The sequence below is a fragment of the Aeribacillus sp. FSL M8-0254 genome (assembly GCF_038008845.1).
Classification (GTDB): domain Bacteria; phylum Bacillota; class Bacilli; order Bacillales; family Aeribacillaceae; genus Aeribacillus; species Aeribacillus composti.
Genome location: NZ_JBBOZY010000001.1, coordinates 2085931 through 2547303, shown reverse-complemented (window position 1 = coordinate 2547303; position 461373 = coordinate 2085931). Strand labels below are relative to the sequence as shown.

General features: G+C 39.9%; 439 protein-coding genes, 1 other RNA gene, 17 pseudogenes, 1 CRISPR repeat array, 2 riboswitches and 1 other annotated feature (1 of these 461 only partly in view). Of the genes and pseudogenes, 403 read left to right on the top strand and 54 right to left on the bottom strand.

Going from position 1 to position 461373, the window contains the following annotated elements; genetic code table 11:
* Positions 1 to 24: 24 nt before the first annotated feature.
* The 3 genes from NSQ44_RS12345 to NSQ44_RS12335 all read left to right on the top strand — a co-directional run bounded on the left by NSQ44_RS12345 (position 25) and on the right by NSQ44_RS12335 (position 2870).
* The gene (locus tag NSQ44_RS12345; protein ID WP_311066310.1) at positions 25 to 1260 is read left to right on the top strand and encodes a dihydrolipoamide acetyltransferase family protein; all 1236 of its coding nucleotides are present in this window, start codon (positions 25 to 27) and stop codon (positions 1258 to 1260) included.
* Between the two features lie 117 nt (positions 1261 to 1377).
* Positions 1378 to 1815, top strand: coding sequence for a BrxA/BrxB family bacilliredoxin (locus NSQ44_RS12340; RefSeq protein ID WP_063388141.1), 438 nt, complete (start codon positions 1378 to 1380; stop codon positions 1813 to 1815).
* Between the two features lie 77 nt (positions 1816 to 1892).
* Positions 1893 to 2870 (top strand): aromatic acid exporter family protein, encoded by a 978-nt coding sequence (locus tag NSQ44_RS12335; protein WP_340857180.1) that lies wholly within the window; start codon positions 1893 to 1895, stop codon positions 2868 to 2870.
* Between the two features lie 425 nt (positions 2871 to 3295).
* On the opposite strand, the gene prli42 is transcribed toward NSQ44_RS12335, so the two are convergent.
* The gene (gene prli42 / locus NSQ44_RS12330; RefSeq protein WP_153028099.1) at positions 3296 to 3391 is read right to left on the bottom strand and encodes a stressosome-associated protein Prli42; all 96 of its coding nucleotides are present in this window, start codon (positions 3389 to 3391) and stop codon (positions 3296 to 3298) included.
* Positions 3392 to 3541: 150 nt separating this feature from the next.
* Between prli42 and NSQ44_RS12325 the strand changes: the two genes are divergently transcribed.
* On the top strand, positions 3542 to 4663 hold the full coding sequence (locus NSQ44_RS12325; protein ID WP_063388143.1) for a tripeptidase T: 1122 nt from the start codon (positions 3542 to 3544) through the stop codon (positions 4661 to 4663).
* A gap of 190 nt (positions 4664 to 4853) precedes the next feature.
* On the opposite strand, the gene NSQ44_RS12320 is transcribed toward NSQ44_RS12325, so the two are convergent.
* Positions 4854 to 5756, bottom strand: a complete 903-nt coding sequence (locus tag NSQ44_RS12320) for a LysR family transcriptional regulator (RefSeq protein ID WP_063388144.1) — start codon at positions 5754 to 5756, stop codon at positions 4854 to 4856.
* A 128-nt stretch (positions 5757 to 5884) separates the two neighbouring features.
* On the opposite strand from NSQ44_RS12320, the gene gltB reads away from it, so the two are divergent.
* From gltB to NSQ44_RS12295, 5 genes are all read left to right on the top strand, one after another.
* Positions 5885 to 10444 carry a glutamate synthase large subunit gene (gene gltB / locus NSQ44_RS12315; protein ID WP_340857179.1) on the top strand — a complete coding sequence of 1520 codons (4560 nt, stop codon included), beginning with the start codon at positions 5885 to 5887 and terminating at the stop codon, positions 10442 to 10444.
* Between the two features lie 45 nt (positions 10445 to 10489).
* The gene (locus NSQ44_RS12310) at positions 10490 to 11971 is read left to right on the top strand and encodes a glutamate synthase subunit beta (protein ID WP_063388146.1); all 1482 of its coding nucleotides are present in this window, start codon (positions 10490 to 10492) and stop codon (positions 11969 to 11971) included.
* Positions 11972 to 12241: 270 nt separating this feature from the next.
* The gene (locus NSQ44_RS12305) at positions 12242 to 13462 is read left to right on the top strand and encodes a DNA polymerase IV (RefSeq protein ID WP_445659505.1); all 1221 of its coding nucleotides are present in this window, start codon (positions 12242 to 12244) and stop codon (positions 13460 to 13462) included.
* Between the two features lie 110 nt (positions 13463 to 13572).
* Complete coding sequence (gene gndA / locus NSQ44_RS12300) at positions 13573 to 14985, top strand: NADP-dependent phosphogluconate dehydrogenase (protein WP_340857177.1); 1413 nt, start codon at positions 13573 to 13575, stop codon at positions 14983 to 14985.
* Between the two features lie 226 nt (positions 14986 to 15211).
* On the top strand, positions 15212 to 15607 hold the full coding sequence (locus tag NSQ44_RS12295; RefSeq protein WP_340857176.1) for a hypothetical protein: 396 nt from the start codon (positions 15212 to 15214) through the stop codon (positions 15605 to 15607).
* A 73-nt stretch (positions 15608 to 15680) separates the two neighbouring features.
* Here the strand turns inward: NSQ44_RS12295 and NSQ44_RS19055 are convergent, their stop codons facing one another.
* Positions 15681 to 15749, bottom strand: coding sequence for a LuxR C-terminal-related transcriptional regulator (locus NSQ44_RS19055; RefSeq protein WP_445659533.1), 69 nt, complete (start codon positions 15747 to 15749; stop codon positions 15681 to 15683).
* A gap of 440 nt (positions 15750 to 16189) precedes the next feature.
* Here NSQ44_RS19055 and NSQ44_RS12290 point away from each other — a divergent pair.
* From NSQ44_RS12290 to NSQ44_RS12250, 9 genes and pseudogenes are all read left to right on the top strand, one after another.
* Positions 16190 to 18102 (top strand): annotated as a pseudogene (locus NSQ44_RS12290) (glycoside hydrolase family 127 protein).
* Positions 18103 to 19055: 953 nt separating this feature from the next.
* A complete protein-coding gene (locus tag NSQ44_RS12285) occupies positions 19056 to 19715 on the top strand; it encodes a GntR family transcriptional regulator (protein ID WP_340857175.1) in 660 nt (219 codons plus the stop codon).
* A gap of 172 nt (positions 19716 to 19887) precedes the next feature.
* The gene (locus NSQ44_RS12280) at positions 19888 to 21174 is read left to right on the top strand and encodes a cytosine permease (protein WP_340857174.1); all 1287 of its coding nucleotides are present in this window, start codon (positions 19888 to 19890) and stop codon (positions 21172 to 21174) included.
* A gap of 64 nt (positions 21175 to 21238) precedes the next feature.
* Complete coding sequence (biuH, locus tag NSQ44_RS12275) at positions 21239 to 21922, top strand: biuret amidohydrolase (protein WP_340857173.1); 684 nt, start codon at positions 21239 to 21241, stop codon at positions 21920 to 21922.
* Positions 21923 to 21970: 48 nt separating this feature from the next.
* Positions 21971 to 23311 (top strand): annotated as a pseudogene (locus NSQ44_RS12270) (allophanate hydrolase); the annotation flags it as partial.
* Positions 23312 to 23422: 111 nt separating this feature from the next.
* Positions 23423 to 23773: a hypothetical protein gene (locus tag NSQ44_RS12265; RefSeq protein ID WP_340857172.1), complete on the top strand. Its 351-nt coding sequence runs from the start codon at positions 23423 to 23425 to the stop codon at positions 23771 to 23773.
* A 397-nt stretch (positions 23774 to 24170) separates the two neighbouring features.
* The gene (locus tag NSQ44_RS12260; protein ID WP_340857171.1) at positions 24171 to 25205 is read left to right on the top strand and encodes a DUF1835 domain-containing protein; all 1035 of its coding nucleotides are present in this window, start codon (positions 24171 to 24173) and stop codon (positions 25203 to 25205) included.
* Between the two features lie 81 nt (positions 25206 to 25286).
* On the top strand, positions 25287 to 25655 hold the full coding sequence (locus NSQ44_RS12255; protein WP_340858261.1) for a GNAT family N-acetyltransferase: 369 nt from the start codon (positions 25287 to 25289) through the stop codon (positions 25653 to 25655).
* A gap of 440 nt (positions 25656 to 26095) precedes the next feature.
* Positions 26096 to 26539, top strand: a complete 444-nt coding sequence (locus tag NSQ44_RS12250) for a DinB family protein (RefSeq protein ID WP_340858259.1) — start codon at positions 26096 to 26098, stop codon at positions 26537 to 26539.
* A 187-nt stretch (positions 26540 to 26726) separates the two neighbouring features.
* Here NSQ44_RS12250 and NSQ44_RS12245 read toward each other — a convergent pair whose 3' ends face one another.
* Together NSQ44_RS12245 and NSQ44_RS12240 are read right to left on the bottom strand one after the other, a co-directional pair.
* Positions 26727 to 26984, bottom strand: coding sequence for a hypothetical protein (locus NSQ44_RS12245; RefSeq protein WP_340857170.1), 258 nt, complete (start codon positions 26982 to 26984; stop codon positions 26727 to 26729).
* Positions 26985 to 27199: 215 nt separating this feature from the next.
* Entirely contained in the window at positions 27200 to 27511 is a 312-nt protein-coding gene (locus NSQ44_RS12240; RefSeq protein ID WP_340857169.1) for a hypothetical protein, read from the bottom strand.
* A 109-nt stretch (positions 27512 to 27620) separates the two neighbouring features.
* Between NSQ44_RS12240 and NSQ44_RS12235 the strand changes: the two are divergent.
* A pseudogene (locus tag NSQ44_RS12235) lies at positions 27621 to 27791 on the top strand (MerR family transcriptional regulator); the annotation flags it as partial.
* Between the two features lie 196 nt (positions 27792 to 27987).
* On the opposite strand, the gene NSQ44_RS12230 reads toward NSQ44_RS12235, so the two are convergent.
* A complete protein-coding gene (locus tag NSQ44_RS12230; RefSeq protein ID WP_044897475.1) occupies positions 27988 to 29301 on the bottom strand; it encodes a transposase family protein in 1314 nt (437 codons plus the stop codon).
* Between the two features lie 112 nt (positions 29302 to 29413).
* Here NSQ44_RS12230 and NSQ44_RS12225 point away from each other — a divergent pair.
* Positions 29414 to 30034: pseudogene (locus NSQ44_RS12225) on the top strand (MerR family transcriptional regulator); the annotation flags it as partial.
* Positions 30035 to 30251: 217 nt separating this feature from the next.
* On the opposite strand, the gene NSQ44_RS12220 reads toward NSQ44_RS12225, so the two are convergent.
* Positions 30252 to 30761, bottom strand: a complete 510-nt coding sequence (locus NSQ44_RS12220; protein ID WP_340857168.1) for an NAD(P)H-dependent oxidoreductase — start codon at positions 30759 to 30761, stop codon at positions 30252 to 30254.
* A 131-nt stretch (positions 30762 to 30892) separates the two neighbouring features.
* Here NSQ44_RS12220 and NSQ44_RS12215 point away from each other — a divergent pair, with 131 nt between their 5' ends.
* Complete coding sequence (locus NSQ44_RS12215; protein ID WP_339210175.1) at positions 30893 to 32008, top strand: IS4 family transposase; 1116 nt, start codon at positions 30893 to 30895, stop codon at positions 32006 to 32008.
* Positions 32009 to 32321: 313 nt separating this feature from the next.
* Here the strand turns inward: NSQ44_RS12215 and zwf are convergent, their stop codons facing one another.
* Entirely contained in the window at positions 32322 to 33797 is a 1476-nt protein-coding gene (gene zwf, locus NSQ44_RS12210; protein WP_340857167.1) for a glucose-6-phosphate dehydrogenase, read from the bottom strand.
* A 177-nt stretch (positions 33798 to 33974) separates the two neighbouring features.
* On the opposite strand from zwf, the gene rnz reads away from it, so the two are divergent.
* On the top strand, positions 33975 to 34904 hold the full coding sequence (gene rnz, locus NSQ44_RS12205; protein ID WP_327848152.1) for a ribonuclease Z: 930 nt from the start codon (positions 33975 to 33977) through the stop codon (positions 34902 to 34904).
* Positions 34905 to 35169: 265 nt separating this feature from the next.
* Here the strand turns inward: rnz and namA are convergent, their stop codons facing one another.
* Entirely contained in the window at positions 35170 to 36195 is a 1026-nt protein-coding gene (gene namA / locus NSQ44_RS12200; protein WP_340857166.1) for an NADPH dehydrogenase NamA, read from the bottom strand.
* Between the two features lie 129 nt (positions 36196 to 36324).
* Positions 36325 to 37161, bottom strand: a complete 837-nt coding sequence (gene proC, locus NSQ44_RS12195; protein WP_094246174.1) for a pyrroline-5-carboxylate reductase — start codon at positions 37159 to 37161, stop codon at positions 36325 to 36327.
* A 325-nt stretch (positions 37162 to 37486) separates the two neighbouring features.
* Between proC and NSQ44_RS12190 the strand changes: the two genes are divergently transcribed.
* The 4 genes from NSQ44_RS12190 to NSQ44_RS12175 all read left to right on the top strand — a co-directional run bounded on the left by NSQ44_RS12190 (position 37487) and on the right by NSQ44_RS12175 (position 41214).
* Positions 37487 to 38455 carry an MBL fold metallo-hydrolase gene (locus tag NSQ44_RS12190; RefSeq protein WP_340857165.1) on the top strand — a complete coding sequence of 323 codons (969 nt, stop codon included), beginning with the start codon at positions 37487 to 37489 and terminating at the stop codon, positions 38453 to 38455.
* Positions 38456 to 39250 (top strand): SDR family NAD(P)-dependent oxidoreductase, encoded by a 795-nt coding sequence (locus NSQ44_RS12185; protein WP_340857164.1) that lies wholly within the window; start codon positions 38456 to 38458, stop codon positions 39248 to 39250.
* 339 nt (positions 39251 to 39589) lie between these two features.
* Entirely contained in the window at positions 39590 to 40846 is a 1257-nt protein-coding gene (locus NSQ44_RS12180) for a Y-family DNA polymerase (RefSeq protein WP_340857163.1), read from the top strand.
* Between the two features lie 38 nt (positions 40847 to 40884).
* Positions 40885 to 41214, top strand: coding sequence for a YolD-like family protein (locus tag NSQ44_RS12175; RefSeq protein WP_063388351.1), 330 nt, complete (start codon positions 40885 to 40887; stop codon positions 41212 to 41214).
* Between the two features lie 504 nt (positions 41215 to 41718).
* Here the strand turns inward: NSQ44_RS12175 and NSQ44_RS12170 are convergent.
* Positions 41719 to 42090 (bottom strand): iron chaperone, encoded by a 372-nt coding sequence (locus NSQ44_RS12170; RefSeq protein WP_063388350.1) that lies wholly within the window; start codon positions 42088 to 42090, stop codon positions 41719 to 41721.
* A 22-nt stretch (positions 42091 to 42112) separates the two neighbouring features.
* On the bottom strand, positions 42113 to 42484 hold the full coding sequence (locus tag NSQ44_RS12165; protein WP_340857162.1) for an iron chaperone: 372 nt from the start codon (positions 42482 to 42484) through the stop codon (positions 42113 to 42115).
* 399 nt (positions 42485 to 42883) lie between these two features.
* Here NSQ44_RS12165 and NSQ44_RS12160 point away from each other — a divergent pair.
* The 4 genes and pseudogenes from NSQ44_RS12160 (at position 42884) to NSQ44_RS12145 (ending at position 44691) form a co-directional block, all read left to right on the top strand.
* A pseudogene (locus NSQ44_RS12160) lies at positions 42884 to 43663 on the top strand (class I SAM-dependent methyltransferase).
* A 208-nt stretch (positions 43664 to 43871) separates the two neighbouring features.
* A complete protein-coding gene (locus NSQ44_RS12155; protein ID WP_066247658.1) occupies positions 43872 to 44195 on the top strand; it encodes an iron-sulfur cluster biosynthesis family protein in 324 nt (107 codons plus the stop codon).
* A 10-nt stretch (positions 44196 to 44205) separates the two neighbouring features.
* The gene (locus NSQ44_RS12150; protein WP_063388346.1) at positions 44206 to 44448 is read left to right on the top strand and encodes a DUF2552 family protein; all 243 of its coding nucleotides are present in this window, start codon (positions 44206 to 44208) and stop codon (positions 44446 to 44448) included.
* A 6-nt stretch (positions 44449 to 44454) separates the two neighbouring features.
* Complete coding sequence (locus NSQ44_RS12145; RefSeq protein WP_063388345.1) at positions 44455 to 44691, top strand: DUF3886 domain-containing protein; 237 nt, start codon at positions 44455 to 44457, stop codon at positions 44689 to 44691.
* Between the two features lie 372 nt (positions 44692 to 45063).
* On the opposite strand, the gene cyoE (NSQ44_RS12140) is transcribed toward NSQ44_RS12145, so the two are convergent.
* The gene (gene cyoE, locus NSQ44_RS12140) at positions 45064 to 45981 is read right to left on the bottom strand and encodes a heme o synthase (protein ID WP_063388344.1); all 918 of its coding nucleotides are present in this window, start codon (positions 45979 to 45981) and stop codon (positions 45064 to 45066) included.
* 170 nt (positions 45982 to 46151) lie between these two features.
* On the opposite strand from cyoE (NSQ44_RS12140), the gene NSQ44_RS12135 reads away from it, so the two are divergent.
* Complete coding sequence (locus NSQ44_RS12135; RefSeq protein WP_340857161.1) at positions 46152 to 46757, top strand: TetR/AcrR family transcriptional regulator; 606 nt, start codon at positions 46152 to 46154, stop codon at positions 46755 to 46757.
* A gap of 264 nt (positions 46758 to 47021) precedes the next feature.
* Here NSQ44_RS12135 and NSQ44_RS12130 read toward each other — a convergent pair whose 3' ends face one another.
* Complete coding sequence (locus NSQ44_RS12130) at positions 47022 to 47942, bottom strand: aldo/keto reductase (protein WP_340857160.1); 921 nt, start codon at positions 47940 to 47942, stop codon at positions 47022 to 47024.
* 5 nt (positions 47943 to 47947) lie between these two features.
* Positions 47948 to 48127, bottom strand: coding sequence for a Z-ring formation inhibitor MciZ (gene mciZ / locus NSQ44_RS12125; RefSeq protein ID WP_340858256.1), 180 nt, complete (start codon positions 48125 to 48127; stop codon positions 47948 to 47950).
* 78 nt (positions 48128 to 48205) lie between these two features.
* Here mciZ and NSQ44_RS12120 point away from each other — a divergent pair, with 78 nt between their 5' ends.
* The 18 genes from NSQ44_RS12120 (at position 48206) to lysA (ending at position 64652) form a co-directional block, all read left to right on the top strand.
* Positions 48206 to 48760 (top strand): NUDIX hydrolase, encoded by a 555-nt coding sequence (locus tag NSQ44_RS12120; RefSeq protein ID WP_063388341.1) that lies wholly within the window; start codon positions 48206 to 48208, stop codon positions 48758 to 48760.
* Positions 48757 to 49926 (top strand): TIGR00375 family protein, encoded by a 1170-nt coding sequence (locus NSQ44_RS12115; RefSeq protein ID WP_340857159.1) that lies wholly within the window; start codon positions 48757 to 48759, stop codon positions 49924 to 49926. Before NSQ44_RS12120 ends, NSQ44_RS12115 begins: the two co-directional genes overlap by 4 nt.
* 95 nt (positions 49927 to 50021) lie before the next feature.
* Positions 50022 to 50660, top strand: a complete 639-nt coding sequence (gene spoIIM, locus NSQ44_RS12110; protein ID WP_066247667.1) for a stage II sporulation protein M — start codon at positions 50022 to 50024, stop codon at positions 50658 to 50660.
* 111 nt (positions 50661 to 50771) lie between these two features.
* A complete protein-coding gene (gene fur / locus NSQ44_RS12105) occupies positions 50772 to 51236 on the top strand; it encodes a ferric iron uptake transcriptional regulator (RefSeq protein ID WP_063388338.1) in 465 nt (154 codons plus the stop codon).
* A 107-nt stretch (positions 51237 to 51343) separates the two neighbouring features.
* Positions 51344 to 51571, top strand: a complete 228-nt coding sequence (locus NSQ44_RS12100; RefSeq protein WP_063388337.1) for a YqzK family protein — start codon at positions 51344 to 51346, stop codon at positions 51569 to 51571.
* A gap of 6 nt (positions 51572 to 51577) precedes the next feature.
* Positions 51578 to 52471, top strand: a complete 894-nt coding sequence (gene xerD, locus NSQ44_RS12095) for a site-specific tyrosine recombinase XerD (RefSeq protein WP_063388336.1) — start codon at positions 51578 to 51580, stop codon at positions 52469 to 52471.
* 99 nt (positions 52472 to 52570) lie between these two features.
* Positions 52571 to 53761 (top strand): phosphopentomutase, encoded by a 1191-nt coding sequence (gene deoB, locus NSQ44_RS12090; RefSeq protein ID WP_340857158.1) that lies wholly within the window; start codon positions 52571 to 52573, stop codon positions 53759 to 53761.
* 3 nt (positions 53762 to 53764) lie between these two features.
* A complete protein-coding gene (locus tag NSQ44_RS12085; protein ID WP_340857157.1) occupies positions 53765 to 54583 on the top strand; it encodes a purine-nucleoside phosphorylase in 819 nt (272 codons plus the stop codon).
* A 15-nt stretch (positions 54584 to 54598) separates the two neighbouring features.
* Entirely contained in the window at positions 54599 to 55903 is a 1305-nt protein-coding gene (locus NSQ44_RS12080; protein WP_340857156.1) for a pyrimidine-nucleoside phosphorylase, read from the top strand.
* A 180-nt stretch (positions 55904 to 56083) separates the two neighbouring features.
* Entirely contained in the window at positions 56084 to 57250 is a 1167-nt protein-coding gene (locus NSQ44_RS12075; protein WP_063388332.1) for a D-alanyl-D-alanine carboxypeptidase family protein, read from the top strand.
* Between the two features lie 97 nt (positions 57251 to 57347).
* A complete protein-coding gene (gene spoIIAA, locus NSQ44_RS12070; protein ID WP_063388331.1) occupies positions 57348 to 57701 on the top strand; it encodes an anti-sigma F factor antagonist in 354 nt (117 codons plus the stop codon).
* Complete coding sequence (gene spoIIAB / locus NSQ44_RS12065; RefSeq protein ID WP_063388330.1) at positions 57698 to 58138, top strand: anti-sigma F factor; 441 nt, start codon at positions 57698 to 57700, stop codon at positions 58136 to 58138. The genes spoIIAA and spoIIAB overlap by 4 nt, the downstream gene beginning before the upstream one ends.
* A gap of 12 nt (positions 58139 to 58150) precedes the next feature.
* On the top strand, positions 58151 to 58909 hold the full coding sequence (gene sigF, locus NSQ44_RS12060; protein ID WP_063388329.1) for an RNA polymerase sporulation sigma factor SigF: 759 nt from the start codon (positions 58151 to 58153) through the stop codon (positions 58907 to 58909).
* 741 nt (positions 58910 to 59650) lie between these two features.
* Positions 59651 to 60268, top strand: coding sequence for a stage V sporulation protein AA (locus NSQ44_RS12055; protein WP_063388643.1), 618 nt, complete (start codon positions 59651 to 59653; stop codon positions 60266 to 60268).
* Positions 60258 to 60680, top strand: a complete 423-nt coding sequence (locus NSQ44_RS12050) for a stage V sporulation protein AB (RefSeq protein ID WP_340858251.1) — start codon at positions 60258 to 60260, stop codon at positions 60678 to 60680. The genes NSQ44_RS12055 and NSQ44_RS12050 overlap by 11 nt, the downstream gene beginning before the upstream one ends.
* 37 nt (positions 60681 to 60717) lie before the next feature.
* Positions 60718 to 61725, top strand: a complete 1008-nt coding sequence (gene spoVAD / locus NSQ44_RS12045; protein WP_340858247.1) for a stage V sporulation protein AD — start codon at positions 60718 to 60720, stop codon at positions 61723 to 61725.
* 55 nt (positions 61726 to 61780) lie between these two features.
* Positions 61781 to 63256, top strand: a complete 1476-nt coding sequence (locus NSQ44_RS12040; protein WP_340858242.1) for a spore germination protein — start codon at positions 61781 to 61783, stop codon at positions 63254 to 63256.
* Positions 63257 to 63329: 73 nt separating this feature from the next.
* Positions 63330 to 64652 carry a diaminopimelate decarboxylase gene (lysA, locus tag NSQ44_RS12035; protein WP_340857155.1) on the top strand — a complete coding sequence of 441 codons (1323 nt, stop codon included), beginning with the start codon at positions 63330 to 63332 and terminating at the stop codon, positions 64650 to 64652.
* A gap of 43 nt (positions 64653 to 64695) precedes the next feature.
* Here the strand turns inward: lysA and NSQ44_RS12030 are convergent, their stop codons facing one another.
* Positions 64696 to 65562 (bottom strand): DUF1002 domain-containing protein, encoded by an 867-nt coding sequence (locus NSQ44_RS12030; protein ID WP_340857154.1) that lies wholly within the window; start codon positions 65560 to 65562, stop codon positions 64696 to 64698.
* Positions 65563 to 65726: 164 nt separating this feature from the next.
* Between NSQ44_RS12030 and NSQ44_RS12025 the strand changes: the two genes are divergently transcribed.
* The 6 genes from NSQ44_RS12025 to NSQ44_RS12000 all read left to right on the top strand — a co-directional run bounded on the left by NSQ44_RS12025 (position 65727) and on the right by NSQ44_RS12000 (position 70768).
* Complete coding sequence (locus NSQ44_RS12025; protein ID WP_063388640.1) at positions 65727 to 66164, top strand: peptidylprolyl isomerase; 438 nt, start codon at positions 65727 to 65729, stop codon at positions 66162 to 66164.
* Positions 66165 to 66555: 391 nt separating this feature from the next.
* A riboswitch (FMN riboswitch) is annotated at positions 66556 to 66707 on the top strand.
* A gap of 151 nt (positions 66708 to 66858) precedes the next feature.
* On the top strand, positions 66859 to 67974 hold the full coding sequence (ribD, locus tag NSQ44_RS12020) for a bifunctional diaminohydroxyphosphoribosylaminopyrimidine deaminase/5-amino-6-(5-phosphoribosylamino)uracil reductase RibD (protein ID WP_340857153.1): 1116 nt from the start codon (positions 66859 to 66861) through the stop codon (positions 67972 to 67974).
* Positions 67947 to 68591 carry a riboflavin synthase gene (gene ribE, locus NSQ44_RS12015; protein ID WP_094246158.1) on the top strand — a complete coding sequence of 215 codons (645 nt, stop codon included), beginning with the start codon at positions 67947 to 67949 and terminating at the stop codon, positions 68589 to 68591. Before ribD ends, ribE begins: the two co-directional genes overlap by 28 nt.
* A gap of 13 nt (positions 68592 to 68604) precedes the next feature.
* Positions 68605 to 69798, top strand: a complete 1194-nt coding sequence (locus NSQ44_RS12010; protein ID WP_340857152.1) for a bifunctional 3,4-dihydroxy-2-butanone-4-phosphate synthase/GTP cyclohydrolase II — start codon at positions 68605 to 68607, stop codon at positions 69796 to 69798.
* A 21-nt stretch (positions 69799 to 69819) separates the two neighbouring features.
* Positions 69820 to 70290 carry a 6,7-dimethyl-8-ribityllumazine synthase gene (ribH, locus tag NSQ44_RS12005; RefSeq protein ID WP_063388660.1) on the top strand — a complete coding sequence of 157 codons (471 nt, stop codon included), beginning with the start codon at positions 69820 to 69822 and terminating at the stop codon, positions 70288 to 70290.
* Positions 70291 to 70417: 127 nt separating this feature from the next.
* Entirely contained in the window at positions 70418 to 70768 is a 351-nt protein-coding gene (locus NSQ44_RS12000) for a GNAT family N-acetyltransferase (protein WP_340857151.1), read from the top strand.
* 184 nt (positions 70769 to 70952) lie between these two features.
* Here the strand turns inward: NSQ44_RS12000 and NSQ44_RS11995 are convergent, their stop codons facing one another.
* Both NSQ44_RS11995 and NSQ44_RS11990 read right to left on the bottom strand, forming a co-directional pair.
* Positions 70953 to 72092 (bottom strand): IS110 family transposase, encoded by a 1140-nt coding sequence (locus NSQ44_RS11995; protein WP_096549889.1) that lies wholly within the window; start codon positions 72090 to 72092, stop codon positions 70953 to 70955.
* Between the two features lie 242 nt (positions 72093 to 72334).
* Positions 72335 to 72850 (bottom strand): DUF309 domain-containing protein, encoded by a 516-nt coding sequence (locus NSQ44_RS11990; protein WP_340857150.1) that lies wholly within the window; start codon positions 72848 to 72850, stop codon positions 72335 to 72337.
* Positions 72851 to 73034: 184 nt separating this feature from the next.
* On the opposite strand from NSQ44_RS11990, the gene NSQ44_RS11985 reads away from it, so the two are divergent.
* From NSQ44_RS11985 to NSQ44_RS11920, 14 genes are all read left to right on the top strand, one after another.
* Positions 73035 to 73799, top strand: coding sequence for a segregation/condensation protein A (locus NSQ44_RS11985; protein WP_340857149.1), 765 nt, complete (start codon positions 73035 to 73037; stop codon positions 73797 to 73799).
* Positions 73780 to 74364, top strand: a complete 585-nt coding sequence (gene scpB / locus NSQ44_RS11980; RefSeq protein ID WP_340857148.1) for an SMC-Scp complex subunit ScpB — start codon at positions 73780 to 73782, stop codon at positions 74362 to 74364. The genes NSQ44_RS11985 and scpB overlap by 20 nt, the downstream gene beginning before the upstream one ends.
* Before the next feature lie 124 nt (positions 74365 to 74488).
* Positions 74489 to 75619 carry a D-alanyl-D-alanine carboxypeptidase family protein gene (locus NSQ44_RS11975; RefSeq protein ID WP_340857147.1) on the top strand — a complete coding sequence of 377 codons (1131 nt, stop codon included), beginning with the start codon at positions 74489 to 74491 and terminating at the stop codon, positions 75617 to 75619.
* Entirely contained in the window at positions 75616 to 76206 is a 591-nt protein-coding gene (locus NSQ44_RS11970; RefSeq protein WP_327862954.1) for a nucleoside recognition domain-containing protein, read from the top strand. Before NSQ44_RS11975 ends, NSQ44_RS11970 begins: the two co-directional genes overlap by 4 nt.
* Before the next feature lie 2 nt (positions 76207 to 76208).
* Entirely contained in the window at positions 76209 to 76739 is a 531-nt protein-coding gene (locus tag NSQ44_RS11965) for a spore maturation protein (protein ID WP_063388630.1), read from the top strand.
* A 99-nt stretch (positions 76740 to 76838) separates the two neighbouring features.
* Complete coding sequence (locus NSQ44_RS11960; protein ID WP_340857146.1) at positions 76839 to 77576, top strand: pseudouridine synthase; 738 nt, start codon at positions 76839 to 76841, stop codon at positions 77574 to 77576.
* A gap of 170 nt (positions 77577 to 77746) precedes the next feature.
* Entirely contained in the window at positions 77747 to 78268 is a 522-nt protein-coding gene (gene resA, locus NSQ44_RS11955) for a thiol-disulfide oxidoreductase ResA (RefSeq protein WP_340857145.1), read from the top strand.
* Between the two features lie 16 nt (positions 78269 to 78284).
* Positions 78285 to 79916: a cytochrome c biogenesis protein ResB gene (gene resB / locus NSQ44_RS11950; protein WP_340857144.1), complete on the top strand. Its 1632-nt coding sequence runs from the start codon at positions 78285 to 78287 to the stop codon at positions 79914 to 79916.
* Positions 79917 to 79940: 24 nt separating this feature from the next.
* A complete protein-coding gene (gene ccsB, locus NSQ44_RS11945; RefSeq protein WP_340857143.1) occupies positions 79941 to 81116 on the top strand; it encodes a c-type cytochrome biogenesis protein CcsB in 1176 nt (391 codons plus the stop codon).
* 91 nt (positions 81117 to 81207) lie between these two features.
* The gene (locus tag NSQ44_RS11940; RefSeq protein WP_066247683.1) at positions 81208 to 81930 is read left to right on the top strand and encodes a response regulator transcription factor; all 723 of its coding nucleotides are present in this window, start codon (positions 81208 to 81210) and stop codon (positions 81928 to 81930) included.
* Positions 81927 to 83693 (top strand): ATP-binding protein, encoded by a 1767-nt coding sequence (locus NSQ44_RS11935; protein WP_340857142.1) that lies wholly within the window; start codon positions 81927 to 81929, stop codon positions 83691 to 83693. Before NSQ44_RS11940 ends, NSQ44_RS11935 begins: the two co-directional genes overlap by 4 nt.
* Positions 83694 to 83743: 50 nt before the next feature.
* Positions 83744 to 84328: a cob(I)yrinic acid a,c-diamide adenosyltransferase gene (locus NSQ44_RS11930; protein WP_340857141.1), complete on the top strand. Its 585-nt coding sequence runs from the start codon at positions 83744 to 83746 to the stop codon at positions 84326 to 84328.
* A gap of 92 nt (positions 84329 to 84420) precedes the next feature.
* A complete protein-coding gene (sigX, locus tag NSQ44_RS11925; protein WP_340857140.1) occupies positions 84421 to 85011 on the top strand; it encodes an RNA polymerase sigma factor SigX in 591 nt (196 codons plus the stop codon).
* Entirely contained in the window at positions 84986 to 86098 is a 1113-nt protein-coding gene (locus tag NSQ44_RS11920; protein ID WP_340857138.1) for a GerMN domain-containing protein, read from the top strand. The genes sigX and NSQ44_RS11920 overlap by 26 nt, the downstream gene beginning before the upstream one ends.
* A gap of 209 nt (positions 86099 to 86307) precedes the next feature.
* Here NSQ44_RS11920 and serA read toward each other — a convergent pair whose 3' ends face one another.
* Together serA and NSQ44_RS11910 are read right to left on the bottom strand one after the other, a co-directional pair.
* Positions 86308 to 87879 (bottom strand): phosphoglycerate dehydrogenase, encoded by a 1572-nt coding sequence (serA, locus tag NSQ44_RS11915; RefSeq protein WP_340857137.1) that lies wholly within the window; start codon positions 87877 to 87879, stop codon positions 86308 to 86310.
* 170 nt (positions 87880 to 88049) lie between these two features.
* The gene (locus tag NSQ44_RS11910; RefSeq protein WP_340857136.1) at positions 88050 to 88547 is read right to left on the bottom strand and encodes an inorganic diphosphatase; all 498 of its coding nucleotides are present in this window, start codon (positions 88545 to 88547) and stop codon (positions 88050 to 88052) included.
* Positions 88548 to 88688: 141 nt separating this feature from the next.
* Positions 88689 to 88840: riboswitch (FMN riboswitch) on the top strand.
* Positions 88841 to 88997: 157 nt separating this feature from the next.
* Here NSQ44_RS11910 and NSQ44_RS11905 point away from each other — a divergent pair.
* The gene (locus NSQ44_RS11905; protein WP_340857135.1) at positions 88998 to 89579 is read left to right on the top strand and encodes an ECF transporter S component; all 582 of its coding nucleotides are present in this window, start codon (positions 88998 to 89000) and stop codon (positions 89577 to 89579) included.
* Positions 89580 to 89716: 137 nt separating this feature from the next.
* On the opposite strand, the gene NSQ44_RS11900 is transcribed toward NSQ44_RS11905, so the two are convergent.
* Positions 89717 to 89965 (bottom strand): ferredoxin, encoded by a 249-nt coding sequence (locus NSQ44_RS11900; RefSeq protein ID WP_063388618.1) that lies wholly within the window; start codon positions 89963 to 89965, stop codon positions 89717 to 89719.
* A 274-nt stretch (positions 89966 to 90239) separates the two neighbouring features.
* Between NSQ44_RS11900 and NSQ44_RS11895 the strand changes: the two genes are divergently transcribed.
* The 8 genes from NSQ44_RS11895 (at position 90240) to NSQ44_RS11860 (ending at position 97833) form a co-directional block, all read left to right on the top strand.
* A complete protein-coding gene (locus NSQ44_RS11895) occupies positions 90240 to 91301 on the top strand; it encodes a helix-turn-helix domain-containing protein (protein WP_340857134.1) in 1062 nt (353 codons plus the stop codon).
* The gene (locus NSQ44_RS11890; protein WP_340857133.1) at positions 91298 to 92794 is read left to right on the top strand and encodes a RecQ family ATP-dependent DNA helicase; all 1497 of its coding nucleotides are present in this window, start codon (positions 91298 to 91300) and stop codon (positions 92792 to 92794) included. Before NSQ44_RS11895 ends, NSQ44_RS11890 begins: the two co-directional genes overlap by 4 nt.
* Before the next feature lie 4 nt (positions 92795 to 92798).
* Entirely contained in the window at positions 92799 to 93422 is a 624-nt protein-coding gene (locus NSQ44_RS11885; protein ID WP_063388615.1) for a CPBP family intramembrane glutamic endopeptidase, read from the top strand.
* Positions 93397 to 94047, top strand: coding sequence for a LysM peptidoglycan-binding domain-containing protein (locus tag NSQ44_RS11880; RefSeq protein ID WP_157728008.1), 651 nt, complete (start codon positions 93397 to 93399; stop codon positions 94045 to 94047). The genes NSQ44_RS11885 and NSQ44_RS11880 overlap by 26 nt, the downstream gene beginning before the upstream one ends.
* 70 nt (positions 94048 to 94117) lie before the next feature.
* Positions 94118 to 94570 carry a DUF2663 family protein gene (locus tag NSQ44_RS11875; protein WP_340857132.1) on the top strand — a complete coding sequence of 151 codons (453 nt, stop codon included), beginning with the start codon at positions 94118 to 94120 and terminating at the stop codon, positions 94568 to 94570.
* 130 nt (positions 94571 to 94700) lie between these two features.
* Positions 94701 to 95282: a genetic competence negative regulator gene (locus NSQ44_RS11870; protein WP_063388612.1), complete on the top strand. Its 582-nt coding sequence runs from the start codon at positions 94701 to 94703 to the stop codon at positions 95280 to 95282.
* A 235-nt stretch (positions 95283 to 95517) separates the two neighbouring features.
* Complete coding sequence (locus tag NSQ44_RS11865) at positions 95518 to 96774, top strand: Glu/Leu/Phe/Val family dehydrogenase (protein WP_063388611.1); 1257 nt, start codon at positions 95518 to 95520, stop codon at positions 96772 to 96774.
* Between the two features lie 90 nt (positions 96775 to 96864).
* Entirely contained in the window at positions 96865 to 97833 is a 969-nt protein-coding gene (locus NSQ44_RS11860; protein ID WP_340857131.1) for a YpdA family putative bacillithiol disulfide reductase, read from the top strand.
* A 247-nt stretch (positions 97834 to 98080) separates the two neighbouring features.
* On the opposite strand, the gene NSQ44_RS11855 is transcribed toward NSQ44_RS11860, so the two are convergent.
* Positions 98081 to 99049, bottom strand: a complete 969-nt coding sequence (locus tag NSQ44_RS11855; protein WP_130156166.1) for an asparaginase — start codon at positions 99047 to 99049, stop codon at positions 98081 to 98083.
* 224 nt (positions 99050 to 99273) lie between these two features.
* Here NSQ44_RS11855 and prsW point away from each other — a divergent pair, with 224 nt between their 5' ends.
* The 16 genes from prsW to spoIVA all read left to right on the top strand — a co-directional run bounded on the left by prsW (position 99274) and on the right by spoIVA (position 113741).
* Entirely contained in the window at positions 99274 to 99945 is a 672-nt protein-coding gene (gene prsW / locus NSQ44_RS11850) for a glutamic-type intramembrane protease PrsW (protein WP_340857130.1), read from the top strand.
* Positions 99946 to 100037: 92 nt separating this feature from the next.
* Positions 100038 to 100991, top strand: coding sequence for a spore cortex-lytic enzyme (gene sleB, locus NSQ44_RS11845; protein ID WP_340857129.1), 954 nt, complete (start codon positions 100038 to 100040; stop codon positions 100989 to 100991).
* Positions 100992 to 101005: 14 nt separating this feature from the next.
* Positions 101006 to 102349, top strand: coding sequence for a germination protein YpeB (ypeB, locus tag NSQ44_RS11840; RefSeq protein ID WP_340857128.1), 1344 nt, complete (start codon positions 101006 to 101008; stop codon positions 102347 to 102349).
* A gap of 95 nt (positions 102350 to 102444) precedes the next feature.
* Positions 102445 to 103092, top strand: a complete 648-nt coding sequence (locus tag NSQ44_RS11835) for a flagellar brake protein (RefSeq protein WP_340857127.1) — start codon at positions 102445 to 102447, stop codon at positions 103090 to 103092.
* A 44-nt stretch (positions 103093 to 103136) separates the two neighbouring features.
* Positions 103137 to 103322, top strand: a complete 186-nt coding sequence (locus NSQ44_RS11830; RefSeq protein ID WP_232515564.1) for a DUF5359 family protein — start codon at positions 103137 to 103139, stop codon at positions 103320 to 103322.
* 80 nt (positions 103323 to 103402) lie between these two features.
* Complete coding sequence (gene cmk, locus NSQ44_RS11825; protein WP_340857126.1) at positions 103403 to 104074, top strand: (d)CMP kinase; 672 nt, start codon at positions 103403 to 103405, stop codon at positions 104072 to 104074.
* 3 nt (positions 104075 to 104077) lie between these two features.
* A complete protein-coding gene (locus NSQ44_RS11820; protein ID WP_311066281.1) occupies positions 104078 to 104662 on the top strand; it encodes a lysophospholipid acyltransferase family protein in 585 nt (194 codons plus the stop codon).
* A 150-nt stretch (positions 104663 to 104812) separates the two neighbouring features.
* Positions 104813 to 105958 (top strand): 30S ribosomal protein S1, encoded by a 1146-nt coding sequence (rpsA, locus tag NSQ44_RS11815; RefSeq protein ID WP_340857125.1) that lies wholly within the window; start codon positions 104813 to 104815, stop codon positions 105956 to 105958.
* Between the two features lie 847 nt (positions 105959 to 106805).
* The gene (locus tag NSQ44_RS11810) at positions 106806 to 107402 is read left to right on the top strand and encodes a YphA family membrane protein (RefSeq protein WP_340857124.1); all 597 of its coding nucleotides are present in this window, start codon (positions 106806 to 106808) and stop codon (positions 107400 to 107402) included.
* Positions 107399 to 108301: a YIEGIA family protein gene (locus NSQ44_RS11805; protein ID WP_063388600.1), complete on the top strand. Its 903-nt coding sequence runs from the start codon at positions 107399 to 107401 to the stop codon at positions 108299 to 108301. Before NSQ44_RS11810 ends, NSQ44_RS11805 begins: the two co-directional genes overlap by 4 nt.
* On the top strand, positions 108292 to 108480 hold the full coding sequence (locus NSQ44_RS11800) for a capping complex subunit for YIEGIA (RefSeq protein WP_066251964.1): 189 nt from the start codon (positions 108292 to 108294) through the stop codon (positions 108478 to 108480). Before NSQ44_RS11805 ends, NSQ44_RS11800 begins: the two co-directional genes overlap by 10 nt.
* Before the next feature lie 189 nt (positions 108481 to 108669).
* Positions 108670 to 109980 carry a ribosome biogenesis GTPase Der gene (der, locus tag NSQ44_RS11795; RefSeq protein WP_063388598.1) on the top strand — a complete coding sequence of 437 codons (1311 nt, stop codon included), beginning with the start codon at positions 108670 to 108672 and terminating at the stop codon, positions 109978 to 109980.
* A gap of 19 nt (positions 109981 to 109999) precedes the next feature.
* Positions 110000 to 111043 carry an NAD(P)H-dependent glycerol-3-phosphate dehydrogenase gene (locus tag NSQ44_RS11790; protein ID WP_339230456.1) on the top strand — a complete coding sequence of 348 codons (1044 nt, stop codon included), beginning with the start codon at positions 110000 to 110002 and terminating at the stop codon, positions 111041 to 111043.
* A 114-nt stretch (positions 111044 to 111157) separates the two neighbouring features.
* Positions 111158 to 111358 carry a DUF2768 domain-containing protein gene (locus NSQ44_RS11785; RefSeq protein WP_063388596.1) on the top strand — a complete coding sequence of 67 codons (201 nt, stop codon included), beginning with the start codon at positions 111158 to 111160 and terminating at the stop codon, positions 111356 to 111358.
* Positions 111359 to 111378: 20 nt separating this feature from the next.
* Entirely contained in the window at positions 111379 to 112092 is a 714-nt protein-coding gene (locus NSQ44_RS11780) for a hypothetical protein (protein ID WP_082829632.1), read from the top strand.
* A 170-nt stretch (positions 112093 to 112262) separates the two neighbouring features.
* Positions 112263 to 113741: a stage IV sporulation protein A gene (gene spoIVA, locus NSQ44_RS11775; RefSeq protein WP_063388595.1), complete on the top strand. Its 1479-nt coding sequence runs from the start codon at positions 112263 to 112265 to the stop codon at positions 113739 to 113741.
* Positions 113742 to 114348: 607 nt separating this feature from the next.
* Here spoIVA and NSQ44_RS11770 read toward each other — a convergent pair.
* Positions 114349 to 114915 (bottom strand): annotated as a pseudogene (locus NSQ44_RS11770) (CotH kinase family protein); the annotation flags it as partial.
* Positions 114916 to 115760: 845 nt separating this feature from the next.
* Here NSQ44_RS11770 and hbs point away from each other — a divergent pair.
* The 28 genes from hbs (at position 115761) to NSQ44_RS11630 (ending at position 142040) form a co-directional block, all read left to right on the top strand.
* Positions 115761 to 116039 (top strand): non-specific DNA-binding protein Hbs, encoded by a 279-nt coding sequence (hbs, locus tag NSQ44_RS11765; protein ID WP_063388591.1) that lies wholly within the window; start codon positions 115761 to 115763, stop codon positions 116037 to 116039.
* Between the two features lie 216 nt (positions 116040 to 116255).
* Positions 116256 to 116822, top strand: coding sequence for a GTP cyclohydrolase I FolE (gene folE / locus NSQ44_RS11760; RefSeq protein WP_063388590.1), 567 nt, complete (start codon positions 116256 to 116258; stop codon positions 116820 to 116822).
* A 17-nt stretch (positions 116823 to 116839) separates the two neighbouring features.
* A complete protein-coding gene (mtrB, locus tag NSQ44_RS11755) occupies positions 116840 to 117067 on the top strand; it encodes a trp RNA-binding attenuation protein MtrB (RefSeq protein ID WP_063388589.1) in 228 nt (75 codons plus the stop codon).
* 113 nt (positions 117068 to 117180) lie between these two features.
* Positions 117181 to 117957 carry a heptaprenyl diphosphate synthase component 1 gene (locus NSQ44_RS11750; protein ID WP_340857123.1) on the top strand — a complete coding sequence of 259 codons (777 nt, stop codon included), beginning with the start codon at positions 117181 to 117183 and terminating at the stop codon, positions 117955 to 117957.
* Positions 117958 to 117960: 3 nt separating this feature from the next.
* Positions 117961 to 118686 carry a demethylmenaquinone methyltransferase gene (locus NSQ44_RS11745; RefSeq protein WP_063388587.1) on the top strand — a complete coding sequence of 242 codons (726 nt, stop codon included), beginning with the start codon at positions 117961 to 117963 and terminating at the stop codon, positions 118684 to 118686.
* Complete coding sequence (gene hepT / locus NSQ44_RS11740) at positions 118687 to 119649, top strand: heptaprenyl diphosphate synthase component II (RefSeq protein ID WP_340857122.1); 963 nt, start codon at positions 118687 to 118689, stop codon at positions 119647 to 119649.
* Between the two features lie 84 nt (positions 119650 to 119733).
* Positions 119734 to 120180, top strand: coding sequence for a nucleoside-diphosphate kinase (gene ndk, locus NSQ44_RS11735; RefSeq protein ID WP_340857121.1), 447 nt, complete (start codon positions 119734 to 119736; stop codon positions 120178 to 120180).
* A gap of 68 nt (positions 120181 to 120248) precedes the next feature.
* Positions 120249 to 121025: a CheR family methyltransferase gene (locus NSQ44_RS11730; protein ID WP_063388584.1), complete on the top strand. Its 777-nt coding sequence runs from the start codon at positions 120249 to 120251 to the stop codon at positions 121023 to 121025.
* Positions 121026 to 121130: 105 nt separating this feature from the next.
* Positions 121131 to 122303: a chorismate synthase gene (aroC, locus tag NSQ44_RS11725; RefSeq protein ID WP_340857120.1), complete on the top strand. Its 1173-nt coding sequence runs from the start codon at positions 121131 to 121133 to the stop codon at positions 122301 to 122303.
* On the top strand, positions 122303 to 123397 hold the full coding sequence (gene aroB / locus NSQ44_RS11720) for a 3-dehydroquinate synthase (RefSeq protein WP_340857119.1): 1095 nt from the start codon (positions 122303 to 122305) through the stop codon (positions 123395 to 123397). The genes aroC and aroB overlap by 1 nt, the downstream gene beginning before the upstream one ends.
* Entirely contained in the window at positions 123394 to 123759 is a 366-nt protein-coding gene (gene aroH, locus NSQ44_RS11715; RefSeq protein ID WP_063388656.1) for a chorismate mutase, read from the top strand. Before aroB ends, aroH begins: the two co-directional genes overlap by 4 nt.
* A gap of 236 nt (positions 123760 to 123995) precedes the next feature.
* Positions 123996 to 125510: an anthranilate synthase component I gene (gene trpE / locus NSQ44_RS11710; protein WP_340857118.1), complete on the top strand. Its 1515-nt coding sequence runs from the start codon at positions 123996 to 123998 to the stop codon at positions 125508 to 125510.
* Positions 125507 to 126523: an anthranilate phosphoribosyltransferase gene (gene trpD, locus NSQ44_RS11705; protein WP_340857117.1), complete on the top strand. Its 1017-nt coding sequence runs from the start codon at positions 125507 to 125509 to the stop codon at positions 126521 to 126523. The genes trpE and trpD overlap by 4 nt, the downstream gene beginning before the upstream one ends.
* On the top strand, positions 126516 to 127283 hold the full coding sequence (gene trpC, locus NSQ44_RS11700; protein ID WP_130156178.1) for an indole-3-glycerol phosphate synthase TrpC: 768 nt from the start codon (positions 126516 to 126518) through the stop codon (positions 127281 to 127283). The genes trpD and trpC overlap by 8 nt, the downstream gene beginning before the upstream one ends.
* Positions 127280 to 127918 carry a phosphoribosylanthranilate isomerase gene (locus tag NSQ44_RS11695; protein WP_130156180.1) on the top strand — a complete coding sequence of 213 codons (639 nt, stop codon included), beginning with the start codon at positions 127280 to 127282 and terminating at the stop codon, positions 127916 to 127918. Before trpC ends, NSQ44_RS11695 begins: the two co-directional genes overlap by 4 nt.
* Entirely contained in the window at positions 127915 to 129114 is a 1200-nt protein-coding gene (gene trpB, locus NSQ44_RS11690; RefSeq protein WP_094246134.1) for a tryptophan synthase subunit beta, read from the top strand. The genes NSQ44_RS11695 and trpB overlap by 4 nt, the downstream gene beginning before the upstream one ends.
* Positions 129104 to 129898: a tryptophan synthase subunit alpha gene (gene trpA / locus NSQ44_RS11685; RefSeq protein ID WP_412675395.1), complete on the top strand. Its 795-nt coding sequence runs from the start codon at positions 129104 to 129106 to the stop codon at positions 129896 to 129898. The genes trpB and trpA overlap by 11 nt, the downstream gene beginning before the upstream one ends.
* Before the next feature lie 21 nt (positions 129899 to 129919).
* Entirely contained in the window at positions 129920 to 131002 is a 1083-nt protein-coding gene (gene hisC / locus NSQ44_RS11680; protein ID WP_066251925.1) for a histidinol-phosphate transaminase, read from the top strand.
* Between the two features lie 55 nt (positions 131003 to 131057).
* Positions 131058 to 132158 (top strand): prephenate dehydrogenase, encoded by a 1101-nt coding sequence (locus tag NSQ44_RS11675; protein ID WP_340857116.1) that lies wholly within the window; start codon positions 131058 to 131060, stop codon positions 132156 to 132158.
* A 16-nt stretch (positions 132159 to 132174) separates the two neighbouring features.
* Positions 132175 to 133470, top strand: a complete 1296-nt coding sequence (aroA, locus tag NSQ44_RS11670) for a 3-phosphoshikimate 1-carboxyvinyltransferase (protein ID WP_340857115.1) — start codon at positions 132175 to 132177, stop codon at positions 133468 to 133470.
* Between the two features lie 75 nt (positions 133471 to 133545).
* The gene (locus tag NSQ44_RS11665) at positions 133546 to 134457 is read left to right on the top strand and encodes a hypothetical protein (protein WP_340857114.1); all 912 of its coding nucleotides are present in this window, start codon (positions 133546 to 133548) and stop codon (positions 134455 to 134457) included.
* A 21-nt stretch (positions 134458 to 134478) separates the two neighbouring features.
* Positions 134479 to 135744: a tetratricopeptide repeat protein gene (locus NSQ44_RS11660; RefSeq protein ID WP_340857113.1), complete on the top strand. Its 1266-nt coding sequence runs from the start codon at positions 134479 to 134481 to the stop codon at positions 135742 to 135744.
* Between the two features lie 72 nt (positions 135745 to 135816).
* Positions 135817 to 136359 (top strand): ReoY family proteolytic degradation factor, encoded by a 543-nt coding sequence (locus NSQ44_RS11655; protein WP_066251907.1) that lies wholly within the window; start codon positions 135817 to 135819, stop codon positions 136357 to 136359.
* A gap of 725 nt (positions 136360 to 137084) precedes the next feature.
* Complete coding sequence (locus tag NSQ44_RS11650) at positions 137085 to 137528, top strand: YpiF family protein (RefSeq protein ID WP_340857112.1); 444 nt, start codon at positions 137085 to 137087, stop codon at positions 137526 to 137528.
* 140 nt (positions 137529 to 137668) lie between these two features.
* The gene (locus NSQ44_RS11645) at positions 137669 to 138181 is read left to right on the top strand and encodes a ubiquinol-cytochrome c reductase iron-sulfur subunit (RefSeq protein WP_340857111.1); all 513 of its coding nucleotides are present in this window, start codon (positions 137669 to 137671) and stop codon (positions 138179 to 138181) included.
* 3 nt (positions 138182 to 138184) lie between these two features.
* Entirely contained in the window at positions 138185 to 138859 is a 675-nt protein-coding gene (gene qcrB, locus NSQ44_RS11640) for a menaquinol-cytochrome c reductase cytochrome b subunit (RefSeq protein WP_063388568.1), read from the top strand.
* 64 nt (positions 138860 to 138923) lie between these two features.
* Positions 138924 to 139691: a menaquinol-cytochrome c reductase cytochrome b/c subunit gene (locus NSQ44_RS11635; RefSeq protein ID WP_340857110.1), complete on the top strand. Its 768-nt coding sequence runs from the start codon at positions 138924 to 138926 to the stop codon at positions 139689 to 139691.
* Positions 139692 to 140579: 888 nt separating this feature from the next.
* Entirely contained in the window at positions 140580 to 142040 is a 1461-nt protein-coding gene (locus tag NSQ44_RS11630; protein WP_340857109.1) for an alanine/glycine:cation symporter family protein, read from the top strand.
* Positions 142041 to 142427: 387 nt separating this feature from the next.
* Here NSQ44_RS11630 and NSQ44_RS11625 read toward each other — a convergent pair whose 3' ends face one another.
* Together NSQ44_RS11625 and NSQ44_RS11620 are read right to left on the bottom strand one after the other, a co-directional pair.
* Positions 142428 to 142697, bottom strand: coding sequence for a hypothetical protein (locus NSQ44_RS11625; RefSeq protein ID WP_340857108.1), 270 nt, complete (start codon positions 142695 to 142697; stop codon positions 142428 to 142430).
* 83 nt (positions 142698 to 142780) lie between these two features.
* A complete protein-coding gene (locus tag NSQ44_RS11620) occupies positions 142781 to 143032 on the bottom strand; it encodes a hypothetical protein (protein WP_340857107.1) in 252 nt (83 codons plus the stop codon).
* Positions 143033 to 143358: 326 nt separating this feature from the next.
* Here NSQ44_RS11620 and NSQ44_RS11615 point away from each other — a divergent pair, with 326 nt between their 5' ends.
* Together NSQ44_RS11615 and ypjB are read left to right on the top strand one after the other, a co-directional pair.
* The gene (locus NSQ44_RS11615; RefSeq protein WP_066251898.1) at positions 143359 to 143958 is read left to right on the top strand and encodes a DUF1405 domain-containing protein; all 600 of its coding nucleotides are present in this window, start codon (positions 143359 to 143361) and stop codon (positions 143956 to 143958) included.
* 64 nt (positions 143959 to 144022) lie between these two features.
* Positions 144023 to 144802: a sporulation protein YpjB gene (ypjB, locus tag NSQ44_RS11610; protein WP_340857106.1), complete on the top strand. Its 780-nt coding sequence runs from the start codon at positions 144023 to 144025 to the stop codon at positions 144800 to 144802.
* A 213-nt stretch (positions 144803 to 145015) separates the two neighbouring features.
* Here ypjB and NSQ44_RS11605 read toward each other — a convergent pair whose 3' ends face one another.
* Positions 145016 to 145885: a YitT family protein gene (locus tag NSQ44_RS11605; protein ID WP_094246122.1), complete on the bottom strand. Its 870-nt coding sequence runs from the start codon at positions 145883 to 145885 to the stop codon at positions 145016 to 145018.
* 142 nt (positions 145886 to 146027) lie between these two features.
* Between NSQ44_RS11605 and NSQ44_RS11600 the strand changes: the two genes are divergently transcribed.
* The 16 genes from NSQ44_RS11600 to NSQ44_RS11525 all read left to right on the top strand — a co-directional run bounded on the left by NSQ44_RS11600 (position 146028) and on the right by NSQ44_RS11525 (position 158825).
* Positions 146028 to 146351, top strand: a complete 324-nt coding sequence (locus tag NSQ44_RS11600; RefSeq protein ID WP_340857105.1) for a nucleotide pyrophosphohydrolase — start codon at positions 146028 to 146030, stop codon at positions 146349 to 146351.
* A gap of 15 nt (positions 146352 to 146366) precedes the next feature.
* Positions 146367 to 147146, top strand: a complete 780-nt coding sequence (gene dapB, locus NSQ44_RS11595; RefSeq protein WP_063388559.1) for a 4-hydroxy-tetrahydrodipicolinate reductase — start codon at positions 146367 to 146369, stop codon at positions 147144 to 147146.
* 11 nt (positions 147147 to 147157) lie between these two features.
* Complete coding sequence (gene mgsA / locus NSQ44_RS11590; protein ID WP_340857104.1) at positions 147158 to 147562, top strand: methylglyoxal synthase; 405 nt, start codon at positions 147158 to 147160, stop codon at positions 147560 to 147562.
* A gap of 44 nt (positions 147563 to 147606) precedes the next feature.
* Positions 147607 to 148749, top strand: a complete 1143-nt coding sequence (gene bshA / locus NSQ44_RS11585; protein WP_340857103.1) for an N-acetyl-alpha-D-glucosaminyl L-malate synthase BshA — start codon at positions 147607 to 147609, stop codon at positions 148747 to 148749.
* Positions 148746 to 149957 carry a CCA tRNA nucleotidyltransferase gene (locus tag NSQ44_RS11580; protein WP_340857102.1) on the top strand — a complete coding sequence of 404 codons (1212 nt, stop codon included), beginning with the start codon at positions 148746 to 148748 and terminating at the stop codon, positions 149955 to 149957. Before bshA ends, NSQ44_RS11580 begins: the two co-directional genes overlap by 4 nt.
* Positions 149927 to 150907 carry a biotin--[acetyl-CoA-carboxylase] ligase gene (locus NSQ44_RS11575; RefSeq protein ID WP_340857101.1) on the top strand — a complete coding sequence of 327 codons (981 nt, stop codon included), beginning with the start codon at positions 149927 to 149929 and terminating at the stop codon, positions 150905 to 150907. The genes NSQ44_RS11580 and NSQ44_RS11575 overlap by 31 nt, the downstream gene beginning before the upstream one ends.
* Before the next feature lie 247 nt (positions 150908 to 151154).
* Entirely contained in the window at positions 151155 to 151988 is an 834-nt protein-coding gene (gene panB, locus NSQ44_RS11570; protein ID WP_063388554.1) for a 3-methyl-2-oxobutanoate hydroxymethyltransferase, read from the top strand.
* The gene (panC, locus tag NSQ44_RS11565; protein ID WP_063388553.1) at positions 151985 to 152833 is read left to right on the top strand and encodes a pantoate--beta-alanine ligase; all 849 of its coding nucleotides are present in this window, start codon (positions 151985 to 151987) and stop codon (positions 152831 to 152833) included. The genes panB and panC overlap by 4 nt, the downstream gene beginning before the upstream one ends.
* Positions 152834 to 152847: 14 nt before the next feature.
* A complete protein-coding gene (panD, locus tag NSQ44_RS11560) occupies positions 152848 to 153231 on the top strand; it encodes an aspartate 1-decarboxylase (RefSeq protein ID WP_340857100.1) in 384 nt (127 codons plus the stop codon).
* A gap of 278 nt (positions 153232 to 153509) precedes the next feature.
* Entirely contained in the window at positions 153510 to 153680 is a 171-nt protein-coding gene (locus NSQ44_RS11555) for a YpmA family protein (protein WP_065095534.1), read from the top strand.
* A 12-nt stretch (positions 153681 to 153692) separates the two neighbouring features.
* Positions 153693 to 154196 carry a cell wall elongation regulator TseB-like domain-containing protein gene (locus tag NSQ44_RS11550; RefSeq protein WP_063388550.1) on the top strand — a complete coding sequence of 168 codons (504 nt, stop codon included), beginning with the start codon at positions 153693 to 153695 and terminating at the stop codon, positions 154194 to 154196.
* 18 nt (positions 154197 to 154214) lie between these two features.
* Positions 154215 to 155399, top strand: coding sequence for a pyridoxal phosphate-dependent aminotransferase (locus tag NSQ44_RS11545; RefSeq protein WP_063388549.1), 1185 nt, complete (start codon positions 154215 to 154217; stop codon positions 155397 to 155399).
* 125 nt (positions 155400 to 155524) lie between these two features.
* Positions 155525 to 156817, top strand: a complete 1293-nt coding sequence (gene asnS / locus NSQ44_RS11540; RefSeq protein ID WP_144598146.1) for an asparagine--tRNA ligase — start codon at positions 155525 to 155527, stop codon at positions 156815 to 156817.
* A 104-nt stretch (positions 156818 to 156921) separates the two neighbouring features.
* A complete protein-coding gene (locus tag NSQ44_RS11535) occupies positions 156922 to 157614 on the top strand; it encodes a DnaD domain-containing protein (protein ID WP_130156206.1) in 693 nt (230 codons plus the stop codon).
* A 41-nt stretch (positions 157615 to 157655) separates the two neighbouring features.
* Positions 157656 to 158306, top strand: coding sequence for an endonuclease III (gene nth, locus NSQ44_RS11530; protein ID WP_340857099.1), 651 nt, complete (start codon positions 157656 to 157658; stop codon positions 158304 to 158306).
* 3 nt (positions 158307 to 158309) lie between these two features.
* A complete protein-coding gene (locus NSQ44_RS11525; RefSeq protein ID WP_340857098.1) occupies positions 158310 to 158825 on the top strand; it encodes a YpoC family protein in 516 nt (171 codons plus the stop codon).
* A gap of 174 nt (positions 158826 to 158999) precedes the next feature.
* Here the strand turns inward: NSQ44_RS11525 and NSQ44_RS11520 are convergent, their stop codons facing one another.
* Both NSQ44_RS11520 and recU read right to left on the bottom strand, forming a co-directional pair.
* The gene (locus NSQ44_RS11520) at positions 159000 to 161603 is read right to left on the bottom strand and encodes a transglycosylase domain-containing protein (RefSeq protein WP_340857097.1); all 2604 of its coding nucleotides are present in this window, start codon (positions 161601 to 161603) and stop codon (positions 159000 to 159002) included.
* A 40-nt stretch (positions 161604 to 161643) separates the two neighbouring features.
* The gene (recU, locus tag NSQ44_RS11515) at positions 161644 to 162234 is read right to left on the bottom strand and encodes a Holliday junction resolvase RecU (protein WP_340857096.1); all 591 of its coding nucleotides are present in this window, start codon (positions 162232 to 162234) and stop codon (positions 161644 to 161646) included.
* Between the two features lie 106 nt (positions 162235 to 162340).
* Between recU and NSQ44_RS11510 the strand changes: the two genes are divergently transcribed.
* From NSQ44_RS11510 to NSQ44_RS11500, 3 genes are all read left to right on the top strand, one after another.
* A complete protein-coding gene (locus NSQ44_RS11510; protein WP_063388544.1) occupies positions 162341 to 163285 on the top strand; it encodes a DUF2515 family protein in 945 nt (314 codons plus the stop codon).
* A gap of 312 nt (positions 163286 to 163597) precedes the next feature.
* Positions 163598 to 163825 carry a hypothetical protein gene (locus NSQ44_RS11505; protein WP_340857095.1) on the top strand — a complete coding sequence of 76 codons (228 nt, stop codon included), beginning with the start codon at positions 163598 to 163600 and terminating at the stop codon, positions 163823 to 163825.
* Positions 163826 to 163875: 50 nt separating this feature from the next.
* The gene (locus tag NSQ44_RS11500; RefSeq protein ID WP_063388542.1) at positions 163876 to 164241 is read left to right on the top strand and encodes a YppE family protein; all 366 of its coding nucleotides are present in this window, start codon (positions 163876 to 163878) and stop codon (positions 164239 to 164241) included.
* A gap of 242 nt (positions 164242 to 164483) precedes the next feature.
* On the opposite strand, the gene yppF is transcribed toward NSQ44_RS11500, so the two are convergent.
* Positions 164484 to 164669, bottom strand: coding sequence for a YppF family protein (gene yppF / locus NSQ44_RS11495; protein ID WP_063388541.1), 186 nt, complete (start codon positions 164667 to 164669; stop codon positions 164484 to 164486).
* A 158-nt stretch (positions 164670 to 164827) separates the two neighbouring features.
* On the opposite strand from yppF, the gene NSQ44_RS11490 reads away from it, so the two are divergent.
* On the top strand, positions 164828 to 165142 hold the full coding sequence (locus NSQ44_RS11490; protein ID WP_094246113.1) for a YppG family protein: 315 nt from the start codon (positions 164828 to 164830) through the stop codon (positions 165140 to 165142).
* Between the two features lie 1379 nt (positions 165143 to 166521).
* Here the strand turns inward: NSQ44_RS11490 and NSQ44_RS11485 are convergent.
* Positions 166522 to 166989, bottom strand: a complete 468-nt coding sequence (locus NSQ44_RS11485; RefSeq protein ID WP_340857094.1) for an Hsp20/alpha crystallin family protein — start codon at positions 166987 to 166989, stop codon at positions 166522 to 166524.
* Positions 166990 to 167133: 144 nt separating this feature from the next.
* Here NSQ44_RS11485 and NSQ44_RS11480 point away from each other — a divergent pair, with 144 nt between their 5' ends.
* From NSQ44_RS11480 to NSQ44_RS11440, 9 genes are all read left to right on the top strand, one after another.
* Entirely contained in the window at positions 167134 to 169416 is a 2283-nt protein-coding gene (locus NSQ44_RS11480) for a DEAD/DEAH box helicase (protein WP_340857093.1), read from the top strand.
* Positions 169407 to 170666 carry a ribonuclease H-like domain-containing protein gene (locus tag NSQ44_RS11475; protein ID WP_340857092.1) on the top strand — a complete coding sequence of 420 codons (1260 nt, stop codon included), beginning with the start codon at positions 169407 to 169409 and terminating at the stop codon, positions 170664 to 170666. Before NSQ44_RS11480 ends, NSQ44_RS11475 begins: the two co-directional genes overlap by 10 nt.
* A gap of 362 nt (positions 170667 to 171028) precedes the next feature.
* On the top strand, positions 171029 to 171256 hold the full coding sequence (locus tag NSQ44_RS11470; protein WP_340857091.1) for a CotD family spore coat protein: 228 nt from the start codon (positions 171029 to 171031) through the stop codon (positions 171254 to 171256).
* Positions 171257 to 171443: 187 nt separating this feature from the next.
* Positions 171444 to 171743: a cell division regulator GpsB gene (gpsB, locus tag NSQ44_RS11465; RefSeq protein WP_063388535.1), complete on the top strand. Its 300-nt coding sequence runs from the start codon at positions 171444 to 171446 to the stop codon at positions 171741 to 171743.
* A 65-nt stretch (positions 171744 to 171808) separates the two neighbouring features.
* An RNA gene (rnpB, locus tag NSQ44_RS11460) (RNase P RNA component class B) lies at positions 171809 to 172184 on the top strand.
* A gap of 75 nt (positions 172185 to 172259) precedes the next feature.
* Positions 172260 to 173405, top strand: a complete 1146-nt coding sequence (locus NSQ44_RS11455) for a THUMP domain-containing class I SAM-dependent RNA methyltransferase (RefSeq protein ID WP_340857090.1) — start codon at positions 172260 to 172262, stop codon at positions 173403 to 173405.
* 58 nt (positions 173406 to 173463) lie between these two features.
* Positions 173464 to 173637, top strand: a complete 174-nt coding sequence (locus tag NSQ44_RS11450) for a hypothetical protein (RefSeq protein WP_157728005.1) — start codon at positions 173464 to 173466, stop codon at positions 173635 to 173637.
* A 200-nt stretch (positions 173638 to 173837) separates the two neighbouring features.
* Positions 173838 to 175751, top strand: coding sequence for an ATP-dependent DNA helicase (locus NSQ44_RS11445; RefSeq protein ID WP_445659504.1), 1914 nt, complete (start codon positions 173838 to 173840; stop codon positions 175749 to 175751).
* Between the two features lie 26 nt (positions 175752 to 175777).
* Positions 175778 to 177301, top strand: coding sequence for a carboxypeptidase M32 (locus NSQ44_RS11440; protein ID WP_340857089.1), 1524 nt, complete (start codon positions 175778 to 175780; stop codon positions 177299 to 177301).
* Positions 177302 to 177458: 157 nt separating this feature from the next.
* On the opposite strand, the gene NSQ44_RS11435 is transcribed toward NSQ44_RS11440, so the two are convergent.
* Positions 177459 to 178364: a COX15/CtaA family protein gene (locus tag NSQ44_RS11435; RefSeq protein WP_130156228.1), complete on the bottom strand. Its 906-nt coding sequence runs from the start codon at positions 178362 to 178364 to the stop codon at positions 177459 to 177461.
* Between the two features lie 427 nt (positions 178365 to 178791).
* Here NSQ44_RS11435 and cyoE (NSQ44_RS11430) point away from each other — a divergent pair, with 427 nt between their 5' ends.
* The 6 genes from cyoE (NSQ44_RS11430) to ctaG all read left to right on the top strand — a co-directional run bounded on the left by cyoE (NSQ44_RS11430) (position 178792) and on the right by ctaG (position 184879).
* Positions 178792 to 179664: a heme o synthase gene (gene cyoE / locus NSQ44_RS11430; protein WP_232515768.1), complete on the top strand. Its 873-nt coding sequence runs from the start codon at positions 178792 to 178794 to the stop codon at positions 179662 to 179664.
* 102 nt (positions 179665 to 179766) lie between these two features.
* Positions 179767 to 180849, top strand: a complete 1083-nt coding sequence (gene coxB / locus NSQ44_RS11425; protein ID WP_340857087.1) for a cytochrome c oxidase subunit II — start codon at positions 179767 to 179769, stop codon at positions 180847 to 180849.
* Positions 180850 to 180880: 31 nt separating this feature from the next.
* Positions 180881 to 182749, top strand: a complete 1869-nt coding sequence (gene ctaD, locus NSQ44_RS11420; RefSeq protein ID WP_340857086.1) for a cytochrome c oxidase subunit I — start codon at positions 180881 to 180883, stop codon at positions 182747 to 182749.
* Positions 182749 to 183372 carry a cytochrome c oxidase subunit III gene (gene ctaE / locus NSQ44_RS11415; protein WP_339196679.1) on the top strand — a complete coding sequence of 208 codons (624 nt, stop codon included), beginning with the start codon at positions 182749 to 182751 and terminating at the stop codon, positions 183370 to 183372. Before ctaD ends, ctaE begins: the two co-directional genes overlap by 1 nt.
* A 2-nt stretch (positions 183373 to 183374) precedes the next feature.
* Positions 183375 to 183704 (top strand): cytochrome c oxidase subunit IVB, encoded by a 330-nt coding sequence (gene ctaF / locus NSQ44_RS11410; RefSeq protein WP_063388526.1) that lies wholly within the window; start codon positions 183375 to 183377, stop codon positions 183702 to 183704.
* A gap of 275 nt (positions 183705 to 183979) precedes the next feature.
* Positions 183980 to 184879: a cytochrome c oxidase assembly factor CtaG gene (ctaG, locus tag NSQ44_RS11405; protein ID WP_445659503.1), complete on the top strand. Its 900-nt coding sequence runs from the start codon at positions 183980 to 183982 to the stop codon at positions 184877 to 184879.
* Positions 184880 to 184910: 31 nt separating this feature from the next.
* Here ctaG and NSQ44_RS11400 read toward each other — a convergent pair whose 3' ends face one another.
* The gene (locus tag NSQ44_RS11400) at positions 184911 to 185270 is read right to left on the bottom strand and encodes a YugN family protein (RefSeq protein ID WP_063388524.1); all 360 of its coding nucleotides are present in this window, start codon (positions 185268 to 185270) and stop codon (positions 184911 to 184913) included.
* A 199-nt stretch (positions 185271 to 185469) separates the two neighbouring features.
* On the opposite strand from NSQ44_RS11400, the gene NSQ44_RS11395 reads away from it, so the two are divergent.
* The 7 genes from NSQ44_RS11395 (at position 185470) to NSQ44_RS11365 (ending at position 189114) form a co-directional block, all read left to right on the top strand.
* Positions 185470 to 185826 carry a CBS domain-containing protein gene (locus tag NSQ44_RS11395; protein ID WP_340857085.1) on the top strand — a complete coding sequence of 119 codons (357 nt, stop codon included), beginning with the start codon at positions 185470 to 185472 and terminating at the stop codon, positions 185824 to 185826.
* 136 nt (positions 185827 to 185962) lie between these two features.
* Positions 185963 to 186994 (top strand): CAP domain-containing protein, encoded by a 1032-nt coding sequence (locus NSQ44_RS11390; protein WP_066251847.1) that lies wholly within the window; start codon positions 185963 to 185965, stop codon positions 186992 to 186994.
* Between the two features lie 82 nt (positions 186995 to 187076).
* Entirely contained in the window at positions 187077 to 187451 is a 375-nt protein-coding gene (locus NSQ44_RS11385; protein WP_063388521.1) for a YlbD family protein, read from the top strand.
* Positions 187452 to 187456: 5 nt separating this feature from the next.
* A complete protein-coding gene (locus tag NSQ44_RS11380) occupies positions 187457 to 187693 on the top strand; it encodes a YlbE-like family protein (protein WP_063388520.1) in 237 nt (78 codons plus the stop codon).
* A 171-nt stretch (positions 187694 to 187864) separates the two neighbouring features.
* On the top strand, positions 187865 to 188302 hold the full coding sequence (locus NSQ44_RS11375) for a hypothetical protein (RefSeq protein ID WP_063388519.1): 438 nt from the start codon (positions 187865 to 187867) through the stop codon (positions 188300 to 188302).
* 64 nt (positions 188303 to 188366) lie between these two features.
* Positions 188367 to 188807 carry a YlbF family regulator gene (locus NSQ44_RS11370; RefSeq protein ID WP_063388518.1) on the top strand — a complete coding sequence of 147 codons (441 nt, stop codon included), beginning with the start codon at positions 188367 to 188369 and terminating at the stop codon, positions 188805 to 188807.
* 34 nt (positions 188808 to 188841) lie between these two features.
* Positions 188842 to 189114, top strand: a complete 273-nt coding sequence (locus NSQ44_RS11365) for a YlbG family protein (protein ID WP_063388517.1) — start codon at positions 188842 to 188844, stop codon at positions 189112 to 189114.
* Between the two features lie 30 nt (positions 189115 to 189144).
* On the opposite strand, the gene NSQ44_RS11360 is transcribed toward NSQ44_RS11365, so the two are convergent.
* A complete protein-coding gene (locus NSQ44_RS11360) occupies positions 189145 to 189534 on the bottom strand; it encodes a DUF7147 family protein (RefSeq protein ID WP_130156241.1) in 390 nt (129 codons plus the stop codon).
* A 409-nt stretch (positions 189535 to 189943) separates the two neighbouring features.
* On the opposite strand from NSQ44_RS11360, the gene rsmD reads away from it, so the two are divergent.
* Positions 189944 to 190495, top strand: coding sequence for a 16S rRNA (guanine(966)-N(2))-methyltransferase RsmD (gene rsmD / locus NSQ44_RS11355; RefSeq protein ID WP_340857083.1), 552 nt, complete (start codon positions 189944 to 189946; stop codon positions 190493 to 190495).
* Between the two features lie 21 nt (positions 190496 to 190516).
* Positions 190517 to 191011, top strand: coding sequence for a pantetheine-phosphate adenylyltransferase (gene coaD, locus NSQ44_RS11350; RefSeq protein WP_340787628.1), 495 nt, complete (start codon positions 190517 to 190519; stop codon positions 191009 to 191011).
* 40 nt (positions 191012 to 191051) lie between these two features.
* Here the strand turns inward: coaD and ylbJ are convergent, their stop codons facing one another.
* The gene (ylbJ, locus tag NSQ44_RS11345; RefSeq protein ID WP_340857082.1) at positions 191052 to 192272 is read right to left on the bottom strand and encodes a sporulation integral membrane protein YlbJ; all 1221 of its coding nucleotides are present in this window, start codon (positions 192270 to 192272) and stop codon (positions 191052 to 191054) included.
* A gap of 153 nt (positions 192273 to 192425) precedes the next feature.
* Between ylbJ and NSQ44_RS11340 the strand changes: the two genes are divergently transcribed.
* Positions 192426 to 193220: a patatin-like phospholipase family protein gene (locus NSQ44_RS11340; protein ID WP_340857081.1), complete on the top strand. Its 795-nt coding sequence runs from the start codon at positions 192426 to 192428 to the stop codon at positions 193218 to 193220.
* A complete protein-coding gene (locus NSQ44_RS11335) occupies positions 193210 to 194232 on the top strand; it encodes a SepM family pheromone-processing serine protease (RefSeq protein WP_094246099.1) in 1023 nt (340 codons plus the stop codon). Before NSQ44_RS11340 ends, NSQ44_RS11335 begins: the two co-directional genes overlap by 11 nt.
* Here NSQ44_RS11335 and NSQ44_RS11330 read toward each other — a convergent pair.
* Positions 194229 to 195455 carry a nucleotidyltransferase gene (locus NSQ44_RS11330; RefSeq protein WP_340857080.1) on the bottom strand — a complete coding sequence of 409 codons (1227 nt, stop codon included), beginning with the start codon at positions 195453 to 195455 and terminating at the stop codon, positions 194229 to 194231. The genes NSQ44_RS11335 and NSQ44_RS11330 overlap by 4 nt on opposite strands.
* A gap of 132 nt (positions 195456 to 195587) precedes the next feature.
* Between NSQ44_RS11330 and NSQ44_RS11325 the strand changes: the two genes are divergently transcribed.
* From NSQ44_RS11325 to NSQ44_RS11315, 3 genes are all read left to right on the top strand, one after another.
* Entirely contained in the window at positions 195588 to 196112 is a 525-nt protein-coding gene (locus NSQ44_RS11325) for a YceD family protein (RefSeq protein WP_340857079.1), read from the top strand.
* A 28-nt stretch (positions 196113 to 196140) separates the two neighbouring features.
* Positions 196141 to 196314, top strand: coding sequence for a 50S ribosomal protein L32 (gene rpmF / locus NSQ44_RS11320; protein WP_063388509.1), 174 nt, complete (start codon positions 196141 to 196143; stop codon positions 196312 to 196314).
* A gap of 778 nt (positions 196315 to 197092) precedes the next feature.
* The gene (locus NSQ44_RS11315) at positions 197093 to 197635 is read left to right on the top strand and encodes an RsfA family transcriptional regulator (RefSeq protein WP_340857078.1); all 543 of its coding nucleotides are present in this window, start codon (positions 197093 to 197095) and stop codon (positions 197633 to 197635) included.
* 149 nt (positions 197636 to 197784) lie between these two features.
* On the opposite strand, the gene NSQ44_RS11310 is transcribed toward NSQ44_RS11315, so the two are convergent.
* The gene (locus NSQ44_RS11310; protein ID WP_063388507.1) at positions 197785 to 198264 is read right to left on the bottom strand and encodes an N-acetyltransferase; all 480 of its coding nucleotides are present in this window, start codon (positions 198262 to 198264) and stop codon (positions 197785 to 197787) included.
* 187 nt (positions 198265 to 198451) lie between these two features.
* Here NSQ44_RS11310 and NSQ44_RS11305 point away from each other — a divergent pair, with 187 nt between their 5' ends.
* The 35 genes from NSQ44_RS11305 (at position 198452) to pyrR (ending at position 233674) form a co-directional block, all read left to right on the top strand.
* Positions 198452 to 199336, top strand: coding sequence for a 2-dehydropantoate 2-reductase (locus NSQ44_RS11305; protein ID WP_340857077.1), 885 nt, complete (start codon positions 198452 to 198454; stop codon positions 199334 to 199336).
* Positions 199336 to 199719 (top strand): DUF3397 family protein, encoded by a 384-nt coding sequence (locus NSQ44_RS11300; RefSeq protein WP_340857076.1) that lies wholly within the window; start codon positions 199336 to 199338, stop codon positions 199717 to 199719. The genes NSQ44_RS11305 and NSQ44_RS11300 overlap by 1 nt, the downstream gene beginning before the upstream one ends.
* A 66-nt stretch (positions 199720 to 199785) precedes the next feature.
* Positions 199786 to 201441 carry a bacillithiol biosynthesis cysteine-adding enzyme BshC gene (gene bshC, locus NSQ44_RS11295; RefSeq protein WP_340857075.1) on the top strand — a complete coding sequence of 552 codons (1656 nt, stop codon included), beginning with the start codon at positions 199786 to 199788 and terminating at the stop codon, positions 201439 to 201441.
* Between the two features lie 123 nt (positions 201442 to 201564).
* Positions 201565 to 201996: a division/cell wall cluster transcriptional repressor MraZ gene (gene mraZ / locus NSQ44_RS11290; protein WP_063388503.1), complete on the top strand. Its 432-nt coding sequence runs from the start codon at positions 201565 to 201567 to the stop codon at positions 201994 to 201996.
* A gap of 54 nt (positions 201997 to 202050) precedes the next feature.
* Complete coding sequence (rsmH, locus tag NSQ44_RS11285) at positions 202051 to 202986, top strand: 16S rRNA (cytosine(1402)-N(4))-methyltransferase RsmH (protein WP_094246095.1); 936 nt, start codon at positions 202051 to 202053, stop codon at positions 202984 to 202986.
* 10 nt (positions 202987 to 202996) lie between these two features.
* Positions 202997 to 203356, top strand: a complete 360-nt coding sequence (gene ftsL / locus NSQ44_RS11280; RefSeq protein WP_063388501.1) for a cell division protein FtsL — start codon at positions 202997 to 202999, stop codon at positions 203354 to 203356.
* 5 nt (positions 203357 to 203361) lie between these two features.
* Positions 203362 to 205518, top strand: a complete 2157-nt coding sequence (locus tag NSQ44_RS11275) for a penicillin-binding protein (RefSeq protein ID WP_066251824.1) — start codon at positions 203362 to 203364, stop codon at positions 205516 to 205518.
* Between the two features lie 148 nt (positions 205519 to 205666).
* A complete protein-coding gene (locus NSQ44_RS11270) occupies positions 205667 to 207604 on the top strand; it encodes a stage V sporulation protein D (RefSeq protein ID WP_066251821.1) in 1938 nt (645 codons plus the stop codon).
* A gap of 109 nt (positions 207605 to 207713) precedes the next feature.
* Positions 207714 to 209192, top strand: a complete 1479-nt coding sequence (locus tag NSQ44_RS11265; RefSeq protein ID WP_066251819.1) for a UDP-N-acetylmuramoyl-L-alanyl-D-glutamate--2,6-diaminopimelate ligase — start codon at positions 207714 to 207716, stop codon at positions 209190 to 209192.
* A gap of 102 nt (positions 209193 to 209294) precedes the next feature.
* A complete protein-coding gene (mraY, locus tag NSQ44_RS11260) occupies positions 209295 to 210269 on the top strand; it encodes a phospho-N-acetylmuramoyl-pentapeptide-transferase (RefSeq protein ID WP_066251816.1) in 975 nt (324 codons plus the stop codon).
* Positions 210270 to 211625 carry a UDP-N-acetylmuramoyl-L-alanine--D-glutamate ligase gene (murD, locus tag NSQ44_RS11255; protein ID WP_395994399.1) on the top strand — a complete coding sequence of 452 codons (1356 nt, stop codon included), beginning with the start codon at positions 210270 to 210272 and terminating at the stop codon, positions 211623 to 211625.
* Positions 211626 to 211666: 41 nt separating this feature from the next.
* On the top strand, positions 211667 to 212767 hold the full coding sequence (gene spoVE / locus NSQ44_RS11250) for a stage V sporulation protein E (RefSeq protein WP_063388496.1): 1101 nt from the start codon (positions 211667 to 211669) through the stop codon (positions 212765 to 212767).
* Between the two features lie 110 nt (positions 212768 to 212877).
* Positions 212878 to 213984, top strand: a complete 1107-nt coding sequence (gene murG / locus NSQ44_RS11245) for an undecaprenyldiphospho-muramoylpentapeptide beta-N-acetylglucosaminyltransferase (RefSeq protein ID WP_066251813.1) — start codon at positions 212878 to 212880, stop codon at positions 213982 to 213984.
* Between the two features lie 16 nt (positions 213985 to 214000).
* Positions 214001 to 214912 (top strand): UDP-N-acetylmuramate dehydrogenase, encoded by a 912-nt coding sequence (gene murB / locus NSQ44_RS11240; protein ID WP_066251810.1) that lies wholly within the window; start codon positions 214001 to 214003, stop codon positions 214910 to 214912.
* A 172-nt stretch (positions 214913 to 215084) separates the two neighbouring features.
* Complete coding sequence (locus tag NSQ44_RS11235) at positions 215085 to 215876, top strand: cell division protein FtsQ/DivIB (protein ID WP_063388493.1); 792 nt, start codon at positions 215085 to 215087, stop codon at positions 215874 to 215876.
* Positions 215863 to 216570, top strand: coding sequence for a DUF881 domain-containing protein (locus NSQ44_RS11230; protein WP_063388492.1), 708 nt, complete (start codon positions 215863 to 215865; stop codon positions 216568 to 216570). Before NSQ44_RS11235 ends, NSQ44_RS11230 begins: the two co-directional genes overlap by 14 nt.
* Before the next feature lie 49 nt (positions 216571 to 216619).
* Positions 216620 to 217342 (top strand): DUF881 domain-containing protein, encoded by a 723-nt coding sequence (locus NSQ44_RS11225; RefSeq protein ID WP_232515562.1) that lies wholly within the window; start codon positions 216620 to 216622, stop codon positions 217340 to 217342.
* Between the two features lie 2 nt (positions 217343 to 217344).
* Positions 217345 to 217716: a small basic family protein gene (locus NSQ44_RS11220; RefSeq protein ID WP_063388491.1), complete on the top strand. Its 372-nt coding sequence runs from the start codon at positions 217345 to 217347 to the stop codon at positions 217714 to 217716.
* Between the two features lie 129 nt (positions 217717 to 217845).
* Positions 217846 to 219132 (top strand): cell division protein FtsA, encoded by a 1287-nt coding sequence (ftsA, locus tag NSQ44_RS11215; protein ID WP_063388490.1) that lies wholly within the window; start codon positions 217846 to 217848, stop codon positions 219130 to 219132.
* Between the two features lie 41 nt (positions 219133 to 219173).
* Positions 219174 to 220307, top strand: coding sequence for a cell division protein FtsZ (gene ftsZ / locus NSQ44_RS11210; protein WP_063388489.1), 1134 nt, complete (start codon positions 219174 to 219176; stop codon positions 220305 to 220307).
* 720 nt (positions 220308 to 221027) lie between these two features.
* A complete protein-coding gene (gene spoIIGA / locus NSQ44_RS11205; protein WP_063388488.1) occupies positions 221028 to 221954 on the top strand; it encodes a sigma-E processing peptidase SpoIIGA in 927 nt (308 codons plus the stop codon).
* Positions 221955 to 222005: 51 nt separating this feature from the next.
* Positions 222006 to 222725, top strand: a complete 720-nt coding sequence (gene sigE / locus NSQ44_RS11200) for an RNA polymerase sporulation sigma factor SigE (RefSeq protein ID WP_339192966.1) — start codon at positions 222006 to 222008, stop codon at positions 222723 to 222725.
* Positions 222726 to 222856: 131 nt separating this feature from the next.
* A complete protein-coding gene (gene sigG / locus NSQ44_RS11195; protein WP_063388486.1) occupies positions 222857 to 223633 on the top strand; it encodes an RNA polymerase sporulation sigma factor SigG in 777 nt (258 codons plus the stop codon).
* A 95-nt stretch (positions 223634 to 223728) separates the two neighbouring features.
* Positions 223729 to 223980 (top strand): YlmC/YmxH family sporulation protein, encoded by a 252-nt coding sequence (locus NSQ44_RS11190; protein ID WP_063388485.1) that lies wholly within the window; start codon positions 223729 to 223731, stop codon positions 223978 to 223980.
* Positions 223981 to 224062: 82 nt separating this feature from the next.
* Positions 224063 to 224890 carry a peptidoglycan editing factor PgeF gene (pgeF, locus tag NSQ44_RS11185; RefSeq protein WP_063388484.1) on the top strand — a complete coding sequence of 276 codons (828 nt, stop codon included), beginning with the start codon at positions 224063 to 224065 and terminating at the stop codon, positions 224888 to 224890.
* 3 nt (positions 224891 to 224893) lie between these two features.
* Positions 224894 to 225565 (top strand): YggS family pyridoxal phosphate-dependent enzyme, encoded by a 672-nt coding sequence (locus NSQ44_RS11180; protein ID WP_327856270.1) that lies wholly within the window; start codon positions 224894 to 224896, stop codon positions 225563 to 225565.
* A gap of 22 nt (positions 225566 to 225587) precedes the next feature.
* The gene (locus tag NSQ44_RS11175; protein ID WP_063388482.1) at positions 225588 to 226049 is read left to right on the top strand and encodes a cell division protein SepF; all 462 of its coding nucleotides are present in this window, start codon (positions 225588 to 225590) and stop codon (positions 226047 to 226049) included.
* A gap of 9 nt (positions 226050 to 226058) precedes the next feature.
* Positions 226059 to 226322, top strand: a complete 264-nt coding sequence (locus NSQ44_RS11170) for a YggT family protein (protein ID WP_340857074.1) — start codon at positions 226059 to 226061, stop codon at positions 226320 to 226322.
* Positions 226323 to 226400: 78 nt separating this feature from the next.
* A complete protein-coding gene (locus NSQ44_RS11165) occupies positions 226401 to 227177 on the top strand; it encodes a YlmH family RNA-binding protein (protein WP_063388480.1) in 777 nt (258 codons plus the stop codon).
* A gap of 95 nt (positions 227178 to 227272) precedes the next feature.
* A complete protein-coding gene (locus tag NSQ44_RS11160) occupies positions 227273 to 227782 on the top strand; it encodes a DivIVA domain-containing protein (RefSeq protein ID WP_063388479.1) in 510 nt (169 codons plus the stop codon).
* A 51-nt stretch (positions 227783 to 227833) separates the two neighbouring features.
* Positions 227834 to 228058: a binding site (T-box leader), on the top strand.
* 52 nt (positions 228059 to 228110) lie between these two features.
* On the top strand, positions 228111 to 230885 hold the full coding sequence (gene ileS / locus NSQ44_RS11155; RefSeq protein WP_340857073.1) for an isoleucine--tRNA ligase: 2775 nt from the start codon (positions 228111 to 228113) through the stop codon (positions 230883 to 230885).
* A gap of 300 nt (positions 230886 to 231185) precedes the next feature.
* Positions 231186 to 231476, top strand: coding sequence for a molecular chaperone DnaK (locus tag NSQ44_RS11150; protein WP_130156256.1), 291 nt, complete (start codon positions 231186 to 231188; stop codon positions 231474 to 231476).
* A gap of 109 nt (positions 231477 to 231585) precedes the next feature.
* Positions 231586 to 232047 carry a signal peptidase II gene (lspA, locus tag NSQ44_RS11145; RefSeq protein WP_445659502.1) on the top strand — a complete coding sequence of 154 codons (462 nt, stop codon included), beginning with the start codon at positions 231586 to 231588 and terminating at the stop codon, positions 232045 to 232047.
* Positions 232048 to 232050: 3 nt separating this feature from the next.
* On the top strand, positions 232051 to 232965 hold the full coding sequence (locus NSQ44_RS11140) for an RluA family pseudouridine synthase (RefSeq protein WP_340857071.1): 915 nt from the start codon (positions 232051 to 232053) through the stop codon (positions 232963 to 232965).
* Between the two features lie 163 nt (positions 232966 to 233128).
* Positions 233129 to 233674 (top strand): bifunctional pyr operon transcriptional regulator/uracil phosphoribosyltransferase PyrR, encoded by a 546-nt coding sequence (pyrR, locus tag NSQ44_RS11135; protein WP_340857070.1) that lies wholly within the window; start codon positions 233129 to 233131, stop codon positions 233672 to 233674.
* 239 nt (positions 233675 to 233913) lie between these two features.
* Here pyrR and NSQ44_RS11130 read toward each other — a convergent pair whose 3' ends face one another.
* Positions 233914 to 235158 carry an IS110 family transposase gene (locus NSQ44_RS11130; RefSeq protein ID WP_044899849.1) on the bottom strand — a complete coding sequence of 415 codons (1245 nt, stop codon included), beginning with the start codon at positions 235156 to 235158 and terminating at the stop codon, positions 233914 to 233916.
* 304 nt (positions 235159 to 235462) lie between these two features.
* Here NSQ44_RS11130 and NSQ44_RS11125 point away from each other — a divergent pair, with 304 nt between their 5' ends.
* The 16 genes from NSQ44_RS11125 (at position 235463) to NSQ44_RS11050 (ending at position 253066) form a co-directional block, all read left to right on the top strand.
* Positions 235463 to 236758 (top strand): solute carrier family 23 protein, encoded by a 1296-nt coding sequence (locus NSQ44_RS11125; protein ID WP_340857069.1) that lies wholly within the window; start codon positions 235463 to 235465, stop codon positions 236756 to 236758.
* Positions 236759 to 236912: 154 nt separating this feature from the next.
* The gene (locus NSQ44_RS11120; protein ID WP_340857068.1) at positions 236913 to 237827 is read left to right on the top strand and encodes an aspartate carbamoyltransferase catalytic subunit; all 915 of its coding nucleotides are present in this window, start codon (positions 236913 to 236915) and stop codon (positions 237825 to 237827) included.
* On the top strand, positions 237811 to 239088 hold the full coding sequence (locus NSQ44_RS11115) for a dihydroorotase (RefSeq protein ID WP_063388472.1): 1278 nt from the start codon (positions 237811 to 237813) through the stop codon (positions 239086 to 239088). Before NSQ44_RS11120 ends, NSQ44_RS11115 begins: the two co-directional genes overlap by 17 nt.
* A gap of 1 nt (position 239089) precedes the next feature.
* On the top strand, positions 239090 to 240181 hold the full coding sequence (locus NSQ44_RS11110; protein ID WP_340857067.1) for a carbamoyl phosphate synthase small subunit: 1092 nt from the start codon (positions 239090 to 239092) through the stop codon (positions 240179 to 240181).
* A complete protein-coding gene (carB, locus tag NSQ44_RS11105; protein ID WP_063388470.1) occupies positions 240174 to 243362 on the top strand; it encodes a carbamoyl-phosphate synthase large subunit in 3189 nt (1062 codons plus the stop codon). The genes NSQ44_RS11110 and carB overlap by 8 nt, the downstream gene beginning before the upstream one ends.
* A gap of 13 nt (positions 243363 to 243375) precedes the next feature.
* Positions 243376 to 244152, top strand: coding sequence for a dihydroorotate dehydrogenase electron transfer subunit (locus NSQ44_RS11100; protein WP_063388469.1), 777 nt, complete (start codon positions 243376 to 243378; stop codon positions 244150 to 244152).
* Entirely contained in the window at positions 244146 to 245081 is a 936-nt protein-coding gene (locus NSQ44_RS11095) for a dihydroorotate dehydrogenase (RefSeq protein WP_340857066.1), read from the top strand. The genes NSQ44_RS11100 and NSQ44_RS11095 overlap by 7 nt, the downstream gene beginning before the upstream one ends.
* On the top strand, positions 245050 to 245766 hold the full coding sequence (gene pyrF, locus NSQ44_RS11090) for an orotidine-5'-phosphate decarboxylase (RefSeq protein WP_340857065.1): 717 nt from the start codon (positions 245050 to 245052) through the stop codon (positions 245764 to 245766). Before NSQ44_RS11095 ends, pyrF begins: the two co-directional genes overlap by 32 nt.
* Positions 245763 to 246398 carry an orotate phosphoribosyltransferase gene (gene pyrE / locus NSQ44_RS11085; protein WP_063388466.1) on the top strand — a complete coding sequence of 212 codons (636 nt, stop codon included), beginning with the start codon at positions 245763 to 245765 and terminating at the stop codon, positions 246396 to 246398. The genes pyrF and pyrE overlap by 4 nt, the downstream gene beginning before the upstream one ends.
* A 277-nt stretch (positions 246399 to 246675) precedes the next feature.
* Entirely contained in the window at positions 246676 to 247395 is a 720-nt protein-coding gene (locus NSQ44_RS11080) for a phosphoadenylyl-sulfate reductase (protein WP_063388465.1), read from the top strand.
* Between the two features lie 492 nt (positions 247396 to 247887).
* A complete protein-coding gene (gene sat / locus NSQ44_RS11075; RefSeq protein ID WP_094246079.1) occupies positions 247888 to 249030 on the top strand; it encodes a sulfate adenylyltransferase in 1143 nt (380 codons plus the stop codon).
* 12 nt (positions 249031 to 249042) lie between these two features.
* Complete coding sequence (gene cysC / locus NSQ44_RS11070) at positions 249043 to 249639, top strand: adenylyl-sulfate kinase (RefSeq protein ID WP_066246569.1); 597 nt, start codon at positions 249043 to 249045, stop codon at positions 249637 to 249639.
* Between the two features lie 23 nt (positions 249640 to 249662).
* Complete coding sequence (locus NSQ44_RS11065) at positions 249663 to 251288, top strand: nitrite/sulfite reductase (protein WP_063388462.1); 1626 nt, start codon at positions 249663 to 249665, stop codon at positions 251286 to 251288.
* A 13-nt stretch (positions 251289 to 251301) separates the two neighbouring features.
* Complete coding sequence (locus NSQ44_RS11060) at positions 251302 to 251523, top strand: DUF3906 family protein (RefSeq protein ID WP_063388461.1); 222 nt, start codon at positions 251302 to 251304, stop codon at positions 251521 to 251523.
* Positions 251524 to 251537: 14 nt separating this feature from the next.
* Positions 251538 to 252317, top strand: coding sequence for a uroporphyrinogen-III C-methyltransferase (gene cobA / locus NSQ44_RS11055; protein ID WP_340857064.1), 780 nt, complete (start codon positions 251538 to 251540; stop codon positions 252315 to 252317).
* A complete protein-coding gene (locus NSQ44_RS11050; RefSeq protein ID WP_340857063.1) occupies positions 252314 to 253066 on the top strand; it encodes a sirohydrochlorin chelatase in 753 nt (250 codons plus the stop codon). The genes cobA and NSQ44_RS11050 overlap by 4 nt, the downstream gene beginning before the upstream one ends.
* 816 nt (positions 253067 to 253882) lie before the next feature.
* Here NSQ44_RS11050 and NSQ44_RS11045 read toward each other — a convergent pair.
* Positions 253883 to 255589, bottom strand: a complete 1707-nt coding sequence (locus tag NSQ44_RS11045; RefSeq protein ID WP_327856276.1) for an Rqc2 family fibronectin-binding protein — start codon at positions 255587 to 255589, stop codon at positions 253883 to 253885.
* A gap of 128 nt (positions 255590 to 255717) precedes the next feature.
* Between NSQ44_RS11045 and NSQ44_RS11040 the strand changes: the two genes are divergently transcribed.
* The 15 genes from NSQ44_RS11040 (at position 255718) to spoVM (ending at position 272176) form a co-directional block, all read left to right on the top strand.
* The gene (locus NSQ44_RS11040; protein WP_094246519.1) at positions 255718 to 258390 is read left to right on the top strand and encodes a calcium-translocating P-type ATPase, SERCA-type; all 2673 of its coding nucleotides are present in this window, start codon (positions 255718 to 255720) and stop codon (positions 258388 to 258390) included.
* 94 nt (positions 258391 to 258484) lie between these two features.
* The gene (locus NSQ44_RS11035; protein ID WP_340857062.1) at positions 258485 to 259360 is read left to right on the top strand and encodes a YicC/YloC family endoribonuclease; all 876 of its coding nucleotides are present in this window, start codon (positions 258485 to 258487) and stop codon (positions 259358 to 259360) included.
* Between the two features lie 22 nt (positions 259361 to 259382).
* Positions 259383 to 259646, top strand: a complete 264-nt coding sequence (gene remA, locus NSQ44_RS11030; RefSeq protein ID WP_063388456.1) for an extracellular matrix/biofilm regulator RemA — start codon at positions 259383 to 259385, stop codon at positions 259644 to 259646.
* Between the two features lie 12 nt (positions 259647 to 259658).
* On the top strand, positions 259659 to 260282 hold the full coding sequence (gmk, locus tag NSQ44_RS11025; RefSeq protein WP_063388455.1) for a guanylate kinase: 624 nt from the start codon (positions 259659 to 259661) through the stop codon (positions 260280 to 260282).
* A complete protein-coding gene (gene rpoZ / locus NSQ44_RS11020; RefSeq protein WP_063388646.1) occupies positions 260282 to 260482 on the top strand; it encodes a DNA-directed RNA polymerase subunit omega in 201 nt (66 codons plus the stop codon). Before gmk ends, rpoZ begins: the two co-directional genes overlap by 1 nt.
* A gap of 72 nt (positions 260483 to 260554) precedes the next feature.
* The gene (gene coaBC, locus NSQ44_RS11015; protein ID WP_144597709.1) at positions 260555 to 261766 is read left to right on the top strand and encodes a bifunctional phosphopantothenoylcysteine decarboxylase/phosphopantothenate--cysteine ligase CoaBC; all 1212 of its coding nucleotides are present in this window, start codon (positions 260555 to 260557) and stop codon (positions 261764 to 261766) included.
* A gap of 3 nt (positions 261767 to 261769) precedes the next feature.
* A complete protein-coding gene (priA, locus tag NSQ44_RS11010; protein ID WP_144597708.1) occupies positions 261770 to 264181 on the top strand; it encodes a primosomal protein N' in 2412 nt (803 codons plus the stop codon).
* A 77-nt stretch (positions 264182 to 264258) separates the two neighbouring features.
* On the top strand, positions 264259 to 265194 hold the full coding sequence (gene fmt / locus NSQ44_RS11005) for a methionyl-tRNA formyltransferase (protein ID WP_340857061.1): 936 nt from the start codon (positions 264259 to 264261) through the stop codon (positions 265192 to 265194).
* On the top strand, positions 265191 to 266537 hold the full coding sequence (gene rsmB, locus NSQ44_RS11000) for a 16S rRNA (cytosine(967)-C(5))-methyltransferase RsmB (RefSeq protein WP_340857060.1): 1347 nt from the start codon (positions 265191 to 265193) through the stop codon (positions 266535 to 266537). Before fmt ends, rsmB begins: the two co-directional genes overlap by 4 nt.
* Positions 266534 to 267598 (top strand): 23S rRNA (adenine(2503)-C(2))-methyltransferase RlmN, encoded by a 1065-nt coding sequence (rlmN, locus tag NSQ44_RS10995; RefSeq protein ID WP_066246552.1) that lies wholly within the window; start codon positions 266534 to 266536, stop codon positions 267596 to 267598. Before rsmB ends, rlmN begins: the two co-directional genes overlap by 4 nt.
* Positions 267599 to 267602: 4 nt before the next feature.
* Positions 267603 to 268361, top strand: coding sequence for a Stp1/IreP family PP2C-type Ser/Thr phosphatase (locus NSQ44_RS10990; protein ID WP_063388449.1), 759 nt, complete (start codon positions 267603 to 267605; stop codon positions 268359 to 268361).
* On the top strand, positions 268355 to 270322 hold the full coding sequence (gene pknB, locus NSQ44_RS10985) for a Stk1 family PASTA domain-containing Ser/Thr kinase (protein WP_340857059.1): 1968 nt from the start codon (positions 268355 to 268357) through the stop codon (positions 270320 to 270322). Before NSQ44_RS10990 ends, pknB begins: the two co-directional genes overlap by 7 nt.
* 18 nt (positions 270323 to 270340) lie before the next feature.
* Positions 270341 to 271225, top strand: a complete 885-nt coding sequence (gene rsgA, locus NSQ44_RS10980) for a ribosome small subunit-dependent GTPase A (RefSeq protein ID WP_340857058.1) — start codon at positions 270341 to 270343, stop codon at positions 271223 to 271225.
* Positions 271226 to 271227: 2 nt separating this feature from the next.
* Positions 271228 to 271875, top strand: coding sequence for a ribulose-phosphate 3-epimerase (rpe, locus tag NSQ44_RS10975; RefSeq protein WP_340857057.1), 648 nt, complete (start codon positions 271228 to 271230; stop codon positions 271873 to 271875).
* Positions 271876 to 272095: 220 nt separating this feature from the next.
* The gene (spoVM, locus tag NSQ44_RS10970) at positions 272096 to 272176 is read left to right on the top strand and encodes a stage V sporulation protein SpoVM (RefSeq protein ID WP_063388445.1); all 81 of its coding nucleotides are present in this window, start codon (positions 272096 to 272098) and stop codon (positions 272174 to 272176) included.
* 672 nt (positions 272177 to 272848) lie between these two features.
* Here spoVM and rpmB read toward each other — a convergent pair.
* The gene (gene rpmB, locus NSQ44_RS10965) at positions 272849 to 273037 is read right to left on the bottom strand and encodes a 50S ribosomal protein L28 (RefSeq protein WP_063388444.1); all 189 of its coding nucleotides are present in this window, start codon (positions 273035 to 273037) and stop codon (positions 272849 to 272851) included.
* A 238-nt stretch (positions 273038 to 273275) separates the two neighbouring features.
* Between rpmB and NSQ44_RS10960 the strand changes: the two genes are divergently transcribed.
* From NSQ44_RS10960 to NSQ44_RS10395, 114 genes are all read left to right on the top strand, one after another.
* Positions 273276 to 273638, top strand: a complete 363-nt coding sequence (locus NSQ44_RS10960; RefSeq protein ID WP_063388443.1) for an Asp23/Gls24 family envelope stress response protein — start codon at positions 273276 to 273278, stop codon at positions 273636 to 273638.
* 17 nt (positions 273639 to 273655) lie between these two features.
* Complete coding sequence (locus NSQ44_RS10955; RefSeq protein ID WP_094246066.1) at positions 273656 to 275323, top strand: DAK2 domain-containing protein; 1668 nt, start codon at positions 273656 to 273658, stop codon at positions 275321 to 275323.
* 127 nt (positions 275324 to 275450) lie between these two features.
* Positions 275451 to 277496, top strand: coding sequence for an ATP-dependent DNA helicase RecG (gene recG / locus NSQ44_RS10950; RefSeq protein ID WP_340857056.1), 2046 nt, complete (start codon positions 275451 to 275453; stop codon positions 277494 to 277496).
* A gap of 91 nt (positions 277497 to 277587) precedes the next feature.
* A complete protein-coding gene (gene fapR / locus NSQ44_RS10945) occupies positions 277588 to 278190 on the top strand; it encodes a transcription factor FapR (RefSeq protein ID WP_063388440.1) in 603 nt (200 codons plus the stop codon).
* Positions 278174 to 279175 (top strand): phosphate acyltransferase PlsX, encoded by a 1002-nt coding sequence (gene plsX, locus NSQ44_RS10940; protein WP_340857055.1) that lies wholly within the window; start codon positions 278174 to 278176, stop codon positions 279173 to 279175. Before fapR ends, plsX begins: the two co-directional genes overlap by 17 nt.
* Before the next feature lie 2 nt (positions 279176 to 279177).
* Entirely contained in the window at positions 279178 to 280119 is a 942-nt protein-coding gene (gene fabD / locus NSQ44_RS10935) for an ACP S-malonyltransferase (protein ID WP_063388438.1), read from the top strand.
* Positions 280120 to 280121: 2 nt separating this feature from the next.
* Positions 280122 to 280865, top strand: a complete 744-nt coding sequence (gene fabG, locus NSQ44_RS10930; protein ID WP_340857054.1) for a 3-oxoacyl-[acyl-carrier-protein] reductase — start codon at positions 280122 to 280124, stop codon at positions 280863 to 280865.
* 63 nt (positions 280866 to 280928) lie between these two features.
* Complete coding sequence (locus NSQ44_RS10925; protein WP_063388436.1) at positions 280929 to 281162, top strand: acyl carrier protein; 234 nt, start codon at positions 280929 to 280931, stop codon at positions 281160 to 281162.
* A 113-nt stretch (positions 281163 to 281275) separates the two neighbouring features.
* Positions 281276 to 282016, top strand: coding sequence for a ribonuclease III (gene rnc, locus NSQ44_RS10920; RefSeq protein WP_327862772.1), 741 nt, complete (start codon positions 281276 to 281278; stop codon positions 282014 to 282016).
* Between the two features lie 87 nt (positions 282017 to 282103).
* The gene (gene smc / locus NSQ44_RS10915) at positions 282104 to 285670 is read left to right on the top strand and encodes a chromosome segregation protein SMC (RefSeq protein ID WP_340857053.1); all 3567 of its coding nucleotides are present in this window, start codon (positions 282104 to 282106) and stop codon (positions 285668 to 285670) included.
* 15 nt (positions 285671 to 285685) lie between these two features.
* Positions 285686 to 286669, top strand: coding sequence for a signal recognition particle-docking protein FtsY (gene ftsY, locus NSQ44_RS10910; protein WP_063388433.1), 984 nt, complete (start codon positions 285686 to 285688; stop codon positions 286667 to 286669).
* Between the two features lie 94 nt (positions 286670 to 286763).
* A complete protein-coding gene (locus tag NSQ44_RS10905) occupies positions 286764 to 287096 on the top strand; it encodes a putative DNA-binding protein (protein ID WP_063388432.1) in 333 nt (110 codons plus the stop codon).
* Positions 287097 to 287107: 11 nt separating this feature from the next.
* Entirely contained in the window at positions 287108 to 288448 is a 1341-nt protein-coding gene (gene ffh, locus NSQ44_RS10900; RefSeq protein ID WP_066246533.1) for a signal recognition particle protein, read from the top strand.
* 96 nt (positions 288449 to 288544) lie between these two features.
* Positions 288545 to 288817, top strand: coding sequence for a 30S ribosomal protein S16 (gene rpsP / locus NSQ44_RS10895; RefSeq protein WP_063388430.1), 273 nt, complete (start codon positions 288545 to 288547; stop codon positions 288815 to 288817).
* A gap of 12 nt (positions 288818 to 288829) precedes the next feature.
* Positions 288830 to 289060, top strand: a complete 231-nt coding sequence (locus NSQ44_RS10890) for a KH domain-containing protein (protein ID WP_063388429.1) — start codon at positions 288830 to 288832, stop codon at positions 289058 to 289060.
* 185 nt (positions 289061 to 289245) lie between these two features.
* Entirely contained in the window at positions 289246 to 289626 is a 381-nt protein-coding gene (locus NSQ44_RS10885) for a YlqD family protein (protein WP_063388427.1), read from the top strand.
* Between the two features lie 10 nt (positions 289627 to 289636).
* Positions 289637 to 290158, top strand: a complete 522-nt coding sequence (rimM, locus tag NSQ44_RS10880) for a ribosome maturation factor RimM (protein ID WP_339209932.1) — start codon at positions 289637 to 289639, stop codon at positions 290156 to 290158.
* Positions 290155 to 290889: a tRNA (guanosine(37)-N1)-methyltransferase TrmD gene (gene trmD / locus NSQ44_RS10875; protein ID WP_063388425.1), complete on the top strand. Its 735-nt coding sequence runs from the start codon at positions 290155 to 290157 to the stop codon at positions 290887 to 290889. Before rimM ends, trmD begins: the two co-directional genes overlap by 4 nt.
* A 129-nt stretch (positions 290890 to 291018) precedes the next feature.
* On the top strand, positions 291019 to 291360 hold the full coding sequence (gene rplS / locus NSQ44_RS10870; RefSeq protein WP_063388424.1) for a 50S ribosomal protein L19: 342 nt from the start codon (positions 291019 to 291021) through the stop codon (positions 291358 to 291360).
* A gap of 211 nt (positions 291361 to 291571) precedes the next feature.
* Complete coding sequence (gene lepB, locus NSQ44_RS10865) at positions 291572 to 292123, top strand: signal peptidase I (RefSeq protein WP_340857052.1); 552 nt, start codon at positions 291572 to 291574, stop codon at positions 292121 to 292123.
* 9 nt (positions 292124 to 292132) lie between these two features.
* Positions 292133 to 292987 carry a ribosome biogenesis GTPase YlqF gene (ylqF, locus tag NSQ44_RS10860; RefSeq protein WP_327862767.1) on the top strand — a complete coding sequence of 285 codons (855 nt, stop codon included), beginning with the start codon at positions 292133 to 292135 and terminating at the stop codon, positions 292985 to 292987.
* Between the two features lie 277 nt (positions 292988 to 293264).
* Positions 293265 to 294047 (top strand): ribonuclease HII, encoded by a 783-nt coding sequence (locus NSQ44_RS10855; protein ID WP_412675397.1) that lies wholly within the window; start codon positions 293265 to 293267, stop codon positions 294045 to 294047.
* A gap of 5 nt (positions 294048 to 294052) precedes the next feature.
* Positions 294053 to 295540, top strand: a complete 1488-nt coding sequence (locus NSQ44_RS10850) for a hypothetical protein (protein WP_340857051.1) — start codon at positions 294053 to 294055, stop codon at positions 295538 to 295540.
* Positions 295537 to 295806 (top strand): EscU/YscU/HrcU family type III secretion system export apparatus switch protein, encoded by a 270-nt coding sequence (locus NSQ44_RS10845; protein ID WP_063388419.1) that lies wholly within the window; start codon positions 295537 to 295539, stop codon positions 295804 to 295806. The genes NSQ44_RS10850 and NSQ44_RS10845 overlap by 4 nt, the downstream gene beginning before the upstream one ends.
* 118 nt (positions 295807 to 295924) lie before the next feature.
* Complete coding sequence (sucC, locus tag NSQ44_RS10840) at positions 295925 to 297085, top strand: ADP-forming succinate--CoA ligase subunit beta (protein ID WP_094246056.1); 1161 nt, start codon at positions 295925 to 295927, stop codon at positions 297083 to 297085.
* Between the two features lie 17 nt (positions 297086 to 297102).
* The gene (sucD, locus tag NSQ44_RS10835) at positions 297103 to 298005 is read left to right on the top strand and encodes a succinate--CoA ligase subunit alpha (protein ID WP_066246522.1); all 903 of its coding nucleotides are present in this window, start codon (positions 297103 to 297105) and stop codon (positions 298003 to 298005) included.
* Positions 297983 to 298948: a DNA-processing protein DprA gene (dprA, locus tag NSQ44_RS10830; RefSeq protein WP_340857050.1), complete on the top strand. Its 966-nt coding sequence runs from the start codon at positions 297983 to 297985 to the stop codon at positions 298946 to 298948. Before sucD ends, dprA begins: the two co-directional genes overlap by 23 nt.
* 160 nt (positions 298949 to 299108) lie before the next feature.
* Entirely contained in the window at positions 299109 to 301187 is a 2079-nt protein-coding gene (topA, locus tag NSQ44_RS10825) for a type I DNA topoisomerase (protein WP_340857049.1), read from the top strand.
* Positions 301188 to 301306: 119 nt separating this feature from the next.
* Positions 301307 to 302614: an FADH(2)-oxidizing methylenetetrahydrofolate--tRNA-(uracil(54)-C(5))-methyltransferase TrmFO gene (gene trmFO, locus NSQ44_RS10820; protein WP_066246520.1), complete on the top strand. Its 1308-nt coding sequence runs from the start codon at positions 301307 to 301309 to the stop codon at positions 302612 to 302614.
* 63 nt (positions 302615 to 302677) lie between these two features.
* Positions 302678 to 303589 (top strand): tyrosine recombinase XerC, encoded by a 912-nt coding sequence (xerC, locus tag NSQ44_RS10815; RefSeq protein WP_340857048.1) that lies wholly within the window; start codon positions 302678 to 302680, stop codon positions 303587 to 303589.
* A 14-nt stretch (positions 303590 to 303603) separates the two neighbouring features.
* Positions 303604 to 304146 carry an ATP-dependent protease subunit HslV gene (hslV, locus tag NSQ44_RS10810; protein ID WP_082829323.1) on the top strand — a complete coding sequence of 181 codons (543 nt, stop codon included), beginning with the start codon at positions 303604 to 303606 and terminating at the stop codon, positions 304144 to 304146.
* Between the two features lie 15 nt (positions 304147 to 304161).
* Positions 304162 to 305565, top strand: coding sequence for an HslU--HslV peptidase ATPase subunit (hslU, locus tag NSQ44_RS10805; RefSeq protein WP_063388413.1), 1404 nt, complete (start codon positions 304162 to 304164; stop codon positions 305563 to 305565).
* A gap of 32 nt (positions 305566 to 305597) precedes the next feature.
* Positions 305598 to 306377, top strand: coding sequence for a GTP-sensing pleiotropic transcriptional regulator CodY (gene codY / locus NSQ44_RS10800; RefSeq protein ID WP_066246516.1), 780 nt, complete (start codon positions 305598 to 305600; stop codon positions 306375 to 306377).
* A 348-nt stretch (positions 306378 to 306725) separates the two neighbouring features.
* Positions 306726 to 307115 carry a flagellar basal body rod protein FlgB gene (flgB, locus tag NSQ44_RS10795; protein WP_063386658.1) on the top strand — a complete coding sequence of 130 codons (390 nt, stop codon included), beginning with the start codon at positions 306726 to 306728 and terminating at the stop codon, positions 307113 to 307115.
* Positions 307115 to 307558, top strand: coding sequence for a flagellar basal body rod protein FlgC (gene flgC / locus NSQ44_RS10790; RefSeq protein ID WP_340857047.1), 444 nt, complete (start codon positions 307115 to 307117; stop codon positions 307556 to 307558). The genes flgB and flgC overlap by 1 nt, the downstream gene beginning before the upstream one ends.
* 16 nt (positions 307559 to 307574) lie before the next feature.
* Entirely contained in the window at positions 307575 to 307871 is a 297-nt protein-coding gene (fliE, locus tag NSQ44_RS10785; protein ID WP_063386660.1) for a flagellar hook-basal body complex protein FliE, read from the top strand.
* Positions 307872 to 307917: 46 nt separating this feature from the next.
* On the top strand, positions 307918 to 309522 hold the full coding sequence (gene fliF / locus NSQ44_RS10780) for a flagellar basal-body MS-ring/collar protein FliF (protein ID WP_340857046.1): 1605 nt from the start codon (positions 307918 to 307920) through the stop codon (positions 309520 to 309522).
* Positions 309523 to 309535: 13 nt separating this feature from the next.
* On the top strand, positions 309536 to 310537 hold the full coding sequence (gene fliG, locus NSQ44_RS10775) for a flagellar motor switch protein FliG (protein WP_063386662.1): 1002 nt from the start codon (positions 309536 to 309538) through the stop codon (positions 310535 to 310537).
* Complete coding sequence (gene fliH, locus NSQ44_RS10770; RefSeq protein WP_340857045.1) at positions 310530 to 311282, top strand: flagellar assembly protein FliH; 753 nt, start codon at positions 310530 to 310532, stop codon at positions 311280 to 311282. Before fliG ends, fliH begins: the two co-directional genes overlap by 8 nt.
* A gap of 5 nt (positions 311283 to 311287) precedes the next feature.
* A complete protein-coding gene (gene fliI / locus NSQ44_RS10765; RefSeq protein WP_063386664.1) occupies positions 311288 to 312604 on the top strand; it encodes a flagellar protein export ATPase FliI in 1317 nt (438 codons plus the stop codon).
* A complete protein-coding gene (gene fliJ, locus NSQ44_RS10760) occupies positions 312601 to 313044 on the top strand; it encodes a flagellar export protein FliJ (protein WP_340857043.1) in 444 nt (147 codons plus the stop codon). Before fliI ends, fliJ begins: the two co-directional genes overlap by 4 nt.
* A gap of 9 nt (positions 313045 to 313053) precedes the next feature.
* Positions 313054 to 313677 carry a MotE family protein gene (locus tag NSQ44_RS10755; protein WP_340857042.1) on the top strand — a complete coding sequence of 208 codons (624 nt, stop codon included), beginning with the start codon at positions 313054 to 313056 and terminating at the stop codon, positions 313675 to 313677.
* Between the two features lie 44 nt (positions 313678 to 313721).
* A complete protein-coding gene (locus NSQ44_RS10750; RefSeq protein WP_340857041.1) occupies positions 313722 to 314993 on the top strand; it encodes a flagellar hook-length control protein FliK in 1272 nt (423 codons plus the stop codon).
* Between the two features lie 9 nt (positions 314994 to 315002).
* On the top strand, positions 315003 to 315446 hold the full coding sequence (gene flgD / locus NSQ44_RS10745) for a flagellar hook assembly protein FlgD (protein ID WP_063386668.1): 444 nt from the start codon (positions 315003 to 315005) through the stop codon (positions 315444 to 315446).
* A gap of 35 nt (positions 315447 to 315481) precedes the next feature.
* Positions 315482 to 317011 carry a flagellar hook-basal body complex protein gene (locus NSQ44_RS10740; RefSeq protein ID WP_340857040.1) on the top strand — a complete coding sequence of 510 codons (1530 nt, stop codon included), beginning with the start codon at positions 315482 to 315484 and terminating at the stop codon, positions 317009 to 317011.
* Between the two features lie 25 nt (positions 317012 to 317036).
* Positions 317037 to 317255, top strand: a complete 219-nt coding sequence (locus NSQ44_RS10735; RefSeq protein ID WP_063386670.1) for a flagellar FlbD family protein — start codon at positions 317037 to 317039, stop codon at positions 317253 to 317255.
* Positions 317248 to 317676, top strand: a complete 429-nt coding sequence (fliL, locus tag NSQ44_RS10730) for a flagellar basal body-associated protein FliL (protein WP_063386671.1) — start codon at positions 317248 to 317250, stop codon at positions 317674 to 317676. The genes NSQ44_RS10735 and fliL overlap by 8 nt, the downstream gene beginning before the upstream one ends.
* 33 nt (positions 317677 to 317709) lie before the next feature.
* A complete protein-coding gene (fliM, locus tag NSQ44_RS10725) occupies positions 317710 to 318708 on the top strand; it encodes a flagellar motor switch protein FliM (RefSeq protein WP_063386672.1) in 999 nt (332 codons plus the stop codon).
* Positions 318701 to 319780 carry a flagellar motor switch phosphatase FliY gene (gene fliY / locus NSQ44_RS10720; RefSeq protein WP_340857038.1) on the top strand — a complete coding sequence of 360 codons (1080 nt, stop codon included), beginning with the start codon at positions 318701 to 318703 and terminating at the stop codon, positions 319778 to 319780. The genes fliM and fliY overlap by 8 nt, the downstream gene beginning before the upstream one ends.
* 21 nt (positions 319781 to 319801) lie before the next feature.
* Positions 319802 to 320164, top strand: coding sequence for a response regulator (locus NSQ44_RS10715; protein WP_063386674.1), 363 nt, complete (start codon positions 319802 to 319804; stop codon positions 320162 to 320164).
* A gap of 12 nt (positions 320165 to 320176) precedes the next feature.
* On the top strand, positions 320177 to 320818 hold the full coding sequence (locus tag NSQ44_RS10710) for a flagellar biosynthetic protein FliO (RefSeq protein WP_340857037.1): 642 nt from the start codon (positions 320177 to 320179) through the stop codon (positions 320816 to 320818).
* Positions 320815 to 321480: a flagellar type III secretion system pore protein FliP gene (gene fliP, locus NSQ44_RS10705; RefSeq protein WP_063386676.1), complete on the top strand. Its 666-nt coding sequence runs from the start codon at positions 320815 to 320817 to the stop codon at positions 321478 to 321480. Before NSQ44_RS10710 ends, fliP begins: the two co-directional genes overlap by 4 nt.
* A gap of 17 nt (positions 321481 to 321497) precedes the next feature.
* Positions 321498 to 321767, top strand: a complete 270-nt coding sequence (gene fliQ, locus NSQ44_RS10700; protein WP_063386677.1) for a flagellar biosynthesis protein FliQ — start codon at positions 321498 to 321500, stop codon at positions 321765 to 321767.
* A gap of 5 nt (positions 321768 to 321772) precedes the next feature.
* Positions 321773 to 322549 (top strand): flagellar biosynthetic protein FliR, encoded by a 777-nt coding sequence (gene fliR / locus NSQ44_RS10695; RefSeq protein WP_066246491.1) that lies wholly within the window; start codon positions 321773 to 321775, stop codon positions 322547 to 322549.
* A complete protein-coding gene (gene flhB, locus NSQ44_RS10690; protein WP_063386679.1) occupies positions 322546 to 323628 on the top strand; it encodes a flagellar biosynthesis protein FlhB in 1083 nt (360 codons plus the stop codon). The genes fliR and flhB overlap by 4 nt, the downstream gene beginning before the upstream one ends.
* A gap of 23 nt (positions 323629 to 323651) precedes the next feature.
* Positions 323652 to 325685, top strand: a complete 2034-nt coding sequence (gene flhA / locus NSQ44_RS10685; protein ID WP_340857035.1) for a flagellar biosynthesis protein FlhA — start codon at positions 323652 to 323654, stop codon at positions 325683 to 325685.
* The gene (flhF, locus tag NSQ44_RS10680; RefSeq protein WP_340857034.1) at positions 325685 to 326773 is read left to right on the top strand and encodes a flagellar biosynthesis protein FlhF; all 1089 of its coding nucleotides are present in this window, start codon (positions 325685 to 325687) and stop codon (positions 326771 to 326773) included. The genes flhA and flhF overlap by 1 nt, the downstream gene beginning before the upstream one ends.
* Before the next feature lie 6 nt (positions 326774 to 326779).
* Positions 326780 to 327655, top strand: coding sequence for a MinD/ParA family protein (locus NSQ44_RS10675; protein WP_340857033.1), 876 nt, complete (start codon positions 326780 to 326782; stop codon positions 327653 to 327655).
* Between the two features lie 5 nt (positions 327656 to 327660).
* A complete protein-coding gene (locus tag NSQ44_RS10670) occupies positions 327661 to 328713 on the top strand; it encodes a protein-glutamate methylesterase/protein-glutamine glutaminase (protein ID WP_340857032.1) in 1053 nt (350 codons plus the stop codon).
* A 19-nt stretch (positions 328714 to 328732) separates the two neighbouring features.
* A complete protein-coding gene (locus NSQ44_RS10665; RefSeq protein ID WP_340857031.1) occupies positions 328733 to 330793 on the top strand; it encodes a chemotaxis protein CheA in 2061 nt (686 codons plus the stop codon).
* A gap of 25 nt (positions 330794 to 330818) precedes the next feature.
* A complete protein-coding gene (locus NSQ44_RS10660) occupies positions 330819 to 331292 on the top strand; it encodes a chemotaxis protein CheW (protein ID WP_094246032.1) in 474 nt (157 codons plus the stop codon).
* Positions 331276 to 331902, top strand: a complete 627-nt coding sequence (locus NSQ44_RS10655; protein ID WP_066246481.1) for a chemotaxis protein CheC — start codon at positions 331276 to 331278, stop codon at positions 331900 to 331902. Before NSQ44_RS10660 ends, NSQ44_RS10655 begins: the two co-directional genes overlap by 17 nt.
* 4 nt (positions 331903 to 331906) lie before the next feature.
* On the top strand, positions 331907 to 332404 hold the full coding sequence (locus NSQ44_RS10650) for a chemotaxis protein CheD (protein ID WP_063386687.1): 498 nt from the start codon (positions 331907 to 331909) through the stop codon (positions 332402 to 332404).
* Between the two features lie 35 nt (positions 332405 to 332439).
* Positions 332440 to 333210, top strand: coding sequence for a FliA/WhiG family RNA polymerase sigma factor (locus tag NSQ44_RS10645; RefSeq protein WP_340857030.1), 771 nt, complete (start codon positions 332440 to 332442; stop codon positions 333208 to 333210).
* 28 nt (positions 333211 to 333238) lie between these two features.
* Positions 333239 to 333718, top strand: a complete 480-nt coding sequence (locus NSQ44_RS10640; protein WP_094246031.1) for a DUF6115 domain-containing protein — start codon at positions 333239 to 333241, stop codon at positions 333716 to 333718.
* Between the two features lie 149 nt (positions 333719 to 333867).
* Positions 333868 to 334569, top strand: a complete 702-nt coding sequence (gene rpsB, locus NSQ44_RS10635) for a 30S ribosomal protein S2 (RefSeq protein ID WP_063386690.1) — start codon at positions 333868 to 333870, stop codon at positions 334567 to 334569.
* 76 nt (positions 334570 to 334645) lie between these two features.
* A complete protein-coding gene (gene tsf, locus NSQ44_RS10630) occupies positions 334646 to 335527 on the top strand; it encodes a translation elongation factor Ts (RefSeq protein WP_063386691.1) in 882 nt (293 codons plus the stop codon).
* A 109-nt stretch (positions 335528 to 335636) separates the two neighbouring features.
* Entirely contained in the window at positions 335637 to 336359 is a 723-nt protein-coding gene (gene pyrH / locus NSQ44_RS10625; protein ID WP_063386692.1) for a UMP kinase, read from the top strand.
* A gap of 2 nt (positions 336360 to 336361) precedes the next feature.
* Positions 336362 to 336919: a ribosome recycling factor gene (frr, locus tag NSQ44_RS10620; RefSeq protein ID WP_340857029.1), complete on the top strand. Its 558-nt coding sequence runs from the start codon at positions 336362 to 336364 to the stop codon at positions 336917 to 336919.
* Between the two features lie 118 nt (positions 336920 to 337037).
* Positions 337038 to 337811 (top strand): isoprenyl transferase, encoded by a 774-nt coding sequence (locus tag NSQ44_RS10615; protein ID WP_063386694.1) that lies wholly within the window; start codon positions 337038 to 337040, stop codon positions 337809 to 337811.
* Positions 337812 to 337825: 14 nt separating this feature from the next.
* The gene (locus tag NSQ44_RS10610) at positions 337826 to 338638 is read left to right on the top strand and encodes a phosphatidate cytidylyltransferase (RefSeq protein ID WP_063386695.1); all 813 of its coding nucleotides are present in this window, start codon (positions 337826 to 337828) and stop codon (positions 338636 to 338638) included.
* A complete protein-coding gene (gene dxr, locus NSQ44_RS10605) occupies positions 338635 to 339783 on the top strand; it encodes a 1-deoxy-D-xylulose-5-phosphate reductoisomerase (protein ID WP_340857028.1) in 1149 nt (382 codons plus the stop codon). The genes NSQ44_RS10610 and dxr overlap by 4 nt, the downstream gene beginning before the upstream one ends.
* 14 nt (positions 339784 to 339797) lie before the next feature.
* Positions 339798 to 341057 carry an RIP metalloprotease RseP gene (rseP, locus tag NSQ44_RS10600; protein WP_063386697.1) on the top strand — a complete coding sequence of 420 codons (1260 nt, stop codon included), beginning with the start codon at positions 339798 to 339800 and terminating at the stop codon, positions 341055 to 341057.
* A gap of 35 nt (positions 341058 to 341092) precedes the next feature.
* Complete coding sequence (locus tag NSQ44_RS10595; protein ID WP_340857027.1) at positions 341093 to 342793, top strand: proline--tRNA ligase; 1701 nt, start codon at positions 341093 to 341095, stop codon at positions 342791 to 342793.
* 118 nt (positions 342794 to 342911) lie between these two features.
* Positions 342912 to 347237 (top strand): PolC-type DNA polymerase III, encoded by a 4326-nt coding sequence (locus NSQ44_RS10590; protein WP_340857025.1) that lies wholly within the window; start codon positions 342912 to 342914, stop codon positions 347235 to 347237.
* A gap of 173 nt (positions 347238 to 347410) precedes the next feature.
* Positions 347411 to 347887 (top strand): ribosome maturation factor RimP, encoded by a 477-nt coding sequence (rimP, locus tag NSQ44_RS10585; protein ID WP_063386700.1) that lies wholly within the window; start codon positions 347411 to 347413, stop codon positions 347885 to 347887.
* 23 nt (positions 347888 to 347910) lie between these two features.
* Positions 347911 to 349032 (top strand): transcription termination factor NusA, encoded by a 1122-nt coding sequence (gene nusA / locus NSQ44_RS10580; protein ID WP_340857024.1) that lies wholly within the window; start codon positions 347911 to 347913, stop codon positions 349030 to 349032.
* 12 nt (positions 349033 to 349044) lie between these two features.
* The gene (gene rnpM, locus NSQ44_RS10575) at positions 349045 to 349329 is read left to right on the top strand and encodes an RNase P modulator RnpM (RefSeq protein WP_094246026.1); all 285 of its coding nucleotides are present in this window, start codon (positions 349045 to 349047) and stop codon (positions 349327 to 349329) included.
* Positions 349326 to 349625, top strand: a complete 300-nt coding sequence (locus NSQ44_RS10570; RefSeq protein WP_094246025.1) for a YlxQ family RNA-binding protein — start codon at positions 349326 to 349328, stop codon at positions 349623 to 349625. Before rnpM ends, NSQ44_RS10570 begins: the two co-directional genes overlap by 4 nt.
* A gap of 19 nt (positions 349626 to 349644) precedes the next feature.
* A complete protein-coding gene (gene infB, locus NSQ44_RS10565) occupies positions 349645 to 351786 on the top strand; it encodes a translation initiation factor IF-2 (protein WP_340857023.1) in 2142 nt (713 codons plus the stop codon).
* Entirely contained in the window at positions 351786 to 352064 is a 279-nt protein-coding gene (locus tag NSQ44_RS10560) for a DUF503 domain-containing protein (RefSeq protein WP_063386705.1), read from the top strand. The genes infB and NSQ44_RS10560 overlap by 1 nt, the downstream gene beginning before the upstream one ends.
* Positions 352065 to 352080: 16 nt before the next feature.
* Complete coding sequence (rbfA, locus tag NSQ44_RS10555) at positions 352081 to 352440, top strand: 30S ribosome-binding factor RbfA (RefSeq protein WP_063386706.1); 360 nt, start codon at positions 352081 to 352083, stop codon at positions 352438 to 352440.
* Positions 352441 to 352511: 71 nt separating this feature from the next.
* Positions 352512 to 353429 (top strand): tRNA pseudouridine(55) synthase TruB, encoded by a 918-nt coding sequence (gene truB, locus NSQ44_RS10550; RefSeq protein WP_340857022.1) that lies wholly within the window; start codon positions 352512 to 352514, stop codon positions 353427 to 353429.
* Positions 353430 to 353450: 21 nt separating this feature from the next.
* On the top strand, positions 353451 to 354431 hold the full coding sequence (ribF, locus tag NSQ44_RS10545; protein ID WP_340857021.1) for a bifunctional riboflavin kinase/FAD synthetase: 981 nt from the start codon (positions 353451 to 353453) through the stop codon (positions 354429 to 354431).
* Positions 354432 to 354559: 128 nt separating this feature from the next.
* Positions 354560 to 354829: a 30S ribosomal protein S15 gene (gene rpsO, locus NSQ44_RS10540; protein ID WP_063386709.1), complete on the top strand. Its 270-nt coding sequence runs from the start codon at positions 354560 to 354562 to the stop codon at positions 354827 to 354829.
* A 162-nt stretch (positions 354830 to 354991) separates the two neighbouring features.
* A complete protein-coding gene (pnp, locus tag NSQ44_RS10535; protein ID WP_340857020.1) occupies positions 354992 to 357103 on the top strand; it encodes a polyribonucleotide nucleotidyltransferase in 2112 nt (703 codons plus the stop codon).
* 102 nt (positions 357104 to 357205) lie between these two features.
* Positions 357206 to 358162: a polysaccharide deacetylase family protein gene (locus tag NSQ44_RS10530; RefSeq protein WP_340857019.1), complete on the top strand. Its 957-nt coding sequence runs from the start codon at positions 357206 to 357208 to the stop codon at positions 358160 to 358162.
* A gap of 23 nt (positions 358163 to 358185) precedes the next feature.
* Positions 358186 to 359442, top strand: coding sequence for a M16 family metallopeptidase (locus NSQ44_RS10525; RefSeq protein WP_340857018.1), 1257 nt, complete (start codon positions 358186 to 358188; stop codon positions 359440 to 359442).
* Between the two features lie 127 nt (positions 359443 to 359569).
* Positions 359570 to 359830, top strand: a complete 261-nt coding sequence (locus NSQ44_RS10520; protein WP_063386713.1) for a YlmC/YmxH family sporulation protein — start codon at positions 359570 to 359572, stop codon at positions 359828 to 359830.
* Positions 359831 to 359986: 156 nt separating this feature from the next.
* The gene (dpaA, locus tag NSQ44_RS10515) at positions 359987 to 360901 is read left to right on the top strand and encodes a dipicolinic acid synthetase subunit A (RefSeq protein ID WP_340808050.1); all 915 of its coding nucleotides are present in this window, start codon (positions 359987 to 359989) and stop codon (positions 360899 to 360901) included.
* On the top strand, positions 360885 to 361475 hold the full coding sequence (locus NSQ44_RS10510) for a dipicolinate synthase subunit B (RefSeq protein ID WP_063386715.1): 591 nt from the start codon (positions 360885 to 360887) through the stop codon (positions 361473 to 361475). Before dpaA ends, NSQ44_RS10510 begins: the two co-directional genes overlap by 17 nt.
* A gap of 127 nt (positions 361476 to 361602) precedes the next feature.
* Positions 361603 to 362646, top strand: coding sequence for an aspartate-semialdehyde dehydrogenase (asd, locus tag NSQ44_RS10505; protein WP_340857017.1), 1044 nt, complete (start codon positions 361603 to 361605; stop codon positions 362644 to 362646).
* A 66-nt stretch (positions 362647 to 362712) separates the two neighbouring features.
* Entirely contained in the window at positions 362713 to 363927 is a 1215-nt protein-coding gene (gene dapG / locus NSQ44_RS10500) for an aspartate kinase (protein WP_340787435.1), read from the top strand.
* 22 nt (positions 363928 to 363949) lie between these two features.
* A complete protein-coding gene (gene dapA, locus NSQ44_RS10495) occupies positions 363950 to 364825 on the top strand; it encodes a 4-hydroxy-tetrahydrodipicolinate synthase (RefSeq protein WP_340857016.1) in 876 nt (291 codons plus the stop codon).
* A gap of 187 nt (positions 364826 to 365012) precedes the next feature.
* A complete protein-coding gene (locus tag NSQ44_RS10490; protein WP_340857015.1) occupies positions 365013 to 366668 on the top strand; it encodes a ribonuclease J in 1656 nt (551 codons plus the stop codon).
* A 120-nt stretch (positions 366669 to 366788) separates the two neighbouring features.
* Positions 366789 to 367523, top strand: a complete 735-nt coding sequence (locus NSQ44_RS10485; protein ID WP_340857014.1) for a ClpP family protease — start codon at positions 366789 to 366791, stop codon at positions 367521 to 367523.
* A complete protein-coding gene (locus NSQ44_RS10480; protein ID WP_340857013.1) occupies positions 367520 to 367738 on the top strand; it encodes a YlzJ-like family protein in 219 nt (72 codons plus the stop codon). The genes NSQ44_RS10485 and NSQ44_RS10480 overlap by 4 nt, the downstream gene beginning before the upstream one ends.
* A 135-nt stretch (positions 367739 to 367873) precedes the next feature.
* On the top strand, positions 367874 to 370186 hold the full coding sequence (locus NSQ44_RS10475) for a DNA translocase FtsK (protein WP_340857012.1): 2313 nt from the start codon (positions 367874 to 367876) through the stop codon (positions 370184 to 370186).
* An 82-nt stretch (positions 370187 to 370268) separates the two neighbouring features.
* Complete coding sequence (locus NSQ44_RS10470; RefSeq protein ID WP_082829320.1) at positions 370269 to 370397, top strand: YfhE family protein; 129 nt, start codon at positions 370269 to 370271, stop codon at positions 370395 to 370397.
* Positions 370398 to 370500: 103 nt separating this feature from the next.
* The gene (locus NSQ44_RS10465) at positions 370501 to 370683 is read left to right on the top strand and encodes a YfhD family protein (protein WP_063386722.1); all 183 of its coding nucleotides are present in this window, start codon (positions 370501 to 370503) and stop codon (positions 370681 to 370683) included.
* A gap of 427 nt (positions 370684 to 371110) precedes the next feature.
* A complete protein-coding gene (gene yfmF / locus NSQ44_RS10460) occupies positions 371111 to 372388 on the top strand; it encodes an EF-P 5-aminopentanol modification-associated protein YfmF (protein ID WP_340857011.1) in 1278 nt (425 codons plus the stop codon).
* Positions 372385 to 373674, top strand: a complete 1290-nt coding sequence (gene yfmH, locus NSQ44_RS10455; protein WP_094246013.1) for an EF-P 5-aminopentanol modification-associated protein YfmH — start codon at positions 372385 to 372387, stop codon at positions 373672 to 373674. Before yfmF ends, yfmH begins: the two co-directional genes overlap by 4 nt.
* A gap of 15 nt (positions 373675 to 373689) precedes the next feature.
* Positions 373690 to 374403, top strand: coding sequence for an elongation factor P 5-aminopentanone reductase (ymfI, locus tag NSQ44_RS10450; RefSeq protein WP_445659532.1), 714 nt, complete (start codon positions 373690 to 373692; stop codon positions 374401 to 374403).
* Between the two features lie 72 nt (positions 374404 to 374475).
* Positions 374476 to 374733: a DUF3243 domain-containing protein gene (locus NSQ44_RS10445; protein ID WP_094246011.1), complete on the top strand. Its 258-nt coding sequence runs from the start codon at positions 374476 to 374478 to the stop codon at positions 374731 to 374733.
* A 144-nt stretch (positions 374734 to 374877) separates the two neighbouring features.
* Positions 374878 to 375672 carry a YmfK family protein gene (locus NSQ44_RS10440; protein WP_339196472.1) on the top strand — a complete coding sequence of 265 codons (795 nt, stop codon included), beginning with the start codon at positions 374878 to 374880 and terminating at the stop codon, positions 375670 to 375672.
* Between the two features lie 15 nt (positions 375673 to 375687).
* Positions 375688 to 376575 carry a helix-turn-helix domain-containing protein gene (locus tag NSQ44_RS10435; protein WP_340857009.1) on the top strand — a complete coding sequence of 296 codons (888 nt, stop codon included), beginning with the start codon at positions 375688 to 375690 and terminating at the stop codon, positions 376573 to 376575.
* Between the two features lie 54 nt (positions 376576 to 376629).
* Positions 376630 to 377208: a CDP-diacylglycerol--glycerol-3-phosphate 3-phosphatidyltransferase gene (pgsA, locus tag NSQ44_RS10430; protein ID WP_327862729.1), complete on the top strand. Its 579-nt coding sequence runs from the start codon at positions 376630 to 376632 to the stop codon at positions 377206 to 377208.
* A gap of 18 nt (positions 377209 to 377226) precedes the next feature.
* The gene (locus tag NSQ44_RS10425) at positions 377227 to 378486 is read left to right on the top strand and encodes a competence/damage-inducible protein A (RefSeq protein ID WP_340857008.1); all 1260 of its coding nucleotides are present in this window, start codon (positions 377227 to 377229) and stop codon (positions 378484 to 378486) included.
* A gap of 136 nt (positions 378487 to 378622) precedes the next feature.
* The gene (recA, locus tag NSQ44_RS10420; protein WP_340857007.1) at positions 378623 to 379663 is read left to right on the top strand and encodes a recombinase RecA; all 1041 of its coding nucleotides are present in this window, start codon (positions 378623 to 378625) and stop codon (positions 379661 to 379663) included.
* Between the two features lie 247 nt (positions 379664 to 379910).
* Entirely contained in the window at positions 379911 to 381470 is a 1560-nt protein-coding gene (gene rny / locus NSQ44_RS10415; protein ID WP_340857006.1) for a ribonuclease Y, read from the top strand.
* An 82-nt stretch (positions 381471 to 381552) separates the two neighbouring features.
* On the top strand, positions 381553 to 382347 hold the full coding sequence (locus tag NSQ44_RS10410) for a TIGR00282 family metallophosphoesterase (protein ID WP_063386731.1): 795 nt from the start codon (positions 381553 to 381555) through the stop codon (positions 382345 to 382347).
* A gap of 178 nt (positions 382348 to 382525) precedes the next feature.
* On the top strand, positions 382526 to 382786 hold the full coding sequence (gene spoVS / locus NSQ44_RS10405; protein WP_003181955.1) for a stage V sporulation protein SpoVS: 261 nt from the start codon (positions 382526 to 382528) through the stop codon (positions 382784 to 382786).
* Positions 382787 to 383155: 369 nt separating this feature from the next.
* Entirely contained in the window at positions 383156 to 384913 is a 1758-nt protein-coding gene (locus NSQ44_RS10400) for a 2-oxoacid:acceptor oxidoreductase subunit alpha (protein WP_063386732.1), read from the top strand.
* Positions 384914 to 385780, top strand: a complete 867-nt coding sequence (locus tag NSQ44_RS10395; RefSeq protein ID WP_063386733.1) for a 2-oxoacid:ferredoxin oxidoreductase subunit beta — start codon at positions 384914 to 384916, stop codon at positions 385778 to 385780. It abuts the gene before it with no gap.
* Between the two features lie 165 nt (positions 385781 to 385945).
* Here NSQ44_RS10395 and NSQ44_RS10390 read toward each other — a convergent pair whose 3' ends face one another.
* A complete protein-coding gene (locus NSQ44_RS10390) occupies positions 385946 to 387277 on the bottom strand; it encodes an IS4 family transposase (protein WP_044899035.1) in 1332 nt (443 codons plus the stop codon).
* 291 nt (positions 387278 to 387568) lie between these two features.
* On the opposite strand from NSQ44_RS10390, the gene miaB reads away from it, so the two are divergent.
* The 10 genes from miaB to NSQ44_RS10340 all read left to right on the top strand — a co-directional run bounded on the left by miaB (position 387569) and on the right by NSQ44_RS10340 (position 401297).
* Positions 387569 to 389101 carry a tRNA (N6-isopentenyl adenosine(37)-C2)-methylthiotransferase MiaB gene (gene miaB / locus NSQ44_RS10385; RefSeq protein WP_094246007.1) on the top strand — a complete coding sequence of 511 codons (1533 nt, stop codon included), beginning with the start codon at positions 387569 to 387571 and terminating at the stop codon, positions 389099 to 389101.
* Positions 389101 to 389526: a RicAFT regulatory complex protein RicA family protein gene (locus tag NSQ44_RS10380; RefSeq protein ID WP_340857005.1), complete on the top strand. Its 426-nt coding sequence runs from the start codon at positions 389101 to 389103 to the stop codon at positions 389524 to 389526. The genes miaB and NSQ44_RS10380 overlap by 1 nt, the downstream gene beginning before the upstream one ends.
* A 229-nt stretch (positions 389527 to 389755) precedes the next feature.
* Positions 389756 to 390310: an outer spore coat protein CotE gene (cotE, locus tag NSQ44_RS10375; protein WP_063386736.1), complete on the top strand. Its 555-nt coding sequence runs from the start codon at positions 389756 to 389758 to the stop codon at positions 390308 to 390310.
* 502 nt (positions 390311 to 390812) lie between these two features.
* A complete protein-coding gene (gene mutS, locus NSQ44_RS10370; RefSeq protein WP_340857004.1) occupies positions 390813 to 393431 on the top strand; it encodes a DNA mismatch repair protein MutS in 2619 nt (872 codons plus the stop codon).
* 9 nt (positions 393432 to 393440) lie between these two features.
* A complete protein-coding gene (gene mutL / locus NSQ44_RS10365) occupies positions 393441 to 395339 on the top strand; it encodes a DNA mismatch repair endonuclease MutL (RefSeq protein ID WP_340857003.1) in 1899 nt (632 codons plus the stop codon).
* Positions 395340 to 395582: 243 nt separating this feature from the next.
* Complete coding sequence (miaA, locus tag NSQ44_RS10360; RefSeq protein WP_339192922.1) at positions 395583 to 396539, top strand: tRNA (adenosine(37)-N6)-dimethylallyltransferase MiaA; 957 nt, start codon at positions 395583 to 395585, stop codon at positions 396537 to 396539.
* 31 nt (positions 396540 to 396570) lie between these two features.
* Positions 396571 to 396798: an RNA chaperone Hfq gene (hfq, locus tag NSQ44_RS10355; RefSeq protein WP_066246428.1), complete on the top strand. Its 228-nt coding sequence runs from the start codon at positions 396571 to 396573 to the stop codon at positions 396796 to 396798.
* A gap of 418 nt (positions 396799 to 397216) precedes the next feature.
* On the top strand, positions 397217 to 398131 hold the full coding sequence (gene spoVK, locus NSQ44_RS10350; protein ID WP_232515765.1) for a stage V sporulation protein K: 915 nt from the start codon (positions 397217 to 397219) through the stop codon (positions 398129 to 398131).
* Between the two features lie 635 nt (positions 398132 to 398766).
* Positions 398767 to 400014 carry a GTPase HflX gene (hflX, locus tag NSQ44_RS10345; protein ID WP_340857002.1) on the top strand — a complete coding sequence of 416 codons (1248 nt, stop codon included), beginning with the start codon at positions 398767 to 398769 and terminating at the stop codon, positions 400012 to 400014.
* A 14-nt stretch (positions 400015 to 400028) separates the two neighbouring features.
* Entirely contained in the window at positions 400029 to 401297 is a 1269-nt protein-coding gene (locus tag NSQ44_RS10340; protein WP_340857001.1) for a methionine gamma-lyase family protein, read from the top strand.
* Between the two features lie 7 nt (positions 401298 to 401304).
* On the opposite strand, the pseudogene NSQ44_RS10335 reads toward NSQ44_RS10340, so the two are convergent.
* Positions 401305 to 401409: pseudogene (locus tag NSQ44_RS10335) on the bottom strand (helix-turn-helix domain-containing protein); the annotation flags it as partial.
* Between the two features lie 100 nt (positions 401410 to 401509).
* Between NSQ44_RS10335 and NSQ44_RS10330 the strand changes: the two are divergent.
* The 3 genes and pseudogenes from NSQ44_RS10330 to NSQ44_RS10320 form a co-directional block, all read left to right on the top strand.
* Positions 401510 to 401917, top strand: coding sequence for a MerR family transcriptional regulator (locus tag NSQ44_RS10330; RefSeq protein ID WP_094246002.1), 408 nt, complete (start codon positions 401510 to 401512; stop codon positions 401915 to 401917).
* 48 nt (positions 401918 to 401965) lie between these two features.
* Positions 401966 to 403300: a type I glutamate--ammonia ligase gene (glnA, locus tag NSQ44_RS10325; RefSeq protein WP_094246001.1), complete on the top strand. Its 1335-nt coding sequence runs from the start codon at positions 401966 to 401968 to the stop codon at positions 403298 to 403300.
* Positions 403301 to 403462: 162 nt separating this feature from the next.
* A pseudogene (locus NSQ44_RS10320) lies at positions 403463 to 403820 on the top strand (IS3 family transposase); the annotation flags it as partial.
* Between the two features lie 480 nt (positions 403821 to 404300).
* On the opposite strand, the pseudogene NSQ44_RS10315 reads toward NSQ44_RS10320, so the two are convergent.
* Positions 404301 to 404606: pseudogene (locus tag NSQ44_RS10315) on the bottom strand (IS110 family transposase); the annotation flags it as partial.
* An 81-nt stretch (positions 404607 to 404687) separates the two neighbouring features.
* Here NSQ44_RS10315 and NSQ44_RS10310 point away from each other — a divergent pair.
* A complete protein-coding gene (locus tag NSQ44_RS10310) occupies positions 404688 to 405929 on the top strand; it encodes an IS91 family transposase (protein WP_082059606.1) in 1242 nt (413 codons plus the stop codon).
* Positions 405930 to 406156: 227 nt separating this feature from the next.
* Here NSQ44_RS10310 and NSQ44_RS10305 read toward each other — a convergent pair.
* The 4 genes and pseudogenes from NSQ44_RS10305 to NSQ44_RS10290 form a co-directional block, all read right to left on the bottom strand.
* A pseudogene (locus NSQ44_RS10305) lies at positions 406157 to 407122 on the bottom strand (IS110 family transposase); the annotation flags it as partial.
* Positions 407123 to 407652: 530 nt separating this feature from the next.
* Positions 407653 to 408483 carry an energy-coupling factor ABC transporter ATP-binding protein gene (locus NSQ44_RS10300; RefSeq protein ID WP_340857000.1) on the bottom strand — a complete coding sequence of 277 codons (831 nt, stop codon included), beginning with the start codon at positions 408481 to 408483 and terminating at the stop codon, positions 407653 to 407655.
* A 4-nt stretch (positions 408484 to 408487) separates the two neighbouring features.
* Positions 408488 to 409294, bottom strand: a complete 807-nt coding sequence (cbiQ, locus tag NSQ44_RS10295) for a cobalt ECF transporter T component CbiQ (RefSeq protein ID WP_340856999.1) — start codon at positions 409292 to 409294, stop codon at positions 408488 to 408490.
* Positions 409295 to 409355: 61 nt separating this feature from the next.
* Positions 409356 to 410402 (bottom strand): energy-coupling factor ABC transporter permease, encoded by a 1047-nt coding sequence (locus tag NSQ44_RS10290; RefSeq protein WP_340856998.1) that lies wholly within the window; start codon positions 410400 to 410402, stop codon positions 409356 to 409358.
* 639 nt (positions 410403 to 411041) lie between these two features.
* Here NSQ44_RS10290 and NSQ44_RS10285 point away from each other — a divergent pair.
* The 6 genes from NSQ44_RS10285 (at position 411042) to NSQ44_RS10260 (ending at position 418485) form a co-directional block, all read left to right on the top strand.
* Complete coding sequence (locus NSQ44_RS10285; protein WP_340856997.1) at positions 411042 to 412058, top strand: LacI family DNA-binding transcriptional regulator; 1017 nt, start codon at positions 411042 to 411044, stop codon at positions 412056 to 412058.
* Between the two features lie 15 nt (positions 412059 to 412073).
* Positions 412074 to 413618: a gluconokinase gene (gene gntK / locus NSQ44_RS10280; protein WP_340856996.1), complete on the top strand. Its 1545-nt coding sequence runs from the start codon at positions 412074 to 412076 to the stop codon at positions 413616 to 413618.
* Between the two features lie 49 nt (positions 413619 to 413667).
* A complete protein-coding gene (locus NSQ44_RS10275; protein ID WP_130157838.1) occupies positions 413668 to 415017 on the top strand; it encodes a GntP family permease in 1350 nt (449 codons plus the stop codon).
* Between the two features lie 1205 nt (positions 415018 to 416222).
* Positions 416223 to 417467: an IS110 family transposase gene (locus NSQ44_RS10270; protein ID WP_044899849.1), complete on the top strand. Its 1245-nt coding sequence runs from the start codon at positions 416223 to 416225 to the stop codon at positions 417465 to 417467.
* A 420-nt stretch (positions 417468 to 417887) separates the two neighbouring features.
* A complete protein-coding gene (locus NSQ44_RS10265) occupies positions 417888 to 418094 on the top strand; it encodes a hypothetical protein (protein ID WP_327847748.1) in 207 nt (68 codons plus the stop codon).
* A 136-nt stretch (positions 418095 to 418230) separates the two neighbouring features.
* Positions 418231 to 418485, top strand: a complete 255-nt coding sequence (locus NSQ44_RS10260; RefSeq protein ID WP_063388730.1) for a hypothetical protein — start codon at positions 418231 to 418233, stop codon at positions 418483 to 418485.
* A 410-nt stretch (positions 418486 to 418895) separates the two neighbouring features.
* Here NSQ44_RS10260 and NSQ44_RS10255 read toward each other — a convergent pair whose 3' ends face one another.
* Positions 418896 to 419774, bottom strand: a complete 879-nt coding sequence (locus NSQ44_RS10255; RefSeq protein ID WP_044899180.1) for an IS982 family transposase — start codon at positions 419772 to 419774, stop codon at positions 418896 to 418898.
* A gap of 539 nt (positions 419775 to 420313) precedes the next feature.
* Positions 420314 to 420678: a CRISPR direct-repeat array (repeat unit 30 nt; unit sequence GTTTTTATCTTAACTATGAGGAATTGAAAC).
* A gap of 1014 nt (positions 420679 to 421692) precedes the next feature.
* On the opposite strand from NSQ44_RS10255, the gene NSQ44_RS10250 reads away from it, so the two are divergent.
* The 16 genes and pseudogenes from NSQ44_RS10250 (at position 421693) to NSQ44_RS10175 (ending at position 444666) form a co-directional block, all read left to right on the top strand.
* Entirely contained in the window at positions 421693 to 424764 is a 3072-nt protein-coding gene (locus tag NSQ44_RS10250) for an McrB family protein (RefSeq protein ID WP_340856994.1), read from the top strand.
* Positions 424733 to 427228, top strand: a complete 2496-nt coding sequence (locus tag NSQ44_RS10245) for a restriction endonuclease-like protein (protein WP_340856993.1) — start codon at positions 424733 to 424735, stop codon at positions 427226 to 427228. Before NSQ44_RS10250 ends, NSQ44_RS10245 begins: the two co-directional genes overlap by 32 nt.
* 287 nt (positions 427229 to 427515) lie before the next feature.
* The gene (locus tag NSQ44_RS10240) at positions 427516 to 427959 is read left to right on the top strand and encodes a hypothetical protein (protein WP_340856992.1); all 444 of its coding nucleotides are present in this window, start codon (positions 427516 to 427518) and stop codon (positions 427957 to 427959) included.
* Positions 427960 to 428052: 93 nt separating this feature from the next.
* On the top strand, positions 428053 to 428349 hold the full coding sequence (locus tag NSQ44_RS10235; protein WP_340856990.1) for a hypothetical protein: 297 nt from the start codon (positions 428053 to 428055) through the stop codon (positions 428347 to 428349).
* On the top strand, positions 428350 to 429099 hold the full coding sequence (locus tag NSQ44_RS10230) for an HIRAN domain-containing protein (RefSeq protein WP_340856989.1): 750 nt from the start codon (positions 428350 to 428352) through the stop codon (positions 429097 to 429099).
* 448 nt (positions 429100 to 429547) lie between these two features.
* Positions 429548 to 432790, top strand: a complete 3243-nt coding sequence (locus NSQ44_RS10225) for a helicase-related protein (RefSeq protein WP_340856988.1) — start codon at positions 429548 to 429550, stop codon at positions 432788 to 432790.
* Positions 432791 to 432795: 5 nt separating this feature from the next.
* A complete protein-coding gene (locus NSQ44_RS10220; RefSeq protein ID WP_340856987.1) occupies positions 432796 to 433569 on the top strand; it encodes a DUF4391 domain-containing protein in 774 nt (257 codons plus the stop codon).
* A 13-nt stretch (positions 433570 to 433582) separates the two neighbouring features.
* Entirely contained in the window at positions 433583 to 435376 is a 1794-nt protein-coding gene (locus tag NSQ44_RS10215) for a site-specific DNA-methyltransferase (RefSeq protein ID WP_340856986.1), read from the top strand.
* 3 nt (positions 435377 to 435379) lie between these two features.
* Positions 435380 to 438346, top strand: a complete 2967-nt coding sequence (locus tag NSQ44_RS10210) for a type III restriction-modification system endonuclease (RefSeq protein ID WP_340856985.1) — start codon at positions 435380 to 435382, stop codon at positions 438344 to 438346.
* A 795-nt stretch (positions 438347 to 439141) separates the two neighbouring features.
* Positions 439142 to 439393 (top strand): AbrB/MazE/SpoVT family DNA-binding domain-containing protein, encoded by a 252-nt coding sequence (locus tag NSQ44_RS10205; RefSeq protein ID WP_004888888.1) that lies wholly within the window; start codon positions 439142 to 439144, stop codon positions 439391 to 439393.
* Positions 439390 to 439785: a type II toxin-antitoxin system death-on-curing family toxin gene (locus NSQ44_RS10200; RefSeq protein ID WP_340856984.1), complete on the top strand. Its 396-nt coding sequence runs from the start codon at positions 439390 to 439392 to the stop codon at positions 439783 to 439785. The genes NSQ44_RS10205 and NSQ44_RS10200 overlap by 4 nt, the downstream gene beginning before the upstream one ends.
* A 179-nt stretch (positions 439786 to 439964) precedes the next feature.
* A pseudogene (locus tag NSQ44_RS10195) lies at positions 439965 to 440333 on the top strand (DUF6444 domain-containing protein); the annotation flags it as partial.
* Positions 440334 to 440494: 161 nt separating this feature from the next.
* Complete coding sequence (locus tag NSQ44_RS10190; protein WP_095859418.1) at positions 440495 to 441040, top strand: DUF6431 domain-containing protein; 546 nt, start codon at positions 440495 to 440497, stop codon at positions 441038 to 441040.
* Between the two features lie 152 nt (positions 441041 to 441192).
* Positions 441193 to 442446 (top strand): IS481 family transposase, encoded by a 1254-nt coding sequence (locus tag NSQ44_RS10185; protein WP_044899711.1) that lies wholly within the window; start codon positions 441193 to 441195, stop codon positions 442444 to 442446.
* On the top strand, positions 442439 to 443239 hold the full coding sequence (locus NSQ44_RS10180) for an ExeA family protein (RefSeq protein ID WP_340856983.1): 801 nt from the start codon (positions 442439 to 442441) through the stop codon (positions 443237 to 443239). The genes NSQ44_RS10185 and NSQ44_RS10180 overlap by 8 nt, the downstream gene beginning before the upstream one ends.
* Positions 443240 to 443509: 270 nt before the next feature.
* A protein-coding gene (locus NSQ44_RS10175; RefSeq protein ID WP_445659501.1) for an IS3 family transposase occupies positions 443510 to 444666 on the top strand; the annotation gives its coding sequence in 2 pieces (ribosomal slippage) (positions 443510 to 443771 and positions 443771 to 444666; 1158 coding nt in all).
* 152 nt (positions 444667 to 444818) lie between these two features.
* Here the strand turns inward: NSQ44_RS10175 and NSQ44_RS10170 are convergent.
* Positions 444819 to 445274 (bottom strand): annotated as a pseudogene (locus NSQ44_RS10170) (IS256 family transposase); the annotation flags it as partial.
* 304 nt (positions 445275 to 445578) lie between these two features.
* Positions 445579 to 446706 (bottom strand): IS110 family transposase, encoded by a 1128-nt coding sequence (locus NSQ44_RS10165; RefSeq protein WP_340856981.1) that lies wholly within the window; start codon positions 446704 to 446706, stop codon positions 445579 to 445581.
* A gap of 314 nt (positions 446707 to 447020) precedes the next feature.
* Here NSQ44_RS10165 and NSQ44_RS10160 point away from each other — a divergent pair.
* The 5 genes and pseudogenes from NSQ44_RS10160 (at position 447021) to NSQ44_RS10140 (ending at position 450514) form a co-directional block, all read left to right on the top strand.
* Positions 447021 to 447348: pseudogene (locus tag NSQ44_RS10160) on the top strand (nucleotide pyrophosphohydrolase).
* A 262-nt stretch (positions 447349 to 447610) separates the two neighbouring features.
* On the top strand, positions 447611 to 447973 hold the full coding sequence (locus NSQ44_RS10155) for a helix-turn-helix domain-containing protein (RefSeq protein WP_066247507.1): 363 nt from the start codon (positions 447611 to 447613) through the stop codon (positions 447971 to 447973).
* Positions 447974 to 447990: 17 nt separating this feature from the next.
* Positions 447991 to 448782 carry an ImmA/IrrE family metallo-endopeptidase gene (locus NSQ44_RS10150; protein ID WP_340856980.1) on the top strand — a complete coding sequence of 264 codons (792 nt, stop codon included), beginning with the start codon at positions 447991 to 447993 and terminating at the stop codon, positions 448780 to 448782.
* Positions 448775 to 449638 (top strand): hypothetical protein, encoded by an 864-nt coding sequence (locus NSQ44_RS10145; protein ID WP_340856979.1) that lies wholly within the window; start codon positions 448775 to 448777, stop codon positions 449636 to 449638. The genes NSQ44_RS10150 and NSQ44_RS10145 overlap by 8 nt, the downstream gene beginning before the upstream one ends.
* A gap of 129 nt (positions 449639 to 449767) precedes the next feature.
* A complete protein-coding gene (locus NSQ44_RS10140) occupies positions 449768 to 450514 on the top strand; it encodes an HNH endonuclease (RefSeq protein ID WP_340856978.1) in 747 nt (248 codons plus the stop codon).
* 127 nt (positions 450515 to 450641) lie between these two features.
* On the opposite strand, the pseudogene NSQ44_RS10135 reads toward NSQ44_RS10140, so the two are convergent.
* Positions 450642 to 452003: pseudogene (locus tag NSQ44_RS10135) on the bottom strand (IS4 family transposase).
* A 109-nt stretch (positions 452004 to 452112) separates the two neighbouring features.
* On the opposite strand from NSQ44_RS10135, the pseudogene NSQ44_RS10130 reads away from it, so the two are divergent.
* A pseudogene (locus NSQ44_RS10130) lies at positions 452113 to 452462 on the top strand (helix-turn-helix domain-containing protein); the annotation flags it as partial.
* 56 nt (positions 452463 to 452518) lie between these two features.
* Here the strand turns inward: NSQ44_RS10130 and NSQ44_RS10125 are convergent.
* Positions 452519 to 453834: pseudogene (locus NSQ44_RS10125) on the bottom strand (protoglobin domain-containing protein).
* A gap of 415 nt (positions 453835 to 454249) precedes the next feature.
* Here NSQ44_RS10125 and NSQ44_RS10120 point away from each other — a divergent pair.
* The 5 genes and pseudogenes from NSQ44_RS10120 to NSQ44_RS10100 all read left to right on the top strand — a co-directional run.
* Entirely contained in the window at positions 454250 to 454483 is a 234-nt protein-coding gene (locus NSQ44_RS10120) for a CotD family spore coat protein (RefSeq protein WP_340856977.1), read from the top strand.
* Positions 454484 to 454681: 198 nt separating this feature from the next.
* Positions 454682 to 455443 carry an enoyl-CoA hydratase gene (locus NSQ44_RS10115; RefSeq protein ID WP_003396031.1) on the top strand — a complete coding sequence of 254 codons (762 nt, stop codon included), beginning with the start codon at positions 454682 to 454684 and terminating at the stop codon, positions 455441 to 455443.
* A 97-nt stretch (positions 455444 to 455540) separates the two neighbouring features.
* Complete coding sequence (locus tag NSQ44_RS10110; protein ID WP_340856976.1) at positions 455541 to 455882, top strand: response regulator; 342 nt, start codon at positions 455541 to 455543, stop codon at positions 455880 to 455882.
* Positions 455840 to 456430: a PP2C family protein-serine/threonine phosphatase gene (locus NSQ44_RS10105; protein WP_340856975.1), complete on the top strand. Its 591-nt coding sequence runs from the start codon at positions 455840 to 455842 to the stop codon at positions 456428 to 456430. Before NSQ44_RS10110 ends, NSQ44_RS10105 begins: the two co-directional genes overlap by 43 nt.
* Positions 456431 to 456693: 263 nt before the next feature.
* Positions 456694 to 456792, top strand: a pseudogene (locus NSQ44_RS10100) (CotD family spore coat protein); the annotation flags it as partial.
* On the opposite strand, the gene NSQ44_RS10095 reads toward NSQ44_RS10100, so the two are convergent.
* From NSQ44_RS10095 to NSQ44_RS10085, 3 genes are all read right to left on the bottom strand, one after another.
* Positions 456786 to 456974: a hypothetical protein gene (locus NSQ44_RS10095; protein ID WP_340858300.1), complete on the bottom strand. Its 189-nt coding sequence runs from the start codon at positions 456972 to 456974 to the stop codon at positions 456786 to 456788. The pseudogene NSQ44_RS10100 and the gene NSQ44_RS10095 sit on opposite strands and share 7 nt — an antisense overlap.
* Positions 456964 to 457371 (bottom strand): type VII toxin-antitoxin system MntA family adenylyltransferase antitoxin, encoded by a 408-nt coding sequence (mntA, locus tag NSQ44_RS10090; protein WP_340856974.1) that lies wholly within the window; start codon positions 457369 to 457371, stop codon positions 456964 to 456966. Before mntA ends, NSQ44_RS10095 begins: the two co-directional genes overlap by 11 nt.
* Positions 457372 to 458193: 822 nt before the next feature.
* Positions 458194 to 459525 carry an IS4 family transposase gene (locus NSQ44_RS10085; protein WP_044899035.1) on the bottom strand — a complete coding sequence of 444 codons (1332 nt, stop codon included), beginning with the start codon at positions 459523 to 459525 and terminating at the stop codon, positions 458194 to 458196.
* Positions 459526 to 459981: 456 nt separating this feature from the next.
* Between NSQ44_RS10085 and NSQ44_RS10080 the strand changes: the two genes are divergently transcribed.
* The 3 genes from NSQ44_RS10080 to NSQ44_RS10070 form a co-directional block, all read left to right on the top strand.
* The gene (locus NSQ44_RS10080) at positions 459982 to 460437 is read left to right on the top strand and encodes an HI0074 family nucleotidyltransferase substrate-binding subunit (RefSeq protein WP_111646635.1); all 456 of its coding nucleotides are present in this window, start codon (positions 459982 to 459984) and stop codon (positions 460435 to 460437) included.
* Positions 460424 to 460720 (top strand): nucleotidyltransferase domain-containing protein, encoded by a 297-nt coding sequence (locus NSQ44_RS10075; RefSeq protein WP_003397908.1) that lies wholly within the window; start codon positions 460424 to 460426, stop codon positions 460718 to 460720. The genes NSQ44_RS10080 and NSQ44_RS10075 overlap by 14 nt, the downstream gene beginning before the upstream one ends.
* 518 nt (positions 460721 to 461238) lie before the next feature.
* Positions 461239 to 461373, top strand: partial view of a hypothetical protein gene (locus NSQ44_RS10070; RefSeq protein WP_094245929.1) — the beginning only. It continues 204 nt past the right edge of the window; only the first 135 of its 339 coding nucleotides appear in the window; it begins with the start codon at positions 461239 to 461241; its stop codon lies off the right edge, out of view.

The window sequence follows — 461373 nt, the reverse complement described above, 5'->3', positions numbered from 1 at the left end:
CCCTAATCTCAAGGAGGAATCAACGTGCTAATCGAAGAAATGAAAATGCCTCAATTAGGAGAAAGCGTGACAGAAGGAACAATCAGCAAGTGGCTCGTCTCCATCGGCGATAAGGTCAACAAATATGATCCCATTGCAGAAGTTATGACGGATAAAGTAAATGCAGAAGTTCCTTCATCATATACAGGTGTAATTAAAGAGCTTGTAGCTGAGGAGGGAGATACTCTCCAAGTTGGCGAAGTTATTTGCAGAATTGAAGTGGAGGCTGTGGCGGTTGAACAAGAAAAAAACATTCAGCCAAAAGACAGCCTTTATGCTAATGACCATCAGCCGGCTGAAAAAGAAGAAACGGAAAAGAAGACTATGAAAAACAGGTATTCTCCGGCAGTGCTCCGGCTAGCTCAAGAACATGATATTGATTTAGAAAAAGTCAACGGAACGGGAGCTTTCGGAAGAATTACCCGAAAAGATGTGTTGAAACTGATTGAAGCAGGTAATATACCGAAAAAGGGCTCCTTGATCCAAGAAACGAAATCCTATAAATCACCTAAAACAGCCGGTGATACTGAAATTCCTGTTTCTGGGGTGCGCAAAGCCATTGCTCAAAATATGGCGCGAAGCAAAACAGAAATTCCCCATGCTTGGATGATGATTGAGGTCGATGTAACTGGGTTAGTTGAATTAAGAAATTCGATCAAGGAAGAATTTAAAGCAAAAGAAGGTTTTCCTTTAACATTTTTCCCGTTTTTTGTGAAAAGCGTTGCAGAAGCGTTGAAAGAATATCCGCAAATGAATTCGACTTGGGCGGGGGATAAAATTATTCAAAAGAAAGACATTAATATTTCGATCGCTGTTGCAACAGATGATGCGCTTTATGTACCAGTTATTAAACATGCTGATGAAAAATCCATTAAAGGAATTGCTCGAGAAATTAACGAGCTTGCTTTAAAGGTTAGAACGGGAACGATTGAAGCGAAGGAAATGGAAGGCGGCACATTTACCGTTAACAACACAGGTTCATTCGGCTCTATTCAATCAATGGGAATTATTAACTATCCACAAGCGGCTTTGCTGCAAGTAGAAACGATTGTGAAAAGATTAGTTGTCATGAAAAACGGAATGATCGCCGTGCGCGATATGGTGAATCTCTGCCTTTCTCTCGATCATAGAGTATTAGATGGGGTAGTATGCGGAAGATTTTTGCAAAGAGTAAAACAAATATTAGAAGGTATTTCGAAAGAAACGACATCCGTATATTAGTCCTTTGAGTTATTAGAAATAATGCTTAAGCAACATTGGTTAACATTTGCTTCAAAGTTTGCTGTTATTGTAAGATAACAATATAATGGTGAAAAAAAGGGAAAGGGGTGCGAATGAATGAGCATCGATTTTAATTTCTTTATGAACGACATAGTTCGCCAAGCGCGTGAGGAAATCGTTGCCGCTGGCTATACGGAATTGAAAACACCGGAAGAAGTGGATGAAGCTTTAACGAAAAAAGGAACCACTTTAGTAATGGTTAATTCTGTTTGCGGCTGTGCAGGCGGAATCGCAAGACCGGCTGCATATCATGCGCTTCATTATGATAAACGTCCTGATCAATTAGTGACTGTATTTGCAGGTCAAGATAAAGAAGCTACGGAACGAGCTAGATCTTATTTTACCGGTTATCCGCCGTCTTCTCCATCTTTTGCGCTGCTCAAGGATGGAAAGCTCGTTACCATGATTGAACGCCATGAAATCGAAGGACATGAGCCGATGTCTGTTGTCCAAAAATTGCAAGAGGCATTCGAGCAATATTGTGACGAAGTATAAAAAGAAAAGGCTGCCATTTTTAGATGTGGCGCCTTTTTTATTTCGAAAAGAGAATAGGCAAATGATGGTGATGAGTAATGAGAAAATTTAAAATCGGTTATCGTACGTTAAAAACAGCGATAGGTGCTCCTCTAGCGATATTTTTAGCACAGCTGATGGATTTAAACCATTTTGTTTCCACCGGCATCATCTCGATTCTTTGTATTCAAGTAACAAAAAAGAAATCATTGAAAAGCGCTTGGTCCAGGTTTTTTGCTTGTATAACGGGAATGATGTTTTCTTTTCTTTTTTTTGAAATTTTTGGTTACCATCCAATTGTCATTGGATTTCTGTTGCTTTTTTTCATACCGACAATGGTGCTTTTTAAAACGACAGAAGGCATTGTAACAAGCGCTGTTATTATTTTGCACTTATATGAAGCGGGTCAAATAACGCTGGATATTGTTCAAAACGAACTTTTGATTATTGTGACAGGGATCGGAGTAGCGCTCTTAATGAATCTGTATATGCCGAGCCTGGAAAATGACCTTAATGTTTATCGAAAAGAAGTAGAAAAAAACTTTGCGGTTATTTTTGAAAAAATTGTAGCTTTTTTAAGAGAAGGCGACTATACGTGGGATGGAAAAGAAATTCCTGAGACAGCCGATCTCATTGAAAAAGGGAAAGGATTGGCGCTCCGAAATGTAGAAAATCGTTTGCTAAGACATGAAGACCAATATTATGCATATTTTAAAATGAGAGAAAAACAATTTGAAATCATTGAACGAGTGCTGCCGACGTTCACGATGATCACCGCAAACGTAGAACAAGCGCACCTTATTGCACAGTTTATTGAAGAGTTAAAAGACAACATTCATTCCGGAAATACAGCAAAGAAATTTTTAAAAAAGCTAGATGACATCAAAAAAGAGATGGAAAGGGCACCGCTTCCGAAAACAAGAAAGGAATTTGAAACGAGAGCAAGGCTTTATCATTTTTTATATGAAATGGAGCAATATTTAATTATTAAAAGCCAGTTTAAAGGTCTTGCCGACGCCAAAAAAGGAAAAGGATGAAGCTCTTGTCATTGAGCACAATAAAACGAGAGATCGTGTCAATGCTTTTTTCATACATATGTTTAGAAGAAACGCCTTTACGAGCTGCACTTTTCAAAATACAAACAGAAGAATGGACCGTGTCTGCTGAAAAAAATCGGCTAAGAATGTTCACCATATCGGTTCGCATGATCTGAAAATATTCGTGAACAGCTATGGAATAAATCAGCGTGATCTGTAAAAAAATTCGCGGCAACGATGCCAAAAGTCCGCAGTGGACGAGATTGATTTTGCGAAAATGAATGTGCGGAATTCATGGACTTTATCGGAAAATATGTAACAAAAGGTAGTATGAGGACGAGCAATCGAGAGGAGGAAGCACCGATTTGAAAGAAATTGTTTTTCACCAAACAGCCTATGTGGTGTAAAAAGTGCATGTTGAATTTTTAAAGCCACATAGTGATGCCTGTTAAAATTGAGGTGATCAGCAATGAACCTAACATAATATAAACAACCCACTTTTGCATTTTTTTGCTTGTCATCATGATTCCCTCCATATACATGATTTATAAAACATTGTACAACGATTTTTTAGAGGGGACAACCTTCATCGACAGCTTCTTTTTGATTTCACAAGCGGAATCAAAATCGGTTACACTAAACATGAATACATAATTAGGAGGAAAGACAAAATGGTTCAGGAAAACCGGCTAGTGAATGAATTTTTAGAACTCGTGAAAATTGATTCAGAAACAAAATTTGAACGGGAAATAGCAAATGTATTAAAGCAAAAATTTACCGAGCTTGGACTACAAGTAATAGAAGACGAATCAATTGAAAAAACAGGACATGGAGCAGGAAATTTAATTTGTACGCTAGAGGCGACGAAAGAAGGCGTTGATACGATTTATTTTACCTCTCATATGGATACGGTCGTACCTGGAAAAGGGGTAAAACCTTCTATACAAAACGGATATATTGTGACGGACGGAACAACGATTTTAGGCGCTGATGATAAAGCGGGCCTTGCCGCAATGCTGGAAGCGGTGCGTGTATTAAAAGAAAATAACATTCCTCACGGGAAAATCGAGTTTGTCATTACGGTTGGAGAAGAATCAGGTTTAATTGGGGCAAAAGCGCTCGATTCAAAACTGATTACCGCGCAATACGGGTATGCATTGGACAGTGACGGAAAAGTTGGAGACATTATTGTTTCGGCGCCGACACATGCAAAAATTAAAGCGACGATTCACGGAAAAACCGCTCATGCCGGGGTTGCGCCAGAAAAAGGAATTTCCGCTATTACGGTTGCAGCAAAAGCAGTTGCCAATATGCCTTTAGGCCGAATCGATGAAGAAACAACGGCAAATATCGGCCGTTTTGAAGGGGGAACGCAAACAAATATCGTATGCGACCGCGTTGATATTTTAGCTGAAGCGCGTTCACTTGTACCTGAAAAATTGGAGCAGCAAGTACAAAAAATGAAGGAAGCTTTTGAAACAGCAGCTGCCGAAATGGGAGCAAAAGCAGAAGTGGATATTAACGTAATGTATCCCGGATTTACGTTTACCGATGAAGATAAGGTCGTTCAAATTGCTAAAAAAGCTATCAAAACAATCGGCAGAGAGAGCAGATTGTTAAAAAGCGGGGGCGGAAGCGATGCGAATATTATCGCTGGCTTCGGTATTCCGACTGTTAATCTTGCTGTTGGTTATGAGGAAATTCATACAACAAATGAAAAAATGCCGATTGAGGAGCTTGTCAAAACAGCAGAATTAGTTGTCGCCATTATAAAAGAGGTAGCAAACCAATAGAGCTTTGAAAATTTGAAGCCGGAAGCTCGTCACTCAGCAAACGATCCGATGTGCCAGGCCTTAGGCTTCATAATAAGAATTGACAGCTCCAAAACATCTGCAAGACCTCTGATAGTTTTTACAACCTCCGGCTTCTATAATATTGACAGCCGTTCCGCTCTTCCAGCGTCGTGTTGGAAGAGCATCTTTTTTATTGATATTTTTCTAGTACTGAGAAAAACTCTTTAGCAAATTGATAAAACACTTTAACGGACGGGGCCAGCTCGTAATTTTTCGATATAATAATGCCGACATTTCTGCTTACACGAGGCATTTCAATCGGAATTTTTACCGTAAAACGAGGCATTGTTTCATAAAAAGTGCTTTCAGGCAGCAATGTTACGCCAATTTCTGCCGATACGAGCCCTTTGATGGCATCTAAATCTTCCCCTTCCGATGAAATAATTGGGGAAAATCCAGCCTGTTGACACGCTTCATGCACGATTTTATGCAGAATATAACCTTCTGGAAACGTCACAAACGGTTCATTACGCAATTCAGTCAGCACTAAGCTTTTTTTGTGCGCAAGCGGATGATTGTGCGGCAAAAGGGCTGCAAAGGATTCCGTAAATAAAATATCCCCTTTCACATCGTTGTCATCCGTCGGAATAGGACCGAGAAAAGCTAAATCGATTTCTCTTTTTTTGACGGCTTCAATTAAATATTTATATGAACCTTGTCGCAAATGAAAGGAAACGTTCGGGTGTTTTGCTTTAAAAGCGGAAATAACAGTCGGCATTGTATGGCTTGCCAAGCTGGTCGGAAAGCCGATTTTAACTGTTCCTCTTTCTGGATCCAAAAATTCTTCAATTTGCTGTTTGGCGTGTTCGATCGCTTTTAAAGCCGTCTCGACATGGGGCAAAAAATGACGTCCAATTGGAGTAAGCTTAACATTCCTTCCTTCCCTTTCAAAAAGCTCCACTCCGAGTTCCGCCTCTAAATTTGCTATTTGCCTGCTGATAGCCGACTGTGCGACATGAAGGGCTTCAGCAGCTTCTGAAACATGCTCCCGCTTCGCAACCTCCCAAAAATATATAAGCTGTCTCAGTTCCATTTGACTCACCCCCAAGCAATTTATATCAAAATGAGATTATTATTATCTAAATTATATATTGTTAATATTATTTTTGAAAACTACAATTATACATACAGACTTATCGGCATGAGAATGGGGGAGAAGAGATGAAACAGATAGGATTACCAAAGGCACAAGGTCTCTATCGTCCTGAATTTGAACATGATGCATGTGGGATCGGTTTATATGCTCATCTGAAGGGGAAACCTTCTCATGATATTGTCAAAAAAGGCCTTCACATGCTTTGTCAATTGGAGCACCGCGGCGGACAAGGAAGCGATCCGAAAACTGGAGACGGTGCAGGCATTATGGTTCAAATTCCGCACAATTATTTTAAAGTTGCTTGCGGACGAATGAACCTTCCAGAAAAAGGACGATATGGAGTCGGAATGGTCTTTTTGCCGAGTCGTGAACATGATCGGATACATTATGAAACAGAAATCAACAAAATCATTGAAAAAGAAGGACAAATATTATTAGGTTGGAGAACTGTGCCGGTAAATTCTGAAAAGATCGGTTGGCTTGCAAAAGAGAGCAAACCTTTCATCAGACAAGTATTTATTGGGGCGAGCGATGATATTCAAGACGAGCTTACTTTTGAGAGAAAGCTGTATGTTATTCGGAAACAAGCAGAACGTCTTGTTCAAAATAATGAATTTTATTTTGCAAGTTTATCAAGCCGGACAATTGTTTATAAAGGTCTCTTGACGCCTGAACAATTAGATGAATTTTATGTAGACTTGCAGGACGAGAGATTTCAATCAGCTTTTGCTCTAGTCCACTCCCGATTCAGCACCAATACGTTCCCAAGCTGGGAAAGAGCGCATCCAAACAGATATTTAATCCATAATGGCGAGATCAACACATTGCGCGGCAATGTGAATTGGATGGCTGCAAGGGAAAAGCTGTTTGTTTCAGACGTTTTCGGGGATGATTTGACAAAAATCACACCTATTTTAGATATGAACGGAAGCGATTCATCCATTTTAGACAACGCTTTTGAATTTTTTGTGCTGGCAGGGAAAAAGCTGGCGCACGCGGCGATGATGCTTATTCCTGAACCGTGGTTTTGGGATGATGAAATGGATGATGATAAGAAAGCATTTTATGAGTTTCACAGCTGTTTAATGGAGCCGTGGGACGGTCCAACGGCCATCTCGTTTACAGACGGAAAGCAGATCGGAGCTATTTTGGACCGCAATGGACTTAGACCAGCCCGCTACTATGTGACGAAAGATGATTACATTATTTTCTCATCAGAAGTCGGTGTGATTGATGTTGAACCGGAAAATGTGCTTTATAAAGACCGGCTGAGTCCAGGAAAAATGCTGTTGATTGACTTGGAAGAAGGAAGAATCATTTCTGATCAGGAAATCAAAGAAGAAATCGCCAAAGAAAAACCGTATCGCCAGTGGATCAATGATCAGATGATTTCTATTTTCGACATCAATGTTCCTGAAGATGTTGAAAAGGTTGACGATCTAACCAAACTCCAAAAAGCGTTTGGTTATACGTATGAAGATGTTGAAAAAACAATTGCAGCAATGGTGATCGATGGAAAAGATCCGATCGGCGCAATGGGAAATGATACTCCTCTTGCAGTGCTGTCAGATCGCCCGCAAAGCTTGTTTAATTATTTTAAACAATTGTTTGCCCAAGTAACGAATCCTCCGATTGATGCGATTCGTGAATCGATCGTCACTTCTACGATGACACTGTTAGGAAAAGAAGGAAATATTCTCGATCCTGATCCATCAGCAGCACGACGAATTCGCTTAGAATCTCCAATTCTTTCGAATGAAGAACTCGCTGCTTTGAAAAATAATCCGTATCCTGAATTTAAATGCGTCACTTTGCCGGCTTTGTTTAAAGATGATTTGAAAAATGCATTAGATCAGCTCTTTCAAGCTGCTGATGAAGCGGTGGAAAACGGCGCTACACTTCTAGTTTTATCAGATCGCGGAGTAAATGAAGAATATGCAGCAATTCCAGCACTGCTTGCCGGAAGCGCTCTGCATCAATATATGGTGAAAAAAGGAACCCGCACGAAAGCAAGCATTATTGTTGAATGCGGAGAAGCGAGAGAAGTGCACCATTTTGCGGCTCTAATAGGATATGGTGTAGATGCGGTCAATCCTTATTTAGCTTTAGAAACAGTGCGAAATGCTGTTCAAAAGGGAACGATTCCATATTCATATAAAGAAGCAGTAAAAAGATTTAAAAAAGCGGTGACAGACGGGGTCGTCAAAGTCATGTCAAAAATGGGAATTTCTACGATTCAAAGCTACCGCGGAGCCCAAATTTTTGAAGCGGTCGGCATTGGAGAAGAAGTTATCGAGGAATACTTCACTGGAACAGCCTCGCAAATTGGAGGAATCGGATTAAAAGAAATTGAAAAAGAAGCGAAAATGCGTCATGCTCAAGGATTTAAAACAACTTATCGAGATGAAACGCTCGATCCAGGCAGCGAATTTCAATGGAGAAGAAACGGAGAACACCATGCATTCAATCCGAAAACGATCCATACGCTGCAATGGGCATGCCGGAAAAACGATTATAAGTTATTTAAAGAATACTCGAAGATGGCCAATGAAGAGCAAGTGACGTTTTTACGCAACTTGTTTGAATTCAATGAATCTAGAAAACCGATTCCTATTGAAGAAGTTGAGCCGGTGGAATCGATCGTACGCCGCTTTAAAACAGGAGCAATGTCCTTCGGTTCCTTAAGCAAGGAAGCGCATGAAGCATTGGCGATTGCGATGAACCGCATCGGTGGAAAAAGCAACAGCGGTGAAGGTGGAGAAGATCCGAACCGCTATGTTCCAGATGAAAATGGTGATTTGAAGCGAAGCGCCATAAAACAAGTAGCTTCCGGCCGCTTCGGCGTGAAAATCCATTATTTAGTCAATGCTGACGAACTGCAAATTAAAATGGCTCAAGGAGCAAAGCCAGGTGAGGGCGGACAGCTGCCAAGCAAAAAGGTGTATCCTTGGATCGGAAAAGTTCGCGGCTCTACACCGGGTGTGGAATTGATTTCACCGCCTCCGCACCATGACATTTATTCAATTGAAGACTTGGCGCAGCTTATTCATGATTTGAAAAACGCGAATAGAGATGCCCGAATCAGCGTCAAGCTTGTTTCAAAAGCTGGAGTAGGAACGATTGCTGCTGGAGTTGCGAAAGGTGCAGCGGACGTTATTACAATCAGCGGCTATGACGGCGGTACCGGGGCATCTCCAAAGACGAGCATTAAGCATGCCGGACTTCCGTGGGAGCTCGGCCTTAGTGAAACACATCAAACGCTTATGCTCAACGGATTGCGTGACCGAGTCGTTCTTGAAACAGACGGCAAGCTGATGACAGGCCGTGATGTTGTGATGGCGGCATTGTTCGGGGCAGAAGAATTTGGTTTTGCAACCGCTCCTCTAGTCGTTCTAGGATGTGTCATGATGCGTGTATGTCATCTTGATACATGTCCAGTCGGAGTGGCAACGCAAAATCCTGAACTTCGTGAAAAATTTATGGGCAAGCCAGAGCATGTTGTTAATTTCATGTATTTCATCGCGCAGGAAGTTCGCGAAATCATGGCAAGCCTCGGATTCCGAACTATTGATGAAATGGTTGGAAGAGTAGATGTATTGAAGGTTAGCGACCGTGCAAAAAAACATTGGAAAGCAAAGCATCTTGACCTATCCCGCTTGCTTTATCAAGTGGAGGGTCCGCGAACATTTGCACGTCCGCAAAACCATAAAATCGACCAGTCATTAGACGTGAACGAAGTATTGCCGAAAGTTGAAGAGGCAATTAAACGGAAAGAAAAAGTTGAACTCCATTTGAACATTAAAAATGTGAACCGCGTCGTTGGAACCATTACAGGCAGCGAAATTGCAAAACAATATGGCGAAGAGGGGCTGCCGGAAGATACGATCAATCTTCATTTCTACGGCTCAGCAGGTCAAAGCTTTGCTGCGTTTGTACCGAAAGGAATGACGATGACGCTTACTGGCGACGCCAATGATTACATTGGAAAAGGCTTATCCGGCGGAAAAGTAATTGTCCGTCACCCGAAAGAAGCATCTTTTGCATCAAGTGACAATGTCATTATTGGAAATGTGGCGTTCTACGGTGCAACGAGCGGTGAAGCATATATTCAAGGGCGAGCCGGCGAAAGATTTTGTGTAAGAAACAGCGGTGTGAATGCTGTTGTTGAAGGTGTCGGCGATCACGGTTGTGAATATATGACCGGAGGACGTGTTGTCATTCTCGGATCTGTCGGCAAAAACTTTGCAGCTGGTATGTCCGGAGGCATTGCTTACGTATTGGCGGATGATCAGGAGAAATTCAAACGAACAGTCAATAAGGAATTAGTGTTATTTGAATCTCTTGAAGATGAAGAAGAAATCCGCACTGTATATGACATGATTTGGAAGCATTTCCAATATACAGAAAGTCCAAAGGCCCGGCATATATTAGATCACTGGGAAGAGTATGTCGGAAGATTTATTAAAGTGATACCTAGAAACTACAAATTAATGATCAGCACGATTGAAAAAATGGAAAATTCAGGTCTTACGAAAGAAGAAGCTGTACTTGCAGCATTTGAAGCGGTTGCGAATGAGAAAACAACCGCCGGTGAACCATTCGCTTTACAGGCTGTTGCAAATTAACCTCATTGCACACCTAGTGAATGGATGAAAAGGAGGGGGAGACTCGTGGGAAAAGCAACAGGTTTTATGGAGTATGTACGCGAAGAAGAGAAAAAACGTGATCCGCTTTCCCGCCTTGATGATTGGAAGGAATATTCATTCCCGTTTTCAAATGAAACACTTGCCAGACAAGGTGCCCGCTGCATGGACTGCGGGACTCCTTTCTGTCATATGGGAATGGAGATTAACGGCTTAACATCAGGTTGTCCGATTCATAATTTAATCCCTGAATGGAATGATCTTGTTTATAGAGGTAGATGGAAGGAAGCGCTGGACCGTCTTTTAAAAACAAATAATTTTCCTGAATTTACCGGAAGGGTTTGCCCTGCACCGTGTGAAGGATCTTGTACGGTTGCGATTTCAGATCCTGCTGTTGCCATTAAAGGCATCGAGCGCGCAATAATCGATAAGGGCTTTGACGAAGGATGGGTTCAGCCGAGAATTCCTGAAAAGCGCACAGGTAAAAAAGTCGCTATTGTTGGGTCAGGTCCTGCCGGTCTGGCATGTGCGGATCAATTGAACCAAGCGGGACATTCCGTTACGGTTTATGAGCGGGCTGATCGAATCGGCGGGTTATTAATGTACGGTATTCCGAATATGAAGCTTGAGAAGGAAATTGTTGAAAGAAGAGTGCGTCTTTTAGAAGAAGAAGGAATTACGTTTATAACTAATACGGAAGTAGGCAAAGACATCACCGCTGATGAGCTTCGCTCCCAATATGATGCTGTTGTTTTATGCACAGGAGCGCAAAAGCAGCGTGATCTTGTGATTGAAGGAAGAGAATTAAACGGCGTGCACTTTGCGATGGATTATTTAACAGAAACGACGAAAAGCCTGCTCAATTCTAATTTTGCAGACAAAAAGTTTATTGATGCAAAAGATAAGCATGTCATCGTCATTGGCGGCGGTGATACAGGTGCTGACTGTGTAGCGACAGCATTGCGGCAAAAGTGTAAAAGCGTTGTGCAATTTGGTAAACATCCAGCCTTGCCGAAGGAGCGGGCAGAAGGCAATCCATGGCCTCAAGCTCCGCTGGTCTTTACGTTAGATTATGCATATGAGGAAGCCAAAAGCAAATTCGGACAGGATCCTCGTCAATTTTGCATCCAAACAAAGAAAATTGTCGGCGATGAAAATGGCAATGTAAAAGAATTGCATACGATTCAAATGGAAAAATCATTTGATGAAAACGGCAATGCGGTGTTTAAAGAAATACCCGGCACAGAAAAAGTATGGCCGTGCGATTTAGTCTTTATCGCAATCGGCTTTGAAGGGCCGGAACAGCCTGTTCTGAAGCAATTTGGCGTTGAAACGGTAAACCGGAAAGTGAACGCTCCGTACGGCAAATTTACAACAAATGTAGAAGGCGTATTTGCCGCAGGTGACGCAAGAAGAGGACAGAGCTTGATTGTCTGGGCGATTCATGAAGGAAGAGGTGCCGCAAGGGAAGTGGATCGTTTCTTAATGGGAGCGACGAATTTACCTTAAAATTATATTTTGAAATCCCGGGGCTGTCTAGAAAGTCAAATCGCCATTGAAGATAAAAAAATCATAAACACCGATATATCAACGTTTCTAACACATTAATGGGGGCGTCAATAAGCCGTAAAAACGACTTATTAGACACCCCCTTTCCTTTATTTTTAAAGCATTTGCATAGCAGGCTGCAAGAAATGCCAGCTTCATTCAGCTCTGTCCGCCCATTCAAAAGAACAAGGGAGCCTCTTTTATTTATGTATGGTACAATGATATTGGGTGATGTGTATGAGCCGCGTTATTTTGCATATTGATATGAATAGTTTTTACGCTTCTGTTGAGGCTGCCTTTGATCCGTCGTTAAAAGGGCTGCCGCTTGCGATAGCCGGCAACCCGGAGGAGAGGAAAGGAATTGTTGTGACTTGCAGCTATGAAGCTAGAGCGTTTGGGGTAAAGACGACCATGCCAGTATGGGAGGCAAAGAAGCTTTGCCCGAATTTAATTGTCAAAAAGCCCCGTTTTGATCGTTATCGAAAAGCATCGAAAGCAATGTTTGCGATTTTATGTTCATACACACCGATTGTAGAGCCGGTTTCTATAGACGAAGGATATATGGATGTCACAGACGTCGCAAGACATCCGCTCGATCTGGCAAAAGAAATTCAACAGCGGCTTCTTGATGAGCTGGAGCTGCCGTCCAGCATCGGAATTGCCCCGAATAAATTTTTGGCTAAAACAGCTTCTGATATGAAAAAGCCTTTAGGCATAACGGTTTTAAGGAAGAGGGATATTAAAGAGAAATTGTGGCCTCTTGATGTAGAAGAGATGCATGGCGTAGGGGCGAAAACAGCTGAAAAATTAAAGAAGATCGGAATTCGGACAATCGGTGACCTTGCAAGAGGGAACGACGTTCAACTAGAAAAAATAATTGGCATTAATGGATTAAGGTTAAAAGAAAAAGCAAACGGCATTGACCATCGCCCGGTTGATCCATCGTCCGTTTATGATTTTAAAAGCGTCGGAAATCAGATGACGCTGCCCGAAGATGCAACAAATGAAGAAGAGTTAAAGAATGCCCTGAAAAGTTTGGCGAAATCGGTAAGTCTCCGATTGAAGAAAAAAGAGGCGGTAGCGACAAAAATTGCAGTGATGCTTCGCTATAAAGACCGGACGACTGTAACAAAAAGTATGAAATTAGAAAACCCAACCGATGATGAAAGAACAATTTTCCAGCATGCTTTGATTGTTTTTCAAAAGCTGTGGAAAAACGAGCCTGTGCGCCTGCTCGGCATAACAGGGCAGGATGTGATGCACAAAAAAAATGCTTTTAAACAGCTTGATCTATTTACTTTTGAAGAAGAAGCGAAAAATGAACCGCTCCATCAGGCGATAGAAAAATTGTCTGAAAAATATGGAGAAGGAATTATCAAAAAAGGACTGAGCATGCATAAAGAGATTGATTCTTTCGGCTCGAGCTTCGGGAAAGATTTTTTCTTTAAATAAGTTTTTTAAACCTGTACTTTGTATATGGCTTTGACTTGAAAACAATCTATTAATTATGGTATTTTCAGTTCTGTAGAATAGTTATTCGAAATAGAAAGGGACGTATTCATATGTCAAAACAGCAAATAGGTGTTATCGGATTAGCAGTAATGGGAAAAAATTTAGCATTGAATATTGAAAGCAGAGGCTACAGCGTTTCTGTCTACAACCGTTCTTCAGAAAAAACAGACGAAATGCTAAAAGAAACAGCAGGAAAAAAAATCGTCGGAACGTATAGTATAGAGGAATTTGTCAATTCTCTTGAAAAGCCTCGAAAAATTTTACTGATGGTTAAAGCGGGTGCTGCGACTGATGCAACTATTGAACAGCTTCTTCCATATCTCGATGAAGGAGATATTTTAATTGATGGCGGAAATACATATTATAAAGATACTCAACGCCGCAGCAAACAGCTCGCTGAACGCGGCATCCATTTTATTGGCACAGGGGTTTCCGGCGGGGAAGAAGGAGCTTTAAAAGGCCCTTCCATCATGCCGGGAGGACAAAAAGAGGCTCATGAGCTTGTGCGTCCAATTTTTGAAGCGATCGCCGCTAAGGTGAATGGTGAGCCGTGCACCACCTACATTGGTCCAGATGGAGCAGGACATTACGTAAAAATGGTGCATAACGGCATTGAATACGGAGATATGCAATTAATTTCCGAAGCTTACTTCATTTTAAAACATGTTCTAGGATTAAATGCTCAAGAGCTTCATGAAGTGTTTGCTGAATGGAATAAAGGAGAGCTCGACAGCTATTTAATTGAAATTACAGCAGATATTTTCACAAAAATCGATGAAGAAACAGGAAAACCGCTTGTCGATGTCATTCTTGACACCGCCGGGCAAAAAGGAACAGGAAAATGGACAAGCCAAGACGCGCTCGATTTAGGAATCCCTCTTCCGATCATTACTGAATCGGTATTTGCCCGTTTTATTTCCGCCATGAAGGAAGAGCGTGTTAAAGCAAGCAAACTGTTGAGCGGACCGAATGTACGGCCTTATGAAGGAAGCAAGGAAGAACTCATTGAAGCTGTTCGCAAAGCGCTGTACATGAGCAAAATTTGTTCTTATGCTCAAGGGTTTGCGCAAATGAAAGCAGCAAGCGAAGAATATAATTGGAATTTAAAATACGGCGATATTGCCATGATCTTCCGCGGCGGCTGCATCATCCGCGCAGCGTTTTTGCAAAAAATCAAAGACGCTTACGATCGCGACCCTGATCTTCCAAACCTACTGTTGGACCCTTATTTTAAAGAAATTGTTGAAAGCTATCAGGGAGCTTTACGACAAGTTATTGCGATTGCCATCGAAAGAGGAATTCCAGTGCCGTGCTTCTCTGCCGCTCTTGCTTATTATGACAGCTACCGCACTGAAACATTGCCGGCAAACTTAATTCAAGCACAGCGCGATTATTTCGGCGCTCATACGTATCAGCGTGTTGACAAAGAAGGCATCTTCCATACAGATTGGCTGAATAAATAACGATAAAAAGCATCGGTTTTAACCGATGCTTTTTCATTTCGCCATGATTCCTTTCTCGTGAGCACCGTTCTGCTATTTTTCATTTTGAAAAAGAAAAATACAAAATTTTTCTTGATAAAAATTTCAACATAAATTACTATAAATTCAAATAAAGGTTATATATTCCATTAAGATATAAAACTAGACTTATAATTCATTTGCTAAAAAGCGAGATGAGTGATAAAAAATGATCCAATGGATAAAGGATAATAAATTTTCCAGCTATGTATTGTTTTTTATTGCTTTTACATTGTCGTTCATTTCGATCATTCTGTCCATCTATATATCGATGGGCTCAGAGGCGGAAAATATTCCAATCATGCTGAAAAAAGAAGGAGCGCCGGCTTATGCAATTTTCGGAATTGTCCTCGTGTTTATTATATTATCAGTCATAATGCAATTATTTGTAGGAGCTTCCATTACTCATTTTTTCGTAAAATTTCTATTTAGAATTCCTTTACAATTTTCTTTATTTTATAGAGTTTATCTTATTTTCACTTCTTTTTTAGCGCTATCGATTATTTGGCAATTGTTTATGTTCCGAGATACTTCGAATATTTTTTTCATTTTAGCTCAAGTTTGAGACCATTTCACTACATGTGGATAACTAAACTTACCTTTTAAATAAGCCTAATTTTTTTTGCTGCTTTTTTCTTTCATTTTTTTAAAATGTTGTTGACATGGTTTTTGACCGTTCGGATGGAAATGAACATTTCACCTGCAATTTCACGTATTATCTATGAACTCTAATATTTTTCATTCGGTTGGCGTTAGTTGTGATTGGATTTTTCCCATCTTATATTGATTTTCTATCTTTTTAACTTGCAAAATTCTTTGGTCAAGTCCAAATTATTGTGTAAATTCCCCCCCTATGAACTTTACCTTCTATAATTTGGATGGGGATGTTTAATAAGTCGTTTTTCGGCTTATAGACGCCCTTTTAATGTTTTAGAAATGTTGATAGATTGATATTTTTCAATGAGGATTTGACTTTTTAGACAGCCTCTATTGGATATATTTTTTAACTATCACTTTTTTGATTAATTCTTTCACAAACCGTTTCGTTTATATCTAAATTCGGTACAAAATAAATTAAGATAGAAATGAAGAATATTTATGAAAGGAGGAAAATTTTTTAAAGTACATGATAAGGGAGTGGTTTGAAATGAAATCGACAATTATCAAAAATGTGAAAGTGGATGATAAATTTTGGAAAAAATTTATGAATGTTGTGAGGGATGAAGTGATTCCTTACCAATGGGAGGCTTTAAATGACCGAATTCCCGATGCAGAACCGAGCCATGCAATTGAAAATTTAAGAATTGCTGCTGGCGAATCAGAAGGTGAATTTTACGGGATGGTATTTCAAGATAGCGATGTTGCAAAGTGGCTGGAAGCGGTGGCTTATTGTCTGGAAAGCGAACCTAATGCTGAATTGGAAAAAATGGCGGATGAGGTCATTGAACTGTTGGAAAAAGCACAACAGCCTGATGGTTATCTAAACACGTTTTATACCGTAAAGGAGCCTGGTAAACGCTGGACAAATCTTAGAGATAATCATGGACTGTATTGTGCAGGACATCTTATTGAGGCAGCTGTCGCTTATTACAAAGCGACCGGGAAAAAGCGATTTGCAAATACGCCGATTATATTGCCGCTGTTTTTGGCAAAGGCGAGAACCAGATTCCCGGATACCCGGGACATCAAGAAATTGAACTGGCTCTTTTAAAACTTTATGATGCCACAGGGAACGAAAGGTATTTGAATTTAAGTAAATATTTTATTAATGAGCGCGGACAGCAGCCCCATTATTTTGATATAGAGAAAAAAGAAAGAGGGGAAACCAAACCTTTTTGGTTTCATGATGGCTATATCTATCACCAAGCCCATATTCCTGTCAGGGAACAAACAAAGGCTGTCGGACACGCGGTAAGAGCACTGTATATGTATACAGCCATGGCAGATCGTGCCTCAAAAACCAAGGATGAATCTTTAAAGGAAACTTGCAAAACATTATGGGAAAATGTAACGAAACGAAAAATGTATATAACTGGAGGAGTTGGCTCAAGTGCGTTTTGGGAATCTTTTACGTTTGACTTTGACTTGCCGAACGATACAGCATATGCGGAAACATGCGCATCAATTGCATTAGTGTTTTGGACGAATCGTATGCTGAATCTTGAGATGAATGGAAAATATGCAGACGTAATGGAGCGTGCTTTATATAACGGTACAATCAGTGGAATGAACTTAGACGGAAAAAAATTCTTTTATGTCAATCCTCTTGAAGTTTGGCCAGAGGCATGCACTCGCCATGATAAACGGCATGTAAAACCAGTCAGGCAAAAATGGTTCAGTTGTGCTTGTTGCCCGCCTAACTTAGCAAGGTTAATTGCTTCTATTGGTCATTATATCTATTCGCTGAAACAAAATGAACTGTTTGTACATCTATATGTTGGCAGTGAAATATATGCGAATGTTAACGGCCAAATCGTGGGGGTATCCCAAAAAACTGACTATCCTTGGGATGGCACCGTAACCATTACCGTTTCACCACAATCAGATTGTGAATTTACACTTGGACTGCGCATTCCTGGATGGTGCAGAGGTGCTCAACTAAAAATAAACGGTGAGGCGGTCGATATAACTCCATTCCTAAAAAATGGATATGCGTATTTAAAACGTACATGGCAAAATGATGATCAGATTGAATTATTCCTTCCAATGCCGATTGAACGTATAAAGGCAAATCCAAATGTGCGGGCAAATGCCGGCAAAGTTGCATTACAGCGAGGTCCAATTGTGTACTGCTTGGAAGAAGTGGATAATGGCTCAAATTTGCCAAATATCTACCTCAGTCGTGATGCAAAACTGTTTGCCAGCTTTGAACCCGATCTACTCGGTGGTGTTACGGTTATTACTGGTGAAGCAGAGCGAATTGATGAGGCGGTATGGGATGATGAATTGTACAAACCAGTGAATGTGCAAACAAGAACAGCAAAATTGAAAGCAGTTCCTTATTATGCTTGGTGCAACCGGGAAAGCGGAGAAATGTTAGTCTGGATTCATGAAAAATAAGATCAATTGAAGTGGGAAGAAAGTACAGACATTTTCTGATTTCCAAGTTTTAAAGAATATGCCTTGCTTCCTGAAATTCAAAAACAGCAAGAATCAATATTTTTAAAATATTTGGAATCTAACATAAGGTAAAAGTGAAGGCTCTTTTTGATGGCGGATGCAATTGAACGAAATCTTTTTAATGGGAACAGACAGATAGCGGTTGAAACATCCACCTTGCTTTTGGCTTTAAAGGGTGGATGATTTTTTTATTGCGGTTGCTTTTGCAATTACATTCTTATTGTTTTTGAGACGCTAGTGATTTTGCAACGACAGGATGTGCAACATTTTTTGTTATGTACTTGAGGAAAATATTGGTGAATTTCAACATCTGTAGCTTTTGAAAATGTTTTTTTCTTTTCCAAAACTATGACAAGTTGTAAAAATGGTTGGCGATTTGTTTTTTAGAGCCGTCCATTCCTCGGCATTTTAAACAGAACCATTTCTGCTTTTTTCTTATTCCAACACGCAACTGGAAAGAGTGAGCACTCATTCTTAGGTAAACATATTTCCACTTTTAGATAGTACATAAGACAATTTTTCGACATTTTTAACAGAGACAATAATTGGTTAGGCTTCAAGCGGCTGTCTCTCCGTTTCCTTGTCAATTTAAGAAAATCCCGCACCACTTGGTATAAGGAAGCCATTCCTTTGAAAACTTATCAAGTAATGTAAGAAAATATAACATAAAAATGAAAGATAAAAAATATTTGATGTCAATAAGAAATTTTAAAAAAACTATGTAAAAAAATATCACATAATTATGGAATGTATTTTTTGTTTTTCATAATATACTAAACAAGAGATGGTTTATGTGATCACATATCTTATATTTCGGTTATGAAAAGCATTCTATTTATTGTTGCTGTTTGATGTGATCACAAATCACAAAAAATGCCGGGAGAGGTATCAGTATGGCCCAAAAAATTAATGTTTCGACTGTCAATCATGAAGTTTATGTAAGGCTTAGGGAACAGATAATGCGCGGTGAAATTGTTCCAGGCGAGAAAATTTCAATCCGGCACATTGCCGAGCAGTACGGAGTCAGTACTATGCCTGTCAGGGAAGCGTTAAGACAATTGCAAGCAGAGGGATTTGTGTATTTTCAAAGACGAAGCATTATTGTGAGGCAGCTGACCGTTAAAGAGGTGCAAGAAATTTTTGCGATAAGAATGCGTTTAGAGACGTTGGCCATTGAATGGGCATTGCCGAACATAACACCAAATAATATATCTGAATTAAAAGAGGTTGTTTGTCAAATGGATGATGATGAGATCCAATATTTTGAATGGCATCAGCTAAATCAAAAATTTCATTTGTTATTTTATGAACAATCAGGATCTAAACAATTGAATCAACTCATTAAAAAGGTTTGGGATATGGTTATTCCTTATATGTATATCTATACATACAAGGCGGACTCCTTAAAGGTCGGCCAAAAAGAGCATCACGACATTTTAAAGTTAGTGGAGCAGCAGAAATTAAACGAACTGTTAAGTTTGATTGCCGATCATCTGAACCGCACATGCGGCACGATTGTCAAGGAATTGCGCAAAATAGATTGCAAATTATAAATAAAATCCATATAGGTTTGGAGGGATTCGCATGTTAGGAAGGTGCATTGTTCATGGTGATATGCCAAAATCGGCAGACATCATGTTAAGCGTTAGACAAGCACTCAATGAATCTGGTTGGACTGTTTATTCATAAAACATGAATGAATAAAAAAAGATAGGAGTGGATATGATGGAAAATCCAAAAGACGCCATTTTAGAAGAAGAATATGAAAATGAGCCAGTCCCTCTTGAGAAACGAAAAAGCTTATTATCCGTCTCATTTGTTTGGATCGGGTTTCCGATGATTATTACAAGTGCAGTAACTGGTGCAGCAATAGTCGCTGCATTAGGGTTTTTGAAGGGACTGTCAGCGATTTTGATCGGGAACCTCATATTATTTGCGTATGTCGGAATGTTGGGTGTCCTTTCGACGAAAAAAGGGTATAACTTTGGATTGCAGGCAGCCGTTACGTTCGGCAAAAAAGGATCGATTCTAGTGTCTGGTTTATTATCGACGCTTGTTATCGGCTGGTTTGCCGTTCAAGTAGGTTTAACTGGTTCCAGCATGCACGAGGCCTTTGGAAGCAATCTAATTGCTGTAACGTTATTAGCAGGGGTTCTGTATATATTGATTACATTATTTGGTGTAAAGGCTTTGACATTGATTGGCGCAGTTTCAGCTCCGTTCTTTGTCATTTTAGGGTTATGGGCTGTGTCAGATGCTGTAAAAAATGCGGGATGGTCATCGATTGTAAACTATAGCGGAGATGGATCGATAGCTTTCGGTGTAGCAGTAACAATGGTTGTCGCATTATTTATTGATTCCGGAACGATGGCAGGTGATTTTAATAGATGGTCTAAAAATACAAAAGAATCGATTCTTGCAACATTTTCAGCGTTTCCATGCGCCAACTTAATTGCGATGTTATTTGGCGGTATTATTACAGCCGCTTCTGTTGAAAACGGCAATGCAGATTTTTTTCAATATATTGCAGCTAAAGGGGGCTTTTTATCAACTGTAGCTGTTTTGCTCTTGTTCTTGAATTTAGGGAGTGTTTGTTCTCACTGTTTATACAACGGAGCTGTTGGATGGTCGACGCTTTTAAATAAAAAGATGCGTTCACTTGCAATCATTTTGGGAATTTTCGGAGTGATTATTGCCATTTCAGGTGCATGGAATTATTTTCCGAACTGGTTGACAATTCTAGGTGTTATTGTACCTCCGATCGGAGCGATCATCATTATCGATCAATTTTTTATTCGAAAACATGCTGGTTTTGAAAATACGATTAGAATTCAACCTTTTATTGCATGGGCAATCGGATCATTCATATCATTTCTTTTGGAATTTTACGCCCCGTTTTTATCTACGGCAGTCGTTGGAATGATAACAGCAGCAATTGCTTATGCTTTTTTATCGTCAGTGGGGCAAAGACAATATCAAAGTTTTGATGAGAAGATCAAAAGAGCGCAATAACGTTTTAATAAAAAAGGGTACAAATCGTGTTCAATTACAAAATAAAGAAAGGAGTTCTCCATCTATGTACGTTGAAGCTTCACCATATAATTGGCCGTTTAATGGGGATTTGAGACCGGAAAACACAGCCTTGCTCATTATTGATATGCAAACCGATTTTTGCGGGAAAGGAGGCTACGTGGATCAAATGAGATATGATTTGTCTTTAACGGCAAGGGCTATTCAGCCTATCAAAAGGCTATTGGAAAGAGTGCGGCAAATTAAAGGTTTTACGATCATTTACACTCGCGAAGGACACAAACCGGATTTATCGGATTTGCCGGAAAATAAATTATGGCGCAGCAAGCAAATCGGCGCTGAGATTGGTTCAAAAGGACCGGCCGGGAGGATTCTTGTCAGAGGCGAGAAAGGCTGGGAAATTATTGATGAATTAAAACCGATGGAAGGCGAGCTTATTATTGATAAACCGGGGAAAGGAAGCTTTTATGCAACGGATTTAGATTTGGTATTAAGAAATAAAGGTATCAAAAATCTGATTTTGACAGGCATTACGACAGATGTATGCGTGCACACGACAATGCGGGAAGCAAATGATAGAGGCTATGAATGTTTAATTTTGGAAGATTGCACAGGTGCGACCGACTATTCCAATCATCTTGCTGCTTTGAATATGGTCAAAATGCAAGGCGGGGTTTTTGGCAGTGTTTCAAGTTCGGAAAAAGTGTTGAAGGCGATTGAAAATTTATAAAAACCTTTTTGCCATCTTTGAAACTGTTCATGGAAAGAGGATGAATTTATGGGTAAAAAAGCTTTTCCTCGCAAGTTGACGATTAAGTGGCTGAGAGAAAAGTATCGAAGCAAAGAACTTACACCAGAGGAAGTTATTAAGGAAATAATTTCTAGAGCAAAAGAAGATGAACACATGAATATTTGGATTACGCCCCCTTCTATAGAACACATTCGCCCGTATTTGGAACGATTATACGAACTGGACTTTGAAAAAACGCCGTTGTGGGGAATTCCATTTGCAATTAAGGATAATATTGACCAAGCAGGGGTGCCGACAACAGCCGGATGTCCTGCATATGCTTATATACCAGCTGAACATGCTGAAGTTGTCGAACGTTTAATTGCCGCAGGAGCGATCCCTTTAGGGAAAACGAACTTGGACCAATTTGCTACGGGCTTAGTGGGAACAAGGAGTCCATATGGAGAAACCTGCAATGCATTCAATGAAGAGTTAATTAGCGGAGGATCAAGCTCTGGTTCTGCCGTAGCAGTCGCTCGTGGCCATGCTCCGTTTTCACTTGGTACAGATACAGCGGGCTCCGGACGTGTCCCTGCAGCCTTGAATCATTTAATCGGTTTGAAACCGAGCTTGGGCGCATGGTCCACTCGAGGGGTTGTTCCCGCATGTGAGAGCATAGATTGTGTGACAGTATTTTCTAACACCTTGGAAGATGCGTTTTTAATAGACTCATTAGCTCGTGGTTTCGATCCCAATTGCCCATGGTCCAGAAATATTCCGCACCCAAAGAAAAAAATGCCTAAGAAAATATGCATACCAAAAGAGACGATTGAGTTTTTTGGCCCTTATGCGAGCGAGTATCGGCATGCTTGGAATGCAGCGATTTCTGCTATAAATCAATTAGGGATCAAAATGGAATATATAGAATCTGCTGTTTTCTGCGAGGCAGCCGACATGCTGTATGAAGGGCCGTGGGTTGCCGAGCGTTGGGCAGCTGTCGGTGAATTTATCAACAAACATTCGAACAAGGTTTTTCCTGTGACAGAAGAAGTTTTGCGATCAGGTGCAGATGATCGGTATAGTGCTGCATCGGTATTCCGAACTATGCACAGGCTGCAGGATTTAAAATGTCAGGTCAGAAAGCTGCTGGAGGATGCTGTTCTTGTCATGCCTACGGTTGGCGGCACATGGACAAGAGAGCAAGTGCGGAACAATCCGTTTGAAACAAATAAAGCTTTGGGGCGGTTTACGAATCACTGCAATTTATTAGACTTATGCGCCATTGCTTTGCCATCTGGTGAGGAATTTGTGAAGATTCCTTTTGGCATCACGTTTTTTGCAACGTATGAAAATGAAGGCTTCATTTTTGCTTTAGCAGATTTATTTATCAAAAAGAAATGTGAAAAATAACACAAAAAGGGCTGTACTATAAGAGTTGGTTAGCTGTCTTATAGTGCAGCCCATTTTTGTTAAAGTGAAAAAGGTGAGATCAAACAAGGGATGAGCCGAGAAAATAAAATGATTAATTTAACTGTCCTGTTATATGTTTGCCCAAAAAGGTTAGTATGTATTGGTCCAGTCTTTTTTGTTGGCTGTAAAACGAATTTCTTTTTTCCTCTAAATCTCGGGGCGATTGTAAGTAAAAAAACGCTTCCCGCCTTAAAATGGGTAAATGCCTATATCGTTTTTGCAGATAGACACATACACTATTTTGAAAAAAATGAGGAGGAGAAAGAAATGGAAAGACAATATGTTGGAAGTTATGATGGTTATTCTGGTTACGGCTATCACCACGGCCACGGCTACCACCACGGTTACGGCGGATATTATCCGGGCTATGGCGGGTATTAACCGAACGGCTATTTATCGTAAATGGCAGGAAGCCTAATCCATTAGTTAAATGCATTCGTTCCTTGCCCACATTTTTCATGTTGAATTCTTGGAAGGCTTTCCGTCCAATAAGCAAAGGATGGAAAGCCTTTGCACAAGTGGCGGGGATAAGGAAATGGTCTTTTCCTGGACTTGCGGTAAGAGAAGAAATATCGCATTTTTCATTAAGGCCATGAAAACTGGATATAAGCCGAAATGTTAAATGTTTAGCTAGAATGTAAAAGAAGGAATTTACTAATGGGAATCCGAAATATTAATAAGAGTTTTTTCAAATGGTGTGGCCGTCATTTCCACTTTTCGAGTATGAAGTTTTTAGAATAAGACAGTACGGGGCACGGACAAAGAAAGGAGTTTTTAAATGCTTGAAATTGAAAAATTAAAAAAAGCTCTCAGCGCATTGCCGGAAAAAGAAGTGAAGTCCTTGCTGTTTCACATCTTCCTTAAAGCTGATTTAGTTAAAGTAACTGAATACACAGAGGCAAATTTTATTCAAGATGTCCTAGAAATCAAGAAAAAGATTGTGGATAGGCTGGAACGGCCGGAAATGGACGAAAAAAGGAACGTTCAGATGGTGCATATTGTGTTTGGACCTTCCGCTGAGGGCAGTTTAAGAATAAGTTTGAAAAATTTAGGGCTGGATGAAAAAGAACGGATCATTTCATTTTGGGAATTATTCTCTGTAGGCCCGGTCTTTCATCTTGAAGAAGAGAACGGTGTCAAAGCGAGATTTGATTGGCTGAAGCAAAACATGAACGAGGAAGATGATCATCTCCAATATCAACAAAAATTTCAACAAACGATTCGGCAAATCGCATCGATACCGGATGGTACGCCGATTACAATATGGACTGGAGAAAACGCCCACGAACAGACAGGAATGCGGTTTGTTCTTTATTTATTAAGGGACAGGCCTCATCAAATCATGATGATCAACACAACAAAAGCGTATCATGATCATTTTCATTCCCCTCATATACAGTTCGTTCCGCTTCACTCCGGTGAAATAGCGCCTGAAAAAATTCAAATACTTTGCGGGCAAAAAAAGCAGCCTTTATCACAGTTGGAACGAGAGCAACTGGAACAAGAATGGCTGGAACTGTCAAACGATCGCGGAAAATTGAGAATATGGCGAAGTGGAAAGATACATAGCGTCCCGGAAGATTATTTTGATTCATTCATCATCCATAAGGCGGAAAAACTGCATGGACAACAGGGAAAGAAAGATTATATGAAAGCAGCCAGACTGATCGGCGAAGTTATCGGTCATTTAGAACAGTATGTCGGGGATCAGTTTATCGAATACCGGGTAAGAAAGCTTATTGAAAAAGGAATTTTTGAAATGGAAGGCAGTTTGAAAGCAATGCGCTACTATCAAGTAAAAATCATCCACTGAATGGAGTGGAGGGGGAAAAGAATGATCAAGGAACTCGATATAACGGATGCAAACATTGCAGAGCAAGTATTAAAACTGTAAATTCCGTCATATCAATCAGAAGCAAAACTCATCCATTTTTTTGAACTCCTGCTACTGAAAGACACCGTTGAATCACTTCAGCATTGCAAGGAAACATTTTACGGTTGTTTTATAAAGCGGGAATTAGCCGGCGTCATTTCTTTTAAAAAAACGAAAAACGTTTTGGATATTCATCGCTTGTTTGTTTCACCAGCTCATTTTCGGAAAGGAATAGCCAGTTCCCTAATCCGTTTCGTCGAGACGTTCGATCGGAATATTTATCAAATCCTCGTGGCAACTGCTGCAAATAACACGCCGGCCGTGAAGTTTTATTTGAAAATGGGTATGTCGAGACAGGAAAGCACCATATTTCAGATCAATTGTCATTGAGTGTATTTAAAAAAATCATCCGCTAAGCGGCTGTTGATCATGGAAAAGGTTAACATAAGCAGGAAGTTTCATTAAAGGAAAAATCGATCCGTATAACGGCAATTTAATCGGATCCATCATATGTCAATGTTTTTGGGCGCGCACCTTATATCATACGGAAAGCGGTAAACATGTTAGGACAGCTTAGAATAAATCAACTTCTCAGGGTTGTCCGTATTTACCAATTCAACTGGACGGGAAATTTGCCAGAACCATTGGCAAAACAAAAACCTAATGAGTTATGCAACTTTAGGGGAATCCGCAAAATTCAACAGGCTAGCAGGAGAATAGTTGAGGGAAAAACAGTTTACATAAACCATATTTTTTGCAAAATCCACTTATTCACTTTAGGATGAAAGTGATACAAATGGAAGATGGAGGGTTATGAATGAGCAGAGCAAATTCAATATTTTTTATCACACCGCAATGTTGCAATAGAGTTGATTCGCAAAATCGATCAAAGTCATTATGATTTCAAACCAACGCCAACCTCGATGTCGGCAAAACAATTGACGTCTCATATTTTGCAATCTTTCTATCAGTTTGCCAACACAGCAAAAAGTGGAAACCCCGCTGTTTTTTCCAGAAAACTGGATGTGGAAACGGCCGATCTTAATGAGCTTGCAGTAGTGTATACGAAAGAAACGGTAACATTGCTTGAGTCTTTAACAGATGATGAGTTTGAGCGCATAATCGATCTAACGAAAATTTTTGGTGCGAAAATGTCAGGAGCACAGCTGCTGCAAACAGCCATGGATCATGAAATTCATCATAAAGGGCAGCTGTTTGTGTACGTGCGTGAAATGGGGCATACAGACCTTCCATTATTTGTTAAACGTGGTTAAATAAAAAACGGGATAATGATCCATTGGGAACGTCGTCTCGTTTTTTTTAGTGATTCGATGGGACAAGCAATAAAATAGGATGGGGTTTCTTTCCCACCCCATTTCCATTAAATAGAGCATGCTTCGTCTCGCCAAACTCATCGTGGCGAGCGGCACTTCATATGTAAACCGGCTTAATTCGGGCAGTTCAACTGTATCGGCTTTCGGCTGGTTCACGTCCCAAGTGACTAGGAAACTTCCTTTTAAATTGTCGCCTTCGACGATGATATTCGATAAATACCGCTTTCTTTACTTCAATTTGATAGGTCTGTTCATTGACAGTTTTCATCCCAATGAAGTCGTTTTCGTCATTCAATACATGGAAACCATAACCACCTTCTTGAAGATTGGTAAATTTTACAGAAAACGTAATCGTTTCTCCTTTCTTTGCAGCAATCGGAACCACATGCGCCCCGTTGAAATAGTCAAAACGGGCTGTGAAGCTGGAGGCTTTTTTTTACTTCATGCTAATTTTCTTTCACAGTAAATCAATGGTTCCAATCAAAAGCAAAACGAGCGGAGCACAAAAGGAAAAGCAACAGGTAAAAAACGTATTTTTCCGCGATAAGTGCGTCCCATAATAAAAGATGAGCGAACAAATCGCTCCGACTGCACCGCCAATTATTGCTGCCATCCATCCCATCGGAAGAAAAATAATCGATCCTGCAAGAATATAAAGATGATTTTCATCGTTTTTTTGAGAGCGGGCGTTTTCTTGGAAAGCCAGTCAATGAACATGGAGCAAATCATCCCGTATCCGTAGAACACTAGCCAAATGAGCGGCGCATCAATCGTTTTAGAAAATTCATACAAATCAAAATCGGCAATAAATAATAAAGCCGTGAAGAACAAAAATAATGAAAGCCCCGCACCAGTTAACTTCGCCGTTACGTAAGGCATGCTTTTGCGGAGAGTGCTTGATAAAAATGCCAATTCGCTCACAACCTCGCCATTTTTTTATTATACCATTGTATTGTCGTCATTTGCTCTTTACATTGACGCTGCGTAAAGGATTATGTTGATTTTGTCAGGAGGTGAAGCGATGGAGTATACAGTCCATCAACTCGCAAAATTGGCTGGAGTAACAGGAAGAACATTGCGATATTACGATGAAATAGGCATTCTGAAGCCGGCGAGAATCAATTCGTCCGGATATCGCATCTATGGACAAAAAGAAGTTGATAAGCTGCAGCAAATTCTCTTTTACAGGGACAGCTATGAAGAGTATATTTCAAAGTTTTTCGTCAAAATAGGGATTTTCAAATTATCCACAGTTGGTAAAATTTTCCAGTTACTTTCCTTCTAAAATTTTTAAAAACTAGTCCTATTAATGCGATTTTTCTATAAAGTTGTGGATAACTTGCTTTTTTACTCCCTATTCATCACACCCTTCTGCTATAATAGAATTGTTAGGTATATGTAAACCTAACCTGTATTTTTTTACATTTTTTCAAATCCTCGACTGTTATAATGCGGGTTCGGATCGCTTCTAACAGCTTCGAGGATATTTCTTTTGCTGACTTTTTCAGCTGCTTCAAAAGTTTTGACCCATATTTATATAGTTGAACAAGGATATCAGCTATTTGAACAAGTAAGTAATGATTTTTCAGTGCATTGTAATTATGACAATTCACATGTTCAATTTCATACCAACCATTTTTCTGGTTATTAAAACCCTCATTTTCTATTTTCCAGCGTCTTCGACCTGCCTGAACAAGTATTTCTGCATTCCTTTCAGTTATTCGAAAGTTTGTAATAAACAGAAACTCCTGTTTTTTCTCATTCTCAGTTACTTTTACTTTTTCCACAAGATTTACCAAACGATCGTTATAAGCAATATCATTGACCCAGAAATATTCTGAGCTTTTACCATTCGTTTCTAAAGATTGGATTGCTCTGAATTCTTGAGAAACCGTTTTAATCCGATCTTCTTTGAACCGGAAAATATATTTCCAATTGTGTTTATCACAAATTTCAAATACTGGTTCACAAGCATAAAGGCTATCTGCGATAAGACAAATAGGAAGACGTTTAAATGTTTTCTTTAATTTATCGACTAGCCTCATAAAAGCTTTTAACTCACAATCCTGCTTTGGAACATTTTCTGACTCATTTTCTATAAATTCTGTAGCGATGCTAAGAACCATATCTCCTACCACAAGCTTGGCTTCTAGAACATGGTGCATATATGCCACTTTTGTTTCTCCGGTTTCCTTATCCTTGTATTCCCTTCTCAAACAATGTTCACAGTGTTTTTCCTTAAATGTATGGATACCTGTCCCATCGAAAACAATTGGCCAATATTTATTTAGAATCCGGAGGGATTCTAAGCATCTTTTTTCAAAAAGTTTTTTGATTAGATAAATCCTTATGGTTTCAAGCTCTTTTGGCTCCAACTTTGCTAAAAAGTCATTAATTGTATCATAATGCGGGAGCTCGTTGAGCTCTTTCAAACCCAAAACTACTCGAATATTTTCGATACATTCATCCTTATTAAACAATTCGGTCATACTTCTCATTGATTTGATTCCAAATACACTTTTAAGAAGAATGGTGTAAAGGATTGTTTCTGGACCATAGGTAATGTAGCTTTGATGCCTTTTATCTTTTACTTTTTTTAGTTGATCTACCAAGTCTTTAAAGAAATGATTTTGAATCTTAACGAAGTCGAAGAAAAAGTTTTGGTTTTTTTCTCTTTCTCTTTTTTCTTTCCTTGTTAACATTCACAAATCCCCCTTAAATCTTGATAAATCCAGATAAATTATCGCATATTTATCAAAATATGGGGGCTAGAAGCTCAATTTATCTCGAAGAATTTTTACTCCTCAGAGCTGTTACAGGGAACTTGATGTTGATTTGGAGACGATTAAAAAAATTGTCAACTCTCGATCTTTTGACGGCATCAAGGCTTTAAAAGAACATCGCGAAAAACTTCTGGCAAAACGCGAGCAATTAAATTTATTAATAGCAAATGTTGAGAAAACATTGGCAGCTCAAGAAGGGAGGATCACGATGAGCGACAACGAAAAATTTGAGGCTTTTAAGCAGAAACTGATTGATGAAAATGAAAAGAAATACGGGGAAGAGATAAGAGCCAAATATGGAGAAGAGATCGTCAATCAATCCAATCAAAAATTGAGGGAAATGACAGAGGAGCAGTATGCTGAGGCGAACAAGCTGGGAGAGGAGGTTTTGGACGTACTGAATGAGGCGTTTTTAACCGGAGATCCGGCAGGCGAATTAGCACAAAAAGCCGCCGACCTTCATCGCCAATGGTTAAGCTTTTTTTGGCCCCGATATACGAAGGAAGCGTATAGAGGCGTAACGCAAATGTATGTAGAGGATGAAAGGTTTAGAGCTTATTATGACAAACAACATCCGGGAGCCGCTGAATTTTTAAGAGACGCTGTCTTTGTTTATACGGGAATGAAAATTAGAAATTTTTCTGAAAAATAGAAAGAAAAAGCTTCGGCAGCCCGCTTGTGGGAGATCGTTGGAAAAAGGGAATTTGCTGTTTAAAGAGTTTTTCCTAATAAAAAAAGCAGCAAGGGGCTGTCCGAAAAGAGGAATTTCATTAAATTTAAAAAACTGAAACATTGATCCATCAACGTTACTACATGAAAAAGGGGTCTGCTCTAAGTCGAAAAATCGACTTAGAACTGCCCCTTGTTTTTTAAAACGTATGAGCCAGATCTTTTGCCCGGGAAATAGCTTTTTCTTTAATTTCTTCTGCTTTTTCAGGCATGGCCGCATGACCTTCAACAAATAAACCTTCAAAAGACGGAACGCCGAAGAATTGCATCATGACGCTTAAATAACGGTGCCCCATTTCCATTTGCGCTGCCGGACCTTCCGAATAAATGCCTCCGCGTGCTTGAATATGCAGGGCTTTTTTATCTGTCAATAATCCTACCGGTCCTTGCTCGGTGTATTTAAATGTTTTTCCGGCAACTGCCACTGCATCCATATAGGCTTTCATGACAGGAGGGAATGAAAAATTCCATAAAGGTGTGACAAACACATATTTATCTGCGGCAATAAATTGTTCACATAGTTCTGAAAGCCGTCCAACTTTCGCTTTTTCCTCTGAGGAAAGTTCCTCAAAGCTTTTGCCGGATTTCAGTTTTCCCCAGCCGTTAAATACATCAACATCAATTTGGGGAATATATTCTTTCACTAGCATTGCAGTAATTAAATCTGATGATTCAAAATACTAAGAATGTTCAATTTTTTATTGATTTCGAAACAAAAAAATCCTTTACAATGGAAGTACAGGTGGTTCCTGTCCAAATCCAATCGTAAAGGATAACCATTATGGACAAGAATACACTAATTTCATCATTTGGTAAATGGGTTTCACCCATAAATATTCAAAAACTTAGCGAACAAGTCAAAGAATTGAAACAGGACTATTACACAAAAAAGCTGACAACAGAAGCCTATATTAAACTTTTATTGGTAGCCCAGCTGCTCGAATTTAAGAGCTTAGAGGAAATGAGTGATGCACTTGTAGACGAAGATCTTCAAAAAGCACTCGGATTTGAATCGATAAGTGCCTCTCAGCTATCCCGAAAAAACAATCAGATCCACCCACTAATTCTTGCAAATTTGTTCTTGGATCTTGTTTGGAAAATTCAACGGTACCATTATAAAAACGGAAAGAATATGCCACTGAAAATCATTGATTCAAGTACACTCCCGTTGAATTTGACCAATTATAAATGGGCAAAATTCCGGAAAACAAAAGCTGGTGTAAAGCTACACTTACGGCTCGTTTTCATGGATAAAGACACCGTCTATCCTGAAAAAGCAGTGATTACGACAGCAAAAGAACATGACCGAAATCAACTCGAAGTCCTAGTGGATGATCAAGAAGCCATGTATGTGTTTGACCGCGGTTATGTGGACTATGAACGTTTTGACCGGATGACAGATGATGGCTATTTCTTCGTTTCAAGACTGAAGAAAAACGCAGTCATTCGTGAAGTCTATACATTTTCACTTCCTGATGATTGTCACGTTCTATCCGATAAAATGGTCTACATTGGTACCACACAAAATCGTACTGAAAATGTCTATCGTCTACTAGAAGTTATGGACACAAAAGGGAACTTACTTCGTTTCATCACCAACCGATTTGATTTAAAACCAGAAGAGATAAGTGATATTTACCGATCTCGCTGGGCTATTGAACTCTTTTTCAAATGGCTCAAGCAACACGTAGAAATTAAGCACTTTTATGGAATGAGTGAAACAGCTATTCAAAATCAAATTTTCTTAGCCCTGATCACGTATTGCTTACATGTTCTCATTCAATTGGAGATGAAAAGTAAGAAATCCCTACTTCGAATTACTCGTTGGTTAAAGAGAGCTCTGTGGAAACCAGCTTATGTTTGGTTGCGAAAATTTGATGGGCGAGCCAGTCCATAATCTCCCTTTTGTCGTTGTCGCTCTGATTTAACTGTATATATTTACCAAATGGGCAGTGCCACCTTTCTTTAGGTTTTGTCTTTTTGGCACAAATTCACAAAAAATAATTAACAGAAAATTCTAACTATATTTATGCAATGCTAATGTCCTTTTTCAAAAGTTGAAAATATACAATTAACGGAACATGATGAAGTGGAAGGCTTTCAAAAGTTTGATATTCGTTATTAATCATTAAAGCATCAATATGATAAAACACCCCTATTTGTACAAGGGGTGTTTTAATAAGGCAACACTTTTAAATTGAAAAATGTCATTAGATCGGCCACCAATGGAAGCCGTCTTTGGCAAGAAGTTCATCCGCTTCTTTAGGACCCATCGAGCCTGCCTCATAGTTAGGGAAGGCCGCTTTTTTACGGGACCATGCATTTGAAATCGGATCAACATATGCCCATGATAAGGCGACTTCATCCCAGTGGGTAAAGTTCGTGGCATCGCCTTGCATGCAATCATATAGCAATCTTTCATATGCCTCCGGAGTGTTCATGCCGTCGATGCCGTTATTGTTGTAAGAAAGCTTAATTGGTGTAGCCTCTGAGCTTACTCCCGCTTTTTTTGCATTGAGATGAAGCGTAATCCCTTCATCAGGCTGGATATGGATGACAAGCAAGTTTGGAACGCGGTCGCTTTCCTTTTTAAAGTAAAGGTTCATTGGAATATCTTTAAATTCGATAACAATTTTTGTTGATTTTTCTTTCATTCGCTTTCCTGTGCGAATGTAAAAAGGAACGCCTGCCCAACGGTAATTGTCAATCAAAATCTTTCCGGCCACAAACGTTTCTGTATTGGAATCGGGATCTACATTTGCTTCTTCTCGGTAGCCGATAACCTCTTTTCCATTAATTATTCCCTTTGTATATTGGCCTCTTACAAAATAGCTGTGAACTTCGCTTTCCTGAATCGGCCGTAAAGCACGAAGCACTTTAATTTTTTCGGAACGAATTTCGTCAGTCGTTAATTTAATTGGCGGTTCCATCGCAAGCAGGGCCACCATCTGCAGCATATGGTTTTGCACCATATCTCTGAGCGCACCGGATGTTTCATAATAGTTGCCCCGGTCTTCCACACCGAGTGATTCGCTTGAAGTAATTTGAATATTGGAAATAAAACGGTTATTCCATAAATGTTCAAAAAGCGCATTGGCAAATCGAATGACTTCAATATTTTGCACCATTTCTTTTCCTAAATAGTGGTCGATTCGGTAAATTTGCTCTTCATCGAATGCGGCGCGGATTTCATCGTTTAATTTTTGGGCGGAAGCTAGGTCATGGCCGAACGGCTTTTCAATGACAAGTCTTGTCCATCCGTTTGTATCTTTTAAACCGTGCTCTTTTAAATTGTTAGCGATGATTCCGAAAAATTCAGGCGCCATCGCCAAGTAAAAGACTCGGTTCCCTTCCGTTTGATATTTTTCATCCAAGTCGGAAAGCAAGCTTTTTAAGCTGTGATACGAAGACTGGTTCGATACATCAAACGGATGATAATAAAAATGCGAAGTAAAGGATGTTAGATCGCTGTTGACGGAAACTGCATTTTCAACGGATTCTTTAACATTTTCTCTGAACGTTTCGTTCGTCCATGGTCTTCTTGCCACGCCAACGACCGCGAATTCTTCGCCGATCTTACCGCTTTGATATAAACGGTAAATGGATGGGAATAATTTCCGTTTTGCTAAATCTCCTGTTGCTCCGAATATAATGATGATTGCTTTTGGTAACTGGATTGTATTCACTGAACGTACCTCACTTTATCATTTTGCTATAAATTTTGCTAAAAATATGTACCCGTTCAAATATTTAATTTTAAAGGTAAACGTACTGTAACGCAAATAATATTTGCTGATTTTTCTGCTAAATATTGAATGAATGTATTATAATAACAGATAAAAAGACATTTGGAGGAGCGAACGTTGAATCTTTATTTTTTAGGAACAGGTGCTGGTCTGCCGGCCAAACATCGAAATGTGTCTTCCATTGCGCTTGAATTGCTTGAAGAACGCGGTTCTATTTGGCTGTTTGATTGCGGCGAGGCGACACAGCACCGGATTTTATATACGAACATCAAACCGGCAAAAATTGAAAAAATTTTTATTACGCATTTGCATGGTGATCATATATACGGACTTCCCGGTTTGTTAGGAACAAGATCCTTTCATGGCGCCGAGAGCCCGCTCGTAATTTACGGTCCTCCCGGCATTAAAGAATTTGTGGAACAAACTTTGAAGTTAAGCTTTACTCATCTTAAATATCCGCTTATCACAAAAGAAATATTTGACGATGAAACCGTTTTTGAGGATGATCAATTCATCGTTAAGGTAAAGAAATTGGAGCACGGCATCCCTTCATTCGGTTATCGGATTATAGAGAAGGATCTGCCCGGAACACTTTTAGCGGATCGATTAAAAGAAATTGGAGTAAAACCAGGACCTATATACAAAAAATTAAAAAATGGCGAAACAGTCCAACTTGCTGATGGAAGAGTTTTGAATGGAAAAGATTTTTTAGGTCCTGTCAAAAAAGGTCGGATTGTTTCGATTTTGGGTGATACAAGATATTGCAAGCAAAGCGTCGAATTATCAAAGGATGCGGATGTTTTAGTGCATGAGGCGACATTTGCAAAGGATGAAGAGCTTTTGGCCTACAATTATTTTCATTCGACAACAGTTCAAGCAGCGCAAATTGCTTTAGAGGCAAACGCAAAAACGTTATGGCTGACGCATATTAGCTCGCGATATCAAGGCGAAGAGGATTGTCAAATGCTTCTGGCTGAAGCAAGGGCTGTATTTCCTGAAGCAAACCTTGCTCATGACTTTTTATGTGTCCCAATTCCTAAAAAGTAGAAAAAATGGTATGGGGATGCCAAAAATGAAACTTTCGCCGCCTTTTTTACATAGAATAAAAGAATCGTCTACAGGCATATTTAGTCCTATAATCGGGCAAAAAAATCGTCGACATGATTCTTATAGAATCTCTGAACTTTCAAAATTTTTTCGGTTGCGGCAATGAAAGAATGATATGTTGATTCAACACTCACTGTATGCTTTGGAAAATGCAATATGCAAACAAAAGCTGCCTCAAAAGGCTTTTTTGAGACAGCTTCTTCTTTTATACGCGCCATCCGCGTTCATATTGTGTCGGCGATTCAATTTTTGCGTTTAGTTCATTAGCTGCATGGTAAGGCCAATATGGATTTCTCAATAATTCGCGGGCGACAAAAATAAGATCCGCCCGGTTGTTTTTTAAAATCTCTTCCGCCTGCAAAGGTGAAGTAATTAAGCCGACTGCCCCTGTTTTGATGTTTGCTTCCTGTCTGATTTTTTCGCTAAATGGCACTTGGTACCCGGGATAAACATCTATATTTGCCGGGACAAGCCCTCCTGAGCTGACATCAATCAAATCGACACCATCCTCTTTCAGCCATTTAGCAATTTGTATGTAATCATTTATCGTCGATCCGCCTTCAACATAGTCACTGGCGGAAACACGAACAAACAACGGGCCTTCCCACACTTTCCTTACGGCTTGGATAACCTCTTTTAAAAACCGGTAGCGGTTCTCTAAGCTTCCTCCGTACTCATCATTGCGCTTGTTTGATAGCGGAGATAAAAATTCGTTAATGAGATAACCGTGGGCAGCATGGATTTCGATGATATCAAAGCCTGCGTCCTTAGCTCGTTTTGCTCCTAATTGAAATTTTTCAACCGTTTCTTTTATTTGTTCTTTTGTCAGTTCTTTCGGTGTACGGCTGTTTTGATCAAAAGGAATTGAAGATGGGGCGAATATGTCTCCGCTCACATTTGACTTTCTTCCTGCATGAGCAAGCTGGATACCTGTTTTCGCTCCGTATGATTTGATTTGCTGCACAAGTTCAGCCAATTTTATAATATGGTCATCTTCCCATATACCGAGGTCCAATTCAGAAATTCTGCCTTCCGGCGTAACAGCTGTTGCTTCAAGAATGATGAGGCCCACCTGTCCTACCGCTCTTGAAATGTAATGTGTGAAATGAAAATCTTCAAGAAATCCTTTTTTATTTGCGGCGGAGTACATGCACATCGGCGACATGACAATTCGATTTTTCAATGTGACATCTTTAATCGTAAATGGAGAAAATAATAATCGGTCTTTCATCTTTTATTCGCCTCCCTAAATATTTCCTTTGAAATTTTAGCAATTATGATTATTTTTGTCATATGATCTGCTTGGTAAATATAAAAAAGGGGTTCAGTATTGCTCGCTGAACCCGAATCCGATTTCAGATTATTGTTCGTTCACCAGTTTTTCCTCCAAAGCGCTGTTTAATTCTTTTGACCGTTCGACTGCCCGTTTCACACAGCTTATAATAGCTTCATCTACGTGATGATCGTTTAAGACGCTTAAGCCGGCTTCAGTTGTGCCGCCTGGGCTCATTATTTCTTTTCTTAGAGTAGACGGCTCTTTGTCAGACGTTTTTAACATTAATGCTGCCCCATAAAGTGTTTGAACAATGAGGGAGCGCGCCATGGACTTTTCTAACCCGATTTCTTCTGCTGCTTTTTCCATTGCTTCTACTATGTAATAAATATAGGCTGGTCCGCTTCCTGCCAGTCCTGTGACGGCATCGAGCTTGTCTTCTTCAACAATTTCAACTGTTCCGATCAATTGAAACAGTTCAACAGCTGCTGACAGGTCACCATCCGTTGCATATTGTCCTTGTGCCAAGGCGGTTGCTGATTGTCTGATGGTAGCGGACGTATTCGGCATTGCTCGAATGACGGGAATACGTTTGTTGAATAATGTTTCAATTGCTTTCGTTGAAACGCCTGCGAGCATGGAAATAACAAGATGGTTTTCTGTTGCGTATTCGCGGACTGTTTTTACTGCCTCGTCAACGTCCTTCGGCTTCATCGCGAAAAAAATCGTTTTTGTGTTGTCAAACAAATGCTTTTTATCTTTTGTCATCGTGACGCCGTATGTTTTTTGCAGCTCCTCGAGCCGCTTTTCATTGGAACGGTTTGTCACAACGATCTCTTCTCTCCGGCACTTGTTCCCGTTGATCAATCCGGATATAATAGCTTCCGCCATAGATCCGGCTCCGATAAATCCAAACTTGTACATAAAAAGAGACTCCTTCCTGATCGTTTTATATGTTTCTTTTGAACTTCTTCCCTATAAACTTAGTTTAAAAGAGAAGAGATTCAGTTGGAAAGGTAGCGAGAAAACGTTTTACTATTCATCTGTTAAGCAACAGAAGCGCATGCTTTGGATAGGCTTGTATGATGAAATGTTTCCCTGCCTTAAATTCTAAAAGCGTTGTAGAATTAATTTTTTATCAGTTCCTACGGCTTGTCAAGTATACTTATGAATTATTTGAATAAAATGACAAATTGATTTATCATGTGTAAAATAAGTTATATTAAAAAATTAAAGGCGGTTTGCAAAAATGTTCAGCAAAGATGCAATTTATAAAATAACGATCCCTATACCTTATCCGATTAAAGATGTGAACGTGTATGTTGTAAAAGGGGACGCATTGACATTAGTGGATGCAGGGATGAAAACGGAGGAAGCGTGGAGAGTTTTTGAACATAAGCTGAAGGAAATAGGGCTTGTGCCTGAGGATATTGAGCAAGTCATTCTTACCCACCATCATCCTGACCATATCGGTTTGCTCGATTTTTTAGATGGCGATCTTCGTGTTTTGGGCCATCGTTTGCTTGCTCCTTGGCTTTCTCATGATGTGCGTTTTTTTGATCGGCAAAAGGAATTTTTTTTAGAATTGTTGAAGCAGTTTGCCGTCCCAGAGTCGTTTAAGTCACACTTAGATCATCTTGATCTTTCCTTATATCCACGCAATCATCCGCTGACCTCCTCCATTCAAGAAGGAGATGAAATAGACGGGATGCCTGGGTTTACAGTCATTGAGACTCCTGGACATGCCCAAAGCCATATCGTTTTGTACAATGAGGAAGACTGCCGAATGATCGGCGGCGATCATTTGCTGAAAACCATTTCCTCCAATCCTGTTCTTGAAATGCCGTATGAAGGAAAAGAGCGTCCAAAACCTCAGCTGCAATATAATGAATCTTTGAAAAAGCTTTTGCATATTCCGATTTCTGTTGTCTTTCCGGGTCATAAAGATGAATTTTTCGATCCTCACCTGTTGATTCGGAACCGTTTAGACAAACAGCATGAACGCGCGCTCACCGTATTAAAGCATTTAGAAAAACAGGAAATGACGGTGTTTGCTCTTTGCAAGCTTCTTTTTCCGTCTGCTTATCAACAAGAGCTTTTATTTGCTATATCAGAAACTGTTGCTCAGCTTGATTATTTAGAACAATATGGAAAAATTAACAAAAGAATAGAAAATGGCGTTTTACTTTTTTCCGCGCAACGAAGAGGTGACAAATAAATGAATTCGCGGCTTAAAGATCGATTGGTAGTTATTACGGGGGCATCGAGCGGGATCGGGGAAAAAATCGCAAGGATCGTTGCAGAAAGCGGTGGACATTTAGTTTTGCTGGCTAGGAGGAAGGATCGTCTCAAGAAACTTTCGGATGAGCTTCAAGCCTCTCACTCTATTTCTTGTACATATTACGAACTGGATGTCAGTGACCTTGACGCAGTTTCCGAAGTATTTACGGACATCACAGAGAATTTTGACCGAGTGGATGTTTTAGTCAATAATGCTGGTTTTGGCATTTTTCGAAATGCAGAGGAAGCAACATTCGAAGAGATGCAGCAAATGTTTAAAGTAAATGTGTTCGGATTAATTGCTGCGACAAAGCTGGTTCTTCCGAAGATGCTGACCCAACGGGAAGGGCATATTATTAATGTCGCCTCTCAGGCTGGCAAAATAGCTACTCCGAAATCAAGCATCTATTCTGCTACAAAACATGCTGTTTTAGGCTTTACGAACAGCTTGCGGATGGAAGTGGCGGACCGCGGGATTTTTGTAACATCTGTCAATCCGGGTCCAATTGAAACGGATTTTTTCAATCTTGCCGATACGTCAGGGGATTATGTGAAAAACGTCCAACGCTGGATGCTTAATCCGGAAGCTGTTGCACAAAAAATCGTGAGCGCGATGCTGACAAATAAACGGGAAATTAATATGCCTGTTTGGATGGAGCTTGGCGGGCTTGTTTATCGTCTCATGCCCTCCCTATTTGAAAAAGTTGCCGGAAATTTGTTTCGGCAAAAATGACCGGGAGCATGATGCAGGAAATGAACAGAAAGCTGAAGGCGGACTTTTCTCTAAAATCTCCGCTCTCACTTCTGAAAAGGCGCATCAAGCGTCTTTTTATTTTGACAAAAAATTCAGCTCGTTCACCGATTTGTCACCAACTTAAATCTTCTAAAAAACGCGGCTGTATTTTGAATAAGCTTTCCAAGCTTAATATCTGTTTTTCGATGCCGTACTTCGTTGTTATGCTCCTTTTGTACCGCGAAAAATGGCGCAAATTCCCATTGAAACCGAACGTATATTCCTATACAATAAAAATAAAATAAAACCGAACATACATTCTCATGAGGGGATGATGGAATGAATTATGAATCGTTTCCAAACCGGCATATATTATGCATCGATATGAAAAGCTTTTATGCGAGCTGTGCGGCGGTCATGCTGGGGCTTGATCCTTTAACAGCCCACATTGCTATCGTTGGGGACAAAGAGCGGACAGGAAGCATTGTATTGGCCGCTTCACCAAAACTGAAGGAAGATTTCGGAATTCAAACCGGATCCCGCTTATTTCAAATTCCAAACGACCCCCGCATCCGCCTCATCACTCCGAAAATGGCGACGTATTTACGGATTTCTGCTGAAATTACTCGGCTGCTGAACCGCTATGTTCCGAAAGAAAACATCCATGTTTACAGCGTAGATGAATGTTTTATTACTGCAGATGGAACAGAAAGACTTTGGGGGGATGCGCATAGTCTGGCCGAAAAAATTGTGGAAGATTTACGAAATGAATTTTCTCTCCCATGTGCGGTCGGGATCGGTCCAAACATATTGATGGCGAAGCTTTGTCTAGATTTGGAGGCGAAAAAGAAAGGTATAGCGGAATGGACGTATGATGATGTCAAAACGAAGCTGTGGAGCATCAAGCCGTTGCGTAAGATGTGGGGGATTGGGGCAAGACTTGAAAAAACGTTAAATCGAATGGGAATTTTTACAGTCGGTCAGCTCGCAAATTATCCGTTAGAGCTCCTTGAAAAGAAGTTCGGCGTCATGGGGAATCAGCTTTATTACCACGCATGGGGAATAGATCTTTCCGACATAGGCTCTCCGATTATGCTGGGGCAAATCAGTTTTGGAAAAAATCAAATATTGCTTCGCGACTATCCGGACCCCGAAGAGGTGAAATGCGTCATCTTAGAAATGTGCGAGGAAGTGGCAAAAAGAGCGAGGGAACACCGGATGGCGGGGAGAACAATCAGCCTTGGAATCGGCTACAGCCAAAAGGAAGGCGGAGGAGGATTTTACCGTTCAAAAACGATGGATGTCTCAACAAATATTACGATGGATCTTTATCGAGCCTGCCTTTCGCTGTTTGATCGTTTTTATGAGGGAAAGACAGTCAGAAAAATTTCCATCTCTCTTTCCAACGTGGAAAAAGACAGCGGCATGCAGCTTGATTTGTTTCGACCGAACCGCATAAAAGAGCATCGTTTAGGATATGTAATGGATGCGATTCGGAACAAGCACGGCTCCAATGCACTGCTGCGCGCTGTTTCGTATACGAAGGCAGGAACGAGTCTTCACCGCAACAAGCTGATCGGCGGGCATTATGCGTAACGAATATGAAGAAAAGAAAGCAAAGGATGGGATAAACAATGATTCAGGATCGTGGAAGCATAAAATGGACAGCTATGATGCTGCCCGAGCATGTGAAATTACTAAGGGAATACAATGAAAGTTTAGATAAAGTCGAAAAACCGGTTTTAGATGAACAAAAATATGAAGAATTTAATGAAGTTATCTGTGAGGCTATGGAAGAGAACATTACTCTACAATTCACCTATTATCAAAAAGGTGAAATAAAGAAGCTTGTCGGCAATATTCATTATATCGATCAGCTAAAAAGAGAATTACGAATTGTTGATTACTTGACTAAAAAACATGTTTTAAAATTAGGAGATATTATTGAAATTGAGCAATACTAAGAAAACAGCATTAGAAATACAAATTTAATAGGGGTAGCGTAAGGTCAGGAAAATGCAGATTTACAACGCTTAGAAAATGACGATAATTAACAGCCCAATTTCTAAAAATTTGAGAAATTGGGCTTTTTGCGTGCGCCCGGCGGCGTCCTATAATGGAATAACTAAAACATGATCTCAATCTTAAAATCAATTAATTTTTCTTTCACTAAAAAAGCACCCGTTAGTGAATAAGTGACATTCACGGTTAACTAAAAACAATTAAGTTTCACTCTGCCACTATAGGGTCATTTTCTGGAATAAGTAAGAGAATTATTTTCTTAGCTCCTGTAATAATTTACACTTATTAAAAAAGGAGGCACCCCAAACTTTAACATTAGCTGTGTCAGGGAGTCCACAACAAGAGTGTTGGGGCATGTAAAAGCGTGGGGAGCATAGTTTTGTATAGCTATCAACTCCTTAAAGCCTCTCAGAAGCCCTCACAGGCTTTCTAAGGGCTATCCTATTCTATTTCCGCCAAAAAGTTGAACAGTCTGCTTTATCCTGAATATTAAATTCAATCATTTTCTCCAGCAACTCGTAATTTACCGGCTCATTCCACGGAATTCGAAACAAGCCTTTGGTAGCGCTGTAGCCAGCTTGGGCGATTTCATCGGCAAAATGCATCATTGTCTTTTCTTCAGGTGAAACGCTCAAATGATGCTTCGCTGTGGAAAAGCCGATGATAAATGTGCCGTGATCGGTAAACATTGGCGTATTCCACTTGATTTGCGGTTTCAAATTTGGAAATTTATTGGCAACCCACGCCAAAATTTCCTCTGTTCGGTCGCGGTGGCTGGGGTTATCAATACCTGCTAAATATTTTGCAAAAACTTCCATGTCTTCCTCCTTCGATATTATGCTATTTCCGCCAAAAATTCGAATTCTCAGCCTTATCCTTGATATTAAATTCAATTATTTTCTCAAGCAATTCGTAATTAACTGGTTCAGACCATTGAATTCGGAACAAGCGTGAAGAAGCGCTGTAGCCAGCTTGAACGATTGCATCAGCAAAATGCACCATTGTTTTTTCTTCGGGTAAAATGCTCAAATGATTCTTTGCTGCGGCAAACATAATGATGTATGTGCCGTGATCGGTAAATGTGGGTTTGTTCCACTTGATTTGCGGTTTCAAATTTGGAAATTTATTAGCAACCCACGCCAAAATTTCCTCTGTTCGGTCGCGGTGGTCGGGGTTATCGATACCTGCTAAATATTTTACAAAAACTTCCATGTTATTTCCTCCTAAAATAAAAATCGTTCAGAGAAGTTCCTCAAACCCATTCGTCGTTAAAACTCCTCACAGAACCGCTCAGACAAGTTCTTAAACAACACCTATTTCCGCTATATATTTTACAACCTGAATAGTCAAAATGGCTTAAAATGCAAATTAGTTTGAAATTTTCCATCCGAATGTAGAGTTAAAAAAGGTTCGATCATTTAAAGCAAATTATAATAAAGATTGATAAAACAATGATATTGTGAAACAATTTACTTAAACGAAAGGAAAGGGTACAGCACCAAATTAAATGAATATTAGTTTAATTTATGCTGTATCTTTTCACTAGTCAACTACACGAGCCGTAGCAATTCAATGACCGAATTGCTACGGTAATCAGTTTATGATTTAAGGATGGCTGATAACTTGAAAACAAATGCTAGGTATCAAACTTGGATTCGAATGAATAAACTACTAATTTTTTTGCTTTTTTCACTTTTATTCATTTTGTTGGCATTCTTACCTATTAATTTATATCTGCGAGTTTTGTCAGGTATTATAGCGTTACCATTAATTTATATTACATTTATCTTTCTTATTCTTATTACCAATTCGCAGCATTTGGGGGAAATTATCAGTCAAAAATACATGACTTAATTGTTGCCAAGGTGAATTGGGATGGGCAAGGAAAAATACTGGATATAGGAAGGCAGCGGTTCACTGATTATAAAACTTGCAAAGGCTTTTCCTGAGTCCCTATTAACTGGAATTGATTATTGGGGCGACGATTGGGAATATTCGAAAGATCAATGCCAACGAAACGCTGAAATTGAAGGGGTTTCTGATCGAATAAATTTTCTGAAAGCAAGTGCCACAAAACTGCCTTTTAAAAATGATGAATTCGATATAATTGTAAGTTGTCTAACATTTCATGAAGTTAAAGATGAAAGAAATAAAATAAAAGTAATGAAAGAGGCATTAAGAGTGTTAAAACCTGGTGGTGGATTTGTCTTTTTAGATTTGTTTATGGATGAAAAAATATTTGGGGATGAAAAAGAGCTCTTAAATTCCTTAAAGAAACATGGTGTATCTGAATTGAAAAGCTACAAACTCGCTAAAGTAATGAAACTGCCAAAGCTTTTATTGAACAAAAAAGTATTAGGGAATGCAATGATATTGATTGGAAGAAAATAGACGTGTCATCATTTGCTTGTGAAAATAACGCTGATTTCTTACAAATAAAAACAACACTTTATTCAACTAACCCAGCTAATAGTTTGTCAATATTTCTCTATAAATGTTTAAAAAACGTTAATCGGTTATGTTCATTCTGCTTCAATAAGCGGAGAGAGCTAAAATATGATAGAATGGAGGCAAAATCAAAAAAGGATGATTTCAGCCTATGAACATTTCGTTTACAAACGCAGCGAAAGCAAAGCTTAAAGAGATATTGGAAATGAACGAAAACCGCTATATAAAGCTGAAATATGATACAGATGGTTGCGGCTGTGTCATGAGCGGTGTTACTGTTCTTTGGCTTGTGAAAGATCTTGATGAGGATGATATGAAAATTGATACAAATTTTGTCCCGGTGTACGTGGAGCGATCAAAGCTTGTTTTTTTAGATGATGAATTGCAAATCGATTATCACGGGCAAAAACAAATATTCATGCTCAAAAGTCCAATGCAAATTTACAATCCAAGAATGAGCTGCATTGTGAAATGAGGGAACAAAATTGAAGGAACGTCTAGCTTCTTTAAAGAACATTGCTTTAAATAAAACATGGGTGTCCTTTCTCCATGACAATCATCCGTACACCCTTCTGCATTGGTCTGTAGGAGGAATGGGATATGAAAAAAAGGATGTGTGGCTGATTCAAGATGAAATGACGTTTGAAGCGGAAGAGTTTGCCACGATCGATGAAGCAATTGCATGGATGGAAAAAAACATGCAGAATATTCACGATGTATTAGGATAAAAAAGCATGCATTGGTCAAAGGAAGGGAAAAATATGAAAGATGCATGGAATCTCAAAGATCAGATCGGCGAAGAAAAAGCGAAAAAGCTTATAGATATGAAGAAACAAATTGAAGAAGAAAAGGAGAAATTAAAAAAACTGGAATTGGAGCGTAAAAGAAAAGAGGAACAAAAGCGGGAAAAACAGAAAAGCTTTGCTGAATTGCTCGCAGAAAGCGACTTGAAATGGGAAGATTTTAAATAAAAAGCTGGAAAGGAGGCTGTCCAAAAAGTCAGGGTTCACTGACTTTTTGGAGCACCTTCATTTTAGGGACTTATCGGATAGACCATTTTTCCTGTCTTGTTTATATCCTCCAGAAGTCTTATGAAGGACTTTTCTTATGTTTTCTTTCTTCATTAGGTTCTTCAAAAGTTGTATGACGGACATTCAGCATATACAACTGCTTCTTGTTGGACTTCATTGCCTCTATGAAGGACATTTACAAATTTTATTCGATTATTTTTGTCTTTCACAGTAGTATTTTTCCCCGATCCTTCATTTTAGGAACTCATCGGACAGCCCCTTAATTCCCAACATTTATTATGCCGCCATGAATTTGTTTAGAAACGCTTTCTTTTATAAATGAAAAAGAATTCCCACAAGAGAATAGATAATGACAGTTGAAAATAAGATTGTCATATGAAACAGAGAATAAAGAAACATTGATTTTGCCCATTTCTCTGAATCCATTTTTTTATAGCCGAAAATGCTTAACATAAGCCACAGAACGCTTAAAAGAAGGGCTACTAGCATAAGACCGAGGCTTAAAGGCCCAAAAAGAAAGCTTGCTGCAATTAAAATAATTAAATAAATATTCGTTTGTATATATGCTCTTTTAACACCTTTGACAACTGGGAGCATAGGGACCTTCGCAGCCTTATACTCATCGTGCTTGCGAATAGCTATAGCATAAAAATGAGGCATTTGCCAAATAATTGAAATCACAAACAGACCAAGAATGGCTGGATGTGTCACGTCCGGATGAACAGCAGCCCATCCGATGAGAGGGGGCATTGCTCCAGAAATACTGCCAATTTCCGTATTATAAATTGTTCTTCTCTTGCTCCACATCGTATATGGGACAACATAAAAAAACAAACCTAGAAACCCTAGGAATGCTGCTAGAGGAGTTGTTAATGCAAGAGCTGCAATTCCTAAAATAGACATACAGATTCCAAGCCATAATACTGTTTTAGGCTTTATTGCTCCTGTCACAGTCGGTCTGTTTTTCGTCCTTTCCATGATAGAATCTATATCTCGGTCATATAAGTTGTTAAAAGCTCCAGCTGCACCCATTACGAAAATCGATCCAATCAAAGCAAATAACATTTCCGGCAATTTCTCAAACAGGCTGATCTGATACGTATACAATGCCAATGTCAATCCAGCCAACATCGGAACGAGATTTGATTGAATAATTCCAATTTTACAAGTTTCAGCCAAAATTTGGGGCAAAGTTGGTTTCTGTGTTGTAAGGCTTTCTTCTTTTCGCATTCTTCCCCTCTTCCTTTTTCACTCATGATCTATAAATCTAGGAGGACATTGTTGATAGTTGCGTCCAGCATAATGAGAAATTATAATTTGTATACTGATTAGAATTTATATACTATCTGGTATGTTAATGCTATATGGTATGATTGTCAAGAGAGAGGGAGGATAGCAAATTGGTCAGAGGAAGATTAACCCAAGAGGAGCGAAAAAAAGAAACGCGGCAATTACTTTTAGAGTCAGCTGTTGAAATCTTTGCTCGATTCGGCTTTCACGGCGCTTCTGTTGATAAAATTGCAGAACATGCCGGATTTAGCAAAGGGGCGGTATATGCCCATTTTCGTTCCAAAGAAGAGCTCTTTTTAGCTATTTTGGAGCAACAAATGCAATTGCATGTGGACAACATTCTTCAAGTCATAGACGGACAGCATTCGCTTTCACATTTTATCGAAACGATGGATGAATATTTCCTGTCAGTTAGGCAGAAAAATCGAACGTGGAGCATGCTTAACATGGAATTTTTTCTTTATGCGATGCGTGAAGAATCGGTACGCCGAAAATGGTCTGACATGATAACGGAAGCGGTACAACAAATTTCCAAGGCGATTGAAAAATTGAAGTCGAAAGAGAATAACGATTCTGCTCTATCTGCGGATGAAATAGCATGGACTATTCTTTCGTTAGAAAACGGTTTAGCGATATTTTATTATATTAGCGAAGACTGTGTGCCCCTTCATTTATACGGAAAAGCACTGCAAAATTTGCTTCGATCCCCTCATTAGAAAATATTCAAGCTTAAACGGATTTCAAAATATATTAGTCCAAAAATTTTTCAAGATAGGAATGGGCGGCGCTGTTCAATGAACAGATACATATAGTTGTAAATCCGGTTTATGTGCTATGAACAATCGTTTAGCCATTGAGATTGCAACACGATCGTGCGAATCCCATCCGTTTCGGCAGGAACATCAACTGGATAGCTAAATTGAATTTTCAACAGCCATGTGAATCCGAAAATAAATAAGCGGGGATCGTCCCCGCCTGTTTTAATCGCGATGGATTGTATAAAGAGACTGTTTTGTTGCGTTTATAAGCGCTTCGTATTCTTCTTCCAGCAGATCTTTTGCTTTCGCTGCTTGGACATTTTCAAGCAGCTGCTCTTGCTTGCTCGCTCCGGCAATGCAGGAGGCTACAACACGCTGATGAAGAACATATTTTACGGCTGTTTCCGTCCGAGTGCGATCCGGGCATGCTGAATCGATGCTGTGCAAAGCTTCTTTTAATTCATCGAACGTGTAGTCTAAATACCCATTGTTCTTGACGCGCTCAGAGGCTTTTTCGAGCGGGCGCTCTGTCAAGAGGCCTTGAGCCAACGGCCCTCTGGCAATAACAGAAACGTTATGCTCCTGAATCAAAGAAAACCATTCTTCTGGGCGCCGGTCAAGAAGGCTGTATTGCATCATGATTGAAACGATATTGGAGCGTTTCAACCATTCTTTCATAACGTTCGGCCGAATCGAAGAAATGCCGTAGTAGCGGATGACGCCTTCCTGCTTTAACTCTTCGAACGCTTCAATCGTTTCATCGATCGGGTCGTCGATTGTTCCTCCGTGAAGCTGATATAAGTCGATATAGTCTGTACCCAGCCGTCTTAAGCTTTCTTTCACTTCTTCCTTTATGTATTTCTTGGAAGGATCCCACCACCATCCGTCTTTGCCAACTTCAAACCGGTTTCCTACTTTTGTTGCTAAAATGATATCGTTTCGACGCGATTTAAGAGCCCTTCCGACAAATTCTTCATTCAGGCCTTGATCATAAAGATCTGCTGTATCAAAAAAATTAATCCCCAATTCAAGCGCTTGGTCAATCAGCGAACGCGCATGCTTTTCGTCGCGGCCAAGCGACATGCATCCAAGACCGATTTCGCTCACATACAGCTCGGATGTTCCCAATCTGCGCTTTTTCAAAAAGATCACCTCTCTTTTTCTCTTCTAATTTGAAAGTAGTATAAACTTTTTGAAAAAGCAAATATTTCATATTCATGATGAAGCCATTCATAGACTGTTTTATATCGTTTTGCTGCCTCCTTTAAGCTGTAAGCAATTTCCTTCGGCTTTCCGATCATCACAACCCGGTTATAATTCCGATACATGAGCAATCGCTCCGCCTCCTTTTTAATTATGGTAGAATGTATGAAGAATGATTGGACAATAGAACAGGAGTTGAATATATGAACCGTTTAAACGAGGAAACGATTGCGAAGGAAAAAATTTTTTCAGGGAAGATTATTGATGTATATGTGGAAGATGTCCGTCTCCCCAACGGAGAAAATGCGAAACGTGAAGTCGTGAAGCATCCGGGTGCAGTTGCCGTGATTCCTATTACAAACGAAGGGAAAATTGTCATGGTGAGACAATATCGCAAAGCTTTAGAACGCCAGCTTGTGGAAATTCCTGCCGGAAAGCTTGAAAAAGGGGAGTCACCTGAAATCACAGCAAGAAGAGAGTTGGAAGAAGAAACGGGCTATGGATGTGAATCATTAAAACATGTCATTTCGTTTTATACTTCACCGGGCTTTGCTGATGAACTCGTTCATCTTTATTTAGCTGAAGGATTGATAAAGCTGGAAAATAAAGCGAGTTTGGATGAAGACGAGTTTGTCGAGGTGCTGGAAGTAACCCTTGAGGAAGCGAGAAAATTGATAGAAGAAAAAGAAATTTACGATGCAAAAACTGCTTATGCGGTTCAATATTTAACATTAAAACAATTGAGTGAGGAGATATGAACGCTTTTTTCGCAGATTTGCACATTCATATCGGCAGAACAAATACAGGAAAACCGGTAAAGATTACGGGGGCCAAGTCGCTGACGCTTGAAAATATTTTTATAGAAGCAGCTGAGAGCAAAGGTATGGATATAATTGGCATCATTGATTGCCATGTCCCCGAAGTAATCAAGGAAATTGAAGATGGCATCAGAAGGAGAAAGTATGAGGAATTAATGGGAGGGGGAGTCCGCTATCAAAATTCGACACTAATTTTAGGTACGGAGCTTGAAATATTTGATGAACATTGCAATGGGCCGATCCATGTTCTATGCTTTATGCCGACTTTAGAAAAGATGAAGGAATTTTCCCATTGGCTCAGCTCCCATTTAAAAAATATTCATTTAAGCTCTCAACGGGTATATGTTGAAGGGAAAAGACTTCAGCATAAAGTGAAAAGCTTGGACGGATTGTTCATTCCGGCGCATATTTTTACTCCTTTTAAAAGCTTGTACGGAAAAGGGGTTCAGCGAAGCTTGACAGAAGTTTTTGATCAAACACTCATCGATGCGGTCGAGCTTGGTTTGAGCAGCGATACTAACATGGCAAGCCGTATTCGTGAACTAGCTTCCTATCCATTTTTAACGAACTCAGACGCCCATTCATTGCCAAAAATCGGGCGGGAATATCAAAAGTTGTTGTTAAAAGCGCCGACGTTTCAGGAATTGGTGATGGCGATCAAAAAAGAAAACGGCAGAAAAATTGAGGCGAATTACGGATTAAACCCGAAACTTGGAAAGTATTATGAAACGTTTTGTGAAGCGTGCCAAAAAACAGTAGGCTTGACAGATGAGGGATGCTGTCAAATATGTGGAGGAGTAAAAATTACAAAAGGTGTAAAACAGCGGGTTGAAGAACTGGGGGATAAAACAAAACATGTGGAGAAAAGGCCCCCTTATATTCATCAAGTCCCGCTAGCTTTTCTGCCTGGCATTGGCCCTAAAACATTAAAAAAATTAAAGCATTATTTTGGAACGGAAATGAATATTTTACACAAAGTTCCGTACGCCGATCTTGTTGAAGTGGTTCCGGAAAAAATCGCCGCTTCCATCATCTCGGCAAGAAAAGGCACCCTTTATGTACAATCAGGGGGAGGAGGAAAATACGGAAAAGTGGAAGGTGCGTAAATTTTCGCGCCTTTTCTTTTTTCTAGTAAAAATACGAATATGTACCATCCGTTCTCTCATACAATCTAGTAAAGAAAGACAGGAGAGGATAGGAAATGCAGAATATTCAGCGTTTTTTACTAAAACAATTGAAAGATCAATCAACCGTCTATTTATTTGTGCTTATATTGTTCATAATGGGAGTAATTTTTGGCGCAATCATCGTAAACAGCATGAGCATTACGCAAAAAGAAGATCTGTATTATTATTTAAACCTGTTTTTTGGACAAGTATCGGACGGAAAACTTGCCAGTTCGTTTGAAATGTTCAAGCAAAGTTTTTTCCACAATACAAAATATGTAGGGCTTATGTGGCTTCTAGGCATTTCGATCATTGGTCTGCCGATTATATTTATCATGTTATTTTTAAAAGGAATGGTCGTTGGGTTTACAGTCGGATTTTTAGTAAATCAAATGAAATGGGGCGGATTTTTGCTGTCATTCGTTTCCGTTTTGCCGCAAAATTTGCTGCTGATACCTGTGTTTCTTATCATGAGCGCATCGGCAATTTCTTTTTCCTTCAAGCTCATTAGACAGCTTTTTGTAAAAAAGTTCCACGATCAGCCGTTTCGAATGTTTGCAGGCTATGCAGTCACATTTTCTTGCTTGATCGCCGTTATATTGCTCGCTGCAATGTTAGAAGCATATGTTTCCCCGATCCTGATGAGAGGGACGATCGATTTTATTTATAAATAATAATTATTATTTAATATAAATTTTATTTTTTAATTTAAAATTATTTCAGTTGGACACTTTCTTTTATTTTGTTATAATATATGAGGAATGCGGCGAGGGAGGGAAAGTGTCATGGAAAACCGCATAGAGCGTATAAAAAAGCAGTTGCATTCTTCAAGCTATAAATTAACCCCGCAAAGGGAAGCAACCGTTCGTGTTTTGCTTGAACATGAAGAGGATCATTTAAGTGCCGAAGATGTTTACCTCCTCGTTAAGGAAAAATCGCCTGAGATCGGGCTCGCAACAGTGTACAGAACGCTGGAATTGTTAACTGAGCTGAAAATTGTTGATAAAATAAACTTTGGAGACGGGGTTTCCAGATATGATTTGCGCAGGGAAGGAGCCGCTCATTTTCACCATCATCTCGTATGTATGGAATGCGGTTCCGTTGATGAGATTCAGGAAGATTTATTAGAAGATGTTGAAAAAATTGTCGAACGAGATTGGAAGTTTAAAATTAAAGATCATCGTCTAACTTTTCACGGCATATGCCACCGCTGTCAGGAAAAAGAAAAAGAAGATAACAAGAAAGAATAAAGCCTTTTCCGCGAGGGGAAAGGTTTTTTTATATTATATACGTATAAAGATTGTCCAGACGGTCATATCTTTAAATATAAGAAAATATGGCCTTGTGGAGGACGAACATGGAAAAATGGACGAAAACCGTAAAGAATATGCTTAAAATTTTTATCTTGTTTACAGGATTTACGATTTTGTTCTACTATGCTATTATATGGGTTAACTTGGAATATCAAGATTACCATCGCTATGACGAGCCTGAAGGATCTGCCGTAAAGGTGACAAGCGTTGTGGAAGAACAGAACGATAATTGGCTGAATCGCTTAATATTCTTTTATTTAAACGGGGAGTAGAGAAGATTGAACGATCATATCCAAGATTTTATTCATTATTTGACCGTTGAGAGAGGACTTGCGAACAATACGATCGTTTCATATGAGCGAGACTTGAAATCGTACAAGCAATTTTTGAACGAAAAACTGAATATTCAAGAAGTGCAAAATATTCAACGCTATCATATTTTGCAATATTTGCATTTTTTGAAAGATCAAGGGAAATCCAGCAAGACAATCGCCCGGCATATCGCCTCAATCCGCGCTTTCCATCAATTTTTGTTAAGGGAAAAAGCTGCGGATGAAGACCCGTCCGTCCATATTGAAACACCGCAGATTGAACGGAAGCTTCCGAAAGTGCTGTCTCTTGAGGAAGTGGAGCGGCTTCTTGAAACGCCTGAGCTGACCTCACCGATTGGATATAGAGATAAAGCAATGCTTGAACTTTTATATGCGACAGGTATTCGGGTGAGTGAAATGGTTCATTTGAATCTTTCAGACGTCCATTTGATCATGGGATTTATCCGCTGCTACGGAAAAGGGAAAAAAGAACGCCTCGTTCCGATTGGAGAAAAAGCAACAAAAGCGCTGGAGGAATATTTGGAAAAGGGCCGGCCAAAGCTTGTAAGACAGAAGCATAAAACGGATGCCTTATTTTTAAACCATCATGGAAAAAGAATTTCCCGCCAAGGATTTTGGAAAAATTTAAAATCGATTGCGGTTAAAGCAGGAATACAAAAAGAATTGACTCCTCATACATTGCGACATTCCTTTGCCACCCATCTGCTTGAAAACGGCGCTGATCTAAGAGCGGTGCAAGAAATGCTAGGTCATGCTGATATTTCAACCACGCAAATTTATACTCATGTGACAAAAACACGTTTAAAAGATGTATATAAAATGTACCACCCCCGTGCTTAATGCCATCGTCATGCTAAAAATCAAGTTGCTCGTCTGTTTCGGCAAGTATTAGGAAAAAATATAATCATCACCGCTTTCAAATGGCAGGAGGAATTTAACATGCAGCATACATATAAACGCGTCTTTTTAATTGTAATGGATTCAGTTGGAATCGGCGAAGCACCGGATGCAGAGCTTTATAACGACAAAGGTGCTGACACGCTTGGCCATATCGCTGAACATCTCGGCGGTTTGCATTTGCCGAATTTAGCGAAGCTCGGATTGGGGAATATACGTGAAATAAAAGGTGTTCCAAAGACAGACAAGCCGCTCGCCTTCTATACAAAAATGAAAGAAGCTTCAGCAGGAAAAGATACGATGACTGGTCATTGGGAGCTGATGGGGTTAAAAATCGATTCTCCTTTTCAAGTATTTCCAGACGGCTTCCCAGAAGAACTGATAGAGGAGCTTGAAAAAAGAACCGGGCGAAAAGTGCTTGGCAATAAGCCGGCAAGCGGTACGGCAATTATAGAAGAGCTTGGAAAAGAACATATGAAAACAGGAGCCATCATTGTCTATACGTCGGCAGACTCTGTTTTACAGATTGCTGCACATGAAAAAGTCATTCCTCTGAACGAATTATATCAAATTTGTCAAATTGCCCGCGAACTGACTTTGGATGAAAAGTACATGGTTGGGCGCGTTATAGCTCGTCCGTTTATCGGGGAGCCGGGGAATTTTGAACGGACGGCCAACCGGCATGACTATGCTTTAAAGCCTTTCGGCCGAACAGTTATGAACGAGTTGAAGGACGGAGGATTTGATGTAATTGCCCTTGGGAAAATTTCCGATATTTATGACGGCGAAGGCATTACAGATGCAATCCGGACAAAGTCGAATATGGATGGAATGGACAAATTGATCCAAACATTCGACCGGGATTTTACAGGTCTTTCCTTTTTGAACCTTGTCGATTTTGATGCAAAATTCGGCCATAGAAGAGATCCTGAAGGGTATGGACAAGCGCTTGAGGAATTCGATGCTCGTCTTCCTGAAGTGTTCGAAAAAATGAAGGAAGAAGACCTGCTCATCATCACAGCAGACCATGGAAACGACCCTCTTCACCACGGTACGGATCATACTAGAGAATATGTTCCGCTGTTAGTTTATAATTCAACCTATACAAAAGGAAAAGAACTGCCAATCAGAGAAACATTTGCAGATGTAGGAGCAACCATTGCAGAAAATTTCGGCGTGCAAATGCCAAATTACGGAACAAGCTTTTTAACAGAATTGAAGCAGGGGGATTGATCAATGTCAATTGTGGAAGAAGTTGAAAAGGCTTCTCAATTTTTAAAAGATAAATGCAAACAAACTCCAGAGATCGGTCTCGTTCTAGGATCAGGTTTAGGAGTTCTCGCTGAAGAAGTGGAGGATGCTGTAACCATTCCATACAGCGACATTCCTTATTTTCCGGTTTCCACTGTTGAAGGGCATAAAGGCCAATTCGTAATTGGGGAGCTAAATGGCAAAACAGTAGCGATCATGCAAGGCAGATTCCATTTTTACGAAGGGTATAGTGTAAAGCAAGTGACATTTCCTGTGCGAGTCATGAAGGCGCTGGGTATTCATTCCTTAATTGTGACAAATGCAGCCGGAGGGATCAATCAGTCATATCAGCCAGGTGATTTAATGCTGATTACCGATCATATTAACAACATGGGGCAAAACCCTTTAATTGGCGAACATACCCCTGAGCTTGGCGACCGTTTTCCCGATATGTCGGAAGCGTACGATAGCAGACTAATCCAGCTGGCAAAAGAAGCAGCGAAAGAGCTTGGCATCGAAATAAAAGAGGGGGTTTATGTTGCCAATACTGGACCGTCCTATGAAACGCCGGCTGAAATACGGATGTTAAGAGCGATCGGGGGAGACGCAGTTGGCATGTCAACAGTTCCAGAAGTGATAGTGGCGAATCAAGTCAAAATGAAAGTGCTTGGCATTTCATGTATTACGAACATGGCGGCGGGTATTTTAAAACAGCCTTTGACGCATGAAGAAGTCATGAAAACGGCGGAAATGGTTCGGGCTGATTTTATAGCGCTAGTAAAATCCATCGTAGCCAAAATGTAGAAAAAGGTGATTTGCATGCGAATGGTCGATTTAATAGAGAAGAAGCGGGATGGGAAAGCGCTCACAAAAAAAGAAATCCGTTATATCATTGAAGGATATACGACCGGGGAGATTCCGGACTATCAAATGAGCGCTTTCGCCATGGCCGTTTTTTTTAGAGGGATGACGGAAGAGGAAATGGCGGAGCTCACAATGGCAATGGTTGATTCTGGAGAAAAGATCGATCTTAGTGAAATTAAAGGGATAAAAGTGGATAAGCATTCGACCGGAGGAGTTGGCGATAAAACTACGTTGGTGCTTGCGCCGCTTGTGGCTTCTGCTGGTGTTCCTGTTGCTAAGATGAGCGGAAGAGGTCTTGGCCATACCGGCGGAACGATTGATAAACTAGAATCGATCCCGGGGTTTCATGTTGAAATAGACAATCAACAGTTTGTCCGTCTCGTCAATCAAAATAAAATTGCAGTCGTTGGACAAACGGGGAATTTAACTCCCGCTGATAAAAAACTGTACGCATTAAGAGATGTGACAGCGACGGTTAACAGTATTCCTCTTATTGCCAGCTCCATCATGAGCAAAAAAATCGCTGCCGGAGCGGATGCCATTGTTTTAGATGTTAAAACCGGATCGGGCGCTTTTATGAAAAATATAGAAGAATCAAAAAAACTGGCAAAAGCGATGGTGAAAATAGGGGAAAACGTCGGCAAAAAAACGATTGCCGTGATCTCCGATATGAGTCAGCCGTTAGGGTTTGCGATCGGAAACGCTCTTGAAGTCCAAGAAGCGATTGATACATTAAAAGGTGAAGGTCCTGAAGATTTAACTGAACTATGTTTAACGCTTGGCAGCTATATGGTGTATATGGCGGAAAAAGCAGACAGTTTAGAAAAAGCGCGTAAACTGCTCGAGCAATCCATTGCTTCAGGAAAAGCTTTAGAGACTTTTAAAACATTTGTCTCTGCCCAAGGGGGAGATGCCTCAATTGTGGACGATCCATCAAAATTGCCGCATTCTTCGTATACATTCGAATTAAAGGCGAAAGAAGAAGGCTATGTAAACGAAATTGCAGCTGATGCAGTCGGGACTGCCGCCATGTGGCTTGGTGCCGGAAGAGCGACGAAAGATGCTGCAATTGATTTGGCAGTCGGCCTCATCCTCCATAAAAAAATAGGCGATTACGTAAAAAAGGGAGAAACATTCGTTACAATTTACAGCAATCAACAAGATATTGAAAAGGTGAAACAAACTTTATACGACAGCATTAAAATTTCGAAAAACAAAACAAAACAGCCTGTCCTTATTTATGAAACAATAACAAATTAGAAAAGAAAAAAGAATCGGGATTACCCGATTCTTTTTTTGTATAACTTTTTAATAATTGGAAAAAATGGGTTTTATACAGATAATTTTACCAGTAAAAATTCATTCTCATTTCATTTTTAGAGTCTTTTACATTTCATTAGATTAGATTGCAGTTACATATGAGGAATGGAGGATGTGGAAATGAAACAATTACTACTGTCTGTCATGGCAACATTTGTTCTTTTTTTTGGGGTTTCAACGGCTGCGTGGGCAGAAGAAAAAAATGTCAAACTAGTAGATGGAGTGAAATCGGCTATATTGATTGAGCGGGATACAGGTCAAGTATTATATGAAGAAAATTCAGATACACCGCTGCCGCCCGCCAGTATGACGAAAATCATGACGCTTCTTCTTATTATGGAAGCTCTTGATAAAGGAAAGATTCAAATGGATGAAAAAGTAAGAGCGAGCGAATATGCAGCATCCATGGGGGGATCGCAAATCTTTTTGGAGCCTGGGGAAGAAATGACAGTGGAAGATTTATTAAAAGGAATTGCGATTGCTTCCGGCAATGATGCGTCTGTCGCGATGGCGGAGAGAATTGCAGGATCAGAAGAACAGTTTGTATCCATGATGAATCAAAAAGCGAAAGAGCTCGGTCTGAAAAATACGCATTTTAAAAATTCGACCGGATTACCTGCAAAAGGACATTATTCGTCGGCAAAGGACATGGCGGTTATTGCCAAAGAGCTATTAAAATATGAAGAAATTACGAAATTTACGGGAACATATGAGGATTATTTGCGAGAAGGAACAGACAAAAAATTTTGGTTGGTCAATACAAATCGGCTTGTGAAATTTTACGACGGAGTTGACGGTGTAAAAACAGGTTATACAAACGAAGCGAAATACTGTTTAACGGCAACAGCCAAAAAAGGGAATATGCGGGTGATTGCTGTTGTATTTGGAGCTAAAACGCCAAAAGATCGAAATGCTCAAATCACGAAGCTGTTAGACTATGCCTTTTCCCAGTATGAAACCCATCCTCTGTTTAAACGAAACGAAGTGGTGACAAAAGCAAAACTGAGCAAAGGAAGCGATAAAGATGTACAGCTGATCACTTCGGAGCCTGTTTCCATTATAACCAAAAAGGGCGAAAGCATTGATGATATTAAACAAGAAATTATGTTTAAAAACCACCTGGTAGCGCCAGTGAAAAAAGGGGATGAGCTTGGAACCCTCGTGCTGAAAAAGAATGGAAAGGTTTTTGCTGAAAGCAAGCTTGTAGCTAAACAAGATGTTCGCGTTGCGAGCTGGTGGAAGCTGTTCAAAAGGGTTCTAGGCGAATGGACGAAGGCCGAAAAATGATATTTTTGGCGAAATTCCACTAGTTTTGTCTTCAGGCAGGAAATATGAAAGGTCAACTCGAAAGATTCAATATCATAGTTGAAGGAGGAATATGATCTTGAGTCTAGCGGTTGACCTTGAAGTAAAAGAAAACGTGTTATTGATACGTCTGTCAGGGGAGCTCGACCACCATACAGCAGAGGAACTTCGGCAAAAAGTCAATGATGCCATCGAAAATAACTCTATTCAACATATTTTATTAAATTTAGAACAATTAACTTTTATGGATAGCTCTGGACTTGGAGTGATTCTCGGGCGTTATAAGCAAATAAAACATCTCGGCGGTGAAATGATTGTTTGCGCCATCTCCCCGAGTGTAAAGCGTCTTTTTGACATGTCAGGTTTATTTAAAATTATTCATCTGGCCGAGACAGAGAAAGCGGCTTTGCAAACGTTGGGGGTGGCGTCATGAAAAACGAAATGAAGCTTCAATTTTCCGCTGTAAGTCAAAATGAATCATTTGCAAGAGTAGCTGTAGCTTCCTTTATCGCACAGCTAGATCCGACGATCGATGAACTAACCGAAATCAAAACAGTAGTTTCCGAAGCTGTGACAAATGCGATCATTCACGGTTATGAAAATAATCCTGACGGTATTGTGTATATTTCCTGCACGCTAGAGGACCATATCGTTCATTTGACGATTCGAGATGAAGGGGTAGGAATTGACAACATTGAAGAAGCTAGACAGCCGCTTTTTACAACAAAGCCTGAGCTGGAGCGCTCAGGAATGGGATTTACCATCATGGAAAATTTTATGGATGAAGTGAAAATAGAATCGGAAAAAAATAAAGGCACAATCATTCGATTAACAAAACATCTTACAAAAAGCAAAGCTTTATGTAATTAAGGAGATTAGCTTATGGATGTGGAGGTCAAGAACGAACATTCGAATGGACAATTGAAGGATCAGGAAGTCAGGGATTTGATTAAAAGAAGCCAGCAAGGCGATCAGGCAGCCCGCGATTTGCTTATCCAAAAAAACATGCGGCTCGTTTGGTCAGTTGTGCAGCGATTTTTAAACCGAGGCTATGAGGCGGATGATCTATTTCAAATCGGCTGCATTGGCTTAGTGAAATCGGTCGATAAGTTTGATTTGTCGTATGATGTTAAATTTTCCACTTATGCTGTTCCGATGATTATAGGAGAAATTCAACGATTCATCCGGGATGACGGAACAGTAAAAGTGAGCCGTTCATTAAAAGAGCTCGGAAATAAAATTAGACGGGCTAGAGAGGAACTGTCCAAAACACTTGGCAAGGTGCCAACAGTAGGGGAGATCGCTGACTACTTAGATATTTCACCTGAAGATATCGTTCTTGCACAAGAAGCTGTACGTGCACCTTCCTCCATCCATGAAACGGTTTATGAAAATGATGGCGATCCGATTACATTGCTGGATCAAATTGCAGATCAAAATGAGCAAAAATGGTTTGATCAAATAGCATTAAAAGATGCTATGAACGATTTAGGCGAGCGGGAGCGGCTGATCGTTTATTTGCGGTATTATAAAGATCAAACACAGTCGGAAGTCGCAAAACGGTTAGGAATCTCACAAGTTCAGGTGTCCAGACTGGAAAAGAAAATATTAAAGCAAATGAAAGACCGAATGAGCGGATAGCTCTTTGGTCTTTTTTTGGTGCGCCCGGCATGTACATGAACTATAGGGTGTAAGTCCCGAACCCCGAAGACAGAAGTAGAGGTTAGCCAAGAGCAAGGGTGTCCGTGGTGACGCGGAATCTGAAGGAAGCTGGAGGCAAAACACCGGTCCGAGGAACACGAACCTCATATAAGGCTAGGTATGATTGAGTGAGTTTGCCAAACAAAACAAAGCTCTTTCTGTCGAAGGTCATATCGAGTAAATGAGGCGGATAGATGGTGTGAAAGTGCATGTACTTACCCGGGGAGGTCTGGCGGATAGGTGAAATACGCTTCATAACCTACTTAGTGATAAGTAGCTGAACCGTCAGAAGTCAGCAGAGGTCATAGTATTAGTTGGTTTAGAACTACTAAGAAGGACCGAACAATTAAGAGAGAATAGCCCTTGGCATTCAGTGAGTCATGATGAACACAGAAAACGTAGTACCTCACTTGAGGAAGGAAGCGGTGAATCCCGTGGGAGACCTCTTGGAGGGTGGAGTGACCACTGGCATAAAGAGAACAGCTATTCACGGAAGTTATAAAGACTTGCGTCAATCATCTTAATTGAACCGCCGTATACGGAACCGTACGTACGGTGGTGTGAGAGGACGGGAGTTAATCGCTCCCTCCTACTCGATTGGAAATAAATGGTCTTGATCATTTTGCATGAGGGAGTGGCGAACGTTTCATACTATTAGAAAAAAGTAGGATGTGACAGGGCGTGAATAAAACGGTTTATGTGCGTCTAAAGCATCGTATTCAGGCAAAACCGAACGAAAGGATCACGCTTAATAAAATCGCGAAAATCATTGCAGACGAAGCGTTAATCAGCAAAATGGGGGATCAAATCATTCATCAAATTCAATCAAAAGATAAAACATATGTTGTCATTGATGTCATCAACGTCATAGAAAAAATCCAATCCATTGATCCTTCCCTTGATGTCCAACCTGTTGGGCCGACGCAAACAATTGTTGAAATTCAAAATCATCGAAAAAAATTTGCTCCCGTCCTTTTTTTTCTTGTATGGCTGTTATTATTTGTCGGATCGGCTTTAACGATTATGAACTTTCATGAAGATGTCAGCATGCAGCGGATGCATCGCAATTTGTATCAGTTTTTCACTGGCAATAAGATCGATAAGCCGTTAATTTTGCAAATCCCCTACTCCATCGGTTTGGGGCTGGGAATGGTTCTGTTTTTTAATCACGTTTTTAAAAAGAAATTTAATGAAGAGCCGAGTCCGTTGGAAGTCGAGATTTTTAATTATCAAATGGATCTCGACCAATACATCGCCATAAACGAAAACAAAGAAAGCGTGAAAAATGATGATGATTAAATGGTTCATGCTTTTGTTTACGGGGTTTGCAGAGGGCTTGGCTGTCGGGTGTGGATTTGTTGCGTTTTTATCTGTTCTCGGAATCATTCCAAGACTCATGCAACTGACGAAGACAATAAAATGGATTCGTTTGTATGAATGGGCTGTTATTCTTGGCGCCGTGTCCGGTGGTTGGTTCAGCCTCTCTCCCGTCTATTTGCATGCTTCGCATTATTGGTTTATCCCGATCGGTCTCCTTTACGGAATATTTGTCGGAATGCTTGCGGCAGCATTAACAGAAGTGCTGAATGTATTTCCGATATTAGCGAAAAGGATCGGCATTGATGACAAAATCGTTATGTTGATGATGGCGATCGTTTTAGGAAAAATTTGCGGCTCTTTGTTTCATTGGCTTTATTTTGCTGGTCTGTAAAGGCAATTTGTCATATGATCGGAGGAAACATAGCATGATGCGGTTAACGGGAAAGCAAACATGGGTGTTTCAGCATAAATTGTTTGTCAATAAAACGGCAACTGTCGTTGGGCCGAAGGAAGCGAAAGGACCGCTTAAGGAAACATTTGATGCTCATTTTGATGATATGTACTGCGGTGCGCCGTCTTGGGAATTGGCCGAGCGGAATTTAATGGAGCAGGCGATCAGTTGCTGTTTAAAAAAAGCTGAATTAAAGGAAGAGGATATTGATTTGTTTTTGGCGGGGGATTTATTGAACCAAAATGCTACATCGAACTATACAGCTAGAATGCTCAATATTCCGCTGTTATGTATGTACGGGGCCTGTTCGACTTCAATGGAAACAGTCGCTACGGCATGCGCGCTGATCGATGGGGGGTTCGCGAACAAAATTATCGCTGCCACAAGCAGCCATTATGGCGCAGCTGAAAAGCAGTTTCGGCATCCAACGAATTTCGGCGGACAAAAACCAGAAACAGCGACGACAACCGTAACAGGGGCAGGTGCTGTATTAATCAGCAAAGACGAAAGTGAGATTGCCATAACGGCTGCAACGATCGGCAAGGTGATCGATGTTGGCAGGAAAAACCCTTATGATATGGGGTCCGCAATGGCGCCGGCAGCTGCAGATACAATTAAGCAGCACTTTCGTGATTTAAATCGGACTCCTTCTGACTACGATTTAATTCTTACCGGCGATCTTTCGGGAGTCGGCAGTCCGAAGCTGAAGGAATTATTGCTTGAGGATGGGTACGACATCCGAGGCAACCATTCAGATTGCGGGCTGTTAATTTTTCATCCAGCACAAAGAGCATTTGCCGGCGGGAGCGGATGTGCTTGTTCAGCAGTTGTAACTTACGGTCACATATTCCAAGAAATGAAAAAAGGAAATTTAAAACGAGTATTGATGGTGGCAACCGGGGCTCTGTTAAGTAAAACGATGATCAAGCTGAACGAATCGATCCCGGCCATAGCTCACGGAGTAGTTTTTGAAAGACAGAGATAGAAAGGCTGGAAAAGGTGAGCTGAACATGAATGATGAAGAGAAAGGATTCGATAGCATGACGAAATTAACCGATCAAGAAAAAAGTCAAATCTCTCCCAAGCTGCAAGATACCGAAAAATTTTTTCGAGATCATATTGGCTTAGGAACAAGCTTTGATTTAGGCGTGCGCAAATTTACGCTTCTCGGAAAACAAGTGCATTTATATTATGTGACAGGACTTTGCGATTCACTTTATGTCATCGAACTGATCAAGGAGCTTTTGAAAATCAATGATCATGAAACGGAAGCCAATCGTTTAAAGGAAATTGTCAAAAACCGTCTCGTTCATCAGCAAGTAACATTGGTTCAAACGCTTGATGAAGCAGTCGATCAAGTGTTGTCAGGCTTAGTCGTTTTTTTTGTCGAAGACAGCGATTTTGCTTTTGTTGTCGATGTCCGCAACTATCCTGGAAGACAGCCGGAAGAGCCGGATACGGAAAAAGTGATCCGCGGCGCACGTGACGGTTTTGTGGAAAATATCGTTGTCAACACGGGACTGATTCGGAGAAGAATAAGGGACGAACGTCTGAGATATGAAATCATGAAAATCGGCGAGCGATCAAAAACCGACATTGCGATCGCGTATTTGGAAGATGTGGCGGATCCAGGATTAATTGAAGTGATCAAAAAGGAGTTAAAAACGATAAAGATTGACGGGCTTCCAATGGCAGATAAAACAATTGAAGAATTTTTAGTAAAGCAAGGCTTTAATCCATTTCCGCTTGTCCGCTATACGGAAAGAGCGGATGTCGCTGCAGTTCATTTGCTGGAAGGACATGTCATTATTCTTGTTGACACGTCCCCGAGTGTCATTATTACGCCAACTACTTTTTTTCACCATGTTCAGCACGCCGAAGAATACCGTCAGGCGCCAGCGGTCGGAACGTTTGTCAGATGGGTGCGCTTTTTTGGCATGCTAGCTTCTATTTATTTGCTTCCTCTTTGGATGCTGTATGTAGTGCAGCCGTCTTTACTGCCGGAGGCTATATCTTACATCGGACCAAACAAAGAAAAAAATATTCCGATTGTTGTTCAAATTTTTCTTGCTGACATAGGGATTGAGCTTTTAAGAATGGCAGCCATTCATACACCGACAGCTCTTTCAGTGGCGATGGGTTTAATTGCGGCAGTTCTCATAGGACAAATTGCCATCGATGTCGGTTTGTTTTCGCCGGAAGTTATTTTGTACGTTTCCATTGCGGCGGTCGGTACTTTTGCAACCCCGAGCTATGAATTGAGCGTAGCCAATAAAATCGTTCGTTTTGTATTGCTGCTATTAGTAGTGATCTTTAAAGTGCCCGGATTAGTGATCGGTTGCACCCTGTTTATCCTTTTCCTTGCCAGCATTCGATCGTTAAATACGCCTTATTTATGGCCGTTTATCCCTTTTAATCCTCAAGCCTTTTGGCAGATCATCGTCAGATCGTCGGTGCCTCATATAAAAGTAAGGCCAAGCATTGTTCATCCGCAGAACGTAAAAAAGCAGCCTTAAAAAATTTGAAAGAGAAAATGTTTTATGGTAATGTATTTTTAACTTTTACGTTCACGAAAGCGGGGGCTAGTCTTTGTATTTACAGGGAACAAGTAAAATCAACGAGTTAGGGCATTTAGAAATCGGCGGTGTCGATACAGTTCAACTTGCCAAACAGTATGGGACACCGTTATATGTATACGATGTCGCACTCATTCGCGAACGAGCCCGTTCTTTTAAAAATACATTTGAATCATTAGGAGTTCCATATCAAGTTGCTTATGCAAGCAAAGCCTTTTCTTCCATTGCAATGGTGCAGCTTGCAAATGAGGAAGGGCTTTCTCTTGATGTCGTTTCAGGCGGTGAACTGTATACGGCATTAAAAGCAGGATTTCCTCCGGAAAAAATTCATTTTCATGGAAACAATAAAAGCATCGACGAGCTTGCGATGGCTCTGGAGGCAAATATCGGTTGCATTGTGATTGATAATTTTTATGAAATTGATGTTTTATCTTCTCTTTGCCGGCAAATGAATAAAAAAGTTTCGGTATTGCTTCGCGTTACACCGGGTGTCGAGGCACATACACATGATTACATTACAACCGGGCAGGAAGATTCGAAATTTGGATTCGACCTTCATAATGGTCAAATCGAAAAAGCGATTGAGCTTGTAAAAAATCAATCGCATTTACAGCTATTAGGAATCCATTGCCATATCGGTTCGCAAATTTTTGGCACTGAAGGATTTGTTTTAGCAGCAGGAAAGATTTTTGGGAAAATTTCTATTTGGAAAGAGAAGTTTCAGTTTGTTCCGAAAGTTGTAAACTTAGGGGGAGGATTCGGAATTCGATATACGAAAGAGGATGATCCTCTGCCAATGAATGTATATGTTGAAAAAATGGTGGAAGTTGTGAAAGGATACTCTGAGAAGCTTCAAATTCCTCTCCCTGAAATATGGATTGAGCCAGGACGCTCTCTCGTCGGGGATGCAGGAACAACCTTGTACTCGATAGGATCTCAAAAGGTCGTCCCTAACATTCGCAAATATGTTGCGGTGGACGGAGGGATGAGCGACAACATCCGGCCTGCTTTGTACCAGGCAAAATACGAGGGGGCTCTTGCCAACCGGATGAATGACGAATGTTCTGAGACTGTATCGATTGCTGGAAAATGCTGCGAAAGCGGGGACATGCTCATTTGGGATTTATCCCTTCCTACCGTAAAAGCAGGCGATATATTAGCTGTTTTTTGCACGGGAGCTTACGGATATTCTATGGCAAATAATTATAACCGGATCGCTCGGCCTGCTGTTGTATTTGTTGAAAACGGCGAAGCGAGACTTGTCGTCAAAAGGGAAACATACGAGGATTTAGTCAGTCTCGATTTGCCTTTAAAAGCGGAAGTCGGTCAACCGTAAACGAAAAACGGCGTCTCAACATTAGTTGAAGACGCCGTTTTCATTATTGGAAAAACGATGCGATGGCATCAATGATCGAAGAAAAGAATTCTTTCAATTTTTGCAAAAAGCTTTGTCCTTCTTCGGATTCGAGAAATTTAGAAATTTTGTCTTTTGCTTTGTCAAGCTGGTTTCCGACTTCATCCCAATTGATATTGACGTTCATCATATTGTTAAATAAGAGGATTAAATTGTTTATATCATCTTCGGAAAGATTTATTTGCAAATCTTTTGCTGCTTGTTCAATCATTTCTCTTAACTCTTGGTCATTTTTCGGAACACCGTTTTCGGACATCTGTTCTTTTACTTTTGCAATTAATGCCGAAGCATTTTCGTCACCAATCTTATCTCCAAGCTTTGCTGTTTCCACCAGCTCTTGGTTGGCGACCTGTTTCACGTCTTCAGGGATCGCTTTATCAGTCGAAACTTCATAAGCTTTTATCAACCCTGTTAAAGCGGCTGTTCCGGAAACTTCAAAAGGCGCGGTGACATAAACATTTGCATCTTTGACACCAGCTGTCATGAGCGCATTTAAGTACATTTCATCCGTGACCCAGTTTATGTTGTTTGTTTGGACTTCTAAACCAGATCCCTTTTTCTCAATTTGTATTTTGGAAGAAGAAATCGCTTTTGAACCGATTTGCGCTTTCGGAATATAATCCCCCAAATATTTGTGCTCCTCTTCGTTTGTCACGGTGACCGTTTGCACGTTATCTGGTACGCCCATTTCCTTTAAGAGATCCTGCTTTTGCTGCTCCGTTAAATCGCTGCCTAACGTGACAATAACATCTCCAACAACAGAATCAGCAAAACTAGTAGTTGGTGTTGCCAACCCAATAGCAAGTAATATGGATAAAACGATTTTTTTCATCACTTAACCTCCTAAGCGAACATGACTTCGAATATATGATTATAGAGTGCAAAAACTTTCAACCATTTAAGACGTATATATATACTAAAACGTTTCATCTGTATTTTATGTTTTACTCTATGATAAAATAAAGAGAAAATTTTTTCATGAAAGGGAGCTGTTTTATGAGCAAAAAAGGCTACATTTTAATGGAAAACGGAGAAAAAATTGAATTTGAGCTTTTTCCGAATGAAGCTCCAAATACAGTGAAGAACTTTGAAAAACTTGCGAATTCAGGCTTTTATGACGGTTTGACTTTTCATCGTGTTATTCCAGGGTTTGTAAGCCAAGGCGGATGTCCGAATGGCAACGGCACTGGTAATGCAGGATATACGATCAAATGCGAAACAGATGGCAATCCGCATAAACATGTAACCGGCGCCATTTCTATGGCTCACGCAGGCAGGGATACAGGCTCTTGTCAATTTTTTATCGTTCATGAACCTCAGCCTCACTTGGATGGAGTTCACACTGTTTTTGGCCAAGTAACTTCAGGCATGGAAACTGTGTTGAGCATGAAAAACGGAGATGTAATGAAAAAAGTAGAAGTGTATGAAAATTAAATTCCTCTTTCAAATAGAAAGGGATGTACAAAATGAGAATGAAAAACTGGATGTTATTTATTGTTCTTGTTGTATTGAGCATTATGTGGGGACTCGTCTATTGGATGTTCATTGCTGACTAGCTGAATACCGCTCAGCTTTAGTTGATAATATAATTCTTGTAGATGCGGTCAAGTGTAGGAGAGGAATAATATTAAAAAGGCACTTTTTCATATTGGTCAAAGATTGCTTTCTTGACAGAAGACCGTTTGAAGGGAGATAATAGTAAAATAATTGGCTGTTTTCTTCAACTTTGTTTCTTTTTCAAAAACTCGTGAATGCTTCAAAATGGAAGGTGGGAAGCAAGAGGAAGCAGCCGTTTTTCCCATTGAAAATAACATAAAATGAATGATGCATCCTTCGGGGCAGGGTGAAATTCCCGACCGGCGGTGATAAAAGCTTTTAAGCTTTTTTAGCCCGTGACCCGCATTGGCGGAACGCCTTTGCGGTGGATCTGGTGAAAATCCAGAGCCGACAGTATAGTCTGGATGGGAGAAGGATCACTTTTGAAGGTGAGGAGTATAAACTGTTCAAAAAGAACAGATTTTATACTCTTATTTGAGTATACCTTCTTTTCGTTAAAGTGATCATCAAGCCCTGGGGAACAAACCCGGGGCTTTTGTTTTGAAATCAACAAAAGGGAGGTGTGTCCTTTATGAATGACGAAAAATGGATGGAATTTGCCTTTCAGCTAGCGAAACAAGCAATCGGCCAAACGAGCCCTAACCCGTTGGTGGGAGCGGTCGTTGTGAAGGATGGGGAACTGATCGGGTTTGGAGCACATTTAAAGGCTGGGGAACCCCATGCGGAAGTTCATGCTTTAAATATGGCTGGGGAAAAGGCAAAAGGTGCAACACTGTACGTCACGCTTGAACCTTGCAGTCATTTTGGCAAAACTCCTCCCTGCTCTGAGCTTATTATCAAAAGAGGGATTAAACGGGTCGTTGTAGCTGCTTTGGATCCGAATCCTCTCGTAAGTGGACGCGGTGTGAAAGCTTTGCAAGATGCTGGAATCGATGTGGAAGCCGGGATATTGCAAAAAAATGGACATGAACTTAACAAAGTTTTCTTTTATTACATTCAAACAAACACTCCGTTTGTCACATTAAAATATGCCGCAACATTCGATGGGAAAATTGCTACAAAAACAGGTGACAGCAAGTGGATTACCGGAGAGGAAGCAAGACAGGATGTGCACCGTTACAGAGAAATACACGACGGCATTTTAGTGGGTGTTAATACAATTATAAAAGACAATCCAAGTCTGACTTGTCGGCTGCCGGATCGCAAACGAACACCGATACGGATTATTTTAGATACCCATCTGCGAATTCCGCTGGATGCCAATGTGATAACTGACAAGGAAGCAGAAACTTGGGTCATTTGCCAAGATGGGGATCTCAATAAAAAAGCGGAACTGAAAAAATTAGGAATAGAAGTGTTGACTTTACATGATCAATGGAATATCCCAAATATTTTAAAAATATTAGGCGAGCGAGGCATCACCTCCCTGTTCGTAGAAGGAGGAGCAAGAGTCCATGCTTCATTTTTAAAAGCGGAAGCAGTGAATGAATTAATCGTATATTTTGCACCCAAAATATTGGGAGACCCTGAAGGAATATCAGCCGTGATGGGCGATGAAGCATTAAAGATGAGCATGGCACATTTATTTGAAATTCAGTCCGTTACGAAAATAGGAGAAGATGTGAAAATTGTCTCCGTTCCGAAAAGAGGTGGACAAGATTGTTTACTGGAATCATTGAAGAAATAGGGGAAATCAAATCAGTAAAAGGAACGAATCAAGCAGTAATTTTAGAAATTTATGCAAAAAACATTTTGCAAGATGTAAAAATAGGCGACAGCATTGCCGTCAACGGAGTCTGTTTAACGGTCACCGACTTTGAATCGAATTATTTTTCTGTGGATGTCATGCCTGAGACGATGGCGGCAACGACATTAGGTACATTAAAAACCGGATCAAAGGTGAATTTGGAAAGGGCAATGGCCGTTGGCGACCGATTTGGCGGCCACATCGTTTCAGGACATGTTGATGGCGTTGGCACGATCGTCAAAAAAGAAAGAAAGGAAAATGCTGTTTATTATCAAATTAAAGCTCCTAAAGATTTGCTTTATTACATGATATTAAAAGGTTCAGTTGCAGTTGACGGAACGAGTTTAACCATTTTTGGCTTAACAGAACAAACCTTTACGATTTCGATTATTCCTCACACATATTCAGAAACAATTATTGGGGAAAAGGAGATTGGCGATAAGGTCAATATTGAATGTGATTTGATCGGGAAATATTTAGAAAAGTTTGCTCGCAAAGAGGCGCCAACCGGAATTACCGTTGATTTTTTGCAAAAGCACGGTTTTTACAGTGAATAGAGGTGATAGAATAATGTTTCATTCCATTGAGGATGCCATCGCAGATTTAAAACAGGGGAAAGTGATCATTGTCGTGGATGATGAGAATCGGGAAAACGAAGGAGATTTTGTCGGTCTAGCTGAGTTTTCCACCCCTGAAATGATCAATTTTATGATTTCAAAAGGAAAAGGTCTCGTCTGTGTGCCGATCACGGAATCGTTAGCGCACCGTTTGCAGCTTCACCCTATGGTAGCGGAAAATACAGATTTGCACCAAACCGCGTTTACTGTCAGCATCGATCATCAAACAACAACGACGGGAATCAGCGCATATGAGCGAGCTAAAACGATTCAGTCGCTCATTCAGCCGGATGCAAGGGCGGAGGATTTTAAAAGACCCGGACATGTTTTCCCGTTGATTGCAAAGAACGAAGGAGTATTAAAAAGAGCCGGCCACACGGAAGCAGCCGTTGATTTGGCAAAGCTGGCAGGATGCTTTCCAGCTGGCGTCATTTGTGAAATTATTGATGAAGACGGAACAATGGCTCGGGTTCCTCAATTAAAAGAAATAGCGGAACAATACAATTTAAAAATGATCACGATTCAAGATTTAATTCAATACCGCAGAAAACGGGAGGAATTAATCAAAAAAGAAGTGGAAATCGAGCTTCCGACAGGTTTTGGCCGTTTTAAAGCCATCGGTTATACCAGCTTGTATGATGGAAAAGAGCATATTGCGCTGGTGAAGGGTGAAATTAAGCCGGAGCATCCCGTTTTAGTTAGAATCCATTCAGAATGCCTGACAGGAGACGTCTTTCATTCTCACAGATGCGACTGCGGCCCGCAGCTTCATTCTGCATTGAGTGAAATTGAAAAAGAAGGAAGCGGAATTTTGCTCTATTTGCGCCAAGAAGGCAGGGGGATCGGGCTAATAAATAAATTGAAAGCATATAAGCTTCAAGAAAAAGGTTATGATACGGTCGAAGCAAATGAGGAGCTCGGCTTTCAGCCGGATCAAAGAGAATATGCTGTTGCAGCACAGATGCTGAAGGATATTGGAGCCAAGTCTATTCGTTTAATGACAAACAATCCGAGAAAAATGAAAGAAATGCAAGAATACGGACTTGAAATATTGGAGCGGGTTCCAATTGAAATACCGGCAAACAAGGATAATGAAAAATATTTGAAAACAAAAAAATCGAAACTAGGACATCTACTTCATATTTAGCGGGAGGTTATACTAATGAGCATAAACAAAATAGAAGGACATTTAGTCGGAAAAGATTTGAAAATCGGAATTGTCGTATCAAGATTTAATGAATTTATTACAAGCAAGCTGTTAAGCGGAGCAATCGATGCTCTCATCCGCCACGGCGTTTCGGAAAGCGACATTGATGTTGCATGGGTTCCGGGGGCTTTTGAAATCCCGCTTGTATCCAAAAAACTGGCTGAGTCCAAAAAATACGATGCGGTCATTGCCTTAGGAACAGTTATCCGTGGATCCACTACGCATTACGATTACGTATGCAATGAAGCGGCAAAAGGGATTGCGAACGCTTCTCTGCAAACAGGAGTGCCGGTAATATTTGGCGTCGTCACGACGGAAAATATCGAGCAAGCGATTGAACGAGCAGGAACGAAAGCGGGCAATAAAGGCTGGGACGCAGCACTATCGGCAATTGAAATGGCAAATTTAATCAAATCTCTCGCCCAACTTTAAAGAAAACAGTTTAAAATTCATAAGAAAATGTATATAATGTTAAGAGCAATATGATAAATGGGATTCAACACTAGTTGCCCATAAAATCTTTCTTGAAAGAATGTTATATATTAACGAGGGATCCAGCATGTTAGTTCGATATAAGAAAGCTTTTGAAAAAATTGCGATGGGGCTTCTTTCCTTTATGCCGAGTGAAAAGGATTTAAAGCAGCTCCAGCAAACGATGAAAACGTATGAAAATGACGAAAATTGGCAGCTTTTCTTATGGAAGGAAGAAGATGTTATCGGAGTGATCGGCGTTGAATTGAAAGATAAAGGAATAGTGGAAATTCAGCATATTTGCGTAAACCCGTCCCATCGTCACCAAGGAATCGGCAAAAAAATGATCAATGCCGTAAAAGAGCTATATAAAGATAAACATGTTATTCCTAGCGAACAAATTCAATCCTTTTTTGAAAAATGCGACCAGAACAATTAGAAAAAGAAGAGAGCTGATCACTCTCTTCTTTTTCTTTTTCTGTGAAAATAATTTAATTCCACTTAGCCCATGAATAGCTTCAATCTATTGAGGGTAATATATAAATAACCTAAAAAAGACAATAAGAAAGCAGAGCTACCTAATGGAAGGTAACTTTGTTTAAACTTATTCTTCTTTGGTTATACTAATTAATTAAAGGTTCTTTATAAGGCTCCTTATTAATTAGCATAGAGTAAATGATTCGAAGCATTCGATGCGATATGGCAACGAGTGCTTTTTTCTTTCCTCTTCTTGCAGCAATCGACCAATATTTAGCAGCTAACCAACGATTCCTACTTCTAGAGATTGCCCATGCTACTTCGCACAGTACAGTTTTGATATGAGGATTCCCTTTAGTCGTTTTAGTTGACTTTCGTTTTCCTGCACTTTCATGATTTCCTGGAGCAACTCCGGCCCAAGACGCTAAGTGTTGAGAGGTAGGAAATTGTTCCATGTTCACCCCAATCTCTGCAATAATAATTGCTGCGGAATCCTTTTTAATACCCGGAATCGTTAGTAATAACTCCACTTCTTCTTTATAATTCTTCAGAATTTCATCTATTCTTTCCTCGATTTGGCTGATTAATGATTCTAAATAAACGATGTGTTGCCAAGATTGTTTGATTAGAAAGATTTGATGATCGTTTAAAGTACCGAATAAAGAGTCTGTAATCATTTGTTTTTTGTGCTTCATTCTTCCGTGAATACTATTTTCTACATCAATGGAATCAACATATCCATTTTGAATTAATTTGGATAGAAGTTTTCTTCCAGAAACACCAAACACATCTGAAATAACTGAATTTAGTTTAACATTTGAGCATTCTAATACTTTCAGAATCCTATTTTTTTCTGAAGTCAAATGGCCGATCCATTTTTTACGAAGCCGAGTTAAATCACGAAGGTTTCGTATATCTTCTGGTGGAACAAAACTTTTTTCAATCAGTCCATAACGCAATAACTTCGCAATCCACTCTGCATCCGAAACATCTGTTTTTCTTCCAGGGACATTCTTGATTCTTTGAGCATTCGCTAATGTAATATCAAAGTAATCCTCCAAAATGTTATAAACAGGTTTCCAATAAACTCCAGTACTCTCCATCGCAATGTGCGTAATGCCATGGTTTTCCAACCACTTTAGTAAACGAAAGAGATCCTTTGTTAAAGTGGGGAAAGTTTCTGTTTCAATGAATAATTCATCGTCCTGTTCGCCAATCATGACACAAGCAACAATTGTTTCAGCATGTACATCTAATCCTGCACAACGTGTCATCAGTACATCCAATATAATCCCTCCCATAAAGTAGATTCACAAACAGCGAGTGAATTTGAAATATAAGCATTTTTCTGTACGTAGTCATCATTCCAAATGAATGAGCTAACAATGGGTTGTTCACCAAATCCACTCAAACAGTTTTTTATTCAGGGTATCATCCACCATAAAAGCCTACGTATTGTTAACTGTTTGTGTTATCTACATTATGGGAAAGAAATATCCATTTTCATGCCAGGGTTGTGAATGAAAATTCATGATTGTTTTTTATGCCAATTTTTCAATCTCTCCTCAATGATGTCCGTTCGATCCCTTGTTTTATGTTTATGTATTAAAAAAACGTTTGAAATATCGCTAGGCTCACCGAACGTTTTTCCTCGTTCCTTTGCTGTTGTTAAGCAAATTTCGTAAAGGTTTTGATCAAAAATCGGCAGCTGAATGCTTTTATATGGTTCTCTTTTTTGAATTCGACCAAAAGTGTTTTGTAAAATATGTAAGAGCTGTTCATCATCCAAACCGAGTTTGTTAAGAGACGCCGTTTCATTTTTTAAAATGCGAATAGCATTTTTCATCATCCGCTTTGCACCATTGAAATTTTTTCTCCTGTAATGATAAAAGCTAACGGCAATTTGTATGAGCCCGACCCAGATTTGTTTTCTCTCTTCTTTAGGATCTTTTTTCCACAATTCTTCTAAAATTTCATGACATTCAAAATAATCCCGGTCACAATGAAAATGATATAAAAACTCAATATATTCAGGTGGGTACATATTGAGAAAACTCCTTTTTTCTACTATATATGTTATAGTTTATGAAAATGGCTGCAAAAAAGAAAGTATTCATGCCTGATTTAAAAATAAACAAAAATGAGCTTTGTTGAAAAAGAGTATTGGATGTATTTTTCTATTGGTCTATACTAAAAATTAGCCATTTATCGAGGGTGATGATCAGGTAATGTATCTAGTAAAGTTAGAAGCTTTTGAAGGTCCGTTAGATTTGCTTTTGCATTTAATTCATCGTTTAGAAATTGATATATATGATATCCCTGTCAGCGAAATAACAGAACAGTATATGGAATATATTCACACGATGCAGGAGCTTGAGCTGGATGTTGCCAGTGAATATTTAGTGATGGCAGCCACATTATTGTCGATTAAAAGCAAAATGCTCCTTCCAAGACAGGAGGAAGAGTGGTCTGACGAGGAAATCATTGAAGAAGAGCAGTCCGATCCGAGAGATGAGCTTGTTACCCGTTTAATTGAATACAAGAAATATAAAGAAGCGGCAGTAAAGCTGAAAAAACTGGAAAGTGAACGGGCGCTTGTCTATACGAAACCTCCAAGCGACTTGAGCGAATATTTGGAGGAAAAAGAGCCGATTTTACAAAAGGGAAACGTAACGGTTTATGATATGATCGCTGCCTTTCAAAAAATGTTAAAACGAAAAAAAATCGAAAAGCCTATCGAGCGAACCGTAACAAAAGAAGAAATTCCGATTGAAAAACGAATGAAGGAAATGATCATGGAACTGAAGGCATCGAAAAAGAAAAAAGCGTTTCACGATTTCTTTTCAGCTGACAGGAAAGATTATATGGTCGTGACTTTTTTAGCTTTGCTTCAGCTGATGAAAAATGAATACGTTCATGTTGAACAAGAACATAATTTTTCAGAAATTTATATTTACGGGAGTGAAAAGCTGCATGAGTTTAGGGATTATTGAATGGAAATCCATTTTGGAAGGGCTCTTATTTGCGGCTGGGGACGAAGGCCTTTCCGTCAAGCAATTAACTTCCGTTCTTGAAATTGACGAAGCGACGGTTTTAAGCATTATTGAAGATTTAAAAGAGGAATACCAAAAAAAAGAACGGGGGATCGATCTTGTAGAAGTAGCAGGGGCTTACCAGCTCACAACCAAAAAGGAGCATGCACCATATTTAAAGCGGCTGATGGAAACTCCTATGAACCAATCACTCTCTCAGGCTGCTCTTGAAACATTGGCCATTATCGCTTATAAACAGCCGATTACCCGGATTGAAATAGAAGAAATTAGAGGGGTAAAGTCAGAAAGGCCGATCCGGACCCTTTCAGCGAAAGGGCTTATAAAGGAAGTCGGCAGAGAAGAGGGAGCGGGAAGAGCTATTTTATACGGAACGACAAAAGAGTTTCTTGAATATTTCGGATTAAAAACGATTGAAGAATTGCCTTCATTGACAGAGATCGAGAATGAAGAGCATTTTATTCAAGAAGAGGCGGATTTATTCTTTGAAAAATTAAATAACTTGTAAGTCGTCTCAGGCGGCAGTCTGAGACTTATTTTTATTTCACATTCTTTCAAATTCCGTTCATACGGTTGTCTTCTTTGCATAAACTTGTACAAAACGAATCGAATAAAGGGACGTGAAAGCATTAATGAACAAATGGACATCACGTATTAATGTATTCATTCTTTTTATATTGATAGGCCATTTTTTTATCCCGACAGCTCATGCAACGCATACGATTGAAGTTAGTGCAGAAAGCGCCATATTAATGGATCAAGAAAGCGGCCGCATCCTTTTTGAAAAAAACCCACATAAAAAAATGCGCATTGCAAGCATTACGAAAATCATGACGGCGATTTTAGCAATTGAATCAGGAAAAATGGATCAAAATGTGACTGTCAGCGACCGCGCTGTCCGAACTGAAGGGTCTTCCATATATCTTAAGCAAAAGCAAAAGGTGAAGCTGGAAGATTTGGTTTATGGTCTTATGCTAAGGTCCGGAAATGACGCTGCGGTGGCGATTGCTGAATTTGTCGGAGGCAGTTTAGATGGTTTCGTATTTATGATGAACGAAAAAGCGAAGGAAATCGGCATGACAAATACTGAATTTGCCAACCCGCACGGTTTGGATGATCACGAAAACCACTATTCTACCGCATATGATATGGCTCTTTTAACGAAATACGCTATGGAAAATGAAACGTTCCGCAAAATATTTGGAACAAAAGTTTATAAAAAAGACGGGTTTCAGTGGAAAAATAAAAACAAACTTTTAAGTTTATATGAATATTGTACAGGCGGTAAAACCGGGTACACAAAGAGGGCAAATAGAACATTAGTCTCCACTGCGGAAAAAGATGATTTACATTTAATTGCTGTTACGCTAAATGCTCCCGATGATTGGAACGACCATATGTCAATGTTTAACAGCGCGTTCAGCGAATATGATCAGGTGACGATTAAAAAAGAAGGATACCTTGCCATTGACAACAAGTTTTACAAAGACCGCATCTTCATTAATCGCGACATTGTTTATCCGCTGATGGAGGAAGAAAAAAACAAAATAAACATCCGTTTATTCCTAGCAAAACCGAAGGCTTCGTGGAAGAACCATCCTGAAAAGATTCCAGAAAAAGTAGGAACATTGAGAGTGTTGCTCGATGGCGAAACGATTGAAGAAGTGCCGATCTATTTTGAAAACGGTGATGTAAAGCCTCCGCATGGCTGGTTTGGAAAGATGATCGATCTATTTTTTGATATGCTGGGTGTTTCCGCATGATTCATATTATTTGGGTTGCCTTAACTTTGATCGGCGTCGTATTTGCAATGTTCAACGGAACAATGGAGGAAGTGAATAAAGCCGTCTTTTCAGGTGCAAAAGAGGGTGTCACCATTGCCTTTGGCTTCATCAGCGTGCTTGTATTTTGGTTAGGCTTAATGAATATTGCGGAGAAAAGCGGTCTGTTAGAAAAGCTAGGGAATCTGTTCAAACCGCTGATGAGGAGAATTTTTCCTGATGTTCCTCCTGAACATCCTGCGATGGGCTACATGCTGTCAAACTTGCTCGCCAATATGTTTGGGCTAGGAAACGCAGCTACACCGTTGGGAATTAAGGCGATGGAGCAGTTGAAAAAATTGAACAAAAATAAAGACCAGGCGTCCAGAAGCATGATCACCTTTCTAGCATTAAATACAACTGGATTGACTCTTGTTCCAACAACTGTAATTTCTATACGAATGACATACGGTTCGCATAATCCGACTGATATTGTCGTGCCAACGCTTCTGTCGACTTTCTGTGCTACCATAGCCGCTATTATGATTGACCGCTATTTTTACTATTTACGAAAAAGAAAAGGAGAATAACGATGGTGTTCATTAGTGCTGTTTCGATATGGCTGATCCCATTGATCATCGGTTTTATTTTGTTGTACGGGACTTTTAAACGCATTCCAACTTATGAAGCGTTTGTTGAAGGTGGAAAAGAAGGAATCGAAATTTCTTTTTCCATTATTCCGTATCTTGTCGGCATGCTCGTGGCAGTGTCTGTTTTTCGCGCTTCAGGGGCTCTCGATTTTTTTATGGACCTGTTAAAACCGATGTTTCAAGCTATCCACGTCCCGGCGGAAATTGTTCCGCTGGCGTTAATTCGGCCCATCTCTGGAACAGCTTCGTTAGGAATTATGAGCGATTTAATTTCAATGCATGGAGCGGATTCGTTGATCGGTCGACTGGCAGCCACCATGCAAGGGAGCACGGACACGACTTTGTATATCATTACAGTATATTTCGGTGCTGTTGGGATCAAGCGAATGGGCGATGCGATAAAGGTTGGGCTGCTGGCGGATTTTGCAGCCATCCTTTCTTCCATAATAATTGTTACGCTCCTTTTCGGTTAAGCTTTAATGAGCTTAGCTTTTTTATTTGCAAAAAAATAAATGCGTTCATCTTGTGTAACGAGACCGAAAGAAGGTAATATTTTTAGAGAGGTGAGATCAATGGAACGTTTGCAAAAGGTGATAGCGCGTTCGGGAATTGCTTCAAGAAGAAAAGCGGAGCAATTAATTTTGGACGGAAAAGTTACTGTAAATGGACAAGTTGTAACAGAGCTCGGCACAAAAGTATCTGACGAGGACAAGGTGGAGGTAAACGGGATTCCGGTAGAAAGGGAAGAACCGATTTATATTTTGTTTTATAAGCCTAGGGGAGTTATTTCGAGCGTGAAAGATGAAAAAGGAAGAAAAGTCGTCACCGATTACTTTCGAGATTTTGAGCAGCGCATCTTTCCGGTCGGCAGACTTGATTATGATACTTCAGGCCTTCTAATCCTGACAAACGATGGCGATTTTGCTAATTTGTTAATGCATCCACGATATGAAATTGATAAAGTGTATGTAGCGAAAGTTAAAGGAATTCCAGGAAGGAAAGAATTAAAACAACTGGAGCAAGGGATCATGCTGGAGGATGGAATGACAAAACCAGCAAAAGTCAAAATGCTTTCTTTAGATAAAAGAAAAAAAACGTGTATAATCGAAATTACCATTCATGAAGGAAGAAACCGGCAAATTAGAAGAATGTTTGATAAAATCGGCTTTCCTGTGCTGAAGCTGAAAAGAGAACGGTACGCATTTTTAGATTTAAAAGGGCTCAATCCAGGTGCGTTCCGCGAAATTACTCCCCACGAGGTGAAGAGATTGCGGGCGCTGGCCCAGCACGGCAAGCATGCGAGAGTTTAGCCTAAAATTTGTTAAGCTTTCGCATTTATACCGACAAAACGTTGCAAACAATGTACTGCTTTAGGGGCTTACACGTTTTTATGTCACATAAACGTCAAAATTATTTTTCTGAATGAACGGAAATTTAATGATATAATAACAAGCGAATGAAAAACAAGGGAGTGCACACGATGAAAAAAAGGCGACTCATTACTCGCTCGATTATTCTTGTTATTTTATTAGGTGCTCTTGGATATACACTCTATTCAAATTTTTTTATGAGCAAAGAAAAAGTGAAAGTCGGATCAGCTGCGCCTGATTTTGTTCTTACTGATTTAGAAGGAAAAAAGCATCAATTTTCCGATTATAGAGGAAAAGGGGTATTTCTCAATTTCTGGGCAACGTGGTGCAAACCTTGTGAACGTGAAATGCCTTACATTGAAAGACAATATCAGCACTATAAAAATTTAGGTGTGGAAGTTTTAGCTGTCAACGTTGGCGAATCAAAATTAGTAGTGGAAAAATTTGCGGAAAAATACGGACTCAATTTCCCGATTGTCATTGACAAAAATCAGCAGGTGCTTCATGCATATGATGTAGATCCGCTGCCTACTACGTTTCTCATCGATAAGAACGGGAAGGTTGTCAAAATCATTACTGCACAAATGACGGAACGGGAAGTTCGAGATTACATGGAAATGATAAAACCATAGTTAGGGAGTTTTCAACATGAATCATGTGAAATGTGAATGCGGTCATGTAAATCCGTTCGGTACTGTGCTGTGTGAAAATTGCGGTCGGGCCTTGGCAGCAGAGGGCGAAGGCAACTCGGAAAAACTTCATGATATGCGTTATGACGGAAGCGCCAGACGTTCTCAAACATATAATAAAACGATCGTCGATAAAGTATGGAATTTTTTCTCTTCTGTTAAAGTTGGAGTCTGGCTGATTGTGATAACGCTGATCGCATCAGCAATCGGAACGATTTTTCCGCAAGAATTGTACATACCTTCCAACGTAACGCCAGAGCAATTTTATAAAGATGAATATGGAATTTTAGGCCAGCTTTATTATCAATTAGGCTTCCACCGCCTATACGGTTCTTGGTGGTATATGACCTTGATCGCATCGATTGGAATATCGCTTGTGATTTGCTCGCTTGACCGGGTTATTCCACTTTATCGTGCCTTGAAAAATCAAGGTGTGTCTCGGCACGAGTCTTTTTTGAAAAGACAGCGCCTTTTTAGCGAATCATATGTGGACAGTATTGAAAAAAATGTAGAACAAGTTAAAAAAAATTTAACAGCGCGCCGTTATCGCATTCGAGAAGAAAATGGAAACATTTTGGCAGAGAAAAATCGATTTTCCAGATGGGGTCCGTATGTCAATCATATCGGATTGATTATTTTTTTAATTGGAGCCATGCTCCGCTTTTTCCCGGGGATGTATGTGGATGAGGTTCTCTGGTTAAGAGAAGGGGAAACGAAAGAAATACCCGGGACAAATGGCGAGTATTATTTGAAGCATCATCAATTCATTTTGGAAACTTATCAAAAGGAAAAAGAAAAAGATGTGTTTCAGGAAGCGATTGACCGTGTCGGCGATGGAAGCGTAGCTAAAAACTTCCAATCAAATGTGACGCTTTATAAAAAGCAGGGAGACAGCCTGCCGGGTGAAGAACCAAAATTAAAAGAGGTAAAAGACTTCAGCATTCGCGTCAACGAACCATTGAAATTTGATTCTTATGCTGTCTATCAAGTGAATTACAAGCTGAATGAGTTAAATAAAATGACGTTTGATCTTATCGATAAAAAATCGGGGAAAAGCTTCGGGAAAGTTGTCATTGACCTCTTAAATCCAGAAAAGAAATATGATTTAGGAAACGGCTATGCTGTTGAAATTGCCAGCTATCTTCCAGATTTTTATTTTGATGACGAAGGAAATCCAGCCACGCGGTCGAGAGTGCCAAACAACCCGGTATTTGTTTTTAAAATGATTGCACCTGACAGACCGAAGGGAGAAACGAGTTTCGTTGCCATCCAGCAAACGATTGAACCTAACGAGAATAACAAATACAAAATGAAATTTTCAGGAATTGAAACGAAAAACTTAACGGGTTTAGTTGTAAGGAAAGATTTAACTTTATGGGTGCTCGGTGTCGGCGGAGCCATTTTTATGATAGGCTTAATTCAAGGATTGTACTGGCAGCATCGCCGCATATGGCTGAAAGCGGATAACGACAAAATCATGCTGGCGGGGCATACAAACAAAAACTGGTTTGGATTAAAAAATGAATTGGACATCATTTTGCGCGATACTGAAATTCAAAAGCCTGTTGACCAAAAACAATTAAAAGAATAGAACCTCATGAAGGAGGGGAAGTTTGTGGCTGAACTTAGCAGCACTTTATTATACATTGCGTTTATTTTGTATTTAATAGGAACATTCTTTTTTGGCGGTGCCATCCGTGACAAAAGAGGAAAGGATGAAAAACCGAATAGATGGGCGCGATTAGGCATTGCGGCGGCGATCCTCGGTTTTTTGTCTCAACTGGGATACTTCGTTACGAGATGGATCGCTGCTGGACATGCCCCGGTTTCGAACATATTTGAATTCACGACATTCTTTGGTATGATGCTAGTAGGAGCATTTATCATTATTTATTTTATTTATAAGCTGTCTGCACTTGGCTTATTTACATTGCCAGTTGCACTTTTATTGATTGCATATGCCAGCATGTTTCCGACAGAAATCAGCCCTTTAATACCAGCTCTTCAAAGCGATTGGCTGAAAATCCATGTAACAACAGCTGCTGCCGGACAAGCTATTTTGGCGATCAGCTTTGTAGCCGGAGTCCTGTATTTAACAAAGGTTGTGGACCAATCAAAAGCAACAAAAAAGACGTTTTGGCTTGAATTTGTCATGTTTGTATTAGTCACAACACTAGCATTTGTCATTGTCACAACCGTGTTCCGAGCAATGGATTATGAATCAGTGTTTAAATGGATCGATAAAAATGGACAAGAGGCGGAAATGGAATTTCATTTGCCTGCTCTCGTAGCGCCGCACGAAGGAGAATTGTTGACAAAAGATCGGCTTGCAGGATTTGTGGAATTGCCGGCGATTTTATCGGCCAGAAAGGTGAACACTGTTTTATGGTCCACATTTGTAGGACTGATTTTATACGGAGTGATCCGCCTAATATTGAGAAAGCGTATTTCTGCAGCGTTGCAGCCTTTAGTGAAAAATTTAAATTTGGATGTAGTGGATGAAATTGGCTACCGTTCAGTAGCGATTGGATTCCCAGTATTTACGCTAGGTGCTTTAATATTTGCCATGATTTGGGCACAGATCGCTTGGACCCGATTTTGGGGCTGGGATCCGAAAGAGGTTTGGGCATTGATCACTTGGCTGTTTTACGCGGCATATCTTCATTTACGGCTTTCGAGAGGATGGCATGGAGAAAGATCAGCATGGCTTGCGGTTATCGGATTTGCGATCATCATGTTTAATTTAATTTTTGTAAACCTTGTGATAGCTGGTTTACATTCATATGCATAAACGGATTGGCTGACTCATGATACATGCTGGAATTTGGATCATTATCATTTGAGTCAGCTCTTTTTTAACCTGATCAAGGGAGGAATAAAATATGTCAGAGAACCAGGATGTAACGATTTTAGTGGTAGATGATGAAGAAAGAATTCGCAGGCTTTTGAAAATGTACTTAGAAAGGGAAAATTATCAAATTGATGAGGCGGAAAATGGTGATGAAGCGCTTGAAAAGGCTCTTTGTGCCGATTATGATTTGATTATTCTGGATATTATGATGCCCGGAATTGACGGAATCGAAGTGTGCAAGCAGCTGAGAGAAAAGAAAGCCACTCCTGTCATTATGCTGACAGCAAAAGGAGAGGAGGTAAACCGTGTTCAAGGGTTTGAGGTCGGTGCGGACGATTATATTGTAAAACCGTTCAGCCCAAGAGAGGTTGTTTTACGTGTGAAAGCGATTTTAAGAAGGGCGTCACAAACAAGCTATTTAAAAACCGATTCATCGGCGAAAAATGTGATCGTTTTCCCGCACTTAACAATCGATCATGATGCTCATCGCGTGACGGCCGACGGCAAGGAAGTCAACTTAACCCCGAAAGAGTACGAGCTGCTTTATTTTTTGGCAAAAACTCCAGATAAAGTATACGACCGGGAAAAGCTGCTGAAGGAAGTATGGCATTACGAATTTTTTGGAGATTTACGAACAGTTGACACTCATGTGAAAAGACTTAGGGAAAAATTAAACAAAGTTTCGCCTGAAGCCGCCAAAATGATTGTGACTGTTTGGGGTGTCGGCTATAAATTCGAGGTCGTTGAAGAATGAAATTTTGGAGAAGCGTTGTTGGCAAGCTTTGGATGACCATTTTATTTCTTGTGATAGTGGTTCTGTCGATTTTAACCATTTTGCTGCTCGAGTTTATGGAAAATTATCATATAAAAGATGCCGAGCAAAAATTGACCCAGCTTGCCAATAAAGCAGCCATTATTATGGAAAATCATCAAAATACACCATTAGCCGGCTCCATTGCAACTGAACTTTCTGATAAACTAACAAGTGTGTATATCGTTGATGGTGGAAAAACATATTGGCAAAAGCAAAATGACGGGGCGGGTGTCGCTCAATATTCATTAAATGAAATCATCAGTGAGAAAGAACTGTCAAAAGTATTGGAAGATCAAGAAAAAATCAGCCTTGTAAAAAGCTTTCCGCAAACGAATGATCACAATAAATTCAACAATGAAATGATGATCGTCGGAGTGCCTTATCAATCTGGAGCGATATTTGTCGTACAATCTTTGTCTGCCATTAATGAAACAACAAAACAAACAACTAAATATATTTTTATGGCAGCATTTATAGCTATTATATTAACGACCGTTTTTGCCTTTTTTTTATCAACCCGCATTACCTATCCGCTCCGAAAAATGAGAGAAGTCGCAATTGAAGTGGCGAATGGAAAATTTGATACGAAAGTTCCGAAGCTGACAAGCGATGAAATTGGTGAATTAGCTGTTGCCTTTAACCAAATGGGCCGGCAGGTGAAATTCCATATTAACGCTTTGCGGCAAGAAAAAGAACAGCTTTCAAACATTTTAAGCAGCATGGCCGACGGTGTCATTACGTTAAATATCGATGGAACGATTTTAGTCACAAATCCTCCTGCTGAACGTTTTTTGCAGGCATGGTATTATGAAAACGGAATGGATCCGAAAAAGGAACATGAGCTTCCGCCGGCTATTGAAGAGCTATTTAAACGAGTGACGACGACTCACCGCGAGCAGGTTACTGAGATTACTTTGCAAGGCAGAACATGGGGAGTGATCATGAGCTCTCTTTATAATCAAAATCGTGTTCGAGGAGCGGTCGTTGTTTTGCGCGATATAACGGAGGAAAGACGTCTCGACAAATTAAGAATTGATTTTATTGCCAATGTGTCCCACGAGCTGCGGACGCCTATTGCCATGCTGCAAGGATACAGCGAAGCTCTTCGCGATGACATTGCAGGAAGCGAAAAGGAGCGGAAGGAGATTGTTCAGGTTATTTATGACGAATCATTGCGAATGGGCCGATTGGTGAATGATTTATTGGATTTGGCCAGAATGGAGGCAGGACATATTTCCTTAAATATACAAGATGTCAAATTGAAGCCTTTTATTGAAAAAATTATTCGCAAATTTCAAGGCATTGCAAAAGAAAAACAGATTCACCTCGAATATTTGCTGAATGTTCAAATGGATTCCTTTTCGTTTGATCCGGACCGCATTGAGCAAGTACTGACCAATTTAATTGACAATGCCATCCGCCATACGAGTGCACAAGGATTTGTAAAAGTAATTATTTCAGAAAGCAATGGTTTAAAAATAGATGTTCAGGACTCAGGAAGCGGAATCAGTGAAGAAGATCTGCCGTTTGTGTTTGAACGCTTTTATAAAGCTGACAAAGCGAGAACGCGCGGAAGAGCAGGTACGGGTCTTGGGCTTGCCATTGCGAAAAATATTGTCGATGCCCATAAAGGGGTAATACAAGTTCACAGCAAATTAAATGTTGGAACGACATTTACCGTACTATTGCCGCAAACATCGTAAAAATTTGCCGATCTTTATTGTTTCACACGTAACAGAAGGGAGGTTTGGCAATGAATTTATATACGCGTACAGGGGATCAAGGACAGACGAACGTTATTGGTGCGCGTGTCGATAAAGATGATCCAAGGGTGGAAGCTTACGGAACGATTGATGAATTGAACGCTTACATAGGCTATGCAAGGACGTTTTTAACAGATAAAGCGTTTCAAGATATTTACGAAGAGCTTGAAAAAATTCAGCATCATTTGTTTGATTGCGGATCTGACATAGCGGTTGTGTACGAAAAGCAAAAACATCCGTTTAAAACGACGGAGGATATGATCTTTTTTTTAGAGGAACGAATCGATCATTATGTGGAAGAAGCTCCTGTATTAGAAAAATTTATTTTGCCCGGAGGAACGGAGGCGGCCAGCGTTTTACATATTGCGAGAACAGTTGCCAGAAGAGCAGAGCGTTTAATCGTTTCTTTAATGAAAGAGGTTAAAATTCATCATCCGGTCCTCATTTACATGAACCGTCTGTCTGATTATTTATTTGCTGCTGCTCGGGTTGTAAATTACCGCCTAAACGTGAAGGATGTCGAATACGAACGAAGCGGGAAGGTGTTCCGGACAAATAATAACAAAAAAAATTGACACCGAGGGTCTCTTTTATAAGACCCTTTCTTTTTTGTTTGTAACATGTCATGCGTCTCTTTCGACAAATATTTTAAACGGAGGGTATGTGCATGGATGAATCGTTTCAAAGATTATACGAAAAATATCATCAAGATATTTTTCAGTTTTTATATTATTTGGTGAAGGATCGGGAACAAGCGGAAGATTTGGTGCATGAAGTGTATATAAAAGTTTTAAAATCATACTCGAGCTTTGAAGGACGAAGCAGTGAAAAAACATGGTTATTTTCCATTGCTCGGCATGTAGCGATTGATTTTTTTCGAAAGCAAAAAACTCTCCGTCAGCGAATAATGGAAAAATTTGATTTAGATCAAGCACAAATTGCGGATCAAGAGCCCCTCCCGGAAGAAATAGCTTTACAACGAGAAGAAATACAGATGCTATACAAAGCAATGAATGACTGCAATGTGAATCAAAGAACCGTTTTAATTTTACGGTTTATAAAAGAATTATCTGTTGCAGAAACAGCCGAGGTGTTGGGGTGGACGGAAAGCAAAGTCAAAACAACCCAGCATCGGGCTTTAAAAGTGTTAAAAAATTATATAGATAAAGCTATGAAAGAACAAGTTGTCACGAAAGATCAGGGAGCTATGACAGAACAGGAGGTAGTTTCAAGTGAAAAACTCTCTGTGGAGCGATGAACAAATCAAAAAATGGATAAGCGAGTTTCCAAAAGTAGAAGATTCCCGCAGTTCATTCGAGATTTGGAACAATATTACCGAGAAAAAAAGAAAAAGAACAATATTGAAATTCATTGTTCCATCAGCTTCGATTGTTGCTTTGACAGCAGCCGTCACTTTTGTAGTTTTTCCGCTAAGCAACAGCAAAAATGAACAAACCCAATATTCATACAACAAAAAGGCCGAAAACGCAGGAAACAGTCATTTAACCGAAATTCAAACGAATGAGGCTTCGCCGAAGTATCGTTCCATAGTTCCAAATTCTTCAACTGAACAAATTATCACAGTAGGGCTTTTAGATGAAAGCAAACAGCATGTCGTTCCTCTAAGCTTTAAAGGAAATCAATTCGAGCCTGCCGTCAAGCAAATAAATGACGTCTTAAACAAGATCGATGTGAAACGTTTCAATCTTTCAGCTTTTGCCTTTCAAGATGCAGACATTTATGAAAGCAAAAGCCGAAGTGACGAGGTGATCATAAATTTTGAAAAATTGAATATAAAAGACCGTTTCCATAATGAACAAAATTTTAAAGAAGTATTAAAAGAAACATTTCGGTGGCAAAATTATAAAAAGGTGCGCTTATTTACAAATGAAAAGCAGCATGTTCCTTCTGAGCATTTAGTTTCCGAATTTCAAATAAAGAAGCTGCTGAAAAAAGCCTATTTCTTGTTTTTTCCTAAAAATAGCAGCAATCCTTTGCTCGTTCCATCAAAAAATGAATATGAAACAATTGAAGAGGCAATGAATGCCATGCAAAAAGGTAAGGAAGACGGGCTTGAACCTTCCATTAATAATTCCGTTAAAATTAAGCAATTGAAAAAGGATGATGAGCTGCTTACGGTCACTTTTGACAATGCTTCAAAAATGAAAAACACAGAGCATACTGAAGTTATGCTGGAAGCGATTTTAATGACAGCGAAAGAATTCGGCTTTAAGAAAGTGAAGTTCGAAGGCTTTGATGCGAAAAAAATCGGAAATATTGATATTTCAAAACCGGTGGAAGTGCCTTTTTCGCCTAATTTTATTGACCTGAAAGTTGATGCATAGCAAAAGGAACGGAAGTAGGTCTAAACATAAAGACACCATCATAAATATTGAGAATGTACGAAAGGAGGAAAGGAGGATGAACGGATGCTGGATTTAATGCGGAGGCTGGGTATTGCCCTAATTATGGGGCTTTTCATCGGTCTTTTGTTTTTGGGAGGATTAAAAACAGAGGAGCCAGGAGAGATAAGCCCTCCCAGCACCTTTAAATATTATAAATGAATAGTTTTGGCAGAAACGATGTCATCGAACTGGACTAACGCTTCAATAAGCTGATCATCAATCAGTTTATCACAAGTTAAAATCATGATTGCTTCGCCGCCGACGTTTTTACGTCCAACCTGCATTGTTGCGATGTTTACGCCATGGTCGCCCAGTACTTTTCCGACGCGTCCAATAACACCTGGTTTATCGATGTGTTCTACATATAATACTTCCCCTGCCGGGTAAAAATCGATATCGAAACCGTTTAAATCAACAATTCGTTCACCGTAGTTTGGAATATACGTTGCTTTTACGGAAAAAGTCCGATGATCTCCATCTACTTGAACAGCGATGCAATTTGCATATCCAGAACCGTTTGAAGCAATTTTTTCGCTGAAGCTGATGCCGCGTTCTTTGGCGATGAGGCCAGCATTCACTTCGTTAACAGTTGAATCAACCCGTTCTCCTAAAAATCCAGCAAGAAATGCTTTCGTAATAAAAGATGTTTCGAGTTCAGCAACCGTTCCTTCGTAAACGATTCCGATATGTTGAACAGGTTCTTTCATGTATTGAGAAGCAAGCTGACCCAATTTTTTGGCCAATTTATAAAACGGCTGTATTTTGTCAAATATATCTTTTGTTAATGTTGGTAGATTAATAGAATTTGTAACAGGTTTTCCATTTAAAAATTTTAATACTTCTTCAGCAACTTGAGAGGCAACGTTTAATTGGGCCTCTTTCGTTGATGCTCCAAGATGCGGTGTAGCAATGACCTGTTCAAAATCAAGCAGCTTCCGATTTACTGGAGGCTCGACTTCAAATACATCAAGTGCAACGCCTTTCACATGTCCAATTTCTAAATAATGAATTAATGCTTCTTCATCGATGATGCCGCCCCGGGCGCAGTTTAATAAATAAACTCCTTTTTTCGTTTTTCCGATATTTTCCTTTCCTAATAAACCTCTTGTTTCTTTTGTCAATGGTGTATGAACAGTAATGATATCAGCTTGCGCTAAAACTTCATCGAGCTTGCAGCTGTTTACTCCCAATTTTTGCGCCCGGTCTTTTGTTAAAAATGGATCAAACACTAAGACGTTCATTCCAAAAGCTTTTGCTCTTTTGGCAATTTCGCTGCCGATTCGTCCTAAACCGATGATTCCTAAGCTTTTGCCGTATAGCTCAGTACCGAGAAAGGCGGAGCGGTTCCATTCACCTGATTTAACGGAAACATTTGCTTGTGGAATATGACGAACAAGCGATGCCATCATGGCAAATGTATGCTCGGCAGTTGAAATCGTATTTCCGTCAGGTGCATTAATTACGACAACTCCGTATTTTGTCGCTGCTTCAACATCGATATTATCGACTCCGACGCCTGCTCTTGCAACAATTTTTAAATTTGTCATTTTTTGAAGCAGTTCTTCTGTTACTTTCGTTGCACTGCGGACGAGCAGAGCATCATATTTTTCCAGGTCGTCAACTTCACTTACTTTTTTCTGAACGACATTGATGTTTTCATCGTTCAATAATGGTGCTAATCCATCGCTTGATATTGAGTCAGAAACAAGAACATGAAACATTTTCTAAGATCCCCCTAGTGAACGAATTAAAAATGAAAACAAAATTTCTGATTATTTTATCTTAACTGATCTATGTTGTCAAGGTTCAAAACTTTACAGTTTGAAAACGTTTACTGTGTGTAAAAAGGGAAAAAGAGAGTTGCTTCTGAAGAAACAGCTCTCTTTTTTGTTTAATTGTTAGATTCATTGTATCGTGCAATACATTCGTCAATTAGTTTTGCCGCTGCTTCAGGTCCTTCCCACCTGCCGATCTCTGTTCGTTTTCCTTCCAAATCTTTGTAACGTTCAAAGAAATGGGCAATTTCTTTTAATTTGTGCTCCGGCAGATCTTCAATCGATTGAACATGGTCAAAACGTGGATCATCTACAGGAACGCCGATTAATTTTGCATCTTCTTCACCGCTGTCGATCATGTTTAAATAGCCAATGACACGTGATTCTATGACGCATCCAGGGAAAGTCGGATTGGTGACGATTACGAGAATGTCAAGAGGATCGCCGTCAAGTGCTAAAGTATTTTCTAAATAACCGTACTCTGCAGGGTAAAACATAGGCGAATAAAGAACCCGGTCTAGTTTAAAAACGCCTTTTTCCTTGTCATATTCATATTTGTTTTGGCTTCCTGTCGGAATTTCAATAAAAGCTTCGACAACTTTATTGTTTGCCATCGACAAAATCCTCCTTTATTATGTATGCCTTTTTATTATAGAGGATGTAAAAAATATTGGCAATTGTAGAAAAAAGACAATGAAATAAAATAAGTTTCTTTTTTTTTTATTATTGTATATAATGAAGATAAAAAAATATGGATTCATCTTCGGGGCAGGGTGAAATTCCCGACCGGCGGTGATAAAAGCTTTTAAGCTTTTTTAGCCCGTGACCCGTAAAGGTGTTTTTCCTTTACGGTGGATCTGGTGAGAATCCAGAGCCGACAGTATAGTCTGGATGGGAGAAGATGAGGGTTCAGGCGTTTCAAAAAATATGATCATTGAAACGTTTATTTTAACCTGCTTACAATTCTCCCTCTGCGTCAATGTAGAGGGTTTTTTTATTGAAGCAGGAGATGGACCCTTCCTTCTTTTCAAGATGGATCACAGAAAGAAAAGGAGAGAAGGACTGTGTTAAAAACAAAGGCATTTAAACTTGTTTTTGTAGGAATGTTGAGCGGGATTTCCTATTTGCTTATGGCTCTTAACTTTCCGCTTCCGGGACTTCCGGCATTTTTAAAAATTGATTTCAGCGAAATTCCTGCTATGCTGGCGACGATTTTATTAGGGCCGATTGCAGGATTGGCTGTAGAAGCGATTAAAAATACGCTTCATTACATCATTCAAGGAAGCGCGACAGGAGTTCCGATTGATCAGTTGGCAAATTTCTTGTCCGGATTGTTTTTCCTTTTGCCGTTTGCATTCGTATTTCAAAAAATTCGTTCGATGAAAGGGGTTCTTTTCGGTTTAGCTGCCGGGACCATTTCGATGTCAGTAGCCATGAGCTTATTGAACTATTATTTCATTTTGCCGGCATATACGCTGTTTTTAAATATGCCGCAAATGTCGATTGCAGAAGTGAAGCAAGTCATTATTGCCGGGATTTTGCCTTTTAACCTCATTAAAGGAACAATTATTGCCATTGTCTTTTTAATGATTTACGGCAGAATAAAAGAATGGCTTCAACATAAATTTAACGTGCAAAATGCATAAATTTATATGCAAAAAAGCGGAGATCAGCCGCTATGATGTTTTCGCATCATAACGGTGCTTCGAATTATGATACACAAAACCCCCCACAGAAATTCGTTTTTCCGTGGGGGGTTGTTCTTTTAAAGCTGATGAAACAGCTATTCAAATTTTAAAGGATCGCCGTCAAAGGGTTCATCGGCAATTTTAATGGAATCTGTTGGGCAACCTTCAAAAGCATCCATTAAATCATCTTCTAAAACTTCTGGAACTTCAACCGTCCCTTGGTTATCATCTAGAATAACGTATGCGATTCCTTCGTCGTCATAATCATAAATATCTGGCGCTGCTGCCCCACATGCACCGCATGCAATACATGTTTCTTTGTCAACGATTGTATATTTTGGCATTGTCTAACCTCCTGTATAAATGAAATGAGTAGAAGTCATAAAAGAGAAAGAAACATTTATCTTCCACTTCAGAATGTTTTATATAATAATCAGAATACCACATAATTATTGTAAGATGGAATATTAAACATTTCAATAAAAAAAGATGAAATGTCATAGTATTTCGATAAACTTACTTAAATCAAATCATTCATTATATATTTTTCGACAATTATTGGATAAATTTTGATAAAATAAGGATTGAACAGAAGGTTTCAATTTTTAAGGTGATCAAATGCCTCTCTCTTATTTGGAAGGAATCATCCTTTATTGTTTTCAACAGCTCAAATGCGAGCGATCGAAAGCAGCTGTTTTTCATTTATTAAAAGGAAAAAAATCTTCTCAAACGATTCAAGATAGCATTATTTTTCATTTATCGAACTTATTTGGCATTTGCCGCGAGCTCGAGCTTGAAGAATATAATCACTTGTTAAACAGATTGGTTCAGCTGTCATATGTCAAACAAGTAAAAGGCGAGTTTTATATGGTCACAATGAACGGCGAACGGGTGCTGCAAGAATTTTTGGCAGAAAAACCGTTTCCTGATAAGCTGGATGGGGCCACCTACAATGATATAGGAAAAATTTTTTGGCAGCGTTTATCTTTATTTGTTCAAACGGTTTCCCATCTAGTTTATAACCATTCGAAATTTTTACCTATAACCAATAATGGTCAGCTGTTGCATTTTGTCAAAACATACATATTGCGGATGAAAGAGACAAAGAAAAATATCGGAAATCGAACGTTTTTGGAAATGAACCGTTTGCTTGAATGTTTAGATGAAAAGGGAGCTATCTTAGTTGTCAATCGTTTGTCCGGCTTTAAAAAAAATGGAATCACCTTTGAACAGCTTGCAGCAGCTGCGAATGAAGATCCTTTTTATTTGAAGCTTATGTTTCAAGCTGCCGTCATTCAAATGGTGAACGAATTGCAAAAACGTTCTGATCAATATCCGATATTATTCGGTCTTTTACGAGATTTGATAAAAAAACACCCGCTAACCGCATCCGCGGAAAAAACGTACCGCTTGTTGGCGGAGGGGTTGGGCATTGATGAAATTGCAGCAGTCCGAAAGCTTAAAAGAAATACGATTGAGGACCATATTGTTGAGATTGCTTTAAACATGCACGATTTTGCCTTCGAACCTTATGTAAGCAAAGAAGATGTGGTCAAAATCGGGCAAGCGATTGAAAAGCTGCAAACGAACAAGCTGAAAACAGTTAAAGAATATCTTCAAGATCAATACAGCTATTTTCAAATTCGGCTGGCAATGGCTGCAATAAGGAGATGGCAATGACGAAAGATCTTTTTACTTTGCTGAAGGAAAAATTCGGTTATTCAAGCTTTAAAACAGGACAAAAGGAAATAATTGAAGATGTTATTAGCGGACATGACGTAGTTGCCATGCTTCAGACAGGCGGTGGAAAATCATTGTGCTATCAGCTTTCTGGCTATTGTTTACAAGGTGCTGTATTAATAGTGTCTCCGCTATTGTCGCTTATGCAAGACCAGGAACAGCAGATGAAAATGTTTGGAGAAAAAAGAGTCATTGCATTAAACAGCTTTTTAACCCGATATGAAAAAGAAAATGCTTTCCGGCAATTGCACCGTTACAAATTTATATTTTTATCGCCTGAAATGTTTAAATCAAAAAGGCTATTGGATGCATTGGCGCAAATCCAAATATCTTTATTTGTCGTCGATGAAGCGCATTGCATTTCACAGTGGGGACATGATTTTCGGCCTGACTATTTAAAGCTCGGAAAGGTAAGGGAGATGATCGGTTCTCCCCCTTGTTTGGCGATGACCGCCACAGCTACTAAAGAAGTGCTGAACGATATCGCGAAATGCTTGCATTTAACCGATGCAACATTTCATATTCATTCTATTGACAGGCAAAACGTTGCCATTAATGTTGAAGCCGTAAGCAGCCAAGAGGAAAAATTGGAGCGATTAGCCGATTGGCTGAAAATGTTAGAAGGGCCGGGTATCATTTATTGCTCCACAAGAAAGTGGGCGGAAGAGCTTGCCAGATGGATTGAACAAAAGGGAATGACAAATGCGGCTTATTATCATGGCGGAATGGAATATGAAGATAGAATGTTGATTCAACAGCAATTTTTAAATGACGAACTTTCGGTTATAACGGCGACAAATGCTTTTGGAATGGGAATAAACAAAAAAGACGTTCGATTTGTCATCCATTTCCATTATCCTGCTGACATGGAATCATACGTACAAGAAATAGGCCGGGCAGGAAGAGATGGAAACCAAAGTATTGCAATTGCACTTGTAGCAAAGGGTGACGAGGAGTTTCCCCGGTCGATAATACGTTCTGAATTTCCTGAAAAAAAAGAGATTGAGTTGATTGTAAAAACGATTCGGTTAAAGGGAAGCTTTGATTTAACAGAAGAAGAGTGGAGCAGCTTCGGCTTGTCTGATGTACAGAGGAGATTTTTACAATATAATTTCCAAATGTTGGATGAAAACATGTATCATTGGACGACTGATCAGATCGTAAATTATGTATGGAGCAAGATTGAAGATCGAATGAAAATGAAATTTAAAAAATTAGCCGACATGGAAGCATTTTTACGAGCAAAAGCATGCAGGCGGAACATGATTTTAAGCTATTTTCAGGAAAAACCTTCAACAAAGGTTTCTATTTGCTGCGACAATTGCGGAATAAACGATCGTTTTTTTATCCGAAAAAAAATTCATTCATCCCAGCCAATGATAAAGTGCGATTGGAAGCAAGAATTAAAAAGGCTGTTTCGTCAAAGTGGGTGAAGGCGTGATTAAAAGACAAGAAGAATTGATAAAGAACATGACCGATCGAGAGCTTTTATTTCATCTCATGGTCACTCAGTCGCTATTTCTTCTTATATCGATTATTTTAGGGTTCATTTTTTTTGACCGTGCGGAGGATTTTTTTCAATTATGGGAATTGAGTTGGGAAACGATAGCTGTTGGCTTGCTTGCAACAGTTATCGTTCTGCTCATTGATTTGGTAATTATGAAATGGGCGCCAAAAAGCTGGTACGATGATGGAGGAATCAATGAAAAACTGTTTCAAAACAGAAGCTTGCCGGAAATTTTTTGGATGACCCTTATCGTTGCTTTTGCGGAAGAAATATTGTTTCGCGGGGTTCTGCAAACCCATTTTGGACTGTTTATCGCCAGTTTGATCTTTGCCTTCATGCATTTTCGTTATCTTTCAAAATGGCTGTTATTTGCAACGGTTTTGTTCGTCAGTTTTTTTCTCGGAGTGATATTTGAACTGACTGAGAATATTTTAACAACAATTTTCGCTCATTTTCTTATCGACTTTGTATCGGCAGTGCAAATTCGCTTTCAATATTTGAAAAATAGTAAAGGCGATGGGAGGGACGATGAAGAAGATGACAAGTCCGTATGAACATGACCAAGCTGAGCGTTTAAGGGAAAAAATGATTGATGAAATAAAAGAGAGAACGGGGACATATCCGTCTCGGAGTGAAGTGCATAAAAAAAGGCGGAAGAAAAAAAAGAAAATGAACTATCCGCTTTTGCGTATTCTCGTCTTTCTTTTTATATTAGTGCCAGTCGTTGTTTTATTTTTAACTTCTTATTTGGAACGAAATCAATCAAACCGCAGCGGGGAAAATCTTTCAGATTTTGACTCTGTAATTATTAAAAATAATAGCGGGAAGTCTGTTCAAGAAGAGAGAGTGGAAGAAAATAATTCCTCTAATTCAGACAAAGAAGAAGGAAATCAGAATGAACAGGAAGCTTCTCCAACGACTGAAGAACAATCCTCTTCCAACAGCACAAGAGACGAAACCCGAAAAGAAATTTCTGGAAATGAAAGCGATGGAAACATGGAAGAGAACAGACGCATCATTACTCATGTTGTCCAGCCGAACGAAACGCTGTATAAAATCTCGATGAAGTATTATAAAAGCCGAAATGGCGAAGAGCTTATTCGAGAATGGAATCATCTTCAAGATTCCAACATTTATGTCGGACAAGTTTTAAAAATCCCTTTAGATAATCCCCAATAACTAAAAATTTTTCATATTTGAAAAAGATCATGCATAACTTGTACAAAAAACTTTGGGGGATTTTAAACGAATGGAAAGGCAAATTAAAGATCTGCCCTATACAGATCAACCTACCAAGCATATGCTGCAAGGGCTCATTGAGCGTAAAAGAGAATTCGAAACATATAAACAGATATGTTTGGTTTGGCAAATAATTACATTTGTGGAAGTGATCATTTTTATAGTGTTTATTTATTTCAACGTATATCAACGATTGGAAACAGATCTTTTGTTTGTTTTATTCTATTTTTTTCAACCATCATACTTATTCGCCGTTTTGCTGATTGCATTCAGCTATTCAACAGCCGTTTATTTTAAAAAGAAAGAAGAAAAAGCGGAAAAAGAATATCATGAGCTTAGATGGGAAATTATTGATAAAAGCACTGATTTTTGGAAAAGCGAAGAAGAGTGGATGAATCGCGACAAGGTTTTTTCTGTTATGAAAAAAGAATTTGATATTAATCTCTATTATAAAACGAAATAAAAATGTGATTTGTGAGTAAAAATGCTTGTCTTCACCCCCTCGTAATTGTAAACTGTTTACTAACTAAAGAACCATCTTTTAGAATCAACATACAATATCGTATGATGTATTGACGGCAGGAGGGAAGAAGATGCGGCTCGAGCGTCTTAATCATAATAAAATTAAAATTTTCCTGACTCTAGATGATTTGTCGGATCGCGGCTTAACAAAAGAAGATCTATGGAACAACTCTTTAAAAGTTCATCAGCTTTTCCGGGAAATGATCAATGAGGCAAGTGAAGAACTCGATTTTCATGCAAACGGTTCGATTGCGGTCGAGGTGTATTCACTAAAAGCACAGGGAATGGTGATTATTGTTTCCAAAAATAATGATGAAGAACTTGAAGATGAATTTTTAGATGATTATATTGAAATGCAAGTAAAAGTGGATGAACATCAAGATATATTGTATGAGTTTTTGAATTTCGAAGATGTTCTCGATCTTGCAAAAGTTCTTCAACGTTTCGAAATAACAGAAGGCGCGCTATATTCATATCAGGGACGATACTACCTGCTGTTTGATGACATCTCTAAGATTGAAACGGAGCATCTTGTTGCAATTTTAGCGGAATATGGAACGCCGACACATATGACAACTCATAGACTGCATGAATATGGAAAATTATTGATAAAGGATCACGCTGTTCGTCTTTTGAATGACTATTTTTCCTGAGGCTGATAAAACATCGCCTTTCAGCGATGTTTTATCAGCTTTTTTTGCGTAGATTCAGTATTTTATTTGATAAAAAACAAGCGGTTTGCCGCTTTCTTTTTTTAACAAGAAATTCAGTATCCCTTTATTTTCTATGAATTAATGATTGAATTAATTTATAGAAGGTGTATACTAAGTCATGAAAGGTGGACTTTTCCTTTTCATTATTAAAGAACATATAGGAGGTTTACTTATTATGGTAGCCGAAGGCAATGACAAGCATGATGTGCTAAAAGCTACGCAAAAGGTAATACATAAAGCGTTAGGAAAACTAGGTTATCCAGAAGAGGTGTATGAATTATTAAAAGAGCCGATTCGCATGCTGACAGTGAAAATACCTGTTCGCATGGATGACGGTTCTGTTAAAATATTTACTGGCTACCGGGCGCAGCATAATGATTCTGTAGGACCTACAAAAGGAGGCGTTCGCTTCCATCCAAATGTAACTGAAAACGAGGTAAAAGCGCTTTCAATTTGGATGAGTCTAAAATGCGGAATTATTGATTTGCCTTACGGTGGTGGAAAAGGTGGAATTGTTTGTGATCCAAGAGATATGTCGTTCAGGGAATTAGAAAGATTAAGCAGAGGATACGTTCGGGCAATTAGTCAAATTGTTGGCCCTACAAAAGATATACCTGCACCTGATGTATTTACGAACTCGCAAATCATGGCTTGGATGATGGATGAATACAGCCGGATTGATGAATTTAATTCGCCAGGATTTATTACCGGCAAGCCTCTCGTTCTCGGCGGTTCACATGGCCGTGAATCGGCAACGGCAAAAGGCGTGACCATTTGCATTCGCGAAGCAGCGAAAAAGCGTGGAATTTCTTTACAAGGGGCTAGGGTCGTTGTCCAAGGATTTGGAAATGCAGGCGGTTATTTAGCAAAATTTATGCATGATGCCGGAGCAAAAGTTGTAGGTATTTCCGATGCATACGGCGGTCTGTACGATCCAGACGGACTTGACATCGATTATTTATTAGACCGGCGCGACAGCTTCGGAACTGTTACGAAATTGTTTAATGATACGATCACTAATAAAGAATTGTTAGAACTTGATTGCGAAATTTTAGTTCCTGCGGCGATTGAAAACCAAATTACAGAAGAAAATGCCCATAATATTCGGGCTCAAATTGTCGTAGAAGCAGCCAACGGTCCGACAACTGTTGAAGCCACTCAAATCTTAACGGACCGGGGAATTTTACTCGTTCCTGACGTATTGGCAAGCGCGGGAGGAGTAACGGTTTCTTATTTCGAATGGGTTCAAAATAATCAGGGCTACTATTGGTCTGAAGAAGAAGTGGAAGAAAAATTGGAAAAAATGATGGTGAAAGCATTTAACACTGTATATGAAACGGCGCAAAACAGAAGAGTAGATATGCGGCTTGCTGCATATATGGTAGGCGTAAGAAAAATGGCAGAAGCATGCAGATATCGCGGATGGGTATAATATTTGCATCGTTTTGCAGTTTCCCCTATGATAATGTAGGGGAAATTTTTCTTTTGTCACCAATCGCTTAATGCTATAGGAGTGATCATGATGCAAGAAGAAAAAGTGATCATTGTCGGCGGAGGTCCATGTGGACTATCGGCTGCGATCGAATTGAAGGAAAAAGGAATAAATCCTTTAGTTATTGAAAAAGGAAATATTGTTGATTCCATTTATCGCTTTCCAACACATCAAACCTTTTTCAGCACAGCAGACAGGCTTGAAATTGGCGGAGTCCCATTTATCACAGAAAACCGAAAGCCTGTCCGCAATCAAGCGCTTGCTTACTACCGGGAAGTTGTGAAGCGAAAAAATTTGCGCATTCATACATATGAAAAAGTAGAGAAGGTAGAAAAGCAGCAGGACGGAACGTTCATGGTAACAACGGAAAAAGGAAAATATCGTGCGTCATTTGTTGTGATTGCTACAGGTTATTATGATAATCCAAATTACATGAATGTTCCAGGCGAAAATCTGCCCCACGTTTTCCATTATTTTAAAGAAGCTCATCCATATTTTGATAAAGATGTCGTTGTGATCGGCGGGAAAAACTCAAGTGTTGATGCCGCACTTGAGCTTTATAAAGCAGGGGCTAGAGTAACTGTATTGTACCGAGGAAGCGGGTATTCTTCAACCATTAAGCCTTGGATATTGCCAGAATTTGATTCTCTTATCAAAAAAGGCTATATAAAAATGGAATTTCGGGCAGATGTAAAAGAAATTAAAAATGACTCTATTAGTTATATTGTGAACGGAACAGAAGAAAAAACTATTCCTTGTGATTTTGTCTTTGCCATGACTGGCTACCATCCAGATCATAACTTTTTGAAAAAAATGGGTGTACTTATTGATGAGCAGACAGGCAGACCTGACTACAATCCCGATACAATGGAAACGAATGTAAACGGGATTTTTATAGCCGGTGTCATCGCAGCTGGAAATGATGCAAATGAGATTTTTATCGAAAACGGCAGATTTCACGGGGAATTGATCGCAGAAGAAATTATCAAAAGAGTATAAAAATAGGGATGTCCCGAAAATAATCAAGTAGAGAAAAACAATCCGTTTTTCTCTACTTGATTTTGTTGCTTTCATAAGTTGTGGGGCCGTCCAGAAATCAAATCGCCATTGAAAACAAAAAATCATAAACACCGATATATCAACATTAATGGGGGCGTCAATAAGCCGTAAAAACGACTTATTAGACACCCCTTTTTTACTTGTAACATTTTTTAGTAAAATTTGTGTTGATCATCACAACAGCTTATTATTTCGAAAACATTTCTTCTATTTCAGTTAAATCGCTCGTTTTTTCTAAAGCCACTAAAAGCTTTATTCTAGCTTTTTGCCCGTTTAATCCGTTCGAAAATATAACGCCAAGCTGTTTTAAATGTTTTCCTCCGCCCTGATAATCATAGACATCCTGCACAATGCCGTTAAAACATCGTGAGACAATGACGATCGGCACTTTCTTCTCAATAAGCCGTTTCATGCCGGGGACTAAAGCCGGCGGCAAATTTCCTTGCCCTAAAGCTTCAATGACGATTCCATCCGGATTCAGTCCTTCAACTGCTTCCATTATTTTTTCATCCATGCCTGCATACGCCTTTAAAAGGAGCACATGTTTAGAGATTTTCGTTATACTATATGTTTCTTTTCTTAACGGATAGTGATGAAATGTCAGAATTTTTTTGTTCACAATACCGATCGGTCCGTATTGCGGACTTTGGAATGTAGCGATATTGCTTGTATGCGTTTTTGTGACGTTTTTTGCTGTATGAATCTCGTCATTCATGACAACTAACACACCAAGGTTTTTCGCTTCGTCGGAAGCAGCAACTTTTATGGACATTAATAAATTATATAATCCGTCTGATCCGAGTTCATTATTTGACCTCATCGCACCCGTTACAACAACGGGGATGGGAAGGTCAAGAGCCAAATCTAAAAAATAAGCTGTTTCTTCTAAAGTATCCGTTCCATGAGTGACGACGACACCGTCGATGCTTCCATTTTTGGCATGATGTTCGATTTCTTTTTTAATTTCCAGCATTTCCTTAGGAGTTATATGCGGGGAAGGTAAGTTAAAAAGCTCTTTTACGATTGTTTGTACATTGTTTACATTCAATGAAAAATTTGTTAGTGGATTGGACCCTTCAGGTCTCACTGCACCGCTTTGTTCATCTTCCAGCATTGAAATTGTACCGCCTGTATGTAAAATCAATACTTTCTTCATCTTTTTATCCCTTTCATTAAAGTTTCATTTTTTCATGCTTATTTTTGATTTTCATTTTGTCATATACATGTTACCATTTTATCAAAAGGATGTTTTTAACAACTTACTGCTGCTCTAACATGAATCATCATTTCTCATTCTTTTATTTTGTTTTATTTTAAAAGGAACATTCTGATAAATCTATACATAAATAAGGAGAAACTAGAAGAAAAGAGGCTGTCATTATGATTGCGATTATTACAGCAGGCATTGCACCAGGGCTGGCAATACTTTCATATTTTTATTTGAAGGATCAATATGAAATGGAACCCCTTTACATGGTTGTTCGGTCGTTTATTTTCGGTGCGCTGCTTGTTTTTCCAATTATGTTTATTGAATACGTTCTGGAAACAGAAAATGTATTTCCCTCTTCTTTTTTACAAGCTTTCTTTGCTTCGAGTTTATTGGAAGAGTTTTTTAAATGGTTTATTTTTTATTTTACAATTTACTCCCATTTTCATTTTGATGAACATTACGATGGAATCGTTTATGGTGTGTCCATCTCTCTCGGCTTTGCGACATTGGAAAATATTTTATATTTAATTGCGAACGGTGTGGAGTTAGCATTCGGGCGCGCAATTTTTCCAGTCCCAAGCCATGCATTGTTCGGTGTCATCATGGGGTATTATTTAGGAAAAAGCAAATTTTCGAATGATAGGCTTAAAAAAAGATGGCTCTTTTATTCTCTAGTTATTCCGTTTCTTTTGCACGGAACGTACAATTATATCTTGCTTTCCAATGAAGACTGGAAGTTTTGGGTCACTCCGTTTATGGTGTTTTTATGGTGGTTTGGGCTTCATAAAGCAAAAAAAGCGCGCATGGCATACAAGCAAAATATCGAAACAATATCAGGATAAAAAAATTTTTGAACCGGCATGAGCCGGTTTTTTTGTTGTATAAAATGACATCTACTACAGAAAATACATGTAACGATATAAAGTGAGGAGGCATGATGATGGGAAAAAACATGAAATATCTGCTCGCAAACGCTTTTGTTTTAATCGTTTTTCTTATTCTTTCTAACAATCAGCTGCATGTTCATGCTTTTAGCGAACAAGTGATTCAGAGAGGTGCGACAGGTGATGATGTCATTGAACTGCAGGCAAGACTTCAATATAACGGATATTATCATGGGAAAATTGATGGGGTATATGGATGGAATACTTATTGGGCAGTTAGAAAATTTCAAAATAATTTCGGACTTAAAGAAGTAGATGGTTTAGTTGGTCCTGAAACAAAACAAAAGCTTATCAATACGACAAAATATTATAAGTCTTTTGTCCACGAACAAATTCGAAAAGGCAGAGACTTTACCCATTATGGCGGAGTGCCGCTAAAAATCCAAACAGCGCCTTCTGAGGAGCTGCGCGCAAAATGGCGGAAGCAAACCGAAAAAAATCTCGCAAAAAATGTACCGCCAAAAAAACAACAAGCTGGTCAGGCTGGACAAGGGCAAAAGCAGGCTGCTCCTAAACAGCAAGCAGCCCAAAATAAACAACAAACAGGGAAATCGGTACAGCCGATGGCGGTGAATATGCCTGGAGGCTTTTCACAAAATGACTTAAATCTTTTAGCCAATGCCGTTTACGGAGAAGCCCGTGGCGAGCCTTATATTGGTCAAGTAGCAGTTGCGGCAGTTATTTTAAACCGACTGAACAGCCCGACATTTCCAAATACGGTTGCTGGTGTTATTTTTGAACCGGGTGCTTTTACAGCTGTCAGCGATGGACAAATATATTTGACACCAAATGAAACAGCGAGAAAAGCGGTGATGGACGCCATTAACGGGTGGGATCCGACAGAAGAAGCTCTCTATTATTTCAATCCTGATACAGCAACAAGCCCATGGATATGGACGCGGCCGCAAATCAAGAAAATCGGAAAACACATATTCTGTGAATAGTGAGGTGATTCAATATGCTTCGAGGATTATTAATCGGGCTGCTTACAGTGGCCTTAATCGGAACAGGCTACTGGGGATATAAAGAGCATCAGGAAAAAAACGCCGTATTAATTCATGCAGAAAACAATTACCAGCGGGCTTTTCACGATCTAACCTATCAAGTGGATCAGCTTCATGACAAAATTGGCGAGACACTCGCCATGAATTCAAGAAAATCATTGTCACCGGCGCTGGCGGAAGTTTGGAGAATTACATCGGAAGCGCACAATGATGTCGGCCAGCTTCCGTTAACTCTTTTACCTTTCAATAAAACAGAGGAATTTTTATCAAATATTGGTAAATTTAGTTATCAAACAGCAGTGAGAGATTTAAACAAAGATCCGTTAACGGATCAAGAATATGAAACGTTAAAAAAATTGTATAAAAATGCAAAAGACATACAAGACGAATTGAGAAACGTCCAGCATTTAATCTTAAAAAACAATCTGCGCTGGATGGATGTTGAACTCGCACTAGCATCAGGGCAAAAACAAATGGACAATACGATCATTGATGGATTTAAAACGGTAGAAAAAAATGTTGAAGGCTATTCCGAAACTAATTTCGGTCCAACGGCAACAGCGCTGCAAAAGCCTAAAAAAGGATTTGAACAATTAACTGGAAAGGAAATATCAGAGCAAGAAGCAAAACAAATCGCAAAACGATTTGCCCCTAAAAATGTAGAACGAGTAGATGTAACAACAAATGGTAAAGGATCAGACATTCAGTTTTACAGCATTACTATGCATGATAAAGGAAATAAACATGATGTTTATATGGATATCACGAAAAAAGGCGGTCATTTAATTTATTTATTGCACAACAGAGATATTAAACAACAAAAAATCAGCTTAAATGAAGCATCCAACCGAGCAACGGAATTTTTGAAAAAGCTAAAATTTAAGGATTTAGAGCTTTATGAGAGTGCACAATATGACAACATTGGTGTTTTCACATTTGTTTCTAATTACAAAGGTGTACGTCTATATCCTGATGCAGTTCGTTTAAAGGTAGCGTTGGACAACGGAGAAATTATAGGTTATTCTGGACGTGATTATTTAGCAGCGCACAAAAAAAGAAATTTGCCGAAACCGGCTATTACAAAAGAAGAAGCGAAAAAATCAGTCCATTCTAACGTTGAAATTCAGGAGGATCGATTAGCTGTTGTGACAAATGATGCCGGCGAAGAAGTGCTGTGCTATGAATTTTTAGGAACGATTGACCAAGACACGTACCGCATTTTCATCAACGCAATGGACGGAACGGAAGAAAAAGTGGAAAAATTGCAAAGTGCTGAACCGTTATTCAGAGAACTTTAATCACAAAAAGGGGAGTCGATTTTTAGGCTTTCCCTTTTTTTCATTTCATGTTTTAATAAATGTAGAGCGCTTATTACATTGAAAGAGTGGTAACGTTGATAAAAATTGGTACGATGATCACATTGGAACTTTCTGGCCAAGATCAAATACTAAAATGCAAACTTGTGGACCAAGAAGAAAACATTCTTTATATTGATTTTCCTATAAATAGCAAGACAGGAAAAACTGTTTTCTTACCAAACGGTACCGAGCTCGTTGCAACATTTGTGAACAGCGAAAAAAAACCGTATAAATTTCGTACTAAAGTTCTTGGCAAGAAAAAAGATAACCTCCCGATGATCATGCTTCAGGCACCTGAGTATATGGAGGAGATCCAAAGGCGGCAATTTGTCAGAATCGAGACAGCCGTTGATGTAGCCATACACGCCATTAATCAGGAATTCGCCCCATTTACAACAGTTACAAACGACATAAGTGCTGGCGGCATTTCAATCATTATTCCAAATGGTGTGGACGTACCGCTAAATGAAAATATACATATTTATATGGTGCTCACGTTTATGGACGGAACGATTGAATATTATAAGGTAACAGGGAAGGCGCTCAGAGTTGTGGAAGCGGAACATCATAAGCTCGCTTCCATAGCATTTATCGACATTGACGAAAAGACGCGGCAAAAATTGATTCGCTTTTGCTTTGAACAGCAGCTGCAAATGAAAAAGAAAGGAATTTTGAATGAATAATACCGGCAAGGCTGTCCATACTATTTATAAAAAATGGCAAAAGGATGTTTTTTGTGAAGCGCTTTGAACAAATATTGATCAAATTGATCATTATACAATTCATTATGTTAATTGCGGCTCAGCTTTTTTTGCGCCATTCTGAATTGAAGCCATATTTATCAAAAGCCGTGCAATATGAAGGTGTTGGAAACATGTCCATCTCCGAATGGGTGGAAACTATCAGCCGCTAAAAGAGCAGGAAACCCCTGCTTTTCTTTCTGTATTCCAAAAAAAATAGATACATATTTTTTGAAACTAGCTAGGAGGTATTATGAGTAAAAAAATTTCCATTGCAATCGACGGTCCGGCAGCTGCCGGGAAAAGCACAGTTGCCAAAAAAATCGCAAAAGATTTAGGCTATACATACATTGATACGGGTGCGATGTACAGAGCTCTCACTTTGAAAGCTTTACAGAATGGCATTTCTTTGGAGGATGAAAAAGCGCTCACCAAGCTTTTGAATGAAATGACGATTGAACTGAAGCCGGTAAATGAAGGTCAGCAAGTGCTAGTAAACGGTGAAGACGTAACGGCGATTATCCGTTCCAATGAAGTAACAAAGCATGTTTCCACTGTTTCCAAACATCCTAATGTGCGGGAGGAAATGGTGAAAAGGCAAAAACAGCTTGCAGGAAACGGCGGCGTTGTCATGGATGGCAGGGATATCGGCACTCATGTGCTGCCGAATGCGGAGTTGAAAATATTTTTAAAGGCTTCTGTAGAGGAAAGAGCAAAAAGAAGGTATGAGGAGAATTTAAGAAAAGGTTTTACATCCGATTTAACACAATTAAAGAAAGAAATTGAAGAAAGAGATAACCTTGATTCCACGAGGGCAACTGCCCCATTAAAAAAAGCGCCGGATGCCGTCGAAATCGATACAACTTCATTGACGATTGAAGAGGTGGCGGAATTAATTAAAGAATTGGTAAAAGAAAGGCTGTAAGAAATGGGTAAATTTTATCAATTTGCAAGGGCAATTGTTTACTGCTTTATTAAACCGCTCTTTCGGGTCGAAGTGATCGGAAAGGAACATTTTCCAATGGATGGTGCCGTGCTGCTTTGTTCCAATCATATTAATAATTTGGACCCTCCGACGATTGGTATCGTTTCACCAAGGCAGCTCCGTTTTATGGCTAAAGAGGAGCTGTTTAAAATTCCGGTTTTCAGCCTGATCGTCCGGGCATTGGGGGCGTTTCCGGTCAAAAGGGGCTTTTCCGATCGAGAGGCGTTAAGAACAGGCTTGAAAATATTAAAAGAAAGAGAAGTTTTAGCCATTTTTCCGGAAGGAACGAGAAGCAAAACAGGTGAACTCGGAAAAGGTTTGGCTGGTGCAGGTTTTTTTGCCTTAAGATCAGATTGTGTCGTCTTGCCATGCGCCGTCGTCAGTTCTTACAAACCGTTTCGGAAAACGAAAGTCATTTTCGGACCAGCCATTGATTTTACATCTTATCGAAACAAAAAAATTTCAGCTGAAGAAGCGACCGATAAAATCATGACAGAAATTAGAAATTTGCTCGAAAAATATAGGTAATCAATGGATTTAACTTGACAAACGGAATTTTTTGTTAGAACTTATAGAAAAGAGGTATTTTTCATTCTATTTAGAGTAGCTTGTGACATACTAAATAGAATGGTACATATTTTGTTGAGTTGCTATGGCTTGACCAAGGAGGTAAATGGTATGGTAGAGGACATCAATCAAGGTGAAGTTTTTGTGCCTGAAGTGGGAGACGTTGTAGAGGGAATTGTAACAAAAGTGGAAGATAAGCAGGTGATTGTTGATATTAAAAATTGCAAACAAATGGGCATCATTCCGATTAGTGAACTGTCTAGTTTGCATATTGAAAAAGCTTCAGATGTTGTAAAGGAAAATGACAAGCTTGAACTAGCGGTCATTAAAGTTGAGGAAGAAGCAGTCATTTTATCGAAAAGCAAAGTGGCTGCGGATAAAGCTTGGGTGGAATTAGAGAGAAAATTTGAAAATAAAGAAGTATTTGAGGCAGAAGTGAAGGATGTCGTAAAAGGCGGTTTAGTGGTAGACCTGGGCGTCCGCGGATTTATTCCTGCTTCATTGGTTGAACCTCACTATGTTGAGGATTTTTCAGATTATAAAGGAAAAACATTGACATTGATGGTTGTGGAGCTAAACCGTGAAAAAAATCGAGTGATTTTGTCTCATCGTGCTGTAGTGGAAAAGGAGCAGGAAGAGAAAAAACAGCAAGTGCTTCAGTCGATTCAGCCTGGTGATGTATTGGAAGGAACAGTCCAACGTTTAGCCGATTTCGGAGCCTTTGTTGACATCGGCGGGATTGACGGTCTTGTACATATTTCTCAGATCTCTCATGCTCATGTAGATAAACCGTCAGATGTGCTTCAAGAAGGCGAAAAGGTAAAAGTGAAAGTTTTGTCTGTCGATCGGGATAATGGACGGGTTTCACTATCGATTAAAGAAACATTGCCTGGTCCATGGGAAAACATTTCTGAAAAAATCAAATCCGGTGATGTTGTCGAAGGAACTGTACAACGCCTCGTCTCATTCGGAGCTTTTGTTGAAGTTTTACCTGGAGTAGAAGGTCTTGTCCATATATCGCAAATTTCTAAAAAACATATAGGCACTCCTCAAGAAGTATTAGAAGAAGGACAAAAGGTAAAAGTAAAAGTGCTTGATGTAAACGAAGAAGAGAAACGGATTTCCTTAAGCATAAAGGAATTGGAAGATGATGGGCCCGGTAGTGAAGAAGATTTTCGCAAATATCGTCCGAAAGAGGAATCGACAGGATTTCAACTAAGTGAAATGATCGGAGAGCAATTAAATAAATTAAAATAAAGACAAAGGCGATTATCGCGAGCTGCCCCTTGTCAAGGTGACAGCGGAATAAAAAATGATCTAAGCGGCTTTATCTCTATATTCCATAGGGCTGAGGCCGTTTAGTCGTTTTATGAGGGTAATTTGTATCGATTGCCAGTCCTCAAACGAAATCTACGTTTCGCATTTGAGCGTTCTCCAAAAAGACTCAATAAGCACCGCCCAGCATATAACGAGCTGTTTTATCATCTTCTCCACTGCTGTTCTTTTCATAAATCCTTGAGAATGATACGATCCATCCTCCCTGTAATAAGCTGTTATTGTTCGAAGCCTTGCCTAGTATATAGCTTCCATATCACTTCAATAAGCTGTCTTTTGAGTTCTGCAGTATCGGTTCGATTTTTGCTAAGCTGCTCTATATCGTGATTATATGTGCGAACAAAATTCTTCGCTGCTTTTAATAAGCAAGCGATACGTCCGTTTTGCGTTCGTATCTCCATTAAAAATCAAAACTTGTGCAGATAAACAAATGATCCATCCAGCCTGTATTCATTAGCCCACAATTTTTTTGCAGAAAAACTCCCTCCTAAAAAAACAAATAATGATTTAGAAGCCTTTTTTTATGAAAAGAAATTATACGGACATTCTGCCATTAAACAGATCGGCTTATGAGTTCTAAAAAAATAGCGAAAATTCATTTCTTGACGGGCAGTGAAATGTTTACATTTTCCTCTCACAGCAATCCATCAGCAATCAATTCTCCCACAGCCCTTTAACTGCTTTTTATACGCTTTTAGCTTTGGTTTCAAAATTTGTACGGTTAACATCCATAAATTTTTCACATAATGGAAATAGTAGGAGGTTGGAGATGGAAGGAATATATTATTATTGGTTCATGTGGATGATTTGGGTAATTGTAACATTTTGGCTTCCAAAAACGGATGCTCGTTTTTGGCTCTCCTTTTTTATATTGTTAAATATTTTAGGAAGTGCAACGTTTATACACTTTACACAAATACATGTTGGTTTTTCGTATATCTTATTTGCTTTGCTTAGTTTTTTCATCTTGTATAGAACTAAGCGTTTATTTTATTCATTATTTTCCGTTTTGATCATTACGGTTGCCTATGCAGGAGTCAAGCTGTTTTATTTATTTGATCCTGTCTGGTTTTTACTTGACGTTCAGATGTATTTATCTATATTAGGAGTCATTTTATCCAATATGCTGAGCAAAGATTTTTTTGAAGGAATGGCCTTTTTTATATTGGGGTCTTGTTACGGAGAAGCTCTTTTTTCGTCTGCAGTTTATTCTTATTATCGGCCGATTGTAATAGGCGACTTTCCTTTTCTTGATATGCTGTCAATCGGAATCTTTTCATTGCTCATATGGGCGTCATTCAAAACATTCGCTGCTTCTTTAGAACATATATTCAAAAAACATGCAAGGGAGAGGCAAGGGACATGAATGAATACACGCTTCCTATTTTTTATGGTGTCTTCGTAGGTGTGTTAGCCCGTCTTTTTATGCTAAAAACCGATTATCGCCAATATCCCACATATTTGCACGGAAAAATTATTCATATCGCACTTGGATTTATAGCAGCGGGACTCGGCACGATTGCTGTTCCGGCCATAATGGAAAAGGAGTTTACTGCCATTACTTTTTTAACGTTGGCTGCATCGCAGTTTCGCGAAGTCCGCAACATGGAAAGAAATACACTGTCAGAGCTCGATCAATATGAGCTTGTTCCTCGGGGAAGTACATATATTGAAGGAATAGCAATCGCCTTTGAAAGCAGAAATTATTTAGTGATTTTCACATCTTTATTTGTTACGCTTGCTTATTTAATCTTTGGCTTTTGGATGGCTCTTGTGATGACGGTCGTTTGCTTTATCATTTCTAAAGTGTTAATGTCTGGAGGCACATTGAAAGATATTGTTGACATTCAATATGTAAAGCCGCATTTTGACGGTGCAGGCTTGTATGTCGATGACATTTATATTATGAATATCGGCATCCCGGAAAAACGTGAACTAGTTTTAAAATATGGCATGGGGTTTATTTTGACACCAAAATCATTTGATGCGAGAACAACGATTGCCAACATCGGACAACGTCAGGCGATTCTCCATGATGTCTCAACTGCGCTGGGCGTAAACCGCGATGCGGGTGAACCATCATTAGTCCCATTGGCAAAACGAGATCTTGAAGATGGAAGAGTCGGCGTGTTTGTGCTTCCTCAAAAACATGATTTGGATATTGCCATTCGAGTGATCAGCAACGTGCCAACGCTTGAAAATGCCATTCGCATGCCGACGGAGTCGAAGGCAAATAGGAAAGGTGAGAAAAAACGATGGTTTTAGAGAAAGCGGTTTTAGCGGTCGTTACGACAAATGAGAAAAAAATAAAAGGCGGTGCACCTGTTTTTATTTGTGATAACCAAAAAGAAATGGATTCGATTGCAAAAAATTTAGAAGCGATTCTAGATGGAATTGCTCATGCCATAAGCGAGGAAATATATATCATTGTGAAACATTTTTAAGGCAGTTGTTCAATTTCATAAACTGCTATATAATAGGGTAGTTGGAAAAAAGCTTGGTAAAAAACTTCCGGGGCATGCCGAAAAAGGAGTTAGGCGAAAACATGCTGCGATTTCTTGAAGGCGTAGCCCCTTTAACATTATACATAGTGAAAAATGTGATGAGTTTTAAATTAGGAAGGAAGTTTTAGTATGCCGAAACCTGTTGTGGCTATTGTCGGTCGACCAAATGTCGGCAAATCGACGATTTTTAATCGAATTGTCGGTGAACGTATTTCAATTGTAGAAGATATACCTGGTGTTACCCGTGACCGTATTTATGCACCTTGTGAATGGCTGAATTTCCAATTTAACTTGATCGATACAGGTGGAATTGAAATTGGGGATGAACCGTTTCTAGCACAAATTCGCCATCAGGCGGAAATTGCGATTGAAGAAGCGGATGTAATTATTTTCATTACTAACGGTCGAGAAGGCGTAACTCCCGCTGATGAAGAAGTTGCAAAAATATTGTACCGCTCAAACAAACCCGTTGTCCTTGCCGTTAATAAAATGGACAACCCGGATATGAGGGAAAATATATATGAATTTTATTCTCTTGGCTTTGGAGAACCGTACCCGATATCAGGAGCGCATGGGCTCGGACTGGGAGATCTTTTGGATGCAGTATGCAAACATTTTCCAAAACCCCAATCAGAAAATGATGATGAAGGCATCATTAAATTTTCTTTGATTGGCCGACCAAATGTCGGAAAATCTTCCTTAGTAAATGCTATTTTAGGAGAAGAAAGAGTGATCGTCAGCGAAATTGCTGGAACAACACGAGACGCTATTGACACTAAGTTTACGTATAACAAGCAGGAGTTTGTCATCATTGATACAGCTGGCATGAGAAAAAAAGGAAAAATTTATGAGACAACAGAAAAATACAGTGTTTTGCGGGCGCTTAAAGCGATTGAACGCTCTGACGTAGTGTTAGTTGTTTTAAATGCAGAGGAAGGAATTATTGAACAAGACAAGCGAATTGCTGGCTACGCCCATGAAGCCGGGAAAGCCGTTGTCATTGTAGTGAACAAATGGGATGCAGTGGAAAAAGATGAAAGAACGATGAGAGAGTTTGAAAAAGATATTCGCGATCAATTTTTATTTTTAGACTATGCGCCAATCGTCTTTTTGTCCGCAAAAACGAAGAAGAGATTGCACACATTAATGCCTCAAATTATTCTTGCCAGCGAGAATCATGCGATGCGTGTCCAAACAAACGTATTGAATGATGTGATCATGGATGCCGTTGCTATGAATCCGACTCCAACGGACCACGGTACGAGATTAAAAATCTATTATGCAACACAAGTTTCTGTTAAACCGCCTACATTTGTCATATTTGTAAATGATCCGGAGCTTCTTCATTTTTCATATGAACGTTTTTTGGAAAATCGTATTCGCGATGCATTCGGGTTTGAAGGAACCCCTATTAAAATCATTGCGAGAAAAAGAAGATAAATAAAAGGAAGTGAGCAATTTGGCGAAGGTGGCAATATTGGGAGCTGGAAGCTGGGGAACAGCGCTTGCAATTGTTCTTTGCGACAATGGTCATGAAGTGCATCTTTGGGGACATCGGAAAGAACATATAGAAGCGATCAATCGTACAAAAAAAAATGAGAAATATTTGCCAAATGTCCCATTGCCGGACAATTTAACCGGATTTTATTCCTTAAAGGATGCGGTTGAAAATGTGGAAACGATTGTCTTGGCAGTCCCGACAAAAGCGATAAGAGAAGTACTGAGTCAATTAAGAGAAGCCATTGATCGGCCGATTTTAATTGTCCATGTTTCAAAAGGGATTGAGCCGGGTTCATTAAAAAGAATTTCCGAAATTATTGAAGAAGAAATGCCTCCTCACCTTTTGAAGGACGTAGTTGTATTATCAGGTCCAAGCCATGCGGAAGAAGTGTCTTTGAGACAGCCGACAACAGTGACTTCTGCGAGCAAAAATATTCAAGCAGCAAAATTTGTTCAAGATTTATTTATTAACCGCTATTTTCGTGTGTATACGAATCCGGATATAATCGGGGTTGAAATTGGAGGAGCGCTGAAAAACATTATTGCTTTAGCTGCCGGAATCAGCGATGGCCTTGGATACGGGGACAATGCGAAGGCTGCTTTAATAACTAGAGGATTGGCGGAAATTTCAAGATTAGGCTGTAAAATGGGTGCCAATCCATTAACATTTTCTGGTCTTGCCGGAATCGGCGACTTAATTGTCACTTGCACAAGTGTGCATTCCCGCAATTGGCGTGCCGGCCATTTGCTAGGAAAGGGTAAAAAACTAGATGAAGTTTTAGAAAGCATGGGAATGGTTGTCGAAGGAGTAAGAACAACAAAAGCAGCTAAACAGCTTTCTGAAAAATATTCAGTAAAAATGCCGATTGCCAATGTCCTTTATGAAGTGCTGTTTCACGAAAAAGATCCGAAAGAAGCAGTCGAAGAGCTTATGGCGAGAGTTAAAACGCATGAAATGGAAGATCTTGTGAACATATTAGAAAATCGAAATGAAGAACTGTAGCACATTTCCCAGCTGCTCCAGTTTTTTTTTGAATTCGATTCTTATATGGAAAACAATTGCGTGAAAAAGAGCATATGTTAAAATGATTGGTAGGAATAGAAGGAGTGGATCACAATGTCAGAAGGTCTAATGAAAATGTGGATTGCTCTCACAGCGATGGCCTTTATGTTTATCGCGGTCTTTTCCATATACTTGAGCCGTTTTAAACTAAAAGGATTTTTGAAATCTATCACAGCAGTGATTGCTTATTTTTTTATGATTTTAGCAGGAATTATCATTTTTTTCGTAGTCTTTTCCGGACCGACAAGCGAGTAGGCAAAGTGAGGAAGACGAGGATGAACAAGAAAAGCATAATGAAATCTTTCATCTCTATCATGTTTGTTTTGCTTTTATCTGGATGTTTATACCCAGAAGAACGATTACATAAAAATGAAATACCTTATGAAGCGCAAATACAATCCGTGCAAAAAGCAGTAGAACAATATAAAGCTGATACGGAAGGGCTTTTGCCGATTAAAACGAGAGACAAATCAACGCCTATTTATGAAAAATACCCTATTGATTTCAATCTGTTGATTCCTGAATATTTGCCTGAGCCCCCCGGCACCGCGTTTGAAAATGGAGGTATTTACTTATATGTTTTAGTCGATGTGGAAAAAAATCCAACCGTAAAGCTGATCGATTTACGAATAGCAGAGGCGATCCGTGAACTAAAGATGAGGATCAATGCTCATGAATATCCTCCTTATGAAAAGCAAATAGCGAAAAATGTATTTACACTGAACTATAAAAAGCTAGGATTAAAAGAGCCTCCTCATGTGAAGAGTCCGTACTCAGGGGAAAATCTTCCGCTTGTGATCGACAACAATCGAGAAGTTTACGTTGATTACAGCTTAGATTTATACCGTGCCATAAAGGAATCAAAAAGATCATTCAAAGAGGGGGAAGATATCCGTCATTTGCTAGTAGAAAACTCCCCGTTCGTCCCTGCATTTTCCCTTCCATATACTGTGAATGAAAAAAATGAACCGGTATTTTTAATAAAATAAGTCATGAACCTTTTTCTTAAGAATACAATTTAAGAGAAAGGTTCTTTTCTTTTTGGAAGAAATTCTTTTTTTACAGTCATAACTAGATAGGACAACATCATAAATATGTAATGACTAAAGAATTGTAAATGTATGGATGTTATAAGACTTGAAAGTCGGGAGGGAATCACTTGGAAAAGGTAGATATTTTCAAAGACATTGCAGAGCGAACTGGCGGCGATATTTATCTAGGGGTCGTTGGTGCAGTTAGAACCGGTAAATCAACATTCATAAAAAAGTTTATGGAATTAGTTGTTCTTCCCAATATTGAAAATGAAGCGGATAAAGCACGTGCTCAAGATGAGCTCCCTCAGAGCGCAGCAGGCAAAACCATTATGACAACGGAGCCAAAGTTTGTCCCGAATCAAGCGGTCACCGTCCATGTTGATGAAGGCCTTGATGTCAATATAAGATTAGTAGATTGCGTAGGATATACAGTGCCTGGTGCAAAGGGATACGAAGATGAAAATGGGCCGAGAATGATCAACACTCCATGGTATGAGGAGCCGATCCCGTTTCATGAAGCAGCGGAAATTGGCACCCGCAAGGTTATTCAAGACCACTCAACAATCGGTGTAGTCGTCACAACAGACGGTTCAATCGGCGAAATTCCTAGAAAAGATTACGTAGAAGCGGAAGAACGAGTAATTGAAGAGTTAAAAGAAGTCGGAAAACCATTTATTATGATTATTAATTCTGTGCATCCTCATCATCCGGATACGGAGGCTTTAAGAAAAGAATTAAATGAAAAATATGATATTCCAGTTCTTGCTATGAGCGTGGAAAGCATGAGGGAAATTGATGTAACGAATGTATTGAGAGAAGCGCTTTTCGAATTTCCAGTCTTGGAAGTCAATGTGAATTTGCCCAGCTGGGTGATGGTGCTGAGAGAAGATCATTGGCTTCGCACGAGCTATCAAGAAACGGTGAAGGAAACAGTAAAAGATATCAAACGTCTGCGTGATGTCAATCAAGTTGTCCAGCAGTTCAGTGAGTATGATTTTATTGAGCGGGCTGGACTAGCTGGTATTCAAATGGGCCAAGGGATTGCGGAGATCGATTTGTTTGCGCCGGATGAGCTGTACGATCAAATTTTAAAAGAAGTTGTCGGTGTTGAAATACGCGGGAAGGATCATCTGCTTGAGCTCATGCAAAATTTTGCACACGCTAAGGCGGAATACGATCAAGTAGCCGATGCTTTAAAAATGGTAAAACAGACAGGTTACGGCATAGCAGCACCGGCTTTATCAGATATGAGTCTGGATGAACCGGAAATTATCCGCCAAGGATCGAGATTCGGCGTCCGACTCAAAGCAGTCGCACCTTCCATTCATATGATTAAAGTAGATGTTGAATCTGAATTTGCGCCGATCATTGGCACAGAAAAACAAAGTGAAGAGCTTGTGCGTTATTTAATGCAAGATTTTGAAGAAAATCCTTTGTCCATATGGAATTCCGATATATTCGGAAGAAGCTTAAGCTCGATCGTCAGAGAAGGAATACAAGCAAAATTGTCGTTGATGCCTGAAAATGCCCGCTACAAATTAAAAGAAACATTGGAAAGAATCATCAACGAGGGGTCAGGCGGGCTCATAGCAATCATATTATAAAAGATCAAAAGGTCAAAAACAACGGTTTTTTGGCCGTTGTTTTTTTCACAAGGGGCAAACGAGTGAGCCCTGTTTTTTTTGACAAGAAGTTCAGCCCTGCATTTTCCGGCCTTTGAATAGACACATCATTTTTTTTAAAAGGTTAAACAACTTAGCGAAAAAACCGAATTTGAAGGTATTCGTACTGAAATAATTTTATTAGGCGGCGGAAGCTGTCGCTTTTCGATGCGTTTTGTTCAACATCTTCCAGTCGAAAAGGTTTGAAATTTGTCTTAGAATTTTCCGTAATGCTTTTAATGTGTTTCAATTGGTAGTAAACAACATTGTTTGATTCGAATAAATAGAGGGTCAAATAATCAGTTTTTACTCTTCAAGCAGTAAACCGCTTTTGCTTTCAGGACCGCCTCTATTCACCTTAATCATTTTTCCAACAAGCGACTTTACATATTGATAAAAATTTTCTCAAGTTGCGGTCATTTTCTTTAACCTCCCTTGGCATTCAATCATACAGGTCAATTATTTTATACGTTCAAAATGGGAGAAAGCAACAGAACATTTACCTAATTCATGAAAAATAAGCGATCGTCTATTTGCGTCGTTCAGCTTGCTAAAACATTAAATGTGAAGTGATAAATGGATTTCTTTTCGAGATAAAATAGAGAATTTGTGAAGGCTGTTGATTAAATTCGTCAAGGGTATATTGGAAATAAGGATCTTTGCTAATAAACTTTTTCACTTGTTCATAATAACCGTATACAGCATCTATCAAATTTTTTACCGAAAATTTATGTTGTATAGTGTCATATAAAAGTTGTTGGGAAAGTTTTTTATACTTTTGGACGTCTAGCAGCCTTGCCGTTAAAGTGTTAAATCCTTCTACCCGAACATAGTCATGTCGCATTTTTTCTCCGTTGACATCAATTCCCCATGTCGTATCGTAATCCCAGGGAATAATATGAAAACGGCTTGTTTCTCCATGGAAGTAAAGTGCGTAATTGTGAACAAAACCATCGTAATTTTGTGTGCAAATAACACCTGTCAGCCATTTTAAATATTGCTCCACGTCTAAATATTGTTCAATTTCTTCAGAAAATTGGGACGAATTGCTTGTATTAACAAAATAAATAAATTGTTCGAACTTACTAAAATCGTCATTTTCCCCGTATTTTAGCTCATATCCTTGTGTAAGCTTTTTTTACCTTTTGGTCTAAATCGCTGTATAACGAAAAATTAGCATCACCATCTATTGTATAAAAAATTGGGCCTTTAGGCAGTTTTCTTTTTGCTAAAAAATCTTCATTGACGGATTCAAGGAAATTTTCTCCAAGTCTTTTTCCATTTGATCCCTCTTTTTACTGTTTTTCATTTAAATAGTATGAATGTGGATAAAACATGCCACTGTTGGCAAACGCACATTTTTTTAACGATTTAAAGGTCCAAACGAATTAATGTAAAGACACATATGCTATACAAAATAAAAGGGGAGGGCAGAATAGTGATTTCCGAAAAAGTGATGAAAGAAGCATTTCATAGCGGGGAAGAAAAGGGTTGAAACATTTTTATTTCCGAGAACCTGAAGGAAGAAGATCGGATAAAACAAGCAGCAGCCGGGATTTTAAACATACGAAAAGAAAAAAATTCGGCGCTTTGAAAACGGAAATATGTGGAAGATGCGTTTTTAAATGATGGAAGGGTTGACTGCTCATGCAGTCTCCCTCTATTGTTTTGGCGAACTTTTTGCCAAATCGATTGAAAAATGACTGAAATTAATAGAATTGTGCTTGATTCTGCCATTATTGTTATGATAATCTTTTTACAGAAATTCTTCTCTCATAAGGATGAATCATCCTTTGCAACCAATTTGAAAATGAAAAACTGTTGAAATGAAATATTGTTTCATTTATGATAAGCTAGTCACCAACTTCTTGTTGTTGCATGTATAGAATTCTTAAAAGCTGTGAAGAAATGTATAATAGCTGGATTTTCATGAAACTTTTTTGGGAGGAGGTGAAACATTAAATGAACAAAACAGAATTAATCAACGCTGTAGCAGAAGCTAGCGAATTATCCAAAAAGGATGCAACGAAAGCTGTAGATGCTGTTTTCGATACAATTTTAGAATCTTTGAAAAAAGGTGACAAAGTTCAACTCATCGGTTTTGGAAACTTTGAAGTGCGTGAGCGTTCAGCGCGCAAAGGTCGCAATCCTCAAACTGGTGAAGAAATTGAAATTCCGGCAAGCAAAGTGCCTGCGTTTAAACCAGGCAAAGCTCTTAAAGATGCAGTTGCTGGCAAGTAATGAAATGAACGCACACAATTAAGAAATGAGTAGCGACTACATATGCTCGCTGTATTTCTTCACAGAATAAGCCCCTTTTTGGGGCTTTTCCTATTTAGGCGAGATTGTTCAGAAAAGTTTTCTGTTCTATTTGCGGGAAAGGAAGCTTCATTTTGCTTTTTTTTCATTAATTGTGCTAGAATCGGTATGAATGAATGACAATAGGAGGAGCCGAGTATGCCAAAAATTAATAAAGAGCAAATAGAACAGGCAGTACGTTTAATTATAGAAGCTATAGGGGAGGATCCTAATAGGGAAGGATTGGCTGATACACCTAAGCGGGTTGCCAATATGTATGAGGAAATTTTTTCAGGCATAGATCAGGATCCTAAAGAATATTTTCAAACCGTATTTGAAGAGGATCATGAAGAGCTTGTTTTAGTAAAGGATATTCAATTTTTTTCAATGTGCGAACACCATCTAGTTCCTTTTTTCGGTAAAGTACATATTGCATACATACCAAAAGGCGGCAAAGTGACTGGACTAAGCAAACTAGCCCGTGCTGTTGAAGCGGTTGTAAAAAAACCACAGCTGCAAGAACGGATTACGTCAACGATTGCCGACAGCATAGTCGAATCATTGGATCCTCACGGTGTGATGGTTGTTGTTGAAGCGGAGCATATGTGCATGACAATGCGCGGAGTGAAAAAGCCTGGATCAATCACTGTAACGTCAGCAGTCAGAGGATGTTTTTTGAATGATGCTGCGGCAAGAAGCGAAGTGCTGTCATTAATAAAAAAATAAACGGTAGGTGTTGATAGATGAATCCGAATCAAAATGATTATGTGGTTATTAAAGCAATTGAAGATGGCGTCAATGTGATTGGTTTGACAAGAGGTTCCGATACTAGGTTCCACCATTCCGAAAAGCTTGATAAAGGAGAAGTAATGATTGCTCAATTTACGGAACACACGTCTGCCATTAAAATTCGCGGCAAGGCGCTTATTCAAACAAGCTATGGAGAGATTGAGAGCGGCGAGAGAAAATAAGCAGGATTTCTGCTTTTACTTTTTCGACAAAGCCTAATGAAAAAATGTGGTTATGATATAATAAAATTTGTAAATGTTAGTATAGAGATATATGGGGGACAAGGGTGATAATGATGGAAATCTATCAAAAGCTGGAGCAAATAAAACGTTCGCTAGACCAATATTTTTCACATCCTGTGTTTAAACAATATATTCAAAAGCCTGTAATTGATGAAGACAAGCTGCTACTGTTTTACGCGCTTTTTGAAGAAGCGGAAATAGCAGATGAAAAGAAGGAAAAATATGTTGTGACCGCCATGCTTGTTCAATCAGCCCTTGATACCCATGATTTAGTAACGACAACGGAATGTCAAAATAGGAAGCTTTTTGTTGAAAGACAATTAAATGTCATTGCAGGTGATTATTTCAGCGGACTATATTATTTTATTCTTTCTGAAATTCAAGACTTGAAAATGGTTCGTGCGCTTGCAACCGCGATTAAAGAAATTAATGAGCATAAAATTCGTCTTTACGACCGAAGCTGCCAGTCGATTGAAGCAATAGTCGAAAGCATCGTCATTGTGGAAACCGCGTTATTTCAACGGATCGGAGAGCATTTTCAAATTGAGACGTGGCCGGAAATTTCCAAAACATATTTAACATATAAACGTTTATGTGAAGAAAAACATAAATACGATAAAAATAGCCAGTCCGTTTTAACACAATTTCAAAAGAAATCTAAAAGCCCGATTGATTTAGTTGGAACTTTCATAGAATGCTGCAATCATTATTTCTGGGAAATTAATAAACTGTTGGAAAAAAGTCTGAAATATTCGCCTGCCGTAAAACAATTTATTATGAACCGAATTCATGTATTACGGTTTTCGCATATGATAGTGGAGGAAGGTTAAAAAATGCAGCAATCGAAAGAAGAACGTGTGCACCGCGTATTTGAAAAAATTTATAAAAATTATGACCGGATGAATTCTGTGATTAGCTTTAATCGTCATATTGCATGGCGAAAAGAAACGATGCGGAGAATGAATGTGAAAAAAGGTTCCTACGCACTCGATGTTTGCTGCGGAACGGGGGACTGGACGCTTGCGCTCGGGGAAGCAGTCGGGCAAAACGGAAAGGTCATAGGACTTGATTTTAGCCAAAATATGTTAAGCATCGGTGAGGAAAAGGCAAAGGAAAGACAATTTTCCAATATTTCATTTATTCACGGCAATGCGATGGATTTGCCGTTTCCTGAAAACGAGTTTGATTATGTGACCATCGGGTTTGGCCTCAGAAATGTTCCTGATTATATGCAGGTTCTATCGGAAATGTACCGCGTATTGAAACCCGGAGGAATGGTAGTTTGTTTGGAGACATCACAGCCGACCTTGATTGGCTTCAAACAGCTTTACTATTTTTATTTTCGCTTTATCATGCCTTTATTCGGCAAGATATTTGCTAAAAGCTATGAAGAATATTCTTGGCTGCAGGAGTCCGCGCGTCAATTTCCTGGCATGAAAGAGCTGAAAAAAATGTTCGAGCAAACTGGTTTTATAAATGTAGAAGTGAAGCCATTTACAGGCGGTGTTGCAGCAATGCACTTAGGTTATAAACCGAAATTGGAAACAAAGGTGAAATAAATGAAGTTAAAATCATTCTATTCCTTTTTAACAAAAGACCTTGAAGTGATTGAAAATGAATTGCTGTCTTCCGTACAAACAAAAGATCCGTTAATACGTGAAGCCGGGATTCATCTTCTTCAAGCAGGGGGAAAACGGATTCGCCCTGTTTTTGTATTGTTGTCAGGAATGTTCGGAGATTATAACATTGACCGTTTGAAACCGGTTGCCGTCGCTTTAGAGCTGATTCACAGCGCCTCATTGGTACACGATGACGTCATCGACAATGCTGAGCTGCGAAGAGGAAAACCAACAGTTAATGCAAAATGGGACAATCGCATTGCCATGTATGTTGGAGATTACTTATTCGCACGGGCTCTTGAAATCATAACAGAGCTGGACGAGCCGCTTATTCACCGAGTTCTTTCGAAAGCTCTTGTTGAACTCTGTTTAGGAGAAATCGAACAAATCAACGATAAATACAATTTTGATCAGTCTTATCGGACGTATGTCAAACGAATTAAAAGAAAAACAGCTTTATTAATTGCTGTCAGCTGCCAATTGGGCGCTCTTGCCTCCGGCGCTCCAGAATCCGTTTGTAAAAAGCTTTATTTGTACGGTTATTATGTTGGAATTTCGTATCAAATTATTGACGATCTTTTAGATTTTATCTCTACGGAAGAAGAGCTTGGAAAACCAGTTGGGAGCGATTTACTTCAAGGAAACATTACCCTTCCTGTTTTGTTTGCCATGCAAAATGAAGAATTAAGAAAAAAAATTGTCAAAATCAATAATCAAACAACTGCTGAAGAAATCAAACCGATTATTTATGAAATTAAAAAATCAAGAGCAATCGAACAGTCGATGAATATTAGTGACCGCTATTTGCAGAAGAGCTTTCATCAATTGGAAGGCCTCAAGCACGGGAAAGCGCGAACTTCGCTATACAATATTGCCAAATATATTGGAAAAAGGAAATTTTAGTTTGCGTAACCGCTTTAATAATGATACTATTTTCTTGTGGATTTTGTACTTATACATAATGAAATTTTCGAGGTGGATGTGTTGATGGAAAAGACGTTTTTAATGGTAAAGCCTGATGGTGTACAACGACAGCTGATTGGACAAATCGTTTCAAGATTTGAGCAAAAAGGGCTGAAGCTTATCGGTGCAAAATTAATGAAAATCTCTGAAGAATTGGCCCAGCAGCATTATGGAGAACATAAAGAAAAGCCTTTTTTCAATGAGCTCGTTCAATTCATCACATCAGGACCGGTTTTTGCAATGGTTTGGGAAGGCGAAAATGCAATCGAAATTGCCCGTCAAATGATGGGAAAAACCAATCCAAAGGATGCCCTTTCTGGAACAATTCGCGGCGATTTTGGTTTAACAGTAGGGAAGAATGTAATTCACGGTTCAGATTCACCTGAAAGCGCTGAGCGGGAAATTCAATTGTTTTTTAAAGCTGAAGAGCTTGTAGAATATGACCGTGAAATTGATGTATGGATCTATTAACATCTGACCCTAATCAAACAATGGTTTGATTAGGGTTTTCTACATTACATTCGGGGGAAGATCGGAAAGTGACAGATAAGGACTATGTTGCATTTATCGAAAAGATAAAAAGAAAAAGCGGGATTGACCTATCATTATATAAAGAGACTCAAATGAAAAGAAGATTAAAATCATTGTATGAAAAAAAAGGCTTTCAATCCTTTCACGAGTTTTTTTTAGCGATGGAAAAGGACAAATGTTTATACAATCTGTTTTTAGATCGAATGACGATTAATGTTTCTGAATTTTTTCGCAACTATCAGCGCTGGAACATCCTTGAAAAAAAATTGCTTCCGCGTTTGCTGAATGGTAAAAAACATATAAAAGTTTGGAGCGCTGCCTGCTCAACGGGAGAAGAACCTTACACAATTGCAATGATTTTAGCACAAAATTCGCTATTGAAAGACTCATATATATTAGCCACAGATATAGATGAACAAGCGATTAAAACAGCACAAATTGGAATTTATCCGGAAAGATCGCTAAAAGAAGTACCTCTTGAATATAAAACTAATTATTTTCAGCAAGAAGGCTCTTTCTATCATGTAAAAGAAGACATTAAACGCTCGGTTACTTTTAGAAAGCATAATTTGCTGTCAGACCGCTTTGAAACAGATTTTGATTTGATCGTATGCCGAAACGTCCTCATTTATTTTACTGAGTCTGCGAAAAAAGAGCTTTATGAAAAATTCAGCAACTCGCTTAGACGAAACGGGATTTTATTTGTTGGCAGCACAGAGCAAATTTTCACTCCGGAAAAATATGGATTAAAAACGATCGAAACGTTTTTTTATACACGATTGTAGCAATAGCAAAGATCTTTCTATTCAAACAAAAAATCTTATGGTATAGTTACGTAAAAGCATAAAAGCGTAAAAGCGTTAAAGTGTTATGGAAAGGAGTTTGCTAGTATGAGATATTTGACAGCAGGGGAATCTCACGGCCCGCAATTAACGACGATTATAGAAGGAGTTCCGGCAGGGCTTCCTCTAACGAAAGAAGACATCAATATTGAGCTTGCAAGAAGACAGAAAGGCCATGGCCGCGGTCGAAGAATGCAAATCGAAAAAGACCAGGTGCAAATTCTAGGCGGAGTGCGCCATGGCGAAACGCTAGGATCACCAATAGCGCTAGTTGTAGAAAATAAAGACTTTGCCCATTGGACGAAAATTATGGGGGCAGAGCCGATTTCCGAATCGGAGAAAGCGGAAATGAAACGAAAAATTACGAGACCTCGCCCAGGCCATGCCGACTTAGTCGGGGCGATCAAATACGGACATCGTGATATGCGCAACGTGCTTGAACGCTCTTCTGCCCGGGAAACAACTGTCAGGGTGGCAGCAGGAGCTGTTGCGAAGAAAATTTTGTCTGAACTCGGCATTCAAGTGGCAGGACATGTCATTGAAATTGGCGGTGTCCGTGCGCAAAAATTGGACTATTCGTCTCTTGCCGAGTTGAAAGAAAAGACAGAGAACTCACCTGTGCGTTGTTTAGATGAAAATGCGGCTCAGCAAATGATGAGGGCGATCGATGAAGCAAAAGAAAAGGGTGATTCCATCGGCGGCATCGTTGAGGTGATTGTTGAAGGAATGCCACCTGGTGTCGGCAGCTATGTTCATTGGGACAAAAAGCTGGATGCCAAAATAGCGCAAGCAATCGTAAGCATCAATGCGTTTAAAGGGGTTGAATTCGGCTTGGGATTTGAAGCGGGACGAAGATTTGGCAGCGAAGTTCATGACGAAATCCTTTGGAGCGAAGAGAAAGGATACTATCGCAAAACAAACAATCTAGGAGGCTTTGAGGGCGGTATGACGACCGGCATGCCCATCGTCGTCAGAGGAGTCATGAAGCCAATTCCAACACTGTATAAACCTTTGCAAAGCGTTGACATTGATACGAAAGAGCCTTTTTTGGCGAGCATTGAACGATCGGATAGCTGCGCAGTCCCGGCTGCAAGTGTTGTGGCGGAGGCAGTTGTTGCATGGGAAGTAGCCAAAGCGATCGTTGAACAGTTTGGTCTTGATCGCATTGACCTTATTCGGGAAAATATCGAACGTATGAAACAATATGCGAGGGAATTTTAATGGAACAGATGATGATTCAAACGAAAAGTCGCCCGTATCCAGTTTTTTTAGGAGACGGAATTATCGATAATGTCGGAGAATGGCTTCTGTCTGTTTGCAATAATCCTTCGAAAATTTTGATCATTACTGATCAAACAGTCAATGATCTGTATGGCGGAAAATTAGAGTCGGTATTAAAAGCATTCGATTTGGACGTATTGACATGTGTTGTTCCGAGCGGTGAACAGTCTAAATCATTTGAAACGTACTATAAATGCTTGACCTTTGCTTTAGAAAACAATCTGGACAGAGAATCCGTAATCATTGCTTTTGGCGGGGGCGTAGTGGGTGATTTAGCAGGCTTTGTAGCTGCAACATTTATGAGAGGAATTCCGTTCATTCAAGTGCCGACGACCCTTTTGGCTCATGACAGTGCTGTCGGGGGAAAGGTGGCCATTAATCATCCGCTCGGAAAAAATATGATCGGAGCTTTTCATCAGCCTCATGCCATTATTTATGATACACAGTTTTTAAAAACACTGCCTCTTCTAGAAATCCGCTCAGGATTTGCGGAAGTGGTGAAGCACGGCTTCATCAATGATCGTTCATTTGTTGAAAATTTAATGAAAACGATCCATTCGTTGAATCATGTAACAAGCGAACAGCTGCAATGGTTTATACGAAAGGGAATTGAAGTGAAAGCAGAAATTGTCGCTGAAGATGAAAGAGAAACGGGAAAAAGGGCGTTTTTAAACTTCGGTCATACTCTCGGCCATGCGCTCGAAGCGGAGTTAGGTTACGGGAAGATTTCCCACGGAGATGCCGTTGCATGCGGCATGCTGTTTGCTCTATGGCTGAGTGAAAAGATATTTCACAAAGATTTTCAATATGAGTCGATCAAAAATTGGTTTAACGAAATCGGCTTTCCTGTCAAAATCGATGAAAATATTCAAACCGAATCGCTCCTCGAGCGAATGAAAAAAGATAAAAAAACGGTACATAGCCAGATTCGTTTTGTGCTTCTCGAGGATATCGGCAATCCGGTACTTAAGACGTTTGACACGCATACATTATATTCATTTCTTAATGAGTGGAGAACGGAGGGATGCGTTTGATAAGAGGTGTTAGAGGGGCCATCACCGTTTCGGAAAATAATGAAGAACAGATTGTAGAAAGCACGGAGAGGCTCTTAAGGGAGATGATTCGATTAAACAACATTGCCCCTGAACAAGTAGCTTCCGTGTTTATTTCGGCGACAAATGATTTAAATGCCTGCTTCCCTGCAAAAGCATTAAGAAATATTGAAGGCTGGAAATATGTTCCTGTGACATGCATGCAGGAAATAGCCGTTGAAGGCGCCCTTGAGAAATGCGTAAGGGTGATGATGCATATTAATACAGAAGCCGCCCAAAACGATATTTGCCATGTTTATTTAGAGAAGGCAAAAATTTTACGACCGGATCTTGTTGACAAATAATGCTGTATCCGATAATATGGCGAATAAGAAAGTTTTTATATGACCTGAAATGAGCTGAGTTTAGTTAAGGGTAGTTGAGAATGAGTCGAGGAAGTAATAGATGAGTGGTTTAGGAAGATAGATTGATCGACTGCCCAAAAACGTAATGTTTTTGGGATTTTTATTATCAATTTCATCCCTCAAAAACGATCCTCTATGACTCATTCTCCAAATACTTTGGAGGAGTGAGTACTTCAATGGCAACAACCTTTCAAGATTTTTTGCAGGATTGCCGCAAATATAAGACGGTTCCCATTATCGAGCAATATCATGTCGATATGCTGACACCTATCCAAATATTTCAAACGCTGCAAACCGATGCTTGTTATATTTTAGAAAGCAATGACAGCGAATCGAACTGGTCCAACTACTCGTTTATCGGTCTTGAGCCGATGTATTTTATCAAGGAAGAAAATGGAACGTTCCAGCTGCAAAATCGAAAACAGATGGTCATGGACAAAGATGTTTCGTTATCAGCATTGTTTCATAGAATGACGGTAAGCTTCAATGTAAAAAAAGTGGCGATCGATGTGCCGTTTTCAGGCGGAGCTGTCGGAAAAATCGATTATGATGCGGTCAGCCTATTTGAAAAAATTCCAGCTCATCGTCATGCTGACAGAACCCATTCTGTATGTGAACTGGTCATTTGCCAAACGGTCATTGCATATAGCCACAGGGAAAAACTGCTGACATTTATTCATTACAGAGAGCTAGAAGGAAACGAAAGCGAACAAGAGCTGAAGCAAATATTTGAGGCGGGAAAGGAACGCATTTTTCAATATCGCAATGAATTAAAAAACGTCAAGCCGGAAGGAAATATTTTCATCCCGTCAAACAAAGAACCGGTTTCTTTCGCCGGATTTGAATCGAATTATACAAAAGAACAATTTTTGCATCATGTAGAAAAAATGAAGGAATATATTCGTTCTGGCGATATATTTCAAGGAGTTCTTTCGCAGCGCTTTGAAAAACAAGTATCGGTAACCGGTCTGCAATTGTATCGAATTTTAAGAATTATCAATCCTTCCCCTTATTTATTTTATATAAAACTATCAAACCAAGAGCTTATCGGCAGTTCACCGGAAAGATTGATTCATGTTCGCGACGATTATGTTGAAATTCATCCTATTGCCGGCACGAGAAAGCGGGGCAAAACAAAGGAAGAAGATAGAAGACTCGTTCGCCAATTGCTGCAGGATGAAAAAGAACTAGCGGAGCATTATATGCTTGTTGATTTAGCAAGAAATGATATCGGCCGAGTTGCTGAATACGGGACGGTCAAAACACCTGTACTTCTGGATGCAGCTTATTTTTCACATGTTATCCATCTCATTTCAAAAGTGAGAGGAAAATTGAGAAAAAGCATTCATCCGATTGATGCATTAATTTCGGCTTTTCCAGCCGGAACCGTTTCAGGCGCCCCCAAAATACGCGCAATGGAAATTATTCATGAGCTGGAGCCGACTGCCAGGGGGAGCTATGCGGGGGCTGTTGCATACATCAGCTTCGATGGAAGCATTGATTCATGCATCACAATTCGGACGATCACGCTGAACAATCAGAAGGCATATGTCCAGGCGGGGGCTGGGATCGTTGCCGATTCTGTTCCTTTAAAAGAATGGGAAGAAACAAGAAACAAAGCGAGTGCGCTCATTCAAACGATCGAATTAGCAGAACAATTGTTTTTAGAAAAAGGGAGGAAGAGGGCATGAAGCATATATTGGAGAAGTGCATTAATGGTGAGACTCTTTCAGCATCTGAAGCAGAAGATATTATGAAAAAAATCATGGAAGGAAAGGTTCCGGACAGTCAAATTGCCAGTCTCATCACTATTTTACGATTTCGCGGCGAAACGGTCGAAGAGATGACGGGATTTGTGAAAGCGATGAAGGAAAATATGACTCAGCTTGAAGGATTTGAAAATGCAGTTGATACTTGCGGAACGGGCGGAGACGGAGCATCAACATTTAACATTTCAACCGCATCTGCCATTGTAGCTTCATCGTTGGGAGTGAAAGTCGCAAAACACGGAAACCGTGCTGTTTCTTCAAGAAGCGGCAGCGCTGATGTGCTCGAATGTTTAAACATCCCAATCCAAACAACGCCTGAAGAAGCAAGAAGAAGCCTGGAAGAAACGAATATGAGCTTCTTGTTTGCTCCTCTCTATCATTCATCGATGAAGCATGTTGCCAAAGCAAGAAAAGAAGTGGGATTCCGAACGATTTTTAATTTGCTCGGGCCGCTGGCTAATCCGGCCAATACAAAACGACAAGTGCTTGGCGTTTCATCATTGGAGCATGCGGAGAAAATGGCTGAAACATTAAAACATTTCCGTTCAGAGCATGTGCTGTTAGTATCAGGAAGGGACGGATTAGATGAAATTTCGATCAGTGATGAAACGGATGTCGTAGAACTAAAAGATGGGAACATAACAAAATATACGATTTCTCCGGAGCAATTTGGAATGAATCGAGGGAAGCTTGAAGAAATACAAGTCTCAGATGCTAAAGAAAGTGCTAAAATGATAGAGGAAGTACTGAAAAATAAAGGAAATGAAAGCGTGAAGAACATTGTAGCATTAAATTCGGCTGCAGCTCTTTACGTAGCAGGAAAAGCAAAAAACATTTCTGAAGGGGTACAGATGGCTTTAACAGCCATAAAAGACGGGACCGCCTATCAGCAATTAAGGAGATTGGCCATCCGAAAGGAAGAGAGCTATGCTTGATACGATCATAAGAGCTAAAGAACAAGAAGTGAAAGAGCTTGATTTGACGCAATTAGACCAAAAAACATTCGAAAAAAGATCATTTTTCGCTGCTCTTCAAAACCCGAACCGTTTTCTTGGGCTCATTGCGGAAGTGAAGAAGGCATCGCCGTCCAAAGGTGTCATTCGTGAAGATTTCGATCCTGTCGATATTGCAAAAAAATATGAGAGAGGGAAGGCAGACTGCTTATCTGTTTTAACCGATCAAAAGTTTTTTCAAGGGTCAACCGCATTTTTGTCTGAAATTAAAGAAAAGGTGAAACTTCCTGTTTTGCGCAAAGATTTTATTATCGATAAAAAGCAAGTGTATGAATCGAAATGGATCGGAGCGGATGCCATTTTGTTAATCGGGGAGGCTCTTCCGCCAAAAAAATTAAAGGAGCTTTGGGATGAAGCGGTCAGCTTAGAGCTGGATGTCCTGGTGGAGGTCCATTCTGTCGAGACTCTTGAAAGAATACTAGATATATTTGTGCCGAATATACTAGGGGTGAACAACAGGGATTTAACAACCTTTCATACGGATATTCATCATCTGGAAACGATTCAAAAATATGTGCCGAAAGATATTTTATTGATCAGTGAAAGCGGCATAAGCACGATGGCAGATTTGCAAACGGTGTATGAATATGGAGCAAAAGGCGTGCTTGTCGGGGAGTCGCTCATGCGGAAAAAAGATCCGGAACAAGGAATTTATGAGCTGTTTAAGGAGAGTGTAAAGTGAGACTCGTCAAAATTTGCGGCAACCGCACATTTGAAGATACAGCCGTTTCCATCAATCAAGGAGCCGATTATATCGGCTTTATCTTTTCCTCTGAAAGCAGGCGACAGGTGAAGGCAAATGATGTCGGCAGGTGGATGGAAGCTTTTCCAAAAGAAATGCGTCCAAAACTAGTAGGCGTATTTGTTCATCCGACGATTCAATTTTTAGAGGATGTGCTAGCAGCGGTCGAATTAGACTGCATACAGCTGCATGGCGATGAAGATGAAGAATTTGTAAAACAGGTAAAGGAAAAGTTCGGTCTTTCTGTTTGGAAAGCTCTCCCTCATCATGAACATGTGATAGAGGAAATGGAAAAATTTTCACATTGGGTGGATGGATATGTGATTGACAGCCGTGTGAAAGGAATGTGGGGCGGAACAGGCGTTGCTTTTGACTGGTCAAATGTGTCCGATTATACAATATGGGCGAAAAATAACCGGAAGCTTTGTTTTATTGCGGGCGGCATTACACCTGAAAACATAACAGAGCTGCTTGAAAAAGGCGCTGAAAACATTGATGTTGCAAGCGGTGTTGAAACAAATGAAAAAAAAGATGTCGAAAAAATAGCAAAATTAATAGAGAAGGTGAAAGGCTGATGAAATATCCTGATGAATATGGCAGGTTTGGAGAATTTGGAGGAAAATATGTACCAGAAACGTTAATGAAGCCGTTGTATGAATTAGAAGAAGCATTAAAGGATGCATTAAGTGATTCTTCTTTTCAACAGCAATATCATCAAATGCTGCAAAAATATTCCGGCAGACCGACCGCTTTAACATTTGCAGACCAATTAACAAAACATGTCGGGGGAGCAAACATTTTTTTAAAACGGGAGGATCTCAACCATACTGGTGCCCATAAGATCAATAATGCTATTGGTCAAGCGCTTCTTTCGAAAAGAATGGGAAAAAAGAAGCTTATTGCTGAAACAGGTGCCGGACAGCACGGTGTAGCATCAGCAACTGTCGCTGCGAAATTTGGCATGGACTGCAAAGTATTTATGGGAGAAGAAGACATCGATAGACAGCGCCTCAACGTTTTTCGGATGCAACTGCTAGGTGCTGAAGTAGTGCCTGTTACAAGCGGAAATAAAACATTAAAAGACGCTGTGAATGAGGCGATCCGATATTGGGTTCAGCATTGTGAAGACCATTTTTATTTAATGGGCTCAGCTGTCGGTCCGCATCCATATCCGATGATGGTAAGAGAATTCCAGCGGATCATTGGAGATGAAGCGAAAGAGCAGTTTTTCAACGAGTTTGGCAAGCTGCCGGATGTTGTCATAGCTTGTGTGGGCGGAGGAAGCAATGCGATCGGGATGTTTACACCGTTTTTAGAAGAAGATGTAAAGCTTATTGGAGTGGAAGCAGGAGGAAAAGGAGTGGAAACGGGTGAACATGCGGCAACAATTACAAAGGGGACGAAAGGCGTTATTCACGGTTCGATGACGTACTTATTGCAAAATCAATACGGTGAAATTATTGAGCCTTATTCGATTTCTGCCGGCCTCGATTATCCGGGTGTCGGTCCGGAGCATGCTTATTTAGCAAAAATAGGGCGTGTCGTTTATGAATCTGTTACAGATGAAGAGGCGATTCTAGCACTCGAAACATTGGCGAAAACAGAAGGAATATTAGCCGCAATTGAATCTGCTCATGCCGTTGCAAAAGGAATCGAAGTAGCAAAAACTTTATCAAATGAACAGTCAATTTTAATTTGTTTGTCCGGACGGGGCGATAAAGATGTTCACACTTTGATGAAAACGAAAGGGGGAGTTGAAAATGGTTTCTAACAAAAGCATGTTTCAACAGTTTGACAAGCTTTTTATTCCTTTTATTACAGCTGGAGATCCGAATGAAGAGTTGACCATTGATCTCGCCCTTATTTTAGAAAAATGCGGGGCGTCAGCCATTGAGCTTGGCGTTCCCTATTCGGACCCGCTTGCTGACGGCCCCGTTATTCAACAGGCATCCATCCGGGCAAGAAGAAATGGAATGAATATTGAAAAGGCGATGGAATTAGCATATAAAATGAAAGAAAGAGGTTTAAAAATTCCGATCATTCTCTTTACTTATTTCAATCCTGTGCTACAATTAGGAGAAAAATACTTTTTTACTTTAATGGAGAAAAATCGATTAGAAGGACTTCTCATTCCTGATCTCCCGTTCGAAGAAAGCGGATGGATGCGAAAAAAATGTGACGAGCATGGGATTTATTTTATCTCTATGGTTGCTCCCACTTCCTACAATCGAATAAAAAAAATTGCTGAGAACGCCGCAGGATTTTTATATTGTGTTTCATCTCTCGGGGTGACGGGTGAGCGCCAATCATTTGATGAGCGCGTTTCTGATTTTATCTCTCATGTAAAGAAGTATTCGGAAGTTCCGGTGGCTGTCGGGTTCGGCATTTCGTCGAATGAGCATGTAAAAAAATTTTTCAAAATAAGTGACGGCGTCGTTGTGGGCAGTGCGATTGTTAAACAAATTGAAAAGCTTATTCCGCTTCTCACAAATGCGAATACAAAACAGAGCGGGTTACAGGAATTTGAAAGGTTTATTGACGGTTTGCTCCATTAGGGGATGAAAGAGGTGTTAATGTTGGAGGTAAAAGAACAGTTAAAGTCGCTGAAACCATACGAACCTGGAAAACCAATTGAACAAGTAAAAGAACAGTTTGGTCTAACAAAGGTGATCAAGCTTGCATCAAACGAAAACCCGTACGGTTGTTCTGATAAAGTGAAACAAGCGATACAAGAGGAGCTTGAATCTCTTGCGATCTATCCTGACGGCTATAGTGCAGAGCTGCGAAAACAGGTGGCAAAGCATGTAGGCGTAAAAGAAAATCAGCTCATTTTCGGAAACGGATCAGATAATATTATACAAATTCTGTCACGTTCTCTTTTGAGCGAAGGCTTCAATACCGTAATGGCGTCACCGTCATTTTCCCAATACCGGCATAATGCGGTGATCGAAAATGCCGAAATTCGCGAAATTGAACTTGTAGATGGGCGGCACAATTTGGATAAAATGGCAGACTCTATTGATTCCAAAACAAAAATTGTATGGTTATGCAATCCGAATAACCCTACAGGAGTTTACATAAGTGAAGAAGAGCTTATTAATTTTTTAAACAAAGTGCCGAAGGATGTCCTTGTCGTATCTGATGAAGCGTATTACGAATATGTGACGGCGGAAGATTATCCGAATTCAGTCGCCTTATTGGATCAATTTCCAAATCTATTAATTTTACGGACGTTCTCAAAAGCATACGGCCTAGCTGCACTCCGAGTAGGATATGGAATTGGAAATGAAGAACTCATCCGCTTAATTGAGCCGGCAAGGGAACCTTTTAATACAAATCGTCTTGGACAAAAGGCTGCTATTGCAGCGCTAAACGATCAAACTTTTATCGAAACCTGCAAAAAATTGAACCGGGAAGGGCTCAAACAATACTATGATTTTTGTGAACAATTTGGTCTTGAGTACTTCCCGTCGCAAACGAACTTTATTTTAATAGATTTTCAAAGGGATGCGGATGAGCTTTTTCAACAGCTGCTTGAAAAAGGATTCATCGTCCGGTCAGGAAAAGCTCTCGGATTTCCGACATCGCTGAGAATTACTGTCGGAACAGAAGAGGAAAATGAAGCACTGATTCAAACTTTAAAGGAACTACTTTCCTAAAAGAGGTGAACGCTCACCTCTTTTTTTACCAAAAAGCAGAAACAGGTGGTTTTTTGTGGAAAAAGTTTTTATCATTGGTCTTGGCTTAATCGGCGGATCGATTTCGCGTGCAATTAAGAAAGAACATCCATCGGTTCAATTGGTTGGATATGATATAAAAAATGATCAAGTGCAAATGGCAAAAAAATTGGGAATCATTGATCAATCAGCGGAATCTATTAAGGAAGGCGCTGAATCAGCGGACGTTATTATTATTTCAACTCCCGTTGAACAAACATTGAACGTTTTAACGTTTTTGGGAGAGCTAAGCTTGAAAGAAGGAGTCATTGTCACTGATGTCGGCAGCACAAAGAAAAAAATTGTCGATCATGCGAGCTTTTCTTTGCCGAAAACAGTAACATTTATTGGCGGTCACCCAATGGCGGGCTCACATAAATCAGGCGTTGCGGCAGCGAAAACTCATTTATTTGAAAATGCGTTTTATATTTTAACGCCTGGCAGCAACGAACGTCCGGAAAAAATAGAACAATTAAAAAAGCTTTTAAAGGGAACAAAAGCGCAATTTATTGTCATGACACCTGAAGAACATGATTCCATTACCGGAGTCATTAGCCATTTTCCGCATTTAATCGCGGCAAGCCTCGTCCATCAGGCAGAAAAGAAAGAAGAAATGTTTCCGATTATTAAGCGGCTTGCGGCCGGAGGATTTCGCGACATTACCCGAATTGCGTCAAGCAACCCGGTTATGTGGCGCGATATTATTGTTCACAACCATGATGTATTAATCGAGTTGTTTGATGAATGGATTCAAGAAATGAAGCAAATTAAACAATTCATTGAGAATCTCGATAAAGAACAGCTTTATACATATTTTGAAAAAGCGAAGACATATCGAGACGGATTGCCTGAAAGGGAAAAAGGAGCCATTCCGTCCTTTTATGACCTTTATGTCGATGTTCCGGATTATCCGGGTGTTATTTCTGAAATTACCGGTTATTTAGCAAAAGAGGAAATTAGCATAACAAATATTCGAATTTTAGAAACGCGTGAAGAAATTTTTGGTGTTTTGCGCATCAGCTTTCAGTCGGATGAAGACCGGATGAAGGCGAAACAATGCATTGATCGCTACACGAATTATGAAACATATATACTGTAGTTGGGGTGATACAGATATGAATCAAGGGCTTGTCTTGACAAAAAAACATTCGCTGAACGGAACTATAGAAGTTCCCGGCGACAAATCGATCTCCCATAGGGCGGTTATGTTTGGTGCAATTGCGGAAGGAAAAACAACTATTCAAAACTTTTTAACTGGAGAGGATTGCTTAAGCACCATTTCATGCTTCAAAGAGATGGAGGTATCGATCAAACAGGAAGGAACGAATGTAACAATTGAAGGGAAAGGATTTTCCGGACTGAAAGAACCTGTCAACATTTTAAATGTTGGGAACTCAGGCACCACGACAAGATTAATGCTGGGCATTTTAGCGGGACGTCCTTTTCATGCATGCATTATTGGGGATGAGTCAATTGCGAAAAGACCGATGGATCGTGTAACAGCTCCTTTAAGACAAATGGGAGCTCATATTGATGGACGGAATAACGGATCTTTTACCCCGCTGTCTTTGCGCGGTGGGAATTTAAAGAGCATTTATTACAAATCCCCAGTAGCGAGTGCTCAAGTGAAGTCATCGATTTTGCTTGCAGGTCTTCAAGCAGATGGAACCACAACAGTTGAGGAGCCGTATCAATCAAGAGATCATACGGAACGTCTTTTGTCAGCCTTTGGCGTCCATGTGAAAAAACAAAATTTGACTGTTTCGGTAGAGGGAGGACAAACATTAAAAGGCGCCAATATTTATGTGCCTGGTGACATTTCTTCCGCTGCTTTTTTCCTAGTTGCGGGAGCCATTGTTCCGGACAGTTCGATCAAGCTGAAAAATGTCGGTATTAACACAACAAGAACAGGGATTTTAGATGTTTTAGAAAATATGGGTGCAGAGATCGAGATTATACCGACATTAGATTCTGCCGAACCGATGGCTGATATATCGGTCAGGACATCTGAGCTAAAAGGAACCGAAATTTCAGGAGAGCTGATTCCGAGACTGATTGATGAAATTCCGATCATTGCCCTTCTTGCGACACAGGCTGAAGGAACGACAGTTATTAAAGATGCCGAAGAATTAAAGGTAAAAGAAACAAATAGAATTGATACAGTTGTCGGCGAGCTGAAAAAGCTTGGCGCGGATATTGAAGCTACAAACGATGGAATGATCATTCGCGGAAAAACAAAGCTGAAAGGAGGAACGAATGTTTCCAGCCATGGAGATCACCGCATCGGCATGATGCTCGCGATTGCCAGCACTATTTGTGAAGAACCTGTGGAATTAATGCAGCACGAGGCAGTCAGTGTATCCTATCCTGCTTTTTTTGACCATTTGAATTTGCTTTCCAAAACCATCTGAGTTTGTCAGATGGTTTTTGTCATATTTTTATCAACCTTTTCATAGCTTGTCTAAAAAAGCTATTGAGGTGGGAAAATGGCATATATTATTGATCAAATTCGTTTAATGGAAGACAATCAAATTGTGACGCGCTCAATACTCGTTGACGGAAATCAGTTTCGTTTTAAAGAAAAGCAATTAGATCAGTTTCGATTTATGAAAATGGATGGATCGCCCTATTTCATGACACCGGGCTTTGTCATGCTTGACCAAAACATTCAATATTTAGACCAAAGCCATTCATTCAAATTATATGTGAAGAATTTGATCCAAAAAGGCTGCACTTTTTTAATTGCTGCTGTTGATTTGCCGTTTGAAAGACAATGGGATGAAAAGAAAAAACATATTCGCAAAGTGATGATGAATTCGCCGATCGATTATGCGATCGCTGCAAAAATCCCGATCGAACGGCTGACCCCTTCAATCATCAGAATGTTAAAAAGAGAAAAAATTACTGTGATTATTGTGGAAATTAAGCAGATTGCTGAGCTTGATGATGTTCCATGGGAATGGATTCGTGAGACTTTATTTCCAAAGCAAACTCCAATTTTTCCCCATTTTTCTTCAGAAGATCAATCCATCTTCCATCAGTTGAAAAGCAAATGGCGGCAAATTGTAAAAAAATATAAATTGCCATCATTGGAAGAATGTCCTGAAAACGGTGTCCCACTTATGAAAGAAGCATTAATGAAAATCGGTCTTTATCCGATTCGCGGCGAAATTTTAAGTGGAAGCAATGTTGATTATAATTTATTTCGGATAATCGATTTAGTTGAAGAAAATAATTATCTAGATTATTATAATCATAACCCAGAAGTGATCGTTCACAACGGAAGCGTTTTGAAAGCAGGAGAACAAATATTTTATAAACCAGGGTTCGGAAAAGAAGTGCAACTGAATGCACCAGGACGCTTCAATATTTATTCGCAGCCAATACACAAGTACTGAATTTAGAAGGGGAGTTTTAGGTTGAATAAAAAAATGAGCGAAGCCGTTCAATTAGTTGAAAGCGGCCAAGTGGAAAAAGGATTGAAAAAACTTTCATCCATTGAAAAAGAGTTAAATGATGAAGAAAAGTTTGAGCTTGCAGAAAAATATTTTCAATGGGGCAGGACAGATGAAGCGCTAAAAATAGCCGAGGAGCTCTCACAGTTATACCCTGATGAATCTGCTATCACTCTTTTTTTGGCGGAAATATACATTGAGCTTGACGATGAAGAAAAAGCGATTGATCTGCTGAATGAAATTGATCAAGAGGATGAATCATATCCGCAAGCCCTTCTTCTTATGGCTGATTTGTATCAATTGCAAGGCTTATATGAAGTCAGCGAACAAAAGCTGAAGGAAGCCAAGAGAAGATTGCCTGAAGAGAAAGTAATTGATTTCGCATTAGCCGAGCATTATTTTCATCTCGGAAAATATCGTCAAGCAATCGACTTTTATAGAGTAGTCCTAGAGGAATTTGAAAATATAATGAATGTAAATATTCATCAACGAATTGGCGAGTCTTTATCTGCTTGCGGTGAATTTGAAGAAGCCCTTGCTTATTTTGAGAAAGCGGTGGAAGAAGAGGATTTGGACACATATTTCGCTTATGGGATGACAGCTTTAAATGCAGGCCAGACAAAAACAGCAATTGCACAATTTGAACGAATAAAGGAATTGGACACTACCTACCACTCACTATATTTATATTTGGCCAAAAGCTATGAACAGGAAGGGATGGTGGAAAAAAGTTTTCAAATTGTTCAAGAAGGTTTGCAGGAGGATCCATTTAATAAAGAGCTTTATTTATTCGGCGGAAAAATTGCCTTAAAGCTCAAAGATGTAGACAATGCAGTAAAATTGTTAAAAAAAGCGCTGGATCTGGATCCGGGTTATGTAGAAGCAATCATAACACTTTCAGGAGTGTTGTTAAACCAAGGAAAATATATGGAAACGATTGAGATGTTGACGGAAATCGTAGAAAAACATGAAGAATATGATCCTCATTTTGACTTCAATTTAGCGATCGCTTATCATCGCACCGAACAGTACGAAAAGGCATTAAAGCATTATGAAAATGCATATAATAATTTTAAAACAGACCCGGAATTTTTGGAGAATTACGCTTATTTTCTGCTTGAAGAAGGGGAGCGGGCAAAGGCTAGGAAGCTTTTTAAAAAAGCGCTGGAGCTTGATCCAGGCAACATTGAATATGAAAATATGCTGCTTGAATTGGAGGACAATTTTTAGGCGGAATTGGAAGGAATTCAAGGCAACTATGTTGAATTTTTGAATTAGATGGAAAGCAGAGGAGGGTTAAAGATGAAAGCCCCTGTTTCTGTTAACGAGAAGAAAGAATTTATTCGCTGGTTTTTAAATCATTATCAGTTGAAAAGACGGGAATGCGTATGGATATTAAATTATTTAATGAGCCATGATTCATTAATGGAAAACGTCCACTTTGTAGAGCATGCCAAATTTTGTCCGAGGGGAATGGTCATGTCCACCCACTGTGTGGACGATGTTCCGTTTAGATTTTATAAAGAAAATGTGATGACAACAGATGCAGAAAAGTCTTTTCACGATATTCGCTTGAATAAAGATGAAGACTTGTATATCCAGTTAAACTTTCGCGCTCAATACCGTTCCCCGGAATATGCTGCCGTTTTAGTTGAAAATCCATATTTGCCTAAAGATATGCAAAGAAATGAGAAAGACCGGCTGCTTGCGGAAAAAATTTTGGAGGAGTCAATTAAAAAATTTCAAAAAGAAAAACTCCTCCGCTTAATTGATGAAGCGTTGGATGCTCACGATGAAGAGGCGTTTCGAAAGCTTGTAAAACAATTGAACAATTTAGGATGTTAAGCAATGTGTATAGCATTGCTTTTTTACTTGTGCGCCCGGCATGGGTGTAATCTATAGGGTGAAAGTCCCGAGCTGCGAAGGCAGAAGTAGCAGTTAGCTTAACGCAAGGGTGTCCGTGGTGACGCGGAATCTGAAGGAAGCGAGCGGCAAACTTTAAGGTCTCTCGGAACACGAACTTCATATGAGGCTAGGTATCACTGGGTGAGTTTGCAAGACAAAACAAAGCCCTTTCTGCCGAAGGTGATACAGAGTAAATGAAGCAGATGGATGGAAGGAAAGATTACACTCTTACCCGGGGAGGTCTGGCTGGCACGCCAAGTAACCTTGGTAACCTATCTAGTGATAGATAGCTGAACAGTCAGAAGTCAGCAGAGGTCATAGTATTAGTTGGTCTAGAACAACTAAGAAGGACCGAACAATTAAGAGAGAATAGCCCTTGGCATTCAGTGAGTCATGATGAACACAGAAAACGTAGTACCTCACTTGAGGGAGGAAGCGGTGAATCCCGTGGGAGATCTCTTGGAGGGTGGAGTGACCACTGGCATAAAGAGAACAGCTATTCACGGAAGTTATAAAGACTTGCGTCAATTATCTTAATTGAACCGCCGTATACGGAACCGTACGTACGGTGGTGTGAGAGGACGGGAGTTAATCGCTCCCTCCTACTCGATTGCTTATCAGTTTTATAATGAGTAAGGAAAAATAAAAAATAGGGGCTGAAATCAGTGAAATGGCAAATGGTTGATATCGATTCTTTTCTTCAATCAAGGGAGTACGTTGATACTGCAGTTGTTCCTCTCCTATCGGTATCTTTTGATGAGGAACTGAAAAGAAGTGCGTCAAAAGCAGATTTTATTATGATTGTTTCACAGGAGCTTGAACGGCAGTTAAAGGGGCGGATCATGCTGTTACCTCCGTTTGTTTCTTTAAAAAATGACGACATTGATTTGGATAAACTGTTAAAAAAGTGGAAAGATACGATTAAACAGCATTTTCAGCATGTTATTTTTTTAACATGTGAAGAAAGATGGCGCAAAGAAGGTGATGAATTTATATGGATTCCGTCAATCCCAATAGAACATATGGATCAGAATGTAAAACGAAAGGTTGTTCAGGACCAAATCGAACAAATTATGAACATTTTATTACAATATTGGAATCGAACCTAAAAACCCTTTCAACCCCTTGATTCTAACGATATGATTATATTGACCTTCTACAAAGATTGATATATCATGAGTATGTCTTAGTTTTATATGTTTCTGTATATGTCCATTATGGACTAGCTTGAGATAGAGGGGGGAAAAAGATGAGCGAGAATAAACACCGTGTTTCAAGACGTCAATTTTTAAACTATACGCTAACGGGTGTAGGCGGTTTTATGGCTGCAGGCATGCTCATGCCGATGGTTCGTTTCGCAGTAGATCCTGTGTTGCAGCCGAAATCAGCTGGAGAATTCGTTAATACAAATGTAAAGGAATCAGACATTAAAGAAGAACCGACACGCGTTGACTTTACCATTAAACAGAAGGACGCGTGGTATGAAAGTGAAGAGCCAAAATCCGCGTGGGTTTATAAAAATGAAAAAGGAGAAATTGTTGCCCTTTCTCCAATTTGTAAACACCTTGGCTGCACAGTAAACTGGAACGGGGATAAATCAAACCCTAACAGGTTCTTCTGTCCTTGCCACGGAGGATTGTATGAGAAAAACGGCGACAATGTCCCTGGAACACCGCCTCCTGCTCCGCTGGATGAATATGAGTACAAAATTCAAGATGGATTTTTATATTTAGGAAAAGCTAAACCAAGAGGGGGGGCGTAATAAGTGCTCAACAAATTGTATGATTGGGTTGATGAACGGTTAGATATCACCCCTTTATGGCGCGATATCGCAGACCATGAAGTTCCCGAACATGTTAACCCAGCCCATCACTTTTCAGCATTTGTATACTGCTTTGGCGGTTTGACGTTTTTTGTTACAGTGATTCAAGTGCTGTCTGGCATGTTTTTAACGATGTATTACGTGCCGGATATTAAAAATGCATGGGAGTCTGTCTATTATTTGCAAAATGAAGTGGCGTTCGGACAAATTGTTCGCGGTATGCACCATTGGGGAGCAAGCTTAGTCATCGTCATGATGTTTTTACATACTTTACGTGTATTTTTCCAAGGAGCATACAAAAAGCCACGCGAGCTTAACTGGATTGTCGGTGTACTCATTTTCTTCGTTATGCTAGGTTTAGGTTTGACAGGCTATTTATTGCCTTGGGACATGAAAGCGTTGTTTGCGACAAAAGTTACCTTGCAGATTGCTGAATCGACACCGCTTATTGGAGAGTACGTCAAAATTTTGCTTGCAGGGCATTCCGAAATTGTCGGTGCGCAAACATTGACTCGCTTCTTTGCGATTCATGTATTTTTCTTGCCTGCTGCATTATTCGGATTAATGGCAGCGCACTTCTTAATGATTCGCAAACAAGGGATTTCAGGTCCGCTATAAAATCCGGTTTATTCTTTTTTAGTAAGTTGTTCGTGGCGAACCGCTTAACAAAGGAGGGGAAACAATGCATCGCGGAAAAGGTATGAAGTTCGTTGGAGATTCTCGTGTGTCGGCTGAAAGAAAGCCGAACATACCGAAAGACTACTCCGAATACCCAGGGAAAACTGAAGCTTTTTGGCCCAACTTTCTTTTAAAAGAATGGTTAGTTGGCGCGGTCTTTTTAATTGGCTTTTTATGTTTAACCGTTGCCGATCCGTCACCGCTTGAGCGGGTTGCAGATCCTACGGATACTGGTTACATACCGCTTCCTGACTGGTACTTCTTATTTTTATACCAGCTTTTAAAATATTCTTATGCATCAGGTCCTTATACCGTTATCGGTGCAATCGTAATACCTGGACTGGCATTTTCTGCGCTACTTCTTGCTCCATTTTTGGATCGCGGGCCAGAACGTCGTCCGCATAAGCGTCCGGTTGCTGTAGGAATGATGCTGCTAGCTGTAGCTTCCATCGTTTATTTAACATGGGAGTCGGTTGAGCAAACGGACTGGGAATTAAAAGAGGAACAAGGGAAAATTAAAGCGGAAGCTAAAATTGATACAAATTCGGAAGGATACAAAATATTTCAGGAACAAGGCTGTATCTCCTGCCACGGTGATAACCTGCAAGGCGGAGCGGCTGGACCTTCTTTAGTTGATAACGGATTGTCTCCGGAAGAAGTTGCGAAAATTGCTAAAGAAGGCGTAGGAAGCATGCCTCCTGGAATCTTTAAAGGTACGGATGAAGAGTTGAAAGTATTAGCAGAGTTTGTTTCTAGTGTTACATCGAAATAAAAAGAGCTGACATCGTGTTTGTCTGTATAGCTTGTAGAGAAAGGAAGATTTTTTCTCTACAAGCTTTTTTATTGTCTTATCTCCACTGACTGTGAATCAACTCTAACAATGAAGTTAGCAAGATTGATGCGATTGTATTTTAAATAAAGTAAAATCAATTAACGACAAGCTGACTAACAATGAAGTTAGCAAGATTGATGCGATTGTATTTCCTTTTGTAGACTGGTAAATGGAAAAGTAGGAGGCGGTCAATCGCCTTCGTTGACGGCTTTCTATCCATTCACTATTTTTTGACAAAATGATAAAGAAGGAGAGCTAGGACACCTGCTTATTATACGTTTCTCCTGTAGACTCTAAACAAGCCACGTGTTCTAAATCGGTACCGGTTTCTATAGCCAGTATGCTAAGGCGTTTACTGTTTTGATTTTATGATTTGTGCCCTCTGCTCATGTGTAGGTATAGAGTGTCTGAAAGTATTCCATGATTGGTGTATTTGATAATTGAATTTTGAGCTGCTCCAATTATATATTTCACGATCATCGACACAACGATATCGTTTCACATAAACAATTTAAAACAACGGTTTATTTCATACGGGTAACTCGCCGATTTTTCTTATCCACCTGTTGTGAACATTTGTTCTCTATATAAACATTATAATGTGTTTCAAACATATGTTAAGTAACGACTTAAAATTCTGGAAATTCTAGTCACACAGAAAATATGTTCAACATCCTGATAAATGGTTGCATAGCACTAATATTCATTTCAAATAATTCAAAAATATTTTCTTTTTTGTGTTATTTCACAAAAATTGATGAAGAATCTATTATAAATATAAATGCTGAGCTATAATTACTCATAACATTAAAATAAGGGGGAATTTTTTTGGATGGTTTTATTGAAACATTGAGTGGCTGGCTTTGGAGTACGCCGATGATCGTATTTTGTATTGGAGTCGGAGTGTTTTTTTCATTTATGACAAAATTTGCTCAAATACGATTGATCAAAGATATGGTTCAGCAAATGTTTAAAGGAAAAAGTTCCAAGTCGGGAATTTCTTCTTTTCAAGCATTGTCGATCGCAATATCGGGACGGGTCGGAACCGGGAATATTGCTGGTGTAGCTACTGCGATCGCATACGGTGGTCCCGGTTCAGTATTTTGGATGTGGCTAATTGCTTTTTTTGGTTCTGCTACGGCATATGTGGAATCGACACTTGGCCAAATTTATAAAGAAAAAGTGGATGGGCTATACTGCGGAGGACCGGCTTATTATATTGAAAAAGGGTTAAATCGACGTTGGGCCGGAATGGTTTTTGCTGTGGCTGCGATTGTAGCAATGAGTGTTTTAATGCCGGGTGTTCAATCAAATGCCATTTCTTCTGGATTTAAAAAAGCATTCTCCGTTGATCCGACCATAACAGGAATCATCTTAGTTGTATTATTGGGAGTGATTATTCTTGGCGGAGTAAAAAGAATCGCCAACGTCGCTCAATTAGTAGTGCCTTTTATGGCAATCGGATATATACTTATTTCACTTATCATTATTATCATGAATATTGAAGCAGTTCCTGGTGTATTGAAACTAATTTTCTCTAGTGCGTTTGGAGCTAATCAATTATTCGGAGGGATTTTAGGAAGTGCGATTTCTTGGGGTGTAAAGCGTGGGATTTATTCAAATGAAGCTGGTCAAGGAACGGGGCCTCATGCTGCTAGTGCTGCCGAAGTTTCCCACCCGGCCAAACAGGGGCTCGTACAGTCATTTTCTATTTACATTGATACATTGCTTGTCTGTTCAGCAACAGCTTTTATGATTTTGTTTACAAATTCCTACAATGTGTATGAGCCTGATCAAAAATCATTGCTTGTAAACAATATTGGAGAAACTGTTGAAGTGGGTACTGTTTATACTCAAATTGCAGTCGATTCCCAACTACCTGGATTTGGATCCCCCTTTGTAGCAGTGGCATTATTCTTCTTTGCATTTACCACAATAATGGCATACTATTATATTGCCGAGGTAAATATTATATATTTGTTTAAGAAAAAAAATAAGAATATACCGATTATTGTTTTAAAGTTAGTTTTTCTTGCCGCCGTCTTTTACGGAACGGTTCGGACATCTGATATCGCATGGACTTTAGGAGATGTCGGACTAGGATTGATGGTATGGGTGAACTTAATCGGTCTCGTATTATTATATAAACCGGCCATCAGGGCGTTAAAAGACTATGAAAATCAGAAAAAACAAGGTGTTGATCCGACTTATGATTCTACAAAACAGGGTGTAAAAAATGCCGAATTTTGGGCAGACGGGTATAAACATGAAAATGAAGAAAGATCCTAAAGATTGCGTACCAACAATAAGCCCCTTTTTTAACGTAAATTGGCGAGAAGTCGCTCACCTTTATAGGCTGTGTGATGAATCGCCCTTTCTTTTCACTTGTGTTATGATCAGTTTACCAAAGGAAATGATCTTAATATAACATTGGGATTAGATAGTAATAATCATTTAGTGTTTTTCAGCATCGTAGACAATGATAGATGACAAAATATCAGAGTATGCAAACAGTACATTGTTAGCATCGCTGAATCATATCACATGACTCGTTAGTCTTCCCTCCCGACTGTTAAGAGCTTCGGTATTCCTATGCGAAATTGTGGTAAACTCATTCTAGCCGGACGATCTTTGTTTCGCTTCTCCTCTAGGTCTGTTGATTAGCAAAATCTTTTATCAACCTGAGAATTCCTCGACAGCTGTACCGTACATTGCTGTACAACGGAAGAATTCTAAGTGAAACCGAGCAGTGCTGTATGCTCGATGAACGGGTTCACAGTCATCTTGTTTAAACCGCTCATAGCGGTTGTTGGAAAACAGTTTGATGAGAAAGTCAAGTTCATTCGCTTCAAAATCGAAAGTCGCAATCCAGTCCATGGCAAACATGCACTTAGCTTCTTTGATGTAATTTCCCATGGAACATCGTTTGTTGTAAAAACGCCACAAATTGAGCGCTTCCTACTCGAGGTTGGTGACGATTGGTTTGTATCGAAATCCGTATTAAAGAATAGATTTAGAGCATCTGGCCGTCATCCACCACCTGTGTTTGGCATTATGATTTCAACACGATGAGGGTTCTTCCAGAAGATCGCTTGGTAGGCAACCGTCATGCCTTCTTCATCATCGACGTACCATTTCCAGTAACGACAGACGGCATCTTCCGCAGCGTGACGTTTCGTTGATGCTGGCAAGTCCTGTAGCGCTTTCTCAGGCTTGATTTTTCGAGGTGCTTGAGGAATATTTCGAATCTGCCGAAGTTGGTTGCATTTAGCGATGTACATTCGGTCTTGATTTTGTGGATGGGTGTGGTAGACTTCACCTTAAAGGTGCTTCTTTTTTGGTAGGTCATGTTCTTATCAAACAAAATTCTACCAAAGATGAGGAGCGCTTTCCTTATTTACAGAGAATGTTATTCTTGATAATCAGGATGAATATTGTTGCTGTGGAAGGCGATAAACTTATTTTAAAAATGCGTTCCTACCATTTAGTTCTTCAAAATATAAGGAACATTTCTGCAATGAAAAAAGAGTGTTTTCTTGGCATACATAGTACAGGGTGTCTCATGATCCATGACCCCGAATTCAATAAAACCAAGGAGTGAACTTGGATGGGTTGGTTATTTTTTGTATTAAGGCAGCGATCATTTTTATATTTGATGCTTTTAATCAATACAGCAGGAACAATTTATGGTTATATTTGGTATAAACAGCAGCTTTCCGAAACACCGCCACAGTTTATTGCGTTTGTTCCTGACAGTCCAACCGCTAGTTTGTTCTTTGTTTTCGTTTTGATTGGGTTTCTTGTTGGGAAGCATTTTAAATTGTTTGAAGCACTAGCAATGATTACGCTATTTAAATATGGAATTTGGGCGGTTGCCATGAACCTTTTTGTATATTTGGAAACGGGTGTTTTATCTATTTACGGAATGATGCTCATTTTGTCCCATTTAGGAATGGCAATAGAAGGGCTGTTGTATGCACCGTATTATCGGTTTGAAATGAAGCACTTGATGCTGGCCTCCATATGGACGCTTCACAATGAAATTATTGATTACGTGTTTGATATGATGCCTCAATATAGCGTTTTAAATCAATATTCTGCGCTAATCGGTTACTTTACGTTCTGGCTGAGTATTATTTCCATTGCGATCGCTTATTTTTTTGTTATAAAAAATCAAACATACAAATTTGAATTGAAAGAATTGTAAGAAACATGGTCTACTCTTGTCCACTCTTGAATAACTATTACTAGTAGTTATAGGGGGGACAAGAATGAAAAAATGGATCAGTACGTTGATTGTTCTCTTGCTTTTTTTCCTGCTTCAAATACCGATCAATGCAAAAGAAAAAAACAATTGGGAAACATTGGATGTCATGACGAATTATGCGTGGCAGCTTTCAAAGCAAAAAAAGTTTGATGAAGCGAAGCAGCTGTTATTATTTCTTGAAAACGAATTTAAAGAAAATAATGTTGAAAACCGCTTATCAATAAATGAGCTTCGGGTCATTTCTGCTTCTTACGAAAAAGCGTTGGATGCCGTTGAGAACGATGGAATGAGCTATGAAGATCGGATCGACAAAGTCACTCAATTCCGGCTTGTTGTTGATGCAATTCTGTCTGAACACCAGCCGCTCTGGAGCACAATGGAAGAACCGATCATGACGACATTTGCAGAATTAAAAACGGAAATGGAAAAAGAGGATTGGGCGGCTTTTCAGCATGAGTGGAATCGTTTTTTGTCACTGTACTCCGTTATTTATCCAAGCCTTACCGTTGATGTTGACAGCAAAAACATTGATAAGATTGAAACACATATTTCAGCAGTAAACGACAAAATGTTTTTTGAAATTTCGAAAAAGACAAGACAGAAGCATATGATGGAAATCGAAAAAGACTTAAAAAACATTTTTGATCGCGTCAAAAACGACGAAGCAGATCCATCGCTGTTATGGGTGATGTTTACAACGGGCAGCGTCATTTTTATTGCACTAGCTTATACAGGATGGAAAAAATACAAAGGGGAAAAAACAGATAAAAGAAAAGAGAACTAGATGCGCGGGGGTGTCTAATAAGTCGTTTTTTGGCTTATTGACAGCCCCCTTTAATGTATTAGAAACGTTGATATATCGATGTTTATGATTTTTTGTTTTCAAAAGGGATTTGACTTTCTGGACAGCCCCTGTCAGTGCTTAAACAAGTTTTTGTTTTCATGAAGGGTAAATCCTTCTTGAGCATCATAAACATCGTTGACGACAAGAAACGCGTTAGTGCTCAATCGGATTTTTATTTTCATCAAGGGTAAAGCCCTCACCGAGTACATCATGAACGTCGCTGACGACAACAAACGCATGAGGGTCGACAGCTGTAATAACTTGTTTCAGCTTGACAAATTCATTTTTGGCAACGACGCAATATAAAATATTCCGATTCTGTTTTGTAAACGAACCTTGTCCTTTTAAAATGGTCACTCCGCGATCCATATCCTTCATGATTTTTTCGGCAATTTCCTCATGTTTCTCCGATATGATGGTCGCTGCTTTTGCTCTATAGGCACCTTCCTGAATAAAATCAATGACTCTTGTTCCGATAAAAACAGCCACTAATGTGTACATGGCTTCGCGATAGGATAAATAAAAAATGGACGATAAAGTGATCACGCACGCGTCAAATAAAAACATTGTTTTTCCCATGCTGATGCCGAAAAATTTATAAACAAGACGAGCAATGATATCAACTCCACCTGTTGTTCCGCCATAGCGAAAAATAATCCCTAGTCCAACGCCGATGAAAACTCCTGCAAACAGAGCCGCCAATGTTAAATCTTCATGTAGAGGAATATGAAATGGATGCAGCTGAAAAATCCATAAAAAGAACGAAACTGAAATCGTTCCAATTAATGTATACAAAAAAGTCGTCTTCCCTAAAAGCTTCCATCCAATAAAAAAAATGGGTACATTCAATACAAGATTGGAAATAGAGGGGTTGATTTGAAACAAAAAAAATAAAAGGAGCGTAATACCAGTAAAACCGCCTTCAGCTAAATTGTTTTGCATATTAAAATGAACGAGTCCAAACGAGAAAATAGCGGATCCGAGCAATATAAAAAAGAGGTTTTTCAATTTAAAAGGCAACAAACTCCCACCTCCTATTTTTTTTCGATGTTTTTAATTATAATGGATCAGATTGTATGTTACAATTCAATCGACATTTCTTTTCATTGTCAAATGGTAAGGAATTAGCTAACATGAAAGAGAAGACAAATGAGGTGGTTGCCTAATGGAACGTAAAACAATTAAAGACCTGCAAAAAGAAGTAGATGATTACATATCCCAATTTAAGGAAGGCTATTTCAGCCCGCTGGCGATGCTTGCGCGATTAACAGAAGAGCTTGGTGAGCTTGCAAGAGAAATTAATCATTACTATGGGGAAAAGCCAAAAAAAGAAACCGAGAAAGAGAAAGAAATTGAAGAGGAAATTGGCGATTTATTGTTTGTCATCATTTGCTTGGCCAATTCTTTAAACATTGATCTTGAGAAGGCGCACGATCGCGTCATGGATAAATTTCAAACTAGAGATCGAAACAGATGGACAAAAAAATAGAAAGGTGATGGAATAATGGAACAAATTAAGATCGTCATTGCCGGCCCAAGAGGACGCATGGGGCAAGAGGCAGTAAAACTGGTAAATGAAACAGAGCATTTTACACTTTCAGCTGTACTAGACAAAATAAATGACGGCGAATGGTTTCAAGATCAAGTCCGCACCTATACAAACCCTGAACAATGCTTTGCAGAAACATCGCCAGACGTGTTGATTGATTTGACAACACCAGAGGTTGGAAAAATACATACAAAGCTTGCGCTGGAGCACGGTGTCCGCCCTGTAGTGGGAACTACCGGCTTTCAGGAAGAAGACTTGCAGGAATTGAGAAAATTAGCGGAAGAAAAAGGAATCGGGGCAATTATCGCGCCAAATTTTGCGATTGGAGCTGTACTGATGATGAAATTTGCAAAAATGGCGGCCAGATACTTCCCTGATGTTGAGATCATCGAAATGCATCATGATAAAAAGCTTGATGCACCTTCTGGAACTGGAATCAAAACGGCTGAAATGATTTATGAAGTTCGCGGAAATAAAAAGCAAGGACATCCGGAGGAAAAGGAAACGATCAAAGGAGCAAGAGGCGGCGAATGGAATGGCATTCATATCCACAGCGTTCGTCTTCCGGGGTTAGTGGCTCATCAAGAGGTTTTGTTTGGCGGTGACGGTCAAACGCTGAAAATTCGCCATGATTCCTATAATCGTGCGTCTTTTATGTCAGGAGTAAAGCTTTCCGTTGAAACCGTGATGAAGATCGATACGCTCGTTTACGGGTTGGAAAACATTATTGAATGAGGGGGAAATATATGAAGATTGCACTCATTGCTCACGATAAGAAAAAGGACGATATGGTTCAATTTACCATTGCTTATAAACATATATTAGAAAAGCATGATTTATTTGCAACAGGCACAACAGGCTTAAGAATACAGGAAGCAACTGGACTGAAAATTCAGCGCTTCCAATCCGGTCCGCTTGGAGGCGACCAAGAAATTGGTGCATTAGTCGCGAAAAACGAAATGGATGCCGTCTTCTTTTTTCGCGACCCGCTGACTGCCCAGCCTCATGAACCGGACGTTTCTGCCCTTATCCGCCTATGCGATGTGTATGCAATCCCCCTGGCAACCAATATGGGCACTGCGGAAATATTAGTAAAGGGGCTTGAACGGGGAGATTTTACATGGAGAAACATCATCCACGAGAAAAATTGAGCAGAAATCATAGTTTTGAAAATATCCTTTCCTGGTGATAATGAATGAAAAAATTGAAAATTGGCATTACTTGCTACCCGTCTGTTGGAGGATCAGGCGTGGTGGCGACAGAGCTTGGAAAATTGCTTGCAGAAAGAGGGCATGAAATTCACTTTATTTCCTCCAGCATGCCATTCAGGCTGAATAAGGTTTATCACAACATTTATTTTCATGAAGTGGAAGTAAATCAATACTCTGTTTTTAAATATCCTCCATATGATCTCGCTTTATCCAGCAAAATTGCCGAAGTCATTGAGAGGGAAAATTTAGATATTTTGCACGTTCATTATGCTGTGCCTCATGCGATTTGCGCTTTTTTGGCTAAACAAATGGTTGGGGGAAAAATAAAAATCGTCACAACTCTTCATGGTACTGATATTACTGTGCTAGGATATGATCCGACGCTCTCCATAGCGATCAAATTTGGGATTGAAGCTTCGGACCGCGTTACAGCCGTATCAAAGGCGCTCGTTAAACAAACATATGATTTATTGGAGCCTAAAAAAGAAATTGAAACAATTTACAATTTTATTGATGAACGAATTTATCATAAAAAACATTTGCCTTCATTAAAAAGAGAGTACGGGATTCAAGATGATGAAAAAGTGCTTATACACGTATCAAATTTTCGGCAAGTGAAGCGAGTTCCTGATGTCGTCAAAGCATTTGCCCTCATCCGACAGGAAGTCCCATCGAAGCTGTTGCTGGTCGGCGACGGACCGGAAGTGTCGATTGTCATGAAATTAGTGAAACAGCTGCAATTGGAAGATCATGTGCTGTTTTTGGGGAAGCAAGAAAACTTAGATCAATTGTATTCCATCAGTGATTTAAAATTGCTGCTGTCAGAAAAAGAAAGCTTTGGATTAGTTTTATTGGAAGCGATGGCTTGCGGAGTTCCCTGTATTGGAACGAGGATCGGCGGCATACCGGAAGTAATTGAAGATCATAAAACAGGCTATATTGTTGAGCTTGGCGATATTGAGGATACCGCCGAAAAATCGATTCGCTTATTGGAAGATCAAACACTTCATCAAAAAATGTCAGAAAATGCGATACTGCTTGTCAGAGAAAAATTTCATTCTGAAAAAATTGTGTCAACATATGAGCAAATTTATTTTGAATTACTATCTGAAGGAGTTCCAACATGAAAGCAGAATTTGTGGAGGCAATACCGATTATAGAACAATTAAATGAGCATGGCCATGAAGCGTATTTTGTCGGCGGTTCTGTTCGTGATTTATTGCTGAATCGGAAGATCGGGGATATCGACATTGCCACATCAGCAAAGCCTGATGAGATTCAAAAAATTTTTCCGAAAACAATTGATGTTGGGGTGCAGCATGGTACAGTCATTGTTCTTCATAATGGAAAGCCGTATGAAGTGACGACTTTTCGGACGGAAGGGGAATACGAAGAGTATCGAAGACCTAAATATGTCCGTTTTGTCAGCTCGCTGCAAGAAGATTTAAAGCGGCGCGATTTTACAATTAATGCTTTGGCGATGGACAAAAACGGGCGCATTTTAGATTATGTCAATGGCATGGAAGATTTAGAAAACCGCATGATTCGTACAGTGGGAGATCCGTATGAACGCTTTTCCGAAGATGCGTTAAGAATGCTGCGCGCTTTAAGATTTGTCAGCCAATTGTCCTTTCGGCTTGAAGAAAAAACTATGCAAGCCATAACCGTTTGGCATAAGCTTCTTCAGAACATATCGATCGAGCGAATAACTGCTGAATTTGAAAAGCTTCTGGCTGGAGCTTCCGCAAATGATGCGATACAACTATTAACTCTTACGAATGTTTATCAACATATGCCTGGATTAAAACAAAAGAAAGAACAGTTGCACAAGCTGCTCAGCTATCCAATGCATAATTTGTGTGAGCGGGAAGAATACTGGACTGTTTTGTTATTCGTTTTAGAAACGGATGATGGTGAATCATTTATGCGGAATTGGAAGCTTCCTAGAAGGGTGATCAAAAAAGTATGCAGACATCTTGAGTTGCTCAATTGTCTCTTCGAGAAAGACTGGACAGCCTTTCTTTTATATAAGACAGGGCTTGAGGATGCTCTTCAGCTGGAAAGAATAAGGCAGGTGCTGCAAAAAGAAAAAAACGAAGAAGCCATTCAGAAACTGCAAAAGTCGTACGAACAGCTTCCAATCCATTCTAGAAAAGAATTGGCCGTAACGGGGAATGACATTTTAAACATCGTGCCGAAAAAGCCGGGCAAATGGGTGGAGGAATATTTAACGCTGGTTGAACAACAGGTTGTCAATGGATTGATTGAAAATAATAGCGGCAAAATAAAGGAGTGGTTAAAAAATTGCAATCAGAAATTAGGCGAAAGCTGTTAGCAGCTTTTTCTGAAGCTGATGGAGGTTATGTTTCAGGCCAAAAAATCAGCGAATTGCTCGGTTGTTCAAGAACGGCAGTATGGAAGCATATTGAGGAATTGAGGAAGGAAGGATTTGTCCTCGAGGCGGTGCGAAAAAAGGGGTACAGAATAGTCAAGACGCCGGAAAAAATTACAGCCAACGAAATACAATTAGGTCTAGAAACGGATTTTATAGGACAAAACATTGTATATTCCGATACGGTTGATTCTACTCAAAAAATTGCCCATGAATTGTCGCAGAAAGGCGCTGAGGAGGGAACGCTCGTAGTTGCGGATGAACAGACAGGCGGAAGAGGGAGAATGGCTAGAGTATGGTATTCGCCAAAAGGTACAGGGATTTGGATGAGCATCATTTTGCGGCCGAACATACCTTTACAGAAAACCCCTCAGCTTACTTTATTGACAGCCGTTGCTCTCGTAGAAGGGATTGAAGAGGCAACAGGGCTTTCTCCGACCATTAAATGGCCCAATGACATTTTGATTAATGGAAAAAAAGCAGTCGGAATTTTAACAGAGCTTGAGGCGGAAGCTGATCAAGTGCATTCGGTGATCATCGGTATCGGTATTAATGTAAATCAGCAAATTGATGAATTTCCTGAAGCGATTCGCAATACCGCCACCTCCATAGCGATTGAAAAGGGAGAGAAAATTCATCGCGCCCTTATCATTCAAAAGTTTCTCGAACGTTTAGAAAAATGGTATACTACATATTTAGAGCATGGATTTAAACCGATTAAACTTTTATGGGAAAGCTATTCCATTAGTTTAAACAAAACGATCCATGCCCGGACATTATCCGGAACAGTTGTCGGCAAGGCTCTTGGCATTAATGAAGAAGGGGCGCTTCTCATTGAAACTTCTGAAGGAAAAATAGAAAAAGTGTATTCAGCAGATATTGATATCAAATAAATATATTTTACAATGAAATTTTGTTATACTTAACGAAAGGGCAGTATCCTGTTTGGAACTGCACCAAAAAAGTTTCATGTTGTCATTATTAAAAGATTGATTCTGCCTTGATCCAAAAGGACTGGGACAGAGGGATGAAGAAGCCGATAATAAGGAAATGGTAAAAATCCTTCTTTCTCAGTGAAAGAAGGTTTTTTTTAATCGGTTCGTTCTTACCCTCTGCAACTACAAAAGAGGGGGAGTTTTTATGAAAACAAAGCTGGATTTTATTCAAATGAAACAAAAGCAAGAGCCAATCGTGATGATGACGGCATACGATTATCCGTCCGCTAAGCTTGCTGAACAGGCAAATGTTGATATGATCCTTGTCGGCGATTCGCTTGGAATGGTCGTTTTAGGGTATGATTCAACCGTACCTGTAACGGTGGAAGATATGATTCATCATACGAAGGCTGTAAAACGCGGAGCAAAAAATACATTTGTTGTGACGGATATGCCCTTTATGTCGTACCATATTTCGACAGAAGACACGCTGCAAAATGCAAAGAAAATGGTGCAGCAAAGCGGGGCAGATGCCTTAAAGGTGGAAGGGCCTGTTTTTGACGTCATATCTCTGTTAACAAATGCCGGCATTCCTGTTGTTGCCCACCTCGGACTGACTCCTCAGTCAGTAGGTGTATTAGGCGGATATAAAGTACAAGGAAAAGAAGCGAAAAGTGCTGAAAAGCTGCTGCTAGATGCGAAAAAATGCGAACAGGCTGGCGCGATTGCCATTGTATTGGAATGCATCCCGTTTCAGCTGGCGGAAAAAATAACAAAAGAGCTGTCCATTCCAACCATCGGCATCGGCGCAGGAAAATATACAGATGGACAAGTGTTAGTGTTTCATGATTTGATTGGATTTGGAGTGGAAAGAGTGCCGAAGTTTGTTAAACAATATGCAAATGTAAATGAAAGCATTGTAAAAGCGATTGAAGCTTATAAAGATGAAGTGAAAAATCGGGACTTTCCATCGTTGGATCATTCGTTCCGCATGAATGAAGAGGAACTTGCAAGCTTATATGGAGGAAAAGGAAAATGAAAATCGTCACTACGATAGAGGAAATAAAAAAAGAAATCGATCTCAAGAAAAAAGAAGGAAAAACGATAGGGTTTGTGCCAACGATGGGATATTTGCATGAAGGTCATTTATCATTGGTTGAACGGGCCAAACAGGAAAACGACGTAACGGTGATGAGCGTTTTTGTGAATCCGCTTCAATTTGGACCGAATGAAGACTATCAAACATACCCTCGCGATATCAAACGCGACGAAGAGCTGGCAAGACAAAAAGGGGTTGACCTTTTTTTCGCGCCGACAAAAGAAGAAATGTATCCGGAAGAACCTGCCGTCACAGTAAAAGTGACGAAGCGCGTTGACGTTTTGTGCGGAAAATCAAGACCGGGACATTTTGACGGAGTGGCAACGGTTTTAACAAAGCTGTTTCACATCATAACTCCAGACAGAGCCTATTTCGGCTTGAAGGATGCCCAGCAAGTTGCCGTTGTTACAGCACTTATAAAAGATCTTAATTTCCCAATTGAAATTGTTCCGGTGGAAACGGTTCGTGAAGAGGACGGATTGGCCAAAAGCTCTCGAAACGTACGGTTAGACGAACAGGAACGAAAAGAAGCCGTTCATTTATATCAATCGTTATTAATGGCAAAAGAAATGGTTGAGAACAAAGTGCATGATCAAGAAGCCATCATCGAAAAAATGAGAGCGTATATAACGGAAAAGACGAGCGGAGAAATTGATTATATAGATATTTTGACTTATCCTGACTTGAAAAAACCAAACGCACTTACGGGAAAAATTATCGTTGCGATCGCTGTAAAATTTAAGCATGCTAGGCTGATCGATAATATTATTATCGATTTGACCTAAAGGGGGGTTCATACATGTTTCGTGTGATGATGAACGGAAAAATTCATCGTGCAAGGGTGACGGAAGCAAATTTGAACTATGTCGGTTCCGTTACGATCGACCAGGATATTTTAGATGCCGTTGGGATTGTCCCGAATGAAAAAGTGCAAATCGTGAATAATAATAATGGCGAACGTTTTGAAACGTATGTGATTCCTGGAAAAAGAGGAAGCGGTGTCATTTGTTTAAACGGTGCGGCTGCCCGGCTTGTTCAGGTCGGTGATGTGGTCATTATCATTTCCTATAAGCTTGTGCATGAAGATCAATTAAAAAACCACCGTCCAACGATAGCCATCATGAATGAAAACAATGAAATCATCGAGTTAATTAAAGAGGAACCGGCGAACACGATTATGTGATAAACAAGGGTCAGGCTCTTAAGCTTTCGATAGGGCTTGACCTATTTTCTGTTGCGGACGTAATTGGCCATAACTTTTCTGTACATATAAAAAAAAGAGGAGCAGCGATGGCTCCTCAAAAAATTAGGTGTGGACTAGGAGAAATTTTATTTAGTGTGAGCCGTAAAGCTGTTATAATGGGTACAGATAACAACATATTGCTGTTGTATCTATATTGTTTCCTGGATGCTTTGTAAGTATGAATTACAAATTTTGTTTTTGTAAAGGAGGAAGCTGACATGGAAAGCAAAATCGAAATTATATCTTCCGTTACGGTTGAGCATTCCGACGATTTGTATAAAATAGTTGATTTGCTAAATCGGACATTAAAAAGAGAACATTTATTATTCGGATTAGCCCTTGACAGCAAAGATCCAAATAAAGCGGTTTTTACTATTTATAGAACATAATCGGTGATCATAATGAAAGGAAAAATTTTTATTTCTTTTATATGCGCTCTTATCTTTTTAGTGGTGACGTTTGCTTTTCTTTATAATAGTGCAAAAGAAGATAAAACAAAAGGACACGAAACAGCTATACAAGCTGCGAAGGAGCATGGCTTTGCATCGATCGATGAAGTCAACACATTTTATAATCGAAATGTTTACTATATCATTCAAGGGAAAAATAAAAAAGGCGAAAAAATTATCGGCTGGATGAAAAAGGGGAACACGGATAAAATTTTAATTAAAAAAGCGAAGGAAGGCTTGAGCAAAGACGACGTACTTCAATTGATTCAAAACATTGACAACAGCAAGCCGAAGAAAATAAAGAAAATCATGCTTGGGTATGATGATACAGATTCGAAAAAATGGGATATACCGGTTTGGGAGGTCCAATATATTGACCAACAAAACCGTTATACATATTTTATTGTTAGCTTTACGGATGACAGAGTTTATAAAATGTACAGCATTAAGCAATAAGAAGGGAGCATTGTAAAAGTGAATTTATCTAAACGCGTATCAACTTTAACACCTTCATCTACACTGGCGATCACTGCAAAAGCAAAAGAATTGAAAGCAGCCGGGCATGATGTGATTGGCCTTGGGGCAGGCGAGCCGGATTTTAACACTCCTGATCATATTTTAGACGCTGCAGAAAAAGCTATGAAAGAAGGGCATACGAAGTATACGCCTTCTGGAGGACTTATATCATTGAAAGAGGCAATTATAGAAAAATTTAAAAAAGACCAGCATTTAGAATATAAACCGTCTGAAATAATTGTTTCAACAGGCGCTAAACACGCTTTATATACATTGTTTCAAGCTATTCTTGACGATGGTGATGAAGTGATCATTCCTTCTCCATACTGGGTAAGCTATCCGGAACAAGTGAAGCTTGCAGGCGGAGCTCCAGTATTTGTAGAGGGAAGGGAAGAAAATCAATTTAAAATTACGCCTGATCAGCTGCAGCAAGCGATCACAAACAAAACAAAAGCGGTGATTATCAATTCTCCGAGCAACCCGACCGGCATGATCTATACGCGGGATGAGTTGAAAGAATTGGCGGAGGTTTGCCTTAGCCATGATCTTATTATCGTTTCCGATGAAATTTATGAAAAATTAGTATACGGAGAAAATGAACATGTGTCCATCGCTCAAATTTCTCCTGAAGTAAAAGAAAAAACAATTATTATTAATGGCGTATCGAAATCCCATTCAATGACAGGATGGAGAATTGGTTATGCGGCGGGCAATGAGCGCATTATTCAAGCTATGACGAACCTAGCGAGCCACAGCACTTCAAATCCGACTTCAATTGCTCAATATGCTGCGATCGCGGCGTATGAGGGACCTCAAGAACCGGTCGAAATAATGAGAAGAGCTTTTGAAGACCGTTTAAATATCATTTACGAAAAACTTGTGCAAATACCTGGTTTCTCGTGCATTAAACCGCAAGGAGCATTTTATTTATTTCCAAATGCAAAAGAAGCAGCAGAGATAACAGGTTTTCGTAATGTTGACGAATTTGTCGAGGCGCTCTTGGAAGAGGAAAAGGTAGCGCTAGTACCAGGAAGCGGCTTCGGTGCCCCAGATAATGTAAGATTATCGTATGCGACATCGCTAGAACTTTTAAATAAAGCGATTGAACGTATTGATCGCTTTGTCAACAATCATAAACAGTAAAGATTGTCAATAGCCGGTTGTTCAGCCGGCTTTTTCGCTGGTTTCCTTTATTGAAAAAAAAGGAATAACATATGTATAATAGAAAGCATCGAATAAAAAGGCGGTTTCATATGGAGGGTAAAGCTGTGAAAACAACGATTTCAAATGTTAAAAACCATGTCGGAGAACAAGTAACAATCGGCTGCTGGTTGGCGAATAAGCGATCAAGCGGAAAAATTGCTTTTTTGCAGCTTCGGGATGGAACAGGCTTTATTCAAGGGGTTGTTGAAAAATCGAAGGTGGATGAAGAAATATTTAAAAAAGCAAAACAACTCACACAAGAAAGCTCTTTGTATGTCACAGGAGTTGTGAGAGTGGATGAACGTTCACCTTTTGGATATGAGCTTGGCGTTGAAAATATAGAAATTATTCATGAAGCAAGCGATTATCCGATTACGCCGAAAGAACACGGTACTGAATTTTTAATGGACAATCGCCACCTTTGGCTTCGATCAAAGCGCCAGCACGCCATTATGAAAGTGCGCAACGAACTCATCCGTGCCACTTATGAATTTTTTAATGATCAAGGGTTTGTCAAAGTGGATCCCCCTATTTTGACCGGAAGTGCGCCTGAAGGAACGACGGAATTGTTTCATACGAAATATTTTGATGAAGATGCTTACCTTTCGCAGAGTGGTCAGCTGTATATGGAAGCAGCTGCTATGGCCTTAGGCAAAGTATTTTCATTCGGGCCGACATTCCGGGCTGAAAAATCGAAAACGCGCCGTCATTTAATTGAATTTTGGATGATTGAACCGGAAATGGCGTTTTATCAATTTGAAGACAATTTGCAGCTGCAGGAGCAGTACGTTTCCCATATTGTGCAATCGGTATTAAAAAATTGTTCACTTGAATTGAAAACATTAGAACGTGACATTTCCAAGCTGGAGCAGGTTGTTCCTCCGTTTTCGAAAATAACATACGACGACGCTATCGCGCTGCTGCATAAGAAAGGATTCAACGACATCGCATGGGGGGACGATTTTGGTTCGCCGCATGAAACAGCGATCGCGGAAAGCTTTGATAAACCAGTTTTCATTACACATTATCCGACAAGCTTAAAACCTTTTTATATGCAGCCTGATCCAAATCGACCAGAGGTTGTTCTGTGCGCGGATTTAATCGCTCCTGAAGGGTACGGAGAAATCATCGGCGGATCTGAACGCATCCATGATTATCACTTATTAAAAAAACGTCTTGAAGAGCATCATCTGGACGAAGCAGCTTATAAATGGTATCTTGAGCTGCGGCAATACGGATCCGTACCTCATTCCGGCTTCGGCCTTGGACTTGAACGAACTGTTGCTTGGATATGCGGTGTCGAACATGTTCGTGAAACGATTCCATTTCCGCGTTTATTAAATCGTTTATATCCGTAAACTGCATGAAGCCTCCTATCTTCAGGAGGTTTCGTTTTTCAGCCATGCATTCTGAAGCCATGAATGGCCGCAATCATGGTATACTTATTTTGAGGTGTCGAAATATGAAGAAAAAACAGTTCACCGAATTAGTGGAAGATGGATCACTGACCGTTTCCAATATACTGCTGCGGAATTATGCCGATTTAGGTTTGTCAGAAAAAGAATTTGTTCTCCTTTTGCACGTACATTCCCACATTCAAAAAGGAAATGCTTTTCCAACTCCTACAGAACTTTCCGACCATATGACAATCACAACGGCGGAATGTGTCAAATTGCTTCGGAGTTTAGTTCAGAGAGGTTTTTTAACGATAGAGGAATTTGAGCAAAACGGGATGATTTATGAGAAATATTCTTTAAAACAGCTATGGGAAAAGTTGTATGATGTAGTCGTCATGGACCAAGATCAAGAAAAAGTAGAAAAGGAAAATCAATTATACACCATCTTTGAACAAGAATTTGGACGACCTCTTTCCCCGATTGAGTGCGAAACGTTAGCTTTTTGGATCGACCAAGATCATCATGATCCCGATATTATCATTTCTGCATTAAGGGAAGCGGTGATCTCCGGAAAATTAAATTTTCGATATATTGATCGGATTTTATTTGAATGGAAGAAGAATGGAATCAAAACAATTGAACAAGCTAAAAAGCATTCACAAAAATTTCATGAATTCAATCAAAAACAAAAGCAGTCTACTCAAGGGGAGCAAGAATATAAAAGGAAGGTGCCTTTCTACAACTGGCTGGAAAACTAAAATTCTTTTCCTCGTTCAAGCTGATTGAAAGGTGATGGTACATGCTATCAAAAAAGAAAGTAAAAGAATGCTTAGAGGTTATCGGGAAAATGTTTCCTGATGCTCATTGCGAGCTTGTGCACAGCAATCCTTTTGAACTGGTCATTGCTGTCGTTTTGTCTGCTCAATGCACGGATGCATTAGTCAATAAAGTAACAAAACATTTGTTTCAAAAATATAAAACACCTGATGATTATTTGTCTGTCCCGTTGGAGGAATTAGAACAAGATATTCGCTCCATCGGTCTTTATCGTAACAAAGCGAAAAATATTCAAAAATTATGCAAAATGTTAATTGAAAAATTTGACCGAAAAGTGCCGGAAACTAGAGAGGAATTAATGAGCCTTCCTGGAGTAGGAAGGAAAACGGCAAACGTTGTTTTATCTGTTGCGTTTGGAAAACCTGCCATCGCCGTCGATACACACGTTGAACGGGTGTCGAAGCGGCTCGGAATTTGCCGTTGGAAGGATTCTGTATTGGAAGTGGAAAAAACATTGATGGAAAAAGTTCCTGAGGACGAATGGGGAATCACCCACCATCGGCTTATTTTTTTTGGAAGGTATCATTGCAAAGCCCAATCACCAAAGTGTCATGAATGTCCTCTTCTTTATTTGTGCAGAGAAGGGGAAAAAAGAATGAAAGGAAAGGCATAAAAAATGCACGATAGGAAGATGTTTCATCTCCCTGAGCAATTTCAAAATACTGCATTTTTTGACGAGGAATCTGTATATTTGCATCCAACTGATTTTTTTTATTATGATCTTCAATATTTGGCTGGAATGGATGATACGAGACCGTGGGAGGCGAGCGAGCAATTTTTGCCTAAGCTTTTTAAGCAGTGGAAGGAAATTCAAACCGAGATTCAACGCACGATAACAAAACCGTTTAAAATGGATCGACAAAAAATGATGACAGGGGTCTGCCTCTATATCCAACTTCTTTATTGGCTCAATGAAAAGCCGGTTCATTCACTGCAATTAGACGAAATAAAGAAGCTGGATATAGCTCCCGTCAATATTGAAGATCGTCTAACGTTTATTTTAAAAAAATCTACTCAATATCATGCATATATTCAATTAAATGAACTATTTACAGAAACGGAAAAATTGTTTTATAAACATCAGGCGATCAAAAAAGCAAAACAAAAGGGGGCTTCGAAAAATTCAGGGTAACTGAATTTTTCGAGCCCTCTCATTTTTATAACAAAAGCCAGTGAAGAAAAACGAGCTGTTTTTCTCCACTGGCTACATTTAGGGACTTATCGGACAGTCCCTTATTTTCATTGCTGAACAGCAGGCGTTTCGGTTTGTGAATTTCCGTTTCCACCCGTTTGTGAACGATCGATGTTATTGCCCTGGATATTGAGGAGGAGTAGGTCCGCCGCCGTTTTGTGTACTGTCATTTGGCGTCTGCGGCTGTTCAGGATTCTCGTTTTGATTTTCCTCTTCATTTTGCCCGCTATTTTGTTCATTGTCATTTTCGTTCTCCAATTGATCCTCTTCATCTTGTCCTTCATTTTGTTCATTGTCATTTTCGTTCTCTAATTGATCCTCTTCATCTTGTCCTTCATTTTGTTCCTGTTCAGGCGGTATTAATTCATCTGGTAATTCTTCTTGCTCCTCTTCCTCCACAGAAGGTATTTCGATCATTGCGCTTGCAGGATCACTTCGCATGCTGTCCCTTACAGCTGTAACGCTGAATTTATATACAGAACCAGGTTTCACATTTGACAAGACATACGATTTGTCTTTTGTAGTCGTTAATACTTTGGAAGCAGCGTTATCGATCGATGCGCTCACTTCAAATGAAACGTCCGATTCACTGTGATTCCAGCTAAGCTTCACTGCATTCGTTTTTTGATCATAATTGATGGATAGGCCTGACGGTTTGTCTAGCTTTTCATATTTCGTTGAAACTTTTGTCGGCTCTTCGCCTCTTACAAAATATTCGTACGTAATCATATTTTTTGGCGTATATTTGCTTGCAAGCTTCGCCGGATTAGATCCTTTTTCGATTGCCTTTTTCACCACGCTTTTCGGCTGTTTGAAATCGGATGAATCCCCGTCAGATACATGCCGCATTAGCTTTCTAAAGATGTCTCTGGCAATTTGTTGTTCCCTTTTTGTTATATACATTTTCTCTTCATTTTTCTCATATCCAGTCCAAACAGCAGCTGTGTATTTTGGTGTATAGCCGACAAACCAATTGTCTTTTGCTGCACCGCGCTCCGGATGATATTTTGCTTTTTCTTGCTCTGTAAAGTTCGTTGAACCCGTTTTGCCGGCAATATTCAAGCCAGGCACCCGAGCTCTTGTACCGGTTCCTCGTTCTACAACGGTTTTTAACATATCGGTGATCATAAATGCTGTGTAATCGCTCATTGCTTCGACCGGATCTGGTGTTAAATCAGCTTTTGTTCCATCGACAAAAACAACCTTTGTTACGGAATATGGTTCATTGTATATACCGTTGTTGCCAAAGGCGCTGTAAGCCCCCGCCAATTGAAGAGGGGATATGCCGTGTTTAAATCCGCCGATTGCGTATGCTTCTGTAATTTTATCGATTTTAATTCCCAATTTCTCGGCAAATGCTTTTGCCCTCGATTCACCAACCTCTTGATACGCCTTTAATGCTGGGATGTTTCTTGAATCAGCCAATGCTTCTCTGATTGACATCTGCCCTTTATAGCTGCGGTCATAGTTGTTTATTGGATTTCCGTTTGAATACGTGTACGGCTCATCAACGATTTGGTGATACGTTGACCATTTTAAATGCTCAATGGCAGGGCCGTAATCTAAAATAGGCTTAATGGTTGAACCAGGCTGCCGTTTTAAATCGACAGCATAGTTAAATCCGCCAATCGGTTGGTTTCTCCCGCCGCCGATGGCGCGTATTTCACCTGTTGTCGTGTCGATTAGAGCAATTCCAGCCTGAAAATATTTGCTCGGATAACTGATTTCGTCGCCGTTCAATAATTGTTCAACATATTCTTGAGCATCTGTATCGATTGTTGTATAGATTTTTAATCCTGCTGAGCTCGGATCAACGCCAAGCTTTTTTCTTACTTCTTCAATCGCATGTTCAATAAAGGCATGATATTTGTTTTGCTGCTTTTTTGGTTCTACTAATGATTCTGTGATGGATGTTTGTTTAGCTTTTGCCGCTTCCTCTTCACTGATAAATCCGTTTTTAACCATTAAATTTAAGACAACATTGCGGCGTTTTTCCGCCAGATCGGGATTTTTTCTAGGGTTGTATAGATCAGGATTTTTAATCATCCCAGCCAGCATTGCCGCTTCAGACAGCGTGATGTCTTTAAGATCCTTCCCAAAGAAAGCTTCCGTAGCTCTTGCGACGCCGTAATAGTTGCCGGGATAATAAATTCTGTTTAAATACATTTCAAGTATTTCATCTTTTGAATATTTTTGCTCCACTTGCAAGGCAAGCCATGCTTCTTGAGCTTTTCTTTTTAATGTTTTGTCAAGAGATAAAAAGGAAAGCTTGACAAGCTGCTGCGTAATTGTACTTGCACCTTCAGAACCGAATCCTTCTTTAAAGTTGGCAATTACAGCGCCTCCAATACGAATTGGATCGATTCCGTTATGTTTATAAAATCGAACATCTTCCGTAGCAATAAACGCATCTTTTACAACTTGCGGAATATCATCGATTTTCACATATGTCCGTTTTTCCGAACCGACCTCACCTATTTCATTTCCGTCCTTGTCATATACTTTTGATGACATATTTCCTTTTAAAAGATCATCATTTAGAGGGGGTGCCGTTGCTGCAAAATAAGCAAATGTCGATGTTCCTCCAATGATGCCTACAAGCCCTAACAAAAGAATGAAAAACACAATTTTTCTTGCGATTCCTTTTTTCTTCGGCTTTTTTTTCTTACTTGCTAAAGCTTTTCGTCTTTCTTCCCTCGATTTATATTGTTGACTCATTATAAATCCAACCTTTCATTTAGAATGAAAAGGGCAGTAGCTAAAAATATAACTTGTCTATTATACTAATATAATCAACTCTTGGGCAATAGCCAAGAGGGATATGGTGACCGCATTCTACAATTTCTTGATGCGAAATCGATTTTCTTCCCCCGTTTTTCTGTCTTTCCCAAAAATGCATCAATTTTTCAGCTTCTAAGAAGTATATTTGATTTAGTTTAGTGAATCGTATAATTAGAAAACATATTCCGTTTTGTTCGAGCACAGCCTTCATATGCTCAATTTGATGATCATGAATATTTTTTAGTGGAAAAGAGCTGTTTTTTGTCTCTTTTGCTTCAAAGTCAATATATTTGCCTTTATAAACTCCGTTGTAGTCGGTTGTTGAAGCCTGTTTAAAATAAGCTTCTTTAATGACTGCTGCGCTCCGTTTCGGATAATCAACCGAAACGATTTGGATCGGAGTCGGTTTTTTATGGATGACAGCTATTCCATTTTCCCTGTAATAAAGATTTGTCTCATTTAAGTCGTCCTCGAGGGTCATCCCTCTATTTGAATATTGTATTTCAACTGGATTCGCTACATTTTGTTTAGCTTTCCACAACTTTCCATTAGGATAACGAATAGCCAAGCGATCTCCTCCTTTTTCCGGCTATTTATATCTTAACAAAAAATGTTAACCTTTTTTCGATGAAATGACTTCATTATACATGATTTAAGTTGAAAGAGGGAATACTATGTCACTACATGATATAATATTACAAACAAAATTAAAAACAGATGACGGAAATGTTGATAATATTTCACGGACGGAACGATATGCAAAGTTTTATAAAAAACATCCGGAAGTAAAATGGGCGTTGCTGGCAAGCATGGTCTCCAGAAACGCCGGCTGGTTTATGACAGATTTAGAAGGTATTCCCCTCAAACAGGCTTTGCCTTATGAAAAACGGCAATGGCTCTTTTTATCAGTTGAAACCGCAAACTGGCTCATTTTTGCTGATGCTTATCCACAGCTTTTACTATATGAATATTCCAAGCGTTACAACAAACCGATGTTTTATTTGCTCGAAGCTTTTCATGTATCCGCCTTTATGATGGAGGAGTGGGAACGCTTTTTCCGCACAAAAGATGAGAAAAGGCTTTTAACCTCCCTTATTATTAATGAGCAGCATGTTATTCAAAAACCGGTTATTGATCATCCATTATTTAAAAAATTTGTCTTTCACAGCTTGCCGTTTATTTTTCAAGATCTATTTCATTTTCGCGTTATACTGTTTCCGACGTTAACAGGAAAATTGTACGGATTTTCCACCCATCAATTCAGCCATGTCAAAAAACGGATTGAATTGGGAAAAAGGCTGGCATGGCTTTTATTTCATCCTCTTTACCATGGACAGTTTCTAAAATTTTCAAATCGTGTAATACATACAGGATCACGGTATGATTATGAAAAATATATGAAAAAAACAACAAAAAGAAAATCCCCATATTTAAGGACGGCTTTTCCGATAATCTCACACGAAATAGACGAAAAAGAAAGAGAATGGTTTCATGGGCAGCGGCTCGGAAAGTATTATAAAGATCCAGAGATTCCGAAACGAATTGAATTAACTAACTGGTATGAGAAAAAACAGTCCCAGCTACATTTATTATGCATGATGAAGCAATACTTACAATAATGGTCAGGCAATGAGCCCGACCATTTTTAAGTAGAGGGTCTGTTTGGACCTTCAAGCTTTTTGTCTCCAACTCCTCGCTTTTTTTCTTTTTGACTATCATTTTGAATGGTTTTTTTATCGTTTTTCATCATAACACCTCCCATGTTTATTTTTTCTAACCTGAAAAAATACATGCGCACAATGAAGCGGATTTTTGAATGCTGCAGGGAATTTACACTTTTTTTGCCGAATCACAACTAGTTTTGTCAAACAGGCAGGACTCATATTTAGGAAGAAGAATTTTTTAGCAAAAATAAGAAAAGAGGGATGCTGATGAGTTCGTTTATAGAAAAGCAAGAGGCATTAAAAAAATTGCAAGAAATTGAAAAACAAATTGATCTTTTAGAGCAGCAATTGACGCAAAATATAGATAAAGAAATTCATCGGACAAAACAAGCCGTTTCAAACTTTATAGAAAATGGAGAAGAAAAGATGAATAAATTTGAGAAAATGTTTGCAGAAAGGAAATTCGTGCGGAGCTTGAGAAAAAAGGTAGTATAAAATTTGGTAAAACAAAAAAAATTTGCTATGATGAATCTGAGGTGAGAACCTTGGATGAAGAACAAGTCCGGAAAATCACGGAGCAATTGCTTCAAGTGATCCAAAAAAGTGCTCAACGCTTCGAGAGAACCAAGAAGGAAGGACTGGAATACGATTTTTTTGCCGAAATTAAACCGAGTGTTGACAAGATTTTGCCAATATTGGATGAATGGGAAATTGTTGCGAAAAAATGGATCAATAAGTACCATCCTAGATACCTGCATTCGCAACAAATTGATACGGCGAAAGAGCATATTGAAAACATTGTGATCCAATCTTTTTTTCAAGATACAAGCAAGGTGAGATTTAAAAATATAAAAGAATCTGCTGAATACACATTAAGAAGCATGATCCGTGAAATGGAAAAAAATGAATGAAAAAGGAGAAGCGGAGAAGCGAGCAGTTTCTCCGCTTTATTATGTGTGAAATATATAGACACAATCTATTGGGCTTTCGATTTACACAAAACCTTACTTCGTTTGGAGAAATCTTGGGGTTAAAAGATTCTATCTAAAATATCCGTTCTTTTTTGTCAATCTATATTATTGAACTGCCGTAAACGGGACTATTCGTAAGCGGCAAAAAGAGGCCGGAGAAAATTCTCCCGCCTCTGCTTGATTTAAAGGATGTATTCAGGTGTAACGGCTCCTTGCTGTTCTAGCGTTTTGACAATATTTCGAAAGTCTTTGATGCTGATGTTTTCATAAAGATACAATCTGCGTGCAAAGTCCAGCAATTCATTTGCACATTCTGCTTCGTATTGCTTCTCCATTTTAAATCTTTCCCTCAATGTTTGAACCGTCATAAAACATCCCCCCCTAACACTTATATTAATATGTTACCATCTCTTTTGTAATTATCAATTTTAAAAAAAATAAAAACTTCCGACACTATTTGACATCTCACCCTTTAAAAGGCAAAAACATATTTTATGTTAGTTAAATTTTTATTGGAGGGATCAAAATGTATCATGATCATGCTTATGATTGGTTAAGACCTGTTTCTTACGATCAATATTTCATGATGAATCAACATGTTGTTCCTTATTTCCAATCTCCATATTATCAGCCTTTTATGAATCCGTATCCTCAGCCTTATCCAAGCACGCTGCCTATGATGATGCCAAAAGGGTCAAATCCTTCATTGCTTTCTTCATTTAAAAAAGCGGACGGACAGATGGATTTTAACAAAATGATCGATACAGCAGGACAAGTTGTTCAAACGATGAATCAAATGAGCTCCCTTTTAAAAGGAGTCACGCAAATTTTTAAAGCTTGATGCTGAATAATGAGCTTTGAAACGATGTAAGGGGCTAGGGATGCCGTTCGCCGCAAGTCAAGGCTGTTTATGCTTTGTTGGATGTACGAAAAAATCCTTTTTATATCAAAAACCTATTTTTGCAAAAAGAATATTTCCAATCGGAACAACAGGCTGATGACATGATTACCCGGGGAATGATGAGTACCGATCACAAAACAAACAATTACAGGATTCAATAGGAAAAATGGGACTGCCCGATAAGTCCCTAAAAGGAAGCAAGTAGAGAGAAACAACGCGTTTCTCTCCACTTGCTTGTGCGCCCGGCATGGGTGTAATCTATAGGGTGAAAGTCCCGAGCTGCGAAGGCAGAAGTAGCAGTTAGCTTAACGCAAGGGTGTCCGTGGTGACGCGGAATCTGAAGGAAGCGAGCGGCAAACTTTAAGGTCTCTCGGAACACGAACTTCATATGAGGCTAGGTATCACTGGGTGAGTTTGCAAGACAAAACAAAGCCCTTTCTGCCGAAGGTGATACAGAGTAAATGAAGCAGATGGATGGAAGGAAAGATTACACTCTTACCCGGGGAGGTCTGGCTGGCACGCCAAGTAACCTTGGTAACCTATCTAGTGATAGATAGCTGAACAGTCAGAAGTCAGCAGAGGTCATAGTATTAGTTGGTCTAGAACAACTAAGAAGGACCGAACAATTAAGAGAGAATAGCCCTTGGCATTCAGTGAGTCATGATGAACACAGAAAACGTAGTACCTCACTTGAGGGAGGAAGCGGTGAATCCCGTGGGAGACCTCTTGGAGGGTGGAGTGACCACTGGCATAAAGAGAACAGCTATTCACGGAAGTTATAAAGACTTGCGTCAATTATCTTAATTGAACCGCCGTATACGGAACCGTACGTACGGTGGTGTGAGAGGACGGGAGTTAATCGCTCCCTCCTACTCGATTTATATTTTTCGATTTTTATCTGAAAGTAGCTGGCGGATGCCGGCTATTTCAGGAAGTGTGAGCTAATGAGAAAACAATACCTCATCTTGCATCGTCTCCACCATTTCGTCTACGACACGTGCCACGTGATGTTCTGGTATGAGCAATACAATATCCAAATTTACTTGAACTTGACGGTTGTCATATAGTTTGAAAGTAGGAGGGAATGTTAATTTCTTTTGTCAGGAGTATTTTCTTCTTTTACATCTAGTGAAAGTGCTGTTTCCGTAGTAATCATTTGATTGGTTCATCAAAAATCGTCCTTTCTGTAATGTTGGGTCCCAACTACATTTTATTTAGAAAGGACGATTTTTTTTTGCTTTTTTAAAAGTGGAAAAATGAGGGACTCCAAAAAGTCAGTTACCCTGACTTTTTGGACAACCTTTTTGATTAGAAGCATATTAGTCAATATTTATTTTTGTTTTTTTGGAAGGGATCACAATTTTCAGCTTTTCATTTTGAAACGATGCTTTAATACGTTGTACATCTAAGTAAGCTGGCAAATAAAAGGATTTCGCAAATTTGCCATGAGACTTTAACATTTGCGTCATCTGTTTTTCATCATTTGTTTGTTCAATATGTTGATCTTGCTGAATGGAAATCGTTAATACATGATCATACGATTCGATGCGTATTTGCTCTTTTTTCACTCCAGAAAGCTTTCCCTCTAACACCCATTCTTGATCGGTTTCATGAGTGTCAAAATGAAAAAAGGGAAGGGACATTGCGGTATCAAACAAATCATGAAACGGTTTTAATAGCGATTGAATGTAGGCAGGATCGAAAAATTGTGAAAACCTGCCTGGAAGCGGATCTAGTTGGGAAAACACGGGCAAAAATTCATCATGTTCCTTTTTGTCTTTTTTCATCTTGCTCTCTCACTCCCTCTTTTTTCACATTTATATGCAAAAGGGTTTCGAAAAGTTTATACGAAAGCTTCCAATGAAAACATGCTTTATTTACGAACGTTTATTCGTTAGAATAGATGTAGTGAATTTGAGGAGGAATGGGTTATGCTTGGGCGGAAACCTTTTGAAAAAGTCATCCATGATTTTAGACATGACGAGCGTTTTCGGGATCAGATTGTATATTGGCACACAATACCTGAAAAAGAAGCAATCACAGTTCCTTTTCCAGAAGATATGGATAACCGATTGAAGGAAATGTTGAAGAAAAAAGGAATTGAACAATTATACAGTCATCAAAAAGAAGCGTTTGAATTAGCGTTAAATCATCACAACATTGTCGCTGTAACCCCGACAGCGTCGGGAAAAACGTTGTGCTACAATTTGCCTGTTTTAAACGCAATATTAAAAAACAATAACACGAGAGCATTATATCTTTTTCCGACAAAGGCGCTAGCTCAGGATCAAAAAAGCGAACTGAATGAATGGATTGAAGGAATAAAAACGGAGATAAATTGCTATACATACGATGGAGATACTTCTCCAACGATCCGTCAAAAGATTCGAAAAGCTGGTCATATTGTTATGACAAATCCTGATATGCTACATTCAGGTATTTTACCGCATCATACGAAATGGGTGTCGCTTTTTGAAAACTTAAAATATGTCGTCATCGATGAATTGCATACATATCGCGGAGTATTTGGAAGCCATGTTGCGAATGTAATCAGAAGGCTGAAGAGAATTTGCCGATTTTACGGAAGCGACGTTCAATTTATATGTACGTCGGCAACGATTGCAAATCCGTTGGAATTTGCTGAAACATTGATTGGAGAGAAAGCGGTCCTTATTGATCGAAACGGAGCCCCAAGAAGCAAAAAACATTTCATCTTTTACAATCCGCCTGTTGTTAACAAGCCTCTCAATATCCGCAGAAGCGCCATGATTGATGTAAAAGAGATTGCGAAAGAATTTTTAAAAAACGACATTCAAACGATTGTGTTTGCTAGAAGCCGGACAAGGGTTGAAATTATTTTAACGTATCTGCAAGAGATGACGAAAAAGGAATTGGGATCGAAAACGATACGCGGATATCGCGGAGGTTATTTGCCGAAGCAGCGAAGGGAAATTGAAAAAGGCCTTAGAGAGGGAAAAATTAAAGGTGTCGTCAGCACCAATGCTTTGGAGCTAGGGGTTGATATCGGTCAGCTGCAGGTTTGCATTATGACAGGATACCCCGGATCGATTGCCAGCGCGTGGCAGCAATCAGGCCGGGCGGGCAGAAGGGAAGAGGAGGCAGCAATTATTCTCGTCGGAGGATCGAGTCCATTAGATCAATATATTTTAAAGCATCCAGAATATTTGTTTGAAAAAAATCCGGAAAGTGCGATCATTCATCCAGATAACTTAATCATTCTCGTAGATCATATAAAATGTGCGGCGTTTGAGCTTCCATTTCAGTCAGGTGAAACGTTAGACGGGGTGGAGGTTGACGATATACTTGATTTTCTGAAAGAGGAAGGCGTTCTTTACGAAAACGGAGGCAGATGGTATTGGATGAGCGATTCGTTTCCTGCACATGGGATCAGCTTGCGTTCTGCTTCTCAAGAAAATGTCGTAATTATTGACACTACAAATGGCGCAAATGTCATCGGGGAAATGGACCGATTCAGCGCCATGACGATGCTTCATGAAGAAGCGATCTATTTGCATGAAGGAAGGCAATTTCAGGTTGAAAAGCTCGATTGGGAAGAAAAAAAAGCATATGTTTCTGAAGTCAATGTTGACTATTTTACGGATGCGAACCTAGCTGTTCAGTTGAAGGTGCTTGAGGTGGATCAGGAAAAGGAAAGCAAGAGCATGGAGATTGGATTTGGAGATGTTATGGTGCTTGCCCAACCGACGATATTTAAAAAAATCAAATTTGGCACACATGAGAACATTGGTTCTGGTCCTATTCATCTGCCGGAGGAAGAGCTTCATACAACAGGTGCTTGGATTAGCTTTCAAAATGACGTTTTTTCTGTTTTATCGGAACAACAAATGGAAAAAGCTTTAGTCGGTATCAGCCATGCTTTAAAATATGTGAGTGCTCTTGCAGCAATGTGCGATCCAAACGATCTTGACGTTGTATTTCAAGTGAAATCCATTCACAACGGAAAACCGACCATCTATTTGTATGACCGATATCCAGGTGGAGTTGGACTGGCGAAGAAAGTATTTGATGAGTTTGAATGCTTGCTTGAAAGAACGGAAGAAATGGTAACAAACTGCAAATGCGATGATGGCTGCCCTTCCTGCATCGGTCTTGATGGAGAATCGAGCGGAAGAAAGGAAGCGGTGCTTCGGCTGCTTCAATATATAAAGAAAGGACAGATTCTATGTCCATAAAACAAAAATTAAACAGATTAAAAAATCATATCGTTCATGAAGGTGTATTGAAAAAGGAACAGGATATAGAGATTCCATATTTAAAACGCTGGGAAAGCGTTGGAGTCAAGCCGTTTTTCTTTGATGGCCAATATATTCTCATCCGTGAAGTAGAATATCCGCTCAATTATCGCCATGGATTGTATGAATTGAGCGAAGTAATTGATGTTGTAGATTACTGGAATGACAATGAAATGGAGCATCCGCTGTCAGCAAAAGGGCATAAACCTTATGAACTTTTCTTTTTCGATACGGAAACGACTGGTTTAAAGGGCGGAGCAGGCAATATGATCTTTTTACTTGGATTTGCGCGGATATTATTCGATAAAGTGGTGATCAAACAGCTTTTTTTGCCTGCTCCTGGCCATGAGGTTGCTTTATATCAACGGTTTTTAAGTGAAGTAAATATAAAAACATTAGTCACATACAATGGAAAAGCATTTGATTGGCCTCAAGTGAAAACGAGGCATACTCTCATTCGCAATATGGTGCCGCAATTGCCTGAGTACGGCCATTTTGATTTATATCATGCAGCTAGACGTCTCTGGAAAAATAGATTGGAGTCGGTAAAATTATCAAATGTTGAAAAAGATATTTTGCAAGTGAACCGAAAGGAAGATACTCCCGGCTATTTAGTGCCGATCCTTTACCATCATTTTTTGAAAGACCCAAATCCTGATAGTGTGATCGGAATTTTTCAGCATAATGAGATGGATATTCTCTCCTTAATTTCACTTTATATTCATTTGTCAAAAAAGCTTTTATTTCCCGATGACAACCATGATGATAAAGAACTGTTTGAAATGGCAAGATGGTTTCAAGCTCAAGGAAATGAAAAGCTTGCTTATTTTTCATATGCGAAAATAAACGAGCAGTCAAGCAGCCTTCACCTCAAGGCGAAATTTGAAATGGCAATGCTGGCAAAACGAAACGGACGTTTGGATGAGGCAGTGAAACTATGGAGCGAAATTAAAAAACATGGACAAGGCTTTTTGAAAATAAAAGCTTTAGTCGAACTGGCCAAATTTTATGAGCATTATGAAAAAAATATTGATGCTGCATATATGGACACAAACGAAGCGATTCAAATTTTGAAACAGCTGGAAAGAATGGGAGTATCCAAACATTCAACACAAAAAGAAGAGCTGCTGAAAAGAAAATGGAGGCTGGAAAAGAAAAAAAATAAGTTGGAAGATTTGGGAGAAAGATGAAACAATTACTCGATCCCAACCGTCTAATATAAGGATTTGTTAAAAGGAATAGATGCCGACTGTAACATATTTTGGTATGATATACGAGTAAAAACGGCATCGCCTATTAGATGCTTTTTCTGTCAAATATAAAAAATTAAAGAGAAAGATTGACTAGCAAGACCTTCCATCGAGCAAGAAGGTCTTTCTCTTTCAAAATTTTATTATAGTGCCTTAATCAATCGGTTATGAAGGAAATGCCTATACATGATAAATATCGCGCCTGCTTTTTTTTGAAAATAGGTATTTGAATTAGTACATGTACACTTTTATATTCATAGGCTAGTATTGTAAAAATAATAAATAGGAAGGAGTTATATAATATGAAATGCAGACCGAACGTTCTTCAGCCGATTGTTCATCCGACGAAATGCTGCGTCAATCATTCACATTCAACAACAATCGTTCCTCATATCCATCCAATTCATACAACAAATGTTAATCATCAAATGTATCAACATTTGCATTATTTCCCGCATACTCAATCTGCGGTAAATAATGTGTCACATCAACATTTTCAGTGCATGGGACCTGGTCCGTTTCCGAGATAATCTTTGAGAAGGGGCTGAGTAACCAGCTCCTTCTGTTTATAATCATTATTTTTAAACCTCTGAAGGCTATATTTTTTCCCATAACAGGATGGAGACATGTTATTACCATAAAGAATAAATTGACATTAATCAGGAAGTTTGAAAAAATATAGCCTAGGAGGACTTCTGACAATTGAGGTGAACCGAGTTGATTTCAGATAAAATTAGATTAACGGCGAAAGAAATTTTGGAAAAAGAGTTTAAAACTTCGATGCGCGGTTATAAACAAGAAGAAGTTGATAAATTTTTAGATATTATCATTAAAGATTACGAAACGTTTTACCAGGAGATTGAACAGTTGCGGCAGGAAAATATGCGGCTGAAAAAGCAGCTCGAAGAAGCATCGAAAAAACAACCGACGATGCAGGCGAATACAACGAACTTTGACATTTTGAAGCGTTTATCGAATTTAGAAAAACATGTATTTGGAAGCAAATTATATGAATAATGTTCATGGATGCCACTTGAATTTTTTATTCATTTTCACTATACTACATAATGCGGTTTAGCATAACGTTCGGGTAATCGCTGCAACGGATCATCCGTTGTAGAGGAAAGTCCATGCTCGCACGGTGCTGAGATGCCCGTAGTGTTCGTGCCTAGCGAAACCATAAGCTAGGGCAGCCTTTTCGGCTGACGGCGGGGAACGTGCCTAAGCTATTGATTAGTATGGCACTATTACCCTGAAAGTGCCACAGTGACGTAGTCTTGCGAGAAATCGCAAGAGTGGAACGCGGTAAACCCCACGAGCGAGAAACCCAAATGATGGTAGGGGCACCTTCTCTGAGGAAATGAACGAGGAGAAGGACAGAAGGGCTAAAACCCTTCTGTAGATAGATGATTACCACCCATGTACAAGCTGCATGGGGACAAAACATGGCTTACAGAACGTTATGGAATAAACCGCAATTTTTCGGCTCTCCATTTGGAGAGCTTTTATTTTCTTAAAAAGATAGGTGAAAAAATGAGCAAACGGTTTACATTGATTGCAACAGCTGCAATGGGAATTGAAGCGATTGTTGCATCAGAAGTGCGCAATTTAGGATATACATGCAAAGTGGAAAACGGAAAAGTAACGTTTGAAGGCGATGAACTGGCGATTTGCCGAGCGAATTTATGGCTTAGAACGGCTGATCGAGTGAAATTAAAAGTGGCTGAATTTCCGGCGACGACATTTGAAGAACTGTTTGAAAAAACGAAAGCCATTGATTGGGCGGAATTTTTGCCTGAAAACGCTCAATTTCCTGTCATCGGAAAATCGGTGAAATCAAAACTGGCAAGTGTTTCTGACTGCCAGAAAATTGTAAAAAAAGCAATAGTTGAAAAATTGAAGCAGCAGTACCGAAAAACAACTGATTGGTTAGAAGAGACAGGGGTGGTTTACAAGATTGAGATCTCTTTACATAAAGACATTGCTACACTGACCATTGATACGAGCGGAGACGGCCTCCATAAACGGGGATACCGCGCTCGAAAAGGAAATGCCCCTTTAAAAGAAACGCTCGCCGCTGCACTTATTTTGCTAACGAATTGGACTCCTGACAGATCTTTCTTTGACCCATTTTGTGGTTCAGGTACGATTCCGATTGAAGCGGCGTTAATTGGGCAAAATATCGCGCCCGGCTTCAATAGAGATTTTATTTCAGAGCAATGGTGCTGGATCGGCAAGGATGTATGGAGAAGGGCAAGAGAAGAAGCAGAGGATTTAGCTAAATATGATGTTCGCCTCGACTGCATCGGGACGGACATTGATCATAACATGATTGAGATTTCAAAAGAAAATGCCATGGAGGCCGGGCTTTCGGATGTCATTACTTTTAAACAAATGCAAGTTAAAGATTTACGTACGATGAAGGAATTTGGGGTAATAGTTGGGAATCCACCGTATGGTGAGCGACTCGGAGAGCGAGAAGAAGTGGAGCAATTATATAAGGAAATGGGGAAAACATTCTCGCTGTTAGATACTTGGTCGATTTACATTTTGACTAGCAATAAAAACTTTGAACAGTTTTACGGAAAAAAGGCGACAAAAAAACGGAAACTTTTTAACGGGTTTATCGAAACGCACTATTATCAGTATTGGGGACCTAAACCGCCCAAAAAAGCATAAATAATACCAGCCCTGCATAAATTAAAATGGATAAAATTTATACGGGGTTGGTTGATTTATGACAAAGGAAGAATATGCGATTATTTCTCGCGCATTAAAAAATACGTATACTGCGTTGGTAGAAAGAGGTTCAACAGAAAAAGCGCTCAGTCAAATCTTTGAAGCGGAAGGGCAATTAAAAAAGGCTATTTTTCACGGATCTCTTTCCGTTCGAGAGAAACGGCTTCCCTGAAAATGGGAAGTTTTTTCTGTTTTTAAATGATTTCGTTTCAACCGAGTCAATCGCTTATGCTTCAAACCTTACCGCTCGCTTCCTGCATAAGCGAGGTTGACATGATTCTAATTGAATCGCGCGCTGCCAGAAAAGATATTGACGTTAAGCGTAATAAGTGAAATAATTTTACTCTATGAATAATCACGGAGGTTGGAGTCATGATGTTTCAAGGTTTACCTTTCCCGCTGACAAAAAATGAAAGTTTTTATGAAGCGTTAAACAAATGGATCGGTGATGTTCTGTATGATATTTTGCCTGAAAAAGGCTTTGAATTGCGCGACGAACAAATTTTTATGGCTTTCCAGCTTGACAGAGCTTTTAAAGAAAAGAAAGTTATGTTTGCGGAAGCGGGAGTAGGGACAGGAAAAACGATTGTTTATTTGCTTTATGCGATTGCATATGCGCGATATACCGGAAGACCTGCCGTCATTGCCTGTGCGGACGAAGCTCTAATTGAACAGCTTGTCAAAAAACAAGGGGATATAAAAAAGCTTGAAGAAGCTCTAGGTCTCAAAGTGGATGTGCGATTGGCAAAATCGATGAACCAATATTTATGTTTGGACAAGCTTGAGGATTTGCTTGGAATGGACGATGATGAGGACTTTTTTGATCTTTATGAATCTCTCCCTGAATTCGTGCATGATCAGAGCGGATGGCAATCTTACTATCATTATGGAGACCGGAAGCAATACCCGTTTTTTTCCGATGAAAAATGGGAAAAAATCAGCTGGGATCCTTTTAAAAACTGTTTGTCATGCAGCAAAAGACATCGGTGCGGCTTAATTCTTTCCCGCGATTATTATCGGAAGGCGAAGGATTTAATCGTTTGCTCTCATGATTTTTATATGGAGCATATTTGGACGAAAGAATCCCGGAAACGCGAAGGACAGCTCCCGCTTCTCCCAGAGCACAGTTGCGTCGTGTTTGATGAAGGCCATTTATTAGAATTTGCGGCTCAAAAGGCACTTACGTATCAAGTGAAAAAAGAAACGCTAGCAGCATATTTAGAAAAAATTTTAAAGAACAACATTCGTGAACAACTTGCTGAAATGGTCGAAGAAGCGCTTTTAGCGAACGATCATTTTTTTCATATGCTGTTTAAAAGTGCACATCAAAAGGAAGGCTCCAATCGGTTGACAATCACGAGAACAGACGATTTGTTAGAAGCGGCTGGAAATTTGTACGAACGATTGAATCAGCTGTCTGAAGCTTTAGTTTTTGAAAGTGAACTATATACCATTGATGAATATAGCTTAAAGATTGTGGAAGAATACCTTGATCAAATGGAATTTTCTTTTCGCTTGTTTTTACAAGTTGACAACACAATTACCTGGCTTGAACAAAACGGCGCGTCATCTTCTTTTGTGATCATGCCGCAAAGGATAGAAGATATTTTAAAAGAAAAAGTGTTTTCTCATAAAATACCTTATATCTTTTCATCAGCCACTTTATCGGATCAAAACGGATCGTTTGCTTATTTAGCGAATAGCCTTGGTATAAAAGATTATCTATCATTCTCCGTTTCCTCTCCTTTTGACTATGAAAAAAATATGAAAGTGTTTGTAAAAAAAGGTACGAGCGAGGAAAAATTGAACTGGACGGAATCTGTCATAAAATCAAACAAAGGGCGCACGTTAATTTTATGCAGAACGAAAGAGGAGCTGCTTTTCTTAAAAAAACATTTACCAAGCTTTTGGCATTCATGTTTATTTGAAGGAGATTATGAAATCAGCGAATTAGTGGCATCTTTTGAAAGAGATCCGGAAACCGTTTTGTGCGCTGTGCATTTATGGGAGGGGCTTGACGTTCCAGGACCGTCGCTTGAACATGTGATCATTTGGTCGCTTCCATTCCCGCCGGATGATCCTGTATTTGATGCGAAACGAAAATCCGCAACAGATCCTTTTTATGAAGTGGATCTTCCGTATATGATACTGCGGCTGAAGCAAGGGGTTGGACGCCTCCTTCGCACGAAAGATGACCATGGTACTATAACGATTTTTATCAGCAAAGATGAGGGAGAAAATATTGTTTCGGAGGTCGTAAAAGCGTTGCCTGTCAAACCGAGCTGAAATATATTTTCAATTGGAAGAAGGGGATGATCAAAATGGGCTTAAAAGAAAAAGAACAAAAATTTTTCGATTACTTGAAGAAAATGGAAAGCTATGAAGAAGCATTAAATTTAATGTATTGGGATTTACGGACGGGTGCGCCGAAAAATGGATTGGAGCGGCGAGCTGAAACAATCGGCATTCTTTCTGAAGAGTGGTTCCAGATGTCCGTTTCAGATACTATGAAAGAGTTTCTTGATGAATTAACAGAAAAACATGTTTATGACAATCTCTCTTCGGTGACAAAGAAAGCTCTTCAGGAATGCAGAGAGGAGTATGAAAAAAACATTAAGATTCCGAAAGAGGAGTATAAAGAATATGTCATTCTCCAATCAAAAAGCGAATCAGTTTGGGAAGAAGCGAAAGCAAATGCAGATTTCAATCAGTTTGCTCCGTATTTAGAAAAATTAATAGAATTCAATAAAAAGTTTATTTCCTATTGGGGCTATAAGGGACATAAATATAATACGCTCCTTCATTTGTATGAACCAGGAATAACTGTGGAGACGCTTGACAAGGTTTTTGCAGAGCTTAAAAAACATATCGTCCCATTAGTACAACAAATTGTACAATCATCAAAAAAAATCGACGTTTCGTTTTTGCACAAACCGTTTCCGAAAGAAAAACAGCGAAAGTTTTCCGAATATATTTTAAAGGAAATAGGCTACAATTTTGATGCCGGCCGCCTTGATGAAACCGTCCATCCTTTTGAAATTCGAATGAACCGGGGCGATGTTCGAATTACAACAAAGTATGATGAAACAGATTTTCGAACGGCCGTTTTCGGAACCATTCATGAAGCCGGACATGCGATTTATGAGCAAAACATTAATGAAGAACTAGAAGGAACTCCTCTTGCTGACGGTGCTTCAATGGGGATTCATGAATCTCAATCATTATTTTATGAAAATTTCATTGGACGAAATTATCATTTCTGGAAACGGTACTATAACCAGCTCAAAACGTATGCTCCAAACCAATTTACTGGGGTTTCCTTAAATGGTTTTTACCAAGCGATCAATGAAGTTAAACCATCGCTGATCCGCATTGAAGCAGATGAATTGACATATTGTCTTCATATCATTGTGCGCTATGAAATAGAAAAATTGCTGTTTGAAGGAAATTTGGATGTGTCTGATCTTCCAAAAGTTTGGAATGATAAATATAGCGAATATTTAGGTATTGCTCCTGATCATGATGGAAACGGAGTGCTTCAAGATGTCCATTGGGCGGGAGGAAGCTTTGGCTATTTCCCTTCATATGCTTTAGGATACATGTATGCGGCGCAATTTATGCAAAAAATGGAGCAGGATCTTTCAAATGTTGAGGAGCTTATTGAAAACGGAGAATTTCAGCAGATTCAAAGCTGGCTGACAAAACATGTTCATCTATATGGCAAAATGAAAAAACCGCTGGAAATATTAAAGGATGCGACTGGCGAATCGTTGAATCCGGCATATTTTATTCAGTATTTAGAAAAGAAATATAAAGACATTTACAGTCTTGATTAAAAGATTCGTTTGGAAAACTTTCCATCGTCAATCAGGGAAAAATTGTTTCGATTTTTAAAATGACATCCCACATTCTTAAAAAAATAAAAGATGGCGGATATCAGCTCTTTCGCCGATTTCCGCCATCATCAATTCTAAAGGCTTTAGACAGAGCCTTTTAATCATTCGAAGTTTTTGCCCGGCCTGCAAGAAGAACAAAATAGCACAACAGCCCGAACAAGCAGGAAATAAATAAAGCATGTGCCAAGGCAAGATAAAGATTTAAATCAGACAAGATCACGGATATGCCGGATAATGCTTGGAGAAGAATGAGAATGAAAGCTATAATCCAACCCCAATACATCACTTTTTGATCTTTATAATGTTTTATCGCATGAATAGTGGCAACCGCAATCCAAATAAACAGCAAGCCTGCTGCAAAGCGGTGGCCCATTTGCACCCATTCATGGACGGTTTGCGGGAACAAGCGATTTTCGCTGCAAAAAGGAATGCTCGGACAAGCTAGACTTGCGCCTTTATGCCGAACATATGCACCTGTGTAAATGACAATATAACTGTAAGTAATAATGCCATAAATATGAAATCGCATTTTTTTCCCAATGACAGCATTATCTGCGTCAAATTTTTTATCAACTTCAAAAATCAGCAGAGTAAGCAGCAAAACAGCTGCAAATGAAATGAGGGAAATTCCAAAATGAAGTGCAAGAACGGCATCGGATTGCCCCCATACGACAGCTGCAGCACCGATTAGCGCCTGCAAAACAATAAAAAAGATGGCCAGAAAACAAAGCAGCTTTGTTTCTTTTTTATGCCCGATCGCTTTCCAAGCCCAAATAACAAGACATAAAACAAGGATTCCTGCAATTCCGCTCACAAGTCGGTGTGAAAGTTCAATGATTGTTTCTAATGTCAAAGGGTCTGGAAGAACTTTTCCGTGGCAAAGCGGCCAAGACCGGCCGCATCCTTGAGATGATCCTGTTTTTGTTACGAGTGCTCCGCCAATTAAAACGAATAGCATGACGATTGTTGTCACGACGCCAAGCCACTTTAATAAATAGTGCATGTCTCATTCACCTTCTAACATCTTTAATAAGTTTAAAAAGCCGAAAGAAACTCCATAATGGGTATAGAAACATCAAACTTCGAAACAAATAGTTTCTTGTAGAATCAGAAAAAGCTTGAATATTCAAAAGGAGTTTGCTAGAAATATTATGGGGAAGGTATTTTGCCGAAACGTTCGACCAACTATTATTATAATCGGAAAATATTTTATTTTTAACCGCTTCACAATTTCGACAAACTTTATTCGCGAAATGTACACAAAAAATTGACGAATTATGGTTTAATACTATATGAATGCTTTTTTGTCTCGTGTTTTTTTTATATGATAGAGGCAAACGCTAAATGGTCTCAGATAGGAGGCCGTCCCAGAGGAGGTCATTCAATTGGGTAATACAAGGGGCGAAGTTGTTTTAAACGATCGGCAAGAAATAGAAGTGGCAACTTCCGCTTGGAAAGATTTTTTATCATTAATTAAAATCGGAATCGTCAACTCCAATTTAATCACCACTTTTACCGGAATATGGTTGGCATTATATTTCAGCGGTAAAGGTTTTCTTGAAAATATAGATATTGTTGTGTTTACATTGCTTGGAACAGCAGCTATTATTGCTGGATCTTGCGCAATCAACAATTTTTATGACAGAGATATTGACCATGTAATGGAAAGAACAAGATTACGCCCAACCGTAACGGGCCGTATAAGCTCGTTTCAAGTATTGCTGCTGGGGACCGGCTTCATTTCCATTGGAACGATTTTGCTTCTAATGGTTTCTGTTTCCGCAGCCGTCATTGGTTTGTTAGGCGTGTTTTCCTACATAGTGCTATACACGATGTGGACAAAACGCCAATATACGATCAATACGGTAGTCGGTAGCATCGCTGGAGCTGTTCCGCCGCTGATTGGATGGGCTGCAGTTGATGATTTAAATATCATTGCATGGATTTTATTTCTCATCATGTTTATATGGCAGCCGCCTCATTTCTTGGCACTTGCGATGAAGCGTTCGGAAGAATACCGTAAAGCTGGAATTCCGATGCTTCCAGTTGTTCATGGCTTTGAGGTGACGAAAAGACAAATCATTGTTTGGGTTGCCTGCTTGCTGCCCCTTCCTTTTTATTTGTTTAGCCTAGGCATTGGCTTTATCGTTTTGGCTACTGTATTGAACATTATTTGGTTGATTTTGTCATTAATTGGACTGAAAATGAAAAATGATTTAAAATGGTCTAAGTGGATGTTTATCTATTCAATTAACTATTTGACCATCTTGTTTGTAGCAATGGTTGCTTTTTCCATTATTTGAAGTTCGGTAGTAATTCTTTCTAGATAAGAATTTATTCATAGAAGGAATTCTTCATTCATTTATGAACAGGATTTAACAAAGAAAGAGGGGTTTGATGTAGCGATGAAAAAGCTGAAATGGCGTCTTTTGTTACTACTTTCAGTCATGACGCTCGTATTGTCAGGCTGCGGCGAACCGTTTATTTCCACGCTGATTCCAGCTGGAGAAGTTGCCGATGAACAATTTTCGCTCATGATGTTGAGTACGGCAATCATGGTGATTGTTGTTGCAGTCGTAACGATTATTTTTATTTATGTCTTAATGAAATTCCGCCGGAAAGGAAGCGATAAAATTCCGGTACAAGTGGAAGGAAGTCATAAGCTTGAAATCATTTGGACTGTTATTCCTATATTATTGCTGATTGTATTGGCAGTTCCGGTAGTTGCTTCCACCTTTCATTTGGGGGATACCGACCCAATGAAAAAAGCGTTGGCAGATGATAAAAATGGGGGAAAAGATCCTCTTGTTGTCAATGTAAGAGCAAATTTGTATTGGTGGGAATTTGAATATCCTGGCTATGGAGTCATTACAAGCCAAGATTTAGTCTTGCCGACTGATGAAAAAGTGTATTTTAACTTAAAAGCATCAGATGTGAAGCACTCATTCTGGATTCCTTCAGTTGGTGGTAAAATCGATACAAACACAGATAATGAGAACCAGTTCTGGTTAAAAATTGATTCAAAACGTGCGAAGGAAGCTGGAAACATTTTTTACGGGAAATGTGCTGAACTATGCGGACCATCTCACGCGTTGATGGACTTTAAAGTGAAGGCGGTTTCCCGAGATGAATTTAATTCTTGGATTAATAAAATGAAAAATTTCAAAGCTGAAACTGTTGCTCAAACAGTGTCTGCAAAACAGGGAGAACAAGTGTTCAAAGATAAAGGCTGTATCGGCTGCCATGCAGTATCACCAGCTGATAACCGACCTGAACAAGCACGCACGGCACCTAACTTAGCTAACTTTGCTGATCGTGAACGAGTAGCCGGCATCTTGGAGCACAATGAAGAAAATATTAAAAACTGGTTGAAAGATCCTGAAAAATATAAACCTGGCAACACAATGACAGGCACATACGGTAAATTGACTGAAGAGGAACTTCAAGCATTAACAGATTATTTACAAAGCCTATCAGTTGAAAAGTAATGCTCACTAATTATAAAAGGGAGGTTACATCGTGAGTACGTTAGCTCGGAAAAAAGGGTTCTGGCCAACGGTTTGGGACTATTTGACAACTGTTGACCATAAAAAGATTGCCATCCTTTATTTAATCGCTGGAGGACTCTTTTTTGTAATTGGTGGAATTGAAGCGCTTTTAATGCGTATTCAATTGGCCATCCCAGAAAATGACTTTGTCAGTGCAGGTACGTTTAACGAATTGATGACAATGCACGGTACAACGATGATATTTTTAGCAGCTACGCCGTTATTGTTTGCCTATATGAACGCAGTTGTTCCACTCCAAATTGGAGCTCGTGACGTTGCGTTTCCGTTTTTGAATTCTTTAGGCTTTTGGTTGTTTTTCTTTGGCGGTGTTTTCTTAAATTTAAGCTGGTTTTTAGGCGGGGCACCTGATGCTGGCTGGACGGCATACGCATCAGTGGCCTTGAATTCTCCTGGACATGGAGTAGACTTTTATATACTAGGGCTGCAAATTTCCGGTATAGGAACATTGATCGCCGGGATCAACTTTATTGTTACGATTATTAATATGCGTGCTCCCGGAATGACATACATGCGGATGCCATTGTTTACATGGACTACATTTGTGTCATCATCGCTCATTTTGTTTGCGTTCCCTCCGCTAACTGTTGGAATTACGCTTTTAATGTTTGACCGTTTATTTGGCGGGAACTTTTTCAATCCGGCTTTAGGCGGGAATACGATCATTTATGAACATATTTTCTGGATTTTTGGGCACCCTGAAGTTTACATTTTAGTTTTGCCGGCATTCGGAATTTTTTCGGAAATTATTCCAACTTTTGCTCGGAAAAGATTGTTTGGGTACACATCAATGGTGTTTGCAACAGTATTGATCGGATTTTTAGGATTCATGGTGTGGGCGCACCACATGTTTACAACAGGTCTTGGTCCGATTGCCAATGCGATTTTTGCGGTTGCAACTATGACAATTGGTGTGCCGACAGGAATTAAAGTGTTTAACTGGCTCTTTACGATGTGGGGCGGAAGCATTCGCTTTACGACACCGATGCTTTATGCAGTCGGCTTTATTCCTTCGTTTGTTATGGGTGGTGTGACTGGAGTCATGCTCGCTGCTGCTCCAGCCGATTATCAATACCACGATACTTACTTTGTTGTTGCACACTTCCACTACGTAATCGTTGGTGGTATCGTATTTGCTATTTTGGCTGCTGCCCATTATTGGTGGCCAAAAATGTTTGGAAAAATGTTAAATGAGACGCTTGGTAAAATAACATTTGTATTATTTTTCATCGGTTTCCATTTAACGTTCTTTATCCAGCATTTCCTTGGTTTAATGGGAATGCCGCGCCGCGTGTTCACATTCTTATCAGGCCAAGGCTTTGACACTGGAAACTTGATCAGTACAATAGGTGCGGTTCTGATGGGGGTAGCAGTAGTCGTTCTCTTGATCAATGTTGTGGTTACTTCTGTGAAGGGAGAAAAAGTAGGTGCAGATCCTTGGGAAGATGGACGTTCACTAGAGTGGGCAGTCGCATCACCTCCACCTGAATACAACTTTAAACAAACTCCGCTTGTTCGCGGATTAGATCCTTTATGGATTGAAAAAATGGAGGGCAAAAAAGGCTTAACACCTGCTGAACCGCTAAGTGATATTCATATGCCGAACTCTTCAATCTTGCCGTTTTTTATTTCATTAGGCTTATTCATTGCCGCTTTCGGCCTCATGTACCACAATGACTATTCGTGGGGTGTGCCGGTTGCGATTATCGGCTTTATCATTACGTTCGGTACGATGTTTTTACGCTCGGTTATTGATGACCACGGATACCATATTCATAAAGAGGATCTTTTAAAAGATGATAATGGGGGGGTTCGGGCATAATGCAAGTAGAAGAAAAATTAACGGCTGAAACGTTTCCTGAGCAGCCAGAAAAGGCCACCCTCGAAGGGAAAAATAAGTTTATAGGTTTTTGGGTTTTCTTAGGCGGCGAAACTGTGTTGTTTGCCACGTTGTTTGCTACGTTTCTTGCGTTGAGAAATTCCACCGCTGGTGGAGCCTCAACGCAGGAGCTCTTTGATATCAAATTAGTATTTGTAGCGACAATGCTCTTATTAACAAGCAGTTTGACAAGTGTCTATGCAATTTATCATATGAAAAACTTTCAATTTGGCAAAATGCAGTTCTGGTTTGGTGTCACCGTATTATTAGGTCTTGCATTCTTAATTTTGGAAATTTATGAATTTAATCATTACATGCATGAATATGAATTTAAGTTGACAAGCAGTGCGCTTGGTTCAGCCTTTTACACATTGGTAGGAACGCACGGTGCACACGTTGCCTTCGGGCTTCTCTGGATCACAACGCTGATGATTCGAAATGCAAAACGCGGATTAAACTTATACAACGCTCCTAAATATTACGTCGCAAGCCTTTATTGGCACTTTATCGACGTTGTTTGGGTATTTATATTCACAGTTGTATACTTAATGGGAATGGTGGGATAACGATGGTGAGTGAAAATTCTCGTAACCCAAAAGTTGATTTAGCGTTTCGCCGCAAAAAAAATGCGGAAGAAATGAAGCACCAAGTCGTTTCATTTGCGTTAATGATCTTTTTAACGATTGTAGCTTTTATTACAGTAGGATATGATGGAATCGACGAATGGTTGAAAGTTCCATTTATTGTACTGCTTGCATGCATTCAAGTCATTTTCCAGCTGTATTATTTCATGCATATGAATCATAAAGGACATGAAGGACCACAATTTTTCATATGGTCAGGTATTTTTGTCACATTTCTGACGGTTCTTGCCTTTATGACAATTGTCTGGTGGTAAAATACTCTTTATGGAAGGGGGTGTCTAATAAGTCGTTTTTACGGCTTATTGACGCCCCCTTTAATGTATTAGAAACGTTGATGTATCGGTGTTTATGATTTTTTGTTTTCAATGTGGATTTGACTTTCTGGACAGCCCCTTCTTTTTTTAAAGGCAATATAAATCTGCTTGCTGAAAGAAATGCAAATTCATAGAACGTTCATTGAAAAAAGAAAAGGAAAGCATGTATAATGAAATGGAATCGACTAGATCGATGATTGAAAGGATTGATTCAGTTGAGTTTAGATATATTTGGCTTTCGCGCTATGTGGAGTCCGCTGTTTTTTATATTTTGTGTTATTTTAATTGTGCTTTACTTATTATTAACCGATTCGCTTCGTCACTATTTTAAAAATTCTGAACCGGTCAGCCTAAAACAAAAATTAGTGTTTATATTGGCAATCGTTCTCCTTTATGTCAGCAAAGGAAGCCCGCTTGATTTGCTGGGGCACATTACATTTACAGGGCATATGGCTTCAATGGCAATTTTGTTTTTAATCGTAGCACCGCTTTTGATTATCGGCGTTCCTGAATGGTTATGGAAGGCTGTTATGGAAAAGCCGGTCATAAAACCTGTTGTAAAATTTTTCACTAAACCGATATTGGCTATGATTTTGTTTAATTTATTTTTTTCCTTGTATCATGTGCCGTTTATTTTCGATACATTAAAATCAAATTATATTTATCATGAGGCGGCTACTACTTTTATTTTCGTTTTTGCCTTTTTTATGTATTGGCCATTGATTGGAAAAAGTCCAAATTGGCATCCAATTGGGGGTCTGAAAAAAATTGCCTACATTTTAGGAAACAGCGTTTTAATCACACCAGCCTGCAGTTTAATCATTTTTGCAGGTGCGCCGCTGTTTGAAACATATTCGAATCCGGAGGCGTGGGTAAAGACTTTAAGCTTATGTGTTCCTTCTGATACGTTGGCTGGGTTGTCTTTGTCAGGCCCGCAAATGTTTAGCGGAATGCCGCTGCTTGAGGATCAGCAGCTTGGCGGCATTATTATGAAAGTGATCCAAGAGCTTGTGTACGGAACATTTTTAGCTCATGTATTTTTTGAATGGGCGAAAAAAGAGAGAGAAAAAGACGACATCGATGTGCAAAATTTGTCTCCTGAACCAAATAAATAAAAAAAACTGCAGGTGATTTGCCTGCAGTTTTTCAAACAGTTAAGCTTTCAATCGCTTCTTTTGCCCGCTTTAACAGTTTTTCGCTTGACTCAACGATGACGGCTGGAAAATGTTCATCCTCTCCATATTCGACACCATGAGGATAATAATGTTTCCCTAATATTGGAGTTAGCAATTTAATAAGTGCGTAGCGGCCTCCCACATCGCCTTCAATACAATATCCTTGTACTCTTAAATAAAAAACATCGCCCTTATGCTCAAATTTCTTGTCAAACGTCACACGGTCATAATCCCATTGGCCGGCAAGGATAAAACCTAATTCTGACAACGCATCCTTAAGGTGAGACAATTCCACCGTCAGCCCTTCCAGGCCGATTTGTTCAAATTTCATATGTATTTCCCTCCTAAGCGCTTCGAACAAAAAATTGATTTCTCTCTACTGTTTAATAATAGTATGAATAATTAAAACATGCAATGTTATATATATAGCATTTACACAATGTTCAAATAAAATTCGGTATTCAAATGAAGAGCGAATAAAGAAAATCGAATTTCCCATAATAGATCAAAAAGCATAAGAGGTGTCCTCATTGAAAAAGGTAAAGGAAATTATGTCAACAAATTGTATTTTTTGCACACCGTTAGATAATGTGTTTGAAGCGGCTGTGAAAATGAAAGAGTCAAATGCTGATGCCGTTTTAATCGTTGAAAATAATCAATTAGCAGGAATCATAACCGATCGTGATCTTGTGACAAAAGGAATTGCAGAAAAACGTCCTGGTTCTACGAAAATTACGGATGTAATGAACGACGATGTTGTTACGACCACTCCTGATGCATCAGCAGAAGACGCAGCTGAGATGCTTGCAGCCCATCATATTCATCATTTGCCGGTTGTTGAGGATGGAAAGGTTGTTGGCATTATAACAGAACGTTGTTTTACATGATGAGAAGACAAAAACTACACCATTAAAAATGAGAGAAATGAATTTTTCATGAAATGTTTGCAAAATTTCCCCATTTTTGATTAAAATGACTTAAAACAGTATATATAAGAAACAAAGAAAGAAGAGGGGAATTGAACTGAAAAGAGTTACAAGAATTATATTGATATTTGTAATTATTACATTAACATATATCGTATATGTCACCTTTCAAAAGGAACCAGTACTGCCTCCGGAACAGCAAAATTTTCAAGAGAAAACGGACAAAGAAATAAAAGTGGGGGAAGGAGTTATCTCATTTGTCGGAAGATCTTCCAAAGAAGTACTAAAAACTTTTGGCAAACCTGATCGGATTGATCCATCAAGATATGATTATGAATGGTGGATATACCGAGATGATTTGCAACAATACAAGCAATTCGGTGTTTTAAACGGAAAGGTCGTTACAGTTTTTGCTATTGGAAAAGAAGTAAATGTAGATCCGTTTCAAATTGGCCAGCCGTCTACCCAAGTATTTCATATTGTCGCTCCCAATTCATTTGTCACAGCAGATATTGGTTTAAACTCATACCGGTTCGAGCTGTCGGAGGATGATCTGAATGTCAGGCCGACAGTCCGTTTGAATGATGATCTTTATGTTCAGTTGTATATGGATAAATTCACTGGAACGTTATCGAGCATTAGAGCTTTTGATGTTCAAACATTAGTAAAACAGCGTCCATATGAAGTTGTATATAGAGGCGAGCTTTTAGAGGCAGAGCCTATAACAGAGGAAGAGCAGCGGAAAATTGAATACGGGGAAGAACAACAAATTGTTGACATAACAAATGTAATTCGAACAATAAATGGTTTAAGTCCTCTTAAGCAGGAAGAAAGCACAGCGAAAGTCGCTTATTCTCACAGCAAGGAAATGAGTGAAAAAGGATATTTTTCTCATGTGTCGCCTGAGAGAGGCTCTCTTTCCGATCGTTTGACATCGGCTGGGGTTCATTTTGAAATGGCTGGTGAAAATATTGCGCATGGATATATGGATGGAATTGACGTAGTCGAAGGCTGGCTGAATAGTGAAGGACACCGAAAAACACTTCTTGATGAACGGTTCACACATATAGGGGTAGGAGTGTATGAAAAATTTTATACGCAAAATTTTATTGCAAAGCGGGCCAAATGAAGAGGCTCGCTTTTTCATTTTATCACCAATTTTTCCGTTATCGATATATTAAATATAAGAAAAACGTTTATGAGGTGATCGCATGAAAACAAAATCGTTATCAAAACTCGAATTGTTTAAACAATTTATTAAAAAACATCCAAAATTAATAGAAGAAGTCCGCAAAGAAAAGAAAACATGGAAGGAGATTTATGAAGATTGGCAGCTTTTAGGTGAGGAAGATCCTTTGTGGAATAAATACCGATCAAACAGTATGAAAAGCCGTAAACATCAACAAGGTGACTTTCTGAAAAATATTTTACAAACTTTTCAGCATTTAGATGTGGAGACGGTAAACGAACATTTATATAAAATGAATGATGCGATTTCAACCATTCAAAATCTTTTAAAAGAGATCGAGAGCAGCCGCAAATCAGATCCGAATCATTCGCATCCCTTATCGTTTAGAAAGGATTAATAACAATGAGAAAGGACTTGTATTTATATATTCAACAAAATCCCCTTTTAAAGCAATACATTCGCGAAAAGCCATATTGGTACCGCACCTTGACTAGACATCCTGAATTTCTTGAGAAAATGGAAATTAGCATGGCAAATGACTATTATCTAACTCTGCCGCATAAAATAGAAAAATTTTCGAATTCTATTCAAATGATGTCGATGATGCTGGCGATGCTGCAAGCATTTCGCGAAAATTAACGGTTCAAATGTGTTTGTACGAAAGTAATCATATTTTCCTAATGGAAGGTTTTTGTTTGTATTCCGCATTCAGCAGCTTCCGAATTTGTGAATGACGCGTCAGCGTCTTTTTTATTTTTAAGCACATGTTTTTACATAAAGTGTTGAAAATATATGAAAAAGGAGGCATCAATGATTATGCAAATGAAATGGCTCGCAATGCTGACGCTTCTCACGGTTATGGCGGCTTGTTCCCCAGAAAAACCGGTACCGGAAGGAAATAAAAAAGACAGCATCGTTCCGACAGAAATTCATGAATCCGACAGAAATGCCATTGAAACGATGAACAGCCAAATAAGAAAATTTCAAGTTCGTCATCATGTAGAAGGAAACAACGTTTATGTAGAATGCTATGTGCCTGATTTTACATTTAACGGTGAACGGAACACGAAAAAAGAAGGAGAAGGTCATATCGTATTATATATTGATGGAAAGAAAAAAAGTGATATTTATTCTGCTGCATTTATTATAAAAGGATTGTCTAAAGGGCGGCACACAATCAACCTGGAATTAGTATATAATGATTCAACCAGCTATCAATTGAAAAAAGAATGGATTGTAAATATATGAGAAACGCAGGCGTTGTAAATAAGATGATGTTCGTGCTACAATCAATATTGGAGGTGTGATCTTAATGGTTACGTCAATGGAAAGCGTTCTGCTTTTAGATGAAGCGGAAGCTTTAGCAAAAATGATAACAGAATCAGAACTTGCGATCGAATATCGGCGTTCATTATATAATTTGCAAAATGATCAAGAAGCTCAAACAATCATTCAAAAATTTGTCAAAATAAAAGAGCAATACGAGGATGTCATGAGATTTGGCAAATATCATCCTGATTATAATCGAATTAAAAGCGAAATGAGGGAAATTAAAAGAGAACTTGATTTAAATGATAAAGTCGCTGCATTTAAAAAAGCGGAAAAAGAAATTCAAAAACTTCTCGATGAAATCAGCATGTATATCGGACGAGCTGTTTCAACAGCCATTAAAGTTCCGACTGGAAACCCTTATTTTGAAATGATGCCTAGCTGTGGATGCGCATCAGGCGGAGCATGCGGCTGTTCAGCTTAAACGGGTTTAGAAGCAAAGGAAAAGGAGAATCGGGATGTTTGAAAAAAGACAAGGAATTATTGTTTGGCTGCATTCTTTAAAATATGTAAAAAGTTTGCGGAAATTTGGAAACATTCATTATGTTTCAAAAAAAATGAAATATGTTGTTCTTTATTGTGATAGAGAACAAATAGACGAAATAATGGACACCATTGCATCATTTTCTTTCGTAAAAAGGGTCGAACCTTCTTACAGGCCGCTTTTAAAAATTGAATTTGAATCAAAAGTGGATAAAGCAAAAGAATATGATTATAAAATTGGATTATAAATAGGACAGCCGAGAATTTAGGCTGTCCTACTATTGTAAAGAAGGTATGTATCGGTTCATCCGCAATATGCCGATTAAATGCTGGTAATACAATTCAACATCAGAAAATTGGTCTGAAGGCTTTACAACAAGCTCGATCAGCTCATGACCATATGTTTCGGCAGCCTGTTGAAAAAGTTCAAATCGTTTGTTCGTTTTTTTCTGCGGATTTGGGATCCCTTCCCGGCAAATATAAAGAGGCTGGAAATCACCTATCTCCGTCGGTTTTAACACAATGACGAACGAACAAACCTCTTTTCCATTTTTTACTGTATAAAGGACTAGAAAGTGCGAAATCCGGTCTTGATTTCTTTTTGCGATCTCCAATAATTCGTATATATCTGAATATCCTTCTCCTAGTTCAATAAATCGCTGGATCATTTTTATCCTTCCTCCAATGGGTATTTGGTTGCTAAATTCATAAGCTAAATGTATTGCGCTTTTGTCCGTAAATAAATGTATCATGAAAATGGAAGAATTGAAAGAATAAAAAAAAGCCTGCAGATTGGATCTGCAGGATCCTTCCTAGCTTTGAAGCAAAATCTTCAAAGCAGAAGGGAAAGGGAGAGGAGAAACCGGAGGAAGAACTTATGGGGAAACGTAAGTCTTCTCCGCGGTTGGCAACAACACCATCACAACTGATGTTGTCACTTTCATTATGGTCAATTGGCAAAAAATTATACTCGCTTCTGCAAAAAAAACAGCTGTCAAATTTAATTGATGATCTTACATTTTCTATGTTAATATTATTCCGAGCCAAAAGGAATTTTGTCAAGTTGTGGTGAATGGTATGAGAGTGATTTCCGGTGCATTAAAAGGACGAGCATTAAAATCGGTTCCTGGAAAGACGACAAGACCGACGACAGATAAAGTAAAAGAAGCAATATTTAACATGATCGGACCATATTTTGAAGGGGGACTTGCTTTAGATTTGTTTGCCGGCAGCGGCAGTCTTGGAATAGAAGCTTTATCAAGAGGGATAGAATGCTCTATTTTTATTGATAAAGATATGAAAGCGATTCAAACGATTCGAGAGAATTTAGAAAATTTAAAGTTAAACGACTGTTCTGAAGTATATCGCACCAGCGCTGATCAAGCGTTAAAAGCTGTCAGCAAACGCGGGCTGAAGTTTCGGATCATATTTCTGGATCCGCCTTATAAAAAACAAAAATTAGAATCTATTCTAAAGGTAATTCATGAGCAGTCTTTGTTGTCAACGGATGGTGTCGTTGTGTGCGAGCATAGCTATGAAGTAACATTGCCAGACCAAGTTTTATCACTTGCAAAAACGAAGTCTGAGCAATATGGTATAACAAGTGTATCTTTGTATCAAAATGTTTGAAGTCGGATGGGGGTATTTATTTTGGCAAGCATTGCAGTCTGTCCGGGAAGCTTTGATCCCGTTACATATGGACATTTAGACATCATAAAGCGGGGGGCAAATGTATTTGAAAAAGTGTATGTTTGCGTTTTAAACAATTCTTCAAAAAAGCCGCTATTTACTGTAGAAGAAAGATGTGAGCTGCTGAGAAAGGTAACGGGCAACTTACCGAACGTATACATTGAATCCTTTCAAGGGCTGCTCGTTGATTATGCGAGAAGCAAAAATGCGAATGCTATATTGAGAGGCCTTCGGGCTGTTTCTGATTTTGAATATGAAATGCAAATCACATCAATGAACAGAGTGCTGGATGAAAATATAGAAACTTTTTTTATGATGACAAACAATCAGTATTCGTTTTTAAGTTCAAGTATTGTTAAAGAAGTCGCTAAATACGGCGGAAAAGTTTCTGAGCTTGTACCGTATGAAGTGGAAGAAGCATTAAAGAAAAAATATGAGCATATGTATAAAAAATAATTTTTTGAGGTTCGGAAAATTTTGGTTTCCGAACCTTTTCTTATGTTCCACTTTTATTTCTTAAACGAAAGTAGTAAATCAAAATATACACAATGAGCGTGCAAATCGTGATAACGGGGCCGACTTTGGAAAGGAGCAGCCAATACTCCGTGAGAAAGCTTGGCGTTTTTTCAAATATAAATGCCGGTGCATAACCTTCATTCTTTGACAATAGATCGATATATAAAGGCTTGAATAAGATCAAAGCAGAGAGGCTTGAAAAAATCCCTTGCATAATGCGGGCAAAGAAAAAAGGCTTAAAGCGGATGTCTGTTTCTGCTAAAATGCTTGCCACTTGTGCTTGAACGGAGAAGCCGCTGAATGCCAATATAAAGCTTGTGATGATCACCTTATCCAGCATGGCGGCTTGTGCCTGGCTTGTAAGCTGGCTGCCTAATGTTATTTCAAACAGTCCGGAAAAAAACGGAACGGAAAGCTCAGTCGGTATATGAACAAGAATAAACAAAGACGATATGAAAGTTGCTGCTATGTCCGCCACATGAACGATGCTTAAAATTTGATTTAATACCGAAAACAAAATGATAAAGCCCCCGATGACGAGCAGCGTTTGGACAGAATTGAGAACGGCATCCCCGAGCATTTTTCCAATAGGTTTTTCATTTTGCATTCTCATTTCGTGCATAAGCTGAAACGCTTTTTTAAATGATGGCTTCGAATGTACTGTTTCCTTTTGCGGCTTTTTTTCATCTTTTCCCCAAAATCTCATCGTTAGCCCGACGAAAACATTTCCTAAATAATGAGAAACGGCCAGCAGCAATCCGAGATTTTTATCTTGAAAAAAACCTATTGACACAGCTCCGAAAATAAATAGCGGATTTGAAGAGTTGGAAAAAGACACAAGCCTTTCCGCTTCATGTCTTGAGATCTGGTTTTCTTGTCTTAATCTTGCAGTTAATTTTGCCCCGGCGGGGAATCCCGAAGCCATCCCCATTGCCCAAACGAATCCCCCTGCTCCTGGAACTTTAAAAACGGGCCGCATAAGCGGTTCTAAAAACACGCCGATAAAACGGACCACACCGATTGATATAAGAATTTCCGAGACAATAAAAAAAGGCAGCAAGGAAGGAAAAACAATGTTCCACCACATATGTAATCCCCGCTTTGATGACTCAAGTGAGGCGTCAGGAAAAAAAATAATCGCGCAGGTGATAAAGAAAATAACGGTTGCGTATAAAGCAGTTTTAATTTTTGCCTCTTTCAATTGTTATGCCCCCTATTGAAAACTGCACACGTATAAGCTGACATGATAGAATGAATACGAGGTTTTCGTACAACCTATAATTCAATATACGTGAATAGGGTGGCATTTTAGACCATATGATGAATAACAAATTCATGAAAGGGGGCTCCGTTTATGCCGAAACATCCAACAATTGGTGTGGCGTTAGGTTCCGGGGGAGCTAGAGGGTTTGCTCATCTGGGTGTTTTGAAAGTGTTGAAGCAGCATGAAATACCGATTGATATGATTTCCGGTTCGAGCATGGGGGCCCTTGTAGGAAGCTTTTATGCCTCAGGCTTAACTGTTGAACAAATGTATAAATTGGCGGCAGCATTTAAACGAAAATATTTTATCGATGTGACCGTTCCAAAAATGGGGTTTATTCAAGGAGACCGCATTAAACAGTTAATTCGAATTTTTACCCGAAATCAAAATATAGAAGATTTGCCGATTCCTTTAGCGGTCGTTGCAACCGATTTAAATGAAGGGAAAAAAGTTGTTTTTCGAAAAGGTCCTGTTGCGGATGCCGTTCGGGCAAGCATTTCGATTCCGGGAATTTTTGTTCCTTTTTCTTATAACGGCTCGTTATTAGTTGACGGAGGAGTGATTGAACGGGTTCCCGTTTCAGCGGTGAAAGAAATGGGGGCTGATATCGTAATAGCGGTCGATGTATCACATGTCAAAAAAGAAGCTCGCATTCAGTCCATTTTTGATGTCATTATGCGGAGTTTAGACATTATGCAAAATGAGTTAGCGCAGCATCGAATAACATCAGATGTAGTGATCTGCCCGCGTGTTGAACATTTTCACAGCGGAGCGTTTACGAAAATTGATGAAATTATGAAACTCGGTGAAGAGGAAGCAACGAAACATATTGATGAGATCAAGAATAAGATCAACCAATGGAAGGAGACCAATCATGAAAAGTAAACGCATTATTATTTCTCTTATCATCAGCATCATTGTCGCACTCTCCGGTTCCTTCATCAAGCTCCCTTATTATATTACAAAACCGGGATTGGTCAATGATTTATCCAATATGATTCATGTTGAAAACGGATATAAGGAAGAGGGCAGCTTTTCGTTAACAACAGTCCGTTTCGGGAGAGCAACATTATTTACGTATTTATGGGCGAAAATGCAGAATGATTATGAGATTATGCCGATTCAACATGTCCGCCAAGAAGATGAATCTGATGAGGAATATATAAAACGTCAAATACATATAATGGAAGCTTCACAAAAAGCTGCGATTACCATCGCCTATAAAGAAGCCGGCAAAAAAATTACTATTCAAAATAATGGCGTTACAGTATTGGAGGTTATGAAAGAAGTACCGGCAAGGGAAAAATTAAAAGTTGGCGACAGAATCGTCGAAGCCGATGGAATGAATATAAAAACTTCAGAGCAATTCACTGATTATTTAAAAGGGAAGAAAAAAGGCGATCATATATCACTAAAAATAAACAGAGATGGAAAAATAATTGAAACATCAGTAGAACTTGTCCAAATTCCTGGTTATCCTAATAAAACGGGTCTCGGTGTTGGCGTCGTGACGGATAAAAAATTGACGACTTCACCAGGTATTACTATCAATACAAAAGATATCGGCGGTCCTTCAGCAGGTCTGATGATGGCTCTCGAAATTTACGATCAGCTGACGGAAACGGATTTAACAAAAGGATTAGAAATTGCTGGAACAGGAACGATTAATGAAAAAGGGGAGATAGGTCCGATCGGCGGCATTTCACAAAAAGTGATAGCAGCAGACCGTGCTGGGATTGATATATTTTTTGCCCCTAACGAAAACGGCAAGAGAGGCTCCGATTATGAAGAAGCGCTGAAGACACGAGACTCCATTCATTCTGATATGAAAATCATACCGGTGGATACATTTGATGATGCCGTCCATTATTTAGAAACAATGAGGACTTCCGGTTAAGGAAGCCCGTAACGTATAGGAGGCATTGTATACTCGAGCTTCATAAACTCGGTTGCGGCAGGTTCGTTGAGGATAAGCGCATAAACATTTGTCGCTCTGAGATCCATTTCCAATACATCTGAAGAATAGGACGAAACTTTAGAAATAAGCGGTAGCTCCAACTGTTTTTTAACAGCTTGCAAATAGCTTTGCCCCCGCCCTGACATTCCGAGCAAACGAATATACGGGGCTTTTTTCGTTTTTAATATGCTCGCCATTTCTTCTTTTTTCGTATTGGTCAAAAGATAGGTGCATAATCTTTGCAATCTTGTCCATGTGTATCTTTTCGTTTTCAAGAGAGATAGAAACTGGTGGAATGATGCAGCCCTTTTAATATGGTGAACAACGCGGTGTTCCAAGCCTTCGTCCATTTCATATATTTCTTTTAATTCTGTTAAAGTTTTGGACAATATAGAATATTTTAAAAATGGAAAGTAAAGCTCCCAATCGTGAAAGGCTGAATAAGTTTGTTTATAATTCAGTAAAATGCGAAACGAACTTTCCGGAACATAATGTTTCATGGAAGACAAGTTTTGTTCATGAACAATGTTTTTTCGGATGCTTGTTGCGCTGGCAATGCTCGGGTGATGGTATGATTCATCATGGTAGCCGGCGCCAATTCTCTCGATTGTAAGAGGCTTCATCGAGCTTTTTTGTTGAACAATGGCTTTGACATATTGAAATCCTAATATATTGTTCGGTTTGCTTAAATCTAATAGCGTTTTTTCCCCGGAAGCAATTTTTTGAAAAGCAATGGAAACGGCCTTTGGATAACTGTTGCCTTTCGAAAGCGCTGTTTTCAAAAGATGAACGAAATCATCGCTTCTTTTCTCCAGCAGTTCATATGTTTCAAGAAAAGTGTCAATATTTCCGACCTCGCTTCCGAAACATAGTGAATCACAGCCAAGCGCATCTAAAATCGACACGGCGCCGCTGGCAAAAATTTCTGCGCTTTGTGTTGAAAAGGCAAACGGAAGTTCAAAAACTAGATCTGCGCCGCCTGCTAGAGCCATTTCTGTTCTCGCCCATTTTGAGACGAGTGCCGGCTCTCCCCTTTGCAAGAAATGACCGCTCATCACTGCAATGACAATATCAGCATTTGCTTTCTTCTTTGATTCGGCTAGATGGTGTAAATGACCGTTATGAAATGGGTTATATTCTACAACAATTCCGACCGCCTTCAACTCCATCACCTTCTTTTTTCAATTCATCAATATATTTGTGCAATAATGCCTATATTATAGTGTAAAGGAAAAATATTGACAAATACTTATTTGAAAGCTATAATAACCTTTGTTGTCTTGAGGTGATATATGTTGAAATGGTCTGTTCATCAATTGTATAAACTGCAGAAAAAAGGCTTACAAATCAATGAAGATGTCGATCTATATGATCTTGTCCAAAATCATCCTGATTTGCGGGAGATAACTCCTGTTCATGTTCAAGGACATGCAGATATAAGCACTATGAAAGTCATTTTTCATTTAACAATTACTGGCGAAATGACGCTTCCTTGCGCAAGAACACTTGTTGATGTTAAATATCCATTTGAAATCCGCACATCGGAAACGTTTTTGTTTAGCTCCGACGAGTATGAAACGAGTGAGCAAACACATGTTGTTCAAGGAGAAGTCATTGATTTAATGCCAATCATTCATGAGCTTGTCCTTTTAGAAATTCCGCTTCAAGTGTTTAGTGATGAAGAGGAAAACAAGCAGGAAGCAGCACCTCAAGAAGGAAAGTTTTGGAAGTTAATAAATGAGGAAGAACAACAAAACAAAATTGACCCAAGATTAGCTAGCTTAGCTAAGTTATTGGATAAGAAAGAAAATGATTCTTAAAACTTTGCTCTGTAAGGAGGTGGGAAAAATGGCAGTACCTTTTAGAAGAACATCCAAAACGAAAAAAAGATTGCGCCGTACACATTTTAAATTACAAGTTCCAGGTATGGTAGAATGTCCAAACTGCGGAGAAATGAAGCTGGCGCACCGCGTATGCAAATCTTGCGGAACATACAAAGGCAGAGAAGTAGTAAACAAATAATGAAAAGTGACCATACCCGTGTCAAGTAGACAATTTAGCTGCGGCCTTTTCTCGATATTCAGTCGGGGAAAGGCCGTTACATTTTGTGAAAGCAAATGCGGCTTAAGATCTGCTTGAACGGCTTGATCGTTTTGGACTTTCTGTATTAAAGCGCGAGAAAAAGCTTTTCAATACATACATATTTTTTCTCCTAGCACAGAGGCTTCCTTGAATCTTTGAAAATTTCTTAATCCATTCTGCAATCTGTGCATCCTCTTTATTCCTAAGGCCCCATGAAGCTGCCGAGAAAACGATCCTTCCTCTAATGTTAAGCGAACGATTTCACGAATATGAGTAGAAAATTTGTCCTTTTAGCATAAATCTCCTCCAAGCTAGACTCTAAAAAATATCCTCTTTTTTGACAGCCTGCCTGCTGGCGGAATGGGAAAAGATGTGAAGAAAATATCGAAAGCCGAATTAGAATAACCGCTTCTTCCAAATTTACTAATGCATCTCTCAATTCTCCCTCGATTTTCAAAAAAAACTTTTTAGGAAGCAGAAGAAATGTCAATGAAAGAAGCACATTCTTTTTCCTTTCAACTAAAACTGTGCTTCTATCGTTTCTATTACAGGCATATATATTATTAAAAATTGCATGAAATAGTTGAGATGAGGTAAAAAGCTCGCATCACAAAATTTAGAAAAGAGAATGGAAGCAATAATTGATTTGTTACATCTCATTCTATTTTTAAAAAATCATTTTTAAGAAAAAGTCAAATCAAAACGGAGGGATGAACAAATGGCGGTGTCACGGCAAGATGCATGGACAGAGGATGAAGATCTGCTCTTGAAAGAAATTGTTTTGCAGCATATTCGCGAAGGCGGAACACAACTAAAGGCTTTTGAGATCGTTGCGGAGAAACTTTCAAGAACGGCTGCTGCATGCGGTTTTCGCTGGAATTCATATTTGCGAAAAAAATATGAAACAGACATCGAACTTGCGAAACAGGAACGTAAAAAATTTAGACAGCAAAAAGAGAAGAAAATTTCCGAAAAAAAGCTGCTTCATTATGAGGAAGCAGGTGGAAGATCGGAAATCACTATCGATGATGTGATTGCTTTTTTAAAGTCTACACAGCACCAACCGGTGAACAATCGGTTGGAAGAAGAAAATAAAAGCTTGCGTGAAAAAATCTCTTTTCTAGAACAAAAAGTAGAAGAATTTAAAAACGAAAATGAACAATTACATGAACAATTGAAAAAGATTGAAAATGAATTTTACGCTTTTATTAAAATGATGGAAAAAGTGAGGGAACGAGCAGGATTGAAAGAAGAGGCGTAGGAAGAAAAAATGAAACATAAAAAAAGACCGTTTCAGTTCGGTCAGGAATGAAAAAAGGGAGATTCTAAAAATAGATGAAACCGACAAAGCGCGCCGGTTTCATCAACTATCGACTTCTGACTTTGAAAAAGACGCTGCCAGCGTCTTTTTTAATGAGCTCCCTTTTCTTTGACAGTGACACCGTTAGGATACCAAACGAGAGGATTTTCTCCACGATCTCGTTTCATATCATACTTTACAGGGACAAAGCCCATCTTTTCCCAAAAGCCAGCCGATTTCATACGCGGATTTGTTTTTATAGGCAAGCCGAACGATTTGGCAAAATCAACTAGCGCTTTTCCATACCCTTTTCTTTGGTATTCAGGAAGCACTTCCAATTTCCATAACTCAAGATAGTCCTGTTTTGGCTCAAAATATTGATCATATTTTTTATCCACCCGATATAAACTCATCCGGGCAATTAATTTGTCTCCGTAGTAAATCCCGTAAAAGGGCGAATCGCTGTTATTTTCGATAATATTTGCTTCTAAATCCTCCAGCATGGATAATTCTTGTAAACCGTATTCTTTAAATTTTTTAAATTCCTCTAAAGTTTTATAATTGACTAATAATTTTTCCACTTTTACCATGGCGAATCTCCCCCAATTGCCGCTATAATGATAGACGCCTTTTCACTCACATTATACTAAACATAAAGAGAAAATAACATTGAAAAAATAATAAAAAAGCAAATATAATCAATTTTTAATTATATTCAGGAAAAAGAAGAATTTTTAGTTTTTGTTTGTTATGATACATATGAGAGAGGTGGAGAACTTGAAGATCGGTGTAATTGGCGGAGGAGCTGTAGGCTTGTTAATATCGGCATACCTTAGCCGAAAACATGACATTACCCTTTATACAAAGACGGAAGAGCAGGCAATTTCGGTAAGGACAGAAGGGATACATGTCATAGGCCCGAGCCCTTGGACTGCATATGTAAAATCACGTGCAGATGTATTATATAATGAAGAATTATTAATTATTGCTGTCAAGCAATATAGTCTGCCGTCATTATTTGGAAATCTAAAGCAATTGCCGCCGAAAAAGATTGTATTTGTTCAAAACGGCATAACTCATATCGGCAGAATGAAAGAGCTTGCCCAACATGAATTGTATATAGGTGTTGTAGAGCACGGCGCCTTAAAAAAATCCCCCAATACCGTTCACCATACTGGTATTGGGAAAATTCGCATCAGCCCGTATGACGGCGGTGGGGCGCGGGAATTTATTGATCAGTTAAATACGTCTGATCCTTTATTTTTGATACAATATGAAGAGGATTGGGAGCCGGTTGTATTGAAAAAATTGGCCGCCAATGCAGTTATTAATCCATTAACTGCCTTATTCCGAATGCCGAATGGCCACATCGTCAGCAATCCTTATGTTACAAAGCTTGCCAAAAAGCTATTTCACGAAGTATGTGATGTTCTTGAAATAAATGATAAGGATGATTTATGGGAATATATTGAAAGTATTGCAATAAAGACAAAAAACAATCGTTCGTCAATGCTGTCGGATATTGAACATCATAAAAAAACAGAAATTGATTCAATATTAGGGGATCTCATTCAAAAAGGGAAAGAAAAGGGTGCTCATACTTGTACAATGGAATTTTTGTACAATGCGATTAAAGGAGTGGAAAACCGGGAGGAACGTTGATGGGAATTGTTATAGGAATTATCGCCTTTTTTGTGACGTTTCCATTGGCCGCGTGGCTGCTGTTTTTGGTTCTTTTTCGTATTCTATTAAAAAGTAAGAAAAAATCTTTCCTTTTGAGCGTGGATGTGGCTGCTGTATTTTTTGCCGTTTCATTTTGGATCAAGCTTTCTGTTATTTGGCATCATCAATCGTTTTTATGGCTGCTTTGTTTATATTTGCTGCTTTTTTTGGCGACAGCTGGACTTCAATTCGTATTCACTGACGAGATCAAATGGATGAAAGCATTGAAAATGATGTGGAGAAGCTCTTTTTTAATATTTTTTCTACTGTCTGAGAGCATGGCGATCATCGGGGTGATTATGTACATAATGAATCAAATGTGAATAAAAAAAAGCAAATTTTTTTTGTTTGAAAATATTACATGCTATACTCTTGTCGGGGTAATGATAATGAACGAAGAAAGGAAGTTAATAGATATGGAGGCGTTTGAACTCTTCCTTCCTCAATCCAATCCTTTTGTGAACAATTATATAAATCGGCGATTAGAGGTTGAAAAATATTTTGATTATGATCCATTTCAAGAAGATGTATTTCAAAAAAGATATGACGATATTTTATCAAGGACTTATAAGAGGGATGAGCTGGCGGATGTTTTAATCCAATATCATAAGCGGCTGAACGCAACAGAACAGATAATGGAGAATATTTTAAAATTAAAAAATCCGAATAGTGTCGTCGTTGTGGGCGGTCAGCAAGCTGGACTCTTAACAGGACCTTTATATACAATACATAAAATCATTTCCATATTGGCATTGGCGAAAGAGCAAGAGAAAAAGCTGAACATACCTGTTGTTCCCGTTTTTTGGATCGCGGGGGAGGATCATGACTTTGACGAAATTAATCATCTCTATGTGGCAGACAGAGGGCGTTTGAAAAAGAAAACGATCATGCAAACACAGCGAAAAAAAACAATGATATCGGAGTTATCAATTGATAAAAACGCTTGTCGCATTTGGCTGGAAGAAGTTTTTGCGGCATTTGGCGAAACGAAATATACGAAACATTTGCTTGCTTCTTTGTATCATGAGCTTGACCAATCTGCCACTTATGTTGAATTTTTTGAACGATTACTCATCTCCATGTTCGGAGATGAAGGAATTGTACTCATCAACTCTGGATCAAAAGAATTGCGGGAATTGGAAAAATCTTATTTCGAACAAATGCTCATGGCAACTGACAGCATTTATCATCAAGTCGTCAAGCAGCAGCAAATTTTAAAAGAAGAAGGATATCCATATCAAGCAATTACAATGAGAGAAAACTGCGCCAATCTGTTTTATCAAATAGAAGATGAGCGCTATTTGCTCATAGAAAAAGAGAAGAATCTGTTTTCGATCCCTGAAATCAATTGGACGTCTTCGTTGTCTGATCTTTTAGAAGAAGTCAGAATGAATCCTTGGAAGTTCAGCAATAATGTAGTGACAAGACCGGTCATGCAGGAATATTTGCTTCCGACTTTGGCTTTTATCGCCGGACCAGGAGAAATTGCGTATTGGGCAGAATTAAAAGGGGTATTTCATTTATTCTCGATGAATGTGCCGCCAGTTATTCCGAGAATTCATTTGACGATTTTAGAAAGAAACATAGAGTCGGACTTGCTAGAATTGGACCTGCCGTTGGAAGAGGTTCTTAAGCAGGGGGTTGAACCGTTAAAACATAGGTGGTTTAAACAAAAGGAGCCTTTTGATGTCAGCGCATATGTGTCGAAAGCAAAAGTAGAGATTGAGGACATTCATCGGTCATTGCGAGAAAAAATAGAGGATTTCGACCAAAGCTTAGCGCCCGTATTGCGGAAAAACGCACAATTTATCGAACAGCAGATAGATTTTGTGGAAAGGATCGTTCAAAAAAAGATACATGCAAAATATGAAGCAGAGCTGCAAAAGTTCAGGCGTATTGAGTATTCATTGAAACCGAATAATCAATGGCAAGAAAGAGTATGGAATATTTATTACTATTTAAACAAATATGGGCCGAATTTTGTAAAAGATTTGCAGCAGTTGACATATACTTTCAATGGAAAACATAAAATTGTCAAATTATAAAACTATTTTTTGAAAAATCCTGTGTCATACAGGGTTTTTTTTTATGTCCATTAATAGTACAATAAATTTGTGGTGAAAAGTGGGGGGAAGTGGTGGAAAAGAAATGAAAGTGGGGCCAACGTGATGTTTATGGGAGAATACCAACATACGATCGATTCAAAAGGAAGATTGATCGTACCCGCAAAATTCAGGGAAGGCCTTGGCGAGAAGTTTGTTCTCACGAGAGGTCTTGATCAATGCTTGTTTGGATATCCCCTCAGCGAATGGAAAGTGATTGAAGAGAAATTGAAAGCTCTCCCATTAACAAAAAAAGATGCCCGAGCTTTTACACGATTTTTCTTTTCCGGCGCTATTGAATGTGAAATGGACAAGCAAGGACGGATTAACATTGCGGCTCCACTTCTTGCTTACGCGAAATTGGAAAAAGAATGCGTCGTCATCGGCGTTTCCAGTCGGATAGAAATTTGGAGCAAACAAAATTGGGAGCAATACGTGGCTGAACAAGAAGAATCATTTGAAGAAATTGCAGAAAACATGATTGATTTTGATATTTGATGTTCATCCTATCCATAATCAAAACTTCTTCCGTTGGAAACGAGGTGCTGGATATTGTTTGTACATAAGACAGTTTTGCTGGATGAAGCGATTGAAGGTTTACGAATAAAAGAGGACGGAATTTATGTTGATTGTACATTAGGAGGGGCAGGCCATAGCGAACAAATTGCTAAAAGGCTGACAACTGGACATTTATACGCCTTTGACCAAGATGAAGCTGCAATTGCTTTTGCGAAGGAAAAACTCGCGCCCTTCCAAGATAAAGTAACCATCATCAAAAGCAATTTTAAACATTTAAAAGAAGAGCTTTTCTCTAGGGGTGTCCATCAAGTAGACGGGATTTTGTTTGATTTGGGAGTATCTTCGCCTCAGCTGGACACACCGGAACGAGGCTTCAGCTATCAATATGACGCTCCTCTTGATATGAGAATGGATCAAAACCAAGAGCTTTCCGCTTTTACCATTGTCAACACCTGGCCCTATGAAAAGCTTGTAAAAATTTTTTTTCAATACGGAGAAGAAAAATTTTCAAAGCAAATTGCTCGAAAAATTGAACTTGCCCGCAAAAAAAAGACCATACAAACAACTGGCGAGCTGACGGAAATTATAAAAGAGGCCATTCCTTCCGCCGCTAGAAGAAAAGGCGGGCATCCTGCCAAACGCATCTTTCAAGCAATTAGAATTGCCGTCAATGACGAGCTTTCCGCTTTTGAAAGCGCGGTTAGTCAGGCAATTGAACTGTTAGCTCCAGAAGGGCGGATATGTGTCATTACGTTCCATTCTTTAGAAGATCGAATTTGCAAACTGGCGTTTAGAAAAGCTGCCAGCCAAGCAGAAATTCCACGCAACATACCGATAATTCCCAACGAAATGCTGCCAGAAATCAAAATTATAACAAAAAAACCGATCGTGCCGTCGGAAAATGAAATTGAAGAAAATCGAAGGGCGAGATCCGCTAAACTTCGTATAGCAGAAAAGATTAAAAAATAGGAGGTTTTCTATGAGCAATTTAGCTGTCAAAATTCAAGAAAGGCGACAAGAAGAAAAGAAGCATGCAAAACAAACCCTCGTTGTTAAACGAAAAAGATCCTCCATTACATTAGGCGAGAAACTGTTATTTGTTGTTTTTTTATTTTTGATGCTGGTATGCTCCATTTGGATTATCTCAAATAGTGTGAAATTGTATCAAGCAAATATAGAAATGCAGAAAATCGAAGCTGAAATTGAAAATCAGGAAAAAATCAACAGTGATTTAAACCTTCAGGTCGATGAATTGAAAAGACCTGAAAGAATTTATAAAATTGCTAAAGACTTAGGCTTCACATTAGATCCAAGCAAAGTAAAAGGCATACAGGACTGATTGGGATGAAGAAAAGCAAAAATATGAATCGGGGAGCAGCAATATTATCCGTAATATTTGTTCTGCTCTTTTTTATCTTATTTGGGAGGTTTTTCTACATTCAAGCGACAGGAACTGTCGATGGTCAAGTGCTAGCTGTTAAGGCAAAAGAAAAATATGAAAAAAAGCGCATGCTTGAAGCCCGCCGCGGCCAAATATTGGATCAAAAAGGAAACGTGCTCGCTGAAGATACTGTTACCTATACATTAGTAGCTGTATTGGATGAAAAAATGACAACGGATCCCGACCATCCGAATCATGTTGTCGATCCTGAAGAAACGGCAGAAAAATTAGCTCCCATTCTTGGAATGAAACAGAAAGAAATCGAAACTATTTTGAAAAAAGACAAGTTTCAGGTCGAATTCGGAGAAAAAGGAAGAAACATCAGCTTTGCGAAAAAACAGCAAATTGAAAAGCTTAAATTGCCCGGCATCGGTTTTATTCGCGATACAAAACGTTTTTATCCAAACGGAAAATTTGCATCATATGTGATTGGCTACGCCAAGCGAGATGAAAAGACGGGAAAAACAACCGGGCAGCTGGGGATAGAAAAAAGCTTAGATAAATATTTGCAGGAAACAGACGGATATGTGATATATGAAAGCGACCGAAGCGGCTACAAGCTGCCGGGCAGCAAAGACAAAATTGTTACGCCGAATAACGGAGCCGACGTTTATTTAACAATTGACCAAAAAATTCAAACGTTTTTGGAAGATGCGTTAAATGAAGCTGAAAAACAATATCAGCCGACGAAAATGATCGGAATTGTCGCAGACCCAAAAACGGGGAAAATTTTAGCGATGTCTCAGCGGCCAAGCTTTGATCCAAACGAGCGTGATATTCAAAATTTTTACAATGACGCTGTTTCTTACCGTTTTGAGCCTGGTTCGACAATGAAAATTTTTACATTAGCTGCTGCGGTTAATGAAGGGGTTTATAACGGCAACGAAAAATATAAGTCCGGGATGTATAAAGTAAAAGGCGCAAGTCCTATATACGATCATAACAATGTCGGATGGGGCACCATTACGTTTGATGAAGCTGTTCAGCGGTCATCCAATGTCGGTTTTGCCATATTAGCGCATAAAAAGATTGGGCTTGAGCGGTTTTATCAATATTTAAATCGTTTTGGGTTTTTAGAAAAAACGGGTATTGATTTGCCGAACGAAGAGAACAGCAAATTAAATTACAAATGGGAGAGGGATAAAATTTCGACTGCATTTGGACAAGCGTCAGCTTTCACACCAATCCAGCTCGTACAAGCTGCAACAGCTATTGCCAACGATGGGAAGATGATGAAGCCTTATGTCATCGATAAAATTGTAGACCCTGACACAAATCGAGTGCTAAAGAAGACGGAACCATCGGTAGAAGGCGAACCAATCACAAAAGAAACTGCTGCGAAAACGCTTGATATTTTAGAAACTGTTGTGACATCTGAACATGGAACAGGGAAACCTTTTCAAATACCGGGGTACCACATCGCCGGGAAGACTGGGACAGCTCAAATAGCAGGAGAAGGAGGACGTTATTTAACGGGTCGGGAAAATTATGTATTTTCCTTTTTAGGAATGGCTCCAAAAGAAAATCCAGAGCTCATTGTCTACGTTGCTGTTCAGCAGCCGAAGTTGAAGCCGACAGAAACCGGTTCAGCTCCTGTTTCCATGATTTTTAAATCAGTGATGAAAAATAGTCTTGAATATTTAAAAATTGAACCGACAACTGCTGCTGCGAAGGAAGAAAAAAATGTTAAAAATGAAAAAGAAGTCGGAGTTTCACTGCCTGAATATAAAGGCCAGCAGGTTCAACAAGCCGTTCAACAGCTCGAAAAACAGCAAATTCAACCAATTGTTCTAGGCGGCGGAGCCACCGTCACCTCCCAATATCCAAGCGCGACTTCACGGGTGATCCAAAGAGAAAAAGTGTTTCTTCTAACGGACGGAGCTGTGAAAATGCCGAACATTTCCGGATGGTCGTTGCGGGATGTGATGAAGCTGTGTTCCATCATGGAGCTTGAGCTGAAATATGAAGGAAGCGGATATGTTAACGCACAAAATATTAAACCAGGCACTGAAATTAGAAAAGGAGATCAATTAACTATTAAATTAAAAAAGCCTAAGTAGTACCACAATAGGAGCCCGCTTTTAAAAAAAATGTATCTGGGAACGGTTTGGCAAGCGGGCGCCTGCTTCCGCTTGAAGCTTGTTCTATATTAAATGGACGAGGCATATATTTTGATAGCGAACCTACATGAGGGGAGTTATCATATATATGCGCGTTTCAAATGTAACAGTAAGAAAACGGCTCGTTTTCGTTCTATTGGCAGGTTTTTTGATTTTCGCCGTGATCGAAGTAAGACTAGGATATGTCCAATTTGTGTTAGGCGGGCAATTAACTTCTCTTGCCAAGGATTTATGGAGCAGAAATATCCCTTTTGAACCAAAGCGGGGAGAAATCGTGGACAGAAATGGGGAGAAGCTTGCGACAAATGTCAGTGCTCCGAGCGTTTTTATCATTCCCCGTCAGGTCGAAAATCCAGCTGAAACGGCTCAAAAGCTTGCTTCTGTCTTAAATATGCCGACGGAAAAAGCTTATCAATACGTAACGAAAAAAGAAATGATTGTCCGTGTTCATCCTGAAGGGCGGAAAATATCTGACGAAAAAGCGCAAGAAATACGCAGTTTAAATTTAAAAGGCGTTTACATTGCCGAAGATTCTAAAAGATATTATCCGTTTAACAGCCTTTTAGCGCACGTTTTGGGCTTTACAGGGATAGACAATCAAGGGCTAAGCGGACTTGAATTATATTATGATCGGCAATTGAAAGGCCAAAAAGGATATGTTAAATTTTATTCTGATGCTAAAGGAAAAAGAATGCCAAATGAAGTGGAGGAATATATGCCTCCTGTGGACGGCTTGAATTTAAAGTTGACGATTGATGCAAAAATTCAATCGATCATCGAAAGGGAATTGGACATTGCCGAATCGAAATACAATCCGGACGGAATAATTGCCATTGCCATGAATCCGAACAACGGAGAAATTTTAGGCATGGCATCAAGACCGACATTTGATCCGACAAAATATCAGCATGTCGATCCGAAAGTTTATAACCGAAATTTGCCGATCTGGAGCACGTATGAACCTGGATCAACATTTAAAATTATCACGTTAGCAGCCGCTCTTGAAGAAAAGAAGGTTGATCTTTATAGAGAGCATTTTTACGACCCGGGTTATGTAAAAGTTGCCGGTGCGACATTAAGATGTTGGAAAAAAGGCGGACATGGGGATCAGACGTTTCTTGAAGTTGTTCAAAATTCATGCAACCCGGGATTTGTTGAACTTGGACAAAGGCTGGGAACATCGACTTTGTTTGAATATATTAAAAAATTTGGCTTTGGTGAAAAAACGGGGATTGATTTAGCAGGTGAAGGAAGCGGCATTCTATTTCAAGAAAGTCAGGTTGGACCTGTCGAGCTTGCGACCACAGCGTTCGGCCAAGGGGTCTCTGTAACGCCGATCCAGCAAGTGGCCGCTGTTTCAGCCGCGATCAACGGCGGTGTTTTATATACACCGAATATCGCAAAAGAATGGATTGACCCGGATACGGGAGATGTTGTATCAAGAAAGACTCCTGAGGCGAAAAGACGCGTTATTTCCGAGGAAACATCCAAACAAATTCGCGCTGCTCTTGAAAGTGTTGTTGCAAAAGGTACAGGAAGAGGAGCGTTTGTTGAAGGGTATCGGGTCGGAGGAAAAACGGGGACTGCGCAAAAAGCTGCTCCCGGCGGAGGATATTTGACAAATAATCATATTGTATCGTTTATTGGTTTTGCACCTGCAGACAACCCTCAAATAGTTGTTTATGTCGCCGTTGATAATCCAAAGGGAACGGTGCAATTTGGCGGTGTTGTTGCCGCGCCAATTGTAGGAACAATCATAAAAGACAGTCTCCGACAGCTCGGTGTGAAGCCTAGAACGAAGCAAATGGAAAAAAAGGAAACTTGGCTGGATGAAAAGTTCGTCACAGTACCGGACGTTTTAGGACTCTCAAAACAAGAGCTCGCTGAACAGCTTGTGAATTTAAAACTTGATGTAAACGGCGACGGCAAGGTAGTCGTTCAACAATCGCCAAAAGCAGGCGTAAAGGTAAAAGAAGGATCTACTGTACGAATTTTATTAGGAGACGAGGCGGCAGCAGACGAATAATTTTCTAAAAAAGGGCTTTTTGAAACAACTGCTTTTGAAAAGCCCTTGTCGCTCATTTTAAGCTAAGATAAAATAATGGAGAATGTTTTTTTGAGAAAGGATTATCGTTATGAAATTAGATGCAATTCTCACTGCTCTACATCATTATAAACGTTATGGTAATGGGAATCCTGAGATTACTTCATTGGAAATGGATTCGCGTGCTGTGAAGGAAGGAAGCTTATTTATTTGCATCAAAGGCTTTACGGTAGACGGTCATGAGTTTGCTTTAGAAGCTGTAAAAAAAGGCGCGGCCGCTCTGTTATCAGAAAAACCGCTGAATCATCTGCCGGGTGATATCCCGGTAATTGTCGTAAATGATACAAAACGGGCAATGGCTGTGCTTGCTGATTATTTTTATGACCAGCCAACACATAAGCTTCACCTCATCGGTGTCACGGGCACGAACGGAAAAACGACTACGACTCATCTGATTGATCATATTTTTCGCAATGCCGGCTATAAAACCGGTTTAATCGGAACAATGTATACAAAAATAAATGATCAACAATACGAAGTAAAAAATACAACGCCTGACAGCTTAACCCTGCAAAAAACATTTAAAAAGATGATCGAGGAGAACGTGACCCACGCCAGTATGGAGGTTTCCTCTCATGCGCTGCATATGGGACGAGTCCACGGCTGTGATTTTGATGTTGCAGTATTTACGAATCTCACCCAAGACCATTTAGACTATCACCAAACAATGGAAGAATATCGAAATGCGAAAGGATTATTGTTTGCTCAGCTCGGAAATAAATATGATCATGATCATCCAAAATTTTCTATATTGAATGGTGATGATCCAGCCTCTGACTATTACAGACATATGACTTCTTCCCATATCGTTACATATGGAATTGAAAACGAATGTGAGATTATGGCGAAAGAATTGAAAATGAATGCAAGCGGGACTTCTTTTCTCCTCGTTACTCCTGAAGGTACATTTCCTGTACAAATGAATTTAGTCGGGAAATTCAGCGTTTATAATGTTCTTGCTGCTATTGCGGCTTCTTTAGTTTCAGGAGTTGAGATCGAAAAGATCATCGAAGCGGTCGAATCGATGGAAGGTGTGCGCGGCCGATTTGAGTTAGTAGATTGCGGACAAAATTTTTCCGTCATTATTGACTATGCACACACACCAGACAGCTTGGACAATTTATTGAAAACGGTGAAGGAGCTTGCCAAAAAGAAAGTCATTTTAGTCGTTGGCTGCGGAGGAGACCGCGATCGAACGAAGCGTCCGCTTATGGCGAAAATTGCTGTTCAGTGGGCGGACATTCCAATTTTTACTTCCGACAACCCTAGAAATGAAGATCCACATCAAATATTAAAAGATATGACAGCTGGTGTCGACGGAGAACCTTTTCATTCAATTGTCGATCGAGAGGAAGCCATCCAATTTGCAATCAGCAATGCAGAAGAAGGAGATGTCGTCGTCATTGCAGGAAAAGGCCATGAAACATATCAACAAATCGGGGACAAAAAATTTGACTTCGATGATCGAAAAGTGGCTATTCGCGCTATTCAATTGAAAGAGAATAAATAATCAAGCAGGAAGAGGATTTGTTATGAAATTGGAATGGTTTAACATCAATAATCATATGGATATAAAGGCAAATGTTGGTTTTGGTGGGAGGAGGAAGTATCAATGCTAGAACAAGTCGTGCTTTTTACCATCTTAATGGGCTTTTTAATCAGTGTATTACTTTCTCCCATTTTTATTCCATTTTTAAGAAGGCTGAAATTTGGCCAAAGTATTCGGGATGAAGGACCAAAATCCCACCAAAAAAAATCCGGAACTCCGACGATGGGCGGAGTCATGATTATGTTATCCATCATTATCACCACTATTGTCATGACCAATAAATTTTCGAAACCGGGGATCGAAACGTTTTTGCTGTTGTTTGTAACGATCGGTTACGGACTCCTTGGATTTTTAGACGATATGATTAAAGTGGTGTTAAAAAGAAATCTCGGTCTGACTTCAAAACAAAAATTAATCGGTCAAATCATTGTTGCGGTTATTTTTTATTTTGTTTTAAATCAATTTGAGTTCTCTACAGAAATTCGATTGCCGGGGACGGAACTTTCTTTTGATCTTGGCTGGCTCTACCCGGTTCTTATTTTGTTTATGCTTGTAGGTGGCTCAAATGCCGTCAATTTGACCGACGGTCTCGATGGATTGTTATCCGGCTGCGCTGCAATTGCTTTCGGAGCATTTGCTGTATTGGCATGGAACAATAGTCAATATGATATCGCCATCTTTAGTGTTGCAGTGGTCGGTTCCGTATTAGGCTTTTTAGTGTTCAACGCTCACCCTGCAAAAGTGTTCATGGGAGATACTGGCTCATTGGCTTTAGGCGGAGCGATTGTCGCTGTAGCCATTTTGACAAAATTAGAAATTTTGCTTATAGTGATTGGCGGCGTGTTTGTTATTGAAACATTATCAGTCATTATTCAAGTAATTTCCTTTAAAATGACTGGAAAAAGAGTGTTTAAAATGAGCCCGCTCCACCATCACTATGAATTAAACGGATGGTCGGAATGGAAAGTCGTCGTGACATTCTGGGCGATGGGTTTGCTTTTTGCAATACTAGGAATTATCATCGAGGTGTGGTTATAATTGAAAAATGTACAAATGTATGTCGATCAAAACGTTCTCGTATTAGGTTTGGCGAAAAGCGGCTTGAGAGCCGCTAAATTATTGCATAAACTAGGTGCTCGTGTTACCGTAAACGACATGAAACCATACGAAGCAAATGATGATGTAAAAGAACTTGAAAGTTTAGGGATCAAACTTATTTTAGGAGAACATCCGGAACAATTGCTCGAGGAGCATAATATTGATATTGTTGTAAAAAATCCAGGCATTCCATACACAAACCCGATCGTACAAAAAGCAGCGAGCCAAAATATTCCCGTTATAACCGAAGTCGAGCTTGCGTATCAAATTTCTGAAGCGGAAATTATTGCGATAACTGGATCGAATGGAAAAACGACGACGACAACTTTAATATACGAAATGCTGAAGGCAGATGGAAAACAGCCGCTGCTGGCAGGAAATATCGGAAATGTGGCTTGTGAAGTTGTACAGGAAGCGACAAAGGAACAAATTGTAGTTATGGAGGTATCCTCGTTTCAGCTTTTAGGAACCATTCATTTTAAACCTTCAGTCGCGGTCTTGTTAAATATTTTTAATGCCCATCTAGACTATCATGGAACTCGCGAAAATTATATGCAAGCGAAAGGGAAAATTTTTTCAAACCAAGATGACCAATCGGTTGCGGTTATCAATTCGGATGATCAAGATGTTGTGCGTCTGTCTGAACTGTCAAACGGAAAGAAAATTTATTTTTCAACCAATAAGGAAGTATCAAATGGTGCTTATATCCAAAATGAATCCATTTGGTATGATGGTGAAAAAATTATTGATATAAAAGATATCGCTCTTGTCGGCAAGCATAACTTAGAAAATATTTTGGCCGCTATTTGTGCAGTAAAGGCGAAAAATGTTGGAAACAAAGCGATTCAAAAGGTGCTGGCATCGTTTTCAGGTGTAAAGCATCGCCTGCAATATGTTGGCGAAGTTTCAGGAAGAAAATTTTATAACGATTCGAAGGCCACGAATATTTTGGCAACAACAAAGGCTCTCGAAGCTTTTTCATCCCCTGTTGTATTGCTGGCCGGAGGGCTTGACCGGGGGAATGAATTTGATGAATTAATCCCGTATTTCAAACATGTGAAAGCAGTCATCACCTTTGGACAAACTGCCCCAAAAATAAAGAAGGCTGCAAAGAAGGCTGGAATAGAACTGATAGAACATGTCGATAATGTGGAACAAGCAGTCTTTGCGGCGTTTCGCATATCGGATATAGGTGATGTCATTTTGCTCTCTCCGGCCTGTGCAAGCTGGGATCAATATAAAACATTCGAAGAGAGAGGAGACATTTTCATAAACGCCGTGCATAAGCTAAAATAAGGGCTCGTACCCTTAAGCTTAAAAAAGATGGGGTGTTCGGCGTGTCGACAAAAAGCAAATCTCCAGATTTCATTTTAATTTTGATCACATTTTTGCTGCTTTCGATCGGTTTAATCATGGTATATAGCGCAAGCGCCATATGGGCAACGTATAAATTTGACGATGCATTCTTTTTTGCAAAGCGGCAGCTGCTGTTCGCCGCCTTGGGCATTGTTGCCATGTTCTTTTTTATGAATATAGACTATTGGACATGGAGAACGTGGGCAAAGGTGCTTTTAATCGTATGCTTCGTTTTGCTGATTGCCGTGTTGATTCCTGGAATTGGCGTTGTACGAAATGGCTCCAGAAGCTGGATCGGTGTCGGGGCATTTTCCATACAGCCTTCTGAGTTTATGAAGCTAGCGATGATCGCCTTTCTGGCTAAATTTTTGTCCGAAAATCAAAAATTTGTAACAACCATTAAAAAAGGGCTTTTCCCGTCCTTAGGATTAGTCTTTTTAGCATTTGGGATCATTATGCTTCAGCCGGATTTAGGAACAGCAACGGTGATGATGGGAGCATGTGTCGTCATGATCTTTGCAGCAGGAGCGAAAATTAGCCATTTTATCGGACTGGGATTGATAGGTGCACTCGGTTTTACCGCTCTTGTGTTATCAGCTCCTTATCGTATGAAAAGGATCACTTCGTTCTTAAATCCATGGGAGGATCCGCTTGGGAGCGGGTTTCAAATTATTCAATCGCTTTATGCAATTGGCCCTGGAGGCCTTTTCGGATTAGGATTGGGTCAAAGCAGACAAAAGTTTTTTTATTTGCCCGAGCCACAAACAGATTTTATTTTTGCGATCGTTGCGGAAGAATTGGGGTTTATAGGCGGTTCTCTTGTGCTTTTATTATTCTCTCTTTTGCTTTGGCGGGGAATTTTAATCGCGTTGAACGCGCCTGATTTATTCGGCAGCTTGCTAGCTGTCGGCATTGTTGCAATGGTTGCGATTCAAGTGATGATCAATATCGGGGTTGTCACAGGATTAATGCCTGTAACGGGCATCACCCTTCCGTTTTTAAGCTATGGAGGATCGTCACTGACGTTAATGCTGATGGCAATCGGGGTGCTTTTAAATATTAGCCGATATGCAAAATATTAAGCTTTCCAATCCGGATAAATATGGAAAAAAAAGGGGCTTTTCGGCTTGTTTGCTCAGCCTCTTTTAACTGTTTTATAAAAAGTTTCTAACATTTCAGGGGGGCTTTTTGAATGAACATTGTCGTAAGTGGAGGAGGAACCGGCGGTCATATTTATCCTGCGCTTGCTTTCATAAAAGAAGTGAAAAAATATGACCCTCATGCCAATTTTTTATATATAGGGACGGAAAATGGACTGGAAAAAGAGATTGTGGCACGGGAAGGGATCCCGTTTAAAGCGATTAAAATTAGCGGTTTTAAACGAAAGCTGTCGTTTGATAATGTTAAAACAGTTTATCGATTTTTCAACAGCTTCGCCATCTGCAAAAAGCTGCTAAAAGAGTTTCAGGCGGATGTTGTAGTTGGGACTGGAGGATATGTTTCGGGACCAGTCGTTTATGCAGCCAGCAGACTCGGAATACCGACAATCATCCACGAACAAAACAGCGTGCCTGGTTTGACTAATAAATTTTTAGCAAAATATGTTGATAAAGTCGCCATTTCTTTTGAAAGCTCCAAAAAATTTTTTCCGGAAGAAAAAGTTGTTCTAACAGGAAATCCTCGCGCGCAGGAAGTGATTGGCGGCGATCGGGCAAAAGGTAAATCATCTTTAAATTTAACAGAGAATGTAAAATCCGTGCTCATCTTTGGAGGAAGCCGCGGGGCAAGACCGATTAATGAATCTGTCCTCAGCATCCTTGACGAATTATCGAAAAAGCCGTATCAAATTGTTTATGTCACCGGTGAGGTTCATTACAAGCAAATAATGGAACAAATAGGTGATTGCGGCCGGCTGAAAAATATTATTATCAAACCGTTTATCCACCAAATGCCGGATGTGCTGGCAGCAGTTGATTTAATCGTATCAAGAGCAGGTGCTACGACTTTAGCGGAAATAACAGCGCTTGGTCTTCCAAGCATATTAATTCCAAGCCCGTATGTTACAGCCAATCATCAAGAAGCAAATGCCCGCACACTCAGTGAAAGAAACGCTGCCGTTTTATTGCTTGAACAAAATTTAACAGGGCATCGTTTGTTAACGTTGATCGATCAAATTTTACTGAATCCGGAAACGTTGAAGAGCATGAGCGAAGCTTCTTTTGAACTGGGAGTTCGTGATGCAGCCAAAAGGCTTTATCAAGTCATGAACGAACTTGCCGCTGCTAATAACAAGATTTGAAAATGGGGGGATACATGTGAAGCAGCTGTTGGAAGAGTTAATTCGAGCTGATGTAGGAAAAGTGCTTGAGAATGAGCCGTTAAAAAAACATACAACGATGAAAGTCGGCGGACCGGCAGATGTGTTTGTCGAGCCAAAAAGCATTGAAGGCTTAATGAAAACAATGGAAATCATCAAAAAGCATCATGCAGATTGGCGCGTAATAGGGAGAGGATCCAATTTACTTGTTTTAGATGAAGGAATTGCCGGGGTCGTAATTAAATTAGGAAACGGCATCAGCCATTTAACCATTCAAGATGAGGAGATCACAGTAGGGGGAGGCTATTCATTAGTCAGCCTGTCAACATTGATCAGCAGAAAAGGATTGTCTGGTTTAGAATTTGCCAGCGGCATTCCCGGATCTGTAGGCGGTGCGGTCTATATGAATGCGGGTGCGCACGGCTCGGATATTTCAAATGTTCTCAAAAAGGCGCATATTTTGTTTGCAGATGGGACATTAGAATGGCTTTCCAATAAAGAAATGGAATTTTCATACCGCAGCTCCATCTTGCAAAAAAAGCGCCCGGGAATATGTTTAGAAGCGGTATTTCAATTAAAAAAAGGAGATAGAGACAGCATCGTATCCACGATGCAAAAAAATAAAGAATATCGCCGTGAAACACAACCTTGGAACCATCCTTGCGCAGGAAGCATTTTCCGAAACCCCCTTCCTCATTATGCTGGTCAGCTCATTGAAAAAGCCGGCTTAAAAGGCTACAAAATCGGAGGCGCAAAAATATCGGAGATGCACGGGAATTTTATTGTCAATGAAGACAATGCAACAGCTTCAGATGTTCTGGCCCTCATCGATTTTGTAAAAAAGACGATTTACGAGCAATTCCAAATCAAAATGGAAACGGAAGTTGAAATTGTTGGAAGGAATAAATAGGAAAAATCTTTCTCCCTTTCAGCTTGTACATTATGTTATAATATTTCAACAAGATTTTTTTAAAACGGCATGCTATTGCCGTTTTTTCACCTTTAAACATTTTTTGCTCCTTTTGGACAAGCTTATATATTAAACCTGGATTCAATGAATCTAGGATGGGGTGAACATAGACTTGGAAAAAGAAAAAATCGTTTCAATCGAGGATCGGATACCGAAGCTCAAGCAGCAGCGCAAACAAAAGGCAAATAGGAGATTTATACTATTTATTCTCACCTTCTCCTTGCTTATTTTATTAATTATTTATTTAGAAACGCCGTTAAGCAAAGTGAAAAACGTAGAAGTGAGCGGAAATGTCAATGTTCCCAGCGATGAAATCATTTCGCTTTCCGGTATCGATCAACAGACGAATTTTTGGAGTGTTAATAAAGAAAAAACGATCAAAGCCTTGAAAAAACATAAAGAAGTGAAAGGTGCGAACATAGTCAAAATTTTCCCTCACACCATTCGGATTGAAATTGAAGAAATGAAACGAGTAGCCTACGTGTCCAATGGATCATCCTTTTACCCGGTTTTGGAAAACGGGGAAACTTTAGATGGACAAAAAAGCGTAAAAGTGCCTGATGCTCCGATCTTATTCGGTTTTGACGATGCTGAATTTGCTCATCTCATGACTGAACAATTGACAAACCTTCCGCATTCCATTTCCAATTCCATTTCTGAGGTTCACTATACGCCGGAAAAAATGGATCCGTACATAATTACATTATTTATGAACAACGGCTATGAAGTGAGAGCTTCTATGAAAACTTTTGCTGAAAAAATGCGTTCATATCCAATGATTGTAAAAGAACTCAACCCGAAAGTAAAAGGGATTATCCACTTAGAAGTCGGTTCTTATTTTGAGCCTTACAGCAAGAAAGGATCACAGAAGAATAAAGGGGACAAAGCCGATGAGGAAAGCTAATGCCAGCCATGTCATGTTATTTTTTATTATGCTCGTCGTCGGTTTCTTAATTTCATATTCTTTTCAATGGACAAAAGAAAGAAAAGATTTGAATGTATCACCAGAACAGTGGGAAAAAGAATATGAAACAAGAAAGCTGCTGATCAATCAAGAAGAAACAAACCGGAAGCTCCAGGAGGAGCTTTTTCAAAAACAAAAAAAAGTTACAGAAATTGAAGAGCAATTGAAAAAAGAGAAAGAGCTTTATTATAACTTAGTTGAAGATGTTGAAAAATTGAGGATGTTTGTAGGAGAGGTAGGGGTTGTCGGCGAAGGGATTGAAGTGACGCTCGAAGACTCTTCTTATGTTCCAGAAGGGGAAAATGTGAACAATTATATTGTTCATGAAAGCCACATCTTTAAAGTTGTGAATGAATTGCTCATTTCAGGTGCGACCGCTGTAGCGATCAACGGACAAAGAATATTCCATCATTCTTATATCATCTGTAACGGCCCCGTCGTAACGGTAGATGGAAACCAATTTCCCGCTCCATTTGTTATTTCTGCCATCGGAGATGCTGAGGTATTGACGCAGGCGCTAAACATTGCAGGAGGCGTTTTGGATCAGCTTGCCTATGAAAATATTGTTGTAAAGGTGGAAAAGAAAAAAGAAATTAAAATGGGGCCCTATTTGTCAAATGAACTGGATGATTAGCGGAAACCCTAGCTAACCTAGCTCTAGAAAAAAGAAAGGTGATGGACGATTGATTAAACCAAAATGGAAATTTGCCTTTACATTTTCCATCATTACAACAATTTTTGGGTTTATGCTTGGCGTGCAATATCGATCCATAGAAGAACCGGACGAGCGTGATACGAGGGATATGTGGGAGCTCCGTGAAGATTTAAAAAGAGAACAAAAGCTTCAAGTGGAATTGTTAGAAGAAATCCGCAAATATGACCAAATGCAAAGGGAAATGGAAAAAAACGAAAGTCCTGAAAAAGCGTTGAAAGATACTTTAGAAGAGCTGAAGGCGAAAGCGGGTTTAACCGAAGTAAAAGGTGAGGGTGTCGTTCTCACAGTTGAGCCTTTGTTTGACAGCAACCTGCTCGGAAAACCTATTCAGCCGATTTCGCCAGAGCTTTTAAAGCGTCTGATCAATGAAGTGAACTCTTATGAAGCAAAAGAAATTTCAATAAACGGATACAGAGTTGTCAACACAACCGTTATCCGCGATATTAACGGAATAACGAAAATTGACGGAAACAGTCTGAACACTTACCCGATTGAAATCAAAATTTTATCAAACGACGCTGAAAAACTTTACAGTAAAATAAATGGATCTGCATTGAAAGACGATTTTGCGATTGATAATTTGAAATTGACCGTATCTGCACCGCAGAAACAGCTAATTATACCGCCTTATGAAAAATCGATCCGCATTCAAAATATGGCACCTCTTAAAGATGAAAAGGAAGGGAATTAGTTATGTGGCTCCCGGTTATCGGAATTCTTTTAGGTATCATCTTAGGTCTGTACAGCAACATTCAAATTCCAGATGAATATTCCAACTATTTATCAATAGCCATACTTGCTGCGCTTGATACTCTGTTCGGGGGATTCCGGGCATACTTGCAAAATTCTTATGATGAGCTTGTGTTTGTTTCCGGATTCTTTTTTAATATACTTTTAGCTGCAAGTTTAGCTTTTCTCGGCGTTCATCTTGGTGTAGACTTGTATTTAGTAGCAATGTTTGCTTTTGGAGTTCGGCTTTTCCAAAATATAGCGGTTATTCGCAGAATTTTAATCGCAAAATGGAACAGCGGCAGAAATACGCACAAAAAAAAATCCAACTTTTAAAAGGGAAAATAGATCAAGTGTTGAATTTACACATATACAAATTGAAACAAATATGTAACGTTCGTTTCATTGTATTGTTCTATTGGACGTAATAGAATAGTAGTATTGGATAAGGAGGTGCCAAAAGCATTGAACAGCAATGAAATATTTGTCAGTCTTGACATCGGTACATCCAATGTAAAAGTAATCATTGGCGAAATGATGGATGAATCGTTAAACGTTATTGGTGTTGGTAATGTGAAATCAAAAGGCTTAAAAAAAGGATCAATTGTTGATATAGATGAAACCGTTCATTCTATTAAAAAGGCTGTGGAACAAGCGGAAAGAATGATCGGCATGCCCCTCCATAAAGTTGTTGTCGGTGTGAGCGGCTCTCATGTAAAACTTCAAGATTGTCAAGGAGTAGTGGCAGTTTCAAGTGAAAACCGAGAAATTCAAAATGAAGATGTAAGGCGTGTCATTGAAGCTGCACAAGTTTTATCCATTCCCCCAGATCGGGAAATTATAGATTGCATTCCGAAGCAGTTTATTGTAGACGGTCTTGACGGGATACATGATCCAAGGGGAATGTTGGGAGTAAGGCTGGAAATGGAAGGGCTGCTCATCACCGGATCAAAAACTATTCTACATAATTTACTGCGCTGCGTTGAACGTGCAGGCCTTGAAATTACGGATATTGCACTTCAGCCTCTCGCATGTGGTTCAGTTGCTTTATCCAAAGACGAAAAAAATTTAGGCGTAGCTCTTATCGATATTGGCGGGGGATCCACTACCATTGCAGTTTTTGAAAACGGAGAGTTAAAAACAACTTCCGTTCTACCGGTTGGGGGAGAACACATTACCAACGATTTATCAATTGGTCTTAGAACTTCCACAGAAAATGCTGAAAAAATTAAAATTAAACATGGACATGCCTTTTATGATCATGCATCTGAAGACGAGGTGTTTGATGTTCCGATTATAGGCAGCGATAAAATGCAAAAATTCAATCAGCTTCAAATAGCTGATATTATTGAGGCTAGAATGGAGGAAATTTTTCTGCTTGTAGCTCAAGAAATTGCAAAACTGGGCTTCAGGGAATTGCCCGGAGGTTTCGTGTTAACTGGCGGAAGTGCAAACATTCCTGGTGTGCTTGAACTTGCTCAAACTGTACTCGCCCACAATGTTCGGATTGCTAGCCCCGACTACATAGGTGTTAGAAATCCTCAATACATGACAGGTGTCGGTCTCATCCAGTTTGCCTACAAAAATGCAAAAATTCAAGGGAGACGGATTGGATCGAAGGTGGAGGTGGAACAGATTAAGCAAACTGTTCCGAGTGAAGCGAATGAAGTGACTTTAAAGCAAAAAACGAAGCGTCAAAATGAAGAAAAAATGAGCAGAGTGAAGAAATTTTTTGGGTACTTTTTCGAATAAATTTCGTCAATAGAGCATTGATGGATTAGGGAGGATTTTGCATGTTGGAGTTCGATACGAATATTGACGGCTTTGCAACAATTAAAGTTATTGGAGTAGGAGGCGGCGGAAATAATGCCGTCAACCGGATGATTGAACATGGTGTGCAAGGTGTAGAGTTCATTGCTGTCAACACTGATGCACAAGCATTAAACCTTTCAAAAGCAGAAACAAAAATGCAAATTGGCGCAAAATTGACAAGGGGCCTTGGTGCAGGAGCAAATCCAGAGGTCGGAAAAAAAGCTGCTGAAGAAAACAAGGAACAAATTGAAGAAGCTGTAAAAGGTGCAGACATGGTGTTTGTAACGGCTGGAATGGGAGGAGGCACCGGAACTGGTGCAGCACCTGTCATTGCGCAAATTGCCAAAGATTTAGGAGCACTGACGGTCGGCGTTGTCACGAGGCCGTTCACGTTTGAAGGAAGAAAACGCGCTATGCAGGCGGCTGGTGGAATTGCAGCCATGAAAGAAGCCGTTGACACTCTTATTGTGATTCCGAATGACAGACTTCTTGAAATTGTTGATAAAAATACGCCGATGCTTGAAGCTTTCCGTGAAGCGGATAACGTTCTTCGTCAAGGAGTGCAAGGTATTTCTGATTTAATTGCTGTGCCGGGACTCATCAATCTAGACTTTGCGGACGTGAAAACGATTATGTCGAACAAAGGTTCTGCATTGATGGGAATCGGAGTAGCAACGGGAGAGAACAGAGCGGCTGAAGCTGCCAAAAAAGCAATCTCAAGTCCGCTTCTTGAAACTTCAATTGACGGGGCGCAAGGAGTATTGATGAACATTACCGGCGGAACAAATTTAAGCCTATATGAGGTTCAAGAAGCAGCCGATATTGTTGCATCAGCCTCGGACCAAGATGTCAACATGATCTTTGGATCTGTTATTAATGAAGATTTGAAGGATGAAATTGTTGTAACAGTGATTGCAACTGGATTTAGAGAAACTGAAATAAATCCTAGCAAGCAAGAAGCGAGACCATTTGCTCCTAATAAGAAGCCAAATGTTGCAACTAAGCGTGAAGTGAAAAAGGAAGAGCCGACTCACGACATTACGAGCCGTGCATTGCAGCAGGCAGAAGATACGCTTGACATCCCGACATTTTTAAGAAACAGAAAGCGCCGCTAAAAAAAGCATGGGTGACAATAGACGTCATCCATGCTTTTTTCTTAAAGCTCATCAAGCGGGCAAAATGGAAGGTTTTTATTATTTGCATGCGTAAAACAGTTTAAATATTGGACTGGAACATAAATATTTGCAGGATTCAGAGATTCCTATTAGGCATGATTTGTTCAAAAATCGTATTACGGCGGAAAGAATCAAAAAATTATGTAAAAATAGATAAACAGATTTGCACGCGTTCCCGAAAATAGCAAAACGAATGAATCAAAACTTTATGAAAAAATACGACATGCCATTTGAAAAAAATGCGGATCCTTGCTGAAAATTTAATGCCATGTATATGGTAAGTTCTAATATTTTTTGTGGAATATAAATTGCAGATATATACGCGAAAGGACCTGGCTTTTTAGCCAGGCTTTTTCCTCGTTCTGAAAAAGTATAAACATTTACACAGCTTTTTTAAGAAAAGATCTCCTGTAATTTCCCCATCGTCTCTTAACGAAAGTGTTTACAACTTCAGCAATTTAGCTTTCTTCCTCTAAAAGGCTTGTACCGTTTTTTTTTCTTTAACCATTTTTCCATTCGACGAAAACATTAGGAATCCGTCAAAAATTGTATGCTGTACTCGCCACTATTTGACACAATTTGGAATGAATAGCGTTTATACTACCTATTAATAGCAAGTCAGAAGCCTAGAAAATTGAATGGTGGGAGAGGAAGAGGCGGTTGACCATTTATTTGGATGCTATTTGGCTGATGAATTTTTGCTTTGATATCATGCTCCTTTTTCTTACAGCAATCATCTTAAAGAGAAACATTGTATGGAAAAAAATAATGATTGCTTCGCTCATCGGCTCCGCTATTGTGATATTGCTTTTTTCGCCTTTCGCACAGCTGGCGAGCCGTCCGGAATCAAAACTAATCCTCTCATGTGTGATGGTTCTTTATGCTTTTGGCTTTAAGAAGTTTCGCTACTTTATAGAAAATTTATTGACTTTCTATTTTGTCACTTTTGCAGTTGGGGGAGGTATGCTTGGCACTTATTATTTTTTTCAAGTAGGCTTTTCATTTCAAAATAACATGATTTTAACAAATGGAAATGGCTTCGGAAATCCTGTCAGCTGGTTATTTATCGTGGTCGGCTTTCCGATTATTTGGTATTTTTCCCGCTTGCGGCTTGAACAGGTTGAAGCAAAAAAAATCCACTATGATCAAATTGTCGATGTTTCGATCACGATGATGGAGAAAAAAGTAACAGTAAAAGGATTGATTGACAGCGGCAATCAATTGTATGATCCCATCACTAAGAAGCCAGTCATGATTGCCGAAGCGGAAAAATTAATGACCGTGTTTCCTGAAAGTATGCACCAAGTCATTTCTAATCGAAATCCTATGGAGGCTGTGACAGCGATAGAACAGAAAGAATGGATCGGCAGGCTGAAAATTATTCCGTATCGGTCTGTTGGCCAGGATCTTCAGTTATTATTAGCCGTAATAGCAGACGAAGTGGTGATTCATACAAAAGAAGAATCATTAATGCTGTCCCGCCCGCTTATTGGACTAAATCATTCGCGGCTTTCAAGCGAAGACGATTATCAATGCATTATTCATCCAAAAATGATCCAGACGGGTAAACAAAAAGATGCTTCTTAGCCTTTATTCATAGCATACTCATAAACCAATTTGTTTAGAAGGGGGAACAACATGAAAAAAATTAAGCTTTATCTCACGTATATATGGTACAAGTTTTTAACAAAATTAGGGATCAAAACAGATGAAATTTATTATATTGGCGGAAGCGAAGCGCTGCCGCCTCCGCTTTCGAAGGAAGAGGAAGAAATACTGTTAAAAAAACTTCCGAGCGGCGATAAGGCTGCCCGTTCGATTTTGATTGAACGAAATTTGCGCCTTGTCGTGTATATTGCCCGAAAATTTGAAAACACCGGCATCAATATTGAAGATTTGATCAGCATTGGGACGATCGGGCTAATTAAAGCAGTCAACACCTTTAATCCCGAAAAAAAGATCAAGCTTGCGACATATGCATCTAGATGTATAGAAAATGAAATATTAATGTATTTGCGCAGAAATAATAAGACAAGATCTGAAGTTTCTTTTGATGAACCGTTGAACATTGATTGGGATGGAAACGAACTGCTTCTTTCGGATGTTCTCGGAACAGAAGACGATATTATTACAAAGGATTTGGAGGCTAATGTTGACCGAAAGCTATTAATGCGGGCGCTGCAGCAATTAAATGAACGAGAAAAACAAATAATGGAGCTTAGGTTTGGATTGCATGGCGGAGAAGAAAAAACGCAAAAAGATGTGGCTGACATGCTCGGGATTTCTCAATCTTACATATCAAGATTGGAAAAAAGAATTCTTAAGCGTCTTCGAAAAGAATTTAATAAAATGGTGTAATTTTTGCTTGCTAGTCGCATGTATAGCGAAAAATCAACAGCGTGTCCACTCTGAACAGCTTGTGCATATTTTTCCCCTTCAGGGAGATACTTAACTTAAGACAGCAAGAACTCCTGTAAGGGGGAAACGAAATGACAAGAAATAAAGTTGAAATTTGCGGTGTTGATACTTCGAAGCTTCCTGTTTTAAAAAATGAAGAAATGCGAGAATTATTTAAACAAATGCAAAGCGGTGATTTATCAGCCAGAGAAAAGCTTGTCAACGGAAATTTGCGACTTGTTTTAAGCGTCATCCAAAGATTTAATAACAGAGGCGAGTTTGTCGATGATCTTTTTCAAGTAGGATGTATTGGGTTGATGAAATCTATAGATAATTTTGATCTGAGTCAAAACGTAAAATTTTCTACTTATGCTGTACCGATGATCATCGGTGAAATTCGTCGATATTTGCGAGACAACAATCCGATACGTGTTTCAAGATCATTGCGTGATATTGCCTATAAAGCTTTGCAGGTGCGTGAAAAACTCATGAGCGAAACGTCACGTGAGCCGAAGGCAGAAGAAATTGCTAAAGAGCTGAATGTGCCGCATGAAGAAATCGTTTTTGCTTTAGACGCCATTCAAGATCCAGTTTCATTATTTGAACCGATTTATAACGACGGCGGTGATCCGATCTTTGTCATGGATCAGTTAAGCGACGAGCGAAACCGCGATTCCAAGTGGATTGAAGAAATTGTTCTAAAAGAGGGGATCAGACGATTGAATGATCGGGAGAAGCTGATATTGAAAAAAAGGTTTTTTCAAGGCAAAACACAAATGGAGGTAGCAGAAGAAATCGGCATTTCCCAAGCTCAAGTTTCTCGGCTTGAAAAAGCTGCCATTAAACAAATGACCAAAAATATTCAATAATCATTGGGCCACATTCTTTTGAATGTGGCCCTTTATCATCATTCAAAAAAAAACTCATATACTGATTGTAAAAATACTTGAGGGGAGAAGCCGGCATGATCCATATTTCCGATTTGCAAATAAAAGATGTTGTGAATGTCCATGACGGAAAAAAATTAGGAAGCATTGAAGACGTTGACATCGACTTAAAAACTGGTAAAATTCAAGCGATCATGATCACTAGTCAAGGGAAGGTTTTAGGTTTTTTTGGAAAAGGGGAAGAAATTGTCATTCCTTGGAGGAACATCGTAAAAATCGGAAAAGATGTTATTTTAGTAAGAGTTTCGAAAAATGTTGAAACAGAATAAGAATCGCACGAATTTTGGTTAAATGTTGGCTTAAAGATATGTTAAAATAAAAATAAGAGAATTGTCGAAGAGGAATGGTACAATGAAACATGAACCGTTTCAATTAACAGATGAATCTTTTTTCTCCATACCTGCTTGGGCGAAGCTTCATTCTCAGATTACAGCAGGTTTTACGACGAGAAAAGGAGGATTTTCCAAGAATGGTTTTGCTTCATTAAATTTAGGTCTTCATGTGAATGATGAAAAGGAAACGGTGATCAAAAATCGAAAAATCATTGGGGACAAAATTCGTTTTGATCTACCAAACTGGGTATGTGCCGATCAAGTCCATGACAAACAAATTGTCAAGGTAGTAAATAAACATAAAGGATCAGGGGTTTTTACATATCGTCAATGCATCACTCAAACGGACGGCCTATACACATCGGAAAAAAATATATTACTTTCCCTTTTTTTTGCTGATTGTGTTCCGATTTTCTTTTTTTCTCCAAAAGACTCACTAATTGGCATCGCACATGCGGGCTGGAGAGGGACTGCGAAAAATATAGCAGGTGAAATGATCGACAGTTGGGTTTTGCACGAAGGTGTGCAAGCTCAAAATATATTTGCAGCCATAGGTCCTTCAATCGGCGAATGCTGTTATGTCGTCAATGACGATGTGATCGATGCGATCAAACCTCTTTTTGACAATGAGACGACATTTTATAAACAGCTTGAGAACGGCCTTTATTCTATTCATCTTGCAGAAATCAACAAAAGATTGTTAATGAAAAAAGGAGTGCCGGAACATCAAATCCTATTGACCTCATATTGTACAAGCTGCGATCAAGATTTGTTTTTTTCCCATCGAAGAGATCAAGGGAAAACAGGACGAATGATGGGATTTATCGGTTTGAAGGAGGGATACTAAGCCTTGTCAGTGAAAGAAAATTTAGCACGAATCCAACAGGAAATCGAACAAGCATGCAAAAAATCAAATCGAAAAATAGATGATATCCAAATTATTGCAGTGACGAAATATGTAACGGTAGAACGGGCTATAGAGGCGATAAATTCAGGCATTTTACACTTAGGCGAAAACAGGGATGACGGTTTTTTATCGAAATATAACAGCATTGGGTCAAAAGCTGTCTGGCATTTCATCGGCACACTTCAAACTCGAAAAGTGAAAAATATTATAGACAAGGTCGATTATATTCATTCGTTGGATAGAATATCGCTAGCAAACGAAATTGAAAAAAGAGCAGATCGAACGATCAAATGCTTTGTGCAAGTAAATACATCTGGCGAACAGTCAAAGCATGGCGTGGCTCCTGAACAATGCATTGATTTTATTCAACAGTTGAAGGAGTATCGCCATATCGAAGTTGTCGGATTAATGACAATGGCTCCATTTACAGAAGATGAAGAAGAAATCAGAAGATGCTTCCGAAGTTTAAAGCAACTGCAGGAACAAGTGAAAGCACTAAATATAGCGAATGCACCATGTACAGAGCTATCAATGGGGATGTCCAACGACTACAAAATCGCGGTTGAAGAAGGGGCTACTTATCTTCGCATCGGCTCCTCGCTAGTAGGTACATAAAACGAAACTGGAGGTAAATCAGATGAGCTTAAAGAATAAATTTAAAAGCTTTTTTGCTCTCGATGATGAAGATTATGAGATTGAAGATATGGAAGCTCCGGAAGAGAAACACCAACATGAACCGATTATGTTCAATCACAACAGCAGCGTTGAAAAAAATGCCGCTTTCGGAAAACAAAATGTTGTAAGTTTGCAAAGCGCCCAAAAATCCACTAAAGTAATATTATGTGAGCCAAGAACGTATTCAGAGGCGCAAGAAATTGCTGATCATCTGAAAAACCGCCGTTCATGCATTGTCAATTTGCAGCGGATCGGGCATGATCAGGCAAAAAGAATTGTTGATTTTTTAAGCGGCACTGTTTATGCTATTGGCGGAGACATCCAGCGTGTTGGAACAAACATATTTTTATGTACCCCAGATAACGTAGATGTCGCTGGCTCCATATCCGATTTCATGGCAGATGATGAAAATAAAAGGTGGTAGAAATGATTGATGGGGACAATATATAACGTATTAAGTTTTTTGCTCGATATTTATTCCTATGCGATTATCATTTATATTTTAATGTCTTGGTTTCCGAATGCAAGGGAAACGTCCATTGGACAATTTTTAGCGGCTATATGTGAGCCTTATTTAGAACCGTTTAGAAGAATCATTCCTCCATTAGGGATGATTGATGTATCTCCTATTGTTGCATTGATTGCCCTGCATTTTGCAGATTATGGGCTATATGCTCTTTTTAGTATGATTTCATAAAATTCATTCGCCGATTGACATTCGAATTGTTTTGTATGCCAATCGGCTCTTTTCATATCATAATTGGAGTTGTCTCTTATGGAGAGTGTTTATCAACATTTTCGCAAAGAAGAAAGGGAGTTCATTGACAAAGTCTTTGGATGGAAACAAATTGTGACTGAGCAATATCGGCCAAAATTGACCGATTTTTTAGATCCGCGGGAACAGAAAATCATTAAGACATTGATCGGTGAAAATCCGGATGTTCACGTGCAATTTTTCGGAGGCTATAAAAATGCTGAAAGAAAGCGGGCTTTTTTTTACCCTGACTATATTCAACCGACATTAGATGATTTTTCAATGTTCGCATTTGAAATCATGTTCCCGAAAAAATTCGTGACATTATCACATCGCGAAGTGCTTGGATCGCTTATGTCGCTCGGCTTAAAACGGAGCAAGTTCGGCGACATTATCATTCATGATGAAACGGTGCAAGTCATGGTTGCGCAAGAAATTGCCAATTTCCTGCAGCTGAACTGGAATAAAATTGGAAAGATTTCCGTTCGTTTGAAACAGATTCCATTCGAAGATGTGTTTTCTCATGAAGAAGAAATGGATATTTCTTTGATCACCGTTTCTTCGCTTCGGCTCGATGCTGTTCTAGCAAATGTTTATCACCAATCTCGGCAAAAAATAAAATCGCTTATTGAAAATAGTCTCGTCAAAGTCAATTGGAAAATTGTTGAGGATGCTCATTTTGAAATTGCGGAAGATGATGTGTTATCTGTCCGAGGATTCGGAAGAAGCAAAGTTTTGGCAATTGAAGGGAAAACAAGAAAAGATAAGTGGCGCATTAAGATCGGAATACAAAAATAATATTACAAATGGAAAGATTTTTGCCCATTCTGTCGAAAAATCGTTTATAATTGGATTAGTGTTTTGCGAAAAACATACATATGGAGGTGGAATTTGTGCCTTTAACCCCGCTGGATATTCATAACAAGGAATTTACAAAAGGCTTTCGCGGCTATGATGAAGATGAAGTAAATGAGTTTTTAGATCAAGTGATTAAAGATTATGAAATGGTCATCCGCGAAAAGAAAGAATTGGAATTAAAGGTGAAGGAATTAACCGAGAAGCTGAATCACTTTACAAATATAGAAGAAACGTTAAATAAATCGATTTTAGTTGCGCAGGAAGCTGCGGAAGATGTGAAAAGAAACGCTCAAAAGGAAGCGAAGCTGATCATTAAAGAAGCGGAAAAAAATGCTGACAGAATCATCAATGAAGCACTTGCTAAATCGCATAAAATTGCAATGGAAATCGAAGAGATGAAAAAGCAGTCAAAAGTATTCCGCACCCGTTTTCAAATGCTCATCGAAGCACAGCTTGATCTGCTAAAAAATGATGATTGGGATCACTTAATGGAATACAATGTCGAGCCAATCTTAGGAGAAGAAGCGGAAGAACCGAAAGTATAACTTGACTTTTTTGTTCGTGTTTTCATATAATACGAAAATAAAACGGAATATGACAAAACAATGAGAGGGACAGTAGTCCTTTCAAGCCCTTTATGACAGCGAACCGGGGACGGTGGAAGCCCGGGTAAAGGCGAAAGGATGAACATCACCCTTGAGTCCATAGCTGAAACATGCTAGTAGGCTGTGGCGGCCAAGTCCGTTATGTTTATGAGTGGATGTGCATGACTTGTGCGCATCTAAAAGGGTGGTACCGCGAGATTCCTCCTCGTCCCTTAGGGATGAGGAGTTTTTTTATTTTAGTGAACAAATATTATGTGGAGGAATGGGAATGGATTATAAAGAGACGTTACGAATGCCGAAAACAGACTTTCCAATGAGAGGAAACCTTCCGAAAAAAGAACCTGAGATCCAGAAAAAATGGGAAGAGATGGATATTTATGAAAAAGTGCAGGAGCGCACGAAAGGACGGCCTCTTTTCATATTACATGATGGTCCGCCGTTCGCAAACGGGGATATTCATATGGGGCATGCCTTAAACAAAATTTTAAAAGACATTATTGTCCGTTATAAATCCATGAGCGGATATTGCGCACCGTATGTTCCAGGATGGGATACGCACGGTCTGCCAATTGAAACAGCACTTTTGAAGAAACAAAAAATCAATCGAAAAGAGATGGATGTCGCGCAATTTCGAAAACATTGCGAGCAATATGCATGGGAGCAAATTGAGCGCCAGCGCGTGCAATTTAAACGCCTTGGAATTCGAGGCGACTGGAAAAATCCATATGTCACCTTGAAACCAGAATATGAAGCTCAGCAAATTCGCGTCTTTGGAGAAATGGCAAAAAAGGGATATATTTATAAAGGCTTGAAGCCGGTTTATTGGTCTCCATCGAGCGAATCTGCCTTGGCAGAGGCGGAAATTGAATATTATGACAAACGCTCGCCTTCTATTTATGTTGCATTTGAAATAAAGGACGGGAAAAATGTATTAACAGATGGAGAAAAAATCGTCATTTGGACGACTACTCCGTGGACTATCCCTGCAAACTTAGGAATTGCTGTTCATCCTGATTTGGAATATTCTGTAGTGAAGGTTGGAGCTGACAAGTTTGTGATCGCATCTGCTCTGCTCGAAGAAGTGGCAAAAGAGCTGGACTGGACAGAATATGAAGTAGTGAAATCGTTTAAAGGCAAAGAGCTGGAATATGTGGTTGCGAAACACCCGTTCTATGACCGCGATTCATTAGTGATCCTTGGCGAACATGTAACGACCGACGCTGGTACAGGATGCGTCCATACAGCGCCAGGCCATGGGGAAGACGATTTTGTCGTCGGACAAAAATATAACCTAGGCGTATTATGTCCTGTCGACGAAAGAGGGTACATGACAGAAGAAGCTCCAGGGTTCGAAGGATTGTTTTATGATGACGCAAATAAAAAAATAACGGAAAAATTAGAAGAAGTAGGAGCATTGCTAAAGCTTTCATTTATTACGCACTCGTATCCACATGACTGGCGGACAAAGAAACCAACAATTTTCAGAGCAACAGCGCAATGGTTTGCGTCCATTAAAGATTTTCGAGACGAATTGCTGCAAGCAATTAAAGAAACGAAATGGATCCCTAATTGGGGAGAAATTCGCATTCATAACATGATCCGCGATCGAAGCGATTGGTGTATTTCCCGTCAGCGGGCATGGGGCGTGCCAATTCCAGTGTTTTATGGTGAAAATGGGGAGCCGATCATAACAGATGAAACGATTGAACATGTGGCAAAACTGTTCCGCGAGCACGGCTCGAACGTTTGGTTTGAACGTGAAGCAAAAGACCTGCTTCCAGAAGGATTTACACACCCTTCAAGCCCGAACGGCATTTTTACGAAAGAAACAGACATTATGGACGTTTGGTTCGATTCGGGCTCTTCTCATCAAGCAGTTTTAGTTGAACGGGAAGATTTGCAGCGTCCTGCTGATCTTTATTTAGAAGGCTCTGACCAATATCGCGGCTGGTTTAATTCATCGCTGTCTACAGCAGTTGCTGTCACCGGAAAAGCTCCATATAAAGGCGTTTTAAGCCATGGATTTGCGCTGGACGGCGAAGGACGGAAAATGAGCAAATCGTTAGGAAATGTTGTTGTTCCTGCCAAAGTGACGGAACAGTTTGGAGCAGATATTCTTCGTCTATGGGTAGCATCAGTTGATTATCAATCGGATGTTCGCGTCTCTGATGCAATCTTAAAACAAGTATCTGAAGTATATCGGAAAATTCGCAACACGTACCGTTTCTTGTTAGGAAATTTGTTTGATTTTGATCCAAATCAGCATCGTGTTTCTGTAGAAAAATTAAGAGAAGTGGATCGCTATATTCTCATTAAACTGAATAAACTAATTGCCAAAGTGCGAAAAGCATATGAAGAATATGATTTTGCATCCATCTATCATGACGTTCACAATTTCTGTACGATTGAGCTAAGCTCATTTTATCTTGATTTTGCAAAAGACATTCTGTATATTGAGGCTGCTGACAGCCATAATCGACGCTCTATCCAAACGGTTTTATATGAAGCGCTTCTTGCTCTTGTAAAGCTGATGACACCGATTTTGCCACATACAACAGAAGAAGTATGGGGACATATTGAATCAGTTGAAGAAAAGAGCGTACAGCTTGTCGATATGCCGGAAGCTGTAGAGATTGAAGGCAGCAAAGAGATTCAAGCGAAATGGGATCAGTTTATGTCAGTTCGAGATGATGTATTAAAGGCCTTGGAAATTGCCCGAAATGAAAAAGTGATCGGCAAATCGTTAAATGCTGCTCTCATCCTTTATCCGAACGAAGAAATAAAAGAATTGTTCAATTCAATACAAGAGGACTTAAAACAGCTGTTTATTGTTTCCCAGTTAGAAATTGCCGGTGATTACAAAGATGCTCCAGAAGAAGCGCAAACATTTGATAGCATCAAAATAATTGTGAAGCAAGCGGATGGTGAGACTTGTGAAAGATGTTGGGTTGTTTCAACAGATATAGGCACAGATCATGACCATCCGACATTGTGCAAAAGATGTGCAAGCATTGTGAAAGATCACTACAGCCATTTAGCATAGTTTTATCAGCTCCCTGTGCAAACAGGGAGTTTTTTCATTTAGCAATGCTTCCTCATAAAGAAGTGTGTTAAAAGAACGATCTTTCATTGAAATCCGTCATAGTCAATTGGAAAAGTTTTCTCGGATGCTTTTTCAAAAATGAATACTTTGCTCAAAATTGAAAGAAGAATTCAGCTTTTTAGCTTTTAAAGTGTGAATCATTTCCAAGCCGCTATTTATGTGTGTGGAAAAACTTGAATGTGATAGGAGGCAGTACGGCGGTTACAATATAAATACAAAACAGACGAGGGGGTTTTAATAATGAATCCGCTCGATCAAATCAAAGACGAATTAACGTTAATGAAGAACGAACTTAATGCGCGGCTCGCCAAAAGTCAATTGGATGACCCGATTTTTATCCGGGATGTAAAAAATGAGCTCAACGATGTTGAACTTGCATTGGAAAAAATGGAATATGGACTTTATGGCATATGTGAAGAAACATTGCAAAAATTGCCGCTCGAACAATTGGCACAAATTCCGACAGCCAGAACGATTCATGATTTTCTCAATATGAAATCATATTTAAAAAAAACACTAGAATATCATTAAGAAGTGAAGTGAACAAGCTTCACTTTTTTGCTTGTTCCCCTTCTTTACTGTTTGTCAAAAAATGTGCTAAAATTTGATGGAAACTTGCCAGTGAGTGGAGGAACGCAGTGTGCTTAAATATTTGATTACATTATTTGTCATCGCTCTCGACCAATGGACAAAATGGCTGATCGTAAAAAATATGGAAATTGGCGAAAGCATTGAAATTATCAACGGATTTTTATACATAACGTCTCACCGCAATAAAGGAGCGGCCTGGGGAATATTGCAAAACCAGATGGTGTTCTTTTATGTGGTTACCATTATTGTTGTCGTAGCGATTATTTATTATATGCAAAAATATGCGAAACAAAATGCAATGCTGGGGGTTGCTCTCAGCTTAATGCTCGGCGGAGCGATTGGGAATTTTATTGACCGCCTTTTCCGCAAAGAGGTGGTGGACTTTATCCATACATATATTTTTGGTTATAATTTTCCAATTTTTAATATTGCCGATTCATCTTTAACAATCGGTGTTATTTTACTTTTCATATATTTTCTGTTTTTTGAAGAAAAAAAGCAAAAGGAGTAGAAAATGGAGCAATTTACTTTTGTTGTGACGGAAAAAGAGGAACATGAACGAATAGATAAATTGTTGGCCAATAAAGATGAGAATTGGTCAAGAACGTTGGTCCAAAATTGGATCAAGGACGGGGTTGTTTCAGTAAATGAAAAATCGGTGAAGGCCAATTACAAGTGCCAAATTGGTGATGTCATCACTGTATCTGTTCCAGAACCGGAAGAGCTGGATGTCAAGCCTGAGCCGATGGAGCTTGATATATACTATGAGGATGAAGACGTCATCGTTGTCAATAAACCGCGTGGGATGGTCGTCCATCCAGCGCCGGGACACACTTCAGGAACACTTGTGAACGGCCTTTTATATCATTGTAAAGATTTGTCCGGAATTAACGGAGTCCTTCGTCCGGGAATTGTTCACCGTATTGATAAAGATACTTCAGGTTTATTAATGGTTGCCAAAAATGATTACGCTCATGAATCATTAGCAAATCAATTAATGGAAAAGAGGGTTGAAAGGAGATATAAGGCGATTGTACACGGGGTAATTCCGCACGATCATGCCACAATTGATGCTCCGATCGGCAGGGATCCAAAGGATCGGCAAAAAATGACGGTAACAAAAACAAACAGTAAAGAAGCTGTCACCCATTTTCATGTGCTGGAACGATTTTCGGATTATACATATATTGAATGTCGGCTGGAAACCGGGAGAACGCATCAAATCCGCGTCCATATGAAATATATCGGTTTTCCGCTAGCCGGCGATCCAAAATATGGACCGAAAAAAACACTTCCGATTCATGGACAGGCTCTTCATGCAGGCGTACTTGGTTTTGAGCATCCAAGAACAAAAGAGTTTTTGAAGTTTGAAGCACCGCTCCCGGAAGAATTCGAAAAGATTTTGCAAATGTTAAGAAATGATCGTTGACATTTACGAGCTGCTCTGTCATAATACGTTTAGACAATACAGCATCCTTTAACTGCAGTCCCGTGAGGCTGAGAAGGAATCGTATGGCAATAGGTGAGCTATGCACAAAACCTCTCATCCTCAGGATGAGAGGTTTTTTTAACCGAAATTTGAGGTGATGAGCATGCCGGAAAAAGCGGTTGTTTTAGATGAGCAGGCGATCAGAAGGGCGCTAACTAGAATAGCCCACGAAATTATCGAACACAATAAAGGTATAGACAATTGTGTTTTGCTCGGAATCAAGACAAGGGGAATTTATCTAGCCAAACGTCTTGCAAAAAGAATAGAGGACATTGAAGGAAAAGAGATACCTGTCGGCAACCTTGACATTACTTTTTACCGGGATGATTTAACACAAAAAACAGAAAGCGGCGAACCGCTCGTTAAAGGTTCAGATATCCCGATCGATATTAACAATCGAAAAGTCATTTTAGTAGACGATGTCCTTTACACGGGAAGAACGGTACGGGCAGCGATGGATGCCATTGTTGACTACGGCAGGCCAGCGCAAATCCAGCTCGCTGTACTTGTTGACCGCGGCCATCGCGAACTGCCGATCCGAGCGGATTATGTCGGGAAAAACATACCTACTTCAAAATCAGAAAAAATTGTTGTACAGCTTTTGGAAGTAGATGAAAAAGAAAAAGTATCCATTTATGAAAATGAATAGATGTCCCTTTTAATAGCAGTCCCGTGAGGCTGCAAAGGGGTTCGAAAGGTGTATACGCTATTTGTATGCACTTTGACAAAACCTCTTTGTGCCTCATCGGCCAAAGAGGTTTTTTTATGCAAATTCCATAAGGAGGAAAAGTCTGAAATAAATACTTTGGGTTCCAAGTAATAAAAATAGGCATAGCAAAACAAGCCATCCATCGATGACTTTATTGGAAATATTTGGTTGATTGATCATCAAGTTGTAACTGCCGTCACTCGAAAACCTTGACTTTTAGCTAATAAAATCGCTTGTTCTACCGTGATCTCACGGTTTACTGGAAGAACGTCTGATTTTTTATATAATTCTGGATTATACGGCTCTTTCTTTTTGAGAATGTTGTATATAGCTGTTAACAGCATTCGGGCAATTGCAATAATTGCTCGTTTGTGACCACGACGTTTTTTAAGTTTTAAGTAGCGGTTTCGAATTTCGGGATGCTTTTCACTTTTGACCACAGCAGTTGCACACTGTACCAAAAGAGGCTTGATGTAGCAGCCAGCTCTCGAAATTCTTACTGACTTTTTCTTGCCGGCACTCTCGTTATTCGTGGGTGTTAGTCCTGCCCAGGAACATAAATGCTTAGCTGTCGGAAACACGTCCATATTAACACCTATTTCCGAAACCACGGCAATGGCGGAAAAAATGTTCTTAAAGGACGGAACAGTTAAGATTAAGTTGATTTCTTCTGTGTAGGACTCGGCAAGAGAAAGGATAATTTTTTCAAGATCTGCTTTACGAGATTGAAGATCTTCATAGTGCTGTTTAATGACCTTTAATTTATCAGCCTGTTCCGGTGTAATATATCCGTCTATGGCGAGTTCCAAATCAGAAAGTTTCTTCTTCATGGAACCGTGAATTAAAGGTTCTATGTCAAAAGTGGTATCCAAGGGATTCCCTAAAATCTTGTCAATAATGTTCATGGAGCTTTTACCGAAGGTATCCGAAACAACATTTCCAAGTTGAATATTAGATACAGTTAAACAGTTCTGAAGACGATTCTTCTCACTCGACATAAAATTAGTCAATTTAAAACGATAACGCATAAGGTCACGAAGCTGTCTGATAGCCAGCGGTGGCATAAAGCTTCCAGCTACTAGATCATGCTTAAATAAATCGGCAATCCATTTGGCATCTTTTTTATCAGTTTTTTTACCACGGATAGCCTTAACATATTTTGGATGTGCAAGAGTAATGTTACAGGAATCCTCTAGAACATTAAACACGGGAATCCAGTATTTCCCGGTAGATTCCATACAAACATCCTTACAGTTATTTTCACAAAGCCATTGTGACAGCTCTTTCAATCCTTTTGTATAGGTAGAAAAGCGATGGCGTTTGTAAGTAGTGACACCTTTGTTGGTAGAAGCAATACAGGCAACAACAAAGGTTTTGTGGACATCAATCCCACAGCATATTGGATAAACAATCTTTAATCCCATAGGGATAACTCCTTTCACGTTATTAAAGGGATAGACAGCATTGACTGATTGCCCAGCAATAAACGAGTAGTTGTTTATACAAAGATAAGTCTGCGTGCTCGAAGTCACACTTATTTGTGCTTGGAAAGGCAATCTACACATATAAACATGCGGTCACCCTGCAACCAGAGTGGCCCACTCACCTCCGCGTGATTTGTAGTTGACTGTTATCCCTATGACTTTAGAATAATAAAAATAACGCCGGTGGCACAATTGTTTCATTACGTTTTGTGCCTTGAGCGAAGCGAAAGGAATGGGTATAAACATGAAAAGAAATATTATACTAGATGTTCATGATAAACCTGATTTTATCACATGGCTCGCCTTAAGCTTCCAACATTTATTTGCCATGTTTGGAGCAACGATTCTCGTACCGTTTTTAGTCAAAATTGATCCTTCTGTTGCCTTGATTTCCAGCGGTCTCGGCACACTCGCATTTATTTTGATAACAAAAGGAAAAGTGCCGGCATATGTCGGCTCCTCCTTTGCCTTCATCACACCGTTAATTGCGGCTAAAGCTGCCGGCGGTGTAGGAGCGGCGATGATCGGCAGCTTTTTGGCAGGCTTAGTTTACGGGGTTGTCGCGCTTATCATCAAACAGACAGGATATAAATGGATTATGAAATTACTGCCAACTGTTGTCGTCGGTCCAGTAATTATGGTAATCGGACTTGGCCTTGCATCAACAGCTGTGAGTATGGCCATGAACGATCCTAAAGGACATTACAGCTTGCTTCACTTTTCAGCAGGCCTTGTTACACTTCTGATCACCATTATAACAATGGCATTTTTTAAAGGATTTTTTAACCTAATCCCTGTATTAATCGGAATTTTCGGCGGATATGTATACTCGCTTATAATCGGTATTGTCGACTTTCAAAAAGTGGCGGAAGCCAAATGGTTTCAGCTCCCGAACTTTATCATTCCATTTGTTGATTATACACCTCACATTACATCTGAAATCATTCTGCTGATGGTTCCAGTCGCAGTGGTGACATTATCCGAGCATATCGGTCACCAAATGCTGTTAAGCCAAGTAATCGGAAAAGATTTAATCAAAGACCCTGGACTTACCCGTTCCATTCTCGGCGACGGAGCGGCAACCATGATTGCATCTTTTATCGGTGGACCGCCAAACACGACATATGGTGAAAATATCGGCGTATTGGCGATTACAAGGATTTACAGCGTTTATGTCATTGCCGGTGCAGCTCTATTTGCAATCTTGTTTGGCTTTATTGGAAAAATATCCGCCTTGATCAGTTCGATTCCAACTTCAGTAATGGGAGGCGTTTCAATACTGCTCTTCGGGATCATCGCATCTTCAGGATTAAGAATGATGATTGAGCATAAAGTTGATCTGAACGAAAAAAGAAACTTAATCATCACCTCCGTCATTTTAGTAATAGGAATTGGCGAAGCGATGATTAAGTTCGGGGAAAGCTTTGAGTTACACGGAATGGCATTAGCTGCAATCATTGGCGTCATTTTAAACTTTGTGCTCCCAGGTAAAAAAGAAGAACATATTTTTGACACAAAAGAAGAAGATTCAGTAGTGTAGCAATCACCTTTTAAAAAAGTCCAGAGAGGCTTTCAAGGGTGTGTGGGACAAATCATGCTTCGTCATTTGCTTACACCCTGTCATGCCTTGGCAGGGTTTTTTTTAAAAATTCAAACGTCAATCGCTTTTATTTAAAGGAAAGGGGAAGAAAGCGATGAAACATTTAGTGACAATGAGCACGCTGTCAACTGAAGAGATTATTGCCATTTTGGATGAAGCGGAACGCTTTAAAATGGGAAAACGATGGAAAGCCGGAGAACAGACATTTATCGCCAACTTGTTTTTTGAGCCGAGTACGAGGACGAGGTTTAGTTTTGAAGCTGCTGAAAAAAAACTTGGACTTGACATTTTAAATGTGGATGGAGCTTCATCAAGCATTCAAAAAGGGGAATCGTTGTACGATACTGTAAAAACTTTAGAATCGATCGGTGTCGAGGCGGTCGTCATCCGACATCCCGAGGACCGGTATTTTGACGAGCTTATCGGTCGTGTCCAAGTATCCATATTAAATGCTGGCGATGGGTGCGGACACCATCCAACGCAATGTTTGCTCGATTTGATGACAATTCGTGAAGAGTTTGGGCGTTTTAACGGATTGACGGTTTCCATCATCGGTGACATTCGCCACAGCCGTGTAGCAAGATCTGATGCAGAAGTGCTGACAAGGCTCGGGGCAACCGTATTGTTCTCAGGACCTGAAAAATTTAGGGACGACACCAATCCATACGGTACATACGTATCGATCAATGAAGCAATCGAAATGTCAGATGTTGTGATGCTCTTAAGAATCCAGCATGAACGCCACAGCGAAAAATGGACAGCTGATCAATATTTGGAGCAGTACGGATTGACAAAGGAACGGGAAAAAATGATGAAGGACCATGCGATTATTATGCACCCTGCACCGGTCAACAGAGGAGTTGAAATCGACGGAGATTTAGTAGAGTGCAGCCGGTCGCGAATTTTTAAACAGATGGAAAACGGTGTATTTGTCCGCATGGCAGTTATAAAACATGCGATTGAAAGTAAAGCACAAGGGGGAGAGAAGAAATATGTCCATTCTATTTAAAAATGCGCAATTGTTAACAGAGGAAGGCGAATTGACAAAACGGGATGTTCTTGTGGAAAACGGAATAGTCAAACAAATATCGGAAGAGATAGCTGATGGAGCGGGAGACGTGATCGATTGCAACGGAAAGCTTCTTTCCCATGGATTTATCGATCTTCACGTTCATCTGCGTGAACCGGGTGGAGAAGCGAAAGAGACGATTGCCACCGGCACGCTGGCTGCAGCGAAGGGCGGCTTTACAACCGTTGCCTCCATGCCTAATACGAAGCCGCCTATTGATACGAAAGAAAAAATGATCAATTTACAAAAGCGAATTAAAGAAACAGCAAAGGTTCGCGTTCTTCCTTATGCAGCGATCACACTTGGGCAAAGCGGAAGCGAATTAACGGATTTTGATGCATTAAAAGAGGAAGGTGCTTTTGCCTTTACGGACGATGGCGTAGGTGTCCAGTCGGCCGGCATGATGTTTCAGGCAATGAAAAAAGCGGCGGAGAAAGGATATTCAATTGTCGCGCATTGTGAAGACAATACCCTTATCAACGGCGGATCCTTCCATGATGGAGTTTTTGCAAAAAATCACGGTATATCCGGCATTCCATCTGTATGTGAATCCGTTCAAATTGCAAGAGATGTTCTGTTGGCAGAAGCTAGCGGCTGCCATTACCACGTGTGCCATATTAGTTCAAAAGAATCCGTCAGAGCCGTCAGAGACGCCAAAAAAGCAGGCATCCGCGTGACATGCGAAGTAACCCCGCATCATCTTCTTTTATGTGATGAAGATATTCCGGAGCTTAATCCGAACTTTAAAATGAATCCGCCGCTTAGAGGCAGAGAAGACAAGAAAGCATTAATCGAAGGGCTGTTGGATGGAACAATCGATTTTATTGCTACGGATCATGCGCCTCATACGATGGAGGAGAAATCTTTAGAGGTCGATAAGGCGCCGTTTGGGATTGTCGGGTTGGAAACTGCCTTTCCTCTTTTGTACACATATTTTGTCGAACGGGGCATTTTTACATTGAAACAGCTTGTTGATTGGTTGACGGTAAAGCCTGCTAGAGCTTTTAACTTGGATATGGGGGAATTAAAAGAAGGCATTTCTGCAGATTTGACGCTCATTGATTTACAGGAAGAAAAAAGGATAGATGCCTCAACATTTGCATCAAAAGGAAAAAATACGCCGTTTAACGGCTGGCTTGCAAAAGGCTGGCCTGTTTTAACAATGGTGGACGGCAAAATCGTTTGGAAAAGGGGAGAGTAATATGAAACGGCAATTAGTGCTTGAAAACGGCGCTGTTTTCATCGGCGATGGCTTTGGAAGCGATCGTGACATCATCGGAGAGGTTGTGTTCACAACCGGAATGACAGGCTATCAAGAAACACTTTCAGATCCTTCATATTGCGGACAAATCGTAACGTTTACTTATCCATTGATCGGCAATTACGGCATCAACCGCGACGATTTTGAGACGATCCGCCCGTTCGTGAACGGGATGATTGTGAAGGAAGCCTGTGAAGCTCCCTCCAACTGGAGAAGTTTATATTCAATCAATGATTTTCTCATAGAAAACGATATTCCTGGCATCAGTGGAATCGATACAAGAAGGCTGACTAGAATTATCCGCAACTACGGAACGTTAAAAGGTGCAATCTGTTCAGCTGAGGCGGATCCAAAGCAAGTGGCTGAGAAATTAAGAGAAACGGAACTGCCCCGCAATCAGGTGGAAATTGTATCGACGAAAAGACCTTATCAAAGTCCAGGAAGAGGAAAAAGAGTGGTTGTTGTAGATTTTGGCATGAAGCATGGAATTTTAAGAGAATTAAACAGCCGAAATTGCGACTCGATCGTCGTTCCATATGATACATCTGCGGAGGAAATATTGCGATTGAAGCCTGACGGCGTTTTGCTCACAAACGGACCTGGAGATCCGCAAAACGTTCCAGAAGCAATTGAAATGCTGCGCGATCTTATCGGGAAAACCCCTATCTTTGGAATATGTTTAGGGCATCAGCTGCTCGCTTTAGCATGCGGTGCGAAAACAGAAAAATTAAAATTCGGCCACCGCGGCTCAAACCATCCAGTAAAGGATTTAAAAACTGGGAAAGTGTATATGACTTCCCAAAATCACGGCTATGCTGTAAGCATCGAATCCATTAGGAATACAGAGCTTGAAGTAACACATGTTGCACTGAACGACGGAACAGTTGAAGGATTGAGACATCGCGTGCATCCTGCTTTCGCTGTTCAATACCATCCGGAAGCATCGCCGGGACCTGAGGATGCCAATCCTTTGTTTGATCAATTTATCGAGCTGATGGAAAAGACTGCTCAAAGGGGGAATCTCAATGCCTAAGCGGAAAGATATTCAGAAAATTTTAGTTATCGGGTCAGGACCGATTATTATCGGACAAGCGGCGGAGTTTGACTATTCGGGAACACAGGCGTGCTTAGCATTGAAGGAGGAAGGATATGAGGTTGTTCTTGTCAACTCGAACCCAGCGACAATTATGACGGATACGGAAATTGCCGACAAAGTGTATATGGAGCCGCTCACGCCGAGCTTTGTCGCCAAAATCATCCGCAAGGAAAGGCCGGATGCGATCCTGCCGACTCTCGGCGGACAGACTGGACTAAACTTGGCGGTCGAGCTTCATAAAATGGGTGTTTTAGAAGAGTGCGGCGTTGAAATTTTAGGAACTAAGCTTTCAGCCATTCAAAAAGCTGAAGACCGTGAACTGTTCCGCGAGCTTATGAAGGAGCTGAATGAACCGGTGCCGGAAAGCGCCATAATTCATGAGCTTGAAGAAGCGTTTCATTTTGTGGAGCAAGTCGGCTATCCGGTGATCGTTCGGCCTGCATATACACTTGGCGGGACCGGAGGCGGCATTTGTCACGATGAGGAAGAACTGATTGAAATTGTCACAAACGGTCTAAAGCTCAGCCCTGTTCATCAATGTCTGCTCGAAAAAAGCATTGCCGGCTACAAAGAAATCGAATATGAAGTGATGCGGGACTCAAAAGATAATAAAATCGTTGTCTGCAACATGGAAAATATTGACCCCGTCGGCATTCATACAGGCGATTCGATCGTTGTGGCGCCCAGCCAAACGATTTCAGACAGAGAATACCAGCTGCTCAGAAACGTGTCATTAAAAATTATCGGAGCTCTTGGCATCGAAGGCGGATGCAATGTTCAGCTTGCTCTTGATCCGGATAGTTTTCAATATTACGTTATCGAAGTGAACCCGCGGGTTAGCCGCTCATCCGCCCTTGCATCAAAAGCGACAGGATATCCGATTGCGAAACTCGCAGCGAAAATTGCCGTCGGTTTAACGTTAGATGAAATCATCAATCCAGTGACAGGGAAAACATTTGCTTGCTTTGAACCGGCGCTTGATTATGTTGTCACGAAAATACCGCGATGGCCGTTTGATAAATTTGAATCAGCCAACCGTGTGCTTGGCACTCAAATGAAAGCAACCGGTGAAGTCATGGCGATCGGCCGCACGTTTGAAGAATCGTTGTTAAAAGCTGTTCGTTCTCTCGAAGCAAGCGTCTACCATTTAACATTGAAAGAAAACGATGTCTCAGATGAAATGATTGAAAAGCGAATCAAGAAAGCAGGGGATGAACGAATCTTTTACATCGGCGAAGCGCTGAGAAGGGGTTTTTCCGTTGAGCAAATTCATCAATGGAGCAAAATCGACCGCTTTTTCTTGAATAAGATAAACAACATTATCGAATATGAACGAGAACTGAAAAAATCTCCATTTGATGTAAACGTGTTGAGAAAAGCAAAGCAGCTCGGATTTTCTGATCACTTTATCGCTTCGTTATGGAATACAGATGAATCGGAAGTTTATGAGTTTCGGAAAAAACAAGGAATTGTTCCAGTTTACAAAATGGTTGATACGTGTGCAAGCGAGTTTGAATCCGAGACGCCTTACTTTTACGGCACATATGAAGAAGAAAATGAATCGATTGTGACTGAACGAAAAAGTGTTGTCGTGTTAGGTTCAGGACCGATTCGAATCGGGCAGGGCATTGAGTTCGATTATGCAACAGTTCACTCTGTTTGGGCGATTCGCGAAGCAGGATATGAAGCAATCATTATCAATAACAATCCAGAAACGGTGTCAACGGATTTCAGCATTTCCGACAAGCTGTATTTTGAACCGCTGACGATCGAAGATGTCATGCATATTATCGACTTGGAGAAGCCGATTGGCGTTGTCGTCCAATTCGGCGGGCAAACGGCAATCAATTTGGCAGGCAAGCTGGCAAAACGAGGTGTCAAAATATTAGGAACAAGCCTGGAAAATTTAGATCGGGCGGAAGACCGCGACAAGTTCGAACAAGTGCTTGAAGCTTTGGAAATACCACAGCCTGTAGGGAAAACGGCTCTATCCGTCGCTGAAGCGGTGGAAATTGCGGAAGAAATCGGCTATCCGGTGCTTGTCCGTCCTTCCTATGTGCTTGGCGGCCGGGCGATGGAAATTGTCTACCATAAAGAAGAATTGCTCCATTATATGGAACATGCAGTAAAAATTAATCCGGAACATCCTGTTTTAATTGATCAATATTTAACCGGAATAGAAGTGGAAGTTGATGCGATTTCAGACGGTAAACATGTGCTCATTCCGGGCATTATGGAGCATATTGAGCGGGCAGGCGTGCACTCAGGGGACTCGATAGCGGTTTACCCGCCGCAAACGTTATCTGATCAGTTGAAAACAGAACTTGTTGATTATACGATTCGTTTGGCAAAAGGGCTGAATATTGTCGGACTGCTAAACATTCAATTTGTAATTGCTGACGGGCGGGTATACGTATTGGAAGTGAACCCAAGATCAAGCAGAACAGTTCCGTTTTTAAGTAAAATTACCGGAATTCCGATGGCTAAGCTTGCGACAAAGGTGATACTCGGTGCTAGCTTGCCGGAACTCGGTGTGAAAACAGGGCTTGCAAAAGAGGCGAAAGGTGTATTTGTGAAGGTGCCGGTATTTTCATTTGCGAAGTTGCGCCGTGTAGACATTACGCTTGGACCAGAAATGAAATCAACTGGGGAAGTAATCGGAAAGGATGCCACCTTTGAAAAGGCTCTTTATAAAGGCTTTGTTGCAGCCGGTACGAATATTTACGAGCACGGATCAGTACTGCTTACGATTGCTGATAAGGACAAAAACGAGGCTTTAGAAATTGCGGGCAGATTTCGCAATATCGGCTATCAGCTGCTGGCGACGGAAGGAACCGCAAAGTTTCTAGAAGAGAACGGCATAAAAGCAAAAGTTGTCAGCAAAATCGGATCACGCGGCGATAACATTTTGGATGTGATACGCAATGGAAAAGCGCAATTTGTCATCAACACGCTGACGAAAGGAAAGCAGCCTGAGCGCGACGGCTTCAGAATCAGAAGGGAATCGGTTGAAAACGGTGTGCCATGCCTCACTTCTTTAGACACTGCAAGGGCAATTTTACGCGTGCTTGAATCGATGGCTTTTACGGTTGAAAATCTCTCCGAACATAATAGGTAAAGAAGGTGATCCAATGATCAAAGCTTGGATGGAAATTATCAGCAACAGGCCAATTGCGAAAAACATTTATAAAATGGAATTAAAAGGAGAGCTCGTTCAACGCATTACTCGTCCGGGACAATTTGTTCAAATAAAAGTGGATGACAGTTTTGATCTGTTATTAAGAAGACCGATCAGCATTGCCGAATACAATGCCGAAAAAAACACGATGACATTAATTTATCGGGCAGAAGGCGCCGGAACGAAAAGATTGTCCAGAAAAAAAGCAAGTGAGCTTGTCGATGTTTTCGGACCGCTCGGAAACGGTTTTCCGGTTGAAGAAACGAAGGAAAAAGCATTGCTTGTCGGTGGCGGCATTGGCGTTCCCCCTCTTTATGAATTGTCGAAGCAGCTTGTTCAAAATGGAGTGGAAGTTGTCCATGTATTAGGATTTTCAACAAAAGCGGCGGTGTTTTACGAACAAGAGTTTAAGGAGCTGGGCGAAACGTTTGTGGCGACAGTTGACGGCACATTCGGCGCAAAAGGAACCGTTATGGATATCATCAATGAACAACGCTTCACATTTGAAACGCTCTATACATGCGGACCAACTCCGATGTTAAAAGCGATAGAAGAAGCATTTCCGCATAAAAAAGTGTTTTTGTCCCTGGAAGAAAGAATGGGCTGCGGAATCGGCGCTTGCTTTGCCTGTGTCCGCCGTACGAAAACCGATGCAAATGATTCGGGCTATAAGAAAATCTGTACCGACGGGCCTGTTTTTCGAATCGGGGAGGTGATGTTGGAATGTTAACTGTTAAGCTTCCTGGTCTTGAGTTAAAAAATCCGATCATGCCCGCATCAGGATGCTTCGGCTTTGGCCGCGAATTTGCCAAGCTGTACGATTTATCCAAGCTTGGAGCGATCATGATCAAAGCAACAACGCTTGAGCCTAGATTCGGAAATGCAACACCAAGGGTGGCGGAAACGCCGTCGGGAATGCTCAATGCCATCGGGTTGCAAAATCCCGGATTAAAAAAAGTGATGGAGGAAGAGCTTCCTTGGCTTTCTCAATTTGATGTTCCGATCATTGCGAACATTGCCGGCTCGACTGTTGAAGAATATGTGGAAGTGGCAAAAGAAATCAGTAAAGCGCCTAACGTAAAAGCACTTGAACTGAACATTTCTTGTCCGAATGTTAAACAAGGGGGGATCATGTTCGGAACAGTTCCTGAAGTAGCCGGACATTTAACAGAAGCTGTGAAAAACGTTTCTTCAGTACCGGTTTATGTCAAGCTTTCTCCAAATGTAACTGACATTGTCGCCATGGCAAAAGCGGTGGAAAAAGCGGGAGCAGACGGAATTACGATGATCAACACGCTCCTCGGCATGCGGATCGATGTGAAAACAGGCCGGTCGATTATTGCTAATGGAACAGGCGGGCTTTCTGGACCTGCTGTCAAGCCGATTGCCGTTCGTATGATCTATCAGGTTTCCCAAAGTGTAGAAATCCCGGTCATCGGCATGGGAGGAATTATGAATGTCGATGATTGCATAGAATTTTTGCAGGCAGGAGCAAAGGCAGTCGCAATTGGTACAGCGAATTTTGTCAATCCTTACGTCTGTGTTGAACTTATTGATGCGTTGCCGAATCGGCTGAAAGAATTAGGCTTTGATCATGTGAATGAATGTGTCGGAAGGAGCTGGAAAGATGAAAAATCGTCCTCTAATTCTTGCCCTTGATTTTGATACGAGAGAAAAAGCATTGCAGTTTGTGCAAATATTTGAGGAGCCTTTATTTGTTAAAGTGGGGATGGAACTTTTTTATCAAGAAGGCCCTTCTATCATCGAAGAATTACAGCGAAGCGGTCATCAAATATTTCTTGATTTGAAGCTGCATGATATACCAAATACCGTGAAACAAACGATGAAAGGACTTGCCAAGCTCGGAGTCGATTTGATCACTATTCACGCTGCGGGAGGTAGAAACATGATGGAAGCAGCGATAGAAGGGCTGGAGGCGGGAGCTCAGAGCGGAAATAAGCGTCCAGATGTTGTCGCTGTCACCCAGCTGACAAGCACTTCCAGCGAGATGCTAAAAAATGAACTTCTCATTGAAAAGTCGCTGCTTGAGACGGTTTTACATTATGCGGAAAATGCAAAAAAAAGCGGGATGAGCGGTGTTGTTTGTTCTGTCCAAGAAGTAAGCGAAATAAGAAAAACGTGCGGTCCGTCTTTTCTGACTGTTACGCCTGGAATTCGTTTAGCAAAAGATAGAGCACAGGATCAAGTCCGCATTGCGACGCCAAAATTTGCAAAGGAACAAGGTGCATCAGCCATTGTTGTCGGCAGGACAATTACAAAAGCAGAGGATCCTGTTGCAGCCTACAATGAGGTAAAAAAAGAATGGGAGGGTAAGGTGGAATGAAAAAGGAAATCGCCAAACATTTGCTAGAAATTGAAGCAGTTACTCTCAGACCAAATGAACCGTTTACGTGGGCAAGCGGAATAAAATCGCCCATTTATTGTGATAATCGTTTGACTCTATCGTATCCGAAGCTCCGCAAAATCATTTATAAAGGACTAGCTCAACTAATCAGTGAGCATTTTTCCGATGCTGAATTAATTGCTGGAACTGCGACAGCCGGTATTCCCCATGCGGCATTAGTTGCTGAAGAGCTGGGATTGCCTATGTGTTATGTGCGCAGCACACCGAAAAAGCATGGGAAGGGAAACCAAATAGAAGGAAAAGTGAGGGAAGGACAAAAAGCTGTTGTAATCGAAGACTTGATTTCAACAGGGGCAAGCTCCTTAAAAGCTGTTGAAGCACTAAGAAATGCTGGCTGTCAAGTACTAGGTGTCGCCGCAATTTTTACCTACGGTCTTCCTCAAGGAAAGCAAAACTTTGCCAATGCTGGCATTCCGGCGATCGCATTAAGTGATTATGACACTTTAATCCAAGTGGCTTTGGAAGTGCAAATGATTTCAAAAGAGGATCTCGACCGCTTGTCATTATGGCGAAAAAATCCTGAAAACGACAGTTGGCTCGAAAAAGTTTAACCGCCTTTTCATATAATATTTAATTCCAATCAAAAAACTCGGGTTGACTTTTAGGAAAATTATGATAAAATTTGATAGCATATAGCACGTTCTTGAAAGGAACACTGTGAATCTTCTAACCTAATTTTTAAGTACAAAATGTCATTTGTACAAATGAAAGAAAAGAAGGATTATATAAAAAGCTGTCTCAATAAACCGCTGACTAGACGACTAGAGGCGGTTTTCAATCCTTTTATTGAACGCGCTCTATTCCTTTTCTAATAAGGGGGAAAGGCGAATGCTTACGTACGAAACCTGGGCGGAACCTGATCTCGTGTTTGATGAGACATCGGACACAAAAGGTGCCCTAGAGGTGTTGGAATGGGCATATTCAACATATAAAGATGATATTGTGTATTCGTGCAGCTTTGGAATTGAAGGGATTGTACTCATTGATTTAATATCGAAGGTCAATCCGACCGCACGGATTGTCTTTTTGGACACAGGGCTGCATTTTAAAGAAACCTATGATTGCATAGAAAAAGTAAAAAATCGATATCCAGATTTAAATATAGAATTAAAAAAACCAGAGATCACATTAGAAGAGCAAAAAGAGCAATATGGAGATAAGCTTTGGGAGAAAGATCCGAATCTTTGCTGTCACATCCGGAAAGTGGTTCCATTAAGGGAGACGCTTGAACCAGTAAAAGCATGGATTTCAGGATTGAGAAGAGAACAATCGCCGACAAGAAAACATGTAAACTATATTAATAAAGATGAGAAATTCCAAAAGGTGAAAATTTGCCCTCTCATCCACTGGACCTGGAAGGAAGTTTGGCGATATGTTTATAAACATGATTTGCCTTATATCGTCTTACATGATCAAGGTTATCCTTCCATTGGCTGCCAGCCTTGTACTCAGCCAGCCATTAACATGGATGATCTGCGTTCTGGAAGATGGGTCGGCCATCAAAAGCTTGAATGCGGATTACATGAGAGTACAAGTGTGACAAAATAATGAAAGCCTATAACTATTAGAGGAAGCGGTGCGGCGACAGCGGGTGCTGCCTGTCGTACAGGAGCGGTAAAAACATATCGCTTTTTCCTCCATTCGGACTGCTGGAAATGTTCTCTGTTCAATGGTCGGTGGAGGTGAAGGTTGCTAAACCGTCTGCTTCGGCTTCATCGATAGTTGATTCAATCATTTTATATTTGGTGTTTGTTCAATCAAAATATGAATATCACTTACAAGTGAAGTGACAGTTTGATCTACAGCAGGCCTTTTTCCGCAGATAATGCTTTACAAAAACTCGTCATAAAAAATAAAGTTTTGAAGACTCGTTTCATGAAATGATTCCAATTGTTCAAGCTTTTTTTTTACTCGTTTTTGATGATGGCGTATCGCAACGATTTAGATTTATTTAGCGGCTAAGGCTAAAAATTTTTTCAATAAAAGCCTAGTAAATAAATGTGAATATAGGAATATATGGCGTAGCAAGGAGGAGATCAAATGGGGATTGCACCGCACGGAGGAACATTAATCAATCGCTATAATCCAGAATACAATTATTCTCATATTCAAGAAGCAATTGAATTGGATAATATCGGGCTCTCTGACTTAGAGTTAATCGGTATTGGAGCATTTAGTCCATTAACGGGTTTTTTAACTAAAAAAGATTATGATAGTGTTGTTGAAAACATGCGTCTTGCCAATGGTATAGTTTGGAGCATTCCAATTACACTTCCTGTTGAAGAAGAACAAGCTGATCGCATCGACATTGGAGATGAAGTTAAGCTGACATTTAACGGAGAAGTATACGGTGTGATCAAAGTGGAAGATAAATATAAGCCGGATAAACAAAAAGAAGCGGAATATGTTTATCGGACAAAAGATGAAGAGCACCCAGGAGTTGCTAAATTGTATGAGCGTCCACCTGTCTATCTTGGCGGGGATGTCGTGTTAGTAAAGAAAACGGAAAAGCCGTTTCCAAACGAAACATTTGAACCAGCGGAATCTCGAGCCGCTTTTGAACGTTTCGGCTGGAATACAGTCGTAGGGTTTCAAACGAGAAATCCTGTTCACCGGGCGCATGAATACATTCAAAAAACAGCTCTTGAAACCGTAGACGGATTATTTCTGCAGCCGCTTGTCGGCGAAACAAAAAAGGATGATATTCCTGCGGATATTCGCATGGAAAGCTATCGAGTTCTGTTGGAAAATTACTATCCAAAAGATCGTGTTCTGTTAGGAATTTTTCCAGCCGCCATGCGCTATGCCGGACCAAGGGAAGCGATATTCCATGCTATCGTTCGAAAAAATTATGGGTGTACGCATTTCATCGTTGGAAGAGACCATGCAGGGGTTGGAAATTATTATGGAACATATGATGCGCAGAAAATCTTTTTCAACTTTACAAAAGAGGAATTAGACATTACGCCGCTGTTTTTTGAACACAGCTTTTATTGTAAAAAATGCGACGGCATGGCTTCCCATAAAACATGCCCACATTCTGATGACGACCGTGTCATTTTATCAGGCACAAAAGTAAGGGAAAAACTTCGAAACGGTGAGCCGCTGCCAAACACTTTCAGCCGTCCGGAAGTTGTGGAAGTGCTTGTAAAAGGTCTGCGCCAAGAAGCATTGCAAAAATGAGGTGGAATTAACGTGACAAGCAAAAATATTGTATGGCATCATCATTCCGTCACAAAAGAAGAGCGGAGGAAAAAGTCGGGGCATCACAGCTTTGTTCTATGGTTTACGGGATTGTCCGGTTCCGGCAAATCAACGTTAGCCAATGCATTAAACCAAAAGCTGTTCAATGAAAATATTTCGTCTTACGTACTAGATGGAGACAACGTTCGCCATGGGTTGAACAAAGATTTAGGATTTTCGGAATTGGACCGAAAAGAAAACATTCGGCGCATTGGAGAAGTTGCAAAATTATTTGTAGACAGCGGTCAAGTTGTTTTGACAGCCTTTATTTCTCCATATAAAGAAGATCGGGAGTTAGTAAGAAATTTGCTCGAGCATGATGAGTTCATTGAAATATATGTTAAATGCTCATTATCAGAATGTGAAAAACGAGATCCGAAAGGGCTGTACAAAAAAGCGAGAAACGGTGAAATAAAACATTTTACAGGTATCGACGATCCATATGAAGAGCCTGAAAATCCTGAAATCATTGTTCATTCTGAGGAATGGTCAGTAGAAGAAAGTGTTGAACATATTTTTCAATATTTAAAAAATCGAAAGTTCCTATAATTTTAAACATTGGGGGAGTTGCAATGGCACATGAAAAAGTATGGGCAAACAATGAAAATTTAAATAAGTTTGAATTAAAAAAGCTTGAAAAAGACGGATTGGATATTTTGGAAGAAATCGACACCTTTGCGAAAAACGGCTTTGCTTCCATTCCGGAAGAAGATTGGGATTTGCTCAAATGGGCGGGGCTGTATCTTCAACGGCCTAAAAAAGACGGTTATTTTATGATGCGGATCAAAGTACCGACGGGAATATTAAACTATGAACAAGTCGTTGCACTCGCAGGGATCTGCAGAGATTTTGGCCGGGATCTATTTGATATTACAACTCGTCAAGCCATCCAATTCCATTGGCTGGAAATCGAGAACATTCCGGAAATATTTAGACGCTTGGATGAAGTCGGTCTAACAACGGTAGGCGCCTGTGGCGACATCGCCCGCAACGTGATTGGAAATCCTCTTGCGGGCATTGACCCGGAGGAGCTTTTGGACACAGAGCCGATTGTGCGAGAAATTCATCAATTTTTCCATAAAAATAGAGATTTTTCCAATTTGCCAAGAAAATATAAAATTTCGATTAGTGCAAGCTACTACAATTCCGGACATGCCGAAATCAATGATTTAGCTTTCATACCAGCTACAAAAGAGATTGACGGAAAGCTTGTGAAAGGCTTTCATGTAAAGGTCGGTGGCGGACTATCATCAAAACCGCATTTGGCACAACCATTGAACATTTTCGTAACCCCGGATAAAGTGAAGGATGTTGCCATTGCGGTCACAACCATCTTCCGTGATTACGGCTATCGTGAGAAAAGACACCGCGCCCGTCTAAAATTTTTAGTTGCCGATTGGGGTGTAGAAAAATTCCAAGAAAAACTGCTTGAACTGACAGGTCCGCTTCCGGAGAGAGGAAACGATGAAACAAAAGGCTGGAATGCAGGATATTTTTACGGCGTTCATCCGCAAAAGCAAAAAGGCTTGAATTACATCGGCTTTAATGTTCCGCTCGGAAGACTTTATTCCGAGGAAGTGCTGGAGATCGCCAGAATTTCCAAAAAATACGGAAATGGACAAATCCGAACTTGCAATACACAAAATATTGTGATTCCGAACGTTCCGGATGATCAAGTTGAAGCTTTGCTGGCAGAAGAAATTTTTCAAAAGGGCAGAATTACCATCAAGCCGAAATCATTCATTGGTTATGCCGTTTCCTGCACTGGAACGGAATTTTGCAACCTTGCGCTTGTTGAAACGAAACAGCGGATGAAAACAATTGTCGAATATTTGGATCAAGAATTAGAATTGGATGTACCTGTTCGGATGCACATCACAGGCTGCCCGAATTCATGCGGTCAGCGGCAAATCGCGGACATCGGTCTGCAAGGCGTTTTGATGAGAACAAAAGATAAAAAAATGGTCGATGCCTACGAAATTCATGTTGGCGGAACGCTTCTTGACGGCGGCCGATTTAATGAAAAATTGAAAGGAAAAATTGAGGCAGAGAAGCTTCATTTAGTGTTGAAAGATTTTCTGCAATATTTCAAAGAAACGAAGCTAGCCGGCGAAACCTTTTTAGAATATTATGATCGCGTCGGCATTGAACCTTTGCAGGCGAAGCTCGATGAGATTTTGGAACCTCTCGGAGCTTAAATGGGGTGTCAGCATGTATTTGTATCGCTTTCTTGTAAAAACGAAGGAGAAGGAAATTCCAGTAATCATCGCGGCCGAAAATGATTTGAAAGCATTCGAGCAAGTAGATGTTGAGCTTGAAAAATTTTATTTAAAGGTTCTTGATATTGAAGATGTTACGTTGTACGAAAAGAAAAAAATACGAAAAAGTGCAGGGTTTGTGATTGATGAAAGCGACGTGACGCTCTGTACGTAGTGGGGGAGATCAGCGTGGGAAAAGTGTATATTGTCGGAGCAGGCCCAGGAGATCCAGAATTAATCACAATAAAAGCGATGAAGGCGATTCAGAAGGCGGATGTGATTTTATATGACAGGCTTGTCAACAAAGAGCTCCTTGCTTATGCAAAAAAAGAAGCGGATCTCATTTATTGCGGCAAATTGCCAAATTACCATACGATGCGCCAAGAGACGATCAATAAGTTTTTAGTGAAGTATGCCCAGGCAGGCAAAATCGTAACGCGGTTAAAAGGAGGCGACCCCTATCTGTTTGGCAGAGGGGGGGAGGAAGCGGAAGTATTGGTGCAAAAACGAATTCCTTTTGAAGTGATCCCCGGGGTTACGGCTGCTTCCGCCGCTTCCGCCTATGCTGGCATCCCGCTTACGCATCGCAACATCAGCGCTTCGTGTGCATTTATTACCGGACATAGAGCAGGGGATTGGACAATTAAAGAGGAAACGATTCGTTTAATGAAAGCAGCGGACACCGTTGCCGTCTATATGGGTGTGAAAAATATTGCGGAAATCCAAGACATGATTATACGAAGCGGGAAGGATCAAAATACGCCTGTTGCCTTTATTGAATGGGCGACTACGGAAGAACAACGCACAGTAACGACAACCGTGAAGGAAATGGCGAAATCGGCAGAAGAAAATTGTATTTCCAATCCATGCATAATTATTATCGGCGAAGTCGTTCGTTTTCATGACCAGTTGAACTGGTTTGAGAAGCAGATGAGCAACATCGATTTTACAACAGGGGTTTCGTTATGAAAAAAGGGGTTCTGTATATCTTTCACGGCAGTCGGTTGCGGGATTCTAGAGAAGAGGCGATTCATTTTTTCAATGAAGTGAAGGCGAGCCTGCCATACGAGATTCAAGAAATCTCTTTCCTTGAGCTTGCAAAGCCTACCATTGAGGAAGGATTTGCATCATGTTTCGCAAAAGGAGCTGCTCATATTGCGGTAATTCCAGTGCTGTTATTAGCTGCCGGCCATGCTAAACAAGATATACCAGCTATTCTTTCGACATTGCAGACAAATTATCCGGAAGCAATGATCTCCTATGGCATGCCTTTTGGCGTTGATGAATTGATGCTAGAGGCAGTGGAAGACAGAATTAAACGCGTTTTGAATAGACCGAAAAAGTCTAGAATGATTTTGATCGGTCGAGGAAGCCGGGATGTGGAAATGCAGCAAGATTTTTTAACGATTGGTCGCATGCTTGAAGAGCGATTGGAAGTACCGGTGACGTGCTGCTATTTAACCGCAGCTTCTCCTCTTTTTCAAGATGTTGTTCAATCCGTTCCAAAAATGACGGAAGAAGAAATAATTTTTGTGCCTTATTTATTGTTTACAGGTCTATTGTTAAAAGGAGTTCAAAAGGAAATCGAGCAATTGCAAAGGGTAACAAATAAAAAGATTATGTTAACTGATCATATCGGAAACCATTCAGCTGTTAAAGAGCTGCTTCGCGTCAGAGTTGAAGAGGCGTTTGAGCAAGAGCAGAGAATAAATATTTGAAAAAGGAAACCGTGTTATGAATGGTTTCCTTTTTCTCGTGCGCCCGGCATGGGTGTAATCTATAGGGTGAAAGTCCCGAGCTGCGAAGGCAGAAGTAGCAGTTAGCTTAACGCAAGGGTGTCCGTGGTGACGCGGAATCTGAAGGAAGCGAGCGGCAAACTTTAAGGTCTCTCGGAACACGAACTTCATATGAGGCTAGGTATCACTGGGTGAGTTTGCAAGACAAAACAAAGCCCTTTCTGCCGAAGGTGATACAGAGTAAATGAAGCAGATGGATGGAAGGAAAGATTACACTCTTACCCGGGGAGGTCTGGCTGGCACGCCAAGTAACCTTGGTAACCTATCTAGTGATAGATAGCTGAACAGTCAGAAGTCAGCAGAGGTCATAGTATTAGTTGGTCTAGAACAACTAAGAAGGACCGAACAATTAAGAGAGAATAGCCCTTGGCATTCAGTGAGTCATGATGAACACAGAAAACGTAGTACCTCACTTGAGGGAGGAAGCGGTGAATCCCGTGGGAGATCTCTTGGAGGGTGGAGTGACCACTGGCATAAAGAGAACAGCTATTCACGGAAGTTATAAAGACTTGCGTCAATGATCTTAATTGAACCGCCGTATACGGAACCGTACGTACGGTGGTGTGAGAGGACGGGAGTTAATCGCTCCCTCCTACTCGATTGTACTGAAATGAGGCGTACATAATTTTTCAAGATTAGAGCTAGTGAAGGCGACATTCCAGATGATCAACGTTGTTAATGGAGTAAGAGTTTCATAAAGGAAGCTTATAAAAGCAGAAGGAGAAGCAGAAAAAACGTCTATTGTTTTTTCAACTTCAGCACGAGCTCTTCATCAGGCGTCACATAGACCGTTTGCTGATTTTCATATATGACAAACCCAGGCTTGGCGCCATTCGGTTTTTTTACATAGCGCACTTTTGTATAATCGACAGGTACGGAGCTTGATTGGCGCGCTTTGCTGAAATAAGCTGCCAGATTCGCTGCCTCTAAAATGGTCTGTTCAGACGGATCTTTTTTCCGGATGACAACATGGGAGCCCGGTATGTCCTTTGTATGAAGCCAAATATCGTCTCTAGCAGCAACCCGGTTCGTCAAGTATTCGTTTTGCTTGTTGTTTTTGCCGACTAATATTTCAGCTCCGTCGCTGGACAGATAAGCTTCTAAAACAGGTTTAGCATTTTTTTTCTTCTGGATGTTCGCTCTTTTTTTCAAATATCCCCCTTCAATCAATTCTTCTCGAATTTCCTCTAAGTCTTTAGGGGAAGCCGTTTCAAGCTGTTGGAGAAGCCGGTCAAAATATTCGATTTCTTGTTCTGCTTTTTCGATTTGTGATTTGACAACTAAAACGGAATTTTTGGCTTTTTGATATTTTTGGAAATAACTTTGCGCATTTTCGGAAGGAGTTTTCAAAGGATCAAGCGGAATTTTGATCTTTTGTCCATCCTCGTCATAATAGTTGATCACTTCGACTTCTTTATCCCCTTTTTTCACAGCATGCATGTTCGCTGTCAATAGTTCGCCGTAAAGCTGCAGCGTATTTGCTTTTTCAGCCTCTTTGAGCGTGTGTTTTAGCTTTTGGATTTTCGTTTCATTCTTTTTTCGCTCGTTGATGATGAAGCGTTCTAAATCCTGTCCTTGCTGCTTCACTCGATCGCGTTCCGCTTTCGAGTAAAAATATCGGTCTAGCAATTCGCTTATGGTAGAAAATGTTTTCCTTTCTCCTTTTACGTGCTCTAAAGGCAAAATATAAAAATATTCTTTATTTAAAGTTTTTGTCATTTGCGGAACAATGCTTCCGCTTTTTATTTGATTTAAAACGGACATAAGCGTTCTGGCAACCGATTCCTTATTGGCGATTCCAGAGCGGTAGACGATTTCTTTTGCCAACAGAGGCGAGATGCCAGCAAATTGGTCGACAATTTGTTTTTCAAATTTTCCTGAAAACAGATCAATTTTTTTCAAAACCGTTTCTTCTGAAGCATGAAAAGGATTCAATTTGCCTTGGTCTGGAGGAAAAACATATGCGTGTCCGGGCAAAACAGAGCGATGGCGATTGACTGCAGCTGATACATGTTTGATGCTGTCAATGATCATCTTCTTTTCTTGATCGACTAAGATGATGTTGCTATGTTTTCCCATGATCTCGACAAATAATTGTTTCCTGGTGATATCCCCTAATTCATTGCGGGATCTCATTTGCAGCATGACGATTCGATCAAGTCCGACCTGGCTGATTTCCTCAATGATGCTTCCTTCCAAATGCTTTCTTAAAACCATACAGAACATCGGCGGTTCTTGCGGATTATCATAGTGGGAGGCTGTAAGATGAATGCGCGCAAAATTGGGATGATTGGATATAAGCAGACGATAATTTTTACCTTTCTGACGAATTTGCAAGATAAGATCGTGCTTAGAAGGCTGATGAATTTTTGTGATTTTTCCGCCTTCAAGCTCTTGTTTCAATTCTCTTTGAACACAATATGTAAAAATGCCGTCAAAAGACATATTTGCTCACCCTTTTTCCATGAAGTCCAAGAAAAAACTTACTAAATTATAACATGTTTTAGGACAAGGCTGAATATGTTGTTCTTAGAGCGTGTATCAAAAGGTGAAAAGGGGTGAAACAGAAATTCATGAAATGGCATGAATTGACAGAACAAGAAGCAATTCAATCATTGAATGTCGATATAAAAAAAGGATTATCAGAAAAAGAAGCAGAAAACCGCAGAAAAAAATTAGGATACAATGAGCTTGCAGAAGGAAAACGGCAATCAAATCTTTTGTTATTTTTCGGCCAGTTTAAAGATTTCATGGTTCTTGTTTTAATTGCGGCAACCGTCATTTCCGGCCTTTTAGGAGAGTATATTGATGCAGTTGCCATTATTGCGATTGTGATTTTGAACGGAGTTCTTGGATTTATTCAAGAGAAAAAGGCAGAGAAGTCTCTTGCTGCATTAAAAGAACTGTCAAGCCCGCAGACTACTGTATTGCGCAGCGGGAAGTGGATGAAGATCCCTTCGAGAGAAATTGTCGTAGGGGACTGCATTAAATTTAAAAGCGGCGATCGAATCGGAGCTGATGTGCGTCTCATTCAGGTATCAAGCCTTGAAGTCGAGGAGTCGGCACTAACTGGCGAATCCGTCCCTGTTGGAAAACATACACGCCCATTAAAAGGGAATCAAGGATCCGTTGGCGATATGCAAAATATGGCCTTTATGGGCACGCTTGTAACAAGAGGAAGCGGCGTCGGCGTTGTCGTGGCTACAGGCATGAAAACGGCAATGGGGCAAATTGCAGATTTGCTGCAAACCCAGGAGCAGCAATTGACACCGATGCAGAGAAAATTAGAAGAGCTGGGCAAAGTTTTAATTGTTGTAGCTCTTCTCTTGACGGTATTAGTAGCAGGAATCGGAGTCATGCAAGGACATGCTGTTTATGAAATGTTTTTGGCGGGGGTCTCGCTGGCAGTGGCGGCGATTCCTGAAGGCTTGCCGGCGATTGTTACGGTTGCATTGGCATTGGGCGTCCAGCGGATGATCAAGAAAAATTCAATTGTCCGAAAGCTTCCAGCTGTTGAAACGCTCGGATGTGCAACCGTCATTTGTTCAGATAAAACAGGAACAATGACTCAAAACCAAATGACTGTGACAGACATTTGGATAAGCAATAAATCATGGAAGGTAACAGGTGCGGGCTATCAGCCTGCTGGGGAGTTTTTTGAAAACGGAAAAAAAATTGATCCGGCTGCTCATAAACCGTTGAAGCAAATGTTAATGTTTGGAATGCTTGCTTCAACATCTGATATTATTGAAACAAATGGAGAATATTCCCTTGATGGCGACCCGACGGAAGGCGCGTTGATCGTGGCTGGCATGAAAGCGGGGCTATCAAAATCAAAATTATTGAAGCAATTTCATATTATGCGAGAATTTCCTTTTGACTCCGACCGAAAAATGATGTCCGTCATTGTTCAAGATAAAGACGGAAAATGCTTTGCAGTCGCAAAAGGAGCTCCAGATGTTATATTAGAACGTTCGACACATGTTCTTTGGCACGATAGAAAAGAACGTTTAACGGAACAGCGAAAAAATGACATTCAAAAGGCGATTTTTCATCAGGCAAACGAAGCATTAAGAACGATAGCAGTTGCATACAAACCGCTTCATACAGGATCTCTACCCCAAGCTGAAGCGGAATCTTCTCTTATTTTCATTGGCATACAAGGAATGATTGACCCGCCAAGACCAGAAGTGAAACAAGCGGTGAAGGAATGCGGTGAAGCAGGCATTAAAACTGTCATGATAACAGGCGATCATGTTATTACCGCACAAGCTATCGCAAAAGAACTAGAAATATTGCCGCCTAACGGTAAAGTAATGGACGGATCATCTTTGTCCAAGCTCACGATTGAAGAATTGGAAGAAGTAGTTGATGATATTTACGTATTTGCCAGAGTTTCTCCGGAGCATAAATTGAAAATTGTGAAAGCATTGCAAAACAAAGGACATATCGTTGCAATGACTGGAGACGGCGTAAATGATGCCCCGGCAATCAAAGCGGCAGACATAGGCATTTCGATGGGAATGAGCGGCACCGATGTGGCAAAAGAAGCTTCCTCTCTTATTCTCGTTGATGATAACTTTGCCACCATTAAAGCAGCGATTCAAGAAGGGCGCAATATTTATGACAATATCAGGAAATTTATTCGCTATTTATTGGCATCAAATGTAGGAGAGATACTAGTTATGTTATTTGCCATGATTTTAGCATTGCCACTGCCGCTTGTTCCAATTCAAATTTTGTGGGTGAATCTTGTAACAGATGGCCTGCCGGCTATGGCGCTTGGCCTTGATCCCGCAGAAGAAGATGTGTTAAAAAGAAAGCCTCGCGATCCGAAAGAAGGGATTTTTTCGAGAGGGCTTGGCTGGAAAATTTTATCTCGCGGTTTTTTAATCGGGCTGTCCACACTACTTGTCTTTTACTTCATTTATGAACGGAATACAGAACAGCTTGCCTACGCGCAAACAGCTGCTTTTGCAACACTTGTTTTGTCGCAATTGATTTTAGTGTTTGATTCAAGAACGGAAAGAACGATTTTTGACCGGAATCCTTTTAACAACATTTATTTGCTGCTGGCAGTCTTTTCATCCATAATCTTAATGCTTGTTGTCATTTATTATGAGCCGCTTCAACCGATTTTCCATACAACGCCTATCATGGCTCGAGATTGGCTGTTTATTTTCGTCATGTCCGCTCTGCCGACATTTTTGCTGGCAGGATCAATTTTAACAAGAAAAAAACGATAAGTTATGTTATAATTTTTTCAGGTGATAGATGCTATTCTATGACCTTTCTTTTTTTCTTTTGTTTTGAAGGCGACGAAAGAACGGATGTGATACAATGGTATTAAGCATGACGGGATTTGGCCGCTCGGTAAAAACGGTGCAGCAGATGCAAATAACAGTTGAGATGAGATCGGTCAATCACCGGTTTTGTGAAATCAGCGTGCGGATGCCTAAAAATTTTTTTTCGCTTGAAGAAAAAATAAAGAAAGCCGTACAATCTTATATAAATCGAGGACGTGTGGAATTGTACATCACGGTCAGCGGAGAGGGTCTTTTTTCCAGAACCCTAAACGTTGACTGGTCCCTTGCCGCTCAATACATAGACGCTTTGAACGAAATGAAACGCCGTTTTCATATAGATGATTCCATTCGTTTCATGCACCTTTTGCATGACGAACATATTTTTGAAATTCAAGAGGTTGCGAATGAAAATGAAGAGCTTGAATGTATGATGTTAGAAGCTGTTCATGAAGCGGCCAATCAACTGCTGGAAATGCGGGCTGCAGAAGGAAGCAAGCTAAAAGAAGACTTGCTTGAGCATTTGGAAGCGTTAGAGCAAATCATAGAGTATATTCAATCAAGAGCCAGTATTGTCGCAAGCAACTACAGAGATAAATTGCAAAAGCGTTTATCTGAGTTTATAACAGGGAATATTGATGAGAATAGAATATTGTTGGAAGTGGCAATTTTCGCTGACAAATCGGATATTACGGAAGAATTGACAAGATTAGAAAGCCATTTGAGCCAGTTTCGAAAAACGATCGAAAAAGATGAACCGATAGGGCGGAAGCTTGATTTTATCGTACAAGAGATGAGCCGGGAAGCCAATACGATCGGAGCTAAAGGGAATGATTCGGCCATTTCTGCTTTCGTTGTGGAATTGAAAACTGTTATTGAAAAATTAAAAGAGCAAGTTCAAAATATTGAATAAAGGCTTTTTAGGGGGAAAAATCATGGGAATTAAATTAATTAATATTGGCTTTGGCAACATCGTTTCTGCAAGCCGCATCATTTCCATTGTAAGCCCCGAATCGGCTCCGATAAAGCGGATGATTCAAGATGCAAGAGAACGAGGAATGCTTATTGATGCGACATATGGAAGAAGGACGAGAGCAGTTGTTATAATGGATTCTGACCATATTATATTGTCTGCCGTCCAACCGGAAACAGTTGCTCAAAGGCTTTCCAATAAAGATGAGCTGTCTGATGAAGGGTAGGGTAAAATTGAAATGCAATTAAAGAAAAAAGGTTTGTTAATTGTTTTGTCTGGACCGTCCGGAGTGGGAAAAGGCACAGTTCGCAAAGCGTTGTTTGCACAAAAAGACGTCAATTTTCAATATTCGATCTCAGTGACGACGAGAACCCCACGGGAGGGTGAGAAGGACGGTGTAGATTATTTTTTTAAAACACGCGAACAATTTGAACAGATGATTAAGGAAAACAAACTGCTTGAATGGGCAGAATATGTTGGGAATTATTACGGTACACCCGTTGAATATGTAGAGAAAACACTTGCAGAAGGAAAAGATGTTTTTCTAGAAATTGAAGTTCAAGGGGCTCTTCAAGTTAAAAAGGCATTTCCTGACGGGTTGTTTATATTTTTACTCCCGCCTAGCCTGGAAGAACTGAAAAATCGAATTGTCACGAGAGGAACAGAGTCAGCTGACTTGATCAATAATCGGATGAAAAAAGCAAAAGAAGAAATTGACATGATGGATTATTATGACTATGTTGTTGTTAATGATGAAGTGAATCTTGCCTGTGAAAAAATTAAAGCGATTGTGACTGCTGAACATTGCAGAAGGGAAAGAGTTGCACAAATGTACAAAAAATTTTTGGAGGTTGAGTCTTGATGCTTTATCCATCAATTGATTCCCTATTAAACCGTATCAATTCAAAATATACACTAGTAACTGTAGCAGCAAAAAGAGCGCGGCAAATGCAGCAAAACAATGACCAGCAATTGGAAAACACGGTATCTGTAAAATATGTCGGAAAAGCGCTGGAAGAAATTGATGCAGGGCTGCTTAATTATGAAAAGATTGAGAAATAATAGCTGCTGTCATAACAACCTACTTGATAGGTTGTTATTTTTTTAAAAGCTGAGAAATAGGAGGAGAGCAAAGTGGCACGTCCGAGACGTATTTTATTGTGTGTAACGGGAGGAATAGCGGTTTTCAAGGCTGCAGCTTTGACGAGCAAGCTGACACAGGCGGGTTTTGATGTGAAAGTGATCATGACAGAATCTGCTACGAAATTCGTCACCCCTTTGACGTTTCAAGTACTATCGAGAAATGAAGTGTTTTTAGATACTTTTGATGAAAAAGATGCGAAAGTGATTGCACATATCGATTTAGCCGACTGGGCTGATTTAGTGCTCGTAGCTCCAGCAACTGCCAATATCATTGGGAAACTTGCCTCAGGGATTGCCGATGATATGGTGACAACGACACTGCTGGCGACAACTGCACCGGTTTGGATTGCTCCTGCAATGAATGTACATATGTATGACCATCCGGCTGTAAAACGCAACATTGAAACGCTTGATCGGGACGGCTATCAGTTTATTGAACCGCAAGAAGGACATCTTGCATGCGGTTACGTTGGCAAAGGCCGCCTAGAAGAGCCGGACAAAATCGTTGAACTCATTCAAAACCATTTTTCCGATCAAACGAAGGTACCTTCCGTCTTGAATCAGAAAACAATTATCATTACTGCGGGGCCGACAAGGGAAAAAATAGATCCTGTCCGGTTTTTCTCCAACCATTCAAGCGGAAAAATGGGCTATGCGATCGCCGAGCAGGCGAAGGAGCTTGGAGCGAGCGTAATTTTAATTTCCGGTCCGACTTCTCTTGCGCCGCCGGCCGGGGTGACATTTGTGCCAGTTGAAAGTGCTGAAGAGATGTATCATGAAGTGATGAACCATTTTGACAAAGCCGACATTGTGATTAAATCTGCCGCAGTTTCTGATTATCGGCCGAAACAAACATTTGATCAAAAAATGAAAAAAAAGGACGGCTCATTAGTCATTGAATTGGAACGTACGGAAGACATTTTAAAAAGACTCGGCGAGAAGAAAGGAACAAAATTGCTGGTAGGATTTGCGGCGGAAACGGAAAATGTTGAACAATATGCGCTGCATAAGCTGAATGAAAAGAACTTGGATTTAATTGTCGCCAACAATGTAAATGAACCAGGAGCAGGATTTCAAAAGGATACAAATATAGTGACGATTTTTCATAGAAACGGAGAAAAGAAGGCGTATCCGCTTATGTCTAAAAAAGAAGTGGCAAATGCAATTTTAAGAGAAATTGAAAAGCTTTTGAAAGGTGAATAGATAATGCGGTATGCAAGCGTTGTTGTGGATGTCCCGGCAAAAGGCACGGACAAGCTATTTGACTACGAAATTCCAAATAAATTCGCTGGCGTAATCCAGCCTGGCATGAGGGTCATCGTTCCTTTCGGCTCCCGCAAGCTTACTGGATTTGTAGTTCAGTTAAAAAATGAAACAGATATTGACAGTGTGAAACCGATCCATTCGCTTTTTGATCCGGAACCGGTATTAAATCATGAACTGTTAGAGCTTGGCGCATGGCTTAGTGAAACGACTCTTTGCTATAAAATCACCGCTTTTCAGGCAATGCTTCCGGCTGCGATGAAAACGAGGTACATAAAAGAAATCAAGCCATCGAGCTCCGCTCAATTGGAGGATTTGCCTGAAGAGATCAGGACTGCTTTCGAAAAAGGAGGGCCGCTTTCATGGGAGGATTTACCTTCATCGCTTGTCGCCGTCGTTCAAAAGGAGATTCGTAATGGGAATTTGCAAATCGATTATCGTGTCGAACAAAAGCAAAAAAAACGGCTTGTGAAATATGTAAAGCCTCTTTTGCCGGTTCGTGAGCTTGAAGAACAGCTTCAGCATTTGCCAGCTCGCGCCCATAAACAGAAAGAGGTTATTCAATTTTTTATTGATCATCCTAATCCGATTTTATTAACGGAGTTGACGAACAGCATACAAGGAGCTTCAATTGCCGTCAAAGCGTTAATTAAAAAAGGTATTTTGACAGAGGAGCAAGTAGAAATTTACAGAGATCCTTATGAGCATAAACAGTTTCCGAGAACGAAGCCTTTACCGTTAACTGACGAACAAAAACGTGCAATGGAGCCGATTTTAGACAAGCTGAATCGACACGAGCACGAAGTATTTTTAATGTATGGGGTCACGGGAAGTGGCAAAACGGAAATTTATTTGCAAGCGATCGAGAAGGTATTGAATGAAGGAAAAGAAGCGATCGTGCTAGTACCTGAAATATCGTTGACTCCTCAAATGGTTCAGCGGTTTAAAAGCAGATTTGGCAGCCAGGTTGCTGTTCTTCATAGCGGGTTGTCCAGCGGGGAAAAGTTCGATGAATGGCGGAAAATTTACCGGAAAGAAGCGAAGCTTGTCGTCGGGGCGAGATCAGCAATTTTTGCCCCGTTTCAAAATATCGGCATCATTATTATTGATGAAGAGCATGAAACTAGCTATAAACAGGAGGAAAGTCCTCGGTATCATGCAAGGGACGTTGCCATTTACAGAGGGAAATATCATCAATGTCCAGTCATTTTAGGAAGCGCCACTCCGACGCTTGAATCATTTGCGAGAGCACAAAAAGGCGTTTATACGTTGTTAACTTTAAAAGAACGCGTCAACCGCCGTCCTCTGCCGGAAGTCCATATTGTCGACATGCGGGAGGAGCTGAGAAACGGCAACCGATCGATGTTTTCAAGAACGTTGTTTGAAAAGCTGACAGATCGCTTGAAGAAAGGAGAGCAATCTGTACTTTTATTAAACAAGCGCGGCTATTCTTCCTTCGTCATGTGCAGAAATTGCGGACATGTCATAGGATGTCCTCATTGCGATATTTCCCTTACTTATCATCGGCATGGGGAAAAGCTAAAATGCCACTATTGCCAATTCGAAACAGCCATGCCGTCTCGATGCCCAGAATGTGGAAGCGAGCATATTCGCTTTTTCGGAACAGGAACTCAGCGTATCGAGGAAGAGCTCAACAGGCTTATCCCGGAAGCGCGTGTCATACGGATGGATGTCGACACGACCAGCCGTAAAGGAATGCATGAAAAGCTTTTAAACGCATTCGGCGAAAAAAAAGCAGACATCCTGCTTGGAACACAAATGATTGCAAAAGGATTGGACTTCCCTGATGTCACATTGGTCGGAGTGCTTTCGGCTGACACGATGCTCCATCTTCCTGATTTCCGGTCTGGAGAAAAAACGTTTCAATTATTAACGCAAGTAAGCGGAAGAGCAGGCCGGCATGAGCTTCCGGGGGAAGTGGTGATTCAAACTTATACGCCTGAGCATTACTCCATTCAATTGGCAAGCTTGCATGATTTTGAAACATTTTATCGACAGGAAATGAAAATGAGAAAATCTTTTGCCTATCCGCCCTATTATTTTCTCATTCTCATTACCGTTTCCCATCCAAATGCGATAAAAGCAGCTGAAGTAACGGAGAAAATTGGACAATATTTAAAGCTTCATTTATCAAATGAGGCGCAGATCCTCGGTCCTGTCAGTTCGCCAATACCGAAGATGAAAGATAGATATCGATTTCAATGCATGATAAAATACAAACGGGAAAAAAACTTGTATAAAACACTGAAATTATTGTTCGAGCATTATGAAGAGGACATGTCGCAAACGGATTTAAAATTGATGATTGATCTAAATCCGTATACCATTCTATAAATTGGTTATGTAAATTGTTAGCATCATATCTAGTTTTTAGATGTCGATGAGTTGGAAACAATAGAAGGGAGATATGTATGGCGAAAATTATATTTATGGGCACGCCTGACTTTGCTGTACCAGTGCTAAATCGAATCGTAAAAGACGGTCATGACGTTTGTGCGGTTGTCACACAGCCAGACCGCCCGAAAGGAAGAAAAAAACAATTGACGCCTCCGCCTGTAAAAGTGGCTGCAGAACAACATAACATTCCAGTGTTTCAACCTGAAAAAATCCGTCACAAAGAAGAAATAGAAAAAATTTTGGCGTTAAAACCCGACTTAATTGTAACGGCTGCTTTTGGTCAAATTTTGCCAAAAGAGATTTTGGACTCACCGAAATATGGCTGTATAAATGTACATGCTTCTCTTTTGCCTGAGCTGCGAGGCGGAGCACCCATTCATTATGCCATCATGCAAGGCAAAAAGAAGACGGGAGTTACGATCATGTATATGGTGGAAAAACTGGATGCCGGAGATATTTTAACACAAGTCGAAGTTCCAATTGATGAAAGGGATACGGTTGCTACATTGCACGACAAATTGAGCGAAGCAGGCGCCAATCTTTTATCACAAACGATACCGAAAATTTTAGAAAACAGTATAACTCCAATTCCGCAAGATGAAACGAAAGCCACATTTGCCTGGAATATTCAAAGGGAACAGGAAAAAATCGATTGGACGAAAAGCGGTGAAGAGGTGTACAACCACATTCGCGGGTTAAATCCTTGGCCAGTTGCCTACACGGTTTTGAACGGAAAGACGATTAAAATTTGGTGGGGAGAAAAAGTGAAGAAAGAACACCAAGCAGAGCCTGGAACAATTGTTTCCGTCGACAAGGACGGTTTCGTTGTTGCAACAGGAAATGACGTTTCCATTAAAATTATTGAGCTTCAGCCGTCCGGAAAGAAAAAAATGAGCTGCGAGCAATTTTTAAGAGGAACGCAAATTGAAATAGGGATGACATTCGAATGAAAAAACGAAATGCAAGAGAACTAGCAATGGATTTACTAGTGGCCATCGAAGAAAAACAAGCATACAGCAACCTGCTGCTAAACACATGGATTGATAAATATGAATTGGAGCAAAAAGATGCTGCTTTATTGACAGAGCTTGTCTACGGAACCATCCAGCGGAAGCTGACTCTTGATTACTATTTATCGCATTTTCTAGAGAAAAAGAAAAAAATTAGCAATTGGGTGATCCAGCTTTTAAGAATATCGCTTTATCAAATGGTGTATTTAGATCGGATTCCTGACCGCGCGGTTCTTTATGAGGCAGTGGAAATCGCCAAAAAGAGAGGACATAAAGGGATTGCGGCTCTAGTAAACGGTGTTTTGCGAAATATACAACGAAAAGGCCTCCCTACCATTAAAGATATACAAGATCCGATTGAGCGTATAGCGGTAAAGACAAGCGCTCCGAAATGGCTTGTCGAACGGCTTGCGAGTCAATACGGGTTTGAGACTGCGGAAAATATATTATCCTCGCAGCTTTTGCATGCTAAACAGACAGCTAGAGTGAACAAGCTGAAAACGACAGTTCCTCAGGCGATCGCTGCTTTGGAAAAAGAAGGAATAAAGGCGGTAAAGGGAAAGCTGGTTGATGAGGCCATCGAAGCTGTAAAAGGAAATTTAGCGAATACGAGCCTCTATCAAAAAGGCTGGTTCACCATTCAAGATGAAAGCTCGATGCTCGTCTCGCTAGCTTTACATGTAAAAGAAGGAGAGCAAATTTTGGATGCATGTGCAGCTCCGGGAGGGAAGTCAACTCATATTGCAGAGCTTTTGAATAATACGGGTAAAGTCGTCTCCCTAGATTTGCACGAGCATAAAATCCAGCTCATCGAAAAACAAGCATCAAGGCTTGGGCTCTTGAATGTAAGCGCAAAAGTGCTGGACAGCCGCAACGCCTCGGAGCATTTTCCGCCAAACAGCTTCGATAAAATTTTAGTGGATGCACCGTGCAGCGGATTCGGTGTCATAAGAAAAAAACCGGAAATTAAATATACGAAAACAGAAGAAGATATTCTTTCTTTAACATCAGTGCAAAAAAAGATATTAGCTTCCGTAGCTGATTTGGTGAAGCCTGGAGGTTTGCTTGTTTATAGCACTTGCACAATAGATAAACAAGAAAATGAGGAGATGATAAAATATTTTTTAAAGGAGCATGATGACTTTCAATTAGATGAGACGTTAAAAGATCGAATGCCGGAAAAAGTTCGACAATACGTCGAAAACGGCTTTGTGCAAATTTTGCCGCAATATTTCAATACCGACGGATTTTTTATCGCGGCTTTGAGAAGGAAGGTACAATGATGGACAAGATGCAAGTAAAACCATCTATTTATTCGTTAAAATATTCCGATTTAAAAGAATGGCTTGAACAACAAGGCGAAAAAAGCTTTCGAGCAGCACAAATTTTTGAATGGCTGTATAAAAAACGCGCTGCCTCTTTCGATAAAATGACCAATTTGCCAAAGTCATTGAAGGAAGCATTGGCGGAGCATTTCGATTTGACAACATTGAAAACAATTGTTAAGCAAACGTCAAAAGACGGCACGATGAAATTTTTGTTTGAGCTCCATGACGGCTATTCCATTGAAACGGTGTTAATGAGGCATAATTACGGAAACTCAGTATGTGTGACAACACAAGTTGGCTGCCGAATCGGGTGCACCTTTTGCGCTTCCACATTAGGTGGATTAAAAAGAAATTTATCTGCGGGGGAAATTGTAGCTCAAGTCATAAAAGTGCAGCAAATTTTAGATGAAATCGGCGAACGAGTCAGCCATGTCGTCATAATGGGGATTGGAGAGCCTTTTGACAACTATGAAGAAATGATGTCATTTTTAAAAATCATCAACGACGAAAAAGGATTGAACATTGGCGCCCGCCACATTACTGTTTCAACGAGCGGAATTATCCCTAAAATTTATCAATTTGCTGATGAAAATTTACAAATCAATTTAGCTATTTCCCTCCATGCACCGAATACAGAACTGCGCACAAAGCTAATGCCGATCAATAAAGCTTTTAAGCTTCCTGATTTAATGAAGGCAGTCAAATATTATATTGACAAAACAGGGCGGCGAATTTCATTTGAATACGGACTGTTTGGAGGCGTAAATGATCAAGTGGAGCACGCACTCGAGCTTGCTGAGCTAATAAAAGATTTAAAATGCCACGTGAATTTAATTCCAGTCAACTATGTTCCGGAGCGGAATTATGTTCGCACGAGCAAAAATCAAATTTTTCGATTTGAACGGACATTAAAGGAACAAGGGATTAATGTCACGATCCGAAGAGAACATGGACACGATATTGATGCAGCTTGCGGACAGTTAAGGGCAAAAGAGCGAAAAATAGAGACGAGGTGAATAAATGAAAACCGCTGTTTTTACTGACAAAGGGAAGGTCAGAACCCATAATGAAGACGCCGCAAGTGCCATTCTTAACCGACACGGGCAAATTTTAGCTGTCGTGGCTGACGGAATGGGTGGCCACCTCGCAGGCGATGTCGCAAGCAGAATGACGATCGAGCATTTTGAAAAAAGCTGGAACGAAGCGGAAAAAATGGAACATCCCGAGCAGGCGGAGCGCTGGATAAACGATCATATTGCCGAAGTCAACGAAGAACTTTTGACATATGCGAATGAACATAAGGAATGTAAAGGAATGGGCACGACGTTTGTCGGCGCCATCTGTACTGAAAGCTTTGCTACAATCGCCCACATTGGCGACAGCCGATGCTATTTGTTAAATAAAGCCGGTTTTGCTCAAATTACCGATGATCATTCATTAGTGAACGAGCTTGTGAAATCGGGACAAATTTCAAAAGAGGATGCGAAAGAGCATCCGCGAAAAAACATTTTATTGAAGGCTCTCGGCACAGAACAATCTGTCGATGCAGATATTAAAACAGTCGGCCTAGAAGTAAACGATTATTTGCTTCTTTGTTCTGACGGTTTATCGAATAAAGTGCAGGAACATGAAATGGAATCAATTTTATCATCCGACCAATCACTGGAAGAAAAAGCGAAGGAATTAATACGGCTAGCAAATGAAAACGGCGGCGATGACAATATTTCTGTCATTATTTATAAACATGTCATCGGCCACGAGAGTGATGGAACATGCTGATCGGCAAGCGGATTAGCGGCCGTTATAAAATTTTGAAAGTGATTGGCGGAGGAGGAATGGCAAACGTTTATTTAGCAAGAGACATTATTTTAGAACGCGACGTTGCCATTAAAATTTTACGATTAGATTTTTCAGATGATGATGAGTTTATACGAAGATTTAGGAGAGAGGCACAATCGGCAACAAGCCTTGCCCATCCGAATATCGTCAGCATTTACGATGTCGGCGAAGAAGATAACATTTACTACATCGTGATGGAGTATGTGGAAGGCAAGACGTTAAAGCAGTACATCCAGCAAAATGCACCTTTGCATCCTAGAGAAGCATTAAATTTAATGGAGCAAATCGTATCAGCCATTGCTCACGCACACGAAAATCAAATTGTCCATAGAGATATAAAGCCGCACAATATACTTATTGACAACCTCGGGAACATTAAAGTGACCGATTTTGGGATTGCTATGGCTCTGACATCAACAACCATTACCCACACTAATTCCGTGCTGGGCTCTGTACATTATTTGTCGCCTGAACAAGCGAGAGGTCAGATTGCAACAAAAAAATCTGACATTTATTCGCTCGGCATCGTCCTGTATGAAATGCTGACAGGCAGGCTCCCTTTTGACGGGGAATCGGCCGTATCAATCGCTTTAAAGCATTTGCAATCAGAAGCTCCGTCTCCAAAGAGATGGAACCCTGAGATCCCCCAAAGCGTCGAAAATATTATTTTAAAGGCGATGGCGAAAGACCCTCTTCACCGTTATTCCTCTGCGGAAGAAATGGGAGAAGATATTCGTACTGCCTTTAATACAGACAGATTAGATGAAAAGAAATTTGAAATACCTGATAACGACGAAAAAACGATCACCCATCCGATTGTTTTACATGATATACCTGAAACTGGGGAACAAACAATCATTCATCATGCAAAGGATCGAAAGTCGACGGGAGCAGAAAAGGAACAAAAGCATGAAAATATTGTAAGCCCTAAGAAAAAAAGAAAATGGCTGAAAATGTTATGGATGACGACAACTGTAGTCATCATAGCCATCATTTTAGCACTTCTCGTTCTTCCTAAACTAATCCTTCCAAAAGATGTAGAAGTGCCTGATGTGAGAGGGAAAACATATGAGGAAGCTGTCAACCAATTGCTGAAGGAAGGATTTGATGTCAAAGACACGATTTTGTTGGAAAACGATGAAATTGAAGAAGGATATGTCATAAGGACAGAACCAGAAGCAGGAGAAATGGTAGAAGAAGGTTCTTCTATTATCATTTATGAAAGTGCAGGCAAGAAAAAGGTGACGCTTGATAATTATATCGGGAAGGATATCGAAAGAGTAAGACAGCTCCTTGAAGTAAAAGGATTTTCCAACATTACAGTATTGGAAGAATATAGCGGAGAAGAGGAAGGAACTGTCATTGACCAATCTCCGAGTGAGGGAGCAGAGCTCATTCCTGATGAAGATGAAATTACATTAACCGTGAGCAAAGGACCGAGAAAAATCACGCTTGCAGATTTAACGGGATACACAGAAGAAGCTGTTAAGGACTATGTGGAAAAAGAAGGTTTATCTTTTTCAAAGAAAGAAGAACATTCCGATGAAGTTCCTGCCGGTCAAGTGATTTCCCAATCACCGAGTGCAGGAAAAAAAGTGCTTCCAGGTGAAAAAATAGAAGTGGTTATTTCCTTAGGTCCGGAAGAAAAGCCGGACAAAAAAGTCGTCCGTGAAGTAGAGATCCCGTTTGATCCCGAAATTCACGGCGAAGAAGCGGAAGTGGGTATTTATATCAATGATGCTGAGCATTCTATCGGTGAACCTTATGAAACATTTAAAATATCAAAGCCTACCAAAAAGAAAATTGAGCTGACGATTCAACCTGGTCAATCCGCTTATTATCAAGTTTTGCTGAATAATGAAGTGGTGAAAACTGAAACAGTTCCTTATCCTGAAAATTAATGAAAAAGGAGGTCATGTATGCCAAAAGGCAAAATTGTTAAAGCGTTAAGCGGATTTTATTACGTATTAGCTGAAAATAAGCTTTATCAATGCAGGGGAAGAGGGGTGTTTCGAAAAAATAAAATTTCCCCTCTAGTAGGAGATGAAGTTATTTTTCAGGCGGAAAATGAAAAAGAAGGCTATATTCTAGAAATTTTGCAAAGAAAGAATGAATTGATCCGTCCGCCCATTTCAAACATTGATCAAGGGATCTTAGTTTTTTCCGCTGTAAGTCCAGATTTTAGCGCCAAGCTGCTGGATCGCTTTTTGGTGTTAATGGAAGCCAAAAACATTCGCCCGATCATTTGTATTACAAAAATGGACTTAATTGCAGATCATGTAATAGATGAAAAGATTCGTCAGTTTGCCAAAGATTATAAAAAAATTGGCTATCCTGTCTTTTTGATGACTACAAAAGAGCCTGAAACAGTTAAACAGGTCATTCCTTATTTAAAAGACAGCATTTCAGTGATTGCCGGGCAATCTGGAGTTGGCAAATCCTCCATGTTGAACTGCCTGGATAACCGTTTGCAATTGAAGACAGGAGAAATTTCCGATCATTTGGGGAGAGGAAAGCATACAACGAGACATGTAGAGCTCATTTCATTGGGAGGGGGACTAGTCGCCGATACGCCCGGATTTAGTTCGCTGGAGTTTACGGGTATAGAAGCTGCTGACTTGCCGAATTGCTTTCCAGAGATAAAAGAATTTAGCATTCAATGTAAGTTTCGAGGCTGTCTCCATCAAAAGGAGCCAAAATGCGCCGTTAAAGAAGCGGTTGAAAATGGCGATATTTCCACCTACAGGTACGAACATTATCTTCAGTTTTTAGAAGAGATAAAAGAAAGAAAGCCGAGGTATTGAACATGGTTAAAATTGCACCTTCGATTTTATCCGCAGATTTTTCTAGATTGGCAGAAGAAATTATTGATGTGGAAAAAGGAGGAGCGGATTACATTCATGTTGACGTGATGGACGGCCACTTTGTGCCGAATATTACGATCGGTCCGCTCGTTGTGCAAGCGATCCGCCCAGTGACCAAGCTGCCGCTTGATGTTCATTTAATGATTGAACAGCCTGATCGTTATATTCCTGCTTTTGTTGAAGCAGGAGCCGACTTGTTGTCCGTTCATGCGGAAGCCTGCCCGCATCTTCATCGAACGATCCATTTAATCAAATCGAATGGAGTGAAAGCAGGTGTTGTTTTAAATCCACATACTCCTGTATCGATGATCGAGCATGTAATAGAAGATGTTGATCTCGTGCTTTTGATGACGGTTAACCCTGGATTTGGCGGACAAGCGTTTATTCCATCAGTCATCAAAAAAATTCAGCAAGTTTCTAGCATCTTGAAAGAAAGAAATTTGCAAGTTGAGATCGAAGTGGACGGCGGCATCAACGCTGAAACAGCCAAATTGTGTGTGGAAGCTGGAGCAAATGTGCTTGTGGCAGGATCAGCCATTTATAATGAAAAAGATCGCAAACAAGCGATCAAATCTATAAGAGGAATGTGAAAGAACCGTTTATATGCGGTTCTTTTCACATTTAAAGGAAAAAATTTTTCATTTTTAAGTTGATTCATCAATAAATGTCATGTACTTTTTTATTTTTTTCATGCATAAAGATATTGTAAGAAAAGTTGATGAAGACGTTCTAATTAGTATCTAAAATACGGATGATGAATATGCTACTTATAGACGTTTTTTAGATTTCTCATGGGGAGGGTAAATATAAATGAGATTTTATACAATTAAGCTTCCGAGGTTTTTAGGAGGAATTATACGGGCAATGCTCGGTTCATTTAAGAAAGATTAAAGAAGCACCTATCAAGGTGCTTTCTGTTTGTAGACAAAGCCAAATGGTGTGAACTCTACAAGCTTTTTTTATACCAAATTATATTGTGGGGATTTACCATTATGTTAGAATGTTCGGCTTCAACTGGAAAAAATAATAGAGGACCCCGATTAAGTGCATGTTGCCTTCGTTTTTTTAGCAAACTGTCAACAAATGCAGCAAATGGCAGGGGTTTTTGTCTTCAATATTAAAAAGCTGCCTCATTTTTCTTCCATCTTTTTTGTGTAAAAAGAATTTTTTTAATTTAAGTAGACTTTATGCGGTTGATTTTGTGTATGCCAAAAGGAACACGGATCGCGCTGAAGAAAGGCAAACTGTTTAAGAAAGTGGAATGTATTCCGATCGTTAATATGTAGTAAATAACCTATGTAGTTTTTTTAGCAGTTTGAAAAAATTTCATGTTAAAGTGGATTTTAAAGTTGCAGAATTCGCCTAAAAAGAAGAATGTGCTTGAAGAAATGTGACATTGGGAGTGCTTCAAAAGGTGAATAAAGAGTATTGAAACAAAACGGGCAGTTTGTTAAAGCGCCGATTTTTTAAACGCTTATTTTCGAAATACTTTTGATCAGAAGATATCGGGATTCGCCGATTTCTTCTGATCATAATACAACCTCTTGTCGTCTAACTTTTGTTTTATACACGCTCAACTTTTCCAGATTTAAGAGCACGTGCAGAAACGTATACACGTTTTGGCTTTCCATTCACAAGAATACGCACTTTTTGAAGGTTCGCTCCCCATTTGCGTCTTGAAGCGTTCATAGCGTGAGAGCGTGTATTGCCAAAGCTTGTTTTTTTGCCAGTAATCACGCATTTACGAGCCATTTCTATACCTCCTAACTTGCAAGGAAATTGCTATTTTGACAATGTTTCAAGATACTATAATAATGTAACATACACCCTTGATCATTGCAATATAAATTCACCTCACTTTCAAGAATTTACGCTTGACATCATCATGTATTAATGCTCTTATTATGTAGGGAGCCATGACATTTCTTTAAATCCAAATCATCATATAGTAAAATGTTTGTAATGAACGTATGCTAAAGGAGGAACTCGAATGTCCATCGAATTAAAAACGAAATATGGCCAGATCGAAATTTCGAATGATGTAGTCGCACAAGTTGCCGGCGGTGCAGCTGTTGATTGTTACGGAATTGTCGGAATGGCTTCCAAAAATCAAATTAAAGACGGACTCTCAGAAATTTTACGGCGAGAAAATTTCAGCCGTGGAGTGATCGTCCGCCAAGAACAAGAGAGCGTTCATATTGATATGTATATTATTGTCAGCTATGGAACAAAAATATCAGAAGTTGCTCATAATGTTCAAACAAAAGTGAAATATACATTAAATCAAATTCTTGGATTATCTGTCGATTCCATTAACATATATGTGCAAGGGGTTCGTGTAACGAATCCGTAGAGAAGGAGGAAACATTTGTGGCCAATACTTTGCTTGATGGGAAGCGCTTTGCGGAAATGGTGATTCAAGGAGCGAATCATCTATCTAATAATGCGAAAGTGGTGGATGCGTTAAACGTTTTTCCTGTTCCGGATGGGGATACGGGAACAAACATGAATTTATCCATCACAGCTGGAGCAAAAGAAGTACAAAAACATGTTTCATCAAATATCGGTTCTGTAGCTTTAGCATTTGCAAAAGGTCTGTTAATGGGCGCGCGTGGAAATTCTGGGGTTATTTTATCCCAGCTTTTTCGTGGGTTTGCAAAAGCGGTTGAAGGAAAAGAATCGATCAATGCGGATGAATTTGCTAAAGCTTTTCAAGCAGGTGTTGATACTGCCTATAAAGCTGTTATGAAGCCTGTTGAAGGGACCATTTTAACGGTTGCAAAAGATGCTGCGAAAAAAGCTGTTAAAACAGCTAAATCAACCGATGATCTGACAATTGTTATGGAAGAAGTGGTAAAAGAAGCAAAGGAGTCATTAAAGAGAACGCCTGAGCTTCTGCCTGTCCTAAAAGAAGTGGGCGTTGTGGATAGCGGTGGACAAGGACTTGTATTTATTTACGAGGGATTTTTGGCAGAATTAAAGGGAGAGAAAATTTCCGAATCCCCTAAGCTTCCTTCGATGGACAAACTGGTAAGTGCAGAGCATCATAAAAATGCACAAAGTCATATTAATACAGAAGATATTAAATATGGATATTGTACAGAATTTATGGTTCGGTTTGAAAAAGAAAAAGAGCCGTTTTCTGAAAAGAAATTTCGCGAAGATTTATCCCGGTTCGGAGATTCGCTTTTAGTAATTGCCGATGATGAACTTGTCAAAGTACATATCCATTCTGAACAGCCTGGCGAGGTATTGACATACGGGCAGCGCTACGGCAGCTTATTGAATATGAAAATTGAAAACATGCGCGAGCAGCATAGTACAATTGTCAATAATCAAACGGAAAATGTATTATCTACTGAACCGGCGGCACCCAAAAATGAAAAGTACGGAATTATCGCGGTTGCCATGGGCTCGGGAATTTCCGACCTTTTTACATCAATTGGTGCAACAAAAATTATTGAAGGCGGCCAGACGATGAATCCAAGTACGGAAGATTTTGTAAAGGCTGTCGAACAGTTGAACGCAGAGAATATTATTATTTTGCCGAACAATTCCAATATCATTATGGCAGCCAATCAAGCAGCACAAATAACTGATAAAAATATAAGAGTCATTGAAACGAAAAGCGTTCCTCAAGGATTATCCGCCCTGTTGGCTTTCAATCCTGAACTCGGTTTAGAGGAAAACGTAAAGGCGATGGAGGAAGCAAGCAGGAATGTGAAAACAGGACAAGTCACATATGCTGTAAGGGATACAAGTATTGACGGACTTGCGATAGAAAAAGGAGACTTCATGGGGATTTACGAGAAAACCATCGTCGCAAAAGATAAAAGCAAGCTTGAAGCTGCCAAAAAGTTGTTGGATCAAATGATCGATGAAGAGGATGAAATATTGACGATTCTCCAAGGAGAAGATGCATCCGAAAACGAAGTAGACCAATTAGTCCAACATGTTGAAAATCATTATGAACATATCGAAATTGAGGTTCATAATGGAAATCAGCCATTATATTCTTATATTTTTTCAGTTGAGTAGAGCAGGAGGGCTTCGGCCTTCCTCTTTTTATTTCACGGTTTAAGTATTTTTGGTAAACTAAATATCGATATTTCAAACGGTTTTAAAGGAGGTTTCCCGCGGCTAAGTTCAAAGCTGCAAACAGAACATGAACCAATTGCTACAACCGGTCACAGCGGTTAAAGGGGTAGGAGAACAAACAGAACGTTTGCTACATGATATGGGAATACATACTGTTTCTGATTTGCTTTATTATTTTCCTAATCGCTATGAAGACAACCGTTTAAAGGATCTTGCTGAAGTGAAGCATAAAGAAAGAGTGACAGTCGAAGGCAAGGTTTACAGCGAGCCATTGCTGACCTATTACGGAAAGAAGCGGTCACGTCTTTCCTTTCGCCTACTTGTCGGCCGTTATGTTGTCACTGCAGTTTGTTTTAATAGACCATATTACAAACAGAAGCTTGCCATTAATCAGGTTGTTACCGTCTCTGGCATTTGGGACCGCAATCGGCAAACTGTCAATGTTCAACAGATTCATTTTGGGCCTCATAAGCAAAATCAAGAAGTAGAACCCGTTTATTCAGTCCGCGGAAAGCTGACTGTTTCAGAGCTAAAACGGATTATCAGGACCGCCATCCAGTCGTATTCCAGTTTTATTCCAGAAAATTTGCCGGAAATGCTCAGGAAGCGATATAAATTGCCGATGAAAGAAGAAGCGGTAAGAGCCATGCACCTTCCCAAAAATGCCGATGAACTGAAACAAGCAAGAAGAAGATTTGTTTATGAAGAATTTTTATTATTTCAATTGAAAATGCAGGCGATTAAACATTTTCGCAGGTCTTCCTCAAGAGGAATTTCTCATCATTTTGATCGAAAAGAATTGCAATCCTTTATCGACACGCTTCCTTTTTCATTAACAAACGCACAAAAGCGTGTCGTTTCGGAAATTTTATCCGATATGTCTTCACCCTACAGAATGAACCGCCTTCTTCAAGGAGATGTTGGATCAGGGAAAACCGCAGTTGCTGCCATTGTGATGTATGCCGCTGTGTTAAGCGGCTATCAAGCGGCATTGATGGTTCCAACGGAAATTTTAGCTGAGCAGCATGCGAAATCATTGTCAAATCTTTTTTCGCATACGTCTGTCCGCATCGCTTTATTAACAAGCTCAATCAAAGGGAAAAAACGAAAAGAACTGCTTCTTCAGTTGAAATCCGGGGACATTAACATGATCATAGGGACGCATTCCCTTATTCAGGAGGAAGTGAATTTTTGCCGTTTAGGGCTTGTGATTACGGATGAACAGCATCGGTTCGGCGTCAATCAGCGAAGAATATTGCGGGAAAAAGGAGAATTTCCAGATGTGTTATTTATGACGGCAACTCCTATTCCAAGAACTCTTGCTATAACTGCATTTGGTGAAATGGATGTTTCCATCATTGATGAAATGCCTTCCGGAAGAAAGAAGGTAAAAACATATTGGGTTCGGCCGGAAATGTTAACCCGAATTCTAATATTTATTGAAAAAGAAGTGAAAAAGGGCCATCAAGCGTATGTGATTTGTCCGTTAATTGAAGAATCGGAAAATTTGGATGTTGAAAATGCTGTGACAGTGCACAGTCAATTAACTCAATTTTATCAGGGCAGAATTCAAATCGGCCTTTTGCATGGGCGCATGTCACAAGAAGAGAAAAATCAGGTGATGATGGATTTTAGCGAAAATAAAGTGCAAGTTCTTGTCTCCACGACAGTAGTGGAAGTGGGCGTAAACGTACCGAATGCCACGGTCATGTTAGTTTACGATGCGGAGCGGTTTGGTCTTGCCCAGCTCCATCAGCTGAGAGGAAGAGTTGGCCGGGGAAGCTTGCAATCCTATTGCATACTGCTTTCAGATCCGAAATCAGAAATAGGAAAAGAAAGAATGAGAATTATGACGGAAACAGATGACGGCTTCCGTTTAGCTGAAAAAGATTTGGAGCTTAGAGGTCCAGGAGATTTTTTCGGCAAAAAACAAAGCGGCATACCAGAGTTTAAAATCGCCGACATGGTCCATGATTACAGAGCGCTTGAAACTGCGAGATCTGACGCTGCCCAACTGATTCAGTCTGATGCTTTTTGGAAAGATGAACAATTTGCGCCGCTCCGCGATGATTTAGAGGCTTCCGGAGTGTTGAGCGGAGAGAAGCTGGATTAGCCAAAAAAGAATTCATTGTTGCAAACTTATTTCTTTGATTATATACTTGTTATTAGTACCTAGTCTTAATACTAGTCGGACGGTGTAAAAAATGAGACGCAGTAAAAAGGAAAGACAGCGTTTATTGTTGGAAACAATTCAAGAAACGCCTTTTATTACAGATGAAGAATTAGCTGAAAAATTTGGCGTCAGCGTCCAAACCATCCGTTTGGACAGACTAGAACTGTCGATCCCGGAATTAAGAGAACGAATCAAGCATGTCGCTGAACGAAAACTTGAAGATGAAGTCAAATCCCTTCCGATTGATGAAGTGATCGGTGAAATTATTGATCTTGAGCTCGATAAATCAGCTATTTCGATTTTTGATGTTAAAAAAGAGCATGTTTTTAGCCGAAATCAAATTGCACGCGGCCATCATCTATTTGCACAAGCGAACTCTCTTGCCGTTGCTTGCATTGATGATGAATTGGCATTAACGGCTAAAGCGACAATCCGTTTCACACGGCAAGTAAAAGAAAATGAGCGCGTTGTCGCAAAAGCAAAAGTCACTCGCATTGACCGAGATAAAGGCCGCACGTTTGTTGAAGTAAACAGCTATGTCGGCAACGAACTCGTTTTTTCAGGTGAATTTGAAATGTTCAGATCTGCGAATCAATCTAAAAAGGAAGGGGCAAAACATGAAGATAGCCATTGATGCAATGGGGGGAGACAACGCGCCTCAAGCGGTTGTAAAAGGAGCATTAAGAGCGCTTGATGAATTTTCTGATTTGGAAATTGAATTAATCGGAAATGAGTCGCTGATCACTCCATTGTTAGAAGGTAGACATACAAACATTTCTATTTTTCATACAGAAGAAAAAATTGAAAATGATGACGAACCTGTTCGGGCTGTGCGCAGAAAAAAAAATGCGTCGATGGTCATTATGGCTGAAAGAGTTCGCGACAAAAAGGCGGATGCCTGCATTTCAGCTGGGAATACAGGCGCGCTTATGACTGCCGGTCTGTTTATTATCGGCCGTATAAACGGCATCGACCGGCCGGCGCTGGCACCAACGCTGCCGACCCTTGATGGAAAAGGCTTTGTGATGCTCGATGTCGGCGCTAATGCAGATGCGAAAATGGAACATCTTGAGCAGTATGCAATCATGGGCTCCGTTTATGCAGAAAAGGTGAGAGGGATCAAATCTCCGAGAGTTGGCTTGCTCAACATTGGAACGGAGGAAAAAAAGGGGAACGAATTAGCTAAACAGGCTTTTCAACTTCTGTCTCAATCGCCGATCAACTTTGTCGGCAATGTAGAAGCGCGCGACCTGCTGAAAGGAGCGGCTGATGTTGTAGTAACGGACGGTTTTTCAGGAAACATTGCTTTGAAAGCCATTGAAGGCACAGCACTTTCGGTATTTGCCATGATGAAAGAGGCGTTGACAAGCTCTTTTACAGCGAAAATTGCTGCAGCTGTTTTGAAGCCGAAATTAAAAGGACTAAAGAAAAAAATGGATTATTCAGAGCATGGCGGGGCTTGCTTATTCGGGCTGAAAGCACCGGTGATCAAAGCCCACGGTTCATCCGATGAGCTGGCTATTTTTCATGCTATTCGCCAGGCTCGGGAAATAGTGGCAAACTCCGTATCTTCAACGATAGAAGAAACGATTCAGAACATGCAATTGAAAGGGGATTGACAATGGGGAAAACTGCTCTTCTGTTTCCGGGACAAGGCTCTCAGCAAGTCGGTATGGGAAAAGATTTTTTTGATCAAGTTCCCATTTCCAAGGAAATTTTTCAAAAAGCAAATGAACGTTTAGACTTTGATTTAACTTCTATTATTTTCAACGGTCCGCAAGAAGAATTGACGTTAACATACAATGCACAGCCTGCACTGCTGACGACAAGCGCTGCGATTTTTGAAGCATTGAAACAGTATGAAGTCGTTTTTGATTATGTTGCCGGACACAGCCTGGGTGAATATACAGCATTAGTGGCGGCAAACGTCATGACAGTTGAAGATGCAGTCTATGTTGTAAGAAAGCGCGGTGAACTGATGGAAAAAGCGGTTCCTGCAGGAGAAGGATCCATGGCTGCCGTTTTAGGTATGGTGCAGGAAGAACTTGAAAACATAACAAAACAAATCTCGAATGAAGGCACACTAGTACAACTGGCAAATTTAAATTGTCCCGGGCAAATCGTTATTTCTGGAACAAAAGAAGGAGTACAAAGAGCTGGGGAGCTTGCTAAAGAAAAGGGCGCCAAGCGGGTAATCCCGCTGGAAGTAAGCGGTCCATTTCATTCTGAATTGATGAAGCCGGCTGCCAGCGAGCTGTCCAAAGTGCTTGATGAAGTGACCATTCAAGATGCATCCGTTCCTGTCATCGCGAACGTGACTGCTGCTCCTGTTCAAAATAAAGATGAAATCAAGAGCCTTTTGATTGAGCAGCTTTATTCTCCTGTTCGATGGGAAGAAAGTGTACGGTCGATGATTCAAGCAGGGGTGACAACGTTTATTGAAATCGGTGCTGGAAAAGTTCTGACAGGTCTTGTCAAAAAGGTGGATCGCAGCGTTAAAACATACAATATTTTTGATTTGTCATCATTAGAAGCAGTTGTTCATGACATAAAGGAGGTATGATTATGCTTTCAGAGAAAACGGCCCTTGTAACGGGAGGAAGCCGCGGAATCGGCCGAGCGATTGCTATTGATCTTGCCAAAAATGGCGCGGATGTTGCTGTAAATTACTCTGGTAATGAGGAAAAAGCCAATGAAGTGGTAGAAGAAATTGAATCCTTAGGACGGAAAGCTTTTGCCATTCGCGCTAATGTTGCAAATGCTGATGAAGTAAACAGCATGGTCAATGAAGTAATCGAACGATTCGGCCGTCTCGACATTCTTGTAAATAATGCCGGAATCACGAAAGATAATTTGCTTATGCGAATGAAAGAATCAGAATGGGACGACGTGATCAACATAAATTTAAAAGGCGTTTTCAATTGTACAAAAGCGGTCACAAGACAAATGATGAAGCAGCGTTCCGGCAGGATCATCAACATCGCATCGATCGTCGGTATAGCTGGTAATGCTGGCCAGGCAAACTATGTAGCGGCTAAAGCCGGGATTATCGGACTGACGAAGACGACTGCGAAGGAGCTGGCGGGCCGAAATATTACAGTAAATGCTGTAGCGCCAGGTTTTATTTCAACCGATATGACGGATCAGCTCCCCGAACAAATAAGAAATGAAATGCTCAAACAAATTCCGCTCGGACGTTTCGGCGAGCCGAATGATATTGCCAATATGGTAACATTCATAGCTTCTGATAAAAGCTCCTATATGACAGGGCAAACACTTTGTCTCGACGGCGGAATGGTCATGTATTAATTTTGAATTCGTTGTAGTAATATGAAGACAAATCTTCTATAATACTGGAGGGAGGTGAAAGTTATGGCAGATGTATTGGAGCGTGTTACGAAGATCATCGTCGACCGTCTCGGAGTTGATGAATCTGAAGTAAAGCTTGAATCCTCTTTTAAAGACGATCTCGGCGCTGATTCCCTTGACGTTGTTGAACTTGTTATGGAATTAGAAGATGAGTTCGGCATGGAAATTTCCGACGAAGAAGCGGAACAAATTGTGACTGTAGGGGATGCAGTTAATTACATACAGAGCAAACTATAATTGCATGTTTTTAAAAAGTCCCGTATCTTTGCGGGGCTTTCTCCCTTTTCATCCCTTTTTTTGTTAACATAAAGTAGAGGTTGTTTCATTTGTTTAGAAAATGGAGGTAACGTATGCCTAACAAAACAAATTTTAAAAAAAATTTTTTAAAAAAAATAGAAAAGTTTCGTGATTTCCAAGCAAAAATCGGCATTACGTTCACGAATGAAAAGCTCTTATTTCAGGCTTTTACACATTCATCCTATGTGAATGAGCATCGCAAAAAACCGTATGAAGACAATGAACGGCTGGAATATTTAGGTGATGCAGTATTGGAGCTGACGGTTTCGGAGTACTTGTATAAAAAATATCCGACAATGTCTGAAGGCAATTTAACAAAGCTGAGAGCTGCCATTGTTTGCGAGCCATCGCTTGTTACTTTTGCCAACGAGCTTTCTTTTGGCGAACTCGTTTTGCTCGGAAAAGGAGAGGAAATGACTGGGGGACGCGGTCGTCCAGCTCTTTTAGCTGATGTCTTTGAGGCATTTATCGGCGCTTTGTATTTGGATCAAGGTCTTGAGTCAGTCACTTCTTTTTTAAATAAGGTCGTTTTCCCGAAAATCGACGAAGGTGCTTTTTCTCATGTGATGGATTTTAAAAGCAGATTGCAAGAGCTTATTCAACGTGACGGAAAAGGTGTTTTGGATTATAAAATTTTGGAAGAAAAAGGCCCCGCTCATAATAAAGAATTTGTTGCAACCGTATCTTTAAACGGAGAGGTGATCGGTTCAGGAGTGGGCCGTTCCAAAAAAGAAGCAGAACAGCATGCAGCTGAACAAGGATTGCAAAAATTAGGCGAATTCCCCCAAAAATAAACGGGGGGATTTTTTATTGATATTGCTCCGATCATTTTTTGTTATGGTAAAATAGGAAAGACTTATTTGGAATGAAAGGGGATCACCATGTTCCTCAAACGTTTAGATATCGTAGGATTTAAATCTTTTGCAGATCGGATCAGCGTTGATTTTGCTGGCGGTGTTACCGCTGTTGTCGGCCCAAATGGGAGCGGAAAATCGAATATAACAGAAGCTATTCGATGGGTTCTTGGGGAGCAATCAGCAAAATCATTAAGAGGATCCAAAATGGAGGATATTATTTTTGCTGGAAGCGATACTCGCAAACGTTTAAATATGGCGGAAGTCACGTTAACTCTTGATAACGGCGATCAGTTTTTGCCGATCGATTATCATGAGGTAAGTGTGACAAGAAGAGTTTACCGATCTGGAGAAAGTGAATTTTTTATAAACAAGCAATCTTGCCGCTTAAAAGATATTATCGACCTGTTCATGGATTCCGGTCTCGGAAAAGAAGCGTTTTCAATTATCAGCCAAGGAAAGGTTGAAGAAATTTTAAGCGCGAAACCGGAAGATCGGCGGACAATTTTTGAAGAAGCGGCTGGTGTGCTAAAATATAAAACCCGAAAAAAGAAAGCTGAAATAAAACTTGCTGAAACTGAAGAAAATTTAAATAGAGTTCAAGACATTTTATATGAACTGAATGCGCAAATTGAGCCCCTTAAAATGCAGGCATCTATTGCAAAGGATTATTTGGATAAAAAGGAAGAACTGAAGCAGCATGAGGTCGCTCTTCTCGCGCATGAAATTGAAGAGCTTCATGATAGATGGGAAGTATTGAAGCGTTCGGTCGAAGAAAATCGCGATCGCGAACTAGAGCTGACATCGCAAATACAAAAAAAAGAAGCGAATCTGGAAGAAATGCGGGATCAAATCAGTGCATTGGATGAATCAATCAATGATTTGCAGCAAGTTCTTCTTTTGGCAAGCGAAGAACTGGAGAAGCTTGAAGGGAAAAAAGAAGTTTTAAAAGAAAGAAAAAAACATGCGGCGCAAAACGAACAGCAGTTGAAAGAGCAAATCGCTGAGCTGACTGAACAAATAAATCAATTATTAAAAGAAAAAGAAGAGCAAAAAAGCGTCTATGAAACATGCGAAAAAGAAGTAAAAGAACTAAAATCCTTCCTGCAAAAAAAAGAAAACGAGCTGCTAAGCCTAGATGGAAACATCGAGGAAAAGCTTGAGCAGCTAAAAAGTGACTATTTTGAAAAATTAAATGAACTGGCAAGCGCTCGAAATGAAATCAATTATATTGAGGAGCAGCTAAGCATGCGAAAAGTCAAAGCAGACCGCTTAGACGAGGCAAACGAAAAATATATTTCCGAAAGAAAAAAGCTGAAAAAAGAGAAAGGGAAAATAGAAGCACAGCTTTCTAAAATCGGAAAAACATTACAAAATCAGCTTTCCTCTTATCATACAGGCTTAAAAACGTTGGAAAGCCTAAAACAACAATATGAAAAGAAGGAATCGCTGCTTTATCAAGCATATCAATATTTACAAAAAGCAAAATCAAAAAAAGAAATGCTAGAGGCGATGCAGGAGGATTATACCGGTTTCTTCCAGGGGGTCCGTGAAGTTTTAAAAGCAAAAAACAAGTTAAAAGGCATACATGGTGCTGCTATCGAGCTGTTGACAACGAAACATGAATATGAAACAGCCATTGAAATTGCTCTTGGCGCGGCAAGCCAGCATATAGTCGTTGACGATGAAGAATCGGCAAGACAGGCGATTGCGTTTTTGAAGAAAAATGCATTCGGCAGAGCGACGTTCCTTCCTTTATCTGTCATCAAAGGCCGCTCAATCCCGAAATATCAGCTTTCCATTGCAGAAAGCCATCCTGATTTTATCGGGATAGCGTCTCAACTCGTGGAATATGAATCAGCATATAAGCCGATCATAGAAAATCTGTTAGGAAACGTTATTATTGCAAAAACGTTGGAAGGGGCAAATGCGATTGCCAAACAAATTCAGTACTCGCACCGAATTGTTACGCTTGAAGGCGATGTAGTCAATCCAGGCGGATCGATGACAGGAGGAGCGGTGAAGCAGAAATCACCTTCTTTCCTTACCAAAAACCGAGAGCTTGAGTCGATTCGCGACAAAATTGCGGAAATGGAAGAAAAGACAGCTTCGCTCGAAAAAGAAGTAAAAAATTTGAAGCAATCGATTGCCAAAAAAGAGAAAGAGCTTGATGATCTGCGGGAAGAAGGATCTTCTTTGCGAATGGAAGAGCAAGCTTTGAAGGGCAGCTTGAGGGAAATTGAATTAAAAGAGCGAAATATTAATGATCATTTGAAGCTTTACGATGCTGAAAAAATCGCCTATGTAGAAGAACAGGAGAAGTTAGATGAAAGAAAAACAAAATTGCTGTCCTCCATCGAACAAATGGAAGGACAAATACAACAGCTAGATTCAGAGATTCGTCAGCTGGCCGAGAAGAAGGAGAAACAGCAAAAATCAAAGGAAGAATGGATGCAGGAAATAACAGAGCTCAAAATTATTCTTGCAGGAAAAGAGGAATCCTTTAAAAATAGTAAGGAACAATTAGCACGCCTTGAAAAAGAATATCATCTGGCGAATCAAAAAAAGAAAGAGGCGGAAAAAGATTTACAACTATTATTGGATGAAATCGACCGCGATCACTCTGGTGAAATCCAATTGGAAGAAATAAAAAAGGAGAAGCTTGAGGACAAAAATAAAACAATTGAATTGATCGCATCCCGCAGACGCCAGCGAATGAGCATGCAAGAAGAGCTGGAACGAGAAGAAAAAGAATGGAAAGAACTGAAGCGCGCTCATAAACAACTGACGGACGTTCTAAAAGATGAAGAAGTGAAATTAAACAGGCTGGATGTGGAGCTTGATCAGCTCTTGAATTATTTGCAAAATGAGTATAAGCTAACTTTTGAAGCAGCAAAGGCCCGCTTTCCTTTACAGATGGAGAAAGAAGAGGCGAAGAAAAAAGTAAAGCTGATTAAACTGGCATTAGAAGAGCTTGGAACCGTAAACTTAGGGGCAATTGATGAGTACGAGCGGGTGCGTGAACGGCATGAGTTTTTAACAGAACAGAGGGACGATTTATTGAATGCAAAAGAAACTCTTTTTAAAGTCATCGCCGAAATGGATGAAGAAATGAAAAAGCAGTTTTCCCAAATGTTTGCCAAAATACGTTCTCAATTCGATATCGTTTTTAAAGAACTGTTCGGAGGCGGAAAAGCGGATTTAATTTTGACAAATCCCGACGATCTGTTAAACACCGGAGTGGACATTATTGCTCAGCCTCCAGGGAAAAAACTGCAATATTTAAGCCTGCTGTCCGGAGGCGAACGCGCTTTGACCGCAATTGCCCTTCTATTTTCCATATTAAAGGTACGTCCTGTTCCGTTTTGTGTTCTCGATGAAGTAGAGGCGGCATTGGATGAAGCAAACGTTCAAAGATTTTCTAAATTTTTGAAGCGTTTCAGTGAGAATACTCAATTTATTGTCATCACCCACCGGAAAGGGACGATGGAAGAAGCGGATGCTTTATATGGTGTGACAATGCAAGAATCGGGAGTGTCAAAAGTTGTATCCGTCCGCTTGGAAGATACAGTTAGATATGTGAAATCGTCGTGAAAGGAAGAAAAATAAATGAGTTTTTTTAAGAAATTAAAAGAAAAAATTTCAAAGCAGAAGGATTCAGTAACGGCAAAATTTAAAGAAGGGCTTGAAAAAACGAGAAGCTCTTTTACAGAAAGCTTAAATGAACTTGTTTCGCGCTATCGAAAGGTTGATGAAGAATTTTTCGAGGAATTAGAGGAAATTTTGATTACTGCCGATGTCGGCGTTCAAACGGTCATGGACTTGATCGATGAATTGAAAATGGAAGTGAAAAGGCGAAACATTCAAGAACCGAAGGAAGTGCGCGCTGCCATTTCCGAAAAGCTTGTTGAAATTTACCAAGGAGAAGACGGCGCTCCTACCGATTTAAACATTGAAGACGGCCGGTTAAACATCGTATTGTTTGTTGGCGTCAATGGTGTTGGAAAAACGACGACGATCGGAAAGCTTGCACATCGATTAAAAGAAGAAGGAAAATCTGTCCTTCTTGCTGCCGGCGACACGTTCCGAGCAGGCGCCATCGAACAGCTGGAAGTTTGGGGGGATCGGGTTGGCGTAGATGTGATTAAACAATCGGCAGGCTCTGATCCTGCTGCCGTCGTGTATGACGCCATTCAGGCTGCTCGCTCTCGCAAAGTAGACGTCTTATTATGTGATACTGCTGGACGGCTTCAAAATAAGATGAATTTAATGAAAGAGCTTGAGAAAGTAAAGCGGGTTATCGAACGGGAAATTCCAGGTGCTCCGCATGAAGTGCTGCTTGTCCTTGATGCGACAACCGGACAAAATGCAATGAGCCAGGCAAGACAGTTTTCGGAGGCGACAAATGTCACTGGAATTGCCTTGACAAAATTGGATGGCACTGCGAAGGGAGGAATTGTTCTAGCCATTCGAAATGAGCTGAACATTCCTGTAAAACTGGTGGGGCTTGGCGAAAAAATGGACGACCTTGAGAAATTTGATGCAGAGAAATATGTTTATGGGCTGTTTGCCGATTTAGTAGATGAAGCGTAACGTAATTGTGTTAAGAAAAAAACTTGACATCTACAGTTAGAATCGATACACTAAAAACATGTAAAGGCAATTCACTTAACAATAGGGGGTGTTGATGTTGCTTGAAAAAACAACGAGGATGAATTATTTATTTGATTTTTATCAGTCGTTGTTGACGCCAAAGCAAAAAAGCTACATGTCTCTGTACTACTTGGATGATTACTCCCTAGGTGAAATTGCTGAAGAATACAACGTCAGCCGCCAGGCAGTGTACGACAACATAAAACGGACGGAAATGATGCTGGAGGAATACGAGCAGAAGCTTCAGCTGTTCAAGAAATTTCAAGAGCGTAAAAAAATAATTGAAAAGCTGAAAGGTCTGCCTTTCCAATCGGAAATGAAGGAAGAATTTGACCGACTACTTCATCTTTTGGAAAAACTGGATTAGGAGGAGCCGCCATGGCTTTTGAGGGATTAGCCAACCGACTGCAAAACACGATGGCTAAAATCCGCGGCAAAGGAAAGGTTTCTGAAGCGGATGTCAAAGAAATGATGAGGGAAGTTCGTCTTGCTCTTTTGGAAGCGGACGTCAACTATAAAGTCGTCAAAGACTTTATTAAGAAAGTCAGCGAAAGGGCTGTTGGCCAGGAAGTCATGAAAAGCTTGACACCAGGCCAGCAAGTTATCAAAGTAGTGAAAGAAGAGCTGACCGAGCTGATGGGCGGCGAGCAGAGCAAAATTGCCGTAAGCAAACGGCCGCCGACGGTGATTTTGATGGCGGGCCTTCAAGGTGCAGGGAAAACGACTACGACTGGAAAGCTTGCCAACTACTTGCGAAAAAAACATAACCGAAACCCGCTTCTTGTTGCAGCTGATATTTATCGTCCTGCAGCCATTAAACAATTAGAAACATTAGGAAAGCAGCTTGGCATGCCTGTATTTTCACTCGGCGACAAGGTAAGCCCTGTTGAAATAGCCAAACAGGCGCTGGAATATGCAAAAAATGAGCATCATGATTATGTTCTCATTGATACAGCCGGACGCTTGCATATCGATGAAAATCTGATGGATGAATTAAAGCAGGTGAAGGAAGCTGCAAATCCTGATGAGATTTTTCTCGTTGTCGATGCCATGACTGGACAAGATGCCGTCAATGTGGCAAAAAGTTTTCATGATGAGCTTGGCATTACCGGTGTTATTTTGACAAAGCTTGATGGTGATACACGTGGCGGTGCTGCGCTTTCCATTCGTGCGGCAACAGGTGCTCCGATTAAATTTGCCGGGATGGGCGAAAAGCTGGATGCGCTCGAACCGTTTCATCCCGAACGAATGGCATCGCGTATATTAGGAATGGGAGATGTCTTGACCCTGATCGAAAAGGCTCAAGAGAACGTCGATCAGGAGAAAGCGAAGCAGCTGGAAGAAAAAATGAGGACGATGTCTTTTACCTTCGATGATTTTTTAGAGCAGCTTGAACAAGTAAGAAACATGGGTCCTCTTGATGAGTTGATTTCCATGCTGCCTGGTGCAGGCAAAATGAAAGGCTTGAAAAACATTCAAGTTGATGAAAAGCAGCTAAGCCACGTTGAAGCGATCATCCGCTCCATGACAAAAGAAGAAAAAGAGAAGCCGGAAATTATTAATGCAAGCAGAAGAAAACGGATTGCTAAAGGGAGCGGTACTTCTGTCCAGGAAGTAAACAGGCTTTTAAAGCAGTTTGAAGAAATGAAAAAAATGATGAAGCAAATGACTTCAATGACAAAAGGCAAGCGAAAAGGATTTAAATTTCCTTTTATGTAATAAAAATTTATTCTGTTAAGAAAAAACACTTTACAAACTTTTTGATCATTGATAATATTCTATTTTGTTGAAAATATTTCGGAGGTGTAAAAAAATATGGCAGTTAAAATTCGTTTAAAACGCATGGGTGCAAAAAAATCTCCATTTTATCGCATTGTTGTAGCTGATTCCCGTTCTCCTAGAGATGGACGTTTCATTGAAACGATCGGTACGTACAATCCAGTAAAGGATCCTGCTGAAGTGAAAATTGACGAAGAATTGGCTCTTAAGTGGCTTCAAAACGGTGCAAAACCGTCTGACACTGTTCGTAACCTGTTTTCGAAACAAGGGATTATGGAAAAATTCCACAATGCGAAATATAGTAAATAATGTGTGATTATTATGGAACAGTTAATAACAACAATTGCCAAAGCTATTGTTGATCATCCGGATGAAGTCAAGGTGAACAGAGAGGAGAAAAAAGGTGAAATTGTATATACTCTTTCTGTTCACCAAGACGATATTGGCAAAGTGATTGGAAAACAAGGCCGTATTGCAAAAGCGATCAGGACGGTCGTTTATGCAGCGGCTAGCGGCAAATCAATGAGAGTAACGCTTAAAATTAATGATTAAAAGGTGAGGGGATTGCTCCTCGCCTTTTTTACAAAAGAAGAAAAGCTGATTTCGCAGGATCAAAAAATCACATTTGAAATTGCGACGATTCCAGATCTCCCTCTTCTGGCCAGAAGGGAAAAGCCGGGAGGGATCTTCCATGAATATACTCCTCGGAGCAATTTTTATGACTGGAGGAGAGAGGAATGAAAATCATTTATCCGATCACAGTAAAGCAAATATTGACGGAAAACAGCAAGGAAAAACTGATTCATAAATGGCAGGCAAAAAAAGAAGAAATGAAACGGGAATGCGATCAATTATATTTTCAGCTGAAAAAAGCTGAAAAAACAACAAAAAACCAGTCCATCATTTCCCAGTACCATCAGGAAATCAACAAAAGAAAGGAAAAAATGAAGTTGATGGAATTTAAGCTTCAGCAAATCGATATGCTCCCTCTAGGCAGCGAATTAAAAGAACGGGAAGTGAACGCAGTAATCGAAGTAAAAGAAGGCGACAACTGGGATCAATTGCTGAATGAAAAAACGATTGTGATCGAAGATGGAGTAGTAAAAGAGATTCGCTAGAGGTGATCATATGGCCGAAAAATGGTTTCAAGTCGGAAAAATTGTCAATACGCACGGAATTCGCGGCGAAGTGCGCGTCGTTTCCGTAACTGATTTTCCTGATGAGCGATATAAACGCGGAAACCGTTTATACATTTTTCAAAAAGACAAAGAGCCTGTTGAAGTTATTGTCAAATCTCATCGAATTCATAAAAATTTTGATTTATTGTCTTTTGAAGGGTATGATTCGATCAATGAGGTTGAGCCGTTTAAAGGCTCAGACATAAAGGTTCCAGAAAGCCAGCTTGGCAGCCTGGATGAAGGAGAATATTATTTTCATGAAATCATCGGATGCTCCGTGTATACCGAAGACGGCGATGAGCTGGGGATCATAAATGAAATTTTAACGCCCGGTGCCAACGATGTGTGGGTTGTCAAACAAAAAGGCAAAAAAGATTTGTTGATTCCATATATCGAGGATGTTGTGAAACATATTGATGTGAAAGAGAAGCGAGTCATCATTTTTCCTATGGAAGGGTTATTGGACAAATGATTATCGATGTACTGACTTTATTTCCTGATATGTTCGCTGGAGTTTTTAACCAATCGATTTTAAAAAAAGCTCAGGAGAAGGATGCTGTTTCGATTAACGTTATTAATTTTCGAGACTATTCAACAGACAAGCATCAGTCGGTCGATGATTATCCGTACGGTGGCGGTGCCGGCATGGTATTAAAGCCGGAGCCGATCTTTCATTCTGTTGAGGCTGTAAAAGAAAAGCGAAACGCACAGCATTCGAAAGTCATACTTGTTTGTCCGCAAGGAGAACGCTTTACCCAAAAAAAAGCAGAGCAGCTGGCTCAAGCAGATCATCTAATATTTATTTGCGGCCATTATGAAGGCTACGACGAAAGAATCCGTTTTCTTGCGACAGACGAAATTTCAATTGGAGACTTTGTCTTGACAGGCGGTGAGCTTGCCGCGATGGTCATCATTGACTGTGTTGTGCGTCTTCTACCAGGTGTTCTCGGAAATGAAGAATCGCACCAAAATGATTCTTTTTCAACGGGACTGCTTGAACATCCGCATTACACCCGCCCTGCTGAATTCAGGGGGATGAAGGTGCCTGATGTGTTATTGTCAGGCCATCACGAAAAAATAGCCGAATGGCGGGAAAAAGAATCGCTCCGAAGAACATGGGAGCGCAGACCTGACTTATTGGACGGCTATTCTTTAACGGAAAAGCAAAAAAAATGGCTGGAAGAAATAAAAAAGGCGAAATGAATGCTTGCAAATGGTTTGTTTCCTATGATAAGATACGTTTTGTGACATAGACAGCCGGTCTTGTCTTTTTAAAACGATGTTCCGCTGCAAGCATCTTGTATGAGCATCTGTTGGAAGGAGATGATTGCGATGCAAAAATTAATTGAAGAAATTACGAAAGAACAACTTCGCACAGATTTGCCTGAATTTAGACCTGGGGATACCGTCCGTGTTCACGTGAAGGTTGTTGAAGGCTCCCGTGAACGGATTCAGGTTTTTGAAGGAGTTGTGATTAAACGCCGCGGTGGCGGTATTAGCGAAACATTTACCGTTCGTAAAGTTTCTTACGGCGTAGGTGTTGAACGCACATTCCCGCTGCACACTCCAAGAATTGCGAAAATCGAAGTTGTTCGCCGAGGCAAAGTGCGTCGTGCAAAACTTTACTATTTGCGCAATCTACATGGTAAAGCAGCTCGCATTAAAGAAAGATAAATATTCGAACATAAAAAGGGCTTGTATTCAATACAGGCCCTTTTGTCATGTGAGCAGTCATTCACTTATGAATTCATTTAATATTTTTGGAAAAAATTATTTAGCGAAAGCATAATCTGTTTAAAAATAGGTGGACATGTTCTTTTGTTAAGCCAATAATTGTATTAAAATAAATAAAAAACCATTTTAAAAACATAAAGGTGTGAAAGAAATGTCACGTAAAAAAAATGAATTTTTTGAGTGGATGAAAGCTCTAGGTGTCGCCGTCTTGTTGGCGGTCATCATTCGGACGTTTTTCTTTGCTCCGATTGTCGTTGATGGAGTTTCCATGATGCCGACATTACAAGACCAGGACCGAATGATCGTGAATAAAATCGGAACGAAGCTTGGTGAAATAAAACGCTTTGACATTGTCGTCTTTCATGCAACGGAAGAGAAAGACTACATTAAGCGTGTCATCGGTTTGCCTGGCGATCATATAGAATATAAAGATGACACCCTCTACATTAACGGCAAGAAGTATGAAGAGCCATACTTGGAAAAATATAAACAAAACGGCGTGGATGGCCCTTTAACAGAACCATTTAAACTTGAAGACATTATTGGAAGATCAACTGTGCCTGAAGGCGAATTGTTTGTTATGGGTGATAATAGAAGATACAGCAAAGACTCGCGGCATATAGGGACCATTCCGATTGAATCAGTTATGGGGAAAACTAATTTTGTTTATTGGCCGCTTTCTGAATTTGGAGTTGTAAAGTAGGTGAAGTAGATGACGATTCAATGGTTTCCAGGGCATATGGCAAAAGCGAGACGGCAAGTTGTTGAAAAATTGAAACTGATAGATATTGTCTATGAGCTTGTCGATGCCCGAATCCCTCAGTCATCGAGAAATCCGATGATTGATGACATTATTGCCAATAAAAAAAGAATTTTAATTTTAAATAAAAAGGATATGGCAGACGAAAGCATTACGAAAGAATGGATTCAGTACTACAAAGAACAGGGCATTGCATCAATAGCCATCGACTCGCAAACAGGATCAGGACTAAAACAAATCGTGCAGCTTTCAAAAGAACTGCTCGAAAAAGAACGTGAAAAAATGAAAGCAAAAGGGGTAAAACCAAGGGCGATCCGCGCATTAATTGTTGGAATTCCGAATGTCGGTAAATCAACGCTGATCAATCGCCTTGCAGGAAGAAACATTGCCAAAACCGGCGATCGTCCAGGCATAACGAAACAGCAAAGCTGGATCAAGACAGGAAAAGAATTGGAGCTGCTCGATACCCCAGGCATTCTTTGGCCGAAATTTGAAGATGAAGAAGTCGGGCTGAAGCTGGCTGCGACAGGCGCCATTAAGGATGAGATTTTAAATTTGCAGGATGTAGCAGTTTATGCGATGCGATACTTGATCAAGCATTATCCAGATCGTTTAATGGATCGCTATCAAATCGACAATCTATCGAATGAAAATGAAATCGTCGACTTATTTGATCATATTGGAAAAAAAAGAGGCTGTTTATCAGCTGGCGGCCTGATAGACTATGACAAGACGGCGGAAGTGTTCATAAGGGATGTTCGGACATTGAAGCTGGGGAAAATAAGTTTTGACCGGCCAAATGAATAAAGGCACGCATTCCGCGTGTCTATATTTTATTTTTAACAAAACTCGTTCACTTGAGAGAAGCGGTGCAATCGGCGCTTAACCGGTTAATCGGTTTTCCTTTCTTGACGGGTAAAGAGCTTCCAAAGAAGCTTTCGGGAAATAGTAAAAAAGTCTTGAAAGTCATTTGAGCATGTGAAAAATAGACGCTTAATCAAATTGCAGCCGAGGAAGCCGTTCATGTACAAACTATTCGAACGAAATTTACAAATGCAAATATTAAGGGAGAGGTTGAAGAAAGTTGAATTTAACGGCAAAGGAAATTGAAGAAAAGCTCAGTGCCATCCATGATATAAACGACCCTTTTTTTCTTGCCTGCCAAAAAGATGAGCGGAAAACCGTCCAAAAATTAGTAAAAAAATGGCTGAAGCAATATGAAAAAGAGCAGCAATTGAGACAGCAGTTTCAAAACATGTGCAAATACGAAAGAGAATTGAAAGAAAAGGGATTTCGAATGCTGGCAGGCATTGATGAAGTGGGAAGAGGGTGTCTTGCAGGTCCGGTCGTTGCTGCTTGCGTGATTTTGCCTGATGAATTTTATTTGCCGGGGCTAACGGACTCGAAAAAAATTTCGAAGCAAAAACGGGAAGAGTTTTTTCAATACATAATGGATCTGGCAGTAGATGTCGGGATTGGGTTTGTGTCGGCAAAAGAAATTGATGAACTAAACATTTACAATGCGACAAAAAAAGCAATGCTTTTAGCCATTGATCAGCTAAAGCAGGCAAAGCCGGATCATTTATTGATTGATGCTCTTGAATTACCAATTAATATTCCGCAGCTTTCCATCATTAAGGGTGATGAAAAAAGCATTACGATTGCAGCAAGCTCCTGCGTCGCAAAAGTTGTGAGAGACAGGTACATGGAAGAGCTGGGAAAGCAATTTCCGGAATACGGCTTTGAACGTCATGTGGGCTACGGCACAAAGCAGCATTTGGAAGCGATCGAGAAGCACGGTGTGACGGAGCATCATCGGAAAAGCTTTGCTCCGGTACAAGATGCGTTAAACTTTTTTAACGGGTGATAAGAATGAATGAAATATCTGCTCTTCTTAGGAAGATAAGTCTTCAATCTCTTTTTGATCCCGCGGCCAAAACATTTCAAGATCAAGAGATTGTGAAAGGAAAAGTGTTGAAAATTTATCCTAATTCTCATGCATTGCTTGCAATTGGAAAAATGAAATTAACCGTTGCTGTTGAGGCGGATATTCAAGCAATGAAAACTTATTGGTTTCAGACTGAAGTAACGGAAAGCGGAATCAGACTGAAGCTTTTGTTTCCGGAAAAAGATGAAGGTCATACAGGCCGAGCTATTCTTGAACATTTCCGCCTGCCTGCTGACAATACGGCCTCGCAGCTTATTGATTTGCTGCTGGAAAATGAAATTCCTTTTTCCAAAAAAGACTTGGCTCTTGCCATCAACATTTTGCAGTCCTTTAAGGGAAAAGCTCCTCGTGAAAGTTTATTTCAGGCGCTTCTCATCGCTTTTGAAAAAAAACTGCCAATTGCGGAGCATGTCATCCGTCCTTTGCTGGCTGTTCAAGATGAGAAGAAGCTGTCTCAGCTCCTTTTTCAATTAGACGAAATGTTAAACAATAGCGGAAGAGCCGAGGACATGAAAGATCTAAACCGAAACCTGTTTCAGCTTACAAACCTTCGTTTTCTATATAAAGCCGAAGAAGTGAACCAAATATTGCGAGAAAGAAATGACACCTTTTCCAAGCAATTGTTGAATAAGCTTGAATTTTGGATGAAAGAAAATCCGCTAGCCATTAAGCAGCTTATACTGAATGAAAACAGTGAGCAAGCATTGCTTCAACCATTCTCAAAAGACAAGGCGGACGGAAGTAGAATTGAACAAATGCTGAACGCGGAAGAAAAAAATACGCTGAAAGCAATGTTTCAGCAAAGCATCCACAACGTTTCCGCTCAAGAAGTGAAACAATTGTTAAAAACAGCGATAGCCAAAATCGGCTTATTTGAACATGCTGAAAGCAGTAGCGGTCAGAGTGAATGGCCATTAAAGACACTGCTTATAAAATATTTGCAAAATATGGAACATTCAAGTTTAAGAGGGGCGATGGAGCGCGCTTTAGATTACATAAACGGACAGCATTTTATGCGGGAACAAAAAGGACCTGTTGAACAATTTTTTATTCATGTCCCCATTCAGTTAGGAGAGCAATGGACGGATATTACAATCCAAATCAACGGAAAAAAAGACGAAACAGAAAAAATAAATCCTAATTTTTGCCGAATCGTTTTTTCATTGTATTTAAAAGAAATAAAAGAAACAGTAGTGGACGTATTCATTCAAAATCGCGCTGTAAAAGTTACGATTTACAACGACATTCTTGAAGAAAGCGATATTGTTCAGCATTTGGGAAGCCTTCAGGAAAATTTAAAACAAATCAATTATGTTTTAACAGGAGTTTCTATCCAAAAGGGAAAAACAGATGAACAAACTCAAAAGGTCATTTCCGGACAACCTTACCAGAAGGTGGACATCAAAATATGAAAAAAGAAACAAAAGATTTAAAAGCTGTTGCCCTCAGCTATAACGATGAAAAGGACGCCGCGCCAAAAGTATCGGCAAAAGGTAAAGGATATGTCGCTGAAAAAATCATTGAAAAAGCTAGAGAAAACAATGTTCCGATTCAAGAAGATCCCTCGCTTATTGAACTTTTGTCAGAAGTGGAAATAAATGAGCAAATTCCCGAGGAGCTTTATGAAGTGGTAGCTGAGCTTTTAAGCTTTATATACCGCTTAGACCAGCAAAGATGAAATAAACGACGTCTTTTTATAAAGAATGGTAGACAATGATGAAACATTTTTATACAATGAAAGCGCAGTCTAAAATTGCCTCGAAAAGGCTAAGATACATAAGTTAGGAGGATGGGATATGAATATCCATGAGTACCAGGGGAAAGAAATCCTCAGAAAATACGGCGTCACGGTACCGAACGGCAAAGTTGCGTTTTCCGTTGATGAAGCGGTTGAAGCTGCAAAAGAGCTGGGTACTGACGTAGTGGTAGTCAAAGCGCAAATTCATGCTGGCGGCCGCGGGAAAGCTGGCGGAGTAAAAGTAGCGAAAAGTTTAGAAGAGGTTCGCGAGTATGCTAGTGAATTGTTAGGAAAAACGCTCGTTACACATCAAACAGGACCAGAAGGAAAAGAAGTCAAACGTCTTTTAATTGAAGAAGGTTGTGACATTAAAAAAGAATATTATGTTGGTTTTGTTGTTGATCGCGCAACCTCCCGCGTTGTTTTGATGGCGTCTGAGGAAGGCGGCACCGAAATTGAAGAAGTGGCAGCGAAAACACCGGAAAAAATCTTCAAAGAATATATTGATCCGGCAGTAGGACTTCAACCTTTCCAAGCTCGCCGAATCGCATTTAACATTAACATTCCGAAAGAATTAGTCGGACAAGCTGTTAAATTTATGTTGGGACTTTATCAAGTATTTGTCGAAAAGGATTGCTCCATTGCGGAAATTAACCCGCTTGTCGTTACAGGCGACGGAAAGGTTATGGCTTTGGATGCTAAACTAAACTTTGACTCCAATGCATTATACCGTCAAAAAGATGTGTTGGAATATCGTGATTTAGATGAGGAAAATCCGAAAGAAATTGAAGCTTCAAAATATGATTTAAGCTACATAGCTCTTGATGGCAATATCGGGTGCATGGTAAACGGAGCAGGTCTTGCCATGGCAACGATGGATATTATTAAATATTACGGCGGTGAACCAGCAAACTTCCTAGATGTCGGCGGCGGCGCAACGGCAGAAAAGGTTACGGAAGCGTTTAAAATTATTTTGTCGGATGAAAACGTAAAAGGGATTTTCGTCAATATCTTTGGAGGCATTATGAAATGCGATGTCATCGCACAAGGTGTCGTTGAGGCGACAAAACAAGTTGGCTTGACGATCCCGCTAGTCGTTCGTCTTGAGGGAACGAATGTTGAGCTTGGTAAAAAAATACTAGAAGAGTCAGGCCTAAATATTACATCTGCAGAGTCTATGGCAGACGGGGCGCAAAAAATCGTTTCATTAGTGAAATAGGAAAGCGAGGGAGAAGAATGAGCGTATTTATTAATAAAGACACAAAAGTAATCGTTCAGGGGATTACTGGATCTACTGCATTATTCCATACGAAACAAATGCTTGAATACGGAACGAAGATTGTCGGCGGGACATCCCCAGGCAAAGGCGGTCAGGAAGTCGAAGGAGTTCCGGTTTTCAACACGGTTGAAGAAGCGGTGAAACAAACCGGTGCCAATGCTTCCGTTATTTATGTCCCAGCTCCTTTTGCAGCGGATGCCATTATGGAAGCGGTTGATGCGGAGCTTGACCTAGTCATCTGTATTACAGAACATATCCCGGTTTTAGACATGGTCAAAGTAAAAAGATACATGGAAGGAAAGAAAACTCGATTAATCGGACCGAACTGCCCGGGAGTCATCACACCTGGCGAATGTAAAATCGGCATTATGCCTGGATATATCCACACTAAGGGACATGTCGGAGTCGTTTCCCGTTCAGGTACTTTGACATATGAAGCGGTTCATCAGCTTTCGCAAGCAGGCATTGGTCAGTCAACGGCTGTTGGAATTGGCGGGGACCCTGTAAACGGCACAAACTTCATTGACGTGCTAAAAGCATTTAACGAAGATCCGGAAACATATGCCGTCATTATGATTGGTGAAATCGGGGGTACAGCGGAAGAAGAAGCAGCTGAATGGATTAAAGCAAACATGACAAAACCAGTCGTAGGATTTATCGGCGGACAAACAGCACCTCCAGGAAAACGCATGGGACATGCGGGCGCAATTATTTCCGGAGGTAAAGGAACAGCAGCGGAAAAAATTAAGAAAATGAATGAATGTGGTATTAAAGTCGCAGATACTCCTTCCGTTATTGGTGAGACGTTAATCTCAGTTTTAAAAGAAAAAGGTTTATATGAAAAATGCAAAACTCATTAAAACAAAAGGAGTAGCCTCAAGGCTATTCCTTCTTTATAGAATTGAGGTGAGGGCAATTAATCCTAGAAATTTATTAATAAAACTCGCTCATTGCAAAGGTGCGGCAAAGAGAAGAATCGTTCAGCTTTTTGAACAGGAAGGCATGTATGAAGAAGCTCTGCATCTAACGCCTCAAACATTAGCCACCCGTCTGTTTATTCCTCCTAAAAACTATTCAACGTTTATAGAAGATTACCAATCCATTTCAACGGAGAGCCTGCTAAACTATTATAAAAACAGGAATATCCACCTGATTACGATCATTGATTCCCATTATCCAACGTATTTAAAGCATATTTTTGATCCGCCTCCCGTTTTATTTTGCCAAGGGGATATTAGTCTATTAAAAAATATCCGAAATTTAAGCGTTGTCGGAACCCGTCATGCATCGAAATATGGCTGCGACCTTGTTCAATATTTTGTTACGCATTTGGCGAAGCAAAAATTTACGATAATCAGCGGGCTTGCCCTCGGTATTGATGCGAAAGCCCATTGGACGGCCATTGAGGAAAATTCGAAAACAATTGCCGTAATCGCTGGCGGATTTGATCATATTTATCCGAAAGAAAACATGGAGCTGGCTAAAATCATCCAAAAGGAGCATCTTCTCCTCTCTGAGCATCCTCCATATAAAAGACCGGAAAAATGGATGTTTCCAATGCGAAATAGAATTATTAGCGGATTAAGCTTAGGAACCTTTGTTGCTCAAGCTTCCAAACGAAGCGGTTCTCTTATCACTGCCCAGCATGCATTGGAACAAGGGAGAATCGTTTTTTCACCCCCGGTGCCATTATTTGATCCATTATTTCAAGGGAATATACAATTGTTAAAGGAAGGGGCAGCGCTTGCCCTGTCACCTGATGAGATTATAGAAGAATTAAAGCCGATGTATGAAGAAAAATAATTTTTTTGCGTCTAAAGGCGGAAGCTGATGAATACTGTTTGACAAAATGCATTGGAATATTTAATAATAGTGAAGATTATTTTAACAGTTGAATGATCAACAATCATTTTCATAAACTGATGCATAAAAAGAGAGAAAACCTCTTAAGGAGGAAAAATGAATGTCGGACTACTTAGTCATTGTGGAGTCGCCAGCAAAGGCAAAAACAATTGAAAAGTATTTAGGAAAAAAATATACCGTGAAGGCTTCAATGGGCCATGTTCGGGACTTGCCTAAAAGTCAAATGGGAGTTGACATAGAGCACAATTTTCAACCAAAATACATCACGATTAGAGGGAAAGGGCCGGTTCTGAAAGAGCTCAAGAACGCTGCCAAAAAGGCGAAAAAAGTTTTTCTTGCAGCCGACCCGGACAGAGAGGGAGAGGCGATTGCGTGGCATTTAGCGCAAAGCTTAGATATTGATATCCAATCCGATTGCCGCGTTGTGTTCAATGAAATTACAAAAGATGCGATCAAAGATTCTTTTAAATCGCCAAGAGCTATTAACATGGATTTAGTTGATGCCCAGCAGGCAAGAAGGGTATTAGACAGGCTGGTCGGCTACAATATCAGCCCGATCCTTTGGAAAAAGGTAAAGAAGGGTTTAAGTGCCGGGAGAGTTCAATCTGTTGCAGTCCGTCTAATTATCGATCGTGAAAATGAAATTAAACATTTCAAGCCTGAGGAATATTGGACGATTAACGGAGACTTTCTTAAAGGAACGGAGTCGTTTGAAGCTGCTTTTTGGGGTGTTGAAGGCAAAAAAAAGGATTTGAAAACAGAAGAAGATGTAAAACAGGTGCTCCAAAAAGTTATTGGAAATGAGTTTACTGTAACGAAAGTAACAAAAAAAGAACGGAGAAGAAATCCTGCACCTCCATTTACAACTTCCTCTTTACAGCAGGAAGCTGCAAGGAAACTCAATTTCCGTGCGAAGAAAACGATGATGGTAGCACAACAGCTGTATGAAGGAATTGACCTCGGCAAGGAAGGCACTGTCGGATTGATTACTTATATGCGTACCGATTCCACGCGAATTTCAGACACAGCGAAATCGGAGGCAATCAGTTATATTGAAAAGATGTTTGGCAGTGAATATGCGCAAGTAAAAACGAGAGGAAGTCAGAAATCAGGCAATGTTCAGGATGCACACGAAGCGATACGGCCGACCAGCGCTTTTCGAAATCCGGATGGAATAAAAGACTTTTTAACAAAAGACCAATATAAATTATACAAACTGATTTGGGAACGATTTATCGCGAGCCAAATGTCGCCGGCTGTCATGGATACGATGAGCGTTGATTTGGAGAACAATGGTGTTATGTTCCGTGCAAACGGTTCAAAAATCAAATTCCATGGTTTTATGAAAGTATATGTAGAAGGGACGGACGATCAAAAAGAAGATAAAAGTAATCGTCTTTTGCCTGATCTTCAGGAAGGGGATAAAATCTTTTCAAAAGATTTAAAACCGGAGCAGCACTTTACACAGCCGCCTCCAAGGTATACGGAAGCGAGGCTTGTCAAAACGCTGGAGGAATTAGGCATAGGACGTCCTTCTACATATGCACCGACGCTCGATACCATTCAAAGAAGAGGGTATGTTGCGCTTGAAAACAAACGATTTGTCCCAACAGAACTTGGCCAAATTGTCCACGAGCTGATGATGGAATTTTTCCCTGAAATTTTGGATGTGGAATTTACTGCGAAAATGGAGCATGATTTAGATGATATTGAAGAAGGAAAAGTAAATTGGGTAAAAATTATTGATGAATTTTATCATGATTTTTCAAAGAATGTTAAAAAAGCCGAAAATGAAATGGAAAAGGTAGAAATAAAAGATGAATATGCCGGTGTAAAGTGTGAAAAATGCGGAAGCGAAATGGTTTACAAAATGGGAAGGTACGGAAAATTTTTGGCTTGCTCCAATTTTCCAGACTGCCGCAATACAAAACCGATTTTAAAAGAAATCGGTTTGAAATGTCCGAAATGCCATGAGGGAAATATTGTGGAGAGAAAGTCGAAGAGACGCCGCGTATTTTATGGATGTGACCGTTACCCAGAGTGCGATTTTATTTCTTGGGAAAAGCCGGTTGAAAGAAAATGTCCGAAATGTGGAGAAATTTTGGTAGAAAAACGTTTGAAAAAAGGTGTTCAAGTGCAATGTTCTTCTTGCGACTATAAAGAAGAACCGCAGCGTTAACAAATATCTTCTCTTTGGTGAGCAATGTAAAGCTCACCTTCTTCATGGAGATATTTCGGCTTTTTTTTTACGAAAACACAACAAGAAGAGAGCTTTTATAAAGACGGAGGAGTGCTAAAATGAACAATCAAGTTGTCAACGTTATCGGTGCTGGGCTAGCTGGAAGCGAAGCGGCATGGCAAATTGCCAAAAGAGGAATTCAAGTTCGCTTGTACGAAATGCGTCCAAAAAAGCAAACTCCGGCCCATCATACGGATAAATTTGCTGAACTGGTCTGCTCTAATTCGTTGAGAGCCAATTCTTTGACAAATGCAGTCGGAGTATTGAAAGAAGAAATGAGAATGTGTGACTCCGTAATTATTTCGGCTGCTGATCAATGTTCCGTTCCGGCTGGGGGTGCACTTGCCGTTGATCGCCACGAATTTGCGGATATCGTCACTAAACGGGTGAAAGAACATCCCAATATTACCGTCTTTCACGAAGAAGTGACGGACATTCCAGAAGGGCCAACGGTAATAGCGACAGGACCTTTAACTTCAGAAGCATTATCGGAAGCATTAAAAAAGCTTACTGGCGAGGAATATTTATATTTTTACGACGCAGCCGCACCGATAATTGAAAAAGACAGCATTGATATGGAAAAAGTATATTTGAAATCAAGATACGACAAAGGGGAGGCTGCATATTTAAACTGTCCGATGACAGAGGAAGAGTTCGACCGCTTTTATGAGGCATTAATCAGCGCGGAAACTGTTCCTCTAAAAGAATTTGAGAAAGAAATCTTTTTTGAAGGATGCATGCCGATTGAAGTCATGGCAAAGAGAGGAAAGAAAACGCTTCTTTTCGGACCGATGAAGCCTGTCGGCTTGGAGCATCCCGAAACAGGAAAGCGTCCTTTTGCCGTCGTCCAGCTGCGGCAGGATAATGCGGCAGGGACTTTGTATAATATCGTCGGCTTCCAAACTCATCTAAAATGGGGTCCGCAAAAGGAAATCATTCAGATGATTCCGGGGCTTGAAAAGGCGGAAATTGTCAGATATGGAGTGATGCATCGAAATACGTTTATCAATTCCCCGAAACTGCTTAGACCAACTTATCAATATAAAGGGCGCGAGGATTTGTTTTTCGCCGGACAAATGACTGGCGTAGAAGGCTATGTTGAGTCAGCTGCCTCCGGATTAATAGCAGGCATTAATGCGGCATGCCTCGTTTTGGGAAAGGAATTGATTGAATTTCCTGATGAAACAGCAATGGGAAGCATGGCAAAGTATATTACAACGGCAGATCCGAATAATTTTCAGCCGATGAATGCGAATTTTGGTCTTTTTAAACCGCTTGACACCCACATTAAAGTGAAAAAAGAAAGAAATGAACAATTGGCAAAAAGAGCACTTCAAACTATTCAAAAAATTTCGAAAAAATTATAAAATGGATTGAAAGGGCTACTGCAAATGTGATACGATTTAGTAGCCCTTTGTGAGGTGCTAAGAGTGGAAAATGTTAAGAATTATTTAAATTTATTCATTGAATATTTACAAATTGAAAAAAATTATTCACAATATACAATTGTGAATTATCTGCATGACTTGAATGATTTTTTTTCTTTTATGGAAAAAGAAGGGTTAGAAAGGCTGGATGACGTTCAATATTCAGATATACGTATTTTTTTGACGGATTTAAGCAAAAAGTATTCCAAAACATCCATTTCCCGTAAGATTTCAAGCATTAGAACTTTTTATCATTTTCTTTTGCGGGAAAAATATGTAACGGACAATCCTTTTTCTTTAGTGTCACTTCCGAAGCAAAAAAAAGCGATCCCTAGATTTTTATTTGATGAGGAGCTGGAAATGCTGTTTTCCATTTCCGACCTGAATGATCCGCTCGGGCAGCGGAATCAATTGATTTTGGAATTTTTATATGGAACGGGAATCCGTGTAAGCGAATTATGCCAAATTCGCCTTGAAGATCTAGATTTTTCCATTGAGACCATTTTAGTAAATGGAAAAGGAAACAAACAGCGCTATGTGCCTTTCGGAAGCTATGCACGTCAGGCAGCGGAACGATATATCCATGATGGCAGAAGCAAGCTAATGAAAAATCAGTCCGGACAGGATCATCGCTTTTTGTTTGTAAACCATCGGGGAAAGCCTTTAACAGCAAGGGGAGTTCGGTATATCTTAAAACAGCTGATAGATGCTTCAGCAAAAAATCTGCATCTTCATCCACATATGTTTAGGCATACTTTTGCGACTCACCTCTTAAATGCTGGAGCTGACTTAAGAAGTGTTCAAGAACTTTTGGGCCATGTTCATTTATCATCAACGCAAATTTATACCCATGTGTCAAAAGACCATTTGAAAAGTGTTTATATGGACTACCATCCACGGGCAAAAGATTCTTAAAGGGAGGCTTGCAATTGTCAACATTTCATGCGACAACGATTTTTGCCATTCGCCATAAAGGACAATGCGCGATGGCAGGTGATGGACAAGTAACACTTGGTAATCAAGTTGTGATGAAGCATACAGCACGAAAGGTCCGAAAAATTTATAATGGAAAAGTGCTTGCTGGATTTGCGGGATCTGTTGCTGATGCGTTTACGCTCTTTGAAAAGTTTGAAGGCAGCCTGGAAGAGTATAACGGCAATTTGGCAAGAGCGGCTGTGGAAATGGCAAAAGAGTGGCGAAGTGACAAAGTATTAAGACAATTAGAAGCAATGTTAATTGTGATGGATGCCCAAAAGCTTCTGCTCCTTTCTGGAACGGGTGAAGTAATCGAACCGGATGATGGCATTTTAGCTATCGGCTCAGGGGGAAATTATGCCCTTGCTGCTGGCCGTGCATTGAAACAATATGCCGGTGAACAAATGTCTGCCAAAGAAATCGCTAAATCCGCTCTAGAAATAGCAGCAAATATTTGCGTTTTTACGAACAATAACATTATCGTTGAGGAACTTTAGAAAGGAGGGAGGCGAATGAAAAAAATGCAATTATCTCCGAAACAAATTGTTGAACGATTAGACCAATACATAGTCGGTCAGGAAGAAGCGAAAAAAGCGGTTGCTGTTGCGTTAAGAAATCGATACCGGAGAAGCCTATTGGATGAAAAAATTCGCGATGAAGTAGTTCCGAAAAACATTTTAATGATTGGTCCGACTGGGGTTGGAAAAACTGAAATTGCTAGGAGAATTGCAAAGCTCGTCGGCGCGCCCTTTGTAAAGGTGGAGGCAACAAAATTTACAGAAGTAGGGTATGTTGGGCGAGATGTGGAATCGATGGTTCGCGATTTAGTGGAAACTTCCGTCCGGCTTGTGAAGGAAGAAAAAATGCAGGAAGTAAGAGCTCAAGCGGAAGAAAACGCCAATCGCAGGCTGATCGAGCTCCTCGTTCCGAGTAAGAAAAAACAGGCTGCTTACAAAAATCCTTTAGAAATGCTTTTCGGAGGAAATCAACAAACAAATTCGTTCGAAACGCAGGGAGAAAATGAACAGGATCTAAAGGAGAAGCGGAGAGAAATCGCGCGCAAATTAGCAGCAGGCGAACTGGAAGATCATTTTGTTACGGTTGAAATTGAGGAACAGCAGCCCTCTATGTTCGATCTCCTGCAAGGGACAGGGATGGAGCAGATGGGCTTTAATATGCAGGATGCTTTGAACAGTCTTCTTCCAAAAAGGAAGAAAAAAAGAAAGCTTACTGTGAAAAACGCCCGAAAGGTTTTGACGAATGAAGAAGCAGCAAAACTGATTGATATGGACGAAGTGACACAGCTTGCCATTGAACGCGCGGAACAATCAGGCATCATTTTTATCGATGAAATCGACAAAATCGCCAAAAACGGCCACAACAGTTCTGGTGCTGATGTTTCCCGCGAAGGTGTGCAAAGAGATATACTTCCAATCGTGGAAGGATCTGCAGTTGTAACAAAATATGGCACCGTAAAAACCGATCATATACTCTTTATTGCAGCTGGCGCTTTTCACATGGCGAAGCCATCGGATTTAATCCCTGAATTGCAAGGACGTTTTCCGATTCGCGTGGAATTGAAAAAGCTGACGGCAGATGATTTTGTCCGAATTTTAATTGAACCGGATAATGCTTTATTAAAACAATATGAAGCATTATTGGAGACGGAAGGTATAAAATTAGAATTTTCTGACGAAGCTATTCGTAAAATTGCTGAAATTGCTTACCAGGTGAACCAAGATACAGATAATATTGGGGCAAGAAGGCTTCATACCATTTTAGAAAAACTGCTGGAAGACTTGTTGTTTGAAGCGCCGGATATAAATTTAGAAAAGGTTGTGATTACACCGAACTATGTGGAAGAAAAATTAAATAAAATTGTTCAAAACAAAGATTTAAGTCAATTTATTTTATAAAAAGATGAAATTTTTTAGGAGGATTTGAGATCATGGAGTTATTAGAAAAAACAAGAAAAATTAATGCGATGCTGCAAAAGGCGGCAGGAAAACCTGTTAATTTTAAAGAAATGGCGGAAACATTAAGCGAAGTCATTGAGGCAAATATTTTTGTGCTCAGCCGCCGAGGAAAAGTATTAGGCTTCGGCTTGAACAAGCAAATAGATAATGACCGCATGAAAAAAATGCTGGAGGAAAGAAAATTTCCTGAAGAGTATACGAAAAGTTTATTTAATATTACCGAAACGTCACCAAATTTAGATGTATATAGCGAATATACTGCATTTCCTGTTGAGAACCGCGAGCTCTTTAAAAACGGATATACGACCATTGTACCGATCATCGGAGGCGGAGACCGCTTAGGAACCCTTATATTATCTAGACTGGGAACCCAATTTAATGATGATGACCTAATATTGGCTGAATACGGGGCAACTGTTGTTGGAATGGAGATTTTAAGAGAAAAAGCCGAGGAAATTGAAGAGGAAGCGAGAAGCAAAGCGGTTGTCCAAATGGCAATCAGCTCTTTATCATACAGCGAACTCGAAGCGATCGAACACATTTTTGAAGAATTAAGCGGCACAGAGGGATTGCTAGTTGCAAGCAAAATTGCTGACCGCGTCGGCATTACCAGATCTGTGATCGTCAATGCGCTTCGCAAGTTAGAAAGCGCTGGAGTCATTGAATCTCGTTCTCTTGGTATGAAAGGCACATATATTAAAGTGTTAAACAACAAATTTTTAGTTGAACTAGAAAAATTAAAAAACCATTAAAAGAAAGCTGCTCTAAAGGTTTGTTTATCAAACCTTTTGAAGCAGCTTTTTATAAATGTTTTCTACAAATTTCTTCTTGAAAATCGGCTGATTTGTCCAATTTCAATAAGTTCTAACCTCCTACTCATCCCTCTGAAAAAGCTGCAGAATCAAATTCCAATGTTAAAAAAGTGATAGTCATTTAGAACTAGAAAAAAAATAATCGCAATGTACGACGATTTTTTACAAATTATACATAGACTTTAAGCTGTTTCTTTTTTAAAATAATATTTATAAATTAGCAAAATTCGACATTTTTACTTCTTATTTCTTTTGCAATACAAGATCATCATACTTTTGGAGGGAGCAATGAAAATATTTTCTAATTCAATAGCCAATTTGGAGCAGGCAATTCGAATTTCTTCCTTAAACGGAAAAGTTATAGCCAATAATATTGCAAATGTGGACACTCCAGGGTATAAAGCGAAAACAGTTAATTTTAAAAACGTTTTGGATCAACAAATAAAACTGGATGCATATCGGACCAATCCGCGTCATCTTCCTTTTGTGGGCAGCGAAAGCACATCGATTGTGGAAACGAGGACAAACAGTGCTTATCAGCATAATGGGAATAATGTCGATATTGATCAAGAAATGGCAAAGCTTGCGGAAAATCAAATTTTCTACAATGCCTTGATTGACAGATTGAATGGCAAATTTAATTCATTAAAAACAGTAATAAAAGGTGGTCGTACATAATGGGGATTTTTCAGTCTTTGAACATTTCCGCATCAGCTTTAACAGCTCAGCGGCTGAGAATGGATGTCATTTCATCGAATATGGCAAACTTGGAGACGACTAGAGCTGAATATGTGGACGGGCAATGGCAGCCTTACCGCCGGAAAATGGTTGTAACAGCAGAGGATACAAAACCTTTCTCAGCTTTTCTGAATCAAGAGCTGAACGGCGTTGGAAACGGCGTGAGAGTTCAAGCCATTGTTGAGGACGAGACGCCTTTTAAAATCGTTTATGATCCCGACCATCCTGATGCAGACGAAAATGGCTATGTTTCTTTGCCAAATGTAGATCCTTTAAAAGAAATGGTCGACTTGATCAGCAGCACGCGCTCATATGAAGCAAATGTTACAAGCTTTAATGCATCGAAAAACATGCTGCTGAAAGCATTGGAAATAGGGAAATAGAATAGGAGTGATGTAAATGATTGAGCAAATTTCTTTTCCGACTCAATCGATCCAGCTCGAAAACCGAGCGCAAAGTACGGAAAATTCTGGGAAATCATCCTTTTCAGATATGTTAAAAAAATCGCTGGAAGCTGTCAATGAAGCTCAATTAAATTCCGATCGGCTGACAAATGCTCTTGCAGCAGGACAAAATGTAGAGCTTCATGATGTCATGATCGCAGCACAAAAAGCGAGCATTTTACTTGAAGCAACTGTTGAATTCAGGAATAAAGTCATTGAAGCTTATCAAGAAGTGATGAGAATGCAAATATAATTAGTCTATTTAGAAATGGAATGTCATTATCGGGGGATCAGAAAGAATGAATCAAAAACTACTGCAAATAAAGGATACAATTTTGTCATTTTGGAGGCAAAGGACAAAATGGCAAAAAGCCCTCATCATCGGAGGTGCATCGCTCATCATCATTGCCATTATCGTTTCGTCAATAGTTTTGTCAAAATCGAAAATGATACCGCTATATACGAATTTATCATTGGAAGAAGCTGGCCGAATTAAAGAAACCCTCGATAACAAAGGGATTCAATCGGAAATAGCCGATAACGGAACAACTATTAAAGTGCCGGAAAGCGAAGCAAATGCACTGAAAGTTGAGCTTGCTGCTGAAGGCATTCCTGAAAGCGGAAATATCGATTATTCGTATTTTGGACAAAATATCGGTTTTGGCATGACAGATAATGAATTTGATGTATTAAAATTAAAAGCTACACAAACAGAACTGGCCAATTTAATTAAAGAAATCAAAGGCGTAAAAAACGCTAAAGTGATGGTCAATTTACCTAAAGAAACGGTATTCGTCGGCGAGGACGCAGGAGAAGCATCAGCTTCCATTGTTTTAAATTTGGAGCCGGGTTACAAGCTTGATCAATCGCAAGTGAACGCACTCTATCACCTTGTTTCCAAGAGCGTGCCGAATTTACCTGTTGAAAACATAGTAATAATGGACCAAAATTTTGATTATTATGATTTGAAACAAGAGGATACACCTGGCACTAATTTTGCTTCCCAGCTTGAAATCAAATCGGAAATTGAAAAAAATATTCAACGGCAAGTGCAAAGAATGCTGGGTACGATGATGGGCCAAGACAAAGTGGTTGTCAACGTATCAGCTGATATTGATTTTACCCAGGAAAAGCGGGAAGAAAACTTAGTCGAGCCAGTTGATGAGGAGAACAATGAAGGAATTGCCATCAGTGCAGAACGGATTACGGAAACATACACAGGTACTGGGGCGCAAGCTGCCGGCGTTGCTGGAACAGGTCAAACAGATGTCCCGAATACATATCAACAGGCTGCCGGTGCAAACGGAGAAGGAGAATATGAAAAAATTGAAGACCGAATTAATTATGAGGTAAACCGGATCAAACGGGAGATTGTTGAAAGTCCATATAAAATTAGAGATCTGGGCATTCAAGTCATGGTGGAGCCCCCGAATCCGGAAAATCCAAATTCGTTGCCGCAGCAGAGTGTAGATGATATTGAACAAATTTTATCAACAATTGTTCGGACAAGCATCAATGAAGATCCGGAGGCCGAGCCGTTAACGGATCAAGACATTGAGGATAAAATCGTAGTTTCTGTTCAGCCGTTTTCAGGCAAAATAAATGCGGATGATTTAAAGGAGCCATCATCATTCCCAATTTGGGGCTATGTGTTAATTGGAGCAGCTATTCTGCTTCTTGGGTTGTTATTCCTATGGTGGTGGAAACGACGGAGAGACGAAGAAGATGAGTATGAAGATGATGAATTTGACGAAATAGAAGAAGTGGTGCCGCAGCCTGTGCAAGAAGAAAAATCTGTCGAGCAAACGAAAGCAAATGAGCAGCGTAGGAAGCTTGAGGAGCTTGCCAAAGAGAAGCCTGACGAATTCGCTAAACTATTGCGCACTTGGCTCTATGAAGACTAGGGGGAAATGACATATGAAAAAGTTAAACGGTAGGCAAAAGGCTGCTATTTTATTGATCTCCTTAGGTCCGGAAGCTTCTGCTTCCGTTTATAAACACCTCACGGAAGAAGAAATTGAAAAGCTTACATTAGAAATATCGAGTGTACGGAAAGTGGATTCGCAAAAAAAAGAAGAAGTGATCGAAGAGTTTCATCAAATCGCCCTTGCGCAAGATTATATTGCCCAAGGGGGGATCCAATATGCGAAAGAGGTGCTTGAGAAAGCATTAGGAGGGGAAAAGGCAAGTGAAATAATCAGAAGGCTGACATCTTCTCTTCAAGTACGGCCGTTTGATTTTGTTAGAAAAGCAGATCCGGCTCAAATTTTAAACTTTATACAAAACGAGCATCCGCAAACGATCGCTTTAGTTTTGTCCTATCTAGATGCCAAGCAGTCGGGACAAATTTTATCGAGCTTACCTCAGGAAGTTCAAGCGGATATTGCAAGAAGAATCGCCATTATGGACCGCACATCCCCTGAAGTAATTAATGAAGTTGAACAAGTTTTAGAAAAGAAACTTTCTTCTACTGTAACGGAAGATTTCACAGAAACGGGTGGAATCGAAACAGTAGTGGAAGTGTTAAACGGTGTCGACCGCTCGACAGAACGAACGATACTGGAAGCACTAGAAGTGCAGGACCCCGAACTGGCCGAAGAAATCAAAAAGCGGATGTTTGTATTTGAAGATATTGTTACCTTGGATAACCGCGCCATTCAGCGCGTCATTCGCGAAGTGGATAATAATGATCTCATGCTGGCGTTAAAGGTTGCGTCGGATGAAGTGAAAGAAATTGTCTTTAAAAATATGTCAACTAGAATGGCGGAAACATTCAAGGAGGAAATGAATTACATGGGTCCTGTTCGGCTTCGTGATGTAGAAGAAGCGCAATCAAGAATTGTTGAAGTGATAAGAAGATTAGAGGATGCTGGCGAAATTGTGATCGCTCGAGGACAAGGAGATGAAATCATTGTCTAGAGTCATAAAATCCGGCCATGCTTGGTCATTGCACAAGCCGCACAAATTGACGATCAGAACGATCCAAATTCAGGATGAGTTCGCCCCTTCCGATCAAGAAGAGAACACACAGCGCTCACAGTTCCTTGAGGCAGCCCATTTGGAAGCAGAGAAAATTTTAGAAAAAGCTGAAGAAGAAAAAACGCGATTGCTTAAGGAGATCGAAAAAGAAAGGGAAGCTTGGCAAAAAGAAAAAGCGCGCCTAATAGAAGAAGCAAGAAAAGAAGGGTATCAAGCCGGTTTTGAAAAAGGGAAAAAAGATGGGCTTCAAGAGTATGAAAATGTGATTGAATCTGCCAGACAGGTAGTCCAGCTTTCCAAAAAAGATTATGAGAAAAAAATAGAAGCTTCCGAGGAAACCATTATTGAAATTGCTGTAAAAGTAGCGGAAAAAATTATTGCAGCCAACCTAAAGCGAGAGCCTGAACTGTTTACTGGATTGGTTCACGAAGTGATTTGTGAAGTAAAGGAATATCCAGAAGTCAAAATATACGTTCACCCTGACAAATATGAATTTATGCTTGAACAAAAAGAAGAATTAATGGAACTATTTACAACCAAAACGGAGCTCTATATTTTTCCGGATGTAAATTTGCCCGAAAACGGAATTTGTGTAGAATCGCCATTTGGAAAAATTGATGCGAGCATTGATACACAGCTGGAGCAATTAAAAAGCAAGCTGTTAAATCTTGTCAGGGAGGATTGAAGCGATTGAAACTAGCTCAATTGATCGACCATATAGATCGGCTGGACTCTTATAAGAGATATGGAAAAGTGAAAAAAGTAGTCGGACTCATGATTGAATCACGCGGACCTGAATGCTCCATCGGTGATGTTTGCTATGTACATGTAGGGAAAAATGAAAAAACGCTGGCAGAAGTTGTCGGATTCAAAGAAGAAAATATTCTATTAATGCCGTTTACAAAGGTCAACCAAATTGCACCTGGCTGTGTCGTAGAAGCAACAGGCTCGCCCCTGAAAATAAAATCGGGAATCAGCCTGATCGGAAAGGTATTAGATGCATTTGGTCATCCAATGGACGGATCCAATCTTCCAAAAGGTTTAACGACTATTCTGTCTGAAAATGAGCCGCCGAACCCGTTAACCCGGCCGCCGATCACTAAAAAAATTGAAGTGGGTGTGAAAGCAATTGACGGTTTTTTAACGATTGGGAAAGGTCAGCGGGTAGGTATTTTTGCAGGAAGCGGCGTTGGAAAAAGTACTTTGCTCGGAATGATCGCAAGAAGCTCAGGAGCAGATATAAATGTGATTGCCTTAATAGGTGAAAGGGGAAGAGAAGTTCGAGAATTTATTGAGAGAGATTTAGGGGAAGAAGGGCTAAAGCGGACGATTATTGTGGCGGCAACCTCCGATCAGCCGGCTTTAATGAGAATTAAAGCTGCCTATTCTGCAACGGCGATTGCAGAATATTTTCGAGATAAAGGATATAATGTCATGTTTATGATGGATTCAGTCACGAGAGTAGCGATTGCGCAAAGGGAAATTGGACTGGCTGTTGGGGAACCGCCGACGACAAAAGGATACACCCCTTCAGTGTTCGCCATGCTTCCTCGACTTTTAGAAAGAACAGGAAATAATGAAAAGGGTTCGATCACAGCCATTTATACTGTCTTAGTTGATGGCGATGATATGAACGAACCGATAGCGGATACTGTGAGAGGAATTTTGGACGGGCACATTGTGCTCGATCGTGAGTTGGCGAATAGAGGACATTTTCCTGCAATTAATATTTTAAAAAGCGTCAGCCGCCTTATGAACCATATTGTCGAACCGGCGCATCTGGAAGCTGCGAACAAACTAAAAGCATTGTACTCTACATATACCGAGTCAGAAGATTTAATTAAGATCGGCGCATATAAAAGAGGCTCTTCAAAAGAAATGGATCAAGCAATGGATTATTATCCGAAAATAAACGGATTTCTTCAGCAGCATATGAATGAAAAAATAACATTTGAGGAAAGTGTACAGCAATTAATTTCGCTACTTGAAGAAGGTGACAAGACATGACATATCATTTCCGCTACCAAAAAATATTGGATGTAAAGGAAAATGAGAAACGAAAATCATCAAAAGAATATGAAGATTCCGTTGAAAATTTTAAAAAAGTTGCAACAAAGCTGTATACATTTTTAAAGCAAAAAGAGGAGTTCGTAAAGCTTCAGGAAGAAAAATTGAACAAAGGGATGTCCGTTCAAGAAATTAAGCAGTATCAACAGTTTGTTCAAAATTTGGAAAAAACAATTGAGCATTACCAGCAGCTTGTCATTTATTCTCGTAATGCGATGAATGAAAAACAGTCGATTTTGATGCAAAAACATATAGAAGTAAAGCAATATGAAAAAATAAAAGAAAAAGATTACAAGAAATTTATGGAGATAAGGAAACGAGAAGAAGGAAAAATGATGGATGAAATATCAATCATTACATATTCGTTTCATAGAAATTAGGTGGAAATGATGGCGAAAAAAGAAAAGAAACGAGGCGGTTTAAAAACTTTTTTGACCATATTTTTATCACTTTTAAGTCTTGGGCTTGTCGCCGTAATCGTCATGTTTTTTCTCGGCATTCTGCCGGTCCAAAATATTCCGATTATTTCGGACTTAGCGCAAGGAGGTCAGAAGCAAGAAAATCTTGAAAGGCTGAACGAGCAGCTGGAAAAAGAGCAAGAAGAGCTCAAGCAAAAGATTGAAGAGCAGGAAAGCACAATCAATCAGTTGCAAGAACAGCTGAAAAGCAAGGATGAAGAAATACAAGAGCTGACACAACAAATCAACTCATTGGAAAACGCAGCTCAAACCAATCCGCAAAAAAATCAACAACAAGCCGTTGATATTGCGAAAGTATATGGAGAAATGTCAAGTAAAAAAGCAGCTGCCATCATTACAGAGCTTTCTGATGATGAAGCAATCAGCATACTATCATCTTTAAAAAAAGCCGTGCTTGCTAGAATTTTAGAAAAAATGACTCCCCAAGACGCTGCCAAATATACGAAGCTGTTATCCGAGCAAGCAGCAGCTCAATCTGAACAACCAGCAGCCGAATCTGTACCATCAGCAACTGAAGAGGCAGCTGCTCAATAAATAACTTACATGAACATTCTGATCATATTACAGGAGGTGAACAAATGGATGCCATTAAATTGCAGTTTTTCCAATTGAACACGCGAAACATACCATCAACAAACGGAGAAGAAAAAAAGGAAGAGTCAACTTTTCAAACGTTTTTTGATCAGCTTGTGAACATGAAGCCAGCCGATCAGGTGAAAGGAAATGAACCGCAAAAATTTGAAATCGAAACAACTATCTTAGAAGAGTTGAAAAATGCGATCAAAAATTGGCTCTCTCTTGACATTTTGCACGATCAGGAAACAGACGCTCAAGACAAACAGGAGAGAAAAGACAGCAGTTTATCTTCTGTCAGCCAACCTTCCTCTGAAAAGTTGGAATTGACATTTGCGAGCAATATGGAACTGAATGTTGATCATACGGAGGAAAGTCCGGAAAAAACTGTACTTTTTCAGCAAATCACTGCTATTTCAGCTTATTTACAACGAAATGAGCCGAACGAGTTTATTCGAATGCTCGAAGTTTTTGAAACCATTACTAGAAAGTATGGCGATCTAGGCAGCACGATGCTTCAAAATATTTTAACAGCTGTTCGGATTGGACAATATGAGAATCATAGTGCTACCATAGCTGACATATTGCCTAATGATCTAGAAACATCAGAGCCGCTTCATTTTATACAACAAATGGACACGAATAAGAAACCATTTGTGCAGCGTGAGGAAATATTGGCAAGAACGCATCCTCTAATGGAGTTTGTTCAACAAGAGAGCCGTGCTGAACAAAAAAGTGTTGGAAATTTCCTAACGAGCCAAACGAAGGATACGTTTGAGTTGACTCTTACATCATACATAAACAAATTCGGCTCAGAAAATCCGGCTTCGCAAATTGATTCTGAACTGAGTATAGACGTCCAAGAGGAATTTTTTCAAAAGTTAAAAGACGTAATAAAAACAAGTCGATTTGGCCAGCTTCCCAATGGCGCACAAAAATTGACGATACGGCTCACTCCGGAGCATTTAGGGACCATTACCATTCAATTAATAAAAGATGGCGACCAAATGAGCGCCAAAATTAAGACATCGACTCAATCAGCGAAAGAATTGTTAGAGCATAGTATTCAGCAGTTAAAGCATTCGCTGCCGAATGTAACATTGCAAATTGACCGCTTTGATATTTTTGACGAAGAGCATTATTTCTTTCAAGAAAAAAGAGGACGTGGCAATTCGCAGCAACATAACGGGGAAGATCAAGAAAAGCATCAAAATGAACAGCAGAACGACCAAACTTTTATGGAAAAATTAAAAGAGTATGTAAATGCCATTATATAGGAGGTTCTTATGAGCGGAATTTCCATCGACAGCTATTTGTTATCGACCTATACAGAAAACAAAGCAAGGGAAGCTAAGTCAACTCTTGGAAAAGATGATTTTTTGAAGTTATTGATTACCCAATTGCAATATCAGGATCCGCTAAATCCAATGGAAGATAAAGAGTTTATTGCTCAAATGGCGAATTTCTCAACATTGGAACAAATAACAAACATGAATAAATCGCTTGAAGCCTTTTTAAAATCGGATGCACTCATCAAATATTCGCAGCTCATCGGCAAATCGGTAGAATACTCAAAAGAAGGTGAGCAAAAGCAGAGCATTGTCAAAAGCGTGCGGATGAATGGAGATACAGTCATCATTGCGCTTGCCAACGGCGATGAAGTGGAAAGCTCAAGTATTACGAAAGTATCCGAAGCTGGAGAAAACGATTCATCTGATCAGGAAGGATAATAATATTAACATTTTAAAGAAAGGGAGAGGTTCATATGTTGCGTTCCATGTATTCAGGTATTAGCGGAATGAAAAATTTCCAATTAAAATTGGATGTCATTGGCAACAATATCGCGAATGTCAACACGTACGGCTTCAAAAAAGGACGTGTCACTTTTAAAGAATTAGTCAACCAGCAAATTTCAGGCGCAAGCGCCGCTGTAAATGGACGAGGAGGTATAAATCCTGCACAGGTAGGATTGGGTGCGGCAATCGGAACAATCGACACTGTTCATACATCTGGACCAACTCAATCGACTGGAAGAGTTTTAGATGTGGCCATATCTGGAGACGGATTCTTTCCTGTTGGGACGATCACCGATTTATCAAGAGTGAATATTGATTATGCCGGTCAATACGGGGACAACAAAATTCTTGGATCCATCAATAATGCCGTAAACCTTGCCTATACCCGCGCTGGGAACTTTTACTTGGATGCCAATGGCTATATTGTGACAGGTGAAGGGTATTATTTGATCGGCGAAACAGGCGAAAAAACCCCGCCGACACAGGCTGGGATTGATAAAGCAAACGCTGCGCTGCAGCAAATTACATCTTTTAATACTCCTTATAAAAATATGTATGAATCTTTGAACGATATCGGCAAAAAAGCCAATGCGCTGATGGAAGCCTATGAGGCTTACAACGAATCAGTCGAGTTATGGGAGAAAAATGGGAAAGAAAATCCATCTTCTTGGTATACAGCGATGCAAAATGCTTATAATGCACTCGGGGAAGTATGGGATGAGTTCAATAATTCGGTGACGAATGCGTCCGGATTTAACAATATCAGCGATCAATTTGATACAGCGATCAATCTATTAAATGACTCGATAGATGTGTTCAATGATACACCACCTTATACTGATATTTTAACTACCATTACAAATGCAATTGGACAGCTTGAAGTTGGAAATGATTATCCAAACGATCCGCAAGCTGACGTTGAATTGGAATCAAGCGTTGATACAGCTACTCTAGATCAAATGTCAAAATTGATCGGAACGATTGAAAGCTACAAAGTTTCACTAAACAATATCGAACAAGCTGTTATCAAATATGAAAATCTTGCCGAAAGTTTAAAAGAGGCGCAATGGACGGATTCGTTGAGCGGAGAAGCCGGTCTCATCCAAATTCCGCTTTCCGCTAAAAGCTTTAGCATCGGGTCTGATGGAAAGGTTACGTTTATTGATCGAAACGGTCAGTTAAAAGTCGCTGGACAAATCCGGCTTGCGAACTTTCCAAACCCAGAAGGATTAGAAAAAATTGGGAGCAATCTTTTTAGAGAAACACCTAACTCTGGTTTCATCGACCAAAATGGCAATGGGCTGCAGCTTAACGAACTTTCCGTTCCAGGAGAGGATGGAGCAGGCTCATTGATTAATAGTTCACTAGAAATGTCCAATGTGGACTTGGCGGAAGAATTTACGGAAATGATTGTGGCACAAAGAGGTTTTCAATCAAATACGAAAATCATCACAACTTCTGACGAAATTTTGCAGGAGCTCCTTGGCTTAAAACGTTAATAGGAAGAACGGGGGAGCTTGAAACGTGATTAAATTAACAAAACTGAATGGCGAAGCTTTTTATCTGAATGTGTTGTTAATCGAACGGATTGAATCGTTTCCTGATACGACTATTACGTTAATATCCGGCAAAAAATATATAGTAAAAGATTCACAGACGGAAGTAGTAACAAAAATCAATGAGCTATATAAACAATTTGGTTTTGGGAAAGCTTTCTATTTCGGGGGACAAGAAAATGAGTAAAAAATTTATAACTGCATTATTAATCATTATTTCAACCGTTGGAATTGCTGCACTGACTACGTTTGTCGTCATGGAATTTTTTACGAAGGATCCGGTAGAAGCGAAAAACCGTTCCATCGACGAGGTGGTGGAATCGTCATTTGATGTTCCTGAAATTACGACAAACTTAAAGAGTAAAAATATTGTAAGACTTTCTTTCAAAATTGAAGCATCTGACAAAAAAGCGAGAGAAGAATTAGAAAAGAGAGAATTTCAAATAAAAGATATTATTATAACCGAACTGGCAAATATGGAAGCAAAAGATTTGGAAGGGCAAGCTGGAATGGACCGCTTTAAAGATACGATTAAAAAGAAGGTCGATGCGCTTTTACAAGAAGGAGAAGTGAAACAAGTGTACACGACTTCCTTTATCCTTCAATAGACAAATAAGGGATAAGGAGGTGATGTTCTCATTATGTCAAATGAAATTTTATCGCAAAGTGAAATTGATGCGCTATTATCTGCATTAACGACCGGTGAAATGAATGTTGATGAATTAAAGAAAGAAGAAGAAGCAAAGAAAATAAAAGTTTACGATTTTAAACGTGCTCTTCGTTTTTCAAAAGATCAAATTCGCAGCATTACTAGAGTGCATGAAAATTTCGCAAGGCTTTTAACGACGTATTTTGCTGCGCAATTGCGGACATATGTCCAAATAACCGTCACGTCTGTAGACCAGCTGCCCTATGAAGAGTTTGTCCGTTCCATTCCGAAAATGACAGTTTTAAATGTTTTTGAACTTGGGACACTTGATGGAAGAATTATTATGGAAGTGAACCCAAATATTGCGTACGCAATGATGGATCGGTTAATGGGCGGTTTCGGGGCTTCCATGAATAAGATTGAACAATTAACAGAAATTGAAATGAAAATTATTGCATCCATTTTCGAAAAAACTTTGGAGCATTACCGTGAAGCTTGGAGTACCATTTTGGACATTGAGCCTTGCATGCAGGAATTTGAGGTAAATCCGCAATTTTTGCAAATGGTATCTCCAAATGACACAGTTGTTGTTATTTCCCTTAATACACAAGTGGGAGAAGCGAGCGGAATGATAAACCTTTGTATTCCCCATGTTGTGTTGGAACCAATTATTCCAAAGCTTTCCGTCCATTATTGGATGCAATCGGAAAGGAAAGCCCAAAACTCAGTGGAAACGGAAGTAATCAAAAACCGGATAAAGCTTGCAGAAGTTCCGGTGGTTGCGGAATTAGGGACATCCGTTGTGACAGTTCAAGAGTTTCTTGAAATGCGAGTGGGGGATATGATCCGTCTTGATCAATCGACCAGCGACCCGTTGGTGATTAAAGTAGGTGACGTCCCTAAATTTTTTGGACAGCCTGGCAAAAAGAACAAGAAGCTGGCCGTTCAAATATTAGGCCACATAGAGAGAGGTGACGAAGCTGATGACTGATAACATGTTGTCACAAGAGGAGATCGATTCTCTATTAAAAGGGGGAAATCAAGAATCAACTGAAACTGACAATCTATTGAATGAAATTGAAAAAGATACGATTGGGGAGATAGGAAATATTTCTTTTGGCAGTTCTGCTACAGCTTTATCATCCTTGCTTAATCAAAAAGTAGAAATCACTACTCCGAGCGTGTCGATTATTAATAAGCAAGAACTGGCAAAGGAGTTTCCACATCCATACGTAGCAATAGAAGTAGTTTTTACAGAAGGGCTGTCCGGCAGCAATTTGCTTGTAATTAAACAAAGCGATGCTGCTGTCATTGCTGATTTAATGATTGGCGGGGATGGTTCCAACCCGGACGAATTGGGGGAAATTCAATTAAGTGCTGTCCAGGAAGCGATGAATCAAATGATGGGATCTGCTTCCACATCAATGTCAACCGTTTTAAATAAAAAAATAGATATTTCACCGCCTCGCCTCGAATTATTGAATGTTAAAGAAGGGGAAGGAACCGATGCTATTCCTGATGACGAACTGCTTGTGAAGGTATCCTTCCGATTAACTGTCGGCAATTTAATTGATTCGAATATTATGCAGCTCTTACCCCTTGATTTTGCTAAACAGCTCGTTGTTGAATTAATGAATAAAGCGGGCAAAGAGGCATCAAATAACGTGCAAACAGAACCTGAAGAAGTGCGAGAAAATCAACAGCTGCATATAGAAAAAAGCGAGAAGGAAAAAGCTCAGCCTGTGGAAGTTAAACCTGTTGAATTTGCGACATTTGATGAACAAACGAATCAATCTGTAGACACGCACAATTTGGAGCTGCTGCTCGACATTCCTTTAAATGTAACGGTTGAGCTTGGAAGAACAAAAAGATCCATCAAACAAATTTTGGAATTGTCTAAAGGATCCATTATCGAGCTTGATAAGCTGGCCGGGGAGCCAGTCGACATATTCATAAACAGCAAAAAGGTAGCAAAAGGTGAAGTAGTTGTCATCGACGAAAATTTCGGTGTTCGCGTAACGGATATCATGAGTCAAGCAGATCGGATCATGAATCTAAAATAGTTGATAGGAGTGAGGAGTAAAATGTCAAAAAGGATTTTAGTCGTTGATGATGCAGCATTTATGAGAATGATGATCAAAGATATATTGACAAAAAATGGATATGAAGTAGTAGGAGAGGCTGCAGATGGTGCGCAGGCAGTCGAAAAATTTAAAGAATTGCAGCCTGATTTAGTCACGATGGATATTACAATGCCTGAAATGGATGGCATCACTGCTTTAAAGGAAATCCGCAAAATCAATCCAAATGCAAAAGTTGTCATGTGTTCAGCGATGGGACAGCAGGCAATGGTAATCGATGCTATTCAAGCTGGTGCCAAAGATTTTATTGTGAAACCTTTTCAGGCCGATCGTGTACTGGAAGCTATTCAAAAGACATTGGGATAAGGAGCATTTGCATTGAAACGATGTATTACATATTTGTGCTGTTTATCGCTGTTGTTTTTTTATGTTCCAACAAACGCCGATTTCGTGCATGCAACAGCGAAAAATCCCACCGTTGAGGAATATTTAAAACAGCAGACATCCGATCAACAGGATGAAAAAAAAGAAGAGAAAGCGACGAACGAATTGGTTGAAGATGGTGGCAACAGCACCTCCTTATCAGTTTTCGATGTTTTGAAAATGATTTTTACACTTATTTTTGTTTTAGGTCTCTTAATCTTTTTATTAAAATTTTTAAACAAAAAAATAAAGCTTCCGCAAGAAACTAAATACTTACAAAATCTCGGCGGCATTTCCTTAGGACAAAACAAGTCCATCCAGCTGGTGAAAGTGGGGAATCGCATTCTAATCGTTGGCGTCGGGGATACGATTGAACTATTACAAGAAATTAATGATGAAGAGGAATATAAGAAAATTATCGACATGCAGAAAGAGCCCGGCAACAATGCTTTTGAACAAAATATGATGCGCTTCATTCTAAATAATCATAAACAAAAGGGTAGCGAGAAGACTTCCTTCAAAAAAGAGCTGGAATCACTATTAAAAGAAAGACGTGAACAGATGCAGCGTCTTCGGCAGAAAGGATCAAAAAAATGAGTGAGTTTTTTAGCTATTTTAATCAAAATGATCCGGAAAATGTTGCGACGACTGTGAAGCTTTTGCTTCTGCTCACCGTTTTGTCAATTGCACCAGGGATATTGATTTTAATGACTTGCTTTACGCGCATCGTCATCGTGTTATCGTTTGTGCGAACTTCGCTTGCTACCCAGCAAATGCCGCCCAACCAAGTGCTCATCGGCCTTGCACTTTTTTTAACCTTTTTTATAATGGGACCGACTTTTCAAGAAATACATGAAAAAGCTTTGAATCCTTTGTTCAACAATGAAATAACCATTGAGGAAGCGTATGAACAGGCGGAAAAGCCGATAAAGGAATTTATGAGCAAACATACGAGACAAAAAGATTTAGCTTTGTTTTTAAATTACGCCAATATTGAAAATCCTGAGACGATTGACGATATTCCGCTCGTGGCTTTAGTGCCTGCATTTGCCATCAGCGAATTAAAAACAGCGTTTCAAATAGGTTTTATGATCTTTATTCCTTTTTTAATCATTGACATGGTTGTATCAAGTGTCCTCATGTCAATGGGAATGATGATGCTTCCTCCTGTCATGATATCATTGCCTTTTAAAATATTGCTGTTTGTGCTCGTGGACGGCTGGTACTTAGTTGTCAAATCATTGCTGCAAAGTTTTTAAAATAAGTAGGTGAGCCAATGAGTACCGAAATGATCCTTTCCATAGCAGAAAAAGCGGTTTATACAACTTTAATGATCAGTGGGCCACTTCTTTTAATATCGCTTGTTGTCGGCTTAATTGTCAGCATCTTTCAAGCAACGACACAAATACAGGAACAGACATTGGCGTTCATACCAAAAATTGTGGCTGTTTTGGTCGGATTGATTATTTTTGGCCCATGGATGCTATCTGTCATTTTGTCGTATACACATAATATTTTCAGCAATCTCAATCAATTTGTTGGATGAGTTGAATGATGATGCTGGAGTATTATCCGCTTTTTTTGCTTGTGTTTACAAGAATAACAGCTTTTATTGCAACGCTTCCATTATTTTCATATCGGAATATTCCGATGCGGTTTAAAATTGGCATGTCTTTTTTCCTTTCCCTTATCATCGTCATGACGATCGATGAGGGAAAGGTTGACTTAGATGCGAATTTCTACCCGCTGATAATAAAAGAAGTTTTAATCGGACTATTCATTGGTCTGATCGCATATATCATCATGTCAGCTGTCCACATTGCAGGAAGCTTAATCGATTTTCAAATGGGGTTTATCATCGCGAATATTATTGATCCACAGACAGGAGTTCAAACGCCGTTAATTGGACAATTTCTTTATTCTTTTGCCCTATTGCTCATGCTGAGCCTAAACGGGCACCATATGCTGATTAACGGGATTGTATACAGTTTTCAAGTAATCCCTCCGGATCAATATTTTATTCCGATTTCTGATGGAGCTGTTGCCGAACAAGTTTTGAAGGCGTTCAGCAAAATGTTTCTCGTAGCATTTCAAATGGCGCTTCCGATAGTCGCTTCGCTCTTTTTAGTTGACCTTGCTCTAGGGATTGTTGCCCGGACAGTTCCGCAAATGAATGTATTTGTCATTGGGTTTGCCATTAAAATTGGCGTCAGCTTTCTGATGATGGTGCTCGTTTTAGGCATTATATTTATGCTGATTCAGGGGCTTTTCCAATACATGTTCGATGTGATGAGAACCTTAATGAATTTATTAGGTGATGGCGCATGAATTATTTACCGTTAGATTTGCAATATTTTGCCGGAGAAAAAACGGAAAAAGCGACTCCGAGAAAGCGGCAGGATGTCAGGAAAAAAGGGCAGGTTGCCAAGAGTCCCGATTTGAACACAGCCATCACCATGTTTTTAGTTTTTCTGTCATTGCTGTTTTTCGGGAAAACGGTGATTGATAATATTTTAAACATGTTCCATTCTACTTTTGAAGATTATTTGTTGACGGATATCACAGAAGAAAATGTGCATTCAATCTTTAATAAATATGTATTGGAAGGCGCTCAAATTACCGCTCCATTCATGATAGCAGCCTTCGTTGCTGGGGTTTTCAGTAATTATATTCAAGTTGGATTTCTTTTTACAACTGAACCGTTGAAAATGAAATTAAATAAACTGAATCCGATTGAAGGATTTAAACGCATATATTCCATTCGGGCAATTGTCGAGCTTTTGAAATCGATCTTAAAAGTTTTCTTTATCGGCGGGGTAACCTTTGCGTATATTTATTTCAATTGGCAGGAGATTTTGCGGCTTCCGCAAATGCCGCTTGAACGAGCTTTTGCTTCAATTTCAAAGCTGGCGGTGCAGATAGGACTATATGCTTCAGGTGCGCTTTTGTTCATCGCATTGCTAGATTACTTGTATCAAAGATGGGATTTCGAAAAAAACATTCGCATGTCTAAGCAGGAAGTAAAAGATGAGTACAAAAAAATGGAAGGCGACCCGTTAATTAGATCGAGAATTAAACAGAAACAAAGGGAAATGGCGATGAGAAGAATGATGCAGGAAATTCCGAAAGCTGATGTCGTCATTACGAACCCTACTCATTATGCAGTTGCCTTAAAGTATGATGAAAAGGAACACGATGCACCTGTCGTAGTTGCAAAAGGTACAGATTTTGTCGCGCAAAAGATCAAGCAAATTGCCAAAGCCCATGAAATCATAACAGTCGAAAACAGGCAGCTCGCTCGTTCCTTGTATGACCAAGTGGAAATTGGCGAGATGATTCCTGAACAATTTTTTAAGGCTGTGGCTGAAATTTTAGCTTATGTTTATCGTCAAAAACAAAAAGTGTAACAATTTTGCTAGGAGGAAGTATCATGTCAGCAAGAGATTTATCGGTTATAGTAGTTGCCATTTTAATTGTTACCATGCTTATCATCCCGCTGCCTTCATGGCTGCTGAGCATATTGATTATCATTAATATATCTCTTGCCTTGCTCGTCCTCCTTACATCCATGAACATTGAAAAGCCTTTACAATTTTCAATCTTTCCTTCTCTTTTGCTTTTGTTAACGTTATATCGACTCGGCTTAAACGTTTCCACAACGCGTTCGATTTTAGCTAATGGAGAAGCGGGAACAGTCGTGGAAACGTTTGGAACTTTTGTTGTCGGTGGAAATATCCTTGTTGGTTTTGTCGTATTTATCATTTTAGTTATTATTCAATTTGTTGTCATTACAAAAGGATCTGAACGGGTAGCAGAAGTGGCAGCCCGCTTTACGCTTGATGCCATGCCCGGTAAGCAGATGAGTATTGATGCAGACTTGAATGCGGGAATCATCTCGGAAGACGAGGCAAAAAAACGGAGAGAAACGATTGCAAGAGAAGCAGATTTTTATGGCGCAATGGACGGAGCAAGCAAATTTGTAAAAGGAGATGCGATTGCTGGTGTCATAATTGTGCTGATCAATATTATTTTCGGAATTATCATCGGCATGATCCAGCAAGGGCTTTCTTTTCAAGAAGCTGTTTCAAAATTCACGCTTCTTACAGTTGGAGATGGATTAGTCAGCCAAATTCCAGCTTTATTAATCTCAACGGCAACAGGGATTGTTGTCACGAGAGCTGCTTCTGACGGGAATTTAGGACAAGACATTACGAACCAGCTTTTAGCATTTCCAAAGCTGCTGTATGTTACCGCAGGAATCATCTTTATTTTAGGTATTGTTACTCCGATTGGTCCGATCGTAACAACTCCGATTGCTCTCATGTTTGCTTTCTTAGCATTTGCGATGAATCGTACGAAGAAACAAATTGAAAAAGACGAAGAGATTGTTGAAGAAGAAGTGGAAATGAACGAAGCGAAAAGTCCGGAGCAAGTGATGAATCTTTTATCGATGGATCCAATTGAATTTGAATTCGGATATGGTTTAATTCCTCTTGCTGATAGCGGACAAGGGGGAGACCTGTTGGATCGGATCGTAATGATCAGAAGGCAGCTTGCCGTAGAATTGGGTCTTGTCATTCCTGTCGTCCGAATACGGGATAATATCCAATTAAAGCCGAATGAATACAGATTAAAAATTAAAGGAAACGAAGCGGCGAAAGGTGAAATTATGCTCGATCATTATTTGGCGATGGCGCCAGGAATGGATAATGATTCGATTGAAGGGATTGACACAATTGAGCCTTCGTTTGGACTTCCTGCAAAATGGATCAGTGAACATTTAAAAGAACAAGCTGAATTGGCAGGATATACGGTCGTCGATCCTCCTAGCGTTGTTTCTACTCACATTACGGAAACGATCCGGAGGCATGCTCATGAATTGCTTGGACGACACGAAACAAAACAGCTTGTCGATCATTTAAAAGAAACATACCCGATATTAGTGGAAGAAGTTACGCCGAATCCACTTTCTATAGGAGATATTCAAAAAGTTTTGGCGAAACTGCTTAAAGAAAAAATTTCTATTCGAAATTTGCCGGTTATTTTTGAAACATTAGCTGACTATGCCAAATTTACAACAGATCCGGAAATTTTAGCTGAATATGTAAGACAGTCGCTGGCAAAACAAATTACAAGCCAGTATGCAAAAGAAGGGGAGACATTGAAAGTCATTACTCTCTCCGCTCAAGTAGAAAAAGCCATTGCCGATGGCGTGCAGCAAACGGAACGAGGAACCTTTTTGTCATTGGAGCCGCATGTATCACAAAGGATTGTCGAAGCCATTGCAAAAAATGTGGAACAGCTGGCAATGGAAGAGCAAACGCCAATCTTGCTCTGCTCGCCTTCTGTTAGAATGTATGCACGGCAGCTGATCGAGCGATATTTGCCTGATGTACCCGTATTGTCATACAACGAACTTGAATCAAACATTGAAGTACAAAGTGTCGGAGTGGTGAATATTTAATGAAGATTAAAAAATTCAAAGCCCATACTATGCAAGAGGCGATGAAGACGATTCGCAGCCAACTCGGTCAAAATGCTGTCATCCTCAATTCGAAAGTCGTCTATACTGGTGGATTTCTAGGAATGTTTAAGAAAAAAATGATTGAAGTGGTGGCGGGCATTGACGAAGAAGATGAAAAGATCAGCGGGTCCCAAAAAGAAAAAATAGAACATCAAACGGGCCAACAATTAGAGATGTCTCCTGTACTGAATGAAATAAAAAAACTGAAGGATCTCGTTCAATCCATGTCCGTAAACAGTACTGTTATTCATCCTGACCTAAAAGAGATCGAACAAAAAATTGATTCGTTAGGTTTGCTGCAGCCGATTAAACAGGATGTGATCGCATCTATACTGGAAACGTATTTGATCCATCAAAAAAAGCTGACAAACGAACAGCTGGAATTTCAATTGAAGAAAGAGTTAAAAAAGAGGATTTCGGACATTCCTTTTCACGGCATTACTTTTTCAAAAAAATTTGTGAATGTTGTAGGACCAACCGGTGTTGGAAAAACGACGACATTGGCAAAGCTTGCCGCAATCTGCAAAATAAATTACAAGAAAAAAATCGGATTTCTTACGACGGACACTTATCGAATTGCTGCGATCGATCAATTAAAAACATATGCCGAAATTTTAAATGCCCCGCTTGAAGTTTGTTATAACTCATTTGATTTTCTGGAAGGGAAAAAGAAGCTGAATGACTGCGACATCGTTTTTATTGACACGGCGGGCCGGAACTTCCTTGAACAGCAATATGTGCAAGATTTAAGCGAAACCATTGACTTTCAGGATGAAATGGAAACATTTTTAGTATTTTCTCTAACTTCAAAATTTGAAGATATGGAAAAAGTTTATAACCAATTTTCTCATTTGCCGATTCATCAATTTATTTTTACTAAACATGACGAAACCTCCTCTTATGGAGCTATGTATAACATCGTCTACAAAACAAAGATTGGTGCCGGATATATGACTGACGGTCAAGATGTTCCAGACGACATTCATAAGCTGGATCATGAAACTTTTATTCAATATTTAATGGGGTAGCAGGATATGGATCAAGCAGAACAACTCAGAAAGATTGTTCAACAAAACAAATATGCGGTGATAAAAGACTCTCCGCCTAACCGTCATGCAAAAACAGTGGCTGTGATTAGCGGAAAAGGGGGAGTCGGCAAATCGAATTTCGTTTTAAATTTCGCTTTAAACTTGATCAAAAAACGAAACGACCGTGTGCTGCTGGTAGATTGCGATATTGGGATGGCAAACATCGATCTTTTGCTTGGACAGCAGTATCAAGAAAGATCAATTGTCGATTTGCTGAAAAACCGCATTGGAATTGAACAAATTATCAAAAAAGGTCCTTTAAATTTGCAGTATTTGTCAGGAGGAATGAGCCTTTCCAATATTGTCACAATCGATGAAGCAGAGTTTCAATTTTTTCTTTACGAGCTTGAAAGAATAATAGAGAAATACGACACCATCTTATTTGATATGGGGGCAGGAATTTCGAAAGACAGCTTGAAATTTTTGCTTGCAGTGGACGAAATTATCGTCATTACGACGCCTGAACCGACATCGATTATGGACGCCTACAGTGCGATAAAGCTCATTCACCAGTTCGATCAAGAAAAGGTGATGAAAGTAGTTGTCAATCGATGCAAGAAAAACATTGAAGCGAAAGAAACATGGGAAAAAATTAGAACCACTGCAGAGCGTTTTTTACATAAAACAATTGATTTGCTCGGCAGTTTGCCGGAGGATGATCATGTGCAGAAATCAGTCATGGAACAAATTCCGTTTATTTTGCGTTTTCCGAATGCTCCTATATCGAAAGCACTAGAAAATATAACAGAGATGTACTTAAATGGTAAAATAAAAAGAAAAGGATTTATTCATTCTCTTAGATCTTTGTTTTCAAGTAGGTGATGTTTTTGAGTCGTGTAAAGGTTTTGGTTATTGATGATTCGGCATTTATGAGAAAGTTGATTTCCGATTTGCTTTTAGAGAGTCCTTCCATTGATGTGATTGGCACAGCTAAAAATGGAAAAGAAGGAATTGAAAAGATCGCAGAGCTTGATCCTGATGTTGTGACGTTAGATATTGAAATGCCGGTTTTAAACGGGCTTGATACTTTGCAGATTATCATGGACAAGTTTCCAAGGCCAGTCATTATGCTTTCAAGTTCGACGAAAGAAGGAGCCGAAAACACGATAAAATCTTTAGCTTTCGGGGCGTTTGATTTTATCCCGAAACCTTCCGGCTCTATATCTCTTGACATATTTAAAGTGAAAGAAGAATTAATTGCAAAAGTTCTAGCAGCAAAACGGGCAAAAGAAAAAGTTCAGATGTTAAAAAAAGAGATCGACACATTTCCTCGAAAGGAGATGATGAAAGAAAAGAGCCATCGACAGCGAAAAAAATCTTTAATTGCCATTGGAACTTCTACCGGAGGACCGAGCACCCTTCAAAAAATCGTTCCATGCTTCCCGAAAAACCTGAATTCGCCGATTTTCATCGTACAGCATATGCCGCCAGGATTTACAAAATCGTTGGCTGAACGATTAAATGAAATGTCAAACATTGAAGTAAAGGAAGGCGAGCATCAAGAAATCGTCAGAAATGGGGTAGCATACATAGCGCCTGGAGGCAGCCATATGAAAGTAATGGAAAAACAAGGGAATTTATTCATTGAACTGGATCAATCGGAAAAAAAGAGAGGGCACAGACCTTCTGTCGATGTACTGTTTGAATCTTTATCGAATTTAAAATATTATCACACGATTGCTTGTATTTTAACGGGAATGGGTTCTGACGGGACAAAAGGATTGAAAGCATTAAAAGAAAGGACAGATGCGACAGGGATCGCACAGTCCGAAAAAACCTCCATTATATTTGGGATGCCAAAATCCGCCATCCAAGCGAATGTGGTTGATTACGTGGAAGATTTAATGGAAATTCCGTATTTAATTCAAAAGCTGATCTAAATCCAAGGGGTGTGCTGCCATGGAAATGAATCAATATTTGGACATTTTTATTGAAGAAAGTAAAGAACATTTGCAGTCGTGCAACGAAAAGCTTTTGGAGCTTGAACAAAATCCGGATGATTTAGGAATTGTGAACGAAATTTTTCGCTCCGCCCATACATTAAAAGGAATGGGCGCAACGATGGGGTTTGAAGATTTAGCCGATTTAACCCATAAAATAGAAAATGTGTTTGACGCCATTCGCAATCAAAAATTAGAAGTAACGCCTGAAATTATGGATGTCCTTTTTGAAGCATTGGAGAATTTGGAGGAAATTGTTTTATCGATTGCGGATGGAGGAGACGGCAAAAAAGATGTTTCGGCCATTGTGAAAAAACTGCAAGCGATTGAAAGCGGAGAACCAATTGAAGATGAGACAGCTGAAAATGAAACATCAAGAGAACAAGTGCAGGATGTGAAAAAACTGAAACTTGATGAATATGACAGGACGGTCATTCTTCAATCAATTGAACAAGGATTTCAAGTATACGAAATCAACATTCGGCTTCGAGAAGACTGCATCTTAAAAGCAGCGAGAGCATTTATGGTTTTTGAATTGCTTGAGAAGCACGGGGAAGTGGTCAAATCATCGCCTTCTGTTGATTTACTCGAAGAAGAAAAGTTTGACAACAATTTTTCGGTTGCCTACATTACGAAGGAAGATAAGGACTTTGTCCGGAACAGCCTGTTGAAAATTTCAGAGGTTGAAGAAGTACTAGTTGAAAAAGTGAATGTAGAAAAGCCAAGTACTGAAAGAGTACAGCAGTCTGTTTCAAGCATACAATCTAATGCCAGCCAACAAACTGCTGCTAGCAAACAAACTACTGTTTCCAGCAAGCAAAGCCGTCAGCAGAAGGACAGCTCGAAAGACACTAGCCAAAAACAGAAGAAAAACCAGCAAAAGACGATCCGCGTCAACATTGAGCGCCTCGATATTTTAATGAACTTGTTTGAAGAATTAGTCATCGACAAAGGGCGTTTAGAGCAAATATCAAAAGAATTAAATCACTCGGAGCTGAAAGAAACGGTTGAGAAAATGTCCAGAGTTTCAGCTGATTTGCAAAACATTATTTTAAATATGCGCATGATCCCAATCGAAACCGTTTTTAACCGCTTCCCGAGAATGGTGAGAAATCTCGCCCGCGATTTAAATAAAAAAATCAATTTAGTTGTCACTGGAGCTGAAACCGAATTGGATCGGACCGTCATTGATGAAATTGGCGATCCGCTAGTGCATCTAATCCGAAATGCGATCGACCATGGGATTGAAACGCCTGAAACCCGCCTGAAATATGGCAAAAAAGAAGAAGGAACACTGCGGCTCAGCGCATATCACAGCGGAAATCATGTCTTTATCGAAATCGAAGACGACGGTGCAGGAATCAATCAGAAAAAGGTATTGCAAAAAGCTATTGAGCGGGGAATCGTTACAAAAGAGGCAAGCGAAACATTAACGGAAAAACAAATTCATGAACTCATTTTCGCATCAGGCTTTTCAACGGCTGAAAAAATTTCAGATGTCTCTGGGCGGGGTGTAGGGCTTGATGTAGTGAAAAATACAATCGAATCGCTCGGAGGAAGCATCACCATCGAGTCGGAAGAAGGAAAAGGATCTTTATTCTCGATCCAGCTCCCGCTGACATTAACGATTATTTCCGCCATGCTCATTGAAGTTGGAAATGAAAAATACGGTATTCCGATTTCGTCTATCATTGAATCCCTTGTTATTAAAAAAGAAGATATTTTACAGACACATCAAAACAAGGTGATTGATTATCGCGGAAAAATTGTACCTCTAGTGTTTTTAAAAGAAATTTTTGAAGTGGACGCCGAGGATGACCAAGATTATGTTTCAATCGTCGTTGTCAAAAAAGGAGATAAAATGGCTGGTCTAGTTGTCGATTCCTTCATCGGTCAGCAAGAGATTGTTTTGAAATCGTTAGGACAATATTTGACAAATGTATTCGCCATCTCAGGTGCCACAATTTTAGGAGACGGTCAAGTTGCATTGATCGTTGATTGTAATGCATTAATCCAGTAATGCTTGATGGAAGGGGAAGATGAGAATGGCAAATAGTGTATTTAATGAACAGAAGGTCATAGTTTTTCAGCTGCAAGACAAAGAATACGGGGTTTTTGTACAAAATGTGAAATCGATTGAAAAAGTTGACCATATCACCCGCGTTCCGAAAACAGCTGACTATATAAAAGGAGTCATCAATTTGCGCGGTGTAGTCACTCCGATCATAGATTTAAGAAAAAGATTGAATATGCCGGAAAAAGAAATAACGGATCAGACGAGAGTGATTATAGCTGTTCAAAATGAAATGGAAGTTGGATTGATTGTTGATTCTGCCAATGATGTCGTCGATATATCTGAAGACAGTATTGAACCTGCTCCAAGCGTCATCGAACAAGTAGAAACCGAGTTTATAAAAGGAATTACAAAATTGGATAAACGGCTGATTATGCTCCTTGACCTTGAAAAAGTGCTGAGCAAAGAAAATCAGAGGGTAGTACAGCATGAGCAAGTTGTTTGATTTATCAAACAAAAGGATCGATATATTAAAGGAAATTGCCAATATCGGAGCGGGAAATGCCGCAACGAGTCTGTCCCAGCTTCTTAATAAAAAAATTGAAATGAAAGTTCCGAACGTTTATGTCGCCTCTTTTAACGATGTGATGGATTTAGCAGGCGGTGCGGAAACAGAGGTTACGGCTGTATACATCCGCATTCAAGAGGATATAACTGGATCGATGTTTTTCATTTTGCCGATCCCGCAGGCTAAAAAATATGCAAAAGCATTAATGAATGATTATGTTCTTCAGGATGCTTCAACTATGAAAGAAATGGAATGCTCTGTTTTGCAGGAGCTCGGCAACATCCTGATTGGATCCTATTTATCTGTTTTATCGAACATGACCAATTTGATGGTTAATCCGTCCGTTCCTGCCATCCAATGTGATATGTTCGGCGCGATTATCAGTCATGCTCTGATCGAGCTTTCGCTTGAAAGTGATGAAGCACTTGTCATCGATGCTGTTATAAAAGAAGAAGGGCATCAAGATTCCGAATTAATAAGAGGGCATATTTTCTTTCTGCCCGACTCACAGTCATATAAAAAAATTTTTGACATATTAGAGGTTTAGTGAAATGGGGCATTTTGAAAATGTTGTAAAAGTCGGTATTTCGGAAATGAATGTTGTGAAAGCTCCGTGGAAAATTCGAACAACTGGATTAGGATCTTGCGTCGGACTCGTCATCTATGATGATGTAAATAAATTGGCAGGACTTGCTCATATAATGCTGCCTGATTCTTCGCTTTCAAACAAGGAGCCTTTAAATTGTGCAAAATATGCGGATACGGCTGTAACAGAATTAATTCGTCTTTTAAAAAACTATGGAGGAAACATCATGTTTTTTAAAGCGAAAATAGCTGGAGGAGCTGAAATGTTTCCGCATCGGCCATCTTCCAAAATCATGCGCATAGGTCCGAGAAATGTTGAAGCGGTCAAACAGCATTTGTTGAGCAGTAATATCCCTATCGTTAGCGAAGATGTTGGCGGTAAAAATGGAAGAACCATTGAATTTGATACGAATTCATTCATTTTGACGATTCGCACCGTCAATCTTGGAGTGAAGCAAATATAGCCGGAGATTGACATTTTAGAAGGAGGAAAAAGGCAATGGTCCAATCGATGACACTGAATGATGAAAGGGTGTACTGGGACAAGTGGTTTCGTCACCGTGATCAAGATGCGGGCAACATGCTCGTCAAAAAATATATGCCGCTTGTCCGCTATCATGTCAGTCGTATTTCAGTGGGTCTTCCAAAAAATGTCGATAAAGATGATTTAATAAGTTTTGGATTGATGGGATTATATGATGCACTGGAAAAATTTGACCCTACACGAGATTTAAAATTCGATACGTATGCATCCTTCCGCATACGCGGAGCCATTCTTGACGGGCTAAGGAAAGAAGATTGGCTTCCAAGAAGTTTTCGGGAAAAAGCAAAAAAAGTGGAAGCAACCATTGAGCGGTTGGAGCAAAAATATCATCGCAATGTGACGCCTAATGAAGTTGCAGAAGAATTGGGTATGACACCCGAAGAAGTCGTTCATGTCGTCAATGAAAACTTTTTTGCCAATGTCTTGTCAATTGATGAACAATTGCATGACCAAGAAGAAGGGGAACAGATGAACATTGTCCTTAAGGATGATAAAACATTAACTCCGGAAGAGCATCTGTTAAAAGAGGAATTATTTGAGCATTTAACAAAATTGATCTCACAATTAAACGATAAGGAGCAGCTCGTATTAAGCTTGTTTTATAAAGAAGAGCTGACATTAACAGAGATAGGAAACGTGCTGAATTTGTCCACTTCGAGAATTTCGCAAATTCATTCGAAAGCATTATATAAATTAAAAGGAACGCTCGTTAAGCTTTTATCTTAAAAAGAATACAATTAAATGAGGTTGAAACATGGCGGTATTTCTTTTACTGAGCTTTGTTTTGCACATCGTTTCGTTTTACTTTATCATTCTCCTTTATACACGCTATCAAAATGTAAAAAAAATAGAAGAAAAGCAGGAACAATTATTAAAAGAAGCAGAAGATTCGCTCGCGATGTTTTTATTGGAATTAAAAGAAGAAAACAAACAATTTCTTGAACAGCTCGAGCAAAACAGCGCCAAGCCCCGTTCTTTTGATCTCGAAAAATTAGTTACGCAGCTGGAAGACAAGGTGGAAGTGAGCACAATCCAGAAAGACATGAGCGCGGATGTAGAGCCTATCGACAAGGATGCAGAGCTTATAGAAGAGCCTAAAGATAAAAGAAAAAATTTGCATAAACAAGTATTCCAATTATTAGAGAAAGGATATACTATAGACGAAATCGCACAAACATTACATGTCGGCAAAACAGAAATTGAACTCGTCATGAAATTTCAACAAAACGATTGAATTCTTTCTTGATTGCCAAACTTCCATATGTTATATTTGTTTTTGGTGCTAATACACACGTCTGTTGATTTAAGCATCGGTGCTGTTTTGTGCAGTCATGCTTAAAAATGAAGCGGGCGGAGGATGAAAAACCATTAGGAGGAATGAAAATGTCAGTTATTTCAATGAAACAATTATTAGAAGCTGGTGTTCATTTCGGTCATCAAACACGCCGTTGGAATCCGAAAATGAAACGCTATATTTTCACTGAACGGAACGGAATTTACATCATTGACCTTCAAAAAACAGTAAAAAAAGTTGAGGAAGCGTATCAATTTGCAAGAGAGTTAGCTGCAAATGGAGGCAACATTTTATTCGTTGGTACGAAGAAGCAGGCGCAAGAATCTGTTAAAGAAGAAGCAGAACGCGCAGGAATGTTTTACGTCAATCAGCGCTGGCTGGGAGGAACATTAACGAACTTTGCTACAATTCAAAAACGAATTGCTCGTTTAAAAGAAATTGAAAAAATGCAAGAAGACGGCACATTTGATGTATTGCCGAAAAAAGAAGTAGTTCGTTTGAAAAAAGAATTGGAACGCCTTGAGAAATTTTTAGGCGGCATTAAGGAAATGAAACAGCTGCCTGATGCTGTTTATATTATCGATCCTCGCAAAGAGCGCATCGCTGTATCGGAAGCTCGCAAATTAAATATTCCGATTATCGGCATCGTTGACACAAACTGCGATCCGGATGAGATCGATTATGTAATCCCTGCAAATGATGATGCAATCCGCGCCGTCAAATTGTTAACTTCCAAAATAGCAGATGCTGTTTTAGAAGGCAAACAAGGCGAAGAAACTACAACTGCCTAAATGACAAAAGGTGATAAGAGGGGATTTTAGCCTTTTATCACCTTTTTTAAGCATACGAATTGAAGGAGGAACTTTTATGGCAATTACTGCTCAAATGGTAAAAGAGCTTCGGGAAAAAACCGGTGCAGGCATGATGGACTGCAAAAAGGCATTGACTGAAACAAATGGTGATATGGACAAAGCAATAGATTATCTTCGTGAAAAAGGCATAGCGAAAGCTGCGAAAAAAGCTGACCGAATCGCTGCAGAAGGCTTGACATTAATCAAAACTGACGGCAATACAGCTGTTATTTTGGAAGTGAATTCCGAAACAGACTTCGTTGCAAAAAATGATTCTTTTAAACAATTAATTGAAGATTTGGCTAAACACTTGCTGGCAAGCAAACCAGCTGATTTAAAAGACGCATTGGCTTCCAAAATGGAAAACGGTTCAACAGTGGAAGAATACATCCATGCTGCTATTGCTAAAATTGGCGAAAACATTACTTTACGCCGTTTTGAAGTTGTCGAGAAAAATGATCAAGATGTCTTCGGCGCTTACTTGCACATGGGCGGACGCATTGCAGTATTAACGGTGCTTGAAGGCACAAATGATGAATCTGCTGCAAAAGATGTAGCAATGCATATCGCAGCGGTTAATCCGCGTTATATTTCTCGTGAAGATGTTCCTCAGGCTGAAGTGGAGCACGAACGCGAAGTTCTTAAAAAACAAGCTCTTCAAGAAGGAAAACCTGCAAACATTGTAGAAAAAATGGTTGAAGGCCGCCTCGGCAAATTTTTTGAGGAAATTTGCCTTTTAGAGCAAAATTTTGTAAAAAATCCTGATCAAAAAGTACGCGATTTCGTCAAAGCACAAAACGCAAACGTAAAAGCGTTTGTTCGCTATGAAGTTGGAGAAGGAATTGAAAAGCGTCAAGAAAATTTTGCTGAAGAAGTTATGAATCAAATTAAGAAATAAAAGTCATGAAAATGTTAAGAAGGGAACACAAGCGAGTGTTCCCTCTTTTTGAAAACCCTTTGTTTCAACTTTTCTATATATAGCGTCAAGAAATAGCTTGGAGGTTAATATGAGTACGCCAAAATATCATCGTATCGTGCTGAAATTAAGTGGAGAGGCGCTTGCTGGAGCTCAAGGCTTTGGAATTAATCCTTCCGTCATACAGTCAATTGCCAGACAAGTAAAGGAAATTGCTGAAATGGGTGTAGAAGTCGCAGTAGTTGTTGGCGGCGGAAACATTTGGAGAGGCAAAATCGGCAGCGAGATGGGGATGGATCGGGCAACAGCAGACTATATGGGAATGCTGGCGACTGTTATGAATTCTTTAGCTTTACAAGATAGTTTGGAAGGACTCGGCATTCCTACCCGAGTGCAAACTTCAATTGAAATGCGACAAGTCGCAGAACCGTACATAAGAAGAAAAGCCATTCGCCATTTGGAGAAGAAAAGAGTAGTCATTTTCGCAGCAGGAACAGGAAATCCTTATTTCTCAACAGACACAACGGCTGCGTTAAGAGCCGCTGAAATCGAAGCAGATGTCATTTTGATGGCGAAAAATAATGTAGATGGTGTATATAGCGCAGATCCAAAAAAGGACGCCTCAGCGGTAAAATATGATGAGTTATCTTATTTAGATTTATTAAAAGACGGGTTGGCTGTCATGGATTCAACAGCTTCTTCATTATGCATGGACAACAATATTCCTTTAATTGTTTTCTCGATTATGGAAGAAGGCAACATTAAACGTGCTGTTTTAGGAGAAAATATTGGAACAATTGTAAGGGGGAAATAAACATGTCTAAACAAGTTCTTTCACAAGCGAAAGAAAAAATGGAAAAAGCTTTATCAGCTTTCAAACGTGAATTAGCAGGTGTTCGTGCAGGCCGGGCAAACGCGTCTTTGCTTGATAAAATTCAGGTCGACTATTACGGAGTTCCAACTCCTGTAAATCAATTGGCATCGATTTCCACGCCAGAAGCACGTTTGCTTGTTGTTCAGCCTTATGACAAATCGACAATCGGTGAGGTTGAAAAAGCGATTTTAAAATCTGATCTTGGATTAACGCCGACATCGGACGGATCCGTCATCCGCATTACCATTCCTCCATTGACGGAAGAGCGAAGAAAAGAACTGACAAAAGTAGTTCGCAAATATTCAGAGGATGCAAAAGTCGCTGTGCGAAACATTCGCAGAGATGCAAATGATGAATTAAAAAAATTAGAAAAAGCGGGCGACATTACAGAAGATGAACTACGCGGTTTTCAAGATGATGTACAAAAACTGACGGACGAGTACATTAAAAAAATTGATTCCGCAACAAAAGAAAAAGAAAAAGAAATCATGGAAGTTTAAACAAAATGAATGTACAATAGAAATGTGCTAAAAACCCTCTTTTCTCACAGGGGGTTTTTTTGTTCAAGAGGATTTGCTACATTTTTTAATGTCATATTATTCTCGGTGGAGGATTCTTATGTTTAATTTTCCTTATAAAAAAAAGAGCAGCAAAGGTTCCAAAAACTTGGTGGCGAAAGAAAACATTTTAGTAAATGAAATACCGGAACATGTGGCCATCATCATGGATGGAAACGGAAGATGGGCGAAAAAAAGATCGCTGCCTAGGATGGCCGGCCATCGGGAAGGAATGAAAGTAGTTAAAAAAATTACGAAATTAGCGAGCGATATCGGCATCAAAGTTTTGACCTTATATGCGTTTTCAACAGAAAATTGGAAAAGGCCAAAAGATGAGGTTAATTATTTAATGCGCCTTCCGGTCGAATTTTTATCGACTTTTTTGCCGGAGTTAATACAGGAAAACGTGCAAGTTCGGGTTATCGGCGATCAATCTATGCTCCCCGATTATACGGTAAATGCTGTGAAGAAAGCTGTGAATGAAACGAAGCAAAACACCGGGCTGATTTTAAATTTTGCGTTGAACTATGGCAGCAGAACAGAAATTGTTGAAGCAGTAAAAAAAATATTAAGAGACCGCGAAGATGGAAAACTACATATAGATGACATAGATGAACAATTGTTTTCCAACTATTTAATGACGAAAAAGCTCAAAGATCCTGACCTGTTAATTCGGACAAGCGGAGAAATTCGGCTAAGCAACTTTATGCTCTGGCAGCTGGCTTATACTGAATTTTGGTTTACGGATGTGCTCTGGCCGGATTTTAATGAACACCATTTTTTGGAGGCAATCCGCGAATATCAGCAGAGAATCCGCAGATTCGGCGGCGTATAGAAGGAGCTAAAAAAATGAAAACACGAATCATTACAGCAATTTGTGCTTTAGCCTTATTTGTACCAATTGTCATTATTGGCGGACTTCCGCTGACAATTGCTATTTATGTGCTCGCATCAGTTGGATTGTTTGAATTATTTAGAATGAAACGATTTCATTTATTTTCATTTCCAGTTTTGTTCAGCTTTATCCTTTTATGGATTTTAATTTTCCCAAACCGTTATATTGATTTGCTTCATCAAATACATATAAGTAAAACTGGCTTTCTTTTTTTTGGCGCGATCCTGTTATTGATCTATACAGTGTTTTCAAAAAACCAATTTTCTTTTGATGACGTTGGATTTGCGCTCATTGCGATCATATATGTGGGAGTCGGATTTTATTTTTTTATTGAAATGAGAGTGTTAGGTCTAGACAAGCTTTTGTTTGCTCTGCTAACGATTTGGGCGACTGATTCAGGCGCTTACTTTATCGGCCGAGCCTTCGGAAAGAAAAAACTATCAGCTGAAATCAGCCCTAATAAAACAGTCGAAGGATTTTTCGGAGGGATTTTCTCGGCAATTTTGGTTGGATTAATTTTCCACTATTTTGCAAATTTTTTACCGACATATGTTCAAACCGTTTTTGTGTCCGTCATTGTTTCTATTGTTGGACAAATGGGGGATTTAGTACAGTCCGCTTTTAAACGCCATTACGGCACAAAGGATTCCGGAACGATTTTTCCAGGCCACGGGGGAGTTCTTGACCGTTTTGACAGCTTGATTTTTATTATGCCGATTTTATATTTCTTCATCCAATTGATCAGTAGACAAGGGGTGACAATGTGAAAAAAATTATTTTGCTGGGTGCGACAGGATCTATTGGGCAGCAAACTCTCGATGTGATTCGAGCAAATCCGGATTCATTCAGGCTAGTTGCGATGTCATTTGGAGAAAATATCGAACTTGGATTGAAGGCTGTTCATGAATTTAAACCAGAGCTTGTTGCTGTCAAAAATCGTGAAATTTATGATCAAATTCGTTTGAACATCCCTTCAAGCTGTCAGCTTACATACGGACATGATGGGCTGTGTGAAACGGCTGCTTATCATAAAGGCGAGATAGTAGTGAATGCGGTCATTGGGAGCGTTGGGCTTATTCCAACACTAAAAGCGATCGAAGCGAAAAAAACGGTCGCTTTAGCGAATAAGGAAACACTTGTTACAGCTGGACAAATTGTGACCGACTATGCTCGAAAACACAATGTGCAAATTCTTCCTGTGGACAGTGAACATTCCGCGATTTTCCAATGCTTGAACGGGGAAAAAAAGGAAAGCGTCGAACGGCTTATTTTAACGGCTTCAGGAGGAAGCTTTCGGGATAAATCGCGAAATGAATTAAAGCATGTTACAGTTAAGGAAGCGTTAAACCATCCGAACTGGTCAATGGGCGCAAAAATAACGATCGATTCTGCGACGATGATGAACAAAGGACTTGAAGTCATTGAAGCACATTGGCTGTTTTCTGTTTCATACGACCAAATTGATGTGCTGCTGCATAAAGAAAGCGTCATTCACTCGATGGTCGAATTTCATGATGGCAGCATCATAGCGCAGCTTGGAACTCCTGATATGAAAATACCGATTCAATATGCGCTTACATATCCAAATAGAATTCCTTCTTATGAAAGCGAAAGATTGGATTTAACAAAATATGGACAGCTTCATTTTGAAAAAATTGATTTTGATCGATACCGTTGCTTAAAATTTGCTTTTGATTCGGGTAAAATAGGAGGTACAATGCCTGCTGTTTTAAACGCAGCGAACGAAGTGGCAGTCAATGCTTTTTTGGAAGATAAAATTCCGTTTTTAAAGATAGAAGAACTTGTGGAAAGGGCATTAGAAGAACATGCTCCGCTTTTCAATCCGACCTTGGAGGATATACAAGAAGCGGATGGAAGGACAAGACAGTTTGTTCAATCTTTAATTAATTAGAGGTGGTAAAATAAGTGAACACGGTGATCGCATTTGTCGTTATTTTTGGCGTATTGGTGTTTTTCCACGAATTAGGGCACTTAGTTATGGCGAAAAGGGCAGGCATTTTATGCCGTGAATTTGCAATCGGCTTCGGGCCGAAAATTTTGTCGTTTAAACGAAAAGAAACGGTCTATACGATCAGGCTTTTGCCTATCGGCGGCTTCGTGCGCATGGCGGGGGAAGACCCGGAGATGATTGAGGTCAAACCTGGCTATCAGGTTGGACTATTGTTTAATCAAAAAGGACAAGTTGAAAAAATTATTTTAAACAGAAAAGAAAAGTATCCTAATGCAAAAGTGATTGAAGTTGAACAAGCAGATTTGGAACATGGAATGTTTATCACAGGCTATGAAGATGGAGAAGACAGCGGTCTAAAAAGGTTTGAAGTAAGCGAAACATCCTTTTATGTAGTTGACGGTGAAGAAATTCAAATTGCACCTTATAACAGGCAATTTGCTTCAAAAACGCTCGTTCAAAGAACGCTCGCCATTGCTGCCGGACCTTTTATGAATTTTCTATTAGGGTTTTTAGTTTTGTTTTACCTCGGCTTAAGCCAAGGAGTGCCCGTGAATGAACCGGTTTTAGGAGAAATCGTCCCTGACAGCGCGGCTGAACAAGCAGGATTACGGGAAGGCGATGTTGTAAAAGAAATAGAAGGAACGCCGATGAATTCGTGGAAAGATGTCGTTGAAATGATCAGAGCAAATCCGGAGAATGAGCTTCTTTTTTCAATTGAACGTTCTGGAGAAGAATTGGAAATGACGGTAACGCCGGATTCTGTGAAATCCGAAAACAAAACGATCGGCCAAATAGGAGTTTATTCCCCGGTTGAAAAAACATTTTTCGGTTCTTTGAAATATGGCTTAGTTGAGACCTATACATGGTCGAAAGAAATAATATTTGCGGTTGGGAAGCTGATAACCGGACAATTTTCAATTGATATGCTCTCTGGACCTGTCGGCATATATGATATGACAGGAAAAGTTGCAGAAACAGGCTTGACAAGCCTATTAAGCTGGACGGCTCTCTTAAGCATTAACCTTGGCATTATGAACTTGCTTCCAATTCCAGCTCTAGATGGAGGACGCTTATTGTTTTTTGCCATTGAAGCGGTCCGGGGAAAACCGATTGATCGACAAAAAGAAGGGATCGTCCACTTTATCGGATTTGCACTTCTAATGCTGTTAATGCTCGTTGTGACATGGAATGACATCCAAAAGTTTTTCCTTTAAAAAATAATATAGAAATCAAATTCGAGGTGCTTTAAATGAAACAGAGTCAGTCATTTATACCCACAATGAGAGAAAATCCAGCAGATGCGGAAGTTAAAAGCCACCAGCTGCTGTTGCGTGCCGGATACATTCGGCAGACAGCTAGCGGTGTTTATTCGTATCTGCCTCTTGCTCATAGAGTGTTAACCAAAATTGAAAATATTATCAGAGAGGAAATGAACCGGATCGGAGCGGTGGAGTTGCTAATGCCGGCTTTGCAGCAAGCAGAACTTTGGCAGGAGTCTGGCCGCTGGTATTCATACGGATCAGAATTAATGAGATTGAAAGACCGTCATGAACGTGATTTTGCTTTAGGTCCGACTCATGAAGAAGTTATAACAAGTTTGGTAAAAGATGAGATCAAATCTTATAAGCGTCTGCCGCTCACCCTTTATCAAATTCAAACGAAGTTCCGGGATGAAAAGCGTCCGCGGTTCGGTCTTTTGCGGGGACGAGAGTTCATTATGAAAGATGCTTACTCTTTTCATGCTACACAGGAAAGCTTAGATGAAGTGTACGAACAGGTACGAGAAGCATTCAGCCGCATCTTTACTCGATGTGGGTTGAACTTTCGCGCAGTCATCGCTGATTCGGGAGCAATGGGCGGTAAAGATACTCATGAATTTATGGTGCTTTCGGAAATCGGAGAAGATACGATCGCATATTCTGATTCGTCCGATTATGCAGCAAATATTGAAATGGCTCCGGTAGTTGCATCTTATGAAAAGGTTGACGAACCGCTCATGGAGCTTGAAAAAAAAGAAACGCCAAACAAAAAATCCATTGAAGAAGTGGCGCAGTTTTTCCAAGTTCCGAAGGAAAAATTAATAAAATCCGTTTTATTTAAAGTAGATGAAAAGTTCGTTCTTGTTCTTGTCCGCGGTGATCATGAGGTCAATGACGTGAAACTGAAAAACCTTTATCAGGCATCAGTTGTTGAACTTGCTTCAGCTGAAGAAACAGAGCAGGTAATGGGAGTTTCACCCGGATTTTTAGGACCGATCGGCGCATCCGACAAAGTGGAAATTGTCGCAGATTATGCAGTTCAAGCAGTCGTAAATGGAATATGCGGGGCAAATGAAAACGATTTGCACTATATCGGAGTAAACCCTGATCGGGATTTTACCGTTACCAAGTATGAAGATATAAGATTTATTCAGGAAGGGGACCCTTCGCCGGACGGAAAGGGACGGATCAAGTTCGCGAAAGGCATTGAAGTCGGCCACGTCTTTAAGCTTGGCACAAGATACAGTGAAGCGATGAAGGCAGAATTTTTAGATGAAAAGGGAAAAACAAACCCTATCATCATGGGATGCTATGGTATCGGTGTTTCACGCTTACTGTCTGCGGTGGTCGAGCAATTTCATGATGAAAATGGAATTATTTGGCCTAATAAATTAGCTCCGTTTCAAGTCCACCTTATTCCGGTTAATATGAAAAACGAAGAACAAGTCAAGGTTGCAGAGCAAATTTATCACGATTTGCAGGCGAAAGGATACGAAGTCCTTTATGATGATCGTGCTGAACGGCCGGGTGTGAAATTTGCTGACAGTGATTTAATTGGCATTCCTGTTAGAATAACGGTCGGAAAAAGAGCTGGTGAAGGGATTGTAGAAGTGAAAGAAAGAAAAAGCGGAAATAGTTTAGAAGTTTCTGTTTATCAGCTAAAAGAGCAGCTTGCCAAACTTCTCCGCTAATGAAGCTGGATGCCGCAGATGAAGCTGGCATAGGTAAAGAGTAGGGGGTCTTGCCTTTATGATAATTTGTCAAACGGGTCAAGCCCCCTATTAACTTTTTGGGAAAGAGGGGAAACCAATGGATGATAAAGACTTGCAGCAGCAAAAAGAACGGTTTCAGATTTTGCTGAAACAGCTTGAAATGACGGATGATCAAATCTACCCTTATTTCCAAAACGGAGCGATCTTAAAATTAACAGTTCATAAAAAATCTAAATTATGGGATTTCTCTTTTCGGCTTGAAAACATTCTTCCATTTCGTATCCTGCAATTGTTTGATAGAAGATTGAACAAAACATTTTCTCATTTAGCCAATGTTACGTTTCACATTACAACTGTGAAACAAGAATATGATGAACAGCTCGTTCAAGACTACTGGGAGTTTTGCCTCCAAGAAATGGAGGGGGTTTCTCCGCCGATATTATCACTGTTAAAAGAACAAATGCCGAAGCTGGAAAAGCAAAAATTAATGATTCGCACGAGAAATGAGACGGAAAATGAAACGATCAAGAAAAAATACGGCCCCATCATCCAGCAGGCGTACGAGAAGTACGGCTTTCCAAAGCTGACTATCGACACGGTGATCGATGCATCTACCGAAGAATGGGAAAAATTTTTGGAGCAGAAGCAAAAAGAAGACGAAGAGCGGATTTTACAAGCAATGATGGAAATGAAGCAAAAAGGAAAGGAAAATCAAACTCAGGAGCCTAAAAAGCAGGAAGGTCCTCTTATTATCGGATACAAAATAAAAGATGACGAAGAAATTCGCACTCTTGATAACATTTTTGATGAAGAGCGGAGAGTCGTCATTCAAGGATATGTTTTTGAGGCGGAAACAAAGGAATTAAAAAGCGGAAGAACGTTATGCACGTTTAAAATTACCGATTATACCAATTCCATTTTAGTCAAAATGTTCGGCCGCGATAAAGAAGATAATGCATTGCTTGCATCGATCAAAAAAGGAATGTGGCTGAAAGTTCGCGGAAGCATTCAAAACGATACATTTGTTCGTGATCTTGTCATGATTGCCAATGACATTAATGAAATCAACCCGAAAAAACGGCTCGATACCGCACCTGAAGGAGAGAAAAGGGTGGAATTGCACCTTCATTCGCAGATGAGCCAAATGGATGCCGTCACATCGATCACAGATCTTGTTGAACAAGCTAAAATGTGGGGCCATGAAGCGATTGCATTGACAGATCACGCTGTTGTCCAATCTTTTCCAGAGGCATATGCTGCAAGCAAAAAGTTTGGTGTTAAAATGATTTACGGTCTTGAAGCCAATATTGTTGATGACGGTGTACCGATTGCTTATAACGAATCGCACAGACTTTTAAGCGAAGATACCTTTGTTGTGTTTGACGTTGAAACAACAGGGCTTTCGGCTGTATACGACACGATCATTGAACTTGCAGCGGTGAAAATAAAAAACGGGGAAATTATCGACCGATTTGAATCGTTTGCCAACCCTCACCATCCGCTTTCAGCAACAACGATAGAACTGACGGGAATTACCGATGATATGGTTCAAAATGCTCCCGACGTCGATGAAGTATTGTACAAATTTAAAGAATGGGCTGCCGACAGCATTTTAGTTGCCCACAATGCAAGCTTTGACATGGGCTTTATTAATGCAGGCTACAAAAAATATTTGCAGGTTAAAAAGGCGGACAACCCTGTCATTGATACTCTTGAACTTGCAAGATATTTATATCCTAATTTAAAAAACCACCGCCTGAATACATTGTGCAAAAAGTTTGATATAGAGCTTGTACAGCACCATAGAGCCATTTATGATGCGGAAGCAACCGGCTATTTGCTTGTAAAATTGCTGCAAGAGGTAAATGAACGAGGAATTCTTTATCATGATGAGCTGAATGAGCGGACTGGGGATTCAAAAGCGTATGAGCGGGCAAGACCGTTTCACGCGACGCTTCTTGTGCAAAATGAAACAGGGCTGAAAAATTTATTTAAGCTTGTATCTCTTTCCCATGTTCAATATTTTTATCGCGTTCCGCGCATTCCCCGTTCTGTATTGTTAAAGCATAGGGAAGGCATTTTAATTGGTTCAGGCTGCGACAAGGGAGAAATTTTCGAAGCAATGATGCAAAAAGGTCCAGAAGAAGTTGAAGAGATGGCTTCATTTTATGATTTTCTCGAAGTGCATCCGCCGGAAGTATATTACCCTCTAATTGAGACGGAGCAAGTTCGAAATGAACAAGCGATCAAAGAAATCATTGCAAACATAGTCAAACTAGGGGAAAAGCTGTCGATTCCGGTTGTGGCAACAGGCAATGTCCATTATTTAAACAAGGAAGATAAAATTTACCGGAAAATCTTAATTTCTTCGCAAGGGGGAGCGAATCCTTTAAACCGCCATACATTGCCTGATGTGCATTTCCGTACAACAAATGAAATGCTGGATGCTTTTCGTTTTTTAGGCGATGAAAAAGCGAAAGAAATTGTTGTGACAAACAGCCAGTACATCGCCTCTCTCATAGGTGATGTAAAACCGATTAAAGATGATCTGTATACACCGAAAATAGACGGTGCCGAAGAAGAAATTCGGGAAATGAGCTACAATCGTGCCAAAGAAATATACGGAGACCCATTGCCGGAAATCGTTCAAGCAAGGCTTGAAAAAGAGTTGAAAAGCATTATCGGCCACGGATTTGCCGTCATTTATTTGATATCTCACAAACTAGTAAAAAAATCTTTGGATGACGGGTACTTGGTCGGTTCAAGGGGATCAGTCGGCTCATCCTTTGTTGCCACGATGACGGAAATTACTGAGGTGAATCCACTTCCACCTCATTACGTTTGTCCAAAATGCAAGCATTCCGAATTTTTCAATGACGGCTCTGTAGGATCCGGATACGATCTTCCTGATAAAAATTGTCCGCAATGCGGAGCACCATATAAAAAGGACGGGCATGACATACCGTTTGAAACGTTTCTAGGATTTAAAGGAGACAAGGTGCCTGATATTGATTTAAATTTTTCAGGTGAATATCAGCCGAGAGCACACAATTATACGAAAGTGCTGTTTGGTGAAGATAAAGTGTACCGTGCAGGAACAATTGGCACAGTTGCCGAAAAGACAGCTTTCGGATTTGTCCGCGGCTACATGAACGATCATAATCTGCATTTCCGCAGTGCAGAAGTCGATCGGCTTGTGAAAGGATGTACGGGGGTCAAGCGGACGACAGGACAGCATCCCGGAGGAATCATCGTTGTTCCCGATTATATGGATATATATGATTTTACTCCAATTCAATATCCGGCAGATGATACAAACGCTGATTGGAAAACGACACATTTTGATTTCCACTCCATTCACGATAACTTATTAAAGCTTGATATATTAGGGCACGATGATCCGACGGTCATCAGAATGCTTCAAGATTTAAGCGGAATCGATCCGAAGACCATTCCAACAGATGATCCGGAAGTAATGAAAATCTTTTCCTCAACCGAATCACTTGGCGTGACAGAGGAGCAGATTGGCTGTAAAACGGGCACTCTAGGGATCCCAGAGTTCGGCACGCGATTTGTCCGCCAAATGTTGGAGGAAACAAGACCGACGACATTTTCAGAGCTTGTCCAAATATCAGGATTGTCCCATGGGACAGATGTTTGGCTAGGAAACGCACAAGAACTGATTCAAAGCGGCACATGTACATTAAGTGAGGTCATTGGCTGCCGCGACGATATTATGGTTTATTTAATCTATCAAGGATTGGAGCCGTCGTTAGCCTTTAAAATTATGGAGTCGGTTCGGAAAGGAAAAGGCTTGATTCCCGAATGGGAAGAAGAGATGAAAAAGAACGGCGTTCCAGACTGGTATATTGAATCTTGTAAAAAAATCAAATATATGTTTCCAAAAGCTCACGCGACAGCTTATGTATTAATGGCTGTGCGGATTGCATATTTTAAAGTGCATTTTCCTCTACTATTCTATGCAACTTATTTTACAGTCAGAGCGGACGATTTTGACATCGAAACGATGATCAAAGGAGGCACCGCAATCAGAGCGAAAATTGAAGAGATCAGTGCAAAAGGGCTCGATGCTTCTCCAAAAGAGAAGAGCTTGCTGACCGTATTGGAGATGGCACTTGAAATGACGGAGCGTGGATTTTCATTCCAAAAAGTAGATTTATACCGCTCTCAAGCCAAAGAATTCATTATTGACGGCGACAGTCTCATACCGCCGTTTAATTCGATACCAGGGCTTGGTACGAACGCGGCCATCAATATTGTCAAAGCGAGAGAAGAAGGAGAATTTTTATCCAAAGAGGATCTGCAGGAACGGACAAAAATTTCAAAAACGATTATGGAATATCTTGAAAATCATGGCTGTTTGGCATCGCTGCCTGAGCAAAATCAGCTCTCCCTTTTCTGATTTGCGATTCAATTTGCAAACCTGATTAGGTTATGTTATATTCATTTATGGAAATGCTAAAAAAAGCCTAACGAAAGAGTGGGGAAAAAACCCACTCTTTCCTATTGGAACTAGTTTTTTATGACGATTAAATAGATATCTCTTTCTGAAACGCTGAAATTAAGGAGGAAAATATGAGCCAATCTATAACAGATCTCGTCAAAGAACTAGCATCGCCAATTCTTGAAAATTTGCAGCTGGAACTTGTAGATATTGAATATGTAAAAGAGGGAAAAAATTGGTATTTACGGCTTTTTATTGATTCTGAAGATGGTGTCGATATTGAAGAGTGCGGTATGGTAAGCGAACGTTTGAGCGAAAAGCTGGATGAAATCGATCCGATTCCTCACAACTATTTCTTGGAGGTATCTTCTCCAGGCGCTGAACGTCCTTTAAAAACAAAGGCCGATTTTGAAAAGGCTGTCGGAAAAAATGTCGCACTCAAAACTTACGAGCCGATCAACGGGGAAAAACATTTTGAAGGGGTTTTAACGGATTTTGACGGCGAGATTGCCACACTCGAAATAAGAGTGAAAACAAAAACTAAACAAGTGGAAATTCCTTGGGGAAAAATTGCAAAAGCTAGACTTGCCGTTTCATTTAATATTTAAGTGATGAGGAGGAACATCATTTTATGAACAGCCAACTTTTAGATGCCTTGACAGTATTAGAAAAAGAAAAAGGCATTAGTAAAGATGTCATTATAGATGCGATTGAAGCTGCCCTCATTTCTGCATACAAACGCAACTTTAACCAAGCGCAAAACGTGCGTGTCGATATTAATCGCGAAACAGGTACGATGCAGGTGTTTGCGAGAAAAGAAGTGGTGGAAGAAGTAACGGATCCCCGTTTGGAAATTTCCATCCATGATGCGATGAACATCAATCCCCAATATGAAATCGGCGATGTCGTTGAAATTGAAGTGACACCGAAAGAATTTGGACGAATAGCTGCACAAACTGCGAAACAAGTCGTTACGCAGCGAGTTCGTGAAGCCGAAAGAGGAGTCATTTATTCGGAATTTATTGATCGTGAAGAAGATATCATGACCGGAATCGTCCAAAGAACTGATCCAAAATATATATACGTAAGTCTAGGGAAAATAGAGGCTCTCCTCCCACAATCGGAACAGATGCCGAATGAAAAATACGAACCTCATGACAGAATTAAAGTATTCATTACAAAAGTAGAAAAAACAACGAAAGGACCACAAATTTTTGTTTCCAGAACACACCCGGGGCTGTTGAAGCGTTTATTCGAATTGGAAGTACCGGAAATATATGACGGGACAGTGGAAATTAAATCAGTCGCCCGGGAGGCAGGTGACAGATCAAAGATTTCGGTTCATTCTGACAATCCGGAAGTTGACCCGGTCGGATCATGCGTGGGACCAAAAGGCCAGCGTGTTCAAGCAATTGTAAACGAGTTGAACGGAGAAAAAATTGATATCGTTCGCTGGTCTAAAAATCCTGTTGAATTTGTTGCAAATGCATTAAGTCCGTCAAAAGTTTTGGACGTTATTGTTGATGAAGAGGAAAAAGCTACAACCGTCATCGTTCCTGATTATCAATTATCCCTTGCGATTGGCAAAAGAGGACAAAACGCGCGCCTCGCTGCCAAATTAACCGGATGGAAAATTGATATTAAAAGCGAATTGGAAGCGAGAGAGCTGAACATCTATCCTCGCGAAGAACATGATAGTTTATTCCAATTGGACAATACGGATGATGAACACGGAGAAGAACAAGACGAATAGAGGTGGTTACCAGTGGCAAAGCAAAGGAAAATTCCGATGAGAAAATGTGTGGCGACTGGCGAAATGAGACCCAAAAAGGAGCTTGTTCGAATCGTTCGTTCGAAAGAAGGAGAAGTTTCGATTGATTTAACAGGAAAGAAAAATGGACGCGGTGCTTATATCACTCTTGATAAAGACTGCATTTTAAAGGCGAAAAAGAAAAATGTGCTATCCGTCCATTTAGATGTACCTGTTCCGGAATCTATATATGATGAATTAATTCAGCTAGCTGAGAAGGAGAAACCTTCATTGCCATGAATGGACAATGGAAATCTTTATTAGGCCTTGCCTATCGGGCAAGAAAAGTGATTTCAGGAGAAGAACTTGTTTTGAAAGAGGTTCGAAATAAGCGTGCAAAACTCGTTTTATTGGCAGACGATGCTTCTTCTAACACGAAGAAAAAAATTACGGATAAATGTACGTTTTATAAAGTTCCGCTAGTGATTGCCCCAAACCGATACGAACTTGGGCAATCGATCGGAAAGGAAGAAAGAGTAGTTGTTGCCGTGACGGAAGAAGGTTTTGCCAAGAAGTTGAGGCTTCTACTTGAATAACTACTTTGGGGGTGAACGTATGGGTAAAATGCGAGTATATGAATATGCAAAACAACAAAATATAACGAGCAAAGAAGTAATCCATACATTAAAAGAAATGAATATAAATGTTGCAAACCACATGTCAATGATCGACAGCAATACAATTGAAAAACTCAATGGACGATATCAAAAGGAACAACCTAAGAAAAAAGTTCAAAAAGATCATCAACCAAAACAAAAGGCAGAAAAGCATGCAGCATATGATGACGATGGTGATATCGTATTGAACAAGAAAAAATCAGGCACAAAACCTTCTCCAAAGGAACGCAAACAAAACGTTCCGATTCAACAAACGAAACATAAAAACAAAAAAAATGGAAAGAAAAACAAAAAAGCGGTTCAAAATGAAGCTCCAACCAAAAAAGAATTGCCGTCCAAAATTACGTATCAAGGCTCTTTAACAGTCGCTGAGCTTGCCAACAAACTCCATAAAGAACCGTCAGAGATCATTAAGAAGCTCATGATGCTCGGCGTAATGGCAACAATCAACCAAGAGCTGGAGAAGGACATTATCGAACTGATCGCTTCTGAATACGGCGTTGAAGTGGAAGAAGAAATTGTTTTCGATGAAACAGAATTTGAAAAGTATGAAATCGAAGACAAGGAAGAAGATCTTGTCAGCCGTCCTCCTGTTGTGACAATTATGGGGCATGTTGACCATGGGAAAACGACTCTTTTAGATTCCATTCGAAAAACAAAAGTGGCTGAAGGCGAAGCTGGAGGCATTACGCAGCATATCGGCGCTTACCAGGTTGAAGTGGAAGGGAAAAAGATCACATTTTTAGATACACCTGGCCATGCAGCGTTTACAACAATGAGAGCCCGCGGCGCTCAATTAACAGATATTACCGTTTTAGTCGTTGCTGCAGATGATGGTGTTATGCCGCAGACAGTTGAGGCAATTAACCATGCAAAAGCTGCGAATGTGCCGATTATTGTAGCGGTCAACAAAATGGATAAGCCGACGGCAAATCCTGACCGTGTGATGCAGGAATTAACGGAACATGGCCTTGTACCGGAAGATTGGGGCGGCGACACGATATTTGTGCCAATTTCGGCATTAAAAGGTGACGGAATTCCTGAACTATTGGAAATGATCTTGCTCGTTGCGGAAATGGAAGAGTTAAAAGCGAATCCGAATCGTCTTGCAACCGGTACGGTTGTTGAAGCAAAGCTTGATAAAGGCAGAGGTTCAGTTGCAACATTGCTTGTTCAAAACGGAACGCTTCGTGTCGGTGATCCAATTGTTGTCGGAAACACATATGGACGGGTGCGTGCGATGGTGAATGATGTCGGAAAACGTGTAAAAGAAGCTTTACCGTCCACTCCGGTTGAAATCACCGGTCTTCATGAAGTTCCATTAGCCGGCGACAGATTTATGGTATTTGAAGATGAGAAAAAAGCGCGTCAAATCGGTGAAGCCCGTGCAAAAAAACAGCTAGAAGAGCAGCGCAGCGAAAAGACAAAGCTAAGCCTTGATGATTTATTTGAACAAATTAAGCAAAATGATATGAAAGAGATTAATTTAATCGTCAAAGCAGATGTGCAAGGTTCCGTTGAAGCTCTTTCATCAGCTCTTCAAAAAATCGATGTTGAAGGAGTAAAAGTAAAAATCATTCACACCGGTGTCGGTGCCATTACGGAATATGACATCATGCTTGCCTCTGCTTCCAACGCTATTGTGATCGGCTTTAATGTTCGCCCGGATGTGAATGCGAAGAGAACAGCGGAAGCGGAAAACGTCGACATTCGCCTTCACCGCATCATTTATAAAGTGATCGAAGAAATCGAAGCGGCCATGAAAGGTATGCTTGATCCTGAATACGAAGAAAAAGTGATCGGTACCCTTGAAGTGCGGCAAACATTCAAAGTTTCTAAAATCGGTACAATTGCCGGCTGCTACGTCACAGATGGTTCTGTTACACGCGACAGCGGCGTTCGCTTAATTCGGGACGGAGTCGTGATTTTTGAAGGAGAAATTGACACTTTAAAACGTTTTAAAGATGATGTAAAAGAAGTTGCTCAAGGATATGAGTGCGGACTTACGATTAAAAACTTTAACGATATTAAAGAAGGCGACACGATTGAAGCGTTCATCATGGAGGAAGTTAAAAAATAATGCTCGGAATGGTATCATGTGAATGCATGATTTTTGAAGCTTCTTCTTTAAAAGAAAAACGTGCAGTAGTGCAACGAATTATAAAAAGACTGCAAAACAAATTTAATGTCAGTGTTGCAGAAATCGGCTTTCAGGATGCATGGCAGCGGACCGAAATCGGCATTGCCTGCCTTGCATCGAGCCGCGCCATCGCGGAAAAAGAACTGAACCAAGCATTGAAGTTGATCGATTCTTTTCCTGAAATTGAACGAACCATTACAACATTTGACTGGTTTTAGCAAATGAGGTGATGAAATGAGCCTAAGAGCAAACAGAGTAGCTGAACAGATGAAAAAAGAGCTAAGCGATATTATTGGCAGAAAAATTAAAGACCCGAGAATTGGATTTGTAACTGTAACGGACGTTCGCTTAACAGGGGATTTGCAAATCGCTAAAGTATATATTTCTGTATTGGGAAATGAGGAACAGAAGGAAAACACGATGAAGGCGCTGGCGAAAGCCAAAGGATTTATCCGCTCTGAAATCGGGTCGAGGATTCGGCTGCGGAAAACTCCGGAAATTCATTTTGAATTTGACGAGACAATTGATTATGGCAATCGAATCGAATCGTTAATCCATGAATTGAAAAAAGAAGAAAGAGATCATGAAAGCTGAGGCATCCCGTTTCACAATTGTGTAACGGGTTCTTTTTTCATGATTGCAGCTGGCAAAAGGAAGGTGTGACTGTGGACGGCGTTCTTCTCTTACATAAACCTAGAGGAATGACTTCAAATGATTGTGTCCAAAATGTGCGCAAATTGTTTCGAACGAAAAAAGCGGGACATACTGGTACATTAGATCCGGATGTCTCAGGCGTGCTCCCTATTTGCATCGGGAAGGCAACAAAAATTTCGTCATATTTAATGGCTGAGAATAAGGAATACATCGCTGAAGTAACATTAGGAGCTGCCACTGAAACAGAGGATGCTTCTGGAAGCATTATTGCTGTAAAAGAAGTAAAGCTCCCGCCATCAAAAGAGGAAATTAAACGAGTGCTGGAAAGCTTTCGCGGAGAAATTGAACAAATTCCGCCAATGTATTCTGCAGTAAAAGTAAATGGAAAAAAATTATACGAATACGCGCGTGAAGGAAAAGTAGTCGAAAGGCCGAAAAGAAGGGTTGTCATTCATGCCATACACCTTTTAAGCGATATAAAACAACATGACAAAACGGCTTCCTTTTCCATTCAAGTCTCTTGCTCAAAAGGGACATATATTCGAACTCTCGCGGTCATGATCGGAGAAAAATTAGGGTATCCTGCTCACATGTCTGAATTGGTGCGAATAAGATCCGGCCGTTTTCATTTACATGACTGCGTCACGTTTTCAGCGGTCGAGCAATGTTTAAAAACGGGAGATTTGCCAAACGGTTTTCTTACCATAGAGGAAGCATTAAATCAATTGCCGAAAATTAAAATAAATGATACATTAGCAAAGAAAGTAAAAAACGGAGCGATGTTGGAAATGAACGAGGATTTCCAGCATATTGGACAAAATGATGTTGTAGCAATATGGAATAATCGAGAAATTATTGCCATATATAAAAAGCATTCAGAAAAAAACAATGTGCTTAAACCCGTCAAGGTGTTAAAAACGAATGAATAGGTAAGAAAAGGGGAACTTTCGGTGAAAATGATAAAAATAACACATCCACACCATTTGGCAAAACAAAATGTGCCGAAATCGGTAATGGCGCTCGGATTTTTTGATGGAGTCCATAAAGGGCATCAAAAAGTCATTCAAACAGCTAAACAGAAGGCTGAAGAATTAAATGTTGAATGTGCGGTGATGACATTTGATCCGCACCCATCCATCGTCTTAAAAAAAAATATTCAACAAATAGAATATATTACTCCTTTACAAGAGAAACTGAAGTTTATTGAAGATCTTGGAATTGATCGATTGTATTTAGTCGAATTTACAGAAAGCTTTAGCTCGCTTCAGCCTCAACAATTTGTCGATCAATATATTATCGGATTAAATGCCATTCACGTTGTGGCCGGTTTTGATTTTACATTCGGCCGGTTTGGAAAAGGGACAATGGAAACTTTGCCTTTCTATTCAAGAGGAGCTTTTACGCATACGACGGTTGAAAAGCTGACAGACGGTGAAAGAAAAATCAGCTCTTCCCTCGTTCGAAACGCGATTAAAAATGGTGATGTTTCTTATGCATGCTCTCTTCTAGGGCGGCCTCATCAAGTATCCGGAAAGGTAATTCATGGAGAAAAGCGAGGGCGGACAATCGGCTTTCCAACCGCAAATATTGAACTAAGCGAATCCTACATTACTCCTCCGACAGGGGTATATGCGGTCAAAATCAGCATGAATGGGAAGGAATATGCGGGCATATGCAATATCGGTTATAAGCCGACATTTCATGAAAAAAGACCGGACAAGCCGAGCATAGAAGTTCATATTTTTGATTTTCATGAAGAAATTTATGATATAGATGTGACCGTAAAATGGTTCAAACGAATACGAAGTGAACAAAAGTTTTCTGGTGTGGAAGAATTAATTGCCCAAATCAAACGGGATATCAAGGAAGCTAAAGAATTTTTTCAGCAGCTGACAGAATCGGATAAAATCACGGCTGAAAAAAATTTTTAATGGAACCTCCTTGCTTTTTCTTTGGAAAAATAGTATTCTTATTCTTGTAACTTTTAACCGCTGCGTGGCAATGCGAGTCACCGACGCTTGCTAGGTAGCCGGGGATTATATTTAGGAGGTGGACAAGGATGGCTTTAACGCAAGAACGGAAAAATGAAGTGATTGAGCAATTTAAAACACATGAATCAGATACTGGTTCTCCTGAAGTGCAAATTGCTATCCTAACTGAAAAAATCAACATTTTAAATGAGCATTTGCGCGTTCACAAAAAAGACCACCATTCACGCAGAGGTCTTTTGAAAATGGTTGGGAAACGCCGTAATTTGTTGACGTATTTGCGCAATAAAGATGTTGCACGGTACCGTCAACTCATCAATAAACTCGGTTTGCGTCGTTAAGTTGTATGGAAGCGGGAGATTTCCCGCTTTTTTACTGTATTCAAAAAAGTTTATGACAGATTACATAAAAACGATATAGATTGAAAAGTTTAAAAATAACATTTTTGTACAATTTATGTGCGAAGATAGACTTTGTCAATGAAAGAGGGGTTCAAAACAAGTATGGATCAAGAGAAACATGTTTTTTCCATAGATTGGTCCGGACGGAAGCTGACTGTTGAAATCGGCCAGCTGGCGAAGCAAGCGAACGGCGCCGTTTTAGTCCGCTATGGAGATACGGTCGTTTTATGTACGGCAACTGCTTCGAAGGAAGCAAAAGGAGTGGATTTCTTTCCCCTAACGGTCAATTATGAAGAAAGGCTTTATGCTGTCGGTAAAATCCCGGGAGGGTTTATTAAACGAGAGGGTAGACCGAGTGAAAAAGCTATTTTAGCGAGCCGTTTAATCGATAGACCGATTCGCCCGCTGTTTCCAGAAGGGTTTCGCAATGAGGTTCAAGTAGTCAGCATGGTGATGAGCGTCGACCAAGATTGTTCTTCCGAAATGGCGGCTATGTTTGGATCTTCGCTCGCGCTGTCAATATCGGACATTCCGTTTGAAGGTCCGATTGCCGGAGTCACGGTCGGCCGCCTTGATGACCAGTTTATCATTAATCCAACTGTCGAACAGCTTGAGAAAAGCGATATCCATTTAATCGTAGCCGGCACGAAAGATGCCATCAACATGGTGGAAGCAGGAGCCAATGAAGTGCCTGAAGAAACGATTTTAGAAGCAATCATGTTTGGCCATGAAGAAATCAAACGTTTGATTGCATTCCAAGAAGAGATTGTAGAAAAAATCGGAAAAGAAAAAATGGAAGTCGAATTATATAAAATCGATGAGGAGCTTGAAAAAAGAGTTCGTGAAATGGCTCTTGCCGACTTATTGCAAGCCATCCAAGTGCCTGAAAAACACGCCCGCGAAGATGCTATTAATGAAGTGAAAGAGAAGACTGTCGCAATATTTGAGGAAGAAGAAGCAGATGAAGAAACGATTAAGCAAGTAAAAGAAATTTTGCACAAGCTCGTGAAAGAGGAAGTGCGCCGTCTCATTACAGAAGAAAAAGTGAGACCTGACGGACGAAAAATTGACGAAATCCGTCCATTATCGTCTTCCGTCGGAATTTTGCCGCGCACGCACGGTTCAGGTCTTTTCACCCGCGGCCAAACACAAGCCTTGTCTATTTGTACGCTCGGAGCTTTAGGAGACGTACAAATACTTGACGGACTCGGCGTGGAAGAATCAAAGCGGTTCATGCATCACTACAACTTCCCGCCATTTAGTGTCGGGGAAACCGGTCCGATGAGGGGTCCTGGCAGACGGGAAATTGGTCATGGAGCATTGGGAGAAAGAGCGCTTGAGCCAGTCATACCTTCCGAGCGCGATTTTCCGTACACCATTCGTCTCGTTTCAGAAGTGCTTGAATCAAATGGTTCAACTTCACAAGCGAGCATTTGTGCAAGCACCTTAGCGATGATGGATGCCGGCGTGCCGATTAAGTCCCCTGTTGCTGGAATTGCAATGGGACTTGTAAAATCTGGTGACAACTATACGGTTTTAACAGATATTCAAGGTATGGAAGATGCGCTTGGTGATATGGACTTTAAAGTCGCTGGTACAGAAAAAGGCGTCACCGCGCTGCAAATGGACATTAAAATTAAAGGCTTGTCCCGTGAAATTTTAGAAGAAGCGTTAAAACAAGCTCGCAAAGGCCGCCTTGAAATTTTGAAATCGATGCTGGCGACAATCTCTGAACCGAGAAAACAATTATCGCCATATGCTCCAAAAATTTTAACCTTGGTTATCAATCCGGATAAAATTCGTGACGTGATTGGACCTAGCGGAAAACAAATAAACAAAATCATTGAAGAAACAGGAGTAAAAATCGATATTGAACAAGATGGCACAATCTACATTTCTTCCGTAGACGAAGGAATGAATAAAAAAGCGAAGAAAATTATTGAAGATATTGTAAGAGAAATTGAAGTCGGACAAATGTATTTAGGAAAAGTTAAACGGATCGAGAAATTCGGCGCATTCGTGGAACTGTTTAACGGAAAAGATGGTCTTGTCCACATTTCTGAGCTTGCAGAAGAGCGGGTAGGAAAAGTGGAGGATGTTGTGTCAGTCGGTGATGAAATTTTAGTCAAAGTGATGGAAATCGATAAACAAGGTCGTGTCAATTTATCAAGAAAGGCCGTTTTAAGGGACCAAAAAGAGCAGCAAAAGTCTTGACCGGAGCCAGGGAAAACCCGGCTTCTTTTCCATTTTTGCGGTTGGCTGTTCTATCTTGTCCCCTTTTTTCATAGTTTTATAAGTGAAAAAGGGGATGTTGCGATGAAGCGAAAAAAAGGGAAAATAGCCATTTTTATATTGATCATACTTTTTTCTTATGTCATATTGGATAATCGTTATACATTGATCTTTCTTCAGCAATTAAAAGCAAAGCATGAATTGGCTGTATCTGGCGGAGATTCGTTGTATCAAGAAATCGTTGCCAAAGCAAAAGAGTATGAAATTCCTCCGGAAAATGCTGAAATACATAGAGTATGGAAAAAAACGCCCGGTTATAATGGGCGATCAGTCGACATTGACGCATCGTATAAAAGAATGAAGAAAAAGGGTTCTTTTGATCCGAAGCTTCTTGTATTCAAGCAAATTCCGCCTTCTGTTCATTTAAGCGATTTGCCGAACGAAGCGATCTACCGTGGACATCCGGATAAGCCAATGGTATCCTTTTTAATAAATGTTGCATGGGGAAATGAGTATATTCCTAAAATGTTGGCCGTGCTAAAAAAGCACCATGTCAAAGCGACGTTTTTTTTAGAAGGAAGATGGGTAAAAGAAAATCCTGAACTGGCTAAAATGATTGTAGAAAGCGGCCATGAAATTGGAAATCATTCATACTCGCATCCAGATATGGCCCGCCTGCCGTCTGCAAGAATTAGACAAGAGATGGAAGAGACGAACAAAATCATCAAAGCGACGACAGGAAAAAACGTGAAATGGTTTGCGCCTCCAAGCGGCAGCTTTCGCAAGGAGGTCGTAGATATAGCGGCAGATATGAACATGGAAACAATCATGTGGTCTGTTGACACGATTGATTGGCAAAAGCCGCGGCCTGAAACGTTAATCAATCGAGTGATGTCAAAAATTCATAACGGCGCCATGATCTTAATGCATCCGACGTCATCGACCGCAGAGAGTCTAGATTCATTAATTAAAAAGATTAAAGAAAAAAATCTTTCCATCGGTTCACTTTCTAGTCTGCTGGATGAAAAACGTCTTGACTGATTGGAAGAACAGGGGGTTACAATTTGATCAAGAAATATACATGCCAAAATGGTGTTAGAATCATTTTAGAATCCATTCCGACTGTTCGCTCCGTTGCTATCGGAGTTTGGATTGGCACAGGTTCTAGAAACGAGACGAAAGAAACAAACGGCATTTCTCATTTTTTAGAGCATATGTTTTTTAAAGGAACAGAAAAAAGAACAGCTAGAGAAATTGCAGAAGCTTTTGACAAAATTGGCGGTCAGGTGAATGCCTTCACCTCAAAAGAATACACCTGCTATTATGCAAAAGTGCTCGATGAGCATGCAAATTATGCACTTGAAGTGCTGGCTGATATGTTTTTCAACTCAGTATTTGAAGAAGAAGAATTAAACAAAGAACGAAATGTTGTTTTAGAAGAGATCAAAATGTATGAAGATACTCCAGACGATATTGTGCACGATTTGCTAAGCCAGGCTGCGTTTGGCGATCATCCGCTTGGCTATCCGATTTTAGGCACAGAAAAAACTTTATCTAGTTTTACCGGCGATTCGTTGAAAAGCTATATGGAAAAATACTATACTCCTGACAATATCGTCATTTCTGTAGCTGGAAACGTTCAAGAAAGCTTTATTCAAGAGGTTGAGAAATGGTTCGGCAATTTTAAGTCGTCTCATAAAAAAGAAAAATATAAGGAACCGGTTTTTTTGGACCAAAAAATCGCCAAGAAAAAAGAGACGGAGCAAGCGCATCTCTGCATTGGGTTTAAGGGGTTGAGAATCGGGCATGACGACATTTACAGCTTAATTGTGTTAAACAATATTTTGGGCGGGAGCATGTCAAGCCGCTTATTCCAAGAGGTAAGGGAAGAAAAAGGGCTTGCTTATTCTATTTTCTCTTACCACACTTCATATGAAGACAGCGGAGTGCTCACAATTTACGGTGGGACTGGAAGAAACCAGCTGAATATTTTATTTGAAACGATTTTTCAAACAATTGAAAAATTGAAGAAAAGCGGTATTACTGAAAAAGAATTAATGCATTCAAAAGAACAAATTAAAGGGAATTTAATGCTTAGTCTTGAAAGTACAAATGCAAGAATGAGCAGAAACGGCAAAAATGAGCTGCTCTTAGGCAAACATCGATCTTTGGATGAAATTATCGAAACGGTTAACCGTGTTGATATCATGAGCGTCAATGAACTTATTCAACATATTTTTACAGATGAATATGCTGTATCTTTAATTAGTCCGGAAGAGAATTTTTCTTCTGCAATTCCAGAATTAAAATGCCTGCTATGATGGATTGGCGGGCATTTTTTATTTGTCAAAAACGTATACATGTATGGAAAGCTATGTTCATCAGTTTCGAATCAATCTCTGCCTGAATATGTTCGTATATTTAAAATGAAAGAGGGGAGCCAATACTATGCGTTTATCCGAGTTAAGCGGAAAAGAAATCGTCGATGTAAAACGAGCGGAACGTCTAGGCGTGCTCGGTCAAACAGACTTTGAAATCAATGCGGAAACCGGACAAATCACGGCGCTTATTATTCCTTCTTTAAAGTGGTTCGGTTTAAGGAAACAAGGACATGATATTCGAGTACCGTGGGAGCATATCAAAAAAATTGGTCAAGATATGATCATTATTGACGTACCGGAAAATTCCTTAAATAAAATTGATGACTAATGAAGATCCGCCGGCTAAAGAAGCCGGCTTTATTTTTTTGGCAATTTTTCGATGCGATTCACCTATCGACTGCCACCTACATAATATGCTTAAAACAGGAGCTAATTATGGTTTTCGAAACTGAACTGAATTGACATAAAGAAGGTGAAAAAAAGGATGTTAACTGGCTTAAACGTTGCTGTAATTGGCGGTGACGCCCGGCAGCTAGAGGTGATCCGAAGGCTATCAGAGCACGATGCCAATCTATTTTTAATCGGATTTGATCAGCTTGAACATGGGTATACAGGATCAGTGAAAATAAACAGCCATAATATTAGTCTGGAAGGAATGGATGCAGTAATATTGCCTGTTTCAGGAACCGGAAGCGAAGGACAGGTCGAAGCAGTTTTTTCCGCTGAAGAAATCGTATTGACAAGAGAAATGGTGGCCTCCACTCCTGAGCATTGCATCTTTTATTCTGGGATACGCACAAAATATTTAGAAGAGTTAATGGAAAAAGAAAAACGAAAGCTTGTACCGATACTGGACCGTGATGATGTAGCGATATATAATTCCATTCCGACAGTAGAAGGGACCATTATGCTCGTTATTCAACATACTGATTTTACCATTCATGGTTCGAACATTGCTGTTATCGGATTTGGACGGACAGGAATGAGCGTTGCCCGCACTTTTGCAGCATTAGGAGCTAATGTGAAGGTAGGCGCTCGCAAACAGAAAGATTTGGCCAGGATCACGGAAATGGGAATGAAGCCGTTTCATTTGAGTGAACTGAAGGACGAATTGTCGTCGATCGATATTTGCATAAATACAGTTCCAGCGTTGGTGTTGTCTTCTGATGTTTTGGCAGCTATGCCTGTCCACGCTCTTATTATCGATTTAGCATCAAAGCCGGGGGGAACCGATTTCCACTATGCTGAAAAAAGAGGTATGAAAGCCATTTTAGCACCTGGTCTTCCAGGAATTGTTGCACCGAGGACAGCAGGCCAAATTTTGGCGAATGCGTTGACAATCCTTTTAACTGAACAGCATCAGCTTGAAAGGAGTATGGATAATGGAAGTGAAAGGTAAACGGATCGGATTTGGTTTAACAGGCTCTCATTGTACTTATGATGCGGTATTTCCGCAAATTCAAAAGCTCGTTGAAAAAGGAGCAAACGTTTTGCCAATTGTCACCTCGACCGTAAAGACGACAACAACTAGATTCGGGGAAGGAGAAGAATGGGTCAAAAGAATTGAAGAAGCGACTGGAAATCAAGTAATTGATTCGATCGTGGATGCCGAGCCTTTAGGTCCGAAAATTCCTCTTGATTGCATGGTCATTGCGCCGATGACCGGCAATTCGATGAGCAAACTGGCGAATGCCTTGACGGACTCTCCTGTATTGATGGCTGCAAAAGCGACTATGAGAAACCATCGCCCCGTTGTACTAGCCATTTCTACAAACGATGCTCTCGGGTTAAATGGCGTAAATTTAATGAAGCTAATGGCGGCAAAAAATATTTTCTTTGTTCCGTTCGGCCAAGATGCACCCCACCAAAAACCGAATTCAATGGTGGCGAATATGGATCGGTTAGTGGAAACAGTTGAACATGCGCTTGAACATAGACAGCTTCAGCCGGTTATTATTGAACATAAAAAATAATCAAACAAATAAAACGCTTTCATGAAAAATCGCTCATCACTTTTTTTGGCTACTGTGATACAATTAAACGTAATACGAATACATGATTATTCGACTCTGATGCATTTTGGAAGGAGATAGATAGAAAATGGCTCAAAAAGGTTTTCATGTAGCAGTTGTCGGAGCAACTGGAGCAGTAGGAACACGAATGATCGAAACATTGGAAAAAAGAAATTTTCCTGTGGAAACTTTAACGCTCTTATCATCCGAACGATCTGCAGGAAAGACAGCTACATTTAAAGGAAAACCAATCACAGTACAAAAAGCGGAACCGGAGAGCTTTGAAGGGGTTGATATCGCTCTTTTCAGCGCTGGAGGAAGCGTGTCGAAGCAGCTTGCACCGGAAGCAGTCAAAAGAGGCGCGGTCGTGATCGACAATACGAGCGCATTTAGAATGGATGAAAACGTTCCTCTCGTAGTACCGGAAGTGAACGAAGAGGATATAAAATGGCATAACGGTATTATTGCCAACCCGAATTGTTCGACGATCCAAATGGTTGTTGCATTGCAGCCGATCCGTAAAGCGTTCGGGCTGAAAAAAGTCATTGTTTCCACTTATCAAGCAGTATCAGGTGCGGGGGCACAAGCGATCCAGGAATTGAAAGAACAGTCTAAAGCGATTTTAGAAGGAAAGCCGTTTGTACCTGAAATTTTACCTGTTAAAAGTGACGAAAAACATTATCAAATTGCGTTTAATGCAATTCCGCAAATTGATAAGTTCCAGGAAAATGGATTTACATTTGAAGAAATGAAAATGATCAATGAAACAAAAAAAATTATGCATATGAAGGATCTGGAAGTTGCAGCGACCTGCGTCCGCTTGCCGGTCGTCATCGGGCATTCAGAATCAGTCTACATTGAAATCGACAGGGACGATGTTACTGTAAATGATATTCGCAATGTATTAAGAGATGCGCCTGGCGTTACGCTTGAAGATGATCCGGCAAATCAAATTTATCCAATGCCTGCTTTTGCAGAAGGCAAATACGATACATTTGTAGGCCGAATTCGCAAAGATTTAGATCGGCCAAACGGCTTCCACCTTTGGGTTGTATCCGACAATTTATTAAAAGGGGCAGCGTTAAACTCTGTACAAATTGCCGAAAGTTTAATTAAACTGAAATTAGTATAAGGTGAAAAGAAGAGAGTTGAAGCCATCAGCTCTCTTCTGTTTAGTTATTTTATAGAGGTGAACATCATGAGCATTGTTGTTCAAAAGTTTGGAGGAACGTCTGTCCGTGATGAACAAGGCAGAAGACATGCGTACGAACATATAAAGGAAGCCTTGTCTGAGAAAAAAAAAGTGGTCGTCGTCGTATCAGCGATGGGGAGAAAAGGAGATCCGTACGCAACAGATACGCTGATCAGCCTGGTGGAAGGCGGGATCGACACCATTTCCAAACGTGAACAGGATATGTTGCTGTCCTGCGGAGAAATCATCTCTTCTGTCGTATTTACTAGCATGCTAAAAGGGAAAGGAATAAAAGCGGCAGCTTTAAGCGGAGCGCAGGCAGGTTTTTTGACGACAAATGAACATACAAATGCTAAAATATTAGAATTGAAATGTGATCGCCTGCTCGGGCTTCTAGAAACAAATGATGTCGTTGTTGTCGCAGGCTTTCAAGGAGCACAAGCAAATGGAGATGTGACGACAATTGGGCGCGGCGGCAGTGACACTTCAGCAACAGCACTTGGAGCAGCTTTAAAAGCAGAATATGTAGACATTTTTACAGATGTGGAAGGAGTTATGACAGCGGATCCTCGTATTGTTAAGGATGCAAAGCCCCTTTCATTTGTGACGTATACGGAAATTTGCAATTTGGCCTATCAAGGAGCAAAGGTGATTCATCCGCGTGCGGTTGAAATCGCTATGCAAGCCAAAATCCCGATTCGCATTCGTTCCACTTATTCTAAATCGAAAGGAACGATCATCACTTCTCACCATCAGGATAAACTAGGTGCGGACATAAAAGAACGTTTAATTACTGGAATTGCTCATGTTTCCGATGTCACGCAAATTAAAGTAGAAGCAAAAGAAGGGAATTTCCGTTTTCATCAAGAAATTTTTAAAGCGATGGCTACAAGCGGAATTAGCGTCGATTTCTTTAATATTACTCCTAAGAGTGTCATATATACTGTTCATGGGGATGTAACGGATCTTGCTGTTGGAATTTTGAAAGAGATCGGATATGATCCGATGATCACGCGGCATTGTGCAAAAGTCTCAATTGTAGGAGCAGGCATTCAAGGGGTCCCAGGAGTCGCTTCCAAAATCGTTGCTGCTTTATCGGAGGAAGGGATACAAATTTTGCAATCGGCAGACAGCCATACAACAATTTGGGTGCTTGTGAAGGAAAGTGAAATGATTCAAGCAGTTAATGCACTTCATAAAGCGTTTGATCTTGGAAAATAATCGATAAAGGTGTGAGGAACAAGTGGGTATGTTTGGAAGAATTTCAACTGCAATGGTTACCCCGTTTGACAATAACGGGAATATTGATTTCCAAAAAACGGAAAAATTAGTAGAATATTTAATCCATCATGGAACAGATTCAATTGTTGTGGCTGGAACAACGGGTGAATCTCCAACTTTAACAACGGAAGAAAAGCTCGCTTTATTTAAACATGTCGTTTCTGTTGTCAATAAAAGAGTTCCAGTGATTGCAGGGACAGGTACAAACAATACAAGAGCTTCCATAGAACTGACAAAAAAGGCGGAACAAACCGGCGTCGATGCGATTATGCTTGTCACTCCATACTACAACAAACCGAATCAGGAAGGGATTTATCAGCACTTTAAAGAGATAGCAGAAAGCACGCATCTTCCTGTGATGCTTTACAATGTGCCTGGCAGAACATCGTCCTCGATCGCGCCTGAAACGGTTATTCGTCTATCGGAAATTGACAATATCGTTGCGATTAAAGAAGCTAGCGGAGATCTTGATAATATGGCCAAAATTATCGAGAAAACGCCAGATGATTTTGCTTTATACACTGGGGACGACAGCTTAACGCTGCCGACATTATCAATAGGCGGTGATGGCGTCATATCAGTAGCCTCCCATGTTGTAGGAGATGAAATGCAAGAAATGATTCAAGCCTTTTTGTCAGGTGATGTGGAAAAAGCCGGAAGCCTTCATCGAAGACTTCTCCCATTAATGAAAGAACTGTTTAAGGCGCCAAACCCTGTTCCAGTGAAAGCAGCGCTGCAAATAAAAGGTCTGGATGTTGGTCCGGTGCGCTTGCCGTTAGTTCCGTTAACAACAGATGAGCGAACATCATTAGCCGCTGTGATCCATGAATTAGGCTGATCATCGTGATTAGCCTTTTTTTATTTTAAAAATTCCACTCTGCCCCATTCAAAACAGCTGAGTCTAGCGGCTTAATTTTGCGGATAGGTGTGTCTTATATAAATTAACTTGTATTCCATTTCTTTCATCAGGTATAATATTGCTAAGTGCTTTGGACGGGGATATTTAGGGAGGATCACTAACACTTATGAAAAAAGCTGAAAAAATTCAACTTATTGCTTTAGGAGGGGTTGGGGAAGTCGGAAAAAACCTGTACATCGTCGAAATCGACTCGGATATTTTTATTGTGGATGCCGGCTTGAAATATCCTGAAAACGAGATGCTCGGAATTGATGTGGTGATACCGGATATTACATATTTGCTTGAACGTAAAGATAGGGTTCGGGCCATCTTCTTAACAAATGGCAGATTGGATCGGATCGGTGCGATTTTCTACATTTTAAAACATATCAATGCGCCAGTTTACGGAACGAAATGGACAATTGCCTTGACAAAAGAAAGAATGAAGCAATATTTTGTTACCGCTGATTTTCGCGAAGTGAATATGCGAAAATCTGTACATTTTCCTCAAGTGACGGTTTCTTTTTTTCGCACATTCTCAAATATTCCTGATTCTATGGGAGTTTGTTTCCATACGTCAATGGGAGCGATCGTGCATACAGGCGATTTTAAATTAGAACAATCCTCGATCGGAAGTCATTTTCTTGATTTTGGTAAAATGGCGGAAATCGGTAATAGCGGAGTTCTTTGTTTGCTTTCCGACAGTATCAATGCAGAAAGACCCGGCTTTTCTGGTTCCGAAGCTCTTGCCGGAGAAATGATCAACGATGTTATGTATAATTCGCCTGGAAGAGTTGTTGTATCTGTAGCAGAGACGAATATTTACCGAATTCAGCAAATTTTCAATGCCGCAGTTGAGACTGGAAGAAAAATAGCAATTATAGGGAAATCGTTTGCCAAAATTATTGAGCTTGCAAGACAATTACGGTATTTAAAGGCTGACGATGATTTGTTTATTCCGGTGTCGCATTTAAAAAAGCTTGAAAAACAAAACTCTGTTCTACTATGTGCAAGCGATTCATTCGATCCGCTTGCGGAAATTTCAAAAATGGCCAAAGGCATTCACAAGCAACATCATATAACTTCCGATGATACGGTTTTAATTGCTCAGACCCCAACACCCGGACAAGAACTTATTTATTCGAAAACGATTGATTTGCTGTTTCGAGCAGGAGCCAATGTTGTTTCGATTGATAAAAAAGCGTTTTTTTCTGATCATGGCTGCCAAGAAGAGCTGAAGCTTATGCTACATTTAATGAAACCAAAATACTTTATTCCCGTTCATGGTGAATTTAAAATGCAAATAGCGCATGCTAAAATTGCGCAATCGATCGGAATACGCGAAGAAAACATTTTTTTGCTCGATCAAGGAGATGTGGTTGAATTTACCCCTAAATCTGCCAAAACGGTTACAAAAGTACCTTCTGGAAATGTACTCATTGACGGGCTTGGTGTAGGAGATGTTGGAAATATCGTGCTAAGAGACCGGCGTTTGTTATCTCAGGACGGCATTTTAATTGTTGTTGTTACGTTAAACAAAGAGATGAAAAAAATTGTCGCTGGTCCTGAAATTATATCAAGAGGGTTTGTGTATGTCCGTGAGTCTGAAAGTTTAATTTCCAAAGCTACGAAAATGGTGCATGACACATTGTCGTCTTGTATGGAAGATGTTTCAATGGATTGGTCAACAATGAAACAAAACATTCGCGACGTCTTGAATCAATTTTTATATGAGCAAACGAAGCGCCGCCCGATGATTTTGCCAATTATTATGGAGGTTTAGACAAAAAGCAGGCCGACGAAGCCTGCTTTTTTCACATTTTTAAAACGGTTTCCTGGCCGCATGAAAAAATGGATTCCGTTCATACTAACATCATAACGGTAAGAAGAAAGGATGATTGGGATGAACGGAAATGCTGATCAACCGACTGTTCAGCCAGTGGAAAAGGGAAGCGAAAATATAGTTGACAAAATTCAGCAGTTAGGACAAACAAACATTCCGCAAATGGATCAGGAAACAAACATTCATTGTTTGACCATTATCGGTCAAATTGAAGGACATATACAGCTCCCTGCTCAAAATAAAACAACGAAATATGAACATATCATTCCGCAAATTGTGGCGATCGAACAAAATATGAAAATAGAAGGACTGCTCGTCATTTTAAATACTGTCGGCGGCGATGTTGAAGCAGGACTTGCAATCGCTGAAATGCTTGCTTCGCTTACGAAACCGACTGTATCCATCGTTCTTGGCGGCGGACATTCTATCGGTGTGCCCATCGCTGTGTCATGCGATTATTCATTTATTGCGGAAACGGCTACGATGACGATTCACCCGATAAGGTTAACCGGTTTGGTCATTGGTGTTCCGCAAACGTTTGAATATCTTGATAAAATGCAGGAGCGGGTTATTAGTTTTGTAACAAAGCATTCCAATATTACAGAAGATAAATTTAAAGAGCTGATGTTTTCAAAAGGAAATTTAACAAGGGATATTGGAACAAATGTTATCGGTCAAGATGCGGTTAAGTACGGCTTGATCGATGAAATAGGCGGTGTAGGAAGCGCGATGAAAAAATTGAACGAGCTTATTTTGGAAAGAAAGAATGGAAAAGGAGGGGACATCCTTCAATGATTTTATACACGACTGTTCCTGAAGAGCTCATTTTTCCACCAGATCAAGAAGCTTTTCAAAAAAGGCACATTATTGAGATGAACGGCATTTCATTATTAATAGAAGAAACGGGAGAAAATCAATGCCAAATCGTCAGAGTGCTTTCAACCAATCCAAACCATTATTTATTGGAATCTGTTTTCCCCGGTCAAAAAGTACCTTTTTTTCGAAGCTAACATTCCTTTTAAAGACAATATCGTTGCTAGCATACCTAAATTCAAGTTTGTATGATATAATATGGACACAAACAGTCGTTCGCAGCCAAATAGTGGCTGCGTTCTTGTTTTACATAATACATAGGTGGGATTAAAGTGGCAAAAGTGAAAAGGAAACGAAAAAAGAGAAAAACGGATTGGCAAAATAAACTAAAATTTGAAATAGCGGGGCTTCTGCTATTATCATTGTCGATAATCGCTTTAAGCGAATTTGGATTTGCTGGCAAAGCGCTTGTCGCCTTTTTTCGGTTCTTCGCTGGAGAATGGTTTATTATCTTTTTGCTAGGATTATTATGGTTTTCCATATATATATTTTGGAAAAAGACATTCCCTCATTTTTTAACGAGAAGATGGCTCGGGATCTATCTTATAGTTGGCTCAATTTTAATTCTCAGCCATATGAAGCTGTTTGAAAATTTGTCAAAGGGAGGAGTTTTTGCTTCTCCAAGCGTTATATTGAATACTTGGGAGATGTATTTAAAGGAATTAAACGGGGAGGCAAGCGCTCAAGATCTTGGAGGAGGAATGATCGGCGCCGTTTTTTTTGCTGCATCATACTATTTATTTTCTTCAGGGGGCACCCGAATTATTTCCATTGTCTTGATCATAATTGGTTGCATCTTAATTTCCGGAAAATCACTCGGAAACAGCCTCTCCAAAATTGTTGAGTCCATCGGCCGGATTTTCAAAAAACAATTTTTTGCCTTTGTGGATGATATGAAGAACTTATTTTCCTTAGTAAAAAAACAAAAGAAAAAGCAAAAGAAGCATCGCTCCAATAAGATTCAGGCTGAAGACGATCAAGAACAAGAAGATGAACATTTAGAAGAAAATACATCTGAACCGATTATTTCCAGTTTTACAGACCATCCGGAAATCGTGACAAATGATAAAAAAGAGCCCGAAAATAATTTAAAGCAGGAACAAATTACGCTTGAAGAAAAGGATGAGCCGATCGCCTTTCAGGAGATAGAAAACAAAGATTATAAATTGCCTCCGATTGATTTGCTGTCTCTTCCAAAATACAGCGGTCAGCATGCCGATAAGCGGAATATTTACGATAATGCGAGAAAACTAGAGCGCACTTTCCAAAGCTTTGGAGTGAAGGCAAAGGTTACCCAAGTACATTTAGGGCCTGCAGTAACAAAATATGAAGTGTACCCGGATGTCGGGGTGAAGGTAAGCAAAATTGTCAGTTTAAGCGATGACCTGGCGCTGGCTTTAGCAGCAAAAGATATTCGGATTGAAGCGCCGATTCCGGGAAAGTCTGCAATTGGAATTGAGGTGCCGAATTCAGAAATTGCGATGGTGTCATTGCGCGAGGTGCTGGAATCCAAAATGAACGATCGCCCTGATTCCAAGCTGCTGATCGGTTTAGGACGTGATATAACTGGAGAAGCGGTGCTGGCTGAACTGAACAAAATGCCGCATCTGCTTGTCGCAGGTGCAACAGGCAGCGGAAAAAGCGTCTGCATTAACGGGATTATTACAAGCATTTTGATGAGGGCGAAGCCTCATGAAGTGAAAATGATAATGATCGATCCAAAAATGGTCGAATTAAGTGTTTACAATGGGATTCCGCATCTATTGGCTCCTGTTGTGACAAATCCGAAAAAAGCGTCGCTCGCATTGCAAAAAGTAGTAAATGAAATGGAAAGAAGATACGAGCTGTTTTCACATACTGGAACGCGCAATATTGAAGGTTATAATGAAATGATCAGAAGGCAAAATTCGCTTTCAAAAGAGAAGCAGCCTGAGCTTCCTTTTATTGTCGTCATCGTGGATGAGCTCGCTGATTTAATGATGGTGGCTTCTTCTGATGTAGAAGATTCGATTACACGCTTGTCACAAATGGCCCGTGCTGCTGGCATTCATTTAATTATTGCGACTCAACGTCCGTCTGTTGATGTAATTACAGGAGTCATAAAAGCCAATATTCCATCGAGAATTGCCTTTAGTGTGTCCTCCCAAACCGATTCACGCACTATTTTGGATATGGGGGGAGCTGAGAAGCTGCTCGGAAGAGGAGATATGCTGTTTTTGCCAGTCGGATCATCAAAGCCGATTCGTGTTCAAGGAGCGTTTTTATCAGATGAAGAAGTGGAAAAAGTCGTGAATTACGTCATTTCACAACAAAAGGCGCAATATCAAGAAGAAATGATTCCGAACGAAGATTCCGAGGATCATGGAGATGTTGATGATGAATTATATAATGAAGCTGTTCAACTAGTTGTGGACATGCAAAGTGCAAGTGTATCCATGTTGCAAAGAAGATTTAGAATCGGCTACTCAAGAGCTGCGAGATTAATTGACGCCATGGAAGAGAGAGGGGTAGTCGGACCTTATGAGGGAAGCAAGCCGCGTCAAGTGTTGATTTCTAAAGAAGAGCTGGAGGAACGTTTGTCATAAAAATTTTCGTGTTTTTCATGCAAAAATATTTTAATAACGGGCATACTAAAACTACATTTACTAGAAAGTGAGAGATCGATGGATGGCAAAAGATGCGAAACGTAAAAAAACAAAAAGCAGTTTGAGCAGCGCCCAAGAAGTCACTTATTCGAGAGCGTTTAAAATGGCTGACAGAGCGGGAGGCTTTTCAGAAAAACATGAAAGCCATTAAAGCATAAAAATGCCAATTATAAAATGCTCCGAACATGTCACCCTAATGGATAGGACATGTTGTGAAAGCAACTGTCTACACCCTCTTTGCGGAGGTGCGCAAAATGGGAAGAGCACATAAGCAAAAAGCGCGTGATAAAAACAAAGCTAAGCTGCCGCAAGTGCCAAAAAATTTGAAGTCAGACGGCAAAAGTATTGAATTTTCAAGAGAGCTTGCCGACAAGGACGATCTTCAAGCATTGGCTCGCTCTGCTGCAGCGGACAAAAGGCAACAGAAAAGAACATAAAGGCTGTTTCAAAAGCTGTGCCTGAAAAATAATGATGAAAGACAACAGAATTCATTTTCTGTTGTCTTTTTAAGTATATGGTATTTTTTTACTTAAAATTGAACAATAAACTGAAACACACAAAAAAGTATTGGGCAACGATCAATAGTGTGTTTTCTCCGAGAATCTGCTAAAGACTTTTTAATTCCTGCATCTATCGTATAGTATACCCCTATTTATAGATGTCATAAGTTAGCTGATCTGGCTAGAGACATCCCTGCTTTTTGTTAAATAATTAACAGTAATATAATTATGTAAACTTTAAATAATAATTCATTTCGTTATGATTTCCTTCAATATCCTATGATTGATATAATTACTAATAACGTGTTTTTTCATGATTGGAAACAATAACATATAGAAAGCTTTCAGGCTTAGGAGGGATAGAATGGGTTTTTTACAAGAGCAAGTAAGCGAAATAAACGGGATTCAGCTGCATACCGTTTCATCAAATGCTTTTAAAACAAATTCACTCATTTTAAGGTTAAAGGCGCCGCTATCGGAAAAGGATGTAACCATTCGAGCTTTGCTTCCCCATGTTTTGCAAAGAGGTACAGCATCCTACCCATCCACAACTGAATTAAGGAAATATTTGGATGATTTGTACGGTGCAACACTGCAAGTCGATTTAGCCAAAAAGGGAGAAAACCATATCATTACGTTCCGGATGGAAATCCCGAATGAAAAATTTTTAAAAGATAAGACACCTTTATTGGAAAAAGGGATCGAATTGTTGTCCGAAGTACTTCTTTCGCCTCCTCTTCAAGAAGGGGTGTTCAATCAAAGCATTATCGAACAAGAAAAGCGGACATTAAAACAGCGCATTCAAGCGGTTTATGACGATAAAATGCGTTATGCGAATTTACGTTTAATCCAAGAAATGTGCAAAACTGAGCCGTACCGTCTGCATGTCAACGGAGAGAAAGAGCATATCGACCAAATTTCTCCTCAACAGCTGACGGATTATTATACAAACATGCTGCAGCATGATGAAGTCGATTTATTTGTGATCGGGGATATTGAAAACGAACGAGTGGCTGATATTGTCAGGAAATATTTCCGATTAACAAAATCCAATCAACAAGCTAGGGCTGAAAGTGTTGAAAAAAAAATTGAGAAGGTTAACGAAGTTATCGAAGAACAAGACATTACCCAAGGGAAATTGAACATCGGGTACCGCACGCACACAACATATAGTGATCATGATTATTACGCATTGCAAGTGTTTAATGGCATCTTTGGGGGATTTCCGCATTCGAAGCTGTTTCTAAACGTTCGCGAAAAGAACAGTCTTGCTTATTATGCTTCCTCGAGAGTGGAAAGCCATAAAGGCTTGTTAATGGTGATGTCAGGAATTGAAATGAAGAACTACGAACGTGCTCTTACGATTATTCATGAACAAATGGAAGCGATGAAAAAAGGAGATTTTACAGATAAAGAATTGGAACAAACGAAAGCGGTGATCAAAAATCAGTTGCTGGAAACAATCGATACCCCTTACGGAATGACGGAAGTGCTGTACCACAATGTTGTTGCGAAAACAAACCGAACTATTGAAGAATGGATCGAAGGGGTAGAAAAGGTCCAAAAAGACGAAATCGTCCAGCTTGCTGAAAAAATTCAACTGGATACGGTTTATTTTTTGAAAGGGGGCGGATCTTTATGATAAAAGAAATTACATTCGATCAACTGAAAGAAACGTATTATTATAAGAAAATGGAAAATGGATTAGATGTTTATGTCCTTCCAAAACAAGGGATTCATAAAACGTATGCGACATTCACCACTAAATACGGTTCTATTGACAATAAATTCGTTCCAATTGGAAAAGAGGAAATCGTTCACGTCCCGGACGGCATTGCTCACTTTTTGGAACATAAGCTTTTTGAAAAAAAGGATGGGGACGTATTTCAACAGTTTAGTGAACAAGGGGCATCGGCCAATGCATTTACATCCTTCACGAGAACGGCATATCTTTTTTCCAGCACGGCAAATGTTGAAAAAAATTTAGAAACGTTAGTAGATTTTGTCCAAAGTCCTTATTTTACTGACCAATCCGTTGAAAAAGAAAAAGGCATTATAGGTCAAGAAATCAACATGTACCAAGACAATCCTGATTGGCGGCTTTATTTTGGACTCATCCAAAACATGTATGAAAGCCATCCAGTACGGATTGACATTGCCGGCACAATTGATTCGATAAATCAAATTACAAAAGAGCAGCTTTATGAATGCTACGAAACGTTTTACCATCCCAGCAACATGCTCCTGTTTGTGATCGGGCCTGTTCAACCGGAAAAAATTATCAAGCAAGTGGAAGAGAATCAGGCAAAAAAAGATTTTAAAAAGCCAACGAATATTGTTCGTGAACAAATACAGGAAAGAGATGAAGTGTTTAAAACGAGTGAAAAAATTTATATGAATGTCAAGTCGTCGAAATGCTTAGTCGGCTTAAAGGCAAAACATCCTTTCCGAAAAGGGGAAGAGCTGCTTACGCATGAGCTTTCCATGAATTTAATTTTAGAAATGCTTTTTGGCAAAAGCTCAAAGCTTTATTTGGAATTGTATGAAAAAGGGCTCATTGATGATACGTTCAGCTTCGATTATACAGAGGAGTACAGTTTCGGTTTTGCTATGGTCGGCGGCGATACCGACCGGCCGGATGAGCTGAGTGAATATATAAAAGAAGCTCTTATGAAAAGCAAGCAATCGTTATTTACCGATGAGCAGCTGGAAGCCGCCAAAAAGAAAAAAATCGGCTCTTTTTTAAGGGCTTTTAATTCTCCTGAATTTATCGCCAATCAATTTACCCGGTATCAATTTAACGAAATGAATCTGTTCGATGTTGTGCAAGCTTTAGAAAATGTAAACATGGACACGATTGAAGCAGTTTTAAAAGAAGCGATTGATGAAGATTATTTAACAGTTTTCCAAGTTTTGCCGAAATCATAATATTGCGGAGGGGAAATCTTGAAAACAGCGTTAGTAACTGGAGCCAGCGGAGGAATCGGAAAAGCGGTTGTAGAAAAATTGGCTCAAGAAGGATATCAAATTTATGCTCAATACTTTCGAAACATTGAACCGTTAAAAGAAGCAATGAAGTTATATGATCAGATCATTCCAGTTTATGCGGATTTGTCATCGGAAAGCGGAACGGAACAATTACTTGAAAACATTCCATCTTCTATAGATGCTCTTATTTTTGCTAACGGTATTTCCCACTACGGACTGATTCAAGATGTTTTGATGGAAGATTATCAAAAAATTATACAGCTTCATCTCACGTCGCCTTTTTTTATTACTCAAAAAGTAGTCAGTGGAATGATAAGAAAACAAAAAGGAAGCATTCTTTTTATCTCCTCTATATGGGGGCAGACAGGAGCCAGCTGTGAAGCTTTGTATTCCATGGCAAAAGGGGGGCAAATTTCCTTTGTGAAAGCACTAGCGAAGGAATTAGCGCCTTCCAATATTCGCGTCAACGCCGTTGCGCCAGGCATGATCGATACAAGTATGAATGATCGATTCTCTCCTGAAGAATTGGAAGATATTAAAAACAGCATCCCCCTTGAAAGAAATGGAAAGCCTGAAGAAGTCGCGAATGTTGTTTTATTCCTTATTAGCGAGCAAGCTTCCTACATTACAGGTCAGGTGATTGCTGTCAATGGAGGATGGTACTGCTGATTCCCTCTTCGTATAAAAACTGCATGATCAAGGGAAAATAAAAATTGATTAAACGATAAAGGAGGGGAACATATGTCAGTATTGGAAAATTGGAATCAATGGAAAGATTTTTTGGCGGATCGCCTCCAGCAAGCAGAAAGCGGCGGATTGTCCCAAGAGGTTATTTCCAATTTAGCGTATGAAATCGGTGATTATTTAGCAAAGCAAGTGGAGCCGAAAAACCCTGAAGAAAAAATTCTTCACGATCTGTGGAGTGTCGCTTCAAAAGAGGAGCAACATGCAATCGCCAACATGATGGTGAAACTTGTTCGAAATGACAGCGTTCATTAGGATGTTTTTCATTTATTACTGTCAAGTTAGGGCACTTGGTGAAATGACCAAGATGCCTTTTTTTTTCCTTGCAATTATCCTTTCTTCTTTATCTAAAATGATTTATTATAAATTTATAGGTGTGTTATTTGGGGGTCTTTGAAGGTGGAAAAAACTGAATGGTATTTAGAATATAAAATTCAAAAAAACCGGCCGGGGCTGCTGGGAGATGTTTCATCTTTGCTCGGTATGCTGAACATTAATATCGTTACGATTAACGGCGTTGATGATATGCGCCGCGGGATGCTTCTGCGCTGCGAAACGATTGAACAAATTAAAAGGCTTGAATCTATTCTGAATACGATGGACAACATAACAGTGACAAAATTGCGGCAGCCTAAGCTGAGAGATCGTCTTGCTGTCCGTCATGGATTTTATATTCAACGGGATGCAGATGATAAAAAGACGTTCCGTTTTGTTCGCGATGAACTTGGTATTCTTGTGGATTTTATGGCCGAGCTCTTTAAACAAGACGGTCATAAATTAATCGGCATACGTGGAATGCCTCGTGTCGGAAAAACAGAATCGATCGTAGCGGCGAGCGTCTGTGCGAATAAAAGATGGCTTTTTCTCTCTTCAACCATGCTGAAGCAAACTGTCCGGGAAAGGCTGATTGCTGATGAATACCGGACAGATAACGTGTTTATTTTAGATGGAATCGTCACGATGAAAAGAGGCTCTGAACAGCATTTGCAATTAGTTCGGGAAGTGATGCAGCTTTCGGCAACGAAAGTCGTGGAGCATCCAGATATTTTCGTTCAGAGCTCCGAATATACTTTGGATGATTTCGACTACATTATTGAACTAAGACATCACCCTGATGAAGAAATTACGTATGACGTCGTAGAAAATAATCATCAGCCGTTTGGCCACTCAATTTATAATGGATTTGATTTTTAGAAAGGTGGGTACGTTTTGACCGAGTTAGGTAACCATCTGAGACAAGCTAGGCTGGAAAAAAACATCTCACTCGATGACTTGCAGGAAATAACTAAAATTCAAAAGCGCTATTTAATCGGCATTGAGGAAGGAAACTACTCGATCATGCCGGGGAATTTTTATGTGCGTGCGTTTATTAAACAATACGCGGAAGCGGTTGACCTTGATCCGGATGTTTTATTTGAACAGTATAAAAATGAAATACCAAGTACATATGATGAGATACCTGAGAAATTGTCCCGCGTTCAAACGCATAAAGAGCTTCCAAAGCCGGCTTCCAAATTTTTAGAGCTGTTGCCGAAGCTTGCCGTCATCGCTGTTATTATTTTGGTGGCGATTATCGTTTGGGTGCTTTCCCAGCGTGGAAGCACAGATGAAGGCGTTCAGACGGAGGACGATACAAAATCCGTCAAAATAGAAACCTCTGGCGTGGAGCCTGAGAAAAAAGAGCAAAATAATATTGACGATGAAAAAGACCGTTCGGTTGAAGAAACAGAACAAGAGGAGAAAAAAGAAGAGAACGCCGAAAATGAAACGAAGCAAACATTGACGGTAAAGGAAGTAAGAGGGAAAGAAACCGTATATGAATTGTCCAATGCGGACAAATTGGTGATCGATATTTCAACCAATGGGAATTCGTGGATAGAAGTGAAGAACGGAAAAGGAAAATCGTTTTTTGCAGGAATGATGCGACAAAATGAGCAGAAAACGGTTGATGTAACAGCGGAAGAAGAAGCAAAAATCGTTGTAGGCGATGCTCGATTTACGACCATTCAAGTGAATGGAGAAGCCGTTTCTTATGAAACGGACCCGAATAAAATGGTTCGGCAGGATATTATCATTTTAAATAACAAGGATGAATAAGTCATCGTACGAGATGGCTTATTCTTTCTTACTTTATGCTAGTGGAGGTACAAAATGAATTTGCCTAATCGAATCACTGTATCAAGAATTATGCTAATTCCAATATTTATGATTGTGATGCTTGGCGATTTTAACTGGGGAAATTGGTCGGTCGGTGAAGTAGTTATTCCTGTCAATCATGTCGTTGGCGCCCTCATTTTTATTTTAGCTTCGACGACCGATTGGATTGATGGATATTATGCACGCAAGCTTGGACTTGTGACAAATTTAGGAAAGTTTTTAGATCCTCTTGCCGATAAATTGCTAGTTTCTTCTGCTCTCATCATATTGGTGGAAATAGGTGCTGCTCCGTCTTGGATTGTCATTCTGATCATCAGCCGTGAATTTGCCGTAACCGGATTGCGTTTAGTTCTGGCTGGGGAAGGAGAAGTCGTAGCAGCTAATATGCTCGGCAAAATAAAAACATGGACGCAGATTGTGGCTATTTCCGCTTTGCTTTTACATAATATACCTTTTGAATGGATTTCATTTCCATTTGCAGACATTGCTTTGTGGGTTGCGCTCTTTTTTACCATTTTATCTGGATGGGACTATTTCATGAAAAATAAACACGCGTTTGTCAATTCGAAATAACCATGTGGAGGAAAATGTATGAATGTAAATGCTGAAATTATTGCTGTCGGTTCAGAACTGTTGCTTGGACAGATCGCCAACACAAACGCCCAATTTATATCAAGAAAGCTTGCCGAAATAGGCGTAAATGTTTTTTATCATACGGTCGTTGGAGACAATGCTGAGAGGCTCAAGCATACGATCGAAACGGCAAAAAAACGGTCGAATTGCATCATTTTTACCGGCGGGCTCGGCCCGACAAAAGATGATTTGACGAAAGAAACGATTGCACGTATTTTGAATAAACGTCTCGTGATCGACGAGGCGGCGATGAAAAACATTGAGGATTTTTTTAAACGGACGAAACGGACAATGTCGGAAAACAATCGGAAACAAGCATTAGTTTTGGAAGGTTCTACTGTTTTGCCAAATCATTACGGAATGGCGCCAGGAATGGCGTTAGAGGCGAACGGAATTATATATTTGCTAATGCCGGGTGTTCCGAAAGAAATGAAGCCGATGTTTATCAACTACGGTGTGCCGTTTTTGCAATATCATTACGGGTTAAAAGAAAAAATCATCTCGCGTGTGCTTCGTTTCTTTGGCGTCGGCGAATCTCAGCTTGAAACAGATATAGAGGATCTGATTGATCAGCAAACAAATCCGACCATCGCGCCGCTGGCAAAAGACGGCGAAGTAACATTGCGCCTGACAGCAAAACATGAAGATGAGTCGACTGCGCTGAAGCTGATTGACGAAACAGAAAAAAAGATTTTAAGCCGTGTTGGCCGATATTTTTATGGACACGGTGAAACTTCGATCCAAGAGCAGCTTATGAAGCTTCTAAAAGAAAAGCAATATACTATTTCGGCTGCAGAAAGTTTGACGGGCGGTCTTTTTTCCGAACAGCTGACCCATTTTCCAGGCGCTTCGAATGTTGTGCTTGGAGGAATTGTCTGCTATACAAACGAAGTGAAGCAGCATGTTCTTGGCGTGTCGGAAGAAACGTTGAAAACAAAAGGAGCCGTTAGCTCTGAATGTGCGAAAGAAATGGCGGAAAATATAAAAAAATTGACCGGCAGCAATATCGGCATCAGCTTTACGGGAGTGGCAGGACCTGATCCTTCTGAAGGAAAAGAAGTTGGGACTGTCTATATCGGCATTCAATTCGATGATCGGCCGACAGCAGTCTTTGAGCTTCATCTTTCCGGTACTCGGGAAGGGATCAGGCACAGAACGGCAAATTATGGCTGCTACTATGTAATGAATGTAATAAAGGAAATGGAAAACCGGTTATGAGCGTCTTCATCCGGTTTTTTAATTTTTATATAATGAAAATTAAAAAACGAATAAATGTTCCCTTTTTTCTTGGCAAACAGGAAAAAACACGGTATATTTATTTTGAAGCTATCAATTTTTTAAGGAGGAAATTGTATTGAATCATGATCGTCAAGCTGCCTTGGAAATGGCGTTAAAACAGATTGAAAAACAATTCGGAAAAGGTTCGATAATGAAGCTTGGAGAACAAGCTGAGCGAAAAGTTTCAACAGTTCCAAGCGGATCGCTGGCATTGGATGCAGCTCTTGGCGTCGGCGGATATCCTCGAGGTCGGATTATTGAAATATATGGACCGGAAAGCTCCGGTAAAACGACAGTGGCCCTTCATGCCATTGCTGAAGTTCAAGCTCTAGGCGGGCAAGCAGCGTTCATCGATGCGGAACATGCGCTCGACCCTGTCTATGCGCAAAATTTAGGTGTTAATATTGATGAACTGCTTTTGTCGCAGCCCGATACCGGCGAGCAGGCTCTTGAGATTGCAGAAGCCCTCGTTCGCAGCGGTGCAGTCGACATCATTGTCATTGACTCGGTCGCAGCACTCGTCCCAAAAGCGGAAATTGAAGGCGAAATGGGCGATGCGCATGTCGGATTGCAGGCGCGTCTTATGTCGCAAGCGCTTCGGAAGCTTTCAGGAGCCATCAGCAAGTCGAAAACCATTGCGATTTTTATTAATCAAATAAGGGAAAAAGTGGGCGTCATGTTCGGAAATCCCGAGACAACTCCAGGGGGACGCGCGCTGAAATTTTACTCATCTGTCCGCCTTGAAGTGCGCAGAGCTGAACAGCTGAAACAAGGAAATGATATGGTAGGAAACAAAACGAAAATTAAAGTTGTCAAGAACAAAGTAGCGCCTCCTTTTAGAACGGCAGAAGTTGATATCATGTACGGGGAAGGGATTTCAAAAGAAGGAGAAATCATCGACCTGGGAACGGAATTGGATATTATACAAAAAAGCGGTTCGTGGTATTCTTACCAAGAGGAGCGTTTAGGACAGGGAAGAGAAAATGCAAAGCAATTTTTGCGCGAAAATCCGGATATTCGCGATGCCATTCAGCAAGAAATTCGCAAGGCATATGGCCTTGAAAAGAATGAACCTATGCAAGAGGGGCAGGAAACGTTCGAGCTTTTGGATGAATAATGTACGCACATCTTAGCGTAAGGCTGGCGGAGTAGCCGGTCTTATTTTTTTGATCAAAAAAGCCCCATCCTTTGTTCGACAAGATGAAAACTTGACAAGGGTTATTCCCACATTTAAAATGAATATGTATATTTTTTCATTTTTGCAATATATTTAACATATTTTTTTGGAAAATGTTATCGGGAGAGTAAATGTGTAATGCCGACACTTTCTTTGTGACAAGTTCATAGCAAGAGGAGGTGAAAGAATGGAACTCATTGAAATCATCTCCATTTTGCTTGGCCTAATCGTCGGTGCAGTTGTTGGTTATTTTGTTCGAAAATCCATTGCTGAAGCGAAAATAGCGGGTGCAAAAAACGCCGCGGAACAAATTCTTGAAGATGCTAAGCGTGAAGCTGAAGCAACGAAAAAAGAAGCGCTTCTGGAAGCAAAGGATGAAATTCATAAGCTTCGTTTGGAAGTAGAAAAAGAAATTCGCGAAAGAAGAAATGAACTTCAAAAACAAGAAAACCGTTTAATGCAAAAAGAGGAGAATCTCGATCGAAAAGATGAATCATTAGATAAGCGTGAGGCGATGCTAGATAAAAAAGAAGATTCTCTAAATGAAAGACAACAGCATATTGAAGAGATGGAAAGCAAAGTGGAAAAGATGGTGCAAGAAGGACAAATAGAGCTTGAACGCATTTCTGGTTTATCGCGTGATGAGGCGAAACAAATCATCCTTGAACGAGTGGAAAAGGAACTTTCTCATGATATTGCTGTAATGGTGAAAGAAGCAGAAACAAAGGCGAAAGAAGAAGCAGACAAAAAAGCAAAGGCAATTCTTTCCCTTGCTATACAGCGCTGTGCAGCAGATCATGTGGCTGAAACGACCGTTTCTGTTGTGAATTTGCCAAATGACGAAATGAAAGGCAGAATTATCGGCAGAGAAGGAAGAAATATTCGCACTCTTGAAACATTGACAGGGATCGACCTCATCATCGACGATACACCGGAAGCGGTTATTTTATCAGGCTTTGATCCGATTCGCCGTGAAACAGCAAGAATTGCGCTTGACAAGCTTGTTCAAGACGGGCGCATTCATCCAGCGCGAATTGAAGAAATGGTGGAAAAATCGCGGCGGGAAGTGGACGAGCATATTAGGGAAATCGGAGAACAAACGACATTTGAAGTTGGCGTTCACGGTCTTCATCCGGATTTGATCAAAATTTTAGGCAGATTGAAATTTCGAACGAGCTATGGCCAGAACGTGCTGAAGCATTCAATAGAGGTTGCCTTTTTAACCGGATTGATGGCTGCCGAATTAGGTGAGGATCAAATCCTTGCAAGACGTGCAGGGCTTCTGCACGACATCGGAAAAGCCATTGACCACGAAGTAGAAGGAAGCCATGTTGAAATCGGCGTGGAGCTGGCAACGAAGTATAAAGAACACCCGGTTGTCATCAACAGCATTGCTTCCCATCATGGGGATGAAGAACCGACATCGGTAATTGCGGTTTTAGTTGCAGCGGCTGATGCTTTATCGGCAGCACGGCCGGGTGCCCGCAGTGAAACGCTTGAAAATTATATTCGCAGGCTTGAAAAATTGGAGGAAATTTCCGAGTCGTTTGAAGGTGTGGAAAAATCGTACGCCATTCAAGCAGGCCGCGAAGTTCGCATCATGGTAAAACCGGATGCAATAGATGATTTAGAAGCTCATCGATTAGCAAGAGATATTCGCAAGCGGATCGAAGAAGAGCTTGACTACCCTGGACATATTAAAGTGACCGTCATTAGGGAAACTCGTGCGGTTGAATATGCCAAATAAAGTGGTACATGAAAATGTGCCGCTTTATTTTTTTTTCAATTTATGCAAAACTATATAATAAACATTTAGAAAGGAATTCATCATGAAAGTTTTATTTGTGGGCGATGTGGTAGGAGCAAAAGGGAGAGAAATGGTTGAACAATATTTGCCGAAGCTGAAGAAAAAATATAATCCTGAAGTAACAATTGTCAATGGTGAAAATTCTGCACATGGCAAAGGAATAACTATGAAAATTTACCAGAAGCTTCTTTCATTGGGAGTTCAGGCAGTGACAATGGGCAACCATACTTGGGATAAAAAAGAAATTTTTGAATTTATCGATGAAGCAAAAGCGTTGGTTCGACCGGCTAACTTTCCTGAAGGCACACCAGGAAAAGGAATCGTGTACGTGGAAGCGGATGGAAAAGAGCTTGCAGTCATAAACCTCCAGGGAAGAACATTTTTGCCGGCAATCGATTGCCCTTTTCGGAAAGCGGATGAATTGATTCAAGAAGCGAAGAAAAGAACTCCATATATTTTTGTTGATTTTCATGCGGAAGCAACGAGCGAAAAACAAGCGATGGGCTGGTATTTGGATGGGAAAGTTTCCGCAGTGGTTGGCACTCATACACACGTTCAAACTGCCGATGAAAGAATTTTAGATAAAGGAACGGCATTTATTACCGATGTCGGGATGACAGGACCATATGACGGTATTTTAGGAGTTGACAGGGAAGCAGTATTAAAAAAATTTTTAACGAATCTCCCTGTTCGGTTTGAAATCAATGAAGGCAGAGGACAATTAAATGCCGTATTAGTGGAAATTGAGGAAGGAACCGGCAAAGCGAAATCGATCAAACGAATATTAATCAATGATGATCACGTTTATTTTGAATAAATTAAATAAAAAAAAATTAAAAATAAGCAGGAATACTGCCAAACTTTAGGGAATATAGTAACTATGGGATGGAACCAATTGTTCAAGAGGTGATGGGTCTTTTGAACAATGCATCTAACAGCATTTGTTCCAATAAATTTTCACGAACCATTGTAAAAAATGAAGGGGGAACTAGGAAATGGAAATATTAAAAGTTTCAGCAAAATCTAATCCGAATTCTGTCGCCGGAGCGCTAGCAGGGGTGCTGAGGGAGCGTGGAGCCGCCGAAATTCAAGCGATTGGAGCTGGAGCATTGAATCAAGCTGTAAAAGCGGTAGCGATAGCAAGAGGATTTGTAGCTCCGAGCGGTGTTGACTTAATTTGTATTCCGGCATTTACAGATATTCAAATAGACGGTGAAGAACGAACAGCCATTAAATTGATTGTTGAGCCGAGATAACATGTTTAAATAAATTAGCTAAACAGTCTGCACTCCTTTTCGGTTGCAGACTGTTTTTTGCTTAAAATGTTGATAATATTTATCGGTTTTATTATAATTTCATTATACAGAAATAAAGAATGGTGAATATTTAAAATTTTTTGTCATTACAAGCATTTAAACTTGTAATTTTGATTATTTAGGGATAAAATTGAAATCGTTTAGGATTATCCCAAAAATTTTAAGGTATGGTGGTTTTGCTGCCAGAACAAGGTTATTATGGCTAAAAATAGCATAATTCATCATCATAGACTTTTCGGCAGGGCAGTGGGCCTCTAAAATACCGGAAATGATAAAGATATTTTAGATCCAAAGGAGTGTAACATAGAAATGGTAAACCAACTCTCATGGAAAGTCGGTGGGCAGCAAGGAGAAGGAATCGAAAGTACAGGAGAAGTCTTTGCAATTACGCTCAACCGGCTTGGTTATTACCTATATGGATACCGCCACTTTTCTTCACGAATTAAAGGGGGACATACAAACAATAAAATTCGTGTCAGCACGAAGAAAGTTCGAACGATAAGCGATGATTTAGATATTCTTGTTGCTTTTGACCAAGAAACGATCGATTTTAATTTTCATGAATTGCGGGACGGCGGAGTTATACTTGCCGATGCAAAGTTTGGACCGAAAATCCCTGAAGGAAGCAATGTTTCCTTATATTCAGTACCTTTTACGGAAATCGCTTCAGAGCTGGGAACATCTTTAATGAAGAACATGGTTGCAATCGGTGCAACAAGCGCAATTTTGAATCTTGACCCGTCATTATTTCAGGAAGTTGTACAAGACACTTACGGAAGAAAAGGCGAACAAGTCGTCTTAAACAACATGGAGGCGATTAGAAAAGGCGCCCAATATTTAAAAGAAGAATTAGGGTTTGACCGTTCAGATCTTTATTTGGAAAAAGCGGATGGTCAAAAGCGGATGTTCATGATTGGAAACGACGCCATCGCTCTAGGTGCGATTGCCGCTGGTGCACGCTTTATGGCTGCCTATCCGATTACTCCCGCTTCGGAAATTATGGAATATTTGATTAAAAAGCTTCCAGATTTAGGAGGAGCTGTCATTCAGACGGAAGACGAAATCGCTGCAGCCACAATGGCGATTGGAGCCAACTATGCCGGCGCTAGGGCATTTACTTCCTCTGCTGGTCCAGGTTTATCATTAATGATGGAATCGATCGGTCTGTCAGGCATGACGGAAACTCCGCTAGTCATAGTTGATACACAGCGCGGTGGTCCGAGCACTGGACTTCCAACTAAGCAGGAGCAATCGGATTTAATGGCTATGATTTACGGAACACATGGAGAGATACCAAAAATTGTTATTGCACCGAGCACGGTGGAAGAAGCATTTTATGATACGGTTGAGGCGTTTAACTTAGCGGAAGAGTACCAATGCCCTGTGATTGTACTTTCTGATTTGCAGCTTTCTCTTGGTAAGCAAACGGTTGAACCTCTTTCCTATGAATCTATCCAAATTCGGCGCGGAAAACTATTAAATGAAGAATTAGTTCCGGAAGCAGGCAATCAAGGGTATTTCAAACGCTATGAAATAACAGAAGACGGTATATCGCCGCGAGTGATTCCTGGAATGAAAAACGGCATCCACCATGTGACAGGTGTTGAGCACGATGAAACCGGAAAACCTTCGGAAGCTGCCGCAAACAGAAAGGCGCAAATGGAAAAACGGCTTCGCAAATTAGAACAAATAGAGTTCAACAATAAAGTTCATAAAAATGACAAGCATGAAGAGCCGGATATTTTGTTCATTGGCTACATTTCGACAAGAGGGGCCATTGAGGAAGCGATGGAACGACTAGAAGAAGACGGAGTGAAAGTGAACCATGCGCACATCCGTCTCATTCATCCATTCCCGAAAGAGGAAATTCGCCCGCTCATTGAAAAGGCCAAACAAGTCATCGTTGTGGAGCATAATGCAACAGGACAATTAGCAAATCTTATAAAAATGAATGTCGGATTTGCTGACAAAATTCAATCTCTATTAAAATATGACGGAAACCCGTTCCTGCCGAATGAAATTTATACGCAAAGCAAGGAGTTCACAAAACAAGGAGTGTTGTTCTAAATGGCCACTTTTAAAGATTTTCGCAACAATGTCAAACCGAATTGGTGTCCGGGTTGCGGCGATTTCTCGGTTCAAGCAGCTATACAGAGGGCAGCTGCGAATGTCGGTTTGGAACCGCATCAGCTTGCAGTCATTTCCGGAATTGGATGCTCAGGAAGGATTTCAGGTTATATATATTCTTACGGCTTCCATGGAATTCACGGTCGTGCGCTGCCGATCGCACAAGGCGTAAAAATGGCGAACCAAGATTTAACGGTCATAGCAGCTGGCGGTGACGGCGATGGGTTTGCTATTGGTACGGCGCATACCATTCATTCGATGAGAAGAAATATCGACATTACGTATATTGTGATGGACAACCAAATTTACGGGTTGACAAAAGGACAAACGTCCCCAAGAAGTGATGTCGGTTTTAAAACAAAAAGCACCCCGCAAGGTTCAATTGAATCTCCGCTGTCCGTAATGGAATTGGCGTTAACAGCAGGTGCTACGTTTGTTGCGCAAAGCTTTTCGACAGATTTAAAAGATTTAACTTCCTTGATCGAACAAGCAATTCAGCATAAAGGCTTTTCCTTTATCAACGTGTTCAGTCCTTGCGTTACTTATAACAAAGTGAACACATACGACTGGTTTAAAGAGAATTTAACAAAGCTGAAAGATATTGAAGGATATGATCCTTCTGACAAAAAACTTGCGATGCAAACGTTAATGGAATATAACGGTCTTGTAACAGGTCTTATTTATCAAAATAAAGAACAAAAACCATATGAAGAGCTTGTTCCAGGATTCGGCGAAGTGCCGCTTGCAAAAGCTGAACTGAAACTTAGCAAAGAAAAATTTGACGAATTAGTAGCAGAGTTTATGTAGGAGAGGGGGTTCCCCTCCATACCCGTCAAGTTAGCGGTATAAAATTTTTTAGGATGATACGCATGTTCGAAAAATCAATCAAAGGATGAAGAGAAAACCAAATGCTGGGCATGCCAAATAACCCTCAAGAAGAGGGTTATTTGGCATTTATATCCATGACCCACACTACCATATCCCCAATTTCTTTAAAAGATCCGATACCGTTTCCTCTCCTTTCCTTCGGTCTTTCCTCGCGTGTTTCCTTAACAGAGATAGGAGAGATGGAAGGGCGGTTTCCATCGCTTGGGGATGCAAAAGAAACCGATGCCAATACGATTGGAGGATATTAAGCGCTTTCCATTCACTGATCTCGATTCCCTCCCGTTGATGCCAATACCTTCGGGCTTGGAACAGAAGAGTCTGCGTGACTAAAATGGCAATCAATGTCCCATATAAGTGGCATTCGAATCGTTCCTTCTTCATCTTTTTGACACGGTCAAGATCAAATAAGGATTTCCAGCCCTTAAATAACAGCTCCACTTGCCAGCGCAGCGAATACAGCTCATAAACTTGTTGCGCATCAAACGATTCTTGTGGTAAATTGGTCAGTAAGATGTGATATTTCTTTTGTTCAAGGGTTTGGCGTGACAGCGCCTTCCCTTTCTTTTTTTCCTTTTTCCGCACATACGTCAGCCGTTTTTCCCATTCTTCCGCCGTGAGACGGCGAAAAATCAGACGCGGAACATACAGGCGTTGGTGTCCGATATACACGTGTTCCACTTCCACGGCTTCCCCCTCGCCCAATCGATTTCCTATCGATTCCCAATCCCATTCGTGCCACTCCCCGTCCTGTTTGATATAGACTTTGATATCGGAACGCAACCGGGTAATATAATAAGCACCTCGAGCATCGATCTCCGCCAGCGTGGCGAGTGAAAAAAACCCCAGATCCCGAATGCAAAGGTCATTCGGTAAAATCGTGTGCTGGGTATGATAAGCAAAACGGGCATCGGAATCATTGGCCTGTTGGACGCACAGCTGAAGACAGGTTCCCGATAACAGCTCATACTCAAATTGGATTTTGGCGCCAGATGAAACCGAACCTTGATAGTCCTCACCATAGTCGGCCGGAAGTAAAAAACTGGTAGAGTCTAAGATCCGCAGACGGGTGAAACAAGCGCGATACGTCTCGGTGATGGAAGAGAGTGCCGGACGTTGATGCATCAGGAGAGTAAAAAAGACCTCTTTTAAAAACGCCACGGCACGAGGCGTAAACCGCTGATTCAGTCCTTCATTCGAGAGAGAGCAATCATGCCAGAGCGCCAAATCGGCACACAACCGCTGAAGCGACTGACAGGCGAGCGATCCGTCTCCCCAAGCACATAGCGTCAGAAAGGCTTCCGCTGTTAATGAACGCTGCCGCTGAATGAATCCGACTTTCCGTGCCAGACGGGTCAGTTCTTCAGAGGAGAAGAGTTGACGAATCGTTTTTATCCATGCCTTCATCTTTTTTGCCATCAAAAAATAATCCTTTCCAACGATGATTTTCGTTAGAAAGGATACCATGTTTTTGGCGCTGAAAAAAGATCAAATTCTTAACTTGATGGCTATGGGGTTCCCCTCTCTCTTTTTTTGATTTCAATTGTTAAAGGAAGAAATCTACTTTTTGCTTATTTCTAGAAATCTTGTATCGAAAATTTTAAAAAAAGTGTCTTTATTATAAAATAATGGTGCAATATTGTGTTCTGCTACTTAACACGATATACTATAAAACAGTGTACACTTTTAAATATGAAGGAGTAATGCGCCATGAATGAAAAACAACGATTAGCAACCACGTTTGTGAATCCTTCGGACAAAAAATCCGAGAAGGATTACAGTAAGTATTTCGAGCGTGTTTACATTCCGCCTTCTTTAAAAGATGCGAAAAAGCGCGGAAAAGAAGAAGTGAAATACCATAAAGATTTTGTCATTCCTGAACATTTAAAAGGAATGGGAGAAGGCAGAAAGTTTTATATTCGCACATACGGATGTCAAATGAATGAACATGATACGGAAGTGATGGCCGGTATTTTTATGCAGCTCGGATATAAGCCGACTGACAGCACAGAAGATGCTGATGTTATTTTGTTAAACACATGTGCGATCAGGGAAAACGCTGAAAACAAAGTATTTGGGGAAATTGGGCATTTGAAGCCGCTCAAAATGGAAAAGCCGGATCTTATCTTAGGTGTTTGTGGCTGCATGTCCCAAGAAGAATCTGTTGTCAACAAAATTTTAAAGCAGTACCAATATGTTGATTTAATTTTTGGAACACACAACATTCACCGCCTTCCGCATTTGTTGAATGAAGCGTACATGTCGAAGGAAATGGTCGTGGAGGTTTGGTCAAAAGAAGGCGATGTGATTGAAAACCTTCCGAAAGTCCGGAAAGGAAATATTAAAGCTTGGGTCAATATTATGTACGGCTGCGACAAATTTTGCACGTATTGCATTGTTCCGTACACTCGAGGCAAAGAACGGAGCCGCAGACCGGAGGATATTATTCAAGAAGTTCGCCACCTTGCAGCGCAAGGGTATAAAGAAATCACATTACTTGGTCAAAACGTAAATGCCTACGGGAAAGATTTTGACGATATCAAATACGGCCTAGGCGATTTAATGGACGAGCTTCGAAAAATCGATATCGCCAGAATTCGTTTTACCACAAGTCACCCGAAAGATTTTGACGACCGTTTAATTGAAGTTTTGGCCAAAGGCGGCAACCTTGTCGATCATATCCATCTTCCGGTGCAGTCAGGCAGCTCGGAAATATTGAAATTGATGGCACGCAAATATACGCGTGAACAGTATTTAGAATTAGTGCAAAAAATTAAAAAGGCGATTCCAAACGTTTCGTTAACGACTGATATCATTGTCGGCTTTCCAAATGAGACGGATGAACAGTTTGAAGAAACACTGTCCCTCTATCGAGAAGTCGGCTTTGACAGCGCCTATACGTTCATTTATTCGCCTCGGGAAGGAACACCTGCTGCTAAAATGAAAGATAATGTCCCGATGGAAGTGAAAAAAGAACGGCTGCAGCGTTTAAATGCATTAGTCAACGAAATTTCCGCCCAAAAAATGAAAGAATATGAAGGCAAAGTCGTTGAGGTATTAGTTGAAGGCGAGAGCAAAAACAATCCTGACATTTTGGCAGGGTATACGAGAAAAAATAAACTAGTTAACTTTAAAGGTCCGAAATCGGCGATTGGTCAGCTTGTAAAAGTGAAAATTACAAAAGCCAAAACCTGGACTCTTGATGGAGAAATGGTGGAAGAGCAAATTGGGGTGACATTGTAATGGCGTATACGAAAGACGATATTTTAGAAAAGGCAAAAGAACTGGCGCAAATGATAGCCGAAACAGAGCAAGTTGACTTCTTTAAAAAAGCGGAAGAACAAATTAACGAAAATCAAAAAGTTCGGGAAATGATTGCCAGCATTAAAAGCCTGCAAAAACAAGCCGTCAATTTTCAGCATTTCGGAAAGCATGAAGCTCTCAAACAAGTGGAGGAGCAAATTGACAGCCTGTATGAAGAATTAGATCAAATTCCGATCGTCCAGCAATTTAAAGAATCGCAAATTGAAGTTAACGATCTTCTTCAATTAGTAGCGAATACAATTTCAAACCATGTGACAAATGAAATTATTCGCTCAACTGGAGGCAATCTGTTAACGGGTGAAACAGGCGCTCAAATTCGGAATAAACATGGATCTTGCCATTAATCTCAGCTATTTTTGAAAAAATAAAAACCGTTTGAGCTTATGAACAATCGGTATTTCTATGATTTCGGCCAATCCTCCCTCATTTTGTTTAAAGACGCGTCAGCGTCTTTTTTAATTTTTGGTACATATTTTCAGGCTCATGCATAGAATGAACTAGAAGGATTTATGAAAATATCGAGCTTGTCCTAGCGAAAATCTTTTTACGATCGTTTTGAGGAGGGTTTGGCAAATGGCAGAATATAGGGAAATCATAACGAAAGCGGTAGTAGCAAAAGGTCGAAAGTTTACTCAAGCAACACATACGATTAGTCCTGAGAAGAAGCCAGCAAGTATTTTGGGTGGTTGGATTATTAACCATAAATATGATGCGCAAAAACGGGGGAAAACAGTTGAAATCGAGGGAACATATGATATTAACGTTTGGTACTCATTTGATGAAAATACGAAAACAGAAGTAGTTACAGAGCGTGTCAAGTATACAGATGTGTTAAAATTACGATATAAAGATGACAACTATTTAGATGACGAGAACGAAGTGGTTGCCCGTGTTTTGCAGCAGCCGAATTGTCTGGAAGTCACCATTTCTCCAAACGGCGAAAACATTGTGGTTCAAGTAGAAAGAGAATTTTTAGCAGAGGTCATCGGAGAAACGAAAGTGGTCGTCTCCGTCCATCCTAACAACTTGTCTGAATCCGATGAGGAATGGGATGATTGGGAAGAGGATTTAGAGGATGAAATAGAAGATTTAACGCCAGAGCTTTTAGAAGGTGAACCAGAAGAATAATGAAAAACTAGGAGGGCTGCTTCCTAGTTTTTTTATGTCAAAGGTTTGGCGGAATAAACAAATCTGTGAATAATCGTGCCCTTGCTTCCTAGTTTTTTTATGTCAAAGATTTGACGGGAAAAACTAATTTTGCGATAATCGCTCGCTGGGTTCCTTGTTTTTTCGGCAAATGTTTGACGGAATAAACAATCTACGAATAATCGTGCCATTGCTTCCTGTTTTTTATGTCAAAGGTTTGGCGGAATAAACTAATTTGCGATAATCACGCACCTGCTTCTTAATTTTTTATGTCAAAAGTTTAAAGGAATAAACAAATCCGCCATTAATCATGAACATTTATGTCAAAGGTTGACGCAATAAACAAATTTGCGAATAATCATGTACGTGCTTTTTAGTTTTATTGTTTTGTCATAGGTTATTTGAGCGAATAAGTTTTTTTCGGAATAAAGAGTTTGTGTTATAATAAAAGATGTTAACTTTTACATACAGTCGGGGGATGAACATGGCACAATACACGCCAATGATACAGCAATATTTAAACATCAAGGCAGACTATCAGGATGCCTTTTTATTTTTTCGTTTAGGCGATTTTTATGAAATGTTTTTTGAGGATGCCATCAAGGCTTCTCAAGAATTGGAAATTACGTTAACAAGCCGTGATGGCGGGGGCGAGGAAAGAATCCCGATGTGCGGGGTGCCGTATCACTCAGCCTCAAGCTACATCGAACAGCTCATTGAAAAGGGCTATAAGGTGGCGATTTGTGAACAAACAGAAGATCCGAAACAAGCAAAAGGTGTTGTGAAACGGGAAGTCGTTCAGCTCATTACACCAGGAACATTAATGGAAGGAAAAGGGCTAGGCGAGAAAGACAACCAATATATTGCTTCCGTTACGGTCTTTGAAGCGCTTTTCGGCTTAGCTTTGACAGATATTACGACAGGGGAATCATATGTCACCCTTCTCTCCACAATGGAGGACTGCTTGGGCGAGCTTTATTCCCGCCAAGTGAAAGAGATTGTAGTGGCAGATGATTTTCCTGAGAAACTGAAAAAAATGATATTAGAAAGACAGCCTGTGACATTTTCGATTGAAAAAGACGCAGCTTATCTTGAAAAATTAGACAGCATTGCAGGACATTTGCAAGATCAGCGGCTGAAAATAACGTTTGCAAGGCTATACAACTATTTAGAACGGACGCAAAAACGGACGCTTGAGCATTTGCAAAAGGTGGAGTTTTATCAATTAAATCAATATTTGAAAATTGATATGTACTCGAAAAGAAATTTGGAGCTGACCGAGACGATTCGGTCGAAAGGAAAAAAAGGCTCCCTTCTTTGGCTGCTAGATGAGACGAAAACAGCTATGGGCGCGCGTCTGCTGAAGCAATGGATTGACCGTCCGCTTATTGACAAAAAAGAAATTGAAAAGCGGCAAAATATCGTTGGAATGTTGATCGACCGCTATATCGAAAGAGAAGAACTAAGGGAATTGCTAAAGGAAGTATACGACTTAGAAAGACTGTCGGGAAAAATTGCGTTCGGAAATGCAAATGCAAGAGATCTGATTCAATTGAAAAAGTCGCTTGAAAAAATTCCTGAGATTCGCTCAATCGTTGCTTCGTTAGGAATTGCTGATTCAAAACAAATAAAAAAAGAAATTGATCCTTGTGAAAGCTTGAAGGAGTTGCTTCAAAAAGCGATTATCGAAAACCCGCCGATTTCAGTCAAAGAGGGGAACATCATTAAGGACGGATTTAACGAAGAATTGGATCGCTACAGAGATGCAGCGAGAAACGGAAAAACGTGGATAGCAGAGCTGGAAAAAAGAGAAAGAGAGCTGACAGGAATTAAATCGCTTAAAATCGGCTACAACAAAGTGTTTGGATATTATATTGAAGTAACGAAAGCGAATCTTCATCTTTTGGATGAAGGAAGATATGAACGGAAACAGACGCTGGCCAATGCCGAACGTTATGTGACACCAGAGCTGAAAGAGAAAGAAGCGTTGATTTTAGAAGCGGAAGAAAAAATCGTTGATCTTGAGTATGAATTGTTCGTGCAAATTCGCGACGAAGTAAAGCAATATATTCCTAGATTGCAGCTCTTGGCTAAAAAGATTGCCGAGCTTGACTGCCTGCAATGCTTTGCTGTAATCAGCGAAGAACGACATTATACGAAACCGTCCTTTTCCGACTCCGAGCTTTACATAAAAGACGGTCGTCATCCAGTCGTAGAAAAAGTGATGGAATCCGAAAACTATGTTCCGAATGATTGCTGGATGAAAGAAGGAAGGAACATTCTTTTAATCACCGGTCCAAACATGTCAGGAAAAAGTACGTACATGCGGCAAATTGCTTTAACGGCTGTTTTGGCGCAAATCGGCTGCTTTGTCCCTGCCAGCGAAGCGGTTCTGCCGATCTTTGACCAAATTTTTACTAGAATTGGAGCGGCTGACGATTTAGTATCAGGGCAAAGTACGTTTATGGTGGAAATGCTGGAAGCCAAAAATGCGATTGTACATGCCACGAATCAAAGCTTGATTTTATTTGACGAAATCGGGCGCGGGACATCGACATATGACGGCATGGCGCTTGCTCAAGCGATAATCGAATACATTCACGACCACATCGGAGCCAAAACATTGTTCTCGACCCATTATCACGAATTAACCGTGCTCGGAGATGAATTGCAAAATGTGCAGAACGTCCATGTTAAGGCAATAGAGGAAAACGGAAAGGTTGTTTTTCTCCATAAAGTGGATGAAGGGGCGGCTGATCAAAGCTACGGAATTCATGTTGCTGAGCTTGCGGAGCTTCCTGAAATTCTTATCCAAAGGGCAAAAGAAATATTGAGCAAGCTCGAAGGAGACAATCAGAAAGAGAAACATACACCATCCGTCATCGAGCATTCGGTGGAACCGAGCATCGAGTATTCTGCGGAGCCAAGCCAGCTTTCTTTATTCGGCGATGAAATAGCAGAGAAGAAAAAAGAGCCGGCAGGGAAAAAGCTTTCATCAAAGGAAAAAGAGGTGCTCTCCATCATTTCTTCCTTAGATCTATTGGATATGACGCCTCTTGAAGCATTAAACACACTGTATGACATCCAAAAGAAATTGAAATAGGTGATGATGATGGGAAAAATCATCCTTATGGATGCTAGTTTATCCAACAAAATTGCCGCTGGGGAAGTCGTGGAGCGGCCGGCTTCTGTTGTGAAAGAACTAGTCGAAAATGCGATTGATGCAAACAGCACAGTGATAGAAATTGAGGCGGAAGAAGGCGGTTTGAGCAAAATTCGCGTCGTGGACAATGGGGACGGAATGGAGCCAGATGATTGCGAAAAGGCGTTTAAGCGGCATGCAACAAGCAAAATTAAAGATGAAGCGGATTTATTCCGCATCCGAACTCTCGGCTTCCGGGGCGAAGCGCTGCCTTCGATTGCCGCCGTTTCTCATCTGGAAATGAAAACTAGCACTGGGGATAAACCCGGGACGAAAATTACTTTAATCGGCGGGAAGGTAACAGCAAAAGAGACAGCATCAAGTCGAAAAGGAACGGACATTACGGTCACGAACCTGTTTTTCAATACGCCGGCGCGATTGAAGTATATGAAAAGCTTGAATACGGAGCTTGGGAGAATAACCGACATAGTCAATCGTCTTGCGCTGAGCTATCCAAACATATCGTTTAAATTTACGCATAACGGCCGGCGGCTTCTATATACGAACGGCAAAGGAGATGTACGGCAAGTTCTTGCAGCGATTTACGGGGTTCCCATTGCGAAAAAAATGTTTCCAGTCCATTTCCGTTCGCTTGATTTTGACATACGCGGCTATTTATCGTTGCCGGAAGTGACAAGAGCATCCAAAAACTATATTTCTACGATGATCAACGGGAGATTTATTAAAAATCATTCCATTACGAAGGCGGTGGAAGAAGGGTACCATACGCTCCTGCCTATAGGGCGTTTTCCGGTCGTCTATCTTCATATTGAAATGGATCCGATCTTAGTGGACGTAAATGTTCATCCTGCCAAACTGGAGGTCAGAATCAGCAAAGAAGCGGAATTATTTGAAGTCATCGCAAAAGGCATCCAGGATGCATTTAAGAAAAAAGAGCTTATCCCAACCTCTGATACAGTCAAAAAGAAAAAAGAGCACCCGGTAAACGTGCAGCAGGAGATCCAATTTGAACATCTGATCAATGAGGAAAAACAGGATCCAGAATGGACGTTTCAACCAAAAACGGCTGACAATCAATGGAACGAAGATGATTTGTATTCGATTGATCATAGAGGAGCGGATGAAGAGCAGCAACAATCCTTTTCCTCTGAAAAAATAGCTGAACCTAAAGTTGTCGATGGAGAAACTGAAGTACAAGAGTATTTGCCAAATAACAACGAAGAACATGAAGAGAAGGTTTCGGACAATAATAGGTTGGATGAAAGCCGAGTTCCTCCAATGTATCCAATTGGACAGATGCACGGCACTTACATTTTGGCGCAAAATGAAAAAGGATTATATATAATCGATCAGCATGCTGCCCAAGAAAGAATCAAATATGAATATTTTCGCGAAAAAGTTGGGGAAGTGGCGAGCGAAGTGCAGGAAATGCTTGTTCCCCTAACACTGAGCTTTTCCTCTGATGAAGTCATGGTGATCGAAGAGCATAAAGAAGAGCTGGCTGAGGTCGGAGTGTTTTTGGAGAATTTTGGACCGAACACCTATATCATTCGATCTCATCCAACATGGTTTCCGCAAGGTGAAGAAAAAGAAATTATTGAAGAGCTGATCCAGCAGGTGCTTAATGAAAAAAAGACGGATATCCACAAGCTTAGAGAAGATGCAGCCATCATGATGAGCTGCAAAGGATCAATTAAAGCGAATCAATATTTAAACAATGAAGAAATATTCGCGTTGCTAGAATCGCTAAGAAAAGCGTCAGATCCATTTACTTGCCCTCATGGCCGGCCGATCATCATTCATTTTTCCACCTATGAGCTCGAAAAAATGTTTAAGAGGGTTATGTAATAGTTTTCTGCTGCATGTAAAAGATCGCTGTCAAGTTTACTGGTGCGGGAACATGGGGCAAAAGGAAATGAGAGCAATGATTGGACAAAAGTTGTTTTTTTTTCGCATTAGAGCAGTATAAAGATCAAATGAAATCAATTGAAAAGAGTATACTCTATGATGAAAAAGGGTATAATATATTGGTGTTTTCTTAAAAATCATGATACGATGAAACAGTGAGTATTTTTTGAAAGTGTGGTCAATATGGAAGAAGAAAAGGATAGACTTGTTGTTTTAATTGGCCCAACAGCTGTCGGAAAGACGAAACTAAGCATTGAATTAGCCAAAAAATTAAACGGCGAAATTATCAGCGGAGATTCCATGCAGATTTATAAAGGAATGGATATCGGAACTGCAAAGATAAAAGAGCATGAAATGGAAGGAATCCCCCATCATTTAATTGACTTAAAGAATCCTTCGGAAGAATTCTCCGTTGCCGAGTTTCAAGAGCTTGCGAGAAAAGCAATTGCCTCGATAACAAAGCGCGGAAAAATGCCGATGATTGTTGGGGGAACAGGCTTGTACATTCAAGCGGTTCTATATGATGATTACCAATTTTCCGATATTCAATCTGACCCTGAAATAAGAAAAGAACTGGAAAATTTTTTGCATGAGCATGGGAATTTAGCATTACACGAGCGTTTACAGGAAATCGACCCTGACAGTGCAGAACGAATTCATCCAAACAATGCTAGGAGAGTCATCCGTGCTTTAGAAATTTTCTATAAAACAGGAAAAAAAATGAGCGAGCATATAAAGACGCATGAAGCAAATGAGCGCTATCATACCGCCATTATCGGCCTTACGATGGACCGCGATGTATTGTATCAACGCATTGATAAAAGAGTTGACGAAATGATTGAGGAAGGTTTGATTGAAGAAGCAAAATCGCTGTATGATTCTGGAGTTCGCGGTGTACAATCTGCGCAGGCGATTGGATATAAAGAATTATACGATTTTTTTGATGGCAAGGCTTCTCTTGCAGAAGCAATTGAAACATTGAAAAAAAACACAAGAAGATATGCGAAAAGGCAACTAACATGGTTTCGAAACAAAATGAATGTCAAATGGTTTGATATGACTCCGCCTGTCTCGATGGAAGAAAAAGTTAGTGAAATTTTTCATTATATAGCAGGAAAGCTTCTTTCTGAGAAGAAATAATAAAATATAGAGGATATGAGGAGGACGAATGATGAAGCAACCGATAAACATTCAAGATCAAGTGTTAAATCAGTTACGAAAAGATGGCACTTACGTGACCGTGTTTTTATTAAACGGTTTCCAAATTAGAGGACAAGTAAAAGCATTTGATAATTTTACGGTCCTCATCGAATCAGAGGGCAAACAGCAGCTCATTTACAAGCATGCGATCTCAACATTTGCACCGCAAAGAAATGTACAAATTGACATTGAAGCATGACGAAAAAACCGGAGATGATCTCCGGTTTTTTCATGAGAAGGAAAGGTTTCGTGGCAGCGGTTCCGAGATGTCAGGTATTTTTCTATCTGCAATCCTTGTTTTCCTAATTATCGGCTAAACGCAGATAATTTGAATGGTCGTTATTTTTACCCTTCGATAATATTTAACTGACCTGTCCTAGAATCTGTACTTGTCCAGGCCGCAAGCCACCCAGGCTTCAGAAAAATACTGCTTAGTTTTTATGAAGACATAGATGAAAAGAAGGTTTGTACTACTTGGCTTTCAGCATAAATATTAATAATAACAACCTTTTTCCATGACATGTTCCTTTAAACAAAGTAGATGTAATTTAGAAGATAAATATAAAAATGAGGTGAAGCCTGTGGAGCGAGCGGTCACCTTCAAAAATAACGGCCAAATGAATATTGTCTTAGGACAAAGCAAAACTGAACTTGAAGGTAAAAAGGAAAAAATCGCGACATATGATCTTTCCATTTCCAAAGCGGCTGTCGAACACAGTGTATTAAAAGAGATTGAACAGGAGATGGGCGCATTAGTTGGAATGGAAGAAGTGAAAAGATTATTAAAGGAAATATATGCATGGATTTTTGTGAATAAAAAAAGAGAAGAACAGGGGTTAAAAACCGGAAGGCAAGCGCTTCATATGCTGTTTAAAGGGAATCCCGGAACGGGAAAAACAACGATCGCGCGATTGATCGGAAAGCTTTTTTTCCAAATGAATGTTTTATCGAAAGGGCACTTAATTGAAGCGGAGCGGGCTGATTTAGTAGGTGAATATATCGGCCATACAGCACAAAAAACGCGCGATTTGATCAAAAAGTCACTTGGCGGAATTCTTTTTATTGATGAAGCATACAGTTTAGCCCGCGGAGGAGAAAAAGATTTCGGAAAAGAAGCAATTGACACCCTTGTCAAACATATGGAAGACAGACAGCATGATTTTGTGTTAATTTTAGCCGGATATCCAAGGGAAATGGATCGTTTTTTATCTTTAAATCCCGGACTCGAATCCCGTTTTCCGATCGTAGTTGATTTCCCGGACTATTCAGTCGATGAGCTGATGGAAATAGCAAAATTAATGATGAAGGACAAAGAGTATCGATTTAGCCATGGAGCTGAATGCAAATTGAAAGAGCATTTGCTAAAAGTGAAATATGCGACTCACCCAACGAACTTTTCAAATGGAAGATATGTTCGCAACATTATTGAAAAATCTATACGGGCACAGGCAATGAGGCTCCTGCTTTCTGATAAGTTTGGCAAGGAAGATTTGCTTCTTGTAAAAGAAGAAGATTTAATATTAAACGTATAAGCAGCCCCTAGGCTGCTTTACTTGATTATTGAAAAAAATTGATTGATAAATCTTTATTTAAATGGGCTTTGAAGAAAGCTCCTGTTTCATTGCTGCACATAATTTACACAAATTCGTTTATTTTTCTCACATAGTTTAGAAAAGAATGATGGCAGCCATTTTAATTGGCTGAAACGATTAGAATTTGATACTCTTAACGTTGACTCAATAAGTTTTTCTAGTGTTGAAGTGCGTTGATGATTTAAGTTTGATAATCTTTATTTTGACTCAATACGTTTCTGTTTTTAAAGCATACTGAAGATTTAGTTGAGTCCTAATTTTGAACTTAGAAACGTTTCTAATGTTGAAGTGCGCCAAAGAATGATTGGAGTTTGTATCCTAATTTTGAACTTAGAAACGCTTCTAGTCTTGAAGTGTGCTGAAGTTGATTTTGAACTCAGTACGTTTTGTTTTGAAATGTGCTGAAGATGAATTGAGTTTGATCATCTTACTTTTGAATTCAATACGTTTCTTTTGTCTTAAAGTGCACTAAAGATGATTTAAATTTGATAACCTTACCATTGATCCGTTTATCGAAGGTTTAATTCATAACGCATAGCTTATAAATTTGCAGCATAATTGGAGGAAGAAGACGAGTGGAAGAGAAAGAACAGGTGATTCTCGTTGGCGTCAAGTTCATGGAAACCGATGAAGAACAGTTTTTTTATTTAATGGAAGAGCTGAAATCGCTCACGGCTGCTGCGGGCGGCCAAGTCGCAGCTGTTTGCATACAAAATCGACTGAGGGCCGAACCATCTACATATATTGGAAAAGGAAAAGTTGATGAGATTAAACAGCTTATCGAAACGACAGAGGCAAATACCGTTATTTTCAATAATGAGCTGTCGCCCAGCCAGCTGCGAAATTTAGCTCGTCTGTTAGAGGTAAAAGTGATCGATCGGACTCAGCTAATTTTGGACATTTTTTCAAAAAGGGCGAAGTCAAGAGAAGGGAAACTTCAAGTTGAACTGGCACAGCTTGAATATTTGCTTCCGAGACTTTCGGGACATGGATTGAATCTATCTCGGCAAGGAGGAGGAATCGGGACAAGAGGTCCGGGAGAAACGAAGCTTGAAACGGATCAAAGGCACATCCGAAATCGCATTCACGATATAAAACAACAGCTGTCCCATATTGTTTCCCATCGCGAGCGTTATCGTTCGCAAAGAAAGAGAAATCATCAAACTCAAATCGCTCTTGTTGGCTATACCAACGCAGGAAAGTCAACGCTGTTCAATAAGCTGACAGCTGCTGATTCATTTCAGGAGGATATGGTGTTTGCCACATTGGATCCTATGACAAGGAAAATGTTTCTCCCATCCGGCATGAAGGTGCTCATGACTGATACTGTCGGCTTTATCCAGCAGCTGCCAACAAGCCTTATCGCTGCTTTTCGTTCTACGTTAGAAGAAATAAAGGAAGCAGATTTGCTTTTACATATCGTCGACAGCTCTCATCCTGACTATATTCAGCATGAAAACACTGTGAATGAATTATTAAAAGAATTAGGAACGGACGGATTGCCTGTTTTAACAGTGTACAATAAAAAAGATCAACAACTAGAGCATTTCTTTCCTTCTTTAAAGGAAGACTATATTGTCATTTCTGCTTTTTGTGACGAAGATATAGAACGGTTAAAAGCAGCTATTGAAGAAAAATTAAAGAAAAAAATGCATCCTTACGTTGTCTCCGTTCCAACAGGTGATGGGAAACGTCTATCGTTGTTAAAAGCAAATACGCTCGTTTCAACCTTGCAATTTGACGAACAAAATCAGCACTATATCGTTTCTGGTCTAGTGTTTCGCGACCATCCAGTATATGATCAAATTATGAAGAATAAGTAGAAAGGGTTTTACAGATGTTTCAATATTTTACACATGGAAAAAAAATTATGGAGATAGCTCAAAAAGTAGAAAAAAAAATAAAACCATTTCACGAAGAAATTGACAAAGTAGTGGAAGTAAATCAGCTTCGCGTGCTCAGAAGCTTTCAAAAGCATCGGGTGAGCGATTCCCACTTTATTCCCTCAACAGGATACGGATATGATGATATCGGCAGGGATACGTTGGAAGATGTTTATGCTGATATTTTTGGATGTGAAAAAGGACTTGTCCGGCCGCAAATCATTTCTGGTACACACGCCATTTCAACGGCTCTCTTCGGCGTATTAAGGCCCGGCGATGAACTCATCTATATTACCGGAAAGCCGTATGATACGCTTGAAGAAATTGTCGGTATCCGCGGAAAGGGGGCAGGCTCTTTAAAAGAATTTGGCATTTTTTATCAAACAATTGATCTGACTCCTGAAGGACGAGTTGATTTTGACCGAGTAAAAGCGGCAATCAGTGATAAAACAAAAATGATCGGAATTCAGCGTTCTAGAGGATATGATGTCAGACCGTCATTTTCCATTCAGGAAATTAAGGAAATGGTTTCTTTCATCAAATCAATCAATGAAAAAATTGTTGTTTTTGTCGATAATTGCTACGGTGAGTTTACCGAAGATCAGGAGCCGGGACATGCAGGAGCTGATCTTATTGCAGGCTCTCTTATCAAAAATCCTGGAGGAGGGATTGTGAAAACGGGAGGATACATCGTTGGAAAAGAAGAGCTCGTGGAAGCTTGCGCGTACCGGCTCACTTCGCCAGGTATCGGAAGGGAAGCCGGTGCAATGCTTTACAGTCTTCATGAGATGTTTCAAGGTATTTTTCTCGCTCCGCATGTTGTTGGACAAGCGCTAAAAGGAGCGATTTTTACCGCTGCAATGCTGGAAGAAATCGGGTTGCGAGTCAATCCTAGCTGGAATGAGAAAAGATCAGATCTAGTTCAGTCCGTTCAGTTTGATAATGCAGATATGATGATTGCGTTTTGCCAAGCGATTCAATCTGCATCGCCCATAAACTCGCATGTAACACCGGTTCCAAATGAAATGCCGGGTTATAGCGATCAAGTCATCATGGCGGCCGGGACTTTTGTCCAAGGCTCCAGCATCGAGCTTTCAGCGGATGGACCGATTCGTCCTCCATATGTGGCATATGTGCAGGGAGGCTTGACGTTTGAACATGTCAAAATCGCTATTTTCCATGCCGTCAATGAATTAATTGAAAAACGATTAGTCGAACTATAAAAAAACATTTCATCTGGTTCAGCGTTCTGCTTACGGTTTCAAGGGAAGTTCCGATCATATTTGCCAATTCCCGATTCGTTAAATGGACTGTCAAACGATAAAGTTTTCCTTGTATAAAAAAACCATGTTAAATTTTATGACATTATATTGACATGATATCTTACATTCATCTATAATGTAGGTAAGCAAAAGGAAGGAGGGGCTAAAAGAGCATGAATGATCAAGATCGCCGTTCCATGCCGTTGTTTCCAATCAGCATCGTAAAACAACTGACGGAACTATCTGCCAGACAAATAAGATATTATGAAGAACATGGTCTTATTTCCCCTGCGAGAACGGAAGGCAATCGCCGGTTATTTTCCTTCAATGATGTCGATAGATTGCTTGAAATTAAATCGTTGATTGAGCAGGGTGTCAATATGGCAGGTATTAAGCAAATATTTGCGTATAAAGAATACGAACAAGAAAGACAAACTTTCGAAAGATCCTCATTGGCAAAAGAAAAATCAGATTTATCTGATGCCGAACTTCGCAAACTATTAAAGGAAGAACTTCTCCATGCTGGAAGAATGAACCGTGCAACGTTAAGACAAGGAGACCTTTCACGGTTCTTTCATTGATAATATCGCTATATAAATTTATTTTTTATATATGAGAGGAGAAATAATATGCCAAAGTACACAAAAGAAGATATTATTCGTTTAGTCCAAGAAGAAAACGTAAAATTTATCCGCCTGCAGTTCACTGACATTTTGGGAACGATTAAAAACGTTGAAATCCCTGTTTCCCAATTAGAAAAAGCGTTGGATAACAAAATAATGTTTGACGGATCATCTATTGAAGGATTTGTCCGCATTGAGGAATCTGATATGTATCTGTATCCTGATTTAGATACGTTTGTCATTTTCCCATGGACAGCGGAAAAAGGGAAAGTTGCCCGCATAATTTGCGATATTTACAATCCTGATGGAACGCCTTTTGAAGGAGATCCGCGCAACAACTTAAAACGAGTGCTGAAGGAAATGGAAGAGCTCGGATTTACAGCATTTAATTTAGGTCCTGAGCCGGAATTTTTCTTATTCAAACTGGATGAAAAGGGTGAACCAACATTAGAATTGAATGATAATGGCGGATATTTTGATCTTGCGCCGACTGATTTAGGCGAGAACTGCCGCCGCGACATTGTGTTGGAACTTGAGGAAATGGGATTTGAAATCGAAGCTTCCCACCACGAAGTAGCACCTGGTCAGCATGAAATTGACTTTAAATATGCAGATGCCATCAAAGCTTGTGATGACATTCAAACATTTAAGCTTGTTGTGAAAACCATTGCCCGTAAACACGGCTTGCACGCAACATTCATGCCAAAACCATTGTTCGGCGTCAACGGTTCAGGTATGCACTGCAACCTTTCTTTATTCCGCAATGGTGAAAATGCATTCTACGATCCAAATACAGAAGATGGATTAAGCGAAACAGCTTTACAATTCATTGCAGGTGTCATCAAACATGCAACAAGCTTTACAGCTGTGACAAACCCAACTGTCAACTCTTACAAACGTTTAGTACCTGGCTACGAAGCTCCTTGCTATGTTGCATGGTCCGGCCGCAACAGAAGCCCGTTAATCCGGATTCCTGCATCTCGCGGCATGAGCACTCGTATTGAAGTGCGCAGCGTTGACCCATCTGCAAACCCATACCTTGCCATGGCTGTACTCTTGAAAGCTGGTCTCGATGGCATTAAAAACAAATTAACTCCGCCAAAACCAGTAGATCGCAACATTTATGTGATGACAAAAGAAGAACGCATCGAAAACGGCATTGTCGACCTTCCAGCAACATTATATGAAGCACTTGAAAACTTAAAACAAAACGAAGTCATTGTCAGTGCTTTAGGATCCCATTTATTCGAACATTTCGTCGAAGCAAAAGAGATCGAATGGGATATGTTTAGAACTCAAGTGCACCCATGGGAGCGCGAACAATACATCACTCAATATTAATCTCGAAACCCCTTGACGCTCAAGCGTTGGAGGGGTTTTATATTTGTGGGTGAAAACAATAAATCTAACTTTCAATAAAAAGCACCCACAAAAATTGAAAAAAATTACTCCATAATTGATGAGGTGTATTCTTCATATTTACGCATCGAATCTTGATCGACCGTGAAAGCAGATTTACGGCAAATTCAATTATTCCACACAGACAGAGGCAATGAATTCAAGAACAAGACAATTGATGAAGCTCTAGATACTTTTTAGATTAATCGGTCGTTAAGCATGAAGGGTTGTCCCTATGACAACGCAGTAGCTGAAGCAACCTTTAAAATTATCAAAACAGAATTTGTTAAAAATATTTCGGAAATTTAGACCGATTGAAACTGAAATTAGATGATTATGTTCATTGGTTTAATATATTAGAATCCATGGAACACTTGGGTATTTAAGCCCGATGGAGTACAAAGAGAAACACCTCAAACAGAAAAAATCACCAATCATTTTTCAGATCATGTTCTTATGTTAGATCGTAGGAACCGATCGAATAGACCTAAACCAATTTTCCTGAATGAAACGTTAAAAATATGGTCTCACTCTTTCTTCAATTGAATGAGAAGGGAATGAGCCGGATGTTTACTTTATTAAAACAGATGGGTCAGGTAAAATGGTTGATACAACATGGATTTCATTGTCGGCAGGCAAACTTTGAAATCTGTTTTAAACGGAAATAAAAAAGAGTCGTCGACCCCCAATCATGCAAAAATCCTGGGGGATCGACGACTCTTTCTAATCTCCAATGAGCCCACGCAAATCAAAGGATTGATAAAATGTAACTCTTTCGCTAAAATATAAATAACTCATAAATCATTTTAAACTAAATACTTATATAACAGTGATTTTTTGGGTTTTTATCTTAACTATCCCGAAAATTTAAAGGGGGAAAAACGCAAAAAAAGGATGGGGGGATGTGTTCCACTAGTTATTGGTATATAGTGGAAAATAGAGGTTATGCCGTTTGATCTTGTTTTTCCACCGTGACCGTATAACCTAAGGTTTCTAACTTCTTAATGGCTTGTCTTGCTACATGATGATGTTTGCGTTCTTCGTAGTAATGAGGTCCCAGTTCATTATAAGTTTGTTTGCGTTTTAAGAGGTGATAAATGATCACGAGAATGCGATGAGCGACGGCAACAGCGGCGCGGTTGGCTCCACGTCTAGCGGCAATGCGCCGATACAGACTGGAAAGATAAGTGTTTTTCGTCCGAGCGGCACTTCGCGCTGCTTCAACTAAAGCGGAACGCAATTTTTTATCGTTTAGGAAATTATAAAATTCTAGACGTGTGGATAACTGTTCTGTAAAATGTTCGTATATATATATTAATGGAGATGTCATATGAGTCAGGCTAACAGCGGAATTATCAAACGTATATTAAAAGATCATTTTGATGGTTATTGGAAGATGCACTCAGATCTTTTTCCGGAGTCATACCGTGAAGACATAAAAGAAACAGTTGAGAAAGCAATAAGATGCGGCACTCGGGATTTGGGGTATGCCCGCTATGAATGTCTTGGTTGTGAAGGTGGACCAAGACCTGTTTTTGTTTGTTTTACTTGTAAAAGTCGTTTTTGCCATAAGTGTGGTAAGAAATATACAGATGATTGGTCAGATAAGCAACAGGAAATGATCTTTAACGTCCCTCATCGCCATATGGTGTTTACAATACCGAAGGAATTGAGAAATGTCTTTTTTAAAGACCGTAAAAAGTTAAATGAACTAGCTAAGAAAGTGGCTGAAGTTTTCCAATTTTACTTTCAACGTAAAAGTAAAAAACGAGATTTACAGGTTGGCATTATTACGGTGATACATACTTTTGGACGGGATCTAAAATTTAATCCACATATACATGCCCTAGTAACTGAAGGTGCAATTGATAACCGTAATGAGTGGGTTCCCACTGAGTTTATTCCATACGAATATTTGAGAAAGTCCTGGCAAAAGGTTGTTTTAGATTTATTAAAATCTTGGTTTCCTAATAATCAGTCCGTTATAAACCTCATTATTGATCTATACCAACGTTATCAAAAAGGGTTTTATGTGAATGCAGAACAGAGAATGAGAGATGCCAAAGGAGCAGCGAAATACATAGGAAGATACCTAGCGAGACCAGCTATAGCAGAGTATCGCATTGTAAAATACGATGGTAAGACAGTTCACTTTTGGTACGAAGACCATCAAACAGGAAAAAGAGTTGATGAAACACAACCTGTATATAAATTTTTATTTAATCTATTACAACACATCTCACCCAAGCATTTTCGAATGGTTGGTCGTTTTGGTTTGTACAGTAGAAGATCATATAAAAAAGCAAATCAGGTTTTAAGTCTTTATTCATTTATGAGAACCAGACAACTTTCGCTATTACTCGAAACAAAAAAGAAAAAGAAAACCTATAGACAACGAATGATTGAATCATTTGATAAAGATCCTTTTATATGTCCACATTGCCATCGTGAGATGGATTTAGTTGAAATATGGCATGCGGATTACGGCTTCCTTTATCATTATATGGAGGACATGGAGTGTATTAAAAATATCAGGAGGTATAATCTTGGCCAAAAACAAAGAACAGGATGATCTGAGTAAAGATTTTCTAAAGTGGTTAGAAGAAGATCCATTTGGATTAGATGAAGATATAAAAATAATAATTTTTAAATGTTTGGATTGTGGAAAAGAAGATGAAGTTCCTGAATATGTGTTTGAAGAATTTCATTATGATTTAAATGATAATGAAGAAGTGGAAGTAGTATGTCCTTTTTGTAATGGCACAATGCGCAGAGCGAGGAATGTCCCAAGTGATTAATACTCACTTGGGACGTGCTTAAAGTCGCGTTAGCGATTTTGTTCTTGCCCTTTTTCGTTTTCCCAGATTTTCGTTTGCCGGTGCTTTCGTTATTCCCTGGAGCGATGCCGGCCCAAGAACACAGATGAGCAGAGGTAGGAAATTGATTCATATCGGTTCCGATTTCAGCTAAAATTTGTTCAGCGCCTCTGCGTCCGACGCCGGGGATGGTGTCCAACCGCTCCAGGTCTTGTTCAAAAGGGAGCATCCGCTGTTTGATTTCTTCATCGAGTTCTTTAATGAGTTGGTCGAGGTGGTCAATGTGTTGTAGCTGGGTTTTAAGCATCAAGCGTTGATGGTGTCCGATTAAGCCTTTCAATGCTTTTTTTAGGAGTTCCTTTTTGTTTTTCAGTCGACGTTGAGCCAATTCTGAAAGAATATGAGGGTCCGTTTCGCCTTGAATAATAGCTTCAAGCATGGCGCGACCAGACTTGCCCAATACGTCGGAAGCGACGGATGCAAGCTTGATGTTTGCTCCTTCGAGGACTTTTTGAATGCGCTGAATCTCTCTTGCCCGCTCATCAATTAAGCTACGACGATAGCGCACGAGTTCGCGTAGTTCCCGTTGTTCTCGATTAGGAATATAGCTCCCTTGGAGAAGTCCATGTCGTAAGAGGGTGGCAATCCATTCCGCATCCTTGACATCGGTTTTGCGACCGGGAACGTTTTTGATATGTTTGGCATTAACGACGATGGGTTGAATGTTTTCACTTTCCAGTAAGTTATAGATAGGTTTCCAATAGGAGCCGGTGCTTTCCATAGCGGCATGGGTACAACGATGGGAATTGATCCAGTCGATCATGGTGAGTAAATCATCGGTCATGGTGGAAAACGTTTGGATCTCTTTATGATCCGGAGTGATAATACAACAGACAACGTTCTTTTTGTGAACATCAAGGCCACAGACACGAGAGAAGACAACATCCATATCCATTCTTCAACACTCCTTGTGGCTTAATGATAGAAGGCTGGTGCGACGACCATCAAAGACTATTCTATCCCGCGTGCTTCCCGAAAGGGAGCAACAATCAGTGGTACACCGGGTCGTCGAGGTCTGTCTATAAGACGGGCTTAAGGCACCAAGGTAAGACGACCTTTCTTATCCAGCCGTGTCTCCATTATACGATAAATGTGTTATTATTTTCATCATCTGCTGGTGCCGTTATCAAACGGCATGGGGGTCTATGAGGAAAAATTTTAACCAAAAAAGCACGGCCTATGCGGTCGTGCTTCATCATTTTTATAATCGGGGAAACGGATATAAGTTAAGTTCGGAACATCAATGAGCCAGCCGATGTTTTTTGTGAAAGTGATGTCGGGGCGGGGGTGCATGGAACATCAAAATAAACGAGAGAATATTTTGATCGTTCTCGTCAGATTAGGCAGTGCTTATTCATAAGGTCAACTGCTTCGAAATAGTTGAATTTATTTGAGCTTCTTCAAATTTCAAAAGCAATCTCATTCTCTGGTCAATCTCAATTCTTTTTTGGCTTCTTTGTCGACTACAATTTTCTCATGGATATATCCGAATTTACCTTTTGAAGTTCCGCAAACAGGACAATTTTGAAGTGAAAGAGGTAATTCCAAGCCACAGCTATTCAGCAGATCTTCATTGGATAAAATGTCCACTGCGGTTCCATCTGCAGCTATTTCTCCTTTTTTTATCACAATAATCCTTTTACAGGTTTCAAGTACCATGTCCAAATCGTGGCTGGTAATTATTTTTGTATGTTCAAAGCTTTTTAACAAATCAATTACTTTCCGTCTTGATTTTGGGTCCAGGCCAGAAGTTGGCTCATCCATGATCAATACATCAGGTTGCATGGATAAAACGGATGCAATTGCGGCAGATCGTTTTTCTCCTCCTGATAGTTTATAGGGGGCTCGGTCTCTCAAATGAGGTATTCCAACTTTCTCCAGTGCCTGCATCACCCGTCTCTCCACGTCTTCCTCTTCCAGCTTATAATTTCGTGGTCCAAAGGCAACGTCTTCATAAACAGTAGTCATGAACAATTGGTCGTCAGGGTTCTGAAAAACCATTCCCAATCTTTGGCGAATCATCGGTAATGTCTTTTTGGTTACACGCACATCTCCTACCAGCACTTCTCCGCCATCCGGAAAATAAACTCCCATCAACAGCATTAGCAGCGTAGACTTCCCAGCACCATTTGCACCAATGATTCCGACTGATTCACCATGATAAATGGAAAAAGACATATTTTTAATTGCTTCATGTCCATCCGGATACGAAAAATGCAGATTCCTCACTTCAATTTTATGATGACTCATCCTATCAAATCACTCCTGTAAACAATGACCCTATCAATATAGGTATGTTGTAAATTCTTGCAATAATAAAAAATAGACTCCATCCGGCAAAATAGGCAAGGTCTTTAAAGCTTAGTTTTGCAATATCTCCTGTATAATACTCTCCTGTAAAGCCTCTTAAATTCATTGCTTGATATACCCGCTCTGCTCTTTCAAAAGTCCTGAGCAATATTTGTCCGGCAAAAGAGCCCCAAGCGCTCCACTTTAATCCCTTTTGTCCTGGCGCCCTAAGTGAATACGCCCTTATCATCCTAGAAACCTCTTCGATCAGCACCGATATATATCGATATGTTAATAGAAGCTGTAAGACAAAAATCTTAGGGATTTTGAGCATCCGCAAAGCTGCGGCAAACCGATCCATCCCTGTGGTTGCAATGAGTAAAATGCTGGCTGTCACTGTTAAACTGCATTTTATTAAAATGGATAAAAAAGTAACCCAACCTTTTGAAATGGCAATTCCACCAAACAGCACTTTAGATTGATCAAACAATGGATTTAATATTCCGATTCCGATAATGAAAGGTTCAATAAGCAATATCATTTTTAAAATTGGCGCAACTGGTAGCTCTGCAAAAGCAAAAAGTAGTATAGGATAAAAAATAAAAGGCAAAAGACCAATTATTTCATACCTTTCAAATGATACAACCACAGTCAAATAGAAGACTGTGGTTAACAGCTTTATTAGTGGATGAATTCTGTGTATAAAGGTCTCTTTTCGCGCCAGATCATCCAGAAGCCTCATATTAGACAGCGAATTTATCATGTTTGACATTTTCATCCATTCCTATTATATATTTTGATAAACTAAAGGGAGGGCCCCACCATAAAAATGATCAAGCGGTCGTTTTTATTTTTTTCCTTTTAATCAACATGATGCCCCACCCTGTAAATACGGCTAATGCAAGAGTCAATGCTCCTCCTACTATACCCGAAACGCTTGTCCCAGCATTAACAGCAGGCCACGCATTTTCAGCTTGTCCAGCTGTTTTTTCATTTTCACTTGCTTTAAAATCATAATCAGGCAATAATGCTGTTTTGCTTTGAATTTCAGAGAGTGTTTCATGAATGCCGTCAGGAGCTTCCAATTCTGCCGTACCTGCTGTTTTTTCGATAGACCATTCCAGTCCGTCAGGATTAGCGGATGCAAACCAAGAAAACAAACCGCCAACCACAACTACAGCGATTGAAAGGGCTGTCAATACTTTCTTCATAGATATATTGCCAAAGGCTTCCTCGTTTGCTGCTTTTTCCAAAATATCAGGTCTAGCCCTCCATACGAAGGTAATGATTGCTGCGGTTACCAGACCTTCAACTATCCCGATCGCAAGGTGTATCGGCTGCATTAACAATACGAATTTCTCAAAAGGCAATTCGGTTTTTCTCGATAAAAGAGTCTCAAGGACAACGCTAAAAGCACCCAATTGGAGAGCAACCAGCGCTGAAGCCATCGAACCAGCAAAAATCCTTTTGGAAGTAACCCCTTTACGTGTAATCCACTTATATATGAATGGATACGCTATAAAGCACGTATAAAAACCAAGGTTAAATACGTTGCAGCCATAAGCAAGCAATCCGCCGTCACCAAAGAACAATGCCTGTATCAACAAAATCGAAGCCATCGTTAAAAATCCCGCATAAGGACCTAATAATATTGCCAGCAGCATTCCTCCTCCGAGGTGTCCGCTTGAACCAGTGCCTGGTATTGAAAAATTAATCATTTGTGCTGCAAAAACAAATGCTCCCATCACTCCCATTAAAGGAATTTTCTTTTCATCCAGCTCATTCTGGAGTTTTTTGATTGAATAAGATGCAACTCCAGCAGTAGTTGCCAGCATGGTTCCACCAACAGCTGGTGAAATCAAGGCATCCGCCATGTGCATCATGTTCACCCCTTTGTAACATTATTTTTAGAATTTTTAAAATAATTTGTAAGTCGAGCGTATCACGGTTTGACAAGAATGGTCAAGAGAATGTTAAGTTACACGACTTTCAATGGTCAGAAATGTTCAGCTTTGTTGAACGCGATTTGTTTTTGTCCAGCAATTACAATCTTTTGCTATCCAGCCATTTCTCACTATCCGGTTTCTGGATTTGAAACGGGGGAGGGGATGGATTTTTACTGGTACTCATGTTGTTTTCGGCTCATCGTTAAGGGTCAACTAGTATCGCAGATTTTTTGTGCCGGGTCATAGATGTCGAAAATTACATCTTTATGATCGCTGTTGCGCACAGCCGGTAATTCCGTCAATGTTTTGCGAAGATTTTTTCTTATCGGCGATTAATGAATCTATCCATATAAACGGGCAGTTTTTTTTAAATTGGATTTGTCCGCATTTAACTGGTTCACAAAAATATCAATTTATTTACAACGTTTGGCAGCCAGATATGTTGATTTTTAAAGAAAAAATTTTAACAAAATAATTGTAAAACGATTTCATTTTGTTTTATAATTTTACTAAACCGGTTTATGAAAACGCTTATAAATACTAAATCGATTTAGTAATGAAAGAGGGATCCCTTTGAAGAAAGTTACGATGGCTGACGTCGCAAAGTTGGCGGATGTCTCGAAAAGCACGGTGTCGCAATATTTAAATAAACGTTATGAATATATGAGCGAGGAAACGAGAAAACGAATTGCCATGGCGATTAAGGAATTGGGATATCAACCGAATATTATCGCCCGCAGCTTAAAACAGAAAACAACGATGACAATCGGAGTGGTCGTCTTCAACATTATGCATATGCTTACGACGCAAGTGCTGCATGCGATTGAGGAAGAGTGCCAAGAGCGGGGTTTCCATGTTATCGTCTCTAATTCCGATGATGATCCGGAGAAAGAAAAGAAATATATTGAGATGCTGCGGGCAAAACAAGTCGATGGTTTGATTATTTTTCCAACAGGAAAAAACGCTGATATATATCAAAAATTACTTGAAGAACGGTTTCCGCTTGTGTTTGTCGATCGGATGGTTCCGGAGGTCAAAGCGGACGCAGTTCTGCTTGATAATCAAAAGGCTGCTGAATTGGCGGTCGAATATTTTGCTGAGCGTGGTTACGAACACATCGGAATTGTCACTCCGCCGCTTGTTTCCCATATCGTTCCGAGGATGGAGCGTATTGAAGGATTTCGGCAAGCGTTAGTAAAAAAGGGACTTCCAGTTGTTGACGATTATTTTATCACAACGGAGATCCCGCGTATTCAAAAAGAATTGACAAGGTTGTATGAATCCGGTCGCTTGCCGGAAGCACTGCTTGCGATCAATGATTTAACATTGATGGAAGTTTTGTATTTTATTAAAGGAAATCATATTAATACTCCTGACGAATTGGCGATCATCAGCATTGACGATGTGCCGTTTGCCCATGTTTATACGCCGACGTTGACGACGATCTCGCAGCCGACGTTTGCCATGGGGAAAAAAGCGGCAGAACGGCTTTTTTTGCAAATCGAAAAAAAAAGCGAGCATCAACCGCAAGTTTTTCGTTTTTCGCCTACGTTTATCGAACGAGGATCGGTAAAAGAAAAAACATCATAGAAAGAGGGAGCAGACATGGAAGCAAAACAACCAGTTGTAATTGGTGTCGATATCGGAACGACGAGCACAAAAGCGGTGGCGTTTGGCGAACAGGGGCGGACGCTAGCCTCCCACGCAATTGATTATCCAATTATACAACAGCATCCAGGCTGGGCGGAGCAGGATCCGGAGGAGATTTTCGCAGCTGTTGTGAAAACTGTAAACGCTGTTATTTCTAAGTTAAAAATTCCTTCTAGCCAAGTGAAGGCGATCGGATTCAGCGCGGCGATGCATTCATTAATGGCGCTTGATGTATCAGGACGCCCGCTTACCCGCTGCATTATTTGGGCCGATAACCGCAGTGTCGAACAAGCGGAGCGGCTTTTGGATGAATTAAGCGGCATAAGCATTTACAAACGGACTGGAACCCCGATTCATCCGATGTCCCCGCTTCCGAAATTGCTTTGGCTGAAAGAGGAACAGCCTGATTTATTCCGTCAGACGCACAAATTTGTATCGATGAAAGAATATGTGCTGTATCAATTATATGGCCAATATGTTGTCGACTATTCGATCGCTTCAGCAACGGGTCTGTTCCGCTTAGATACGCTTGATTGGGATGAGGATGTTCTTAAACTTCTCGGAATGACAAGAGCGCAGTTATCGAGCTTGGTGCCAACGACGCACATATTGCAGGGGATGAGGAAAGAATGGGCTGAGCAAATGGGCTTGGATCCGAACGTCCCTGTCGTTGTCGGAGCTAGTGACGGGGTGCTCGCTAATGTCGGCGTCGGAGCGATTTTGCCCGGGGAGGCGGCGATTACGATTGGAACAAGCGGCGCGGTGCGGACGATTTCCCCAATTCAAAAAACAGATGAAAAAGGGCGGACGTTTTGTTATGCGCTTACACCAAATCATTGGGTCGTTGGCGGGCCGACGAACAATGGCGGTATTTTGCTGCGTTGGCTTCGTGACGAATTTGGCAGCCCAGAGCGCGAAGTGGCGAAAAGGCTCGGCATTGATCCATATGAACTGCTGACAAAGTACGCTGAAAGAGTTCCAGCAGGTTCAGAAGGATTGCTGTTTCTTCCGTTTTTGTCTGGCGAACGTGCACCGTACTGGAACGCGAACGCAAGAGGGACTTTTTTCGGCATCAGCCTCCGTCATAAGCGGGAGCATTTTATTCGCGCGGTGATGGAAGGGGTATGTATGAGCGTCTTTTCTGTCGCTCTGGCGATTCGCGATGTCACAGGGCCGCTGTCGGAAATCCGCGTATCTGGCGGTTTTGCGAAATCTCCGTTTTGGCGGCAAATACTTGCCGATATGATGGGAAAAGAGCTGTTAGTACCGGAAACGCACGAGGCGTCTGCGTTAGGCGCTGCAGCATTGGCATTGTATGCGCTTGGCGATATTCCATCGCTTGATACGGTGAAAACGTGGATTCATATTTTATCACGCCATGTGCCAAATGAAGAAAATACGCTTATTTATTCCGAACTATTTGATATATATACACGATTATATGATCGCATAAAGGATGAGTTTGATGTGATTGCTTCTTTCCAGCGTAGAAATGGATAGCTACTAAATCGGTTTAGTTCACATCAAACAGAAAATAGGAGGAATGGAAATGGGAATCGCGATTGTTATTGCTGCGATTGTTGTGTTATTGCTGCTCATCACGGTTGCGAAAATGCATCCGTTTGTCGCTTTGATTTTGACATCCGTTGGTGTAGGGCTGGCAATGGGAATGCCGCTGATCGCACCGTCGCCGGAAACGCCGGGAATTATTGATTCGATTAAAGCAGGTCTTGGCAATACGCTTGGCTTTTTGGCGATCGTATTGGCGCTTGGAACGATGCTTGGAAAAATGATGGCGGAGTCCGGAGGCGCTGAACGCATTGCGAAAACATTGATTGACCGTTTTGGCCAAAAACGCGTCCATTGGGCAATGATGGTCGTCGCATTTTTAGTGGGGATCCCAGTATTTTTCCAAGTAGGATTCGTGCTATTAATTCCGCTTGTGTTTACCATTGCAATGGAAACAGGAATTTCACTTGTGACAATTGGTATTCCGCTAGTTGCCGGATTATCTGTCGTGCATGGACTTGTTCCGCCGCATCCGGCTGCGATGGCTGCCGTCGGCATTTTTAAAGCCGATGTCGGGACAACAATTCTTTATTCGCTTATTGTCGGGCTGCCGACAGCCATTATCGCCGGCCCGTTGTTTGGAAAATGGATCGGGTCGCGCATGTATAAACAAGTGCCTGGTGAAATCGCCGAGCAGCTTGTACAGCATAAAGAAAAGAAAGACCTCCCTGGCTTTGGCAACACGTTATTTACGATTCTGCTTCCGGTTATTTTAATGCTGGTTGCTTCCATAGCTAATGTTACGCTGGATCAAGCGTCGGAAGCATCGAAAGTGTTGCGCTTTATCGGGGATCCGATCATCGCGCTTTTGATCGCGACGATTTATTCGTTCTTTAGCCTTGGCTACGCTCGAGGATTCAATCGCGATAAAGTATTAAAATTTGCCAATGACTGCCTTGGTCCTGTCGCAAATATTTTGCTTGTCATCGGAGCTGGCGGGGCGTTCAATAAGGTGTTGCTTGATTCTGGCATTGGCGACCAAATCGCAGACTGGGCTACACATTCGCAAATGTCTCCGCTGCTGTTAGGTTGGGGAATTGCCGCGCTCATTCGGATTGCGACAGGTTCTGCGACGGTATCGATGATGACAGCGGCAGGCATTGTTGCCCCAATTGCCGCCAGCATTCCTGGCACGAACGCTGAATTGCTTGTATTAGCGACAGGAGCGGGATCACTCATTTTATCGCACGTCAACGACTCCGGCTTCTGGATGATCAAAGAGTATTTCGGCATGACCGTCAAAGAAACGTTGATGACATGGACCGCAATGGAGACAATTATTTCTGTCGTCGCTTTTGCGCTGATTGCGTTGCTGGATTTATTAGTGTAAGATATAAAAAATGTCAGGCGCTTTCGCAAAACCCTGTCAAGTGGGCATTTCCGACTGAGATCGAATAACAATGCTGTAATAGTCACTTGCACATAACTCTGTCAAGCAGATATTAAAAAAAGAGTATATGAAGCTGCGGCCTTTTCTCGATACTCAACCGGGGAAAGGCCGTTATTTTTTCTTGGAAACGACTGTAATGGTAAAAAATGAATATATTCTTCAATCGAATTACAAGCCTTAAAGAATCACACATTTATTTTTTTTGATCATCAAACTAACCCAGCAGGAAATTGCGTAAGGACTTCTAAAAGCGTGAGACTAATCGCTCGCTGAATCGTATAAAAAAGGAGATGCCGTCAAAACTATGTGTTTTTTGTTCATCTAAATGTAAAAAGCAGGTGAATATGCGAAATTAGAAGAACGGAACATTCGTTAAAAATTCGTCCAACGACATAAAATTTAGAAGTTGTATTTGATAGAGCATTTTTATTTAGGTTCAAAAAAGAAAAATCCTTGGGCTATTGTTTATTGCTATTATATTTTTCGAATAAATTCGTCCACAGAATAATAGAACACTGCACGAATAACTGCATAAATCAGTAATTCAGGAGGAGACTATAATGCAAATATAGATATAGAAAGACAGTATACAATTGCTTTGACTAATAGTCGATTTTCTTTTTTCATAATACTTTTACTTAAAATTTCAGAGAGGATTGATGCGGATACCCCATATAACAAAACAATGAAAGATACATAGAAGCAGCAGATAAAAATATAGGAAATATTTACATCCAGAATCTAGGGATTAGTCAGATCGTTATCAGTACTGATACCAACCAATATGTTGTGAGATTTCTAAATAAAAATGCTTTCATTCATACTACACGACCTTTTTCATGTTTATACCCATTCCTTTCGCTTCGCTCAAGGCACAAAACGTAATGAAACAATTGTGCCACCGGCGTTATTTTTATTATTCTAAAGTCATAGGGATAACAGTCAACTACAAATCACGCGGAGGTGAGTGGGCCACTCTGGTTGCAGGGTGACCGCATGTTTATATGTGTAGATTGCCTTTCCAAGCACAAATAAGTGTGACTTCGAGCACGCAGACTTATCTTTGTATAAACAACTACTCGTTTATTGCTGGGCAATCAGTCAATGCTGTCTATCCCTATAATAACGTGAAAGGAGTTATCCCTATGGGATTAAAGATTGTTTATCCAATATGCTGTGGGATTGATGTCCACAAAACCTTTGTTGTTGCCTGTATTGCTTCTACCAACAAAGGTGTCACTACTTACAAACGCCATCGCTTTTCTACCTATACAAAAGGATTGAAAGAGCTGTCACAATGGCTTTGTGAAAATAACTGTAAGGATGTTTGTATGGAATCTACCGGGAAATACTGGATTCCCGTGTTTAATGTTCTAGAGGATTCCTGTAACATTACTCTTGCACATCCAAAATATGTTAAGGCTATCCGTGGTAAAAAAACTGATAAAAAAGATGCCAAATGGATTGCCGATTTATTTAAGCATGATCTAGTAGCTGGAAGCTTTATGCCACCGCTGGCTATCAGACAGCTTCGTGACCTTATGCGTTATCGTTTTAAATTGACTAATTTTATGTCGAGTGAGAAGAATCGTCTTCAGAACTGTTTAACTGTATCTAATATTCAACTTGGAAATGTTGTTTCGGATACCTTCGGTAAAAGCTCCATGAACATTATTGACAAGATTTTAGGGAATCCCTTGGATACCACTTTTGACATAGAACCTTTAATTCACGGTTCCATGAAGAAGAAACTTTCTGATTTGGAACTCGCCATAGACGGATATATTACACCGGAACAGGCTGATAAATTAAAGGTCATTAAACAGCACTATGAAGATCTTCAATCTCGTAAAGCAGATCTTGAAAAAATTATCCTTTCTCTTGCCGAGTCCTACACAGAAGAAATCAACTTAATCTTAACTGTTCCGTCCTTTAAGAACATTTTTTCCGCCATTGCCGTGGTTTCGGAAATAGGTGTTAATATGGACGTGTTTCCGACAGCTAAGCATTTATGTTCCTGGGCAGGACTAACACCCACGAATAACGAGAGTGCCGGCAAGAAAAAGTCAGTAAGAATTTCGAGAGCTGGCTGCTACATCAAGCCTCTTTTGGTACAGTGTGCAACTGCTGTGGTCAAAAGTGAAAAGCATCCCGAAATTCGAAACCGCTACTTAAAACTTAAAAAACGTCGTGGTCACAAACGAGCAATTATTGCCATTGCACGTATGCTGTTAACAGCTATATACAACATTCTCAAAAAGAAAGAGCCGTATAATCCAGAATTATATAAAAAATCAGACGTTCTTCCAGTAAACCGTGAGATCACGGTAGAACAAGCGATTTTATTAGCTAAAAGTCAAGGTTTTCGAGTGACGGCAGTTACAACTTGATGATCAATCAACCAAATATTTCCAATAAAGTCATCGATGGATGGCTTGTTTTGCTATGCCTATTTTTATTACTTGGAACCCAAAGTATTTATTTCAGACTTATCCATCGATTTTAATACAATGTAAATTAGCAGTAAATGACAGTTTCATAGAGATTTTATGTTAAGCAGCGATGGATAAATGAATGCAGAGTTGAAAAATATTAAAATATATAGTCCTGTTTGTTTGGACAACTCTTTTTGTATGTATACGATATGATTATGCCGAAAAATTTTTTATACATCTTGATAGGAATACCTGTTTTATTAGTAAGTTCATTTTTTCTTTTGAAAATTTTTAATGAGAATCGAGCAAACGATTGAGTTTTAAATATCGACATTTGAAATTCAAAGGATAAGAATGTAATTTAATTACGGTTCTATGTCAATTGTTTTGGCGATCATTATTGGACGAAAAGAAGCCGGACGTAAAACTCCTGCCTTCTTGACCACAAGGCGACTACAAAAATTTAATGACATTCGATCTATTAAGGACGATACAAAGTGGCTACGGCTAACGATCACAAGCGCAATTATTGTGTCAGTGATCGGAGGAGTCGTAGCTATTATTTTTGCTGCATTGAAGTAAGTGTTCAGTGACGGAAAAAACCGTGCGGTAGACAAGTAACTCATTTGTTGAATTGCTATGCTTCTGCTGTTTCTCTTGCCCTAGGTCTTGAATACACTAATGTTGGAGCAATGACAATTAGAAAGGAGATGTTCAAATGGAAGCTATTCTATCAATTGAGTTCACTGCATATGTGGCATTAGCCGTTTTACTGTACGCAATCCGTCAAGCAACCAATCTTTCGAATCGCTACATTCCGATTGTCGCAGTTGTACTTGGCGTTGCTTTCTCTATTTTTGAAGCCAGTGCTTTCTCATTTGAGGTTTTAGTAAACGGATTAAAATATGCCTTGTATGGGATCGGATCCGTCGCTGCAATCAAATATGCTCTTGAAAAGACAACGGAGAAATAATGGCAGACATAAATCCGGGGCGATAGCTGGTTGGAAAAGTATAAAGTGTTTCCTTTCTTGACAGCTGCATAAGCGTACTTGAATCAGCTAGAGGAACAAGCGGTTTGGCCGGAAATGGTAACAACCAGATGGTTCGTTTTTCGAGCAACACCATCACAATGCCAACCAAAGAATATAAAGGTTTTGTTGTCAATGTGAAGTTAAAAAGTACGAAATCTGGGCAGGAAAACGTCGAACATCTAGACGCTTTTTTGTTGATAATAAACGTTGCAAAGCTGAACTTGGTGAAAAAGATTATGTTTAAACCGTAAAGAAGTTAACGCTGCCGGCGATGTATGCGCCGGAGCGGACGAGTTGACCCAAAAATGCTTGAGAAATATATTGTTCATACCCGTGGTGCTAGTTGAGCGCTAGCGCTCAACTAGCCCGAGTGTTACAAGCGAATACACCAACAAGATGCCATCTAGTGCCACTTCAAATCCTGAAATCGTATTCGCACGAATGTCTGTCATACGATACTGGTCAATAAGGACGGAGAACACCGTTTCGATTACTTTCCGTTTTTGTTTGAGCCATGTCTCCCATGACTCCGATGGGCGGTGTTTCTGGTTTTTGCGAGATGGAGTCCAAAAAGCGATTTGGTACGCCTCATACAACTTTTTTTGCAATTCACTACTGATGAATCCTTTGTCACCCAAGTTATAGGGGTGAGGAATTTGAGTCATGACGGTTTCAGCTGCAGTTCGATCGTGACAGGACGCCTCGGTTACCACGTATCCCATAGGTAGCCCTTGGTCTGTCACTTGAAGATGAAACTTAAACCCATAGTACCACTGCTTTTTCGATGCACAAAATCCAATGTCAGCGATGCCTTGAAATCGTTTGACACGGTACATTCTTGCGGCATGGCACAACTCGATTGGCATGCTATCTACGACCGCATAGGCATGGTGTTGCCCACGTTTCGCCAGTTCATGACGAATCCATTTGATCGCAAAGCGCAGCGCTCGGCAACGGCGATTGTATCGAGAACGTTCGAGAAAACGTCCATCCGTGAACAAGTTCCCAGTAACAAAGCGATGCCATGCACGTTCGGAAGAGAAGCCAAGCAACTTTCCTAACAGATGAATGGCAATGATCACTGCGTCTTCTTGTTTCGCCAAATGACGATTGCGGCGTTGAAGATAGCATTGAATGTGTGACAGCTGGGCAGAAACAAAAAAGAAAATGGCTGCATATTGTTTTTGAATTTTCGCTTTGTCTGTTGTAAAATGAAAGTGCTCTTGCATGGGGATTCTCCTTTCGAATGTTTGGTCGCACTTTCATTCTACAGGAGATCCGCAGGCAAGGGCTATTTTATGCTTACTCGATTTTATCTAGCACCACGGGTTGTTCATATAATTTTTGGATTTAACGATCAATTCTTGTATAAATTTACATCTGGTGTATAATCAATTTGAGATTCAAAGGCAATCACCATATTACAAAATCAATAGATGAAAATGTTCCAAAGAAAGAAGAGATCGAGAAAAAGCTGGTGGAATATTGTCTATGATACAGAAGCAGCAGTAAAAAGCGTTCTGGAAAAAACACGGATTCAAACAAAATTGAATTGTCGATCTGCAAACAAACGTTATGTTTCAAAACATAATGAAATTTGTCGTCGACCTCCAATCGTGCAAAAAACCTGGGGGATCGACGACTCTTTCAAATCTCCATTGAGCCCCCGCACAAATTAAAGGATTGATAAAATATAACTCCTTCGTTAAAATGAAAATAACCAATCAACCATTTAAAACGAAATGCTTATTTAACAACATTTTCTGGGGTTTTTATCTTAACTAAGAGGAATTGAAACGCGTATTTGCTGTCAGACGTGAAAACAGAAGGCAGAGTTTTTATCTTAACTAAGAGGAATTGAAACGAGGATGAAGAAAAGGATTATGAAACAGACGATCCTGAGTTTTTATCTTAACTAAGAGGAATTGAAACGATAATGCAAGTGGTGAACTTTATAATGCAATAGATGTTTTTATCTTAACTAAGAGGAATTGAAACGCCGAAACGTCTAAACGCCAACCTTTCCCTGTTTCAGGAGTTTTTATCTTAACTATGAGGAATTGAAACCCACTGGGAATTGTCTTTTCAAAGCAAACGCTTCAGGTTTTTATCTTAACTATGAGGAATTGAAACATCCTTTGGAGATTTTTGCTACCAAAACATGGGATAGATGACATATTATTTTGCTTCGAACATGATTTGATTGTAGTGTGAACAATTTTGCTGAGGTAGTCAAAGTCTGTCAAAAAAGCGTCTATCCGAATGGATGGGCGTTTATTTATTTGCTGAAAGGTAAGATATCTACCGACTTATTTGAAATTAAAATAATTGTTTAAATGAGAATTTCCTTTAACTCAAAAATAGGATAAATTAATTTGAAGGGCTTAAATTAGAAAATTTGTTCCCTTTTCATTTCAACACATGCATTCCAACTTAGGCATGTGTTTTTTATGTGCGCCCGGCATGTACATGAACTATAGGGTGTAAGTCCCGAACCCCGAAGACAGAAGTAGAGGTTAGCTCAACGAAAGGGTGTCCGTGGTGACGCGGAATCTGAAGGAAGCTGGAGGCAAAACACCGGTCCGAGGAACACGAACCTCATATAAGGCTAGGTATGATTGAGTGAGTTTGCATAACAAAACAAAGCTCTTTCTGTCGAAGGTCATATCGAGTAAATGAGGCGGATAGATGGTGTGAAAGTGCATGTACTTACCCGGGGAGGTCTGGCGGATAGGTGAAGTACTCTTCATAACCTACTTAGTGATAAGTAGCTGAACCGTCAGAAGTCAGCAGAGGTCATAGTATTAGTTGGTTTAGAACAACTAAGAAGGACCGAACAATTAAGAGAGAATAGCCCTTGGCATTCAGTGAGTCATGATGAACACAGGAAACGTAGTACCTCACTTGAGGGAGGAAGCGGTGAATCCCGTGGGAGACCTCTTGGAGGGTGGAGTGACCACTGGCATAAAGAGAACAGCTATTCACGGAAGTTATAAAGACTTGCGTCAATTATCTTAATTGAACCGCCGTATACGGAACCGTACGTACGGTGGTGTGAGAGGACGGGAGTTAATCGCTCCCTCCTACTCGATTTCAAAAAAATTTGATAATATAAATAAAGGAAATTTTGGAATTGTGGTGGGAAAAATGCTAGAAAAACTTTTAGTTGAACTCGCTAAACAGATAGATTGTATTTACACATTAAGCTCCAACAACCCAAATTGGATAACAAAAGTTGATTCAAATGGGTTTTATGTGGAAACAGAAAAATCGAGAGAGAAATTTAATAATGGAGAACAGGATAAGCCTTGGGAATATATCCCCTTTGACTTTATAAGAACTGGCTGGAATGAATTTATAAAGGTACGAACCGCCAATTCAAAAGATTTTATAAAAACAAAAGGAAGATCATCTTTTTTAATGGCCTTTTTTCATGAACTTCCTTTTGTCACGAAAACAATCAAAGAAAATTCAATTGCCATTCAAATAAAAGAATTTACAACCGAAGATTTACCATCTGAACAATTTCATAAAGTGATTACTTATTTAGAAGAAGTGATAAATGGGATATTTGATCCTAAAAGATTAAGTGAACAAACCGATAGCAATTTTAAATCAAGAGCGAGACAAGATTTACGGCTACTAGGCTTCCTAAATGATGAAAATGAAAAAAATGAAACGCTTTTTCATGAATATATCAATTCGGAAGATAAATATGAAGTGATAAAAAAACAAATGGTAAAACATCCTTACAACAAAACCGTATTGGAGGTTCTGAAACTATTAAGTAGTGTTGATAAAAACGAGAAAAAAGCAATACTTGTTGAGTTAGGAAAGTTAATAGTTCGTAACTCACGTGGAGAAAATCTCAAGGTTGATTCCGTCGCAAAAGAGCGAACAACGAATTTGTTAAATTGGTTGAAAGCCGTGGGAATTGTTGATGATGAATGGAACTTAATCCAACAAAATCCTGAAAATGAATTGTTGAATTTTAAAGATTTTAAACAAAATATTTTCCACAGCTTTTTTATTAAGCTAAGAAGATACCGTGCGAAACAGCTGAAAGAGCTATTAAATGGAAAAAACAAAATTTCCTTACAACAATTTAACGAGGAAGTTTGGAATATCGGTTATGCAGTCTTAAATGACTCGAAAGTTAACGTATTTAACATGATACATAACAAGGATTTAGATACGTTAAAGAAATTAAACGAACAATTAGAAAAGAAACAATTAATATATCGTGGTAATTCTATCTGGGGCACAGCAACTAGAGTTTTCGGTGCTCAATTAAAATTGACCGATCAAGAAAAAGAAAAGTTAATCAATAACGCTGTTGAAATATTAAATAGAACCGATCTAACACCTTTGGAGAAGGTTAAAAATTTGTTAGATATAAAGGGATTTGGTGAAAATATTGCAACAGGTCTCGTCATGGTATTTCATCCAGATGAATTTGCCATCTATAATTCTCAATCTATTAAAGCCTTGAAAAAGCTAGGATTTTCACCAGACACATTAGAAGCTTTCCAAAAAGATATCGCTCATTTGAAGGAAACCTTACATGCAGCTGATTTTATTGAATTGGATTGGTATTTATATTGGATAAATCAAAATGAGGAGAGAAAAAGTTTGAAATATTGGTGGGTTAACCAAGGTCAAACACATAAAGAGGAAAAAGAAGGCGGCTATTTGTGGGTGCCAAAACAAACAAAAAGTGGGACCATTTTTGCACATCATCGAAATCTCGTTTATGCAAAAGTAGGGGATCTTGTATTTGCCTATTCGGCAGGAGAAATTAAAGCAGTTGGAATTGTTGAAAGAGAAGCAGAAGAGCTTCCAAAGCCTAAGGAAATATCCTCTGGAAATTGGGAAGAAGAAGGAAATCTTGTTCGATTAACATATTATGATTTAATCTCACCTATTAAAAAAGAAGAGATTCCAGAAAAGTGGCGTTTGAATGAAACCGGACCATTTGATCGGAACGGAAATGTTAAACAAGGCTACTTTTTTGAAGTATCAGAAGAATTTGTAGGAAAACTTTTAGGAAAATTTAAAAATCATTTCCCAAAAGAACTCATAGAGATAATCAACATTCCAATTCAAGAGGAAGAAAAAGCATTAACATCCGAACAAATCACTCACCACATCCATTCCTATATTTCTAGTAAAGGCTTTTACTACACTAAAGAAGAAGTGATCAATCTATTTTTATCATTAAAAACAAAGCCGTTTGTCATTCTTTCGGGGATTTCAGGCACTGGGAAAACGAAAATTGTTCAATGGTTAGCAGAAAGTGTGGGAGCCACCGAAAAAAATGGAAGATTTACGTTAATCCCTGTTCGACCCGATTGGAACGATGGGTCAGATTTGTTAGGGTATGAAGACATTAAAGGAGAGTTTCGACCAGGTCCGCTTACGAAAGTAGTGCTCGAGGCGGAACAAAATCCAGAATATCCATATTTTGTTTTGTTAGATGAAATGAATTTAGCGCGAGTCGAGTATTACTTTAGCGATGTTTTAAGTGTAATGGAAAGTAGAAGGTGGGAGAATGGAAAAATTGTGTCCTCGAACCTTCTTTCCAAAGAGGTAGCGAGAAGAGAGGTCACCTTTCCATCAAACGTTTATATCATCGGGACGGTTAATATGGACGAAACTACTCATCCATTTAGTAAAAAGGTGTTAGACCGGGCAAATACGATTGAGTTTAATCGCGTGAACTTATCGCATCTTGAATTTTTAAAAGGGCTCGAGGACGTTCATCCAATTACATTAAAGGATCAAGCTTTTTCTGCGAAATATTTGCATCTAAAAGATGTTTATCAGGAGTATCCACATATCGTTGAGCAAGCAACGAATGAGCTCGTACAAGTGAATCAGTACTTGCAGCCACTTGGGGCTCATGTTGGTTACCGTGTGCGGGACGAAATTTGTTTTTACCTTGCCTATGCTGAAGAAGGAAATTTGATGACATATAAAAATGCGTTTGATCACTGTCTTCTTCAAAAAGTCTTACCAAGAATTTCTGGAAGTGATACGAGGGTACAACGGGCATTGGAACAGCTGTATATGTTTTGTACAGGTGTTGAATTACATGAGAATTACGAAGATCTAGCCAATTTTTCCTATGCCAAATATCCGAAAAGTGCAGACAAAATTTTAGAAATGTTAAGGAGGTTAACGGACGATGGCTTTACATCCTTCTGGATTAGCTCATGAGGATGTAGAGCTAGTCCATATTGAAACTGAACTATTAACACTCGTCATGAAAGGGAAGCCTTATCATGAGCGGTATCAAGGTTTGAAGCAATATCGAAACATGGATATTCACGAACAAATGGAATTTTCGGTCGATGGGGAAGGCATTCAAGAGATAAAAGTATTTGATGTGGATCAACAAACATTAGTCGACTGGTCGTATCATCGGCCAATCTTTTTTGAAAACGGAATTTACCAAGTCATCGTCTCTCCGAAAGTCGATACAGACTTATCTTTTTATCATGAACATCCTTCTTTAAGAAGAGCGGTAGACAAAGTAAAGGTCGGAAAATCTTATGTGTTAATGGGGAATCTCCAGTTTCAAAATGAAGTGGGTCTATCAACCTTTGAGATTAGAGATGAAAACAAAACTGTGTTAGAGGTCACAATTGAAATTTTTCCAACGAAATTAAATTACAAAGAAGATTATCTCAAACTATTACAAGAAGTAAACGATGAAATTTATAATCTTGCCTTCCACTTTATCAAAAAAACGTATCAGCGGGCCAAAGTAAAGCTAGAGGGAACCCCATCTAGAAGTGAATTTTTTCGCTTAATGGACGTTCATTTTCACTCTTTTATTCAAGCGATCAAACGAATCGAACAGCAGCCTCACCACCAGCTTGTAAAAACTCATGTCAAGGCGAGAGGGGATCAATTAGGACGTCTCGATCAAAAAGGAAGACATTATTTGCGAAAACGTTCGCAGCTTTTTCGAGATGTGCCCAATGGTATTGCGATCCATGACCGTCTCGTCATGCCTGTTTCCGGATTAAAAATCAAAAAAGATCTCACGTTTGATACGTTGGAAAATCGTTTTGTCAAATGGATGATGAACCGATTAATCGATAAATTAGCGGATTTACTAGAAAAAATACATTCAAAAAACAAGCGCTATGAGGTTGAGCCTGATCAGGATCTAATCGAAAAGCTTTCAAACATGAAAAGAGAATTAGAAAAGAAAGTAAATAGTTTCTTTTGGAAAACGATCGGGATACTCGATCGCTCTGTCATGAGCCTTGTATTGCAAATGGCTCCTGGCTATCGCGATGCCTTTCAAATTTATTTATTAGTGACAAGAGGTCTTGCACTGCATGGAAAACTGTATCAAATGTCTGTTAAAGATGTCGCGACCCTTTACGAATATTGGACGTTTTTGAAATTAGGGCAAATCTTAGATAAAAAATACAAGTTAGTGAGTCAGGATATTATTCGTGTCAATCGAAACGGTTTATTTGTCAACCTGGAGAAAAATGCTTCAGCTACACGAATATATAAACATCCGTACACAGGTGAAAAAATTATTTTAACGTATCAAAAATACGAAGGGAAATTACCAACCATCCCGCAAATCCCGGATACAATGCTATTGATCGAAAAGAAGGGAAAAGATTACACATACAATTATATATTTGATGCAAAATACCGCATCGATTTTGCGATGGAAGGGAGCAGCTATCATCGAAACTATCAGCTTCCAGGACCAACAGAAGAAGATATAAATACGATGCATCGTTATCGAGATTCACTAGTTGTCCGCCACCAAGGACCATACGAACGAACCGCTTTTGGCGCTTACGTTTTATTTCCTTGGTGGGATGAAGACAGCTATCAAGAGCACAAGCTTTATAAAAGCATCAATGAAGTCAATATCGGCGGCTTGCCGTTTTTACCAAATGCCACACGCTTAGTAGAACAACTGATCGAACGACTAATTGAAAAAAATCCTGAAGAATTACAAAAGGAAGGAATCCTCCCAAGAGGAACGATCGAGGAATGGCAATCTTCTCTTGAGGAAAAGGTCCTTGTCGGTATGGTCCCAAGAGAAGAAAACTATCGGGCGCATCTTCAGCATCGATTTTACCACATCCCTGTCAAACGTCTTAATAAAGGCTGGCAAGAAGCTAAATATGTTGCACTTTATCCGAAAAAAGGAGCTGCACCGACAAACGGTGTGACGTGCTACGGAAAAATAACCGACGTCCAATTTGTGAAAAGATATGAAATCACCGAATTACCGAAAAACAGTGCAGAAGAATATGTCAAATTCGAAATCGAGAGCTGGCATTTTCTCAAAGAAATTATTAAACCTGTTGGCTATGGAATTTCTGTCTACACGATGACAACCTTAAATACCTTAAAAGATGCGAAAGAATTGCCAGAACTTTTCATGAAATCAAAAGAAGAAGTCACATTATGGCGCATGTTGCGCAGACTATCCAATCGCATCCGTTTCGACCTTGACGCCCGTTATCTCGACAAAGCATTGAAAATCGAAGCGTATCGCATCAAAGATATCGCCATTCAACTCGATGGCCGACAGCTTGTGATTACGAAAGGGAACTTAAGAAAAACGTTGCCAATCGATGAGTTAAGAAAACAGCCGGCGTTTGTGTTTAAGGAGATATTGAAGGTGATGGGATGAGATGATAGAGGGAAAAATGTGTTTTTAGATGGATTTTTGAGCAAAAATGGTTAGGACTACTCGGATATGTCACTTTCGATTACAGATGAACAGGATATTGAAGCGGAAAGCGAAAAAAGTTAAAAAAAAAAGCGGAATTTTTCCTTGTTTAGGGATAACAAAGGATATGATTATATTTGCACAGTAAAATAAAAATATGACGAATCTTTCAGTGGTCTTGATTGATGTAGTGATTCTCTAATCAATGCTCAATTGAAGAAAGAGGATTATGTTCATGAGTTTGTTCGATGTTAGTCATTGGGAAAAAGATGAAGAAAGGCAAGCTTCTGGAACTATATAGACAAAAGTTTTGGTTGATTAACCCATTGGATAAACAACGGTATTTATTTAAGATTCCTAAGGAGAATACGGGTGAAGCTTGGGCAGAAGTTATAGCCTCGAAAATCGGACAACTAATGGGATTAAAAACAATGAAAGCTGATTTAGCAGTCTATAATGGTATATTAGGCATTTTATCAGAAAACTTTGTCCATGATGATAAGGAATTTTATGAAGGCGGAGATTTATTTTTTACCATTGCCGAAGATTTTGATAGATACAGCTTAAAGTATTACGATTTTCCAAATATAATAAAAGTATTATCCGAATTTAGTCTTGAAAGAGACTTTATTCAAATACCCATATTCGATGCGCTAATTGCAAATCAAGATCGACACTGCGACAATTGGTGAATCATTGTTTATCGATCAGGTTATCAGCTTGCCCCTATATATGATAACGGAGCATCATTAGGGTATCAATTACAGGAAGAGCGTATCCTAAAAATGTTTCAAGATCAAAGAATGTTTACAGCTTTTACAAACCGAAGCTACTCTTTAATCGGGTTGCCTGACAAAAAGAAACCAAAATATAGAGAGTTATTAAATTTTATTTATCAATTATATCCACAAGAAACAAAAGAAATGGTTGAAAGAATAAGTCAAATAAATGAAAAGCAAATACTTGTCATTTTAAGTGAAATTTCAGAAGAAGCAATGAGTAAAGTTTATAAAGAATGGGTATTAAAATTATTACAATATCGAAGAGAGTGGCTAATAAATTGGCATACGAAGGTGAAATAAATGACCCGTCCTTTTGTACTTTGGCTTATTTGGCAAAACGAACGTATGTGCCAGCGATATCATATTGGGAATTTAGTACATCACGAAGGCAAATATGTATTTTATTATGAAAAAAGCAGAAAAAGAAGGGGATTATTAGACGCATTAGAAAACGGATATCAGCCACATTTAGCGTTTCGCGATATCGATAAAATATACGTTTCTGACAGGCTATTCGGACCTTTCGAACGACGTTTGCCTGATCGTCGCCGCCCTGATTTCCCAGAAATTTTGCGGACGCACGGCTTGTCAAGTGATTATACGGAAATGGATTTATTGCGAGCTACCGGCGGCAGGCTTGCGACTGATTCATATGAGTTTGTAGCACCTATTTATGTGTACGGAAATCACTTTGACTTTGATTTTTATATTGCTGGCTGGAGATATTATGAAGGGGAACAAATCCTTAAACAGCTAAAAATCGGAGAAAAGGTACAGTTTCAACTAGAGCCAGAGAATGAACAAGATCCGAAAGCAGTGATTGTATTAACAAGCCAAGGGCGTAAGTTAGGATATATTCCAGCCTTTTATAGTGAATTTATGTTTCAGCTTATGGAGAACGATGGGGATTATGAAGCAAAAATTCACTCCATTCATTTAGAAGCTCTCCCACAATTGAAAGTAAATATAAGCGTTTGTGGGAAACTGCTTCCGTCTTTAAAGGAACGGAATTTAAATATGGTGCATGATTTGCAGTTAGAAATGATATAACCATTTTGTAAATTCAGTTTTAGGTTGCGATGTCGTTGAAAATAATTGCATTGCTTTTCATTTGTCCCTCGGTTTGCTGGAAAAGAGTTTTTTAAGGAGCGGGATGCGGCGGGTAATAGACGAGATGTTATGCTGGAGCATTTGCGAACGGAACCTTGAGTTTTTTTACCAACTCTCTTGTTGCTAGTGCTGGGTGTGCTCGGGGGTGAAGTTAAGTTTTTGAATTACTCGTTTACAGAAAGCTGACTACAAGGTGGAGAAAGGAGAACCATTGTAGTCAGTTTTTTTATTTATTGGTGAAATATGTATACTCACATAAATTTTCAACAAAATTCATCAAAATTTTTTGTTGTTGTTTTAGTATAATGTAATTATGCTGAAATAACGATATGGTCTTCTGTCTCAGCACATTGAATAGGTATTCTAATAAAGGAGTTCAGACTGGAACATGTCAAAAGGGATTATTGATAATAAACAAACGGGTTTAGTGGGAGATGTCTTGAAAGAATACATAACAAAGGGCAGTAAGCTGTCTGTTGCGGCTGCTCATTTTACGTTATATGCGTTTGTCGAATTAAAGAAAGAGCTTTCTCAGTTAGAAGAATTTCGCTTTATTTTTACAGAACCGGCTTTCGTGCAAGGTGACAATTTATTAAAAGAGCAAATAGAAAAAAACGAGGCGTTATTGTACGGAGTCGAAGAAGAGCAAAAGTATAAAACAAAATTAAATCAAGCATATATCGCCAAAGAATTTGCCAAATGGCTGAAACAAAAAGCACAAATTAAGTCAGTCACTAATCAACGGATTCAAGGTGGGTTATATCATGTCGAAAACAAAGACGGAACGCAAATCGGCCTTGTCGGCGGGGCGCCATTTTCAAGTCCGGGATTAGGCTACAGCAACTCCTCAAGTATGTACATTAATAATATCGTTGATGATGCTGCGACAAATGCCCAGCTTATCAGGAAATTCGATGTGATTTGGCAAAACGAGTACGCCTTGCAGGATGTAAAAGAACAAATATTGCGTCGTTTAGAAGTATTGTATAAAGAAAATTCGCCGGAGTTTATTTACTTTGTTACACTCTACAATCTTTTCAAAGATTTTTTACAAGATACGAAAGATTACGAGGCGTTACAAACGAGAACCGGATTTGAAAATACAGTGATTTGGAATAAACTGTACGATTTTCAGCGCGATGGTGTAATTGGGGCCATCAACAAAATCGAAACGTACGGCGGCTGCATTATTGCCGATAGTGTCGGCCTCGGAAAAACGTTTGAAGCGTTAGCGGTTATTAAATATTATGAACTCCGTAATCACCGCGTGTTAGTTCTTGCGCCGAAAAAATTACGGGAAAACTGGATGATTTACCGTTCCAATGATAAGCGGAATATATTAGCTGAAGACCGTTTTTCTTATGATTTGCTGAATCATACCGATTTATCGAGGGAGAGCGGATATAGTGGCGATATTAATTTGCAGTATGTGAATTGGGGAAATTATGATTTAGTCGTCATTGATGAGTCGCATAATTTTCGCAACAACGACCCAAGGAAAAGCCATATCACCCGTTATGCCCGGTTAATGAATGACATTATAAAAGCTGGAGTTAAAACAAAAGTGCTGATGCTTTCCGCTACTCCAGTGAACAACAAGCTGGATGATTTAAAAAACCAAATTGCTTTTATTACAGAAGGAAATGACAAAGCGTTAGCGGAAACAGCAAACATTAAAAGCATCAACCAAACGATTCGGCGGGCGCAGTCACAGTTTAACAAATGGAGCAACTTGCCTGAAGAAGAGCGCACAACAGAACGGTTGTTAGATATGTTAAGCTGGGATTATTTTACGTTGCTTGATTCGTTGACGATTGCCCGTTCCCGCCGTCATATTGAAAAATATTATAATGTGAAAGATATTGGTCAATTTCCAATGCGTTTAAAACCAATCAATATAAAAGAAACGATTGATGAAAAAGATGAGTTTCCTGCTCTTGAAAAAATTAATAACGAAATATTACGTTTACGATTAGCGGTGTATTCGCCGATGCAATATATTTTGCCACACATGAAAGACGTCTATAGCGAAAAATACGATACGAAAGTCGCCAATGGAAGAATTTTTAGACAAACAGACCGCGAAAATAGCCTTGTACATTTGATGAAATCGAATTTATTAAAACGTTTAGAAAGCAGCATTCATTCGTTTTCTCTAACATTACAAAATATTATTCATAATATTGATTCACTAATTGATAAAATTGATAACTATAATCCAGGAAATGAAACGATCGGAGACATTACAGATATTGATATTGAAGACCCAGAATTAGAAGATGCGCTCATTGGATCCAAAGTAAAAATATTAATGAAAGACATGGATCTCATTCGCTGGAAGCAAGATTTGTTGTATGACCGTGAGATTTTGGCGAAGCTGCTCGTACAGGCAAAAAAGGTTACACCTGAGCGTGATAAAAAATTATTGGCATTGAAAAAAGTGATTAAAAATAAAATCGAAAATCCAATTAATGGCCAAAATAAGAAACTATTAATTTTTACCGCGTTTGCTGATACGGCAAAATATTTATATGAGAACTTACATCAGTGGATTTTACATAATTTCGGGCTGCACTCTGCCGTTGTTACAGGTTCTGATCATCCAAAGACAACATTGAAGATGAAAAAAGTTGATTTCAATAGTGTGTTAACGAACTTTTCGCCTATTTCTAAAGAGAGAGCGAAAGTCATGCCGAATATGACGGAAGAGATTGATATTCTTATTGCCACCGACTGCATTTCCGAAGGACAAAACTTGCAAGATTGCGATTACCTTGTCAATTATGATATTCACTGGAATCCGGTGCGCATTATTCAACGATTTGGCCGCATTGACCGGCTTGGAAGTAAAAATGAACGTATTCAGTTAGTGAACTTTTGGCCATCGATGGAGTTAGACGAATATATTAATCTAGTCGGCAGGGTCAAAGACCGCATGACCATCCTTGATATTTCTCCTACTGGGGAAGAGAACGTTATCGCCGACAACAGCAACGAAATGAAAGATCTCGAATACCGTCGTAAACAACTCGAAAAATTACAAAACGAAGTCATTGATTTAGAAGATATTTCTGGGAATATTTCATTAACGGATTTCACGATGGATGATTTCCGAATGGATTTATTAAATTTCATGAAGAACAATAAAGATGTAATCGAGAAGGCTCCATTAGGTTTATTCAGTATCACAACGAATAAAAATGAAAAACTGAGTGCGGAAATTCAACCTGGAGTTATTTTTTGCCTAAAACAAATTAACAACTTTACAGCTTCTAATGAACAAAATGCGCTCCATCCATATTATTTGGTGTATATAAAAGAGGATGGAAATGTGCTTTATAACCATGTTCATATCAAAAAAATTCTTGATATTTATCGCTCGCTATGCAATGGGCAAAAGGAAGTCGAAGCACAATTATATGCGGCGTTTTATGAAAAAACAAAGAACGGCAAAGACATGGGGCAATACAAAATATTGTTAGAAAAAGCGGTGGAAGAAATCGTCGGGAAAATTGACCAACAACTGACATTGAATATTTTTAGCTTAGGAAATTTAGATAGCCTTGTCACAAATGCGAATACTAGCTTACAAGATTTTGAGATTATTTCTTATCTGATTATTAAAGGGTGAGAATGATGGCTGGATTAACGTTTTACCGTATGATTGGACTTGATGATAAAGTCCGCCCGCTCCATAAAAAATTAGATAAAAAGATGTTCTACGACTTCGCCGATTTAAACAAAAAAGAAAAAGACTATATTACAAAATACGTTGAACGTATTGAATTAACCTATTTATTAACCCCGAGCACCATCAACATCCAGCCATTTATTAATGAAAACTACCATTATGAAGGGGTTATGTTTATCACGATTCAACTGAGGGAGGAAGCGAAAGACAATCATCTGCCGGTCATCGGTGAAATCATCCAAGGGGCGCTTCCGAATCCCGTGGTGATTGTTTTTGAGAAACAAGAGCGAATCCAAGTCAGCACATGCCTAAAACGGTTAAATAAAGTCGATTCATCTCAAGTCGTACTAGAACATTTTCATTACACTCCTTGGATTGATTTACATGCTCATGATGAAACGGTTGAGAAGTTTTTGCGTGCTGTTCATATTACGAGCATCTCGTTCTATAACTTTTTTGAGTTCTACAAAGAATTTGACTTAGCGGTACAAGCATTACAGCAAGCCGATATTACGGGGACGTTTTATCTTATTAAAGATGAAAAGCAATATGCCAAACAACAGCAGCTCATTGCGCAAATCCAAGCATACGAAGCGGAAATAACGAAATGGAAAAATAAAATGAAAAAAGAAACGCAGTTCAATCGAAAAGTCGAATACAATATGAAAATTCAACAGCTCACAAAGCAAGTTGAACAGTTAAAGCAACAATTGCAATGAAAGGAGAACCATCATGGAAAAACTAGACGGAAAATCGCTCGATTTAGTGAAAACAAATATTGAAGCGTTAAAGCAATTATTCCCGGAAGTCGTGACCGAAGGAAAAATCGACTTTGAAAAATTAAAACTTGTGCTTGGAGAAGAAATTGAAAAACGCAACGAACGATATGAATTCACCTGGCACGGCAAAACGCAAGCGATGAAACTGGCACAAACGCCATCAACGGGAACACTCCGCCCAGACAAAGCATCCAGCAAAAACTGGGATACAACGGAAAACCTTTATATTGAAGGAGATAACCTCGAAGTATTGAAGCTGCTGCAAAAATCGTATTTCGGAAAGATTAAAATGATCTATATCGATCCGCCGTATAATACGGGGAAAGACTTTGTATACAAAGATGACTTCCGTGATAATATTAAAAATTACAAGGAAATGACAGAGCAAACAACAAAGGCTAATACAGAAACGAATGGAAGATTTCATACCGATTGGTTGAATATGATGTATCCGCGGTTAAAGTTGGCAAGGAATTTATTAAGAGAAGACGGAGTAATCTTTATTAGTATTGACGATAACGAGGTAGCAAATTTAAGAAAAATATGTGACGAAATATTCGGGGAGGATAATTTTATCACAAATATATGTCATAAAGCCCGTGGTTCTATATCGAATGATAAAATTATCTCTCCGAATCATAATCATATTCTACTTTATGCAAAAAATTATTCTGTTATTTTTAATTTAAGAAAAACAATAGGATTAGATCCAGATTTAGAAGGTTTTACAAACGAAGATAATGATCCTAGAGGACCGTATAAACTAGTACCAGTTGATGGACCAGGTGGAGAGAGAAAAGGAAACCCTTACTATGAATTTTTAGGAGTAAAAGGATACTTTAGGTATTCGAAAGAAACAATGGAACAGAAATATAAAGAAGGGATTATTGTAAAAAGAGGTAATTCATTGTTAAGAAAGTATTTTTTGAGCGAAGCCAAACAAAGTCGTAAAACGGATTCTAGTTGGTGGGACGATGCTGGGTATACATCAACTGCAACGTCAAAACTAAAACAGCTTTTGGGCAATAGTATTTTCGATAGTCCAAAACCAGTAGATTTAATAATAAGGATGTTAAAACAATTTACATTTAAAGAAAAAGATAGTATCATCTTGGATTTCTTTTCCGGCTCTGCTACAACTGCCCATGCCGTTATGCAGTTAAATGCAGAAGACGGTGGTAATCGTAAGTTTATCATGGTGCAATTACCGGAGAAAACAGACGAAAAATCAGAAGCGTATAAAGCAGGATATAAAAATATTTGCGAGATCGGAAAAGAACGCATCCGTCGTGCAGGCGATAAGATTGTCGAGGAAACAGGAAAAACGGATTTAGATATCGGCTTTAAAGTGTTTAAGCTTGATTCTTCTAACGTCAAAACGTGGGACCCTGATTTCGAGAATCTGGAGCAAACCCTTTTCGACCTGCAGGATAACATAAAAGAAGACCGTACAAAAGAAGACTTGCTGTATGAAATTTTACTGAAAATCGGTTTGCCGCTGACAACGCCAATCGAAGAGATTGACTATAAGGGTAAAACCATTTACAACGTCGGTTTTGGTTCTGTCTTATTATGCTTAGAAAATGAAATTGACTTAGACATTGTCAATGAAATGATGAAACATAAGTCAGAGCACATGACACCAAAAGTTATTTTCAAAGAGTCTGGTTTCATCAATGATTCAGTGAAAACAAATGCGATTCAAACATTGAAAAAGAACGGAATCACGGACGTTAGGAGTGTATAAGCCATGAAGTTAAAGTTTATTTCTGACTTAGACTACCAAAAGCAGGCGATTGATTCCGTTGTGCAAATTTTTAAAGGCCAACAAATGAAACAGTCCAACTTTACTGTATATTATGGTACGCAAGAAGAAGCAGGGATGATTCAAACAGCTTTAGGCGTAGGAAACCGTTTAGACCTTACGCCTCAAGAAATTTTAAAAAATGTCCAATCCATCCAAATGAAGAACGGTTTGCCGCGCAGCGAAACGCTCGATGGCATGAATTTTACTGTCGAAATGGAGACGGGGACCGGGAAAACGTATGTTTATTTACGGACGATTTATGAATTAAATAAACATTACGGTTTTACAAAGTTTGTCATTGTCGTGCCGTCTGTGGCGATTCGCGAAGGTGTGTATAAGTCATTGCAAATTACGAAAGAGCATTTTGACGAGTTGTACAACCGTACGCCGTTAGAGTACTTCATTTATGATTCGCAAAAGCTTGATAAAGTGCGTAACTTTGCGACGGCAACAACGATTCAAGTGATGATTATTAATATCGATGCCTTCCGTAAAAGTTTTGAAGACCCGGAAAAAGAAGATAAAGCAAACGTCATTCACCGGACGAACGACCGATTAAACGGTTACCGGCCGATTGAATTTATTCAACAAACGAATCCGATTGTCATCATCGATGAGCCGCAAAGTGTCGATACGACACCGAAGTCCAAAGAGGCGATCGCATCGCTAAATCCGTTATGTACGTTGCGTTATTCGGCTACCCATGTCGATAAATACAACATGGTGTACCGTCTTGATGCAGTGGATGCCTATAATCAAAAACTCGTAAAGAAAATTGAAGTAATGTCCGTCCGTTCTGAAGAATCATTTAACGTCCCTTATATAAAATTAGTAGAAGTAAAAGAAGGAAAAGCAAAAATTGAACTTGATGTTGAAACGCGCGGCAAAGTGAAACGAACAACGAAAACAGTGAAGTATGGGGACGATTTATACGATATTTCTGGAGAACGGGAATTGTACCGCGGCTATATGGTGGAACAAATTGATTGGACAGAAGGAAATGAGTCCATTGAAGTAAACGGTCATTATTTACGGGTGGGCGATGCCATTGGCGACATAGATGACGATACGATTAAACGATATCAAATCCGCAAAACGATTGTGGAGCACCTAGATAAAGAACTGCGTCTAAGACCGCGCGGCATTAAAGTGTTAAGTCTTTTCTTTATTGATAAGGTGGCCAACTATCGTGATTATGATAAAGATGGTAATCCGATTAAAGGAAAATATGCCATCATGTTTGAAGAAGAATACAAGAAATTAATTCAGAAGCCAAAATATCGTACATTATTTAATGACATCGATGTTGATATAGATGTAGAGAAAGTTCATAACGGATATTTTGCGCAAGATAAAAAAGGAAAGCTGAAAGATTCACGAGAAGGTAAGAGCACAGAAGCGGATGCGGATGTATACAATTTAATTATGAAAGATAAAGAGCGATTGTTAAGCTTGGACGAGCCGCTTCGCTTTATTTTCTCACACTCGGCACTTCGCGAAGGATGGGATAACCCGAATGTGTTTCAAATTTGTACGTTAAAAGATTCTGCGGGGACGTATGTATCAAGACGACAAGAGATTGGACGAGGCTTACGTTTAGCGGTGAACCAAAATGGCGAACGTGTCCAAGACTATAACGTCAACACCTTAACGGTTATGGCAAATGAATCTTATGAAGAGTTTGTCGCTTCTTTGCAAAAGGAAATGGAAGAGGAAACAGGCGTTACATTTGGTAAATTTGAAAAGCATGTGTTTGCAAAATTAGTCTATATCGATAAGGATACTGAAGAACCAGTACAGATGGGTTATGATTTATCGACAAAATTATATGAAGAACTAAAGCAAAATAACTATATCGATCAAAATGGAAAGGCAACTACACATTTAAAAGAAGCACTAGAAAACTATGAACTGACGCTTGGTGACGAGTTTCAACCTTGGAAGCCGACTATTATCAAAGAAATTAAACACTATCTACAACGCTTACCGATTAAAGACGCAAGCAAAAAGAAAAAAGTGCAGTTGAATAAAGCGATTTTAGATAGTAAAGAGTTTATTGAATTATGGGATAAAATTAAATACAAAACGGTCTATTCCGTTGAATTTGATAGCGAACAATTAATCAAGAAAAGCATTAAAAGCATTCAAAAAATGTCGCGTATTGATAAAATTCGCATTTTGAGCCGGAAAGATCAAGTCACGATGGACAGAGCTGAAGGGATTCATACGCAGACGGTTAGCGAACGTATAGAAGATTATGTGACAGCTCATCATACGTTGCCGGATATTATTACAGAGCTGCAAAACCGAACAAACTTAACACGGAGAACGATTGTGGAAATTTTGACTGGCTGCAAGCGGTTGGAAGATTTTAAAAACAACCCACAAAAATTTATCGAAGAAGTAACAAAAATTATCCAACGCGAAATGAAACTGCTATTAAAAGATGGCGTGAAATATTACAAAATTGGTGATGACGATTTTTATGCAGTCGAGTTGTTTCAAAACGAAGAGCTACTTGCCTACTTAAACGACAATGCCATTCGAAGCATAAAGTCACCGTTTGATCATGTCGTTTATGATTCTGATATTGAAGCAAGCTTCGCCCAGCGCTTTGAAAACGATGAAAACGTCAAAGTATACGTTAAGCTGCCAAACTGGTTCAAAATCGACACCCCAATCGGCTCCTATAACCCTGACTGGGCGCTTGTCATTGAGAAAGACGGGGAAGAAAAGCTGTACTTCGTTCTAGAGACAAAAGGACAAGAATGGGAAGGAGATTTGCGCCCGGGCGAATCGGCAAAAATCGAGTTTGCCCGCAAGCACTTTGAAGCAATCGGCACGGATATTGAATTTGTTGGGCCGGAGAATGAAGTTGATGCGTTTATGATGAGGGCTGTTAGCCGTTAATTCTTTCATTACGACAGAAGCCGTATTGGCTTCTGTTTTTTGTGTGCGCCCGGCATGGGTGTAATCTATAGGGTGAAAGTCCCGAGCTGCGAAGGCAGAAGTAGCAGTTAGCTTAACGCAAGGGTGTCCGTGGCGACGACGCGGAATCTGAAGGAAGCTGGAGGCAAAACACCGGTCCGAGGAACACGAACCTCATATAAGGCTAGGTATGATTGAGTGAGTTTGCCAAACAAAACAAAGCTCTTTCTGTCGAAGGTCATATCGAGTAAATGAGGCGGATAGATGGTGTGAAAGTGCATGTACTTACCCGGGGAGGTCTGGCGGATAGGTGAAATGCGCTTCATAACCTACTTAGTGATAAGTAGCTGAACCGTCAGAAGTCAGCAGAGGTCATAGTATTAGTTGGTTTAGAACTACTAAGAAGGACCGAACAATTAAGAGAGAATAGCCCTTGGCATTCAGTGAGTCATGATGAACACAGAAAACGTAGTACCTCACTTGAGGAAGGAAGCGGTGAATCCCGTGGGAGACCTCTTGGAGGGTGGAGTGACCACTGGCATAAAGAGAACAGCTATTCACGGAAGTTATAAAGACTTGCGTCAATCATCTTAATTGAACCGCCGTATACGGAACCGTACGTACGGTGGTGTGAGAGGACGGGAGTTAATCGCTCCCTCCTACTCGATTAGCGAACAGTGCTTGGCACTGTTCGCTAAGATTTTCTTCTATAACCTTTTTTATAAATCTAATTCGTGTTATAATTGTTATAACAGTTATAACAAAGAGGTGAGATAAATGTTAAGCGCAGAACGAAAAGTATTAAAAGTTGGCAATTCACTTGGGGTTACCTTTCCAATGGAGTTTCTAAATAAGCTTGGTATTCATCAAGGAGATGAAATACAAATGGAGCTTGAAGAGGATAAAATTGTTATAAAGAAAAGTAAAAAAGTTGATTTGCCAAAAGGAATCTCCCAAGATTTTTTTGAAGTATTAAACGAAACTCTTGAAGAATATGATGAGACCATCAAGGGGCTTATTGATCGATGAGATATCTAACCGTAGAAGAAGTCGTTGCGATTAATTTTTTCATTATTGGAAAATATTCTCCAAATGAGCTGAAAGGGATAAAAGAACATGCATTGTTAGAATCGGCTGTCTACCGTTCACAACAAAGTGTGTTTGGTAAAGATGCTTATCCTACTATTTTTGAAAAAGCGGCAGCATTATTTGAGTCTTTGGCTAAGAACCATTGTTTTCATAATGCAAACAAAAGAACTGCCTTTGTAGCACTTGTTCAATTTTTAAAATACAATGGATACTATTTTACGATGCCGCAAGATGATGCCATTGAATTTGTTGTTGATGTAGTGAATCATCGATATTCCTTCGAGCAAATTGTTGTAACCATCAAAGAGTATGCATTTGAACGTAAATATTAATATTTGTATGGCGATTACAGATAGTTTGCGAATTTCTTGGGGATTTCTATATTCAATTGAGAGATTTTAACGTGATCAAAGGAGCCGGGTAACTATTCAGCCACATCATAAAGTGAGCTGAATATTTTCTTCTTTCCTTGTCTATGATGTGAATACTGATAGACAAGGAGGTGGATCGCATGTTGACGGTACAACAAGCTGTATTTACAGTTGAGAGCTTAATCGGCAAAGTTCAACAACAAAAACAGCTCATTCATCAACTCGTTCAAGAAAATGAACATTTGCGTCACGAAAACAAACAACTACGCAAAGAAAATGAACAACTGAAGTACCGTGTTCAAGAGTTGGAAGCACGCACGAAAAAAAACAGCTCCAATAGCCATTTGCCCCCATCTTCTGACCGTTTTCACACCCATTCTTCTCGCAAGCCATCTCGCAACAAGCTAGGCGGACAAGAAGGTCATCAAGGAACGACGCTCCATCAAGCGGAACATCCGCATCATCGCATCGTCCACCGTGTGCATACGTGTCAAGGATGTGGGGCTTCTGATGTTAGATGTAAATTATCACTTTATTTCGGAACAAAAGAGCCATTTTTTTGCACATTCCTTCAGAAAGCCCTCTCCCCTTTTCTGAAAGAATGTGCTAAATTTTTTGTGAATTATTTCGGAAGAGAAAATCCATCGGTTCATAGGAGGGGGAGGAGGACGTGATTCAATTTCATGACTTTGGCATTGACGTCCAAACGTATGCAGAGCGTGGAAAAGAAAACGACTTCCCTCTTCTGAAAAAGTGTCCGCATTGCCGGGCCAAGCGCCCGTTGCACCGCCACGGTTACTATGAGCGAAACGCATTGACCCCACATGGTGATTATCGCATTTGGATTGTCCGGTATCGCTGTCGGGAATGCTTGAAGACGGTGAGTGTGCTGCCTTCCTTTCTCCTCCCGTATTTTCAGTATACGTTGTCCGCCGTATGGCAAGTTGTGAAAGAGCAGTTGGGATTGACCGAGGGGACGAACCAGGCTCCGTTCCTCCCGACAAAGGACGGCATCATCTTTTATGTCCGACGGTTCTACCGAAACCTATCAAACCTTCATAGCTTTTTTGCGAGGCGGTGGAGGATCATAGGCCCTATCGTGAAAAAAGAAAAGGAACGGGCTTCTTGGTGGATCCGGACGTTGGAGGAACACGGTCTCTATTCGGTCATCAGAGAGATGTGGGAGGACGGATTCCGACACCCTTTTGCGAATTAAATGGGATCCTGATTTTACATACATATCCTAAATTGGAAATGATTGAGGTTCCCACAAACCTTTCCTATCGACGGAGAAAAAGCAATTCGGTACGATAAGGGCAGGAGGACCGGAACGGTCCTGATTCCAAGTGAGACCAGGAGGAGATTCGAATGGATGAGTCGATGAGACACGACATTGCCCTGTTTCGGTACGGGCTAATCGCTCCGTTGGTGAATGGGCAGGTGGAACCGAAGACGTATCTGAAAGAGGTGAGCGAGCGAGTGCACCATGTTCCCCACCAGGGCGACAAACGAATCGCAGCCAAGACGATCCTCGATTGGTGCACCCGATACAAAAAAGGGGGCTTTGACGCCTTAAAGCCGAAGCGCCGTTCGGACCGCGGCCACTCAAGGCGTCTGTCGCCCGATGATGAGGATCATATTTTAGCCCTAAGAAAAGAACATCCCACCATGCCCGTGACGGTGTTCTACGAACACCTGATCGAGCAGGGGGAAATCCCAGAAAACCATATCTCTTATTTTACTATATACCGATTGTTGAAAAAACACAACCTTGTCGGGAAAGAAATCTTGCCCATGCCGGAGCGAAAGCGCTTTGCGTATGACCAGATCAATGAGCTTTGGCAAGGGGACTTATCCCATGGACCAACGATTCGAGTCAATGGGAAAGCCCAGAAAACGTTTTTGATCGCCTATATCGATGACTGCTCGCGGTTTGTGCCGTACGCGCAGTTTTTCCCTTCGGAGAAGTTTGACGGGCTGCGGATCGTCACGAAGGAAGCGGTGCTTCGTTGCGGGAAGCCGAAGCGCATTTACTCGGACAACGGGAAAATTTATCGATCCGAGGTGCTGCAGTATGCGTGCGCCGAGATGGGAATTACGCTCATCCACACCCAGCCGTATGACCCGCAAAGCAAAGGGAAAATCGAACGGTTCTTCCGCACCGTACAGACGCGGTTTTATCCGCTGCTGGAGTTGGATCCCCCGAAGTCGCTCGAAGAGCTGAACGAGCGCTTTTGGAGGTGGCTTGAAGAGGAGTATCATCGAAAACCGCACGCCTCGCTGGACGGAAAAACGCCGCATGAGGTGTTTCAATCGCAAGTGCATCTCGTGTCGTTCATCGAAGATAGCGATTGGCTGGATGCGATTTTTCTGAAGCGGGAGCACCGCAAGGTCAAAGCCGATGGAACGATCACCTTGAACAAGCAGCTGTATGAAGTGCCGCCCCGGTTCATTGGGCAATCGATTGAACTCCGCTATGACGAACGGGGCGTCTATGTGTACGAAGATGGAAGGAAGGTGGCGGAGGCCGTTCGGGTTCGTTTGGAGGACAACGCCTATGTAAAACGCCATCGGTCCCCGTTTGCGGCGATTCCGGCGAAGGAGGGAGAACACGGTGTATAAATCGTTTTACTCCCTTTCGCGGGAGCCGTTTGCGAAAGAAACAGACCCGTCCGAGGCGTATCAAGGGGCGCCGTTTCAGGAAGCGTTGCGGGCGATGGAGTACGTGAAACGAACCCGGGGGATCGGGCTGTTGATCGGAGAGCCGGGGGCGGGCAAGACGTTCGCCCTTCGGGCGCTGAAAGAATCATTGAATCCATCATTGTATTATGTCGTCTACTTTCCGTTATCCACCGGAGGCGTGATGGATTTTTACCGTGGTTTGGCCTTGGGATTAGGAGAGGAACCGAAGTACCGCAAGGTAGACCTCTTCCGCCAAATCCAGCAGGCGATCGAGCGATTGTATCATGAACGGCGGATCACGCCGGTGTTCATTTTGGACGAGATGCATTTAGCGAAGGATGCATTTTTACAGGACATCGCGATCTTGTTCAACTTTGAGATGGATTCGACCAACCCATTTGTCTTGATTTTGGCCGGGCTGCCCCATTTACAGGGGAAGCTGCGGCTCAATCAGCACCGCCCTCTCGACCAGCGGATCATCATGCGATACCGGATGGGGCCGCTGGAGAAGGAAGAGGTGGCGGGCTACATCAAGCATCGGATGAAACAGGCCGGGGCGAAGCACCCGATCTTCACCCCATCGGCGTTAGAGGCGATTGCCCTGCAGTCGCGGGGATGGCCTCGGGTGATCAACACGTTGGCCACGACGTGCCTGTTATACGGGTATCAGCTGAAAAAGGACGCCATTGACGAAGAAGTGGTGCGCATGGCCGCAGAGGAAATGGGGTATTAGCACGAAAGGGGCCGAATCGGCCTCTTTTGTGCTTTCTCTTTTCCATCGGTCCATCAGGCGCGCTGGAAATCTTCATCTGAAAGAGCGTGCAAACGTTCCGAAAGAATGTGCAAAATCCGGAACAATCCGCAAAAATTTTGCACATTATTTCCGAATCCGCCTGAAATAATTTGAAAAAGGGATTCTGAAATAATGTGCTAGTTTACAGTTAGACTAAAAAGTAGACACAGATTATTATAGTAATAATAGACTGAAAAATGAGGTGTCTACATGACAAAAAAACAAAGGCGGTACGAGGAAGACTTTAAGCGTCAAACTGTTCGTTATATTTTGGAGGAAGCGAAATCCGTTGCACAAGTGGCTCGTGAGCTCAAAATTAACGAAAATACTCTTCACGGCTGGATGAAAAAATATAAGCAAGAACCTGAAATAACAGAAACCCAAACGTTTCGATCCGAAGACCACGAAGTTCGTGAACTGAAGAAACGTATTCGGGATCTGGAGGAGGAAAACTCCATCTTAAAAAAGGCGATGCACTTCTTCGCGAAAGACCATCGGTAAAATATTCATTTATCCATGAGCATCGCTTCGATTACCGATTGGAGAAGATGTGCGAAGTATTGAAAGTTTCTCGAAGCGGTTATTATAAATGGCGTGATCGTCCCAAAAGTGCTAGACAAGAGCGTCGAGAAGAATTGACGCAGGAAGTGCGTCGTGTGTATATCGAATCTCGCCAACTGTATGGGAGTCCAAAGGTTGCCAAAAAGCTTAATCATGAAGGCATTAAGGTTTCACAGAAGACGGTTTCCCGCATAATGAACAAAGAGGGAATGAAGTCTCGTACCGTGAAAAAGCATAAGGCTACCACTAACTCAAAACATAACCATCCGGTCCACGAAAATGTCTTAAACCAACATTTTACTGTTACGAAACCAAATGAAGTATGGGTAGCTGATATCACCTACATTCCAACGGATGAAGGTTGGCTTTATCTAGCTAGTATGATGGATTTGTATTCAAGGAAAATAGTCGGCTGGCATATAGACTGTTCCATGAAAAAGGAGCTAGTGTTAAGTGCTTTAAAGCAAGCCTATCAGCGTCAACAACCACAGGGTTCTATCCTCCATCATTCTGATCGAGGGAGTCAATATGCTTCAAATGACTATCAAGCTAAGCTAATGGAATACGGAATGAAATGTAGCATGAGCCGCAAAGGAAATTGTTATGACAACGCTTGTATTGAATCATTTCATGGGATAATAAAAAAAGAACTAATCTATCAGACTCGTTATAAAACAAGGGAGGAAGCAAAAAAGAGCATATTTGAGTATATAGAAATATTTTACAATAATAAACGTATTCACTCCGCAACAGAGTATTTTTCACCATCTGAATACGAACGTATGTACTATAAAAAGGGAGCTTAATGAACATATTAATAGAATAGTTAGACCCGAAAATTTACCTTTTAAAAATAATTAGGACAACGTCGTAATTACTTTTAAAAGGCCACCAATCGATAGCGCGGTAGCTGCGAAAAAAATCTATAAATTTTTTGTGTCTACTTTATTGACCTAATATCAACCCAAGATTGGACTTCCCTCGGATACTTACTAGACCATTTCAACTCAAACTGTTGAAACATCTGTAACGCAATCTCCTTATTCGGTGCGCGATAAATCAGTTTGAGATCCTCTGCCACTTCAAATTGATCTTTTTTCCGAACACGATTGAGCGTGTTACGAACTTTATGAACGACACAACGCTGCACATCGGCTTTCGGATAAACCGTCTTAAAGGCTTCCTCTAAACCCGGTAGTCCATCGAATACGCCCAAAAGCACTTCCTTTCCGCCTCTTTTGTAGAGGTTTTGAAGAATTTCCTGCCATACATAGGCGCTTTCTTGTCCTCCCACAAAGAAATCAAGAATTTCGCGATATCCTTCTTCATTCACACCTAACACCACATAAATGACTTCTTTCTCAACGGTATCACGACGAAGTTTTATGTATAAGCCATCCAAATATAAGACGGAATTAGCCAAATCTACATTCGGTATACTTTTAGACATAGGTAGGGTTCTCCTTTCTCTGGAATGTGTTGTGGTCCAAATCGGAGAATACCCTACCTTATTCTTTTGGTCTAGCAAAATGCTTTACACAAAATTTTATACATCATCTATTTTTCTGTGAAAATCAATTAACCATGGCTGAAGCGGTATACCCCACAATCAAATTGGATACCCTATTAACGACCAAAAAAAGGCAATAGGAAAGCAGAGCTACCTTATTTTTAGGTATCTCGTATATTTCTGAACCTTTTTGGTTATACTAATTTATTTACTGCTCTCGAAACGGTTCTTTTCGAGAAATGATGCAGTAAATGATGGTAAGCATTCGGTGCGCGATCGCAACGAGTGCTTTTTTCTTTCCCCTGCGTGCCGCCAATGACCAATATTTCGCTGCCAAACGTTGATTCCTACATCGAGACAAAGCCCAAGCCGCCTCACATAACGCCGACTTGATATGCGGATTCCCCTTCGTCGTTCGGGTACTTTTTCGTTTTCCAGCACTTTCATGATTTCCCGGCGCGACTCCCGCCCATGAAGCGAGGTGTTGAGACGTTGGAAATTGTCCCATATCGACTCCGATTTCAGCGATAATCACGGCAGCGGTTTCCTTCTTGACCCCCGGTATGGTCACAAGAAGCTCCATCTCTTGTTTGTATACTTGTAAGAGTTGGTCGATTCGTTCTTCGATGTCTCGAAGTAAACTTTCCAACGATTCGATATGCTTCCACGATTGGCGAATCATGAACAGTTGATGGTTGGTCAATGTACCAAAGAGAGAATCTTGAATTTGTTGTCTTTTTCCTTTCATTCTCCCATGAATACAGGCATCAATCTCTGGTTCCTCGATATATCCTTGTTTCATTAGGCGTTCAAGTAGTTTTCGCCCAGATACACCAAATACATCCGAAATCACGGAACTTAACTTGATATTGGAACATTCCAACACTTTTTGAATGCGGTTTTTCTCCGCGGTTAACTGCCCAATCCACTTTTTCCGTAAACGGGTCAAATCTCGCAATTCCCGAATGTCCGCAGGCGGAACGAAACTCTTCTCGATCAGCCCATAACGCAATAATTTGGCGATCCATTCGGCATCGGAGACATCTGTCTTTCGACCGGGAACATTTTTGATGCGCTGGGCATTAGCGAGAGTAATGTCAAAATAGTCTTCCAAAATGTTGAACACGGGTTTCCAGTAAACACCGGTACTTTCCATCGCAATATGAGTGACCCCACGATCTTCTAACCATTTCAGAAGACGAAACAAATCTTTCGTGAAAGTAGGGAATGTTTCGATTTCCTTTTGAATGTGATCTTCTTCTCCAAGAAGGGCACAAACGACAATGGTTTCGGCATGGACATCTAATCCCGCACAACGATGATAAAGAACATCCATGATTCTTACTCCTTCCATTGATGAATTCGCAAACAGTGAGTCCACTTGTACGTTAGGCATTTTTCTGTTCGTAGTCACCTTTTCACATGAAAAGGGCTCACAATGGGTGGAACACCAAATGGACTCCAACAGTTTTTTGCACAGGGTCGAACCACCATTAAAAAGCACGTCTTTCCAAACTGTTTGCGTTCATCCTCCATTATGGAAGGAGAGATGGATTTTCATGCCTGGGTGGGGAGTAAAATTTACTCATGGATGTTTTTTGCTATAATTTATGTAAAATTTGTAAGCGATCTAGTTTGGTGGTGAGCTTTTTGAAAGACTTGCAGCAAAAAATTATCGCATTTCGAGATGCTCGTAATTGGATACAGTTTCATACTCCAAAAGATTTAGCGATTTCCCCTAACGTTAGAGGCGGGGGAATTGCTGGAAAATTTCCAATGGAAAACAAGCGAAGAAGCAGTTCAAGCTAATTTTGAAAATATTAAGGATGAACTAGCTGATGTTGTTATTTACGCACTTTTATTGTCACATGAATTGGGCATTGATTTAGAAGAAGCAATCATCAATAAAATAGAGAAAAATGAAAAAAAGTATCCGATTGAAAAAGCGTTTGGTTCAAAGAAAAATATGATGAACTGAAGTAGTACGCTGGTCAGATGCCTGTCTCCTCGAAGTTTAATGACAGAAGCTGTATTGGCTTCTGTTTTTGTTTTTATGACATGTTTTGAAGTGGTTTTTACCAAAATTAGTTAAGGTGAACATAAACCTTTATTTTAAAGTAGCATCGATTTTTTTACAAATTGTAAAATTTATTTTTACAAAAAAGATATTTAGGATATAATTATTAACAGCAAGTATATTTTAAAAGAAGTTGATACTGCGGCATAAGGAGGGAGGAAAAATGAACTTCTTTCAACATCGTAAGAAAATTGGCGAGAATATTGCCACTTTTATTAGGTTAAAAGGATTTTCAAAATCATCTTTTTCTAAGTTAACAAACATTTCTCGTCCAACATTAAATTTAATTCTTGCCGGAGAAATTTCAAGCCCAGTTACATTTGAAACCCATCTAAAAAAAATTACGGCAGCTTTCAATTTGCCTGAGGATTACTTTCTGCATCCTCCTGTGATCATTCCTGAATCATGGCAGAGACCGGCTATGCAATATTCTGATCGTTTACAGGAAGAAAACAGGCCGGAACATATTCAAAAGATTTTAAACGATCTTGATGACTTATTAGATATTGCCGCCATCTATCTATAAATGAAAGGCATGGGAAAATGATGCGAATTACTAGTGAAAATCTGGATCAGACGGTCAAGCTGAACAAAGAAATCAAAGAGGAAATTGAACGACTTATTACGGTTGTGGAGACAAGATATAAAAAAATCCGCATCCTTTCACCTGAAAAACAGGCCCTGCAAATACTAAAAGAACACTATCTTATTCAAGTTCCTATACCTGACGAAAATTGGGGTGGCGCCATCCGGGAATTGCCTAATGGTAAGAAAGTGTTTGTCATTAACACGGCACAACCGAGGGTGTATCAGTATTTTATCTGTTGGCATGAAATCTACCACTTAATCAAAGGGATTGAAGAAAGTTCGTACCACATAATTTCAACAGAATTTGACCTTTCTGAGAGAAAAGCAGATTATTTTGCCAGCCAAATGCTTTTAGGTCATGATGTGTATGAGTATTTTTATCAGGTGGGCCATCACTTGCCATTTGTTGAGCGAATTATGCACTGCATCGATACCTTCAAAGCACCCTACAAAGCCATCCTCATCCAACTATATGAATCAGCAGGAGAATATAAAAACGAAGAACTGCGCCAGCAAATAAAAAAGAACTTTGATATTAGAATCAGCCAGCAAGAATTCGAGAAGATGTTCCGCAAGTTGGCCCTAGATGTATCATTGGTTCAGTCGAGCAATATTATCGACTTAGGAGCATTAGAAACAAAAATCAAAGAAAAGCGCACAGAACATGAAGAAGTCGAAATGTATAAGGAACATGAAGAGTTTCTCAACCAATTTCGCCGGACATTAGAGGGATTGAATCATGTATGAGATGGTTAGCGATAGTTTTAAAGAGTTAAACAATTTTATTACAAAAGAACATGATTTGCGGATTTGTATACTTGACAATAATAATGTACAATTTTGCACCCAACACGAAAAATATTTTCCAGTTGACAAAATCTATGGATATTACGACCTTATTTTAGTTCCAGGCTGGGTGTATGCTGAAATTGCACAAAGTGAACATCGGCGTCAATATATTTCTTCTATCCCTCAACAGTTGCTTTATTTGGATGAAGAAACGGATTACCTCCCTTTGGTAGATTATCATGACTTGAAACTCATGAAAGTGTTTGCCAATGCTACTTCTCCCGGGTCGAAGCCGCATCGATATTTAAAAAAACAGATTCAAGAAGCGGAATCAGGCAGAGTAGATATTGATGATGAATGGATTGGGAATTATTATGAAAACGGCTTTGACAGCAAGGAAGAAGGAATGATAAAGAAAAATGCGGGAGAAACTTCTATTCTTGCATTGGCTTTCTTGCTTGTTCACCATTATGGAAATAAAATTAAACAAATTTCCATTAGCACAAGTGATTTTGCGGTTGTGGAAATAAAGAAAAAAATTATGGATTATTCATCTAAACATAACTTGTTAAACGTGCCCACTATCAATCCAATCAGCTTTTTAAGTACAGATGTCCTTTTGGCGAGAGCTTTTCGGATGGGAATGATTGGAGAAACAGAACTTATTTATCTGCGAAAAAGTACGCATCGAAAAAGAGTCATCTGCATTGTTAGAAATAATGATAGTACCGTTGTTCCGGTCGATACCGTGATGGAGACGGAAGATTTTTTACAGCTGTTAAAAGGCAATGAATCTTACGATATTATTTTTTAAGCTGAGCAATGATTAAAACAGCTACCAAATATTACGCAAACGTGAACGGACGAGAAGTCGAAATTCTTACCGGCGATGAAGGACTAAAAGCATACGAACCCGCTAAAAGTTACTAGGAGAGATGATTGGATGAAGATTTACAAAGAATCTCTTAATATTTCAGTTCGCCAATGGCTTGAATTATTAAGAAATAAAGAGATTTTTCAAGAAGAAGATGTCGAGCTCATGATGATGCTTTATTATCAAACGAATTGCAAAGCGACGGGAAAACAACTTGCAAATCTTCTAAATAAAAAGAGTCATTCTGTCCTAAACCTTCAAATCGGAAGACTCGGAAAAAGAATTGTAAGCAAGCTTCAAGATGTGCAATTTCCAAGAGCAAAAGATGGCACCATTAGATATTGGCATATTCCCTTTTTAGGAGAAGAAGATCGAAACACGTTTATTTGGCAATTGAGACCTGAATTAAAAGAGGCTATAAGCATCTATGAAAAGGTAGACTTGAACGATAAAAGTCAAGAAACTCTTTTACCGCAAGAATTAGAAAATATCGAATTATACGAAGGCAGCAAAAAGCTGGTGGCTGTAAATCGATATGAGCGGAATCCTAAAGCAAGACAGTTATGTTTATTAAAATATGGGTACCAATGCTCTGTTTGTGAATTTGATTTTGAACAATTTTATGGCGAAATCGGTAAAAAATTCATCGAAGTCCATCACATAAAACCATTAAGTGAAATAAATGAAGAATATCGAGTAAATCCTTTCGATGATTTAAGGCCCGTATGTCCTAATTGCCACGCCATGTTACATAAAGCCAATGTTTCTATCGAGGAACTGAGACGGATTATTCAAAAAAATCATCAACAACGGTAGCTATATAAGTTGAAATTTTGTTTTACATCCAGCTGATCACTCGCCACGTTATATCATATCAGCTTGTATTTAGATGAAAACCGAAACGAAAAATCGGCAATTCTTTATTGCAACTTATATATTAAACTCAACTTTCGCACACAGAAATATGGAGACAGTCCTTGATATAACGAGGTAAAGAAGTAATCCAATTGGACAGTTGACACTGAAAAATGTCCATACTCAAATAAACCTTAGCTTCAGCCAAAGTTTGGAAAAGAGAAATCAATTGTAGTAAAGCCGTTTTAAAGTCCATCTCCTTTACTTCGTCACATAGAAACAAGAATAAGTTGCCCATGGTCTTCGGATCCTCTTCTTTCCGAAGTTGCCAAGCAAACAAGATATACCGAGTGAAGACAATGGTAGTATGGCTAATCATCATGTCATAGGAACGACCTTGAAACTCTTTGGCTAAATGTAAAAACGATTTACTGAATTTAAAAAAGATTTCGATGTCCCAACGCATCCCATAGATTCGAACGATTTCTTCATTAGACAGCGTGGTATCTGTACTCAAAATGGCCAGCCATTCACTTTGGTTGTTTCGATTCCGCACAAACACGATTTTCACTGGTAAACCCGTATGAAGGGTTGCGTGAATCGAGCCGATTGTTTCTTTTTTGCCAATGTCTCGTTTCGCTTTTCGATACAGTTGTTCCAAGGTGAAACGTTCTCCGTTGAAAAGATACCGTTGTTTCAGCTGTTTGACCATACCAATGACAAAAAGGCCTTTGGAGTGAATCTTCTCCACCAACGGGGCATGAGTAAACCATGTATCCATGAGCACATAATCAGCGAAAATTCCTTTATCCAATGCATGTTCTACTAATGTCAACACCATGTTTGGTTTTGCTTCCAATGCCTCGAGCCGTCGTTTGTAGCCTGTGGTTCGTTTATCAATGGACGAATGGATTTCGTTCAAGCGATTCTTTTGGTTCGCTGAACTCAAAAGAGCGAAATCGATAGGTACAAATGTAAAGCCATCGGACCATCCGAGCGTTAATAGTTGAAAACCATTGACAAACTGACGAGTGGAATGATCGAATACTTTAGCTAGAAGCTCAACCGATTTACTACGGTTACGAGAATAAATCGAATCGTCTACAATCAACACGGTAACACGGCGCTTCGAAATCGTTTGTTTCACACGACGAATCACTTCGGAGCTCAGAGATAGTAAAAAGGTTCTCCAGTTATACGTAGACGAGTTCAAAAAACGATAAATGGTATCTTTTCCTGGTAAATCGGCAGCCTTTTTGCTTTGTAAGGCGTGGTACCAGTTTCTGTATTGAAAAACAAGAAGAAATAATAGTTGAAAAATCGATAAACAAGAATAACCACAAGCCTTGATAATTCCTGCTTTTCTTAAATGATTACCAATTTGTCATTCAGAAAATCCGTCTTTTATTTCTTTTGGTAATTGCGCAAAATACTCTTTTTTCGTTATCATAATGGTGACACCTTTCTTTCTTTGGTTTTTGGTTTGGTCACCAATAGTTTACCAAAAGAAAGAGGTGTCTTTTTGTTTTTTAGACGAATTTTTTCAGTGTCAAGTGAATATGAGATACCCAAAGAAACCTATCAAATCAAGGATTATTCATAAATTTTTCACTGCGAAAGTTGAGTTAATTAATAAAACATTTGGTTGCTCCCGATTTGTATTTAATCATTTTTTAGCAAAATGGGACAATGCTTACAAAAAACAGGAAAAGGTCTAACTTATAATTCTTGTTCTGCTCAGTTAACGCAATTAAAAAAAGAATTAACTTGGCTAAAAGAAATAGATAGTATTGCGATTCAATCGTCATTAAAAAATCTTGCTGACGCTTATTCTCGTTTCTTTAAGAAGCAAAACAATAGACCGCGTTTTAAGTCTAAGAAAAATCCTGTTCAGTCTTACACGACTAGATAATATGTGTTTAATCGGTGCAGAAACACCTGTCATTTCTATACTCATTTTAACATTTACGAATTGAACTTGTCAGTCAGTTCTTGGTTTAAATCGTTCAGTTGTTCCGCCATTTCTGCGATTTGTGATGCAGCGGATGAAATTTCATCAAACATTTGATGGAACTGCTCAATAAGTGAAGTGAATTGATCGATTTTTTTGTTCGTTATTTTCACATCGGTAACGGACTGATCAAAAATGTGAATAATGCTTTCATTCGCTTGTCGGAATGCTCGTGTTTCTTCTACAATTTGTTGAAATGCATGTTCGAATTTTCGAATCGTTTGTTGAACAACATCAATATGATTTTGAATGTAGTCAAGCGATTGCTCAGTTTGTGATGCTAATTTCCGCACTTCGTTGGCAACGACTGCAAATCCTCTACCGTGTTCACCGGCTCTTGCTGCTTCAATGTTTGCATTTAACGATAAAATATTTGTTTGATTTGAAATGCTGCGGATCACGTTGACAATTTCTCCAATTTTTCGAGAGCTATCTGTTAGTTCGTTCGTAAGCGATTTCGTTCCTTCAATCAACTTCGCAACGCCATCAAGTTTTGTTAATGTTTGCTTCACATCTTCTTTTCCTTTTTCGACTCGCTCTGTCATTTGAACGGATTGACGTTGGATAGACGTGACTTCGTTCAACATACTTTGCACATTTTTTGTGCTTCAAAGATTGAAGCGTTCGTTTCTTCTGCACTTGAAGCGAGCGTTGTAGACGATTCCGTTAAGCGGTGTTGCAACTCTGCAATTTCGTTTAATCTCATCGATGTATACGATTCAATATACGTTTCAATCGTAATTTGCATATCAAAAGAGCAAAGCTTGTTGAATGAACGGTATACAGCTGTTGCCTCTGTCGGAGGTAACTCCTCCATGAGTATGTGAAGCACTTCGTTTTGAATGATTGCGTAAGCGCCTAAATACCATTCTGGGAATAGGCCGATTCGGTTATGCACATTGCCGATCACTTTTCGGCGAATGACATACTGGTCGCCAATTTCTCCAGAAACCATATCCATTAAATACGCGCGTAACGTTTGTTTTAAGCGATCGATTGTGGAATGATGGTCGATAATTTTTCTTAAATGCGGCATTTGTCCAACTTGTTCATAAAACGTATCCACGATTCGCTCTACATGTTTAGCAAACAGCGGGCGAATGGAGGCGAGCTGCTGTACATCTTCTTCTGTTAATTGGACAAAAGCAATTTGTTGCTTCCGATCGCTTGAGGCGAGTTGGCGATAATATGTAGCAACATGTGCAGTGGTAGAAGAGCGAGAAATTGTATTTTCTTTTTCTTGTTGGTGCTTTTTGCGAAAAAGTTGAATGGCTCCACGTTCATTAAAAAGAGCATGAAACGGACATTTTTACATCGCATTCCCTCCAATTTTCATAAAAAATCCCCCAAAAACATTATATCATGTGCAAAAAAAGAAGAAGGAAAATTTTTATTTTATTTCCGAGGGAAGCGCAAAAAATGACAATATTTTTCCGCTTGTCGAATACAATTGAATCGAGTAGAATGTATATTTGTGAACAATATAAGCTACGGAGAGAGAATGATGAGTAAAAAAATTTTGTACTTATTTTTCGTTTTAATCGGGGCTACAGTCGTCCTTTTTGCTAATATGAAGCATAACATTTATACGTTCATGTAAAATAGGTATTTCCATTAGTACATGTATACCCCTTGATACATACGCTAGTAATGTAACGAAATTCAATACGAAAGGGGTATGAAATATGCATTGTCGTCCAAATATGATGCCGCCAATCGTTTATCCGACGAAGTGCTGTACACAACACCAAATGCAAATGACGATTGTGCCACACATTCATCCGTCACATACGACGTATGTGAATCATCATTTGTTCCAGCATCAACATTATTTTCCACATACGCAATCTGTTGTTAACGATATATCACATCAACATGTTGTTTGTCCAGGTTCTGGTCCGTTTCCGAGACCGTTTTAACCGAAGGCGAAACGCCTTCGGTTTTTTGTCAAAAAAAAGACGAACTTTGTGAAAATGAAAAATTGACGAGACGACGGGTAATGTCGTCTTTTTTTATGGTGACAACAATCGTATGTAAAACTCGCTTTGTTTTTTGCAGGATTTTATTCATATGCGTCGAAAAAGAACAGCGAACAAATGAGAGAGGGGATGGAGAGAATGGAACATATTATTTTGTCATATGAGGGTCGAGTGGCAACGATTGAATTGAATCGTCCTGATGCATTAAATGCTTTGCATGAGCAAATGTTGCTCGAATTGCTTGAGGCGTTAAAGGAAGTGGAAAACAGCGAAGCGGATATCGTCATCATTCGCGGTCGCGGTAAGGCGTTTAGTGCAGGTGGCGACATTAAAACGATGTTGCAATCAACGAATGAACATTCATTCATAACTGTAATGGACACAATCAAACAAATTGCTATTACATTGCATCAATTACCAAAACTAACGATCAGTTACGTGCATGGGGCCGCAGCCGGATTAGGATTTAGTTTAGCGCTCGCCTGTGACCATGTTATCGCAAATGAGCAAGCCCGTGTTGCCATGAATTTTATTGGAATTGGACTCATCCCAGATGGGGGTGGACATTTCTTTTTAAAACGGAAAATTGGGGATGTAAAATCTAAGCAAGTCATATGGGAAGGGAAAGTGATGGGTGCACAAGAAGCATACGAAATGGGGATCGTTGATGAAATCGGTAATGAGCAAACCGTTCAACAAAAAGTGAATGAATGGTTATCTAAACCGATTCGTGCCATGATTGCGACAAAACAGTTATATGCCCGTTTAAGCGAAGAACAATTGTTAAAGACGTTGCAAATGGAAACGGTGTATCAAGCACATATGCGCAAAACAAAAGATCACGAGGAAGGCATTCGAGCCTTTTTAGAAAAGCGCCGTCCTCATTTTAGCGGGAAATAAAAAATTTGCGAAACTTTCATTTTTGCACTAGCCTTTTTCAATGTATGATGTGTATAAATGAAATAGAGGAAAATTACGTTGAAAAGGGCGGCCAAAAATGAAAGTGGTTATTGTTGATGATTATATGCCGACATTAGAAATGATGGAGGCGATGCTTGAGCATATTGAACATATTTCCATTTATCCGTTCGAACATGCAGATGAAGCGTACGCATTTGTACTTTCACAACATGTAGATGTCATTTTAATGGATATTTGCATGCCGGGAACGAATGGCATTGAATGGTGTCGGCGGTTGAAACAACATGAGCAACTCCAACATGTTCCAGTGTTGATGGTCACGGGATGTGATGATGAACAAAAGCTAGAAGAAGCATTTAAAGCGGGGGCGTTTGTATGGAAAGTTATCGTCATATGTGGACGATGCAAAAAAAGATGAATGAAGATTTGCGTGTGGCGCGTCTCGTTCAAGAAGGATTGCTTCCAGAACCAATGAATAATGAAGATGTTCATTTTATCGGTCATTATATTCCGTCATCCCAGTTGTCTGGCGATTTATATTTTTGGCAACAAGTTCGCCCGCATTTATATGCTTTTATCATTATTGATGTCATGGGACACGGTGTGGCTTCAGCACTTGTTGTCATGTCGATTCGCTCGCTATTACACGGTTTAATGACGAAGGTGACAGATCCGCTTACTGTTGTACATGAATTAAATCGCCACTCATTCCAGTTATTCGGGAAAGAAACGAAATATTACTTTACAGCGTTTTATGGAACCATTGATGTAAAAACAAAAGTCATCGAGTATGTCAATGCAGGACATCCTCCTGCCATATTCATGGACGAACAAAAAACAGTATTGTTAAAAGAAGGAGGCATTCCGATTGGCATCGTTTCAAACCCCCCATATAAAAAGGGGAGCATTCATTTTCAACGCCATGCTTATCTTACGCTTTATTTCCGAGGGAAGCGCAAAAAATGACAATATTTTTCCGGCTTGTCGAATACAATTGAATCGAGTAGAATGTATATTTGTGAACAATATAAGCTACGGAGAGAGAATGATGAGTAAAAAAATTTTGTACTTATTTTTCGTTTTAATCGGGGCTACAGTCGTCCTTTTTGCTAATATGAAGCATAACATTTATACGTTCATGTAAAATAGGTATTTCCATTAGTACATGTATACCCCTTGATACATACGCTAGTAATGTAACGAAATTCAATACGAAAGGGGTATGAAATATGCATTGTCGTCCAAATATGATGCCGCCAATCGTTTATCCGACGAAGTGCTGTACACAACACCAAATGCAAATGACGATTGTGCCACACATTCATCCGTTAGCTTGCGTGCCTGTCACGCCCCGAATGCTTGCTTCACATGCTCGTTGGAGATTTAAGATAATGGAGTCTTGCTTCGTGTAGTTTTCTAAATTTTTCGGGTTGTTCTCATATTCTTCGTGAATGCGCTTTATGCACCGCTCGATCACGCTAATTTTATTTAAAATGACATCATTTTTCATAAACCGACCCGCTTTCATTAATGTTTCGCAAGATTTCCGTGCGTTCTTCATTCAATTTTGCATACATCTTCAAGGCTCTCCATTCATATTCGGCTTTTTTCTGTTCATTTGTACAATAGATGACTTTGCCGTTACTGACCACTTGCGCCTGAAACACGGTGCTTGCTTGTTTGAGGTCCACAAGATCGACATCCCGGTGCAGCCTGGATGCCAATTCTTGCGCAACCATAAATCGTTCATAATGATCCAATTGTTTTTGGTCGCTGAGAAAAGCGATATCAATGTCGCTGTCTTGATGGATATGTCCTGCAACCGTTGATCCAAACAAATAAATCAAATATGGGGACACCGTTTCGGTCAACACTTCAATAATGATTGGCTCGATCTGTTCAGTCAACACTGTCCCTCCTTTTCTTCGCCCCAATCCGGGCCGTTTTCTTTCATGTGCGCCCGGCATGGGTGTAATCTATAGGGTGAAAGTCCCGAGCTGCGAAGGCAGAAGTAGCAGTTAGCTTAACGCAAGGGTGTCCGTGGTGACGCGGAATCTGAAGGAAGCGAGCGGCAAACTTTAAGGTCTCTCGGAACACGAACTTCATATGAGGCTAGGTATCACTGGGTGAGTTTGCAAGACAAAACAAAGCCCTTTCTGCCGAAGGTGATACAGAGTAAATGAAGCAGATGGATGGAAGGAAAGATTACACTCTTACCCGGGGAGGTCTGGCTGGCACGCCAAGTAACCTTGGTAACCTATCTAGTGATAGATAGCTGAACAGTCAGAAGTCAGCAGAGGTCATAGTATTAGTTGGTCTAGAACAACTAAGAAGGACCGAACAATTAAGAGAGAATAGCCCTTGGCATTCAGTGAGTCATGATGAACACAGAAAACGTAGTACCTCACTTGAGGAAGGAAGCGGTGAATCCCGTGGGAGACCTCTTGGAGGGTGGAGTGACCACTGGCATAAAGAGAACAGCTATTCACGGAAGTTATAAAGACTTGCGTCAATTATCTTAATTGAACCGCCGTATACCGAACGGTACGTACGGTGGTGTGAGAGGTCGGGGGTTAGTCACCATACCCGTCAAGTTAGCGGTATAAAATTTTTTAGGATGATACGCATGTTCGAAAAATCAATCAAAGGATGAAGAGAAAACCAAATGCTGGGCATGCCAAATAACCCTCAAGAAGAGGGTTATTTGGCATTTATATCCATGACCCACACTACCATATCCCCAATTTCTTTAAAAGATCCGATACCGTTTCCTCTCCTTTCCTTCGGTCTTTCCTCGCGTGTTTCCTTAACAGAGATAGGAGAGATGGAAGGGCGGTTTCCATCGCTTGGGGATGCAAAAGAAACCGATGCCAATACGATTGGAGGATATTAAGCGCTTTCCATTCACTGATCTCGATTCCCTCCCGTTGATGCCAATACCTTCGGGCTTGGAACAGAAGAGTCTGCGTGACTAAAATGGCAATCAATGTCCCATATAAGTGGCATTCGAATCGTTCCTTCTTCATCTTTTTGACACGGTCAAGATCAAATAAGGATTTCCAGCCCTTAAATAACAGCTCCACTTGCCAGCGCAGCGAATACAGCTCATAAACTTGTTGCGCATCAAACGATTCTTGTGGTAAATTGGTCAGTAAGATGTGATATTTCTTTTGTTCAAGGGTTTGGCGTGACAGCGCCTTCCCTTTCTTTTTTTCCTTTTTCCGCACATACGTCAGCCGTTTTTCCCATTCTTCCGCCGTGAGACGGCGAAAAATCAGACGCGGAACATACAGGCGTTGGTGTCCGATATACACGTGTTCCACTTCCACGGCTTCCCCCTCGCCCAATCGATTTCCTATCGATTCCCAATCCCATTCGTGCCACTCCCCGTCCTGTTTGATATAGACTTTGATATCGGAACGCAACCGGGTAATATAATAAGCACCTCGAGCATCGATCTCCGCCAGCGTGGCGAGTGAAAAAAACCCCAGATCCCGAATGCAAAGGTCATTCGGTAAAATCGTGTGCTGGGTATGATAAGCAAAACGGGCATCGGAATCATTGGCCTGTTGGACGCACAGCTGAAGACAGGTTCCCGATAACAGCTCATACTCAAATTGGATTTTGGCGCCAGATGAAACCGAACCTTGATAGTCCTCACCATAGTCGGCCGGAAGTAAAAAACTGGTAGAGTCTAAGATCCGCAGACGGGTGAAACAAGCGCGATACGTCTCGGTGATGGAAGAGAGTGCCGGACGTTGATGCATCAGGAGAGTAAAAAAGACCTCTTTTAAAAACGCCACGGCACGAGGCGTAAACCGCTGATTCAGTCCTTCATTCGAGAGAGAGCAATCATGCCAGAGCGCCAAATCGGCACACAACCGCTGAAGCGACTGACAGGCGAGCGATCCGTCTCCCCAAGCACATAGCGTCAGAAAGGCTTCCGCTGTTAATGAACGCTGCCGCTGAATGAATCCGACTTTCCGTGCCAGACGGGTCAGTTCTTCAGAGGAGAAGAGTTGACGAATCGTTTTTATCCATGCCTTCATCTTTTTTGCCATCAAAAAATAATCCTTTCCAACGATGATTTTCGTTAGAAAGGATACCATGTTTTTGGCGCTGAAAAAAGATCAAATTCTTAACTTGATGGCTATGGGGTTAGTCACCCCCTCCTACTCGATTATATTACTTTTTATTTCCTGCCTCAAACTTTGCGTAAAACTATAGTTTAACGAAAAATACTCCTCAAGTTTCTGGCTTAAAAGTGAAAGCCCCTTAGCCAGTGTTTCATCATCTTCCCTCGTTTTGCAATCCCCCTCAAGTTTAGGAACAATCATTCATATCCTTATCTTTATGGATGGTCCAAGCAGGATTCGAAGTGCGATTGACACGATCAATGCAGCGAACGATCAAGGAGATTCAGAAACGTCTAAAGCTGATGAACAGTTTGTTGTAGAAGCCATACATAGTTTTAGCCTTTTTGTGTTATTATGTAAGAGAAAGGCGGTAGATTGGGAATGGACGATTTGTTTGACAAATACAAAGAATCGATCATGTTGTCGTATCAATATGCATTTCGTTTATTGTTGCACTTAAAAAATGTGATTTCAGCATCGCAACAAATAACAAATGAAGACGAATTGATGAAAGAAGTGTATAGAGATTCGATTGTGAAAAAATATGAGATTTTAGAAGATCAACTTTGGAAGCTTTTATCAAAAATTTTTAAGTCATCCGGGCTTGAACTAAACAGTCCGCGGGCATGTTATCGTCAAGCTTTTAAGGAAGGATGGATTGAAAATATTGATGTATGGAACGATATGCTGAGTTCGCGAAACGCAACTGCCCATGTGTATAACGAAGAAGATTATGAGCGAATAAAAAATAAAATCGTAAATGAATATGTTCACCAAATCGAAGCGTTGCTTCAAAAAATAAAAGAAGAAGTGATTGATAGCGATGTATGGAATTAATAAAAATGTATTTGAGCGGTTGCTTACGTATTTTGAAGGTGACAAAGAGATTCAAAAAGTTATTTTGTTTGGATCACGCGCAAAAAACACGGCACGCTATAATTCTGATATTGATTTGTGTCTTGATTATACCGGAAATAAAAAGGGGAAAATAATGGACGACATTGACGAGATTGTCGGCATTTATTCGTGTGATGTGCTGTTTTTTGACTCGCTGAATGAGGAAATAAAACGGCAAATTATGCGTGATGGAAAGGTCATTTATGCAAAGCCTCTGTCGTGAGCTCAGTGTTCGAGAGTATGTGTCGAACATGATGGGACCCAAAAGTGTTCGCTAGGCGTTCTCTTTTCGGGTGCCCTCCCTTTTTCCGCAAAAAACATCCATGAGTAAATTTTACTCCCCACCCATACATGAAAATCAACTATTCCTTCCCATAATGGATGATGAACGCAAACAGTTTTGAAAGACGTTCTTGGCGAACAGTGACAGGCATTGTTTGTCAATATTGTAAAAAAGCTGCAGAAAGAGAATCCTTCCTCTGGAAGTTTTGTACATTGGAGCAATACGGCTGATTAGTGAAGTATGCTGAGGAGCGTCCGCATGAGGTTGCTATGTTGTTAAATCAGTTCATTTATTCATCTTTATCGTGAATTGTTTCGGGAAAAGGGGAAAGCATATAATCCAAGCATTTCGCTTGGAGCACCGCTGTTTGCCTATTTGCTTGCCGCATTTGATTATAGAAAATACCTTCTCTACAAGCAAGAAGTGTTTATGGATTTAAAAAATCGTACGGGATTGAGATGAAGCTTCGAACCGTTGGCAACAACTACGAGACGTATTTACAAATGTGCGAAATTGCCCTTCAACACTTAAAGAACACTTATCATGATTTAACCATGCTTGATATTCAAGATTTCTTCTTTTGCAGTGCGCAG

What these genes read in the sequence shown, in the direction of transcription:
- resB (WP_340857144.1), top strand. Translation starts at nt 78,285, where the DNA reads ATGAATCATGTGAAATGTGAATGCGGTCATGTAAATCCGTTCGGTACT.
- fliL (WP_063386671.1), top strand. Translation starts at nt 317,248, where the DNA reads ATGAGTAAAAAATTTATAACTGCATTATTAATCATTATTTCAACCGTT.
- NSQ44_RS11080 (WP_063388465.1), top strand. Translation starts at nt 246,676, where the DNA reads ATGCTTACGTACGAAACCTGGGCGGAACCTGATCTCGTGTTTGATGAG.
- prsW (WP_340857130.1), top strand. Translation starts at nt 99,274, where the DNA reads ATGATTGCGATTATTACAGCAGGCATTGCACCAGGGCTGGCAATACTT.
- NSQ44_RS10905 (WP_063388432.1), top strand. Translation starts at nt 286,764, where the DNA reads ATGTTGCTTGAAAAAACAACGAGGATGAATTATTTATTTGATTTTTAT.
- sigG (WP_063388486.1), top strand. Translation starts at nt 222,857, where the DNA reads ATGACAAGAAATAAAGTTGAAATTTGCGGTGTTGATACTTCGAAGCTT.
- NSQ44_RS10470 (WP_082829320.1), top strand. Translation starts at nt 370,269, where the DNA reads ATGGCAAAAGATGCGAAACGTAAAAAAACAAAAAGCAGTTTGAGCAGC.
- spoIIAB (WP_063388330.1), top strand. Translation starts at nt 57,698, where the DNA reads ATGAAAAACGAAATGAAGCTTCAATTTTCCGCTGTAAGTCAAAATGAA.
- nth (WP_340857099.1), top strand. Translation starts at nt 157,656, where the DNA reads ATGCTATCAAAAAAGAAAGTAAAAGAATGCTTAGAGGTTATCGGGAAA.
- NSQ44_RS11380 (WP_063388520.1), top strand. Translation starts at nt 187,457, where the DNA reads ATGAGAAAGGACTTGTATTTATATATTCAACAAAATCCCCTTTTAAAG.
- ypeB (WP_340857128.1), top strand. Translation starts at nt 101,006, where the DNA reads ATGCTTCGAGGATTATTAATCGGGCTGCTTACAGTGGCCTTAATCGGA.
- murG (WP_066251813.1), top strand. Translation starts at nt 212,878, where the DNA reads ATGAACATTGTCGTAAGTGGAGGAGGAACCGGCGGTCATATTTATCCT.
- cmk (WP_340857126.1), top strand. Translation starts at nt 103,403, where the DNA reads ATGAGTAAAAAAATTTCCATTGCAATCGACGGTCCGGCAGCTGCCGGG.
- ileS (WP_340857073.1), top strand. Translation starts at nt 228,111, where the DNA reads ATGGATTATAAAGAGACGTTACGAATGCCGAAAACAGACTTTCCAATG.
- NSQ44_RS10140 (WP_340856978.1), top strand. Translation starts at nt 449,768, where the DNA reads ATGAAGATTTACAAAGAATCTCTTAATATTTCAGTTCGCCAATGGCTT.
- NSQ44_RS12215 (WP_339210175.1), top strand. Translation starts at nt 30,893, where the DNA reads ATGGACAAGAATACACTAATTTCATCATTTGGTAAATGGGTTTCACCC.
- NSQ44_RS10200 (WP_340856984.1), top strand. Translation starts at nt 439,390, where the DNA reads ATGAGATATCTAACCGTAGAAGAAGTCGTTGCGATTAATTTTTTCATT.
- NSQ44_RS11450 (WP_157728005.1), top strand. Translation starts at nt 173,464, where the DNA reads ATGACAAAGGAAGAATATGCGATTATTTCTCGCGCATTAAAAAATACG.
- NSQ44_RS11095 (WP_340857066.1), top strand. Translation starts at nt 244,146, where the DNA reads ATGTTAACTGTTAAGCTTCCTGGTCTTGAGTTAAAAAATCCGATCATG.
- aroA (WP_340857115.1), top strand. Translation starts at nt 132,175, where the DNA reads ATGAATCAAGGGCTTGTCTTGACAAAAAAACATTCGCTGAACGGAACT.
- pyrF (WP_340857065.1), top strand. Translation starts at nt 245,050, where the DNA reads ATGAAAAATCGTCCTCTAATTCTTGCCCTTGATTTTGATACGAGAGAA.
- NSQ44_RS12230 (WP_044897475.1), bottom strand. Translation starts at nt 29,301, where the DNA reads ATGTTAACAAGGAAAGAAAAAAGAGAAAGAGAAAAAAACCAAAACTTT.
- pyrR (WP_340857070.1), top strand. Translation starts at nt 233,129, where the DNA reads ATGCCGGAAAAAGCGGTTGTTTTAGATGAGCAGGCGATCAGAAGGGCG.
- rsmB (WP_340857060.1), top strand. Translation starts at nt 265,191, where the DNA reads ATGAAAAAACGAAATGCAAGAGAACTAGCAATGGATTTACTAGTGGCC.
- fliR (WP_066246491.1), top strand. Translation starts at nt 321,773, where the DNA reads ATGATGATGCTGGAGTATTATCCGCTTTTTTTGCTTGTGTTTACAAGA.
- ftsL (WP_063388501.1), top strand. Translation starts at nt 202,997, where the DNA reads ATGAGCAATTTAGCTGTCAAAATTCAAGAAAGGCGACAAGAAGAAAAG.
- cotE (WP_063386736.1), top strand. Translation starts at nt 389,756, where the DNA reads ATGGCAGAATATAGGGAAATCATAACGAAAGCGGTAGTAGCAAAAGGT.
- NSQ44_RS10560 (WP_063386705.1), top strand. Translation starts at nt 351,786, where the DNA reads ATGCTCGGAATGGTATCATGTGAATGCATGATTTTTGAAGCTTCTTCT.
- NSQ44_RS11050 (WP_340857063.1), top strand. Translation starts at nt 252,314, where the DNA reads ATGAAAAAAGGGGTTCTGTATATCTTTCACGGCAGTCGGTTGCGGGAT.
- proC (WP_094246174.1), bottom strand. Translation starts at nt 37,161, where the DNA reads ATGTACAAGTTTGGATTTATCGGAGCCGGATCTATGGCGGAAGCTATT.
- rsgA (WP_340857058.1), top strand. Translation starts at nt 270,341, where the DNA reads ATGCCAAAAGGCAAAATTGTTAAAGCGTTAAGCGGATTTTATTACGTA.
- NSQ44_RS10210 (WP_340856985.1), top strand. Translation starts at nt 435,380, where the DNA reads ATGAAGTTAAAGTTTATTTCTGACTTAGACTACCAAAAGCAGGCGATT.
- ftsY (WP_063388433.1), top strand. Translation starts at nt 285,686, where the DNA reads ATGAGTTTTTTTAAGAAATTAAAAGAAAAAATTTCAAAGCAGAAGGAT.
- NSQ44_RS10075 (WP_003397908.1), top strand. Translation starts at nt 460,424, where the DNA reads ATGTATGGAATTAATAAAAATGTATTTGAGCGGTTGCTTACGTATTTT.
- cbiQ (WP_340856999.1), bottom strand. Translation starts at nt 409,294, where the DNA reads ATGTCAAACATGATAAATTCGCTGTCTAATATGAGGCTTCTGGATGAT.
- NSQ44_RS10395 (WP_063386733.1), top strand. Translation starts at nt 384,914, where the DNA reads ATGGCCACTTTTAAAGATTTTCGCAACAATGTCAAACCGAATTGGTGT.
- NSQ44_RS11170 (WP_340857074.1), top strand. Translation starts at nt 226,059, where the DNA reads ATGGGGACAATATATAACGTATTAAGTTTTTTGCTCGATATTTATTCC.
- NSQ44_RS12190 (WP_340857165.1), top strand. Translation starts at nt 37,487, where the DNA reads ATGTTCAGCAAAGATGCAATTTATAAAATAACGATCCCTATACCTTAT.
- NSQ44_RS12050 (WP_340858251.1), top strand. Translation starts at nt 60,258, where the DNA reads ATGATGATTAAATGGTTCATGCTTTTGTTTACGGGGTTTGCAGAGGGC.
- sigE (WP_339192966.1), top strand. Translation starts at nt 222,006, where the DNA reads ATGAAAAAAATTAAGCTTTATCTCACGTATATATGGTACAAGTTTTTA.
- ftsZ (WP_063388489.1), top strand. Translation starts at nt 219,174, where the DNA reads ATGTTGGAGTTCGATACGAATATTGACGGCTTTGCAACAATTAAAGTT.
- NSQ44_RS11930 (WP_340857141.1), top strand. Translation starts at nt 83,744, where the DNA reads ATGAATTTATATACGCGTACAGGGGATCAAGGACAGACGAACGTTATT.
- NSQ44_RS11510 (WP_063388544.1), top strand. Translation starts at nt 162,341, where the DNA reads ATGTCACTACATGATATAATATTACAAACAAAATTAAAAACAGATGAC.
- mutL (WP_340857003.1), top strand. Translation starts at nt 393,441, where the DNA reads ATGGGAAAAATCATCCTTATGGATGCTAGTTTATCCAACAAAATTGCC.
- NSQ44_RS11635 (WP_340857110.1), top strand. Translation starts at nt 138,924, where the DNA reads ATGCATCGCGGAAAAGGTATGAAGTTCGTTGGAGATTCTCGTGTGTCG.
- panD (WP_340857100.1), top strand. Translation starts at nt 152,848, where the DNA reads ATGTTTCGTGTGATGATGAACGGAAAAATTCATCGTGCAAGGGTGACG.
- panB (WP_063388554.1), top strand. Translation starts at nt 151,155, where the DNA reads ATGAAAACAAAGCTGGATTTTATTCAAATGAAACAAAAGCAAGAGCCA.
- prli42 (WP_153028099.1), bottom strand. Translation starts at nt 3,391, where the DNA reads ATGACAAGCAAAAAAATGCAAAAGTGGGTTGTTTATATTATGTTAGGT.
- NSQ44_RS11865 (WP_063388611.1), top strand. Translation starts at nt 95,518, where the DNA reads ATGGTAGCCGAAGGCAATGACAAGCATGATGTGCTAAAAGCTACGCAA.
- pyrH (WP_063386692.1), top strand. Translation starts at nt 335,637, where the DNA reads ATGAGTACGCCAAAATATCATCGTATCGTGCTGAAATTAAGTGGAGAG.
- NSQ44_RS11810 (WP_340857124.1), top strand. Translation starts at nt 106,806, where the DNA reads ATGGAAGGAATATATTATTATTGGTTCATGTGGATGATTTGGGTAATT.
- NSQ44_RS11435 (WP_130156228.1), bottom strand. Translation starts at nt 178,364, where the DNA reads ATGCACTATTTATTAAAGTGGCTTGGCGTCGTGACAACAATCGTCATG.
- rpmB (WP_063388444.1), bottom strand. Translation starts at nt 273,037, where the DNA reads ATGGCTCGTAAATGCGTGATTACTGGCAAAAAAACAAGCTTTGGCAAT.
- NSQ44_RS11315 (WP_340857078.1), top strand. Translation starts at nt 197,093, where the DNA reads ATGGCGGTGTCACGGCAAGATGCATGGACAGAGGATGAAGATCTGCTC.
- NSQ44_RS10490 (WP_340857015.1), top strand. Translation starts at nt 365,013, where the DNA reads ATGAAAAAAGCTGAAAAAATTCAACTTATTGCTTTAGGAGGGGTTGGG.
- NSQ44_RS12155 (WP_066247658.1), top strand. Translation starts at nt 43,872, where the DNA reads ATGAACATTTCGTTTACAAACGCAGCGAAAGCAAAGCTTAAAGAGATA.
- sucC (WP_094246056.1), top strand. Translation starts at nt 295,925, where the DNA reads ATGAATATCCATGAGTACCAGGGGAAAGAAATCCTCAGAAAATACGGC.
- NSQ44_RS11600 (WP_340857105.1), top strand. Translation starts at nt 146,028, where the DNA reads ATGGAACGTAAAACAATTAAAGACCTGCAAAAAGAAGTAGATGATTAC.
- NSQ44_RS10250 (WP_340856994.1), top strand. Translation starts at nt 421,693, where the DNA reads ATGCTAGAAAAACTTTTAGTTGAACTCGCTAAACAGATAGATTGTATT.
- NSQ44_RS11535 (WP_130156206.1), top strand. Translation starts at nt 156,922, where the DNA reads ATGAAGAAAAAACAGTTCACCGAATTAGTGGAAGATGGATCACTGACC.
- NSQ44_RS10990 (WP_063388449.1), top strand. Translation starts at nt 267,603, where the DNA reads ATGAAAACCGCTGTTTTTACTGACAAAGGGAAGGTCAGAACCCATAAT.
- NSQ44_RS12085 (WP_340857157.1), top strand. Translation starts at nt 53,765, where the DNA reads ATGTCAATTGTGGAAGAAGTTGAAAAGGCTTCTCAATTTTTAAAAGAT.
- trmD (WP_063388425.1), top strand. Translation starts at nt 290,155, where the DNA reads ATGATTATCGATGTACTGACTTTATTTCCTGATATGTTCGCTGGAGTT.
- NSQ44_RS11445 (WP_445659504.1), top strand. Translation starts at nt 173,838, where the DNA reads ATGATGTTTCAAGGTTTACCTTTCCCGCTGACAAAAAATGAAAGTTTT.
- NSQ44_RS10510 (WP_063386715.1), top strand. Translation starts at nt 360,885, where the DNA reads ATGGAAGTGAAAGGTAAACGGATCGGATTTGGTTTAACAGGCTCTCAT.
- NSQ44_RS11310 (WP_063388507.1), bottom strand. Translation starts at nt 198,264, where the DNA reads ATGGTAAAAGTGGAAAAATTATTAGTCAATTATAAAACTTTAGAGGAA.
- flgC (WP_340857047.1), top strand. Translation starts at nt 307,115, where the DNA reads ATGGGGATTTTTCAGTCTTTGAACATTTCCGCATCAGCTTTAACAGCT.
- flhB (WP_063386679.1), top strand. Translation starts at nt 322,546, where the DNA reads ATGAATTATTTACCGTTAGATTTGCAATATTTTGCCGGAGAAAAAACG.
- fliF (WP_340857046.1), top strand. Translation starts at nt 307,918, where the DNA reads ATGAATCAAAAACTACTGCAAATAAAGGATACAATTTTGTCATTTTGG.
- NSQ44_RS10655 (WP_066246481.1), top strand. Translation starts at nt 331,276, where the DNA reads ATGAGCAAGTTGTTTGATTTATCAAACAAAAGGATCGATATATTAAAG.
- lepB (WP_340857052.1), top strand. Translation starts at nt 291,572, where the DNA reads ATGTCACGTAAAAAAAATGAATTTTTTGAGTGGATGAAAGCTCTAGGT.
- spoVK (WP_232515765.1), top strand. Translation starts at nt 397,217, where the DNA reads ATGAATATTGTCTTAGGACAAAGCAAAACTGAACTTGAAGGTAAAAAG.
- NSQ44_RS10115 (WP_003396031.1), top strand. Translation starts at nt 454,682, where the DNA reads ATGGAACATATTATTTTGTCATATGAGGGTCGAGTGGCAACGATTGAA.
- gndA (WP_340857177.1), top strand. Translation starts at nt 13,573, where the DNA reads ATGTCAAAACAGCAAATAGGTGTTATCGGATTAGCAGTAATGGGAAAA.
- fabG (WP_340857054.1), top strand. Translation starts at nt 280,122, where the DNA reads ATGCTTTCAGAGAAAACGGCCCTTGTAACGGGAGGAAGCCGCGGAATC.
- NSQ44_RS11620 (WP_340857107.1), bottom strand. Translation starts at nt 143,032, where the DNA reads ATGTACATCGCTAAATGCAACCAACTTCGGCAGATTCGAAATATTCCT.
- rpsA (WP_340857125.1), top strand. Translation starts at nt 104,813, where the DNA reads ATGGTAGAGGACATCAATCAAGGTGAAGTTTTTGTGCCTGAAGTGGGA.
- miaA (WP_339192922.1), top strand. Translation starts at nt 395,583, where the DNA reads ATGGAAGAAGAAAAGGATAGACTTGTTGTTTTAATTGGCCCAACAGCT.
- NSQ44_RS11750 (WP_340857123.1), top strand. Translation starts at nt 117,181, where the DNA reads ATGGAAATCTATCAAAAGCTGGAGCAAATAAAACGTTCGCTAGACCAA.
- smc (WP_340857053.1), top strand. Translation starts at nt 282,104, where the DNA reads ATGTTCCTCAAACGTTTAGATATCGTAGGATTTAAATCTTTTGCAGAT.
- NSQ44_RS11550 (WP_063388550.1), top strand. Translation starts at nt 153,693, where the DNA reads ATGAAAGGAAAAATTTTTATTTCTTTTATATGCGCTCTTATCTTTTTA.
- NSQ44_RS10290 (WP_340856998.1), bottom strand. Translation starts at nt 410,402, where the DNA reads ATGCACATGGCGGATGCCTTGATTTCACCAGCTGTTGGTGGAACCATG.
- spoIIM (WP_066247667.1), top strand. Translation starts at nt 50,022, where the DNA reads ATGCAGAATATTCAGCGTTTTTTACTAAAACAATTGAAAGATCAATCA.
- NSQ44_RS11785 (WP_063388596.1), top strand. Translation starts at nt 111,158, where the DNA reads ATGTCAGAAGGTCTAATGAAAATGTGGATTGCTCTCACAGCGATGGCC.
- NSQ44_RS11265 (WP_066251819.1), top strand. Translation starts at nt 207,714, where the DNA reads ATGAAATTAGATGCAATTCTCACTGCTCTACATCATTATAAACGTTAT.
- NSQ44_RS12180 (WP_340857163.1), top strand. Translation starts at nt 39,590, where the DNA reads ATGAATTATGAATCGTTTCCAAACCGGCATATATTATGCATCGATATG.
- NSQ44_RS11970 (WP_327862954.1), top strand. Translation starts at nt 75,616, where the DNA reads ATGATTCATATTATTTGGGTTGCCTTAACTTTGATCGGCGTCGTATTT.
- NSQ44_RS12220 (WP_340857168.1), bottom strand. Translation starts at nt 30,761, where the DNA reads ATGCTAGTGAAAGAATATATTCCCCAAATTGATGTTGATGTATTTAAC.
- NSQ44_RS11475 (WP_340857092.1), top strand. Translation starts at nt 169,407, where the DNA reads ATGTCCATAAAACAAAAATTAAACAGATTAAAAAATCATATCGTTCAT.
- NSQ44_RS12305 (WP_445659505.1), top strand. Translation starts at nt 12,242, where the DNA reads ATGTGTATGAGCCGCGTTATTTTGCATATTGATATGAATAGTTTTTAC.
- NSQ44_RS10085 (WP_044899035.1), bottom strand. Translation starts at nt 459,525, where the DNA reads ATGGCAAAAAAGATGAAGGCATGGATAAAAACGATTCGTCAACTCTTC.
- NSQ44_RS10225 (WP_340856988.1), top strand. Translation starts at nt 429,548, where the DNA reads ATGTCAAAAGGGATTATTGATAATAAACAAACGGGTTTAGTGGGAGAT.
- mtrB (WP_063388589.1), top strand. Translation starts at nt 116,840, where the DNA reads ATGAATCCGAATCAAAATGATTATGTGGTTATTAAAGCAATTGAAGAT.
- NSQ44_RS11580 (WP_340857102.1), top strand. Translation starts at nt 148,746, where the DNA reads ATGAAAGCAGAATTTGTGGAGGCAATACCGATTATAGAACAATTAAAT.
- NSQ44_RS11455 (WP_340857090.1), top strand. Translation starts at nt 172,260, where the DNA reads ATGAGCAAACGGTTTACATTGATTGCAACAGCTGCAATGGGAATTGAA.
- glnA (WP_094246001.1), top strand. Translation starts at nt 401,966, where the DNA reads ATGCCAAAGTACACAAAAGAAGATATTATTCGTTTAGTCCAAGAAGAA.
- mciZ (WP_340858256.1), bottom strand. Translation starts at nt 48,127, where the DNA reads ATGTATCGGAATTATAACCGGGTTGTGATGATCGGAAAGCCGAAGGAA.
- NSQ44_RS11065 (WP_063388462.1), top strand. Translation starts at nt 249,663, where the DNA reads ATGGCACATGAAAAAGTATGGGCAAACAATGAAAATTTAAATAAGTTT.
- sigX (WP_340857140.1), top strand. Translation starts at nt 84,421, where the DNA reads ATGGATGAATCGTTTCAAAGATTATACGAAAAATATCATCAAGATATT.
- NSQ44_RS11875 (WP_340857132.1), top strand. Translation starts at nt 94,118, where the DNA reads ATGGAAAGGCAAATTAAAGATCTGCCCTATACAGATCAACCTACCAAG.
- NSQ44_RS10220 (WP_340856987.1), top strand. Translation starts at nt 432,796, where the DNA reads ATGGCTGGATTAACGTTTTACCGTATGATTGGACTTGATGATAAAGTC.
- hfq (WP_066246428.1), top strand. Translation starts at nt 396,571, where the DNA reads ATGAAGCAACCGATAAACATTCAAGATCAAGTGTTAAATCAGTTACGA.
- spoVM (WP_063388445.1), top strand. Translation starts at nt 272,096, where the DNA reads ATGAGATTTTATACAATTAAGCTTCCGAGGTTTTTAGGAGGAATTATA.
- asd (WP_340857017.1), top strand. Translation starts at nt 361,603, where the DNA reads ATGGCTCAAAAAGGTTTTCATGTAGCAGTTGTCGGAGCAACTGGAGCA.
- NSQ44_RS10845 (WP_063388419.1), top strand. Translation starts at nt 295,537, where the DNA reads ATGAAAAAAGAAACAAAAGATTTAAAAGCTGTTGCCCTCAGCTATAAC.
- ffh (WP_066246533.1), top strand. Translation starts at nt 287,108, where the DNA reads ATGGCTTTTGAGGGATTAGCCAACCGACTGCAAAACACGATGGCTAAA.
- NSQ44_RS12265 (WP_340857172.1), top strand. Translation starts at nt 23,423, where the DNA reads ATGAGCCGAGAAAATAAAATGATTAATTTAACTGTCCTGTTATATGTT.
- NSQ44_RS11175 (WP_063388482.1), top strand. Translation starts at nt 225,588, where the DNA reads ATGAGCTTAAAGAATAAATTTAAAAGCTTTTTTGCTCTCGATGATGAA.
- hslU (WP_063388413.1), top strand. Translation starts at nt 304,162, where the DNA reads ATGAAAAAAATGCAATTATCTCCGAAACAAATTGTTGAACGATTAGAC.
- NSQ44_RS11275 (WP_066251824.1), top strand. Translation starts at nt 203,362, where the DNA reads ATGAAGAAAAGCAAAAATATGAATCGGGGAGCAGCAATATTATCCGTA.
- NSQ44_RS10245 (WP_340856993.1), top strand. Translation starts at nt 424,733, where the DNA reads ATGGCTTTACATCCTTCTGGATTAGCTCATGAGGATGTAGAGCTAGTC.
- NSQ44_RS12165 (WP_340857162.1), bottom strand. Translation starts at nt 42,484, where the DNA reads ATGGAAGTTTTTGTAAAATATTTAGCAGGTATCGATAACCCCGACCAC.
- pgeF (WP_063388484.1), top strand. Translation starts at nt 224,063, where the DNA reads ATGAAACATGAACCGTTTCAATTAACAGATGAATCTTTTTTCTCCATA.
- ctaE (WP_339196679.1), top strand. Translation starts at nt 182,749, where the DNA reads ATGCAAGTAGAAGAAAAATTAACGGCTGAAACGTTTCCTGAGCAGCCA.
- ctaF (WP_063388526.1), top strand. Translation starts at nt 183,375, where the DNA reads ATGGTGAGTGAAAATTCTCGTAACCCAAAAGTTGATTTAGCGTTTCGC.
- NSQ44_RS11470 (WP_340857091.1), top strand. Translation starts at nt 171,029, where the DNA reads ATGAAATGCAGACCGAACGTTCTTCAGCCGATTGTTCATCCGACGAAA.
- NSQ44_RS10650 (WP_063386687.1), top strand. Translation starts at nt 331,907, where the DNA reads ATGGGGCATTTTGAAAATGTTGTAAAAGTCGGTATTTCGGAAATGAAT.
- NSQ44_RS11230 (WP_063388492.1), top strand. Translation starts at nt 215,863, where the DNA reads ATGAGGAAAGCTAATGCCAGCCATGTCATGTTATTTTTTATTATGCTC.
- NSQ44_RS10095 (WP_340858300.1), bottom strand. Translation starts at nt 456,974, where the DNA reads ATGAAAAATGATGTCATTTTAAATAAAATTAGCGTGATCGAGCGGTGC.
- NSQ44_RS10425 (WP_340857008.1), top strand. Translation starts at nt 377,227, where the DNA reads ATGAATGTAAATGCTGAAATTATTGCTGTCGGTTCAGAACTGTTGCTT.
- NSQ44_RS10235 (WP_340856990.1), top strand. Translation starts at nt 428,053, where the DNA reads ATGTTTCAAGATCAAAGAATGTTTACAGCTTTTACAAACCGAAGCTAC.
- rpmF (WP_063388509.1), top strand. Translation starts at nt 196,141, where the DNA reads ATGGCAGTACCTTTTAGAAGAACATCCAAAACGAAAAAAAGATTGCGC.
- rbfA (WP_063386706.1), top strand. Translation starts at nt 352,081, where the DNA reads ATGAGCCTAAGAGCAAACAGAGTAGCTGAACAGATGAAAAAAGAGCTA.
- pnp (WP_340857020.1), top strand. Translation starts at nt 354,992, where the DNA reads ATGGATCAAGAGAAACATGTTTTTTCCATAGATTGGTCCGGACGGAAG.
- gntK (WP_340856996.1), top strand. Translation starts at nt 412,074, where the DNA reads ATGGAAGCAAAACAACCAGTTGTAATTGGTGTCGATATCGGAACGACG.
- NSQ44_RS11525 (WP_340857098.1), top strand. Translation starts at nt 158,310, where the DNA reads ATGCACGATAGGAAGATGTTTCATCTCCCTGAGCAATTTCAAAATACT.
- NSQ44_RS10740 (WP_340857040.1), top strand. Translation starts at nt 315,482, where the DNA reads ATGTTGCGTTCCATGTATTCAGGTATTAGCGGAATGAAAAATTTCCAA.
- NSQ44_RS10380 (WP_340857005.1), top strand. Translation starts at nt 389,101, where the DNA reads ATGGCGTATACGAAAGACGATATTTTAGAAAAGGCAAAAGAACTGGCG.
- NSQ44_RS11045 (WP_327856276.1), bottom strand. Translation starts at nt 255,589, where the DNA reads ATGTCTTTTGACGGCATTTTTACATATTGTGTTCAAAGAGAATTGAAA.
- NSQ44_RS12295 (WP_340857176.1), top strand. Translation starts at nt 15,212, where the DNA reads ATGATCCAATGGATAAAGGATAATAAATTTTCCAGCTATGTATTGTTT.
- sleB (WP_340857129.1), top strand. Translation starts at nt 100,038, where the DNA reads ATGATGATGGGAAAAAACATGAAATATCTGCTCGCAAACGCTTTTGTT.
- NSQ44_RS11480 (WP_340857093.1), top strand. Translation starts at nt 167,134, where the DNA reads ATGCTTGGGCGGAAACCTTTTGAAAAAGTCATCCATGATTTTAGACAT.
- NSQ44_RS11485 (WP_340857094.1), bottom strand. Translation starts at nt 166,989, where the DNA reads ATGAAAAAAGACAAAAAGGAACATGATGAATTTTTGCCCGTGTTTTCC.
- NSQ44_RS11615 (WP_066251898.1), top strand. Translation starts at nt 143,359, where the DNA reads ATGGGTTGGTTATTTTTTGTATTAAGGCAGCGATCATTTTTATATTTG.
- priA (WP_144597708.1), top strand. Translation starts at nt 261,770, where the DNA reads ATGCGGTATGCAAGCGTTGTTGTGGATGTCCCGGCAAAAGGCACGGAC.
- trmFO (WP_066246520.1), top strand. Translation starts at nt 301,307, where the DNA reads ATGAACAATCAAGTTGTCAACGTTATCGGTGCTGGGCTAGCTGGAAGC.
- NSQ44_RS10165 (WP_340856981.1), bottom strand. Translation starts at nt 446,706, where the DNA reads ATGGATGTTCTTTATCATCGTTGTGCGGGATTAGATGTCCATGCCGAA.
- rsmD (WP_340857083.1), top strand. Translation starts at nt 189,944, where the DNA reads ATGAGAGTGATTTCCGGTGCATTAAAAGGACGAGCATTAAAATCGGTT.
- NSQ44_RS10260 (WP_063388730.1), top strand. Translation starts at nt 418,231, where the DNA reads ATGGAAGCTATTCTATCAATTGAGTTCACTGCATATGTGGCATTAGCC.
- flhF (WP_340857034.1), top strand. Translation starts at nt 325,685, where the DNA reads ATGAAGATTAAAAAATTCAAAGCCCATACTATGCAAGAGGCGATGAAG.
- fapR (WP_063388440.1), top strand. Translation starts at nt 277,588, where the DNA reads ATGAGACGCAGTAAAAAGGAAAGACAGCGTTTATTGTTGGAAACAATT.
- trpD (WP_340857117.1), top strand. Translation starts at nt 125,507, where the DNA reads ATGAAGCATATATTGGAGAAGTGCATTAATGGTGAGACTCTTTCAGCA.
- NSQ44_RS10400 (WP_063386732.1), top strand. Translation starts at nt 383,156, where the DNA reads ATGGTAAACCAACTCTCATGGAAAGTCGGTGGGCAGCAAGGAGAAGGA.
- NSQ44_RS11975 (WP_340857147.1), top strand. Translation starts at nt 74,489, where the DNA reads ATGAACAAATGGACATCACGTATTAATGTATTCATTCTTTTTATATTG.
- namA (WP_340857166.1), bottom strand. Translation starts at nt 36,195, where the DNA reads ATGAAAGACCGATTATTATTTTCTCCATTTACGATTAAAGATGTCACA.
- bshC (WP_340857075.1), top strand. Translation starts at nt 199,786, where the DNA reads ATGAACGAAGAAAGGAAGTTAATAGATATGGAGGCGTTTGAACTCTTC.
- hbs (WP_063388591.1), top strand. Translation starts at nt 115,761, where the DNA reads ATGAACAAAACAGAATTAATCAACGCTGTAGCAGAAGCTAGCGAATTA.
- NSQ44_RS11360 (WP_130156241.1), bottom strand. Translation starts at nt 189,534, where the DNA reads ATGATCCAGCGATTTATTGAACTAGGAGAAGGATATTCAGATATATAC.
- NSQ44_RS12030 (WP_340857154.1), bottom strand. Translation starts at nt 65,562, where the DNA reads ATGAAAAAAATCGTTTTATCCATATTACTTGCTATTGGGTTGGCAACA.
- remA (WP_063388456.1), top strand. Translation starts at nt 259,383, where the DNA reads ATGGGAATTAAATTAATTAATATTGGCTTTGGCAACATCGTTTCTGCA.
- NSQ44_RS11820 (WP_311066281.1), top strand. Translation starts at nt 104,078, where the DNA reads ATGGGTAAATTTTATCAATTTGCAAGGGCAATTGTTTACTGCTTTATT.
- NSQ44_RS11115 (WP_063388472.1), top strand. Translation starts at nt 237,811, where the DNA reads ATGTCCATTCTATTTAAAAATGCGCAATTGTTAACAGAGGAAGGCGAA.
- NSQ44_RS12000 (WP_340857151.1), top strand. Translation starts at nt 70,418, where the DNA reads ATGTTAGTTCGATATAAGAAAGCTTTTGAAAAAATTGCGATGGGGCTT.
- fliQ (WP_063386677.1), top strand. Translation starts at nt 321,498, where the DNA reads ATGAGTACCGAAATGATCCTTTCCATAGCAGAAAAAGCGGTTTATACA.
- NSQ44_RS10105 (WP_340856975.1), top strand. Translation starts at nt 455,840, where the DNA reads ATGGAAAGTTATCGTCATATGTGGACGATGCAAAAAAAGATGAATGAA.
- mraZ (WP_063388503.1), top strand. Translation starts at nt 201,565, where the DNA reads ATGTTTATGGGAGAATACCAACATACGATCGATTCAAAAGGAAGATTG.
- frr (WP_340857029.1), top strand. Translation starts at nt 336,362, where the DNA reads ATGTCTAAACAAGTTCTTTCACAAGCGAAAGAAAAAATGGAAAAAGCT.
- aroB (WP_340857119.1), top strand. Translation starts at nt 122,303, where the DNA reads ATGGAACAGATGATGATTCAAACGAAAAGTCGCCCGTATCCAGTTTTT.
- NSQ44_RS11490 (WP_094246113.1), top strand. Translation starts at nt 164,828, where the DNA reads ATGTATCATGATCATGCTTATGATTGGTTAAGACCTGTTTCTTACGAT.
- NSQ44_RS11520 (WP_340857097.1), bottom strand. Translation starts at nt 161,603, where the DNA reads ATGAGTCAACAATATAAATCGAGGGAAGAAAGACGAAAAGCTTTAGCA.
- NSQ44_RS10750 (WP_340857041.1), top strand. Translation starts at nt 313,722, where the DNA reads ATGGATGCCATTAAATTGCAGTTTTTCCAATTGAACACGCGAAACATA.
- plsX (WP_340857055.1), top strand. Translation starts at nt 278,174, where the DNA reads ATGAAGATAGCCATTGATGCAATGGGGGGAGACAACGCGCCTCAAGCG.
- rplS (WP_063388424.1), top strand. Translation starts at nt 291,019, where the DNA reads ATGCAAAAATTAATTGAAGAAATTACGAAAGAACAACTTCGCACAGAT.
- folE (WP_063388590.1), top strand. Translation starts at nt 116,256, where the DNA reads ATGCCAAAAATTAATAAAGAGCAAATAGAACAGGCAGTACGTTTAATT.
- NSQ44_RS11860 (WP_340857131.1), top strand. Translation starts at nt 96,865, where the DNA reads ATGCAAGAAGAAAAAGTGATCATTGTCGGCGGAGGTCCATGTGGACTA.
- fliP (WP_063386676.1), top strand. Translation starts at nt 320,815, where the DNA reads ATGAGTGAGTTTTTTAGCTATTTTAATCAAAATGATCCGGAAAATGTT.
- NSQ44_RS11890 (WP_340857133.1), top strand. Translation starts at nt 91,298, where the DNA reads ATGACGAAAGATCTTTTTACTTTGCTGAAGGAAAAATTCGGTTATTCA.
- NSQ44_RS10660 (WP_094246032.1), top strand. Translation starts at nt 330,819, where the DNA reads ATGGCAAATAGTGTATTTAATGAACAGAAGGTCATAGTTTTTCAGCTG.
- NSQ44_RS11335 (WP_094246099.1), top strand. Translation starts at nt 193,210, where the DNA reads ATGAAAAGTAAACGCATTATTATTTCTCTTATCATCAGCATCATTGTC.
- pyrE (WP_063388466.1), top strand. Translation starts at nt 245,763, where the DNA reads ATGAAAAAGGAAATCGCCAAACATTTGCTAGAAATTGAAGCAGTTACT.
- NSQ44_RS12025 (WP_063388640.1), top strand. Translation starts at nt 65,727, where the DNA reads ATGAGCAAAAAAGGCTACATTTTAATGGAAAACGGAGAAAAAATTGAA.
- NSQ44_RS11780 (WP_082829632.1), top strand. Translation starts at nt 111,379, where the DNA reads ATGAACAAGAAAAGCATAATGAAATCTTTCATCTCTATCATGTTTGTT.
- der (WP_063388598.1), top strand. Translation starts at nt 108,670, where the DNA reads ATGCCGAAACCTGTTGTGGCTATTGTCGGTCGACCAAATGTCGGCAAA.
- hepT (WP_340857122.1), top strand. Translation starts at nt 118,687, where the DNA reads ATGAAGTTAAAATCATTCTATTCCTTTTTAACAAAAGACCTTGAAGTG.
- rimM (WP_339209932.1), top strand. Translation starts at nt 289,637, where the DNA reads ATGGCCGAAAAATGGTTTCAAGTCGGAAAAATTGTCAATACGCACGGA.
- NSQ44_RS11375 (WP_063388519.1), top strand. Translation starts at nt 187,865, where the DNA reads ATGATTATGCAAATGAAATGGCTCGCAATGCTGACGCTTCTCACGGTT.
- NSQ44_RS10330 (WP_094246002.1), top strand. Translation starts at nt 401,510, where the DNA reads ATGAATGATCAAGATCGCCGTTCCATGCCGTTGTTTCCAATCAGCATC.
- NSQ44_RS11870 (WP_063388612.1), top strand. Translation starts at nt 94,701, where the DNA reads ATGCGGCTCGAGCGTCTTAATCATAATAAAATTAAAATTTTCCTGACT.
- yppF (WP_063388541.1), bottom strand. Translation starts at nt 164,669, where the DNA reads ATGACGGTTCAAACATTGAGGGAAAGATTTAAAATGGAGAAGCAATAC.
- dprA (WP_340857050.1), top strand. Translation starts at nt 297,983, where the DNA reads ATGAAAAATGCAAAACTCATTAAAACAAAAGGAGTAGCCTCAAGGCTA.
- fur (WP_063388338.1), top strand. Translation starts at nt 50,772, where the DNA reads ATGGAAAACCGCATAGAGCGTATAAAAAAGCAGTTGCATTCTTCAAGC.
- NSQ44_RS10960 (WP_063388443.1), top strand. Translation starts at nt 273,276, where the DNA reads ATGTCCATCGAATTAAAAACGAAATATGGCCAGATCGAAATTTCGAAT.
- fliG (WP_063386662.1), top strand. Translation starts at nt 309,536, where the DNA reads ATGAAAAAGTTAAACGGTAGGCAAAAGGCTGCTATTTTATTGATCTCC.
- NSQ44_RS12260 (WP_340857171.1), top strand. Translation starts at nt 24,171, where the DNA reads ATGCTTGAAATTGAAAAATTAAAAAAAGCTCTCAGCGCATTGCCGGAA.
- flgB (WP_063386658.1), top strand. Translation starts at nt 306,726, where the DNA reads ATGAAAATATTTTCTAATTCAATAGCCAATTTGGAGCAGGCAATTCGA.
- mraY (WP_066251816.1), top strand. Translation starts at nt 209,295, where the DNA reads ATGCTAGAACAAGTCGTGCTTTTTACCATCTTAATGGGCTTTTTAATC.
- NSQ44_RS11830 (WP_232515564.1), top strand. Translation starts at nt 103,137, where the DNA reads ATGTTTTTTGTGAAGCGCTTTGAACAAATATTGATCAAATTGATCATT.
- NSQ44_RS11745 (WP_063388587.1), top strand. Translation starts at nt 117,961, where the DNA reads ATGCAGCAATCGAAAGAAGAACGTGTGCACCGCGTATTTGAAAAAATT.
- rpoZ (WP_063388646.1), top strand. Translation starts at nt 260,282, where the DNA reads ATGCTTTATCCATCAATTGATTCCCTATTAAACCGTATCAATTCAAAA.
- NSQ44_RS10390 (WP_044899035.1), bottom strand. Translation starts at nt 387,277, where the DNA reads ATGGCAAAAAAGATGAAGGCATGGATAAAAACGATTCGTCAACTCTTC.
- NSQ44_RS12080 (WP_340857156.1), top strand. Translation starts at nt 54,599, where the DNA reads ATGCGAATGGTCGATTTAATAGAGAAGAAGCGGGATGGGAAAGCGCTC.
- fliJ (WP_340857043.1), top strand. Translation starts at nt 312,601, where the DNA reads ATGACATATCATTTCCGCTACCAAAAAATATTGGATGTAAAGGAAAAT.
- NSQ44_RS11370 (WP_063388518.1), top strand. Translation starts at nt 188,367, where the DNA reads ATGGTTACGTCAATGGAAAGCGTTCTGCTTTTAGATGAAGCGGAAGCT.
- fliE (WP_063386660.1), top strand. Translation starts at nt 307,575, where the DNA reads ATGATTGAGCAAATTTCTTTTCCGACTCAATCGATCCAGCTCGAAAAC.
- rpsO (WP_063386709.1), top strand. Translation starts at nt 354,560, where the DNA reads ATGGCTTTAACGCAAGAACGGAAAAATGAAGTGATTGAGCAATTTAAA.
- miaB (WP_094246007.1), top strand. Translation starts at nt 387,569, where the DNA reads ATGAATGAAAAACAACGATTAGCAACCACGTTTGTGAATCCTTCGGAC.
- NSQ44_RS10120 (WP_340856977.1), top strand. Translation starts at nt 454,250, where the DNA reads ATGCATTGTCGTCCAAATATGATGCCGCCAATCGTTTATCCGACGAAG.
- NSQ44_RS10665 (WP_340857031.1), top strand. Translation starts at nt 328,733, where the DNA reads ATGGAAATGAATCAATATTTGGACATTTTTATTGAAGAAAGTAAAGAA.
- recG (WP_340857056.1), top strand. Translation starts at nt 275,451, where the DNA reads ATGAACCAATTGCTACAACCGGTCACAGCGGTTAAAGGGGTAGGAGAA.
- NSQ44_RS11100 (WP_063388469.1), top strand. Translation starts at nt 243,376, where the DNA reads ATGATCAAAGCTTGGATGGAAATTATCAGCAACAGGCCAATTGCGAAA.
- dapB (WP_063388559.1), top strand. Translation starts at nt 146,367, where the DNA reads ATGGAACAAATTAAGATCGTCATTGCCGGCCCAAGAGGACGCATGGGG.
- sigF (WP_063388329.1), top strand. Translation starts at nt 58,151, where the DNA reads ATGGATGTGGAGGTCAAGAACGAACATTCGAATGGACAATTGAAGGAT.
- NSQ44_RS10520 (WP_063386713.1), top strand. Translation starts at nt 359,570, where the DNA reads ATGCGTTTATCCGAGTTAAGCGGAAAAGAAATCGTCGATGTAAAACGA.
- flhA (WP_340857035.1), top strand. Translation starts at nt 323,652, where the DNA reads ATGTCAGCAAGAGATTTATCGGTTATAGTAGTTGCCATTTTAATTGTT.
- ylqF (WP_327862767.1), top strand. Translation starts at nt 292,133, where the DNA reads ATGACGATTCAATGGTTTCCAGGGCATATGGCAAAAGCGAGACGGCAA.
- NSQ44_RS11555 (WP_065095534.1), top strand. Translation starts at nt 153,510, where the DNA reads ATGGAAAGCAAAATCGAAATTATATCTTCCGTTACGGTTGAGCATTCC.
- NSQ44_RS11440 (WP_340857089.1), top strand. Translation starts at nt 175,778, where the DNA reads ATGATCAAAATGGGCTTAAAAGAAAAAGAACAAAAATTTTTCGATTAC.
- fliM (WP_063386672.1), top strand. Translation starts at nt 317,710, where the DNA reads ATGTCAAATGAAATTTTATCGCAAAGTGAAATTGATGCGCTATTATCT.
- NSQ44_RS10595 (WP_340857027.1), top strand. Translation starts at nt 341,093, where the DNA reads ATGAAACAGAGTCAGTCATTTATACCCACAATGAGAGAAAATCCAGCA.
- NSQ44_RS11880 (WP_157728008.1), top strand. Translation starts at nt 93,397, where the DNA reads ATGAAGAAGATGACAAGTCCGTATGAACATGACCAAGCTGAGCGTTTA.
- yfmH (WP_094246013.1), top strand. Translation starts at nt 372,385, where the DNA reads ATGATAAAAGAAATTACATTCGATCAACTGAAAGAAACGTATTATTAT.
- NSQ44_RS12120 (WP_063388341.1), top strand. Translation starts at nt 48,206, where the DNA reads ATGAACCGTTTAAACGAGGAAACGATTGCGAAGGAAAAAATTTTTTCA.
- fmt (WP_340857061.1), top strand. Translation starts at nt 264,259, where the DNA reads ATGGCGAAAATTATATTTATGGGCACGCCTGACTTTGCTGTACCAGTG.
- NSQ44_RS11805 (WP_063388600.1), top strand. Translation starts at nt 107,399, where the DNA reads ATGAATGAATACACGCTTCCTATTTTTTATGGTGTCTTCGTAGGTGTG.
- spoVAD (WP_340858247.1), top strand. Translation starts at nt 60,718, where the DNA reads ATGCGGTTAACGGGAAAGCAAACATGGGTGTTTCAGCATAAATTGTTT.
- rpsB (WP_063386690.1), top strand. Translation starts at nt 333,868, where the DNA reads ATGTCAGTTATTTCAATGAAACAATTATTAGAAGCTGGTGTTCATTTC.
- NSQ44_RS10300 (WP_340857000.1), bottom strand. Translation starts at nt 408,483, where the DNA reads ATGAGTCATCATAAAATTGAAGTGAGGAATCTGCATTTTTCGTATCCG.
- NSQ44_RS11900 (WP_063388618.1), bottom strand. Translation starts at nt 89,965, where the DNA reads ATGCCAAAATATACAATCGTTGACAAAGAAACATGTATTGCATGCGGT.
- scpB (WP_340857148.1), top strand. Translation starts at nt 73,780, where the DNA reads ATGAGTTTAGGGATTATTGAATGGAAATCCATTTTGGAAGGGCTCTTA.
- NSQ44_RS10445 (WP_094246011.1), top strand. Translation starts at nt 374,476, where the DNA reads ATGTCAGTATTGGAAAATTGGAATCAATGGAAAGATTTTTTGGCGGAT.
- NSQ44_RS11125 (WP_340857069.1), top strand. Translation starts at nt 235,463, where the DNA reads ATGAAAAGAAATATTATACTAGATGTTCATGATAAACCTGATTTTATC.
- topA (WP_340857049.1), top strand. Translation starts at nt 299,109, where the DNA reads ATGTCGGACTACTTAGTCATTGTGGAGTCGCCAGCAAAGGCAAAAACA.
- NSQ44_RS11655 (WP_066251907.1), top strand. Translation starts at nt 135,817, where the DNA reads ATGAAAGCCCCTGTTTCTGTTAACGAGAAGAAAGAATTTATTCGCTGG.
- dpaA (WP_340808050.1), top strand. Translation starts at nt 359,987, where the DNA reads ATGTTAACTGGCTTAAACGTTGCTGTAATTGGCGGTGACGCCCGGCAG.
- rimP (WP_063386700.1), top strand. Translation starts at nt 347,411, where the DNA reads ATGAGCCAATCTATAACAGATCTCGTCAAAGAACTAGCATCGCCAATT.
- NSQ44_RS11985 (WP_340857149.1), top strand. Translation starts at nt 73,035, where the DNA reads ATGTATCTAGTAAAGTTAGAAGCTTTTGAAGGTCCGTTAGATTTGCTT.
- rny (WP_340857006.1), top strand. Translation starts at nt 379,911, where the DNA reads ATGGAACTCATTGAAATCATCTCCATTTTGCTTGGCCTAATCGTCGGT.
- NSQ44_RS10275 (WP_130157838.1), top strand. Translation starts at nt 413,668, where the DNA reads ATGGGAATCGCGATTGTTATTGCTGCGATTGTTGTGTTATTGCTGCTC.
- NSQ44_RS12075 (WP_063388332.1), top strand. Translation starts at nt 56,084, where the DNA reads ATGAAACAATTACTACTGTCTGTCATGGCAACATTTGTTCTTTTTTTT.
- NSQ44_RS12285 (WP_340857175.1), top strand. Translation starts at nt 19,056, where the DNA reads ATGGCCCAAAAAATTAATGTTTCGACTGTCAATCATGAAGTTTATGTA.
- NSQ44_RS11965 (WP_063388630.1), top strand. Translation starts at nt 76,209, where the DNA reads ATGGTGTTCATTAGTGCTGTTTCGATATGGCTGATCCCATTGATCATC.
- NSQ44_RS10755 (WP_340857042.1), top strand. Translation starts at nt 313,054, where the DNA reads ATGGCGAAAAAAGAAAAGAAACGAGGCGGTTTAAAAACTTTTTTGACC.
- NSQ44_RS11150 (WP_130156256.1), top strand. Translation starts at nt 231,186, where the DNA reads ATGAATCCGCTCGATCAAATCAAAGACGAATTAACGTTAATGAAGAAC.
- NSQ44_RS11340 (WP_340857081.1), top strand. Translation starts at nt 192,426, where the DNA reads ATGCCGAAACATCCAACAATTGGTGTGGCGTTAGGTTCCGGGGGAGCT.
- NSQ44_RS11120 (WP_340857068.1), top strand. Translation starts at nt 236,913, where the DNA reads ATGAAACATTTAGTGACAATGAGCACGCTGTCAACTGAAGAGATTATT.
- trpE (WP_340857118.1), top strand. Translation starts at nt 123,996, where the DNA reads ATGGCAACAACCTTTCAAGATTTTTTGCAGGATTGCCGCAAATATAAG.
- mutS (WP_340857004.1), top strand. Translation starts at nt 390,813, where the DNA reads ATGGCACAATACACGCCAATGATACAGCAATATTTAAACATCAAGGCA.
- mgsA (WP_340857104.1), top strand. Translation starts at nt 147,158, where the DNA reads ATGAAGATTGCACTCATTGCTCACGATAAGAAAAAGGACGATATGGTT.
- trpA (WP_412675395.1), top strand. Translation starts at nt 129,104, where the DNA reads ATGGTTTCTAACAAAAGCATGTTTCAACAGTTTGACAAGCTTTTTATT.
- ribD (WP_340857153.1), top strand. Translation starts at nt 66,859, where the DNA reads ATGAATGACGAAAAATGGATGGAATTTGCCTTTCAGCTAGCGAAACAA.
- gmk (WP_063388455.1), top strand. Translation starts at nt 259,659, where the DNA reads ATGCAATTAAAGAAAAAAGGTTTGTTAATTGTTTTGTCTGGACCGTCC.
- bshA (WP_340857103.1), top strand. Translation starts at nt 147,607, where the DNA reads ATGAAAAAATTGAAAATTGGCATTACTTGCTACCCGTCTGTTGGAGGA.
- NSQ44_RS10570 (WP_094246025.1), top strand. Translation starts at nt 349,326, where the DNA reads ATGAATGGACAATGGAAATCTTTATTAGGCCTTGCCTATCGGGCAAGA.
- NSQ44_RS11990 (WP_340857150.1), bottom strand. Translation starts at nt 72,850, where the DNA reads ATGTACCCACCTGAATATATTGAGTTTTTATATCATTTTCATTGTGAC.
- NSQ44_RS12340 (WP_063388141.1), top strand. Translation starts at nt 1,378, where the DNA reads ATGAGCATCGATTTTAATTTCTTTATGAACGACATAGTTCGCCAAGCG.
- NSQ44_RS10270 (WP_044899849.1), top strand. Translation starts at nt 416,223, where the DNA reads ATGGGATTAAAGATTGTTTATCCAATATGCTGTGGGATTGATGTCCAC.
- NSQ44_RS10465 (WP_063386722.1), top strand. Translation starts at nt 370,501, where the DNA reads ATGGGAAGAGCACATAAGCAAAAAGCGCGTGATAAAAACAAAGCTAAG.
- NSQ44_RS10645 (WP_340857030.1), top strand. Translation starts at nt 332,440, where the DNA reads ATGGTCCAATCGATGACACTGAATGATGAAAGGGTGTACTGGGACAAG.
- ndk (WP_340857121.1), top strand. Translation starts at nt 119,734, where the DNA reads ATGGAAAAGACGTTTTTAATGGTAAAGCCTGATGGTGTACAACGACAG.
- NSQ44_RS11385 (WP_063388521.1), top strand. Translation starts at nt 187,077, where the DNA reads ATGAAAACAAAATCGTTATCAAAACTCGAATTGTTTAAACAATTTATT.
- NSQ44_RS11645 (WP_340857111.1), top strand. Translation starts at nt 137,669, where the DNA reads ATGAGCGAGAATAAACACCGTGTTTCAAGACGTCAATTTTTAAACTAT.
- NSQ44_RS10615 (WP_063386694.1), top strand. Translation starts at nt 337,038, where the DNA reads ATGTTTAATTTTCCTTATAAAAAAAAGAGCAGCAAAGGTTCCAAAAAC.
- NSQ44_RS11935 (WP_340857142.1), top strand. Translation starts at nt 81,927, where the DNA reads ATGAAATTTTGGAGAAGCGTTGTTGGCAAGCTTTGGATGACCATTTTA.
- NSQ44_RS12040 (WP_340858242.1), top strand. Translation starts at nt 61,781, where the DNA reads ATGACGAAATTAACCGATCAAGAAAAAAGTCAAATCTCTCCCAAGCTG.
- NSQ44_RS11140 (WP_340857071.1), top strand. Translation starts at nt 232,051, where the DNA reads ATGGAGCAATTTACTTTTGTTGTGACGGAAAAAGAGGAACATGAACGA.
- NSQ44_RS10610 (WP_063386695.1), top strand. Translation starts at nt 337,826, where the DNA reads ATGAAAACACGAATCATTACAGCAATTTGTGCTTTAGCCTTATTTGTA.
- NSQ44_RS11665 (WP_340857114.1), top strand. Translation starts at nt 133,546, where the DNA reads ATGGCATATATTATTGATCAAATTCGTTTAATGGAAGACAATCAAATT.
- NSQ44_RS10925 (WP_063388436.1), top strand. Translation starts at nt 280,929, where the DNA reads ATGGCAGATGTATTGGAGCGTGTTACGAAGATCATCGTCGACCGTCTC.
- NSQ44_RS12115 (WP_340857159.1), top strand. Translation starts at nt 48,757, where the DNA reads ATGAACGCTTTTTTCGCAGATTTGCACATTCATATCGGCAGAACAAAT.
- NSQ44_RS10155 (WP_066247507.1), top strand. Translation starts at nt 447,611, where the DNA reads ATGAACTTCTTTCAACATCGTAAGAAAATTGGCGAGAATATTGCCACT.
- NSQ44_RS11165 (WP_063388480.1), top strand. Translation starts at nt 226,401, where the DNA reads ATGGAGAGTGTTTATCAACATTTTCGCAAAGAAGAAAGGGAGTTCATT.
- sucD (WP_066246522.1), top strand. Translation starts at nt 297,103, where the DNA reads ATGAGCGTATTTATTAATAAAGACACAAAAGTAATCGTTCAGGGGATT.
- NSQ44_RS10310 (WP_082059606.1), top strand. Translation starts at nt 404,688, where the DNA reads ATGAGTCAGGCTAACAGCGGAATTATCAAACGTATATTAAAAGATCAT.
- NSQ44_RS12325 (WP_063388143.1), top strand. Translation starts at nt 3,542, where the DNA reads ATGGTTCAGGAAAACCGGCTAGTGAATGAATTTTTAGAACTCGTGAAA.
- NSQ44_RS10885 (WP_063388427.1), top strand. Translation starts at nt 289,246, where the DNA reads ATGAAAATCATTTATCCGATCACAGTAAAGCAAATATTGACGGAAAAC.
- rlmN (WP_066246552.1), top strand. Translation starts at nt 266,534, where the DNA reads ATGATGGACAAGATGCAAGTAAAACCATCTATTTATTCGTTAAAATAT.
- NSQ44_RS12100 (WP_063388337.1), top strand. Translation starts at nt 51,344, where the DNA reads ATGGAAAAATGGACGAAAACCGTAAAGAATATGCTTAAAATTTTTATC.
- NSQ44_RS11110 (WP_340857067.1), top strand. Translation starts at nt 239,090, where the DNA reads ATGAAACGGCAATTAGTGCTTGAAAACGGCGCTGTTTTCATCGGCGAT.
- NSQ44_RS11940 (WP_066247683.1), top strand. Translation starts at nt 81,208, where the DNA reads ATGTCAGAGAACCAGGATGTAACGATTTTAGTGGTAGATGATGAAGAA.
- NSQ44_RS11895 (WP_340857134.1), top strand. Translation starts at nt 90,240, where the DNA reads ATGCCTCTCTCTTATTTGGAAGGAATCATCCTTTATTGTTTTCAACAG.
- NSQ44_RS10340 (WP_340857001.1), top strand. Translation starts at nt 400,029, where the DNA reads ATGTTTCAATATTTTACACATGGAAAAAAAATTATGGAGATAGCTCAA.
- coxB (WP_340857087.1), top strand. Translation starts at nt 179,767, where the DNA reads ATGAAAAAGCTGAAATGGCGTCTTTTGTTACTACTTTCAGTCATGACG.
- cyoE (WP_063388344.1), bottom strand. Translation starts at nt 45,981, where the DNA reads ATGCGAAAAGAAGAAAGCCTTACAACACAGAAACCAACTTTGCCCCAA.
- sat (WP_094246079.1), top strand. Translation starts at nt 247,888, where the DNA reads ATGGGGATTGCACCGCACGGAGGAACATTAATCAATCGCTATAATCCA.
- NSQ44_RS12280 (WP_340857174.1), top strand. Translation starts at nt 19,888, where the DNA reads ATGGAAAATCCAAAAGACGCCATTTTAGAAGAAGAATATGAAAATGAG.
- carB (WP_063388470.1), top strand. Translation starts at nt 240,174, where the DNA reads ATGCCTAAGCGGAAAGATATTCAGAAAATTTTAGTTATCGGGTCAGGA.
- NSQ44_RS10145 (WP_340856979.1), top strand. Translation starts at nt 448,775, where the DNA reads ATGTATGAGATGGTTAGCGATAGTTTTAAAGAGTTAAACAATTTTATT.
- infB (WP_340857023.1), top strand. Translation starts at nt 349,645, where the DNA reads ATGGGTAAAATGCGAGTATATGAATATGCAAAACAACAAAATATAACG.
- NSQ44_RS12335 (WP_340857180.1), top strand. Translation starts at nt 1,893, where the DNA reads ATGAGAAAATTTAAAATCGGTTATCGTACGTTAAAAACAGCGATAGGT.
- NSQ44_RS10080 (WP_111646635.1), top strand. Translation starts at nt 459,982, where the DNA reads ATGGACGATTTGTTTGACAAATACAAAGAATCGATCATGTTGTCGTAT.
- NSQ44_RS11960 (WP_340857146.1), top strand. Translation starts at nt 76,839, where the DNA reads ATGGAACGTTTGCAAAAGGTGATAGCGCGTTCGGGAATTGCTTCAAGA.
- NSQ44_RS10255 (WP_044899180.1), bottom strand. Translation starts at nt 419,774, where the DNA reads ATGCAAGAGCACTTTCATTTTACAACAGACAAAGCGAAAATTCAAAAA.
- NSQ44_RS11060 (WP_063388461.1), top strand. Translation starts at nt 251,302, where the DNA reads ATGTATTTGTATCGCTTTCTTGTAAAAACGAAGGAGAAGGAAATTCCA.
- NSQ44_RS12185 (WP_340857164.1), top strand. Translation starts at nt 38,456, where the DNA reads ATGAATTCGCGGCTTAAAGATCGATTGGTAGTTATTACGGGGGCATCG.
- biuH (WP_340857173.1), top strand. Translation starts at nt 21,239, where the DNA reads ATGTACGTTGAAGCTTCACCATATAATTGGCCGTTTAATGGGGATTTG.
- aroC (WP_340857120.1), top strand. Translation starts at nt 121,131, where the DNA reads ATGAGATATTTGACAGCAGGGGAATCTCACGGCCCGCAATTAACGACG.
- spoVS (WP_003181955.1), top strand. Translation starts at nt 382,526, where the DNA reads ATGGAAATATTAAAAGTTTCAGCAAAATCTAATCCGAATTCTGTCGCC.
- pgsA (WP_327862729.1), top strand. Translation starts at nt 376,630, where the DNA reads ATGAATTTGCCTAATCGAATCACTGTATCAAGAATTATGCTAATTCCA.
- NSQ44_RS11190 (WP_063388485.1), top strand. Translation starts at nt 223,729, where the DNA reads ATGATCCATATTTCCGATTTGCAAATAAAAGATGTTGTGAATGTCCAT.
- NSQ44_RS10640 (WP_094246031.1), top strand. Translation starts at nt 333,239, where the DNA reads ATGGCGGTATTTCTTTTACTGAGCTTTGTTTTGCACATCGTTTCGTTT.
- NSQ44_RS10185 (WP_044899711.1), top strand. Translation starts at nt 441,193, where the DNA reads ATGGATGAGTCGATGAGACACGACATTGCCCTGTTTCGGTACGGGCTA.
- pknB (WP_340857059.1), top strand. Translation starts at nt 268,355, where the DNA reads ATGCTGATCGGCAAGCGGATTAGCGGCCGTTATAAAATTTTGAAAGTG.
- tsf (WP_063386691.1), top strand. Translation starts at nt 334,646, where the DNA reads ATGGCAATTACTGCTCAAATGGTAAAAGAGCTTCGGGAAAAAACCGGT.
- NSQ44_RS11040 (WP_094246519.1), top strand. Translation starts at nt 255,718, where the DNA reads ATGAAATGGCATGAATTGACAGAACAAGAAGCAATTCAATCATTGAAT.
- NSQ44_RS12170 (WP_063388350.1), bottom strand. Translation starts at nt 42,090, where the DNA reads ATGGAAGTTTTTGCAAAATATTTAGCAGGTATTGATAACCCCAGCCAC.
- dapG (WP_340787435.1), top strand. Translation starts at nt 362,713, where the DNA reads ATGAGCATTGTTGTTCAAAAGTTTGGAGGAACGTCTGTCCGTGATGAA.
- NSQ44_RS10265 (WP_327847748.1), top strand. Translation starts at nt 417,888, where the DNA reads ATGTCAATTGTTTTGGCGATCATTATTGGACGAAAAGAAGCCGGACGT.
- panC (WP_063388553.1), top strand. Translation starts at nt 151,985, where the DNA reads ATGAAAATCGTCACTACGATAGAGGAAATAAAAAAAGAAATCGATCTC.
- NSQ44_RS11910 (WP_340857136.1), bottom strand. Translation starts at nt 88,547, where the DNA reads ATGGCAAACAATAAAGTTGTCGAAGCTTTTATTGAAATTCCGACAGGA.
- NSQ44_RS11270 (WP_066251821.1), top strand. Translation starts at nt 205,667, where the DNA reads ATGCGCGTTTCAAATGTAACAGTAAGAAAACGGCTCGTTTTCGTTCTA.
- fabD (WP_063388438.1), top strand. Translation starts at nt 279,178, where the DNA reads ATGGGGAAAACTGCTCTTCTGTTTCCGGGACAAGGCTCTCAGCAAGTC.
- rnc (WP_327862772.1), top strand. Translation starts at nt 281,276, where the DNA reads ATGCCTAACAAAACAAATTTTAAAAAAAATTTTTTAAAAAAAATAGAA.
- NSQ44_RS10110 (WP_340856976.1), top strand. Translation starts at nt 455,541, where the DNA reads ATGAAAGTGGTTATTGTTGATGATTATATGCCGACATTAGAAATGATG.
- trpC (WP_130156178.1), top strand. Translation starts at nt 126,516, where the DNA reads ATGCTTGATACGATCATAAGAGCTAAAGAACAAGAAGTGAAAGAGCTT.
- NSQ44_RS10480 (WP_340857013.1), top strand. Translation starts at nt 367,520, where the DNA reads ATGATTTTATACACGACTGTTCCTGAAGAGCTCATTTTTCCACCAGAT.
- flgD (WP_063386668.1), top strand. Translation starts at nt 315,003, where the DNA reads ATGAGCGGAATTTCCATCGACAGCTATTTGTTATCGACCTATACAGAA.
- NSQ44_RS11365 (WP_063388517.1), top strand. Translation starts at nt 188,842, where the DNA reads ATGTTTGAAAAAAGACAAGGAATTATTGTTTGGCTGCATTCTTTAAAA.
- NSQ44_RS10850 (WP_340857051.1), top strand. Translation starts at nt 294,053, where the DNA reads ATGAATGAAATATCTGCTCTTCTTAGGAAGATAAGTCTTCAATCTCTT.
- NSQ44_RS11220 (WP_063388491.1), top strand. Translation starts at nt 217,345, where the DNA reads ATGTGGCTCCCGGTTATCGGAATTCTTTTAGGTATCATCTTAGGTCTG.
- NSQ44_RS11800 (WP_066251964.1), top strand. Translation starts at nt 108,292, where the DNA reads ATGGTTTTAGAGAAAGCGGTTTTAGCGGTCGTTACGACAAATGAGAAA.
- fliY (WP_340857038.1), top strand. Translation starts at nt 318,701, where the DNA reads ATGACTGATAACATGTTGTCACAAGAGGAGATCGATTCTCTATTAAAA.
- NSQ44_RS11300 (WP_340857076.1), top strand. Translation starts at nt 199,336, where the DNA reads ATGGGAATTGTTATAGGAATTATCGCCTTTTTTGTGACGTTTCCATTG.
- NSQ44_RS10485 (WP_340857014.1), top strand. Translation starts at nt 366,789, where the DNA reads ATGAACGGAAATGCTGATCAACCGACTGTTCAGCCAGTGGAAAAGGGA.
- NSQ44_RS12145 (WP_063388345.1), top strand. Translation starts at nt 44,455, where the DNA reads ATGCATTGGTCAAAGGAAGGGAAAAATATGAAAGATGCATGGAATCTC.
- codY (WP_066246516.1), top strand. Translation starts at nt 305,598, where the DNA reads ATGGAGTTATTAGAAAAAACAAGAAAAATTAATGCGATGCTGCAAAAG.
- NSQ44_RS10410 (WP_063386731.1), top strand. Translation starts at nt 381,553, where the DNA reads ATGAAAGTTTTATTTGTGGGCGATGTGGTAGGAGCAAAAGGGAGAGAA.
- NSQ44_RS10205 (WP_004888888.1), top strand. Translation starts at nt 439,142, where the DNA reads ATGTTAAGCGCAGAACGAAAAGTATTAAAAGTTGGCAATTCACTTGGG.
- NSQ44_RS11130 (WP_044899849.1), bottom strand. Translation starts at nt 235,158, where the DNA reads ATGGGATTAAAGATTGTTTATCCAATATGCTGTGGGATTGATGTCCAC.
- NSQ44_RS10150 (WP_340856980.1), top strand. Translation starts at nt 447,991, where the DNA reads ATGATGCGAATTACTAGTGAAAATCTGGATCAGACGGTCAAGCTGAAC.
- NSQ44_RS11400 (WP_063388524.1), bottom strand. Translation starts at nt 185,270, where the DNA reads ATGAAATTTGAACAAATCGGCCTGGAAGGGCTGACGGTGGAATTGTCT.
- deoB (WP_340857158.1), top strand. Translation starts at nt 52,571, where the DNA reads ATGCAGCATACATATAAACGCGTCTTTTTAATTGTAATGGATTCAGTT.
- NSQ44_RS10715 (WP_063386674.1), top strand. Translation starts at nt 319,802, where the DNA reads ATGTCAAAAAGGATTTTAGTCGTTGATGATGCAGCATTTATGAGAATG.
- gltB (WP_340857179.1), top strand. Translation starts at nt 5,885, where the DNA reads ATGAAACAGATAGGATTACCAAAGGCACAAGGTCTCTATCGTCCTGAA.
- rpsP (WP_063388430.1), top strand. Translation starts at nt 288,545, where the DNA reads ATGGCAGTTAAAATTCGTTTAAAACGCATGGGTGCAAAAAAATCTCCA.
- NSQ44_RS12320 (WP_063388144.1), bottom strand. Translation starts at nt 5,756, where the DNA reads ATGGAACTGAGACAGCTTATATATTTTTGGGAGGTTGCGAAGCGGGAG.
- serA (WP_340857137.1), bottom strand. Translation starts at nt 87,879, where the DNA reads ATGTTTCATGTTCTTGTTTCTGACTCAATATCAAGCGATGGATTAGCA.
- NSQ44_RS10675 (WP_340857033.1), top strand. Translation starts at nt 326,780, where the DNA reads ATGGATCAAGCAGAACAACTCAGAAAGATTGTTCAACAAAACAAATAT.
- NSQ44_RS10215 (WP_340856986.1), top strand. Translation starts at nt 433,583, where the DNA reads ATGGAAAAACTAGACGGAAAATCGCTCGATTTAGTGAAAACAAATATT.
- nusA (WP_340857024.1), top strand. Translation starts at nt 347,911, where the DNA reads ATGAACAGCCAACTTTTAGATGCCTTGACAGTATTAGAAAAAGAAAAA.
- NSQ44_RS11035 (WP_340857062.1), top strand. Translation starts at nt 258,485, where the DNA reads ATGGTATTAAGCATGACGGGATTTGGCCGCTCGGTAAAAACGGTGCAG.
- yfmF (WP_340857011.1), top strand. Translation starts at nt 371,111, where the DNA reads ATGGGTTTTTTACAAGAGCAAGTAAGCGAAATAAACGGGATTCAGCTG.
- resA (WP_340857145.1), top strand. Translation starts at nt 77,747, where the DNA reads ATGAAAAAAAGGCGACTCATTACTCGCTCGATTATTCTTGTTATTTTA.
- rpe (WP_340857057.1), top strand. Translation starts at nt 271,228, where the DNA reads ATGGTTAAAATTGCACCTTCGATTTTATCCGCAGATTTTTCTAGATTG.
- NSQ44_RS10230 (WP_340856989.1), top strand. Translation starts at nt 428,350, where the DNA reads ATGACCCGTCCTTTTGTACTTTGGCTTATTTGGCAAAACGAACGTATG.
- ypjB (WP_340857106.1), top strand. Translation starts at nt 144,023, where the DNA reads ATGAAAAAATGGATCAGTACGTTGATTGTTCTCTTGCTTTTTTTCCTG.
- NSQ44_RS10890 (WP_063388429.1), top strand. Translation starts at nt 288,830, where the DNA reads ATGGAACAGTTAATAACAACAATTGCCAAAGCTATTGTTGATCATCCG.
- NSQ44_RS10590 (WP_340857025.1), top strand. Translation starts at nt 342,912, where the DNA reads ATGGATGATAAAGACTTGCAGCAGCAAAAAGAACGGTTTCAGATTTTG.
- NSQ44_RS12010 (WP_340857152.1), top strand. Translation starts at nt 68,605, where the DNA reads ATGTTTCATTCCATTGAGGATGCCATCGCAGATTTAAAACAGGGGAAA.
- NSQ44_RS10240 (WP_340856992.1), top strand. Translation starts at nt 427,516, where the DNA reads ATGTTAGTCATTGGGAAAAAGATGAAGAAAGGCAAGCTTCTGGAACTA.
- NSQ44_RS11505 (WP_340857095.1), top strand. Translation starts at nt 163,598, where the DNA reads ATGAGTTCGTTTATAGAAAAGCAAGAGGCATTAAAAAAATTGCAAGAA.
- NSQ44_RS10530 (WP_340857019.1), top strand. Translation starts at nt 357,206, where the DNA reads ATGAAGCGAAAAAAAGGGAAAATAGCCATTTTTATATTGATCATACTT.
- NSQ44_RS12175 (WP_063388351.1), top strand. Translation starts at nt 40,885, where the DNA reads ATGATTCAGGATCGTGGAAGCATAAAATGGACAGCTATGATGCTGCCC.
- NSQ44_RS11855 (WP_130156166.1), bottom strand. Translation starts at nt 99,049, where the DNA reads ATGAAGAAAGTATTGATTTTACATACAGGCGGTACAATTTCAATGCTG.